A 461,373-nucleotide genomic window follows, 5' to 3' on the forward strand; every position below is an offset into this window, starting at 1 on the left:
TAGTGCCTTTATTGTATTAGAGGATGCAGACATGGATTACGCTGTTGATGCTGCGACATTTAGTCGATTCACACACCAAGGGCAAATTTGTATGTCAGCAAACCGCATTTTAGTGCAAAAGTCGATTTACAACGAGTTCCTTGATAAGTATGTTGCGAAAGTTTCTTCACTTAAAGTGGGCGATCCAAGGGAGTCTGAAACAATTATTGGTCCAGTCATTAATGATCGCCAAGCAGCTAACCTAGAAACGATGATTGAAAAAGGCATTGCAGAAGGTGCTAATGCCATTATTAAAGGGAATATTAAAGGAAGAATGGTAGAGCCAACTATTTTAGTAGATGTAACAACAGACATGAGTGTGGCACAAGAAGAGCTATTTGGCCCAGTTGTTTGTGTTATTCCTTTCGAAACGGAAGAAGAAGCCATTCAAATCGCAAATGATACTCGTTTTGGATTAAGTGGTGCGATTCATACTGCTAACCTTGAACGTGGTGTAGAAATGGCGAAGAAAGTACATACAGGTATGATTCATGTTAATGATTTAACAATCAATGATGAACCAACCGTTGCATTTGGTGGTGAAAAACAATCAGGTATCGGTCGTTTAAACGGAGAATGGAGCCTTGAAGAGTTCACAACTTTAAAATGGATTTCTGTAAACTATAGCAAAAGAATTTTACCTTATTAAGGATAAAAGGGTGGGACAATATGCAAGAAACAGATGTAATTAGTGCGTTCATTAAAGTAGCGCCTTTGTTAAATGGTCTTATTCAAGACGATATTACGGTGGGTATTTACGATACTGAGAAATTGATCATTAATATTCCAGCGAAGACATTCGCTTTAAACGTTACGCCAGGGGATCCACTTGTCGAAGGCGATGTAATCACAAATGCGATAAAAACGAATAAGTCTTTATCGGCCGTTGTACCGAAAGAATTATTCGGCTTCCCACTTGTTGCAAGAGCTATCCCGCTTCATGATAGTACTGGGAAAGTAATTGGTGGGGTTGGCATCGGAACAAGTTTGGAAAAGGCGCATAAATTATTTGAAATGGCTGAAAGTTTCTCAGCGAGTGTAGAGCAAACGGCTGCTTCTATTGAAGAGATTAGTGGCTCAGTAGGCGATTTATCCGACCGCGTGAAAAATATGACCTCTTCAATGAAAGATGTGAGTTCAAGTGCGGAGGAAATTGGTCAAATTTCTTCTGTAGTAAAAGGAATTTCAGATCAAAGTAATTTATTAGGTTTAAATGCTGCAATTGAGGCTGCACGTGCAGGCGAACATGGTAAAGGATTTGCAATAGTGGCTGATGAAGTTCGTAAGCTTGCTTCAAATTCGAAGCAAAATGCAGATCAAATTAATCATATTACAAAAAATATTCAACAGCTTTTAAAATCGTTAAATCAAGCATTCGCTGAAGTCAACACATTAACAGATACTCAATCTGGTTCAATCTATGAATTTTCTACAACAATACAAGAAATAAGCTTGAAAGCTCAACAATTAGCACAATTTGCTGAAGAGTCTTTATACGATAAGGAAAAAAAGTAGTAAAAAAATTTTAAAGATTAAAGACGTGCTTAACGAAATAGAGCACGTCTTTAATCTTTTTTTCAGAACCCCAGATGATGCTGCTGGTTAATACCTAATTTTATAATACTTACTTTGTGATTATCTTAGACTTTGGCAATCATTATTTTCTAGGGAAATTTATTGAGCTAACGGGATGCTTTAATAAAGTAGAGCAACGTCTTTTAAGGTGTTGCTCATTTTAAATTTAAAAGTACTTTTGATAATACTCTTTCCGTAGTTTTCCGCTTAATAAAGTAATATTAATGTAATTGTCACGAGATTAATAGAATGATAGACATATGAAGTGTTTATACTAACGCAATTAGTTGAAGAGCGTTGTTTAACTTTTGTTCAACAATCGAGCCATATTGGAACAGAATATGGTATGATTAAAATGTCCAGATATTTCCACATATTTGTTATTTAGACATTATTTGTTGAGGGAGGCGTTCATTATTAGAATGATATTAGTATTATTCTCCCCATCAACCGAACCCGTTACCTTTTTTGGTGTACTTTTAAATTCCACTCCTTTAAAATGGGAATATAAGGGAGTGTTGTTCTGATGAAAAAAAGGTATTTAGCGCAGCGTTGGTATTAAGTCTTGGATTAGCAGGCTGTAGTGAAAAATCTATCAATGAAGAAACGCAAAAAGATGAAAAAACGGTTGCTGAAATACCAGTAGGGGATGCATCAAAATTAGGTGTTTATGTAGATGGTAAAGTCACGGAAGAAGAGTATAAACAGATTAAAGTAGGTATGACTCCAGAAGAAGTATTTACCATTATCGGGTCTAAGGGAACAGTGGTTTCTAAAAGTGGCGCGGATGGAGATCCACATAATACCGCTATATATAAATTTGATACAGCGAGTCACTCGCCGGGCGCTGAAATGACATTCGAAGGCGATAAACTAAGCTATAAAGCACAAAACGGATTAGAAACAACGGAAATTGAAACGAACCTTGAGCAATTAAATAAGCTGGAAAAAGGCATGTCAAAAGAAAACGTATTTGAGATTCTCGGTGGAAAAGGTGCACTCATTGCGGAGTCAGAGGTTTTAGAAATTTACAGTTATAACAACTCAGCTTCAGATGCCGAGACAACGGTATTGTTCATTGACGGTAAATTTAAGTCAAGCGGTGAACGAAAAGGTTCTAGGTAAGGCATCTTAGTGCTTAATAACTGCATCATCTTTTAAATCCCAAAAACACCGCTACCCTTCATTGCGTAGCGGTGTTTATTTGAATCAAATGAGCTTTTGTCTATAGCTTAATATTCGCAACCTCATGCATATAATCGCCAAGTACGCGTAAGCCTTGGTCGAAGTTTTCTAAATGGAAGTGCTCGTTGGGTGCGTGGAAGTTTTCGCTTGAAAGTCCGAAGCCCATTAAGACAACCGGTAAGTTTAATATTTCATCGAATGCTGCGACGATTGGAATCGAGCCACCACCGCGCGTATAAGCAGTTGGCACCTTGTATACTTTTTCGTATGAACGACCTGCTGCTTGAATTAACGGGTGATCAAATGGTGTGATGTAAGGTTTCCCTTTATCAAACTCAGAAATAACTACTTCAACACCAGCCGGCTTGTGCTTTTCAATATGCGCCTTTAATAATGCTACGATTTCTTCTGGGTCTTGGTTTGGCACTAAGCGGCATGTAATTTTTGCGCCGGCTTCAGCTGGTAAAACCGTTTTGATGCCTTCACCAGAGAAACCACCGAATACGCCATTAATTTCAAGCGTTGGACGCGCCCATGTTTGCTCTAAATAAGAGTAGCCCGCTTCACCAAATAATTCCTTCACGCCGACTTCCTCTTTTAATGCATCCTCATCAAAGTTCAAATCGCGGTAAGCTTGGCGCTCTTCTTCTGATAACGGCAATACATTGTCGTAGAAGCCGTCCACTTGAATTGTCCCGTGCTCATCGCGGAAGGATGCTAAAATTTCCGTTAATGCGTGAATGGCATTTTGGACACCGCCACCGTATAGGCCTGAGTGTAAATCACCTTTCGCCCCGCGCACATCAATTTGTACACCTGTTAAGCCGCGTAAGCCGTAGCAAACTGCTGGCTTTCCTTTTGCGTAAAAACCAGTATCGGAAATTACGATTAAGTCTGCCGCTAATTTTTCTTTATTATCTTCCGTATATTGCGGTAGGGAAGGGCTACCAATTTCCTCTTCACCCTCATAAATAAATTTCACATTTACAGGTAAAGTGCCCTCTGTAGCAAATAATGCTTCAATCATTTTTAAATGCATGAACACTTGGCCCTTGTCATCAGAAGACCCACGTGCAAACAGCTTATTATCACGGATCGCTGGCTCAAACGGCGGTGTTTCCCATAAATGTAATGGATCAACCGGCTGTACATCATAGTGACCGTAAAATAGAATCGTTGGCTTGCCTTCTGCGTGCAGCCATTCACCATAGACAACAGGGTGGCCCGCTGTTTGTTCAACGGCAACATTTTCAATATTTAATGCTTTTAAGTGCTCTGCAAGCCAATTCGCTGCTGTTGTCATATCTGCCTTATGCTCGGATAGGGCAGATATACTTGGAATGCGTAAAAATTCGTTTAGCTCGGCTAAATGGCGCTCGCGATGTTCTGTAAAGTAAGCATCTAATGCTTGTAAATGACTCATAAATAGGCCTCCTATTATTTCGATTATGGAAATAATTATAGCATATATCTTACTTTACTTCGTTTCTAAACGTCCATTAGATCTCGAGCCTGTGAAAGCGAAGAGGACTGAGTGTCAAAATGCTATCCTAAGAAATTAAAACGAGCAATTTTTAATACAAAATTTGGGGTTGAATGCGTTTTTCTACTAAAATTCGTTCTGCTACGCTACGGGAGGCCAACACGATGTTGGTCACAAATGCGTTGCCACACGATGTGGCGTTTTTAGCATTTGTTCCACACTTATCCTAGGGGCGTGGCTTCAACTAAATTCTATGTACCTTTACGGCGGCACATAGGATTGGATTTTCCGCACACGCTTAATCCCATAGAAAGCTTTGAGTTATTTCTCCGCGTCAACTTCGCTCTGCAACGAAAGCCAGAGCTGGCAGTTGCACTCGCCCCTCCACTCCGCGCCACTATGTTATAAAGCTAAGATTGATTTTTATTGCAAAGGTTTTGAAAAAATTTTGGTGAATCAAACGTGTAATTTTAATAAGGTCAACTTTAGCCTGAAAATGGTTTTATCTTAACACAATCATAGTAGGTAATTTTATTAAAAGAGTGAAACTTTGGACAAAGTTAAATGATTGTAAAAGCGATATATTTTAGCCAAAACCGCCGCCTCGCGAAAGCGCTAGCGGCAGTATTGGACTCTTTTATTTTATTAGAATGCAGTATTTTAATTTGGCGGGCCTTGCATGCGGCATTAAAGACAGTAGTATGGACACGTACCACGTGGCCATAATGCTGTCATGCCGTAGCCCGACAATAAGAAAGCATACTGTACTTAATCCATTTATTGTTAGTGGATTTGCTCAATGTGAACTAAGAAAATGAAACTAGTTGTAAGTATCTAAGTAAGACAAGGTTAATTTGCCTAACGTATTAGCTGCAACTAATAATGCGTGTTCATTAATTCTAAATTTCGGATGGTGGTGCGGGAAATTTTCTTCCCCCGGTGTATTTGCTCCTGTGAAGAAGAAAATACCCGGAACCTTTTGCAAGTAATAGCCGTAATCTTCACCCCCCATTTCAGGATCACTAATGACGATATGGTCAACTTGCGGCGTTTCTTTTACTTGTTCTAAGAAGAAATTCGTTAAGGCTTCATCATTGATAACGGGATCATAGCCACGTACAAAATTATAATCATAAGTGGCTTTGTATAAATGACACGAAGCTTTTAATACTTCCTCTAACTCAGCCTCAATTTGATCACGTGTTTCTTCGTTAAATGTACGAACAGTGCCCTTAATTTTTACGGAGTCTGCAATGACATTGAACGGGTTCAAAGCTTCGAAATGGCAAATCGATACAACAGCAGAATGAACAGGGTTTACTCGGCGACCTAGTAATTGCTGTGCTGCCATCACAAATTGCGAGCCAATAACGATCGAATCTTTTGTCTCTTGTGGCTTTGCGCCATGTCCACCTTTACCGTTAATTGTGATGTAAAAGCCATCAGCAGCGGCCATGAATTCACCTGAACGAATAGCTACTTGTCCGACTGGTTCGGGTGTCCACAAATGTGTGCCAAAAATGACATCAACACCGTCCAAACAGCCATCCTCAATCATAGCAATTGCCCCACCTGGAGCAAGTTCCTCCCCAAATTGATGAATGAAAACAATGGTGCCTTCTAATTCATCTTTCATTTGATTTAGTGCTTTTGCCAGTACTAATAAAGTTGCGGTATGTCCATCATGCCCACATGCGTGCATACGTCCGTCGATCTTGGATTTATACGGAACATCATTTTGCTCTTGAATGGCTAGTGCATCGAAATCTGCACGTAATGCCACCGTTTTTCCGGGCTTCATCCCGACGAGCTTGGCCACAACACCGCGTCCGCCAACGCCTTCACGTACTTCGTGACCGAGCGAACGATGGTATTGTGCAATATACTTCGGTGTTTCCACTTCCTCATGTGAAAGCTCAGGATGTTGATGTAAGTAACGGCGAATAGCTACCATTTCATCGTAATATTGCTCTAAAAGTGAAAATAAAATATCCATATTGGTGTAAAGCTCCTTTATTATTTACTAATAAAAATGCCATCTCCTGGTCCTAAAGGTAAACCTAATACAAACCAGATAACAAATAAGATAATCCACATAATTGCGAAGAAAACAGAGTATGGTAATAAGGCGGAAATTAATGTCCCAATGCCGATGTTTTTATCATACTTGCGTGCAAAGGCCAGTAAAATGGCGAAATACGCAAGCATCGGCGTAATCGGGTTTGTAATCGAGTCACCTACGCGGTAAGCCATCTGTGTTACCGCTGGAGAGTAATCTAAGTACATAAACATCGGTACGAAGATAGGTGCCAGCAGTGCCCACTTTGCCGAGGAACTAGCGATTAATAAGTTAATCAATGCACAAATCAGAATAAAACCAATGAATAATGGAGCGCCTGTGAAATTTAAATTTTGTAATAATTCAGCCCCTTTAATCGCTATAATAGGCCCAATATTACTCCAACCAAAGTAAGCAATCATTTGTGCAGCTGCAAAAGCTAGTACAATAAATGAAGCTAAATCGGCAATCGATTTAAACATTTGCTCCGCTAAGTCGCGGTCGGATTGAATGGATTTCGTCACAATACCATAGGCCAAACCAGGAATTAAGAAGAAGAATAACATGATGGGTACAATGCCAGACATGAATGGAGAGTTTAGGAAACCATTATCGATTGGATTTCGTAGCCAACCTGATTCAGGAACGATCAAAATGGCGATTAAAACAATGTAAGCTAAAGTCGCGATACCTGCCCAGCGCAGCCCTTTATTTTCAAGCGCTGTGATCGGTTCCGCAATTTCAATTTTCCCAGTGTATTTACCAAAACGAGGTTCAACAAATTTCTTAGTCACCCATGTTGCAACAAATAATAAGACAAATGTAGAAATGATTAAGAAATAATAGTTCATCGTAGCCCGACCAGTAAATTCAGGGTCTACTAATTGTGCGGACGTATCGGTGATTCCTAATAACAAAACATCCAATGATGAAATTAAGATGTTGGCACTAAATCCACCTGCAATCGCCGCATAAGTAGCGATTAAGCCAACTAAAGGATTCCTACCTGCACTCATAAAAATCATAGCAGCGATTGGCGGTAAAACGATGAAGGCTGCATCTGCTGCGATATTTCCTACTAAACCTGTAAATAAAATTACGGGCAAGATTAGTTTTTCTGGTGCACTTAATACCGTCTTTTTCATAAGGGCAGAAATTAATCCGCTATTTTCGGCAACCCCAATACCTATCATTGTCACGACAACGATACCGAGTGGCGCGAATCCTGTGAAGTTTGCTACCATTTTTTCAACAATTAAAATGAGCCCTTCGCGATTTAATAAATTAATAACTTCAATCGTTTCTTCTGTACCAGGTTTTACGGCTGAAACACCTAGCTTAGCTAAGATAAATGATAGTATTAATACGACCGCCGCTAAAATAACGAATAACGTCACTGGATCCGGTAATTTATTTCCGGACCTTTCAATCCCATCAAGAAACTTATCAACAAATTTCTTGTTGCTTCTTGCTTTCACGTCCATAAAATCCCTCCTTAACCCCCATGTTATGTTTGTAAAAAAGGAACATGCGAATTATTTGCAGAATAATTAAACGATAAAGAAGTGAATCTAGCTGAATGAGGGGTAATGTACTTAAGATTCTTAGATTTCATAAACATAAAAAAACAAAAGGATCTAAGGAGGGAGCGTAGCAATGCTCTATATTTGTCTAAGCTATTTCGTCGGCACGATTCTATTTGCGGTAATTGTGGGTAAAGTAAAAGGAATTGATTTACAAAGTGCCAACAGTGGCAATCTAGGGGCCCGTAATGCAGGAAGAACGCTTGGAAAAGGTGCCTTTGTGGTGGTGGCGGTGGGGGATGGCTTGAAGGGGCTTGTCGTCGTTTTAGCTGGACGACTGCTAGACTATTCTGAACTAATGATTGCACTTGCGGTAATTGCGGTGATACTCGGTCACCTTTATCCATTTTGGAATAAAGGCAAGGGGGGCAAGGGCGTTGCAACGATTGTCGGGGCAATGGTCATGTTTGCGCCACTAACATTCCTCGTGTTTTTAGTAGGCTTTGGCGTAAGCATTCTTCTGACCAAAAGTGCAACCATTAGTATGGTCATTGCGTTTGTTATATATGGAATTTTGTTAATCTTGCAGCGCCCCGACGTAGGAAGCGTTTTTGCGATGGCCCTACTGCTCGTTATTTGGAAGCAACGAAAAAGCATAATAGAGAGAGTGATGCCCAATGTATTGGAGTAAAATTGCGACAACAGAAAAAGAATTCGATGCGATTGCCGCCTTAAACTATGAAACCTTTGTTGAAGAAATTCCGCAGCATCCAGCCAATCATCGTAAGCGCTTAGTCGATAAATTTCATGTTGAAAATACATATCTTGTCGTCTATAAAGATACGGAAATCGTTGGTATGGCGGCGTTTCGCGATCAACGTCCATTTTCCATTGATCAAAAAATCGGCGAGGTCGAACAGCATTTAGCACCAGCGGATTGTCGCTATTTATGTGAAATTCGGCTGCTGGCAGTGAAAAAGGCGCATCGCAATGGGCGTGTCTTTTCGAAGCTCGCTACGGCCATTTATCGATACTACTATGACAAGGGCTATACGGCATGCGTCATTTCAGGTACAGTACGTGAGGAAAAGCTGTATAGCGAGATGGGCTTTAAGCAGTTTGCACCGGCAGTCGGGACAGAGGATGCACGTTTTCTACCAATGGTGCTTACACGTACAGATAGCGCAGTTTTCCGTGAGCGCTTAAGAGAAAAAAATGCCGTATTTTACCCAGGCCCTGTCGCATTGGAAGCCTCAATGGCGCAATCGGTTTTATCGCATCGCTCGCTTCAATTTGAGCAGGAGCTTACGCAGATGAAAGAAACATTATGCCAGCTAACGCATGCACAGCTTGTCATTCCGATGGTGGGCAGTGGCACATTAGCGAATGACGCCATGCTAGGGCAGTTAAAAAGTGATTTTAATGACGGGCGAGGCTTATTTTTAACGAATGGGGAGTTTGGCAATCGGCTGATTAATCAGGCACAGCAATGGAATTTAGCCTTTGATTGGTTGGATTTTGGTTGGGGACAGCCGTTTTCAATGGCGCGTATCGAGCAGCAACTGCAAACAGAAAATTATCAATATATTGTGTTTGTGCATAGTGAAACATCCAATAGTATGATGAATCCGTTAGAGGACTTGCAGCAATTAGCAGCGCGCTATGATGTGGCCTTATGCGCGGATTGTGTCAGTTCGTTTGGGGCAACACCGTTTTCAATGGCGCATTTACATTATGCAACAGCGAGTAGTGGCAAGGCGCTCGGGACAATTGCAGGGGTTGCTTTTGTCTTTTGTCAAAAAGCGCCACAAGTAAGCAGGGCGCCATTATATATGAATTTACCTTATTATCTAGAAAAAACGATTCCATTTACACTGCCGCATTTTCTTGTTCAGTCCGTCAATACGGCATTAAAAGCGTATCCAGCGCGCTTTGAAAGCTTACAAAATCGTCTGAAGCTTGTAAGTGAAGCAGGCTTGCCCATTCAGGCAGTGAACCCAATTATTGCAACACTGCAGCACCCAGAAATGCCAAAAATAATGGAAACCTGTGCATTAAACGGATTTTTGCTACACGGGGAGAGCGGCTATTTAAAGGAACGACGAAGTGCACAAATTAGTACGATTCAGCCGAAATTTGAACGGGATTTCAAACAAGTAGCACAGCTGATTACGAATATCCTGGAAACATTGTAAAAGAGGGAAGTGTAGAGGCAGCAAAGACCATAAATGATTCAACAATACAAATGATTACAGCGTACCTTACATCATTGTAAGCTAATTGAAAGCCAATCCGATAGAGTGTAAGCATAAATTTTGGGAAAATAAAGTTAGAAAGCAACATGCATTGACACATACATTTGACTTTATATAAATAAAATCTATCGGAGGGTTTCCAAATGAACGAATTATTAGCAACCATTTATGATGAATATAATCGCTACATTTACCACCTATGCTTAAAATTAACACGCAATCAAACAGAAGCAGAAGACTTAATGCAAGAAGTTTGGGTAAAAGTGGTGCGCTACGAACAAACCGTAGCAGGTGTAGACCATGTAAAAGCTTGGCTAACAACCATTACAATGAATACATTCCGCGACCGTTATCGCAAAAATGTGCGTCGTAGCAAATACATGATGAATCAACCTGAACAATTAGACGTACCGATTTTAGATTTGGTTCCCAACAATGAAACATCTACAGAGGAACTAATCGAAAAAACAGAAATCACTAAAATGGTCCAAGAAAAGATGAACCAACTAGATGGCATTTACCAAAAAACATTATGGTATTTCTATGTGGATCAATTCTCATTGGTCGAAATTTCGGAGCTAATGAAAGTATCCATCGGCACAGTAAAATCTCGTTTATTCCGCGCAAAGGCTCGTCTAAAAGAAATTTTATTAGCAGATAATAGCGTAGCTGAAGCCATTTTACCAGCTTAATTATTAGGACGAAAACGTAGAAAAAAGGTTCAATAAATTCATAAAAAGAAGGTGCTTTTTTATACGAAAAGCGCCTTCTTTTTCTTCATGATAAGCTAACCATTCATTATAAGGACGGAACAACGAAGCAGGGCTGGTATGACGAATAGCCTTGCTTTTTCCTATGCAACACAAAAAAGTACGCTAGCCGAGAGTCGCTAGCGTACTTTTAGAGTTTCGCGCATTTTGCAAAGATTTGTGTGAGGGTTTTAATCTCGTCCTCATCTAACATGCCAAACAAGCTTTCAAATACGACGTCAATTTGTTTTTTCGATTGCTCAAGGATGTCGATGCCTGCCTCGGTAATATGAATTTGTGAGGCGCGGCGATCGGTTTCGTGTTGGGTTTTTTCGATTAAGCCCGCTTTAATAAGCTTCGCTGTTAACACCGTAACGCCGCCTGTTGTCACCTTGAGCTTTTCGGCAATCGCAGAAGGTCGCTTTGGTCCCTCGGTGTGAAGGAACGCTAAAATTAATATATGCGACTTCGAATAGCCTAATAAATCGTGGCTGTTCCATTGGTTGGCGATTTTGCGCTCCAATGAAGTCATTGTTTCAAAAAGTGCCGAAATTTGCTCTCGTTTTTGCTCATTCATAAGTGGTCAACTCCAAAAAGTTTTCGCTATTCTACAGCTAGCTTTTGAAGGGCATTCAGTTCAAATGCACGCACCTTACGTGGAATGAAGCGACGGATGTCCATTTCGTTATAGCCGATTTGAATGCGTTTTTCATCAAGTAAAATAGGGCTACGCAACATACGGGGATGCTGCTGAATTAAATTGTAAAGCTCTTGAATCGATAATTGATCAATATCAATGTCGATGTTTTTAAAATCATTTGAGTTGGTTGCGATAATTTCGTCGGTTCCGTCCTCAGTCATACTTAAAATATGTTTGAATTCAGCTAATGTTAAAGGTTGAGATGTAGTACGTTTTTCAGTATAAGTAATGTTGTTTTCATTTAACCATTTTAATGCCTTTCGTGATGAAGAGCAGCTTGATTGTGTGTAAATTGTCACTGTCATAATGTGTTTCCTCGCTTCCCATAATTAAATATTTAGGTGATAGCTTAGCGGTAAGATATTTGTTTATATTTATATCTTACTACTAAGCTATTTGTATTGCAATATGTTTTTTTGGTTTACTTTTCCATTATTGTTTACCCATTTCTCTAATAAAATATACGTCTGTGCCAATAAAAAGTTTCGGATTTTATATTACAGTTTTGTAAAGTTAGCGAATTGATTTCGTAATACTAGGAAAAAGGCATTTTCACCGTCATAAAAAATCATATTTCTGCTAGTTTACTTCCATTCATTTCATTATATATTCCGTTGTATCTACGATTAGAAGTGCTATCTTAATGGAATTTTCTGAAAATTAGTTTGAAATCTATCTATGAAAATGGTAATTTTAAAGCATACTAAAAATTTTTAAAAAAGGGGATATGTGAATGATTACGTTTTTAGTATCGATTGTTTTACTGATCGTAGGGTATTTTACGTACGGCAAGTATGTCGAAAAGGTATTCGGACATAATGAGAAACGTCCAACGCCTGCTTATGTAAACGGGGATGGGGTTGACTATGTGCCCATGTCGACACCAAAAAACTCATTGATTCAGCTACTGAATATTGCGGGGACTGGGCCGGTGTTTGGACCAATTGCGGGTGCATTATACGGACCCGTTGCCTTTATTTGGATTGTCGTTGGCTGTATTTTTGCGGGTGCCGTTCATGATTATTTAACGGGGATGATTTCCATCCGCAATAAAGGAGCTCATTTGCCAGCGCTTGCTTCAAAGTATTTAGGGGTGGCGATGAAGCATGTTGTAAATATTTTTGCGCTATTATTATTACTTTTAGTTGGGACGGTATTTGTATCATCACCAGCGATGCTGATTAGTAATTTATTTGATGGAAAAGTTGCGCTTAGTATTATTGTTGCCGTTATTTTTGCTTATTATATTTTAGCAACCTTACTTCCAATTGATAAAATTATTGGTCGTTTTTATCCTTACTTCGGGGCGTTATTAATTTTCTCTGCGTTAGGCATTGGCGTTGTGCTAGTGTTTACAGGCGCACCGATTCCAGAGTTATCATTTGAAAACATGCATCCGGGTGCATTGCCAATTTTCCCGATGCTCTTCTTTACGATTACATGTGGAGCACTTTCTGGATTCCATGCAACGCAAACACCGATTATTTCACGTACGACGCAAAATGAAAAGCAAGGTCGTAAAATTTTCTATGGCATGATGATTGCAGAAGGTATTATTGCGATGATTTGGGCAGCTGCGGCAATGAGTATTTTCAATGGTCCAGTAGGTCTAAATGAAGTGCTTGCTGCGGGTGGTCCTGCGGGTGTTGTAAGTGAAGTTTCGATTGCGACATTAGGTGCTGTTGGCGGAACATTAGCGATTTTAGGTGTTATTGTATTACCGATTACATCAGGGGATACAGCATTCCGTGCAGCACGTATGATTATCGCTGATTATTTCAAGTTCGCCCAAGCAAAAATTATAAGTCGTTTATGGATTGCGATTCCATTATTCGTCCTATCATTTGCCTTAACAAAAATTGACTTTAATATTTTATGGCGTTATTTCTCGTGGGCAAATGGGGTAACTGCAGTCATTGCACTGTGGGTTGGCGCGATGTACCTGTTCTTGAAACAGAGCAATCACTGGATCGCCACAATACCTGCTACTTTCATGACGTCGATGGTATTTGTTTATATCATTTATGAGCCGACGATGGGCTTCGGGATGGAGCTAACAGAGTCGTACATTATCGGCACAGTGGCGACACTTGCCGTCGTTGCCTTATTCTTTGCCACAGCCTTTAAAAAGCGGGGGACAAACTTCCTGCTTGACGAGGATGTTACAAGCTATAAAGCACATGAAAGCTAATTAGCGAAAAGCGTTATATAGAAAAACGCCATTTCCCACTTTGACAGGGAAATGGCCTTTTTTCGATTATTTAAATTCGTTTAATTCCTTTGTTTCGCGTGTAGTGAACCAGTCTTGTACGTTCCAGACCTTTGTTGCAAGTCCCTCATAAAATTCAGGCTCATGGGATACGAGTACAATCGTCCCTTTGAATTCCTTCATCGCACGTTTTAATTCTTCCTTCGCATCGACGTCTAAGTGGTTAGTCGGCTCGTCAAAGATTAACCAGTTTGTTTGGTCCATCATTAATTTACATAAACGAACTTTCGCCTGCTCACCACCAGAAAGGGAGTTCAATGGGCGCGTAATATGATCCGTTTTTAAGCCAGCGCGCGCTAATGCAGCACGAACCTGCGCTTGCTCCATCGAAGGGAACGCATTCCATACATCATCGATTGGCGTGATTTTATCTGCTTTTACTTCCTGTTCGAAGTAGGAAGGCTCTAAGTAGTCGCCTAAAATCACTTTTCCATCTAACGGCTGTACTTTGCCAAGCATCGTTTTTAGTAATGTTGATTTACCGACACCGTTCATCCCAACAAGGGCGATTTTTTCACCGCGCTCGATTTGGAAGGTTAAAGGTGGTAATAACGGCTTTTCTTTGTCATAGCCAATGACTAAGTTTTCTGCCTCTACAACATAGCGCCCTGGTGTACGTGCCTCTTTAAAGCTGAATTCTGGTTTTACAGCTGTTTCAGGACGGTCAATACGCTCCATACGGTCTAATTGCTTGGCACGTGATTTGGCACGACCACTTGTTGAATAACGTGCCTTATTGCGTGCGATGAAGTCCTCCTGCTGCTTAATGAATTCCTGTTGTTTTTCATAGGCATCAATATGCTGACGCTTGTTGATTTCCGCAAGCTCGGTGAATTTTTCGTATGTCGCTGTGTAACGCGTCATTTTCGTAAATTCTAAATGTAAAATGACATCCACCACGTCATTCATGAATTCTGTATCATGCGAAATTAATAAAAACGCATGAGGATAGTTTTTTAAATAATTTTTTAACCATGTAACATGCTCTTCGTCCAAATAGTTCGTCGGCTCGTCCAGTAATAGAACTTTCGGCTTTTCCAGTAACAGCTTAGCTAGTAAAACCTTTGTACGCTGACCACCAGAAAGGGCTGCCACATCACGCTCTAAGCCGATTGCATCTAGACCTAAACCACGTGCAACTTCCTCGATTTTCATATCTAAGCTGTAGAAATCACCTGCATCTAAAGCATCTTGAATTTCAGCCATTTCTTCTAATAGCTTGTCGTAATCTGCATCGGGCTCCGCAAGTTCTGTAGAGATTTCGTTTAAACGTTCTTCTTTCTTATATAAAGGTAAAAACGCATCACGTAATGCATCGCGCATCGAACGCCCCGCTGTTAAGATTGTGTGCTGATCTAAGTAACCATAGTGCGTGCCCGGTAGCCATTCGACCTTACCTTCATCATGAATTTGCTGACCTGTAATGATGCCCATTAAGGTCGATTTTCCGACACCATTTGCACCAACTAAACCGATGTGGTCGCCTTCTACTAGGCGGAAAGAAACCTCTTTAAATAATGTGCGGTCACCGAATGAATGACCTAAGTTTTCAACTGTTAATATTGCCATATAAGAATCCTCCGAGTGTTTTTATTTATAGTAATTATAGTGCTGTTACGTTTTTATTTGATTTCAACGTTATTCAAATGCGGTTCATCACAGCGATTTATAGTGAAAAAAGGGTAAATATGGTTAATCGAGCATATATTTCGGGAACCGAGCATAAAACTCAAAAAACGAGCATAAAATCCAAAAATCGATCATAAAAAACGGAATTTCGAGCATAAGACTCCAGAAACCGAGCATATTCCCACGAAATAGTCACCCTTTGGCTAATTGGGAAATTCATCCCAAATTCGGCTGTTAACCGCTATATTTCCTCAAAAAAAACTCGCAGGCATTAAAGTGCTGCGAGCTGTTTATTTAGTTCTGCGAGCCGTGCTTCCATATTCTCTAGACGTGCTACCGCCTGCTTCACTGAATCTGCATGGCCAAGTGATTCTAATTTTTCCATATCGCCTTGAAGATTTATGTAATCCATCTTCAATTCGGCAATTTGCTGCTGTAATTGGTCCTTAGTTAGCATCGATAGTTGCTCCTTTAATTAACGAAAATTGATCTTTTCATATTGTAACATAATGCATCTAAAATTTTCACTACATGTGCGCAAGATTATGACGAGAATAGGCTAAATCGAGCAGTAAATTTTTTAAAATCTCATTGTTCGTTAAAATTTCTAAGGCGCGTTGTTTGCGGACAGCACGTTCACGGCGAGATTCGTGCAGTAGTAGCTCCATCACCGCGTTTTGTAAAATGGACTGCTTCATTTTACGACCTAAACCAATATGAATAAAGCCGTTCATTTCACGGGCAAAGGTATAGTTTAATTCCTGTTCGTGCTGGGCAGTCGTAATACAAGGAATACCAGCAGCGGCTACTTTGTAAGGCGTATAAAGCGCATTACAAATAATTAAATCGGCTGTTGGCATGAGGTGAAGTAGGGCATCAGGACGTTGCACGAGCTCGACATTACGTCGGCTAAGTGCCATCATTTTTAGGCTATCAACATCGTGCTTGTAATCATCATCAATGGCGATTGAAATTTTGAGTGGGATATGTAGCTGCGTTAAGTGGCGTAATGTGCGGTACGTTAAATTATTGGCATCACCGTCTTCAAAGGCAATGACGATGTGAGGGAGTTCACCTTTAATACTACAATCGGCTGCATCATAAATTTCTTGGGCGGTTTGCTGTAAATTTGGCGGCACAGCAAATGCGTAGCTACCAGCAAGCTCTTGTGGAATGGATTCTTCGTGCGGCTCACCGAATAGCGCAATAATATGACAGTCGACAAGCTGTACACCCATTCCAAAATCATCAAAATGAACAATAGTTGAGCAAAACGGACGAATCATCTCGACCTGTTCGAGCTGTGTATCCTTCCCATCATGCACAATTAAATCTGGCTCCAAATCGCGAATTTTCTTTTTTAATTCTATGAAACGATCGAATAAAACAATCGTTAAACCCGTTGTCGCTAGCTTATCAATCAGCGCCTGGTTTTCTGTTTTGATAAATAAAAAAACACTTTCATCCTGCATGAAATTTGCAAGGGTAACGGCGCGTTCTATTGGATACATGCCTTTCGTATCGCAATGCTCGATAATCCATACAATTCTTTTTTTCGGCAATTCAATCCCATCCTTTCCACTATCTCTATAAAATATGGTGGAATATCCGAAAATATGAATATGTACATAACATACACTACGAAAAATGAGGGATAGAGATGAAGGAGATGCGTTCGGCTTTAGTAGTTGGTGCGACCGGCTTAGTCGGTTCCGCTTTAGTAAAATTATTATGCGATAGTGATGAATACGTGGCAGTTAATGTCATTTCGAGGAAGCCGCTCGATTATGTTCATCCGAAGTTAGAGGTCAGATTGCGCGAATTTGATCAAATTGCAGACCATGATATCGAATTTGCGCACGAGGTTTTTTGTTGCTTAGGCACAACGATGAAAAAGGCTGGGTCAAAGGAGCAATTTGAAAAGGTCGATTTCGAATACCCACTTATGATTGCAGCCATGGCAAAAAATCGGGGCATTGGGCATTTTATTGTGATTTCGGCAATGGGTGCAAATGAACAGGCACTTGCGTATTATAGTCGTGTAAAGGGAAAGTTAGAAGCCGAGCTAATTGATATGGATTTCCCGCAATTATCCATTGTTCGTCCATCACTGATTACGGGGGACCGTGGCGAGTTTCGATTGGGGGAATCCATCGGCGCAAAGGCACTGGCTGTGGTGAATCCTCTATTAAAAGGGCCACTGAAAAAATTGCACTCCATTGCAGCCGAGCAAATCGCGCGGGCGATGAAGCTCATTGCCTTACATGGTGACAAGCAGAAGGTGATGATTTATCCATCTGACAAGCTTTTAACAATGGAGCCGCCGTTACAAAAGGAAACAGAGCGGGAAGTAGCCGATAAAGAGGTTGCGTTTAATTGGGATAAATTGAAAAAAGAGGAGCTCCCACCGATAGACGAGGATGTTGTATTTGATCGCAAAAAACGAAAAGAAATGAATCAAGATCGCTAATCGCTACAGTACTGACAAGTTACGACAAAAGACTGAAATTCAAATTATATAAGCAACTACCTATTATCGGGAATCATTATTCTGATACAATAAGGGTACAATGAGTTACATGGAGGAACAGCAATGAAAATTTTACTTGTCGATGGGACAATTTTTGGTCGTAAAACCGGCGTTCTTTTAGAGCAGGTTCAACAATATATTCAAGCCTTTAACCCAGAGTTAGAGCTTGAAATTTTATATTTCTCAAAGCTTCAGCACCAAATTTTAGACGGCAGTCCGCTAAATGAGGATATGAAAAAAATGATTCAAAAATTCGAAGAGGCGGATGGATATATTTTCGCTTCACCGATTTTCCAAGCTTCAATTCCAGGTGTACTAAAAAATGCGTTTGATATGATTCCACCAAAAGCAATGCGCTACAAACCGGCAGCAATCATCGGTAATGGTGGTACGTACCAGCATCATTTAGTATTAGAAAATCAATTACGCCCAATTTTAGACTACTTCCGTTGCCTAGTCACACCAAACTATGTGTACACGCATGCAGATCATTTCGATAAAGACAATAAAATCACCGATGAGGACGTACACAACCGTCTACGCGAATTAGCCCGCGTGTTCGTGCAATATTGTGAAATGACCAAAACCTTATCTAAGCAGGCAGTGGATATTCAATAACCGTAAGCACCCTCGAAATTCGGGGGTTTTTTTTATGCAATTTGGAACTATATAAAAGGATGCGTCATATAAGAAAATAAATGATACGTAAAACAGCACAGCCCCTTCTAGAAAATCAGACTTTTAAATGACGCTTTTCTTTTTATAAAGTGGTAATTTTGACGTAATAAAAGAGAAGAGGTTGATCTTATGAATATAAACCACGTAACAATGTGTGCTTCTAACTATGAAGCAACAAAACAATTCTATGAAACAACACTCCATTTCCCTTTAACTTCAGAGGAACATAACCGTTTTACAATAAAGGTAGGAACATCCATGATTACATTTGTGGAAGCCCCTTTGGAAAAAAGCCCATTCTACCATTTTGCATTTGATGTACCATCCAATCAGTTTGAAGAAGCAAAGGCATGGATAAAAGAGAAAACAGAATTATCCCAGGAGCAAGGGGAGGATGAAGTATATTTTCCTTTCATCGATGCCAAGTCGATTTATTTTGAGGATCCTGCCGGAAACATTGTGGAATTGATTTGTCGCTTTTCAGATGCAAAACCAAGTGAGGAGCCGTTTACTACTGCCTCCTTACAGAAAGTATCTGAGATGAGTATAGTTGTAACGGATAAATTAAACGCCCTTTCAGCATTACAGAAAGTATCCATTTTTGAACGGGACCGTGAAGAAATCTCAGCAGACGGCTTATCTTTTATGGGGGAACGCGAGGATGCGACCTATCTACTATTTGTAAATGAGGGACGTACATGGTATTTCTCAAATAAAAAATCAGCCGCTTATCCTGTCGAGATTATACTAGATGATGGGGTTTCGGTTAAAATTAATGAAAAGTTGGAATTGGCCAGTTCAGTAGACTTGTCAATTTTGTAACCACTATATCATTTAAAAAGGGTTTTTTTCGCAAAAATATTCTATGGTATGATAGTAAGGTTGTGCATCTACTAGGTCACATATTCACATTCATCTAAGAAAGAGGTATTTATGCACGCCACAAAATTATCCAAGCAACATTGGTTACTGATCGTAACACTATCTTTATTAACATTTGTTCTCGGGACAAGCGAATTTGTTATTGTCGGAATCTTAACAGAGATCTCTTCAAGCCTACAGATGACAAATGCAAAAGCAGGCACACTTGTCTCTGCCTTTGCCATTACGTTTGCCATCGCTACACCACTCGTGATGTCAGCAACAAGTCATTTTCCAAAACGAAAATGGATGTTGTTTTTAATAGGAACTTTTATCGTCCTAAATGCTTTGTGCATAATATCGACGAGCTATATCATGCTGCTCACACTTCGCATTATGACAGCGATTGTGACAGGCGTTTTAATCTCTCTAGCTATGATTGTAGCAAGTGAAACCATGCCGATTGAAAAACGCGGACTTGCAATTTCCTTCGTTTTCGGTGGTTTTACACTTGCGAATGTCGTTGGCGTGCCATTGGGTATTGTAATCGCCGGAGAGTACGGCTGGAATGCCACGTTTATGTTAACCACTATCCTCGGAGGATTGGCGTTTTTGGCCTCTTTCTTTGTTTTACCACATAGACTTAGCCAAGTACGCAGCTCGATGCGTGATCAGTTTTCTTTATTGACGAATCCGCGTATATTGATGGCTTTTCTCATTCCTGCACTCGGATTTGGCGCAACATATGCAATCTTTACGTATCTTGTTCCAATCTTGAATGAAATGGGAGCACCAAATAATTCAATTAGTATAATCTTATTTGGGTACGGGTTTATTTCGATTTTTAGTAATATTCTCGCAGGTAAAATTGCGAGCCACAATGCTATCGGTCGCCTTCGATTTGTTTTTCTCGTGCAAGCAATTGTTCTGACAAGCTTATTTTGGACGACCAATCATTTTGTTTTAGGCTTAATAAATATTGGTTTCATGTCGTTAATGGCGATCCTCTTAACAACATCTACTCAGCTATATTTAATTGACCTCGCAGAAATTTATCAGCCAAAAGCAACAGGGCTGGCTGCTTCACTAATGCCAGTGGCAAGCAACGTAGGTATCGCATTTGGTTCGGCATTAGGAGGAATTGTGTACCATCAAGGAAGTTTAATGAATGTAACTTGGGTCGGAGGGATAGTCGCAGTCTGTGCAAGTCTGCTAACCTTCTATAGTTATCATTTAGATAAAAAACAAAAGACAGCAAAATAGAAATGATTAGAAGCAATCTGAAAAACCATGTTTCTTAAAAATTATTTCTATTGTAAAACCACTAAAAACGTTGTTAGTGGTTTTTTCTTTTCCCGTTAGAAAAATCAGCCCTTCTATTGACAGAAAATTCTAACTTCGTATATAATTTTTGGTATTACCAATGAATTTTAATTGTATTACCAAAAGCAAAGGGGAAGAGGAATTGAAAGAAAAAGAACGGTCTTCAGATAAAATTGCGAGCGTATTAATTAAAGCCATATTGGATGGTATTTACGCTGTAGGAAGTACGTTGCCGCCGGAAAGGGAGCTTGCAAAGGAATTTGCTGTTGGCCGTCCAACGATTCGGGAGGCACTTCAACGTTTAGAAAGGGGAGGATGGATAGAGGGGAGAACAGGAATGCCCGCGGTTGTAAATGATTACTGGCACGATGGCAATATTACGACTCTTGTGAATATTATTGAGAATCACCAAACGATAACAGATGAATTTATCTTGTATTTATTAGAATTACGAAGTTCTTTGACGCCCGCTTATATTCGGGATGCGGTTACGTTTAATCAGCCTAAGGTCGTTGCGCTTTTGGCCAATCTAGAGCAGCTTGAGGATCGGGCAGAAAGCTATGCAGCATTTGATTGGGCGTTGCAAAAAAGATGTGCTGCCCTTGCCGTCAATCCAATCTATCTACTCATCTTAAATAGCTTCGATTCCATTTATCTAGATATGGCGGAAATCTATTTTTCTGTAAAGGATCATCGAGAGCTGTCCTTCAATTATTATCATGAATTATTAAAAGCTGCGTTAAAGGGAGATGCGATGGAGGTGGAGCAGTTAACGAAGACAACAATGGAAAAAAGCTTGGCTCTCTGGAAAAATCGAAAAAAATAAAAACGCTGGAGGTATGGTAAATGAAATTGAAATATATGAAAGAATATTTTTCTTATCCTGATATATTAATCATGAGCTGTCTGTTCCTCATTAGCTTTGGCTATATGCTGTTAAATTTCACCTCAATTATTATTTTGGGTACCTTTATTCTTGGCATGATTATGTATTCCTTAGCGGAGTATTTGATACACAGATTTGTTTTTCATCTAAAGCCACCAAAAAATGCATTTCTGTTAAAAATCCTAAAACGTTTACATTATGACCACCATGCCAATCCAAATGAATTGCATTTATTATTTTTACCTTTATGGTATAGTGTGCCGAACATTGCAGTGGCAGCGGCCATTTTTTATGTGATTTCCTCTAGCGTTGTCATGACGAATGCATTTACTGCAGGGATTATGTTCTTTTTATTATATTATGAGTGGAAGCATTACATCGCGCATCGCCCCCTACAGCCAATCTCACCATGGGGGCGTTGGATGAAAAAAGTTCATTTATTGCATCATTTCAAAAATGAGAATTACTGGTATGGTGTTACGAACCCAGCCTATGATTATCTCATGGGGACCTTTAAAAACCAAAAGGATGTTGCGCAAAGTAAAACGGCTAAAAACTTAGAGAAACGTGGGGAATAGAGGGGCGAATTATAAAAGTAATGCATGCAAGAAGGTTCATTTATACTAAAACTGTGCCAGCCCACATCAGGACTGGCACTTTGTTTTTTCTTTATCGTATTCTTAAGGTATAATTGATTTTAAGAGGTGATAAAATGGATACTCCTATTTATAGATTTCAAGATATGATAGATTATTTTGATCGTAAAGGTATTACATATACATCAGGTACAGAAGATATTGTATCTTTTCTGTCTAAAAATAATTATTTTTTTAAGCTTATCTCTTATAGAAAAAACTTCACTAAAAACAATAAAGACCAATATACTAATGTTTCTTTCGAATTATTAAGCGATTTAGCATCTTTAGATATGCAATTACGCTACCTCTTAATGAAAATGGCTTTAGATTTAGAACATAGAATTAAAACTATAATACTTGCTGAAATCACCAATAATCTTACAGAAGATGGGTATTCTATTATTGATACATTTATAGCAACATCTAAAGACCCAACTAAAAGAAAAAAAGACATACTCGGCTATTCAAAATACTCCAAGTACAGTTCCACGCTTTACGAAAAATATAAAGCACATACACCTATCTGGGTTGCTTTTGAAACAATGTCTTTTGGGACTCTTATTGATTTTGTTGAGTTTTATTTAAAGCGTAATGCCGAATCCGAATATCATTATTTAAGTAAGAATCTATATTCAATTAAAAATATAAGAAACACAGCTGCTCATAGTTCTTCTCTTTTAAATGAAATTGTTGAAGATATTGAGCAATTTGATAGTAGTGAACTCGTTACTACATATGTATACAAAAGAATCCGTAATAAAACTTCCGCTAAAAAGAAACTAAACAATTTCAGAATTTATGATATGACAGTTCTCTATATTATCTATGATCAGTTAATGCCTAAAGGTAGAACAAAATCAGAAAGAAAAAAAGAAATCTATAAATTTTTACTTCGAGCAAGAAGAAATAATGATTTATATTTAAAACATAATCAACTTCATTCTATCTATACATTTTTCTGCAAAATTATCTTGCCTAAATAAAATTACTTGCATTTAAATCTGTTTTAAACATATAATAAAGTACATGAAAAAATCCGTACGCGATTTGTAAAGGCTGATTTTCTAAAAAGAAAATCGGCCTTAGTTTTTTTTTCGCATCTACCTACGACACAATTTACCGAAACCTAAGTAAATGGCAGTTTCAAACCGCACTCAAATATAAATTTAACGAAGCTTCAACTTCCTTTGCGACAAGTTCAACAAATTCCTCGTAATTCTCGGTTGTATGTGCCTTATCTAAAGCATTGTAGTACGCTAAACGATTTTCGACACGAATAACAATTGGGGGATAACCTGATTTCATTAATCCTAAGTTTAATAAAAGGCGAGACATACGCCCATTGCCATCAATAAATGGATGGATCCCAACAAAAATTGCATGTAGCATAGCACCTCGTACAATGGGATGTAAATTTTGCGCTTCTCCGTCATACCAAGTCATTAAAGCATCCATTTGCTCTTGAATTTTAAAGGGTGGTGGCGGTGTATGAGCAGCCCCTGAAATAAAGACTTGCTGATCTCGGTAAACACCCGCATAGCTATCATCAATCCCTTTTAAAACAAGTCGATGTAAGTTTTTAACTTGCCATTCTGAAAAAGGCTCTTCTTTATGCACGACATCTTCAACATAAGAAATCGCATCTCGGTGATTGATGACTTCTAAATGTTCTCTCATCGTCTTACCACCAACCGTAATGCCTTCAAGTACGACCTTTGTTTCATTAATAGTTAAGGTATTGCCCTCGATCGCATTTGAGTTATACGTCCATTCTAAAAATAACTTTTCACGTAGGCTTTGTACGGTATATTTCGGTAGTGGCCTTTTTACATCCAACTGCTGTTTCTTTAAATCCATTTGTTTGAACAAAATTTTCATCTCCTTTATAGATGAATGTTTATTAATTATCATATTATATGTTAATCTCTTTTTGTCTATTTCTAATGAGAAAATTCTAAAACGATACAGTTCGCATAATATATCTAAGTATGGATTTTATTTATCATTCAAATCTTACATCATTTGAATATTACTTTATCTTTTCCAAATTTAAAATTTGAAGCGTATCTCCATGTCGAATAATGACTTCTTCTTCACTCCACTTTTTAATATACGATTTAAATGTCTTTTTGTTGTGCCAATCAAATGAAGCGACTTCATCTAACGTTCGTGTTTCAATCTACTCAATATTTACCTCAACAGATGCAAATGTGCACTAATAGGCTGTTAAACATGTAGCTACAGAAGATAGGGCATTTACAAGGAAGCTGTCGCAGAAACAACGTTGCAGCAAATAAATGAGCCCTTTATTAGATAACAAAAGAGCTTAGAGAACATTGATTATTTATGTCCTTTAAGCTCTTTTCAAAAACTTCACTTACTTATGATACGGTTCACCGTGACAATTTAAGAGGCAAAACACAAACTAAACGAGCTTGCAACCACAAGCTCGTTGTTTGTTTTCTTCTATATAAAGAATCACTGTTAGTACAATAAGGACTTTTTCTATTCATTCATATAATGTAACAGTTTTTCGAAAAAATCATTGCTAACAGTTAGTTGATATCGTCTTTCAAGAAGTTTATACAGTTCTATAATGAAGAGTAAGGAATTTTTGTACGCTTCGTGTAGTTCTGATTTCTCTAATCGAGCAGTAGTCTTTCTAAACTTTTCATAGCTTTCAGAACTAATTTCCTTTTCAAGATTTTTAGTCATATTGAGCCAGTTATCAGCGTTTTCTTCCACTATTCGAATGAGTTGCAGAATGCTTTTTTGGAATTGTGATAGAAGTTCCAACGAACGAGCGTATTCTCCTCTTTTGAGAACATTAATCCCCATCAACCATAGGTTAGAAAAATTATTCAATAAAAAATTAACGTTTTCTTCTGTCAGTCTTTTTGGCCCTGAACCGCCTAATCCTGATAAATACTGCTCTAATTGTCCTGTTTCATCATAAATGAACATAGATTTTGTATCAGGAAAGAAACCCGTTTCTTTGAACGAAGGAATGATATTCATTTCCCTTTCAGAAAGGAAATGAAATTCACCACGTATTAGATTTTCAAAAATCACTACTTCCGTACCGTACTCATTTTGGTAGAGTAATGAGTATGGAGCGACTTCATATAGCCATTTTGCTGAATCAAAAGTGGAAACCGTGTCATCTTTTAGGAAAACATAAAATTCTATATCAGAGTATTGATCGCCCTCTCCTTTTGTAAAAGAGCCATACATCATACAAGCAGATATGTTTTTATCTAACTCGACCAGTTTCTTAACCCTTGCTATTAGTTCTTTTTGTTTTAACAATTTAATCTCCTCTTTCTTAATTTAGTTTAGGGAGAATAAAAAATCCTCCCAAATGATTTTGGAAGGATTAGTCAAATAGCATTTTTACCATACTCAAATAAAGCCATTTAGCTATTTAGCATTAAAGTAATATAGTATATAGAAAAATGGGCAGACTAATCCTAAATTTTTTAATCTGAAATATGCTATTTCAAATTCTGAAAAATTAGGTTAGTTCTTCATTGTCCACCCATCATTCCTTTCATTTATAGTATAACAATTTTAACATCTCTAAATTAAGAATTCAAGTTATAGTAGCTAACAATCAAAACTACAAACTGTGAAGAAATATACTTAAACTCTATTGCCCCTATAGTTTAAGTGGGTTCCTCTTTAACTTATTTTAATCGATTTTTCTTTATGAATTCATCGAAGTCGCTATCAACATTCTTTACTAACCGATTTTGATTAAACTTCTCATTATATTGTTCCTTTCAATTTCTATACTGTTGCCTTCTAAACGAATTTCAATTCTCACACAATTTGTTCAACTAATATTTTTTTTACTTCTCACAGTTTGTGAATACAAATATATGCAAATGTCTAATCGAATAACAATTATAATCACTAATCTAATTTGAAATAGATGCGCAAACATATTGCGATTATGAATACAATTGCAATACAACTCACTGGCAAATATATTCATGAATAACTTTACGATTATATTCAAACAGTAATTGCTTATCTAATTACAGTTCTATTCGCACATCTACTTTAAATCAATACATAAATATATTATTACGAATAATACAGTCACAATATAATTCGCATACAAGTTTAACCGCGAATAGATTTCCGATTTCATTTGGAACAGAATCGCATATTTCAACCAAATAGCAGTTGTTATTTAAACTTCGTGTATAAGTCATTCAATGGGTTTTTAAAGTGACGTGGAGCTTGAGGATAGTTCTTTGGAATCGTGATAGGGTTTATATTTAAGTCGCCTAAATAATTTAGCATTTTATTATAAACGTATTTTGAGTAGGAACGTTGTAAGCCCCCAATCAAATAACGCATATAAACACCCTGGCACCTCCGGTACGATAAACGTATCAATTTAAGGAGGTGCTTTTTTATGCCAACGAATCAACCGACAATTGTGCCAGTTTATCTGGATCCTCTGCCAACCAAACAATCTTCGATGTCTTCTTTCCCACATGCAGCTGGGCCAAGCTGTGTGATTAAAACCGCTGCGGCTGAAATTTCCTTTTTCAATGGTGTAGAGGAGCGCATCATTCAAGCCGTGATAAAGGAGCTGATTCAAAAATGAAGCACGATTTTACGCGTGTGCAAAATATTTATATTGTCTGTGGAAAAACAGACATGCGTAAAGGGATTGATGGTCTAGCGACCCTCGTTCAAGATTCATTTGAACTCGATCCTTTTAGTGACTCGATTTTTTTATTTTCAGGTACAAGTAAGGACCGCTATAAGTGTCTTTATTTTGATGGGGATGGCTTTGCGTTGCTTTATAAAAGGCTAGACAGTGGCCGATTACAATGGCCGAAAAATGAAAAAGAAGTGCGCAATCTCTCTCAACAGGAATTGCGTTGGTTATTAGAAGGCTTATCTCTTCAACAACCAAAAGCGATTTTAAAATCTGCAAAAGGTGCCTTTTAATCCTAACCTTCCAAATGGTATAATTAACCTCATATTATTCGAACGGAAATGTGGTGAATCAGATGAGTGCAGAAGCAACTGAAAAAATAATTCAGTTATTAGAAGAACAACTCGCTTTTATGAAACAACAAAATCAAGAGCTTTCGAAAAAATTAGATGCATCGTTCGCCCAAAATAAATACTTATCTGAACAAGTTCGCCAATTAACAAAAATGATTTATGGTTCACGCTCAGAGAAGTCAAAATACCAAGCACCCGATGGGCAAGTCTCGCTATTTGAGGATGACCCATCTTTTAATGATTCTGAGCAAACAGAAGAACAAAGCACGGAAACTGTAACCTATACAGTGACCCGTTTAAATAAAAAGAAAAAGCGCAATGATTCATTCATAGAAGGTGTGGAAGTAGAGGAAATTCACCATCATCCAACCAATCTCGAATGTGACTGTTGCCAAAATCAACTACAAAAAATTGGCTCCACAATTGCTCGGGAAGAAGCAACATTTATTCCAGCTAAGTTGGTGCGCGTGCAGCATATTGAGCATGCCTATGAGTGTAAGCAATGTAAAAAAGATAACGAGCAAAGTTCGTTTATTCAACGCGGAAAAGCGCCAACGGCGGCGATTCCTCGTAGCATTGCAGGGCCAACGGTGTTGGCAAAAGTAATTTATGATAAATTCTCGCTTTATCTACCGCTTTATCGTCAAGTCAAAGAGTGGACACGTGCAGGATTAATCACGAATGATAAAAATCTTTCGAATTGGGTCATTCGTGTAGCTGAAGATTGGCTATTGCCAATTTACGAGGAAATGAAAAATGTCCTTTCGGCCAAAACACTGCTTCATATTGATGAAACGGTTGCTAAAGTATTAAATCGTTCCGATGGAAAACGTCCACAATCAAATGCGTATAACTGGGTATTCCGATCCGTTCCAACAGAGGGGCCAGTGGTTATTCTATTTGAGCATGCATTAACGAGAAGTCGAACGGTATTGGAGAACTATTTGGCTGACTTTAAAGGCACGGTTATTTGTGATGGTTACGCTGCCTATGATAAGTTATCCAACATTACGTTCGCTAACTGTTGGGCGCACGTTCGACGCTATTGGGGAAAGGTTGAAAGCAAGAATGGGCGTATTGGCTTGGCTTACTGCAACAAACTCTATGTATTAGAACAAAAATTCAAAGGACTACCACCGAAGCAACGACAAAAAATGCGATGGCGATATGCAAGAAAGGTTATTCGTAAGTTTTTTGGCTGGCTTGAAAAGTCACAGTTCTTTGGTAAAAATGCATTAGCTACGGCAACCGAGTATACGTTGAATAGAAGAAAAGAGCTGAAAGCCTTCCTGTATAATGGGCAGATCGAAATTGATAATAACCCAGCAGAAAATGCGATTCGTCCAACGGTAATCGGTCGAAAAAATTGGCTCTTCTCTGTAAGTGAGGCGGGTGCAAAAGCGAATGCGATTTGTTTGAGTTTAGCGGAAACAGCAAAAGCAAACGGAATTGATTTCTATCAATACCTGGTAAAGCTTTTAACGGAACTGCCGAATTTACCAATTCACCAGCAACCTGAATTATTACAAGAGTACATGCCTTGGTCGGCTAAAATTCAAGCAACATGTGCCAAAATCAAAGCAGCATAATAGCCAGCTTTCTGAAAAAAACGTCAGAAAGCTGGCTATTTGTCGTGCGTGCAGTCAGGTGCGCTTGTTTTTTGAATTCGGGCTTACGGAACGTTTTGCTGTCGATAAACTTTTATAGGCGGACTTTTTAAGGAATTCTTTAAGAAGCGCTTTATCAGTAGCTTTTAGTGGCGCGTAGCCGATCCACTTTTCGGCATATGCATATTTATAATAATCTCCTTGAGGATAAATACTTAAAAGATAGGATTTCAAGTAAGAATAGTAAACACTTTCTTTGAAGTAGCTTTCCAATTTCATTGGAATAGGGGTTTTACATCTCTTACTTGCCTTATAGTATAAGTGATTATAAAGAAGCCTTACTTCAAAACGTATTACGTCTTTTTCATAAGGTTGAAGTTTACAGCGCTTTGCAAACCTTTCAGCTTCTTTATCATACGCAGTTGTTACTACCGATTGCGAATTATGATAAACCGTCGTATTAAAGTCTTCGAATTCACCTGAAGCATTTTTCTTACCTGTACACTTTATTTGATGACGGTATTTTTCAACATGTTTCTTAATTAAATGGAAATATAACTTGCGCAATTGTTTATTTTCAATTGTTACATCGAATCGGTAGTCTAATCTCGCGAGTATGTGAGAATCGTAATGCGTTGCGTGATTAAACAACAGTATTAAGCACTCAAGTATATTTAACTTGATCTCCCTGTAATCCGTTTCAGTTATGTCAGATTTTTGTAACAGCGCCACCGCATCAACAAACAATGATAAATACCATCTCCCATGTCCTTTTGTGATTTGAGGGACTAACGCAAAATTAAAGTATTCACCGTATACCTTTTGGAAATATTGATTTAAATGTTTGTAATCCGTTCCAAATTTAATTTGCGCTACGTTTACATCTTCATCAGTAATTGGAAACTTCATTAAAAAAGTATGAATCATATGTGATCACTCCTAATCTATTAGTATGTAATTAGGTTTATCTAACTCTGTGATTTCATAGTATTTAGGAGTTTATTTTTTTCCCAATTCAAATATATTTATTCTTCACGAGAACGTGCGCACGAGGACACAAAGCACCGCTAATAATGAAGCTTGTCGCGCCAAATCAATATGCCATTTTCAACGAACAAATATATATGAGAATAAAAATGAAAGGGATAAATTATGATTGTGGGAATTTAGAGGTTTTCAAAAGACATTATACATACAATTTATTATTTGAAAAGCCCTTCTAATGTCGGACACTGTTCAATACAAAAAAGACCGAGAACATACCGTCCTCGGCATAGAAGTCATTTTAAATTCTTCAACTTATTAATTGCATTACCTAACTCAGAAAGTTCATGCCACTGCGATTCTCTGCTCCATTCAAATTCAACTATCCTTTCTATCATGTTCAATACCATCATTGTTTCTTCTCTCGTCAAAATCTTATCTGCCACTCGTAACGGCGACTTAAACATTAATGAGTAAAGATCCAAGACTCCCTCCTGCTCAGCTAACCCTTCTGCCAAGGTCATTAAATCTACCTTGAGCGCGCGCGACAGCTCCATCAAAATTGGAAAAGACGGACACTGCTTTTCGCTGCGCTCCAAGCGTGAAATATACGAGGGGCTAATTCCTGTCGCCGCGCTCAATTGTTGCAACGTCATGCCACGTGCTTTACGCAAACGTTTCAATTTCTCCGCAAATGCTTCATCAAATACTTTTACCGCTTTCATATCTTTGATTCCCCCTAACATATACCGATCTGGTATTCCAATATTTGTGTTTTTATATTTTAATTAGATTAAAGTTTTTTATAACTTCTAAATAGAAATGAAACATATAAATTAGGAGATGTTTTATGTATATTCATGCTATTATCAAATTCGGAAATCGAAAGTGGATGGATGAATTTCAAAAAGGAAAAATACATTTTAAGCAACTTAAACAGTTTCAAGACTTTGAAAAAAAACATGATAATGCAAAGCGCGGAGATAAATATGAGGGCGCTCATATGGTTCTTTCGCCAGCACAAAACAAAATAGTTATTGGAAATTATGAGTTAGATAGCAATGACTTAGTGGGACCAATACGTACTTATAAAAATTCATCTTCCAAGAATCCTATTTTTTGCTTATATGCGCTTACAGAAGAAATTGTAGAATCATTTTTAACATCCAATAGAACATTTTTAATCGATCCTAAAGTTCAAACTTTTGGTGACACCGCTGTATATATAACGGATTTTAAAGAATTTCTTAATAGATTTGAATCTGCTCTCAACAAGCAATTAGGTATAGGTTATAGCCGAGGTCTTGTTGAATATGTCGATGTTAATGAGGTTAATGGCGAATGGGGAGCTTTTCGTAAACCAAGAGAGTATGATTTTCAATCTGAATATAGACTTTTAATAAACTCACCTATTAATGACCCGAGTATTGACCTGGATATTGGTGATATAAGTGACATAACCATCTCTATGCCTATCGAAAGCATTCAAAGTATAGAACTCCAGACTAAACTTTAATTCTAATGCATAGACATTTCTCGGACAGTTTTTCTATTGACAAATGAAAAAATTTTTTTAAAATTACAATTATAAAATTGCATATAGACATTTAACATATGATTTTTTTATGGTTTTTGTATATTTTAACTGGTTTATTTAGATACATGTTTTTACTTAAAATGCTTGATAGCTCACTGGGATTTTTGCGCCCATTTTTGGCTAACTGCGCATTTTAATACATGTGTTTCTAAATAAGCCAGTTTTTTGTGCCTTCCCCCTTACATAGGCTATTGAAGCTTTTTCTTCGTTAGCCTTCCTCAATAAATTCCACGAAAGGATGACCTCTTATGAAACAATCCCCTTCTCTAAACTTCCACGAAGAAATCGAAAAACAATTACTAATTGGTACCGATCTTGAAAAGTACCATGCTCGCCATTTTTTAAATACCCTCTCAGAAATGATCCTTAAATATGAAAAAAACCTTTGCGAACAACATAAACAAGATCAATTAGGAGCGTGATATATATGCGTGCAGTAGGTTATGTTCGAGTAAGTACAGATAAACAATTAGATAACACTTCTATCGCAAAGCAAACCGAAGAAATTAAAAGATACTGTGACTCTAATGACATTACACTCGTTCATATCTTTGACGAAGGTGCTAAATCCGCGAAATCCTTTAGAAATCGCGATGCATTTAAGGAATTATATTCGTTCATTATGGACAAGAAAAATAAAATTGATTGTGTCGTTGTATATGACTCAGACCGTATTTCGCGCGACAATTTAGAGGCTCTTTACATTTATAAGCGCCTCAACGAAGAAGAAATACGACTCATTTGTATTGCTGATAACATCGATACAAGCGACCCGCGTTCAAAGATTCTCTATCAAATCATGTCGTTAGTGGCTGAGCTGGAAAGAGATATGATTATTTTCAGGACGAGTTCAGGCATGGAAAAGAGAGCTTCGGAAGGACATTTTAATGGCGGTATCATTTACGGCTACACATCCTCAAATAAAAAGTTAAAGATTGTCCCTGAAGAAGCAAAAGTTGTAAGCTTTATTTTCGATAAATACGCAAACGAACAATGGGGTTATAAAAAGATTGCATCTGCATTAAATACGTTAGGGATTCGTACAAAGAAAGATAATTATTGGACCATTTTTGCTGTAAAGACCATTCTTAGTAATCCTATATATATCGGGAATATGAAATGGCGCGGTGAATTAAGGAAGGGCAAACACGCTCCTATTATAGATGTGACATTATGGGAAAAAGCTCAGAGTATCATGAAATTAAATAGTCATCTTCATGAAAAGATTCACCCTGGTAGCTTTCCGCTGTCTGGTTTATTAAGATGCCCCCAATGTGGCGCGCCAATGGTTCAAGGAAACAGCAGTCCGAAGTATAAATATTATCAATGCTCTCGCAACAAAAATAGCGGTTCCTCTGCCTGCTTAGCAAACCTTATCTCAAAGGAATACGCTGAAAAAGCTGTATATGAGCAAGTTTTCACTACCCTTCAAAAGCATAATCTAATAGAGCCATTAATTAATACACTCCATTCCTATTCCATAAATGAAGTTATGCCTTTGCAACAGCAAATAAAGAAACAGGAAGCAGACTTGGTAGATTTAAAGCGAAAAAGAAAAGAACTCATAAATTGGCGCATGCGGGACATTATCACAGAAGAAATCTTTGAAGAGGAGATGCACGATTTACAGCAAGAAGAGCAAGCACTTGTAAAGCAAATAGAAAGCTTGAATCAACAGATAAAACTTAGTGATAAACAATTCTTAACAACTATTGTTGCGAATTCATTGAAGGACTTCTTACAATTTTTCAGCATGATAAAAGATGATGATAAGAAAATTCTTTTACAATCTTTAATTAAAAAAATCCACGTTAATCCAGGTGACAAACCCAAGAACCGAACAATTAAGGACATCATTTATAAATTTGATTTAACGTATTTAAATCAGGTTATTTAGAGAAAGGTGCGCATCCTTTCTCTTTTTTTCGTTTCATATTAAAATGGCGGTGAAAGGAGGATTTATCATGAATGAAATTAGACAAGTAGCGATTTATTGTCGGGTGTCGACTGAGGAACAAGCAACAGAAGGTTATAGTATTTCCGCGCAACTACAAACATTACGACAATATGCACAGCTATACGGTTGGGAAATTGCTGGTGAATATGTCGATGAAGGGATAAGTGGTAAAAACATTACACGTCGCCCTGCAATTCAAAAACTTATTGCTGATGTCGAGAACAATAAGTTCCAAGCTGTGCTCGTTTGGAAAATCTCACGTCTATCGCGCAACATGTTAGATACACTTACGTTATTAGACTTGTTTGAAGCGAACGATGTAAAATTCATTTCTTACTCTGAAAACTTTGATACAGGTACCCCAATTGGACGTTTAGTTGTTCAGCTTATGGCTTCGATTGCTGAAATGGAACGTAATACGCTATCAGAAAACGTAAAGCTCGGCATGAAGCAACGCGCATATGAAGGTTATTGGAATGGGGGCATCGTATTCGGCTATGACGTCGTCGATAAAGCGTTAGTCATTAACGAAAAGGAAGCATTTATTGTTAAATTAGCCTTTGAACTATACGCGGAAGGCAAAGGGTTAAAAGCAGTTGCTAATCACTTGAACAAGGCAGGTTATCGAACGAAGCGCGGACATCATTTTTCGGTTAATGGTGTTGCACAGATTTTGGACAACATTATATACAACGGTAAAGTAAGTTGGGCAAAAGTTGAGAATTGGGATAGCAAGCGCAGAAAAGGCAAAAACCCTAATCCAATCATTGTTGAAGGTAAACATGAGGCAATTATTCCAGACGACCTTTGGAATATCGTGCAAGCACGACGAAATAGTAGGTCCTTTAAACAGCGCCAATCAAACGAACCTTTTTTACTTAGTAGTCTGCTACGCTGTCCTACTTGCAATCAAGGTATGGTGCCAGCCATTACTACGTGGAAATCAAAAGACGGCACTAAAAAGAAATACCGTTATTACGTCTGCTCTGACTTTCATAACAAAGGATCATCTGCCTGTCATGCGAACTCAACGAAAGCATATGAAGCAGAAGCGCAACTCATTGAGCGAATTGAACAATTTGCCCATAGCGAACAACAGCTTTTCTCAAAACTACAAGCTCTTAACACGACATCTATTGAATTGCTCCATTCCTTATCTACCGAGCTTGAGGACATAAAAAAACGACTGCTCGAAATACAGTCGCTTCAAAACCAATATTTAGATGCCTTTGAACAAAAGACGCTTCCCGTTACAATACTACAAGAGCGCCTTCAAAAACTAACAGCTGAAAAGACGGATTTAGAGCAAAGACAAAACGAAATCACCGCGCAACTAAGCTCTAACGATTCAAAAGTAATACAGCCTGACTTGATTCAAACGTTGCTATTACGTTTTTTAGATGCTTATAAATGCGCGCCACGAGAACATCAGAAACGGTTACTACAATTACTAATTGGACAGATTACGGTAAAACAGCCAACTGGCAAACCGCGCTCCATCGACACCATTGAACTCGACTTCGATTTTTCAGAAGTAAACGTTTCGAAGACATTTACCCTTCTTCACCTTTTGTATCGTGAAGCAAATATGGAAGATGAATTTTCATCCCCAAAATTCGCTTACGATCACAAAATGCCACCTTATTTACAACTTTTTTTGCCTCTATTTATGATACGGTTCACCTTACCTAATGCTAAACCAGCATCTTCTCATGAACACAAGCCAAAATCTCCTCCGCCACACGATGCGCCAATTCTAGCTCAGAGGTGAAGCCCACGCAAGAGCAGTTCATTTCCCCTAAAATGTAGGTATCTTGACCATTTTCGTCGGTATCTAAAATGAAATCCGCTGTCCAAATCAGGGGTAAATCATAGCCGCCGAGTAGGGAGGTGATTTCATCGAGCTGACCTAAAAAGCCCTGTACTAATATTGACCATTCCTCGGGGCTGTCATAGCGATAGTGCGCGCCTGAAAATAGGGTAGCGCTAAAGGCATCGGCATCCTCAGCCGGCTTTTTGTGGACGACATTAATCGGCTTGTCGCGCAGCATGAATAAACGGATTTCGCCCTCTTTAATGCGCGGTAAAAATGGCATATCCACAAGCATGCCGTTTGCGCCAATGATGTATTGCTGACAAAATATCATGAAATCACCAAGCTCATGGTATTCCACATGGTTATCCTTGGCTTCCGTGCATTTAATTTTGGCATTAAGTGGCACAATGTAAGTCCCTTCCTCTAATGCATCAACTAATTGTACGCGCCAAATGCCTTCACCTGTTGACCCGCGATTTTGCTTTAATACACGCTCACCATTTGCGAGAGCGCGCGGGAAGATAGCGTTAAACTCATCGATTGTATAGTAGGCATACGTATCTTCAGGAACGAGTGACGTATGGCGTAGCTTTACTAATGCATCCTTTGCACCGTAGCAAATCATCGCATCCGGATGTGGCATCCCAATAACACCTGTCGCACATAATTCACGTAGCATATCAAAGTACTCGGCCTCATGCGCTAAGTTCCCAGGGTTAATGCGCGAAACATACGCTACCGCATTGTCCTTTACATAGTTAAAAATCTCATCACGCTTTTCTAACTCAAAGAAAATAACCTCTGCCTCTTGTCCACGCTGCTGTAATGCCTTCACCATGGGCATCGTATCACCGCGATATCCATCTGGTCCTTTATCGCTACCACCTTGCACTTCAAAAAATATGACTTTACTCATAATGTACTACTCCTTTCGAATTATATATTCTAAAATCATCATAACGTGAAATAGTATTTGGTATGTTAAGGAAATGTATCGGAATTGTTAATAAATGCTTCATTTGTCGAGATAACGCTCGAAGAAAGCATAGTCAGATACTCAACATTAATAAAAACATATGTATAAAAATGTATATTTATAGTAATTTTCGAACTAGATTAAATTCTGCCTATTTCAAGATTTTCGAATAAAAAACAAGAAATAAATCAATTAAAAAGAAAAAGCATGAAAAATGCAAAAGCAGTCCAAAATCAATAAATCCACAAAAATAGGTCAATTTAAATAGGGGCACATAAAAATCTGCTTTCAATAAAAATCCCGAAAATTTGAACAGATTGTGTCAGCTTGTTGCATGAAGAGGATAACGAAGGAAATACAGAAAAAAGGAAAAGTTAATGGACAACGATTGAATGAAAAGTGATTTTGATGTAGCATGTATTTTTATGAAAAGTGTGAAATGAAGTGTTAACTTTCGCAGCATTTGGAGGCGACCGAAGATGGAACAAACAATTTGGCAGCAAGAACAGGCTCATTTAAAAGAAACGAGCGCGCTGTTAAAGCAACATATTGCAGACTTAGAAACGCAATTACAAAAACAAAAAGGCGAAATTGTCGAGGAACGCACGCAAGCCTCTGCTGAATTTAATGATGTGTCGGGTGAAAACGCTGTGCAATTTTCGCAAATGCTCCAAACGATGCAATTACGAGAGCGCGAATATTTGCAGCAAAGCGATCAGCTCGCAAAGGCGCAAATTTTATATAAAAGCCCTTATTTTGGGCGTATTTCTATTGGAAATGAACAGGGCGAGCAGGAGCATTTATATATTGGACTTTCCACATTCCGCGAGCAGCAAACGGATGACGTCTTAATTTTTGACTGGCGTGCACCGATTTCGAGCCTTTTTTATGAAAATAAGGTCGGCCAGTCACGCTACCAAATTCCGAACGGCGAATACATTGATGTACGAATCGAAGGGCGCCGTCAATACAAAATAAAGTACGATGAGCTATTGCAATTATTTGATGCCGATATTTATGTAGGTGACGAAGTGCTGCAGGGGCTATTAACCGATACGGCAAAGGAAAAGATGAAGTCCATTGTCGCAACGATTCAAAGTGAACAAAATCTCGTGATTCGTTCTTCTAATAAAGATAATTTAATCGTACTTGGCCCACCAGGTAGTGGTAAAACCTCAGTAGCGATGCAGCGAATTGCTTTTCTACTATATGAATACCGCGAGTCGATGAATGCCCGCAGTATTTTACTGATTTCACCGTCTGACCTGTTTAACGATTATATTTCCAACGTTTTACCGGAGCTCGGTGAAGAAAATGTACAGCATACCACGTACTTTCATTTAGCAAAGGACGTAAAGCTAGCGCGCTATAAAATCGAAACGAATTACGAAAATATCGAACGTCTTTACACCGCAGGCCAAGCAGAGCGAGCAAGCTATGCCTTTAAAGGCTCGCATCGCTATGTGAAGCAGCTTCTTCATTATATGGAATATGTAAAAAAAGCAGGGATGCCGTTTTACAACTTAAAAATGGGTGAGGAACTGTTCGCCTCTGCGAAAAAACTATCCGAGCTCTTTTACGAACGCTTTGGCGGCTTAGATATCGACTTTCGCCTAAAGAAAATTCGGACGCTGTTACTTGAAAAAGTCGCGCAGCGTAAAGCAAAGGACCGCAAAGCCTATTTAAAGGAATTACAGGCAGTCACAACATACATCGGCACGGATAAAGAAATTGAGCAGCAAGTTAATGAACGCTTACAAAAGAAATACGGCAAGCTTGAAATGACGATTCAGCAGCTTGGCTTTGTCAATCTAAACAAAATGTATGTGCAATCGCTCGCGCATCAAAACAATGATCAATGGATAAAAGCTATTTCACAAGCGACAGCCGAAACATTAAAGCAGCGCATCATGCATTATGAAGATTTGGCACCGATGATGTACCTGCAGGCCGTTATGAAAGGGTTGTACGCCGACAATACGATTAAGCATATCGTCATCGATGAAATTCAGGATTATTCGTATTTACAGCTACTTGCCATTAAAGCACTGCATCCAAAAGCCCATTACACCTTGCTTGGCGACAAAAATCAGCTCGTGCACCCACAAATGAAGGATTCGCTCGCAGATCCATTGGCGAAGCATTTTAAAGTGATCGAGCTCAACAAATCATACCGTTCTACCAATGAAATTACGGATTTCATGAGTGCGATTTTAAATAATACAACAACACTTTCCCTAGGTGTCATAGGGGACAAGCCGCAAATCATAGAAACAAAGGATTTGCTAGGGAGCATCAAAGAGCTAGCAGAAACCCAATATGAAGCCAATGATAGCTTTGTCATCCTATGTAAAAATAAAGCCACATGTGAGCGGCTGTACACTGATTTGAAGCCGCTAATCCCAGAGCTACAATTAATTACCGAAAAGCAAAAGGTTTATATGAAGGGCATCTTGATCATGCCGGGCTATATGGCAAAGGGCTTTGAGTTTACAACGGTTGTGTTAGCGGATGCTGATGCGTATGTTTACGCGGAAGACATGGATGCATATTTGCTGTATACAATTGCATCTCGCGCGACACGTCAACTATTTTTACTAACAGAAGGGCAGCTACCAAAAGCACTTGCCCATATTGATGCGCAGTATTATCGGAAAGAAGTGAACATCTAGGGGGATAAAGCGTCTAACATACAACAATCACTTTTTTAAGGGGGAAGGGGCGAATATTGCGATGATTTTTTGCACATTCCCTGTAATCCCTAACGCATTCATGTCATAATTCTACTAACAGTCGCTTCGCATATGCTAAGTAGTGACATGTCTGTTGTAAAGTAAACTAAAAAGTGATAAAATTTTGAAAATTAAAAATTAAAGGGAAGAGATTTTAACATGCAATATTCTGATAGTATTTTAAACACACCATCTTCATTCATCCGCAATATTTTAAAAGTAACCGATTCAGCGGATGTCATTTCATTTGCGGGCGGTTTACCGAATCCGATTTCATTTCCAATTGATGCGCTAAAGGCTTCTGTAAATCACGCAATCGATGAAAGTGGTGCAAAGCTGTTCCAATATTCAACGACACAAGGTTATTTACCGCTGCGTCAGTATATTGCAGAAAAATACAATAAAAAACAACCTGACTTAAATTTCACAGCTGATGATGTATTAATTACAACAGGCTCACAGCAAGCATTAGAGCTCATTTCTAAAGTGCTTTTAAACAAGGGAGACGGCGTTGTCATTGAAGAGCCCGGCTATCTTGGGGCAATTCAGGCGTTCACATTGCGCGAGCCACAATTTTACGGCGTGACGTTAGAGCAGGATGGGATTAATGTAGACGAATTAAAGAACGCATTAAAACAACCAAACGTCAAAATGGTGTATACCGTACCAAACTTCCAAAATCCAACGGGGCTTACGTATACAAAGGACCGTCGTGAAGAGGTTTACGAGGCCATTAAGGACGAAGATGTGATTTTCATCGAGGACGATCCCTACGGCGAGTTACGCTTCACTGGAGAGCATTTACCATATATCGCAGCAGGCAAAACGACAAATAGCGTGGTGCTTGGTTCATTTTCAAAAACAGTAACACCGGGGATGCGTTTAGGCTTTATTTTAACGAAAAACCATGAGCTACTAAACCATATCGAAACAGCGAAACAAGCATCTGATTTGCATACGAATATTTTTGCACAATATATTTTACACGACTATTTAACAAACAATGCCTACGAGCAGCATGTCGAAAAAATAATCAAGCTTTATAAAGCACAGGCAGATGCCATGCTAGCGGCGATGGAAAAATACTTCCCAGCACATGTATCCTACACAAAACCAGAGGGCGGCATGTTCATCTGGGTAACGATGAATAACGGCGCCAACGCACTCGACAAATTCCATGAAGCGATGGAGCAAAAGGTTGCCTTCGTACCGGGCAATCCATTCTACACTTCCAAAACAGACGTCAATACAATGCGTCTAAACTATACAAACGCCACACCTGAAACGATAGAAGAGGGTATTAAGCGTTTAGGGAAAATTTTATAAACGATCTACACGAAAAGCCATTGTCTTGAATTTACGCAGGACAATGGCTTTTCATGTTGTATAGAACTAATATTGGTGCAAAAACAATAGTATAATACGGTTAACAAAATTTTCAAGATAGAAGGAGTGTATCGGTGTGCAAATAAAAATTGATGAAGTGATAGAGTTAGGGGAAGTCCTTTTACCGCACTTTCTCTTGGATTTTGAACAAGCCATTACAACTATTTATACAGATGTAACAAGGCTCAATTTTTTAAAAAAGCAATTACTCAATAACAAATCCATTTATGTACATACACAGCAATTGGGCTATTATGAAAGATTAACGGTTGAAGAAACATTTCGTTTTTACAATGATTTATACAATGGTAAGCAATCTACTGCTCAGCTAATCACAGAATTTGGATTTGAACAGCAACGAAAAACACGCGTGAGTGAACTATCAATGACACAACGCCAAGTATTAAGCTTTATCCAGCCGTATTTAGATGAAAAAAAGCTGCTTGTGTTCATTGAACCCTTTCAAAATTTACAACAAAATGAGCGGAAAATCCTTATGCATATCCTGACGCAGCTTAAGCAAGTACATAGAAACATTTTAATACTATCGAATAACTTGGAGCATCTCATTAGTGTGGGCGATGAAATTTTTAGATTGGACGAAGATGGTCTCCATCCATTAGACGTCAAGGAAGAACAGGCCGACACAGCCCCAATTGAAACAACTCAATTAAAAATTGAAAAAATACCGACCAAGAAAAATGACAAAATCATTTTATTTAATCCTCCTGAAATTGATTATATTGAAAGTGTGGAAGGGGAAGTTTACATCTATGTCGCAGGAGAAGGCTATTTATGCGCATGGACACTAAATGAATTAGAAAAACGACTCATACACTTTGGCTTTTTTAGATGCCATCGTTCCTATATCGTCAATTTGCAAAAGGTACGTGAAATCATTTCGTGGACGCGCAACAGCTACAGCTTAGTGTTACAAGGCGCTGCCAAATCAGAAGTGCCACTTTCCCGAAATAAGCTATCTGAGCTAAAAGAAATTGTCGGAATTTAACGTATTTCCCGGGAAATTTGCTGCACCATTCATCGCCATATAACACCAAATAGCAACAATTCGCTACAACTCACATGCAAAATAATGCAGGTGCTGACAAAGTCCTTTAAATTGAAGGTAACAACTGAATTAAAGGAGGCACCAATATGACAATGATTATTGATGTGCAAAACATGCGAATGAAGTTTGGAAACGAGGTAGCATTGAAGAATGTTTCGTTTTCCATTAAAAAAGGAGAGATCTTTGGCTTTTTAGGCCCAAGTGGTTCGGGTAAGACAACGACGATTAAAATACTAACAGCGCAATTAACGCAGTCAAGCGGGCATGCCTTTGTGTTCGGGCAACCGGCTAGGGAAATGCATCAGCCTCAGCATAAAGCTAAAATGGGCTTATTATCGGATAATAGCGGGCTATATCAGCGCTTAACGGTGGAAGAAAATTTATTATTATATAGTAATTTGTATGATGTTCCAAAGAGCGCTGTTGAAGAAGCATTACAATTTGTGAATTTGCAAGATCAACGGAAGAAGAAGGTGAGCCAGCTTTCAAAAGGAATGCTGCAGCGTGTCCTATTAGCGCGAACAATTATGCATAAGCCTCAGCTTCTATTTTTAGATGAGCCAACGTCTGCGCTCGATCCTGTGAATGCGCAGCATATTTACAAAGGTTTACGAAAATTAAATGAATTAGGCACGACGATTTTTTTGACAACGCATAATATGGCGGAAGCAGAGCTACTTTGTGATCGCGTTGCCTTCTTATACAAGGGTGAAATTCGTGAATTGGATACGCCTGCTGCCTTAAAGAAAAAGTACAGTGACCATTCATTTACGATTGAATTACATGGTGGTGAGCAGCATACTGTCCGAAACGGCGAAGAAGATGCCGTAAACGTAATGAACTGGATGAAAAATGAACAAATCGCACGTATGGATTCAAATGAACCGTCACTAGGCGATATTTTCGTAAAATTAACAGGGAGTGATTTACTATGAACATATCATTAAAACGTATTCAAGCCATTTTCATGAAGGATTATAAGGAATTTTCTCGGAATTATGCCGTATCCATGATGATTTTTTTACCGATTATTTTAGCCTTTATGTATCGCCAAACAGGTACAGAATCGATACAAAATTCCTTTTTACCACTTAATATGACCTTTTCAATGGTGACGGCGTATGTGCAGGCATGTTTAATAGCAGAAGAAAAAGAGCGCAATACATTACGCAGCTTGATGATGTCACCTGCATCAATTGGTGATATTTTATTAGGCAAGAGCTTGTTTGTCTTCATTATGACGGGGGTTATTTTGGCGATATGTGCGAATATTGTCGGCTATACACCGAATCAAATCGCGGTCATCATGCTTGCTTTAGCGATTTCTACTGTATTCTATGTAGCGCTAGGAACGATTTGTGGCTTGTTTACAAAGTCTGTCATGGAAGCATCATTAGCTGTATTACCAGTCGTGCTGATCTTTTCATTTGGTCCGATGGCGCTGTTCTTAAACGAAACGCACATCATTTATAAAATAGGACAATGGTTACCGAGTACACAGCTTGTCATTTTAGCAGAGCAGTCACAGCAGGGCGCTTCATTCGGTGGAATAGCCGAGCCACTCGTCATTATTTTACTTTGGACAATTATCGCAGTTGCTGCTGCCGTCATCTTATTTAAAAAACGAACAAAAGACGAATAGCCTTCCTATATGGAGGGCTTTTTTACATAAGAAAAGAAGCACACTCGATGAGGAGTGTGCTTCTTGCAACTAACTATATGAACTTAATTCGTTAAAATTAAAGTTTTGTTACGTTAGTAGCTTGTGGTCCGCGGTTACCTTCTTCAACTTCGAACTCAACTTTTTGACCTTCGTCTAAAGTTTTGAATCCTTCACCTTGGATAGCTGAGAAGTGTACGAATACGTCATTGCCGCCTTCAACTTCGATGAAACCGAAACCTTTTTCTGAGTTAAACCATTTTACTGTACCTTGTTGCATGAGAGAAAACCTCCAAAAAATAAATTGTTAAATTGCTAAATGTATAGAAAAAATTCACACATTAAAAAAGGGAGCGTAGACGTTCACTTTTTTAATATGTGAATTAATCGTTAACAGCTGAGCAATTTAATTATCTTTATTATATAACAACTTTATCCAACTGTCTACAAAATTTTAATGAAAAAGCGAGAAAAATTTTGATTATTCGTATAAATGAAGGAAATAAAGGATTTAAACGAGCATTATAATTTTTATTGTACCACGGAATTTTTTAATTATAACATTAAATTTTTACCATTTATTTCTACGCATTTTTGCTGAGCAAGCGGAAAAATTACTTGATAACTCCCTTATTTACGAAAATTATACTGTTTTATAGGCATTTAAATGTAAAAGGGATTAACGAATAAATCAAAATATCTGATGACTTTTTACCTAATACATGTATATAATCGTGCATGGACAGTAAAAATTCTGAAAAATGGAGTGGTACGAGATGAAATTATCAATTTCAAAAAAATTACGGCTATCGTTTTCGATTTCAATTGTACTGATTCTTTTTATTAATGGTATAGGAACTTTGGCTTTAAGTACTGTTAATAGTAAGTATGAAAACATTTTAGATCGTGATATGCAACGTATAATATATGCAAAGGATTTAGAAATTGCTCAAAAGGATTTATCAACAAAATTAACAGAATACATAGTGCTTAATAAAGCAACAGCAAAATCAGGTATAGCGAGTGAAATCGAAAAACAAGAAAAGGCTGTAGCGGGGTTACTGGAATTAAATGAGGATAAAGCTTCAGCAGAACTCCTAAAGCAGCTACAAGAAAAACAAAGCTTGTTAGATGAAGCGAATGCTACATTGATGGATTTAAAAGCGAAACGTCTAAACACCTCGACTGCACAGCTTACTTCGATGGGCATCAATTCAGAGGTGATGACGCTTATTGGTGAAATTGTCGATGTTCAACAACAAAATATAGAAAATACGCGTGCAGATATTGAACGATACCAACGCTTAGCTTTAATAACAATGAATTTATTAACGGGCGTTGCTTTTATACTTGCAATAGCGGTTTCGGCCTATATGAGCCGTCATATTTCAAAACCCGTCAACAAAGTTACAAAGGCACTGGAGGAAATCGCGCAAGGAAATTTAACAATGGCGCCATTACAAATTCAGAACAAAGATGAAATCGGACAAATGGGCAATAGCTTTAACAAAATGCTAGAGGATTTACGCAGCATTGTTTCAAGTGTCAATGATTCATCCATACAAGTGGCTGCCAATGCACAGGAGCTGTCTGCAAGCTCACAGGAAAGCCTCGCATCTTCACAAATGGTTGCAAAATCAGCAGAAACTCAATTAGCAACAAGCACAGACCAAGCGCGTTTGATGGAAACATCGCTTGTTTCAATGGAAGAGTTGCGCACAAGTATCAATCAAATTGCAGATGACAATGAACAAATGCTTCAAGTGACAGGAAATGTGAAAGAACTCATTGATCAGGGCTCGATGTCCATTCAAAATGTTGTCAATCAAATGGAGACGATCCATGAAACCTTTGTGAACACAACAACGATGATGCGTGAAATGGAGCAACATTCCGATCGCATTCATAATATTACGAACCTGATTACCGATATTGCCGACCAAACCAATTTACTCGCATTAAATGCGGCAATTGAAGCGGCGCGAGCAGGAGAGCATGGGCAAGGCTTTGCGGTTGTCGCCGATGAGGTACGAAAATTAGCAGAGCAATCCAAAAATTCTGCGACCCAAATTGAAGGCATGGTTCAGCAAATTCAACAAACGTCAAATGAAGCAACGAGAGTGATTGTTGCAGGCGGTGCTAAAGTGGATGAAGGAATGGAAAAAACCTCTGAATCGATGCGTATTTTCCAAAGCATTGAAACGGGCTCAGTAGAAGTAGTGTATCGTGTAGAATCTGTTTCCGCGGCAGTTGAGGAAATTCAAGCAATGACGGCCTCTGTTTCAGACGGCACAAAACGTGTGCAGCAGCTAGCGATGCAAACGGCCAACACCGCAAGTGATACAAGCGCAGCGACAGAAGAACAGCTTGCGTCAAACGAAGAAATTTCGGCAAATGCGCAAGTCTTATCAGAATTAGCCGAACGCTTACAACTTGAAATCAATCATTTCAAACTATAAAGAACAAGCGCCATTAGCAACGAAATCGCTAATGGCGCTTATTAGTGGTTAGGAAAGGCTTATTTTTCAATAAAATCCACAGAAGAAAGGGCATTATTTCACGGGACTGGACGCAATCACACCGAGGCATAATTGATGTATGTTATAGTAAAAACAACGATTGATTGAAAGGGTGTAACACAATGGCTAAAAGTTTAGTATTAGCAGAAAAACCATCAGTAGCACGCGATATTGCCAGCGTGCTGAAGTGTACCAAAAAAGGAAACGGCTTTTTAGAAGGCGACAAATATATTGTGACATGGGCCTTAGGGCATTTAGTGACGTTAGCAGATCCAGAAAGCTACGATGAAAAATATAAAAAGTGGAATTTAGAGGATTTACCAATGCTACCGGAGCGCTTAAAGCTTACGACAATTAAGCAAACGAGCAAGCAATATAATGCCGTAAAAGCACAGTTAATGCGTGGAGATGTGAATGAAATCATTATCGCTACGGATGCTGGACGCGAGGGCGAGCTTGTAGCACGTTGGATACTTGACCGTGCCAAAGTCAATAAGCCCATTAAGCGTTTATGGATTTCATCGGTTACCAATAAAGCCATCAAAGAAGGATTCGCCAATTTAAAGCCAGGAAAGGCATACGAAAATCTGTACTATGCGGCTGTAGCGCGTAGTGAGGCCGACTGGTTTTTGGGACTGAATGCGACGCGCGCGCTATCCACTAAGCATAATGCGCAGCTCAATACGGGGCGCGTACAAACACCAGTTGTTGCAATGGTGGCCTCACGCGAAGATGAAATTAAGCATTTTAAAGCCCAAACCTATTACGGTATTGAAGCGCAAACAAAGGATTTAAAATTAACATGGCAGGATGCAAACGGTAATTCACGTAGCTTTGCCAAAGAAAAAATCGATGCCATCGTCAATAAATTAGGTAATCAAGAGGCAAAAGTTGTCGCGATTGACCGTAAGCCGAAAAAATCATTCGCACCAGGGCTGTATGATTTAACAGAATTACAGCGCGATGCCAACAAACTATTCGGCTATTCAGCAAAAGAAACATTAAATATTATGCAAAAGCTGTATGAGTCACATAAGGTGCTGACGTATCCACGTACCGATTCACGCTACCTTTCAAGTGATATTGTGCCAACTTTGTCAGAGCGATTAAAAGCATGTGGCGTTGGAGAATATCGTTCTTTTGCCAATAAAGTATTAACAAAGCCTATTAAAGCGAATAAGTCATTTGTGGATGATAGCAAGGTAAGTGATCACCATGCCATCATTCCAACTGAAGAATACGTCAATTTCTCGGCATTTTCTGATAAAGAACGCAAAATTTATGATTTAGTTGTCAAACGTTTCTTAGCGGTATTGTTCCCGGCTTATGAATATGAGCAATTAACGGTTCAGGCTGAAATCGGTTCGGAAAAATTCATTGCCCGTGGGAAAACCGTACTTGCGATGGGCTGGAAGGAAGTTTATTCGAACCATGTGGATGACGAGGAAACAGACGAAGTAAAAGAGCAGCTATTACCACAACTTGAAAAAGGTCAAGTATTAAAGGTCAATTTACTGGCGCAAACATCTGGTCAAACAAAGCCACCAGCACGTTTTACGGAGGCAACGCTATTATCGGCGATGGAAAATCCAGCGAAGTATATGAACACGCAAAACAAGCAGCTTGCCGATACATTAAAATCGACAGGCGGTTTAGGAACGGTAGCAACTCGTGCCGATATTATTGATAAGCTCTTTAACTCATTCTTAATCGAAAAGCGCGGCAAGGATATTCACATTACGTCAAAAGGTCGTCAGCTATTAGACTTAGTGCCTGATGAATTAAAATCGCCTGAAACAACAGCCGAGTGGGAGCAAAAGCTCGAGCTAATTGCAAAGGGCAAGCTGAAAAAAGATGCTTTCATCAATGAAATGAAGCAGCATACAAAAAACGTAGTAGCCAACATTAAAAACAGCGATAAAAAATTCAAGCACGACAATATTTCCACAAAAACATGCCCAGATTGCGGAAAGCCAATGCTTGAAGTAAACGGCAAAAAGGGCAAAATGCTTGTCTGCCAGGACCGTGAATGTGGGCATCGCAAAAACGTATCCCGCGTAACGAATGCACGCTGTCCGCAATGTAAGAAGAAACTTGAGCTACATGGACAAGGCGACGGTCAAATTTTCGTATGTAAATGTGGTCACCGTGAAAAGCTATCAGCCTTTGAAGCACGTCGTAAAAAAGAAGGCGGCGGAAAAGTCGATAAGCGCAGTGTCCAACAATACATGAAGCAGCAAGAAAAAGAAGCAGAGCCGATTAATAATGCCTTTGCCGATTTATTAAAAGGGATGAAGTTTGACTAGAAATCCCGGTTTAATTACGACGACCCCTTGAAAACTCAAGGTCAATTTATTTAAATGAAGTCAAAACAAGACGCCTAAAGAAATTTACTTCTTTAGGCGTCTATTTTAATTGAATGTAGCATCCACTTCAGAAATAACAATGGCTCCACGCGTGCGTTTTGCCTCGTAAATGGCCTTATCCGCAGCTTCAAATAAGACATCAATCGTTTGATAGCGTTCCCCCGTATAGCCAACCCCCACACTAATCGAAATCGGTATTTGCTGTTGTAATTTTTTGATATGGAAAGGTGTATGCATCATCTGTTGATGTAAAAGCTGTAGCTCCAATTTCATTTCTTCAATCGGGTAGGGCATTAACAGGATAAATTCATCCCCACCAAAGCGAATGACGAAAATATCATGGTGCGGATTCCACTGGGCTAAATGCTTGGCCACAAATTGAATGGCTTCATCCCCAACTGTATGGCCATACGTGTCATTGATGGATTTGAAATGATCGATATCGAGCACCGCCACCGTATAGTTTTTGACTTGCTGCTGCTTCGCTAGTAAATCCTCGTAAAAGTTACGGTTTTTCACATTTGTCAGCTGATCGACATAAATTTGTCCTTCATAAAATTGACGAGACCGATCTTCCATCGATTGTTTACGCATCGCACTCATTTCGCTGTCATAATGCTTGTCAAGCAAGCGAATAAGCATGTCTTGATAGAGGATTACATCGTCCTTCATGTCGAATTTTTTCAAAGCATCCACCCAAAGCTTCATTTCAAAGCGGATATGCAGTAAATTGTCGGTTTTCTCTACACCCTGTTTAAATACTTCCTTCGCCATATGAATATCACCGATTTGCGCTTGTAAAAGCCCGTTACAAATATCCAACATATAAGAAAAGCTATCGACAATATGCACTTTAGGATTTTCTTGAATCGTTGTAATCATCAGCTGGCATTGTTTATAGTCCTCTTTTAAATAGAATAGTAAAAACGCATAAATATAGTGCATATAGAGCGTCATTTTATTGGTAAATTCAAAGCCTTGGTATGCATGCTCCAACTTTTCAAACAGCGCAATCCCTCGTTCGATTTCATTTTTTTCGATGTATGTATAAATGAGGTTGCTGGCAATCAAAAACGTCAGATTTTTATCTTCACTCGTCCATGAATCGTTTAGCAATGCCTCGTAATCCGCCACAACATCACCGATTAAATAATGATTATTGAAAATAACTTGATGCATACGATAGTAATAATAATCTTCCGGCGTCCCGTGCTCTGAGATGAAGGGGGCAAGAATCAGTAAAAAGGAATGCATTTTATCAAACTGCGATATATTGATGAAGGTACGATTCAAAAAAATAATGGCCGACACATAGGTTGGATAATCCTGATGCTGAAAGGCGCTTTCAATAACGAGACGCAGTAAAGGCTCGGCTTCTTTGTAATTGCCCTGTAGAAAAAAGCTTTGTGCAGCTTCAAAATGTTGCTGCTGTTCTTGCAATGTAAATAATTTTTCCATTGTCATCACTCATTTCTTTATTTTAGTGTCCACCCTTGGATTTTGAAATGTTTAACAGTATTTACTAATACTAATGTATAACTAAGGATACATCAATTTCAATAAGCGGACTTACGAACTTCGACATTCGTTTACAGGAGTTAGAAAATAGTAAAATAGATTCAAATATGTACATTTAGTGAAAATTCTATTTTTAAATCCGATAATATTTCATATAGATAGTTGCAAAACGAATGTAAAGGGGGGATAGTTATGAAAATTTCTGGTTTATTACATGGGTATAATCCTGATTTAGAGGAAAGAAAACGCTCAGTCCAGCGCAAAGAGGTTGGGAATGTTTATAAAAAGCATGCCAAATATGCCGATGCTAGCAAAAATCCAATGCTCCAAGCGCTTGAAAATTTACTTTCCGGTAAAACAGAAAAGGATTTACACGAAGCAGATGCAGCAGCACGAAAAGATGCTCAGCCAACTGCTACAGAGGCAAAAGAGGAGCAGCTGGCACGTCCGGAAGTAAAAAAGGAAATTTCACAGTTAAAGCAATCAGAGCAAGAAGTCATTGCACATGAAAATGCGCATAAATCAGCGGGTGCAGGGGTAACGGGTGCAGTTACGTATACGCATACAACTGGTCCAGATGATCAGCGCTTTATTAATGGTGGTGAAGTGGCCATTCAAATGCCAGCGACCACTGGAGAGTCGGATGAAACGATTGCGCTACTGGAAAGGATACGTCAAGCGGCCTTAGCACCAGCAGAGCCCTCTTCGCAAGACTTACGTGTCGCGGCAAGTGCTTCAGCGCAAATTCAACAAGTACGAGCAGATAAATACGGCGAAGTAGTGGAAGAACAAGACGAAACAGTGCCATTTGCAGATGAAGATTTCACCTTTGACATCCCTGACAAATTCCAAAAGGATTTTGCACGCAATCCGGAAGAACAAACCATTTTCGGACAGGATTTAGAAAAGCTTTTATTCCAACGCACATTTAACAACGCATCGCAAAAATATAGTTCACATATGGCAATGGTGAATAACGGCTACCGTTCTGTAACAGAGCCGACCTTCACACAGGTTGCCTAAAGGGAAAATCGCTTTAGCCTCTTTATGCTAGAGCGATTTTTTTATCTGCAAAATAGAATGATTCCAATTTCAAACAAAGGTGCTATACTATTTTTTAACGAAAACACTGAGGTGATAGTTTTGGCAAAGAAGCATGTAAAGACAAATGCGATTCGATTAATTGAACAGCAAAAAATTGTCCATGAAATCGTTGAATATACATCAGAGGATGGCGCCGCAGTAGATGGTATGACGGTCGCAACCAAAATCGGCCAGTCGGTGGAGCATGTGTATAAAACCTTAATCGCTACTGCTGGAAAGGGGAACTATTTTGTGTTCGTCATTCCCGTTGCAGCCGAGCTCAATTTAAAGGCTGCAGCAAAAGTAGTCGGAGAGAAAAAGATCGAAATGATTGCGGTAAAGGAGCTGCTTGGTTTAACGGGCTATGTACGAGGCGGCTGTTCGCCAATTGGGATGAAAAAGCCATTCCCAACGTATATCGAGCAAGCAGCCGAAACGCTCGATTATATCATTGTCAGCGCTGGTAAGATTGGTATGCAAATGAAGCTCGCACCAATAGATTTAGCGAAAGCTTCCAATGCACAATTTGCCCAGCTGGTAACACAATAGGAAGAAGGGTTTGTATGTCAAAAAAATTATGGTGGCAATGGGGAAGCTTTTTTGTCGGACTGATGGTGATGGCACTCGGCATTACAATGACGATTAAAGGTAATGTTATTGGCACAAGCCCGTGGGATGTATTTCATATCGGCATGTTTAAGCAATTTGGCTTGACGATTGGCACGTGGTCGATTTTAACAGGACTATTTATTATTTGCGTCACGTCGATTTATTTAAAACGTGTGCCCAAATTAGCGACGATTCTCAATATGCTGTTAATCGGTTCGTTTATTGATTTGTTCAACTGGCTCTTACCAGAAGCGACTGTCTTTGTGTTTGAAATCGCTTATTTTGTAGCAGGCTTTTTTGTCATGAGTATTGGCTGTGCACTGTATATTGCGGCAAGTCTTGGTGAAGGGCCACGGGATACGGTGATGATGATTATCGCGAGCAAGGGCTATTCAGTGAAAACGGGTCGTATGGTAATGGAAGTCATTGCGGCAAGCATTGGCTGGCTACTTGGCGGACCAGTTGGGATGGGAACCATTATTTTAGCGCTTGGCACAGGCTATATTATTCAGCCCGCGCTGTTTTTCTTTAAAGATAAGCTCGAACAAATTGTGGGTGAGCCACTTACGTAAAAAAACGAATACTTATGCTACACTAGTACTGATGTTAATATCGAAAGGATGAACGAGCATGTCAAACGTATTAAATACCTTTTTAGATGAAAATTTACAAGACTTACGCGCACAAGGCTTATACAACGAAATTGATCCGGTTGAAGGTGCGAATGGCCCGATCATTCAAGTAGCAGGGAAAAAGCTAATAAACTTATCATCAAATAACTATTTAGGCTTAGCAACCAATGCCGAGCTGAAAAAAATTGCGCAAAACACAATCGAAACATACGGTGTTGGTGCAGGTGCGGTACGTACAATTAACGGCACATTAGATTTACACATTAAATTAGAACAAACATTAGCGAAATTCAAAGGTACAGAGGCAGCCATTAGCTATCAATCAGGCTTTAACTGTAATATGGCGGCAATTTCTGCTGTGATGGACAAAAACGATGCCATCCTTTCTGATGCATTGAATCATGCGTCTATTATTGATGGCTGCCGCTTATCAAAGGCGAAGATTATTCCATTTGCCCATGCTGATATGGATGATTTACGTGCAAAGGCAAAGGAAGCAACAGAATCAGGCCTTTACAATAAAGTCATGGTCATTACAGACGGCGTGTTCTCGATGGATGGCGACATTGCAAAGCTACCAGAAATCGTGGAAATCGCAAAAGAGTTTGATTTAATTACGTATGTAGACGATGCACATGGTTCAGGTGTAACAGGCAAGGGCGCAGGGACAGTGAAGCAGTTCGGCCTACAAAACGAAATTGATTTCCAAATCGGGACATTATCAAAAGCAATCGGTGTTGTCGGTGGCTATGTAGCAGGTAAGAAAAACTTAATAGACTGGTTAAAGGTTCGTTCTCGTCCGTTCTTATTCTCAACAGCCTTACCACCAGGGGATGTGGCTGCCATTACACGCGCGGTGGAAATGTTAATGGAATCAACAGAGCTTCACGACAAATTATGGGAAAACGGCGATTATTTAAAGAAGGGTTTAAACGAGCTTGGCTTTAATATCGGCGCTTCAGAAACACCGATCACACCATGCATTATCGGTGACGAGAAGCTAACACAGCAATTCTCGAAACGTTTAATCGAAGAAGGCGTGTATGCAAAATCAATCGTGTTCCCAACCGTACCAAAAGGAACAGGGCGCGTCCGCAATATGCCAACTGCCGCCCATACAAAGGAAATGCTAGATGACGCCTTAGCCATTTATGCAAAAGTTGGCCGTGAATTAGGTGTTATTCAGTAAACACTGAGCAATCACAGCATGAAAAGGCTCCGTACTACAATTAAGTGTAGCGCGGAGCCTTTTATTAGTTTACTTTTACAGCGAAAAGCCCCAATTTAGCAACCCGCTGCATCGCTTCACGTAAGCGCGCTTCATCAACGAGCAGCCCCACTCGAATATAGCCTTCCCCGTATTTACCAAAGCCATTGCCCGCAGCGACTGCGATATCGGCTTTTTCAAGTAAAAGGTCAGCAAATTGCTCACTTGTATAGCCGTCTGCAACAGGCAGCCATGCAAAAAACGAGCCCTTTGGTGCGGTAATATCCCAGCCAATTTTCTGTGCTTCTTCAACGAGTACATTGCGGCGGCTTTCATAGAGCGCGCGCAGGCTTTCGACGCATGTTTGTTCCTCGTTTAATGCCGCAGCCGCTGCATGCTGAACTGCTGGGAATTGACTGCAAAATAGATGATCCTGAATAAGGTTAATCGCTTCAATCATTTTAGCATTGCCAACCGCAAAGCCGATGCGCCAGCCCGCCATATTGAAGGATTTTGATAATGTATACAATTCAATACCGACTTCCTTTGCGCCAGGTGCTTGTAAAAAGCTTGGTGGACGTTTGCCATCAAAGCCAATCGCTCCATAGGCAAAATCATGGGCAACCGCGATTTGATTATCTTTAGCGAATTGAACGGTTTCTTCAAAAAACACTTTCGTTGCGACACCACCAGTTGGATTATTTGGATAGTTTAAATACATTAATTTCGCACGTGTTTTCACTTCATCAGACAGCGCACTATAATCCGGTAAAAAGTCGTTGTGCGCCGTTAATGGGAGTGTATCGAACTGAACATCCGCAAGTGCAACGCCTGATAAATAATCCGGATAGCCTGGGTCAGGAAGCAGCATGTAATCACCAGGATTTAAGACAGCAAGCGGTAATTCCACAAGCCCGACCTTTGTACCACCAAGAATGGCTACCTCGGTATTTGGATCAATGTCAACATTGTATTCACGCTTATAAAAGTCCGCTGCTGCTTGACGTAGCTCAGCAATGCCACGAAATGGCGAGTATTTATGCGTTTGTGGATTCGTTGCTGCCACCTGTAAAGCTTCAATAATATGATCAGGCGTTGGTTGGTCGGGATTGCCTTGACCTAAATTAATGACATCACGCCCCTGTGCAAGCGCGGCATTGACCTTACCGACAAGTGCAGCGAAAAATTGAGGAGGGAGCTGCTGTAGTTTTTTCGAAAATTCCATTGTTTGTTCATCCCCTTTGTTTAGAGTGAATTAATCTTAGTACTTTTCTAGGTTTAAGTAAAGTGAAGATTATGATAATTTAGAGTGGAGTGAAATTGTTAAAGGACGGTGTTTACATATGAAAATCGGTTGTATTCAATTAAATGTAGGCTTTGGTAAAGTAGATGAAAACTATGAGCGCGCGGAAAAATGGATTCGCGAGGCGGCTGCTGGGGGTGCAGAAGTCATTGTGCTGCCCGAAATGTGGAACACGGGCTATGCGCTAGAAAAATTAGAAGAACTTGCGGATGAAAATGGCGAACGTACAAAAGCCTTTTTAGCAAAATTAACAAAAGAGCTAGCCGTACATATTGTCGGAGGTTCTGTGGCGGTCAAGCGTGATGGGCAGTTTTATAATACGATGTACACGTATAATTGTGACGGCGAATTGGTGGGCGAGTATAGCAAGGCACACTTATTCCGCCTAATGGATGAGCATTTGTATTTGCAGGCGGGTGATGAGATGAACCGTTTTGCACTCGGTGACTTACAAGCGGGCGGGGTAATTTGCTATGATATTCGTTTCCCAGAATGGCTGCGCTCCCATGCGTTAGACGGTGCGAAGGTATTGTTCGTTCCGGCACAATGGCCAACACCGCGTATCGATCATTGGAAGATTTTATTACAGGCACGTGCCATTGAAAATCAGTGCTTTGTTGTAGCGGTTAACCGTATTGCACGTAAAGTGGAGAATTTCAACGGACAGTCGATGATTATCGGGCCATGGGGTGAAGTATTATGGACAGGCGCGGAAGATGAAGAGCTAGCTATTATCGATGTAGATTTTTCAACGGTGGATGAGGTGCGAGAGCGTATTCCGGTTTATGAAGATCGCCGTCCACAGTTGTATGAAAAGGTAACAAAATAAAGTTTCGGCAGCGTATCTCCTTGTGAGGTGCGCTTTTTGTATAGCATCATTTGTAAGAAAACACACAGAATTCGAATATTTGAGACGTACAATTGTATCACTGAAAAAGAATTTTTTTTACGATATTGTGTTTTATAAAAGAACACCATATAATAAATTCGAGAAAAAGCTTTTCATATTAGGTTTTGTCCGGCAATCAATGTGTTTTTACAGAGGACATTTGTGTTATTAAATATTTTATTGGAATACTTTTTTCGACGATAGGGAGGCATCAAGCGTGAAAAAAATTATGGTGACCGGCGCATTAGGTCAAATTGGTTCAGAATTAGTAGAGAAATTACGTCATACGTATGGCGTCGACAATGTATTAGCAACAGATATTAGAAAAATAGATCAGCTTGAGGGACCATTTGAAGTGTTGGATGTAACAGATGGCAAGCGCATGCATGCACTCGCACATGATTTTGGCGCAGACACAATGATTCACATGGCGGCATTACTATCAGCAACAGCAGAAAAAAATCCAGTATTCGCATGGAATTTAAATATGGGTGGCTTAATGAATGCACTTGAAGTGGCGCGTGAACGCGAGATGCAATTTTTTACACCAAGCTCAATCGGTGCATTTGGTCCATCAACACCAAAGGACAACACACCACAAGATACATTGCAGCGCCCAACAACGATGTATGGGGTAAATAAAGTAGCTGGTGAATTGCTATGTGACTATTATTTCACACGCTTTGGTTTAGATACACGTGGTGTTCGTTTCCCAGGCTTAATTTCGTACGTAACCCCTCCAGGTGGCGGTACAACGGATTATGCGGTCGATATTTACTACAAAGCGATTGCAGATGGGCGCTACACATCTTATATTGCAGAAGGAACATATATGGATATGATGTATATGCCCGATGCACTGCAGGCGATTGTTGATTTAATGGAAGCAGACCCAGCAAAACTGATTCACCGTAATGCCTTTAATATTTCAGCAATGAGCTTTGAGCCATCACAAATCGCAGCAGAAATTAAAAAGCATCTGCCAACGTTTACGATGGACTATGAGGTCGACCCAGTGCGCCAAGCCATTGCAAACAGCTGGCCAAACGCAATCGATTCATCAGCAGCAATGCAGGAGTGGGGCTTTAAAGCAAGCTATGATTTAGAAAAAATGACTGCCGATATGCTAGAAAAGCTAAAAGTACGTTTAGATCAAAAATTAATCTAATCACAGCACGAGCACAGGGATGAAAATTCTGTGCTCGTGTTTTTTTAGATTAAGCAAATAATGTTTTATTAAACTAAATATTTACATTTTTCAGTAAATTATATTAAAATGATATTGTGGGAGATAAAAATGCCGTTATCGAAAATGGGGATTGTCGATAACAAGAGCGTTTCATACAAGGGGGAATTGGAAGATGATGATGCAAACACCGCTCGTTTTAACGGATATGTTAAAACGCGCAGAGACATATTATGCACATAAGGAGATTATTTCACGTACAAGTGACAAAATGGTTCATCGTTTAACATATGGTGAGTGGGTGAAGCGTACGCGTCAGCTGGCTCATGCACTTACAAAGCTAGGCATGGAGCGCGGAGATAAAATTGCGTCATTTGCATGGAATCAGCACCGCCATTTAGAGGCCTACTTTGCTGTGCCATGTGCGGGAGCCGTGTTACATATGGTGAACATCCGCTTATCGCCAGAGCATATTACGTACATTATTAATCATGCACAAGATAAAATACTATTAATAGATGAAGATTTAGTCCCGTTAATTGAAGAGGTGCAAGCCGAGTTAAAAACCGTGCAGCACTATATTATTATGGCGGACGGTGAGTTACCGCAAACGACATTACCGAATGCACTTTCTTATGAGGCGCTATTAGCAGAGGCAGATGAGACATTTGTATTTCCAGAGGATTTAGATGAAAATTCTCCAGCGAGTATGTGCTACACAAGTGCGACGACAGGGAATCCAAAAGGAGTTGTCTATACGCATCGTTCGTTAGTGCTGCATAGTATGACGATTTCAATGGTCGATACGATGGGGATTTCAGAGCGTGACGTGATTTTACCAATCGTCCCAATGTTCCACGTAAATGCATGGGGAATGCCATTTGCTGGCGTAAACATTGGCGCAACACAAGTACTAATCGGGCCACAATTTACACCGGATTTAATTTTAGATTTCATTGAAACGTACGGGGTAACGAAAACAGCGGGGGTACCAACAATTTGGCTAGGTGCCTTACAAGAGCAAGAAAAAAAAGCGCGTAATTTGTCTTCCTTGCAAGCCATTTTCTGTGGGGGCTCGGCATCTCCAAAAGGGCTTATTAAAAAATACGAAGAGCTTGGCATTAACTATATTGTTGTCTACGGCATGACCGAAACGTCACCGATTGTTTCCCTGTCACGTGAGCTGTCACATATGGATGGCTGGACATTAGATGAAAAGCTAGAAACGCGTGCAATGCAGGGACTAACTGTGCCCGGCATTGAATCGAGCATTGTCAATGAGCATGGCGAAGTACCTTGGGACGGTGAGACGATGGGCGAGCTGCGCTTACGTGGACCATGGATTGCAGCAGAATATTATCATGATGGGCGCACAGCGGATGCATTCAAAGACGGCTGGCTATATACAGGCGATATCGCGGTACGTTCAAAAGAGGGCTTCATTAAAATTACCGATCGCACAAAGGATTTAATTAAATCAGGGGGCGAGTGGATTTCGTCGGTGGATTTAGAAAATGCCCTAATGTCTCATGATGCCATTTTCGAAGCAGCCGTTATCGCGATTCCACATGCAAAATGGCAGGAGCGTCCACTTGCTTGCGTCGTATTAAAAAAGGATGTAGAAGTCAGAAAAGAGGAGCTAATGGAGTTTCTAGCAGGCCAATTTGCAAAATGGTGGCTACCAGATGATATTGTCTTTTTAGAGGAAATCCCAAAGACATCGGTTGGTAAGTTTTTAAAGGCCAAGCTACGTGAAAGTGTTCATGAAATTTATCCGCAGCTAACATTTTAATCGCTTTGTACTTAGAAAAAGCATGACAGAATAAAGAAAAACGGGAACAGCTCCAGATGCGAGCGTTCCCGTTTTTGCTTATCAGCTCTTTTGCTGTGAATGACCGCCAAAAAACTTTTTAATAAAGGTTAAGCCTAAATTGAACAGAAAAATAATCAATGCAACGCGGAAGAAGGCTACGAAATATTGCCAAACAGTCGTTGCATCTTTAAATAACAACGACATATCCGTTACAAGCTCATACGTAAAATAGCCCGCAACGCCGATAAATAGTAACCCCGCAAAGAAATCCTTAATATTCATGTAGACGCCTCCATTCGATAAGTTTACGATACCACATGAAGGAATTGGAAAATAGCTTAAACTGCCTCTACTTTTTTCGCCGCTTTTACTAATTGCTCGACTGTAGACCAATCATCCTCTAAAATAGCCGTGACAATTTTACTGCCGACAATGACACCATCTGCAATTTCACCAAAGCTTTTTACATGCTCAGGCGTTGAAATGCCAAAGCCTGCTAATACAGGAATCGAGCTTGCCTCTTTTAATGCCGCAAAATGCTCGGCTAGCTGAGAGGCAAAGCTTATGCGTTCACCTGTAATGCCGTTTACTGTAACCGCATAAATAAAGCCTTCACTTGCTCGCGCTAATTTTTTCACCCGTTCAGGTGGGCTTGTTAAGGAAACGAGTTGAACAAGCGCGATATTTTGCTGCTTTAACGCAGGGTGAATGACATCACTTTCCTCGTAGGGCATATCCGGCACGATGACGCCCTTAATACCAGCAAGGCGTGCATCTCGCGCGAAAGCATCAATACCATATGCCAAGATTGGGTTTAAGTATGTCATCATCACAAGCGGTACCGTAATGTCATCGACAAAGCTTGTTAGCTGTGCGATGACCTTCTTTAATGTGACACCGTGACTAAGCGCACGTTCACCGGCCTTTTCAATTGTTGGACCATCTGCTACAGGGTCTGTAAAAGGAATCCCAACTTCAATGGCAGATACCCCTAATTTCTGTAGCTTTAAAATGGTTGGCTTTAATGTTGCAAGTCCACCATCGCCCGCCATAATATAGGGCACAAATGCTTTATCACCAGTTGCTAAGACGTTTTCAAGATGTGCTTGTAATGTCATGCGTGGTCACCTCCAAGCTTTTCGATTAACGTGTGTACATCCTTATCGCCACGACCAGATAGACAAACGACGATCAGCTCATCTTGCGGACGCGTTTTGGCATATTCCGCAGCATAGTAGACGGCATGCGCACTTTCTAAGGCAGGTAAAATACCTTCAGTTTCGCAAAGCAGCTTCACGCCCTCTAATGCTTGGCTATCCGTAACAGAAGGGTACTTCGCGCGGCCTGTTTCATGTAAATAACAGTGTTCAGGACCAACGCCAGGATAATCCAATCCCGCTGAAATCGAATGTGCCTCTTGTACGAAGCCATTATCATCCTGTAGTAAATACATTAGCGCACCGTGTAATACACCTGTTTTCCCAACATGAATCGCTGCAGCATGCTGATCGGTATCTACACCAGCACCAGCTGCTTCAATGCCGTATAGCGCTACCTCTTTGTCGTTCACAAATGGATAGAACATGCCGATTGCGTTACTCCCACCACCGATACATGCAATGACGGTGTCTGGTAAACGACCTTCTTGCTGTAAAATTTGGGCACGTGTTTCATCACCAATGACACGCTGGAAATCGCGAACAATCGTCGGGAATGGGTGAGGACCAAGCGCTGAGCCTAAAATATAATGCGTATCGTCAATATGTGTAACCCAGTGACGTAACGCTTCATTTACAGCGTCTTTTAATGTGGCCGAGCCTTTTTCGACCGCTACGACCTTTGTGCCAAGGAGCTCCATACGGAATACATTTAACTGTTGGCGGCGTACATCTTCTGCGCCCATATAGACGATACATTCCATATCAAGTAGCGCACAGGCAGTTGCTGTGGCCACACCGTGCTGACCCGCGCCTGTTTCTGCGACTATTTTCTTTTTGCCCATACGTTTAGCAAGGAGTGCTTGACCGATTGCGTTATTAATTTTATGAGCACCTGTATGATTTAAGTCTTCACGCTTTAAGTAAATTTTTGCACCACCCATTTTTGCACTTAAACGTTCTGCGTAATAAAGCGGTGTTTCGCGTCCGACATATTGCTTTAAATAGTAAGCGAGCTCCTCTTGAAAGGCGGGGTCATGTTTTGCCTGTTCATAGGCTGCTTCAAGCTCGGCCAGTGGGGTCATTAATGTTTCGGGAACAAACTGACCACCGAATTGTCCGAAGCGTCCTTTTTCTGCTGTCATAAAATAAATTCTCCTTTCGCACATTCCACAAAGCGTTTGATCTTTTCTATGTCTTTGCGTCCATCAATTTCCACGCCGCTCGATACATCGACTGCAAAGGGTTGGACTAACATCGTTGCAATGCCGACGTTTTCTTCCGTTAAACCACCGGCTAAAATAACCTTGTCTAACGGGATATTCACATCATCTAATAGCGTCCAATCAAAGGAATTTCCACTGCCACCGCGGAAATCTGTGCCTGGTGCATCAAATAGGTAGTAATCAATCGTATAAGTCGAAGCCCGCTTGACATCCTCCTTTGTGCGAATCGAGAATGCTTTAATAGCAGGCAGTCCAATCGCTGCAATTTGTTCAGCTGATTCATCCCCATGATATTGAATGAAATCGAGTCCAACTAGCTCGGCAATCTGCTTAATTATTTCGGGCTTTTCATTTACAAAGACCCCCACTTTTTTCACATTGGGCGGGATATGCTGAGCAAGTACGATTGCTTGTTCTATCGTAATGCGGCGTTTACTCGGTGCAAACATAAGCCCGATAAAATCCGCGCCCGCTTCAACAGCTGCTTGTATATGTTCAGCCTCTTTTAAACCGCATATTTTCACTTTTGTCATGTTTTATTCGCCAACCTTTGTTGAAAGTTTGATTTGTAGTGCTTGTAATGCTGTTTGGACATCGCCACTACGCATGAGCGATTCGCCAACTAATACAGCTCGCGCGCCAGCATTTGCTACATACTGGGCATCTTCCTTATTCCAAATCCCGCTTTCGCTAATAAAGGCGATGTTGGATGAAGGCAGATGCTGTGCAATTTCACGTGTTTTCGTCAATGAAACATCAAAGGTTTTCAAATTTCGATTATTGACGCCGATAATCCTCGCACCAATATGGACAGCGCGCTGTAATTCTTCTGGATCATGCACTTCTACAAGCACCTCTAAACCGAGGCTTGTTGCGTACGTATAAAGTGCCTGTAGTTGCTCATCGGTTAATGCCGCAACAATGAGTAAAATGACGGAAGCACCAGCTGCCTTTGCATAATCAATTTGTACCTCATGAATGATGAAGTCCTTACACAAAACAGGGATGGAAACGGCCTGTGCAACCGCGTTTAAATCATGGAAGCTCCCTTTGAAGAAGGCTTGCTCCGTTAAGACCGAAATACAGGCTGCCCCCGCCACTTCATACTGTGTTGCTTGTTCAACAGGATCAATATGTGTGGCGATATCTCCTTTAGAAGGAGAGGCGCGCTTCATTTCGGAAATGACTTGTAGGGTGTTGCTCGTCATTAATGTTTCATAAAGGGAAGGGCGCACGTTTGTCACGGCTGGAAAGCTTGGTGTTTGTGCAAGTAGCCCTGGTAATTCTGATTTTTTTTGTTCGATAATTTTATTTAAAATCGTCATTTTGCTGATTCCTCCTGAACGACTTGCTTACTATAAGCAACAACATTTTCAAGCTTTTCGAGTGCACGACCGGAAAGAATACTGTCCTTTGCCATGTCGATGCCTTCCTTCATAGTGTCGGCTAAGCCATATGCGAAAAAGCCAATGCCGGCATTAAGTATGACCGTATCGAAATAAACGCTTTGCTTTCCTTTTAAAAGCTCGCGCATAATTACAGCATTTTCAGCGGGTGTGCCTCCACGAATGGCTGAAAGTGGCTGCGGTGTTAAGCCGACATCTTCTGCACGTAATTTAAAGGGAATAATATCGCCTCGATCAAGCAGGACAAATGTATTTTCCCCATCCAGTGACGCTTCATCCATGCCTTGTGAGCCAGATACAACAATGGCGCGTTCACGTCCAAGCATATGCAACACTTCCGCATAATCCGTCGTAAAGTTTGGACGATTAATGCCAACAAATTGTGTTTTCAATGGCACGGGATTAGTTAATGGGCCAACTAAGTTAAAAATCGTCGGCTTGCCAAGTGCTTGGCGAACCTCACCAATGCGCTTTAATTTTGGGTGCATATTCGGTGCGTGTAAAAAGGCGATGCCATGTAATTTTAAAAGCTCTGTTGTTTGTGCAGTATTGGGAAGCAATGTAATGCCAAGTGCCTCTAATACGTCTGAGCTACCAGAGGCACTGGAGATTTTACGATTGCCGTGCTTGGCGACTAAAATGCCACCACCTGCTAAAACGAATGCAGCTGTTGTACTAATGTTGAAGCTTTGCAAGCCATCGCCGCCTGTACCGCAGTTGTCGATATAAATACCTTCAGGTGCATCCACCGCTACAGCATGGGATTTCATTACATGTGCTAGGCCTGCCACTTCATGTGCTGTAACCCCTTTATCATTCATCGCCAATAAAAACGAGGCGATTTGCTCTTTTGGTGTTTGTTCATTAAAAATGATTTGCGCGGCTTGTTGCATTTCCTCAAACACTAAATGCTCCTGACGCGAAATTTGTTCAATATATGAAATTAACGTCATTGTGAAGTCATCCTTTCAAAAGCGTTTCGAATGGTACGCCTGTAGTTAAATTTGATTGAATTTGTGCCGTGTCGCCCGTAATGGTAATCATCTTTTCAGGTGTTATGAAATCGACCTGTCCGTTAAAGCCGATATAGCCAATTAACCCTTGCGCTGGCTTCAATGCCTTGACGACATCAATCGCGTGGCTTGTTGGGCTGAGTTCACCGCATTGTACCGTATTTGCGGTATAGGTCGAGCTTTGGCAAAAACGCTCGATGGATGGCGCTTCAGTAGTTACTGAAAGCGCACCATCCTGAACCTGTAGATAATTGTGCTCGGATGTCCCAACAATCGTGCAATCATCGAATTCCAAGTAGTACATATAAGGTGCGGCATGCTCGACACGTAGCTTACGGTAAAGTGCAAATGCATCACCTGAGAACTGTGCTTGGTATTGGCCTTCTGCTAGGGATTCCATACGATGAAGGGTGTATGACGTTTCCTTCGTTGTTGGATTGGCAAATAGCTCGTCGATAAAAGCATCGATATTTGGCTCCTTTTGCTCGGCTTCGATATTGGTATGAAACACGGCAATTTCATCTGTTAAATGATCGAAAATGACGAGCGTATCATAAATATGAAACTGTAATGCAGGTAGCCCTTTTGGCGCAGCCTCAATATAGCCAATCCCCCCACCTGTGAACGGGTATTCTGTATGAGACGATACACGTGGCATCACTTGCTTTAATAGGGCAATCAATTCGCCCTCGTACGTATATTGTTTATTTGTTAAATGCGATAAATCGATTAATTGCTCCTGCTCACCACGATAGGTTTTTCGAGGACTGATGCCAATAAACGAGTAGCGCCCGTGACCTTCATATTTCATGGAACTTTCTAATAAAAATTTTCGTTCACCTTGCAAACGCTGGAAAATGGAAATAGGTGTTAGTAAATCACCGTTTACTTTTTTCATTGACGTGCGAAAGCGCTGTTTAATGGACATCTGTATACACTCCTCTTAAATAAAATAAAAAAGTCCCCAGCAAAAGAATCGCTTTTGCTGAGGACGATAAAAGACCGCGTTGCCACCTCGATTGAAGTAAATAACTTACTTCCACTCAACCTGATAACGGCAGGGAACCGTCCGCTGACTCATGCCAGCAGCTTTCATAAGGCCCATTCACATTGTACTTTTGACGCATTCACACCAACCATGCGTTCTCTTAGCAAAAGTATCAATATTACTCCTCTTACTCGACAATTTACTATGCTCATCTCAAACTAAACTCAAACGGTGGTCGTGCTCTCACAACCTGCTACCGTGAATATCAAAATAGAATAAACTTATTTTAACACTGAAATTCGAAAAGTCAAACAATTCTAAAATTTAATTATAATTAATAAAAAACCAGCTAGCCCAAACTAACTGGTGAAACGATCTATAATTATATTAATTTTTTAAAATCAAGTCGTTTATTCAATGTATACATAATCGGCGCACCGACAATCAGTACAACGAATTCGCCTGCAGCCACCGTTAACCAAGTCCATAGGAATGGCAACTCCAATGCTAAGTTTAACTCAAACGCAATGATGAACATCGTAAACGTAAATAACAATGAGTTAATAATAAGGCGTGCAGCAATGTTTTTCACAAATTTGCAAATCAAAATAAAGATACCAAGTGTGACAGCAGAATGAATAACGCCAAACACCAGGTCGTACCAGCCAAGTGGCGAGAACATATTGGAGATGAATACTCCTAAAATAATCCCACCGGCAAAGCGTGGATTAAATGCTACTAAATGATTAAACATTTCAGAAATACGAAATTGTACCTCCGTAAATCCGAATGGTGCAACAAGCATTGTCACAGCAATATAAAGCGCCGCAATAATCCCAGTTGTTGCTAAAAATTTGACTTTCATATTCAATTCCTCCTAGTTTTTTTACGTGGGATGGTTACGAACCACGTGAAGCAACTGCAATCATAGCAATAACGTCTGCAAATGTAAATAAATATAGCCCCAAATATAAATAGTAGAAATTTTTTTATAATTATATCGTGCAGTATTCAAAAGTAGCTACAGTTGTATTACAATAATGACGGATTGATTAAGTTTGTATTTTATTGGATAATAAGTAGAATTTATCACTCCGTATGTAATAGGAAATCGATTCTATTTAGAATAAAAGCTGTAGAGCTATTTGGGGGAAATAACATGAATATTATTGAAGCATTAGCGATGTCGGCTCCGTATATTCACGCGGCATTAAAGGAAGAAGCAATTGTTGCTGTATGCGATAAAAGCACAGAAACAATCGTGAAATATTTAAAAGGTAAGCGCGTGGACTCGGGTTATAAGGACGGAGAAAAAGTAAACGCTAGCGACACAAATGTCTATACAGCATTTAATGGACAAAATGCAGACGTGATTATTTCGGAAGATGTGTATGGTGTGGCGATTAACGCGTTTGCATTTCCAATCCGTGAAAATGGCCAAGTAGTCGGGGCATTAGCATTCGGTTTACCGATTGATAAAGAACAAGAATTAGAAAAGTACATGGATGGTATCTCACGCATTATTCATAATTTACAAGATAATGTGCATACGCTGGCGTCTCATTCGGAAGAGCTTGCCGCGACGAGCGAAGAGATTAATAAGCAAACACAGGTAGCATTGGACGATGCCGAAAAATCAAATGGTGTCACATCATTAATTAAAAATATTTCGCGTCAAACGAACTTACTTGGCTTAAATGCATCGATTGAGGCTGCGCGTGCAGGTCAGCATGGTGCCGGATTTAATATTGTGGCGCAAGAAGTCCGCAAATTATCATTTGAAACATCTACAGCTACCGAAAATATTGAAGCATCACTACATAGCATTAACCTAAATTTATCGAATTTAATGCAAAATATGGGGCAAATCAATTCAGCATCAAACGAACAGGCACAATTAATTCAAGATTTTAGTGAAGTTATCGATGAATTAAGCAACTTAAGTAAAGAAATGAAAGTATTCATGCATAATGCATTGAAATAGTATAAACAGCGAATGAGCGCAAAGTCCGTTCATTCGTTTTTTTGTTCATGGAATCGACAAATAAGAGAAGAATCATGATGCTACGCCGCAAGATACGACAAATTGACTGCTAAATTGTGAATATTGAATTCAGAACATTCCAAATGTTATTGACTATCTGAATTTGAAAGGGTAATATATTTTTAATTCAGACTTTATCTAAATGAAGTATGACGCTTTAAATCGACAGAGAAGAAATAGGGGGACATTTCAAAATGAAACGCAATTTACTGAAGCTATCATTCGTATTATTCGGACTTCTGTTTGTATTAGCAGCATGTGGTGGAGAAGAGAAAGAAACTTCTTCTACTGGCGGCGCTGGGGAAACAGGAGCATCAAAAACATTTAAAATCGGTACAACTCAAATTGTAGAGCATCCATCTTTAGATGCAGCAAGTAAAGGGTTTAAAAAGGCTATTGAAGATGCTGGCATTAAAGCCGAGTATGTTGATGAATCAGCAAACGGTGATAACAGTAACAATATGACAATTGCACAAAAACTAGTAAGTGAAAACGTAGATTTAATATTTGCGAACTCAACACCATCAGCACAGGCGGCAAAAAGTGCAACAGCGGATATTCCGATTATCTTTACTTCTGTAACAGATGCCATTGGAGCAGAGTTAATTGATTCGATGGAGCAACCAGGCGCAAACGTTACAGGGACAATCGATTTACACCCAGAAACAATGCCAAAAACAGTGGCATTCTTAAAAGAACTAGGTGCGAAAAATGTTGGAATGATCTATAACGCGGGCGAGCAAAACTCAGTCGCACAAATTGCAGCAGTAAAAGAATTAGCTGCAAAAGAAGGCGTAACAATCGTGGATGCAGCGGTATCTGCTTCTTCAGAAGTAAAGCAAGCAGCGGAATCATTAATCGGTAAAGTAGATGCATTCTACGTAGTAACAGATAATACAGTGGTTTCGGCATTAGAATCAGTAGTAGATGTAGCAAATACCAACACATTACCGTTAATCGTTGGGGAGTTAGATTCTGTTGAGCGCGGTGGTTTAGCAGCATACGGTTTCGACTACTTCGATATCGGTTATGAAGCAGGTCAAATGGCAGCACAAGTATTATTAGAAGGTAAAACACCTGCTGATATTCCTTCTGCTTATCCTGCAAATTTAAAATTAGTTATTAATAAAGCAGTTGCAGAAAGCTTAGACTTAAAAGTGAAGCCTGAGTGGGAAGCAGAAGTAAAATAATTTTTCATTCGCGCTTGGCAATTCAGGCGCGAATACTTATTTAAAGAAAAGATTAGGAGATGATTCGAGATGTTTACAGCTTTGTTTGGTTCAGTGGAGCAAGGGATCATCTATGCAATTATGGCACTTGGCGTGTATTTAACATTCCGCGTGCTAGATTTTCCGGATTTAACCGTTGATGGAAGCTTTGTAACGGGGGCAGGGACAGCCGCGATGATGATCGTACTAGGCTACAATCCAATACTCGCAACATTAGTGGCAACAATTGCTGGATTTATTGCTGGATGTATGACCGGGATTTTACATACAAAGGGGAAAATTAACCCATTATTATCCGGGATTTTAATGATGATTGCGCTGTACTCGATTAATCTGCGCATTATGGGATTAAGCTCGGATTCTGGTGTCACTCGTCCCAATATTCCACTATTAAATTCAGAAACAATTTTCTCAATGTTTGGCAACTTTTGGTCGGGGCTTGGTATTGATAGCGCCTTATCAAGCATGCTGAAATCAATGGGCGTTCAATCCATCCCATCTACATGGGGCGTCTTAGTATTAATGCTGATTGTAACGATGATGATTAAGTTCATTGTAGACTGGTTCTTAAAAACAGAAGTAGGTCTTGCCATCCGTGCAACAGGGGACAATAAGCGCATGATTCGTAGCTTCTCTGCCAATACCGACTCACTAATCATTTTAGGCTTAGGGCTATCCAATGCGATGGTGGCATTATCAGGCGCATTAATTGCTCAGTATACAAAATTCGCGGATGTTGGTTTGGGGATTGGGATGATTGTAGTCGGCTTAGCTTCTGTTATTATAGGGGAAGCTATTTTCGGTACAAAATCGATTGTCCGTATTACATTTGCGGTGATCGCTGGTGCTGTTATTTACCGCATTATTTACGCATTAGCACTGCGCGTAAAATGGTTAGATTCTGGGGATATGAAGCTCATTACGGCATTGATCGTTATTTTAGCATTAGTCATTCCGCAAATTGTCAGCAAGTATAAAGAAAAGAAACGAAAAGCGCGTCGTTTAGAAGAACGATTAGCTACCCAAAAAGCAAACGTAGAGCAGGGAGGTAAGGGCCTTGCTTAAATTAGATGGCATCAACAAAGTATTTAACGAAGGTACACCAGACGAAAAAATTGCCTTAGACAATATTAACTTACATTTAGCACCTGGCGATTTTGTAACGATTATCGGCAGTAACGGTGCAGGGAAATCCACGATGATGAACATGATTTCTGGTGCACTGACACCGGATTTTGGTTCCGTTATGATTGATGGCAATGATTTAACTCGTTTACCAGAATATAAGCGTGCGGTGCATATTGGCCGCGTGTTCCAAGATCCAATGGCCGGTACAGCACCAACTATGACAGTTGAAGAAAACTTGGCGATTGCCTATTCACGTAACACGAAGCGTGGTTTACGTTTTGGAGTCGATAAAAAGCGCCGTGAGTTTTTCAAAACATCATTAGAAAAGCTACACTTAAACTTAGAAAACCGTTTGTCGGCAAAAGTGGGATTGCTATCAGGTGGGGAACGCCAAGCCTTAAGCCTGCTCATGGCAACCTTCACAAAGCCGTCCATCTTACTGTTAGATGAGCATACAGCAGCACTAGACCCATCGCGTGCCGAGCTCATTACCAACCTAACGAAAGAGCTTGTGGAAGAAAGTAAGCTTACGACCCTGATGGTAACGCATAATATGCAGCAAGCGCTAGATTTAGGGAATCGTTTAATTATGATGGATAAAGGTCAAATCATTTTAAAGGTAGAGGAAGACCGCAAGCCGCATTTAACGATTCCAGATTTAATGGCAGAGTTCGAAAGTATCCGTGGTGAAAAGATGAACTCGGATCGCGCATTATTAGGATAATTTAAAAATCTCTAGCTGTCTTTTGGCAGGCTAGAGATTTTTTTGCAAAAAAATACCCGCTACTTATAAAAGTAACGGGTACAAAGCTTAGACAAGTAGCGCAAATAATGTACTGTCTTTATTGACTTCCTTATATTCAAAGCCGTTTGCACGCATACGCTCCACTAAACCAGCGTGATCATCCGGGTGGCCAATTTCGATGCCGACAAGTGCCGGGCCGCTTTCTTTGTTATTTTTCTTCGTATATTCAAAGGTTGTAATATCATCATTTGGTCCAAGCACCTCGGTTAAAAACTGACGAAGTGCACCTGAACGTTGTGGGAAGCTAACGATGTAGTAATGGAGCAGCCCTTCGTAAATTAACGAGCGTTCCTTAATTTCCTGCATGCGCCCGATGTCATTATTGCCTCCAGAAATAATGACTACGACTGATTTTCCACGAATTTGCTCGGCATAAAAATCAAGTGCCGCTACGGATAATGCGCCAGCAGGTTCTGCGATAATCGCATGCTTGTTATATAAATCTAAGATGGTTGTACACACTTTGCCCTCAGGTACAGATACGATATCGTCTAAATACGTACGACATACTTGATACGTATCATTGCCAACGCATTTCACCGCAGCTCCATCAACAAATTTATCAATCGAATTTAGTGCAACCGGACCTTCATTATCAAAAGCCGATTTCATGCTTATTGCGCCAGCAGGTTCCACACCAATTACTTGACTAGTTGGTGATAAGTTTTTCACATAAGCGGACACACCCGACATTAAGCCACCGCCGCCAATGCTACCGAAAATATAGTCAATCGGCTCCTCGATATCGTTCATAATTTCCACCGCGACCGTACCTTGACCGGCCATTACGTCATAATCATCAAATGGGTGAATGAAAATCTGATTATTTTCTTCGCAATAAGCAATTGCACTTTCAGCAGAATCGTCAAATGTATCGCCAGCGAGGATGATTTCAACAAAGCTACGTCCAAACATGCGCACCTGATCAATTTTTTGCTTTGGCGTCGTTTTTGGCATAAAAATAGTAGCCTTAATTTCGAGCTTGGCACAGGCATAAGCAACTCCTTGTGCGTGGTTGCCAGCGCTTGCACATACGACACCCGAAGCACGCGCCTCATCTTCAATTTTTTTGATTTTATAGTAAGCACCACGCAATTTGAAGGAACGAACATGCTGTAAGTCCTCACGCTTGAAATAAATTTTTGCGCCATATTTTTCTGATAAATAGTCATTTAACTGTAGTGGCGTATGTACAACAACATCCTTTAAAAAATGATGTGCAATTAATACGTTTTCCACCGCAATGGTTTTAGGTTGAGCAACTTCCATCTCCATGTAACCTCCGTCATCTGTGTAAAGATTACATTATTTTATCATAAAACGGACAATTAATGTTGTAAAAATTCAGTTAATTAAGAAAATTTACAATAACGTGATAATGAAAGCGGTTTAGAACAGAAACGGTACATAGCTAAACAAAATCCGCATTTTGCAAATGACAAAATGCGGATCTTGTTTAGAATAATAAATGCGCAATGGCTGCGACAAGGGGAATAGAAATAATCGTACGGATTAAGAAAATTACGAATAAATCCCATAATTTTAATGGAAGCTTTGTCCCTAAAATAAGCCCACCAACCTCAGACATATAAATTAATTGCGTTACCGAAACCGTTGCGATGAAGAAACGTGTCATTTCTGATTCGATCCCCGCACCTAAAATCGAAGGCAATAGCATATCCGCAAACCCAACGATCATCGTTTGTGCTGCTTCACCAGCTTCTGGAATTTGAAGGAAGGCTAAAATAGGCTCAAATGGCATTCCTAAAATGCGGAAGAAGCTTGTGAATTCAGCTAATACTAATGCGATTGTACCGAATGCCATAATAATCGGCGTCACCGCAAACCACATTTCCAATACATTGATGAACCCGTTTTTCACCATCTTCCCTAAGTTACGGTTTGCATTCGCTTTTGATAAAGCATTGTGTAAACCATAAGAGACAACATTGAAGCCCTTTTGCACTTCTTCACGATTGTTAAGAGCTTCGGAACCATCAATGAACGTATCGACCTTGTGCTTTAACGGATAAATGCGTGGCATAATAAATGCCAACACCAAGCCAGAGAAAATAACCGATGCATAAAATTCTAAGAAATACGCTTCGATACCAATCGTTTCTACTACGACTAAGCAGAATGTAATCGACACAACGGAGAAAGTTGTCGCAATCGTAGCGGCTTCACGTGCGGTGTAGTTCTTTTCCTCGTATTGTTTACTCGTAAGTAACACACCGATTGTCCCGTCACCGACCCATGATGCCAAGCAGTCAATGGCAGAACGACCAGGGATTTTGAACAGCGGACGCATAATTTTGACCATCATCGAACCGAAAAACTCAAGCAAACCGAAGTCTGTTAATAACGGAAGTAATAGCCCAGCAAATAGGAACAAAATGAACATAAATGTCACAAGACCACTTGCAGGATCGATTAATAGCCCTGTTGTATCAGCACTTGTTAAGCTTTCAGGTCCAATTTGTAATAAATAAGCCCCCGCAAAGACAACTGCTAATACGCGCATCACTGTCCAAAACCAATGAACGCGGAATAATGCATCCCAGACGCTACGCGGCCCACGCTGAGGAATAAAATGCATCACGATTGAACCAAGTGCGGCAATCATAAAGACAACCCATGCAAACCAATGAATATACGATTCAGCATAGCCAGCTAGCCAATTTGCAAGTAATGCGATCGGTACCTTTATGCCATCCTCTGTACTGAGCGGTGTAATAAAAATGAAAACACCGAGTGCAGACATCGCTAAAAATAAAAACCATGTGTAAAAAGAAAATTTTGCTTTCATTTATAATAACCTCATTAAATTATAATGTTGAATATTTATACACTATAAAAGGTTAGAATAGCGCTTGTCTACCGTTTTGCATAAAGATTAACATTTCAGAATACTTGTCATGAATAAGATACTGAATATAGGAAAGGAAATGCTTGGTATCTAGACAACTGAACGAGGAATATAAAAGGTTACTAATTAAAAGGAGTATGTATGAAAATACATATACTTGAATTGTGAAAGAAAAAAGAGATGCTTCGTCATAGTGACAAAAACATCTCTCATCATTAATCATTAAATGAGTTAATTTCATAATTCCAACCCCTTGTCTCCCATGGGTTTCAAAACAATAAAAAAAGGGCACCTCCCCAATTTGGTATAATTTAAGTGACCAAACCAAAATTATCCCTGAGGTGAATGCCCTATGACTATTGTAAAGCAAATGCGTCTATTTGACATCCATGAATTAATGGAAATGGAAAGTTCTCATCGTTTTGATGCGATTTTGGCTACTTTTGATTTACAGCCGATTTTTCAACTGTTTAGTAAAAAGACAATGCGTGGCGCTCCAAGAGAATTAAACTATAGTGCGATGATTCAATCGCTCGTGATTCGTATTATTGAGCGTATTCCAACGGTAAAAGATTTAATCAAGCGTCTGAAAAATGATCTTATCTTTCGTTTAGATTGCGGCTTTTTACTTTCTGATTCAGTACCTTCTGACTCTTCTTATTCACGTATGGTCGATGTGATTAGCCAATCAGAAGTCTTTGATAAAATGCAAGATGAACTCATCCAAAATGCCTTTACAGAAGGATTTCTAGAGGAAGAACATCTCGCTTTTGACGCGACACATTTTGAAGCGCGCGATGCATCAAAACCATCTGAGAAAAAGGAAAAAATCCCGAAAAAGCGTGGTCGCAAATCGAAAGAAGAGCATGAAGCCTGGCTCGCTGAACAAGCAGAAATCGAGGCAAATCTTACAACCTATGAAAAGAAATTAGAAGCTCAATTAACGATTCCAACATCGACACTTTGGCGAGACATCCCAATCGAACCCAAGTGGGGTGTCAAGAAAAATAGTGACGGTAAAAACACGTTCTGGTTCGGCTTTAAAGGGCATTTAGCTGTCTTGACAAAAAGTCAGTACATTGTGGCACGCTTGATGTCGTCTGGTAATTTAAGTGATAGTAAAGCAGCCATTCCACTGTTAAAAAAGGTAGCTGAAGTCGTGCCAAATCAATTTACAACAACGATATTTGATGCAGGGTATGATTACAAAGCGATCTATCGACAAATTTTAAATCAAGACATGAAAGCAGTCATTCCATACGTTAAACGTCGTGAATCCGAAATCTTGGGTTTCGATGAAAATTTCCGTCCAACGTGCGTACGTGAACATAGCTACTGTTACGACAGCTATGACGAGAAATATCAGTGTTTAAAATTTACACGTCCAAAAGAATGTGCAACGTGTCCATTACGTGAGGATTCACTGTGTCAAAAAGTTTTTAAAATCAAGTGTGAAACGGATATTCGCAAGTATACGTATCCAGCAAGAGGCTCCGCATTATGGGAGAAACTGTACAAAGAACGTACAGCTGTTGAACGTGTGAATGCCTACTTAAAAGAATATTTTCAATTAAATAATGTCCGTCATCGAACAGGTAGAAAAGCCAAGCTCCATTTCAATCTGGTGACGTTTATTTATAATGCCTGCAAATTAGCCGTTGATCGTTTGAATGCACAATTAAATGAACAAAACACAGCTGCATAATTTTTAAAAATGAAAATCAAAAAATTGTATTCGTCTAAGTTCTTGAAAAAATCGATTTATGAAATTGATTCAAATGTAATATTGTAAAATTTTTCAACATTTAGCCAGCTATCAGACATGACCTCGCCATCATCGACACGCTTAGCTGTTTCTTGCATCATCCAGCCTGTTTGAGAGGCATGGGCCTGTAGTGCTTTTACTTTGTCGTTTTTCACAGAACGAATGTCAATAACGACATGTGCCTCACCATTTTTTTCAACGGTGTCATTTGCAAAAGCACAGGCTAAAATGCGTGGTCGCTTTTCTGGAGCCATACGACGAACCGCTTCCACAACCGCTTTTGCTGTTGCTTCATGGTCTGGATGCACGGCAAAGCCCGGTAAAAATGTATAGATTAATGATGGATTTAGCTCATCGATTAAATCCGCTACAAGCTTTACCATTTTTTCATCATCTTCAAATTCAACTGTTTTGTCGCGCAGACCCATCATACGCAAATCTTCAATACCCATCGCAGCACATGCCGCAATTAGCTCTTTACGGCGAATTTCTGGTAGGGATTCACGTGTTGCTGTTGGCGGATTTCCTAAATTACGGCCCATTTCACCTAATGTTAAACAAGCGTATGTAACAGGTACCCCCATATTACGGTGCATACGAACAACACCTGCAACAGAAAAAGCCTCATCATCTGGGTGAGGGTAAACGACTAATACGTGACGTTCTTGTTGTAATGTCATGAATAAGTCCTCCTTAATAAGCAAATGGCAATTCGCTAATTTCTAGTGCAACCGCCAGCTTCCCTGTATAGTCTAAGCCCGCCATTAATAAGCGTCCTTGATCGTCCAGTTCATAATGTGTAATGCCCTGTGCATATACCCAGCCATGTGGCAATTTTAAGCCAACACGGTGTGGAGCATCGCCAACAACCTTCCCTAATTCGTAATTTAATTTGACGTTGCGAATAAATGCCCCCGCATTAAAAAATTTTTCGTCGTAATGGGCTGCATACGAGCCATTTGTTGTTTCAAGATGAATATAAACGTCTTTGTTCGCGAAAGAATTAAGTAATTCTTGGAGCTCTTTTTGATTTACTTCCTTCATCCTAATTCTCCTTTCGAATCTAGTTACTACTAGTATAGTAAAATTTCATGCTTGATGAAAAGAAAAAGTCGTATAAGTCACGATTTCTTCGTTAAAAATAAAAAACAACATTTCACGCCAGTTGACGCAAAATGTGTTTTTTAGTGATGTCATTAAGCTTGTGTATAACTTGGAATCGTTGTTACCGTAACTTCCGGTGCACCGAAACGAGGTTTTGCACCGTGCATAACAGGTCCAACAAATTGATTTAACGCCCAACCATGTTGAATTGCCGCCGAAACGAATTCTTTTGCTTCGATAACGGATTCTTCAACCGAAAGTCCATTTGCTAAGTTTGCACATACGCTCGCGGCAAATGTACAGCCAGCCCCGTGATTATAAGGCGCAGCAAATTTTTCTGTTTCTAATAATTTAAATTCTGTACCATTATAAAATAAATCGACCGCTTTTTCATGTGCCAACGCTTTACCGCCCTTGATGACTACGTTTTTAGCACCTAATGCATGAATTTTTGCGGCAGCAACTTGCATTTCTTCAATCGTTTTCGGTGTACGAGTACCCGCTAATTGACCAGCTTCAAATAAGTTTGGTGTTACAACCGTTGCGTAAGGTAATAGGTGGTTAATCATCGCTGTTGTATTACCAGGATTTAAAACCTCATCGTCGCCTTTACATATCATAACTGGGTCAATGACAACCTTGTCCGTGCCAGAAGCTTGAATCGCCTTTGAAGCCGTTTGAATAATTTCTTCTGTAGAAAGCATACCTGTTTTAATCGCATCCACACCTGTAGATAAGGCCGTATCGATTTGCTTTTGTAATAATTCAGTTGGCAGTGGTGTCACGCTATGGCTCCATGTTTTTGGGTCCATTGTTACGACTACAGTTAGTGCAACCATTCCATATGTGCCATGCTCTTGGAAGGCCTTTAAATCTGCTTGCATCCCTGCGCCGCCTGATGTATCTGACCCGGCAATTGTTAACGTTTTTTTCAACATAAGTCAAAACTCCTTTAAATACATATTCGAAAATAATTGCTTCTATTATAACGCTTGTCTGGCTATATAAAAATGGTCAGAAATAATAAAAACTAAAAGGTCAGATAAATGAACTTGAATTTAGCGCGAATTTTCACTACTGTTTGATGTGAGGTGAAAAGAATGATTGAGCAAATACCAAATGAATGGCGACAAATTTTGGCATCGCAACAACAAGAAACGTACTACCAAAATTTAATGCAATTTGTAACGCAGCAATATGAAACAGCGACGGTCTATCCAAAGAAAGAGCAAATAGTAAACGCGCTGCATTATACCGATTATAAAGATGTCAAAGTAGTGCTCTTAGGCCAAGATCCGTATCATGGACCGAATCAAGCACATGGCTTAAGCTTCTCCGTTGAGCCGGGTCAAAAGCTCCCACCATCCTTAAAAAATATGATGAAGGAATTACAGGACGATTTGGGCTGCCCAATGCCTGATCACGGAGCATTATTTGATTGGGCAAAACAAGGCGTTCTTCTATTAAATACGGTACTCACGGTACGTCAAGGTGAGGCCAATTCCCATAAAGGACAAGGCTGGGAACAATTTACGGATATCATCATTGAAAAATTAGCTGCGCGCAAACAGCCGATTGTGTTCTTATTATGGGGCAAACCAGCGCAAAGTAAGCGTGCCATTATCGAACGAATTTCTAATCAGCATATTATTTTAGAGGCACCGCATCCAAGTCCACTAAGTGCGCATCGCGGCTTTTTTGGTAGCAAGCCGTATTCCAAAGCAAATGCAGCCTTAGTGGCACTGGGGCAACAGCCAATTGATTGGTGTATTCAAAGCAAACAGGCTAAACTTTTTGACTGAAGCATGGTAAAGTAAGGAAAGAAAGAGAGGGCAAGCTGATGAAAATTGATTGCTTTAAATGTCAGCATTTTCGTGTGACATGGGATCAAGCCAATCCGCGTGGTTGCACGGCATACGGCTTTAAAACAAAACAGCTGCCATCATTAGTAGTACGGCAGTCGAGTGGCATGGATTGTTTGAAATTTATGCCAAAGGTGAGACAGGGGGATACGGGGCGATGATTACACAGCAGGCGATTTTAACGCAAATGGAAAAGCTGACTGCAGAGGCACGCCAAGCAAGCTCTGAGCAACAGGCGCGCGAATGTTTTGCGGCGATTAAGGCACTGTGCGAGGTGGTGCTTGCAGATCAAACGACAAAAAAGCAGCAGTCCACTAGTAGCACACCCATCACACCATCCGTAAACGCCTTCACGCAGCCCGTTGCCATTCCGTCGCAAAAGTTGCAAGAAGACGATGCAAACGGTGATTCGCTATTTGATTTTTAACTAGAGAAAGAGGTATAGAGAATGAAAGGTTCAATTATATCTGGTGCGATTCACGGCTTTTTAGCAGTCGCACTAGGCGCATTTGCAGCACATGGTTTAAAGGATGTTTTAGATGATTATGGTACAGGTATTTGGAATACGGCAGTACAATATCAAATGTTCCATGCGACGGCCTTAATCTTAGTCGGTATTTTAATGGCTCGCTCCATTCTAGGAGAAGTAAAGCAATTGAAAATCGCGATGATTTGCTTTAATTTAGGAATTCTTATTTTCTCAGGAAGCTTAATGGTACTGGCTTTAACAGGGATTAAAGTATTAGGTGCAATTACCCCAATTGGTGGCGTTTTATTTTTAGTAGGCTGGGTCATGGTTATGCTGGCTGCTGTAAAAAAAGCATAAAAAGTAAGCATATACTTCTAGTATTGGAAGTATATGCTTTTTTTAGTATATTAGTAATAAAATCAAAACATTTTATCTAAATTATCGGAATTTATTGTATAGTTAAAAAGTAACTTATTGAAGGAGCGGGGACAATGAATCAGTTATTAATGAAGCTACAAGAGCATTATGAAGAGATGGTTATCATTCGACGCTATTTACATGAATATCCGGAAATTTCACATGAAGAAGTACACACACCTGCATATATTGCCAACTTCTATCGTGAGCTAGGTTTAGAAGTTCGTGAACAGGTAGGCGGACGTGGGGTAGTTGCGACTTTACGTAGTGGGCGTCCTGGAAAAACCGTGGCATTACGGGCTGATTTTGATGGTTTGGCCATACAAGAATTAAACGATGTTCCATATAAATCGAAAAACGATGGGGTCATGCATGCCTGTGGTCATGATGGGCATACGGCATCACTTCTTGTTTTAGCAAAGGTATTAACTGAAATACATGAGTGCTTAGAAGGAAATGTTGTGTTTATTCATCAGCATGCCGAGGAAGTCGCACCAGGTGGGGCAAAGGCAATGATAGAGGATGGTTGTCTAGAAGGTGTTGATGTTATTTTTGGCACGCATTTATGGGCTCCGACTCCATTAGGCGAGGTTTTAGTGCGTGATGGGGCAATTATGGCGGCAGCGGATCGCTTTGAAATTGTCATTCAAGGCAAGGGAGGGCATGGCGCAGAACCACAGCATTCTATAGATGCCATTGTCGTAGGAGCACATTTTGTCACGCAATTACAAACGCTTGTATCGCGCAGAATCGCCCCGCTTCATTCAGCGGTTGTGACAGTAGGGCATTTTGAGGCCATCAATCCGTTTAATGTTATTGCAGATACCGTAAAAATTAAAGGAACGGTCAGAGCGTTTGATGAAGCCGTACGTCAGCAAATTAAAGAAGAAATCGAAACGCTGTTAAAGGCCACTTGTTTAGGAATGCATGCGCACTATGAGTTTGCTTATTTTGATGGCTACCCACCGGTAATCAATCATACAAATGAGACGCAATACCTTCAAACGATTGCTGAGCAAATTCCAACGGTAGAGCAGGTAACGGTTTGTCCGCCGTTTATGATTGGTGAGGACTTTGGGTATTATATGCAGCATGTTCCGGGGACATTTTTCTTTACGGGTGCTAAAAATCCTGAATGGGAGACAGTTTATCCGCATCATCACGCTAAATTTGATTTTGATGAAAGGGCAATGTTAATAGCAGCCCAAGTTTTAGGGGCAGCGACATGGAACTTTTTAACGAGCCAAAATAATGGAGATGTAGTATTATAGATTATGTAATTTTTAGGATGGATAGTAAAAAAGAGGGGGATGGATAAATGAGTGTTGGTGCAAAGTTAAATATAGCCTTTTATTCAATGATTGCTATGTTTGCGATTTCAATAGGGATTACCTTTGTGAGCTTGGGGAATATTGAGGCTAAAACAGAAGAAGCTTTAGACAATCGCGTTGCTCAAATTCGTTCAGCTGATGAAATTCGCTTCGGATTATCGATGCAAGGGCTGTATGCACGTGCTGTTGTATTGGATGGTACGGATGAATCATTCGCAAACTTTGAGTATTACAAAACATTACTAACGGAAGAAATTCTTCACTTAGAAACGTTAGTGTCAAGCGATACGATGATAGAGTATATTGCGCAGCTTAAAGCATTTAACGAGGACTTTAACAGAGGCTCTTTAGATATGCTCGATGCGATTGAACGTGGGGATAATCGCTTAGCAAATGGTTTTATTAACACAAAGCTACGAGAAGCAAACAATGGAATTTTAAGCGTGGCAGAGCAAATTGTTGACTATCAAGAGCAGCAATTAGATAAGATTAATAAACAAACAGATAACGCAATCGTATTAACGAAATCGATAGCTGCAATTGCCTTAGTAGTAAGCATTGCTATTGTCTTTTTCTTTATCCTTTATATTCGCAGAACGATCACAAGCCCACTCAAACTGGTTGTGAATGGAGCGAATATTGTAGCTTCAGGTGATTTGTCACAGCAGGATTTAGTTGTAAAATCAAAAGATGAAATTGGTCAGCTTGGACAAGCCTTTAATTTAATGAAAACCAATTTATCGCACTTAATCAAAAATATTCAAGTAAACGCAGAGCAATTAAGTGGCTCTGCTCAAGAACTTTCAGCAAGTACAGAGGAAATTACGGCAAGTACAGAGGATATTACAACGCGTGTAAGCAACACAGCAGAGACGGCACATATTTCAGCGCAAGCCTCAAATGAAAGTGCGCGTGCAATGGAAGAAACGGCTTCTGGTGTACAACGAATCGCAGAAGCAACGCAATTTTTACATGGCAGCTCGCTTGATGCATCGAAAACGGCACAAAATGGTGGGGCAATCATTCAAAATGCCCAAACTCAAATGGACATCATTAGCGCGTCTACTAACTCGGTGAATCAATTAGTACAAAAGCTAGCCCAACAAACAGAGGAAATAAATAATATTTCAAAAGTCATTACAGATATTACAGATCAAACGAATTTACTTGCCTTGAACGCGGCAATTGAAGCAGCACGCGCGGGTGAGCACGGAAAAGGGTTTGCCGTTGTAGCAGATGAAGTGCGCAAATTAGCAGAGCAATCCAAAACCTCTGCAACATCCATTGTTAATTTAACGCTTGAAATTAAATCAGATACGGAAAATGTAGAGCGCGCGGTATCAGAATCGCTAGTATCTGTACGAGATGGCGTTGAAATCATTACAGAGGCTGGGGACTCATTTACTTCGATTGTCGAAGCAGTGACAAAAATGTCCACACAAATCGAAGAAATTTCCGCAACTTCTGAACAACTTTCAGCAAGTGCCGAGCAAGTAAGCGCATCAATCAATGAAATTGCAATCGGCTCTAACGAATCAAGCGGTAACCTGGAAATGATCGCGGCTGCGGTGGAAGAGCAAACCGCAACAATGCAACAGGTGAGTGCTGTAGCGGTTACACTAAGTGGAAATGCACAAGATTTACAACAAGAAATTCAGCAATTTAAGGTGCGCTGATGAAAGAAGGGACTGTTCGGAAGTAATTTCTGAACAATCCCTTTCTTCATTTGAAATCCAAAAATTTTTAAGGTGATTGAGTAAAATAATTTAGCTCTTCATCAAACTCAGCATAATCAAAATAAATCATTGGGAATAAAAAGCGATGATTTGATTTCAGTTCACGTAAAATAACGTGATCGCGCCCAGCTGCTTCTACCATACCTCTTACTGTACGCGTATTACTACCAGCAACGGCATTGTCAAACGAAAAATAGAAGGTGCCCGGTTTTCCTTTGTTAAGTCGTAAAATATTTTCGATATAAGACTCTTCACGTGGGAATGAAGCGCCTGGCATAGTCGATTGCGTAGGGATACCAGAAGGAGTCATTTGAGGCATTGGCGATGTCCAATAATAAGTCAAATCTATATCCGTCCTTTCAAAAATGGTGTCATACGAAGGGGGGTCCCTTGTTTTCGGTTTAGTATATGCAATACGGTATGAGAAAGATACCTAGCAAAATTAAAATGAGGCGTATGCTTTTGCAAAAGATGAATATACTATAGGAAATTAATGTGAAAACTCTCAAGGACTTGGGTAAAATTACAGTACAAAATGAAAAGAAATGTTGCCTTGTGTAAATGAAAATTCGGGGAGTGAATGTGATGAAGTTAGGCATATGGGTTGGCATGATGATTAGTGCGATATTGTCATTTGCAATCGCGGCGTTTTACGGTGAGCCACTGCATTGGTATTTACTCATCATATTAATAGTCGTTGGATTATTCATTAATACCATTATCATGATTTTAAAAATACGGGATGACCACACTTGAAAGGATGAGTTGATTTTCTAACTCATCTTTTTTCAAGGGCTGCTCGAAATGCTGGTGGTCAATCACGCTTCTTTTTTTGTTGCATACGTAAAAAATCCTCGTCCTCAACCTTTAAAATGGAGCGACCAATCGTAACTAAAATCATAAACATAATTCCTACACCAACCATTAAATAAATCATCGTAAAGATTTTGCCAAAAGTTGTGACCGGCGTAAAGGTAGTCGTCACAGAGGTCGGAATTAAGCTAATAAATGAGAAATAGAACGAATCCAACCAAGACCACTTTTCGACACCACGGTAGAAAAGTGTGCCTGATAATAAAATGAAGCATAATGTTGCAAATAATGATAAGAAATCTTGACGCTTAAATGCATGAAATAACCCTTCAAGTAAACGCTTCAATGACAGAATAAATGAAACCATTTTGAAAACTCCTTATTAGAAAGTAGAGCTTGTGCCATCAGAGGACAAGTTCTTTTTATGTATATCTTTTTAAAACGGTATATTTACCAATGAAAAGGGCTATTTGATAGTTTCAAATAGCCCCTTTTACAATTAAATCGCTAATAGCTTTTCTAATTTTTCATTGTCTAATAAATTCCCCACAAGGAACTCACCGAACTCACCATAGCGAGCTGATACTTCGTCAAAGCGCATTTCGTAGACAATTTTTTTGAATTGCAGCATATCATCAGAGAATAATGTTACGCCCCATTCGTGATCGTCTAAACCAACCGAACCTGTGATAATTTGCTTGATTTTGCCTGCATAGCTACGGCCAATGAGTCCGTGTGCATGCATTAGCTGACGGCGCTCTTCCATTGAAAGCATATACCAATTGTCATTGCCGTCACGTTTTTTGTCCATTGGGTAGAAGCAAACATATTTTGATTTTGGTAATTCAGGGTACAGACGCGCACGTACATGCGGGTTTTGATATGGATCTTCGTCTGATTTACCTGCTAGGTAGTTTGATAATTCTACGATTGACACATAAGAATATGTTGGAATCGTGAAATCTGCAATCGCTAATTTTGCAAAGCGTGTTTCAATATCCCCTAATTCTTCAGGTGTTTCGCGTAATGTCATGATCATAAAATCTGCTTTTTGCCCAATAATGGAGTAGAAAGCGTTGGAGCCTGTATCTTGATTTAAGTCCTCTAAAAATGCGATAAACTCTTTCGTTGCGGCTTCGCGTTCCTCGGCAGAAACTAACTTCCAAGATGCCCAATCGATTGAGCGGAAATCATGTAGTGCATACCAGCCATCTAACGTAATTGCTGCTTCATTCATATGTAAACACTCCTTGTAATTGAAAATGATTCACAGTTAGTGTAGCACAAAACGGGTAAAAAAAATCATTTATGCACTTCAAAATCAACAATTTCACCAATTTGACATGACTCTGAATTGCGGTATGCTAAAGTGAGAAAAATGTGAAGCTAGGAGTAATTATATGAATGAACGATTACAGCAAACAACTTGGCGCTTTGTCGACCAATCTATTAGCGCAAATCAGCGTTCCCCATTAGAATCCTTTGCGATGGACGATACCCTCTGTCATTTAGTCGGGCAGGAAATGTCCAATGCTACTATCCGTACGTGGGTGCATGAGGGTTCGGTCGTTTTAGGCATACAAGATCACCGCTTACCGCATATTGACCAGGGGATGGCACAGCTGCGAGCCAATGGGTATGAGCCAATTGTTCGCAATTCAGGCGGACTGGCAGTGGTATTAGATGCAGGCGTATTGAATATCTCCATTGTAAGAGATGAAACAACGCCGCTTAGTATTAATGCGGCATTTGATGTGATGGTCGATTTTATTCGCGCTTTATTTCCGCAGATAGCCCATAAAATCGAAGCCTATGAAATTGTAGGCTCGTATTGTCCAGGCTCCTATGATTTAAGTATCGATGGCAAAAAGTTTGCGGGTATTTCGCAGCGCCGCATGAAAAATGGCATTGCGGTGCAAATTTACTTATGTGTAGAGGGCAGTGGGAGCAAGCGTGCGGAGCTCATTCGTGAGTTTTATGCTGCGGGCTTACAAGGAGAAGAAACGAAATTCCACTATCCAATTATTACGCCACATGTGATGGCGTCCTTACAGGAGTTAACAGGAGAGCTTATCACCGTTCAAGAGGTCAATGAGCGCATTCGACAATTGCTTAAGGCATGGAATGGGATGCTAGTAGAGCTACCTTTACAGGAAAATGAGCACGAATTATACACATATTATTTACAACGTATTATCAAGCGCAATGAATCCATGCTAAAGAAATAAAAAAACGACGTGCACTATGGATGCACGTCGCCTACTTCTGTGATGGCTGATTGTGTAATGAGATTGCCGTTTTTCTCCATTTTAAAGGTCGGTGTTGCAAGTTCGCTCTCGTCCTCAAAGGCTACGAGACGTCTTGCGCGGTTCATAATGGAAACAAATTGCTCGTAATCTTCTTTAATGGCTTTGTTTTCTTTTTGTAATGCCTGTAATTGCTGTTCAAGCTGCTGCTTTTGTTCTGTTAATAATGTTGTGAGTTTGCGCCATTTTAGTACATCCTGTTCGCTAGAATGATTGTGTTGCAAACGTACTAAATAGGCAATGACGATATCGAGTGATAGTGCAGATAATGGAATCGACATCGGCTGCTCTTCATTTGACGGTAGTAAATAGAGTGGTGTTGTACGTCGTTTTGTTGCTTGATTCATTAGGCGCATCCGCTCTTTACGTTCCTTTTTGGCCTGTGCTAAATCCTCCTCGTAAATACGACGAACGACCGCATTCCAACGAAATCCACAGGCAGCAGCGGTACGGTTTAATAGATCCCCCGCTTCCTCAAATGCATTTAACTGTGTACTACCTTCCTTCACATGACGAATGACCGCTTCAGCTAGCAATGCGTCATTTTCTTCAATCCATGCATCCTGTCTTGTTTTTGTCATAAATATCCCCCTTAAGTTGTTGTAAATCTATCATGTCCAACGCTCGAAAGATTTATTCACTGTATGGTAAATTGTTGCTAGAATTATCGTGAGCGTAGCAGCTATCAGACCTTTGACGGAAATACTAGGATAATACTTGAATGAAGTGCGCGATTTAAGCTACAATAGCTCTTAGGTTAACTTGATTCAGCAGGGGTTTAAACCCCTGCTGAATCAAGTTAAGCCCCGGCAGATGTCACAGATTTTTAGAGGGATTTTTCAAGTGAACTTGAAAAAATCTGGACGCAATTACGTCGAGGCGTAATTGATACTAGATAAGAAAGAGGTGTTGACACTATGGCAAACTTATTTCATGTTTGCGATGAATGTCAGGCCGTTAATTTAAAGACGTTAATTCCCAAATTACAAGAGATTGATCCAGAAGCAACGATTGAAATTGGCTGTCATTCATATTGTGGTCCCGGCCGCAAAAAAACATTTACTTTTGTAAACAACCGTCCAGTCGCCGCATTAACTGAAGAGGAGTTAATGGTAAAGGTGTTAGACAAGCTAAAAAAGTAACGACCTAAATCACTAGTCATGCAATAGGGCTAGTGATTTTTGTATGCTATCAATTCTTTTTTACTACGAAGTTCATTATAATGAAGGAAAGAGGCTTTAAAAGGAGGTCGTTTGGATGTCTACATATGGACAAATGAAAATGCCAGAAGAAAAGGTATTTAAAGACCCGGTGCATCGTTATGTGCATGTGCGCGATCAGGTGATTTGGGATTTAGTAAAGACGCGTGAATTCCAACGCTTGCGCCGTATTAAGCAGCTTGGTACAACCTATCTTGTATTCCACGGTGCTGAACATAGCCGCTTTAGCCATTCACTAGGCGTGTATGAAATTGTACGCCGTATTGTTGATGATGTCTTTAAAGGACGTCCGGAGTGGGATGATTCGGAGCGCTTACTGGTTCTATGTGCGGCGTTGCTTCACGATTTAGGGCACGGGCCATTTTCGCATGCATTTGAAAATGTTTTTGAAACCGACCATGAATATTTCACGCGTCAAATTTTACTAGGAGATACGGAGGTAAATGCGGTGTTGCGCCGTGTTGCAGCGGATTTCCCTGAAAAGGTAGCACAGGTCATTGAAAAGACATATTCGAATGATTTGGTTGTGAGCTTAATTTCGAGCCAAATTGATGCCGACCGTATGGATTATTTGCAGCGTGATGCGTATTATACAGGCGTGAGCTACGGGCATTTTGATATGGAACGGATTATGCGTGTCATGCGTCCACGAGAAAATGGGGTAGTGATCAAGGAAAGTGGGATGCATGCAGTGGAGCATTATATTATGAGCCGTTATCAAATGTATTTGCAAATTTATTTTCATCCGGTGTCACGCAGCGCGGAAGTCGTCTTGAACCATATTTTGCAACGAGTAAAGGCATTATGGCAAGAAGGCTACCAATTCAAAGTGCAGCCAAAGCCGTTTGAGTCATTCTTTGAAAATAATGTTTCGTTAGAGGATTATATTGCGCTGGATGAAAGTATAATGCTTGCCTACTTCCAATTTTGGCAGCATGAAGACGATGCCATTCTCCGTGACTTAAGTCGCCGTTTTGTCAATCGGAAGCTTTTTCAATATATCAATCTCAACCCATTTGAGCGTCCAGAGGTGTATTCCGAACTACGCCGATTATTTAGGGAGGCAGGATTAGACCCAGCCTATTATTTAGTGCATGATTCGACATCCGATTTACCGTATGATTTTTACCGTCCAGGTGTGGAAGGAACGAAAAAGCCAATTTTCTTGTTAATGCAGGACGGACAGCAGCGTGAATTATCAGAACGCAGCCAAATCGTAGAAGCCATTGCTGGACACATTAAGGTAGATCATAAAGTGTATTACCCAGAGGAAATTTTCGCGGATGAAGGAATCCCGAAATCATTACGGGATGAAATCTTTAGATTAATCGAATCTGTATAAATGCAAAACTCTTATTGACTATCAATGCGGTATCTAAGTAGTTCCTATTTTTCAAACTAATTGATCTCTAATAAAAACAAAAAAAGAGAACCTTCTCAGATTCTCCTTTGCCTAACTCTATGGTATTACTTGTCGCTGTAGCGTACGCCAGCTGTTGCGTAATGGTTTTTGGACATTTCTTCGATAATAATGGATACATTTTCTACTGGTGCGTTGACTGTTTTGGATACGGCTTGTGTCACTTCTTCTACTAGCGCGCGCTTTTGTTCGTCAGTGCGGCCCTCGATCATTTTGATTGTAACGATTGGCATATTGTCGCCTCCTACGTAAAATATAGTGTATAGTAATAATAATATCGTATTTGGAGGTATTTACAATGGCAAACGATGAAAAATCAAAACCAAAAATGGGCTTTACCATTATAAAAAATGATCCGACAGACGGACATAAGGGCTTTGGAATTGGCTCGCTTTCATTAGAAAATGTGTCGCCAGTTATTATTGATGTGGCAGAGGGTACGGCGATTGTGGATGTCGGCGCAATGCATGCCAAAAGTGATGTAGAGCGTGGAATTAAATTTACGACAAACCGCGAAGATTCAGCGGGTGGTAAAGATTACTGGCTTGTGTGGGTAACGATTGATCATAAAGAATCGGGCGCTTACTTTGCAGGGGTAACAGCTTGTGAGATGGTTGTAAATCGTGAAAAACGTCGTGGGTACAAAATTTTAGCAGATCATGTCAATAAGATGGATAAATCAATGAAACGTAAAATTATTGTCGAGCATATGGACGAGCCTTCAAAAAAAATATTAGCAGACTTCCTCAAAAATCATGATGAAGCAATGTGGCTTAATAGCGATGAGCAATTGCGCAATCATTTGAAGTAATTGCTACAAGACGGAAATAGAATTTATGCAGTCAATGACTTTTTTAGGGAAATGAATCCATTCGGTGAACAATATGTGACATTTCGGGCACAACGAAAATCCGTGGTTGAAACTGCTTCCAAAAGAAAGTAAACTGAATTTAAAGCTTGCAAAATAGTAGGCTAGGACACGCGGGAAATGAATAGTGATGAGGGTTATGCGGCATTTGTAATTTCCCAAGTCGAATGCCCCATGATTCTCATTCTTTCATTGACCCCAATAGAAAAGCTCTTTCGTTTTACGGACTAGAACCGGAGACGAAAGAGCTTTTTTATTTTTGATCCTTTAAAGCTAGGGCTTAAACGATGCTAAGAAAAATGGGTACTAACTGGGGATTCACACATATTTCCACCCGCCCGTACTAGAATGAACCACTACCACAAATGACTAAATTAAAGGAGATGATTTATTCCCAAAAACTTCTGAACGCCTCCATAGGGGATTCTAAAAAATCATCCCATGAATTCGAATCGAAGAAATCAAATGTTGTACAGGTTTCTGTTGGTATATCCTTTGTTTTAAAATAAACGACCCGTTGATTTTTACAGGCATTGCTTGCAAGCTTGCCACTTTCAATATCTACGGTTACAGGTGCAACACCCTTTGGAATATCAAATGCTTCATTTGACTTGCCATCTAATGCGGCTTCCATGAAATCAATCCATACTTGTTTAGAGGCAGCCATATCTGCTTTTACCGATAAGGTTTTGCCTTGATCGTAGCCATTCCATACACCTGCAGTTAAGCTTGGTGTAAAGCCAATCATCCATTGATCTGAATTGGTTGTACCTGATTTTGCGGCATACGTATGTGTCATACGTGAGCGCAGGGAAAGCCCGGTTGCAGGCGAGTAATCACTGAAAATCGGGTCAAACATACCAGTCATCATATGCGTTAAAACGGATGCATCTTCTTTTGAAATGACTTGCTCTTTCTCAGGCGCTTTATATTCGTAAACGACTTTACCCTTTGCATCGGTAATTGAAAGGACCGTTGTTGCATTGCGCTTTTCGCCACCAGCGGCAATGATATTATAAGCATTTGTTAAATCATAAAGTGAGTTTTCCATTGTACCAAGCGCGACCGCTGGATTATCCTTGTCGGAATAGGCTAAGCCAAAACGTTTTTGCATGTCGCGGAATGAGCGATAGCCGATATCCTCTAATGTTTTAACGGCATAGACATTATCAGAAATTGCGAGTGCCTGAGCCATGGACAATTCGTGCTCGGCATATTGTTTATTAATATTTTGTGGTGTGTAGGTAGCACGTCCACTATCATACGTAAAGGTTGTTTCACTTACATCTAAAAACGACATCGGATTATAACCCTGCTCAAAAGCCGCTGCGTACAAGATAGGCTTGATCGCAGAACCGGGCTGACGATTGCCGAGTGCGACGCGATTGAACGAACTCGAGCTATAATCACGACCACCGACAAGAGCCGTTACGAATCCAGTATCGGCATCCATACTTACAAAGCCGACTTGTAGGTCACTGTTCGGCATATTTTTTTCGATTGATTTTTCAGCTGCGCGTTGGTGTGCTTGGTTCAATGTTGTTTGAATCGTCCAGCCACCTTCACTAATATTTAAGTTTTTCTCTGCTAAAATATCACTAGCCTCTTCCCAGACGACATCTAAAAAGTAAGGGGCAATGGATTTTGTTGCAATCCATTCGTCACTTTTTAAGGCGACTTGTTCTTTTTGAGCATGTGATTTTTCTTCGTCTGTGATTTTCCCTTGCTCATTCATTAAACGTAAAATGACCTGCTGCCGATTCGTCGCCTTCTCTAAATTATTGAGCGGCGAATAATACGTTGGCCCCTTTGGCACACCGGCAAGCATGGACGCTTCAGATAAAGTTAAATCCTTTGCCGATTTACCGAAAAAGTAACGGCTTGCGGCCTCGGCACCATACATACCATGTCCGTAATAGACAGTATTTAAATAGCCCTCTAAAATTTCCTCCTTCGAATAAAAGAGCTCTAAACGATAGGCATAAAGCGCTTCGTTAATTTTACGCGTCCATGTTTTTTCATGCGATAAATAAAGATTACGCGCGTATTGCTGTGTTAATGTACTAGCGCCTTGAACCTTGTCACCAGCTTTTAAATCTGCTAAAACAGCACCAGCAATACGTGAATAGTCGAAGCCACGATGTTGTAAAAAGTCCTTATCTTCTACAGCGATTGTTGCATCTATTAAATAGGGAGAAATATCCTCATAGGCTGTCCAATAGCGGCGCTCCTCGGTGAAATAATCCCCGATTTGGTTGTTATCGCTATCTAAAAAGATGGATGCTTTGGGCACGGTAAGCGGTGGCGCACCAGCGACCTGTGCATATATACGTAATGAAAGGAAGATGACAGCGAAAAAGCATAGCAAGGCGATCGCAACAAGACCAATTCGTTTACCAAATCTTCTACGATTTTTTTGTTTTTGATATTGCTGTCTTTTCAAATTTTTCCACCTCATTTATTGTTAAAATACGTGCATGCTAAAAGCAGTAAAGATTTATGAAAAATCATATAAAGTCTATTGCACTTTTAGTGAAAACAACTATACTTTTTCGTAGCACTCTGCAAAAAAAGTGTCGAATGATGTCGGTTGCACTTAATTATACGAAAATAGCGAACTAAAGTTTCATATGCTAAATTTAGTATGAGCAAATACAAGGAAACATATGCAAACTTTATCTATAAAAATTTGCAAACGGCAGCTTCACTACGAGAGAAGGTTTGGTGAGTATACATGAGATTTGACGAAACTTATGCGGGAAATATGTTTATTAAAAGCAATCAAAATTACGAGGACTGTCAGGCAGTGCTTTACGGCATGCCAATGGATTGGACAGTGAGCTATCGTCCGGGGCAGCGTTTTGGCCCAGCGCGAATTCGTGAAGTATCGATTGGATTAGAGGAATATAGCTTCTATTTAGATCGTGAATTAGGAGACGTTCCATTTTTTGATGCGGGCGATATTCCGTTACCATTCGGAAATGCAGAAAAATCATTAGCTGAAATTAAAACATTTGTCCGAAAAGTATTAGCAGATGGCAAGGTGCCCGTTGGAATGGGTGGCGAGCATTTAGTATCATTGCCTGTTATGGAGGCTGTTTACGAAAAGTATCCAAACTTAGCGATTATTCATTTTGATGCTCATACCGATTTACGTACGGATTATGAGGGAGAAGAGTATTCACACGCAACGCCAATCCGTAAAATTGCCGATACTATTGGACCGAACAATGTGTATTCATTTGGCATTCGCTCTGGCTTGAAAGAGGAACTACAGTGGGCAAAGGAAAATGGCATGCATATTTCCTTATTTGAAGTATTCGAGCCGTTAAAGGCAGTGCTTCCTTCATTAAAGGGTCGCCCGGTTTATGTAACGATTGATATCGATGTGTTAGACCCCGCACATGCACCAGGTACCGGTACTGTGGATGCGGGCGGAATTACACCAAAAGAGCTGCTAGCATCCATTCATGAAATTGCGCGTTCAGAGGTAAATGTTGTAGGCTGCGATTTAGTAGAAGTCGCACCGGTGTATGACCATTCTGAAATAACAGCCAATACAGCTGCTAAATTAATTCGTGAAATGATTCTTGGCTGGGTGAAATAGTAGGGGAGCCTACTAGATTATTTGGATAAAGATAAAAATAAAGCCTTCCTCAACATGCTAGGAGTTAGCGGAGATGTTGAAGAAGGCTTGTTTAATTATTGGTTATAAATCGTTCCAAACTTTGTCGTATAGTACACATTGTAATCACTTTCGTTTGAGTAACCAACACCATAGCCGATTACTTTAAAGCGTTCGTTTAATAAATTATTTCGATGCCCTAAAGAATTGATGAGCCCCGTATGAGAAGAAAAGATGGAGCTATAGCCTGCCGAAATATTTTCTCCCCACGAATAAAAATCGACGCCAGTTGCCAATTTATCGATACGATCTCCGGGTGATAGGCCTTCTGGTGTATGATGATCAAAGTAATTACGCTTTGCCATATCCTCACTATGTCCTTTTGCCGCCATGGTTAAAATTGAATTTGTTGCTAAAGCAGAGACACCATTTTTCGCTCGGAATTCATTGGCTAAATCTGCATAAAGCTGTGCTATATTTTCCGTTTCCTTTGATGTATGAAGTTTCGTTGCTTTTGCTACGATATCCTTGTAGTTAGCATTGTTGTACCAATACGATACAGCACGAACCTCATTATTTTTATGCTTATCAATATGTGGCTCTACTTGAAAATGAGTAGGTGCTAAGGGAACAGCTGTTGGAGATGGCTTGCCAATTTGATAGCCGAACAAATCGGCACCAGGTATGGAGTTGTAGCCACCGATGACTGTATCGTCATAAGTTATTACGACTTCATAATTGGCGATGGGTTCCTCGTTGTGCATAACATGATAAACAATATTATCGCCCATTTCATAGCTACGTAATACACGGTCCTGTTCTTTAAATATTGGTGGCTCTGCTAAAAAACGTACCGAATCTGCCAGTGATGCTAAATTCATTTGCGACGCACGATATAAAAACGCCACAGCCTGTCCGCGCGTTAATGTGTTGTGAGAACCGTAAATGCTTGTTACATTCTTTCCTGACATTTGTCCTGTGGAAAGCTTCGTATCGAGCATATATTGGGCACCGTTTTTATAATGAATCGACAAATCATCGTATGCTTCATAATTGGGTACATTTCCCGCTGCATAGGCAAGTAGTACCGACACATCGCCACGCGTAATATTCCCATAAGTCGCAGCAGTATTGAATATTAATCCATAATTAGCTAACACCTTATAAAAATCCTCGTATGTATTTGCTTGGTTTTTCTTGAAATCATAGGTGTTTGTATACATTTTCACAAAATGATTAAATGTGACCTTATTATTTGGCTTGAATGTATTGTCAGGGTAGCCAGATACAATATTTTCGGCAACCGCCCATTTTACGGCCTCTTCATAGTATGCTCCATTTGGCACATCCGAAAAAGCATGACTAACTTTTGTTGGCACAACGATTAGCGTAACTACTAATAAAAGCATTCCAACGTATTTTAACATGAATGGATCCTCCTTTTGTTATATTTTTACATATAGTCAAGTGTAGTGGAAATGTGTAGGAGTTACAAGTGTAAAAAATGATAGGATTACGCGTCTCGTTTTGGGGAAGCAATTTATATAAGAGCTAGTTCTCATCCCAACGTATCCACTTTTGACTCGATAAAACAATAAAAACGCAGGACGATGCTTACCGATCGTCATGCGTTTTATTGTACTTATTTTTCAACTGATTATCGTGATAAATCCAGATGGATGGCTGTTTTTTAGCGAAATCTAACGCACGATATGCCGCGTTTAATAGCAAAGGCAATTGTGCATAATTGTTTGAAGAACTAATGCCAATATTGGCTGTGATTTGAAGGGTAGGGTCCTGCGTAAATACAATTTTCTTTATGGCCTCATTGATCTGATTTGCCTGCATAATGGCTTCTGCAGGTGCCAAGTTTAAAAGGATGATATAAAATTCATCGCTATCAATACGCCCGATATGACTTTCTGAAGGTAGCTGCTGTTCAATCGTTTTCGCTATTTTGGCAAAAATGGCATCCCCTACTTCATAACTATATTGATGGTTAACCGTACTAAATTTTCGTAAATCCAAATGCAGCAATTCAAATGGAATCTTTGCTTGCATAAGCCATTTAAGACGCTGTTCTATTGCGACATGATTCGGTAGCTGTGTTAACAAATCCATTTGCTTCAATTCGTATATTTGCCTAATTTGCTTATGTCGATGATCGAGCTGAATCAAAATAATACGAAGTAAATAAAAGGCAAGCGAAGAAAATAGCAAATAGATAACTGTGTAGTACAGACTCTGTAATGTAATACCAAAATAAATAAGTAAAAGCAAACAATGCTCAAATGTAATAGCAAAAAAGTAATAGGCAATATTACGATAAGTCATCGGATATTTATGAGCGGCATACGCCATTGCGAGTGTTATAACAAGTAAATTAATCATCATAATAAATGCTATTGTGGAAGTATAAAATATGGCAGAGCGGCTAATAAAAATCAAAATACTAGAAATAAAAATCGAAACTGGCCCACCAAGTAAACCGCTAAAAAGAACAAAAATATTGCGATTGTGAATAAAAATACCATTACCAAAAGGAGCCGTGACGACGGTCAAAATAAATGCCGCAACCCCAAACGCAAGCCCAACGAGCACCGATTTATATTTTTGAATAAACGGCACATCTTCGTAATGGATAAATGACCAATAGATTAACGTAGTGAAGCAAAACAAAATTGAAAAATTAATAATAAATTCTAAAAGCATATTAATACCTCTTAAGTAGATAGTGGTATCCTCTATTCTAAGTGACACGTAAAAAAATAGGAAGAAATTCAATTTGCGTGTGTGCAAATAACTACAAAGATTTATGTTTCTATCTTGCTTAAAGTGAAAGATGTAGCCTATAATAAGAAGGTTATAGAAATACAAGTATAGGGGCTGACTGCTGTGGCGAACGAGAATGGGAAAACAGTCAAAATTAAGCTAGTTTCCTCGATCATTCCAACCGAGGGCGAGCTTGAACAATATGAAATGTGGCTAGAGGGTAGCTGTATTGAAAAGGGCGAAAGTTACTATTTACGCTATGAGGAAGTTCAGGAAGAATTACACATTCAAACAACGATTAAATTAAACGACAACCGCGGTTTTATCAATCGAAGTGGCGGCGTCATGATGCGCTTACCACTCATTCCTGGCATGCGTGAAAACGGTCATTATGAAAGTCCATTTGGCTCTTTACCAATCATTACAGATACGCATCAGTTAGCAATTGACGTACAAAAAAATGAACAAGTATCAGGGCGTTTTCATACGCAATATGATCTTATTATAGGCGGCAATTCAGTTGGCCGTTACACATTAGATATTCAATTTACGGAGGTACAGTGATGAACGCAGTAGAACAATTACAGCAATCGATTAAAGCGGCACTTGCAGCAGCAATCGAAAAAGCCGGCCTAGTAGAAGCAGGCACAGAAGTAAACATTCACTTAGAAACACCAAAAGATAAGGCAAACGGTGACTACGCAACAAACGTCGCGATGCAATTAACAAAATTAGCGAAAAAGCCACCTCGTGCCATCGCAGAAAGCATTTTAGAAAACTTAGAAACAGCGGATACCGAGATTGAGAAAATCGACATCGCGGGTCCAGGTTTCATGAACATTACCGTGCGTAAAGACTTTTTAGCGAGTGTTGTAAAAGCAGCATTCGAGCAAGGGGCAAACTACGGTCGTTCAAATGCAGGAAATGCTGAAAAGGTACAAGTAGAGTTCGTTTCAGCGAACCCAACTGGTGACTTACATTTAGGACATGCGCGTGGTGCATCTGTAGGGGATTCATTATGTAATGTAATGGACTTTGCAGGCTACGCAGTATCACGTGAGTACTATATTAACGATGCGGGTAACCAAATTAACAATTTAGCGTATTCTTTAGAGGCTCGTTACAAACAAGCACTAGGGATGGACGCTGACATGCCAGAAGATGGCTATCATGGCTCAGACATTATCGAAATCGCAGGCAAACTAGCTGAAGAATTCGGTGCAGCCATTTTGGAAAAATCAGAGGAAGAGCGCTTCAAATTCTTCCGTCAGCACGGCTTACAATTAGAATTAGCCAAATTACAAAACGATTTGAAAAACTTCCGCGTAGAATTTGACGTTTGGTATTCAGAAACTTCATTATACGAAAACGGTAAAATCGATGTGGCGTTAAACAAATTACGTGAAAACGGTCATGTCTTTGAAGAAGAAGGCGCGACTTGGTTCCGTTCGACAACATTTGGTGACGACAAAGACCGCGTATTAATCAAAAACGATGGCTCATTCACTTATTTAACACCAGATATCGCTTATCACGAGGACAAATTACAACGTGGCTTCAATAAATTAATCAATATTTGGGGAGCAGACCACCACGGTTATATCCCACGTATGAAAGCAGCGATTGAAGCACTTGGCTATGACCGCGGTACATTAGAAGTGGACATTATCCAAATGGTACAGCTTTATAAAAATGGTGAAAAATTCAAAATGTCAAAACGTACAGGTAACGCGGTGACGATGCGTGAATTAGTAGAAGAAGTAGGCTTAGATGCGGTACGTTATTTCTTCGTAAAAACAGCGGGCGACTCTCATATGGACTTCGATTTAGATTTAGCCGTTTCACAATCAAACGAAAACCCAGTGTATTACGCACAATATGCACATGCACGTATTTCTTCCATCTTACGTTCAGCGGCGGAGCAAGGTTATGCGGCAACACTTGAAAACTTAAATCTGTTAACGGCTGAAAAAGAAGAGGATGTACTGAAAAAAGTAGGCGCATTCCCACAAATCGTGGCGGACGCAGCGAAACACCGTACACCACACCGTATTGCGAACTACATTCAGGAATTAGCGGCTGCATTCCACAGCTTCTACAATGCTGAAAAAGTATTAAACCAAGACAACAAGGAGCTAACAGAAGCTCGTCTTGCATTAATTACAGCAGTTAAAACAACTTTAGCGAACGCATTAAAATTAATTGGCGTAAGCGCTCCAGAAAAAATGTAATCACTAATTGTAATCCCCCTATTTGTTGCATGATGCAGCGAATAGGGGGATTTTTTTGCGTTCTAAGAAATAAAAGTGGTGTCATTGAAATTGTGGATCTTGTTGGGTGTTCGCAAATATATGTGAAAAACGCTAATATCTCGGCGATTTCGCAAATAAGTTCTGAATATCGCAAATAAAATCCAAAAGTCGCAAATATCCCCTACGCACGTCCCACGTCCCTGAGAGTAAAAGCATATGCTAATAATACGAATAATTCCTATAAAAAAACTTAGAATTAGCTATTGACTTCTAAATATTCAGAAAGTATGATTAATTCCAATAAGAAAACTTAGTTATTAACTAGGGATTGGATGGTGCTGTATGAGTAAGCAATTATTTATTAAAACAGATGAGCAGCGTCAATGGCTCGCAAAATTAGCAACGGTAGAACAAAGCTTTAAAGATCGAGCACAGCAAATTGATGAGGATTCGGTTTTTCCGTTTGAAAATTTCAAGAAGCTTCGTGAAATCGGCTATACAAAAATAACATTGCCAAAGGAATTTGGAGGGGAAGGGCTTTCTGTTTACGATGCGATACTTCTACATGAAACACTTTCAAGCTATTGTGGTAGCACCGGCTTAGCGGCTTCCTGGTCGATTCAAAATATTGGTGAAATCTTTGAAAATCGTTATTGGCAGTCTGATACACTGACATCGTTTGGAGAGCAAGTGAAAAATGGAGCCACTGTGAACCGTGCAGTAAGTGAATTTGCAATGGGAAGCCCAGTACGTGGTGGAAAACCAGCAACTTCCGCCAAGCATGACGGAGAAGACTATGTGATTAATGGCCGCAAAAATTATACGAGTGGTGCGCCGGATTTAGATTATTTTTTAGTTTCGGCTTGGATAGAGGACGACAATCAGCTTGGCTTTTTCTTAATTCCAAAAACAGCACAAGGCGTTACCGTCGAAAATACATGGGATGTTGCATCGATGCGCGGTACAGGGAGTGATGATTTAGTCTTACAAAATGTACGTGTCGCATCCTCTTCTTTAGTTGAAATCCCTAGTTATTCTACAGGTTTTAAATTGAATGGCTGGCTGCTCTTAATTCCAGCAACCTATTTAGGTATTGCACAGGCTGCGCGGGATTATGCTGTGAAATTTGCGACAGAGCACTCGCCAAACAGTATTCAAGGAACAATTGCCGAGTTACCAAATGTGCAAACCCTGATCGGAGAAATGGATTTAGCGTTAACGAATGCGCGCTTTACGCTTTACGGTGTAGCAGCGCTTTATGAGGACCCAGCGAAAAAATCAGAAATTATTAATGAAGTCAATATCGCAAAGCATGTGGTGACAAATATTGCAATCGAAGTTGTAGACAAGGCAATGCGCTTAGTAGGAGCAAAAAGCCTACAGCGCGCCAATCCATTACAGCGCTATTACCGAGATGTACGTGCAGGGTTGCATAATCCACCAATGGATGACTTGACGATTAAGCGCTTGGCAGAAACGGCAATTCAAAATCAATTAAAAGAGAAAGAGGTATCTGTATGAAATTCAAACAAATCGTAAAATTAACTTCCATTAGTATCGTTGCTGCAGCTTTGTTAACAGCTTGCGGTGATGAGCCACAATCAGGATCGGCTTCATCAAAAGAAGAAGGAAAGGATGGCGTAACGGTTGTCAAAGTGGCATATGACCAAGCAAGTAAGCCAATGACTTATTTAGACGAAAACGGCAACCCAACAGGTTATGACGTTGAAGTAATGAAATTAGTAGACGAAGCGTTACCACAATATGAGTTCGATTATGTAGGAACAACAAGTGATGACTTACTCATTGGAGTAGAGCAAGGGAAATATCATGCGGGGGTCAAAAATGCGTTCTGGACAGAGGAGCGCACACAGAAGTACATTTTCCCGAAAGAGTTTTTAGGCTTAAGTAGCGCTGGCTTAGTGCTGAAAAAAGAAAATGCCCATATTAAAAACTTAAGTGATTTTGCCAAGGCTGGTTACACATTAGCACCAATCGCCGCAAATAATGCGCAATATACGGTCATTGCCGAATACAATGAAGCCAATCCAGATAACCCAGTAAAGCTACAAGCGGGTGAGGAGTTTACAGTCGATGTCGTGCAATGGGTAAATGAAGGCCGTGTGGATGGTGGTGTCCAAATTGAAGGGGCATTCAACGGGCAAGTATTAACTGAGGGCGGCCCTTACTATAATTTAAAAGATGAAGTGGTATATAACGAATTTGCAGTTATTAAAACATGGCCGCTATTTAATAAAAAGCAGCAGGAATTTGCCGATGCCTACGATCAAGCCATCGCTGAAATTAAAAAGACTGATGCGCTCCAACAGCTCAGCAAAGAATTTTATGGCAAAGATTTATTTGAAGTGTTAGATTCGGTCAATCGCTAAAATGCCGGAGCTGCTTAAGGAGGTTGCTTAAGTAGCTTTTTTCATACAGCTCTTGTAGCGGGCGTTTTTGAAAGTGATGAAGCGAATCGATGAAGGTGGGGAAGCAATTGGAAAAATACTTTGATATGTCGTATATTTGGGCGGCCTTACCCGATTTATTGCCCTATTTATGGGTGACCTTATATATCGTGGCCTTTTCGGTGATAGGTGGCTCTCTATTCGGCTTCGTGCTCGCTGCGGCGAAGTTAAGCAATAACCAATTATTACGCGCTTTAGCAAATGCGTATACAACCGTTATGCGCTGTACACCGGCAATTGTTTTATTGTTTTTAGTGTACTACGGCATTCCTGCTTTTGCAGAAGGGGTATTCGGCATTTATTTGCAGGATGTATCCACTGGGGTATTTGTTGTTGTGACCTTTAGTCTGCAATTTGCGGCGATGATGTCAGAAGTCATTCGCTCTTCCTATTTAGCGATTGATAAAGGGCAATTTGAAGCAGCGGTCAGTGTTGGCTTAACACCGTTTCAAGCCTATCGCCGCATTATTTTCCCGCAAGCATTGGTCGTGGCACTGCCAAACTTCGGCAATGGGCTCATTTCGGTATTACAGGAAGGCGCACTTGCGTATACAATTGGCTTTATTGACATTGTTGGCAAGGCAAATTTAATTATTGCGAATAATTATGGTACGCATACATTAGAAATTTATATCGCATTAGCGGTCATTTATTGGGTGTTATCGATTTCCATCGAGAAACTCTTCGCAGTGCTTGAAAAGATGCTTAGTAAAGGAAAGCAAACGATAAAAACAACGTAGGAGGTACGCTATGAATTGGCCATTTTTAATTGATACATTTTTTGTCGCATTAAGTGGCGTTCCAGTTGCGCTACTCGTAACCGTTGTTTCGCTGTTTATTGCGGTACCATTTGGTTTTTTACTAGCACTGGCACGTATTTATGAAGTACCTGTAATCAATCAGTTCGCAAAAGTGTATATTTCATTCGTTCGTGGGACACCGGTCATTATTCAAATTTTCGTGCTCTATGCAACGATTCCGTTAATACTAAGTGGCATTTTTGAAAAGTATCAGATTGATTATCCCATTTATGAAATTAATCCACTCTGGTATGCCTTTATTATTTTCTCGTTTAATACGGCAGCCATCTTAATTGAAATATTTCGTTCGGCCTTACAAACCGTTGCAAAAGGTCAGCTGGAGGCGGCGCAGTCAGTAGGTTTGACGACAGCCCAGGCATACCGCCGCATCATTATTCCACAGGCGCTTGTTTCCGCGATGCCTAATTTGTGCACAGCAACGATTAACTTAATTAAAGCGACATCGCTTGGCTATGCGATTTCCTTGCAAGAAATTACGTTAAAGGCCAAGGTAGAGGCAAATTTAGGCTACAACTATTTAGAAGCCTATCTTGATATATTTGTTGTTTATCTACTTATTTGTATGACAGTAGAATATTTATTTAAATGGTCTGAAAAACGGTTAAGTCGTTATAAGGTAGCGACTGTATAAGGAGCATTCCTGTTAGAAGAATTTTCAGGGACTTGAAAAGAAAAAAGCCCTCTCGTATGATGTTTGAGTGTCAACCAGACAATTGACTCGCACATCTACAGAGAGGACTTACAACAATGAATTTTAATACGAATGAAAAAATTAATCAAGTTTCTGAAAATACGTTAGTCATTGGCATCGATATTGCCAAGCATAAGCACTTCGCTTGTGCTGTGGATGATCGCGGTCGCGTGCTCCAAAAATCATTTCCTATCGTGCAATCACGTATCGGATTTGAAGCGTTTTATGAGCGTCTGCTTACGTTAAAAACGGCACATGAAAAACAAGAAATCCTCGTTGGTTTCGAGCCAACTGGTCACTACTGGATGAACTTAGCGGCGTTTTTAACACACTATGGGATTCCGTTTGTGATGGTCAATCCGATGCACGTCAATCGCTCGAAAGAACTCGACGACAACCTGCAGACGAAAAATGACCAAAAAGATGCGCTTGTCATCGCCCGTCTAATGCGAGATGGACGCTTTAGCTATCCTCGTCTTTTAGAAGGCGTGGAAGCGGAATTACGAAATGGTGCGACGTTGCGTTCAAAAATTCAAGAGGATTTAAACGCCCTTCAAAACCGCATCATTCGTTGGTTAGACCGTTTCTTCCCAGAGTTTACACAAGTCTTTAAAAATTTTGGAAAAATGGCGTATGCGGTGCTGGAAAAAACGCCGCTGCCAATGGATATTCAAGGGAAAACACCGGAAGAACTGCTCTTCCTTTATCGCCAAGTAGACGGGATGAAAAGTCCTCAACTACCGAAAGCGAAACAATTAGTCGAACTGGCACCTCATTCAATTGGACTGACGGAAGGACTGGTGATGGCCCGTTATGAAATCGCCACACTGCTTTCTCAAGTGAAACTAATGCAGGCACAGCTCGATGAATTGACTGTACAATTAACGGAATTAGCGAAACAAATGACGGATTATGACTACCTAGCATCTGTACCCGGAATCGGCGATGTCACGATTGTCGAATTACTATCAGAAGTCGGTTCGCTCACGCAATATACGCATCCACGCCAATTAATCAAACTCGCGGGACTCACATTGCGTGAAAACTCTTCAGGTAAACAAACCGGACAAAAACGGATTTCTAAACGTGGAAGACGCAAACTTCGCGCCCTCCTATTCCGTGTCATGATGCCATTGATTCAACATAATCTAGCGTTTAAAGCGTTACACGAACATTACACCACACGCACCAACAATCCACTGCGTAAAAAGCAATCGATTGTCGTCCTGTGTGGGAAGTTACTGAAGATTTTACATGCCTTGTGTAACAAGAAAATTTATTTTAATCCAGACCAAATGATGAACGATTTCACCCAGCTTCAAACGGCTGCGTAAGCGACACCATCAGAAGTCACAAACAAGAGGATGACACGGAGAAGCCGGCACTATTTCCACCATTCGACCGTGCGAATCGCAAAGAGTCCCTAAGGGAGCATCGCCAGCCTCTGCCTTATGAATAGACCGAACGAAGGAATGTACGCGCATCAGACGCCTAGAGATATGGGAGGGTCCGTCATCATAAGCAACGCAGAGATCCAAAAGTGCATCGATATAGCGCACAGGATCAGAGGGATAATTACCATTTACTGGTTTATCCTATAGCGAAGCGTACGGACTGTTTGTAAAAAAAATCAAGAATTACAAAATAACGATAGATGTACGTGTCGAAAAATATTTTTTGGACACTCGAAAACGGTGCAAACCATTGATATATCAACATTTATAGAGGGAGGGGATAGCATGCTGGAAGTAAAAAATGTGCATAAAACTTTTGGTGGAAATGAAGTGTTAAAAGGGGTCGATTTAACGATAGCTAAAGGCGATGTAGTTGTCATTTTAGGGCCGAGTGGTTCAGGGAAAACGACCTTGCTACGCTGCATAAATTTTTTAGAGCATGCAGATGTGGGGACTGCCCATTTTGATGAAATTGCGGTGGATCTACATAAAGCCTCGAAAAAGGATATTTTGGCTATTCGTAAAAAAACGGCTTTCGTCTTTCAAAATTATAATTTGTTTAATAATAAAACTGCGCTTGAAAATGTGGCAGAAGGTTTAATTATTGGGCGCGGCATGAAAAAGGATCAGGCCTATGACATTTCGAAAACAGCGCTCGATAAAGTCGGATTATCGGCGAAATATGATGCTTACCCAAGTCAGCTATCAGGAGGCCAACAGCAGCGTGTCGGTATTGCACGCGCGGTCGCCTTAAATCCAGATATTATTTTATTTGACGAACCCACTTCTGCACTCGATCCAGAATTGGTTGGCGAAGTGCTAACGGTGATGAAGGATATCGCAAAAGAAGGGACAACAATGCTCGTAGTGACACATGAAATGTCATTTGCTAAGGAGGTGGCCAACCGGATAATTTTCATGGATGGTGGTCATGTTATCGAAGAGGGCTCACCACATGAAATATTCGTGCAGCCAAAAGAAGACCGCACAAAGCAATTTCTACGCCGCGTCCTACCAGAAGAATACACGTATCATATTTAATGAATTAAGAGGAATTATCTGAAAATAAGTATAAGTTTGCGTACAAAACGAAATTTATCCGCTATAATAAAAGATAAATTTCATATCGATTGTAAAGGTTCTTATTCAACAATAAGAAGTAATAGGGAAATCGGTTAAATGCCGATGCGGTCCCGCCACTGTAAATGCGAGTTTAAAGCATGATGCCACTGTATCATACGGGAAGGCGCTATTAAACGTTTGAACGCATAAGCCAGGAGACCTGCCTTTATAATGCCCAAAGATACGCCTACGAGGATAGGATGTGGCAGATAAGTTCCGGTTAGTTGAATTTTATTTGCATACGTAAAGCTTCCTTCTCATATGAGGTGGGGCTTTTTCTTTTTGCTAAATAACAGGTGATCAGGGCTTATGAAACAATGAGCACAGTAGATGTGTTTTCTAAATCCAAGGAGGCAGTTTTACAATGAAAAAATGGCAAGCACTTTCTTCAGTAGCCGTATTAACAGTAGCATTAGCAGCATGCGGCGAGGAAGAAGCAGACAAAGTAAAAGAAAATGAAACTACCGAGGCAACAGAGCAAGCCCAATTTCCAATTACACAAATGGATGCATTAGGCAAAGATATTACAATCAAAAAAGCTCCGGAGCGTATTATTTCACTCGTTCCATCAAATACAGAAATCTTATTTGGCTTAGGCTTAAACGATCAAATTATTGGTGTTTCTGACAATGACACATACCCAGAGGAAGCGTTAACGAAGGAAAAGGTTGGCGGCATGGAATTTAATTTAGAGCAACTCATTGCCTTAGAACCCGATTTAGTATTGGCGCATGAATCAGGTATGTATAGCTTTAATGAAGAAGCGATTGCACAGCTAGAAGCAGTTGGGATTCCGGTATTTGTTGTGAAAGATGCTAAAACATTTGAAGAAACATATACGACGATTGAGCAAATTGGGCGTTTGACAAATAAGGTACAAGAAGCGAACGATATTATCGCTTCAATGAAAGAAGACATTGAAGAAATCGAAGTGAAGGTGGCAGACTTAGAAGAAAAGTCGGTATTTATCGTTGTTGGTACAGACCCTGACCTTTATGCAGCAGGGCAGGATACCTTTATTAATGAAATGTTAGAAGTACTAAATGTGGAAAATGCTGTACCCGAACTAGGCTGGCCAATGTATAGCGCTGAGCAATTCGTCAGCAGTAACCCAGATGTTATTTTAGCGACGTATGAAAATGATATTGAGGAACTTACAACAAATGATGCCTATGCAGAGATGACTGCGGTGAAAAACAGCAACGTAAAATTAGTGGATGCGGATACGACAAGTCGTCAAGGTCCACGTCTAGTGGAGGGCATTGAATCGATCGCGGAGGCTATTTATCCAGAGGTATTTAATGAACAGTAAATATTCAATCGCCTATATTTTATCGATTGGATTACTTTTAGCGAGTATGTGGATTGGGATTTCATTTGGTTCGGTCGACATTCCGCTCTCTACTCTGTGGGATAAAACGACAGACCCCGTTGCCTACAGCATTCTTTGGAAAATACGAATGCCACGTGTTATTTTAGCGGCATTAATTGGTGCGTCTCTTGCAATTGCGGGAGCTGCCTTCCAAGGTTTGCTGAAAAATCCATTAGCAGACCCGTATACACTAGGCGTTTCCTCGGGAGCTTCTGTTGGGGCTGTAATGACGATTTTTTTAGGTATTTCGATTCCATTCCTTGGCTCGTTTACGCTCCCAATCTTTAGTATGCTAGGCGCGGCGATAACAATTGTCATCGTGCTTCTGTTTGCTCGTTTAGTAGACCGTACGATGAAAATGGAAACATTGATTTTAACTGGAATTATTTTTAGTTCATTTTTAGGTGCCTGTATTTCATTGATGGTAGCATTGACGGGCGAGCAGCTGCGTGAAATTATCGGCTGGTTACTTGGTAGTGTGTCGATGCGTGGCTGGCCCTATGTGAGAATGGTTATACCGTTTATGATCATTGGCGCATTAATTATTTGGCTGAATCGTCGCGAGCTAAATGCAATGGTTTACGGTGAGGAGCGCGCGCAATATTTAGGAGTCAATGTAAAGCGTAGTAAATATATGATTTTAGCAGGAGGCTCGATTTTGACGGGTGCTGCGGTTGCGGCGTCAGGAACGATTGGCTTTGTTGGGTTAGTTGTGCCGCATATGATTCGTATTTTAATTGGTGCAGATCATCGACATTTGCTCAGCCTTTCGTTTTTAAATGGCGCGAGTTTGCTCGTAATTTGTGATTTAGTGTCGCGTACGATTATCGCGCCAATCGAATTGCCGATAGGTGTCATTACGTCCTTTATAGGTGCACCAGTATTTGCGTATATTTTCTTTAAGCAACGTAGAAAGGGTGTTGCATAATGTTACAGGTAAATGACTTAAGCGGTGGCTATAGCGGCAAGAGTGTTGTGAAAAATGTGACGTTTCACGTGAAAAAAGGTCGAATTTTGGGGATACTAGGTCCGAATGGTAGCGGAAAATCGACATTATTAAAAATGATTAGCGGCATTATTAATCCCACTACGGGTGAAGTATTAATCGAAAATCAGCCGATTAAAAGCTATGATGTGAAGCAACTAGCCAAAAAAATGGCGGTGCTCCCACAATTAAATGCGAGTACATTTTCAAATCGTGTTTATGATGCGGTTTCACTAGGTCGTTACCCCCATCAAACAGGCTTTTTTTCGACTTGGTCAGATGTGGATGAACAGATGGTACAGCATGCTATGGAAAGCACCGGTGTTACGCGCTACAAGGAGCATTATTTAGAGTTTTTATCTGGCGGCGAGCAGCAACGTGTATTTATCGCACAGGCACTGGCTCAAAACTCGGAGCTCCTTCTGCTGGATGAACCAACGAATCATCTAGATATCGCGCATCAAAAGCAAATTTTAGATATGATTCGTCTGCAAGTAGAACAGCATGGACTAACGGTTGTGTCGATTTTCCACGATATCAACTTAGCCTCGTTATATTGTGATGAATTACTACTGTTAGAAGATGGCGAAGTGCGCGCATATGGCTTGCCACATGAGGTCATTTTACAGCAGCAAATTGCCGATGTATATAAGGCGCGAGTTGCAACGTATCCACATCCAGAAGTACCAAAGCCACAAATTACAATGCTGCCTACGAATGAATTACAGCGTGAGGAAGCGCGAATTCAAGTAGCGAATTTTACAATTACGAACGCATATATTCAATTAAAAGCAAATGCACCATTAAAGGTCATTTCATCAGCAGTGCATAATGCAGGAATAGGCTGGTATGATACATTTTTAAATCGTTCGATTGCGCCAGACTATGATATATACAGTGTAGAAGAAGAGACGGTTAACTTTTTAGTAGCTAATCATTTTGCGCCGACGAGTACGGTTGTGATGCTGACCGCTGTAGCCACAAAATGTGTGGAAATTCAGTCGTTTACACAGCATGATTTAGAAGTAATCATTATGGTAACAGCGGGTGTTGGCAATAGTGTCGATGTGACGAAGACTTATTTACGCGATGAAGAGCCGCATGCTGGAACGATTAATACATGGGTAGTCATTAATGGTAAGCTAACAGATGAAGCCTTTATTCAAGCGATGATTACCGCAACGGAAGCAAAAACAAAGGCACTCGCGGATCAGCAAATTAAAGATGCCGTGACAGGTACGATTGCAACGAGTACCGCGACAGATAGCATACTGATTGCAGCAACACAGCAAGGGCAAGAGCTACCCTATGCAGGACCTATTACAGAAATCGGTAAATTAATCGGGCGCGGTGTTTTCGAAACGACGATAGCGGCAATAAAAAAGTATCAGCAATTCATTGAACATGAGTGAAAGGGAAGGGTGAGTGCGATGAAATTATACACAAAGCAAGGGGACACGGGGAAAACAAGCATAATCGGGGGTCGTGTTGACAAAGATCATTTACGCGTCGAGGCATATGGGACAATTGATGAACTGAATTCCTTTATCGGAAAAGCCGTTTCAGAGCTAAATCAGGAGAAATTTGAAGACCTTATCAAAGATTTAACAGCCATTCAGCATGAGTTATTCGATGGTGGCGGCGATTTAGCGAATGTCATGAAAGAGCGTCATTATAAGCTGAAAGAGGAGCCAATTACGATTTTAGAAGAGCGAATTGATGTGCTTTCAGAAGAGGCACCAGCGCTACAGCGTTTTATTTTGCCAGGTGGTGCACCCGCAGCAGCAACGCTTCATATTGCACGTACGGTAGCGCGTCGAGCCGAACGTCAAACGGTGTCCTTAATGAAGGAAATTGAAGACGTCTCACCGGTTGTCCAAAAATATTTAAACCGTTTATCGGATTATTTATTCGCGGCGGCACGTGTTGTCAACCATCGCTTAGATATTCCGGATGTCGAGTATATTCGTAGCGCCAACGTATTTAAATAATGTAAAAATGCTAGCTTAAACAATGAAAATTGTCGAGCTAGCATTTTTTGTGTATTCATTTAATTTTCAGAATTAATGACGAATTTTGTTGACTGAATGCTCATTCATAATTACAATGGATTTATAGATTAATATGGAAATAGAGATTGTTATTAGTGAAAAATAACAAAGGGGTTTAGCTTTCAGTTTTCTAGGGGGGAAAAGGATGAATACATTTTTAATTATTAACTGGATTGCATTTATTGCTGTGTTGGCATATGCGCTTGGCTTATTCGCATATCTCTTAAAAACACGCTACGCCTATGTACAATTAGGTCGTAAAGAAGAATTCAATATTAAAATGTCACAGCGTATTAATGATATTGTCGAAAAGGTATTTGGCCAATCGAAATTATTGAAAGACAAAAAGATGGGTCTTGTACACGTACTGTTTTTCTATGGATTCTTGATGGTACAGCTCGGTGCGATTGATTTGATTTGGAAGGGGTTAGCACCAGGCTCTCACATTCCTTTGGGTGGCTTATATCCAATGTTTACATTTACACAGGAGCTTGTTGTTTTAACCATTTTAATTGCGGTAGCGGTGGCATTTTACCGTCGTTATTTAGAAAAGCTGGTCCGTTTAAAACAAGGCTTTAAAAATGGTTTAGTGTATTTATTCTTATCTGTTTTAATGTTTGCGACATTGTTTGGCAATGGCTTTTATTTAATTTGGCAAGATCACGGCTTAGCAGGTTCTGAGCCAGTTGCGTCTGCGATTGCGTGGGCATTCCAGTGGATGAGCCCAACAATTGCGGCAGCAGGGTTCTTCATCATGTGGTGGGCGCACTTACTGGCATTATTAGCATTCCTTGTGTACATTCCACAAGGCAAGCACTTCCACTTAATTACGTCGATTTTAAACGTTTACTTCAACCGTCAAGAGCGTATCGGTACATTACGTCCAATTGACTTTGCGGCATTAGAAGAAGCTGAAGATGAAGAAAGTATGCCACCACTGGGCGTAGGGAAAATTCAGGACTTCACACAAAAGCAAATGTTGGATTTATATTCTTGCGTAGAGTGTGGGCGCTGTACGAATATGTGTCCAGCGACAGGGACAGGAAAAATGCTGTCACCAATGGACTTAATCGTTAAACTACGTGATCATTTAACATTCACAGGTGCGGTGGAAACAAAGCAAAAGCCTTGGGTACCATTCCAATTCTTTAGCAACACACAAGGCAATCAGCTAGCAATGGCTGCAGGTGCTGAAGGTGCGGTGATCGAAAATATTTACAGTCCATCATTAATTGGGGATGTCATTACAGAAGAAGAAATTTGGGCTTGTACAACATGTCGTAACTGTGAAGACCAATGCCCAGTTATGAATGAGCATGTCGATAAAATTATTGATTTACGTCGTTATTTAACGATGACAGAAGGAAAGGTTAACCCGGATGCACAGCGCGCGATGACAAATATCGAGCGTCAAGGCAATCCATGGGGCTTAAACCGTAAAGAAAAAGAAAACTGGCGCGAGCTAGATGAAAAAGTGCATATTCCAACAGTAAAAGAGCTGAAAAAATCAGGCGAAGAAATGGAGTATTTATTCTGGGTAGGCTCGATGGGCTCATTCGACAATCGTTCACAAAAAATTGCATTAGCCTTTGCGCGTTTAATGAATCAAGCTGGCGTGAAATTTGCGATTTTAGGCAACAAGGAGAAGAACTCGGGGGATACACCACGTCGCTTAGGTAATGAATTCCTATTCCAAGAAATTGCTGGGGAAAATATTGCAGAGTTCGAGAAAAATAATGTCAAAAAAATCGTAACAATCGATCCACATGCCTATAATATTTTCAAAAATGAATACCAGGATTTCGGCTGGAAGGGCGAGGTGCTGCATCATACTGAATTATTATATGATTTAGTGCAGCAAGGACGATTGACAATGGATCACCGTGTGGATGAAACAATCGTATTCCATGATTCTTGCTACTTAGGCCGTTACAATGATGTATACGACCCGCCACGCGAACTTTTAAAAGGCATCCCAGGTGTAAAGCTTGTAGAAATGGCACGTAACCGTGAAGAAGGCATGTGCTGTGGCGCTGGTGGTGGCTTAATGTGGATGGAAGAGCATGTAGGGAATCGTATTAATGTCGCACGTACAGAACAAGCGATTGCGACACAGGCTTCGGTAATTTCTTCAGGCTGTCCATACTGCTTAACGATGCTTTCAGATGGTACGAAGGCGAAGGAAGTAGAGGATACAGTAGGCACATACGATATCGCAGAGTTATTAGAGCGCGCGGTATTCGGTACACCTCAAGCAGTACCAGTAGAAGAAGTGGAAGTTGCATCGGATGTAGAAGAAGAAGCCGTGACAGCTGTTCAACTAGAAGTAGCTTCTGAAGTAGTAGCGACTGTAGAAGATACTCAAAAAGCTGAGGAAACAGAAAAATAATCATCGAACGAGGAAAACAAGGTTTAATGAGCATAAACTATTAATTTCTGTATATTCGAATAATTTTGTTGCGAAATAATGAAGGATTTAATACAATAAAATTAGTTAAAAAATGAGAGTCTTTGTTACTCTCATTTTTTTAGAAATCAAATTGAGCGAGCGTTCAGTCGAATGTAAATCAAAGGGAATTTCTGGAACGATAGTTCGATTATTCAAACAAAGGGGTGTATGGATTGTCGAGAACAGTCATTTTAGATGGGGCAAGAACGCCATTTGGTAAATTTGGCGGTGCATTAAGCACATTAACAGCCAGTGATTTAGGTGGTGTTGCCATAAAAGCTGCTTTGTCTAAGGCAAATGTAGCGGCAGAAGAAGTAGGAGAAGTCATTATCGGAACCGTTTTACAGGCGGGGCAAGGGCAAATTCCATCTCGCCAAGCAGCGACGAAGGCTGGTATTCCATGGGCTGTAAAAACAGAAACGATTAATAAAGTATGTGCATCAGGTATGCGCAGTGTAACATTAGCCGATCAGCTTATCCGTTTAGGGGACGAAGAGGTAATTGTTGCTGGGGGCATGGAATCCATGTCCAATGCACCGTACTATATGCCGAAAGGGCGCTTTGGCTTACGCATGGGGGATGCGAGCTTAGTAGATGGCATGATTTATGATGGCTTGTCCTGTGCATTCCATCCGAAACAAGTACATATGGGCATTTACGGAAACGGTACTGCCGACAAATTCACGATCTCTCGTGAAGCGCAAGACGCATGGGCGGTTCGTAGTCATGAGAAGGCTTTAGCGGCAATCGCAGAAGGAAAATTTGCTGAAGAAATCGTGGCAGTCGAAATTCCACAGCGTAAAGGAGAGCCAATCACCGTTGCACAAGATGAAGCACCACGAGTAGGCACAACGATGGAAACGCTTGCAAAACTAAAGTCTGCCTTTAGTCAAGACGGTACGATTACAGCAGGAAATGCACCAGGCGTTAATGACGGAGCCTGTGCGCTAGTGTTAATGAACGAAGAAAAGGCTAAGCAAGAAAATCGTCCCGTACTCGCAACAATTGTAGGTCATGCGGAAGTGGGCGTTGCACCAGAGGATTTCCCACAAACACCGGGGCTTGTCATTAATGAGCTCCTGAAGAAAGCAGGGAAGTCAATTGAGGAAATTGATTTAATTGAAATTAACGAAGCCTTTGCTGCAGTCGCACTTGTAAGCAATCAAATTGCAGGGCTAGATGCAGAAAAAGTAAATGTCAACGGTGGCGCGGTAGCACTTGGTCATCCAATTGGTGCAAGTGGGGCACGCATTATTTTAACGCTTGCCTACGAGCTGAAGCGTCGCGGTGGGGGCTTAGGAATTGCGGCAATTTGTTCAGGTGGCGGTCAAGGTGATGCGGTATTAATCGAAGTATGATATTAAGGGGATGAAGGAATGAACATTGAAAAAGTGATGGTTATTGGCGCGGGGCAAATGGGTTCAGGAATTGCTCAAGTATGTGCTCAGGCTGGTTTTACAGTCATTTTAAACGATGTAAAAGACGAATTTTTTGAGCGTGGCTTCGCGACAATTACGAAAAATTTGGCGCGTGATGTGGAAAAAGGGCGAAAAACAGAAGAAGAGAAATCACAAATCCTCGCACGTATTACGAAATCCACGTCAATTGATGATGCCAAACATGTAGACATCGTTATTGAGGCAGCCGTTGAAAATATGGAAATTAAACAGTCCATTTTTAAGCAGCTTGATACTATTGCGCCAGCACACGCAATTTTAGCGACAAATACATCTAGCTTACCTATTACAGAAATTGCAGCCGTGACCAATCGTCCTGAAAAAGTAATTGGGATGCACTTTATGAATCCAGTGCCTGTCATGCAGCTAGTTGAAATTATTCGGGGCTTAGCGACAGCGGATGAGGTTTATGAAGCGGTGGCTACAATGACAACGCGTTTAGGGAAAACAGGTGTTGAAGTAAACGACTTCCCGGGCTTCATTTCAAATCGAATTTTATTGCCGATGATCAACGAAGCGATCTATGCGTTATATGAAGGGGTTGCAACGAAGGAAGCTATCGATAGTGTCATGAAGCTGGGGATGAATCATCCAATGGGGCCATTAACATTAGCAGATTTTATTGGCTTAGATACATGCTTATCAATCATGGAGATTTTACATGAGGGGCTTGGAGATAGTAAGTACCGCCCATGCCCGTTATTACGTAAATATGTAGCAGCAGGCTGGTTAGGAAAAAAATCCGGACGTGGCTTCTATGTATACGAAAGCTGAGGTGTGCACGTATGAACCTACAATTTACCGATGAACAGCTCATGATGCGTAATATGGTGCGTGATTTTGCCCAAACCGAAATTGCCCCATTTGTGGAACAGATGGAGCAAGGCCATTTTCCACGCCATTTGCTAAAAAAAATGGGTGAGCTTGGCTTGATGGGCATTACAGCACCTGCAGAATATGGTGGCGCAGAAATGGATTTTACTTCATATATCATTGCGATTCACGAGCTATCGAAGGTCAGTGCCGTTATGGGCGTTATTTTATCCGTACATACATCGGTTGGAACAAATCCTATTTTGTATTTCGGAAATGATGATCAAAAGCAGTTGTACGTACCAAAGCTTGCGAATGGTGAATTAATCGGTGCCTTTTGTTTAACAGAGCCGAGTGCGGGTAGTGATGCGGGCTCATTAAAGACACGTGCTGTCCGTGATGGTGATGACTATGTTTTGGACGGCTCGAAGGTGTTTATTACAAATGGTGGTGAGGCAGACGTTTACATCGTGTTTGCTTCAACAGATCCTGAAGCGGGGACGCGTGGTATTTCCGCATTTATTGTGGAAAAGGACACAGCGGGCTTTATTATCGGGAAAGATGAGAAAAAGATGGGGCTACACGGCTCGCGTACAGTGCAATTAACGTTTGAAAATATGCGAATCCCGGCTGAAAATCGGCTAGGAGAAGAAGGTCAGGGCTTTAAAATCGCCATGGCTAACTTAGATGTAGGACGTATCGGTATTGCGGCACAAAGCTTAGGCATTGCAGAGGCAGCGCTTGAAGCAGCAACAGATTATGCCAAACAGCGCGTGCAGTTCGGAAAGCCAATTGCTCAGCAACAGGCAGTGGGCTTTAAGTTAGCCGACATGGCAACCGCAGTAGAGGCCGCCAAGCTACTCGTTTATCGCGCAGCCCATTTACGAAGCGAAGGGTACCCATGTGGCAAAGAAGCGTCCATGGCAAAATTATTCGCCTCACAAACGGCTATGGATACAGCAATTGAAGCGGTACAAATTTTTGGGGGGTATGGCTACACCGAGGATTACCCAGTAGAGCGCTATTTCCGCGATGCCAAAGTAACACAAATTTACGAAGGAACAAGCGAAATCCAGCGCATTGTCATAAGTAAGCATGTGCTCGGATGATGTAAATATAACAAATACAAAAGGGGTTATGAGAAATGAACTTTCAATTATCTGAAGAACATCAACAATTACGCGATATGATTCGCGATTTTGCACTAAATGAAGTAGCACCAACAGCAGAACACCGTGATGAACATGAGGAGTTTGACCGCGGCATTTTCGACAAGATGGCGGAGCTTGGTTTAACAGGTATTCCGTGGCCAGAAGAATACGGCGGCGCAGGCTTTGATTACTTAGCATACTGTATCGCAGTAGAAGAATTATCACGTGTTTGTGCATCGACAGGGGTAACATTATCTGCGCATACATCACTAGCGGGCTGGCCAATTTTTAAATTTGGTAACGAAGAGCAAAAGCAAAAATACCTACGTCCAATGGCAGAAGGGAAAAAAATCGGTGCATATGGTCTAACAGAGCCAGGCTCAGGATCTGATGCGGGCGGTATGAAAACGTATGCGGTTAAAGATGGCGATGATTACGTGATAAATGGCTCGAAAATCTTTATTACAAACGGTGGCGTTGCAGATATTTATGTTGTATTCGCGGTAACAGACCCGGATGCGAAAAATGGAACGACGGCATTCATCGTAGAAGCGGATACGCCAGGCTTCTCTGTTGGGAAAAAGGAAAAGAAACTGGGTATTCGTTCATCACCGACAACAGAAATTATTTTCGACAATTGCCGTGTACCAAAAGAAAACGTACTTGGTGAAGAGGGCCAGGGCTTCATTATCGCGATGAAAACATTAGACGGAGGTCGTAATGGAATCGCCGCTCAAGCCGTTGGAATCGCGCAAGGTGCACTTGATGCAGCAGTAGACTATGCGAAAGAGCGTGTCCAATTCGGTAAACCAATTACGGCAAACCAAGGCGTATCGTTTAAATTAGCGGATATGGCAACAGAAATTGAAGCTTCTCGTTTATTGACATATCAAGCAGCATGGTTAGAATCAAATGATTTACCATATGGAAAGGCATCAGCTATGGCAAAGCTGCTTGCGGGGGATACAGCGATGAAGGTAACGACAGAAGCGGTTCAAGTATTTGGTGGCTACGGCTATACAAAGGACTACCCAGTAGAGCGCTATATGCGTGATGCAAAAATTACGCAAATTTACGAAGGTACACAAGAAATTCAACGCCTTGTAATTTCGCGTATGATTACGAAATAATGTATGACAAACAAAGATAAGCTGCATGTAGAATCGTCAATAAAAGATGAAAACAAAATTATTGAACGACGCCAACAAATTGTAGATGCCGGTGTGAAGCTTTTTAAAGAAAAGGGCTTTCACCGCGCAACAACACGTGAGCTCGCCAAAGCAGCAGGTTTTAGCATTGGTACGTTATACGAGTATATTCGAACGAAGGAAGATGTGCTGTTTTTAGTGTGTGACAATATTTTCAATGAAGTTACGAAATGCTTATCGCAATTTCCAGCTGACACGGGCACGCTTACAGCACTAGAAGAGGCGATTCGTCAATATTATTTACTAATCGACAAAATGCCAGAAGAATTTACGATTATGTATCAGGAAACGAAGTCACTGCCAAAAGAGGCCATGCACTACATTTTAGATAAGGAATTTGAAATGGTTGCCATTTTTGAGCGCATGTTAAAGGGCTGTGTCGAAGCAGGTAGCTTAAATTTGGATGACAACGCGATTTATTTAGCGGCCAACCAAATTGTTATTCAAGGTCAAAGCTGGGCGTTTCGTAAATGGGCATTGCAAAAGCGCTATACAATAGAACAATATATTAAATTACAAACAACAATGTTATTACAAGGCATTTTGAAGTTTGGATAATACTTAGAAATCTGCCAAGTGGAGCGTGAAAAAACACCAGCTTTATATGGCAGATTTTCTTGTTTCATTACATCACAAAGGGGTAGAAAATTATGGGGAAAATCGAAGTATATAAGCCAAAAAATCACGTTCGTTTTGTTACGGCATCCAGCCTTTTTGATGGGCACGATGCATCCATTAATATTATGCGCCGTATTTTACAAGCAAGTGGCGTGGAAGTCATCCATTTGGGGCATAATCGCTCTGTGGAAGAGGTGGTAAATGCCGCGATTCAAGAAGATGCGCAAGGAGTGGGGATTTCTTCGTATCAAGGTGGGCATATGGAGTACTTCAAATATATGTATGACCTATTACGCGAAAAAGGCGCACCACATATTAAAATTTTCGGCGGTGGTGGGGGTGTTATTTTACCACGCGAAATTAATGAGCTCCATGAATATGGAATTGCGGGCATTTTTTCTCCGGAAGATGGTCGTCAATTAGGATTGCAGGGCATGGTTAATAAAAAAATTGAAGGTGCGGATTTTTCAACATTAAAAGGGAATTACAGTGCGTTGCTCGAAAAGGTAACAACAGAAACACCTGAAATTTTAGCGAATTTAATTACAGCTGCTGAAAATGGTCAGGATGATGAAATTGAAGCCATGTTGGAACTGGCACGTAAAAAGTCGAAAAACACACCGATTCTCGGCATTACCGGAACAGGTGGCGCAGGGAAATCTTCATTAACAGATGAATTGATTCGTCGCTTCCTACAGGAGTTCCCAGATAAGAAAATCGCGATTTTATCAGTCGACCCTACAAAGCAAAAAACAGGTGGGGCCTTACTTGGCGACCGAATTCGTATGAACGCCATCTTTAATAATCGTGTCTATATGCGAAGTTTGGCAACGCGCGGCTCCCGCACAGAATTATCGAATTCGATTGGTGATGTGCTCGATGTCGTGCGTGTTGCAGGATTTGACTTAATCGTTGTTGAAACAAGTGGTATCGGTCAAGGGGACGCAGAAATTACGAAGTACACCGATCTATCTATGTATGTGATGACGAGCGAGTTCGGAGCGCCAACGCAGCTCGAAAAAATCGATATGATTGATTATGCCGACTTAATTGCGATCAATAAATTCGAACGAAAGGGTTCTGAAGATGCGCTAAGACAAGTGCAAAAGCAATACCAGCGTTCGCGTGAGTTATTTGAGGAATCAATCGACACTATGCCGGTGTTTGGCACAATCGCCTCACAATTTAATGATTTAGGAACAAATTCATTATTCGCGGCACTTATTGGCAAAATTAATGAAAAATTTGGCTTTTATTGGCAAACATCATATGAGCAATTTGTAAAAACACAAAAGCAAAACGTCGTCATCCCAACAGATCGTCGCTATTATTTACGTGAAATATCAGAAGCAGTGCGCAATTACCATAAGCAAGCTGAACAGCAAGCTGAATTCGCAACAAAATGGTACCAATTAGAAGGAACAAAAGCACAATTAGCGCCATCTGAAACAGCCTTAATTGCTTCATTGGATGCGTTAATGGAAGGTGTGCAAAATGAATTAACAGCTGAATCCAAACGCATTTTAAACAATTGGTATGCACTAAAAGAGGCCTACGCGGGTGATGAACTTATTACAAAAGTACGCGATAAAGAAATTAAAACAATTTTACGTACGGAATCCTTGTCTGGCTTAAAAATTCCGAAAGTGGCATTGCCGAACTTTAAAGATTACGGAGATATTTTACGCTGGGTCTATAAAGAAAATGTACCAGGCGAGTTTCCGTATACAGCGGGCGTATTCCCATTCAAGCGTGAAGGAGAAGACCCAAAACGTCAATTTGCGGGGGAAGGCACACCGGAGCGAACGAATAAACGCTTCCACTATTTATCAAAGGACGATGATGCGAAGCGACTATCTACAGCATTTGACTCGGTAACTCTATATGGGGAGGACCCACACACAAGACCGGATATTTACGGGAAGGTGGGAGAGTCAGGTGTAAGCATTTGTACATTAGATGATATGAAAAAGCTGTATGCCGGCTTTGATTTATGTGCACCGTCAACATCTGTTTCTATGACGATTAATGGTCCAGCGCCGATTATTTTAGCGATGTTTATGAATACAGCCATCGATCAGCAAATACAAAAACGGGAGCAGGAGCTTGGGCGTACATTAACGGTAGAGGAATTTACTGAAACACGTGAGAAAACACTACAAGTGGTGCGCGGTACAGTGCAGGCAGATATTTTAAAAGAAGACCAAGGCCAAAATACGTGTATCTTTTCAACGGAATTTGCACTGCGTATGATGGGCGATATTCAGCAATATTTCATTGACCATAAAGTACGAAATTATTATTCGGTTTCGATTTCGGGCTACCATATTGCAGAAGCGGGTGCCAATCCAATCTCACAATTAGCATTTACATTGGCAAATGGCTTTACGTACGTGGAATATTACTTGAGTCGTGGCATGAATATCGATGATTTTGCGCCGAATTTAAGTTTCTTCTTCTCAAACGGCTTAGATCCAGAGTACACAGTAATTGGTCGCGTTGCTCGTCGCATTTGGGCAGTGGTGATGCGTGACAAATACGGTGCGAATGAGCGCTCACAAAAGCTGAAGTACCATATCCAAACATCGGGTCGAAGCTTGCACGCACAGGAAATTGATTTTAATGATATTCGTACAACACTACAGGCATTAATGGCATTGCAGGACAACTGTAATTCATTGCATACAAATGCCTATGATGAAGCCATCACAACACCAACAGAGGAATCTGTACGACGTGCCATGGCCATCCAAATGATTATTACAAAGGAGCATGGCTTATCAAAAAATGAAAATCCACTACAAGGGGCGTTCATTATTGAGGAGCTAACGCAATTAGTAGAGCAAGCGGTATTAGAGGAATTCGACCGTATCAATGATCGTGGCGGTGTGTTAGGTGCGATGGAAACGCAATATCAACGCGGTAAAATTCAAGAGGAATCGATGTACTATGAGCATTTGAAGCATTCAGGTGAGCTACCGATTATCGGCGTAAATACGTACTTGAATCCAAATCCACCATCAGATGAAGCGATAGATAATATGGAAATCGCGCGTGCCTCTACAGAAGAAAAGGATTTACAAATTACGAATTTACAAAGCTTCCAGGCACGTCACAAGGCAACGAGTGAAGCGGCTATCGAGCAACTAAAGCAAGTAGCCAAAACAAACGGCAATATTTTTGAGCAGCTAATGGAAACAGTCAAAGTAGCCAGCCTAGGACAAATTACGAATGCCCTTTATGAAGTAGGCGGACAATATCGCCGAAATATGTAGGTAAAACTAGCTACTTTAGTAATTAAAATAGCTTCTAAAATGAAGATTTCTCAAAAAAATGCAAAAATTGCGACTTGAAATTCCACGTTTGTAAAAAATTTCGTTATACTAGATAGCATAAACAACTATTTAGAGAGAAGGTGCGGCACGTTGCGACAATATTCACATTACATTTTGATTTTAGCTTGCCTATTGGCGACCTTCTTTTTATATAATAAACAACTAGCTGCAATCCCCTTGCTTCTGTTATCATTAATCTTGTTTTACGTAGCTTATAAAAAAGCAACAAATTTAAAAAACAAGAAATGAAGCTAGCATAGTAGGAGCATGATTGTATATAATGGGTATTATGCTTATCTTTATTCAATCTGAATTCAGATTCTGATTCAAGGAAGATAAGGTCTTTGGCGGATTCGACCGCAATTACGCCTAGGCACAATTCATTAATAGATATGTGATAAAGGAAAGGACGTGCACGATTTGAACTTTCGTGGTATGACAGATGAACAATTAGCAGAAGAGTCATTAATCGACTTAGCATACGCAATTTTAGAAGATAAAAAACAAGCAATGCCTTTAAATGATTTATTAAAAGAGATTCAAAAATTAAATGGTATTTCAAATGAGGACTTAAAGTCACGTTTAGTACAATTCTACACAGATTTAAACGTAGAAGGTCGTTTCTTATTAAATCAAGAAAATGGCTGGGGCTTACGTGAATGGTACAAAGTAGAAACAATCGAAGAAGAAACAGCACCAACAATCAAAACGCGTAAAAAGAAAGCAAAAGCTGTTGATGAAGAAGATGAGGATTTAGTTGAACTAGAGGAAGAAGATGTATTATTTGAGGAAGACTACGATGAGTTCGTAGACGGCGAAGATGATGCAGAAGACGATGCAGAAGAAGATATTGATTTCGTTGAAGAAGATATTGAAGACATCGATGCAGATATCGACGAAGAATTAATTGACGAAGAAGAGGATGGCTTTATTATCGAAGACGATGATGAAGAGGAAGTAGAGGATGAAGAAGAGTTAGAAGAAGATTTAAAATAAGCACGATAGTTTTTTGTTTAAAGTACTTGACTTCTAATTCACTTCCGTATAATCTTTTACTTGGGCTCCTTTAAAGAGGAGAATGACCGTATAAGTAATACGCTCCCCCTGCAAGCAATATGCAGGTGGAGCGTTTTTTTATTTTTTCGTGGGTTGAAAGTATATTTTTTTAACGAAATCCACATAAGAAAAGACAGCATTTCAGGCAAATGGTATGTACTGCGCTTTTCAAATAGGACACTTTTTAGAAAAACATTCATTTGCACTGGGAGCAACGAATGTTTTTCTAATTTGTTTAGCAACGAGGAGGAATTAGCAATGACAAAGTATATTTTCGTAACAGGTGGCGTCGTTTCATCACTTGGTAAAGGAATCGTAGCAGCATCTTTAGGACGCTTATTAAAAAATCGTGGATTAGAAGTAACAATCCAAAAGTTTGACCCTTATTTAAACATCGACCCAGGTACGATGAGCCCGTATCAGCACGGGGAAGTTTTCGTAACAGATGATGGGGCAGAGGCAGACTTAGATTTAGGACACTATGAGCGTTTCATCGACATCAATCTTGGGAAACATTCAACAGTAACTTCTGGTAAGGTTTACCAATCTGTATTGAACAAAGAGCGCCGTGGTGATTATAACGGTGGTACAGTCCAAGTAATTCCTCATGTAACAAACGAAATTAAAGACCGCGTGCAACGTGCAGGTCGCGAAACTTCTGCCGATGTCGTGATTACAGAAATCGGTGGTACGGTAGGTGACTTCGAATCACTATCTTTCTTAGAAGCAATTCGTCAAATGCGTCGTGACTTAGGGCATGAAAATGTAATGTATATTCACTGTACGCTAATGCCATATATCGCAGCTGCTGGTGAAATGAAAACAAAGCCAACACAGCACTCTGTCAAAGAGCTACGTTCATTAGGGATTCAACCAAATATTATCGTATTACGTACAGAGCAACCTGTACCACAAGATATGAAAGAAAAAATCGCGTTATTCTGTGATGTTCGTTCATCAGACATTATCGAATCCCGTGATGCAGAGCACCTATATGAAGTTCCATTAAACTTACATGCACAAGGCTTTGATCAAATCGTTCTTGACCACTTCGGCATTAAAGCGCCACAAGCAGATATGGAAGACTGGAAAGAGCTTGTACATCTAGTAAAACATTTAGAGCACAAAACTCGTATCGCCTTAGTTGGGAAATATGTGGAGCTACAAGATGCCTATATCTCAGTAGTAGAGGCGCTTAAACACGCTGGCTATGTGTACAATTCAGATATCGAAATTGACTGGGTAAACGCTGAGGAAATAACAGCAGAAAATGCTGACGAATTACTTGGTCAAGCGGATGGGATTTTAGTACCAGGTGGCTTTGGCGATCGTGGTGTTGAAGGTAAAATCGAAGCGATTCGCTATGCACGTGAAAAGGATGTACCATTCTTCGGTATTTGTTTAGGTATGCAAATGGCTACAGTTGAATTCGCACGTAATGTAATGGGCTTAGAAGGTGCGCATTCTACAGAACTAAACAAAGATACGAAATACCCAATTATTGACTTCTTACCAGAACAATCAGAAAGTACGGATCTTGGTGGAACATTACGTCTTGGTTTATATCCATGTAAATTAAAAGAAGGCTCCGTTGCACGCGCAGCATATAACGGTGAAGCATTAGTGTATGAACGTCACCGCCATCGTTATGAGTTCAATAACGAATTCCGCGAAGCAATGGAAGCGGCAGGTATGGTATTCTCAGGTCTTTCTCCAGATGGCAAATTAGTTGAAATCATTGAGTTACCAGAGAAGAAATTCTTCGTGGCTGGACAATTCCACCCAGAATTAATTTCACGCCCACAACGTCCACAACCTCTATTCCGTGAGTTTATAGGCGCGGCGTTTACTAACCGTAAATAATGTAAAATAGAAAGGGAATGTCCGTTTATACATCGGACATTCCCTTTATACTTTATGCAAATGGTGAAGTGCTTTCGAAATCGTCCTCATCTTCATCATCCATGACCATTTCATCAAATTCCATTTTGATTGCTTCATAAATGTACAAGGCAGCCATTATATGTGGGAAAACAATGCGCTCGCCAAGCTTTGTTGGGTGTGGTAAGATGCCACCACGCATTTTTAATGAAATATACGTATACGCTAAATTGCTTAATTCATTGTCATCTGAGGCCATTTCGCTTGCTACTGCAGCAAATGGAATAAAATCAGCATGTAGTTTCTTTGCTAATTGGATTGCTTGTGCATCATTTGCCTGTCGAGCGAAAATAATGACACGATCTGCGGGGGAGAGCTCTACTGAACCATGATAGCGCGAAAATTTTGTAAAAGGCTGTACACCTTGCGCGGCTTGAATGGCGATAGCTTCCATTTCGCCAAATGTAGCAAAGTACACCGTTCCCTGACCAATAGCAGCTTGAGCAAGTAGTCGTGCTGTTTCTTCAATCGCTTCTTCTTCGGATTGCTCGATACGCTGAAAAAGCCCTGTTAATTGAGTTGTTAATATTTTTGACATGATTCCACCTCAAAACTATTATAAAATTGAAGGTACAAAAAAGCAAAGATGGTCAAATAGTGGTTTATAAAAGAAGGAAATCAACTGTTAATAGTGGAAATATAACTTACAAACCAAATTCAAGAGGAGGATGGCTTTGAAGGAAATTTTAATTGTAGATGATCAGCCAGGTATTCGACTGTTGCTGAATGAAGTATTTAAAAAAGAAGGCTTTCACACACATTTAGCGGCAAATGGATTTGATGCATTAAAAATAGCAGAAACAGTCACACTAGATTGTGTATTATTAGATATGAAAATTCCAGGAATGGATGGTCTTGAAATTTTAGCGCGTTTAAAAAGGAAGCAGCCTAATCTGCCCGTTATTATGATGACAGCCTATGTTGAGCAACATATGATTGATAGCGCGACGGAACTGGGTGTAAACAAATATTTTACAAAGCCATTTAATATTTTTGAAGTGCGTGATGAAGTCGGAAAAATATTAGCGGTTCCAGAAAAAATATAATGAAAAACAAGTCGGCAGGCAGTAGCGCATACTGTCTGTTTTTGTTATGATTAACCTGAATGTTTTTTGGCGTTTCATCTTTTAATTATTAATGATTTCTGTCAAAAAACACAGAACTTCAAAAGCATAGGATACACGAAATGCTTTACTAGTCGTAAATTATCTATTTATCTTCGGGGAGGATTTTAATAATGGCATTAGTTTCAATGAAAGAAATGTTAATAAAAGCAAAGGCAGAAGGTTATGCGGTAGGTCAATTCAATATTAATAATTTAGAATGGACACAAGCAATTTTACAAGCAGCAGAAGAAGAAAAATCACCAGTTATTTTAGGCGTTTCTGAAGGCGCGGGTAAATATATGGGTGGTTTCTTTACAGTTGTGAAAATTGTTGAAGGATTAATGGAATCATACAAAATTACAGTTCCAGTCGCGATTCATTTAGACCATGGATCAAGCTTTGAAAAATGTAAAGAAGCGATTGATGCTGGTTTCACTTCGGTAATGATTGATGCATCTCACCACGCATTTGATGAGAACGTAGCGATTACAAAAGAAGTTGTAGCATATGCACATGCTAGAAATGTATCTGTAGAAGCAGAATTAGGTACAGTTGGTGGGGAAGAAGACGGTGTAATTGGTGGTATTATGTATGCCAATCCACAAGAATGTAAAGCATTAGTAGAAGCAACAGCCATTGATTGTTTAGCTCCTGCACTTGGCTCTGTACATGGTCCATACAAAGGCGAACCAAACTTAGGCTTCGCTGAAATGGAAGAAATCTCGACATTAACAGATTTACCTTTAGTATTACATGGCGGTACTGGTATTCCAACAAAGGATATCCAACGCTCAATTTCTTTAGGTACAGCAAAAATTAACGTAAACACAGAAAATCAAATCGCGGCTACAAAGGTTATCCGTGAATTTTTAGATAACGATAAGAAAACTTACGATCCACGTAAATTCTTAGGCCCAGCTCGTGAAGCGATTAAAGCAACGGTAATCGGTAAAATGCGCGAATTTGGTAGCTCTCAAAAAGCGTAATTTATGATGGATTCAACGAAGAAGGGATGTTCTGCCACAGCTTTTCCGGACAGACCCTTCTTTGTGAACATTTGTTTTCTACTTAAGCATCTCGTTCACAATAGAGCGGGATGCATTTTGTGCATTATAAGAGAATTTATTTTGGAGGAGCTCATTCATGAAATTTTTTATCGATACAGCGAACTTTGAGGAAATCAAAGAAGCCTATAATTGGGGTATTTTATCAGGTGTAACAACAAACCCATCATTAGTAGCAAAAGAATCAGGCGTTAACTTCCATGATCGTTTACGTGAAATCGCAGAATTAGTAAATGGTTCAGTTTCTGGAGAAGTAATTTCTCTAGACGCGGAAGGTATGATTCGAGAAGGAGAAGAGCTCGCAGCGATTCACCCAAATATTACAGTGAAGTTACCAATGACACCTGCAGGTTTACAAGCTTGCCGTCATTTTGCAAATAAAGGGATTAAAACAAACGTAACATTAATTTTTTCTGCAAACCAAGCATTAATGGCAGCTCGTGCAGGTGCAACTTATGTATCGCCATTTATCGGTCGTTTAGATGATATTGGTCAAGATGGTTCAGAATTAATTTCAACAATTGCGGAAATGTTTGCGATTCACGGTATTGAGACTGAAATTATTGCGGCATCGATTCGTCATCCACAGCATATTCAAGCAGCAGCTTTAGCAGGTGCGCATATTGCAACAACACCATTTAAAGTATTACAACAATTGTTCAAACATCCATTAACAGACAAAGGAATTGAGGGATTTTTAGCGGATTGGGCAAAGCGAGAAGGGAAATAATATATGTAACCTTTAAAAGCGGATGTGTAATTGCTCAATTGTAAAGTAAGGGAGAACTCAAAATGGATGTTTATAAAATTAAGGGCGGAAATCGTCTACAAGGTAAAGTAACTGTAAGCGGCGCTAAAAATAGTGCGGTCGCTTTAATTCCTGCATCAATTTTGGCAGGTTCTTCCGTAACGATTGGCGGAATTCCTGAAATTTCTGATGCATGGACGTTAAAAGCATTATTGGAAGAAATTGGCGGTAAAGTGTCGTTCGAAAATGGCATCATGACGATTGATCCAACAAAAATGATTGCAATGCCTTTACCAAATGGCAATGTAAAAAAGCTGCGCGCTTCGTATTATATGATGGGTGCGATGCTAGGCCGTTTTAAAAAGGCCGTAATTGGGTTACCTGGTGGCTGTTTTTTAGGACCGCGACCAATCGATCAGCATATTAAAGGCTTCGAGGCGTTGGGCGCAAAGGTAACAAATGAGCACGGTGCGATTTATTTACGTGCGGATGAATTAATCGGTGCGAAAATTTATTTAGATGTTGCAAGTGTAGGTGCGACAATCAACATTATGTTGGCAGCAGTACGTGCCAAAGGGAAGACGGTTATCGAAAACGCAGCAAAAGAACCAGAAATCATTGATGTAGCCACGCTATTGACGAATATGGGTGCCAATATTAAAGGGGCGGGAACAAGTGTTATTCGTATAGAAGGCGTCGATGAGCTCAAAGGCACGAATCATACGATTATTCCTGACCGTATTGAAGCGGCAACCTTTATGATTATGGCTGCTGCAATTGGCGATGGGGTGTTAGTTGATAATGTTATTCCATTGCATTTAGAGGCAGTAACGGCAAAGCTGCGTGAAATGGGCATTAAAATCGAGGAAAACGAAGAAAGTATTTACATTCCAAAGCAGGATAATTTCCGTGCAGTTGATGTGAAAACGCTTGTTTATCCAGGTTTCCCGACAGACATTCAGCAGCCTTTATCGGTGCTAATGACTCAAGCAGAAGGTACATCAAAAGTGACGGATACCATTTATTCAGCTCGCTTTAAACATATTGACGAATTGCGTCGCATGAATGCAAAAGCGCGAGTAGAAGGCAGTACAGCCATTATTCAAGGTCCGTCCGCTTTAGAAGGCTCGACAGTTACAGCAACTGACCTTAGAGCAGGTGCTGCACTTGTTTTAGCAGGTTTAATTGCAAAGGGTGAAACAGAAATTCACGACATTTATCATATAGAACGTGGTTATAGCGAGCTAATCGGAAAGCTTTGCGCACTTGGGGCAAATATTCGAAAAGAATCAATTATGGTAAATACAAATAATAAGGCGTAAAATAGTGTAAGACAGTTTCGGTTTTAACCGAACAATCAGGAGGCAAATAGAAAATGGAACGTAGTTTATCAATGGAAGTAGTTCGTGTAACAGAAGCAGCAGCAATTGCATCAGCAAAATGGATGGGGCGCGGACTTAAGAACGAAGCAGACGACGCAGCGACAACAGCGATGCGTGTTATGTTTGATACAATCCCAATGCATGCGACAGTTGTAATTGGTGAAGGTGAAATGGATGAAGCGCCAATGCTTTACATCGGTGAAGAATTAGGACTTCGTAACGGCGGACCGGAAGTTGATATTGCAGTCGATCCATTAGAAGGTACTAATATCGTAGCAAAAGGTACAAATGGTGCGATTACGGTACTTGCAATTGCAGACCGAGGTAATCTTTTAAATGCACCAGATATGTATATGGAAAAAATCGCAGTTGGCCCAGAAGCAGCAGGTAAAGTCGATATTAACGCATCTGTAACATATAACTTATTACAAGTAGCAAAGGCGAAAAATAAAGACATTTCAGACGTAGTGGCGACATTACTTGATCGTCCACGTCACCAAGCAATTGTTGACGAAATTCGTGAAGCAGGTGCGCGTATTAAATTTATCCAAGATGGCGATGTAGGTGCTGCAATTAATACAGCATTCGATGAAACAGGTATCGATATTATGTTCGGTACAGGTGGTGCTCCAGAGGGTGTCATCTCGGCTGTAGCATTAAAATGTTTAGGGGGCGACTTCCAAGCGAAATTAGTACCCGAAGATGAAGAACAATTAGAACGTTGCAAAAAAATGGGCATCGATGTCAACAAAGTATTAATGATGAATGACTTAGTAAAAGGTGATGACGCTATTTTCGCGGCGACAGCAGTAACAGACTCAGAGCTATTACGCGGTGTTCAATACAAAGGTTCATATGCATTAACGCATTCAGTTGTTATGCGTGCAAAAACAGGTACAGTGCGCTTTATCGAAGGACGTCACAGTATTGAGAAAAAGCCAAAATACAGTCAAAAATAACGTTCAAAAGAGAAATAATCTTTAACTTCAGTAAGCAGGCATCCAACCGCTTGTATTGTGAAGAAAAAACTATTTTCACAACCTTTACGCTAGTATATAATGAATGCCCGGTGACTTTTTGCCGGGCATCTTTCAAATAAAGTAAATACACTTCTTCTACTAAACCCTTAAGCTCACACATTCATATGTTATTACCCACAAACCGAAACTATAAAGAGACTGGAGAAATATTATGACAGCATTAACAATTGCTCAATTAGAAAGCATGACGTTAAAAGAATTATATGCTTTGGCAAAGCAATACAAGTTAACAAATGCGAGTAAACTAAATAAAAAGGAACTGATTTTTGCAATTTTAAAATCTCGTTCTGAACAAGAGGGCTTCTTTTTCATGGAAGGCGTACTAGAAATTATTCCTACAGATGGTTTCGGTTTCTTACGTCCAATCAACTATTCGCCATCAAAGGAAGATATTTATATTTCAGCTTCACAAATTCGCCGTTTTGATTTACGAAACGGGGATAAAGTTTCAGGGAAAGTGCGCCCGCCGAAAGAAAATGAGCGTTACTACGGCTTATTACAAGTAGATGCCGTAAATGGGGAGGATCCTGAAGTTGCAAAAGAGCGTGTCCATTTCCCTGCTTTAACACCACTTTACCCAGATCGTCATATGAAATTAGAAACTACATCTAGCAATCTTTCAACGCGTATTATGGATTTAGTAGCGCCAGTTGGTTTTGGTCAACGTGGTTTAATCGTAGCGCCTCCAAAAGCGGGGAAAACATCTTTATTAAAAGAAATTGCGAATTCAATTACAACGAATTATCCTGAAGCAGAGTTGATTGTATTATTAATTGACGAGCGCCCAGAAGAGGTAACAGATATTGAACGTTCGGTAAAAGCTGATGTTGTTTCATCGACATTTGACCAAGTGCCTGAAAATCATGTGAAAGTTGCGGAAATGGTATTGGAGCGCGCGCGTCGTTTAGTAGAGCATAAGCGCGATGTCATCATATTAATGGATTCGATTACACGTCTTGCACGTGCCTACAACTTAGTTATTCCGCCAAGTGGACGTACATTATCAGGTGGGATTGACCCAGCTGCATTCCATCGTCCAAAACGATTCTTCGGTTCGGCGCGTAATATTGAAGATGGCGGTAGCTTAACGATTTTAGCGACAGCACTAGTAGATACAGGTAGCCGTATGGATGAAGTCATTTACGAAGAATTTAAAGGTACAGGTAACTTGGAGCTTCACTTAGACCGTAATTTAGCAGAACGTCGTATTTTCCCTGCGCTTGATATTCGTCGCTCAGGTACACGTAAGGAAGAGCTGCTTATTCCAAAAGATCAGCTTGATAAATTATGGGCCATTCGTAAAACCTTCAGTGACTCTTCAGACTTTGCGGAGAAGTTTTTACGCAAATTACGTCCCACAAAATCAAATGAAGAATTTTTTGCAAAGCTTGATGCCGATATGAAAAAAGCAACGAACGGTAAAGGGCTGCTGTAAAGGATAAAAAATAGCTATTAAAAACGCCTAAACTTTTATAATTTTATAAAAGTTTAGGCGTTTTCGTATTTAACTGGTTAACGATAGTGAACCTTTTTTAGCTTTTTCATTTCATACATAGATTGGTCTGCTAAAGAAACAAGTGTATCAATCGAAGTACTATCAGATGGATAACAGCTATAGCCAATACTCGTTCCAACAGGGATGTTGTCAAAGCAGGCGACTTGCTCATGAAATGCCGTTTGTACATGCTGAATAAAGTCATCGGTATGATAGCCACTTTTCGTTTCATTTAAGGCTACGATAAATTCGTCGCCACCAAGACGTGCTGCAATACCGAAGTCTTCTACAAGCTCCATAAGCACCGTGCCTAGCATCATAATGGATTGGTCTCCAGCCTCATGTCCACGGAAGTCATTGAGCATTTTTAAATTATTAATATCCATTAAGTAAATGGCGATGACATCTTCCTCGATATATGCATTAGCTAAAATATTTTGTAGCTCCTCGAAAAAATAACGTCGATTCGGTAATTTTGTCAGTGGATCATGATAGGCTAAAAATTTGATTTCGCGTTGCTGTTCCTTAATGGCTGTAATATCCCGTATGAGAAGAATGATATGTTGTTCAAACTCAATTATTACTTGGTCAATATTTAGAAGTAAATCATATTCAACTTCATCAAACTTTAATACGAATTCGAAATCACGTATAGACTCAGCATTACGTATCTTTTTTTGAATGGTTGGTGCTAATAAAGTATATACATCCTTAAGTTGGATATGATGTTGTTCAATAAATTTTTGTGTAACTGGATTAATTTCACGAACTTTTAACTTTGAATCTAATAAAATAATAGCATCGGGATTCATGAAAAATAATTTTTCATAGCGCTTATCGAAATTATGCAGATAATCGGATTTCTTCATAATTTGACGGAGCATAAAGCAAAAGATAATACCTACATATAAGTATGGATAAGGCGGTATAAAATCAGGAAACTTAATGAAGCCAAATACAACATCTAAAATCGCTAGTATAATAAACATCTTTATTAAGGTTTTATAGAGCGATTGCTGTTCCGCAGAGCCTTTATTGCGCATGATAAATAAAGGAATTAAGGAAATGAATATAGTAACAATGCTTCCTATTAAAGTGAAATAATAGTTGGCATTATAAATAGGTGCATTCCAAATCCCTACTTTTTCAAAAGACTGCGTAGAAAGTAATTGGGCGCCGGAAAGTAGATTAAAGACGACCAAAATTAAAGGTGCATAAAAGATAGATGGATTTAACCATTTAGGTAATTTTTCAGTTAGTTTTGAAATATACATAACATAATGTATGGTGAAGCTTAGTGTGAGCAACCCCATAGAACTAAACCAAGCAGAGGAAAGAAGCGGACTGTATTCAATACTGGCTAAATTTCGAACAAGCTCCTCTAAAAACATGAAAAGATATGTAAAGGATAGACAAGCGATTAGAATATGCTCTTTATTGCGATGATTTCTTAAAAGTATATCCGTGCCCATGATAAGTAAGAATGCAATGGGAATAACGTAGGTTGCGATGATAATTAGTAAGTGTTCAAGTGGCATAGAGAGCTCCTTTAGTATTTTGAGTACTATTTTACAATTAGTGTAACACAGACATATTCAAAGTATGTTAAAAAATATTGCAAAATAAAAAAATAGTGATATAATTGTCTAGGTATGTATCGTGCACATATATAGCTGACCTCAAACATTGCTTAGCAGTGATATATTCGGGCTATGTAAGGTGCAGTACGAAAATACTCTGTTCCAGATGGTTCAGGGCGAGAGGAGAAAACGAATATGAAACAAGGTATCCACCCAGATTACAAAACTGCAACAGTAACTTGCTCTTGCGGTAACACATTTGAAACTGGTTCAGTAAAAGAAAAGATCGTTGTCGAGTTCTGTAACGAATGTCACCCATTCTACACAGGTCGTCAAAAGTTCGCTTCTGCTGACGGTCGTGTTGATAAATTCAACAAAAAATACGGTATCAAGTAATATCGTCGCCCATTTCCACATTTGTGGAGGTGGGTTTTTTCATGTTCCACGAAATGATACTTATTAGAATAAAAAGGTAGGATATTAGAACGAAGGCGACCCTTATTAGAAGAAAATGAGAAGATATTAGAATTCATACCGACAAATTATACATATTCAAAGGCAACATACTAAATTATTTAAAAAGTATGCATGATTCACAATAGACGAATGAATGAAAACTAGCTAAGATAAAAGAAGTGAAAAAGTTGACCTTGAGATTCATGCTCAAGGTTTTTTCTTGATGGAATGGGAGCAATAATCAAGAGGCAATGTACGAAATGGGGTATTAAAAGTGGCACAATTATTTTATAAGCACGGCGCAATGAATAGCGGAAAGTCGATTGAAATTTTAAAAGTCGCACACAATTATGAAGAGCAACAAAAAGCGGTCTTAATTTTTACATCAGGGATTGATACACGGGATGAAGTGGGGACAGTTTCGAGTCGTATCGGATTACGTCGACCAGCCATTGCGGTATTTGAAGATACCAATTTATATGACATTGTAAAGCAGCATGACGAAAAATTATACTGTGTGTTAGTCGATGAAGTGCAGTTTTTAACAAAGGAGCATGTCCTGCAATTAACGCAAATTGTGGATGAGTTAAATATTCCAGTAATGGGCTTTGGCTTAAAAAACGATTTCCAAAACGAACTTTTTGAAGGCAGCCGCTATATGATGATTTATGCGGACAAAATTGAGGAAATGAAAACGATTTGCTGGTTCTGCCACAAAAAAGCGACGATGAACTTACGTGTCGATGAAAACAAAAAACCGGTCCGTACAGGTGACCAAATTCAAATTGGGGGGAATGATCGTTATTACCCGGTATGCCGTCAATGTCATACAAACCCACCCTTATAAAATCTAAAGAAATATAAGTAGCAACAAGGCTAAAATTTCTTTATACTAGTATAGGTACATTTTACAAAGAGTTAAGTGGAAAATTGATTTTATATAAAGAAAAATATCTCTAGAGGTGAAAATAGATGTTTGATCGTTTACAGGCGGTTGAAGACCGTTACGAAAGATTAAATGAATTACTAAGTGACCCGGATGTCGTTAGTGATTCGAATAAATTACGTGAGTATTCTAAGGAACAATCGGATATTCAAGAAATGGTAGATGTATACCGCGAATACAAATCGGTAAAAGAACAGTTAGCGGATACGCGCGAGCTAATGGATATGGAAAAAGATGCAGAAATGCTAGACATGATGAAGGAAGAGTTTAACGATTTAAACAAGCAAATTCCAGAGTTAGAGGACCGTCTACGTATTTTATTAATTCCCAAAGACCCGAATGATTCGAAAAACGTAATTATGGAGGTTCGTGGTGCAGCAGGTGGTGACGAAGCGAATATTTTCGCGGGCGATTTATTCCGTATGTATACACGCTATGCAGAAGCACAAGGCTGGAAAATTGATGTCATGGAAGCGACGCCAAACCCAGCTGGCGGCTACAAAGAGGTTATCTTTATGATTAACGGACAAGGTGCTTATTCGAAATTCAAATATGAAAATGGCGCGCACCGTGTACAACGTGTGCCAGCTACAGAGTCACAAGGCCGTATTCACACGTCTACAGCGACAGTAGCATGTTTACCAGAGGTGCATGTGGAAGAAGTAGAAATCCATGAAAAAGATATTCGCGTAGACACATTTGCATCATCTGGTGCAGGTGGGCAGTCAGTAAATACAACGATGTCAGCCGTACGTATGACCCACTTACCAACAGGGGTTGTCGTGTCGATGCAAGATGAGCGTTCACAAATTAAAAACCGTGAAAAAGCAATGAAAATTTTAGTAGCGCGTGTAGCAGACTTACATCGTGCTGAGGCGCAAGCAGAAATCGATTCTACGCGTAAGTCAGCAGTCGGAACAGGCGACCGTTCTGAGCGTATCCGTACTTACAACTATCCACAAAACCGTGTAACTGATCACCGAATTGGTTTAACGATTCAAAAATTAGACCAAATTGTTGAAGGTAAGCTGGATGAGATTATCGATGCACTTATTTTAGATGAGCAAGCAACACGCTTAGCGAACTTAAACGAAAATGCATAAAACAATTTTTGAGGCCCTTCATTGGGCTTCTTCTTATTTAGAAGCCAATGGTCGCGAAGGTAATGCTGCAAGATTGCTTTTACAGCATGTAGTGCAAACGAATTATTCTGGCCTCATGATGAAAATGCATGATGCCATTTCAGAAGCGCAAGTGCAACAATTTACGAATGCTATCGAAGCACATGTCAAGGGACGCCCTGTACAGTATATTACCGGTGTTGAGGAATTTTATGGGCGCATATTCGAGGTAGATGAATCGGTATTAATTCCCCGACCTGAAACAGAGGAATTAATTGTTGGCACAATCGAACGTATGCGAAAATTATTCCATACGCAAAAGTTAACGCTAGCTGATATTGGGACAGGTAGTGGTGCAATAGCTATTACAATGAAAAAAGAATGGCCAGATTTAGACGTTACCGCTACGGATCTTTCAACTGCCGCATTAAATACGGCGCGAAAAAATGCGGAGAACCTACAGGCCGAGCTTATATTTGCTGAAGGCGATTTAACAGCGCCAATCGCCCATCAAAAATGGGATGTTGTGTTATCCAACCCGCCGTATATCGCGTTTGATGATATGCCGTCCATGTCTGATGTGGTAGTGGAGCATGAGCCGCATAGCGCGTTGTTTGCGGAAGAGGATGGGCTTATTTTATATCGAAAATTGGCTGAGCAATTACCCCCGCTTATGAATACACCGGGTCTGATTGGTTTAGAAATCGGATATACACAGGGAGAGACCGTCGCCAATTACTTCCGTGAGCATTTCCCACAAGCAAAGGTTTCAATTGTAAAAGATATTAATGGCAAAGATCGTATAATATTTTGTGAAATAATTGAATAAAGTCTTCTATTCTTGCAAACAATGTGTTGCAAGGGGGAGAGAATATGTTACATGATTACGAGATTATAAAAAAGACACAATGGTGGATTGCTAGCTTGAAGTTGCTCACAATGACCTTTATTTTATATAGTGCATTTATTATCATTCCAACAATGGTAGATAATGTGCAGGCTGAACGGGAGCAGCTAAATAGTGAAATGAAGGTGCGCGTGATTGCTAATAGTTCATCAGAGTCGGATCAGCTTATTAAAATGCAGGTTGTGGATAATCTTCAATATTTACTGGAACGTTCAGGTGAGACAACTGTGGATAACAAAGTGATGGAGAGAATTGTTCAAGAAATCCAAAAAAATTACCCACAATTACAATTACGCTATGAAATTGGGGATAACTTAGTGCCACCAAAATGGCAATTCGGTGCGTTTTATCCACAGAACCATTATTATTCGGTGAACGTGATTATCGGACAAGGGCGCGGTGAAAATTGGTTTTGTGCCGTATTTCCAACGCTTTGCACACCGAAAGAGCAGGCTAAAAGTGAACGACCGTCATTTTATTTGAACGAATGGTGGCATAAAAAGAATAATAAAAAGAATCCACAAATTTCAGAAAATTACCCACAAAAAATGTGAATAGTTAATAATTTGTGGATAGATCATAGAAAAGTTTTAGAAAGGAGCACAAAAAATGGAGACCTTATTATTAACTGTGGATGAATTTGTGGATAATTCAGAAAATTATACACAGGCCGTAAATTGGTTCAACAGCGGGGAAGTGGTAGCTTTTCCTACTGAAACGGTTTATGGCTTAGGCGCAGTAGCAACGGACGAGCAGGCAGTAAAAAAAATATTTGCTGCGAAAGGTCGTCCTTCAGATAATCCACTAATTGTCCACATCGGAACAATGGAAGAAGTAGCGCGCTATGTTGTGGATATCCCGGAAATAGCAAAGAAATGTATGGAAGCATTTTGGCCGGGCCCGTTAACATTAGTGATGAAGGTAAAGCCAAATGTATTGGCAGCAAGTGTGACGCCGGGTATGCAAACGGTAGGGCTTCGAATGCCGAATCATCCTGTCGCACTTCGATTATTACAAACATTGAAAAAACCATTAGCTGCACCGAGCGCCAATCGTAGCGGCAAACCAAGTCCTACGAAGGCAATGCATGTATGGGAAGATTTACAAGGGCTTATACCATGTATTTTAGATGGTGGGATGACGGGAATCGGTGTGGAATCCACTGTGCTTGATGTGACTTTAGCGCAGCCAGTCATTTTACGCCCGGGTGGTGTGACAAAAGAAATGCTGGAGCAAGTGATAGGGCCAGTATTAGAGCCAAACTTCGAACAGCAAAAAATCGAATCCACACCAAAAGCACCAGGCATGAAATATACGCACTATGCTCCCAACGCACCTGTTTATTTAATAGCGCAGGACAAACAGCAAATTGAGTGCGCGCTAGAGGAGCTACAGCAGCAACAGCACACAGTAGCCCTACTTGCCCCTCAAAATTTCGCTAATGTAAAAGCAGATTATTTTTTCTCATTTGGAGATGAGCATGAGCTAGAGCAAATGAGTGCGACATTGTATGATGCCTTACGTGCCTGCGACAAAACAAACGCCACAATTATTTTGGCAACGGTAACGGAACGAAAAGGTGTTGGTACAGCCATTATGAATCGCCTCGAAAAAGCGGCGGGTGGCAAATGGTATCAACGATAAAGGAATCCATGTTTTACACGAGAGATGTGTAGAATGTGGATTTTTTTGTGTTGAAGGAATTTAGAATTATTCACACTGTGGATAGTTTTTGACTTCTTGATAATCCACAAAAAATTTTTGGACAACCGTGCTTGTAGGCGTAATTGAAAAGGTAGACGCATACCGTATAAGAGGAATGGATTTTTTGTCGTAATAAAAACGGATGAAAGAAGGCTAGTATGCAGGAAATTGTAGCAGGCATATTAATGTCATTTGATGTAGTGGCGCTGTATTTAGTCGCAAACAATGTAAAATATAAGTGGCTGCTCGCCAGTTGGACAGCCTGTTTACATATGGTATTTCCGTTAATTGGTTTTTACTTCGGGCAGTGGCTTGCCAATATATTTTTGCAATGGTCGAATAGTATTTCCGTGTTGCTATTATTTTTTATCGGGCTCCAATTACTGCTTTCGAGAAAAAATGAAGATTTTCCAGCAAAAACTTTACCTATTATCGCAATATTTGCGAGCATTGATACCTTTTCAGTAAGTCTATCTTTTGGTATGCTAAAATTAGAGAAAATCGCTTTTATATTGAGTGCGGGCATTTCGACGTTAATTTTTTCGTATATTGCACTCCTTGTAGCGCAAAAAAGTACCATTTTAAATAATGGCCTGCTAAAAAAGTTGGCGGGATTAGCATTAATTATTATGAGTATTTTACTATTAATTTGAGGACTGATTGTAGATGAAAATCATTTTTATTTGTACCGGAAATACTTGTAGAAGTCCAATGGCGACCGCAATTTTAATGAGTAAACAGCTTCCGAATGTAGAGGTGCGCTCGGCAGGGGTTTATGCACATCCTGGTAGTGCGATGTCCAGTCAAGCACAGCAGGTGTTAAATCAAAAAAATATTAAACATAATCATTCTTCCGCAATATTTAACGAGGAGGATGCACAGTGGGCAGATTTAATTTTGACAATGACCTCGGCCCATAAAGAACTCGTATTACAATTAGTAGATCAGGTTGAACATAAAACCTTTACATTAAATGAATACGTAGGACTGGGGAGCTGTGATATTCAAGATCCTTATGGTGGTAATGTAGCCGTTTATGAACGAACATACGAACAATTAGAGGAAGCAATCGCAAGACTAGAGTCAAAAATACGTTTGGAGGAACATCATTAATATGGAAACAAACAAAAAACTATTTACACTACGTCGTAAGCTTGTCTTATTTGTAGGGATTTTGGCATTAATCACGTATACAACAAGCTTTCTTTTTATCGAGTTTATCCATCCAATGTTTTTTGAACAAACAAATCCAATAATATTCCAAATTATTACATACGCACTAGGGATAATTTGGTCGTGCATACTAGCAGCGGTATTTAGCTTAATTCTTGTGCGTCCATTACAGCGCTTAGAAAATAGTGCTAATCTAGTAGCAGAAGGCAAGATTGGTAAGGATGTCGAAATGCCAAAAACAAATGATGAAATTCGAAGCGTTGGTGAAGCATTTCAGGCAATGGTCGAGAATTTACGCAAAATGGTTAGCGGCATCGAGGACAACTACAAGTCTACAGATGCGACGATTGAAGACTTATCTAAGCAAAGTAGCTCAGTCGCAAAAAATGCAGCAGCCATTTCAAGCAATATCGGGCAAATTTCATCGGGTGCTGAATCTTCGGCTATGGCCATTCAGGAAACAGCAGAAGCAATTGAGGAAGTTCGTGAATTGGCAACAGAAGTGAATTCCAAGGCGGTTGAATCAGCAAATCGTTCCAAGGAAATTATAGACGAACTTACTTCGACAACAGCGGCTATCCATGGGGTTGTATTAAGTATTCAGAAAATTGCTGCTGATAATGAAAATGCGTTAATCAATATTCGAGAGCTTGAAAAAAATGCAGGGCAAATCGAGCATATTATAGGTTTAGTGGGAGATATTGCAGGGCAAACGAACTTGCTTGCCTTGAATGCCTCAATCGAAGCGGCACGAGCTGGCGAACATGGAAAAGGCTTTGCAGTTGTTGCAGAAGAAGTGCGTGGCTTGGCCGATGAAAGCGCCAATGCGGTGAAGGGGATTACGACATTAGTGCAAACGATGCAACAAAATGTCAATGTAGTCGTAGCACAAATGAATGAGCAGGTTACATTTGCTGTATCTGAATCTTCACGAGTATCTGAAACAACCTCAGCCGTAGAAGGTATGTCAAAGGCCGTGCATGAAATGGCGGATGATGTTGTACAAATTTCTCAACTGGTAGGTCGACAAATGCATAATATTGAACACACGTCACGCCAATCTCAAGAGGTAGCGGCTATTGCAGAGCAGACGTCGGCGAGTGCACAAGAAGTGAGCGCGGCTTCCAATGAACAGTCCTTCGCAATCAAACAAGTGGAGGCATTAGCAAACGATTTACAACAACAATCAGCTGAGCTATACAAAATGATTCAACAATTTGATCGTAACTAATTGATTTCGGCGTACCTATATTTCTAAAAAGCATTATGCTTAAAAATGGGCGTAGTGCTTTTTCTATGAAGTAACGGAGATTTTTATGGATTTGCAAATATATAGAAAAAACGCAAATATCCCCATGATTTCGCAATTAAAATCCTAAAGTCGCAAATATCCATTACATATTCACAAAGAACAACGCGTTTCGTGTAATTAATCTGATAATACAAAAAATAGTCTATAATAACATTTTTACGTATATTGATTGGGGAAACCTACTCAAATCTACCGAAAAAACTAATGATTATGCCTTTGTAGACGTAAATATTCGTGTTTTATGCCGGAAAATCAAAATCATTATGGAAAATACGTGTCAATCTGGTGTAATAAATGGTACACTGTTGATGAAAATAAAAGTAAAACTAGTTTAGGGAGGAAACCCTCTATGAAAATTGCCATTTCTTCAGACCATGGCGGCAATAATTTACGTAAAGAAATTATGGCATTATTAGATGAATTAGCAATCAGCTACGAAGACTTTGGACCACAATCAAACGACTCAGTGGACTACCCAGATTATGCACGCCCTGTTGCGGAGCGTGTGGCTTCAGGTGAGTTTGACAAAGGGATTTTAATTTGCGGAACAGGGATTGGTATTTCGATTGCTGCCAACAAATTCAAAGGTATTCGCTGTGCATTAGTACACGATACATTTTCTGCAAAAGCGACACGTAATCATAATGACTCAAACATTTTAGCGATGGGTGAGCGCGTGATTGGCCCGGGTTTAGCACGTGAAATCGTGACGACTTGGTTACATGCAGAATTCGAAGGTGGACGTCATATCCGCCGTGTTGAAAAAATTTCTGAAATTGAAGACCTACAGCAATAGGTGATCACATGACAAACTTACGTGATGTTCAAAAACAGTTGGCCAGTGCCTTACATGAATTCGAGCAGCAAGTGAAGTTTACGGAGGGGCAGCTATTTGTTGTCGGCTGTTCTACGTCCGAAATCATCGGCGAAAAAATCGGAACAGCCGGTGCACTCGATGTTGCGCAAATGCTTTATACGGAATTTTCCAACTTTGCGCACAAGCATAAGATGTATTTAGTTTTCCAAGGCTGCGAGCATATTAACCGTGCGTTAACATTAGAAGCAGCAGCCGCTAAAAAGTACCATTTAGAGCCTGTTTCAGTCGTCCCTGTACGAACTGCAGGTGGCTCCATGTCGGCTTATGCCTATACACAAATGCACGAGCCGGTTGTTGTGGAGGCCATTCAAGCACATGCGGGGATTGATATTGGTCAAACACTAATCGGCATGCATTTAAAGCATGTGGCCGTACCTATTCGTACATCAATTAAATGTGTAGGAGAGGCAGTCATTACACTAGCTACAACACGTCCAAAGCTAATTGGCGGCGAACGTGCGCAATACAAGTAACGTCACCACGTTATAGGATTATCATTTTGAATTGGAAACTCCGAAGTCCATTCGGAACAAAATTTAGGAGGATTTAGACAAATGGCATTTGAAAAATTAGCAGGACAAGACAAGGCAATCTTAGACGCAATTTTATTGGAGAAAAAACGTCAAAACACAAACATCGAATTAATCGCATCAGAAAACTTCGTATCAGAAGCGGTAATGGAAGCACAAGGCTCATACCTTACAAACAAATACGCTGAAGGCTACCCAGGCAAACGCTACTATGGTGGCTGTGAACATGTAGACGTAGTAGAAGATATTGCGCGCGACCGTGCAAAAGAATTATTCGGTGCAGCTTATGTAAACGTACAGCCTCACTCAGGTGCACAAGCGAACATGGCAGTGTATCATACAATTTTACAACCAGGTGATACAGTACTTGGTATGAACCTTTCACATGGTGGTCACTTAACACATGGTTCTCCAGTAAACTTCTCTGGTATTTTATATAACTTCGTGGAGTACGGTGTAACAGCTGATACAAACGTAATCGACTATGAAGATGTTCGTCAAAAAGCATTAGAATCAAAACCAAAATTAATCGTTGCAGGTGCTTCGGCATACCCACGTGCAATCGACTTCGCAAAATTCCGTGAGATCGCGGATGAAGTGGGGGCATACTTCATGGTAGATATGGCGCACATCGCAGGTTTAGTAGCTGCTGGTGAACACATGAACCCAGTACCATATGCAGATTTTGTGACAACAACGACTCACAAAACATTACGTGGCCCACGTGGTGGTATGATTTTAACAAATGATGCAAAATGGGAAAAAGAATTAAATAAATCAGTATTCCCAGGTATTCAAGGTGGTCCATTAATGCACGTAATCGCTGCAAAAGCAGTCGCATTTGGCGAAGCATTACAACCAGAATTTAAAGACTATGCAAAACAAATTAAAGCAAACGCAGTAGCACTTGCAAAAAGCTTACAAGATGAAGGCGTTGAAATCGTATCAGGCGGTACAGATAACCACTTATTATTATTAAACGTAAAATCTTTAGGCTTAACTGGTAAAGTAGCAGAGCATGTACTGGATGAAGTAGCCATTACAACAAACAAAAACACAATTCCTTACGATACGGAAAAGCCATTCGTAACATCAGGTGTTCGTGTTGGTACAGCTGCGATCACGTCTCGTGGTTTCAAAGAAGAAGATGCAATCGAAGTAGGTAAAATTATTGCATTAGTACTTAAAAATCCAGAAGACGCTGCGGTTAAAGAAGAAGCTCGTAAGCGTGTCGATGCATTAACAGCAAAATATCCATTATACGCATAATTATAGGTAAAATAGAAAGGGTCCTTTATTCCGCTGTTCGGAATTTTAAGGCCCTTTTCTCTTTTGGAATTTTTTTAAATTATGGTTACTAATTGAAAAAGATACTATATGAAGAAAAGTAGGTAAAATTAGTTGAAAAGTAAATAGGTCCTCTATTATGATAGAAAAGACTAAGTACAAAAGTAACAGATTAAGAATACCAACTATCGACGGAGGCACTATGGAAAAGACGAGCATAAATATCTTTGAAACGTTAACCGACAAAACTTATAAAAATTTGCAACAACACTTAACATTTACAAACAAAATAAATGCGATTGTCCTACAAGAAGGCCCGATTCAATATAAAATTCAACAAATCTGCACAGCAATAGATTTTCGATTTAATACATATTCAACATTTACATACTTAAAGCAGCAACCATTGCAGTTCATAAGGTCGCAACGTTTTCCTGAACAAGAGACTCCGAATATTTCGCAACAGGAAATGAACTATCATCATCAACTAATGACCAAATATAAGCGGTTAAATTGGTCGATCTTATCGGAGTTGTCCCTACATAGTAAAACATGGCGTATTGCAAAATCTGAGCTTTGCGAAAATAGCTATTTTATCCCGGTGTATACGATGTCCCATGAAGTGATTGGCTACTTTATTATTTATTTCAAGGGAATCAGGATAGGGGAGCGCTTACTGAGCGTTTTAACTCGTAAACTAGAGCAGTGCATTCAATTGCTCGAAAAACTTTCAATGTATGAGCGTCAAATTGAAATACTACAAACAACTGATACGACAACTAATTTACCAAGTTATAAAAAGTTTATTACGATGCTAAGTCATTATAAAAATGAAAATAAAGTCGGCGTTATAAAAATAATAGAGCCTGGTGAATTTTCAAAAATTGTAGAGCTCTACGGTCGACCGGTTGGAGAACGCTTATTAAGGCATATAGGAGAATGTTTAAAGCAGGCCTCAACTAGTGATAATAGTGAAGTCGCGCGCTTTACCAGCTCTGCATTAATCATGTTTTCGCCGGTTGATTTTAAGCATCTGGTTAAAAGAAAAACAACAATTAGCGATGAAATGAACGCGTCGTTTACAATTGACGATCAGCCTATACATATTTCTTTAAAGGTAGGGATTGCACCATTTAATTCGCGAATTGCAAATCATGATGCGATTCGCTTTGCCGAGTACGCTTTAACAAAAGCAAAGGGTGTACATGGCTCACATACGGAATTTTATACAGCACGAAATGATGCTGTATTAGAACGGGAATTATTTGTGCTTAACCATTTAAAAAATGCGATTTATAATGGGGAAATCGATATACATTTCCAACCTAAATTTGCATTACATAATGAAAAAATTATCAGTATGGAGGCATTAGCACGCTGGTATTCACCTGAGCTTGGCTTTATTTCGCCAGCTGAATTTATTCCTATCGCTGAAAATGCAGGGCTTATCAAAAATTTAGAGCTACAAATTATTGAAAAAGTATTGATGTGGCACCAACAGCGTCAATACGAAGGAAAACGAATTGTGCCAGTAGCAGTAAATATTTCACCGGAGCATTTTTACCATCCGTTATTTATTCAAAATTTGCAGCGTCTTCTGCATACTTATTATGCCGACCCAAAAACTTTAATTATTGAAGTAACTGAAAATATGGGATTATTTGATTCAGAAAGAGCAAGAAAAATTATTAACAAATTGCGGAATATGGGGGTCTATACAAGCATTGATGACTTTGGTATTGGCTATTCTTCGTTAAGTTATTTGCAAAAATTTTCGTTCAACGAATTAAAAATTGATCGTAGCTTTGTGATGAAATTGGATGAGCTTGCAACGCAAACCATTGTGAAGGCCATTATTGAAATCGCACATACATTGGAGATGGATGTCATTGCTGAAGGTGTGGAAACAAAGGAGCAGCGGGATATACTAAAAGCTATTAGCTGTGACGGCATTCAAGGCTATTACTATTCAAAGCCATTGCCCATTGAAGAGGCCGAGAAGTGTATCGATGAAGAACGGCTAAAACGAAAACAAATTTGGTAAATTCAATAACCATTTAAAAAACATCCGGTGAATAGTTTTCGATGATATCCTTTTCTGTTATACTAATTTAGATAAATAACAGTTAGGAGATGTCAACGTGAGCAAAGTATACGTATTTGACCACCCATTAATTCAACATAAGTTAACTTATATTCGAGATAAAGAAACAGGTACAAAGGAATTCCGTGAGTTAGTTGACGAAGTCGCAACGTTAATGGCTTTCGAAATTACACGCGATTTACCATTAGAAGAAATTGAAGTAGAAACACCTGTAACAAAAGCAAAAGCAAAAATTCTGTCAGGTAAGAAAATTGCAATTGTACCAATTTTACGCGCAGGTATCGGGATGGTAGATGGCGTATTAAAATTAATTCCTGCTGCAAAAGTAGGTCATATTGGTCTTTATCGTGATCCAGCCACATTAAAGCCAGTTGAATATTATGCGAAGCTTCCAGCAGATGTGGAAGAGCGTGATTTCATCATCGTTGACCCAATGCTAGCAACAGGTGGCTCAGCAGTAGAAGCGATCAACTCACTAAAAAAACGTGGCGCAAAAAGCATTAAATTCATGTGCCTTATCGCTGCTCCAGAGGGTGTAGCAGAAATCCAAGCAAAGCACCCTGATGTAGATATTTACATCGCATCTCTAGATGAAAAATTAAATGATCACGGTTATATCGTACCTGGCTTAGGTGACGCTGGTGACCGTTTATTCGGCACAAAATAAGTAGAAAAAAACGCCCGTGAAGTTATTTGCGGGCGTTTTTTATAGAATATACTCAAAAGGAGCTCTATCATGACGAACAAATATAAAGTAATGACCATCTTCGGTACGCGCCCAGAGGCAATTAAAATGGCCCCACTTGTATTAGAACTTCAAAAACATCCACAACAAATTGAATCGATCGTTACCGTAACCGCACAGCACCGCCAAATGCTGGACCAAGTGCTAGAAACATTCAAAATTACACCCGACTATGATTTAAATATTATGAAGGATCGCCAAACATTAGTGGATGTAGCGACAAATGCATTAATTGGCTTAGACCGTGTTATGAAAGAGGCAAAACCTGATATAGTACTTGTACATGGCGATACAGCGACAACATTTGTAGGAAGCCTAGCCGCATTTTATAACCAAATCGCAATAGGTCACGTAGAAGCAGGTTTACGCACAGGTCAAAAATATTCGCCATACCCAGAGGAAATGAACCGTCAATTAACAGGTGTGATGGCAGACCTACATTTTTCACCAACAGAGCAATCACGCGAAAACCTATTAAAAGAAAATAAGCCGGCAGAAGCCATTTTTGTAACAGGGAATACGGCAATCGATGCATTGAAAACGACAGTTAGTGAACACTATACACACCCCGTGCTAGAAAAAATGGGGTCGGACCGTATGATTTTATTAACAGCACACCGCCGTGAAAACTTAGGGGAGCCAATGCGCAATATGTTCCGTGCCATTATGCGCTTACTGGCCGAGCATGAGGATGTACAAGTTGTTTATCCAGTGCATATGAACCCAGCTGTACGTGAAGTGGCCAATGAAATTTTAGGCGACAACCCACGCGTGCATTTAATCGAGCCGTTAGAAGTATTCGATTTCCATAATTTCGCAGCGCGCTCGTATATGATTTTAACGGATTCAGGTGGGGTACAAGAAGAAGCACCATCTCTAGGTAAGCCCGTACTTGTGTTACGTGACACAACAGAGCGTCCAGAAGGCATTGCAGCTGGTACATTAAAGCTTGCGGGGACAGATGAAGAAGTTATCTACACAATGGCAAAAGAATTACTAACGGATCAAGCAGCATACGATAAAATGGCACATGCCTCAAATCCGTATGGTGATGGATTTGCCTCTGAGCGAATTGTGAAAGCCTTAATGAACTATGCAAAGCTCTAGTTGCAATCGATTCTATGAAACGAGATTGAACTTTTTCTGAAAACTTTGTGAAATCCATGAGAAGTTTAACAATTTTTGTGAAAAACAGAGTAGTTAAACTTCTCTCAAAAGCAATCGAATTTGTTGAAAGTATGTTTTTTAAGAAAAAAAGCAGAGAATTTTAAAAAATCATAATGTCAATAGCTAAAATCGCAAAAAAGAAGCAAAAAATTTTTTTCTTTCATCTTTTAATATGAGCAAAACAGAAAAAAAGTATGAACTAGCGAAAAAAGGTGTTAGTGAAAAAATAGAGTTTGAAAATATGCATAACTATACACAAATTTGTCAACAATTTGACAAGGAGTTTAAGTGTGTGAAGTTTTTCACCATTAGCAATTGACATCAAAAACCCCCTATTGTATGCTTACAAAGGGTAAGAATGATAAGGGTTTCGTCTAGTCTGAAGACGTTGAAACACTTGTTATATCAAGTTTCTACTAGATTGGCATTTGAAAATCAACTTGTCAATTTGCAACGTTTTATGCGTCTGGATTAAACGTCCACAAGATTATGAGTCATTTAGAAGTATGGAATGAATAGTAACATTGGGGAGTACGTCCATAGTTAAAATTGTTTAGTACTTGTAACGGACTCTGGTTTTGTAGTGCATTCACTACAGTTTAGATTCACTTAATGGTCGATGAACGCTTTCTTTACTCGAAAAATGTTTCAGGAGATTAATTGCCAATGCTAAATTTGCATCACATGTTCGCAATGCAGAAGAAGGCGTTCTTTTTTTTGCTTGCTATTTGTGCGTTAGGCTGGGGATTTTCGCCGTATGATTCAATATTTGCTGGTATTGCCCTAGGTGCGTTCTTTGGTACGTATAACTTTTGGATATTAGTTCGACGTATGGAAAAATTTGACCGTTCCATAAGTGAGGGGACAAAAACACCATCTATTGGTACGGCATTACGTTTCGGATCAGGTGTTGCCGCAGTCGCAATCGCAATATCGTTGCCACAATATTTTCACTTAATAAGCACGGTCATTGGGCTTATGATTCCGTATGTCTTTTTAGTAATAGAAAGAATTGTACATCAGGATAAGAGCCATTAATGTGCAATTGAAAGAGAGGTGAATGCAGAAATGAATCATACAGCTCCAGAATTAGACTTGGATTTAGGCTTTATGACGCTTACATTCAATTTAGGTACAGTATTAACACTACTTGTATCAGCAGTTATCGTGTTCATAATCGCAGTAGTTTCGACACGTAAACTTGCGTTGAAACCAACTGGTATGCAAAACTTCATGGAATGGATTATGGATTTCGTGAAGGGGATTATCAAGAGTAACATGGACTGGAAAACAGGTGGTCGCTTCCACATTCTAGGGATTACATTAATTATGTTTATCGCGGTATCAAACTTACTTGGTTTACCATTAGGTGGTATCGTTGTCGGACATGATTTATGGTGGAAATCACCAACAGCCGATCCGGTTGTAACGATGACATTAGCATCAATGGTTTTAATCTTAACTCAGTACTACGGTGTGAAAATGCAGGGTACAGGTGGTTATGCAAAAACATTTTTCCAACCAATGTCATTCATGTTCCCATTAAAGGTTATTGAAGAGTTTGCCAATACGTTAACACTTGGTTTACGTCTTTACGGTAACATTTATGCCGGTGAAATCTTACTAGGTTTACTAGGGGGATTAGCAGGCGCATCTATTTTTGGCTTCATCGGTGCAATCGTTCCGACGATGGCATGGATGGGATTCTCGATTTTCATCGGGTTTATCCAAGCTTTCATTTTCACTATGTTAACGATGGTATACATGGCTCACAAAGTGAGTTCAGACCATTAATTATAAATTTCCACATTCAACGTAGTGTGGTAATTTGAACCCAAAAAATTACAAATCCAAGGAGGATATTTCAAAATGGTAGGTTCAGTAGGTTTATTAGCAGCAGCAATCGCAATCGGTTTAGCAGCATTAGGTGCAGGTATTGGTAACGGTTTAATCGTTTCTAAAACAGTAGAAGGTATCGCTCGTCAACCAGAAGCACGTGGCGCACTTCAAACAGTTATGTTCATCGGGGTTGCATTAGTAGAAGCATTACCGATCATCGCAGTAGTAGTAGCATTCATCGTAATGAACAAATAATCTTTGCAAAAAGATTACTTCCCAGTGGCGAAGAAGACTTTTTAAAGCCCCCCTTCGCCATTGCTTTTGTATGAATAAGGCTTGTCCTTATTTGAGTTTTTTAGCATGAAAGTAAAAGTATTACAAATATAGATTTCTATTCAAGCTCTTGAAGGGAGTGAAACAATCGTGGTTTTAGACTATCTTGTACTAGGTGCAGGCGCTAACAACATCAACTTAGGTGATGCTATCGCTACATTAGTAATTTTCTTAGGTTTAATGGCACTTCTTAAAAAGTTCGCTTGGGGTCCTTTAATGGGTATCATGCGCGAGCGTGAAGAATTAGTGGCAAGCGGTATTGATGCTGCTGAAAAAGCTAAGAAAGAAACGCAAGCACTATTAGAAGAACAAAAGAGCCTTCTTAAAGAAGCTCGCACTGAAGCGCAATCTATCGTTGAGGGCGCGAAAAAGCAAGGCGAAGCAACTCGCGAAGAAATCGTGTCAGCTGCACGCGCTGAAGCTAACCGTCTAAAAGAATCTGCAGTTCGTGATATCGAAGCAGAAAAAGAAAAAGCAATTGCTGCGGTACGCGAAGAAGTGGTTTCATTATCAGTTCTTGCTGCGTCTAAAGTTCTTGGAAAAGAAATTTCTGAAGCAGACAATAGCGCATTAATTAAAGAAACGATTGCGAAGGCAGGCGAAGCGAAATGAGTCAATCGACTGTAGCAAATCGCTATGCTCAAGCAATTTTCGAATTAGCGTCTCAGCAAAACATACTTTCTGAAGTAGGTGCAGATTTAAAAGAGATCAAAGAAGTAATCGCTTCAAACGATGAGTTTATGGCATTATTATCGGCTCCAAAAATCTCAGCTGACCGCAAAAAAGAGCTTATTGCTCAAATCTTAACTGGTGCACAGCCAATCGTTGTTAACATGATTCAATTCTTAATCGAAAAGAAACGTTTAAACGAATTATCGGCTGTAGCTGAACAGTTCCAAGCATTAGCAGCTGCTGCTCAAGGCTCTGCCAATGCAAACGTATTCTCTACTCGCGAATTAACTGAACAAGAGCGCGCAGAAATTTCTGCTGCTTTCGGTAAATTAGTGGGAAAAGAAACATTAAATATTACAAACATTATCGATGCGTCACTAATCGGTGGCGTACGCGTTCAAATCGGCAACTATATTTTCGACAGCACTGTAGTATCTAAGCTAGAGGACTTAAAAAAAGTATTAGTTGGCTAAATCTTAAGAAATGTGAGAGGTGAACATACATGGGCATCAAAGCTGAAGAAATCAGCAGTCTGATTAAACAGCAGATTGAAGGTTATCAATCGGAATTAAAAGTAAGCGAAGTAGGTACAGTTATCACTGTTGGTGACGGTATCGCTCGTGCTCATGGCCTCGACAACGCCATGGCTGGAGAGCTTTTAGAGTTCTCAAACGGTGTTATGGGTATGGCACAAAACCTAGAAGAAGGTAACGTTGGTATCGTAATTTTAGGGGACTACCTAGGCATCAAAGAAGGCGATGAAGTTCGTCGTACAGGTCGTATTATGCAAGTTCCAACTGGGGAAGCGTTAATTGGACGTGTTGTAAACCCACTTGGTATGCCAGTGGATGGATTAGGTCCAATCAACACAACTACTAGCCGTCCAATCGAAAGTCCAGCTTTCGGTGTAATGGCTCGTAAATCAGTACATGAACCATTACAAACAGGGATCAAAGCGATTGATGCTTTAGTTCCAATCGGTCGTGGTCAACGTGAGTTAATCATCGGTGACCGTCAAGTTGGTAAAACATCTGTAGCAATCGATACAATCTTAAACCAACAAGGCGAAGATATGATTTGTATCTACGTTGCAATTGGTCAAAAAGAATCAACTGTACGTGGTACGGTTGAAACATTACGTAAGCACGGTGCTTTAGATTACACAATCGTTGTAACTGCATCTGCTTCACAACCAGCGCCATTACTATACTTAGCACCATTTGCTGGTGTATCTATGGCCGAAGAGTTCATGTTAGATGGTAAACACGTATTAATCGTGTATGATGACTTATCTAAACAAGCATCAGCTTACCGTGAACTTTCATTATTATTACGTCGTCCTCCAGGTCGTGAAGCTTACCCTGGTGACGTATTCTACTTACACTCACGTTTATTAGAGCGTGCAGCGAAGTTAAACGAAACTTACAAAAACGGTTCAATTACGGCGCTTCCATTCGTTGAAACGCAAGCGGGCGATATCTCTGCATATATCCCAACAAACGTAATTTCAATTACAGATGGTCAGATCTTCTTACAATCTGACTTATTCAACTCTGGTGTACGTCCAGCAATCAACGCCGGTTTATCAGTATCACGTGTAGGTGGTTCTGCTCAAATCAAAGCGATGAAAAAAGTAGCTGGTACATTACGTCTTGACTTAGCAGCATTCCGTGAATTAGAGTCATTCGCTCAATTCGGTTCTGACTTAGACGCAATCACACTTAAAAAATTAGAGCGTGGTAAACGTACAGTTGAAGTTTTAAAACAAGACTTAAACAAACCACTTAAAGTTGAAAAGCAAGTAGCGATCCTTTATGCATTAACTAAAGGTCACTTAGATGATATTCCGGTACAAGATATCGTTCGTTTCGAAAACGAATTCTTAAGCTGGTTAGATTCAAACCACACAAACGTTTTAGATCACGTTCGTACTACTAAAGAACTTGCTCCAGATGCTGAGTATATCGAAGCAATCAACGCATTCAAAAAAACTTTCGCTAAATCTGAGTAAGAATTGGACAGTTTTTCACGCGTGTCATGATGATGCACGTGAAAGGCTGAACCTCTTTTAAGAACTTGATAAAAATCAAAAGGTGGTGAAATACCAGTGGTAAACTTACGCGAAATTAAAGGTCGTATTAACTCTACAAAGTCTACGAAGCAAATTACGAAAGCGATGCAGATGGTTTCTTCTTCAAAGTTACGTCGTGCAGAGATGAATGCTAAAGCTTACGTACCATACATGGAAAAAATCCAAGACGTAGTAGGCGCAATCGCAGCAGGTACAAAAGACAGTGGGCATCCAATGTTAACTGTTCGTCCTGTTAAGAAAACAGCTTACTTAGTAATTGGTTCCGACCGTGGTTTAGCAGGTGCTTACAACTCAAGCATTTTACGTGAAGTTCAAAATACAATTAACTCACGTCATAAGTCTAAAGATGAGTATGTAGTATTAGCAGTAGGTCGTGTTGTTCGTGATTACTTTGTAAAGCGTGGACACAATGTTATCGCAGATGTAGTTGCTCTACCAGACCAACCGACATTTGCGGATATTAAAGAAATCGCACGTAATGCTGTTGGTATGTTCACTGAAGGTACGTATGATGAACTTTATATGTACTACAATCACTTCGTATCAGCAATCGCTAACGAAGTGACTGTGAAAAAAGTTCTTCCTTTAACTGATATTGCACCGTCAACAAGCAATGCTGCATATGAATTCGAGCCATCAGGCGAAGCAATTCTTGAAGTATTATTACCTCAATATGCGGAAAGCTTAATTTACGGCGCGATTTTAGACGGAAAAGCGAGTGAACATTCAGCGCGTATGACAGCAATGAAAAACGCTACAGACAATGCAAACGATCTTATTGCAGACCTTTCTCTACAATACAACCGTGCACGTCAAGCGGCGATTACACAAGAAATTACAGAAATCGTTGGTGGAGCTGCTGCCTTAGAATAGGCGCACACACCAACGTCGTATAAGAATACGATAGGAGGGTACACAGTAATGAACAAAGGACACGTTCTTCAGGTAATGGGTCCAGTAGTAGACGTAAAGTTTGCTAATGGTGAATTACCAGCAATTTATAACGCATTAACAGTTACAATCGAACGTCCTAACGAAGAGCCAACTACTCTTGCATTAGAAGTAGCGCTTCACTTAGGTGACGATTCTGTTCGTACGATTGCCATGTCATCTACTGACGGTTTACAACGTGGAGCAGAAGTAACAAACTCAGGAGCACCAATCTCAGTACCAGTTGGTGAAGCTACATTAGGTCGTGTATTCAACGTACTTGGTGAAGTTATCGACTTAGGCGAAGAGATTCCTGCTGAAGTTCGTCGTGATTCAATTCACCGCGAAGCTCCAAAATTTGATGAATTATCAACTACTGTAGAAATCCTTGAAACAGGTATCAAAGTAGTAGACTTATTAGCACCTTACATCAAAGGTGGTAAAATCGGTCTATTCGGTGGTGCCGGTGTAGGTAAAACAGTATTAATCCAAGAATTAATCAACAATATCGCACAAGAGCACGCTGGTATCTCTGTATTCGCAGGTGTAGGTGAGCGTACTCGTGAGGGTAACGACTTATTCTTCGAGATGACAGATTCAGGCGTAATCAAACAAACAGCGATGGTATTCGGACAAATGAATGAGCCACCTGGAGCACGTATGCGCGTAGCTTTAACTGGTTTAACAATGGCTGAATTCTTCCGTGATGAGCAAGGTGCAGACGTACTTTTATTCATCGACAACATCTTCCGTTTCACACAAGCAGGTTCTGAGGTTTCTGCCCTATTAGGTCGTATGCCTTCTGCGGTAGGTTACCAACCAACACTTGCTACTGAAATGGGTAAATTACAAGAGCGTATCACATCTACGACTAAAGGTTCTGTAACTTCTATCCAAGCGATTTACGTACCAGCCGATGACTATACTGACCCGGCTCCAGCTACAACATTCGCTCACTTAGATGCTACAACAAACCTTGAGCGTAAATTATCTGAAATGGGTATCTACCCTGCGGTTGACCCATTAGCTTCGACTTCTCGTGCATTATCACCAGAAATCGTAGGTCCAGAGCACTACGCAATTGCAACTAACGTTCAACGTACAATCCAACGTTACCGTGAGTTACAAGATATCATCGCCATCTTAGGTATGGATGAGTTATCTGATGAAGATAAACAAACTGTAGAACGCGCTCGTCGTATTCAGTTCTTCTTATCTCAAAACTTCCACGTAGCGGAGCAATTCACTGGTCAAAAAGGTTCTTATGTACCTGTTAAAGAAACTGTTCGTTCATTCAAGGAAATCCTTGATGGCAAATGGGATCACTTACCAGAAGATGCTTTCCGTCTAGTTGGTTCTATTGATGACGTAGTAGCAAAAGCGAAAGAAATGGGCGTACAAGTTTAATTAGCTGACGAGGAGGAAAAAATATGAAGACAGTTACAGTCAATATTGTCACTCCCGACGGCCCAGTATACGATTCTGAAGTATCGATGGTAATCGCTAAAACAACTTCAGGTGAAATTGGTGTATTAGCAGGTCATATTCCTATGGTAGCGCCACTTACAATCGGTGCAGTGAAGCTTAAAAAAGCAGATGGCACTACTGAGGTTGCAGCAATTAGCGGCGGTTTCATTGAAGTTCGTCCTGATAAAATTTCGATTTTAGCTCCTTCTGCAGAAGTGGCTTCTTCAATCGATTTAGCTCGTGCTAAAGAAGCTTTAGCTCGTGCTGAAGGTCGCCTTCAAAAGAAACAAGATGACATCGATTTCCAACGTGCTGATTTAGCATTAAAACGTGCGTTGAATCGTATCAACGTTCATGAGGGTAATATCTAATTTGATATCAAAGTGGGCAGAGCAATCTGTCCGCTTTTTTTAAATGCTGTTTTAAAAGGAGGAGAAAGGGATTGGATATACTCGCACAAACAGGGCAACAAGCACTAATGAATATTCTTGCCTATATCATTTTTATTGGTATGGCTTTGTATGCCATACAAGGACTCCGTATTGAACAGCTGTTTAAAAAGGGGAAAACCTTTCAAATTCAGCTATTTTACGTCTTTTTGAGTATCGTCATCGGATCAACGGTAGCAGATTTCTTTTTGAATTTCTTGAATTGGTCTCAATTAATCGTGTATATTTTCCAGTAATGAAGGGAGTTTAGTAGGATATTTTATTTCTTGTAGGGGGCAATAATATCTTGTTTTTCCCTACAAGAAATAAAGATTCTCTAGGAAAAAGGATACGTTTGTAAATTTATCGATTTTGGGTAATTATTTTTAGTGTTGGAAGGGAGCACTTCATTTTTATAAAAATCGTCGTCGGAAAAGGACATTGCTTTGCGCTATTTTCACGTGTAATTTGGATTTCTCATGATTCACAATAAATACTTGTACTGCGTATTATATATTTATAGCTATTTTAACGAAAGTAGCTTAAAATAGTGATTTGGGTGCTTGATTAGGTACCATAATTTTTGTAGTATGTCTTAGTGTGTAAATAACAGTCAAATGAAGAAAATTAATTGAACTTATTCATTTATTAATTATATGAGAATCGAATTCGGAGGGACGAATTGTGGAAAGAATTATTGTTACTGGGGGTCAAATGCTAAAAGGCAATGTTCGTGTTGAAGGTGCGAAAAATGCCGTTTTACCAATTTTAGCTGCGTCTCTATTAGCTTCTAAAGATAAAAATATTATAAAAGATGTACCAAACTTAGCAGATGTCAGTACAATTAGCGAAGTTTTGAAAAGCCTAAACGCAAAAGTAGCATATAATGTCGAAGCAAATGAAATGATTATCGATACGTCAATGAAGCTTTCTAGTGAAGCACAATTCGAGTTTGTGAGCAAAATGCGTGCCTCAATTTTAGTAATGGGTTCTTTATTAGCGCGTAATGGATATGCACGCGTAGCATTACCAGGTGGATGTGCTATCGGTTCACGTCCAATTGAACTTCACTTAAAGGGCTTCGAAGCGATGGGTGCTAAAATTTCATTTGGTCATGGCTATGTTGAAGCGAAGGTAATGGACGAATTAAAGGGCGCAGAAATTTATTTAGATTTCCCGAGCGTTGGGGCGACTGAAAATATTATGACTGCAGCCGCTTTAGCAAAAGGTACAACAGTGATTGAAAATGCAGCAAAAGAGCCTGAAATTGTGGATTTAGCAAACTTTATCAATGCGATGGGTGGTCGCGTGGTCGGTGCGGGTACAGACACGATTCGAATTGAAGGTGTAAGAGAATTAAAAGGTTGCGAGCATTATATAATTCCAGACCGTATTGAGGCGGGGACATTTATGGTGGCCGCGGCAATTACACGCGGAGATGTTTTCATCGAGAATGCTGTACCAGAACATTTGACCGCACTCATTGCGAAAATGCGCGAAATGGGTGTTGAAATCATCGAAGAAGGTGAAGGGCTGCGTGTTCGTGCCAATGATCCATTAAAGGCTGTGGATATTAAGACAATGCCACACCCAGGCTTCCCGACAGATATGCAATCACAGATGATGGCATTAATGTTAACGGCTAAGGGCACAAGTATCATTACTGAAACAGTATTTGAAAATCGCTTCATGCATGTCGAGGAATTCCGTCGTATGAACGCAGACGCTAAAATTGAAGGGCGTTCGGTCTTTATTGAAGGCGAAAAGAATTTACAAGGTGCAGAAGTTGCAGCGACGGATTTACGTGCAGCGGCAGCGCTTATTTTAACAGGCTTAGTTTCTGAAGGTGTGACACGTGTGACTAAATTACATCACTTAGACCGTGGCTACGTAGATTTCCATAAGAAATTAGCCGCTTTAGGTGCAACGATTGAGCGTGTCGATACAGAAGAAGTAGCAGAAGAACAAGTCATCACTGTCTAACGATTAACGAACATAATTAGCAGCTAGTTGCTCGTGTAAAATGCCGAGTAATTAGTTGCTTTTTTATTAATGTCAAAGGTTAGGAGAGAATATTTTTCTATAGAATCTTTTAGGTTGTGATGCATATCTTTGGGCAAAAATCATACATTGTCACATGAAAAAAATCATTCTCCTGTTGATAGTAATTAGCTTATTCCTGACGCCCGTTTTTATGAAAAAAAATGAGACAAAGCAATCCATTTCCACAGTAGAAAAAGAGAAAGATGAATGTCAAATACTCATCAAAATCAATGATACTACGATTCCGTTAGAAGAATATTTAGTAGGGGTGCTAGCCGGAGAAATGCCAGCGAGTTTTCATGAAGAGGCATTAAAAGCACAGGCAATTGCTTCTAGGACGTATGTATTGAAGCAAACGAATAATGGACAAACCCCCATCTCCGCAACTACTGCCCATCAAGTTTTTCATGATAAGGATTTACGCGAAGAAAGATGGAAGGCGGCCTTTGCTCAAAATGAACAAAAGGTGCAACAAGCGGTCGAGCAAACAAAGCATCAGGTGCTGACTTATGAGGGGCAACTAATTACAGCGATGTTCCATGCATCTTCTTTCCAAAAAACCGAATCCGCCGAAAACTATAGCAATAGCGTCATTCCTTATTTACAGTCAGTTACATCGCCAGAAGCACTTGAAGCAACAGTCACGACGTATACGTACAAGGAATTAAACAAGCTGCTCCATCAAAATTTCACAGTGGCACAATACAAAAATGCCAAGGTTCGTGCTAATAGCTCTGGCCGTGTGCAATCTCTTACAATTGCAAATAAAACGTGGACAGGGCGTGAAATGCGAGAATTATTACAATTACGCGCAACCTACTTTACATGGAAGTCCACGCCAAAGGGAGTTACGCTGACAACTCTTGGCTATGGGCATGGTGTCGGTATGAGTCAGGAGGGGGCAAATACGCTGGCACAAGGTGGAACAAAGGCACAGGAAATTTTGGCGCATTATTATCCGAATACAGCCGTACAAACTTTTGATTATTGTCAAAAATAATGTTTAACTTCTGAACTTCCTGTCTACACTCTTACTTGAGGTGATGATTATGGGAGAAGTTAAACGAAAGCCTTCTCGAAAACCAGTTATGGAGAGACCGTGGTTTTGGCCGGTCGTTTATAGCAGTATTGCATTAATGATTGTTGGTGTTATCTTGAGTTACAATGCCCTGTACAACAGTAAGCAAGATCAGGTTGCACTTGAAGGTCAGCCGAAAACAAATGAGCAAACGATTTTGCCAACTGCAACGAAGCTAGAAACATTAAAATATCCATTTAAAGAAGAATTGTTCAATGAAGCAAGCATTGTACAGGAATTTTATGATGTCACTGCAGACGAAGCAACACGAGAAAAAGGACTCTTAGTATTTAATCAAGTGTTTACGACATCTACAGGCGTCTCTATCGCCATTAATAGCGAACCGTTTGAAGTACTAGCGGCAATGAGCGGAGAGGTCACAAAAGTCAAAATGGACGTTTTTAAAGGGAATCAAATTACGATTAAACATCCAAATGGCATGGAAACACAATATAGCTCAGTTGCGGATATTTCAGTAAAAGAAGGCGATAAAGTAGCACAAGGGGAAGTCATTGCGAAATCGCAAGAAAATGAATGGAACCCACAAGCCGGCGTTCATTTACATTTTGAAGTGCTAGAAGAAGGCGTGTTAATTAACCCACGCAAATATTTATCCTTCTAAATGTAAAAACAAATCCGAATAAACCGAAACGTTGACACATAAGGTGAACCAATAAGAACTAAACACTCTTCATACATTTTATAGAGAGGAAGAGAACGTGCACGAGCATATTCGGCAGCGTTGCGTTCGATTAGGTGAGCTGTTTGTGGAGACAGGTGGAACGGTGCGTGCTCTTGCCAGTAAAACAGGATTTTCGAAAAGTACGGTGCATAAGGATTTAACAGAAAGACTTGTACAGGTGAATGAACCGCTTGCTAAACAAGTCCAAGACATGCTAGCGTACAATAAATCGATTCGACATTTACGAGGCGGAGAAGCAACACGCAAAAAATGGTTAACGAAGCCAATACAAACCCAAGCAATGTCTAGCGAGTAATCATCTCACTAGACATTTTTGTTTTCAGTCCAAAATCCCTTGAAATCCCAAAATAAAGGAAATTCTCTGCCATAAATTTAGATGTAAATTACGTATTGTATATGATAAAATAAGCTAGATAAAGAGAATTATGAAACGTACAAATGTTGAAATCGGTGGAAGGAGCTTAAAATAAACATGTTTTCTAAAGATATTGGGATAGATTTAGGTACTGCAAATGTGTTAATTCACTTGAAGGGGAAGGGGATTGTTTTAAATGAACCTTCAGTCGTGGCGATTGATAAAAAGAGCGGTAAAGTGCTTGCTGTAGGTGAAGAGGCACGTCAAATGGTAGGGCGTACACCAGGCAATATCGTAGCCATTCGTCCGTTAAAGGATGGCGTCATTGCAGATTTTGATGTAACCGAAGCCATGCTAAGACATTTTATCAATAAGCTAGAATTAAAAGGATTTATGTCAAAACCGCGCATTTTAATTTGCTGTCCGACAAATATTACATCGGTTGAGCAAAAAGCGATTCGTGAAGCAGCTGAAAAATCAGGCGGCAAAAAGGTTTATTTAGAAGAAGAGCCAAAAGTTGCAGCAATTGGGGCAGGTATGGATATTTTCCAACCAAGCGGTAATATGGTCGTGGATATCGGTGGCGGTACAACAGATGTAGCTGTATTATCAATGGGCGATATCGTGACGAGCGAATCCATTAAAATCGCGGGCGACGTATTCGACAATGACATTCTGCAATACATAAAGAAAGAATACAAGCTATTAATCGGAGAACGTACAGCAGAAGATATTAAAACAACGATTGGTACGGTATTCCCTACGAGCCGTAAAGAAGCGATGGAAATCCGTGGACGTGATATGGTAACCGGCTTACCACGTACAATCGAGATTCACTCCCAAGAAATTGAACATGCATTGCGCGAATCGGTAAGCATGATCGTACAGGCAGCGAAAAATGTACTTGAAAAAACACCGCCAGAATTATCAGCAGACATTATCGACCGCGGTGTTATTTTAACAGGTGGAGGTGCGTTATTACATGGCATCGACCAATTACTAATTGAAGAATTAAAAGTACCCGTATTCATCGCAGAAAATCCGATGAACTGTGTAGCTGTTGGAACAGGCATTATGTTAGACAATATTGACCGAGCAGTAAGTAATAAATAACGGACTTCGACTCGATACCTAACAATCCAGGGACTTTTATCGATATATATTCAATATGACGGAAATTTGAGGTGAAGCGAATGTTTAAAGGGTTTTATACAGTAGCGACAGGAATGGTTGCACAACAACGTAAAACAGAAATTCTAACAAATAATATGGCGAATGCGAATACACCAGGTTTCAAATCAGACCAAACAACGATTCGTTCATTTCCAGACATGCTGATGTCAGCTGTAGGCTCCACAAATATCCCAACAGAAAAGGGTTTTGCATTAAAAAAACTCGATACAATTGGCGCGCTCAATGCAGGGGTATATTTACAAGAAACAATGCCAGATCAAGCACAGGGACAAATCTATTCTACAGGGCTCACGACGGACGTAGCACTAATTAATAGTCAAATCCCAACAGATGCCGCTTCAGGAAATGCCGGCCAAATTTTCTTCCGTTTAGAAAACGAAAACGGTACAGAAAGCTATACGCGTAACGGGAATTTCACATTAGATGGCGCAGGGAATCTAGTGAATCCAATGGGACTATTCGTACTTGATGCAAATGGCAACCGCATGCAGTTTGCAAATGATAATATTCGCATTGACTCCACAGGGGCAATTTTCGATGAAAACAATGCACAGGTGGGTACTTTAGGGGTAGCATTTTCAGCAAATCCAGACGTTTTAGTAAAGCGCGGTAACGGTCTTTACGATACGTTAGAGGGTGAGGCCCTACCTTCAGCTTACGGACAAGCGGGCGTACAATTTTCGATGCAGCAGCAATACTTAGAAGGCTCTAACGTGGATGCAGCAAAAGCGATGACGGATTTACTAACAAGCTATCGTGCTTTTGAAGCCAATCAAAAAGTATTGCAAGCATACGATAAAAGTATGGATAAAGCCGTAAACGAAATCGGACGTGTGTAAATTCGTTTCGCACAGTGAAATATTTTCATTCATAGGCGAATTTACGTATAATAAGGAGGTAGTCATCAAATGCTACGTACAATGATTACAGCAACAAATACGCTGTCACAAATCCAAAATCAATTAGATACGATTAGTTCAAATATTGCCAATAGTAATACCCATGGTTATAAGGCACAACAAGCTAACTTTACTGAAATGCTGTATCAACAGTTTAATAACGATGAATACGACAAAACAGTGCGACAAACACCAGTCGGCATTCGCTATGGTGTAGGCGCGCAAATCGGTCAAATTCAATCCAATCAGACACAGGGCTCCATTCAAGTAACAGACCGCGACTTAGACTTTGCATTAACGACTAAAAATCAATACTTTAATGTTCTAATGACAAATGATGCAGGCGAAACACGTACAGCCTATACACGTAACGGGAGCTTTTATGTATCGCCAACAGAGCCTGGTATTGTAACGCTTGTCAATAGTGATGGCTATCAAGTTTCAGACGTTAATGGTCAAGCCATTACGTTCCCAGACAACGCGACACAGTTTACGATGGATTCGGATGGTACATTAGTCGTAAATTATGCAAACGGCCAGCCACAGCGCTTTCAATTAGCCGTGACATCGTTGCAAAAGCCGCAAGTAATGGAAAACCTACAAGGTGGTACATACATTGGATTACCAGAAAATCTGGACGAGCTTGGTTATACAGAGGCTGAGATTTTAACCGATTTACAAGGCGCAAATCGTCAAGTAGGCATCCAAAAAGGTGCGCTTGAAATGTCCAATGTGGATTTATCAAAGGAAATGACCAATTTAATTCAGGCACAGCGCTCTTATCAATTCAATACGCGTGCAGTAACAATTGCAGATCAGATGCTTGGCTTAATTAACGGAATTCGTTAAGGGGCATTGTAAGGGAGAAATAATTATGACAAATGAGTTTGAACAAAAAGCAGAGCAGCCGACGATAAAAAAGACGAGACGTAGCTTCAGAAAACAACAAGAGACACAACAGCCGCATCCGGAGCCAACGAACGATCAGCCAGTCCGCTGGGTTCAGCTTCGTCTCATCCCCATTTGGCTACGCATTATTTTAATAGCGGTGCTTTTTGTTGCCACTGCTGCAATCGGCCTAATCATTGGCTACAGTGTGATTGGCGATGGTGATGCTGCGGACACATTAAAATGGAGCACGTGGCAACATTTACTTGATATTATGAGTGGAAAACAGTAAAGGGATTGTCACGAAGGTTATTTTGTGCAATCCTTTTGCGCCTGTTAAAAGGGACATAAATGGTTCATCAGCATGGCTGTAGGAAAGGGCAATTTTCTACAGCCTGTTACACATTGTTTATCCGAATTTTTTACATAAGGATTATGTATGAAACAAACACAAAGGGGGAAATTTTATGTTAAATGCAGAGCAAATTCAAGCGATTTTACCGCATCGTTATCCATTTCTATTAGTCGATCGAATTTTAGAGATTGAAGAAGGGAAGAGAGCGATCGGTTTAAAAAATGTGTCAATTAACGAGCAATTTTTCAATGGGCATTTTCCGGGATACCCTGTTATGCCAGGCGTGCTAATTGTCGAGGCATTAGCGCAGGTAGGTGGCGTAGCATTACTAAACACGCCTGCTTATAAAGGACGTCTTGTATTTTTAACGGGCATCGATAATTGCCGCTTTAAACGTCAAGTCGTGCCGGGCGATCAGCTAAAGCTAGAAGTAGAATTTTTAAAATTACGCGGTCAAATGGGCAAAGGAAAGGCCATTGCTACTGTAGATGGTGAGCTCGCTTGTGAATGTGAAATTTTATTTGCCATTGGACCCGAACAGCCGTAATGTAGCGATTTGCAATTATAGCGCAAAAATTATAGAATATATAGGTTGAAGTGAATATTTCCCCTTTTGGCAGTCGATTAATCATAACCGTATATAATTGTCAAAATATAAATAGAATGAATGAAAACAAGCAAAGTTCGGCTTTAAACGTAGGAGGTTTTAAAAGAGATGTATAAACAATTGTCTTCAGGCGTAAAAATTAGTATTACACGATCAATCTCGACGTCGTTTGAAGCGTATTTAGCAAGTATTAGTTGGGATGAAGATAAGTTTTCGATGGAAGACTATATGGTAAGCTGGCAAAAATACTTCAAGGAAAATGCAGCTTGGATCGATAAAATACCTACAGAGGTATTATTAAGCGCAGAATTCCATGAAGAAATTGCCAAAAAAATGGACGAGGTTATTAACAAAATTTTAACTGAAGCGCCAACTGAAAAGCAAAAGAAAGAAATTGATAAGCTACAAAAGCAGCTAGGCACGGACTATCAATTTGATTGCAAGGCTGAGGCAGCTTATGTGGAGCAGCTGTTAAAAGATAAATTAAAATAAACCCAATTATAGGTTGGATAGATCCTTCTTTTCCCGGGCACTCTATTGATGATCACTTATGGTGATTGTTAATCGAGCTTCTAAGCGAAAGGAGGGATTTTTTTATGCGTACAATAGCAGTGATGGTCAGTGCATTATCGCTTTTTCTTTTAGCAGGCTGTAACTGGAACACAGCCGAGCGTGATGCCACAACGCCGGTAGAGGATGTGGAGCGTGGTGTTAACGATGTGATGGACGATACACGAGATGCCATTGATGATACGATCGATACCGTGGATCCAAATCACCCAAATAACGGGAACGTCAACGAAAGTACGATTGATAATGGAACGCTTCCAAACGGTTCAAGTAATCCGAATGGTGAAAATGGGGTAACCGCACCAGGCGCGCCATCTGTCAATCAGGAAGACATCATCGAGGACAATAAAGACCGCAAAGATCAAGACAAAGTGGACAATCATTAATGAAAAAAAGGAAATCCGTATGCGTTACGGTGCTGCACCCCAAAAGTTAGAGTTAAAAAACTAACTTTTGGGGTGTTTTTCTATGTCAAAATATAGCGATGAATTCAAGTTACAGATTGTGAAGGAGTATTTAAAAGGACCATTGGGGTTTCAGTTGTTAGCGAAAAAATATTCAATTCCATCTAAGTCTGTGATTGAACGATGGGTAACTGCCTATAAAGCTTATGGAAAAGAGGGTTTACAACGAAAAAGCAAAAATGAAGTCTATTCTGTTCATTTCAAAGTAGATGTATTACACTTTATGAAACAAACAGGTGCTTCTTATCAAGATACGGCGATTCAATTTAAGATGAACAACCCGAGTTTAATCGCTAATTGGAACAGTATATTCCAAAAACAAGGAATAGAGGGCCTGCTAGAAAAAGTGAAGGGGCGCCCGTCTATGTCTAAAAAACCAAAATCAATTTCAACTAAGCAGGAAAAAGAAATGTCACGTGAGGAGCAGTTAGAACGCGAAAATGAACTGCTTCGTCTAGAGGTTGCGTACTTAAAAAAGTTGAAGGCTTTTCGAGAGAATCCGAATGCCTTCCTCGAAAAGCACAAGCAGCGATTGCCTTTGAACTTAAAACAGAAGGATTCCGATTAAAAGATGTCCTTGTACGCGTGGATATTCCAGCAGCGACGTATCATTATCACATCAAGCAAATGCATCAGGCCGATTCAGATAAAGACTGGAAAAGGTTAATCTTAGAGGCGTTTAAGAAACATGAAGGTCGATATGGCTATCGTCGTATTCATGCGGAATTGAAAGGGAAAGGGTACACAATTAATCATAAAAAAGTTCAGCGTCTCATGCAGGAAATGAATTTGAAGTGTGAGAAGTTCGTCCGCAAATCACGCTATAAATCGTATAAAGGCACGGTTGGAAAAGTGGCGAAAAATCGTTTGAATCGCCGTTTCAATACCCCTTATGCCCTTCAAAAAGTGGTAACCGACGTAACAGAATTCAAATGTACAAATGATGAAAAATTGTATTTGAGCCCAATTATGGATTTATATAACGGCGAGATTATTGGATTTAGTATGTCTAAACGACCGACACTCGATTTTGTGCTAGATTCTTTGAAACAAGCTCTTCCAATCATTCAAGAACGTGCAGAATATCGAACAACCATCCATTCCGATCAAGGTTGGCACTATCAACACAAAAAATGGGTCAAAGCATTAAAGCAGAACAAGATTTTCCAAAGCATGTCTCGTAAAGCAACATGTGCAGATAATGCGGCAATGGAGAACTTCTTTGGCTTACTCAAACAAGAAATGTATTACGGAGAAGAATTAGTTTCATATGACGTGTTAAAAAAGAAAATTGAAAAATATATTCACTACTATAACAACGAGCGTATTAAACAAAAACTGGCCGGCATGAGTCCGATACAATATCGAACGCATGCCAGCCAATTAGCTGCATAATAAAAACTCTAACTTTAAGGGGTCACTACCTACGGGTTTCCTTTTTTTATTTGTTTTAATGTAGTGCTCCAGAGCTGGGAAGGCTGAGATAGCTGTGGATATGTGCGATTTTTCCGTGTTACTGTGCGAATTTATGTAAAATGCGTGCGATATTTTCAATTTTCGTGCGATTTTTTTAAAATACGTGCGAATTGCCATAAATTAGGGTATTTAGTGATGTTCCATTAAACTTAATTAGGAAGAGTGCTTCGGCGTGGACAATTTTAGATGGAGAATAAAGGGAAAATGTGGTTAATCGAGCATGAAAGTGTTGAAACCGAGCATAAAAACTAAAATTCGAGCATAAAGTTCCCGAAAACGAGCATAAAACTAAAAATCCGATCACAAATCACGTGAAACCGAGCATAAAACCAAAAACTCGATCATAGACCAATCCGGTCATATTTCACGCGGAATTCCAGTTAACACCAACTCATTCTGATTATAGTCACACACGCCAATCATAACTTAATTAGGTCAACCCCAATCTATCGTTTTAGCCCTATTTTCACGCTATTTATTAATCTGTGTATTTTCTAAACGTTCATTGCGTTCCTTGAGTGAGGGGCGGTCGCGCATGCCTTGCTCAAAAGCGACAAGTAGCTCTTCGTTTCGTAAGCCCTGCTCCAATAATTGAGATAAGAGTTGTTCGGCATATTTTTTGCGCTGTGCCTTCAAGCGCCCTTTAAACAGTACCGAAATATGGTCGGCAATAGGAGTTAAGGAATGTGTAATAATGGAAAATGGCGCGGGTTCATTGTCGGGTAATGAAATAATGACGCGTGCATCCAGCATAGTACCTGATGAAATGAGCGCATCAAATTGTTCCTTGTAGTCAGAAGTTATAAAGGCTTCAATGACCCAAAGCTGGTGGCTATTTTCTTGGTTGATAATGATGCCGTCTGTTAGCGGTATTTTTTGGAATACGCCGTCTAACTGTAATTCTAGCGATAGCATTTTAAACGTTTTCAAACAATCAGCCCCTTTCCGAATGTATCTGTACATAAAGTATAACATATTCGATCTGCGAAACTGTCAAAATTCGCTACACTAATAAAGCTTTCGAATCGTTAAGCCTACTTAATTTGTTCAAATAGTATAAAAATCCAATAATCTCAAAAAGACAATTTGACTTAGCAAATGAGACGAAAATGTCATTTTGGTACTTTGTGAAAATTCAAATAATTGATTATGATGTAGTTACTTTATTAGGGAAGGAGGGAAGTCGATGAATCATGTTGGAATTGTCGGACGCACGACAAAGGATTTGAGCCTCCGTCAATTATCAGAAGGGCATGTCCAAACAACATTCACCGTAGCAATCAATCGTCAGTATAAAAATAGCGAAGGGGTCAATGAAGCAGACTTTGTGCGATGTATTGCATGGGGAAGGTTGGCGGAACAGCTGATTAAATATTGCGGGAAAGGCTCATTGATTGGCGTGAAGGGTCGCTTACAAACAGGCTCTTATACCAATCGCGAAAATCAAAAGGTGTATACAACCGATGTTGTGGCTGAGGAAATTCGCTTTTATGCATTGAAGCCTGTTACAAACGCGACAGAGACACCAGCAATTCCAGAAAACTTTGTATTACCAGAGCAAGAAAGTGAGCTCGTCAAAACATTATAGCTTGTTCTCGAAAGCTTGTTGCTACAGTGGACAAGCCTACTGTAAGACCGCACAGTAGCATTCATTCTATTCCAATTCAGTTGTTAAAGTAAGCAAAAAACAGAGTCTACTTCAAGGCGTAAAGTAGACTCCATCTATTATTTGATCGTTGCTGTATCGAGGACAAGTAAATCCATGAGTTCGTGATCATCAAGCTCAGTCAGCCATTTACTTGATTGAATTAAATCCTCGGACAGCGCAGACTTCATCGTGATCATTTTATCTATTTTTTCCTCAATAGTTCCAATTGTTACGAATTTATGCACCTGTACAAATTGAGTTTGTCCGATACGATACGCGCGGTCTGTTGCTTGGTTTTCAACAGCCGGGTTCCACCAACGATCGGCATGCAGTACATGTGTAGCCGCAGTTAAGTTAAGCCCCGTACCACCAGCCTTAAGTGATAAAAGAAATACTGGAAATTCCCCCGCTTGAAAAGCCTCTACTAAATGGTCACGCTGATCTTTTGAGGTACTTCCTGTTAAAAATGGTGCATCGGTATCGTATAGCTCCTGCAGGCAATGCTGGATTAAATTGCCCATGCCAATATATTGGGTAAAAATTAAGCATTGGTCGCCATTATCAATTATTTCCTTTGTCATCTCAAGTAGGCGTTTGAGCTTCACCGAACGATTCATCATCGTCTGCGCGTCATCAAATGGCTCCTTTAAATAAAGAGCAGGGTGATTACATAATTGCTTGAGCTTTCCAAGCATTTTTAAGATGCGCCCCTTTTTTTCAAAGCCAGATAATTGCTCTAGGCTGGCAAGGGTATCTTGAATATAGCCTTCATAGAGCGCGGCCTGCTCGGTTGTTAAGGCACAGAACTCATGAGATTCCTGCTTTTCAGGTAAATTTAATTGAAGCTCTGGATCACGTTTAGAACGGCGCAGTAAAAACGGGCTGATTTTTGTACGTAATACGCGTTTATGTGCTTCGGATTCATCGCGTTCAATCGGGATAATATATTGCTCAGAAAACTTCCCGAAGCTCCCTAAATAGCCCTTATGAATAAAATCAAAAATAGCCCATAATTCAGAAAGGCGGTTTTCAACAGGTGTGCCGGTTAAGGCGATATGGTGCGTTCCATTCAGCTTTCGAATCGCGCGGGACTGCATCGTCTGCATATTTTTGATATTTTGTGCTTCATCAAGTGCAATTGTTGACCATTGCAGGAGCTTTAAATCCTCTGCATCCTGGGTAACGGTACCATAAGTCGATAAAATCACATGTGGGCGCTGCGTTTGTACATAGCTTGTTAAGTCATCCCCCTTTAAGCGGCGGGGGCCATAATGCGTATATACCTCTAAATCTGGTGCAAAGCGCGTCATCTCCTTTTGCCAGTTCCCCACAACAGAGGTTGGACAGACAATTAAGGTAGGCTCTTGTACTTGCAAGTTTTGAACTGTGTGTAAAATATACGTAATGAGCTGAATCGTTTTCCCTAAGCCCATATCGTCCGCAAGACAAGCGCCAAATTGTTGTTCGCGCATAAATGTCAGCCATTCAAAGCCCTCATGCTGATAGGGACGAAGCTCAGCATGTAGCTTAGATGGCACAGTAATTGGGGGTAAGCCTTTTTTATGCTGAAGCTGCTCGATATAGGCGGCCAGTGATTGCTGCATTTCAAAGGCAAAGAGCGGATCATCGCGCTCGGCATCTTCCGCGTCCTCATCAATTGGCGCGGTCAATGTTTCTGGAAGCTCGCGGAATAATAAATCCTTTACCGTCCAGTTTTCTTCATCCGCCTGCTCCATTAATTCTTTCATTTCTGTCAGCCATTGTTCATCGATTCGGAACCATTGATTGCCGATTCGGACAAATTCTCGTTTTTCCTCAACTAACCGTTTGAATTGCTCAGCAGAAACCTCTTCACCATTCATCGAGAATTGCCATTTAAACGTTAATATATCATCCAACCCTGCAACACTACGCGTAGATTGATTCCCTGCACTAACGCGAACACGCAGCTTAGATTGCTTTAGATCCTTCAACCATGCAGGCAAAATAACTTCAAAGCCAATTGCCTGAAGTTTCGCTAAATCATGGCGCAAAAATTCACGTACAGCAGCATCCGTCAATGGGAAGCGAATGAATTGATTCACCTCTCCATTGATTAGCAATAGCTCCAATATTTGCTGCTGCGTTTTTTCAATTTGGGGTGCAATAGACTCCCATTTTTTCGGTAAGGCCGCATGAATCGGGAGTTTTCGTTTGGTCGTAGCGGGTGTCCAGTGCTTGGCAGAGGAAGGGCTGATTAAAACCGTTTCTAATAGCCAGTTTTCTTCATTTTCCTCGGGTTCACTTAGACGTAGCGCGATTTTCACACCATCAAAGGTGTGCGTTGCTTGTAGAGGCCAGCCGCCGTTTAAAAAGTACGGAATGAGCGCAAGGGAGTCTTCCTTTGATAGTCCGGCATTCGCAAGCTTTTGTTGCATAGCGTGCTGCAATAATTCCTGCTCAAAGTGAAAGCCCTCCTCTGAAATAGTTGCCTGCTGCCATACCGTTGGATTAGACCATAAAGGCAGGATCGTTTGGAGCTCATGAAATAGCTGCGTCGTTTCGCTATTGAGCGCCGCAAAATCTAAAAAAGGATGGCGATAGCGCGGAGATAGGACATCTAATAAATCCGCCGCATCAATCAGTAAGTCTCGCTCCTCGGAAGGCATATTTAATCCATATAAAGTATGCTCAACATTAAAAAATAAGGTTGGTACCCAGCTTGAGGTCGGCAAAATTAAATCGTCCTTATTGTAGGCGGTCATGCGAAAAAGCCCCGGACGTACTGTGGCTAGCTTGATGCGCATCATTTTAATAAACGGTAATTTTGTATTGAGTAAAGTTTGCATAGCTAGCTTGCTTTACGCAAGTTCACCTCCAAGTAATAGCATTCATATTATGAAACAATTAAATTGCTTTTTGTAATTTCTTCTTGTAGTGCACGCAATCGCTTGAATTGCTGCTGGATAGCGTTGATATAGCTTTCGAAGTAATCGAGCTTGCCTGCTTTTTTAGCCGCAGATTTCATAGCACGCCAAATACGAACCGCCTGCTTGTAATTATAACGCGATTTCTGATTAATCTCCTCCATCGCATAATAATGATAAAGTGGCAATGCGACTTCTGGAGCATGCGCCACAACAATCTTTAAGCCACTTTGCTCTAAGTAAGCAATAGAGGTAGGGTAGAGCTGATGCAATGCCACCCATTCACGATAGCGGCCCAGACGTAGTAAGTAATCGGCAAATGCTTCAATTCCATATTTCCCAAAGGCCGTATACAGCGAAAGCTCTTCGGCTTCCGTTAACTCAATTTGCTCGTACAGGACAACGAGCTTCCGCGTGTATTGTTGGCGACGAACTGGGGATAGTTGCTCTTGAATAAAGGACTGTAAAAATGGAATCGCCTGCTTCAAAATCATGGACGCCTCAGCTAAATAGCCCTTTTCGAGACTTTGCTGGGCAACATCAATAAAGCTTTCTACATTTTCTAACGACATCTCTTGTAATATTCGTTCTAGCGGTGTGCTGGCGCGTAATATGATATAAAACAGCGCTTTTACAACAGATAAATCAATGTCCACTGGCGCATTTGTTTTTTCTAAAATAGCCAGCTCTGCGGTTAAACGCTTTTGCTCGGTGAATAGCTTCGTCCAAAATTGTAAGTAAAGCGCAAGTCGGAAATGAGCGGCTTCTTTTTCCAGCAGTAAAATATCGCGTACCATAAGCTGGAGTGCATCAAAAAAGGGTTCAGCAGCAAAAAGACGCGTCGTTTTGCTAATATGTTCAATCGCAACACCCATACGATTAAGCGCATTTTCTAAATAATAATTGATATAATTCGTGTTCATGGCCATTCCGGTTTTCATGGCATGCTGCAAGAGCCGCTTCATCAACGCGACTTCCATATACAAATCAAATAACTGCTGCCACTCTTGTTCAAATGGGCGCTGCCGCTGTAATTTTGAGCGGGCATTTTCAAGCAACGATGAAATAAAGAAGCAATCAATGGGGCGCTGCTCTTTGAAGGTATAGTTGAGCACCTCATCCGCCATACGCTGCCAGCTTTCCGGACTCCGTTCAGAGGCAAGGGTATGCAGCTGCACCGTTTTTTTCGCGCGCCATTTTGCAAGCCAATCCTGTAGTGAAATGAAATATTGCGATAGCTTAAAAATCACGGCCAGCTGATGGCGACATAGCTTTCTTTGCGGGCATGTACAGCTAATTTGCTGCTGGGTAAAAGAAACCGTTACCTCTGTCGTGCGAACATCTTGAATTTGGCATACTAACAGTTGGGTAAACGCTGAGTAGCTACGCAGCTTGATGGCTTGATTACGCACGGAAAACATCGCGCGCGTCACAAGCTCGGCATCCTCATTCGCTGAAGGGTGGAGCTGTTCTTCAAAGCGCTGTAACGTTTTTTCAATAAATTCTTTATGTGAATGAGCAACATCAGAAAAGCTTGAACTCATAATAGATGTCCTCCTATCTAAAAAAGTCGTTCCCTTCATTATAATATGAATTGCCATAAAGTGAAACTTGCTCGATTCGGATGGGGCGAGGGGATTTTTGAATGTGTTATGTGTGGGTTATGCTGGGTTTTTGAGGTATGTGTTCGAAATTTTTATTTTATGCTCGAATTACGAAATATATGTTCGGTTTCCCATATATCCCCTATTTAACTCGCGCTTCAATTCTTAAATAGTTACATGAATTGGAAGTTTGAAATGTTAAAAGTATGGGGAAACTAATTGTAAATAGAAAAATCATGAATCGAGTATGAATAGTACGCTCGGTTCGGGTAAATATAATAAACGAGAGCTTCAAGTTAGGTCTTTTGACTAAAGTGAAGCAAGTGAAATAAAAGAACACCTAAGGAGGAATTTATATGATCCAAGTGCAATTTATGAAGCCATTTTATACGAAATTATCTGATTCAAAATTACGCTTAGTATTTGCTTATCAATATTTTTCAATTACAAAGGATGAGGAAATTTTTCATTTCATCCCGATTGAAGGCAAGGAAATGATTGTGGACTTAAATACGATGCAGGTCGAGAATTTATCGGAAGTATTTGTCTTCCAGCGTGGAAACCGATTTGTGCGACTGCCACTTTATCAGTTATTATTAGTATCCAACGTGCATGAGTATTTAACGCCGATTATTGAAAATGTATCCACACAAATCAAGCCATCCCAAGTCGAACCGCTTTATCAATTTGACGAGGAAGTGGAGGGCATTGTGCGCGGATTAGTAGAGGAAAATTTATCACGCCTAATCGATAACGCCCTAGAATCTCGAAATGAAGCATTATTTCATGATTTGATGGTAGAAAAGGCAAAATTCACAGGGGGCTATGCAGCATCATGACTGACCACGCCCCTAATTAACACCCACTGACGTATCGAAATAACGCCAGTGGTTTTTTTACGTTCAGTTGCATTAGAGGATATGCGAATTGAATGTACTGACGGTGCTGTGTGTTGCTGGACTCTCGTGCTCTGCTGGTGCCGGAAATTTATTTGTGAAATTTAGATTATATTTGCGAATCCCCAAAATCAACAATTTCCGCAGCACTCCACCGCACCTGAGGACACTCCAATCAAATCAAAAAACCCCCACAAACTCTTCATCAAAAAACGAAAAGTTCGGGGAGTCCACATAACTCAATTTAAAATCCAATCCCAATTACTTACCTTTAAACAGATTCAACGCCAATTGCGCGGTTTGCTCGGCTTGCTCATGTAGGACGATTATTTGCGCACGTAATGCGGCTTCGATGGATTCACGCTCTGCTAGCATTTGCTCTGCTTGCTTGAATAAGTCCTTGCCGGTCCAATCATCCTGCTCGACATGACCGATTGTCGGCTGGTTGGCAATATCGGCAAAGGCATCGATTTTAGGATCATAGGAAATCGCGATGAACGGTGTTGTTTGAATCGCAGCAAAGATTAATGAATGCAGGCGCATCCCGATCAATATATCCGCGTGACCGATAATCGCAATTTTTTCTTCGATTGATAAGTTACCCGGAGCGACAAGGCTTGGTTCAGCCATCATTTGTGCCAGCTGGAACGAAGCTTTTTCATCATGCTCATCATGCATCGGGATGAAGACAATGCGCTGACCAGCTTGTGCGAGTAATGCCAAGCCATCGACAATTTTTTGTTTAAAGTCCACATCAGAGGGCCAATCGCGCACACTGACCGCAATATAGCCACCCTCAAATGCTTGATAGTCGAGCCAGCTGCTTTTGAACGCCGCAGCATTCAAGCCAATCACCGGGTCAGGGACAATCGACATCGGCTTATTGACACCGATAGTAGTTAAAAGCTGGCGAGAGGCCTCATCACGTAGCGTAATTTGGTTGACCTTGTTTAACGTAAATTTCGTCAGCCACTTACTAAGCGATTGATTGATGGGCCCCATCCCTTGTGCATAGACGAAGACAGGCTTTTTATGAAACTTGGCAATTTGCATAATAGCGCAGTAGTAAGGGATCGACTTCATGCTCGTTTGGTCCTGAAGTAAGCTCCCCCCTCCACTGATCAAGCCATCTGCACGCTTTAAGACTGCCGATATGTCCTTAATTTTCCAACGATTCACCGCTTTGACACCATAAGTGGTAGCAGTGTGCTCGGGATTATTCGATAGCACCGTTAATTCAACAGCAGGCTCTAGCTTACGTAGGGAAGTGACGATCGATAGTAAAATCGCCTCGTCGCCTACATTGTCAAAGCCGAAATAGCCAGAAAGAACGATATGCATTATGACCACCTCGCGATAGCTTTTTTCACAATTTTCGCTAAAACAATATAAACCCCAATAAATACTAACCCAACAACAAAGCCGAATACGATACTATAAAGCGTACGTAATATCGAAACGTCTAATGGAATGTGTAGGTGTGTAAAGGTATTCATAATTGATAAGAAGCCAATGACACCAGGTATTAATAAAATGCTACCAAGCTTTTTGTTAATGCCCATTACATAAAGTGCTAAAACAAAGAATGGGAAGCCAATTAAAAATTCCTTCGTACGTGGACGAACATACAGTGTATCTTCTAACCATTGACGAATCGCGAGCTCAAGCGCACTTGCTGTACCCGCGTTGCCCGTACGCGTGATGTAAAACACACCAATCGCCGCAATGACGACGAATAATAGAAGATGCCAGTAGCGAACCTCCATATTCACAAGCTTCACCGTACGTGTAAGGGCATGTTTATAGCCATTATCGAAAATATTGTACATTTGCATAATGACGAGGACAATGACCCCAGCAATCGGAATGACATACACCAACTTCACGCCACGGAATGCTTCAATACCAGTTAAGAAAGGATTCCCATTTAGTAAACCAACAACAATGGCAATCCCAACCGCACTAATCGCCACCGCTTTTACGTATTGCACAAGGATGTTACGAATTTTACGAGAGCCTTTTGCTGTCGACATGACTGCATAAATTGGCGTTAAGACCGCGATGATTAGCGCAAAGGCTTGAATGAATAGTAGGCGGTCTAATAGGAAGTAGGCCGCAGCGAGTAAAATCATCCCTGCTGTCACGACTAAACGTAGCGGATGGCATTTGATAATACTAAACATCAGGTACGTAAATAAAATGCCTGCTAGTAAAATAAGCGCCGTTGACCAAGCCGGAATCGTTACAGGCTCAAGTACAGATGGCTTACCTAGCGTGAACGATGATGGAACGGCCTTTTGAATAGCCATTAAGTAATCTGTTGCTAGTTCTAGATTTTCCTCCACATCACCTTTCGTTTTCACATGGTAGAAAATCGATTTAATATTACGTTCTTTAATCGCACGCACTGTACGCTCCACCATGACCTGCTTTGTAAGTGCTGGCTGACGGTTAATATCGATACTGTGTAGGCGGACAAGATTATAATCCGTTTGACGCGCAACCGTTTGCTCACCCTTTAGCTGATTGCCTTCGATTAAGTAGAAGAAATAGCCAGCCTCCTGTAAAGCCTTGACGAATTTTGGTTGAGCGGTTTGACCAAATCCGACCGATTCTTCACCCATCCCAAGTAAGCCAGATGTCGAATCACTTTTTAGGTCGACTAATTGGGCAACAATTTTACCGTTTACTTCAGCGGTTTCGGCATTTGTTACGCGGAAAACATGCTGTAAATTGTGCTGCGCAATTGTTTGCAGTGCTTGTTCATCATAGCCAATCGGTGTATCCAAATCATAGAATTCATTGGAGCTGGCTAGGAAGTAGAAGGGCTCGTCACCAATCAACGTTTTTTCAACGTTCATTGTATCCGTAATGAGCGCTTGGTGATGCTCATTTTCAGGAATCGAAATATAGAAGCCTGTTTTTTTGATGTCTACTTCATCACGATAAGGCGTGAAGCGTAGCATCGTAGCTAACTCATCTTCTTCAAAGACGGATAGCACATTTTGCGTTTGTAAATCTTTTAAGCTCAGAGGACTTAAACTAACCGTTGTTAAACCGGCATCCTTCAAGTCTGATAAAATCTCGTCTACAGAGAGCTCACTTTCCATAGATAGCGTTAGAATTTCCTCATATGGAATAATGACCTCATAGCTATGATTGCTCTGCTCGGCATTCCAGCGATTGATTAAGCCAATGGAGCCTGCTAGCAATAATATCAGAATGGCTGCCCATAGCCATATGCGTTTATTTTTCATAGAAGTACGATTGCCCCCGTTTCTTTCTTTAATCTGTATTTTTTTCCCAAGAACAGGGATGCGTTTTAAATCTTCTGGATGAATGGCACGAAGCACCCAAAGAAGGGCAAAGTACACAGCGCCACCAATCGCCATTGCGACGAACACATAGCCGAGCGCGAGCATACGCCCAAAGTTTGCGACATCAAGCCACAAAGTAGGAAGCCCTACGATAAGCGCCATTATAATAGAAGAAAGTATAATTTTTAACGTTGTGGCATTGAAAGCCGAAAAGCGAATTTTACGTAAAATAAAGACTGTGTTCACAAGGAATACGACTGCATACACCACTAATGTAGACCACGCAGCCCCCTCTAAGCCAAATTGCTGAATCAAAACGATATTCAGGACAATTTTGAGCCCCACACCGATCAAAATAATCGAGGCAGCAAGCTTAGCCAGGTTCATGCCTTGTAAAATCCCCGTACTGACAAGAGTCAATGAGGTAAATACGGCACTCGCATTAATAATGGCAAGCATGGCGCTACCTTCAATATTGGTATACAGCGCAAGGTTCAATGGTAATGTTAATGCTAGTAAGCCCATTGCAGCTGGCCATGTAATAAGATGCGTCATGCGATACGTTTGCTCGATGACCGAGCGTGTACCCGCGACATCGTTTTGCGCCAGTTTTTTTGTAATGAGCGGTACGAGCGGTAGAATAATAGACGACGCAAATACTGTAGTAATTTGAACTAATGTCACCCCACGACCATAAAGCCCGTAAAGATAGTTAATTTCCTGCTGTGCAGAAATCCCGATTTGCTTTAAGGCATAGGTAGCGGTAAACGAATCGACAAAGTTGAATAAGGCCATCGTAACCGAACCAATCGCAATCGGAATCGAAATTTTTAAAATCGTGCCACTCCATTTTGAAAAGTCACTCGCTTGATATTTTTCAGCTGAAGCGACCTTTAATGAAGAACGCTGATATTTGAAGCGTAAATAAATTAAGGAAGCCAGTGCCCCGAGTACAGAGCCAATCATGACCCCGCCGGCAATGATTTCCGTAGACAGCTCCATTTGCACAAGGACATATGCCGCCACAATAATGAGCACAGCGCGGATCAGCTGCTCTAACACTTGTGACATCGCAGTCGGGCGCATATCATCATAGCCCTGGAAAAATCCGCGATAGACCGCCATATAAGGGGCGACTAATAATGTCAATGCCACAATAATAAGGGCAAAGCGTGTAGAAGGCCCACCAAGCCAATCTGCTAAAACATGCGAGAAGCTAAAAATGAGCGTAAAGCTAAAGAGCCCAAAGCAAATAGCTAATATACTGGCAGTGAGATAAATCTTTTTGACCTGCCAAGCATTCCCTCGCGTATTGGCCTCGGCGATGAGCTTGGAAATCGCAAGTGGAATTCCCGCTACCGATAAATACAGTGCCACCATATAGACAGGGTAGACAAGGCTGAAAATACCGAGCACCTCATCACCCGCGATATTTTGCAGCGGCACACGGAAAATACTGCCCAAAATTTTGGAGAGTAAGGTCGCGATTGTTAAAATGAGCGTGCTTTTCACTAATGTGGATTGGCTCATTGCTTTTTACCTTGTCCTTTTAGCTTCAACGCAAATACCTTTAATGCGAATTGTGGTAGTACAAGTGCACGCTTCCATCGACTCGGCTGTTTTAGGAGGCGATAAAGCCATTCTAAATTGAGCTTTTGCCAAAATACTGGTGCGCGCTTTACAGTACCGGCAATGACATCAAACGAGCCACCGATTCCCATAAAGACACCGTGCGAGAACTTGTCCATATTTTCCGAAATCCATTTTTCCTGGCGCGGCACACCAAGCGCAACAAAGATAAAATCAGGCTGTAGCGCTGCGGCCTCCTCGGCAATTGTATTGTTGTCCCAATCAAAGAACCCATCATGATAGCCAACGACCTCAACATTTGGATAATCCCGCCCGATATTGGCCGCTGTTTTTTCGATTGTTTCCTTTTGAGCGCCAAGCAAATAAATTTTGTAATGCTTTTTTTGCCCGATTTTTAAAAGCTCGACCATTGTATCGTAGCCCGTCACTCGCCCCGGTAAGTCCTCACCTAAAATCGAAGCCGCCTTCACAACGCCAATTCCATCTGCGCATATATACGTTGCTTCATTAATATACTGGTTAAGTGTGGCATCCTCACTAGCCCGCATGACAATTTCCGGATTCGCCGTAATGACAAAGGTCTTTTCCTTTTGATCAGCGCTTTGGACAAGTAAATCCACAAAGCCTTGCTGATCGATATGTAAAAAGGGAACGCCCATAATCTTTACATGTCTCATATTTTTTTGACAACCTTTCTTATTTATATACCATTAACTGCCCCTTATCATACCACAAATACTACATGGAAAAAATATATCCCAGGAGAAATGACAAGGGGGGCTGCATCCTTTGACGAGAAATGGAGAGGAAGGTTCTCTTAACCAGACAAATGGGAAAAAATATTGAAAATAAGCGGGTTTACAGGAAGTTTTTACATTACATTTGCATTACAAAATTGACACTTATATTACTAAAAATAGCAAATAAGCGATGGATATCTGATGCTATTTTAAAGTAATTAACCTTTAATGTTAGTAATTGGATTTTGTAAACATTCAGAATAATAGGATTTCATATTGGTAATTTTGTTAATTTTTTGCCGTATTATGGTGTTTTATGTTACGAAATAGTGTAAATAAACCATAATTCACCTAAAAATTGAAAACGAATAATGCAAACATTTCCACCATAAGGTATAATAGGTTTTGAATATGCCATTTTTAGGTTTAGTAGGATATATTATTATGTTTCACAATTTTGTAATGTGGAATAATTAAAGAGTAGAAATATATCCTTGTTTTCTAAAATAATAGATGGTATATTATTGAAGTAATTAGATGTGCCAAATTGTTGCACTTGTGCCAATTTGTGCTCATTTACTAAAAAAATCCCTTACTTAGCCACAAGAGATAGCTCATCGCACTGCGTGTTATTTCTGGGTAGGTAAACCGGAAAATTTAGGAGGAAAAGAATAAATGGCAAAATCAAACAAAGGTCGTAAGTTTTTTGCGACAACTGCAACTGCTGCATTAGTAGCATCTGCAATCGTACCAGTAGCATCTGCTGCTCAAATTAATGACTTCAATTCAATTTCATCATACGCTCAAGAAGCGGTACAAGATTTAAACGATCGTGGAGTTATTAAAGGGGACCAAAAAGGTAACTTCAACCCTAAGAGTGCAATCACTCGTGCTGAAGCAGCGACAATCTTAGCGAACGCTTTAGAATTAGAAGGTTCTGGTTCTACTAGCTTCACAGACGTGAAAAAATCTGCTTGGTATTACAATGCAATCGATGCTGCAGTAGCTAACGGAATTTTCCAAGGTCAAGGCGCTGGCAAATTTAACCCATCAGCTAACTTAACTCGTTCTGAAGCGGCAATCATCCTTGTTGATGCTTTCGGTTTAGAAGGTTCTGCTGATCTTTCAACATTCAAAGACAGTGCTAGCGTAAAATCATGGGCTGAAGAAGCTTTATCTATCGCAGTAGAGAACGGCGTAATGAAAGGTGACGACAATGGCAACTTAAAGCCAAACGCATCTATCACTCGTCAAGACTTCGCTTTAATGTACTACCGTACAGAAGGCGTTGAAGGTACAGAAGAAGTATCTGGTTCAGTAAAAGCAATCAACAACACAACAGTTGAAGTAACTTTCACTGAAGAAGTTTTAGATATCAAAGCATTAGACTTCGCTATCGAAGGTTTAGAGGTTACAAATGCTGTTGTTAAACAAACAAACTCTAAAGTAGTTGTATTAACAACTTCTGCTCAAACTGCTGATGTAGACTACAAAGTAGCAGTAAATGGTGAAGCAATCGGTTCATTCAAAGGTATCGGTGCTGTAATCCCTACTTCTATTAAAGTAGAAACAACTTCTGTACAATCTAAAGTAGGTGCTCAAGTTACGCTTAAAGCAACTACAACTCCTGGTGCTCAAGTAACATTCAACGTACAAGCAACTGGTAACTCATTAAACGAAAACAAAAAAGTAGAAGTAACTGCTGGTACTGACGGTGTTGCAACTTATTCTTACACTCAATACGGTGTAGCTGGTGTTGATAACGTAACTGTTTACCCTACGGGCGCTCCAAGCTTACTTGGTTACGCTAAAGTTTACTGGGGTAAAGAGCAAATCTTAACAGTAGATGCTGATGCAAAAACTGTTGATAATGGTGCTAATCGCGTTTACAAAGTAGTATACAAAGACCCAACTACTGGTGCTCCAGTACAAAACGCTAAATTAAATGTAACATTTAAAGAAAACTTAAATGATATCGATGGATCAAAAACTAATGATTCTTCTGCTAGTATCCGTAAAGATAACGGCACATATGTAACACCATACCAAGATACAACTGCTACTGCTGGTACTAACCGTGAAGAAGCATTCCAAGTTGTAACAAACTCTTTAGGTGAAGCAACATTTATTTTAACAGGTAAAAACACTAATACTACACCTGTAGTATTTGCTGATGCAAACACAAACAATCGTTTTGATGCAACTGAATTACAAGTAGAAGCTGGTGCAACTAAATTCCAAGGTGTTCAATCACCATATACAATTACATTTGAACGTACTGCTGATTTCGTAGCTGCGTTAAGTAATGAACATGGTCAAGAAAACCCAATTAGCTACAAATTAAAAGTAAACACTGATAAAAAAGATAAAGATGGTAATCCAATTCCATACAAAGGTGCAACAATTAAAGTAGCAATCCAACAAAACCAAGATTCTACATTAACTAACAACACACCTGCACAAATCGCTTCTTCTGACAATGGTCCTTATACTACAAATGGTGTAGTATCAGTAATCACAGATGATAAAGGTGAAGCAACTGTTTCCCTAAAATCTGCAGTAGACAATTCAAAAGCTACTCCATTAGCATGGATTGACTTAAACACTGCTGGTAACAATGCAGCAGTTGGTAACGATAAATTAGAAGATGGTGAGCCAAATGCAGTAGGGCCAACAGTAACATTCTTAAAATCTGTTGTAGTAGCTCCAGCATATACATTAAACACAGCTTCTGCTGGTGCGTTTATTAACGGCGATACTATGACTTGGAAAGCTTCTTTAAATAACCAAAGCGGCAATGTTTCTGAAACTGCAGGTGTACGTAATGCGACTTACACTATTACGAATACATCTAATTCTATTCAAACAATTAATCCACAATTAGTTGATGCTGCAGGTAATGCTTACCAAGGATTAACAATTACGTATAATGGTCAAACTCAAACTCAACCATTTACAAATGGTAGTGCGGTAAAATTAGAACCAAATACAACTGTAACAATTCACGGTATCGCACCAGGTTTACGTAACCAATATACGAACACAAACACAAATGTTTCAAATACTACAATTACAACAACGACTGAATTAGCAGAGTACTCAACAACAAATGATGCGTTATTAAAAGTTGTTGCTCCTAATGACAATGGTCAATTATCAGTGTCAGCTAACGTAACAACTGTACGTAAACAGGTTACTGGTGATATTCGAAACAACAATAACACGTACACATATGATGCTAAAGTAGCGGATTATATTAAATCAACATTAATTGAAGATAATACTGCTACAGTTACTGGTACAGTAATTGGTTATGAATTACGTGATCTAAACCGCTTTGAACGTTCAGATTGGTCTACAGAAAATCCTACTACTTTTGGTCGTCTTGTAATTAAAGAGCAAGGTACTGGAACTGTTAAACATTATTACTACAAAGGCGCTACAATTGCACCTAAAACAGCTGAACAAGCAACAGATTTCAGTACTTTACGTTTAGGTGATGTAAGCTTCACTGGTGCAGATAATGCTTTAACAGGTGCTGATCAGTTCGAAAACTTATTATCAATTAATGATGAAGTTCAAGTGAACGCAGCTAAATCTAATGGTGCTAAACTAGATGGTACAGGCGTTGACTACACAAACACAACTGGTAAAGAAGTTCGTTTATACAATAAAGATAACAGTTCTACTAAACAAGCTATTGGTAACAAAGATTATACTGCTCCAGCAGCAGTTCCTGCACCGGTAGTGACATATGCAGTTGTATCTGATACGGATAATAATGGTGCTGTTGATACATTAGAATTGCGTTTTGATAAAGCAATCGATAAAGCAACTTTAGAAGCTGGTGATTTCCGCTTATCAGCAACAAATGTTGCGACAACAACAGCATACGTTTCTGGTAAACGTGATGTATCAGGTAGTGCAAATGGAAATGTATTAAAAATTGAGTTTGATAATACTACATTCCCTGTTAATTCTACAGTTTACTTCGAGTATGCGAAAAATAATGCAGTAGGTGGAAACAAAGCCTTAACGGGAACTAATGGCCAAGAGGTTGCTACACAAGCTTACACGCAAGTATTTAGCGTAACGAATTTATCAACAGCTAGTGCACCAGCAACTTCAATTGCTGGATATACTGCTACAAACCTTCCTACAAATGAAGTTTTAGTTGCATTGCCTATTTCAAGTGTAACAGGTGCTTCAGCTTATAAAGTTATCGTAAATGGCGTAGATTATAACCTTGCATCTAAACAATTAGCAACAGGTCAAACTGTTTATAATGTTTTGGTACCAAAAGCAGATTATGATACAGCAGTAGCATTAGGCACGATTTTAGTAGCTAAACAATAATAGTTATTATCGAGTTAGTAACTTAATTTTAGTGCTAACTCGATCCTGACTTATGGTTAAATTAAACAAATAAAATATATGAGGTGTATAGAAATGGCAAAGAAAAATAAATTTGTTGCTACAGTATTTTCAGCAGCATTAGTTACATCTGCGATTGCTGCTCCAGCATTAGCAGCAGATGTAACATCAAAGACAGCTGCTCCAACGGCAATCGTAGTAACAACAACTACTGATAATACAGCAACAACAACACAACCAACTGCAACAACAACACAAGCTGCGGCATCTGTAACAGCTAAAGACGCAAACGCAGTATTAACTAGTGGTTCATCTGCTACTTTAAATCCTGATGGCACTATTGCATTTACTGAAAATGGCACAACAACTAGTATTACAAAAGAATCTTTCATTGAAAGAATTTTAAACGCACTATTCAAATAATTCAATTGAATAGAATACAGTGTATCTGATGCACAAATATTTTTGGGAATTCTCTACGATTCATGAAAATGTATGTAGTGAGTTAACAAAAATAAAGCCGTAAGTGAGATGCATATCTTGCTTGCGGCTTTTTGAACTTAATTGCTAATATTGTGCACCGGTTGCATAAACAATTCACTATAATTCATAAAAATATATTGGGTGATGTTGGAGAGAAGTCCTTCGTAAGAGCAATCTTGTGAGGGGCTTCTTTTTTGTTGTAATTGCCAAACCATAGATTCGGCAATTACTCTGCGTAAAGATAATCTGCACTGGGGGTAAACAATAATGTATCTGTATAAATTTCTTACATATGCTCTATTTTATCGAACGACTTTAAGAATCAGTAGTAGTTTAGGTAAGAGATAGCCGTGTATTCGCTAGGAATGCGCGGCTATCCTTTTTAACGTGATAAAAGCAGTTCAATTGATTGAAAATGTCTCATTGTAATTTACAACGAATACCTACACTGAGTGCACAAATAATGAAGGAGATTAATAACAATTTGATGAAATTGAAATTTTCTACATTTAAATGATACAAAATATACCAAATACTCCAAATCGAGTGTATAATATAACTAATAAAGTAGAATTGGAGTGACAAAATATGGATAATGAATTATTTGGAAAATTTGGTAAAGGTTTTGCTTCAACAATTGTTGCTGGTCTTTTATTATTTTCACAAACGGGTGTATCTGATGCTGCAGAAGTAACGAAAAGAGTTGAAGTTAACCCACAAGTTAAAATTTTAAACAATGGTAATTTGGTGTCTGGCGATATTGGGCCAATCATTATCGGTGGAACTACTTATTTACCTGTACGTTCTTTGTCAACTGTACTTAACAAAAATGTACTTTGGGAAGGACCAACTAAATCTATATTTATTACAGATATTGTAAATCCTGATGTGGCGAAAAATGAAATTGCCAATTTAGAAAGATTTATTAAAACAAAGGATGCTAAAATTTCTGAGTTAGAGGGTTTAATTAAAACCAAAGATACTAAAGTTACTGAGCTAGAAAATTTAGGTAAAACAAAAGACGCTAAAATTCTTGAATTAGAAAATGCGATTAAAGCAAAAGATGCTAGAATTGCAGAATTAGAGAAAACTTCGAATACGAATACGAATCTAAAAAATTTAGAGTACCAATTAAATCGTAATTACCAATATTGGAATGGCATGGAATTCTATACGACGCTGAAAGAAGATAGATATGGTATTAATGTTACTATAGAAACAGACTTAAGATACAATACCGCCTACAATAATTGGCATAATTTATCGGATGCAGATTACTCAAAATTTGTAAATCTTATTATGGAAGATATTTGGTATCAATACCGAAACATTGAAATCACAGGTAATGTAATTAATAGTTATGATAAAAATTTATTGGCGATATTCTCTGGTAATAGCAGATACTCAGCGAAGTACATTAAATACCCGAGATAATACAATGAAGAGCAGAGTCCTATGTGAGCGCAGTCTTGCATGGGGCTTTTTATATTTTGCCTGGGTCCATGATCTTGATAGGCGGGGAGTGAATGGCGGGTTGCTGTGGTTTTCTGAGTTTATTTGCGAAATTAAGTGTTTTATTTGAGGTCATAACAGTCAGCTTCTCGTTATAAAAAAGGTATGTTAAAATAAGCTTAACAGATTATGAATGAGGTGGTGAGGTTGTCGGAAAATATACTACTGTATCATTTAACACATATTAATAATTTACAGTCGATTCTCCATCAAGGTAGTTTATGGTCCCATGCACTTGTTAGAAAACATGCTATTTCGTATAAAGATGTTGCCAATCAAGATGTACAAACACGTAGGGAACGTACAAAAATACCGATTGGTGTTGCTGGCAGCTTACATGAGTATGTGCCATTCTATTTTGCACCGCGTTCGCCCATGTTATATGTCTTATGCATGCAACAAATTCCGCAAAATGACATTGTATATTTTATGACGAATAAAGAAATGATTCAATAACATTGTTCTTCATTCGTTTTTACAGATGCCCATGCGATTCGAAGACTTACGAATTTTTATACACAATTATCAGATTTGAATAAAATTGATTGGGAACTGATGAAAGCTTCACAATGGGCAGACACAGATGATGACCCGAATAGAAAAGCAAGACGTCAGGCAGAATTTTTAGTATACAATGAAATTCCTTTGTCAGCTTGTCTAGGATTTGCTGTGTATAGCAATTCAGCGAAGCGTAAGGTAGAGGAAATGTTACAAGAGGCAGATATATCCTTACCAGTAGCTGTTCGAAAGTCATTTTACTTCTAAGGGAGGTGGATGAAATGATTCAATGGGTAACAGGTAATTTACTTGAAGATTCAGCGGAAGCATATGTGAATACAGTAAATACAATTGGTGTCATGGGCAAAGGCATTGCACTTCAATTTAAGCAAGCTTTTCCGGATGTCTTTAAGCAGTATGAAAAAGATTGTAAAAAAGGGCTTGTACGAGTTGGAGAAATGCATGTGGTAGAAGTAGTAGGGTTAGCTGCACCTAAGTATGTCATTAACTTTCCTACAAAGGAACATTGGCGCAACCCATCAAAATTAAGTTTTGTAGAGGAAGGCTTAAAAGATTTAGTAAGAGTTGTTCAGCAATTAAATATTAAGTCGATCGCGCTGCCTCCACTTGGATGTGGAAATGGAGGACTGGATTGGCATGTAGTACGCCCAATAATTTTGGATGCTTTTCAATCATTAGACGTAGAGGTTCATTTATATGAACCAACTGGTGCCCCTCCATTGGATCAAATGGTTATTCGAACAAAGAAACCGAAAATGACATTGGGAAGAGCGCTGTTATTAGCAGCTATGACTCGGTATGCTGGACCTGGTTATCGGATGTCATTATTAGAGGTTCAAAAGATTGCCTATTTTTTGCATGAAGTCGGAGCATTACCAAAACTTCAATTTGAAAAAAATCGCTTTGGCCCTTACGCAGAAGGTTTGAATCATGTGCTTCAGGCAATGGAAGGGCATTATATTCGAGGTTATGGTGATCGAACTCAAGGAGCGGAAATTTACCTATTAAATGGTGCTGCAGAAGAAGCGGAGCAATTTATAGCAAACAACGATAAAGCGGTGAATGATTTACAGCAGGTAGCTGATTTAATGTATGGCTTTGAAACGCCGTATGATTTAGAATTGTTGTCGACAGTTGGGTGGATTCTGAAAGAAAATCCAACTAGAGCACATGATAAATACTACGTGATACAGTCTGTACGAAACTGGAATGAAAGAAAGAAACGAATTTTTCCAATCGATCACATTGAAAAAGTGTGGGATTATTTAAAGAATGAAGTACAGTTTGTATCGTAAAAATAACCTACACCTAGGAAGTTCTATGCGAGCGCAATCTTGCATGGAACTTTTTTATTTTGAATGACTTTATGCGGGTGAGTGAATGGCGGTAGATTGTCCTGATTTTCTAATATAACGGTCATTTGTTCTAATAAGTATGGCATTTTATCTAATAAAGTGGTGAAATGTTCTAATATATCTCGCGTTTGTTCTAATAAACGCAGCCAATGTTCTAATAAACCTACCTCACCCATCCCCAATGCATATTCCCCAAAATTTAAACATAAATTAAATTTTGAACGCGGTTTAAAAAAAGTGTTGCATTCCCAAAAATAGTTAGATAGAATAAAAAATAATTCAGAATTAACAGAAAATAGATTAAGTGCATAAAGGAGTGGAAATAGGGATGAAAGCTAATTTTTTAACAAATGAACATGAGATGTTTCGGGAGGCGCTGCAGAAAATGCTTCGAAAAGAGGCGTACCCGTATTACGAAAAATGGGAAGAGGAGCGCAATATTCCGCGCGATTTTTGGCTGAAGCTAGGGGAGAATGGTTTTTTACTTCCGTGGGTAGAGGAGCAATATGGTGGCTTAGGGTTGGATTTCTCGTACTCGATGATTTTGACGGAGGAATTGGAAAGGGTCGGGGTTGGTTTAGCTAGTGGCATCTGCTTGCATTCGGATATTGTAAGCCCTTACATAGAGGCGTATGGGACAGCGCAGCAAAAGCAAAAATGGCTACCAAAAAGTGTGACGGGTGAATATATTTCGGCTATTGCGATGACAGAGCCTGGTGCAGGATCGGACTTGGCAGGCATTAAGACGACTGCGCGCAAAGAGGGGGATCATTATATTTTAAATGGGGAAAAAACCTTTATTACAAATGGCAATCATGCAGATTATGTCATTGTTGTTTGTAAAACTGATCCCCATGCACAGCCCGCGTATCGTGGGATTAGCTTACTCATAGTTGAAAATGGCATGCCGGGATTCACGCGGGGGAAAAAGCTAAATAAAATCGGCATGCATTCGGGGGATACGGCAGAGCTAATTTTCGAGGATGTCAAAGTACCTGCCGAAAACCTGCTTGGTGAAGAAGGAAAAGGCTTTTATTACTTAATGGAAAAGCTGCAGCAAGAGCGACTTGTCGTAGCACTTCAAGTTCAAATAGAGGCAGAGGTCATGCTGCAATTAACGATTGATTATGTGAAGGAACGGAAGGCTTTTGGAAGTCGAATTGCGGATTTCCAAAATACTCAGTTTAAGCTAGCAGAGATGGCCACAGAAATCGATATGGGAAGAAACTATGTCAATACATTGACTGAAAAACATATGCACGGTGAAGATATTGTCAAAGAGGTTTCGATGGCAAAGTGGTGGATTAGTGAAATGGCCAAGCGCGTCGCAGCAGAATGCCTTCAGCTTCACGGGGGCTATGGCTATATGGAGGAATACGAAATTGCCCGAAGATATCGCGACATTTCGGTGACATCCATTTATGCAGGGACAACGGAAATTATGAAAAGCATTATCGCGAAAAAAATACTGTCGTAGGAGGTCTATATGAAACTCTCTGAGAAGAAAATCCTAAAGAAGAAAGAACAAATTTTATTATCCGCCATTACGATTGTTAATCGGAGAGGCTATGACGGTGCAACAATGGAAGAGATTGCCGCAGAACTAATGATGACCAAGGGCTCTTTGTATTATTACTTTAATAATAAAAGCGATTTATTGTACCAATGTCATAAGCTTGTGCTTGCTCAGGCAACAGAAGAGCTGGAGGAGGATTTACGGGGGGAGGGAACGGCGGAAGAAATCATGCGAAAAATGATTGGTACACATATCAATTATGCGGTAGATGAAAAGGAAACGTTTAACTTGATCATTGAACCGAAGCAAATGTTTAACCCTGAACAAATCGAACCCGTGCTGAAATTACGAAAGCACTACGCTGGTTTATTTGATCAAGCGATTGAAAAAGGCGTCATATCCGGTGAATTTCATGTAAAAGAGCCGATTATTGTTCGAATGATGATACTCGGTGCGATGAACTGGATTCAACAATGGTATAACCCAGATGGAAGAATGGCGAAGGACGAGCTCAAGCAGCATTTTGCTGACGCCATTATGAAATTACTCAAATAAAGGGGAGATTAATATGTTACTACCGGAATTATTGGGAAATTACGCTAAGAGTCAACCGAACAAAGTGTTTACATCCTATAACGGACGTGAATGGACCTATGAAGCGTTTTACGAAAAGGCCAAACGCGTTGCGGCATATTTTCAAGCGAATGGCTATAAAAAGGGCGATATCGTTGCATTGTATTCGTTAAATACCGACATCTTTTTAGTGTGCTATTTCGGCTTACAATTAGGCGGTTTTTCTGTTATGCCGGTTAATACGAAGCTTGCGGGCCCAGAGGTAGCATACATTTTTAATCATTCAGAAGCGAAGTCCCTTATCTATGATGTCCGTCTTGAAGACATCATTAACGAAACGGAGCATGTTTTCCGTGAAAAGCTAGCAATCGGTGGAGAAGATCAGCTTGGCAAAATTCTTGAAGACGAAACCCTCCACTTTACACCGGTTTCATTAGACGAACAGGATACATCCGTCATTATGTACACATCTGGAACAACCGGCAAGCCTAAAGGGGTGATGCTGACACATCGAAATATTTTAGCGGCCGGTGAAATATGGTCGGAGGTTATGGATATTACGGGAAATGACCGTATGCTTGTATCCACGCCATTATTCCATTGTGCAGCAGCGCATGTATTTGTCGTCCCTGTCACGTATAAAGGGGGCACGATCATTATTGAAGAGGCGTTTACTACAGACGGTACATTAGCACTTTTGCAAAATACACAGCCGACGATGTTTTTTGGTGTGCCAGCGATGTATACGATTTTGTTGAACTTGCCACATATTAAGGAAATTGAGCTACCAACATTGCGCTTGTTTGGCTACGGGGCAGCACCAATGCCTTACGAAATTTTGAAGAAATTAAAAGAAACCTTCCCAACGATTAAAGTACAAAACTTATACGGCCAAACGGAAAATGCACCTGGCGCATCTTCATTAAAAGATCATCATGCACTGAGCAAAATCGGCTCAGTTGGTGAACCACTTCCACAAACAGAAGTACGAGTAGTCGATGAATATGGAAATTCACTACCTACTGGGCAAGTGGGCGAAATCGTTGTCAAAGGTGCTCAAGTGATGAAGGGCTATTTGAAAAATGAAGAAGAAACAGCCCGCGCCATTAAAGACGGTTGGCTCTACTCAGGTGATTTAGGGCGATTTGATGAGGATGGGCTGCTGTATATTGTCGACCGCAAAAAAGACATGCTCATCCGAGGCGGAGAAAATGTCTATCCGGTTGAAGTGGAAGAAGTATTATATCAAATCCCTGAATTACTAGAAGCTGCAGTTGTTGGTGTGCCGCATCCAGTGTATGGAGAAGTGCCAAAAGCATATGTCGTTTTGAAGGAAGGAAAAGCATTGACGGCCGCTCAAATCATGGACTATTGCGCAACACAGCTCGCGAAATATAAGGTACCAATGGAAGTCGAATTCCTAAATGAATTACCGCGAAACGCTTCCGGTAAAGTGCTGAAGCATACATTGGGACCGAAAGAGAATCTGAGCGTATGAGTCAAGTGTAGTAAGGAACGAATAATATTTATAGCGATACGCCGCAATGATTCCCTTTTACAGAAGGAATCCACACAAACTGAACAAGGAATGGATGCATTTTTACGAAAGCAGGTGAGCGAAATTGAAGATAGGTGTGATCGGTTCAGGCATTATGGGAAATGGCATTGCCCAAACATTTGCTATGGCAGGATATCAAGTCATACTGAGTGATCTTAATGAGAAGGCATTAGTAAGCGCACGTGAAGTGATTGCCGTCAATATTGAACGAGTGTTGAAAAAACAGGAGAGTACGCAGGAAGGAGATGAAATTCTTCAACGAATCCAGTTTACTACGGGTAAGGATGTCTTAGCAGATGCGGATTTGATTGTCGAAGCCATTATTGAAAATATGGAAATGAAAAAGGCGATTTTCAAAGAGCTAGACGGAATTTGTGAGCCAAAGACGATTTTTGCCTCGAATACGTCTAGTTACTCGATTACGGAAATCGCAGCTGCCACTTCACGCCCGGATCGTGTATGCGGGATGCATTTCTTCAACCCAGTACCAGTTATGAAGCTTATTGAGGTTATTCGAGGGGCGGCAACTTCGGAAGAGACGGTCGCATTTGTCCAACAGCTAGCAACGCGCATTGGGAAGGAAAGCATTACGGTGGCAGACGCGCCATTATTTGTAGTCAATCGTATTCTTATCCCCATGATTAGTGAGGCGATTTTTGTTTTAGATGAAGGAATCGCCACTGCGGAGGATATCGACAAAGGGATGGTTTTAGGCACAAATCAGCCGATTGGTCCATTAAAGCTTGCGGATATGATTGGCTTAGATACCCTATTGTATGTACAGGAAACGCTGCTACATGAAACGGGTGATTCGAAATATCGCATTCCCCAATCACTGAAAAAGCTAGTCCGTGCAGGGCATTATGGCCGGAAGACAGGACAAGGGTTTTATCGATATACTTGATGGGGGAGCCTGGTGCTGCTGGGGCCGAGGTGAGGATTCGTGCGATATTTCGGAGTTTATGTGCGGTTTTATGAGAAATGCGTGCGATATTTTCAAATTACGTGCGATTTTCGACCATTTGTGTGCGATATTTTGAAAATACGTGCGAATTTCCAGTTACACCCAGTTTGGAGGCGAGGAAATGCGCGGTATTTTAATTTTATTTGCAGGTTAGCGCGGGATATTTGTGATTCCCCAAAATCACTATTACTTTATCGACCATTTGAATCCAATCGTATGTAACTTACATTCAGCCCCCTTTCGTATAAAAATAAAAGTACTTTTTTGGCTGCTTCTCAAACTCTATTTTTATTAGAGAGAGGATCCTATTTTTATGCAAATCAACATCCCATAGATACCCAATGTCAATCACGTTCGAGTGATGTTGGTCCGTTCATTGTGCCCAATATTTTGAGGGGTCGTCAAGTGCTGATGCATCTTGGATTGTTGACAGCACAAATCGATTTAGAAAAGCCCGTACGTGAAGGGCTAAAACCAAATCAGATTAATGATGATACGAGTGATCGTCACCGTCATTGTTTATATGAAGCCGTGTCTTCGTTTTTGGTATGGACATACCAAGTGGAAAAGATACCACTTCGCTTTTTCCACGGTGATAAGACGAGTAAATCGGTGTAAGGCGCCAATGATACCCCTGCACGCCGATGTTCATGACAGCTATTCTTAATAGAGATGGCTCTTAAGTCTCATGCAGTGGTAAAATACCAAAACAAACAAGGATAACGTTATTAAGTTATCCTTGTTTGTTGAAATCTAAGCAATATGCATACCTTCATTTGGTCTGTCACTATCAGAACGGCTATCTTTTTCTGCAGCATAAGTTGATTCACGTGAAGATGTAGATTTTCCAGATGCATAAATATCCGTAGCATTAGGGTTATTAGGAGTCCAAGACCAATTGTTATCTAGCTTTTGCTTATCAGATGTTGGGACTTCTAAATAATTTAGTGCGAAAACTTTCATGTTCTATTCACCTCCTTTACATTGGTAATTAACCATTTAGAAATCTCTTTAGAAATTTCTAATCCAGTTAAGTCTTCAATCCATAACCACTGTCCGAAGCAATTTATTTCGAGAAAATACCACTCATTATTAGGTGTCACAATAAAATCTAACGCGCCATAATTTAAATCAAATATAGAAAGCAATTGATTAACTTTATCCTTTATTTCCTTAGGTGGATTGATCGGAATATGAGGGGTATTTGGTATGTCGTATCTTCTCCAATCTACATTGGCTTTATTTGACTTTTGTGAATCTATTTTGCATACAAAATGTTCGCAGCCCACAACCGTATATCTAACTTCAAAGCTCTTAGGTATGTATTTTTGAAGTACTATTGGATTTTCTCCGACAGTATTAAATTTTTCAATAATATCCATCGAATTAATAATATTAACGTACAACCCTTCGTAAATACCTTTATCGGATTGATAAAAATCTTGTGCCATCATTTTAAAAACTACTGTTTCATGTTTTTCAACAAAAGATAATAATTCATTTTTTTCGTTTGAAATTAATATTGGGGGAAGATTGAAACCAACATGCTCAGCAATCTCCATTTGTAAGTATTTATTTTCCCCTTTATAGGCTTTATCGAGTTTATTGAGCCATTTCTTATTTTTTAAAGTAGAGTAAAAGCCATTTAACGTTTTATTCCACTCGTTTTTCCATATTTGAAAACCTGTAGAATTGTCGTTTAGTTCTTCCAAAGTTAACTCAACAAACCCCCTTCTTGCCCAAACAACATCGATATCATTTGACGTAATTAAGTGCGAATTTTGTTGTATATGCCAAACCCCATTTTTGAAAGAAATCTTTGAATTTTTTAACGCTGAAGTATCTAAGTTGAATCGGAAGTAGTCAATTGATGAATCTACTAAATTTTTAATTACTAGATCTGCATGTATATCATAAGAATCTGTCAAAATAAAAATCATCTAATCACCTTATCCATTTTTAATTAATTATAGATAATAATGGATGTATATTTCATCAACTAATTTAAAATGATTCCTTTGAATTGATTTAATGAAATTGGATGATATTTTTCCTCTTGATATTTTAATTATGTACTTAAATAGAAAGAAAAATGGCGGAAAAGTATTGAGGCTCATAGAAAAGTAACGATAATTTTGTAGTATAAAAATATTTATACTCTGAAATAGGAATATTACTTAAATGAATATGCTATAACTTATATGGCCCGCTCCTATATCACAATACAAATCCGCTAGAAAATCGAACATTTTAAGAAATTTACGTTTATATGTATGTCGGTTGTATTGTGTGGAAATATTTACAAAAAATTAAAAAAGATGTATTGTAATGTTATATAAATTGAATGCCCTAGCAAATTACCTGACTTTTGGGGGGATTGTTTTATGCGATATTAGATTGTTAAATTCAATTTATTTAAAACTTAATGGGGTGAGAAAATGAAGAAAATTTGGCTATGTGTAGTATTTATTCTGAGCGCTGTTATGGTTGTAATTCCACATGCGAAGGCTGAAGAAGTACAAGAGGTTCAAAAATTTACAGATGTAAGTATACATAAAGAGTGGATAATTCCTGTTAAATCGAAAAAAGTAACGCTAAAGGATCTTGCAGTAGCATTAGTGGATAGTGAGGGCGAACAACAGGGAGTAATTGTAGAAAAAATTAAGAATGAGTTTATTATTAAGCCGAAGCAACCGTATAAATATGGCACGGAATATAGCTTACATGTGCAAGAATTAAATGTGAAAAACCCACTTTGGCTTCAAATTGATTTTACAACAGAGTACTTTAAGATAGAAAATCCAACTGCACTTGTACGTATCGGGGATATTAAAGAACAATATGAGCAGTTGAAGCCCGTTTATACAGGTAAAACTTATGTGAAGAAGCCCTCTTTGCAATCGCCGTATGATATGGGTGAATTGCAAAAAGGTGTGCTAACGGATGCATTAAACACAACCAATTTAATGCGTTATATAGCGGGGTTACCGGCAAATATTCAATTAAATGATAACTATAATAAAGAAGCCCAAGCGGCAGCGCTTATTAGTGCTATAAATCCGAGTCTCTCACATTCTCCGAGTCAACCGTCAAATATGGAAAAGGATTTATATGATCTGGCCTATAAAGGTGCATCGAAGAGTAATTTATCAAAAGGACGTAATAGTATCGTCGACAGTATTATTTATGGTTATATGAATGATGGAAGTGCTTCAAATATTGGTCGAGTTGGTCATCGACTTTGGATTCTATCACCAAAATTAAAAGAGGTGGGCTTTGGTTTAGTAACTGGGTCAGAAGAGGACTGGCGTACAAATGGTTCAGCAATGAAAGTAATTCAGGATAATATGTATAAAAATAGCGATTTAGATTATGAGTACATTTCCTGGCCAGCTAAAACAGCTACACCTACAAATTATTTCGAAGCAATTTATCCATGGTCATTTTCATTAAATCCAGAACTGTATGATGTGAAAGTTGCAAAGGAAATTAACATTACAGTAACTCGATTAAAGGACAATAAAAAGTGGCATTTTAATCAAAGTAAAGCAGATGGCTACTTCAATATTAGTACGAGCAACTTTGGTTATTTACCATACACAATTATTTTCCGCCCAGAAAATGTAGGAGCGGAGGATTCTGAATCGAAATATATTGAATACGAGCATGGGGATCATTATAAAGTAGAAATTGCAAATGTTAAGCGGATAAACGGCGAGATTACAACAATAGAATTCGAAACAACATTCTTCAATTTAGAGCAATAAAAAACATTCTTAAGTCAAATCTAATCAAAATAATGATTTGTCTCAAAACGCACTTACTTCCGTGAGTGCGTTTTATGATTTTATCGTGAATAGTTGGAATTGCTTGCTGGGTGTAGGTTAATCTCAAAATGCATAGTAACCATACATTCTATCAAAAAGCAAAACTTAATAGAGGTAAAGTCTTTCTTTTGTCGAATTTAGTAGGTTAAAGGGGAGGGGTTTCAATGACTGTATTTACAAAACCAAATATGAAAATAGTTGAAGATGTAACTAAGTTAGCGAAAGATAGGCGTGTGACTTATGAAAAATATACACCTAGTGGAATAGTTAATCTTGCCTCCAAAGAATTTATTGAATTTAATAAAACAGATGAAGCAAAATTGATTAAAGCTAAAGAGACTAAACTCCGGGCATATTTAGAATCGTTAAATTTTGATGATGTTAAATTTGTGCAAACATTAATGTATATTGGTAGAGATGAATCTGCCGATGAAAAAATTTCGGCAGCGCAGCTATATAACGAAAAATTCGCAACGCTTAGTTGGAGTACTAAAGAAATCGAGATTAATATGATTATAGAAAAATTACCCTTAGATAATTATTTAAAAAGAGGGCAAGAAACTATTGGAATTCTAGGTTAGATACGCAAGCGCCCCTAAATAAAAAATGGGGGTGCTTTTACTTTTGGATTTAAAAAATTTTATTACGTAATTGGACAATAGTACGAACTACTGCCCCAAACCGAAATAAATCATAATCACGCAGAAGTGAATCTCGGATAGTAGAATTGTTTGTAGCTGGTGCAGAGGTTTACAAAGATATTAAATTACTAAATTTCACAAGGAACTAATAATAAATTGGGAAATAGGAGGAATCGAAAGGAAGAATAGTGTATAATTAGACCGTTATTCAAAATTCAATACATAAAGGATTGTGAACAATGCAGTTATCGGAATCGACAAGAAAATACATATTACTAGGAGTTGTATGTTTTGTAATAGTTGGAGTTTTGACGGCTAAAATTCTTGGAGGCCTTCAAGATGAGGAATTTCAGACGAATAATATAATTTACCAGCAAGCCTATGCCAATTATAATGAACAAAATTATCAAGATGCATCTGTTTTAATAACGGAGGTTTTAAAAAGAAAGCCACAATCTGAGGCGGCCAATTATCTCGGAGGATTAATAGCGATGCAAAATCAAGAATTTAAGCAAGGTACGATTTTGCTCCAAAAAACATTAGACCTTAATCCTCATAAGGTGGAGGATCCAATGTTTATGCTTCAATTTGCGGAAAGCCTATACTTTGCAGAGCGTTATACAGATGCAAAAGTAGTATTAGAAAAATGCCGTGAATGGGGTTGGGCACCTGAATCATACCCAGCCTATCAGGAACAGGTGACAGAATTATTAACTCAAATTGAGAATATGCAATAAGGAAGTGAAAGTGAAATGGCTTCATTTTATGAAGAGCTTAACCAAAGAGATGCGGTAAGCGATGAAAGGGAAAATAGCGAATCCCGCAAAAAAATGGATCAATGGATTTTCTACTCGTTACTAGTATTAATTGGCTTCATGCCACTAATCGTAATGGCCAACGTGCAGGAAGTGATTAGTCCACTTATTTCCAATGTAGATGTATTATCCTCTGGTATAAAGGGCGATTTATTTACTCATTATAAAGCGCTTATGCTACTAATCGTAACATTATTTGTGTCGGCATTATTCTTGGGAAAAATTTTCTTCATGGGTGGCACAATTCGAAAAACCTATTTAAACTATGTCCTTGGTGTATTTGTAGTAGCCATTGTAGTATCAACAATCGCCTCTCCAAATACCTCAATCGCTTTAAATGGTCAATACAACCATTCAGACGGTGCAATTAGTTGGCTTTGTTATGTAGCGCTACTATTTATTGCGATGAATATCGAATATCCAAAGAATGTAATTAAGTACATTGTGTACACAATGATGCCATTTGTTTATATTAATTTATACATAATTACTATGAACTTTTATGGTAAGGATTTGTTACAAAACGCTTGGGCACAAAGCTTAGTTTCTATAATGTTGCCAGAGGGCTCGAGCATTTCAGAAGGCTCTGCTTTAGTAGGGACATTGAACCAATGGAACTATATGAGTGGGATGTTTGCGATGATGACGGTGATGTATTTAGCATGGGCGGTGACATCGCAAAAGTGGGTCGACAATATTGTCGGTGCCGTGACGGCAAGTGCTGCGATTATCGTTATGTTTATGTCGGTTTCTACGAGTGGTTTTTTAACGGTGCTTGTAGTGGGGGCTGTAATATTGGTTGCTGCATTATTGACTAAGAAAAAAGGACAGGCTGTAGTCTCACTAGCTATATTCTTCCTAATTGCAGCACCAGTATTCCATGTGTTAGCAGAAAAAGATTATCGTGTATGGACTGAGTCGTTCGGCTTCTTTACAGAGAAAAATCCATATATGGAAGAGGTAACAGCCTTACTCAATACAACGAATGTAGCACATGCGAGCAAAGAAGTGTTAGAGTTGCCAGTGTTACCAGAGCGAGCAACGGCAGCAGGATCAGGACGAACTTATATTTGGGATAAGACATTAGACTTAGTAGGAAATCGCGCTATTTTAGGCTACGGAAATGATACGTTAATTTATAATTTCCCACACTATAGTCTGGATGCACGTTCAGGGATGAAGGATGAAAATACGATTACCGATAAACCCCATAATCAATTTGTCGGAGTTTTATATGGCTTCGGTATTTTTGGTTTAGTAGCTTTAGTTATGCTAGTGGTCGCTACAGGTATAGCAGCTTTCAGAGCAATCATAAAAAAAGCGTGGGCTGAATTGGTTTTAGCGCTTACTATATTGGCCTATTTCTCACAGTCCATGTTCAATGATTCATTGCCAGCTAGCTCTGGGTTCACCTTTGTTTTAATTGGAATATTATTTGCACAACAAGTTATTAAAAGTCAGGAGAATGCTGTAAATGGAAGAAACAATTGAATTACGTGAAATCATTGAAATTGTTTTAAAGGGGAAGTGGCTTATTGCCGTGTGTACAATTATTGCGATGCTATGCGCTGGCATTGTGAGCTGGTTTGTTTTAGATGAAGAATATGAATCTAAAGCGGTTGTACAGGTTTCGGGTGGTGTGCAGGACGCAGGTATTATGTCGAACTATGTTATGACCGAGTTCACACCGAATATTTATATGCAGCGTATGCAAAATGTCGAACAAAACAAGAAATATTTTAAAGAAAACGGTGTTAATGATTTTGTTAAGGAAAATTTAACGATAGCAAATCAGCAGGACACAGATTTAGTGGAATTGAAATATTTAGGTTCATCTCCTGAGGAAGCTCAAAAGCATTTACATTTATTGATGGAAAAAACGAAAACTGAAGTTTCGGTTTCAATAAAAGAAACATTAAATCAGCTAGAGCAAACCTATTTAAAGGAATCGACTAGCATATCAGGTGAAATCGAACAATTAATGACGAGCTATAATGATGTAGTGACAAAAAATAATTTACCAGAGGTACTTATTTTACAAACGATTGCCTCATCTCAATTTGTTCTTAACTTAACGGAAAGTCAAACAAACGCACTAGCTAATGTTACAGGGCCGATTCAAAATGAATTACTACAATTAAAGGCGCAAATTGATACAAAATCGACAGAATATCATTCAGTGTTAGCAAAGTATCAATCTGTAAAAACGGGCATAGATAGCTTTAAAGCTGATCCATTTATTCGAGTAATTATTGACCCAACAATAGCTGAAGAACCTTCTTCCCCAAATAAAGCTTTAAATTTAGCAATTGGTTTAGTTTTAGGTTTAATGATTGGGATTGGGTTAGTATTTTCCCGTGCTTACTGGAAAAATTCCGCGGTAGCAAAATAGAAAGAGGTAATGAGTAATGGGATATAAAATTAGATATATGACATTTTTTTTCGTGGACTCATTCATTGTTCTTTCGGCAATCTTTATGAGCTATTGGCTACTTCACCCAACATTAAATGCCTATTCAGATAAAGTAATTGTACTTAGTGCAATTACTTTATTAGTAAGTCATCATATTGCTGCTTATTTTTACCAGCTATATACACGGATGTGGAGCGTTGCCTCTGTTCGTGAACTGCTGACAATTGCTTATGCAGTGACAATTTCAGTTGTAGCTGCTAGTTTACTCCAACAATTAATTAATAATGATATTTATTTTCGTGTCATGGTAGTAACTTGGATGTTACATATTATTATGATTGGCGGTTCTAGATTTTTATTGCGACTTTTAAATGATAAGGAGTCATTTAAAAGTCCAAATAATTTGAAACGTGTATTAATAGTTGGTGCAGGACAGGGTGGATCAATGCTTGCGAAAAATTTACAAAATGCAAGTGGAAACGATATTCAGGCTGTGGGATTTGTCGATGATGATTTGAATAAGAAAAATTTGAATATTATGGGACTTACCGTATGGGGAAATACAGCAGATATTGAAAGGCTAGTTGAAAAAAAACAAATCGACGAAATTATTATTGCTATCCCTTCTTTAAATAAAGTAGGTATTAAAACGATTTATGATATTTGCGTAAAGACAAATACTAAGGTCAAAATTATGCCGAAAATTGAAGATGTTATGACCGGAAAAGTGGCTGTAAATGAAATGCGAGAAGTAGATATTAATGATTTACTTGGGCGCGAGGAAGTAAAACTAGACATGATTGCAATTTCAGAAAAGTTAACGGACAAAGTAATTTTAGTGACTGGTGCTGGTGGCTCGATTGGTTCTGAAATTTGTCGTCAAGTGATGAAGTTTCAACCGAAAAAGCTGTTGTTGCTTGGACATGGGGAAAATTCGATTTATACAATTCATATGGAATTGACGGAAAAATTTAAGAGTAATATAGAAATTATCCCGATTATTGCAGATGTACAGGATAGAGAACGAATTTTTGAGATAGTGAATGAATATCGCCCAGATGTAATTTATCATGCGGCTGCACATAAGCATGTTCCTTTAATGGAATATAATCCAACAGAAGCTGTGAAAAATAATGTATTTGGTACGAAAAATATTGCTGAAGCAGCCCGTGAATATGATGTCAGTAATTTTGTGATGATTTCTACAGATAAAGCAGTTAATCCGCCAAATGTAATGGGAGCTACGAAGCGTGTAGCAGAAATGATTATTCAAGATTTAGCTATGCATAGTACTACTAAATTTGCAGCAGTTCGTTTTGGTAATGTTCTTGGTTCACGCGGCTCTGTAGTACCTCGATTTAAGGCACAAATTGCAGCAGGTGGTCCAGTAACAGTAACGCATCCAGATATGACAAGATATTTTATGACTATACCTGAGGCGAGTAGATTGGTGTTACAAGCAGGAACTCTAGCTAAGGGTGGAGAAGTATTCGTACTTGATATGGGAGAGCCAGTCAAAATTGTTGAATTAGCAGAAAATCTTATCAAACTCTCAGGATATACTATCGAAGAAATAGGAATAGAGTATTCTGGAATTCGCCCCGGCGAAAAAATGTATGAGGAATTGTTAAATCCAGAGGAAATTCAAAGTGAACATATTTTTCCAAAGATTCACATAGGGAAAGCTAATTCAATAGAGCCAGTGCATTTAGAGAACTTTTTACAAAAAATCAGTGGTTTATCAGGAGAACGATTGAAAAATGAAATGATTGATATGGCAAATAATAAAGTAAGTTTAAGTGGTATAAAGTGATGGATTTTAAAAAAATTATAGAACAACTTATGCACTATCTGCCTGCCCAAATTGCACCTGCGATTATTAATTTGATTATTATCATGATTTTAACTAGGAACTTCACAGTTGAACTCTACGGTGAGTATGTATTAATTACAACTCTTATTACTTTTTCAGTAACCATTTTTACACAATGGCTGATGCAATCTATTTTATTTTATAGACCAAAGTACATTGAGAGTAATCTTAAAAATGAGTTTAACTTACATCTAGATGTAATAATAAATATGTTTTTTATTATAGGGATAGTTGTATTGTTGTTATTGATAGCTTGTAATACATTGTTTGTGAATGTAACTTTATATATTTTTTGTGTACTGATTATTTTAGTACAGTCTATTTTTACGATTGAGCAAGTAATATTACAATCTGACCTACAATCGGGGAAATATGCTAAACGTATTTTCATGTCTAGTTTACTAAGGTTAGTAGGGATTGGACTATTGGCTATGTCAAATATTAACTTAATAAATGTGTTACTAGTTATCTCTATTAGTTATATAGTATTTATACTACCGAAAATGAAAAAATATATGATAAAGAAAAAGTCAACTACTTCAACAAAACAATTTTTGAAAACAATGCTAACATATGGTTTACCTATGTTAGGTTGGTTTTTATCAATATCAATTATAGATGTGGCAGATAGATTGTTAATAGAGTATTTTCATGGTAGTAAAGCAGTAGGTTTATATGCTGGAAATTATTCGATTATTTCAGCAGCGCTTGCATTAGTCTTTGCACCATTAACGATCGTTATACATCCATTATTAATGAAGCTTGGAGTAAATGTAATAGAGCAGAAGAAAAAAATAGAGCAATTGATTAGTAAATTTACAACAATCTTTTTCATCGTAGGACTACCGATTATTGTATTAGTACATAAATTTCGGAAGGAAATCGCCTATTTATTTCTAGGCGAGCAATATGTAGTTGCGAGTGATTTAATTACAATAGTAATGTTAGGAATATTTTTGTGGAATTTAGCTATGGTTGGTCATAAAGGAATGGAAATCATAAATAAAACAAAGGTAATGTTATATTTCGCTATAGCTAGTTGCTTGACAAGCTTATTATTAAATATATTCTTGATTAAATATTATTCATATATGGGTGCAGCATATGGTAATATGATTGCCTTTTCTCTTTATTGTTTATTAGTATATGTTTATTCAATTAGAAATATTAAATGGAAATGGAATTTGAAAGAAATTTTGCTGATTAGCTGCTGTAGCGCGCTGATGTTGCTATTTGTTGGTTTATTTAATATAAACTTAGAAGAAGGTATAGTAAAAAGTATTGCTGGGATAATTTTAATCTCACTAGGTGCATTATTAGTCTATACAACCTCATTGCTAGCGTTAATGAAAATGAAGTTAATTAATATTCGATTTTAAGGAGCTGTTGTTTTATGAAAGGAATTATATTAGCAGGTGGTAGTGGTACACGCCTCTACCCATTAACAAAAGTAGTATCAAAACAATTATTACCAGTATATGATAAACCGATGATTTATTACCCACTATCGGTATTAATGTTAGCAGGAATTAAAGATATTCTTATTATTTCTACACCTGAGGATTTACCAAGGTACGACCAGTTATTAGGTGATGGTTCGAATTTAGGTATTCAATTACAGTACGCAGTGCAGCCTTCCCCTGATGGGCTAGCTCAAGCTTTTATTATTGGTGAAAAATTTATAGGTACAGATTCAGTTGCATTAATTTTAGGGGATAATTTATATTATGGACATGGTCTAACTCAAAGATTAGAAAATGCAGCTAATCGCGAATCTGGAGCGACGGTATTCGGTTATTATGTAAATGATCCAGAACGCTTTGGCGTAGTTGAATTTGATGAAAATGGTGTAGCAAAGTCAATTGAAGAAAAACCCGTACAACCAAAATCAAACTATGCTGTAACAGGTCTATATTTTTATGATAACCGAGTTGTAGATATTGCAAAAAATATCCAACCTTCTGTGCGTGGCGAACTTGAAATCACAGATGTAAATAAGGTGTATCTAGAGCAAAATGAATTACATGTAGAAATTTTAGGGAGAGGATTCTCTTGGTTTGATTCAGGAACGCATGAATCGTTGCTTGAGGCATCACAGTTTATTGAAACAGTAGAAAAGCGTCAAAGCTTAAAAATCGCTTGTTTAGAAGAAATTGCTTATGTAAAAGGTTATATTACAAAAGAACAATTATTAGCATTAGCAGAGCCTTTGAAAAAAAATCAGTATGGGCAATATTTAATTAAATTAGCAAATGGTATGCAGCCGATATATAAATTGTAGGTGAAACGAATGTGGAAAATTTCAATTGCTTTATGTACCTATAATGGTGAAAGGTTTATCGAGGAACAATTAGAGAGTATTTTTAATCAAACTATTTTACCTAATGAGATTATTATATGCGATGACCAGTCTACAGATTCTACTGTTTTATTATTAGAAAAATTAAAAAACAAATCGAATATTCCTATAAAAATTTATATAAATCAAGAAAATTTAGGTTATATAAAAAATTTCGAAAAATGTATTGGTTTATGCGACGGCGATATCATTTATTTGGCTGATCAAGATGATTACTGGATAGAAAATAAAATAGAAACGACTTTAAAAGAATTTAATAAGAATCCTAATTTACAAATATTATTTACGGACGCAACATTAGTTGACGATAATTTACAGCCTCTTCCTGGAATGTTATGGGGCAATTTGAGTTTTGATCCATTGAGATTCCCTACAGATAGGCAAGGAAGAATTGGATATCTTTGTAAAAGAAGTATAGCTACAGGGGCTACTATGGCTATAAAAAAAGAATTGTATTTTGAAAGTATTCCCTTTTCAAAAGACTTTGTTCACGATGAATGGTTGCTATGGAATGCTATTATTAAAAATAAGGAATTTAAACCATTAAACAAACCTTTAATAGCGTATAGACAACATGCTAGTAATCAAATTGGTGTGAAAAAATTGCAATTAACTAACCTATTGAAATCTAGTAGAGATTTAGAAAAACATATAACTAAAAATTCTTTTTTAATACAATATGTCCGTAAAAATTATTGTTCAGAAAAGGAAGTATCTTATCTTATTGAAAGATTAGAGTTTTTAGAATCTAGAAATGCTTTGTTTAATAATCGAGTTTTTCGTTTAGGACAATTGATTATGAAGTTTTTATTTGATAAAAAATATAATTTAAAAAATTATTCTACTTTTTTTAATGGTAAAAAAACGATTTTTTCAGATTTATTTAGAAAATAATTTTTGACTTTTGGAGGTACTATGAAAAAAATTAAAACAACATTACAAGATACTTACATTATTGAACCAACTGTTTTTGGTGATCGTCGTGGCTTTTTCATGGAATCGTACAATAAAGAAACGTTTAAAAAGTTAGGTATTGATATTGAGTTTGTACAGGACAACCATTCTTTATCAGAAACAAAAGGTACTTTACGTGGGTTACATTATCAACTTGAACCAAAAGCACAAACAAAGCTTGTTCGTTGTACGAGAGGCGCAATATTAGATGTAATTGTGGATATTAGAAAAGGCTCACCTACATTTGGAAAATGGGAGGCCTTTGAGTTAACAGCAGAAAATAAAAAACAATTATTAGTACCAAAGGGCTTTTTACATGGCTTCTATACATTAGAAGAAAACAGTGAAGTGCAATATAAAGTTGACGAATATTACTCGGCAGAATGTGATAGAAGTGTAAAATGGGATGATTCTACACTGAATATAGACTGGCAAATTTCAGCTATCCCTGTTTTATCTAAAAAGGATGAAGATGCAGTTTCTTTTGCTAAAATGGAAAATAATTTTGATTATGGTGAAGCAAAATGAAAATCTTTGTAACAGGTATTAGTGGTCAATTGGGATATGATGTGATGAAAGCTGGGTTAGCTAATGGTTTTGAAATGTTCGGAGCATCGTCTAAAGAATTGGATATTACGAAAGAAACAGATGTAGAAAACTATGTTACAAAATTAAAACCAGATGCAATCATCCATTGTGCTGCTTATACAGCTGTAGATTTAGCGGAAGATGAAACAGAACAATGCTATGCTGTAAATGTTAATGGAGCAAAGTATTTAGCGCAAGTAGCTAAAAAGGTAAATGCAAAGTTTGCTTATATTAGTACAGATTATGTATTTGATGGACAAGGTAAAGCTGCTTTTTCTGAAGTAGATTCGACAAATCCGATTGGTTATTATGGGACAACAAAACTACTCGGTGAACAAATTGTACAAGAAACACTTGAAAACTACTTTATCGTTCGAATTTCTTGGGTTTTCGGGAAGAATGGCAATAATTTTGTGAAAACGATGCTGAAACTTTCGGAAAGTAGAAAAGAGCTAAATGTCGTAGGCGATCAAATTGGCTCACCTACCTATACTGTCGATTTAGCAAAACTATTAATTGAAATGGTACAAACAAATAAATACGGGATATACCATGCGTCTAATGAAGGTTTTTGTAGCTGGGCAGAATTTGCAACCGAGATATTTAAGCAAGCAAGAAAAGATGTAACTGTGAATGCAATCACTACATCTGAATATCCTACAAAAGCAAAAAGACCTGAAAATTCAAGGATGAGAAAAGATAAGCTAGCATCTGAATTTCATTTATTGCCTCCTTGGCAAGATGCATTAAATCGATATTTAAAGGAGATTAATTTAAATGGCTAAAACAATTTTAGTAACTGGTGGCGCGGGCTTCATCGGTAGTAACTTCGTTCATTATATGCTTGATAAATATAAAAATTATAAAATTATTAATTTAGATTTACTTACATATGCAGGGAATCTAGATAATCTAACTGACGTTAATGCAAATTCTAATTATACATTTGTACAAGGTGATATAGGAAATTATGAGCTTGTGGATTATTTGGTGAAGTCAAATAAAGTTGATGTCATTGTAAACTTCGCTGCTGAGTCTCACGTAGACCGTAGTATTACAGATCCAGGTGTCTTTGTAAAAACGAATGTACTAGGCACACAAAATTTATTGGATGTTGCCAAAGCAAATAACATTGAAAAATATGTACAAGTATCGACTGATGAGGTATATGGTAGTTTAGGTGAAACAGGTTATTTTACAGAGACAACGCCTTTGGCACCGAATAGTCCATATTCAGCAAGTAAAGCTGGAGCCGATATGTTAGTGCTTGCTTATGCTGAAACGTTTGGTATGAATGTAAATATTACACGTTGTTCAAACAACTATGGACCATATCACTTCCCAGAAAAGCTTATTCCATTAATGGTGACGAATGCACTTGAAGGTAAAGAGTTACCGATTTACGGAGATGGGAAAAACGTACGTGACTGGTTACATGTAAAAGATCACTGTGCTGCAATTGATTTAGTTATTCATAAAGGTAAATCAGGCGAAGTTTATAATGTAGGTGGTCATAATGAAAGAACTAATAATGATATAGTGCATTTAATTGTAGATTATTTAAAAGTGTCGAAGGATTTAATTAAATATGTAGATGATCGTCTAGGACACGATCGCCGTTATGCAATTGACCCAAAGAAATTAGAAACTGAACTTGGTTGGAAGCCAAAGTATACATTTGATACGGGTATTATTGAGACTATAGAGTGGTATATAAATAAAAAAGAATGGTGGAAGAATATACAGTCTGGAACTTATAGAAACTAAAACTACACTATTTTTATAGAAATAATTTGTTTTTAGTAATAAACCACTTTGGGAATAGGCATGCATAATAAAAAATCTATGTTTAAATGTTATACTATATTCTAAATTATAAATACAGCCTATATGGATGATAATCAATAGAAAACTTTAAGTTTTACAGTTGAATCAATTTCAGAAATCATTTTTGAAAATTTAGACTGTGCCACTATCAAAAACTTCGTTTCTAAAAATTATACCGCTTTATAATAATTAGGTGTTCATTCGATCAACACTCAATTCGCAGGCATAATAAATAAGCGTCACAAGATTAAAGTACAGTTTTGCTTTTTTACCTATTCGATAGCGGATGTTGTATAATTGGAAATACGGTTTTAATTAGGTACTGCCGCGTTTTACTGCGGTACGTTCTTTATATTTTTTCCATAATTCTAAGTAATGTGTTGAATATATGTATTTCCAAATATCTGATTTTTACCACCTTTTTACAAAATGAATCCTTTCATAATGGACACGTGTCACATTCCATTGGACGTGAGAATTTGAGTGTTTGGTATTTTTCATCGAATCCGATATATTTGCCCCAAGGCTTGTTTATAGATTGGTTCGTAATCATAACCTGTATCAAATAGTGCTACTGTAAATTGTTTTGGTAGGACTGTAGAGATCTTTTTTATTAACGGAATCGCCACTTTACTGTCAGATAGATTACTTGAGGACATGGGACAATCTACAATATACTGGTTTTTCGTTGATACAACTAGCTGTATCAACGAAAAGCCGTACTAAAACGTATTTTTACCAACACTATTTTTCTTGATGCCTCAATTTTGCTCAATCGATTTGTCTTGCCAAAGTGTTTCAGCTGAAATCGACAACTGCGCTTCAAAATTCTTTTCATAGGTTGTTAAATTTACTTCGGCTTCTATTTGTTCTGCGAGCTAAGCTGCTTGTCCTTCTTTTGTTTTACGTCCACGATTTTTCGATGGCTGGGCATCTTATTTCCCAAAAGGTTACGTTGCGTCACGCAATTCGAAGTGATTGACATAGATGGGCAAGGTGCGCACCACAAAGAAAACCGTCTAAAAATGAAGTTTTAATCAGTTCATCCTGTATTATATCAAGTACATTAGACTGACTCATTACACGGATTATACGAAAATAGGTCGCCTTAGAAGGAACCGAATCTGAGATAAGAAACCCACAATCCAGATGGAATAAAGGAACGTTGACTAAATGCTTAATAAAATCTTTTATTGTTGGGATTCGTTCGACTATACGAATAATTAATGATTGAATCATCGCACCTTAGTTACATTCACACGAAGTACCTTATAGCGTCTTTTTTGAAAAGAGTTGAAAGATTGATTATACATCGAACGTGGAGAAAATTGCATCAAATTGGTACGAACCTTCCATTTCAAATAAATGTTGGATGTCAAAAAGGCAAATTTGTTTTACAATAGTCACGAGGCATCACTTTATTCGATTAAGTTTGTTTAGTCGCTGCCATTATACCGAATTTGGGGAGGTTCTCGTTTTTAATTGATTGAAACCCTTGATATCGAAGGGACGAGAATTATAAAATTAACTCAATTATTAAACAAATATATAAGTTGAACATATGAATCTAACATTTTCTATAATAAGAGAAATCCGTAATTTAGCTATCTTCAGTGATTTGAGACGAATAAGGTGTTAAAATATTAAATTCAACCTATATAGGTTTAAAAAATAATTTTTTTATGAAAAGGACTATGTTTGATTTTAGTATCTGTTAGGGAGGCCGAAGTTAAATAAGTTTTTTTATTTAATTCATTACCAAAACTAAACAGATTAATAATACTTTATGAAAGCGATTGTAAAGATTGTTATGGAGAATAATAATGCCACCACAGAATAACTAGGCTAGAGGTAAAGTATGTGTTTATAGGAGAAATGCATACTTTTATTGTTTTGCTAGCACTATCATATAGCTGTTTGGTAGGCAATTATTTTTTAAAACAGTATAAAAAAAGATAATTAACGGAAAAAGGTGGATTAGTGTTAAATATTCAGTTAAAAAAAGATGAATTTATTAAAGGTACATGGTTTATATTTATATTTTTATTGATAATTGATATGGGTGGAGGAATAGGACTAAAAAATTTAGCATTTGCTATCTTAATTTTAAGTATAATTTTCTTATTCCTTTGTTTTAAAATTAAAATAAATTTATCTACCTATCTTATAGAATTTTATATTTTTTTTATATGTCCTTTGTTATTAATTGGTTATTCTACATTGTTTTTAAAAATCCCTTTAAGTAATCAAATCCCTCAAGTTACAGCATTTATTACATTTTTTTCATTATTACTAGCAACAAATTTAAAAAATAAAGATATGTTATTGAAATCAATAGAAAAAATAGCAATAGTAAGTGCTTGTGGAATAATATTTACTTTTTTGGGTATATATACATTACATATAATAGGGATGGATAGTGTAATTTATTCAATTAATTCAATTACTAATACTTTTAATATGGGGTATATCGGAATTAACCCTTTAGGAAATCAAATAGGACTATTTTTGCCGAATGTCTATTATGTTTGGAGTTTATTACTGATTCCATTTACATTAATTTTAATAAAAAGAAGTAAATTCAATTTTATAATTTCTATAATAGCATGTATTATGACATTATCTACTGGAGTAGTTTTGTTTGTAATGATAGGTATATTGTTAATAACCTTACTAAATATGATTTTTTCTTTGAAAATAAAATTAAAATTAAGATATGTTATTTATTCTATAGTTATAGGTATTTTAACTTTTTCAATGTTAAATATGGGTATTGCAGATTTACTTTTTTCAAAGTTAAACATTTATTCGAATTCAAGCTCTACTAAAATAGGACATATACAATCAGCATTAAAAGAAATTTTTGCTACACCCTTTACTTTTTTATTCGGTATGGGATTAGGCAGTTCCTTTTATAGCATTGGGGCTCAAGCAGAAGTGGTAAATATAGAAGTAAGTCATTTTAACTTAATCCGACAATTCGGTATATTATATTTTTGCATATTTTTGTTGTATATCTTAAATTTAATATATGAGGCAAGTAAAATTGATTTTGAAGGAAAGAAAATTGCAGTTGGATTGTTGATGCTATTTATTGCAGCAGGTACAAATCCATTACTTATTTCCCCTGTGTTTTTCATTTGGTTAGTAATTACGAAAAGTTATATAATATTATCAAAAAAAGGTGAGAGATTATGAAAAAAGTGCAAGTTTTATTATCAACATATAATGGTGAGCTATACTTGCAAGAACAACTAGATAGTTTGATGAATCAGATAGATATAGATTTAAATATTTTAGTCCGTGATGATGGATCGAGAGATAATACGATTAGAATTTTAGAGAATTATGCACAAAAATATAATAATATTAAGGTAATAAGAGGTGAGAATATAGGGGTCGTTGCAAGTTTTTTTGAATTATTGAGGGATGCAGATACAGATGCAGATTACTTTGCTTTTTGTGATCAAGATGACTTTTGGAGAGAAGAAAAATTAATAGCTGCAGTAAAAAAATTAGAAGAACATAAAGACCAATATATGCCACTTCTTTATTGTTCAAAAACAAGAGTTGTCGATGAAAAACTCAACTTTTTATCATTTTCTAAAGAACCTAAAAGATCATTAAAGCTGGAAAATGCTTTAGTTGAAAATATGGCAACGGGATGTACTGTTGTCATTAATAAAAAATGTAGACAAGAAATCATTTGTAAAGAAATAAATTACAAAAATATTATTATGCATGATTGGTGGATATATATGATAGCTTTATTACAAGGGAAAGTTGTATACGATGCTAACTCTTATATTGATTATAGACAGCATAGCTCTAATGTTGTTGGAATAGGGAATGGTATATATCATCAATATTTAAGAAAATTAAAGCATTTTATGAATGGAAAAAACAAAGGATTATTAAAAAAACAGGCTCAAGAGTTATATGAACTATATCAAAAAGAACTAACTGGTGAACAATTAGAAATAATAAGCTCCTTTTGTAATGAGCGAAAAAGTATACTATCTAAAATTAATTTCATCTTAAAGAATAGATTTTATCGTCAAAGTAAAATCGATAGCTTTTTTTTCTATATTTTAGTATTTATAGGCAGAGTTTAACTATTATGTGTTTATTAAGTCAAGGTGAGGAATAAAGTATGAAAAAAATTTTGTTTGGTGCATCTGTTTATCAACATTTAACTGCATTTCATAAACCATTTATGAAATGGTTTCAAGAGCGTGGATATGAAGTGCATGCTATAGGGAATGAAAGCTTAGGAAAAAAAATAGAATTGGAAAAAATAGGTGTAATATGCCATGATATTGATTTTGATCGATTACCATTTTCTAAAAAAAATATGAATGCCCTAAAACAATTGAATGAATTATTTTCTATCCATTATTTCGATTTAATTCACGTACATACACCAACTGCATCTTTTCTAACTAGATATGCAGCTAATAATGCTAAACAGGGCAAAGTTATATATACTGCACATGGATTTCATTTTTTCAAAGGTGCGAGTATAAAAAATTGGCTAACTTTTTTTCCAGCTGAAAAACTTGCTGCAAAATGGACAGATGTACTTATCGTAATGAATAATGAAGACTTTCTATTAGGAGAGAAATTGGGCTTCAAGAAAAATAAGAATTTGTTTTTTGTAAATGGTGTAGGAGTGGATTTAAATGAATTTATTGAGGAAGATAATGCTGAGAATAACTACTTAAAGACAGAGTTAAAATTAAGCGAGGATTCCGTTCTGGTAACATGTATAGCTGAATTAAGTACTAGAAAAAATCAAAGTTTTTTACTTGAAAATTGGCACACTATTATTTCTAAAATGCCAAATGCTCAACTTATTTTGGTAGGTAAAGGGCCGGATGAAGGGGAAATTAGAACATTTATTCAGACTCATGAATTAACTAATATACATTTACTAGGGTATAGAACTGACGTGCCTAAAATAATAAGTGCTTCAGATATTATTACACTTGTATCTAAACAAGAGGGGTTACCGCGTTGCTTAATGGAAGGTATGGCAGTAAGTAAACCAATTATATGCACAAACATACGAGGTTCAGCTGATTTAGTAGATGATAAGGAAACTGGAGTTTTAGTTGATTTGGGAAATAATGCGAAACTTTCGAATTGTATGATTGAATTGATTGGAAATGAGGAATTAAGAAAAAAATATGGTGAGAAAGCAAAGTTGAAAATTCAAGATTATAGTATTGAAAGTGTATTAAGGGTCATGGGCGATATTTATTGTGGAATTTTAAAAAATGATATATAAGTTGAACGTATGAATCTAACATTTTCTATAATATGAGAAATCCGTAATTTAGCTATCTTCAGTGATTTGAGACGAACAAGGTGTTAAACTATTTAATTCAACCTATATAGTATGTAAAGAAAATTTAAAATTTTAACATTAGATAAAGTTTTAGTTTTTAAAGATAACTAATTTAGAAAGTGTAATTTTAAGGAAGGGCTTGATTAATAAGTGAAAAGATTAATTGATTTATTGGTGAGCTTTTTTCTAATTGTAGTTTTAAGTCCTATAATTTTTTTTGTATGGGTGCTTGTTTTATTAAAATTAGACTCTCCAGCAATGTTTAAACAACCCCGTCCAGGAATAAATGGTAGGGTCTTTTATGTATACAAATTTCGTACAATGACAGACGAACGCGATGAGCAGGGAAAGTTACTACCAGATACTGTTAGGCTAACGAAATTTGGAGAAACACTTAGAAAACTTAGCTTAGATGAGTTACCGCAGCTATGGAATGTTTTAAAAGGGGAAATGAGTTTTGTGGGTCCTCGTCCTCTTTTGGTAGAATATTTACCACTATATAATAAACGACAAGCTCGTAGACATAATGTTCGTCCGGGAATTACGGGCTGGGCACAAGTAAATGGACGTAATGCGATTTCGTGGGAACAGAAATTTGAGTATGATGTGTGGTATATAGAAAATCAGTCGCTGTGGCTGGATTTGAAAATATTACTTTTAACAGTAAAAAAAGTGTTTGTTAGTGAAGGTATTAGTGCTGAAGGCCAGGCGACTATGTCGAGGTTTACAGGGACACAGGAGGAGAAAGCATGAAAGAAATTGTTATATATGGGTCAGGAGGATTTGCGAGAGAGGTAGCTCATTTAATCGAACAGATTAATGAAGTTCAATCAGAGTGGAAAGTTCTGGGGTTTATAGATGACGATGAAAAAAATCATGGTTTAATAATCAATGATTTAAAAGTACTTGGTGGAGATGAATGGTTAGAAAACAAACAAAATGTCTGTGTAGCACTGGGGATAGGTGCGCCTAAAGTAAAAAAATCAATCATTAATAAACTACAAAAGTATACAAATATAAATTATCCGAACTTAATTCACCCAACTGTTAAAATTTCTCGATTTAATGAACTAGGTCAGGGCAATATCATTTGTGAAGGGAGTATTTTAACAACGAATATTCAACTGAATAATTTTGTTATTGTTAATTTGAATTGCACTATCGGACATGATGTGCATATAAAAAATTATTCAACAATATTACCAAACTCATCCATATCAGGAAATGTTGTATTTGAAGAATGTGTAGATTTCGGTACAAACGCAACTATTATCCAAGGTATTACTATAGGCGAAGGAACAATTGTAGGAGCGGGTGCTGTAGTTGTTAAGAATTTACCTGCTTGTTGTACAGCGGTAGGTGCTCCAGCTAAACCAATAAAATTTCATGAATAAATCTATTGAGAGAAGGAAATTTAGTATGACAAATCGTATCCATTTATCATCTCCTCACATGGGAGGAACAGAACAAAAATACATACAAGAGGCATTTGATACAAACTGGATTGCCCCGTTAGGAGCAAATGTAAATGGATTTGAATCGGAGATAGCACAATTTGTTGGAATCAAAGCAGCATCCGCTACTAGCTCAGGGACAGGAGCAATTCACTTAGCGTTAGATTTATTAGGTATTAAAACAGGGGATGAAGTATTTTGCTCGACACTGACGTTTATTGCAAGTGCTAATCCAATTCTTTATTTAGGAGCAAAACCTGTTTTCATAGATTCAGAGCCAACTACATGGAATATGTCCCCACAAGCATTAAAACAAGCTTTGGAGGAAGCTGCTACTGAAGGAAAGTTGCCCAAAGCTGTCATTGTCGTAAATTTATATGGACAAAGTGCACGCATGGATGAGATTTTGGCACTATGTGAACAATACGATGTGCCCATTATTGAAGATGCTGCGGAGTCTTTAGGATCTTTATATAAAGGAAAGAAAAGTGGGACATTTGGAAAACTCGGTATTTATTCATTCAATGGTAATAAAATTATTACTACTTCTGGTGGCGGAATGCTTGTATCTGATGATGAGGAATTGATTGCCCGCTCACGTTTTTTAGCAACACAAGCACGTGATGCAGCAAAACATTATCAACATAGTGTGGTAGGCTATAATTATCGTATGAGTAATATTATTGCTGGTATTGGACGTGGTCAGTTAGAAGTAATAGCAGAACGAGTTGCGCAAAAACGTGCAATTTTTGAACGCTATGAAGCGGCTTTTTCTGGGATTGACGGTATCGAAATGATGCCTGAGCTAGAAAATACATTTTCAAATCGTTGGTTGTCAACAATGACGTTAGACCCTTCAAAAATTAAAATCGCACCGTACGCATTAATGGAAATATTAGATGAAGCAAATATTGATTCTCGTCCGGTATGGAAACCCTTGCATATGCAGCCTTTATTTGAAGGATGTAAGTTCTATGCACATTCAAAAGAAACCGTTGTGAGCGAAGAATTATTTGCCACAGGAATCTGTCTACCTTCAGATTCGAAAATGACAGTTGAGGAACAAGAGCGAGTAATCAATATCATTTTAAATATATTATAATTGATGAAACTTCCGTCAAATGTTTAGTTAAAAGTTTTATTTTAAAATGGAGGTACCTGATGAAAAAAATCCGTAAAGCGATTATCCCTGCTGCAGGCTTAGGGACACGCTTTCTCCCAGCAACAAAAGCAATGCCAAAAGAGATGCTTCCAATAGTAGATAAACCAACAATTCAATACATCGTTGAAGAAGCAATTGCATCTGGTATAGAAGATATTATTATTGTAACTGGTAAGGGAAAACGTGCAATCGAAGACCATTTTGACAATGCAATGGAGTTAGAGACGAATTTAATTGAAAAAGGTAAGCTAGAAATGCTTGAAAAAGTGCAAGAATCAGCAAATGTAGAAATTCACTATATTCGTCAAAAAGAGCCATTAGGACTAGGCCATGCTATTTGGTGTGCGCGTAAATTTATTGGTGATGAGCCATTTGCCGTACTTTTAGGTGATGACGTTGTGAAGAGTGAAACACCTTGCTTAGCTCAATTAATGACACAATATGATAATACATATTCTAGTGTAATTGGTGTTCAGGAAGTACCCGATGAGGATGTACATCGTTATGGGGTGATTGATCCTATAAACACCGAAGAACGTTTAATGCAAGTAACGCAATTTGTAGAAAAACCAGCATTAGAAGATGCACCTTCAAATTATGCTATTATTGGTCGTTATGTATTAACACCTGAAATTTTCCGCTTTTTAGATGAAAAGAAAAAAGGCAAAGGTGGCGAAATTCAACTTACCGATGCAATTGAATCTTTAAACAGTATTCAGCGAGTGTTTGCCTACGAATTTGAAGGACGCCGTTATGATGTGGGCGAGCAACTAGGCTTTATAGAAACGACGATTGATTTTGCACTAGATCGAGATGACTTAAGTGAAGGTGTCAAAGAGTTAATTTTGAAAAAGGCTAAACAGTTAAGTGGTGAAATCATATGATTTTAGTAGTTGGCGGAGCTGGTTATATTGGTAGCCATTTTGTTAAAGAACTTGTCAAAACGCATGATGTTGTTGTGCTTGATAACTTAAGCACAGGTCATCTTTGGGCAATAGATTCAAAGGCTAATTTTGTGGAGGGGGATTTGGGAGATAAGGTTACTGTTCAACATGTTTTTGATACATTTAAAATCGATGCAGTATTACATTTTGCAGCCTTCAGTTTAGTTGGAGAATCTGTACTTGATCCAATGAAATACTATGAAAACAACGTAGCAGCAACATTGAATTTGTTGAAAATTATGCAAGAAAGGAATGTCAATAATTTTGTATTCTCTTCTACAGCAGCTACATATGGTATGCCAATCGTAGATGTAATTGATGAACAGATACCGACTTTACCAATCAACCCATATGGCCGTTCTAAATTAATGATTGAGCAAATGCTTGCCGATTTTGCTCAGAGTTATCAAATGAATTATGTTGTACTGCGTTATTTTAATGCGGCAGGTGCTTACGAAACTGCTGAGATTGGTGAAAGTCATAGTCCAGAAACGCATCTTATACCGATTATTCTTCAACATTTATTAGGTCAAAGAGAGTCTATTTCAGTCTTTGGAACAGACTACGATACACCCGATGGTACTTGTATTCGTGATTATATTCATGTAACAGATTTAGCAAAAGCTCATTTATTGGCTTTAAGAGGCTTGCTACACGGCACTATAAAAACAGCAACTTACAATTTAGGGAATGGCAATGGTTTTTCTGTAAAAGAGATTATTGAGACATGTGAGCGTATTACAGAAAAGCGTGCTAATGTGACATATGCAGAGAGACGGGCAGGCGATCCAGCAAAACTAGTTGCCAATGCTGAAAAAATTTATACTGAATTAGGATGGAAAGCACAAATTGATATTGAAGGTATTATTAAAAGTGCATGGAATTGGCACTCCAAATGAAGTTATTAAACAACCAACTTGACAGGTTCGAGTTGGTTTTCTTTTACTATATATGTCATAATAGACTTATAAAAATTGCCTTATAAAGCGAGGGTGTTATAGTGCTTAAAGAAATCGTAAAAACAACATTATTAAATTGCTCTTTAGAAGACAGTGACATTTTAAAATATAAAAATCAAGTGCAAGATATTCACCATGTATTACCTCAATATGATTTAACAGGCTGGATGGATACGCCTCTAAACGATCAATCTAGCTTATTAAATCAAATTGATCAGGTGGCATCGGAAATTCGCGCATGTGCAGATGTTCTTGTTGTAGTTGGTGTAGGCGGTTCATTCCTAGGAGCGCGTGCGATCCAGGAGGCATTGAAGCCTTACTTTGGTTTGGCTGAGGATGGCATTGAAGTAGTGTATGCCGGCTTAAATATGAGTGGGGCCTATATTAAAGAGCTACTAGCGTATTTAGACAAAAAACAAGTCTATGTCAATGTCATTTCAAAATCAGGTGGCACGATGGAACCAGCGCTTGCTTTCCGTGTCATGCGTCAATATATGGAGCAGCGCTATGGTGAAAAGGCAGCAGAGCGTATTATTGTAACAACGGATGCGGAAAAGGGGATTTTAAAAGGGATTGCAGATAAGGCGAATTATCGTCAATTTGTCATTCCCAATGATGTAGGTGGTCGTTACTCGGTACTGACACCAGTGGGCTTATTGCCCGTTGCGGTCGCTGGGGTAGAGATCCGCGCATTAATGGCTGGGGCAACACATGCGGCGCAAGAATTGGCGGATTCAGATTTAGCGAATAATGATGCTTATAAATACGCGGTGATGCGCCATATGCTATACGAGCAAGGCTATAAAATTGAGCTTTTAGCATCCTTTGAGCCGGGTTTAAATAAATTCCACGAATGGTGGAAGCAATTATTTGGGGAAAGTGAAGGCAAGGAGCAAAAGGGTTTATATCCTTCTACTGTCAACTTTTCGACAGACCTCCATGCTATTGGTCAATTCATTCAAGAAGGTAGCCCGATTATGTTTGAAACCTTACTTCATTTCCATGAAATCGAAGGCGATTTACAAGTGCCATTTGATGCGCGTGATGAAGATGGCTTGAATTATTTATCGCATCGTACTTTCAATGAAATTAATGCGATTTCCAAACAAGGGACGGCTCTTGCCCATGCAGAGGGTGGCGTTCCAGTTATTCAATTAGAACTGCCAAAGCTGGATGAATATCATTTAGGCTATTTAATCTATTTCTTCATGAAAGCTTGCGCAATGAGTGCTTGTTTACTAGGGGTCAATCCATTTGATCAGCCAGGTGTAGAGGCCTATAAACGTAAAATGCTAGAGCTTTTAAAGGAGAATAAAAATGAGTTTACCGTTATTTAACAAATGGCAACAACAAGATTTACCACAATATTTAGCAGAGGACCTTTCTTCTATAGCACAGGACGAAAAAGCAATGGAAGACCGTTTTTATCAATATGTATCATTCGGTACAGGTGGCATGCGCGGTATACTTGGCGCAGGAACGAACCGTATGAATATTTATACGATTCGTCGTGTGGCGGAAGGTTTGGCACGTTATATTGCATCACACGGTGAAGAGGCTAAGCTGCGCGGTGTAGTGATTGCCTATGATACGCGTCATTTTTCATATGAATTTGCAGTGGAAACAGCGCGTGTATTAGGGGTGCATCACATTAAAGCCTATGTATATAAAGAAGCGCGTCCCACACCTCAGCTATCGTTTACAGTTCGTGAGTTAAAAGCCTTTGCGGGTGTTGTCATTACAGCGAGCCATAATCCGAAGCAATACAATGGCTTTAAAGTGTATGGTGAGGACGGGGCACAGCTTGTTCCGGCTGGTGCCAATGCGATTATCCAGCATATGAATGAAATTGACGATATTTTTAACATTACTGTGGCTGAAACAGAACAGCTTGAGAAAATGAACTTACTTCAATGGATTTTAGAAGACCTAGATCAAAAGTTTATGGCGCAGTTATTGACATTAAAAACGAACGCTGCGATTGATTATAATATGAAGCTTGTGTATACACCGTTGCATGGTGCGGGCTTAGTGCCTGTTGTAGAAGGCTTGAAACAATTTGGCTTTAAAGAGGTGCATATTGTCAAAGAGCAAGCACTGCAAGATGGTGCATTCCCAACAGTTGCCTATCCCAATCCAGAGGAAGCAATTGCCTTTTCGATGGCCATTGCATTAGGGAAGCAGGTTGGTGCCGATTTATTATTAGCAACAGACCCAGATGCCGACCGTTTAGGGGTTGCTGTGCGTAATGGGGATAACTATGAGCTATTAACAGGTAATCAATTAGGTGCATTATTGCTCCATTATCTTTTAAAAACAAAGCAAGTAAATGGTACATTACCAACAAATGGTACGCTGTTAAAGACAATTGTAACGTCTGAGCTTGGAACAGCAATTGCTGCTCAATTTGGTGTTGAAACAGTGAATACATTAACGGGCTTCAAATATATTGCTGAAAAGATTGCCGAATTCGAGGCAACGGGATCTCATACATATATCTTTGGCTATGAAGAAAGCTACGGCTATTTAATCGAAACCTTTGCGCGCGATAAGGATGCAGTGCAAGTGGCTTTAAAAGTAGCAGAAATGGCCGCGTATTATGCAACTGAGCAAAAAACGCTCTTGCAAGCATTGGAAGGACTCTATGAGCAATTCGGTTATTATCAAGAAGCGTTAATTTCAAAGACGTTTGAAGGCAAAGACGGTCAAGAGCAAATGGCCGCTATTTTAAATGACTACCGTATAAATCCACCAACAGCGTTTGCGGGGATTGCGGTCGTGCGTGTTGAGGATTATTTATCAAGCACAGCAACAATGAATGATGGTACAACCGAAGCTATAAAGCTGCCAAAAGAAAATGTTTTGAAATTCATTTTAGAGGACGGCTCTTGGGTAACGGTACGCCCTTCAGGAACCGAACCAAAATGTAAGTTTTATGTAGGTGTAAAGCAAACAAGTCTAGAAGCAGCGCAGCAGGTAGTAAATAAACTGAAAAAGTCGCTAACTGAATAAGGTATTAGTAACTTTACCAAAAGCATTGTGGAATGAAAATTCTGCAGTGCTTTTGTTTTTTTTAGTTTTTCATATTTTTTAACCTAAATTTAACCTTTGCAAGTTAAATTGAAGTGATGAAAATATTTTGTTGGGGGAATTAAGTATGAAAAAAAGAAAAATGAACTATTATCGTGCGGCTTCGGCAGTAGCGATGATGACGGCAACTATTGCAGCGCCAGTCGCAGCAGCTGGTGTACAAACCTATTCGGATGTGTCACCTGAAAAATATTATTATGAAGCGGTAATGGAACTTTCAGCGCGTGGAGTTATCCAGGGTTACCCAGATGGGACATTCAAGCCAGAGCAAGGCATCACGCGTGGACAAGCGGCCAAAGTTTTGGCGAATATATTAATGCTCGATACAAAAAATGTTGTTGATCCGAATTTTCAGGATATAGCAGCGACACATCCGTATTACGGAGCAATTGCTGCATTAAAGCAGGCTGGAATTCTAGATGGCTTTGAGGATGGCACGTTCCGAGAAGGGATGATGATTCAGCGTAATCATTTAGCCAAAATTATTGCGACGGCTCTCAATTTAAAGGCACAAAATGCAGAAGCCCTACCATTTACAGATGTTCCGGAGGCTTATAAGGGAGACATTGCCGCTTTATATGAGTTAGGAATTACGACTGGTAAAACAGCTACAGTATTTGATGGGGCGGCAAATCTAACGCGCTCGCAGTTTGTCGTAATGGTCAAACGTGTGGAAAAGCTATTATTAAGCCAATCAGCCGTAAATGAAACCGTAACCTTTAAGGTATCTGAGTATTCGGGAGATTCTGTAGCAATTAACGGGAAACAATATGCCATTGATCCAAGTTTAAAGGCGCTATTTACCGAAGAAAATCAACAGGCGTTGGCGAATGCAACGCTTACTGTGAGTATTGAAAATGGCGTTGTTACAAACGTTTCGCATTTAGCATTAAATCATGCAGGTACAGAAGAAGCACCATTTGTATTAGATGCAAAGCAATTAGAAGTTGGCGCATTAACGATCAATGCAGATCATATCGTAGTGAAAAATCTACAAGTAGCAGGAGATGCAGTTATTACAACAGCAGCAATGAGCTCTGTTGCATTTGATCAGGTCAAAATTGCAAAAAATCTTATTGTTGATAAGCAATTAACGGGAGCGGTGGCTTCTACAAATAATTTATTTGCACAGGGAGACAGCGATCTCAACTTACAAATGAATGGGACAGATGTAGGTGGAGATGTAGTAATAGATCGTAATGGTGTATCAATGGATGCGGATCAGCCAATTGCACAAGTTGTTATTTCAGCATCAGTCGCTTACTTTGGGTTTAATGGTACGCTTACAGTCCTTACAGTTGATTCAACGATTGATTTAGAATTAGTAGGCGATGCAAATATTGAACAAGTTATTATAAATACAGCAATTGAAGTAGCGTTAATGGTAACGGGAATTGTAAATGCTTTAGAGATTAATAATCCAGCAACACATCTGTTTCTAGGCTCTGGTGCTCAAATTACATCTCTAAACCTTCCGGAAGGCTCAAATGCAGCTCAGGTTGTATCGAATTATGCTGATGTTCTGTCTCAAGTAATGAACACCATTATTGGGGGGAATGCCATTTTACCACCTCCTGTGATACCACCAGTTAGTAATCCAGATGACATAGGCGATCAAAACGGGGGAAGTATCGTACCACCACCAGTTCTACCGCCAATTTTGCCACCAATTCCTCCACAAGATCCATTCATTACAGCGGAAGCGGCCGTGTTCAAAGCTGAACAAAGTAGTCTACATGAAAACTATAAAGCTGCAAGTAATTTAGTATGGAATCTGCCAGAGAGCCCACTAAAGGCGGTCTTACAAAAACGTATGGATTTTGTAGAACGTGCGGTAAATATTGTAAATCAAATTGAGGGTGTGCGAACATCGATTGAAGCAGCAGAAAGTGCCATAACACAAGAAGCGTATAATACAGCAAAATCGGATTATGACTCTTTCGTGGAGAGCGTTGATGATTTAAAACAAGAAGGCGCAAATCCAATAGTTGTAGTTCAATTTACAGCGACACTTGCGGATTTTGCCAAGCGCTTAGCAACAATTGAGGCAAGTATCCCAAATGAATTTGCCCTAGCAGAGGCAGCAGTATTACAAGCTGAACAGAATAGTACACAAGAAAATTATGCAGCAGCAAGTAGCTTAGTGAGTGAATTACCAAATGGATTAGAAAAAGATGCCTTACAAAAGCGAGTGGAATTTACCGAACGTGCGGTAAATATTGTGAATCGAATCGAGGGTGTGCGAGCGGAGATTGAAGCAGCAGAAAGCGCAGTAACACAAGAAACGTATGACACAGCAAAATCGAATTATGATTCCTTCGTGCAGAGTGTGGATTATTTAAAACAAGAAGGCGCAAATGAAACGGTTGCAGGTCAATTTACAGCGACACTTGCGGATTTTGCCAAGCGTTTAGCAACAATTGAGGCAAGTATCCCAAATGAATTTGCCCTAGCAGAGGCAGCGGTATTACATGCTGAACAGAATAGTACGCATGAAAATTATGCAGCGGCAAGTAGCTTAGTGAGTGAATTGCCAGATGGATTAGAAAAAGATGCTTTACGAAAGCGTATGGACTTTGTAGAACGTGCGGTAAATATTGTAAATCGAATCGAGGGTGTGCGAGCGGAGATTGAAGCAGCAGAGAGTGCAGTAACACAAAAAGCATATGACGGCGCAAAATTGAATTATGATTCCTTCGTGCAGAGCGTGGATTATTTAAAACAAGAAGGTGCAAACCCAATAGTCGTAGGTCAATTTACAGCGACACTTGCGGATTTTGCCAAGCGTTTAAATGCGGTTAATAGTCAATTGAAGCAGGTGTAACGGACTAAACATAATAAAGGAAAAAATAATTCGGTATCTGTTGTTAGAAGAGTGGAAACTACTTTATTATCTGTTAAAATTATAAAAAATTAACTTTATAAAGGAAGGTGGTATTCAGTAATGAAAATAAAATTCTACATCTTGGTTACAGTACTCACTATAGGTTTGTTATCGGCATCGTCAATCGGAGCTAATGTGAGCTGGGCCAAATCAGCAGCCGATTTTACCGATTTAAAAGACTTAGATGCAGCAACAAAGGCAAAGTTTGATGCAATGATTAGTGCGGGGATTTTTGACGGTGTATCCGATAATAGATTTGGATTGAAAGATGAAATGAATCGAGCTCAATTTGCAAAGGTAGCAGCGCTTATTGTTGGTTTGCCTGTTAACAATGTCCCTATTAATTCATCATTCCGAGATGTCACTACAGAACACTATGCGCTGCCTTATATTGAGGCGATTAGAGCGGCAGGCATAACGGATGGTGTGGGGGAAGGAAGATTTGATCCAGCCGGAAAAGTGACGAAAGAACAATTAGCTACATTTCTAGTTCGAGCATTAGGTAAGCAAGGGGAAGCTCAAGAAACGCCAAAAGTTAACGATAGTACTGTCTCCGATTGGGCAGCCGGCTATGTTCAGCAAGCTCTAAATCTAAATTTATTGAGGAATTCCCAGAACGGGACATTTGGCGGGAAAAGCAATGCGAATCGTGAGTTACTTGCTACTGCTGGTTTTGAAGCTGCCAGATCAGTTGAAGCTTCTAAACCTATCGAAGTATCTGGAGCTGACTTTTTAGCAGGAAACCAGCTACATTTGACTTTAACAGTGGGTGTCAATGCGAATTCTGTTGATTTATCCAAGATTATGATTAATGGTGTGCCACTAGATTCGAAGCTAAATAGTTTTGAGCTGTCTGTAGATAAAAAAACAATTATAATCAAACTGCATGAAGGTTTCCAACTTGATTTGTCTAAGACACCAATCATTACGGTAAATGGCTTAACGACACTTTATGGTAACGAGGTGAGGAATGAAGCAAGCAACGTGATTCCAGTTAAGCTGACAGTGCCTCCGGTTAATTCAAGATTACCTGCTATTCCGGAACCCGCACCAATACCAGATACATCGAGTCCAGAACCAAACCCAGAGCCGGGACCACCAGTGGAAGAGCCGAGTCCAGAACCAAACCCAGAGCCGGGACCACCAGTGGAAGAGCCGAATTCAGAGCCAAATCCAGAATCGGGACCGCCAGTGGAAGAAACGAATCCAGATCCAAACCAAGAGCCGGGACCATCAGTGGAAGAGCCAAGTCCAGAGCCAAACCAAGAGCCGGAACCATCAGTGGAAGAAACGAATCCAGATCCAAATCCAGAATCGGGACCAGATTTAGAACCGGAATTTCCAGAGGATAAACCAGAACAAGATACAAATCCTGAAATAGAATAGAAAAGATACTACATTGGGTACACAATTAAACCTGACTATATTAGCGTAAACGAAGTCGTAAGCGAGAAAAATCTTGCTTGCGGCTTTATTTTTAGACAAACTCTATAATGCCCTCGGATTTTTTGTACGGACAATAGGTATGAAAAAGATAATTAAAATATTATATATCTGGCTCATCACCATAAGTTGGGGATGACATACAGATCCACTCCTTTGTGCATTCAGTTCGTTTCAAAAAATATTTTATTGGTACGTTTATACTGAAGGTATTGGTAAAATAAGGTTAATCGAGCGTAAATTTCAAAAACCGAGCATAAAGTTCCCAAAAACGAGCATAAAAATAAAAATTCGAGCACAAATCACTTGGAATCGAGCATAAAAATCAAATATCGAGCATATTTCCACGTAAAGTACTCATTCATACCGCCTATCTATAAATAATTGTGAAAAACAACCCCAGAACTCAGTGATAAATCATATTTCCCCAAAATAGGCGGTTATAGGAATAAAGTTGATTGGCAATGGTTCTATTTATTTACTATTCGGTCAGTACAAATAGCTATTTTATGTTAAAATAATGGGAAATAGTGTATTAAGTGAGGAGTGTCAAAGTGAAGCGAAAGTTTTTTTCATTCTTATTACCAATAATCCTAATAGGTCTAATGTTTAGCACACACACCTATGCGCAAACGCAAGAATCGATTATGATTCAGTATCGGTCAGAAGAAGATAAGAGGCAAATAGAGCAACTAGCATCAGAGGTGTTATATGACTATGAGACGTTAGATATGTTGTCCATCAATATCTCGATACCAAATTTACAAATATTGAATGATTTAGGCGTGTATTCTTTTATGGAGGAAAATCAAAGATATGCGCTAAAGTCTCAAACTCCATTTAAAATAGCAACCGTCAATTCAGCTGAGAAGGATCTTTGGAACTTGAAGACGATTGATGTACCAATTGCTTGGGAGGCGGGCATTACTGGACAAGGGGTAAAAGTAGCAATTATTGATTCGGGTATTGCTAGTCATACGGATTTAAAGATTGCAGGTGGTATATCATTTGTAGGGGATAACTATCAAGATATGCATGGACATGGCACTCATATTGCAGGCATTATTGCTGCCCAGCATAATGATTTTGGGGTGGCTGGAATTGCACCAAACGTAGCAATTTATGCGGTCAAAGCAATTGGGGATGATGGCTTTGGCGATGTGGAAACAGTTGTTGCAGGGATCGATTGGGCAATTAAAGAAAACATGGATATTATCAATTTAAGCTTTGGCGATATAGAGTATAGTGAGGCACTCCATGAAGCAATCAAGCGTGCCAAGCAAGCAGGGATTGTAATTATTGCTGCTAGTGGCAATGAGGGAAATGATCAAGGCACAGAAAATACAATGATTTACCCGGCACGTCACGAAGAAGTGATTGCGGTGTCGGCTGTAGGAAAAAGCCTTCAACGTTCATCATTCAGTAGTACAGGTCCGTTTAATGATTTTGCTGCACCAGGTGAAGAAATTTACAGTACATTTTTAAATGGGCAATATGCAACCTATCAAGGTACTTCCTTATCGGCTCCACATATTACTGGGGTATTAGCACTTATGATGGAGCAATTTCCATTTTTAAATGGAGATGCGCTTTATGAAGGTTTAAAGCTTTATGCGAATGATTTAGGCTCATTAGGCTACGATGAATGGTACGGATTTGGTATGCCCAAATTTCAGCTAAATACGCAAACAGAACAATTAGTAGCCAAAAATGATAAAGAGCGCCAACTAATTGAGTCCAACGTACAAGCGTTTCTAAATACGCCCACAGAACAGCAATATACAGAGTTAACAAATAGCTTGAAACACGTCCGTGATGCTAGTTTTAAAGCTGAAAAATTTAAGCAAATAGAGACGGCGGTAGTAGCAGCAAGTAAGAATGCTGAAAAATTGCTAAAGACGTTTGAACGCAGCCCGTCAAACATGACTTATAAGAATGCAAATGAAGCATTAGCTCAAGTACCTAAAGTACCTGAAAAAGCACAGTTAGAGGCACGTTTACAGGAGGGGCTTTTATCTTTAGCCAAACCAGCAATAACAAAGCTCGAGCGCTATGAAAAATCAAAAACTAAAAATCATTACACACAGGCGAAATTCGAAATCCAACGGCTACCGCAATCCGAATTAAAAACGGCATTGCTACAGCGATTGAATCAATAATATCGCTATAAGAAATGATCAAAGAAATGACAAGTAAAAAAACAGAACATGTATTCATTTACAATGTTCTGTTTTTTAAATTTGGTTAAAAAATATAGAGTCTATTTAAATTAGCTCCGTGCTGTTTGAAATTCCCTGTACAAACCGATATAAAGCGTATAGACTATTTTGGAAATTTGAAGGAGTTTAGTAAATGAAGAAAATAATTCTTACAGCATTATTCCTGTTACTTATGAGCTTTAGCCTACACACACCAAGTACATATGCCAGTTCCTACGGTGTTGTAGAAGACGGCTCCAACCGAACACTTGTCCCACTGCGTATGATTGCGGATACGTTTTCGGTGACGGTTGATTGGGATAATGCGAGTAAAGTCGTGACAATCGACAATAAGTACAAGCTAACGCTGGGAAGTAAAAAGATTAAAAGTGCGGGTCAATTCATTCGCCAAATGGATACACAGCCAAAGATGATTCAAGGCGCGGTATATGTTCCTGTACGTGAGGTGGCCTTTTTATTTGATACACCGATGAATTGGAATCAAGCGAAAAAGGAAGTTTCCTATCAGGTTGGGGAAAATACATATCAGGTTTCGGTTTACCCAGAGCAGGTTTTGAGCAAGCCAAAAGTAGCGGTGACTAAGAAAACCGTCAACGCGGGTGGGAAAAAGCTAACGCTGAATGTCGTTTCGGTGAATTTACTAGCGCCGAATACATCGGTACATGTGGAGCTTGCGAATGACAAATTAGGTTCGGTTGGTTCGTTAGCTGCCATCGCCAAAAAGCATCATGCACAGGTTGCTATTAACGGAAATTACTTCGATGCTTATTCGAATTCGAGCTATCGCACCGTGTACAACGGCTTAGTGATGAACGGCGAACGTGTAAAGGTATTTGACACTAAATTCTCGGTGTTTTATGTACTGAAAGATGGCAATGTCGGCATATTACCAGGCGACAAATTTATGAAGCTTTTTGAAGAGGGCAATGTACAAGAAGCCATTCAAGTAGGACCGAGTTTAGTAACGAATGGCTCGGTAACGGTTGACCCGATTGCAGAAGGCTTTTCAAGTCATAAAATTTTAAGCTCACCGGGTGCGAGAAGTGCGATTGGGATTTTGCCAAATCGTCAGCTTATTTTCGTGACAACTTCAGGGGCAACTGTGCAGCAGTTGGCTTCGGCAATGAAGCAATTAGGCGCAGTGGATGCGATGAATTCAGACGGTGGTGCATCAAGTGGTCTTTATGCACAGGGCAAATACATCACCCCACCAGGCCGCGATATTGCAGTCGGACTATTAGTGAAGTAATCGGGTAAAAGTTTTCGATTATGTCTCACTTTCTCTACCAATCATTTGGTAAGATAAAACTAGAACAATGATGTGAGATGAGGAAGCTTATGAAATTTTTAAAAATGATGTTAAGTGTGTTACTTTTTACTGTGCTATTGCCAAATCCGTTTGCCATGGCGCAGGAGGAAGTACAGCAATACATCGTAACAACGACAAATGGTGTATCCATGACAGCAAGTGCAGATGAAAAAGGAATGATTGTAGCGAAATTATCTAAGGGTGCGCGGGTGAAATTTGTGCGCCAACAAGATAATTGGGTGAAAGTCGATTACAAAGGTCGGTTAGGATGGGTACCGAGCGAAACCATTGCGCCTTTTACTGCTGATTTGCTGTCTATTTATGCAAGCTATTATCAGCAACTTACAAAATTAGATCCAATTATATACGGATTGGTAGCGGACTTTACACAGGATGGCATCGAGGATCTTTATATCATTCGAGATTCAAATCCATCGAAAGGTGTGTACGAGGAATACATATATAGTGGTAAACAATTGATTTATCAGAAAAATAGTAAAAGCGGCTTAACCGTTTTAAAAAATGGCGACAACTATTACCTATACCATCATGCTCAAACAAATGATGAGGAAAAATACAAGCTTAAGCAATTAAACAATCAAGCCAAAACAGACTATTTTGAGGCAAGTGCAGGGAAAGAAAGTTATGAAATCACGGCGAATAATTATATAAAGTCGTATTTTATATTGGGGGCAGGAGCGGGCGCTGTGGATGAGCAAACGTTTACCTATGAGCAAGTTGCCTCGAAGGATTATTATGGTGCCGAGCTAAAAAATGAGTATGACGAATCGATTTACTTAGAAAATTATGCTTTGTCAAAGGGTGGGAAAACTAATACATTAATGCAGCAGGACTATCATGACTTATTTTCAACTTATGAAAAATCAAAAGTGGTGAAAGTAATTTACGATGATCAATATAAATCTGCTACGTTAAATGAACGCTTTCAATTTGATAGCAATCGCATGAAGAAGGAATTATTGGATTTAGCTGAGGCAGCTCTACCAGAAAAGCAATTGGATTCGGAACAATCGGAGCTAGATAAAATTCAGTATCTACTTGATCAATCCGTTGATTTAGAAATTCCGTACAAAAGTAAGCTTGATCGAAATATGCTGACGTATTTTAAAGCGGTACAGCGCGGAATTGCAAACGGTATGACAGGCTTCGATTCAACACAGTTACTCATAACGAATAATGAAACGACTACTACATATGAACGAGCTCCCATCGATCAACTAATTTACGATTTTTACGGTGTGAAAATGAAGCCAGACGATTTTAATGAGTTGACGAACGATACAGGGTATTTGATGACCGAGGAAAGCTATGTAGCAAATATAATAGAAGAAACTCAAACTAAAACATACATTTATCGTCAGTTAGTAGCAATCGAAACATTAGAAAATGGCTATATTGCACTGAATTACACGGATTATGAAATGCCTATAGAGATGAAGGTTTCACCTACAAATGAAAGCATGCTTATTGCAGGGAATAAAGTAGGGCAAGGATATGTACTCTTAAAAAGATTGCCTTTTGAATCGGATGTGAAATTCGTCTATATCGATACGGTAGATTCGCTAAATTATTTAAATGTTGATCAATTTGGTGTGTATGAAAATTCTTTGGATGTTATTCAAAAGCTATCTGCAGAGCAAAAAGCACAGCAAACTGAAGAAGCACAAGTAATAGAAATAACAGAAACAAAGAAGGAAGCATCGGCACAATTTGAAGCGGAACCTGAACCGACGAAAAGTTGGTGGCCGTTATTAGGTGGAGCGCTACTAGTAATAAGTGTTTTTGCAGTGTCGTATTATTTTTATCGTAAACGTATTAGGAAGTAAGAAGTAACAGCATGGAATTTCTGTTCGTATTACCGCCGTGACAAGTTCAAATTAAATCAAGGCACACGAAAAATTCTTTCATTTGAATTTTTTCGTGTGTTTTTATTTTGTAAATAAGAGAGAGTGCCGAAAAAAAAGATGAATATCTTATTTTTAGATAATATATAATGGATTTTTAATAAAAAACAATTGTCTGGAATAAATACAATTATCAGTAATTAATACCTTCTATACCCTTAGTTTGTATTAAAATAACATCATTACTAACTTTTTTCTAACATTTGTAATGGAATATTAATAAAAACGTAACATTAATAGTTAGTACTTTATTAAATGTATGTTATAATTAAATAGAATTGTTGAGCAGAGAAATTTGTTAAAAATAATTCGTTAGCGTAAGCAACAGCCATTTTCTTTTGGAATACATAGTGAAAAAAGAATAATTATGGTGAATTTTATTGTTTTGCTTCAATTATGTATTGAAGCAAAATCTACGTCTTAGGAGGAAATATAATGTCAAAACAAAATACAGGTCGTAAATTCTTTGCGACAGCTGCAACTGCTGCATTAGTAGCATCAGCAATCGTACCAGTAGCTTCAGCTGCTGAATTCACAGATGCGGGTAAAATTGCATCTTGGGCTAAGGATGCTGTAGAAGCTTTATCAGCTAAAGAAGTAATTACAGGTAACCCAGATGGTTCATTCAACCCAACAGGTGATGTAACTCGTGCACAAGCTGCAAAAATGTTCACAGTTGCTTTAGATTTAGATACTAAGGGTACTGAAAACTTCACTGACGTTAAAGATGGTCAATGGTTCCAAGAATATGTAGTTGCAGTAGCAAACGCTGGTATCGTAAACGGTATGACACCTACTGAATTTGCTCCAAACGGCAAATTAACTCGTGCACAAGCTGCAAAAATGATCGTTGAAGCTTATGGTTTTGAAGGTGAAGCGGACTTATCACAATTCGCTGACGCTAAAACTGTAGCAGGTAAATGGTCTGAGGCTTACCTTTCAACTGCTGTAGCAAACGGCGTTATTAACGGTAAAGGCGACAAATTAGCTGCTAACGATTCAATCACTCGTCAAGAGTTCGCTGTAATGTTAACTCGTGCAATCGATGCTGCAACAGATAACTCAGCTGAATTAGTAGCTGCTGTTGAAGAAGCAACTAAAGCTTTAGACGAAGCTGTAAAAGCATTAAATACTGAAGTAAAAGTAGAAGAAATTGAAGCTGCGAAAGCTGAAGTAACATCTGCTGAAACTGCAATTGTTGCATTAGAAACTGCATTAGAAGCTGCTAAAGAAGTAGTAACTGAAGAGCAAGCTGCTAAAGTTAACGAAGCAATCGCTGCTGCTAAAAAGGCTATCGAAACTACTAAAGCTGTCATCGCAAAAGCAGAAGAAGATGCAAAAGTATTAGCTGTAGAGTCAGTAACACAACTTAATGCGACTGAAATTTTAGTAAAATACAATAAAGAAGTTAATAAAGATTCAGCAATCGCTGCAGGTAATTATACTGTTGAAACGAAAGCGCCATTCACAGTTACTACAAATGCCGTTGCTGATGTTGAATTACAAGAAGATGGTAAATCTGCAATCGTACGTTTAACAAATGTTTTAACACCAGCTGTAGTTTATAATGTTACAGTCCAAAACGTTGTTGACAAAAAATATGCTAAATTAGCTAAATTTGAGACGACTTTTACTGCAACAGAAGCTGCTGCACCATCTTTAGCAAAGGTTGAGTATGTTGGTGGAGAATTACAAGTAACATTTAAAGAAGAAGTAAGCTTTGCTAAGGCCATTGTTAAAGTTGATGGTGTATCAATTCCTTCAAACGCATTCACAGCAGTAGCTACTGATGCAGGTACGTACACTTATAAAGCAACTTTATCGGCTCCTGCCAACTTAACGGAAGGTAATCACTCTGTTTCAATCGTAGGTTTAGAAAACAAAGCAGGTAAAGAAGCAAGCACTTTAACAGGTACTTTTACTATTTCTAAAGATGTAACAGCGCCAACTGTTTCTAAAGTAACTGCAAGTGAAACAACTTCAAATGAATTTACTATTGAATTCAATGAAGCTGTAACAAAACCAACTGTTAAAGTTACAAAAGGTTCAACTGTATACACAGCAACAACAACAAACGATACAAGTTCTGTTACTTCAAAAACTTGGACTGTAAAAATTAATGATATTGCTGGTAACGAATTATTCCCAACTGGTGTAACTCAAGCGGTTGTTTCTTATGAAGTTTCTGCGTTCAAAGATACTGCTAACTTAGTTGGTACTACTTCTACGGGTTCAGTAACTTTATCAAAAGATGCTAATGTTCCAGCTGTTAAGTCAGCTAACTTAAATACAATTGCTGCATTAGGTAATGCAACTGTAATTACAGTACCATTTACTGAAGCAGTTACTACAGCTTCAGTAGCTAGCGTATCTGTCAAAGATCCAGACGGTATTTTACAAACTGCTGCTGTAACAGTATCGGGTGAAAATTTAGTATTAACGATTGCTGACCATGCAAATAAACAAGGCACATACGAAATTATTTTACCTGCTGGAGTTGTAAAGGACGGTTCAAATAATAAAAACGCTGCAACTACAACTTTTGTAACAAAAGATGCTTCGGCTGCTGGTGTTCTTGAATTATCTGAAAGTGCTATTGTAGCTTCTAATACTTTAGTTTCTGGCAACAACGTGATTACTGTTAACTTCGGTGAAGAAATGACTGAAACAGCATTAAATGCAGCTAATTATTCATTAGACAATGCAGCATTACCAGCTGGCACTACAATTGGATTTGTTGGAACTAAAAACAAAGTTCAAATTACATTACCATCTACATTTGTAGTTTCAACGGATGCAGATTACAAATTTGCTGTATCTAAAGATTTAACTACAAAGGCAGGTAAAGCAGTACGTTTAAATGATTCAGCTCCAACTGCTTCAACTTTACAATTAGTGAAAACTATCACTTTAAAAGATAACAAAGCTCCAGAATTAAAAACTGCAAAATTATTAAATGGTGGTGCAGTAGCTACTGATTCGGCAAACCAAATTGAATTAACATTCAATGAAACATTAACTGCTGTTGGTACTTCAGTAGCAGCTGGATTAAAAGACGACTTTGTAGTAAAAGTTAATGGTGCTACAGTAGCGCACGATGTAGTAGCTAACAGTGCGAATAGTAATAAAATTGTATTAAGCATTGATTCTTATAACACTGCTCAAACAATTACAGTTGAATTAGCAGATTCTAATTTACAATTAGTAGACCTTAATGGAAACGTAATTAACAAAGGTGCTGCTCTTACTGCAACTAAGTAATAGTATTAATACAATGCTGCACTAACTGAAACAAAGTGCAATCTATATCTTTGCTAAAAAGCTTGTCGGAGGTTATTCTCCGGCAAGCTTTTTGCTTAGAAAGAATAGTTATATTTTCTCTAAGGCATCAGTGTTCAAGACCCATCACCATAATTTTTGGTTAATATCCTGGAATTAGCTTTGATTCACGTTATAAGGGAGAATACTTTTAATTCAGCCATGAGCTACTGTAAAGAATACGTGCTATTTTTCCCTATTACTGTGCGAATTTATGCAAAAAACGTGCGGTATTTTGAGTTTATTTATGACCTTCTTAATATATTTGCGAATGTTCAATTAATCCTAGTGAAACTTAAATCATTCTCAATCTCCAATCAAGAAACATTGCATACCTTAATGGAAATACCAATAAAACCCAAAATTTTTACGAATATTACATAGGATTTATTCCCATCTAAGCAAAACTGTGTGTTATCATAGTGAAAGACTTGAAAAGTGTGAGGGGTGTAAAGATGAAAAAATATCTTGCTGTACTGTTTACGGCAGTATTGGCAATGAGTTTGTTCTATGGAAGTCCAAGCTATGCCGCAGAAAAAAATAAGAATTTAGTTGAGCAAAAAGTGACAGTAATTATTAACGGAGAATATATTTCCTTCCAAGATCCTATTTTAAATAATAATGGGACAATTCTTTTACCGATGCGTGGTTTTTATGAAGCAATTGGCGCAGGGGTAAGTTGGAATCAGATAGATAAAATAGCGACAAGTGAGCGTAATGGTCAAATTGTTGAATTGACGATTGATTCAAAAACGGCAAAAGTAAATGGCATGAATGCGCAATTACTCGTTGCCCCAATGATTTACAAAGATCGTACGTATATTCCAATGCGCTTTGTCAGTGAAAATTCAGACGGACAAGTTTATTGGGATCAAGAAAGTAAAGTAGTAGAAGTAATTTTAAACGAAGCACCAGATGATGAAAGTCCAGAAGAGGAAGTTCCAGAGGTGCCAGTCGTACCTGAAGTAAAGCATATTTTATATATGAACAATCAGCGTATCGAAATGGAACTGTCACCAATTACAAAAGACGGACGCATGTATATCCCGGCAAGTTATTTCAGTGATTATTTACAGGATAGCTTTAGCCAGTGGGTAGATGAAACAAGCTTTGATTTAACGATTTCAGGATTAACTTTTAGCTTCACAGACAACAGCAATCGAATTTATGTTAATGGTGAGCTCTATTCAGGAAGCGAGAAGCCATTTATTCAATATAGTGAAATGTATGTACCGGTGAAATTCATTGTAGATTCATTTAAAAATGGTGGTTCCTTACGCTATGTACAAGAAGATAAAACTATCTATATTTCGTTGTATGACTACATACTAACAAGTGACTTTTTAGAGAAATCCTATGGGTCTTTAAATGTACCGCAATTAGTTGAAAATGCAGCATTAGATGGCAATCGTGAGTTAATGGTCAGTGATAACCCAGAAGAGTTAATTCCGTCAATTATTACAAATGCTAATGAAACATTAGCGGAAAATCATGTGCAAGGTGTTACCGCGACAAAAGAGCACCGTGTCTATGGTTGGCATATTAACAAACTAGACGGTCGCGCTAAAATCGGGATTACGATTCAAAACACATCATCTTCTGAGATTCAAGTGACGAACTCAAAAGGGATCTCACAAACAACAAGTAATAGCTGGAGTACATTTGATGTAGGCTTACCTTTATCAGATGCGGTATTAACCGATACATTACGTGATGCAAAGGAAAGCAAGATGACCATTGCACCGGGTGAAACGAAAATTATCCAAACCTATGATCTTGGTAAAAATTATTTACTCGGATTTACCCATGATTTTGATATCCGCTCCGTATCAGGCGCTGCAGTGAATTATACAATTCGAACAGTACTTAGCTTAGATGATGAGCCAAAGCTAGAAACGATTCATTCGCCAGTTGTCCCTATTAATAAATATGCAGCACATCCACGTGGCGTATGGCCAAGCTCGGCATTAAAGGTAACTTTACCAGCCTATACAGTTGATAGCGAGCAGGTGGGCTATAATATTTCAAACGGGAAAACTGACCATTTCTTAACGGATGAAAATTCATTAGACAAAATGAATGGCACAGTTGGCAACCCAGGACATTTTGGCATGTCTTATAAAGTCGATATTCCAATTGTCAATGATTCTGGCAAAATGAAATATATCCTTGTGAAAATAACAGGACGCGGTGGCGTATATAGTGGTGCGGTGAAAATGAATGGACGAACATATTTAATCCCGACATTAAAGCCAGGTGAAGAATATGTACAATTACCTGTACACCGTTCGAAAAAAGCGAAGGATGTCATCAATTTAGAAATCATTCACGCAGGCGGTAGTAATTTACCAGTCGCGATTTATGTTGAAACAAGATAAAGTGAAACTTTGCTAGTTGGGGGATTATTCCCCAACTAGCATTAGCTATCACCAATCGGGCTTTTAGGGACAGTTAGAAATTGGTATCTTACTGTCTCTTAATGCGAGATAAAGTGAAAAGGCAGATAGGGAGCGTTCCTTATCTGCTTTTTTCTTGTTATAAAGCTAGTACACTCGAAATATTAATTTTCTATAACGTATATTTCAATTTATTGAAAATCCGCCATTCACGATAATAGTATGTTATCCTTTTGAGAGATAGACTGTAATAGAAATGGAGAGAGATTTGTGAACAAAAAAATAGTGACCGCTGCTGTGGCAGTAGTTGCTGCACAGGCTACGTTTTTTGTAGCAGATAGTGAAGCAGCATTTGACAAAAAAGTAACGAATAAAACAACAACCATTTCACCGGGTGTAGAGTATATACAAGAGCAATATCAATCAGCAGAGACAAAAGAGGTTGTCAACTTTTTGAATATCGATTTAAACAACCCCTACACCTCATTAGAAGTGGGAATACCCGATCCAATCAATTCCCTAAAAACAACTTCTGCCATTGCGAAAATACATAATTATGAAGGCCATCGAGTAGTAGGTGCAACAAACGCATCTTATTTTTTAGGCAATGGTTTACCAGCAAATTTATTAGTGAATGATAATGTCATCGTCAATTATGGTATTTTAGGTGAAAACGCAAACAGCCCGACACAGCAGCCGGTAGCATTTGGCGTAACGGCTTCGGGTCAGGCAATTGCCGATTATTATACAACGGATTTATCCTTTACGGCGGCAGGTCAAAAAATTAAGATAGACCGCATTAATACAGAGCGTGTCGCAGGGACAACGGTGCTCTATACGGCTGATAAGGCTTCAACAGGCACGAATAACTGGGGTCTTGAAATTGTCGTGACAGGCGCTTCGAAAAGCACGAAGTCATTGAGCTTTGGCGATTCCATTTCAGGGACAGTCGAAAGTGTGACAGAATACGGGCAATCAGGTGACACTGCCGTACCAGCGGATGGATTTGTCATCTCCATTCAAGACAAAGCAACAGCAGAGCAATTAAAGGCAACACTTGAAGTAGGGGCACCGATTCAAGTCGATTTAAATATTGATGATAAATGGAAAAATGCGAAATTCATTTTAGCGGCGGGTCCACTATTAGTGAAGGATGGCCAAGTCAATATTTCGATGCCAACTGATTCGTCATTTGTCAAAACACGCAGCGACCGTACAGCAGTAGCAGTAGATGCTACAGGGAAAAAGGTATTTTTAGTAACAGTGGATGGACGTCAAAGCGGCTATAGTAATGGTACGTCTTTAACAGATTTAGCCTCTTACTTAATTTCAAAAGGGGCAAAATACGCGATCAACCTAGACGGTGGCGGTTCTACAACAATGGTTGCGCGTACACCAGGTCAAGAGGCGCCTTCCCTTGTGAACCAGCCCTCTGATGGCAGCGAGCGCCGAGTTTCTGCAACGCTTCAAGTTATTAATAACGCGCCTGCAGGAACAGTAAAGGCCTTTTCAATTACGGGTCTTCCAAGCTCTATGACAATCGAAACAACCGCAACAGCAGATGTGTCATTAGCCTATGATGAATTTTTAAACCCCGCTACAATTCAAAAGGATCAGGTGAAGTGGTCCGTTGAAGGCGGTATCGGTACATTCAATGGATCAAGCTTTACAGCGACAAAAGTGGGCACCGGCAAAATTATTGCTATTTATAATGGCATACGTTCCGAGTTTGCTATAAAGGTAACAAAAGCGCCAGAAGCGGTGGAAGTGGTAGATTCATTTGACGTGACTTCAAATTGGACGGTTAACACAGCAAAAGCGACGGCATCAATTGTCAATGCTTCTAAGGCTGAACCGTTCCGCGAAGGTCAGTCATCCTTAAAGCTTAACTATGATTTCACAACGGCAGAATCAGGTACAAAAGCGGCATATGCTGTAGCAAAATCACCAATTACGATGCAAGGCTTACCGAAGCAAATCGGTGTTTGGGTGTATGGTGATGCGGCGAAGCATTGGTTGCGCGGTTCGATTATTGATGGCAGTGGACAAAAGCATACCCTTGATTTCACACAGCAAGGGAAGCTCGATTGGTCAGGTTGGAAATATGTTACGGCTGAGGTCCCGCAAACATTAGCATTACCGATAAAGTTCGATCGTATTTATGTAACAGAGCCGAATGATTCAAATAAAAATAAAGGCGTGCTTTACTTCGATCAATTACAGGCTGTTTATAAGGACGACTATAAGGAGCCATTATATACGGACTTAAAATTATCGCACTGGGCAAGCTCAACGATTGAATATTTAAATACCAATGAATTAGTCAAAGGTTATCCAAACGGAACATTCAAGCCAGAAAGCACGATTTCTCGCGCAGAGGCAGCTACAATAATTGCACGTGCACTAGGTATTTCATCTACGAATAAGGTGGCCTTTGATGATGTGAAGGCGAATCACTTTGCGTACGGGGCGATTGCGGCAGTATCAGAAAAAGGTATATTAACAGGTCGTGAAGCAAGTAAGTTCAGTCCAGATGGCAAGCTAACACGTGCCGAAATGGCGACAATCTTAAAGCGTGCCTACAATCTATCAGGCACAGCGCAATTACCATTCAAGGATGTGCCAAGCTCGCACTGGGCCTATGACGCCATTGCGACGGTCTATTCAAATCAATTAACAGGTGGCTATCCGGATAATACCTTTAAACCAAATAACAGCATCACGCGTGCCGAATTTGCAACATTCCTATCAAAGATTTTGCAGAAATAAGTAGCGTAAAGCGAGTGAGTCCATGCGGCGCGATGTGATACGTGCAGTAGGGAGATCGATATGTGCCAATTTCTGGGTTTATTTGCGAAATTCAGATTATATTTGTGAGTTTTTGAGTTTATTTGCGAATTTTAGGATATATTTGCGATTTTCAAAGTTTATTTGCGACTTTTAAAATATATTTGCGAATCCCCCCATGCGCTCCCTAAAGCCGTATCGAATAAAAGAAAAAGCAAGCTATGCAATGAGACACTTAGTCCAGATTGCATAGCTTTTTTCTTGGCAAAAATATAAATTTGGTAAAATATCTAGTATAAAAGTATAAACTATCCAAAACTAGTGAATTATAGCTCACTATTTGATAAAATAAGAGTTAATTATTAGCTGAGGGAGGACTACAGCCGTGCACTTTAAAAAAATCAGCTTGCTGTTTATCATTTTTATGATTTCCTTTTTTACCAATCAACAATCAAAGGCACAAGCAGCAACCATCTCATTTACAGATGTAACTTCAAAAAATCCAGCATATGGAGAAATTATGTACCTCGTGAATTCGGGGGTATTAGAAGGCTCCTTCGAAAATGGAAAGCGTGTATTTAAGCCAACTGAACAGGTAACACGTGGACAAGCAGCGAAAATGGTTATCGTGGCAACAGGCAAAACACCATTAGTCGTAGAGAAATCTTCATTCACTGATATTGATGTGAAAAAGAATGCCGCATTATCAGGCTATGTGGAGCGAGCGGTGCAACTTGGCTATTTCAGTGAGTATTCTCCAGGCAAATTTGAACCGAAAATACCACTAACTCGTACAGAAATGAGTAAGGTACTGTCATTAGCGTTTGATTTAAATGTAGAGCAAACAGCCGATTTAACAATACCTTTTACAGATATTTCTAAGAGCAATCCGTACTATAAATACATTTCGGCTATTTACTACAACGGGATTACGAGCGGTACTCATAATTCCACAAAATATAGTGCCAATGAACCGGTTACGAGAGCGCAGTTTTCATCCTTTGTAGCGCGTGCAGCATCTGATACATACCGCTTAAAATTGCCGGTACAAGGTGTATCTATTACAAATCCAGAACCTGCAAAGATTATTGGTAAAGTATTTGTTGCGGTGGATGGATTAAATATTCGTTCGACTGCAACAAGCACCAACGCATCCAATATTGTTGGGAAAGAAAATACAGGGAAAGAGCTGTCTGTTTACGAGGATCAAGGTTTTTGGTTGAAAATTGCCTATAACGGAAAAACGGCTTTCGTGGCAAAGGAATTTACAAAAACGGCTGAGCAGCTAGAGCAGGAGCAAGCTAAAGAAAATTCAACACCACAAGAAACACCAAATACTGAAGAAAATGTAGCACCGGAGGAAACACCGAATACAGATGAAAATACAACACCTAATTCGGATGAAAGCAGCAAAGGACCAATAGATGAGCAGTCGGCTACAGTTGGGATTGCTACAATTAATGATTTAACGATTCGTGAAAACAAGGATGCCAATTCGAAATCATTAGCAAAAATTAGTCGTGGAACGGTTGTCAATGTTCAATCGATTGATGGGGCATGGGTCAAAGTCTCGCATAATGGGGTTAGTGGCTTCATTGAAAAACGCTTTATCCGCTTAAAAAACACGGAGGAGAGCGCCGTGGCGAATCGTATTATCGTGCTCGATGCGGGGCATGGTGGTAAAGATGTAGGGGCTGTAAATGGCTCAACAACAGAAAAAGCCATTGTATTAAAAGTAACAACTTTAGTGAAAGAAAAGCTAGCTGCCGATGGGGCGATTGTGCAAATGACACGTATGGATGACACTTATCCATCTCTAGACGAGCGTATTCAATTTGCGAAAAGTAAATACGGTGAGATGTTCGTAAGTATTCACGTGAACAGCGCTGAAAATAAAGCAGCCAGCGGAACAGAAACCTACTATAGCGTTTCGTCAAACGTCAATGAAAAAGAAGATCAAGTATTGGCAACAAATATCAATAATTATATTGTGAAAAACGCAAGCATGAAGGATCGTGGCGTTAAACGCGCTGATTTTAAAGTGATCAAGGGCTTAACCATTCCCGCTGTATTAGTAGAATTAGGCTTTATCAAAAATGATCAGGATCACGCAAAATTAATCGACGACAAATATGTAGAGATTTTCGCCGATTCAATTTATCAGGGAATCGTTGACTACTATGCAAGATAATTAACGAAATATTGTATTTTTGAAGGGGTGTTAAAAGAGGATTGAACTTTTAACATCTCTTTTTCATCTCTTTGATTTTCTAGGTAGTGTTGCAGGATGTGTAGTTTATGTAATATAGGCATGCGCCGATATTTGCGATGTTTAGGTTTTATTTGCGGCTTTAGGGCAGGAATTTGCGAAACCCCTTAATAAATCAAATTTCGCAGTGACATTTCTTCAATAAACTATCTCAACTGAAAATCTAAAAATTAGATAGTATTGCCCTATATTAGAAATTTACAATTCTACAACTAAACTCCTATATAATTTTACCGATAATAGTTAAAGAACTATAAACATAAAGCATATTTAAATAGAGAAGGGTGATAGCATGAAAAAGAATAAGAAAATTGGGTTAATGGCAGGCTTTCTTATTACGCCGGCAGTTGTCGCACAGGTAACACCAGTAGCAGCGGAAGAAACACCCTCAACGAATGTAAATGTCGAGAACTTCCTAAAAGCACAGGATACATTTTTAAAATCCACACCACCTAGCACCACATCAGCTTTAAGTACAGCCGTAAATAAAGTAAAGACTGCATATAATGTATTGACTGAGCAAGAAAAGGCGGCACTCACAGAAGAGGTCAAAAAGCAATATGACAATATTGTTGCGACGCATACGATTAGGAAAAGTATTGATGAGATACTCATCAAAAAAGATACTGGCACAAAGCTAGTAGAAGAAATTGGTGCTATCGAAACAAGCTACAACAATTTAGGTAGCGCGGATTATCAAAAATTTATTATAAATTATGCCAAGTTAACGGATTTCAAGGCATCTTTACAAACAGTAGTGGATATAGAAAAAGGAATTGCTGAAATTGAGACTTCTGCTGATGCATTGAGTAAAATCGAAATCATCATTAAGGATTACAAGGCATTATCAACGACTCAGCGCAATTATTTATCAAAGGCACAGCGCGATTTAATAGTTTCTTGGGATCAAACGATTGCAGCGGCACCAAGATTAATCGAAAAGATTGACGGAATTTCCACAACGGCATTTGCTACATGGGGAACAGCGATTGAAGCAACGAAGGTTAGCACAGTCAAGAAATTTAATGATACTATAACAAATCTATCAATTGAATTAGATAAGATCAAGCTTGCTTCGATTCCAGATGGGGTAGATTCAAAAGAGCTTGTGACAAACAAAGCGCGTTTATATGCATTAAATGAATTTGCTGGTATTGCAAAAACGATTCTAGAGCTTAATGCAGATTCAGCGCGTGTAGAAAAAACGCTGAATGAAGCAAAGGATAAATTAGCTACCTTTGATGGAAAGTTGACCGCAAATGCCAATGACTTGTCTGGAACGGATAACTTAAATTTACCCCATCTAAAAACGTTTTTAGAAGAATATATTCAAAACCTAGAGCAGGAGCTAGTAGGCATTAAGGAAGTAGAGGACTTAATAAAAGAGTTAGCATCGGATATGGACTTGGTCAAATTAGCGACTGCGCGTGAAAAATATAATGCATTGTCTGCAGAGGCTAAAAAATTCGTATCTAATGTGAAACAATTAACTGATCTAGAAAGTAACTATAAAGCAGCTTTAACAGTCGTGACGCAAATTAAAGCAATCGATCCAACTGCGAATGATTTTGCCAAAAAGGTAACAACAGCAAAGGCGGCTTACGATAAATTGACGACTGCGGCATTAAAGGAATCAGTGTCGAACTATGCGGTACTAGAGGGCTATTTAGCGATTGCGCAATTAATGCAAGACATTGATGCATTACGTGTTACGAACAAAAGCTTCCGTGAAGAGTATGAAAAAGCAAAAAGTACATTCGCAACCTTAACTGCAGGGGTAACAATTGATTCGGATAGCGGGACTGAAAATCCAAATGATGATCCAGTGCTAATTGCCAAGAAGCAGCTATTAAAGGTATACGGACCAAAGCTGGATCAATTCGCAATGAGCATCGCAACGGCAGATCGTATGGACCAGCAAATTGCAGAGCTCACTTCGAAATCAGGCGAAAGCTTTATGACAGCACTTAAGCAGCTGTCAGAGGAATATAAACAATTAGATTCGACTATAAAAAGTATGATGACCAAAGCAAACGAGTTAAAGGCGTTTGAAAAGGATTATACGGCTTCGTTAAAGGTCATTAACTTAATCGAGCAGCTACCGGCTAGTTCGGACAAACGATTTACTTCAAAAGTAACATCTGCTGAGAAGGCTTATCAAAGATTGACGACAACGCAAAAGGCTCATGTCTATAATTATGACAAGCTCGGGAATGTCCTAAAGGCAGCAACCCTAATTACAAGCATCGATAAACTACGAACAACAAGTAAAACATTTGAATCCGATGTGAAAGCATTACGTGAGCAATATGAGGCGCTAAGTAATGATGAAAAGGCGCTTGTGCACAATATTGCCAAGCTCGATGAAGCAGAGGCAAGCATCGGATTGGCTGAAAAGGTAATGGCGCTCATTAACGAGGCTGTGCCAACTGCTGAAAATTACATCACAAAATTAAAAGCAGCACGTGAGGCGTACGATCAGCTAGAACGTTCGAAGCAAGCGATTGTACTGAACGCGAAGGACTTATTTGCACGAGAGCGCGCGGTAAAGCCTGTATTAAAATTAGATAGTGATATTTTAAAATTAGATCCATCTAATGCTAGAAGCTTCCTTTCAAAATTTAAATCTGCTCAAAAGGCCTATGATAAATTATCGGTAGTAGACCGCAATTTATTAGAAAATGCGGAATTACTTACAGGTGAGTTAAAGGAGCTTTATACAGTAATGGATGCCATTAATTCGGTGAGAAGCTCAAGTAAAACCTTTGTTGCTGATACGCAGGCAGCACGTGATTTGTATGAAGCATTATCACCGGAGCTAAAAGAGAAAGTATCCAACTACAAAGTGTTAACGGAGCATGAGCTAAACGTTGCAGGAGGCTCCGCGGTGGATGAGCAAATTCGCCAATTGGCATCTGTTGAACCACTGCAATTTATTGAAAAGGTGAAGGAAGCAAGTGAGGCGTACAAAAAGCTAAGCTCTGCCAATAAAAAGGCGGTCACTTTATACAATGAGTTAAAAGGCTATGAGAAATATATTAAGCCTGTAGAAAAGGTTATTAAAGATATCGAAGGCCTATCCAACCCACGTAATAATTTGACGAGACAATATTCAAAAGTGCGTTCCTCTCTACAAAAATTGGATGGGACACAATATAGCTATATTACGAATATGGATAATTACTCGAACTTAACCAATGTGATTCATGCCTATGAGCTGATTGAAAAGCTAAGACCAAGCGATAGATATTATCAAGGGAACTTAGAGGCGGCAAAAACAGCATATAATAAGCTTTCAGAGGATGAGAAGAAACGGGTAACGAATGCCTATAAGCTACAAGAGGCACAGCTTAATATTGATGAGGCTAATGTCGTGATTAATTTAATCAGTTCGTTAACAAGTACATCTAGCTCGTATATGGACGATATAGCAAAAGCAGCAGCGGCCTATAAAGCACTCCCTTCTAGTGTACGTAAGCAGATTACGAATTACGATGTGCTCAAGCAGGCAGAGAAGGATGTAAAGGCGGTACAAAAAGTAATCAAGCAAATTGGAGCATTAGATTTAGATGCCAGAAATGCAGAATCCAAAATAAAATCAGCCAAAAAAGCCTATGATAAACTAACGCAGGAACAACAGCCATTAGTAAGTAACTATAATATTTTACAAGCTGCGATTTTTGAGTTTGGACTGTAACATGAACATTGAATTAATGTAAAAATTTGATATTATTGAAAGAGCGTCCTTCCATTGTGAAGCGACGTTCTTTTCTTCTGTAAAAAATGCATACATTATAATAGAAAATAGATAGTCTTTTGAAAAGGGATGATTGGGTGAAAAAAATAGTATTCGCGAGCGCGTTAACCTTATTAGTTTGGGGGAGTGTTCACACACAGAGTTTAGCAGCGACAACCACCTTTAGTGATGTACCTGCAAAGCATTGGGCGGCAACGACTATTTATGATTTAGTCGCAAAAGGGTATATGCAGGGCTATGAAGATGGGACATTCAAACCAAATCAAACAACAACTCGTGGAGAAGCGGCTGTTATTATTGCACGTACGATGGGCATTGATGTAACGACGGACTTTAAGCCAAGCTTTCAGGATGTTCCGACAACGCATCCATATTATCGGCCAATTAGTAAGTTAACGGAATTAGGCGTGCTACAGGATGGAAGCTTTTTTTATCCGAATGCCCAATTAAAGCGTTCAGAAATCTCGAAAATGATTGCGCTGGCCTATGGAGTAGAAGTCGATCGTCAAAACAAAGCAGCGTTCAAGGATTTATCAGATAATTTTTGGGCAAAGGATTATATTGAATCATTAGCAGATGTGTCCATTGTTCAGGGCGTGACAGCCAGCACATTCGAGCCAGGGCAATATGTAACGCGTGCACAAATCGCATTACTGACAAAGCGTGGCATGGCATTTAAAGGGCAAGTCGAAAAGAAGGAAGTCATCTATGATTTTTTACAAAAGGATTATATTTCAACAGTGAATCACTATCAACATTGGGAAACGAAAATATTATCGCTCGTAAATGATATTCGAATAAAGAATGACTTACCAAAGCTTACAATCGATCCGGACTTAACACAAATTTCGATTATAAAAGCAAAGGATATGGTAAATCGCAATTATTTTGAGCATTATTCACCGTTCTATGGGAACCCGTGGGATTTGGCGACGTTATTTGATTATGAATATATAAGTTTTGGGGAGAATATTGCACGAAACTTTACGTCGGCACAAGCAACCGTCGATGCATGGATGGCCTCACCAAAGCACCGTGCTAATCTATTAAATCGTCAATATGAGTATATGGGCATCGGGGTAGAGAAGACAAAAAATGGAAAATATTACATTGTTCAACATTTTTCTTCAAAATGATTGTCAATTATTGGATTGTTATATTACGAGAATATTACGATGAATAATGGGTATTTATATATTTTCTAGTTAAATCACTAAATTTCTATTTTATGATAGGAATTTAGTTTTTTCTGTTTATTTGCTATTTCAGAGGAACTGTTACAGAAGTGAAAAATTACAGTACAATATTATATGTTACCCTATTTATAGGTTAAATAAACCTTATTTACCGAAGGGAGTAACATTGAACGTGAAGAAAAAAATTTTATTGCCGATTTTCGCAGCATTTATGATTTTTGCTGGAACGGCTACTATAACAAATGATTCTGCTGAGGCAGCATCCGGATCAGAATTAACAGCAACAGCTTCTAAATATATTGGTGTACCGTATGTATACGGAGGAACAACAGCTCAAGGGCTAGATTGTTCAGGCTATACAAAACTTGTATTCAAACAATTAGGCTATACATTAAATCGTACAGCCGCAATGCAATATAAACAAGGTACTTCTGTTTCGAAGGCAAACTTACAGGCAGGGGACTTAGTATTCTTTAATACATCTGGTGGCGTTTCACATGTAGGGATTTCATTGGGTGGCTCTAAATTTATCCATGCTGGTGTAAGTACAGGTGTAACAAAGGCTGACATCAACTCATCTTACTGGAGCAAGCGCTATGTGGGTGCTAAACGTATAGCAACTTTTGGTGATAATATAACGGTTGCTGCTGGTGAAGCAAAAAATGAGGAAGTAAAAGATGCAGCCATTGATTTTTCTGTATACGCTTCTCGCGGTGAGGTTGCTTTACAATTAGCGGAAGCATTAGGACTTGATACATCTGATACAACATCTGTATTCCCAGATGTAAAGCCAGCTTCCAAATATGCCGGTGCAGCAAAGGCATTACATGAGTTAGGCATTTTCACTGGTGATGAAAACGGTAAATTTAATCCAGGTTCGCCATTCACACGAGCACAAATGGCAAAGGTTTTAGTAACGGCTTATCAATTAGAGTTACAAGAACAACAATTAAGCTTTACAGACGTACCAGCCTCACACTGGGCTTCAACTGATATCTCGATTTTAGCCTCTAACGGTATTACAAATGGTTTAGGTGATGGCACATTCGGTGTTAGTAACAATGTGAAGCTAGTTGATTTAGCGACATTTATCGAGCGTGCACAAGCTAAATAATGATGATTCATTAAGAGACAGTAAGACACCCACTTCAATTGAACATTTGAAGTGGGTGATTTACTGTCTTATTTGCACTCGACTCTGGAGTAGTGGAGATATTTGCGAAATTAAAAATATATTGGCTCATCACCATAAGTTGGGGATGACATGCAGATCCACTCCTCTGTGTATTCAATTCGTTTCAAAAATGCTTTATTATGTGCGTTTATACTGAAAATAATGGTAAAATAAGGTTAATCGAGCGTAAATTTCAAAAACCGAGCATAAAGTTCCTGAAACCGAGCATAAAAACGGAAATTCGAGCATAAATCACTTGGAATCGAGCATAAAAAATAAATATCGAGCATATTTCCACGTAGAGTACTCATTCATACCGCCTATCTATAAATCATTGTGAAAAACAACCTCAGACTTCAGTGATGAATCAACATATTTGCAATTCCCCAGTAAAACCTAATTTCGAATCAAAGTTCAGTTCACCACACGGACCACCAATACAAAAAGCCCGACACATCGTGTCGGGCTTTTTTACTGTCTTAAATTAATTCGCTTGGAATTTTGTCACTAAGTCTGAGCGTACCCACACGTAGCGATTTGGTGGATTTTCATCTGAAATAAGTTTGTACCAGACATAGCCATCAGTGCCTTGTGCTTCTTCAACAATAACTACTGGATAGCCGAAAGTTTTCGATTCTCCAATATTTTTTGCTTTATACGTAAAGACAGATTGAATATTTGTCGAAGGGTCGATACGTGCATTCACCGAGTCCCCATTATTCACAACAAAGCCTAGCTGAGAAGTATGGCTATCTTTTTGACCAAAACGATTGTCGATACGATACATATGTCCAGCAATTTTACTACCCCAGAATGGATCAGATGCGTAGTGTACATTCATACCAGATGTTTTATTACCTGGTGCTGCGCCTTTTGCATAGCCGCCCGTTTGTGGTACATAGTTTAGATTTGTGTACTGATTGATAAAGGCGCGTACACTATCATCGCGTGAGGCGAAGGTTGTCCCTAATGCTGTGTTGGCATCGTATACTTTAATACCGAAAATATTATTCTTCTCTAATGAATTAACACTAATACCATAATTACTTTCATGCAGTGCTGTTGCGAGAATGAACAGTGCATTAATATTATGTGTGGCTTCAACCTCTTTTAATAATGTACCAAGACCAATTAGTCGTGAATCGGTTAGTACATTTGCATAGCCTGCAAGTCCTTGGCGCTCTGTTAATAGCGTCATAATGATGGTATCCAGCTCTTCTGCTGTGTAATTGGAATGTTGACGGATTGAAGCAAATTGGAAATACGAATAATATGTTCCGACTTTGTTTGTTAATAAAAAGTCGCTATAGAAATGAACACCGTCTTGGCTATAATAATGAACGCCCGGTTTCATAAAGCTTGGCGCTGGTCCAATCGTATAAGCACCATAGAATTTTTGAGTAATATGGTTGTACGTGTTGTGATGCAAAATGCCATCTAACACAAAGTAATACGATTGCTCCTTTAATAAGCTAGAAGGTGTTAACGTAATTTCGTCCATTTTAGCGTAGCCCTTTGTATCAGCTAGGCGGACAATCGCATATTTATCGGTACTAGAATAATATTTAAACTCGCTGCCTTCAACCGCATAAGTGAGCGCTGTTTTAAAGCTAGGCTCGGCATAAATCGTCACGGTATTGGCCGTTGTATTAGCAGCGGATGCCATTCCAGCAGGCATGCTAATAATTTTATCACCTTTAAATAGTAAATTTAATTTGGCTGCATTTTGAGCTTCTAGTGCTTGCTCATAAGTGAAATAGATCGTTGGATTCTTTGTCACAACGCCATTGCTAATTTTACCAATATAGTAGCTTGAAGCATCTACAGGTGGTGTTACAGGTGGTTCTTCATTGTCATCGTTGTCGTCAATGTTTTCGCTATATGCGTCAATTGTTGTTTGCATACGATAGAGAAAAGCAGCAGCTTGAGCGATTGTTGCAGACCCCTTAGGCTCGAAATAGATTCCTTTCGCCGTTTGTGAGCCACGAATAATATTGTAGTATACATTAGCTGCGACCGCTGCTTTAAACTCATCGCGGATTTTTGCATTGTCTTTAAATGTAAGAGGTGCGCCGTTTAGCGGGACCTTTGCATATGTGAGCGTACGTAATAATAGAGCCGCCATTTGCTCGCGCGTAATTTTGTCGTTTGGACGGAAAGTACCATCCGGATAGCCGCTTAAAATATTTGCCCCAGCGGCTGCTTGAATTTCATTTGTTAATTGTTCTCCGGCCTTTAAATCGGTAAATGTATACGTAGACGATTCTGGTAAATTAAGTCCGCGTGCAATGTATGAAGCGAATTCGCCACGAGTGACAGCACGATTTGGATTGTAATTTCCCTTAGCATCAGGACGGATAACATCTAAATTAGACCAATACGTCAATTCATGTACCATCGGATGATTATTAATATCGTTAGCATGTGAAGTTGATTGAGTTGAAAACGACATAAAGAATAGTGAAATTATGACGAAGCCAAATACTTTTTTTATCACAAATCAACACTCCTTTCAATACTATTATTTTAGCAATTAATGAAATGAATTCATAGAATCAAATAGACCTATTGCATCTTGTCGAAGAAGGAAATGAAGAATAAATTGCTACGAAAAGCGAAATGTTACTTCATATTAATATAAAGTAACTACTAGAAATGAGATAATTTGTTATTTTTATGACAGAATCCTTTATTTTGAAAGAAAGTTATTATATAATGAATGTGAAAATATTGGAAATTATTCAGTACTAATCATCTTAAAAAGAGATAAGGGTGGAGAAGTATGGCAAGAGGACGTCGAGTAAATTCAAGTGGAGAAAAGAGTAAAAAATTATTATTAGAAAAAGCTATTGAGCTATTTTCTACTCATGGGTATCATCAAACAAAAATTAGTGATATCGTAAAGGCAGCTGGTTTAACACAGCCGACATTTTATTTATATTTCCAAAGTAAAGAATCTATGTTCAACGACTTAAATGAAAAATTCCAAAATGATTTAATTGAGATTTTTTCGAATAAAGATGAGACGGCTCGTGATGATAAAAATTCAACTGCGTTAATTGAACAAAACTTAAAATGCATTTTCGATTACTTTATTGAAAATCCGAATTTAACAAAAATTGGTTTCTACGAAGCGGATCAATCAACGGTAGTGAAGCAATTACTTGTTTCCAAGCTGGAATCAATCATCGAAACGGATTTGAAGGATTATGCTGTTGTAAAACGCGTGAATACCAATGTACTTGCACAAAGCATTGTGGGATCGATGGAGCGTTTAACATTAACGAATCTATTAACGAACGAATCAAATCCGGAAAAGCTTGCTCAAGAAATCAGCACAATCTATTTTGCTAATGAACATAAGCTAGTACATCAGTAATTACATATAAAATAAAAAGAGTTTGTTAAAAGCTAGACACTTTTGACAAACTCTTTTTTTGTTATTTCGTTGCTGTTACATGTAAATACACACCGTTTTTTAAGCTTTGGCCACTAGCTGATTTCCCTTTAGGATGAGCAATTAACATGTATTCCTTGCCTGCTTCTAGTGGTTCCTTTGGTGTCACGTATAATTTTTCGCCTATTATTTTAGCGGTTGAGGCTACAGAGTCACCACCAAGAGCTACTAATTGAACAGATGCTGGGTCAAGCTTAGCTAGAATTGGTTTAGTAAATGAGACAGTAAAAGCTTTATTTAGTGGTGCATTTTTTAGTGATTTCATTTCTTTATAGTTTCCTAGGCTACTGGCAATAGAATCAAAATGGGCTTTAGAGAGAGCGTTGCCCGTTGTTTTGACATGTGGCTTCACACCCGTATGATTAATGACTGTACCATTTGGACCGAAAAAATGTCCGATAGTGAGCTTTAGGAAACTTCCATCTTCAAGCTCAAAGAAGCCCTGCATTGCGCCTTTCCCGTAAGTTGTTTGTCCGTAGAGCTTGGCTGCGTCTTGATCGAATAGAGCAGCAGCTGTCATTTCAGAGGCGCTGGCACTATGGGCGTTGATTAGCACTTTTGTATCTTTAGGGAACTGTGTCGCTTGCTTTAATGCGCGAACATTTGAAATGCCAGAAGCCTCCTGAAGCTTATAGGCATAGGCTGCATTGGGGAACATACCGATGAGCTGCTCAGCCGCTGTGACATAGCCACCACCATTATTTTGTAGGTCAAAAATAAACGCCTTGGCCCCTTTGTTTTTCAAATTACGAACCGATTTTGCTACTAAGCTAGCGGTATCATTTGAAAATGAATGTAATGAAATATAGCCAATATTGCCGTAAAGCATATTCGCTTCTACATTAGGTAATGAAAAGGCATTGCGTACAAGGTCTTTTGTAAACGTGCTGCCATCCTCACGCAAGATCGTTAAGGAAACGCTTGTATTTTCGGCTCCTTTAATACGCGTTGAAGCTTGGTCAATCGTCAATGGTACAGTAGAAGTGCCATCGATTGCGGTAATAATATCACCAACTTTTAAGCCTGCTTTATTTGCGCTACTCCCGTCAATGATCTGGGTAATATGGATGCCAAGATCAACCTTTTCAATCACGACACCGATACCAACTGTTGATAATTCTACACCACTAATAAAATCCTCAAATTCTTCAGCTGTAAAATAAGTCGAGTACGGGTCAAGCATGTCCATCATGTTTGGAATACTTGTTGCTTGGTCTAGATTACCATCAATATCCCCAACATAGTTGTCTTTCACAAGATTGCGTACTTCATCCATCGAAGCACCAAATGCCGTAATCGGGACGGCCAGGCATAGTACAAATAGGAACATTGCGAAAAGCTGTTTTTTTAGCATAAATCAGTCCACCTTATGATGTTAGTTTAAAAACAATACTCTGTTTCTTCTATTATATAGTTCTATTTTATAGAAATTACCCAGTTAAGTCCAATTGTGGGATATGATTTTTTGGTATTCGCAAATATATGTAGAAAATCGCAAATAAGTCCTATCAAGTCGCAAATAAACTTTGGAATTCGCAAATATCCCACGATAACTCGCAAATTAAATCTAAAAATCGCACATAAACATGCACAAAAGGGGGCTATAAAAAAAGCATAGCGAATAGTTCGCTATGCTTCATAAGTGCTCAATTTATTTGCGCTTTACAAGATAAAGAATATACCCAATTACGCCGCCGACTAATGCTGGGACAACCCATGCAATCCCTTGCTCATAGAATGGGAAGATGGATAAGAAATTGTCGTAAGCGGCAATTTCAAATCCAGCCTGTTTAATGCCGTCATAAAGGGCAACTACGCCAGTGAAAATTAAGGCAACACCGTATACGCTTGGTGCATGGTTAAATAAGTTACCGAATAATGCAAAGATCATTAGCACAATAGCAATTGGATAAATGGCTACTAATACTGGTAAAGAAATACTGATTAAATTGGATAAACCAAAGTTCGATACGGCAAATGAGAATAGCGCGAAAATAATTAAGAATGTATGATACGATACTTTCGGGAAAATCTTATGGAAAAATGTAGCGTTTGCCGAAAATAAACCAACCGAAGTTGTTAAACAAGCTAAAATGATAACGGCCGATAAAATGATGTTCCCGGCTTGTCCGTAAAGCTGCTCTGCTGCCAATGAAATGATTGTACCACCATCATCATGGAAGCCAATTGCTTCTGTACTTGTTACGCCGATATAGCCTAGTGATACATAGACAAACGCTAAACCGATTGCGGCAACAAGCCCTGCGAAAATTGTAATTTTAATTTGCTGTGCTTTTTCTGTCACACCACGCGCTGAGATGGATTGAAGAATGACAATCCCAAAGACAAGGGATGCAAGTACGTCCATTGTTAAATAACCTTGAATGAAGGACTCACCAAATGCGTTATTGATATACGTACCCTGTGCTTGGCCAGCTTCACCTAATGGCGTGATAACTGCTTTAATGGCTAATAGAGAAATAACAATTAATAATGCAGGTGTTAAAATTTTTCCTACACGGTCCACGATTTTTGTCGGATTAAACGATAAGTAGAATGATAATCCGAAGAATACTACTGTTGTGATAAATAGTGGAATCCAGCTATCTTGCATTCCTTCAGATAAAAATGGTGCAACACCAATTGAATACGATACGGCACCTGTACGAGGAATCGCAAAGAATGGACCAATAGATAAATATACAATCGAAGTAAAAATTATCCCAAAATAAGGATTAATACGACCTGCTAATACTTCTAAATCCCCACCGTTTTTTGCTACGGCGATTATCCCTAAAAGAGGTAAGCCTACCCCTGTAATTAAAAATCCAATCATGGCAACGACAATATTTTCCCCAGACATTTGACCTAGCTGTGGTGGAAATATGATATTCCCTGCACCTAGAAACAGTGCGAATAACATGAAACCGACCGCGATATTATCACGGAAAAAACTCTTATTACTCATTATAATAATAAACTCCTTTAAAATTGAAAATACAAAACTTTCTAAAAATTTAAACCTTGCAACAAGAATTTATTCTATCATAAAATTAGCAAAATGAAAATTAAAATTGCGCTAAATATTCGTCAATCGTCAGAATTTATGTAATTTCGATAAAATTCAGCTTTATTATGATAGAAAAATGTTATAGGAAAATTCCCCTTTAATAGAATGCTGGTAGAAAATAATCTATCTATTGGCATGTTGTGAATAGGATAGAAAATTAAGTAAAATAGAGAGGAGTATATAGTTTCGCAGAACAGGAGGAGTTTTCAATATGAAGAAAGCTATCAAAATGGCATTAGCTGGAGCTGTCATTTCGGGCGTATTTTATGCAGCGCCAACAGCAGAAGCCGCATCTTATACCGTACAAAAAGGGGATACATTATCGAAAATTGCGAAGGCTCACAATACGACAATTCAGCAGCTGAAACAATGGAATCAACTTACTGGGGATCAAATCTACATAGCACAGACGCTAACAGTTGCTCAAACAGAAAGCGCAGGCAAAGCGGAATCAGAGAATACGGCTAATAAAGAAGTCGAAAATGAGCTACATAATTCGATTTCGCACAAGGTAATAAAAGGAGATACACTGACAAAAGTCGCTAAGAAATATAACACGACGGTTGATCAGATTCTTGTATGGAACGATTTAAAAACAGATGCTATACAAGTTGGACAGCAGCTTACGATAAAAATAACGAATGAAGTGATTAGTGAGGCTCCGACAGCTTCGGAAGTGGAAGAAGAGAATAACTTTAAAGAAACGGCGGATGCAGCAATTGAAAAGCAGCTAAATAGCGAAAAAACAGCGCCGTTAACTATTTCAGCAGTCAGCACAGAGCAATATACAAAGGCACTCGAAATTGCCAAGCAAGCGATTGGCATTCCGTACAAATATGGTGGCAATACAATGGAGGGCTTTGACTGCAGTGGCTTTGTCAGCTATGTATATAATAATGCAGGGATTAAGCTAGGGCGCAAATCGAGTCTGCAATATTTCCAACAGGATACACAAAAGGTGCAAAATCCATTACCGGGGGATATCGTATTTTTCAAAAATACGTTTATTCCAAACATATCACATATGGGCATTTATATCGGGGATAATCAATTTATTCATGCTGGCTCAAAAGGTATTGCGATTGGGAATGTCACGGAAAAGTACTGGTCTGAACGTTTCGTAGCATTCAAGCGCTTAACAACAGTAAAATAGAAGCTATTATTTCCCAATCATTCGAGTGGGACAAGTAGAGAAGGTAGGCGGTGTCCTTGAGTATTAGGACATAGCCTACCTTTTGCTATCAGTACTTAATGCTTATGTTACAAATATTACAATAACGACTGGATAATAGAATAAAATTGTAATTTATAACATTCTAGTTTAAGTTGATAGAGTTGGAAATGTTGATATAACAAGGTTTTTGAGCGCTGTGTAATAATTACAGTACAGGAGAAACGTAACTATATTGTTACATAACTGTAATGTTATAAAGTGGAATCTCGTGTTAATCTAATAACAGTTAAGTTTTCAGAAAATTTATCGAAAATGGTTGGAGGAACAGGATGAACTACTTTAAATTAATACGTAATACGGTACTAACTTTGGCGGCAGCATTCGTCATTTTCTTCACACCAGTGAATGAAAACGAAGCTTCTGCAGCATCTTCTCATTCAATTGAGGATTTAAATAAAATTTCTTCAAAATATATTGGTGTACGATATGCATACGGCGGAACAACATCAAGTGGTTTTGATTGCTCAGGTTATGTTCGTCAAGTGTTTAAAGAATTAGGCATTACATCATTAGATCGCACATCTGCTGGCATGTACAACCAAGGTACAGCAGTTAAGAAAAGCGACTTACAAGCGGGCGATTTAGTATTTTTCAATACATCAGGTAATCGTGTTTCACATGTTGGGATTTACATTGGCTCAGGCAAATTCATCCACGCATCTACTAGTAAGGGTGTAATTAAAACAAGTATTGATGATAAATACTATTGGGCAAACAAATACGTTGGCGCTAAACGCATCGCAAAATTCCAAACAAATAGTCAAATCGCTGCTTTAGAAGATGATTCTGACGTAGACAATACACCAGAAGCTGAATAATACATAGCTTATACACACTACAAATCCAAATCTCTCGTCCTTTACTTAAAAGGGACCGGGGATTTTTTGATTTTGTAGAGAGGTTGAAATTTTGCCGGTATTATTTGGTCCATCACCATAGATTAGGAATGACATCCAGATTCACTTATCTGTGAACTCAATTCGACTCCAAAATGCTTCATTGTAATTTACGTTTACACTGAAATTAAAGGAGATATATGGTTAAACGAGCATGGATTTCGGAAAACGAGCATAAAGTTCCGAGAATCGATCATAAAATCGAATAAACGAGCATAAATCACTTGAAACCGAGCATAAAATCAAAAATTTCGAGCATAAATGACTTGAATGCCGAGGATATACCCGCGCAAAGTGGTCATACATTCCACCTATCTTTAAGCGAATCATCGCCCAACCGCCAACGCATAATTAAAAGGTCAAAAAAACAGCACCGCTCATATCCGAGGGGTGCTGTGAGAGTGCTATTGTGGTACGCGTGCTGTCCAGCGAGATAGGTCTGCACCTTCTGCTGTTACAAGTTCCGCTGGGAAGATAAATGTCCAAGGCTTTGTTGTATTTGGTTGCACCGTTAACACAGGGTCTAATTTGAATGACCCTTTTGCTACGATAACGCCGCGAGCATCCACGATTTCTAGTGGTAATTGCTCTAAGTTAATTGCTTTATCGTGACCATTACGGATGAAAATCGAAGCATGTAAGCTATTGTCATCGTTTAATTTTGTTTGTAAACCTGTAAAGTTCACTTCTGTTTTACCTAGCTTCGGTAATGTTTTTACAATTTCAACTAATTTTTCTTGCTCCGTCTTTGGTAGCTGCTTTTTCCAAGTGTCATCTAAATCTAGCTGATGTCCACGTAATGATAGTAGGTTGAATGAAATTTTCCAGCCATCCTCAGGAATTTCCTCGCTTGTAATAGTTGATTTCGGGAAGTTGAAAATCCAAGGACGCGCACTTTCAGCTGGAATGACACCAAGCTCTTTAAAGTCAAAGTAGTGAGACGCTAAACGGTTATCGTCCTTATCTAAAATTAATAGCTCAATTTCACCAAGCTCAATTGCTTCTGGTAGGGAAGAACGGAAAAATGCTTTTACGTTCCAAGAGCCATTCATAAGTGCTGGTTCAATATTAATAGCAGAAAGTGATAATTGGTTTGGTTTTAATGGTGCTAAATCATTTGCTAAGAAGTTGAATACATATTTTTGTTCTTGTGGCACATCCCAGTCTGGGTGGAATGATAATTTTGTAACAACATCACGATTTGCGTCTTTTTTTGATGTTTTTGTAGCGGATTTAACAACAGATGATGAATCAACTGCGCTATCTTTTCCGACTTTATCGCCTTTTTTAAATAAATCGAATAAACCCATTGTTTTATTCCTCCACGTTCATCGTAATATTTTTCATAAATGTGACAAGCTCTTCGACAATTTTGCGACGAAGCTCTTGATAATTTTTTCCGAATAGCTCTAAGCCCTCACGTTGGTAAATACGCATTGGATCTTCTTGCTGATAATGGCGTAACCCAATACCTTCTTTTAAATGTGCCATTTGCTCTAAATGACGAACCCACGTATGGTCGATGAAGCCAAGCATTACCTTTGGAATAATGGCCATCATTTGCTCGTTTTGCTCGAAGCTTTCGATCACGGCCTTTAATTCTTTAACCGGTGCATCAAGTGAATCGAGTATTTTTTTCACTTTCGTTTCATCACGATCTATCGTAACAGGCGTTAGGAAGAGTGAGTTCACTGTGCGCTCGATTTTATCGAAGTTCCACTCAAGGACATCTTTATCCTCTGGTGCATTTTCGCGTACGGCAAAATCAACGGTTTCGTACATCATCGTTACTAAGTGCTCAAGAATGTTTTCGTTACGTAAAACCTTATCGCGTAGATCATAAATTACGCGGCGTTGGTCGTTAATAACATCATCGAGCTTTAAGTTATATTCACGCATTGAGTAGTGAGCGCCTTCAACAATTCGCTGTGTACGGTCAATAAGTTCGATTACATCTTTATTTTGAATGCGGCCGATTTCATTGGTTGTCATTTTTTTGCGGAATTTTTCGACATCCTCTTTGGCGAAGCGTTTGAACATATCGTCTTCAATCGACAGGATAAATTGACTTTCACCAGGATCCCCTTGACGACCAGAACGTCCACGCAATTGGTTATCAACACGGCGAGATTCGTGCTTTTCTGTACCGATAACGAACAGACCGCCGAGTGCCTCGACACCGTCACCTAATACGATGTCAGTACCACGACCAGCCATATTTGTTGCAACGGTAATACGTTTTTTTTGACCAGCTTCAGAAATAAGCTCGACTTCTTGCTCAACCGTTTTGGCGTTTAATAATTGGAAGTCTAAGCTGTATTTTTTTAAATAGCTTGCAACTTTTTCAGACTGCAAAATAGAAGTAGTGCCGACTAAAACCGGTTGACCTTGTTCATGGCGACGCAATACTTCTTGTGCCACATACTCGTATTTTTGCTCTGTTGTCTCGAATACGATGTCGGTTTGGTCCAACCTTTTGCGCGGTCGGTTCGTTGGAATTTGAATAACGCGCATGCCGTAAACTTCTAAAATCTCCTTTTCTTGCGTTTTCGCAGTACCAGTCATCCCTGATAATTTCGGGTACATACGGAAGTAGTTCTGAATTGTTACTTGTGCTTGTGCTTTGTTTTCTTCAGTGATTGTTACGCCCTCTTTCGCTTCAATCGCTTGGTGTAAGCCATCAGAAAGGGAACGCCCCTCCATAATACGTCCAGTGAACATATCGACAAGCTCGATTTTATCATCACGCACGATATAATCCACGTCGCGCTCGAACATCACATGTGCACGAACGGCTTGGATAACATAGTGATACAGTGTTTGGTGCTCAAGATCATATAGGTTATCAACACCAAATGCCGCTTCAACCTTTTCAATCCCTTGATCTGTTAAGGACGTGGCCTTTGTTTCATCATCAAAGTCATAATCTTCATCTACCTTGAAGCGTTTTGCTAACATAGCAGCAATGCGGTGCAATTCTTCATTGGCCCCCATTTTACCTGCGATAATTAACGGTGTTTTCGCTTCGTCGATAAGCACTGAGTCTACTTCGTCGATGATGGCAAAGTGATAAGGACGTTGAACCTTGTCGCCGATTGTATGTGCCATATTATCACGTAAATAGTCAAAACCAAATTCCGTACCAACACCATATGTAATATCTGCATTGTACGCTAGTTTTTTATCGGCAGGCTCCATCATTGGTACGTTTAAACCAACTGTTAAGCCTAAGAAACGGTGAATTTGACCGATTAATTCGAAGTCACGTTTTGCTAAGTAATCATTTACCGTAATGACGTGAACTCCTTTGCCTTCTAATGCACGAACGTAAGAAGGAAGTGAGGCGACTAATGTTTTACCCTCACCCGTAGGCATTTCGGCGATATTACCCTCTGTTAATACAAGGCCTCCGATTAATTGCACATCGAAATGGCGCATGTTTAAAACACGTTTAGATGCTTCACGCACAACAGCAAAGGCATCAGGGATGATGTTAACAAGCTCTTCGCCGTTCTCTAAACGTTCTTTGAATGTAAATGTCATGTTGCGAAGCTCATCGTCCGTCATAGGACTATAAGTAGCTTCGAGCTTATTAATTTGTTCTACCGTTTTGTAGTACTTTTTTAGCTCTCGAGCACTTGTTTGCTCCGACTTGCGTTTAAAAATTGAGAACATATTTTTACTCTCCTTTAAAATTGGCTACTTCAAATAGTAGACACTCCACTATTTTATCAAATTTTACCCGTACTGACTACCGAACGAGAGGGAAATGAAAGGAAATGTAGAAATATATTGAACCTTAATTTGTGAGCGTGTCGAAGCTTGTCAAAAATAATGCACAAGGCTGGAATCTCTTTTTTGAAAGTTAGTATGTTAGATGATAGCAAATAATTAGAGCTATGTTTTAAAGTATATCCATGCTATAATGACACTGAATAAAAATGGTTAATTCTTTTTATGAAACTTCAACTTACTCGAAAACGTTATAGTAGTTGAAACTACAAATAATAAGGAGGAGAAATAAGACATGAGTATGACTTACGTGTCTTTAATCGTGGCCTTTGTTGCTGCTATTTTACTTACTCCGCTTGTGAAGCGTTTAGCGTTTCGCCTTGGCGCTGTAGATGCCCCAAACTATCGAAAAGTACATGCGCGTATAATGCCACGTTTAGGTGGACTGGCGATTTATCTTGCATTTATGATCGGAATTTTACTCTTAAAATTTGTCACGAATTTTCAAAGTGACTACTTATATGCGATCTTAATCGCGGCTACAATCATTGTGATTACAGGTGTTATTGATGATATGCGTGAAATTTCAGCAAAGGCAAAGCTGGTAGGTCAGATTGCCGCTGCGTGTATCGTAGTGTTTGTTGGCGATATTCAAATTGTGAATATTAACTTACCATTCGGTGGTGAGCTTGACTTTGGTTGGTTAGGGATTCCATTGACAATTGTTTGGATTGTTGGAATCACAAATGCGATTAACTTAATTGATGGTCTTGATGGACTTGCTGCTGGTGTTTCAACAATTGCACTGATGACATTGGCAGTGATGGCAATGATTATGGGCAATGGGATTGTAATTGCGATGGCGGCCATTTTAGCTGCTGCTACAATTGGGTTCTTATTCTTTAACTTCCACCCTGCAAAAATTTTCATGGGCGATACAGGTGCACTGTTTTTAGGATTCATGATCTCGGTGCTCGCACTGCTAGGATTTAAAAACGTAGCAGTTATTTCATTCGTGATTCCAGTTATTATGCTAGGTGTTCCGATTTCTGATACGTTCTTTGCTATTGTGCGTCGTTTACGTAGTGGGAAAAAATGGTCAGATCCTGATAAATCCCATTTACATCACCGTTTACTAGATTTAGGTTTCTCACATCGTCAAACCGTATTAATTATCTATGCGATGGCTGCTATGTTTGGTGTTGCGGCAATTATCTTCTCAATGGCAAAAGTATGGGGTGCGATTTTATTAATCACCGTTATTCTCGTAGCGATTGAGTTATTCGTAGAAATTATCGGACTTGCCGGGAAAAACTACAAACCACTATTGAATTTAATGAAGATTTTCAACAAATGAAAAGATCGAAACAAGTAATTAGCTAGCGCTAGTTGCTTGTTTTTTTGTTTTTTTCGCTGATTTGGGGTTCTGATTGGGCTGCGGTATTTGCGGAAATTTCGGGATATTTGCGAAATTTGGATTATATTTGCGAAAAACTCGAGATATTTGCGACTTGCCTCAAGTGGGGAACTCGACCTGAATTTTTCCAGTGACCTACCATCCCACATAAAGAAAAAACCCAGAAGCCTGCATCGATTAATCGAATTAGTTTCTGGGTTAAAAATTTGTTTATTGTGTCATGGAACCTGTAACTGTCTCTGTAGATGCAGAGTCAGATTGTGTGCCAGTGCCTGAATAGTTTGTTGATTCAGGAGTTAGGCCTAAATGACTTTGTAGGATATGGCTGATTTCTTCTATATTCTCATCGTCTAGCTTGTAGTAGTATGTGCCAGTAGATGTATCATCTCTACCTTCTAATGTTAGTGTATCAATGCGAGGCATACCAGCTGTTAAATAGCTGAAGAATGAACGCATTTCATCAAAGGTCATGTCTGTTTTCATGTTTGAACCAACAGCAGACAGGATATCATCATATTTTGAGATCGATGTGAAAGAAGCTGATTTTGTAGCGATCGCTTTAATAATTTCTTGCTGGCGCTTGCCGCGCTCAATATCACTATCTTGCTTACGTGTACGTGCCAATGCCAATGCTTCTCGACCGTCTAATGTTTGAAGACCCGCTTTTAAATCGACCGTCTTTTTGTCGAATTCGTCCATTTCGAGCATATTGTATGGTACTTCGACTTCAATCCCGCCTAAAGCATCAACGATATCAATAAATGCATTGAAGTTCATGCGTACATAGTAATCAATTGGAATATCAAATAATTCTTCCACCGTTTCGATTGAAGCGAGTGTTCCACCATAAGCATGGGCATGGTTGATTTTATCTTGATAGCCGACATATGGAATGTAAACATAAGAATCACGTGGAATACTTAATAGTTTTACCGTTTTTGTTTTGTTGTTCAATGTTGCTAATAATAGGGCATCTGTACGAGAGTTGTCTGCACCTTGATCGCGCTTTTCGCTATCATCTACTCCTAAGATCAAAATCGAGACATTGTCCTGCTTTGGTTCGACTTTTACTTCTCGCTGCTCAGATTGTTCACGATCTTCAAGCTCCTCGTAGGCATTATCCGCTGCGTGTTTCGCTTGCTTTGTTAAATAAACGCCATACGCTGTGGCACAAATTGTTAGCGAAAAAACAACGAGGATTGTTACTTTTAAAAATAACTTGAATTTCGAAGAGCCGCTCTTATTGTTTTGCCTGTTTTTCATAAAGATTCTCCTCTTAAATTACGAATAGGTTGCTGTATACATAGGGTATTTTGAGCATAAATAATAGTAAGGTTAAAGGGTGTTACGATAAAATTAATAGTTTCAAATCTTATTTATTATACTACTATCCACCTAAGCAGTAAAGTTTTCGACATGAACCGACGACAGAATCACTTAATTCTTCAAAAATTCGATAAAAAGTGATGATTCTTTTGTGATAACCGCTTGCCCGTTCGTTAATTCGGTAATCCATTCGGTGAAGATGGCTTCCTCTTCCTTCAATACGTACACAAAAAGTTCAACATTTTCTGCGTAGCCGATATCGCGAAGAGTGTAGTCTGATTGACGAATTTCATTTTCCAATTTGCCAAGCCATACATAGTCTACGGCAATTTTCATGACATGATGCAATTTACGCTCGACCACCTGTGCTGCTGCGATGCCCTCTGTTGTAGCGTTGCCGTAAGCACGAATTAATCCACCACCGCCAAGTTTAATACCTCCAAAATAGCGCGTCACGACGACAACGGTATCTTTCAGTCCTTGTTTTTTTAAAACTTCTAACATAGGGACGCCAGCTGTGCCACTTGGTTCCCCATCATCATTTGCTTTTTGAATTTGGTCATGCTCGCCAATTAAATAGCAGGAGCAATTATGTGTTGCGCTGGCATGCATTTTTTTTATTTTTTCGATAAATAATAGGGCTTCTTGCTCGGTTTCGACACGCGCAACGTATGATAAAAAACGGGATTTTGAGATAATTATTTCAGATTCTCCATATCCTTTGACAGTAAAATAGTTATTTCTCATTAAAAATTCTCCTCACTTTTACATTATATTACTTTTTTTGTAGTGACAATCTATCTTAAATAGTGGTTTAATAATGCTATAATAGTAGAAAATATTTAGGTTGTATAAGGTGGGGATTGTGTGTTACAAAATGATCGAATAGATATAGCCTCGCTTGATGTGATTTTTAATCGAATGTTAGAAACGATAACAAATTCTAAGGACGATATATTTATTATAAGCGAAAAGAGCCGAAGAAGCTTTGAAGAAATGCAACAAGAGCTTGAGATTGTTCGTCAAGAAATTAAGATTACGATCGATGAAACCGATAATTTAGAAAAGCTACTCCAATTATCAAAACATCGATTGGTAATTGTTAGTAAAAACTTTAACGAACATTCGGAAGAGCAAATTCGTTTGGCATATGAAAATTCAAATAAACTACAGCTAGAAGCAACTTTAAGTAAGGAAAAAGAAAAGCAATTACGTGACAAACGAGATGATTTAGAAAGACGACTGCGTGCACTTTATGATACGATTGAAAGAGCGGATCACATTGTCAATCAGGTAAATGTCGTTATTAGCTTTTTGACAACAGATTTAAAAGATGTGGGTGCTGCACTCGAGCAAGCCAAAATCAAGCAAGATTTTGGTGTCCGCATTATAAAAGCCCAAGAAGAAGAGCGTAAACGATTATCGCGTGAAATTCACGACGGACCAGCACAAATGATGGCAAATGTATTAATGCGCTCCAACTTAATCGATCGAATTTTCCGAGAACAAGGCGCTGACAAAGCACTGCAAGAAATTCAAGATTTAAAAGTAAATGTCCGCAACGCGCTATCGGAAGTACGTCGCATTATTTACGATTTACGTCCAATGGCACTAGATGATTTAGGCATTACGCCAACCTTGAAAAAGTATTTATCAACCGTGATGGAATATAATCCAGGCGTGGATATCCAATTTATTTCGTACAACAATGAGCGTCGCATTTCGTCGGATTACGAGGTCGCGATCTTCCGTTTAGTACAAGAATGTGTCAACAATGCAATAAAACATGGCAAATCTTTATTGATTTATGTAAAAATTGAGTGGCTACGTGACGAAATAAATGTTGTGGTAAAAGATAATGGCAGAGGCTTTGATATGGAAAACGTTCGAGAAGGTTCATTTGGTATTATAGGCATGAAAGAAAGAGTCGATTTATTAAAAGGGCACATGAATATTAACAGCGCTGTAGGTAAAGGCACGACTGTTTTAATAAAAATTCCTTTACCACTTGAAGAGGAAGAAACAATATAAGTAGACTTAGGGGGTATTACCATGACAAAAATTATTATTATTGATGACCACCAATTATTCCGTGAAGGCGTTAAACGAATTTTAGATTTTGAAGATACGTTTGAGGTTGTCGCAGAGGGCGATGATGGCACAGATGTAGTGAGTCTTTATGAAAAAAATCAGCCTGATGTTGTGTTAATGGACATTAATATGCCAGAAAAAAATGGCGTGGAGGCAACAGCGGATCTAATTGCGGAATACCCAGATGCAAAAGTAATGGTATTATCCATACATGATGATGAATCTTATGTGACACATGCATTAAAATCAGGTGCATTAGGTTATATGCTGAAAGAAATGGATGCTGACGAAATCGTAGAAGCAATTAAAGTTGTATCAAACGGTGGCTCTTACTTACATCCAAAAGTAACGAAAAACTTAGTAGCTGAATTCCGTCGTTTATCTGAGCACGAAAACAAGGGTAATTTCCATCAAACAGAAATCCGCCGTCCATTCCACTTACTAACAAAGCGTGAATGCGAAGTGCTTCAATTATTAACAGACGGTCAATCGAATCGTACAATCGGTGAAACGCTCTACATTTCGGAAAAAACAGTCAAAAACCATGTATCGAGCATTTTACAAAAAATGAACGTAAACGACCGTACACAAGCAGTCGTAACAGCGATCAAAAACGGCTGGGTAGAAGTTCGATAATCGAATACAAAAAGTACAAGCAGGGGTGCATCATGCATCCTTGTTTTTGTTTGGCCTGAAAATGAAACATCTGTGAACTTCTAGCGTCTTAATGTGTGATAAGCAGGATTTTGCTGATTCGAGCCATCGAATTTTTAATAGTAGTATGCTAAAATGTTGTGCGGGAGGTTTGGGAAAATATGAAAAACTGGTTAATCGCTGTCATGGCAATGCTTTTACTGACAGCTTGTGGTGACGAACAAGAAGCTTCGCCGGAACAATTACAAAAAACAATTGAAGATGGGACAGTAGGCTTTGAGGTTAAGGGAGATTCGATTCAAGAAGCCACAAATATTCCAAAAGATGAAAAACAACAAATTATAAATGCGTTTAATGAATACATTGCAGCCTTTAATGAAAAAGATTTAGATCGTTATCAAAATATTATTTCAAAAAATGCAGAAGGCTTCGATTATGTAGAGGATGTTAAGGCGGTTACAGAAGTATTTAAACAATACGACGTGAACCGGACTGCAAAAGATATAACAATTGTTAAATATAGCAAAGAAAATGCACAAGTGTTTTCTAATTTAACGACACATACAAAAGAGCTTGAAACAGGAGTAGAGCTATCTGGTACAGGCCGCCAAGTAACGGTATTTGTAAAAGAAGATAGCTGGAAAGTTTCAAGTATTTATTATATTGGAAATGAATAAGAGTAGCATGATTTTCAAAACATCCTAATGGCATTTTCGCTAGGATGTTTTTTTAATAGAATTTTTCAGGTTTTACTAAGTTCTGTTCGATATGACAAATGTCATTTTTTCATTCACAATTGCATACAGATACGGTAAGATAGTGGACATAGGAGAGTGGAAAAACGATGAAAACAGCAGTTGTCACAGATAGTACAGCCTATTTAACGCTTGAAGAACGAGAGCGTCTTAATATTCATATGATTCCTTTAAGTGTCAATATTGAAGGAACAATTTTTGATGAAGAAATCGATATTACTGCCTCTGAATTTTATGATCGTGTACGTGGTGCGAAGGAATTCCCGAAAACAACACAGCCACCGATCGGCAAATTCGTAGCGCTTTTTGAAAAATTAGCTAAAGACCATGATGAGGTCGTGACGATCCATCTATCCAGCGGCATTAGCGGCACATTCCAAGGTGCGATACAAGCGAGTAACATGGTTGAGGGCATTCAAGTCCATGCATTTGATACCGAGGTTGCTGCCTATTTACAAGGCATGTACGTAAAAGAAGCTGCTAAAAAAGCAAAGGAAGGTGCATCTGGTGCAGAAATTATGGCGCATTTAGAAGCTATCAAAGCGTCGATGGGTGTTTATATTGTCGTGGATGATTTACAGCATTTGCAGCGCGGTGGACGCTTATCCGCAGCGGCGGCATTAATCGGTGGGCTTCTTCAAGTAAAACCCGTTTTAACATTCCAAAATAAAGTCATCGTGCCATTTGAAAAAATTCGCACACGCAAAAAAGCATTACGCCGCGCAGAAGAGCAGCTTGCAGAGGCTGTTGAAAAATATGGCGACTTACAAGCAACGGTCATCCATGCTAGCTGCGAGGCAGAAGCGACAGAATGGATGAACAGCCTAGCTGAAAAATACCCAACCGTCGATTTCACATTAAGCTACTTTGGCCCGGTTATCGGCACCCACTTAGGTGAAGGCGCAATGGCCATCGGATGGTTGAAAAAATAATATGAGATTTATATGGACAGCCGCTATGAACTTTTTGTAGCGGCTGTTTTTGGGTGCGGAGGGTGATGGAGTGTGCTGGATTTAGTGCGCTGATTTAGGAGGTTTTTGGAAAAACGAACATAAAACTGTTGAAACCGAGCATAAATACAGAAAATCGAGCACAAACACATCAAAATCGATCATAAAAATAAAAAATCGAGCACAAAACCTCGAAAACCGAGCATATCTCATGAGCCCCCATAGCCCCAGAGAAATCAAATATAATCTGCGAAACTCCATACTCATCAAAATCAAAACTGTCGATTTCACCATGTTTTCCACGACAAAAAGAAATTTTCGCATAAAGGATTCCACGCAAAATGCTTTTATTTTATGCTATTGGTGGAGGGGATGGAGATGCAAAAATCTGAGCACTATGTATTCATGGAGGCGCTTGTTCGCAGGATTTCCGAGCAGGATGAGGAAGCACTGAAATTTCAAGAAGAATTTTATCGTCTGCAAGCTGGACTAGCGGGAGAAAGAAAGCTAAAAGCGACGCTAGAAGACTATTATTTTAGATCGGATTTTGAGATTTTGTATAATTTTGAATGCACCAATCCGCGTGGGTTCACTCATCAAATCGATGCGTTACTCATTACACCGCACTTTATACTTATTTTCGAGGTCAAGCAAATGTCGGGCAGCCTCTATTATAAGCCAGCTGTTCAGGAATTTTATCGTGTAACTGATCAGGGTGTGGAAGAAAGTTTCCCCAATCCATTCGATCAGGTATATCGCCACCAGTTGTTTATTGAACAATTATTACGGCAAACCGCAGTTGCAATCCCCGTACGGCATATAGTCGTCATCGCAAATTACCGAGCAAAACTTGATAATGCTTTTGAAGCGATGCCAATCCTTCACTTAAGCAGCCTACCTAAATTTCTAGAATCCTTATATGAGCAGTATCCGGATACCATGCTCAATACTCGTCAAATTACTGCGCTTTTTACCAGCATTCAGCAGCGCCATCCACCTCGTCGTCGAATTGAAGCAAGTCGTCTGAAGACAGGTGTGTTTTGTAAGCATTGCGAGGCGCTGGGTTCGATGTTCTTCTATCATGGAACCTGGCACTGCAAGTATTGTCAAACGAAGTCGATCGATGGAATCCTTGAAGCGTTGCAGCATTATCGCATATTAATCGGTCCGCATATTTCGAATCGAGCATTTCGCGATTTTTTGGGGATTACAAGTAGACATGCTGCTACTAGACTGCTATTAAAACTCAATTTAGAAGCGATGGGACATGGAAAAAGTCGCTATTATGTCATTCCAGAGCTTATAGTTTACGAATAAATAGGAGGTAAATGGTAAAACGAGCATAAATCTTGAAAATCGAGCATAAAACAGAAAAAACCGAGCATAATTTTCAAAAATCGATCACAAATAACAAGAATTCGAGCATAAATCCATTAAAACCGAGCATAAACTGCACGGATCCCAGAAACCACAGAAACCCCACCTACCCGAGCCTCCCGATCAACCCCAGCCACCGAAAACCCCAATATAAAGGAGAATTCAATTGAAGCAACTCAAATCCCCTCATTTCAAAGCCTACACCGGGTGCATTCCGGAGCCTAAAATAGAGAATTTCTTCACCGGCCGTATTTGGTCACGCCATAGTACACCGTTTCCTCAAGCGAAAATCAATACGTATGTTACGCACAACTTTCTCACCAAAAGCCCTGCCGTCACGACAACGCCCAAGTTAAGATGCAACCGCTGTTTCAACACGACACCGCATAAGTTTGTTGCTTTTCCGTGTGCGAAATGCCAGCAAATTTGTCATTACTGCCGCCACTGCATTACGATGGGGCGCATGTGTAGCTGTGACGACCTCATTACGTGGACGGGTCCAAGCTATTCCGTCAAACGAGCGAACCCGCAGTTTACTTGGGATGGAACGCTCACACCGCAGCAGCAAAAAGCCGCGAATGAATTAACCGAAAGCCTTCAGCAAAATCGCCATCATCTTATTCACGCCGTTTGTGGAGCTGGAAAAACAGAGATCTTATTTGCCGCCATTTACAAAGCACTCCTTCAAAATAAAAGAGTTTGTGTCGCCACGCCTCGAACAGATGTGGTACTTGAACTTTATCCTCGTTTTCAACAAGTATTTCAAAATATGACGATTCATGCGCTATACGGCGGTGCTGAGCCCGATAGCCAGTTTGCGCAGCTCGTATTAGCGACAACTCACCAATTGTATCGCTTTGAACAGGCCTTTGATGTGATGATTGTCGATGAGGCGGATGCGTTTCCATATACCTATGACGAGGCATTGCAGCGCGCAGTATTAAAGGCCAAAAAGCCCCACGCACCAATTGCCTTTGTAACAGCAACACCCTCATCAAAGCTACTTACCCAGCAGCAAAAGGAAGGCTGGGGCTACTCGTTTATCGCACGGAGATTTCACGGATATTTATTACCAGTGCCGCAATATCATTCGCTATGGAGCTATAAAAAAGCATTTACGAAAAATCGAATTCCGCAAAAGCTTCTGCAATGGGTAACGAAGCGCCTCGAAAAAAATGAGCCCTTTCTTCTATTCTTTCCGACAATTGAATTAATGGAATGTGCCGCACCACTATTTCAAAAAATCGAGCCGACAATCGAAAGTGTTCATTCCGAAGACCCGATGCGTAAAGAGAAAGTACTCCAGCTGCGCAACGAACAGCGCAAGGGCCTATTAACAACGACGATTTTGGAGCGAGGCATTACGATTAAAAATGTACAAGTTGCGGTAGTGGGCAGTGAAAGTCCGATTTTTACAGCGAGCGCACTGATCCAAATTAGTGGACGTGTCGGGCGCAATCCGCAGTATCCAGATGGTGAAATTGTCTTTTTTCATCATGGCATCACATTGGAGATGGATCGTGCGCGCAAAAAAATACAGGAGATGAACCGCCATGAATAAGCCGATTACAAGCTGCTTATTGTGTGAGCGCGAATTGCAGGGACATACCAGTTGGCAAGAGCTATTAAAAAAATCACTCCCCCAAACAATTTGCCAACGCTGCGAGGATCAATTCGAAAAAGTCGAGCAGCAAAATGAACCAAATGTCACGACACTCTATCATTATAATGACGCGATGAAGGACTATATCCACCGCTACAAATTTCTACATGATATTGTATTGGCACATGTTTTTAATGCCGCCCTTCACGCACAGCTAAAAAATGAAAAACGCCTCATTGTCCCCATTCCCATGCATGAACAAGGCTTAAAACGCCGCAGCTTTGCGCAAGTAGACGAGCTGTTAAAAGCAGCACATATCCCATTTCAGCATCATCTGACAAAACAAACTGACGAGCAGCAATCCAAAAAGACGAGAGCACAGCGTTTACAAACGACACAGCTATTTCGCGTGAACAATCCAAATGCAATAAAGCATAAAGATATTTTATTAATAGACGATATCTATACTACAGGCACAACCTTGCAGCATGCGAAAAACGCGTTGCTAGAGGCAGGAGCGCATACTGTAACTGGCTTTGCATTGATTCACAGTTGAACTGTAGCACATTGTATTCAATTCTATTAAGTTTCAAAAGTTGTCAATAAAATTTGAGTGAAATTATGTATAATAGTAGATAATAAGGTTCGTCTTAGTTTTATGAAGGAGGGGTTGAAATGGCGGAATTACGAAATTGTCCGATGTGCCAAGAATTTTTTAACTACACCGGCTTACGTGAAGTTTGTCATAACTGCGCACAAAAGGAAGAGGATATGTACCAAGTTGTCTATCGTTTTTTACGGAAGCGTGAAAATCGCGCGGCCAATGTAGATCGCATTGTAGAAGCAACAGGTGTAGACCGTGATTTACTATACAAATGGGTGCGCAAGGGTAGATTACATCCAGCGACATTCCCAAGCTTAGGGTATCCATGTGATAACTGTGGGCATTTAACGTCAAAGGGGAAGCTATGTGATAAATGCCAAAGTGATTTAAAGGCAGATTTACGCACGTTTGAAGCGGCGAAAGAGTTCCGTGATGGTGTATTGCGCAGAGATCGTGGTACGTATCACGCAGATAAACGATAAAAAAGTGCTAAAGCGAAGTCTAATCTATAGGACTTCGTTTTTCTTTTTAGTAAAATGGAGATAGGCGCTTATAAAGAAAAGCGGCTATGGAAACTTTTGTCGTATAAATTCGTAAATTTTTTAGAAGGCATAAACAATTTTATGCCGCAGTCGAAATATATAGTAGAAAGAGCATTTGAGGGGAGGCCAACTACATGAAAATCAATCCAATTGGTTTACAGGCGATTAATTCATACAAAAAGCAAGCACGCACAGATAAAATGAATAATGTGCAAAAATCATTCGCCGATCATATCGAAATTTCATCAAAGGCGAAAGAAATGCAAGCAACGAACACGTATGCAGCAGAACGTGCAGAACGCCTACAAAAAATAAAAGCCGATATCGATTCAGGCGAATATAAAGTAGATGCCAAGCAAGTCGCACAGGATATGCTAAAATACTACCGTCGCTAAAATCGAAATTTTTTTGTAAGGGAGCATCACATCATGTCCATTGCCACAATCGTTGCAACGCTAGAAAAGCTTGAAAAAATGCATAAAAGCCTATTCGAGCTAGCACTTGCAAAAACCGAGCATATTAAGCAAGGTGATATGGAAAAGCTGGATCAGCTCATTAAAAATGAACAAGCGCATGTAGCAGCTATTGACAAGCTTGAGCAACAGCGTCAAGTGATGGTAACGGATTACCTACGAGCAAAAGGAATTGCTTTCACTGATACACCCTCTGTTGCTGAAGTAATTGAAGTTGCTCAGGCAAGCGAGCCGACAGAAACATTAGTTGCGGTTCGAGAACGCTTAGTAGAGCTTTTAGGGAAATTAAAGTCTCAAAACGATTTAAATCAAAAAATGGTACTAAACTCCTTGCAGTTTATCAACATTACACTCGATGCGATGCGCCCACAGCCACGTAGCGAGCAGTTTAACTACTCTGGTGCAGAAGTGCGCGGTCAATCCGAAATTGCACGCCGCTCATTTAACGAATTTAAAGCCTAATCGCATGTCCTTTCCTGCGCATGTAGCAGGTAGTACATGCGTTTTTTTATAGGGAAAAGGATGGATTTTAAGTCAATTTACGCACCAATAGCACATTTTCAATGAAATAAGATTCAAAGCATTACATAATTTGCCGAAATAAAGAATAACAATGCACGAAAGATAAAAAGGAGGCTCCATTCATGCGCTCAACATTCATGGGACTTGAAGCAAGTAAACGCGGACTTTTCACACAGCAATCCGCCCTATATACAACAGGTCATAATATTTCAAACGCCAATACATTAGGCTATACTCGCCAACGCGTCAATTTTGAAACAACTCCAGGATTCCCCGGTTCGGGACTGAACTCACCAACAACAGCAGGTCATATCGGTACAGGGGTACAAGCCCATTCTGTACAACGTATGCGTGATGAGTTCGTAGACCGCCAATTCCGTCAAGAGTCGAATAAGTTGGGGTACTGGTCTTCAACGACAAAATCCATCTCACAAATGGAGGATATTATGGCTGAGCCCTCTGAATATGGGATCAACCAGGCATTTACGGATTTTTGGAAGTCAATCCAAGATGTAAGTGCAAATCCTGAGGATGCATCGCCACGTAAAGTAATGCTAGCAAAAGCAGAAGCACTGGCAGATTCATTTAATTATAATTACAAGCAGCTGCAGACAATTCAATCGAATATAGGGAATGAAATCTCAGTTTCTGTGGGTCAAATCAATTCTATCTTAAAACAGATTGCGGCATTAAATGCTCAGATTCAAGAGGTAGAACCAAATGGCTATATGCCAAATGATTTGTATGATGCTCGAGATTCATTATTAGATGAATTAAACGAGTATATTCCCGTAACAACCGAACGAGTGCCGTCAGGAGGAAATGCGCTTGCAATTGCAGAAGGTAGCTTAACGATACTGTTTAATGGTAAAGAATTAGTGAATGGTAATACTTATTCGGAGCTACAAGCAATTGGTGACGGTAATGATGTTGCAGATAAACATAAACGTATTAATGGTAATGATTTAACCGTTGCATTTACCAAACTTCAATCAACGGAGCCAATGACAGCGAAGGAACATGAGGAGTTAGAAAAATCAAATACACCAAAAACGTTTATCAATGATTTTGAACACGCAAATTTAGAAGCAAATAAAGGGAAATTATTGTCACTAGTAAATGCTTATGGCTATAAAAATGCTGCAGGAGATAGAGATACATTAGGTATCTATCCTGAGATGCTTCAAAATTTGGATAAGCTTGCTACGACATTTAAGGAAGCCTTCAATAAGGTGCATCAAGCAGGATACTCACTAAATGGTACGAACATATCAACGCACGAATTCTTTGAAGGTACTGGTGCACTAGATTTAAAGGTAAATGAAGATTTCTTAAAAGATCCATCACTCTTTGCAGCATCTTCGGGAGCAGGCGAGGAAGGGAATGGTAAGTGGGCAATTGAGCTCTCCAATTTACAATTCCTTGGTATGAATGGACAAGCAGCTCACTCAATTTTGGGGAAACCAATTGATTTTTCTAACTTAGATTTAGATGGCGCAACATTCCAAAACTTCTACAAAGGCCTTACAGGAGATTTGGCGGTAAAAGGTCAAGAGGCAGCTCGTCTAGAATTCAACTCTACAACCCTACAAATTCAAATTGATAACAACCGTGCATCTCATAATTCGGTATCTCTAGATGAAGAGATGACAAATATGATTACCTTCCAGCAGGCATACAATGCTAATGCACGTATGATTACAGTAATTGATGAAACATTAGATAAGATTATTAACGGTATGGGCCGAGTAGGACTATAAAATAACCAATAAAGAGACTTTTTTTACAGCGTAATTTTTCTTTTGAAAGGGGAATGGAAATGGCAATAGGAACACGCGTCACACAATCGATGTTGTCGACGAATATGCTTCGAAACTTAAATAGCAGCTATTCAAAAATGTCTAAGTTACAGGATCAGATTACATCAGGCAAAAAAATTACAAGGGCATCGGATGATCCAGTCATTGCAGTAAAGGGCATGGGCTACCGTACACAGCTTGGTAAGGTAGAACAATTCATCCGCAATACTGGGGAAGTCAATTCATGGTACGACACAACAGATATGTCACTTGGACAGGCGGGGGATGCATTAAATCGTGTTAAGGAGCTTGTTGTACAGGCGGCCAATGATACAAACACAGCAGATGACCGTGCGAAAATTAAAGCAGAGATTGACCAAATCCGCGAACAGCTACGTGATTTAGGGAATACGAAGGTAGCTGGAAAGTCGATTTTTACAGGTACTAATACGGAGAAGATGCTCTACACCGATGTGCAGCACTATGATCCAAAGTCGATTCAGAAACATTATGATAGCTTGGCTAGTGCACCTCCAGTAGGCGCGATTTCGGCACAAGAGGACTTTTTAAATAAAATCACTCCATCGGCGACGAATACTCAAGAAAATATTGCTAGTTATTTAGGGAACATCACTACGCCAAGTCCGATAACTATGATTTCTGACCGTGTATTAAATACGGAATTTGTGGATGGGGAAGGAAAACCGGTCAATCCGATAAAAGATTTACAAACAATGGATTTAACGATTTCTACAACTGTTGCGAGTGCGCCAAATGCACCGACAGCTGTTAAAGGTGAAACGGTTACGACAACTACTTTACCAAATGGACAAAAGCAAACAATTACTACCTCTGTAGGGGACACAGAAACAACGACGACAACTGTTCTGTCTCAAGCAGTAGGAACAGGCTCTAATAAAGAAACAGCAGCCATCAAAGCGGGTACAGAGCCGGTAAAAATTGAAGTATTTGACGGAGTACAATTAACAGCTAACTTCCCAGGTGCTGATATTTTCGGACGTTTGGATGTATTGATGGGGAAAGTATCAGAAGCGTTAGATCCTGCTAACAACCCAAACCACGAAACAATTCAAAAAATGTTGGGTGGCATTGTTGATACAACGGGTAAAGACAAGGACGATGATTTATCCATTATCCAGGGGAGCTTACTAACTGCACGTGCAGAAATTGGCGCGCGTCAAAATCGTCTTGAATTAATCGAACATCGATTAGATCAACACGAAATAAATGTTACGAAGCAAATGTCTGAAAATGAGGATACAGATTATGCATTAGCTATTACACAAATGGCAACATCTGAATCTATCCACCAAGCGGCATTGTCTGTTGGGGCTAAAATTATCCAACAGACACTAGTAGATTTTATCCGATAATTAATAGTAAATAGAAAAAGCGTTTGGACCTGCTCCAAGCGCTTTTATTTAAAGGGGAGGCGAATCGTTTGAATATCCCACAAATCCAAATTTCAACAACCGATATAAAAATGAACTATACAACACAGCCACCTGTGCAAAAAATCAAGCAGCCTCATGCCTCACAAACAATTGAACAGCCCGCAGCCACTTTAGAAATCAATACGACGCGCGGGAAGTTGAAAATTGACTCGTCACAGGCACGTCGTGATTTAGGGCAGGTTGGTCCGATTGAGGCGACAAAAAACGCTGCACAGCAGGCCGATCAAACACGCTTAGAGGGCATATCTCGCCGGGTACGCGAAGGGCGCCAAATGATGCAGGGCGCAGGAAAAGGACAAGGAGCTGGAACGATTAAGCAAATTGCCATCCAAAATCACGGACCAAAGCGCCCAGGACCTTATAATATTAAGTTCATACCGTCCATTGGCTCTGTAAAGATCGATTACACACCAGGTAAAACCGATGTCAATATTGAGCAGCAGCAGGCAAAAATCGAACATAAGGTGAACAAACCAACGCATGACTATACGCCAGGTAAAGTAAGTGGGAAAATGGTTGTAAGACCCGATGTACAAATCGATGTATCGGTATAAAGGAGAATGACGGATGAAAGTAGAGACAAAATTATTAGGCGAAGTGGAAGTACAGGAATCCGATGTTGTGACGTTTGAGCAGGGCTTACTAGGCTTACAGGATTTAAAAAAATACACGCTTTTACCGATTGAGCAGGATTTACCATTTCTGTTATTACAATCACTGGACGATGCAGAGGTGAGCTTTGTATTAGCCTATCCATACGCATTTAAGCCCGATTACACCTTCGAAATTAGCGATGAAGACCGTGAACTCTTAAAAATCGAAGCAGAGATGGAAGTAGTAACCTATGCCATAGTAACAATGAATGATTCCTGGGCGACATCAACAATGAATCTACTAGCACCTGTTGTGATTAATGTGAAAGAAAAGCTAGCGAAGCAAATCGTTCTACAAACGAGTGAAGCCTACTCACTTCGTCATCCGATTGGAACATCGGAAGGAAGTGGCAAGTAAATGCTCGTATTATCACGTAAAAAGGGCGAATCGATTATGATTGGCGACCAAATCGAGCTAAAGGTGCTGAGCATCGATGGCGATCAGGTAAAGCTAGGCATTGTTGCACCGAAGACTGTAAAGGTACATCGTAGTGAAGTATTTGAAGCCATTCAAGAGCAAAACAAGCAATCGATGCAAAATGTGTCGATGGAGTTGTTTAAGAGTTTTAGGAAATAGCGAAAGTACACGATTATCGGTAAGCATAATCGTGTACTTTTTTTGAACAAAACTAAATTGAAAAAAATAAATTGAAAAATATTTATAAAAACTATTAAACATTTTTTCCAATTAACGATATATAGTGTGTGAGGCTGAGGTACACTTAGCCGAATCAAAAAAAATTCCACACGGACGTGGATGAAAAAAACATTCAAGGAGGAATTCCACATGAGAATTCAACACAATATTTCTGCGTTAAACACGCACCGTAACCTTGCCTTCAACAACGGGCAAACTTCAAAAGCTTTAGAAAAATTATCTTCAGGGTACAAAATCAACCGTGCTGGCGATGACGCTGCTGGTTTAGCAATCTCTGAAAAAATGCGCGGACAAATCCGTGGTCTTGACATGGCGTCTAAAAACGCTCAAGACGGGATTTCTTTAATCCAAACAGCAGAAGGTGCATTAAACGAAACACAATCAATTTTACAACGTATGCGTGAATTAGCTGTACAAGCTGGTAACGATACAAACACAACTGATGACCGTGGTCAAATCCAAAAAGAAATCGATCAGTTAACTTCTGAAATTAACCGTATCGGTAACACAACTGAGTTCAACACGAAAAAATTAATCAACGGTGAGCTTTCTGATTCTTACTCAACTTCTGATGCTACTGTAAAAACTGTAACAGCTGCTAAACCGGGCTCTGAAATTAAAGTTGGTCAAGAACCAGCATCATGGACTACAGATAAAGATATTAAATTTGATATTAACTTCGAGCCAACAACAGTAGGAACTGCTTCAGTAAGTTGGTCAGCTGCAACAGCAACAGGATTTAACATTGAAAAAACATCTACTGGTTTCAAATTAAATGCTTCAGTTACTGTTGGTGCAGACACTGTTAAAATCGATTCTGCAGCATTAGCATATGATGCAGATAAGAAAGAGTATTCTTTCAACGGTAAAGGTGTAAGCTTCAAATTCTCAGAGGCAGAAGCAGCAAAATGGACAACTGGTAACAAGTTAACGATTGATTTAACAAAAGCAACATTTGCTTCTAACAAAGTTACATTGAATGCAGATCCACAAGTACAAACATTTAGTGTTAACGGGGCATTTGGTACTGCATCAACGGCTTCTAAAATTGAAAACTTTAAAGTAGCGTCTTCAGGTGCAACATTAGAAGGTTTAGGTAAGGCTAAAATTGACTATTCTGGTGGTAAATTAACAGTAGAATTTTTAGAGGCTGGATCAGCTGGTAAATCTTTGGGTAAAGTAGAAGTAAATGCGTTAACAGCTGGTGGAACTTATAACTTCAATCAAAATGGTATTTCATTCGACTTTAAGGTACCGGCAGCGGGAGCAGTTGCTGCAAGTGGCGTATTTAATTTTGAAACAACAACAAAAGACGTTACAGTACCACCTGCAGATGCAAAAGACCAATCAGTTAAATTCCAAATTGGTGCTAACGAAAACCAAGCAATGACTGTATCTATCGGTGATATGCGTGCGAAAGCTTTAGGTATCGTAGGTTCTGGTGAAGGCTTCCAAAAAGACAAAACTGTAACTGATGGTACAAATGCTACAGCGGTTGAAAGTTCATTAAATTTATCAACTCATGAAACTGCAGCGAAAGCAATTACTACAATTGATTCTGCTATCAATAAAGTATCTACTCAACGTGCGGCATTAGGTGCGGTTCAAAACCGTTTAGAGCACACTATTAATAACTTAGGTGCTTCTTCAGAAAACTTAACAGCTGCTGAATCTCGTATCCGTGATACAGATATGGCAAAAGAGATGATGAACTTCACGAAGAACAACATCTTAACGCAAGCTGCTCAATCTATGTTAGCTCAAGCTAACCAACAACCACAAGGTGTATTACAACTTTTAGGTTAATCTTAATTTAAATTAATTTATAATAAGGCGCTTCCCTTTAAAGGGAAGCGCCTTATTAAGTTTTATTAATAAATGCCGATATTAATGTTAATAAGTCTATTTGAGTATAGAAAGAGGTAAAATGATGTATATCGATCGTAATATAGAAAGACTTCAGAATAATCTTTATCATTGGATATCACCTGCTGAAAATATTTCTCCTAAATATAATTATATAACAACAATTGATGGTAAAGATTATTTTGAAAATATAGATGGTGGAATTATTGAAATAAATAAAGTATTTGATGAAACACAAAAAGGTATACCTTTAATGAGGCAAATGGTAATTGCCTTTGGAATTTCTTCTCGTAGCGAACTGAACAAGCTATATAAAACTTTAAACGATACGTCGGTTTTATTAATAATTGAGCCTAACCCAGAGCTATTTAGTTATGCATTAAATAATGAGGATTTAAATGTTTTTGAAAAAAGTAATGTAGTTTTATTTGTTGATAATAATTTAGATAATTTACAACCATTTTTTCTAGATATTTTAGGAGAGTTTAATTATTTTTCATTAGTTAATAATATGGCATTTTATTTGAATAGTTTTTACAGACAAAATGATGGTAAAATGATAAAAGAAATTATTCAAAAGATTAGACAAATCGTTCGTGCTAGAATTCAAATTATAGGAAATAGTATTGAAGATGGTCTAGATGGGCTTGAAAATAACTTGAAAAATATTGAGTATTTGATAGAATCGAAAAATCCTGCTGAAATTTATAAAAAGTTTAAAAATAAACCAGCGATTGTTATTTCGGCAGGACCGTCTTTAGAGAAAAATATTCAAGATTTACGTGAAGCAAAAGGGAAGGCAATTTTAATTGCGGTAGATACAATTTTAACAAAGTTACTTAATCAAGGTGTAATTCCAGATTTTGTTTGCTCTGTTGAACGTATAGAGAAAGTATATGATTATTTCTATAAAGGCAAGAATATACCGAAGGAAGTAACGTTAGTTGGACCTACAGTTTTAGATCCTCGGATATTTTCTGAACTGAAAGGTAATTGGATCTTACCATTTAGAACGGAAGTAAGTGAATCTAACTGGCTACAAGCAATGACGAAAACAAATGGTAATGTAGGTTTGCTAATGGGGGCATCTTGTGCCCATGTTGCATTCGGCTTTGCTGTTCATTTAGGCGCGTCGCCAATTATATTAGTAGGGCAAGATTTAGCGTATGGAACAGATTTTGAAAATACTCATGTGAGCGATACAATTTACGATAAATTGGAAAAGCAAAAAGTGAAGATTGAAGAATTGGATGAAACAGAAGGTTACTACGGTGGGATTGTAAAAACAACTAAAGTTTGGATGATGTTTAAGCAATGGTTTGAAATTAAAATCCTAGAATTTAATTTAAACGTAATTAATGCAACTGAGGGTGGAGCAAAAATTGCAAATACGCAGCAATTCCCATTGAAAGAAGCGCTTTTTCAGTATTGCAAAGATGATTTAGAATCCGTATATGAATACGTAAAGAGTATGGGTACATATGGTATTTCTGTGGAAGATTTAATAGAATCAATTGACAGTGAAATAAATTATTTTAATGAGATTATGAAAGAAGCAAGAACAAGTTATCTTGAAGTTGAAAAAATAGAAATTAGTGCTCAAAATTTGACTAAACATGTAAGAACTATTCAAAATGTTACAGATGTATTTAATGAATTTGTTATTAAAACAACAAAGCACCCTTTAATTTCACATAATATTCAAGGATTTGTTTTAAAAACGAGTTGGGATTTAAGTGCAATTGATGATGTAATTTCTGTAAAGAATTTGGCAGCTAAAAAAGCTGTACAAATAAAATATTATATAGTGATTATTAGTACATGTGAAAAAATTATTGATTTATTACAAGAAACCGTGAAGTTGTTAGAAGTTAAAATGAATTCATAAATGAGGATTTTTATTGAAATGGGTGTCTTTTGTGTACAGTAAGAGCACTAGACAGCAGTAAAATTTCTAAGCTTTCTAAAAAAGGTCATCGTTCGTTACCTAAATGAATTCATTGTCATGGTATTAGACAATACGCGTATTTATTATGCCAAATGTCTTGAATAGTTTCTAATAGAAGCATCAAGACCATCTTGAATTTCTGTTCTTCTCCCCATATAGTTCCCCACTTAAATTTAATTGAGGTAATATGGAAATTTATGGGTTAAATGGTAGTTTGTGATGTCTTTTTTTGGATGTTGGTAAGATTCATAGTGTAGTTCAAGGGTTTGTTTATTTAGATGACTAATCAAATACCCGAGAACACGGTGAAAAGACTTTGTTTAAAATTTTAATTTTCTATTTCCTATATATAGTATGTGAAGACATGATATTCACGTGTTTATCTACAATAATTTATATATGATACTGGTTAGACAATTCACTATAGGAAATGAATTCCTAGATGGATATGTTCAAGGGGAGGAATTTTGTATTCTCCTTATGGTATAAAAAAGAAATGGAATGCTAACGTATGTTTTAATTTTAGTAGCTCTATCGTGATTCCATATTTGCATCATTTGATATATTCAATGCTATATATCAAATATAAGCAGGGAATAAAGTGAGACTGAACATAGAAATGTGTGTAATTGAACAAGCTGGAGAAAATAATTAATTTTAAAATTTAGAACGTATCTAATATTTTTTGATGTAGAAAATAAATTAAGAAGGGTCTAAAAAAATGAATATATTAAAAAATAAAACAATATTAGTAACTGGTGGTACAGGTTCTTTCGGGAAAAAATTCATCCGAAAAGCATTAACAATTGGTGTAAAGAAAATTATCGTTTTCAGTCGTGATGAGCTAAAGCAATATGAAATGAAACAGGATTTTCAAGATGAACGCATCCGTTTCTTTATCGGAGATGTACGCGATAAAGACCGCTTATATCGCGCGTTTGATGGTGTAGATATTGTGATTCATGCAGCGGCTATGAAGCATGTTGATGCATGTGAATACAACCCGTTTGAGGCAGTAAAAACGAATATTCACGGTGCGCAAAATATTATTGAAGCTGCGATTGATCGCGGTGTAGAAAAAGTAATTGCGCTTTCAACAGATAAGGCATGTTCACCAGTTAATTTATATGGCGCTACCAAACTAGCTTCGGATAAATTATTTGTTGCGGCTAATGCCTATGTTGGCGAAAAGAAAACACGTTTTGCAGTAGTGCGCTATGGCAATGTTGTTGGTAGTCGTGGCAGTGTTGTACCATTCTTCAAAAAAATTCGTGAAACAGGGGTAGTGCCAATTACAGATGAGCGTATGACACGCTTCTGGATTACGTTAGAGCAAGGGGTACAATTCGTACTAGATAATCTGGAGCGCATGTACGGTGGCGAGATTTTTGTTCCTAAAATTCCGAGTATGAACATTATGGACCTAGCAAAGGCTATTGCACCTGAATGTAAAACAGAAATCGTTGGTATTCGCCCAGGTGAAAAACTACATGAAGCGATGATTATGGAAGATGATGCACGTCATACGTTAGAATATCCAACATATTACGTGATCTCTCCTGAATTATCTTGGTGGAATAAGGAAAATAATGGTGAAGGTAAGCCTTTACCAGAAGGCTTTGCTTATACGAGTGATAATAATACAGAGTGGCTGACGATTGAAGAACTAAAGAATTTAGTAGAACAAATGTAAAAAATACACCCTTATCGAATTTATTGGATAAGGGTGTATTTTTGCCGATTCATTTTTGTTCAAAGCTTATTTAAATTGAAGAAGGACAACTTTGAACCGATAATAGAATTAGAGAAATTTATTTTAAAATAAAGTTTTGGGTGGGATAGATTATGAAACATCATTTATCCGATTTTATTGATATGGCATATGAACATACGGAAATCGTTTATAAATGGAGAAATCAGCCACATATTCGAGAAGTAATGTATAACAGTAATTTATTAGATTGGAAAGAGCATTTGCAATGGTTTGATTCGATACCTAATGATAATTCGAAAATAGTTAAAATTCTTTACTATAATAATAAACCATATGGAATAGCCAATTTTAAATTTACAAATTTACAATCGAATATTGGGGAATGGGGTTTCTATATTGGTGAAAAGGATGCTCCAAAAGGAATGGGAAAGTTATTAGCATATAAAATGCTTTGTTATTTATTTGAAGAACTAAAAATTAGAAAAGTATGCGCAGAAGTGTTGGACTATAATCAAATTAGTTTGAATTTTCATGGGAAAGTAGGATTTAAACAAGAGGGAATACTTAGAAAACATATTTTTAAAAATAATAATTATTGTGATGTCTATTTGTTTAGTATATTTGCAGATGAGTGGATACAAAAAAAGAGAGAATTAGAAAAAGAATTGTTTAATTAGGAAGTGAATTTATGAACACAATCGCAATTATCCAAGCAAGAATGGGCTCATCCCGTTTGCCGGGGAAGATCTTAAAGCCACTAGGAAATGTAGACGTTTTAACATATGATATTGAACGCTGTCGTGCTATTCAAGGGGTGACTGAAGTCATTGTAGCAACAAGCTCCTTGCCACAGGATGATGCCATTGCGGCTTGGTGTGAGGCGCATCAGGTTGCTTATTTCCGAGGTTCGGAGGATGATGTACTTGATCGCTATGTTCAATGTGCGAAAATGTACAAGCCTGATTATGTCATGCGTGTCACTTCAGATTGCCCATTTGTCGATTATGAAATGGCGATTGACATGGTCGAACTGATGCATAAGGAACAAAAGGATATCATTTTACTGGACGGTGAACTCCCACGTGGGTTGGCAGTAGAGATTATTTCGTACCCAGCATTATTACGCATTCATGAAGTAGGTCTAGAGCCACGACACCGCGAGCATGTAACGTATTACGCCTATGAATTTAAAGAGCAATTTGAAGCAATTACATATCAAATTCCTAATAATCGTCAAGCACATGAATTACGAATTACACTCGATACGGAAGAGGACTATCAATTAATTACAGAAGTAGCGAAGCAATTTAATAATCCTTTAGTGTCGAGTGTAGAGGTTATTGAGTTTTTAAAAGCCAACCCTCAAATTGCCAATTTAAATGCACATATTGAACAAAAGCCGGTGATATAAGTGAAGGTAATTATTCGGGCAGATGCGTCATTTCAAATTGGTAGCGGTCATGTCATGCGTTGTTTAACAATTGCCAAAAAGCTGCGAGATTACGGCTGCCATGTGCAGTTTTGGATGGAGCCGTTAGAAGGTAATTTAATCGATTTTGTAAAAGCTGAAGGGTTTCCTAATCTAACAGAAAGACAACAGGCAGATTTGTATATTATTGATCATTATCAGCTTGGGAAAGAGTGGGAGCAGTCAATTCGTTCGTTTACGAAAAAAATTGTTGTCATTGACGATTTAGCTCGTGAGCATGATTGTGATTTAGTACTCGATCAAAATGTGGTGCCTAATTATAAAACACGCTATGACGAGTTAGTTCCTGCAACTTGTGTGAAATTACTTGGACCACAATATTTGATGATGCGCGATGAGTTCGTAGAGGCAAGAAAAAAGATAAGAACGAGAAATGATAATATCGAGAGACTACTTATTTTTATGGGTGGAACAGATCCGACAAATGAAACAATGAAGATTTTGCAGGCATTACAGTTCTTTAACTTTTCACATGTGGACGTAGGTGTCGGAAATGGTAATCCAATTAAACAACAAATTGAAATGATTTGTCAGGAGCGCGGCTATCATTATCATTGCCAAATTAATTATATGGCTGAGCTTATGCAGCAGGCCGATTTTGCTATTGGCGCGGGTGGTGCGACAATGTGGGAGCGCTGTTATGTGGGACTTCCTTCAAGTGCGACAATTGTAGCCGATAATCAAATTAGTACAACCGTATTTGCACATGCACTTGGTGTTGTTAAAAATCTAGGCTGGCATGAGCAAGTAACAGCAGAAACGTATAAAAAACTGTTAAGTAATTTACAAATTGGAGAGATGAGCAGAAAAGGTCTTGAGCTCACAGCAACAAAGCAGCCAAATATGTGGCTACAGGAAATTTTGGAGTTGATAAAATGATAAAAATCGGACAAAAAGAAATTGGTCAGCATATAAAGCCCTTTATTATTGCAGAAATGTCGGGCAATCACAATCAGTCATTAGAACGCGCGCTTCATTTAGTGGAGCTTGCTGCTGAAGCTGGTGTGGATGCATTAAAGCTACAAACCTATACACCAGATACGATAACATTAGATGTACATACAGGTGAATTTTTTATTCAGGATGATGCAAATTTATGGAAGGGTAATTCGCTTTATAATTTATATAAGGAAGCCTACACTCCTTGGGAATGGCATAAGGCGATTTTTGAGAAGGCAAATGAATTAGGGCTACTTGCATTTAGCTCGCCATTTGATGAAACAGCGGTTGATTTTTTAGAAACACTAAATGTTCCCGCTTATAAAATTGCATCCTTTGAAAATGTAGATTTACCGCTAATTCGTAAGGTGGCACGTACAGGCAAGCCGACAATTATTTCTACAGGAATGGCGACAGCTGCGGAAATTGATGAGGCAGTATGTGCATTCCGTGCAGAAGGAAATAATCAGCTAATTTTATTAAAGTGCACAAGCACATACCCGGCGACACCAGCAAATTCGAATTTAGCGACGATTCCGCATATGCGCGAGCTATTCGGCACAGAAATCGGTCTGTCGGATCATACGATGGGGGTTGGAGTTTCAGTTGCCGCTGTGACGCTTGGTGCGACTGTAATTGAAAAGCATTTTACAACATCACGTGCAGATGGTGGCGTGGATTCAGCCTTTTCTATGGAGCCACATGAGTTGAAGATGCTTGTGGAAGAAACGAAGCGAGCGTGGGAATCACTTGGTAAAGTAAGTTATGGTCCGACAGATGCTGAAAAAGATTCAACAATATTCCGTCGTTCATTATATATTGGTGAAGATTTAAAAGCCGGTGATATTTTAACCGAGCAAAATTTACGTAATGTTCGCCCGGGCTTAGGCTTGCCAACGAAATATTTTGATTTAGTTCTAGGTAAAGCGATTAAACAAGATGTACAAAAAGGTACACCACTTAGTTGGGAGTTATTATTATGAGTGAATTTATTTCATACGGTCGTCAAAGCTTAGATGAAGAGGATATTCAAGCGGTAGTCGATACACTGCGCTCACCTTATTTAACGCAGGGACCGAAAATTAAGGAATTTGAGCAGGCAATTGCAGATTATATCGGTGTCAAATATGCGGTTGCCTTCTCTAACGGGACCGCTGCCTTGCATGGTGCTTGCTATGCGGCTGGAATTGGTGAGGGAGATGAGGTTATTACTTCCCCAATTACCTTTGCTGCAAGTGCCAACTGTGTACGATATATGGGGGGGACCGTTGTATTCGCGGATATTGATGCGGAAAACTACAATATTGATCCAGCGCAAATTCGTGCTAACCTAACAGCAAAAACAAAAGCCATCATTCCCGTAGATTTTACAGGGCAGCCCGTAGAAATTGATGAAATCATGGCAATTGCAAAGGAACATAATCTTGTTGTTATTGAAGATGGTGCGCATTCATTAGGTGCGACATATAAAGGTCGTAAAGTCGGTACAACAGCGGATATGACAATGTTTAGCTTCCATCCTGTTAAGCCTGTAACAACGGCTGAAGGTGGCATAATTGTTACGAATAATGTAGCCTATTATAAAAAACTATTGCAGTTCCGCAGTCATGGAATTGAGCAGGTTCCCTATTCTCAGGATAAGGGTGGCTGGTATTATGAAATGACGGATCTTGGCTATAATTATCGAATGACAGATTTGCAGGCAGCGCTTGGCATTTCACAAATGAAAAAGCTCGATACATTTATTGAACAACGTCGGAAAATTGCAAAAATTTATACAAAGGCTTTGCAAGGTGTGGAAGGAATTATTTTACCAAAGCAGCTTGAACAAACAGAGTCAGGCTGGCATTTGTATATGATTCAATTAGAAAACGCCGACCGTAAGCAAGTATTTGATACAATGCGCGCGGCAAATATAGGGGTGCATGTGCATTATATTCCTGTTTATTGGCATCCATATTATCAACAGCTTGGCTATGAAAAGGGGCTATGTCCTGTAGCAGAGGCTTGGTATGAAAAGGCATTGACGTTGCCAGTGCATCCGGGATTAACAAATACAGATATAACTAGAGTTATACAAACTTTAAAAGAAAAGATTAGATAAGTATGGGATTTATGAAGTGAGTAGAAAATAGCCATTTTTATATGGGTTCTTTTATAGAAAATGAACTTTACTAAAATGGTAGACGGTGAGGGGGGATGGGAGTGCATAAGTTCACTTATCATAATGTTGGTCAGGGGCTATTTTTTGAAGGGTGTTTTCAATGTGGAGGCCAAGAAATTACTATTGTATATGATTGTGGTGCAGAAAAATCATATAAATCCAATTTGAACAACGTTATTTCCAAATTTCAACTCAGTAATAATCATATAGACATATTAGTGATATCCCATTTTGATTTTGATCATATTTCAGGAATTAAAAAGCTATTGAGTCAATGTACAGTGTCACATATAGTATTACCATACTTAACAAATGAGGATATTCTTATTCATCTATTAAAACAACGAAATGTATCCACTCATAAAGATGAATTATGGTATTTAGAATTTTTAAAAAATCCACAGGTTATTTTGTCAGAATTTGAGTCTATCAAACGGATTACCTTTATTGTTAATGAATTTGAAAAGTCTATTTGGTCAGAGTCACTAGATCTCAACAATGAAAATATAGAAAATAATATAATAAGCACATTCTATAATCATATTGAAATAAATTTTCAAAAATCAACACATATATATTTGGTTAATTCGTATTTAAAATTAAAATTCTTTAATTATTCGATTAGCTTACAGAAAAAGAGAGCTTTTATGAAAAAAATAGAGAATGAAATGAAAATCCATGGTGATTTCAATATACATAGCTTGGCAAAGAGGGTTTTAAGTAACAGGACAGAAACAGAAACCTTTAAAAGAAACTATCGTTATGTAAGCAAATCTAACCATAATAATATATCTCTTCTTATGATGTATGATTTTAAAATAGCTAAAGGGAAAGAATTAAAAATAGAAATTAAAGAAGAACAATTCAATTTTTTAGAAAACGTATTTCATTATTATCCATTCAATAATTGTAGATTTGTTCACTTCTTTACAGGGGATATATCTTTCAAATATGTTAGAAAGCATCTACAAATTTATGAACATTATAAAGATTTATTACCCCATGTTGATGTTATTCAAGTCCCACACCACGGCTCTAAACATAATTGGAATGATGATTTGTTATGGCATATCCCAAAAAAGGCATTCTTTATTGTATCAAGTGGTATTAAGAATTCATATGGGCATCCGCATACTGAGGTAGTAAAAAGTATAGAGGTACGGCACAAGCTATTTAAAGCGAATGAAACAGAAAGTATCTATGCAGAAATATTATAATTGTCATTAGGTTATTTGAGGTAGCCTCTAAAATCTACAATTTTAACCGATAAAAACAATAAATGCAAAGGAGTCATTCTTATGACACAAAACGTAGAGCAATTAGTGCAAGAAACGAAGGAATCTTATTATGCATACATAGTAAAGGTACAGGGTGGCTGTGAGGCAATTATTGCTTCACTCAAAGCAGGTGACAATGCTTCAGGTTTACAGGGGATTATTGATTTAAGTGAGGGGCTTGCATGGCTACTAGATGCTGAGCAACTTCTATCTATCCATTCCTATAAAATTGATAGCCCCATTGCAAGTGTCAGTCCATTATTCGGTAAAATGAATGACGCCATCGAAGCAAATGACTTTGCGACAGTGATTGCTTTATTAGAGGATGAAGTGAAGCCGTTGTTTACAAACGCGGCAGAATGGAAATTTGAAGAAATTACAAATTAATGCTTTTGAAGGGGCTGCGCCAAAAGTAAATACTTTACTTTTAGCGCAGAGCTTGGTTCGTGTATTACTTATCCGCTGCAGGCGGTGCTTCTGCGGTGGTCGAAATAAAATTTCCACCATCCTCGGCGCAAGGGGGTGTCCCAGAATCACTTCTCGGACACTCCCTTCATGCTATTTAGGGGGGACTAGATTGAATAAGTGCGACGAGGAACAGCTCACCTTTCTCTATGAGCAATGGCGCTGGCTACAAGAGCAGGATTTGCTACTAGCTAAAATCGAGGGCAAGCTCCGCGCAATGCGAGTGCTAGCGCAGCACCGACTTGACAATCTGTTAAATGATTGGCAAATCCACGATCTTCAGTGCGAGCTACAGCAGCTACAGCACGAGGTGGATCGATTAGAGCAGGAATTACATCAGGGGATGAGCAGTTGATACTCTCTCCATTCTAAAGCCAAGCAGCCTACCAAGATTGGTAAGCTACTTGGCTCTTTTTACGCCTTCGCGTCGATTTCTTTCATGTAAGATTGAGAAATAGTTCAGAATAAAGGAGTAAAATCAAGAACTATTGACAAAAGGGGGATTCAAATGATTCATGAAATAAACCTTATTAAAATGCTCCAGTCTGTTGCGCCCCTAGACCGAGAATCAATTGTACATCTTGAAGGTTTAGTTGAAAATATTATGGCATTAGGTTTTGAATGCTTTGCGACTAAAAATCAATAAAACGGTAGACAGTGAGGAGAATGAAAGTGCATAAGTTCACTTATCATAATGTGGGTCAGGGACTATTTTTTGAAGGGCGATTTCAATTTGAAGACCAAGAAATTACCATAGTGTATGATTGTGGTGCAGAAAAATCATATAAATCCAATTTGAACAGCGTTATTTCCAAATTTCAGATTAGTAATAAGCATATAGATATATTAGTGGTATCTCATTTTGATTTTGATCATATTTCAGGAATTCGACAATTATTAAGTCAATGTACAGTTTCACATATTATTTTACCCTACTTAACAAATGAGGATATTCTAATTTATTTGTTAACACAACGAAAGGCATCGCCTCAAGAAGAGTCTTGGTATACGGAATTCTTAAAAAATCCATATATTATTTTATCAGGATTTGAGTCTATAAAAAAAATCACTTTTATTGTAAATGAGGATGAACTTGATAAATCTATTTGGTTAGAATCACTAGATATTACCAATGGAAATATGGAAAATGAAGCGATTCATACTATTTATAAACAAGTTGAAATAGACTTTAAGAATTCGAGAGATGTACATGAAGTAAACGCGAATTTAAAGCTGAAATTTTATAATTATGCAATTAGTTCTCAGAAAGAGCAAGCTTTTAAGACAAGAATAAAAGAGGAAATGAGAAAGCGGGGGGATTCAAGTGTACATAGCTTAGCATTGAGGGTTTTAAGCAATTCTAAAGAAACGGAAGAATTTAAAACAAACTATCGATATGTAAGTAAGTCTAATCATAATAATGTATCCCTCCTCATGATGTATGATTTTAAAATTACTAGAGGAGAAATATTGAAAGTAGCTTTTCAAGAAGAACAATTAAAATTATTTAATAACGCACCTCAATATTATCCATTATCAAATTTTAGGTTTGTCCACTTTTTCACGGGAGATATATCTTTAAAGTATGTTAAAAAGCATCTACAAATTTATGAGCATTATAAAGATTTATTACCTCATGTAGATGCGATTCAAGTTCCCCACCATGGTTCTAAAAATAATTGGAACGATGATTTGTTAAAGCTGATACCAAAGAAAACGATTTTTATTGTATCAAGTGGTATTCATAATCAATTTGGGCACCCACATACGGAAGTAGTCGACAGTATAGAGGCAAATCACAAGATGTTTAAAGCTAACGAAACAGAAAGTATCTATGTAGAAATATTATGATAGATATACTTCGTTTGAATCTAAACTTTCTACTAATTTGTTTAAATTCGAGATGTATTTTTGATGCATCGGAATAATGTGGGTTTTCTCTGCCAACGAATGTATCCCATCAGAAAGTCCATACTAAAATGGTGTTTGAAGTGAATGTTTGTTATATTTTACATAGACAAAAATTTGCGAATGATGAGGTGTTCGTATGTTGAAGCAAGTAAAAATCTCTAACTTTAGAAATTTTGATGATGAAATAACAATCGATTTTTCAAAGGTTAAAGACTATTCATTTAATGAAGAATGTATTTCTAATGGATTGATTAATAAAGCGATTATTTATGGACGTAATGCGATGGGGAAATCTAATCTTGGAAAGGCAATTGTTGATATTCGTAGCCTATTAATTGATGATAATTTGGCACTTTCTAACTTTTTTAACGCATCTACTATTAAAAAAGTAGCGACTTTTCACTATGAATTTTTACTGGAGCAAGATGAGGTTGTCTATAGTTACCAGAAGAATAATCAGTGTGAAATGCTTTTTGAAGAACTATATATAAATAATAAAAAGGTTTTTTCCTATGATTTTCTAAATGAATCGGGTGATTTTGAAGGGCTGCAATTCTATGAGGGCACAAAAACATTAAATTTCACGTACTGGAAAAATAATAAGTCTGTATTAAAATACATTATGAATAATTCTGGCGGTGTAGAGGTTTTAGATAAGCTAATGCGGTTTGTGGGTGGTATGGCTGTAGTAAGACCTTCAGATGTCAGTGTGAAATTTGTAGGACCTCGACTTGTTGAAAAGGGCATTATCCAATCGTTAATTGAGGATAATTTAATAGAGGAATTCGAACAGTTTTTAGCGAGCTCCGGAATAGATTTACCTTTAAGTGTGGATGTTAAGCCAGATGGACAAAAAAGTTTATATATTCGATTTAATCAACCAATTGAATTTGTGACCTATGCATCGAGCGGTACATTAGCACTTTTAGGTCTGTTTAGAATTATAAAATCATTGGATTTAATTACTTTCCTGTATATAGATGAATTTGATGCGAATTTTCATTTTGAACTAGCTGAATATATATTAGAATATATTAAAAAGAATATATCCATTCAAATGTTAATTACAACGCATAACACGGATTTAATGAGTAATAAATATATGAGACCCGATTGCTATATGATATTAACGAATGGTAAGTTAATTCCGATTGCAGATGCAACAGAAAGAGAATTGAGACAGGGGCATAATCTAGAGAAATTATATCAAAGTGGAGAATTTAACTAGGGGAGGAGGGCTAGTATGGGGAGTCCAAGTGTATTGTTAGTAGTAGAGGGAAAAATAACAGAGAAAAAAATTATTCGAGCATTTTTATAGCTTGTATGGTTTGCAAAATGCATCTATTGTGGCGTATGGATCAACTCTGTATTCGATGTATAATCGGATGAAGAAAGAGTATCGTTTGCCAAGTAATCCACATAAGGTCGATTTTGAAAGTCTAGATTTAGTGCTTTTTCTTAATGAGCACTTGAAGTTGGATAGTGAAATCTTACTTCATGAAAAGGACTTTACTGATATTATTTTAATATTTGATTTTGATCCACAGGACCCTTCCTATTCTCCAAGTATATTAGAGGATATGTTACTGCATTTTGATGATTCGACAAGTAGTGGCAAGCTTTTTATTAATTATCCTATGGTAGAATCCTATAAAGATTTTAAAAGCCTACATGATCCAGATTTTGCAACGAGTACTGTAGATGCCCTAACATTAAAAACAAGGCATAAGGATAACAACCAATACAAAGCCTTAGTGAATGCGCGAAGTTTTGTAAACAATTGGAACCAAATAACGAAAACTGTCGGAAACTATATAATAAAGAGTAAGAAAGGGAAAATTGAGAGTTTGCTAGATATGACACATCGAACTGATATTTACAGAAACTTTTATACTTTTCAAACAAATCATTTTCGACAATATGATGAGGTTTATATTGTGAATACGAGCTTACTCCACTTATATGATGAATATGGCTTAATTGCAACAAATGATTAGTGCAGCCGTTTCCACAAAGTATTTATAAATCGTAAAAAGATTGTTAAAAAAAGGTTAATTGCTTTCTATCGAACAGTGTCGGAAATAGTTGTTGAAGTTAAAAAGGATATATACTGTGATTGATCATACTAAGGGCTTGGTTCGCAAGTAATATCAAAAAACTTTATCCACCAATTACACAAAATCATAAGAAAGGACTCCACTATTCAATGAGATGGAGTTCTTTTATTTAGGTTGAGAAATAGTTCAGAATTTATGAGTAAAATGATATAGTGAATTCAAGAACTATTGACACAAGGGGGATTCAAATGATTCATGAAATAAACCTTATTAAAATGCTCCAGTCTGTTGCGCCCCTAGACCGAGAATCAATTGTATATCTTGAAGGTTTAGTTGAAAATATTATGGCACTAGGCTTTGAATGCTTTGCGACTAAAAATCAGATTGCCTGTTATTATGAGGATATGGGCGTTGCTAAGTTAGTTATTGTTGTTTCGGAAGGTGAAACTAAAATAAATTTAGAAAAAATCAAGAAGAGTGAGCGCGAGCTGATTCAACAACAGTTTACGTATTTTAATGAATATTGGCGTGAATATCTTGCAGATTTTTCAATTGATCTTCAATGTGAAGAGGGGCGAGCTCAGTTAATTGATAGCCTAAGAAATATCCTAGAAATCTTTTTTGATGATTTATCCATTAACTTTCGAATAAATGAAATTGAATTTAAAGATTACCGTTCATTTAAAAATGAAAGTATCTTTTTTAATGAGAAATTAACAGTATTAATTGGACGCAATTCAAGTGGGAAAACAAGTGTTTTAGATGCAGCAGCCGTTGCGCTTGGCTCATTTTTAAGTGGAATTGATGAAGTTGTCGAGACAAAGACGATTGCCAAGGAAGACGTTCGGTTCTCGATTCAAGAAATAGAAGGCGCAAAAGTCGTAACGAATCATTCACCGACAAGCTTAATTTTTAATACAGATTTTATTAAGAAGCGGGTATCTTGGTCACGGACAAGAAATTCGCTCAATTCGACGAAATTAACGACAAAGGATTCGAATAAGGTCGTCAATCTCGTTCGTTTTTTAGTGGATGAAATAAGGAATAATCCAACGCGAAAGATTACATTACCTGTATTTTCTTATCACGGAAATGGTCGAGTAGCGAATTTCACGAGAGATATGAAGTTGCTTGAAAAGACGGAAAATATTTCGAGGTTTGTTGGTTATAAGGATTGTTTGAAGCCGGCCTCGAATTATAAGTTCTTTATCGCTTGGTATACGAAGATGCAGTACCGTGCGTTCATGTTAAATCGGAGAATCCCTACGCTAGATGCGATAACGAATTGTTTAGAAGAGGCACTAATTTATATGACGGCAGATGAGGTGTATCAGGTGGAACGCGTACTTTATTTAGAGGGCGCTTTGCATTTGGCATATGATACAGGAGAAATAATGCCGATTTCTCATTTAAGTGACGGTTATCAGGATGTGATTGGCATTATTTCGGATATTGCGTATCGTATGGTTATTTTAAATCCACATTTAGGTGATTCTGTTTTAGTGAATACACCTGGAGTTGTTTTGATTGATGAAATAGATGTGCATTTGCATCCAAAATGGCAGCAAAAGATTTTGCCGTTACTAAAAAGATTGTTTCCGGATGTACAGTTTATTACAACGACACATTCGCCGATTATTATTTCAACAACAGAAAGTAATGAGGCGTTGGAAATAGAGCTGGATGAGTCAAAGCAGCGTAAAAAAATTAGTGAAATCGGTGAACCAAAGGAATGGTATATATCGGATATTCTTACGACGGTATTTGATATAAAACAAGAACCTTTTGGTGGAAGTCCTGTGGAGACTGTTCATTTTAAGTTGGAGCAATTTAGTGATTGGGTGAAGGAATATTTAGTCGATCATCATTCGCACGAATTGCACATAATCGAGCAATTGCATGATGAGTTAGTAGGTAGTTTAGCTAAAAATTCACCACAATATAGAGCTGTAAAAAATTTAATGGGATTAATAAGTGACCATGAAGAAATTAACTAGAACACCCGATTTATTACCGGAAAAATTAAAGGATTCAAGTAAAAAAGCTGATTTGTATTTAAATTTGAGGGATCCAAAAACAAAGAAAATCCGTCCTCGATGGAATACAATTACTGAAAAGAAAGTTAAAATTGTAAGAGAGAATCTATCGAAGCTATCTGAAGAAGAATGTGCATATTGTGGGCGCCGGATTGTTGCGAGTGATTTGGATGTGGATCACTATTTACCTTCCTCAGAGTTCCCGTATTTGGCATATTGTTGGGAGAATTATTTGCCAAGCTGTAAAAGGTGTAACCAAGCGTTAAAAAGAGATTATGTTCCGCCAGCGTTAAAGGGGAAACAGATTATAGAATCCTGTATGGCAGCCACTCTAAAGTATGATTATGTTTATAATGCATCTCAGCTATATAAACTATCGAATTTAGAGAGGCTCATTAACCCCGCGTTTGATATAATAGAAGATCATTTGGAATTTAGCCCAGAATTTTTTTACTATAAAGCGAAGACAAAAATTGGCGAGAAAACAAATGAAATTTTCTTTGAGGATATACAATCCCAAAGATTTCTTGAGAAAATTAGTATTCTCGTAAAGGGTTTGGTAGCGCAAGGGGTAAATTGGTCTTCGATTCAAGACTTAATCGATACGTATGGATCATCGTATTATTATAAAAAATACTGGGAATATTGGATGGATGAAAAGTTGAATAATCGTTTATGATGATGTTTGAACTACCATTTATATGGTTCATCATCATAAGTTGGAGATGACATGCAAATTCAGTCATTTATGCATTCAATTCGTTTCAAAAATGCTTTATTATGTGCGTTCATACTGAGAAAAATGGTAAAATACGGTTAATCGAGCGTAAATTTCAAAAACCGAGCATAAAGTTCTCGAAAACGAGCGTAAAATTAAAAATTCGAGCATAAAGAATTCGAAACCGAGCGCAAAAATAGAATACCGAGCATATTTCCACGCAAAGTGGTCATGCATTCCGACTATCTATAAACGATTGTGAAAAACAACCCCATAATTCGGTGATGAGCCTATGATTTGTAAAAAAGTAAAGCCAAGCAGCCTACCTATTGGTAAGCTACTTGGCTCTTTTTACGCCTCCGCGTCGTTTCATTTCAAAGCCATATAAGTAAATTTCCGGGACGTTAATTCTTTTGTCTAAGCGAATTTCGATAATACCAAGGCATTGTTGTAATCATGCACTGAGTAGGTCCTATGATAGCGAACTCATGAATGTGACATTCTCGAAGAAAAGCAAGTATAAGTAAGATATTGAAACGGTAAGGAAATCTAGTAGTGATTTTTAGGTATTCGCAAATATATGTAGAATATCAATATCGCAAATAAACTCTGAAAATCGCAAATATCCCCACAATTTCGCAAATAAAATTCAAAAGTCGCAAATATCCCTTAAAACACACACATTTTGATAAATTTAGAATTGTCAAGTACTCAACGAATAATAAGAAACTCAAAGAATCGTGACGAAAAAGTGGATAATTCCAGTTGATTGTTGCGTATTTGTAGAAAATTCTGAAAAATAACGTTGCAAAACAGAACAACAAACTATAATATTAGTAATTAATAACAATTATATGGAAGGAAAAGGGGTGTAAATTCCTGTGACAAAAGTATATTTAGATGGCATTGCGTACAACCAATTTGGACATGATATATTTTTTACGCAACTCAATTTAAAAACATTGCTGGCACTTTTTGAAGTAGATAGTAATGTACAGCGGGAGATTGATCCCCAACGAAAATTGGAAATCCGCTCCTTCATTCTGGATAATGTCACACATAATCGCGATTTTCATTTCACATCATTTGTGTTTAGTAGTCGTGGTCAGATACAGCAAGATGAACAAGGCTATTACTTAGAATCTGGTAGTAAATTATATATTAGCGATGGCCAACATCGCGCATACAGCCTGGAATCAGCCTTACTATCATTAAAAAGTGCATTAGAGGCAGCTGTGTTTGTGAAGCATGAAGAAAAAATTATAATACTCCAAAAGCAAATTCGGTATCTTGAAGATTTTCCGATTAATATGCAGATTTATTTGGATTTAAGTATCAAGCAGGAGCAGCAAATGTTTAGTGATCTGAACACTGAGCGTAGAGAAGCGCATTCAGGTCAGCTGCTACAGTACGATCACCGTGATGCTTATAGTATCCTCACACGTCAATTAGCACAACGTTTACAAGGTCAAATCGATATTGAAATGAAGTCATCCCGTGTTGTCAGCAGTTCTTCTTCACTAACAACTCTTGTTATGATGAAGCGCTGTATTGTAGCCCTCTTTGACGGATTACTCATTCAAAATACAAATAAAAACACATTTTCACTTCCTCAACATGAAGTAGAGCAAATTGCTGAAGCATTCTTTATAAAATGGTTACAAATTTTTCCGAAGCAGGCGCATAAGCGTTTGCAATATGTAACAGGTTTAACAGGAATTCAAGTCGCATTAGCCCTTACCGTTCATCACCTCACGAAATCACATAAGTTATCCTATCAAGAAGCGATTGATAAATTAACCTATTTAAAACAGTGTAGCTGGAAGCACACAGATCCTATGTTCCAGTTTTTATATTCCCATGACAAAAAAAGCATTAGCGGGCACTCGAGTTCCTATGCGATTCGCCGTATTAAAGGTGAGTTTCTAAAAGTAATTGAAAAAGAAATGGCGGTGAATGTATGAATCAGCGCATAGCGATTTTTACCGTCCAGGAAATTGCCCAAATGGTGGAGCAACAAAAGATGATTTTGCGTAATACCGAACTTAGGCATACACGTAAAATTCGTCAATATGTCATGGAACAGTTTATGAACGGCGATATTTATATTCCGCCAATTACGGTTTCTAATAATAATGGTATTTATTATGTGATTGATGGTAACAGTAGAATTCGTGGTATTTTGGATATTTTACCTCAGCTAAGTCGCTTGATTTTAAGCGAGGATTTAGAAGAGCAAAAGAAAGCTACGCAGTTAAATGCCAGTCTTAGTGATGTCCCACTGGCCTTTCAAATTTATAGTGATTTTACGCAGCAAGAGCGTGAGCAATTGTATTTAGATGCTAATACAAAAGGAAAAAAGGTAGCGCTTTCAAAGCGGATTGCGTTTGATTCACGTAATACAATCAATATCGTAACAAATGAATTATTACAGCAACATGAGGCATTACGCTTTGCGGGTGTGGAGCAAGAAAAAGTAAGCATGAACCGACCAGCAAACAAAAATTTCCTATCTTTAAGTCAGCTTCGTGCCCTTATAGCGCTATTTATAGTGGGGAAGGAAGCCGAGTCTAATATTTATACGCAGCACGTAGACGAAGAGCTGATCGAAAGGCGTCTACCAGTTTTAAATGCATGGCTTGATGAATTGTTTAAGTTAGAGGGACCTGAAAAAATCGGGGATTATCATATATCTATTTTAGCCAGTTTTCTATTTGTTCGAGCCCTTGCTTATTATGCTCTAAAAGGGGAGGAATTTGTCGCAACCTCTAAAAAAGCAGATTATGTCCGTGGAAGGATGAAAATGCTTAAGCATATAAGCTGGGAAACCTGTCAGCCAATGTGGGAACGCTTTGATGGCAAATATAGAGGAACGAGCGGGCTCTACTTTGTGAATAGTAATAAAAAAACATTAAATCAAATTATTGAATGGCTATGCTCTGAAGGGGGGGATGTGCTATTACCGAGAAAGTAACACAAGTCGTTATTCAATAGGAAAAACCTCTGTATACAAGTCCTGGACAGACATGAGGTATACAAAGGTTTCCAGTGCAGGAGTATCCTGACTATGTTTAGTATACTCCTTTTTTTTGAAATTGCATATGTTTGAACACTAAAAAGGAGGCAAGAGTATGGATAACAAATCTCAAAAATTAATTACACATGAAACTCAAGTGATTTTTGAAACGGTTTATGAAGGGAAACAGGGTGTAGGGATTATTGAAAATGGTGTCTATCGTTTTGTTGAGGGATCGCTGGCACAGTATTTTGCTTATAACGAGGCACATTTTGTAACGAATTTGGCAGTAGCAAAACGCTTGGCAAAGGATATACTAGGTTCAAGCTATGCTGCACCCTATATTTTTTTAGATATGGTATGGGTACCTATTCAAATTTATAATCGCTCAGTTATTTTGTATATTGCGCTACACCATATTGAACGTGTTGACAGTGTGTCAAAGTATGAAACACTTGTTGATCTACGTTACGGGGTGAGGCTGAAGCTAGATGTTAGCAGAGGGTCGCTATGTACGAAGCTACTTGTTAGCTGCTTTCTAAAGGTTTTACTAGATGGACGAAAGCAATTTTTGGGTGGAATCGGGCATGTACGATCGGATGATTGTGAAATCGTAAAGGAGCAAGGAAGTGTTTATTACACAAAGAAGCGACAGAAATTAGATGATGAATAACTAGAAAAAAAGTAAGCTAGCACGTAATTTGCGCTAGCTTACTTTTTTATTTCTTTTTATCGTAATACATGCCATCCATTGTGCGGACATCTGCATACGGATTTGCGTATTGCTGTTCGTGCTTTTTCGAGTTTTGTAGCTCTTTGAGATCCGTTTTAACAGCGAGAAGAACAATATTCAGGCGCTCGCGAATTCCCTTATCAAGCTCAGCAAGGGTTACATGTAACTTATTTGAAGTATCCATCGTAAAACCCAATGTTCGCAATTCATCGATAATGATGCCACGCTGATCAAGTTTTTGTTGGATGTCTTCTATATAAGCGTCTCGTTCCTCACTTTTTGGAACTGTTGAAAGCTGTTCGAAAAGCTTAGCAGATACTTGGAGTAATTTTTGAGTTTGCTGTTCCATACGTTTGGACTCCATTTATTGTTGTGTTGCTCCGCTGAAGAATAGGCTGGATTGTTCGTTTGCTTTATTAATGGCTTTTTCCATTGCTGTGAACTGATTCCAATAACGTTGTTCAATCATTTTTAACTTGTCTTCCCAAGTTTTAATGCGGCTATTGGTACTATTCAAGTTACGTCCGATAGTGAATGTGTCATTCGCAGCTGATTCTCTGCCGGCCTTTACTTCAATGCTCTTTTGGAAGTTATCTAAAGAGCTACGCATTTGGTTAATGACACCTTTAGGCTCGCCCTCTCTGTCATTAGAAAATACTTTGAATACTGCTTCTTCATCTGCTAGTAAAGCTTCACGGAGCTTGTCTTTATCAAGCTCTAGTAAACCACCGTCACTGTATGTTTTTGTAGTCGTAATACCGATTTCACTTAATGTGTCGTATTTTTTCCCAGTATTCCCACCGTTTGAGTAAATGATTGAGCGTAGGTTTTGTAAGCCTGTTGATACTGTAGAGTCGCGACGGATAACACCGCTTTTCGCGATTTTTTCCCACTTTTCAATTTCGTCCTCAGACATATCCTTCTTCTGTTCTTCTGTTAATGGCGCATATTTACGGTTTTTCGTTTCGTTAATCGCACCATGTGTAGACTTGATGAACTCATTGTATTTGTTGACGAATTCTTCTATTTTATTGACGAAGTTGTCTACGTCTGTTGTTGCTTTTAGTGTGATTGGTGTTTGTTCGTTGTATGTTTTGTTTAATGTTACTGTGTAGCCGTTCAATTCGAATGTATTTGAATTACGCTCGATTTGGAGACCGTTGTATTCTAGTTTTGCGTTTTGACCAGCATCAACAACTATTGATGAGTCGTAGTTTTTATCTGCGATGTTCCCACCCGGATTAAAACCTAAGGCACCAAAGAAGTCACGTCCCTGCTGTGAATCTACAAACATACTTGTTTTTACAGAAGTTTTGTTGTCTCCTGTAATAATTGTCGTTGAACCAGATGTCGTATCAGAACTATTTACGAAAACTTCTCCGCTACCAGTCGCTTTTGTAGAAATTGATAGACTTCCACTATTTTGATCATAATAAGCATTAAGACCTGTACCAGAAGCGTTTAATTTAGAAACCATTGTTCCGATTGTATCTTCATCTGTAAGAGTAATCGATACATCTTCCATTTTGCCATTATCTTTTAAAACCTTCATTTTAATTTCATTAGTAGAACTATTTGCAAATAAGCCTGCCGTTTTATCAAAATCTTTAAGCTTTGTATTGCTTGGGGCTGGTTTACTTTGGTTACTGTCGTTAATAGTAAAGATATTCTCTGATTTGATTGTCGCTGCTGTTGCTAGTTGCTCAACCTTTGAAATTTGCAATGTACCCGCTGCACCAGCATTGGCAGTAGCTGTAATCGCATCATTCGTTGTTGTTACTGATTTTTTTATCAAGCTTGATTGTTTTAATGTATTGTCGAACATGTAATCGCTTAATGCTTTTGCGTTTTTGTTCATTGTACGGAAGGCATCACGCTGCCATTCGTATGTTTGCTTTTGCTGTTGTAATTTATCGAGTGGTGCGCGTTGTGCTTGCATCATTTTTGCAACGATGCTATCGATATCCATACCTGACGCTAAACCGCCGATTCTCATAAGTAAAACCTCCAGTAAATTGAATTAAATTTTTTCGTCCACAATCATACCCGCCATTTTTTGCATTTCATAAAATGCATCGAGCAGGCGCTGTGGTGGAATTTCTTTAATAACTTCTTCTGTTTGTGCATCGATTAAACGAACGTAATATTTGTCTAAACCCTCATGAAGTACAAACTTTGATGACTTTTGTGTTGTTTCAAGTATTTCATTCATTGTATCAATTGCTGGTAATAACTTTTCTTTTAAGGTTTCTTGATCTGTCACATTTTCTTGAGCTAACCTTGTAACAGTTACAGAAGCCTCAATAGATTGTTCATTATTAGTGACAGGCTCCGTTTCAGCAGGCGTTACCGCAGCTCCCGGATTTGCGGAAGCTTTTTGCTGAACGGTGAAGTCTGTGCTAGGCTGCGAAGTGATACGCATAAATTGTCCCTCCCAAAAATTGATTACCCATACTTAAAGCTATTATCGGCAATATTTTTGCATCATTGACTTATTTTAGAGAAAAGGGAGCAAAAATAGGAATTTTTTATAAGAATAATGATTTTAAAAATAGGTACAAAATCTTGGACAATTACCGATATAAGGTTTAAAAGTAAGTAGATTTTTCAACAGCTATTAGGAGGAAGATACATTGAGTAAAATCAAAAATAGAAAAAATAAAATTACTAAAGTAACAATGAGCACAGCGTTAGTAGCAAGTTCAATTTCTTTCGTTGCTCCTTTGGCATCGGCGGCACAGTTTGCAGATGTGAAGCAAACGAATACTCACTACGATGCGATTAACGAATTAGCAGGTCGTGGCATTATCAACGGTTATGAGGATGGTTTGTTTAGACCAGAAAATTTTGTGTCACGTGCACAGGCAGCAAAAATTATTGCTAAAACATTAAATTTAGATGTAAGTAATGTTGAAAATCCTCAATTTAAAGATGTGAATATAAACAGCGGATATTATCCTTATATCGCTGCTTTAGCAAATGCCGGCATCATTAATGGCTTTGATGGTAAATTTAATCCTTCTGGAAATATCACACGTGGCCAAATGTCAAAAATTATTGCCCGTGCTTTTGAACTAACTTCAACAGATGAATTGACGTTTAAAGATGTTCCGGCTGATCATGAGTTTGCGCCGTATATTAGTGCTTTAGCCGAAAAAGGTATTACATTAGGTACAGGAAACGGCAAATTTGCGATGCACGAACTTGTAACACGTGGTCAGCTAGCTTCTTTTGTGACACGTGCCGAAAAAGCAACAGCAGAGCCAGTCGTGACAACTGTTTCAGGTACAATAGATAAGATTTCTACTAATTCCGTACAAATTGATGGGAAAACATATCAAGTTTCAGAAACAGCAGATTTCTTAACTTCGGAAATTAATGAAGTAGCCTTGCAGGAAGCTGAAGTAATTGCAACAGTTAAAGATAATGTGATTACGCAAGTAGACGAACTAACAGTAGTAAATGGTGGACAATTTGACGCGCAAGGCTATTCTTTTGCAAAGTTATCACTTAATCAAACACTAACACATATATCCAATGTAAAGGCAACAGAGATTAATCATGAATTACCAACGTCTCGTGTTACATACGAAAATGTTTCAGCAGAAAAGCTAAATGCATACGCAGCAGCAGTTTCAGTGGCGTCATTAAATAATATGGTCGCAATTGAGCAGCAAACGGCATTGCAATTCCTAAACTCGATAATTAATACACTTCGATTAAACGCAAGGGCGGCAAATATCGAAGCCAACGCAGAATCAGCAATTCAAACAATTGATGCACCAAATACTTCGCAATTGAATTTAACAGGTGCATTCAATCGAGTTAATATCCCTGCGAGTGCACATATTGCCGGTAGAGGCTCTGTTCATTTATTGACGGCACCTGCGCAAAACTTACAGGGTATTACAGTTGCACCGGGATTTGTTATTCAACAGGTGAATCTTAATAATGTATTGTCTTCATGGAAAGAGGCACTTGATTTGCTAAATCAAAATCAAGGAAATTCTGGTCAAAACCAAGGGAATAATACAACAGATCCAGGTACTGATACAAACCCTGGAGATAATAACAATACGGGTGGAAATACAGATCCTGTACCTCCAATCGATACAACGGAACAAGATAAAATTACAGTAAACGGAATCGTGGCAAAGGTAAAAGAACAATTAGTGAATAGTTCTGCAACAAATGAAACAACTATGTCAGACATCAGCATGTTATTGAATGCATTAGCCACAGATGGTGCAACGATTACTTTAACCAAATACACAATGAATCAAGCACAGGTGAATCAAGCCGGATCTATAGAAATGGGCATTACGATTGTTAAAGGGAATGTGATAGAAACGTTTGAAACAGCTATAGCCATTGTAGCTTTACCAGAAGTACAAGATCCAGAAACACCGCCACAGGAAGGAAATGCTGAAGACCAAGCAGCAGTAAATACGGTATTAGCAGAAGTGACGACTGCGCTAGACCAACTTTCTGTAACGAATGAAACTACACAAACAACAATCGAAACAGTACTAATTGGATTTGAACAAAATGGTGTGGAAGTGTCATTGTCGAAATTTAATATGAACCAAGCTCAAATTGGAAAGATGGGTAATATTGACCTTGAGGTGACAATTCGTAAGGGTAGCGTGTTAGAAACAATTGTAGTATTGAAAGAAATTGCAGCTTTAGTTGAAGAACCACCAACACAATCGGGAGACCAGGACCAAGAGGTGGTCAACAATGCATTAGAAAAAGTACAACAATTACTAACGGATTTAGTGGTATCAAATGACATAAGTGATGATGCAATTAAAACAGCCTTAGCAGCACTTCAAGACGAGGGCGTTGTCATAACATTATCAAAATATAGTCTAGAAAAAGCTAAACCGGGTATACAAGGCAGTGTAACAGTTGGCGTAACAGTTAAAAAAGGTCAGGTAAGTGAAACATTTGAAACGACTAAAACTATTGAGGCATTGCCAGAAGTAGTAGATCCAGGCGATTCAGGAAATACTGAAGAGGCGGATAAGTTAGCGGTTCAGAGTGTTAAACAGGAGATTGAAGCTATATTAGCAAACGCAACCTATAGTAATCATACAGATGGAGTAGCCATTGAGGCTTTATGGCATGCTCTAGATAAGCAAGGGACAGCTGTTGGAATAAATAACTTCGTAAAAACAGAAGCGACGATTGATACAGCGGGTACAATTCGATTTGAAGTTAGCATTGTTAAAAACAATGTAAAGGAAATAATCGCTATTTCAAAGGAAATTGCAAAACTTAATGCTCCGCCGGCTACAGAGGAAGTATTTACTAGTGTTCCTGTACTAGATGAAAATCAAATGATTCAATTTGGTGGTGAAGAGAGAAGAGTTGAGCAGGCTTCCATTCAAGCACTTCAATCATTACAGGTAATGGAATCAACTAATCAAGGTGCTATACAGTTAGTAATGGGAACGTCAGGTGATGGAGAAACAGTTGCGTTACAAGCAGTTACAATCAATGCTCACGCAGGCACAGAAGTGCTTAACTTTAACGACATCCCAGCAAATGTAGGTGTAGCAATTATCGGGGATGATGTTACAGAAATTCAAAATCTCCAAAATACGCAAAGTGTAACAATCGAAACAGCTGGAGCGATTGCCTTTACGGGTGATACGAATTTAAATGACATTACATTAACAAATGCAACAGATGTTACAGGTCTTGTAGCAGGCCGATTATTTGCGCAAAATTCAGTTGGAATGACATTTGATGCGTCGACATCAATAGCTACAGCAGAATTTACTGGTGTCGATGCAGTATCAGGCTTAAATGCAACAACAGCAGTATTTGAAACGAATAGTAGTTTAGGTCTATCAAATGTGAAAGCCTCTACCATAACGATTAATGACAAATCTACAGTAGCATCGAATTCATTTGCACGTGTAGCGGCGATGGGTGCTGTAGCGAATACATCGACAATTAAAATAACAGTTGAAGGCTCTACAGCGGAGGATTTCATCATTAGCCGTGAGGATGCTATTGTAGATATTCAAAAAAATAATGTGATTTCTAATGTAACAATTAAATCAAATAATACAAGCTTAGTTATGAGTGAAATTGGCTCATTAAGCGTAGAGGCAGGCGTTTCCTATTTACGCTTAGGTACAACTGATCAACAGGCAAAAATTAGCAAACTCGATTTAGACTTGGCAAATGATGTGCATCTTGTAGGAAATGCTGTGATTGCTCAATTAAATATTGCACGCACAAATACAGCTGCAAAGGTAAAAACAGATTCAACAATTACATTTACCAATACAAATAATCCGGATGCGATTGAATCTGCAACTACTTATACATTAGTGCCAGGTACGATCTTAGGACGATATACAATTCCTAGTCTTCCTGCTAATACGTATTACTCATTATTAACACATAACAATACGCCAGCAGCAACAATGCCGATTGGACAACTTAAGAAGTATACGACATATATGTTCCTAGATTCGACGATTAAGCAAGTTGCGCTCTACGATAGCTCTGGAAAAAATATTTCGTCTATCATAACAGATCCACTAACTCGACCTGCTATGGATGTATTTGATATTAGTGTGAGTTCAACTACATCAAAAGTGTTGATTAATGTCACGACACCAAATTTATCTGAATTAGCATCACGCTTTAAACATTTTGCAGTATTTACACATGGTAATACTTCTGGAGGCTATCGTGTATCAGAAGTATTATTTGAACGTGGCACTTTCTCAAGCGACTTTAAAATTACACCAAAATCTAATCCGCCGCATTTATTAGAAGTTCCTGCTGGATCAGTAAGTTCCATATCCAATGTTGTAATTGTAGCTTCAGGTTATGTTTATGATTCTATTTCGAGTAAGAATAAGGATCAAAAAATAGAGGTTTTAAAATCATTAGCTCAGCATGCAAAAACTAATAATGATCACAGTATTTTATATGATTATTTAACGACAACGATTGCGGTGGATGGTAAAACATACGATAGTATTTTCATGGATTCGATTATCGATGAACTATTGTCTAACTCGATAACGACAATTGATGGCTTAATCCAATTTATAGAAAATAAAGGGTCATCCGTAACTTATAATAAAATTGTTTCAATAAGTGAATTATTGTTAAACGGAGATATAGTAGAAGTAAAAGGTGATGGAACAAACTCGAAGGTCAATATTGAAGGTTCTAATCTCCTTATTAACTCATTAGCAGATGGAACAGAAATTGTTACATTCAAAGACAGTGCTGGTAATTCTTCGATGTTAAAGGTAGTAGTTAATACTGCAGAATCGGATGAAAATAAAATTAAAGTAGAGCTTATTAAAACAGAAGTTTCTGCAAATACAGAGATTTTATCCGGTGATGCGCGCTTAGCCACAAAGGATGGTAAAACTTATTTAATTCCAGCTACATTGGGCAATGAAACGATTATTTATACGCCAAACGCTTCAAGTTCAGTGGTAGGTACATTTGAAAAAGCGAAAACAGATGGAAATAATGATTACCAACTAAGTAATGTAACACTGGTTAATGTATCGAAAGAAGCTTTAAATTTAACTGGCGATATTGCACGTCAAACACTAACAAAGAGTGGCTATGTAACAACGGATAATGAAATTCATTTCTACGTAATAGATTCTAATGCTACTGGTTTATTAGATCAGTACAATATTACAGCAGGTGGTAAATCAACTGCTGTAGCATTAGTTGAAAATGCGGGTGCTGTTTCTGCGACTGTTGCGACGAAGCAATTTGATGTAGCAGACTTAGCAATAGGTCAGGTGAAATCGATTGAACCGACTACTGCTAACACAACAATGCATACGAGATTTACAGCAAATGAGGTAGCTATATTTGCAGAGAAAAATAGTAAAAACTCTACATTTAAAGTAACATCGCAAGACAATAAGATTTCATTAATCAATGCTGTTGCTTCAGCAAACTCTGCGGTAGAGCTAGTAAATTCAACGGTTGTTAAGGTAGATTTAACGGATAAATTAAATGGGGCATCTATTATTGCACCTAAAACAGCTGCTGGTGATTTAAAAGAAGACATTATTCGCTTTGTAGGCAATGTTGCATATGCGACAGGAACAGGAAAGCAGCGAGTTGTACTATCGAACGGTAAGCAGCTTGAGGTGGAAGTTGTTCAGCAAGCGACAGAATACGTTATGACCATCGATGATACGCTGAGTCAGACATCAATTGAGGCGGCTGATTTAGATTTACAAAATATTAGTACTATTCAAGTGAATGGTACATCGGCAACAGCTGTGAATGTAAATAATACGTATCTATCAATTACAGCAATGGCTAATCAAAGCGGTAAAGTAGAACTTATTGTAACGGATAGCGATGGTAAAAAGGCAGTTGTTTATGTAAATGTTACAAATGGTGCATTAGTTGATATTGATACGGTTACTGTCGGCGATCAGCTATACCGAGTGGCGAAAATATCTATTGATAAAGCTGACTTAGGATTTGCTGGAGATATTCAATCCATTTCAGAGCGAACAGAAGTGGCACGTGGTGTAAGTAAAGTGGATGTAGCAACAATTTATGCAACAGGTGCAGGCTACGCAACATTTACAGTATTAAGCACAGATAATAAAAAAGCGTTAGTAAACATCGAGGCTTCAAAATCTAGTACAACAAATGAAATAGAAGCGAAAGCAACGGTTGTAAAACATGATACAACGAATGTAGCAACAGGTGGCTTAGACAAAGCAATTGCAGCAGATGCAGTGGGTGCTGGCATTGTACGTATTGAAGGCAATGTTCTTTACGCATTAAAAGAAGGGTCAGTTGATTTAGCGATTGCAGGTGAGTCGAAATTATTCTACCGCATCAGTGTTGTAAAAGATGAAACAACAGGCCAGTATTCGTTTACAGCGCCAGAGCTTGTTTCAAAAGCAGTTTATACAGCAACAGAGCTGGGTTTAACGGATATTACATCAGCGAGTTCATCGGATGAAGCAATTGCAACAGTAGATTACGCATCAAATAAAATTACCATTACAACCCAATCTAAGGATGACGCAGGTCTAATTACAGTAAACGGACCAAATGGCCAAGCGTTCATTTATATGAATAAAACAGGTAATACATTATATACTGAAATCGAAAAAGCAACTGCTAAAGTAGATGTAAGTACAGGTGGCTTATCAAATGTTAGTAGTTTAAAAGAATGGACAAATGAGGGAATTGTGCGTTCATATGAAGCAGGAACAGTTTTAGATTTCTTCGTAGTACAAAATGGTAATACATCGTATAAAGTGACAGACACTGCGGGCAAAACAACGATTATTAACTTACCTGTGACAAATAATCTAGTAGGGCATCGTGAAATTGAAGCGAAAGTAGTCAAAGAAGAAGTCGGTTCAAAATCAGGTAACCCAGAAATAATTACGCCACAGGACGGTGAAATTATTTCTGGTACTTCCGTTCGTTTATATAAAGAAGCAGATGCCAAGCAATATGCGTACGCTATTAAGACAGGTGATACATTAGTTAAATTAGCTGATGGTACGCTTGTTAAATATGTAGTATCCATTTCAAATGGTTTATATGAGCTAACATCTGAAACAGTAACAAATGGGGTAACGAAAACAGATACTGATCTAGATTTAAATGGTAACTTAACAATTACAGGAATCGATAGCACGATTGCGGCAGCAGTAGCAGTTGGTAAATCGATTACATTCCATGGTCAAGTTCAAGATGGCGTAACAACAGCTCTTGTAACAGATGGTACTAAAACAGTGCGTGTGAGAATTACCATTGTAGCTGGTTCGATGACAGTAGAACCGATTAAGCACATATTCAATACAGGAATTACAGCGATTAATATTCATGAAACAGCAAAGGATATTGCGTGGATCTCTCCAGATGGTAGTTCGATTTACCTGTTAAAAGAAGGTGTGTTCCGCTATATTGAGCATGATTCAAATTCAAATACGAAAATAGTAAAACAATTAACGATTACAAAAGCAGGAACAGATTATACAGTAGCAGGTCCTGTTGAAGTAAATAGTGTTGTAAAAACGGCGGCAGACTTAGGGCTTGTAAACGCATTGCAGGTTCAAGGAGGCTACAATACAGATGTTGTATATGCAGGTATGGTAGGTACCGATTTTGTTGCTTACCAAACGGGTATAGGCCGTACAGATGTGACGGTAAAGGATGGGCAAGGTCAATCTACCCTTCTTCATATGGATGCAGATGCGACACTCGTAGCAACAATTGCTGTAGCAGAAAAAGCGGATAATACCGTGTTTACTTTTGCAAAAGAAGATTATGATTTAACGGATTTGGTGAATATTACAATTGCGAACGCGGAGATTGCGCAAAAGCATAGTACAAATAACCAGCTCTATCTATTAAAAGCAGGTACGACGTATGCAACGTTAGATGATGGTGCTGGCAACAAGGCATTAGTCTCCATTACGGTTACAAAACCAGCTGATAAGTTAGTAGCAACAGTGAAAACGATTGTAAAAACAGCATCAGAACTAGCGGTAGGTGCAACAACGGTTTCGGCATTACCAGGTGCACAAACGGATACTTCAATTGTGCGCGTAGCAGGTAATAAAGTATATGCAGTGGGTGCCGGGGAAACGAAAGTTAAGTTAGATAATCAAATTGTAACGGTAATCGTAAAAGAAGAGGCAAATGCGTATTCAATCACATTAGGTACGGTAGCGAACTTTATTGAAATACCGATTGGTGATGGCACGTATACATTAGCCGACCTGACAAATACAAACGCTGTTGTGATTACAAAGGATGATAAAGGTACCGCTGCTGATAAAACGGATGATCAATTAATTATTTCAGTAAACGCAGCAAATGGTGCATTAGATTTAACAATTACAGATAATACAGGTAAGAAAACAGTTCATCATATTAAGGTTGAAAATAATATCATTACAAAACCTCCAGTAACTGCTGTAAAAGTGTTAACGACATCTATTGCCGATCTGGGATTAGCAAATATAGACAACGATGTGGTTCAGTTACATGGAGCAAACTTACATTTATTAAAAGAAGGTAAGGCAGCGTTAGAAGGTTCGAACGGTCTTGTTAATGTCAACGTAACACGTAATACTGCAACGAAATATTTAGAGGTTGCACAATCAATTGTTCAAAAAGAAATTAAAGAAACAATTACGGCTGATACGAATTATGCATTTGTAGAGGAAGATGGAAAGAAATATATTCGTGCGTTACAAGAAACGAATACACCATCTATTTACTACACGACAAATTACCGAATTGCTGCGAATACACAGCTAGTGAATGATGAATATGTGTTAACAGTGGAAGAACGTCATAAACAGGAGGTAGATTTTGCAAGCTATGGATTAACAGGTGCATTAACATTGCATTCGGAAAATGAAGATCTTGCGAAGGCAGAGCTTACAGCTGACAATAAGTTAGTTATATATGCAGGTGCAGGCCAAATAACACCAACAGGTACAACAACGATTACAGCAAAGGACGCGTCAAACAAACAAATTACAATTAAAGTAACGCGTGCAGAAGACGGTAAGATTAGCTATGTAGTTCAAGGTCAAGTAGATGCAATAAAATTTGCAGATATTAACGTAACAGATGTAGCTACGAAACCAGTAACGGTAGAAGGGCATAATGAAGCGATTGTACAAGCGACTGTAACTGCAACGGGAATTTCACTTTCTGCTCAAACAACAGGCACAACAAGCCTACTTATTAAACAAGATAATGTAGTGAAAGCAATCGTCAATATTACAGTAGCGGATGGGAAAGCTGTAGCTACAGTTGTGAAGTATGATGGTACGGGCTTACAGGATGTTATTACAGGCGATGCTAATATTGTTCGTCAAGAAGGAACAGTATATTACGCGACTGGAGAAGGTGTTGTACTTTATGACAAAGGGACAACAGCAACACAATTACGCATCGTAAAAAATACGGAAACAAATCTATATTCAATTACGCCAACAAGCTTTGCATTAGCGAAAGGCGCAACAAATTTAGACTTAACGATTAATGGATCGACAACAGTAAATATTTCTAACTCAAGTGTTGTAGATGCCTATGTTGCAAATGGTGCGCTTTATATTGTCGGTAAGTCTTTAGGAAGTACAGATATTTTAGTGACAACTGGTGCCGATAAAGCGGTTGTTCATGCACATATGACAGCGAGTGGCTTAACAGCAAATGTGGTGAATAGCTTTACATCAACAGACACGTTTACAGGTACATTTGAAGGAAATCAATGGGTTCAAGTTCGTAACGATAAGCTATACGCATTAGCAGTTAAAACATCAACTATTAAAGCGGATGACACACTTGTAACTGCTGAAGTAACGCGTAATATTGATACAAATGAATTTGATGTGAAGTTAACGCGTGTGAAACATAAGTTTAATTCTGCTGTAACATTAGTTAGTGATGCAGGTGCTACTGAGGATGCGGTTATTAAAATTAACGGCGATACAATTTATGCGAAAGCTGTTGGAAAAACGCAAGTATTTGAAAACGGTACTGTACGTAATATCGAAGTAATTGCAAATGCAGACGGTACTTACAAAATTGCTGTCACGGAAGCTAAAGTACAAAAAATTATTACAGGTGCAGATTTAGGCTTAACGTTATCTGCTTCATCAAATGTAGAGATTCATGCAATTGCAGGGTCGAATATTTTAGAAACACAAGTTATCGACAATAACTTATACATTTACGCGCTTGGAACTGGTACAGCTGAACTTGTTATTGATGGCAAGACGATAGTTCATGTGTCTATTTCATCATCAAATAATGTGTTGGCAATTGCGGAACCACAGATTGCCAAAGCAACAATTACAACAGGAACGATTGAAAATATAGACCCTACTGATGGGAAAATTCGCATCGACGGAAATGCGATTTATGGCTTGCAAGAAGGCGTTTCAATAGTTAAAAAAACGGAATCTGGTAAGGCGACATTACACAAAGTTCTAGTAGTACGTGAGAATAATGTATTAAAAGTATCGACATCAGTAATAGAAAAGGCTTTCTTAACGGGTGATTTAACGGCTATTGATAATACAATCGTTCGTGGAGGCAATGGCAAGCTGATTGCTAAAGCTACAGGCGAAGAAACATTTATCCATGATGGAGTAACATACCGAGTTGAAGTAGATGCTGCAACTGGTGATATGAATATTGAAGTGTTACAAACAGATGTGATTGATTTAAGTTCAGTATTAGCTTCAATTACAGGTACGCCTTCATCAACGTTGTTACAAATAACTATGGATGGATCGAAGCTAAATGTAACGGCTGATAAAGAAGGTACAGAAATTATCGAAGTTTCCGGTAAATCTGTAGCAGGCCCTGACAGTACAATTCATGTGAAAGTAGTTGTTACAAAAGAAGGCACAGTATATAAAATTGCCTATGAGCTTATTCGAACAGAGCTTACGACAACGCAATTAGGGTTCCATCCTGTAAGTGTGACACCAATCACGAATGGCTATGTAAAAATAGATGGTTCAAGTATTGTCATTTACCCAGGCAAGCAAGATGGTAGTACTATTACGAAAAAACAATATTTCACAGTGTCAGGAAATGGCGGTACACAGGCAATTTATAGCTTAGATCTTGATGGTATTACATTAGTTTCAAATGTAGTTTCTGGTTATAAAGTGGAGCCATTACACCGAGATATAATGGTTTCAGAATTACAAATGAACCCAGTACAGGTTGCGATTGATGGAACAGCGAAATATTCAATTAAAACGAAGAATGGACAAGAAGTATTAGAGGTTGTATTAAATAATACTAATAAATCTTATATTATTGTTCGAAGTGAAGATGGCTCATACAAATCAATCGAGGTTCAAGCTACGGAAAATGGAGCGAATGATTATACGACCAGTCATACAATTCACGGTACGATGGCATTAAGTAAGGTGACGAATATGTCTCCAACGGGTAATGTAAAATCCGTAAATGATGGATCAAAATCAGTACTATATGCAACAGCTGCTGGTAAGTTTGCATATGAGGAAGATGGCAAGCTATACAATGCTGAAGTGACTGAATCCAATGGTAAATTTAGCTTTACTACCGGCCAAGTTGTTACGGTAGCATTAACGAATCCTCGATTAGTAGACGGTGAGTTAAATATTCAAGTAGATAGCTCAGGTACGAATGCGATATCAAAAGTTGGTGAAGCAATTTATGCAACGGATAGTGGCTACAAGAAGGTAACCGCAACATTAAATGTTAATCAACAAGTGGAGGCTATAATAGAGGATGTACCTTCTAAGACATTACCTAATACAGTCGTAAGTGCAACAATATTAAAAGCGCCAGCATCAATTAAACTAGATGGAACTACTGTTTTTGGTGGTACGGTTGCAGAATTTGCTGATACTGTAGATGCTAAAGATAAAGTCATTATTGTTTCAACAGTTGATGGTGATGGCCGAGTAACGCTTTATAAAGCGATAGGTGAAGTTGATACAGCTACTAATGAAGTGAGCTATGTATTTACTGCGATTACTAGTGATATTTTTGCTGATATAGATTGGGTAAATTCAACAAATTATACGGTTACAAAAATTGATGGTGAGTCTGTAGCTCGTGTGAAGGATAATAAAGTATACTTCATTGGCGCAGGAGAGGCTTTAATTATATTTAAATCAGAGACTGGTTTAGAAAGAACCGTAAAATATGAAGTTAATCCAGATACGTTTGAAGTAACTGTAACAAAAGCAGAAAATGTTATTTATTTCACTCGTGAACAAGTGACGGATACGAGAATTAATTTAACATTTGATTTAAATGTCACTAATTTCCCAGATGGAGTAGATAATTTTATTGTAGCTCCAAAGGACCCACAGGTAATTACAGGAGTTACGAGACAAGATAAAAATAAAATCTTAATTAAAACTAATGAAATAGGTGCAGCAGATAATAGTGAGACTTCCGGTAATCTCTATATTCAATTACCTGAATTTTCATTTGCACAAGATATTACAGTAGCGTTGAAGGTGAAAAAGGAAGGTGAAGGATACACAATAACCTTTGATTCGACGGACTTTAAATTTATTCAAAAAACAAATTAATAACTAATAATGTAGCTACATAGCGAAATGAAAATTCAACTCGCCGTGTAGCTATCTTTTTATTTATAATCTGTCTATAAAAGTGATTAGTTTTACCGATATTAGAAGTAGATAAGTAGTTTGTATACAATTCAAGGAAGGGTGAAACATGTATTTTTCGAGTAATTTAAACGTCGAATTGGATATGATATCCGGGTTGTGTATTAGTGATTTATCAAGGTTGGAGAAAACGTACATCAAAAGAATTCTATTTTCACCAAGAGCCCTAAAATAATTGTAAATAGCTTAATTTATTCACAATTTAGCATGATGACCTATGATATACTTAATGAAAATAAGCCATTTAAACTATATTTAGACTAAATTTACATTGATTTTAGTAGTGGTATTAAAAATATAAAGAGCTTCAAAAAGGAGTGTATTTTTTTGGCAGCACATACAAATGCCTATAACGCATACAAACAAAATAGTGTAACGACAGCCTCACCTGGTGAGTTAACATTAATGCTATATAACGGTTGTTTAAAGTTTTTAAATCGTGCAAAGTTAGCAATGATCGATAAAAATATTGAAGATAAAAATTACAATATTCAACGAGCTCAAGCAATTATTGCAGAGTTAATGTCAACGTTGAATATGGATGTTGATATATCAAAACAAATGTTACCTTTATATGAATATATAAATTATCGTTTAACAGAATCAAATATTAATAGCGATGTAGCAATGATTGAAGAAGTGGAAGGCTTAGTAACGGAGTTCCGTGATACATGGAAGGAAGTACTTAAAATTACGCGTCAACAGCAGTATGGGAATGTAGAACAAGTATAAAATAGTAGCCGCTAGTAAAAGTTATATTCTTTTACTAGCGGCTTTTGCATATAGTAAACAAATTTAAGATGATAGAAGTCTATATATGAACGAGCAACTACTATACAATCAATAGCTACAGCAATCTCTATATATTCACCATTCCGCATTTGTCAAGGTCTCAACTACAAAACTCGGGTTTATGTGTGGAACTATTAGAGAAATTGGATGCTGCTTATTTACAGGCACTTTCACAGCTACAATTGAATAAAAACGTGAAAAAAGAGCTAGCAATTGTTTATACGCCGTTACATGGGGCAGGGCTTGTGCCAACGATGCGCGGCTTACAAAGCTTTGGTTTTACGAATGCTCATCTTGTGCAGCAGCAAGCCATTCAAGACGGCGAGTTCCCAACTGTGATTTACCCGAACCCCGAGGAGCCCGATGCCTTTCAGCTGGCGATTGAGCTAGGTAAACAGGTCGGTGCGCAGCTGCTACTGGCAACTGATCCAGATGCCGATCGTCTTGGCGTGGCAGTGCTTGTGGACGGCGCTTATAAATTGTTAACCGGCAATCAATTAGGCGCGCTGCTATTACATTATATTTTGTCGTCTCAAACGGTGCCGAGCAATGCGGCGATGATTAAAACGATCGTAACATCTGAATTTGGTACGGCTGTGGCACAAAAGCACGGTGTCGCGACGGTGAACACATTGACCGGCTTTAAATACATCGCAGAAAAAATTGCTGAGTGGGAGCAAACGGGTGAACACGAGTTTGTCTTTGGTTATGAAGAAAGCTATGGCTATTTAAAGGGCGTTTTTGTGCGCGATAAGGATGCAGTGCAAATTGCGCTATTAACAGCGGAAATGGCTGCGTATTATGCGGCGAACGGGGGGCAAACACTGGCTGATGTGCTAACCGCGTTATATGAGGAGCTGGGCTACTATCAGGAGGCATTGGTGTCACTGACTTATGAAGGTATCGAGGGGCAGCAGAAAATTGCTTCGATTATGGCCGCACTACGTCAACAACCGCCGACTCAATTTGCCAATATCGCTGTTCGAAAAACCGAGGACTATTTAAAGGAATCAATCAACGGTTTACCGCAAGCCGACGTACTGAAATTTTTACTAGAAGACGATTCATGGATTTGCGTGCGTCCATCTGGCACCGAGCCGAAATGTAAGTTTTATATCGGCGTAAAAACCGAGAGCGGATTCGAAAGCGAACAAAAAATTGCACAATTAAAGCTCGCCCTACAGCAGTGGACATAAGTGATGGGAATGGAGTGTCTGAGAAGTGAAGCTCAGGCATTCTTTTTTTGGGATGGGGGGCGATGGCTGGGGTTTTATGCGCGGTTTTCTAGGATTTGTGCTCGGTTTTTTGATTTTATGCTCGAATTTTTGAAGTTTGTGATCGAATTTATTAGTTTTATGCTCGAATTTCGGTATATATGCTCGCTTTTACAGTTTATGGGATTATGGTCGCGCATCGAGGTCAACTTTGATACTAAAAAACAAAATAATTAGGTGATAACTGGGAATTCGCATGTATTTTCACCCCAACCCACAGCACACCCATGCACCTCATATCCCGAGAGTAGAACAACACCACCAAATAAAACGCATAATTTCATAAAAATTCATAGAAATTTATACAAATAAATCCGTTATTTTTCAAGATTTGACACGAAATATGCTTTTTTGATAAATATAAAAATTTCCACTGCAATTTTACGAAATATTTAGTCATATAGTATTGCTTTTTACTATGAGAACAAGTGCTTAATCTAGCAATTCAGCATATAGACAATTAATGGCATGGCAAGGTTATAATAGGGGTATATAGAGAGAGAAAGAACATTTGAGCTAGGGGGAATAAATCATGGCTTTTAAACGAACAGAAGGATTTCGCTTCACGTTTGATGAAGCGGTTCCGGCAAAATATATTATCTTAATCGATGGAAAACCAGAAGAGGAAAAATCAACAAAATATGATTGTGAAATAGTAGATATTAGCCCACGTGGTATGAAAATGTTTTCTTATCACGAAATTGGTGAATATAATAATAAGCTGCTGCAACTTGAGGTTCAATTCATTTTAGACGAGGCGCTAATCAAAGCAGTTGGTGAAATCGTATGGAAAAAAGCATATGGGAGCAAAATTCAATATGGATTAATTATTGATGGACAACCTCAAGTGGAAGAGTTAATCATTAGTGAATTAAAGCTTCGCCGAAAAAAGGAAGTAAGCAAACGATAACTAGCAAGCCGTTCTTCTAAATGTGACAAAATGTCGAAATATGAAAAACATTTTATTTTTAAAAGGGATTTTATTATTTGTGTAGAAATAGTAATTATAGCCGTAATGAAGGAGGAGTTCACATGCTAAACTTTAACATTCGTGGTGAGAACATTGAGGTAACTCCAGCGATTCGTGAATATGTTGAATCAAAAATTGAAAAGGTAGAGCGTTATTTCAATGAGGATTTAAATGCGAACGCTAATGTTAATTTAAAAGTATACAATGACAAACAAACAAAGGTCGAAGTAACAATTCCGATGAAGAATTTAACGCTTCGTGCGGAAGAGCGTCATAATGATATGTATGCAGCAGTAGACTTAATCGTTGATAAATTAGAGCGTCAAATTCGTAAGCATAAAACAAAAGTAAATCGCAAATTCCGTGATCGTGAAGGCACAGGTATTTATTTTGCAACGGCAGCACAAGCGGAGCCAGCAACAGAATCGAATGAGGAAGAGTACACAATTGTTCGTACAAAACAATTCGACTTAAAGCCAATGGATCAAGAAGAGGCGGTATTACAAATGAACATGCTTGGTCATGACTTCTACATCTACACAGACGCAGAGTCAGATAGCACAAACATCGTTTATAAACGACGAGATGGTAAATACGGCTTAATCGAAACAAACTAACTTTCCAAACGAACTGCCTGTAATGGGTAGTTCGTTTTTTATATTGGCGAATACTTTCAATGGTTCTCTATGTAAATCATATGGCGTTATGCGCTTATTTGCGCCGTAGCTATAACTAATGGTAAAATGTAGTTTGAGACTATTTATTGGGAAGTGACCAATTCGATGGCAAATTTTTTAAATAAATTATTTGATTTCAATAAAAAAGAAGTAAAGCGATTAGAAAAAACGGCAGATAAGGTAGAGGCATTAGCAGGACAGTTCGAAAGCCTATCTGACGACGCATTAAAAGCGAAAACAGAAGAATTTAAAAATCGTTACCAAAATGGTGAAACGGTAGAACAATTATTACCGGAAGCCTTTGCAACGATTCGTGAAGCATCTCGCCGTGTATTAGGGATGTTCCCGTTCCGCGTGCAAATTATGGGTGCTGCCGCGCTAAATGAAGGCAATATCGCAGAGATGAAAACCGGTGAAGGTAAAACGTTAACCGCGACGATGTCTGTGTACTTAAATGCCATTACAGGCAAGGGTGTACACGTTGTCACGGTCAACGAATACTTAGCCAGCCGTGACGCGCGTGAAATGGGTGAGCTGTATGAATGGTTAGGCCTAACTGTCGGCTTAAACTTAAATAGCTTATCAAAAGAAGAAAAACGCGAAGCCTATGCGGCGGATATTACGTATTCCACAAACAACGAGCTTGGGTTCGACTATTTACGTGACAATATGGTGCTTTATAAAGAAGACCGTGTACAACGTAAATTACACTATGCGGTAATTGATGAGGTGGACTCGATCTTAATCGATGAAGCGCGTACACCGTTAATTATTTCAGGACAAGCGGGTAAAACGGCACAGCTTTATGTCCAATCCAATGCTTTTGTGCGTATGCTAAAGCAAGAGGAAGACTATAACTACGATGAATCGACAAAAGGGGTAACGTTAACAGAAGCGGGTATCGAAAAAGCCGAGCGTTCGTTTGGAATCGACAACTTATTCGATTTAGCACATGTACGTTTAAACCATGCGATTAACCAAAGCTTAAAGGCACACGCATCGATGCATTTAGATGTTGATTATGTAGTGCAGGACGGCGAAATCGTGATCGTAGACGGCTTTACAGGTCGTTTAATGAAAGGGCGTCGTTATTCAGACGGTCTACACCAAGCCATTGAGGCAAAAGAAGGCTTAGATATTCAAAATGAGTCCATGACAATGGCAACCGTTACGTTCCAAAATTATTTCCGTATGTATGAAAAGCTGTCTGGTATGACAGGTACAGCGAAAACGGAAGAAGAGGAATTCCGCAATATTTACAATATGCAGGTGGTTGCAATTCCTACGAACAAGCCAATCGCGCGTGATGACCGTGCAGATTTAATTTATGCCACAATGGATGGTAAATTTAGAGCCGTTGCAGAGGATATTGCCGAGCGTCACCGTGCTGGCCAACCGGTTCTAGTAGGTACGGTTGCAATTGAAACATCTGAAATTATTTCAAAATACTTAACGAAATTTAAAATTCCGCATAATGTCTTAAACGCGAAAAACCATGAGCGAGAAGCGGAAATTATTTTAAATGCAGGTCAAAAAGGCGCGGTCACAATCGCGACAAACATGGCCGGTCGTGGTACGGATATTAAACCGGGTGAGGGCGTACTTGAAATTGGCGGTTTAGCGGTTCTTGGTACAGAGCGTCACGAATCACGCCGTATCGATAATCAGCTACGTGGTCGTTCGGGTCGTCAAGGGAACCCAGGGGTAACGCAATTCTACCTTTCTTTAGAGGATGAATTGATGCGCCGTTTTGGTTCAGATAAAATGAAATCAATGATGACACGACTTGGTATGGACGATTCCCAACCAATTCAATCAGGGATGGTTTCCAAGGCGGTAGAATCCGCGCAAAAACGTGTAGAAGGTAATAACTTTGACGCGCGTAAACGTTTATTACAATATGATGATGTATTGCGTCAACAGCGTGAAGTCATCTACAAAGAGCGTGAGGATGTACTCGATTCTGAAAATATGCGTGAGCTAGTAGAATCTATGATTGCGCAAGCGATTGAAAATGCCGTAGCCGTGCATACACAAGGTGAAAAGGATACTTGGACATTAGATGCGCTGGAAGATTACATTGCAGCGAATCTTTTAGACGAGGGCGACATTACGAAAGCCGAATTAGAAACAAAGTCACCTGAAGAGATGATAGCCTTTATTTCAGAAAAGGTAACAGCGCGCTACAATGAAAAAGAAGAGGCCTTAACAGCCGAGCGTATGCGGGAATTTGAAAAGGTAATCTTACTGCGTTCAATCGATACGAAATGGATTGATCATATCGATGCGATGGATCAGCTACGTCAAGGGATTCATTTACGTGCATATGGACAAAACGATCCGCTACGTGAATACCAACAAGAAGGCTTCGCAATGTTCGAGGAAATGGTCGCAGCAATCCGTGAAGATGTGGCGAAATATGCGTTAAAGGCAGAAATTCGCAGTAACTTACAGCGTGAAGAGGTAGCAAAAGGTCAAGCGGTGAACCCGAAAGAAGAGGGCGCAGCAAAGCCGAAAAAATTACCAACACGTAAAGCTGAAAACATCGGACGTAATGATCCATGCCCATGCGGTAGCGGTAAAAAATACAAATCATGCCACGGCGTAGGACAATAAAGCCAATCAAACGAGGTCATTGAAACCAAACTCAATGACCTAGTTTGCTTTTTACAATGAATAAACTTCGGAGGAACAGATATGATTGAATTAGCAGATGTGCGCAATGCACTCGAAAATACAGCTACAAAACTAGCGGACTTTAGGGGGTCTCTTTGACTTAGAAAACAAAGAGGCACGTATTCAAGAATTAGATGAGCTAATGCTGGAGCCTAACTTCTGGAATGACCAGCAAGGCGCGCAAACAATTATTAATGAATTGAACGGCATTAAAGCGGTCGTGAACGAATACAACGAGTTAATCGCAACGCAAGAAAACCTAGAAATGACATTAGAATTATTACGCGAAGAACCAGATGAAGAACTACAAGAAGAGCTTGGCGATGAGCTAACAGAATTCAAGGGAAAGATGGAAGCATTCGAATTGCAAATGCTGTTATCAGAGCCATATGATAAAAACAATGCCATTTTAGAGCTGCATCCAGGTGCGGGCGGTACAGAGTCTCAAGACTGGGGTTCGATGCTTTTACGCATGTATCAGCGTTGGGCAGATAAGCGCGGCTTTAAAGTCGAAACATTGGACTATTTACCAGGCGATGAAGCGGGAATTAAATCGGTGACGTTAAAAATTTCCGGTCATAATGCATATGGCTATTTAAAGGCTGAAAAAGGGGTACATCGTCTAGTGCGTATTTCACCGTTCGACTCATCAGGTCGCCGTCATACATCATTCGTTTCTTGTGATGTCATGCCAGAATTTAATGATGAAATCGAAATTGATGTGCGTAACGAGGATTTAAAAATCGATACGTATCGTGCCACAGGTGCTGGTGGTCAGCATATTAATACGACGGACTCTGCTGTTCGTATTACCCATACGCCAACTGGGGTTGTTGTACAATGTCAGGCAGAGCGTTCTCAAATTAAAAACCGTGATGCAGCGATGAAGATGTTAAAATCTAAGCTCTATCAATTAGAAATCGAAAAACAACAAGCACAGCTCGATGAAATCCGTGGCGAGCAAAAGGAAATCGGCTGGGGCTCACAAATTCGTTCGTACGTATTCCATCCTTATTCAATGGTTAAGGATCACCGTACAAGCGCAGAAACAGGGAATGTTGGCGCGGTGATGGATGGCGATTTAGATGTATTCATAACAGCGTATTTACGTTCAAAAATTTCATATTAATGAATAAAGGGAATGTCCGAGAATAGGGCATTCCCTTTTTTATAGTGAAAATTTAGTTAGATGTAATTGGGACTTGTCAAATAGATGAAGATATGTGATAATAAATACGAACGAATGTTCTTTTTTATAAAGGAGGAATTTTCCTTGCTACAAATCCCTTCTGGAACGATTCCGTATTATGAATCAGGCATATATTTGCCGTTATTGTTAATCATCCTAGAAAAAGATCAACAAATTATCGAGCAAAGTCCGTTCAAGTTTAAAACGCCATACTTACAGTTAATTGATGCTACGCGCAACAAAATTGAGCGAGATTTAATGGCAACGAAGGACTATTTTACACTTCATCAGATGCGCTTAGTGAGAGGGAAAACGGATGATTTGTTTACCGAGTATCATTTTTATTTTGGTGAGGTCATGGAGTGTAGAAGATATTCGAATATTCGCCTTCGTAATCAGAGTGAGTTACTTCTTGCTGAATATATAGGAACGTCTTAACTTATAGTAAAGCTTTGCGTTGTAATATGAGATTTTTATAATAAAGAACAGCTCTTACGTATTGCTGATTAAATGATTTCAAATGGACAGGGAAAATGCATTCTGAGCCATTGACAAATGTCACCAATGTCGATTCGTTCACTTCTTCAATATTAATAATGGCATTGACGGTCACCCAAATATTTTGCTTAGAACGAGGTGAAAATAAAGGGAATATAACGCAAGGATCGCCAAAATTATAGGCAACCATAATCGGTACTTTATGTCGATTATGCCCTAAAAATTCCTTTGCCTGCTTTGTCGTCGCCTCAAATGTCGAACCATTTAATGAGCAGGTCTGTCGAATCACTCGGAGCGGTGGGTAGGACATGGTCGTTTTGCCGTGCTTGTCTAACACTTCAGTAAAAACCTTACCGGAAATGGGCTGCGAAATTAAACAATACGTCGAGTTGGTAATATAGTACTTATTGTGTTGTTTGGGATTTTGAACCATTTTAATCTCCTTTCTTATGAAAAAATACTTAAATTTCCACTATATATCTAAATTAATGCATAAAAAGTCAAAAATCAACATTATTTTTAGAAAATTCTGTCACTAGATAATTATTCAGAATATATTGCAAATTAAATGGAGTTTATCTTATAATGGAAAAAAGAGATCGAGGTGATATCGATGGATAAATATTATTCATATACAGACTTTTTAAAAGCAGTCGGCCAGCAGCCAACAGGAAACCAAGCAGAAAAGTTGTTAAGTGAAATTTATTTAGATTTATTTATAAGTCGATTACAACGTATACACCGTATCGAACAATTAAAAAAGCTAATCGATAATTCATTAGATCAGAAAAACGAACGAGATTTCCATACGTATGCTTCCGAATTAAAAGAACTAATGGAAGCACCCATTTCTTAATCCGAAAAAGCTACCTAAATGGCTAGGTAGCTTTTTCTGTGCGTTCAAATAAAATGAAAAATAGGGTACTTGTAAATAGATGGTGGAAAACGCAAATAACTTTGATTATTTCGCAAATAAACTTTGAAAACCGCAAATATCCACGCGAAAACCACAAATAAAACTTTAAAGTTGCAAATAAAATCAAAAGGTCGCAAATATCCTTGGACAAAGCAAAGCAGCATTAGCCTGTTTATCTAAAGAGGATTGGAAAAATCAGCCCCATATATTGACTCTAAATAAAGTTTCGAATATATGTTCGCAAAATAATCGTCAATTAAAAATGGGTATGCTAAAATAGAATTAACAAAACATCGATAGAAAGGACCGCAATTATGACAGACACTTTTACAATTCAGTCGGCGTACAAGCCCGCTGGAGATCAGCCTGAAGCAATTAAACAACTTGTACAAGGCATCAAAGAAGGCAAGCGTCATCAAACATTACTTGGCGCTACGGGTACCGGGAAGACGTTTACGATTTCAAACGTCATTAAGGAAGTCAACAAACCAACATTAGTCATGGCACATAATAAAACATTAGCAGGTCAATTATATAGCGAGTTTAAAGAATTTTTTCCAAACAATGCCGTTGAATACTTTGTCAGCTACTATGATTATTTCCAGCCCGAAGCCTATGTGCCCCAAACGGATACGTATATCGAAAAGGATTCGAGCATCAATGATGAAATTGACAAGCTACGACACTCGGCGACATCGGCATTATTTGAGCGCAAGGACGTCATTATTATTGCATCGGTATCCTGTATTTATGGGTTAGGGAATCCAGAAGAATACCGTGAGATGGTTGTATCCATTCGTACCGGAATGGACATTGAGCGCAATCAGCTGCTGCGTAAATTAGTCGATATTCAATATGAACGTAATGATATCAACTTTACGCGCGGAACATTTCGGGTGCGTGGGGATGTAGTGGAAATTTTCCCAGCGTCGAAGGATGAGCACTGTTTGCGCATTGAATTTTTTGGGGATGAAGTCGACCGCATTCGCGAGGTGGACGCATTAACTGGTGAAATTTTAGCAGAGCGAGAGCATGTGGCGATTTTCCCAGCATCCCACTTCGTAACGCGTGAAGAAAAAATGAAAATTGCGATTGAAAATATTGAAAATGAGCTTGAACAGCGCTTAGCCGTATTGCGCGCAGAGGACCGCTTGTTAGAGGCGCAGCGCTTAGAGCAGCGTACCAATTACGATTTAGAAATGATGAAGGAAATGGGCTTTTGCTCCGGCATTGAAAACTATTCACGTCATTTAACATTAAGAGAATCAGGGGCAACACCGTATACCTTGCTTGACTACTTTCCAGAGGATTTTCTGCTTGTTGTCGATGAAAGCCATGTAACTTTGCCACAAGTGCGCGGTATGTACAATGGCGACCAGGCGCGTAAAAATGTATTAGTAGAGCATGGTTTCCGTCTGCCATCCGCGCTCGATAACCGACCGCTCATGTTTGATGAATTTCAATCGAAGGTCGGTCAGGCGATTTATGTTTCGGCAACACCAGGACCTTTTGAGCTAGAGCATACACCTGAAATGGTACAGCAAATTATTCGTCCGACAGGCTTATTAGATCCAAACATTGAAGTGCGTCCGATTGAAGGGCAAATTGATGATTTAATCGATGAAATTCATGAACGAATTCGTCGTAATGAGCGTGTGTTAATTACAACATTAACGAAAAAAATGTCGGAGGATTTAACAAATTACTTAAAGGAAATGGGCTTAAAGGTTGAATATTTACACTCCGAAATTAAAACACTAGAGCGTATAGAGATTATTCGTGAGCTCCGTAAAGGAACGCATGATGTACTTGTTGGGATTAACTTATTACGAGAAGGGTTAGATATTCCAGAGGTGTCACTTGTGGCGATTTTGGATGCTGATAAGGAAGGGTTCCTGCGTTCAGAGCGTTCGCTAATTCAAACGATTGGACGTGCGGCGCGTAATGCAAATGGGCATGTCATTATGTACGCAGATAATATGACGGATTCCATGACAAAGGCGATTAGTGAAACGAAGCGTCGTCGTGAAATTCAAATGGCATATAATGAGCAGCATGGTATTACACCGCAAACTATTATCAAAAAAATACCAGATATTATACGTGCAACACAAGCGGCAGAGCAGGAAGAAAAATATATTACAAAAGTAACGGGCGGCAAAAAGCTAACGAAAAAAGAACTGCAAAAGCTTGTTGAAACATTGCAAGTAGAAATGAAGGAGGCTGCCAAGGCATTAGACTTTGAACGTGCAGCAGAATTACGGGATATGATCTTTGAATTGAAGGCAGAAGGGTGACTTACGTGAAAAATACAGAAATCGTTGTACAAGGTGCACGTGCACATAACTTAAAAAATATTGATGTCACAATTCCACGCGATAAAATCGTTGTTGTGACAGGTCTTTCTGGCTCGGGCAAATCTTCATTAGCATTTGATACGATTTATGCGGAGGGGCAGCGCCGTTATGTCGAGTCACTATCTGCATATGCCCGCCAATTTTTAGGACAAATGGATAAGCCAGATGTCGATACGATTGAAGGGTTGTCACCAGCCATTTCGATTGACCAAAAGACGACAAGCCGCAACCCGCGCTCAACAGTGGGGACAGTGACAGAAATTTATGATTACCTGCGATTACTCTTTGCACGTATCGGTAAGGCCTATTGTCCAACACATGGCATTGAGATTACATCGCAAACCGTTGAACAAATGGTGGATCGCATCATGGAATATCCGGAGCGTACGAAAATTCAGCTGCTAGCGCCCGTCATTGAAGGCAAAAAGGGCACACATGTCAAGCTGCTAGAGGACTTGAAAAAGCAAGGCTATGTGCGCATTCGATTAAATGGCGAGCTCCGTGATTTAGACGACCATATTGAGCTCGATAAAAATAAAAAGCATACTATTGAAGTTGTGATTGACCGTGTTGTCATGAAAGAAGGGATTGAATCACGCTTAAGTGACTCGATTGAAGCCGCACTGAAAATTGCAGAGGGTCGCGTGTTAGTTGATGTGATGGAACATGAGGAGCTTCTCTTTAGTGAGCACCATGCTTGTCCGCATTGTGGCTTTTCCATTGGCGAGCTGGAGCCACGTATGTTTTCTTTCAATAGTCCATTTGGTGCGTGCCCGTCTTGTGATGGGTTAGGTAGCACGGTGAAGGCAGACATTGATTTAGTTGTGCCGGATTGGGAGTTGTCGCTGCTCGAAAATGCGATTGCACCTTGGGAATCGGTATCGTCGATGTACTATCCACAGCTACTTGCATCAGTTTGCCGTCATTATGAGATTCCAATGGACGTGCCAGTGAAGGACATTCCAAAGGCGAAAATGGATAAAATATTATATGGATCAGGCAAGGAAAAAATCCATTTTGAATATACCAATGATTATGGCAGCATGCATAAAAAGGATATTGAATTTGAAGGGGTCATCCCGAATATTGAGCGCCGATTCAAAGATTCCTCTTCGGATTATGTCCGTGATTCGATGCAAAAATTTATGACGGAGCAGCCATGTCGATCTTGTAAGGGACATCGCTTAAAGCCTGAAACATTAGCGATAAAAATCCAGGGACAAAATATTTCAGAGGCAACGCGCTATTCGATTCAAGAAATGTATGATTTCTTTAGTTCGGTGGAGCTAACGGAAAAAGAAAAGCAAATCGCTAAGCTAATTATCCGTGAAGTGATTGAACGCTTACGATTTTTACTAGATGTGGGCTTGAACTATTTAACATTAGCGCGTGCTGCGGGGACCTTGTCAGGTGGAGAAGCACAACGTATTCGTTTGGCGACGCAAATTGGCTCGCGTTTAACAGGTGTGCTCTATATTTTAGATGAGCCGTCGATTGGCTTGCACCAAAGGGATAATGATCGACTCATTGCGACGCTTGAAAGTATGCGTGATTTAGGGAATACGCTCATTATCGTCGAGCACGATGAGGATACGATGATGGCGGCGGACCATTTAATCGATATTGGACCAGGTGCGGGTGTCCATGGTGGACAAATTATTGCACAGGGAACACCAAAGCAAGTAATGAAAAATAAGAATTCCATTACGGGGCAATATTTAAGTGGCAAGAAGTTCATTCCATTACCACAGGAACGTCGTGCATCTGACGGCCGGAAAATTAAGATTAAAGGGGCTTCGGAAAATAACTTGAAAAATGTCAATGTCGAGATTCCACTGGGGCAATTTATCGCAGTAACAGGTGTTTCGGGGTCAGGGAAATCGACATTAGTCAATGAAATTTTATATAAGTCCCTTGCGTCGAAATTAAATCGTGCCAAGGTGAAGCCGGGTGCACATAAATCGATTGAAGGGCTAGAGCAGCTTGAAAAGGTTATTGATGTTGACCAATCGCCAATCGGTCGTACGCCGCGTTCGAATCCTGCAACCTATATCGGGGTATTTGATGATATCCGAGATGTATTTGCGATGACGAATGAGGCGAAAGTGCGCGGCTATAAAAAGGGTCGTTTCTCATTCAATGTGAAGGGGGGGCGCTGTGAAGCATGTCGCGGTGATGGCATTATTAAAATTGAAATGCACTTTTTACCGGATGTGTATGTACCTTGTGAGATATGTCACGGGAAACGCTATAATCGTGAAACATTGGAAGTGAAATACAAAGAAAAAAATATTGCTGACATTTTAGAGATGACAGTGGAGGATGCGCTAGAATTTTTCGGCAACTTACCAAAAATCCAGCGTAAACTGCAAACGATTGTCGATGTGGGGCTAGGCTACGTGAAGCTGGGGCAACCGGCTACAACGCTTTCTGGTGGTGAGGCGCAGCGTGTGAAATTAGCATCCGAATTGCATCGACGCTCAAATGGAAAATCCTTTTACATTTTAGATGAACCGACAACAGGTCTTCATGCGGATGATATTGCACGCCTCCTAAAAGTGTTGCAGCGCTTAGTAGAAAATGGTGAAACGGTGCTAGTCATTGAGCATAATTTAGACGTCATTAAAACGGTCGATCATATTATAGATTTAGGTCCAGAAGGTGGCGATGGGGGTGGTACCATTTTAGCAACAGGTACACCTGAGCAAATTGCAGAAGTGAAGGAAAGCTATACCGGCCATTATTTGAAGCCTATTTTAGCACGTGATCGAGCACGTATGGCCGACAAAATCGAACTAGCAAAACAGAAATCATAGACAAGTAAATGAAACTTTTTATCCTCCCTCTTCGTATAATAAATTAGTTATGATGAGAGGGAGGAATTTTTTATGCAAGAACAACGAAAACGCATTTTACAATTAGTAGAAAACGGTACAATTACAGCTGATGAGGCCATTGTTTTATTAGAAAAGTTATCAGATAAAAACGAATCCACTCCGCCACCAGTACAACCAGTTGTGCCGCTAGCTAAGCAAAAAGAGGACGAGCCGGTATTTAAAGCGGAGCCGGTTGAAGAAGCACAAGAGCAACGTAAAACGACAGGATTTGAAGATATTTTTGGCAAGTCATTTAATGATAAAGAATTTAATAAAAAAATGGATGATTTCATGGGCGATATTAAAAAGGATTTATCGCAATTTAGCACGCGCATGACCGGCATCGTCGGCGCTGCATTATCGAAATTAAAGGATTTAGATATCGACACGCCATTTGGGGAAAAGGTAGAATTCTCGAAAACTTATGCGTACCCGGCGATGGATGTAAGAAGCATTGAGTTAGATATCGCCAATGGGAAAATTGATGTCATTCAAACGATGGATGATTTAATAACGATTCATGTTCAAGGCAAAACCGTACTGAAGGGAACGGAAGAAGAAACCATTGCGCATATTACCGAATCATTAGTTGCCAAGACGGATGATAAACTAATGATTAAGTCCGAAAACAAGCTAACCCAGCTAAAGGTACAGCTCGCGATTCCGAAAAAGCATTATGACGTATTTATTGCACGATTACTAAATGGTGGCATTACCGTAGCGAATTTAGATGCGAAGTTAATTAAAGCGCGTACTTATAATGGCGCAATCCGAATCGAGCATACGCAATTTGACCATGCCGAGCTACAAACGAGCAATGGTGCTGTAGACGCGCGTACTGTAAAGGGTGCTGATTTAGAAATCGAAACAGGGAATGGTCGAATTTATGTCGATGGGGAGTTAAAAGAGGTCGAGGCAGAATCGATGAATGGTCATGTCGTAGTGACAACTACGAGTGCCGAGGCCCATAAAATAAAGGCGCGTGCATTAGCAGGTTCAGTCGAAATTTATGTACCAAAAACGGTGGCATTAGACGGTCAAATTTTCTCGAACTTCGGCAAAGCAGACGTCGGCTTAATCGATGTGCAGCTCTATGAGGAAGAGGAGCAATTCCTACTGAAATCTGTGCGCTTCACAAAGGAGCTAGAAGGCGCAAAGCTATTAAAATTAAGTGGTGAATCACGTACAGGCACCGTGCTCGTTCGTTATACATTACAATAAAGGAAACGATATTGACAGCCCACTTACAAGAGTAAAAACTTGTAAGTGGGCCTTTTTGTATCTATGAGATGGATTTCACAAAATCTTCTATGGATTAAGTTAAGAGATTATGGTGATCGCAGAGACAATCTTTTTTTGAGCATAGCTTAATCTCCTAAAGTGATTAAAATTGAAGGAAAAGGTAGAAATAGGGAAAATAAGCATATATTTTGAAAAACGATTATAAAACTCGTAAAATCGAGCTTAAATATGAAGATTCGATCGTGAAACAACTGAAACCGAGCATAAAAAATAAAGTTCGAGCATATTCCATTTATAGTAGTCAAGCCACAGTATACTAAATTTATTCTATTTTTAAGTTTGTGAATTTACCCACTTAAAATAGCTGAATTTTCGATAGATTCATTGAGCAAAATATTGAAAAAGGCTAGCAAAAAGGGGCGTATTACAACAATGAAACGAAAATGTAATAAACTTATAGCTTGAAAGTGCTATAATGAATAGGAAAATTTATTTTATAAAGACATAGAACTTAGGTGGTTTCGTTAATGATTCAAATGAATAATGTAGTGAAAAAGTATCCTAATGGCGTTGTCGCAGTAAACGGGATTACGATTGATATAAAAAAAGGTGAGTTCGTGTATGTAGTAGGTCCAAGTGGTGCCGGAAAATCAACGTTCATTAAGTTGATGTACCGAGAAGAAAAGCCTACGTCAGGGGATGTATTAATTAACAACATCAACTTGCGTACATTGAAAAATAATAAAGTGCCGTTTTTGCGACGTCAGTTAGGGGTTGTATTCCAAGACTTCAAATTGCTACCACGTTTAACAGTATATGAAAACGTGGCTTTTGCGATGGAGGTCATTGAAGAACAGCCAAAAGTTATTCGAAAACGTGTGATGGAAGTGCTAGAGCTTGTTGGTCTAAAGCATAAAGTACGTATGTTCCCGAGTGAATTGTCTGGTGGAGAGCAGCAACGTGTGGCCATTGCCCGTTCGATTGTGAACCGTCCGAAAGTAATGATTGCGGACGAGCCAACAGGGAATCTAGACCCTGAAACATCGTGGGAAATTATGAATATTTTTGAAGAAATTAATCGTCAAGGTACGACGATTGTCATGGCAACGCATAACCGTGAAATCGTGAATACAATTCGTAAGCGTGTTATTGCAATTGAGGGCGGTATGATTGCACGTGATGAGTACGGGGGTGACTACGGCTATGAAGGCTAGAACACTCGCTCGTCATTTTAGAGAAAGCTTTAAATCCTTAGGCCGTAATAGCTGGATGACCATTGCATCGGTCAGTGCGGTAACGGTAACCTTACTATTAGTCGGTGTCTTTTCAGTCATTATGATGAACTTAAATAAAGTAGCGTCAGATTTAGAAAATGACGTTGAAATTCGAGTGATGATTGATATCATTCCAGAAGAAGCACAAGCAGATTCAATAGAAAATCAGCTAATTGATAAAATTCAAGGTTTACCAGATGTTGAGGAAGTTACATATTCTTCTAAAGAAGCTGAATTAACTAAATTAATAAAAGATTTCGGTGAAGAATTAAGTCTATTCGAACAAAACAACCCCCTATACAATGTGCTCTATGTAAAGGCGGTTGACCCATTAAAGACAGCGGAAGTGGCGAAAAAAATTGATAGCTTGGACTATACACAGGAAGTCGTCTATGGGGAAGGAAAAACCGAAAAGCTATTTAACTTTTTAGCGATTGCTCGTAATGTCGGGCTTGTATTAATTTTAGGCTTGTTATTTACAGCAATGTTCCTAATTTCGAATACGATTCGTATTACAATCATTGCGCGTAAAGATGAAATCGAGATTATGAAATTAGTAGGGGCAACCAATGCATTCGTGCGCATTCCATTTGTGTTAGAGGGAATGTGGCTAGGCATCATCGGTTCTATTATTCCGATTACGGTTGTATCTTTGGCCTACTACAAAATCCATGAATTACTTGCACCTCGCTTAAAAGGGGAGCTATTCCAAATTTTAAATACGACACCCTTACTGTACCAAGTGAACGGTTTGATTTTATTAATTGGTATTTTCATCGGTATATGGGGGAGCTTCATGTCTGTACGGAAATTTTTAAAGATCTAACATGCACCAACTCAAAAACGCAACTAGGTCGAAACAGAAGAGAAAATAATTAGGCGTTTAGGGGGAAATAGGTTTTGAAGAAGCAAAATACACGAACATTTAAACTACTAGCTGTATTATTCGCATGCGTATTATTCATTCAAATGCCAGCAGCCTACGCAGCAAGTTTAAGTGATTTGAAAAAAGAACGTAGCGAGCTTGAGGCTCAGAAAAAAGCACTAAACAATTCGTTAGAGCAAAAAAATAATGAATTAAAAACAAATCAAAATAAACAACAGCAATTGATTGCGCAATTAGAGCAAATTAGTGCAAAAATCAATACAACGAACCATGATATTGCGATCGTAAAGTATGATATTGAAATCGCTAATCAAGAAATTGCGGCGCTCGAACAAAGTATTGCAGAATTACAAGAAAAAATCGATCAACGTGACGCACTATTACGTGAGCGTGCACGTGCGATTCAAACAGGCGGTACCGTAAGCTATATTGATGTATTACTAGGGGCAAACAGCTTCGTAGATTTCATCGACCGTTTTTCAGCGGTCAGCACATTAATGGATGCCGACCGTCAAATTATGCGTGAGCAAAAAGAAGACCAAGAAAAGCTAGAAGTTCAAAAGGCTGAATTGCTGGAGAAAAAGAAAGAATTAGAAGCCAATAAAGCACAGCTTGAGAAATTAAGAGCAAGTCTTGAAGCGCAAAAGAAAGAAAAAAATAAAGTAGTGGACGAGCTTGAAAAAGAAGAAGCCCGTTTACATGAGCAAAAAGAAGCAATTGAAACGCATATTGATGAAAACATTGAACTAAGTAAAGAATTAGAAAGTGAAATTATGGCAGAGCGACGTCGTCTAGCGGAAATCGCGCGTAAAGAGGCCGAAGCTAAAAAGAAACTAGAAAATAACGCAGCATCATCAGGAAAATTACCAACTGTTTCGGCAGGTACATGGACAAGACCAGCTGCTGGGCGCTACACTTCTGGCTTTGGTCGACGTGATATTGGTCCCATCGGTAGTAAAAACCATTTAGGTGTGGATATTGCGAACGCCATCGGTACACCAGTAGTATCAGGTGCAGATGGGGTAGTATCCTATGTCGGTACAATGAATGGCTATGGTAAAGTCGTGATGGTTGAACATTCTATAGAAGGCAAATCTTTCACATCGGTTTATGCCCATTTAAGTGGCTTTACATCGAGCGTGGGTGATGTTGTATCAAAAGGGCAGCAAATTGCGAGAATGGGGAACACAGGGAACTCGACTGGTCCACATTTACATTTTGAAATTCACGTAGGTGGGTGGAACGGTAAACGTTCAAATGCCGTGAACCCGTTACGTTATATCTCTTTATAAAAAGGAATAAAAGGCAGAACTTTGAATTTTTGAAGTTTTGCCTTTTTCTTTTGAATATTTTGTTAACAGATATGATATGGTACTACTAGAGACAGAAAACGGGGTGTGAAGCATGAAGAAGAATATCGGCATCCTCATCGTGTTAGTGCTAGTGATAACGATGATTGGCACATATATAAAAAAAGAATTGGATGCAGACAAGCAAATTAGTGAAGGGGCACTTGGGAAAGAGGTCACATTAGATGGAACGGTTGGCTTAGAAAAAGGAAATATTGCGCCGGATTTTACATTGTATGATTTAGACGGGAAGCCACTTACATTGTCAGAATTAAAAGGCAAGCGTGTTGTGTTAAATTTCTGGGCTACATGGTGTCCGCCATGTGAGGCCGAAATGCCGCATATGCAGGAATACTATGAAAAATATAAAAAAGAGGACAATGTCGAAATTGTTGGTGTCAATTTGACCTTTGAAAGAGAAAAGGTGGAACGTGTCGAACAATTTTTAGAAAGCTATAAGATTACGTTTCCTATATTGTTAGAGCCAGACGCGTCAGTTGCCTCCATTTATAAAATTATTACGATTCCCTCGACGTTTATGATTGATACAGACGGACGCATCCAAAAACAAATTGTCGGTCCGCTCGATTTAGACGCATTGCGTGAAAATGTGACACAATTGAATTGATGATTGGGTATTGAGAACATGGTCAAGCGAATAGGAAGTAACTAATATGAAAATTTGATTCGACTCAAGTAGTATGAAATGATTCCTAGCTTCATAAGTTTTTATGGAGTGGAGGGAAGTTCGTGCGAAAAAGTCGAATTTTTTTATTGGTCATTGCTGTAGTTGTTGCGGTTGGCATTTTCTTTGGGTATAACAAGCTGCAAAAAAAGGATCAAAAGGAACAGGCGAATTTTGCCGTAGTCAACGAATTACATGACCTCATTACAGCTGAAACGGTGTATGATATTACGTCCGAAAAATTAGTTGAAGGTGCATTGCGGGGAATGGCAAATGCAATTAATGATCCGTATAGTACGTACTATACGGAGCAAGAGGCCGCTTTTAATAAGCAAACATTGGCAAGTGAACGTGTAGGCATTGGGCTGGAGCTATCAGAAGTAAACGGGAAATTTATTGTTGTAGCACCAGTGAAAGCATCGCCAGCAGAAAAAGCAGGAATTCGTCCGCTAGATGAGTTGGTGCAAGTGAATGATACTAGACTTGAAGGTATGACATTTAGTGAAGTGATGAAGCTTATGCAAGGGAAAGAGGGCGAAACATTGGAGCTCGTATTGTTTCGACCAGAGCTGGATAGTCATATAAAACTGTCGGTAAAGCGTGAAAAGCTAAAAAATACGACTGTCCAAACACAATTGCTGGAAGTGGAAGATGTAAAAATTGGTTATATTATGATTTCGTTATTTGCGGAAAAAACGGCGGAAGAATGGAAGAACGCATTGGATATTTTGTTTGAAAAGGATATTGAGGGCCTGATCATTGATGTGCGCGATAACCCAGGTGGTTATTTACATAGCGTTGCACAAATGATGAGTATGTTTGAAAAAAAGGAAACGATTTTTGCGTATATGCAAAATCATGAAGGGGCAACAGAGCCGCTCAAAACAAAATCAAGTGAAGCATTTGAGCCATATGCCAAGCAATTACAGTCAATGCCAATTATAATCTTACAAAATGAAGGTAGTGCCTCTGCCAGTGAAGTATTTGCTGGTGCCTTGCAGGATTGGAAGCGCGCGGTGTTAATTGGTGTGACAAGCTTCGGAAAAGGTACGGTACAGCAAACGTGGGAACTACAAAATGGTGGAGAAGTCAAGCTTTCAACAAATAAATGGCTAACACCATCTAAGCGCTGGATTCATCAAGTCGGTATTGAACCGGATTTGGAAGTGGAGCAGCACCCACTTTTTAAAATGGAGCAAAAACTACTCAAAGGACGTTTTGAAGTAGGGGAATATAGTGAGGAACTGGCTTATAGTCAACGTGTGCTAAGTGAGCTTGGCTATAATATTGGACGAACGGATGGTTTCTTTGACATGGATACGGCCAATGAAGTGGAAAAGTTCCGTAAAAAATATGACCTACAAGATGGTAGACATGTGGATGAGGTATTTTTCAGAGAGCTGACGGCGCAGCTACAAAAATTCAAACAAGATCCAGTGAACGATATGCAATTACAAATGGGTGTGAGTTTTATTATGCATCAATTGGAATAATAGAGGGCTAATGTACTAGGTAAAGGCATACAAATACAATTAGGACTACGATTTATGAACAGGATTTGATACAATTAGTCGTACGGTAGGTGAGATTATGGATGAAACAATGATTATTGAAATTTTAAAAGGGATTGGTCGCTTTTTTATAAACCCATTATTGTATATTGCACTTATTTCAGCTGTTTTTTTAGGGTATCGTCGTGTAAAACGAGAACGTCGCTTTTTTCATATTCGAATTTTAGACGGCTGGTCGGAGCTTAGAAATATGCTGTTAATGGGCTTTGTTTTATCACTAATTATTTCATTATTTAGTGTTGTAATTGGGCTGACAATCTCGCTTGAATTATTAGTGGCAGTATTTTTAATTAGTCTAATTGGTTTATTTGCTTTTATGTATCATTTACTTTCGCCAATTATCTTGATGACGCTCGCATTTTGTGTCATTGTGTGGATGGATTGGCAAGATTGGTCGTATTCGTTTTGGGGCATTGATCTAGTAGCACGTAATGTTGTGGATGACTTAGTGATAACGGTTCCTGTGCTTGCTGGGCTATTGTTAATGGCGGAAGGGATATTAATTCGTCGTAATGGGGCTAAGTTTGCATCGCCAATAGTTGAAACGACAAAGCGTGGGCTGAATGGCATTGCCTATTATAGTAAGCAGCTTTGGCTATTGCCACTTGTGACCATTATTCCGGGGGACGGCATACCAAACTTTGCGCCTTATTGGCCACAGTTTACAATTGGGGCAGAGCAGTTTTCAGTCGTTGTTTTCCCATTTATTATTGGATTCCAGCAAATGGTGCGTCAAAAGCTGCCGATTTATGTGTATCCGAAAATGGGGAATAGCATCATTCTTACGGGCCAATTGGTATTGATTGTCGGTTTACTGGCTTACTTCATGCCAGTGCTTGGCGCAGCTGCATTAGCATTGGGTGCGATTTCACGGACGGTGATTGGTGTTGTCTATAGCCGTTCAGAGGATCGCAATAGCTATGCGGTCATTCGTAGTGATAAGGGCATTATGATTGCGGGCGTACTGCCAAATTCGCCAGCACAAAAAATGGGCTTAGTTGCTGGAGAAGTGATTAAACGTGTAAATGGGCAAGATGTGTTCAATGAGGACGAACTGTATGCAGCGTTGCAAATTAATGCAGCACATTGTCGACTAGAAGTACTCGATCATTCAGGAGAGCTACGTTTGACACAGCATGTCGTTCATCGTGAAGATAATCATAAGATCGGCTTATTAGTTGTAAAGTAAATGGCAGGAACCTCATGGATGTGGGGTTCTTTTTCTGTTGTAGGAGTATAGTAATTATCTACATAAGGTAGAACTGTTTGTGTTATTTTGACGAGTATGGCGTTTTTCTGAATGATGATGTTTATCACTGTTGAGGATTGTGAAGTATGTTATTATAACAATAAGATTCGTTATTCCGATTTCCCAAAATTAATAGGGAAGTTTGTCGTTAATAGCAGGAGATGGGTTGTATGTTTGATTGGATTAGCATTGATAATGTTGAATTATTAATTGAAAAATATAAGTTGCTCGGGCCTTGGTTTAGTGTGTTATTAACGTTGATTGAATCATTTTTACCGTTTTTGCCGCTGTTTGTCATTGTCGTGGCAAATGCGGGTGCATACGGCCTGTTTTGGGGCTTTATATTATCATGGCTTGCAACGGTAGCGGGTTCTTATTTATTTTTCTTAATGATTCGTTATTTTGGCAGTCATCGATTTTTACAAAAACTGAAGGCGCAAAAGCAAGTAAAGCAGCTGATTCACTGGGTCGATGTACGTGGCTTCACACCTTTAATTGTGCTGCTCTGTTTACCATTTACCCCAATTGTTGTTGTCAATACTGTAGCGGGATTATCCCACTTAAAAAAGAAATATTATTTTTTAACGCTACTTATTTCAAAGCCGGTCATGATTTTTTTAATTAGTTATTTAGGAAGTGACTTGCGCGCCATTTTGAGCTCGCCAATGAAGATTGTTGTATCCATCTTAATCATTATGATTATTTGGTTGCTCGGTAAAGCGATTGAACGTTATTTAACTAAGCGTGTCGAACGTGACTTACGTCAAATTAAATCACATAAATAATAAATGTAAACGTTGCTACGGTCAAAAATAGCAGCGTTTTTCCATATTTGTTTAAGAACAAACGTTCCTATGTTATAATGGGTTTATTAAGAAAAGTGAGGTGTCGGTGATGACATTGCGTGTAATTTCTGGTCGTGCAGGTACGGGGAAATCCACATTCATTCAGAAGGAAATTGTCGACGATTTAAAGACAAATGCACTTGGCCATCCGATTTTTATTTTAGTACCAGACCAAATGACGTTTTCGACAGAGTATGAGCTGACGAATCATTACGAAATTGAAGGGCTGATGCGCGCGCAAGTCATGACATTTAAACGACTTGCTTGGTTTGTGCTGCAAAATGAGGGCGGTATTGCGCGTGAACGTATTGATAATACTGGCTATCGCATGCTATTACGCCGAATTTTAGAAGAACATCAAGAAGAATTTCTCCTCTTTAAGCAGGCCGCGGGAAAACGAGGCTTTACAAAAGAAGTCGAGCAAATTTTAAAGGAATTTAATCAGTACAATATTGATGTAGCTTCGATTCAACCACTCATAGAGGCATTGCGCTTAAATGGTGCGAGTGAAGTGCTGCTCCATAAAATGCATGATATCGAGATTATTTTACAGCAATTGCAGCTGCGCATTGGGGCTGAATATGTTGATGGCGACGGCTATTTTCCATTATTGCTAGAGCGTATCCCAAAGATGGAAAGTCTACGCGAGACACATGTTTACTTAGACGGCTTCGTGTCGTTTAATGGCCAGGAATTTTCCATTTTAAAAGAATTACTCCTCTATGCGAAGCGTGTCACATTAGTGCTGCCTATGGATGATCCGCAGGCTGAAAAGCTAGACGGTTCAACGTTTTATCGTGCGGCCATGACCTACGATAAAGTGAAGCATGAATTGGCCAAGCTACAATTTGAACGAGGGATTGTCATTGAAGAAGAGCCGCGCGTGCATTTTACAATCAATTACCGTAGCAATAACCGCGATTTACAGCAAATTGAACGCAGCTTTAATGAGCCGTTTGTGACACCTGTCGAAGCATTGGGGAATGCGCAAATTATCGAAGGAGTGAATCCGCGCGCAGAGGTGCAAGGTATTGCCCAGGAAATAAAGAAATTAATTGTCGAGCAAGGGCTGCGTTATAAGGATATCGGAATCATGTATCGACAAGCAGATGTCTATGATCCAATCATTGGTACGACATTTACACAATATGAAATTCCCTATTTCTCCAACGAAAAGCGTGCGATGCTGTACCATCCGCTCATTGAATTTAGTCGTTCCGTTTTAGAAATTATTACGTCGAATTGGAAATATGAGCCCGTATTTCGAAGTGTGAAAACCGACCTCTATTTTCCCTACAATGCGAATTTAGCAACGATGCGCGACCGTGCGGATATTTTAGAGAACTTTGTCATCGCCAAGGGGATTGTGCATGATCGTTGGTTCGATGACAAGGTTTGGCATTATCGCCGATTTAAATCATTAGAAAAAGTAAATGCGGTGCAAACAAAGGATGAGCAAGAGCACGAAGCACTATTAAAATCGGTACGTGATTTAATTGTTGAGCCGGTTGCAAACTTGCAGCGAAAGTTAAAGGGGAAGGTAACGGGTCGTGACATTGTTGTTGCCTTGTATGAGTTTATGGAAGCGCTTGATGTTTATAAAAAGCTAGTGAAAATGCAGGAGCAAGAGGAAAAAACGCATGCACTGCAAAAGTCACTGGAGCATGAGCAAGCATGGAACGGCTGGGTTCATATTTTGGAGCAATTTGATTTCATGTTTGGCGATAAGGAAATGATGCTAGAGGATGCTGCACAAATTTTAGATGAAGGCTTTGAATCCTTACAGTTTTCAAGTGTGCCACCAACACTTGATGAAGTAACGGTTTCGACATTAGAATTTGCCCGATTCGGTAATAAAAAGGCGATTTTCATTATTGGCGTCAACGATGGGGTCTATCCAATGCGTATGGATGAGGGGGGGCTTTTATCGGATGCAGAGCGTGAAGTATTTGAAAAGGCGGATATCGAGCTGGCCCCTGGGATTAAGAGCCGTCTGTTACAGGAGAGCTTTTTATTTTACCGCGCCATTGCTTCACCGACTGATTATTTATACATTACGTATGCGAGCGCGGATGAAGAAAGTAAAGGGAAGCTCCCATCGATTTATATCAATCGTTTGCATAAAATGTTCGAGGTAAAATCAGATGAAAAAACAGAACCAATCCGCACATTAAAACAGCGTCAAGTGGTGGCCGACCCACTGGATGAGCAATATGCGGAATATGTGCTGGATTATTTACGCCATCCATCCCCTGCGATTGGCTTTTTAATGACACAGCTCAAACAAGCACAATTTGAGCGTCGGGAAATTCCGGAACAATGGCAGGCGTTAAAGGTGTTTTATGAGCGGGAAGGCAAATGGCAGCATGTGCTCCATCGTGTATCCCAACCCCTTTATCAAACGAATGAAGCGCAAAGCCTGACAGAAGAAACTGCAACAAAGCTTTACGGCGAGAACTTTTTAGCGAGTGTGTCGCGCATTGAAACGTTTTATAGCTGTCCCTATTCGCATTTTGCCTCGTATGGCTTGAAATTACGAGAGCGTACGGAATTTAAGCTAGAATCCTTTGCGATGGGTGATTTATTCCATGAGGCGATTCGTACGATTTTATCCGAAAAGGAGCAAACGATTGTCCTTGATACGTATGTTGCCTGCTATAAAAAAGCGGATGACACGATTTCAAAGCTTGTTGATTATTTCTCCTATAATATTTTAAAAAGCAGCCATCGATTTGAGTATATTAAAACGAAGCTTGTAAAAATTGTGGCGCGTACCATTTATGCTTTAGTCAATCAAAGCGAGCTATCCAAATTTAAGGCGATTGCTCATGAGAAGCCATTTGGAAAACGCGATGACAAAAATACAGAACAAGGTGACCAACATCCATTAGATGCGTTGGAAATCGAGCTAGATGATCAACGGAAAATGTATGTGCGTGGCCAAATTGACCGAATAGACGCTTATAAGGATGCGCAAAATCTCTATTTACGTGTCATTGACTATAAATCAAGCGGGCGCAAATTGGATTTCAATGAAGTGTATAACGGGATTTCATTGCAGTTATTAACATATTTGGATGTTGCGATGCAAAACATCCCAATACTTGCGCAGGAAGGGAAGCTGATCAAGGATTTATCAGAGCTTGAAAATATTATTGTGCAAGCAGCGGGTATGTTTTATTTACATGTGCATAATCCACTTATTTCTACGGAGGATTATGAGCAGCTGGAGAAGGTAGAGAGCCTGCGCCAAGAAAAGTTCAAGCTAAGTGGCTATATGCTGAAGGATGCGGAAGTGGCTAATTTAATGGATACATCGCTTGAGCCGAGTAAGGCATCCATCATTGTTCCGGCGAAGTTTAAAAGTGGTGAGGAATTAGATTTTGATAGTCGATCCTCAAAAGTTATTGAACCTGATGAAATGAAAAACCTCCAGCAATTTGTCCACTATAAATTCCGTCAAGCCGGCAATGAAATATACAAAGGCAATACGGAAATTAAACCGTACAGCTTAGGGAGTCAAAAAGCGTGCACGTTCTGTAATTTTAAAGCGCTTTGCCAATTTGATGAAACGGAAACAGGCAATCACTTTAACGAGCTGAAAAAGCAAAAGGACGAAGAGGTATTCGATCATATGAAAAAGGTGGTGTGTGTACATGATGATTCCAACGAAGCCGAGTGATGTGCAATGGACCGATGTACAGTGGAAGGCGATATATGCAGAGGGGCATGATGTATTAGTATCTGCCGCAGCCGGTTCAGGGAAAACAGCGGTGTTAATTGAGCGTTTAATTCAAAAAATTTTAGCGCCAGAGGATAAACGAATCGATGTCGATGAATTACTCGTTGTCACCTTTACGAATGCATCGGCTGCTGAAATGCGCAATCGTATGGCGGAAGCGCTAGAAAAAGCATTGTCAAAGGACCCCAGTAATGCCTTTTTACGACGCCAGTTAAGTCTATTAAATAAGGCACAAATTTCAACGTTGCACTCATTTTGCTTGTCGATTTGTCGGGAGTATGCCTATACGATTGATTTAGATCCTGGCTTCCGACTGGCAAGCACCGAGGAAGCATCACTCTTACAGGATGATGTGTTAATGGACGTGCTAGAAAAGGCGTATCGGGGTGATATGGAGGCGTTGTTTTCAAAGGACGAGCTCTATACATTAGTTGATAGCTTTGCGTCAGATCGGAGTGACCAGGCGATTGAATTATTATTACAGGAAATGTATAAGGTGTCGCGCGTGCAGCCGAAACCCTATGAGTGGCTACGAGCGTTACCGGCGAAATACGATATCGACCCAGACGCAGCCATTGATACATTAGCCATTGCACAGGAAATTCGCCCATTTATCCTAGCCAGTTTACAAGAGGCAGCGAGTCGATTAGAAAAGGGCTTGCAAATTGTCTCAGTGGAGCCAGCGCTTGAAAAAAATAAAGCGCTTTTTGAGGGAGAATATACAGCGGTAAAGGCTGTTTATGAGGCGCTCCTGCAAGGCACATGGGAGCAGGCCTATGCCTTAATGCCAGCGATTGAATTTGGTCGTATTAAAGCAGCAACGAAAAAGGATACAGAGGAAGACCGAGCTAAGTATGCGGTAGCAAAGGCGCATCGTGATCAAGCCAAAGCGACGATTGCGGGGGTAAAGGAAACATTTTTCGCACGGCACCCGAAGCTATATGTGCAGGAAATGGCTGCGACAAAGCCGATTATAGAAACATTAGTGAAGCTTACAATTGAATATAGTGAGGCATTTAAAAAGGCCAAGCAAGAGCGTGGCTTACTTGATTTTTCAGATTTAGAGCATTATGCGTTGGAAATTTTATCTGCATCCAATCACGAGGTCACGCCACCACTCCCATCAGATGTGGCACTTGGCTACCAAAAACGCTTTAAAGAAGTGCTTGTGGACGAGTATCAAGATGTGAATTTTTTACAAGAAACCATTTTACAGCTTGTGAAAAGCGGTGATGAAGCGAGCGGGAATATGTTCATGGTCGGTGACGTGAAACAAAGCATCGTGCGCCCATAAGGGTATTGTATATTTCACCAATTGGCGGTGAATAAACTACAGAAACGGTTTATATATCAGCCGACTTATCTTGGCGGGAAACCAAAGAGGGAGTGTAGCATGTCGGTCAAAGTCATAAGTTAGCCTAAACGGAAAGGCTACGACTGAATGGCGAGATATAAAAGATTCATATGAGGAAGAAGGCTAAACTGCTTGAAGAACAGTCCGAGTGGGGTCATGTTGTAACCATCTAGGAAACCGTTTGAAACCTGGAATCTATTCTGTTCAGCGTATTAAATGCTTGCGTCTGAACATGGGAAAGTGTACTAGATTGATGCACAATCCTAGTTTCTGATTGACGAAAGAATAGACACACTTCAAGATTGAAGAAAAGGATGAACGTTCCTTCCGACAATGAATCGAGCCTGTATACAATATACTAAATGGGGATTACCTAAGTTGGAACGCCATTAGGCTATGTACAAAGGTACTGAATATCCGATATGGTAACGGAGCTCTCGTAGTAGTCAGAGATAGGGAAAGCCTATTACATGGCGAAGGGGAGCAGCTTATAACGTATAAACAATAAAGAAAGGAGCGAAATGCTCTATGCAAAGTTCAGAAATTGTTTTATACAATCTATCGAAACAAGCAATGAAGGACGGCTATGAATTTGACCGTCTATACAGACATTTATACAATGAAGATTTTTATATAAAAGCCTATACAAAGATATACAAAAACAAAGGTAGTGCAACAAAAGGTATCGACGAAGAAACGGCAGACGGGTTTGGTGAAGAAAAGATTCAAGCAATAATTGAATCTTTAAAAGATGAAAGCTATCAACCGAAACCAGTACGTCGTATTTATATCCCAAAGAAAAACGGTGATACAAGACCACTTGGTATCCCTACATTTACAGACCGTTTAGTTCAAGAAGTTTGTCGAATGCTTTTAGAATCAATTTATGAACCGAACTTTTCAAATCATTCTCATGGTTTTAGACCGAAAAGAAGTTGTCATACAGCATTAATCGAAATTAAGAAAACCTTCACGGGTGTTAACTGGTTCATTGAAGGCGATATAAAAGGATTTTTTGATAATATTAACCATCAAATACTCATTAATATTTTGCGTAAACGAATTAAAGATGAAAAGTTTATTCGTTTAATGTGGAAGTTCCTAAAAGCAGGGTTCGTTGAAGATTGGCGATTCCAGAAAACGTATAGTGGAACTCCGCAGGGCGGTATTATCAGTCCCTTACTCGCAAATATTTATCTGAATGAATTTGATGAATATGTTGAAAATGAATTAAAACTTTCATTTGATTTAGGTAAACCAAAGATAGGACGTAAACGAAATACGGAATATCGAAAATATGATATGCGTAACCAGCGTTTGCATAAAAAGATTAATGCAACAGAAGATGAAAACTTACGACAACAGATGATTGAAGAATACAAGGCAAATAAAAAAATACTTTTAAATTTACCGTACTATGACCCAAATGTTGAAACGTATAAAGCAATGAAATACGTGCGTTATGCGGATGATTTTATAATTGGTGTAAATGGTAGTAAAGAGGATTGTGAACGTTTAAAACAAACGATGAAAGAGTTCTTGAAAGACCGTTTGCAATTAGAATTATCGGAAGAAAAAACACTCATTACACATAGTACTAAGTTTGTAAAGTTTCTAAGCTACGACATTTCAATTAGCCATGATTTAAGTGTGGCAAAAGATAAAAACGGTGTAAAAAAACGTAAATATAGAGGATATGTACAATTACGAATTCCTAAAGGAACGATTGAAAAAGTAATTGTAAAAAATAAAATGGTCAAAGATATCGATGCAAATCAATGGGATATGTTGCATCGGCCAAGACTTGTCGGTTTATCTGATTTAGAAATCATCGAAACATATAACGCTGAACTACGAGGAATTTACAATTATTATGCTTTGGCAGAAAACGTAAGTCGAAAAATGTGGCAACTGCGTTATGTAATGGAATATAGCTGTCTGAAAACACTGGCGAATAAATACAAATCCACAGTATCAAAAATGAAGGTTAAGTTTAAGCAAGGCAAGTACTGGGGCGTAAAGTATGAAACAAAGCAAGGTGAAAGAATAGCTTACTTTTATAAAGATGGTTTTGAAAAAAAGAAAGAAATCTTCCAATCAGAAATGGACCAACTACCAAATTTGTATGTATATCAAGGCAGAAATGATTTAGAAAAACGACTTAGTGCAAAACAATGTGAATTATGCGGAGATAACCACCCAGATACAAAGTTCGAAATTCATCATGTGAATAAAATTAAGAATTTAAAGGGCAAAGAATACTGGGAATGGACAATGCTCGCAAAGCAACGTAAAACACTGGTTGTATGTATAAAATGTCATAAAGAAATTCATAAACAACGATAGATTTGTTATAAGTGGAGAGCCGTATACTCTGAGAGGAGTACGTACGGTTCGGGGAGGGGTTCTCCGGAAACCTGCTACAGCAATGTAGCAAGGCGCTGGGTTCCTACTCTACTACGCGTTTCGACTAGCAGAACCGCGCCTGTTTCTTGATAAATATAAGCGCTTTGAAACAGACCCAATCGACAACGGCATGAAAATTGATTTGAATGCTAACTTCCGAAGTCGTTCTGAAGTACTAGAAGGGACAAACTATGTCTTTGAGCAAATTATGGATGAGGAAGTCGGCGAAATCGACTATGATGAGCAAGCTAAGCTTAAGTTTGGGGCGAGCTATGATGCACAGCAGGTTCCGATTGAGCTCGTATTACTAGAAGGTGATTCCAAAACGCAAATGATTTCAAGTGAAGAGGACGATGCAGAGGAAGAAAGTATTAATGCTGCGCAACAGGAAGCACGATATATTATTGAACGTATTCGTGGATTTGTTGAAAATGGTGGACAAGTATACAACCCAAAAACGAAATCGATGCGTCCTGTTCAATATCGGGACATTGTTGTATTAATGCGCTCGCGTTCTTGGTATACAACATTTGCTGAGGAATTTAAAATGGCAGGCTTACCGTTATACGCCGAAACAGACGGGGGCTATTTTGAGTCACTTGAAGTGATGATTATGATTAATACACTCAAGGTAATCGACAATCCGTATCAGGATATTCCGCTCGCATCCGTGCTACGTGCGCCATTTATTGGTCTAACAGAAAATGAGCTCGCAGCGATTCGTTTAGTGAATGAAAAGGTACCATTTTATGATGCGCTAAAGCAATTCCGTGAACAGGAAAGTAGCGCGATGTCAAATGCAATGGCGCAAAAGCTCGATCAATTCTTTCGCTTGCATGAAAAATGGCGGAATTACTCGCGTCACGGGGCGTTAGCTGATTTAGTATGGCAGGTGTATTTAGATACGAATTATATGGAAATGGTCGGCGCCATGGCAAATGGTAAGCAGCGTCAGGCAAATTTACGTGCACTGCATGATCGCGCGTTAAGCTATGAAAAATCATCATTCCGCGGGCTATTCCGCTTCTTACGCTTTATCGATCGCATGCATTCGCGCGGCGATGATTTAGGCATTGCCAAATCAATTAGTGAGGCCGATGATGTTGTCACACTGCTAACGATTCATAAATCAAAAGGATTAGAATACCCCATCGTATTTGTAGCAGGGATGAGTAAAAACTTTAATACGAAAGATTTAGGCGCTCGTTATATTTTTGACCAAGACTTTGGCTTAGCGATTAAATCCGTAAATCCAGATTTAAATATTATTTCAACATCACTACCACATTTATATGTAAAGGAAAAGAAGCTTGCAAAACTAAAGGCTGAAGAAATGCGCATTTTATATGTGGCAATGACGCGTGCCAAAGAGCGTTTAATATTAGTTGGCTCCATTAAAGAATGGCAAAAGCAAAAGGAAGAATGGCAGTTTTATCAGGATTTACAGGAGAAGGTGCTGCCGAAATATGTGCGTTCAAAAGCGAATAATTATTTAAGTTGGGTTGGTCCGGCAGTTGCACGCCATGACGATTTCCTATTTGCCAATTACCGCTCGGAGAAAGCGACAAAAACTGAGAAATGGACCATCACAGTCGTGCCAAATAGCGATTATTTAGCAGCGAATGCATCGACAGAAGTCAATGAGAATCCTATAAAGCAAGTGGTGAATGAGGAATTGGTCACATTGCTAACGAATCGATTTTCTGCGGTCTACCCATACGAGCAGGCGGTAACGAAAAAATCAAAAACGTCTGTGTCAGAGCTGAAGCGTCTAGAAAGCTTGCAGCAAATGGAGGAAGAGCAGCTATACAATAGCGATGCCAAGCGTTATGTAAAAACAAATGTGCCAAGCTTCATGCTGAAAGGGAAAAAGAATGAACGAGAACTTTCTGCAACAGAAATTGGTACCGCGGTACACGCCGTGATGCAGCATATGCCTCAGCAAGGCTTTACAACACTTGAACAAGTAGAGAGCTTTATTCAGTCATTAGTCGAGCGTCAATTATTACAACAGCTTGAAGCAGAGGCCGTACAGCCGGAGAAGGTGCTTGCGTTTTTCCAAACAGAAATTGGGCAGCGCTTTACGCAGGCGACACAAATTTTACGTGAAATACCGTTCACACTTAGTTTAAAAGATCAAGATGGGGATGCACAAATTATTCAAGGGGTCATTGACTGCTTATTTGAGGATGCAAACGGCCAGTGGGTGTTGCTAGATTATAAAACTGATTTTATCGCCCCATCGATTTTAGACGATTTTGAGAAAGTTAAACAAAAAATGACAAAAGCCTACCAAATTCAATTAAACTATTATCAACATGCTGTGCAGGTCATTAAACGTATTGAAATAAACGAAAAATATTTATATTTGTATAGCATCGGTCAACAGTTGAAAATGGATTAGGAGGACAAGTTGTGGAGTTTCGCCCAGTAGATTCAAAGGAGCGTATTGCAACGCTTGACATACTTCGAGGGTTTAGTTTACTCGGTATTTTATTAGTAAATATGTTTGGGTTTTATTTACCGATGCCTCATATTGCAGACTTAAGTAATTGGTTTAGTGAAGCACAGGATATTATTTTGCAGCAGCTGTTAGATATTTATGTGCAAAGTAGCTTTTATCCGTTATTTTCAATGCTGTTCGGGTATGGTTTAGCAATGCAGTTTTTAAAGACTAAACAAACAGGGGCTAATTTTTATCGCTTTGCACCGAAGCGAATGGTTCTTTTATTTGTAGTGGGGATGCTCCATGCCATTTTGATTTGGTGGGGCGATATTTTAGCAACCTATGCATTTTGTGGCCTCTTTTTAATTGCATTGATGCGCCTACCAGCAAAATGGCTATTAACGCTTGCCGTTGTAGTAAATGGATTGTATCATGCTTTAATTTTAACGATGTACAAGGCCAGTGGTATGTTTTCGATGCCAACTGATAGTATTTCCGTAGGTATCGAAGCTATCCAAAGCGCCATTGCGGCTTATGGTGTCGGTACGTGGTCTGATGCATTTGCACAACGCTTAGTTGATTTATCGATTCAAATGAGCCCGTTTATGTGGATTTCATCGCTGTTTACGATTTTACCGTATATGTTAATCGGTGCAGCACTCGCGAAATGGCGATTAATTGAACGTGCGAAGGAAAAATTAATCATCTGGTTTGTACTCGCGATTGTTGGAATAGGTGTTGGTATTTATGTAAAAAGTTTGCCGATTGCAGGTGCGCAAACATTTGGAAATGAATATTTACAAGTGTATATTGGTGGCCCTATTTTAGGATTAGGCTATATTGCTGTTGTGACCTTGCTCACGCAGCTACCTGTTATGGCCAAGCTGTTAACACCCGTTGCAAAGGCAGGGCGTATGTCGATGACGCTTTATATTATGCAGTCCGTCGTATGTACCGCACTATTTTATCATTGGGGCTTCAGCCTATACGGTGAGGTTGACGTGCAAATGGGGATTTATATCGCACTCGCGATTTATGTCAGTCAATTGCTCATCGCGGAGCTGTATTTTACGAAATTTAAGCAAGGACCACTTGAGGCAGCGATGAAGCGATTCACCTATGGAAAGAAGATTTCAGAAAAGTGAGGTAATTCCGAGCGATTTGATGTATGATGTAAAAAAACATGAAGGAGAACTCCGCGTTATGAAATTGTTATCGTTTAAAGTAAATGAACAAGTAAAGTTTGGCCCAAAAGTGAAAAAAGAAGAGGCAGTTTGGGATGTTGTTGAAATTCAAAAACAGCTAAACGTACTAAAAGCCTTCCCTGAAACGATTATTGATGGTATTGCATTAGGCTATGAATTTGTTGAGCAAGTTCGTAAGTTAGTAGATGCCGCACAACAACAGGAAAATAGTGCGCAATATAAATTAGCGTATTCAAATATTGAATGGTTATCACCTATTCCTCGCACGCCTAAAAATATTTTATGCGTAGGGAAAAACTACAACGATCATGCAGTTGAAATGGGTGCCGACAAAGCACCAGAGGATATTATGATTTTCACAAAATCTCCAACAGCCATCGCAGCAGATGAGGCAACATTACCGGTACATGCAGATGTAACGACTTCACTTGACTATGAAGGGGAGTTGGCGATTGTAATTGGGAAGCGCGGTAAAAATATTGCAAAAGGAATGGCGATTGACTATGTATTTGGTTATACAATTGCCAATGACGTTACAGCACGTGACCTTCAGCAAAAGCATAAACAGTTCTTCTTAGGAAAAAGCTTAGATGGTAGCTGTCCGATGGGGCCATATTTAGTAACAAAGGACGAAATTCCAGACCCACATGCGCTTTCAATCGTGACGAAAGTGAATGGGGAAGTGCGTCAAAATGGTTCGACAAAAGATATGATGTTTACGGTATCGGATATTATTGCGATCCTTTCAAAATATGTAACGCTTGAACCAGGAGATGTCATTTTAACAGGTACGCCAGCTGGAGTAGGTAAGGGCATGAACCCACCACAATTTTTAAAAGCAGGCGACGAAGTGAAAGTTGCAATCGAAGGAATTGGTACTTTAGCAAACCGCTTCGCCTAGTAGTGAAAAAAATCTATGACAGAGCACTTGAAATTAATCGAATTCATTGAATCTATACGAGCTCTCATGGTAGGATAGCACATGTAGAGAAAAATAGAAGAGGTGGAAAATCATGAGTTTTTTATCAAGCACAACGCATTTACACATCACCACTTGGGTAATCGCATTAGTTTTATTCTTCATCGCGGCATTAGCTAGCAAAAAGTTAACAGGTGTACATATGGCATTACGTGCGATGTACATTTTAGTCATTATTACAGGTGGCGCATTATTCTTAGAATGGCGCGACAAAATTGCTGAAAGCGGCATGAACTATGATATGAAGGTATTATTCGGGATTTTAGTAATCGGCTTCATGGAAATGGTTTTAGTACGTAAAGGTAAAGGCAAGCCTGTTAATGTATTTTGGATTTTATTTGCGGTTGTTCTATTAGTAACATTATACCTAGGGTTAAGCATGGGTATCGGCATTAATTTCTAATATTAAAATAAAGCCACTTTAGTGAATGTGCTAAAGTGGTTTTTTCTTTGAATACACATTTTTGTCACTTATTTGTTTGATTTACTATTAATAACTACTGTTTCCGTAGCTTGTCATAGGTCTTTTTTGGTAAAATGACGATGGACTGTATGTGAAGGAGAGGAAAAAGTTGAAGCTGAAAAAGTGGTTAAGTGCATTAACTGCGGGTGTGTTGCTTTCGACAACTTTTGCATTTGCTAGTAGCGCAAGTGCCGAAGATAAAGCAAAGACGATAGCAGATGAGAGTATATACGATTTATTAGTAGACCGTTTCTTTAATGGGACAGGGAAAAATGATGATGAACAAGTGAATGCAAAAGATCCAGAGATGTTTGCAGGTGGGGACTTCGATGGACTTGTAAAAAAAGTAGATTATATCTCTAAGATGGGTTATACGATTGTATCAGTAGGCTCGGTATTGGAGACAGAAAAATACGATGGCTCGATGGTGACGAGCTATACTGCATTAGAGCCGCATTTTGGGACAGAAGAAGAATTCCAACATATGCTGAATACATATCAAAATAAGAAGATTAAAATAATGGTTGATTTCCCGCTTTCGAATGTCAGTCCGAATCATGAATGGGCTGCGGAACCTGGGTTTGTTGCAAGTACGAATGACGGTAAAATTCAATGGGATTTAACGAATACCGCAGTACAAGACAAATTAATCGAAAGTGCGTCCCAGTTTGTATCAAAGTTTGGGGTTAATGGGGTGCGCTTAACGAATATCGAATCGGCGGATACAGCTTTTTTAAATCGCATGATTGCTGCTTTAAAGGCGGAAAATGAAGAAATCTATGTCATCACAAATAGCGAAAGTGATGCAAGCTTTGATGCAAAATTTTATGCGGATACAGCAAGCCTATTTACCAACGCCTTAAAAAATGTTGATTTAGATACAGCGACATTGGAAGCACATATCGATGAAGCCGCTGCTGGTACGCCCGTGCTTTCTATGACTGATACAATTTGGTCTGATCGCTTTACGCTATCGTCAACAGAAGAAGGTATGTATCAACCGACACGTAGTAAAATGTCTATTGCCAGTACCTTATTATTACCGGGTGTTCCTGTTGTGACATACGGTTCTGAAATCGCGATGAATGGTGCAGCTGGCGCGGAAGCACATCAGTATTATAATTTTAAAACGGATTCAGAATTAATGGATTATATCGGTAATTTAAATTCATTGCTCAATGATTCAGACACATTACGCGCAGGCGAATTTAAATGGATTGAAAATGATAATGGCTACATGGTATTTGAGCGGAAATCGGATACAGAACATTGGATTGTTGTCATTAATAATAGTAGTAAAACGAAGCGCGTGCACCTTCCTGTTGCAGACATCGGGGAAGGAAAAGAAATTCGCGGAATGTTCGATAGCGAAATTATTCGCGCTAATAAAGATGGCAACTACACAATCATTTTAGATCGTGAAATGGTTGAGGTGTATCAAGTGATCGATGAACGCGGCATTAATATGTCCTATATTGTTGCACTTAGTTTAGTGGTCATTATTTATACAATCTTTATGGTATTAGTGATGAAGCGCGGGAAAAAACGCCGCGCAGAACAAGTAAATAAAGCATAAAAAAAGGGAGCAGCTGATTGTAATTGGCTGCTCCCTTTCCTATTATAGTTTTAAACGATCTTTCAAAATTTTCGCGATACCATCTTCATTATTCGATAAAGTAATTTCGTTGGCGATATTTTTAAGTTCTGAAATCCCATTATTCATCGCCACGCCCACACCGGCATATTCAATCATTTCTAAATCATTGTCCTCATCACCAAAGGCAATAATACGGTCGCGTGGAATGCCCATTTCTTTGGCAATATGGTCAATGCCGACTGCTTTACTTAAGCCTTTACGCACGATTTCGATAATTGGAAATGGCGCGCCCCAGCGACGATGCTCGATTAATTCGGCATGGACATCTTGTAAATGTTGACGAATGATCGGAGTATTCACATCATCGGCATGGACTAGTAAGCTCGTAGGATTTTGTAGTAAAGTATGCGTTAAATTTCCATGTAAAATATTAGGACTTCCCATATGGAACATTTCGAGCATGCCTTCATCTTCGCGGTGAATGTATACATCATCCATCACTTCTGCTATTAGATTATCATACTCATATTTGTGTACGGATTCGACAACGTCATGAACAACGCGCAGATCGACAGTCGTATGAATGGTTTTCCACATTGGATTTTTAGGGTGGTGGATTAATGCCCCGTTAAAGTTGACAATCGGTGTTGTTAATCCGAGTTCATTATAGTAAAGCTGGCTTGCGCGGTAGGGACGTCCTGTTGCGATCATCACTTGGTGACCAGCTTGTTTTGCTTTTAGCAATGTATCTTTTGTTAAGGCTGAGATGACCTTTTCGTCCGTTAACAATGTGCCATCTAAGTCCAAAACGATTAAATGTTCTTTCATAAAGGTAAAGCCTCCTTTTGCGTGGGTTAATTGTAACGATAAAAAGGATGTTCGTCAAAGTTTTGAAACAAAGGGAAAGTTTTGATAATGTAAGTAGTGAGGTGAAAACATGATTGTAAAACGTGAGCTATGGAGCGATATTCCATTATTACATGTCTATAATGAAGATCTAAATGAGCAATCGCCCGTCGTAATTTTTTTACATGGGTTTTTAAGTGCAAAGGAGCATAACTTGCACTACGCCTATCAGCTTGTGCAACAAGGAGTTCGTGTTATTTTACCAGATGCTTTTTTACATGGTGAGCGTGCAGAAACAGCTTCGGAACAAATGATGAACGCGCATTTTTGGAACATTGTTTTAAAATCTGTGAAAGAAGTACATATTGTTTATGAGCAGCTCAAGGCAAAAAATTATGTAGCGAGCGGTAAAATTGGCATCGCCGGAACATCGATGGGTGGTATTGTGACATCGGGCTGTTTAGCGGTATATCCTTGGGTGCAAGCTGCCGGTATTTGTATGGGAACGACAAGCTTTACAAAATTAGCACTGTATCAAGTGGAAGACATGGTACAGCGTGAAATTGATTTCCCGATGTCACAGCAAGAACAGACAGATTTATTGGCGCTACTCAGTCAATTTAATATGGAAGATCATAGCGCAATGTGGCGTAATAAGCCGATTATTTTCTGGCATGGTATGCGCGATACCGTTGTGCCTTATCAAATGAGCCGTGACTTTTATGATGGGCTATCGGATGAGCTGCGAACATCGATCACTTATTTATCAGAAGAGAAGGCTGGTCACGCAGTTTCGCGGGCTGGTGTATTGCAAGTGACGCAATTTATTGCACAACGTTTGGCATAAAACCTAAGTTCTGATAAGATAAACGTTAACACCATTTCGAAAGGGGAAACACAAAATGGCGATTGATCAAGATATGAAAGACAGCATGCTAGGTGCTTTAGAAAATGTTATTGATCCTGAGTTAGGTATTGATATTGTAAACTTAGGTTTAGTATATGATGTCGATTTATCAGATGAAGGTTTAGCGACGGTTACGATGACCCTAACATCAATGGGTTGCCCATTAGGTCCTGTTATTGTGGATCAGGTAAACACAGCGTTAAGTGAGCTTCCTGAAGTTAAGGAAGTAAAGGTTGATATCGTATGGCAGCCTGCATGGTCTAAAGATAATATGTCACGCTACGCAAAAATGGCATTAGGAATTCGCTAATGAATAAGACCTCGATTTTTCTATTTTATAATAGAAGAAATCGTGGTCTTTTTTTAATCGATACGACAAACGGTAAGCGGGCAGTCCTCACATTCGATTTTGTGTTTTAAAAACGATAAATCACGAATCGTCATATAGCCCTTTTCAATATCGAGCACTTGCTGCTTGCGTAATTCACTGAGCATTCGATTGATCATTTCTCGGCTAGTCGCACACAAATTGGCAAGATCGGTATTCGTTAAAGCAAGTTGGATGGTCACTTCATTGGGTGAGTGAAACTGACCGTACGTATTAGCTAAACGAATAAGTGTGGAATAAAGTGCGCCTTTTTTGCCGTGTAATACTAAATCACGTAAACGGCTTTGATCTTTCATATGCTCGATTTGGAGCCATTTTAAATAGTCGGTCATGATTGGTGGTTCCGTATGCAAGTAGTTTTCGAATCGTTCGCGTGATAGCGCATATAGTTCGGTATTCATCAGGGCTTTAGCGGTAGTCGTATGAAAGGTACTGCAGCAAAAAACAGCCGTTTCGCCAAGTAAACGATGCTCGCCACAAATCCGAATGGCTAGCTCTTTTCCGCTTTCCGTTTCTTTGCTAATTTGCATCTTGCCCTTTTTTATAAGGTAAAGTTGGTCGGCAAGGCTACCTTCTTGAAAAAGAGGCATCCCCTTTTCTATTTTTAATAGTATGCCTTTCGTTTGAAAGAAAGTCGTGATCGTTATAGGTAATGTAGTAGTTGATTCGATTGTCCTCACACCTTTTTAGGGAATACTAATTTACATATAATATCCAATTTATCGTAACATATAAATGGAAAATTATTGTTGAACATTGAGTGTATTTATTTGATGTTTGACTAACTTTGACCTATAATAAAATTAGTCAATAAAGGTCAAACTTTTAAAGGGGTGCAGTTTATGCAATTTAATCAAACACAAGACAATCGCCCACCATTAGAGCAATTTGGGCGCAACTTAATCGAACAAGTGAAAAACGGCAAAATGGATCCAGTCATTGGTCGTGATGAAGAAATTCGGAATGTGATTCGTATTTTATCCCGCAAAACAAAAAATAATCCGGTATTAATTGGGGAGCCAGGTGTTGGTAAAACGGCCATTGTCGAAGGATTGGCACAGCGAATTGTACGTCGTGATGTTCCGGAAGGCTTAAAGGATGCCGAGCTCTATGAATTAGATATGAGTGCGTTAATTGCTGGGGCATCGTACAGAGGACAATTCGAGGAACGATTAAAAGCTGTATTAAAGCAAGTGAAGGAATCGGAGGGCCGTATTATTTTATTCATCGATGAAATTCATACAATCGTTGGTGCAGGCAAAACAGATGGCGCGATGGATGCTGGCAATATGTTAAAGCCAATGCTGGCACGTGGTGAATTGCATTGTATCGGTGCGACAACGCTAGATGAATACCGCATGTATATTGAAAAGGACCCAGCACTGGAGCGTCGTTTCCAGCAAGTGCTTGTACGTGAGCCTTCGATTGAAGATACGGTGTCGATTTTACGGGGTATTAAAGACCGTTTCGAGGAGCATCACCGTGGTGTGCGTATTCATGACCGTGCGATTATCGCGGCAGCACAATTAGCAGATCGTTATATTACGGACCGCTTCTTACCAGATAAAGCGATTGATTTAGTCGATGAAGCCTGTGCCATGATTCGGATTGAAATTGATTCTATGCCGCAGGAGCTTGACCAATCGATGCGTCGTTTAACACAATTAAAAATTGAACAGCAAGCATTGAAAAAAGAAAAAGACGATGCAAGTAAAAAACGTCTTGAAGTGTTATCGGGTGAAATTGATCAGCTAGAAACAACGATGAAAGCTATGAAAGAGCAATGGGAGCTAGAGAAAAATGGCTTGCAAATTGTGCGTGATAAAAAAGATGAGCTGAAAAAATTAGAAGCAGAGCGTGATGACCTTTATCTATCTGGTAGTAACTTTGCACGGGCTTCGGAGCTACAATATAGTAAAATTCCAAAACTCGAACAAGAGGTTGCACAGCTGGAGGCACAGTTGAAGGAAACGGAAGATAATCGTATGCTGCGTGAGGAAGTAACGGAAGAAGAAATCGCCAAAATTATTTCACGTTGGACAGGTATTCCCGTAACGAAATTAGTAGAAGGGGAACGTGAAAAATTATTGCGTTTGAAGGATACATTGCATGAGCGTGTCGTTGGTCAAGAAGCGGCCGTAACTTATGTAACTGAAGCAGTATGGCGCGCGCGTTCGGGCATTAAAGACCCAAACAAACCAATTGGTAGCTTCTTATTCTTAGGACCGACTGGTGTAGGGAAAACGGAATTAGCAAAAGCGTTGGCCGAGCAGTTATTTGATTCAGAAGAGCATTTCATTCGTATTGATATGAGTGAATATATGGAGAAACATTCCGTATCGCGCTTAGTCGGCGCACCCCCTGGCTATATTGGCTACGAAGAGGGTGGGCAATTAACAGAGGCCGTTCGTCGTAATCCGTATTCAGTTGTCCTATTAGACGAAATCGAAAAAGCACACCCAGATGTAGCAAATATTTTACTGCAAGTGCTAGATGATGGGCGCATTACCGATAGCCAGGGTCGTATGGTGAACTTTACGAATACTGTCATTATTTTAACATCTAATATCGGTTCGCAATATTTATTAGAGCAAACGGAAGAATCTGAAGAGCTTGTGCAAATTGCGTTACGTCAGCACTTCAAGCCAGAGCTATTAAACCGTATGGACGATATTATTATGTTCCATGCGTTAACAGACGAGCACTTCCATGCCATCGCTTGGAAATATGTGCATCAATTACAAGCGCGTGTGGCCGATCAGGAAATTACGCTAACAGTAGATGATGCTGTAGTTGATTGGGTTGTCAAACACGGCATTGATCCGCAATTTGGTGCACGCCCATTAAAACGCTTTGTGCAACGCCATTTAGAAACAGTAGTGGCACGAGAATTGTTGAAGGGTGAGGTTGTTGCGGGAGGCTCGTTGGCACTAATGCTAGAAAATGAGGCATTGGTTATTCGAAAAGCATAGAGGGAATAGGGTTTTCTAAGGAAATGAACGCCACCCCGATTAGTGGCAAGAGCTATTAATCGGGGCACATCTCTGAAAGATAGGGGTGGTGTGTGTTGTGCAGGGAAAATATGTGCGACTATTGGATTTTATGTGTGAATACCTAAAAATACCCATTATTTTCAAACGAAACGGCATGTTATCCACAATTTATGGTGATGACATGCCGTTTTTTGCAGGTATGTAATTTAGAGACGAAAAGAAAATATCTTAAACAGTGGCTTCTTAATTAGCCTTCCCCATCATTTCTCTTCTTCTAGCCAATATTGGTGGGAAATCTTCTTAATAGGATTCTAACATGATTGCATCTTCCCTTCGTATTTCCGCGTGCATTTCTTGTTGTAGCTGTTCGGACATTTTCTTTGGGAGTCTCAATAAGTAATCAACAAAATATAGCAATGCGCTCATTTCTTTACGGTTGATATTTTTCAAGCACCAAACTTCTCGTAATAAAGCTCGTTTGTAGCTGCTTCGAAGACTCATTTTTTTATTCGAGCGATTCATGTAATTTGAGCATAAGCAATTAATTCGAAAATTTCAATATCCGTATTATGCTACGAATTAGAGAAAGAGAAGATTTGCTACTATCATGATAGGCGAATCGTTTATTTCTCAACGATATCGCGTTCAAACTGTTTTTTTGGAATCCGATAAAATTTGCACAACCGCTCCTCCCAATTGTTCTTTGCGAGTGAATCCGTGAAATAAAATTTTTTATGAGTTACATAATTCCAAAAATCACTTTAAAGTTTTTATATACCAAGCATCCATTGTTGAATGCTCAGAACCTGGGAGGGGACTGTTTAATAAGTCAGAGCCAAATTTTTCATAGAGCACACAGGCGGTTTTTAGGTCGTGCATCGTTTCTAAATAGCAATGATTATAGTGCTTTTTTGCATACATTAGGGCGGTTTCGATTAATTTTTTGCCTAAACCTAATCCCTTAGTACGGTCATTCAAATACAATTTTTGAAGCTCGCAAATATGATTGGCCTCATCGAAAGGCGCAATGCCAATGCCACCAACTACGTCACCATCCATATCGAAGACCCAATACTTGGCATGCTCTAAATTACTGTAATAACCATATAAATTGCCTAAGTGAGGGTCAAAATAAGCTGTACCTGGAATATTTAAGCCTAATTTTTCTAGTGAATTTTGGATGACTTTCTGAATTGCTTGATTATCGGTTGCTCTAATTTCACGAATTTCCATGTCATTTGCTCCTTTGATAGTGGACAAAATCCACAATTAATTATTGGGTATATGTTAAACTTGTTTGTGGACTTAGTCAACAAAATTTGTGGAGGGTGATACGATGAAAAATACATCAATCGAAAATATAAGAAGCTTCAACCGTTTCTATACGAAGCATCTCGGGCTCTTTAATAAAGAAATCCTAAATACCTCGTGTACATTAACAGAATCACGAATTTTATATGAAATAAACGAGCGGAAAAATGGTATCGCAAATGAGATTGCCAATGATTTGAATATAGATAGAAGTTATATGAGTCGAATCCTTACTAAATTTATAAAAAGTGGGTGGCTTATAAAAACGGCATCTTCTAGTGATTCTAGAAGGCAAATTCTTACGTTAACTGTAAAAGGTCAGGAAATATTAGATGAAGTTAATAAGCAGTCTGATAATCAAATTCAAGAGCTTTTGAGCGACTTAAGTAAGGAAGATATCGCATTGATTGAAAAATCTATGCAAATCATTCAAGACAAGATGGGAAGAAACTTAAAATTAAGGGATCAATAAGGAATGCTGTTTGTAGGGGGAATTAACATAATAAACGGCAATAAAAAATAACAAGGGGCTGTCCGGTAATGAATACTGGACAGCCCCTTATTACAATTAGTGATGTTCTGCTTCTGCGTCTGGAGTAGATTCGTTTGGAATTACTGCAGCGATGATCAGTACTAATACGCTGAATACTAAAGAAACAATTACGCCATTCATAAAGTTAAAGTCTACACCTAAAACTGAGCTTACTACGTAGTTTAACATTGAAATTAATAAGAATGACCAAAAGAATGTAACGATATATTGCATTAAATTCACCTCATTGAACTTATTTAAAACGTTTTTATGAAATTACATCCTCAACATCATACCATAATTCAATATAAAAATAAAAGAGGGAATGCAACATTTAATGAAGTTGTCAAAATATTTTACACCATATTCGTTCTGCGAAAAAACATGAAAAAACGAGTGCAAACTATTTTAGAAAGAGCATTCTAAAAAAGCAATCTCAAGATTAGAAAATAGTATATGCTCCATAATAAAAAATCAACAGTTGAGTTTCTGTTTATTATCATCTATAATTAGCACCAACTACTAATAATTAGTGATGGGTTACAAGGGATTTTTTACAAAGGGGGCGTTTGAATGAACGCAGGGATTATCGGGATTAGTAAATATATTCCGCCAAAAAGTGTAAGTAATGTAGAGTTTGAAAAAAAGTTAGATACATCGGATGAATGGATTCGTACACGAACAGGTATTGAGAATCGATTTATCGCGGAGACTGAGGAAACATCAGATATGGCATTTCAAGCAGCAGAAAAAGCGCTAGCAAATGCTAATATACAGGCAAATCAAGTCGGTATGATTATTGTTGCAACCGTTACGCAAGATCAAAACTTTCCAAGCGTTGCGTGCCAAATACAAGAGCGTTTAGGAATTTCAGGTTGCGCGGCATTAGATATTTCAGCAGCATGTTCAGGCTTTATCTATGCGACGACGATTGCCAAGCAGTTTATTGAGAGTAATAGCTATGATTATGTATTAGTAGTAGGTGTTGAGAAATTATCAAAAATTGTTGATTGGGACGACCGAAATACAGCAGTATTATTTGGAGATGGTGCAAGTGCAGCCGTTATTGGTAAAGTTTCAGAAGGACGAGGCATTTTGTCATTTGAGCTTGGTGCAGATGGAACAGGTGGTAAGCATTTGTTTTTAGACCAAGAATCACATATTAACATGAATGGTCGTGAAGTATTTAAGTTTGCGGTGCGTCAAATGGGAGAATCGGCCATCAGTGTGCTAGAAAAGGCCGGTTTAACAAAAGATGATGTCGACTACTTAGTGCCACATCAGGCAAATATTCGCATTATGGAATCTGCACGTGAGCGCCTTGGCTTACCTGAAGAAAAAATGTCGAAAACGATTCATAAATATGGCAATACATCCGCAGCCTCGATTGGCATTTCAATTGTCGATGATCTGGAGGCAGGAAAGATTAAAGACGACGATATTGTTGTTTTAGTAGGCTTTGGTGGCGGGTTAACTTGGGGTGCGCTCGCTGTAAAATGGGGAAAATAAAATCAATTTAAACGAGAGAAAAGGGTGTCATACAATGGAAAAACGTAGAGTAGTTGTAACTGGAATTGGAGCAGTAACACCTGTTGGTAACAGCGCTGAAGCATCTTGGGAAAATGTACTTGCAGGAAAATCAGGAATTGGTCCAATGACACGTGTTGATACAAGTAAGTTTTCGGTATCCGTAGCGGCAGAAGTAAAGGACTTTAATATAGAAGAATATATCGAGAAAAAAGAAGCGCGTAAAATGGACCGCTTTACGCATTATGCACTTGCTGCATCTATGATGGCTGTAAAGGATGCTAATTTAACAATTACCGAAGAGTTGGCACCGCGAGCAGGTGTATGGATTGGCTCGGGTATTGGCGGTATGGAAACGCATGAACAGCAATTTTTAACATTCCAAGAGCGTGGCGTACGTCGTGTGAGCCCGTTCTTCGTACCGATGATGATTCCTGATATGGCTTCAGGTCAGGTATCAATTTATTTAGGTGCAAAAGGCGTAAACTCTTGCTCGGTAACGGCCTGTGCTTCGGGAACAAATTCAATTGGTGATGCATTTAAGGTAATTGAGCGCGGTGATGCCGATGTGATGATTACTGGTGGTGCAGAGGCGCCGATTGTGACAATGGCTGTTGCAGGATTTAGCGCCAATACTGCGCTATCACTAAACCCAGATGTAAACAGTGCTTCACGCCCCTTTGATAAAAATCGTGACGGCTTCGTAATTGGTGAAGGCGCAGGAATTTTAATTTTAGAGGAATACGAGCATGCAAAACAGCGCGGGGCAAAAATTTATGCGGAAATCGTTGGTTATGGGGCGACAGCAGATGCGCATCATATTACAGCACCAGCTCCAAATGGTGAAGGGGCTGCACGTGCAATGCAGATGGCGTTAAATGATGCAGAAGTAGCACCAGAACAAGTGGGTTACATTAATGCACATGGCACAAGTACGCCATATAATGATTTATTCGAGACACAAGCTGTCAAAACAGTATTTGGAGACCATGCCTACAAATTAGCGATGAGCTCAACAAAAAGTATGACCGGTCATTTATTAGGAGCAGCGGGCGGTATTGAAGCCATCTTTTCAGTGCTAGCATTAAAAGATGGCATTTTACCTCCTACAACGAACTTAGTTGAACCGGATCCAGATTGCGATTTAGATTATGTGCCAAATGTAGCGCGTAAAGCGGATATTGACTATGCACTTAGCAATTCGCTTGGCTTTGGTGGTCATAACGCATGTTTACTATTTAAAAAATATAGTGAATAACAAAAAACGAACGTAGCGGAAGTATATGCTGCGTTCGTTTTTCGTATGGTGTACAAAGGATGGTGCGTTGACTCGATTTGTACTATTTTTAGTTTGTTATGGCTTATGTGTGATGTCGATAAGCAATATGATTTTGTATCTTAATTATCGTACGCTAGGCTATTCCTGGCATGTAGTACTGCTATACATTGTGAATAGCGTAGAGCTCTATCTAGCGCTCGCTGCATTAATAGGACTGTTTATCGTCGTTTACGGCCTAGGCCCATCGCGTTCTCCATTTTCTTGAGTGTTTTAGAGGCGATGGCATTTGCTTTTTCTGCTCCTTCGTCTAAAATATCGTCTAGTTCTGGAGAGTCAATTAATGCATTGTAGCGCTCTTGAATGGGTGTTAAATGCTCGATAACCGCTTGTGCGACACCTGCTTTGAAATCGCCGTAGCCCTTGCCCTCATATTTCTTTTCTAAATAAGCGATGGATACATTCGATAATGCCGATTCGATTGTTAATAGGTTGGATACGCCTGGCTTGTTTTCGATGTCATATTTCACAATGCCTTCAGAATCTGTAACAGCTGATTTAATTTTCTTTTCAATTTCTTTTGCTGTATCTAATAAGCGGATCGTTGCTTTTGTGTTTGGATCTGATTTGGACATTTTCTTTGTTGGCTCTTGTAATGATTTAATACGAGCGCCTTCTTTTGGTAATTGAATGTCTGGAATTGTTAAGACATCATTGTATCGCTTGTTGAATCGCTCTGCTAAATCACGTGTTAATTCGATATGCTGTTTTTGGTCTTCTCCAACAGGCACGATATCGGTATTGTATAAAAGAATATCCGCAGCCATCAATGGTGGGTAGGTTAAAAGAGCGGCTAGTACCGTTTCTTTACCGCTTGATTTATCTTTAAATTGTGTCATACGCTCTAATTCACCGATTGTCGCCACGCATTGTAAAATCCAGCCTGCCTGTGCGTGTGCTGGTACTTCCGATTGGATAAATAATGTCGACTTTTTCGGGTCGATGCCACATGCGATATACATGGCGGCTAAAGAGCGAATGTTTTTACGTAGCTCTAAACGATCCTGTGGTACGGTAATGGCGTGCTGGTCTACGATGCAGTAAATCGCATTGCCTTGTTCTTGTAGTTCTGGGAATTGCTTAATCGCACCGATATAGTTCCCTAATGTAATTGTACCTGTTGGCTGTACGCCTGAAAAAATGGTTGTCATTGGTAAGTCCCCCTCATCATTAATCGATTTCGCCTTAGCAAAATAAAAAACATCATGCGTCCTCTATTCGAAAATAGAAGGGACGAATGATGTTAAAATCCGCGGTACCACCCAGCTTGCCAATATTGGCCACTCTTCTTCGTAACGTGAAGGCAACGAGCAAAACTACTGGAACCACAAAGGAAGTGTCCGTTCGTAAAGCTAACTCAGAAGTCCATTCCATTTAATGAATGATCTGTTTACACCAGCCACAGACTCTCTAAACATTCGATTTAAATGTACTACTCTTCGTCAACGTTTTTTATAATCTTGAAGGTGATTATAACGTATTGTGTGAAAAAAAGGCAATCATTTTACATAAAAATTTTTTGTATAAGAAGCTAGGAAAATGGAAATAGTAGGATTGGGTAGAGGAGTCATATGGATTCGGCTTGAATTGTCGGACTATTTTCTCAATTATTGTATTTAAATGAGAAATAATTTCTTCTTTATAGACGTTTGATGTGCATTATTTTGGGGTAAAAAATCATTGTTTCTTAAAATAATGGAATTCACGGTATTTAGAGCGAAAAACGTCATATAATTTTAGGTTGAGTTGCATTTATTTGTTGACAAGGTATATCCAAAGATGTGTATTTCATGTATAATAAGAACATAATCTTAAATTAAATTAATTCTAAACTAAGTATTTTTCTACAATTTTGCTTCTTTTGGAAGAAGACACTCATAGCAATTGAATTGAATCAATTAGAGAGGAAGTGAGACAATGTTAGTAACATTATTTACTTCACCAAGTTGTACTTCATGTCGCAAAGCGAAAGCATGGTTAGAGGAGCACGAGATTCCATATACTGAGCGCAATATCTTCTCAGAGCCTTTAACAATTAGCGAAATCAAAAAAATTTTACGAATGACAGAAGATGGCACAGATGAAATCATCTCAACACGTTCGAAAATTTTCCAAAAATTAAACGTTGATGTCGAAACATTACCATTACAACGTTTATACGAATTAATCCAAGAATATCCAGGACTGTTACGTCGTCCAATCATTTTAGATGAAAAACGACTACAAGTTGGCTATAACGAAGATGAAATTCGTCGATTCTTACCTCGAAAAGTAAGAGCTTATCAATTACAGGAAGCACAACGCATGGTTAACTAAATAAACGCGATACATGATGTTACATTTGCAAATTAGCGACTGTAACATCTTTTTTTTTTCACAAAAGTCCAAAGTTTTTATGTGTAATTGCGTATATTAATGTAAGCTAATTTTGTTACTTGATTTACAGTCGTAAGTGCAATACAATTGCAATTATTCAAATTATTTCGTGTGGATAATGTTTTTCCTTTTCATTTTTAGGCAATCCATCATACAATAGATTTATAGATACTTTAGTGTATGAAAAGTATCAAAGTTCTGATGTAATAGATAGCCATGTTGTATACTATTTTGTAAGGAAGCATGACGTTCTATACAATGACTGTGAAGGGAGTTGAGGTCTAATGGACATCGAACGCATTAATGAAAATACGTTAAAATTATTTATTACGTATAGTGATATCGAGGATCGCGGATATACGCGCGAAGAAATATGGTACAATCGCGCAAAAGGAGAAGAGCTATTCTGGGATGTCATTGGCGAGGTAAATACAGATGATTACTTCGATTTAGATGGGCCGATTTGGATTCATATAAATGCATCAGAAAGTGGTTTGGAAGTTGTTGTAACACGTGCAGCAGTGAACAATGATTCTGATACTTCATCGATGGCGGGTTCGTTTGAGGACGACCTTCATATAGCAGATCAGTTAAACGAGATGGAAGAATCGATTTTCAATTCAATCGGTGGAAAAGCAAATAAGGAAGAAGAGTCACTTGAAAATGCACGCTTCCGCTTTAAGGACATTGATGAATTAGTACCACTTGCCGAACGCGCTGTACAGCTTGGTGTCCCATCGGCATTGTATAAATGGGAAGACTACTATTATTTATTCGTTGATTTACAACATTTAGAGCAAGCAGAAGCGCGAAATGTTATTGCGTTATGCAGCGAATATTTACCAGCTTCTAAAATGACCATTCACCGTTTAGAGGAATACGCGGAGACAATCATTGCTGAAGACTGTTTCGAAACAATCATTAGTTATTTTTAACATATAGGACCACCTACGATTTATGTAGGTGGTCTTTTTCAATGCGTCTAGGCTAAAGCGCCAACCCTTGCCCATTTCAGTCTTTCCTTCAAAAGTGGTGAAGTGCTAACTTTTGAGTCAGGCCCTCCAATGTCTATCGGAGTTGGACGGGCGCATTTGATCTGCGAAATTGACAGTTTCCCATTAGTTACTTGTCGTAAGTTGAAATGGGAAATCATAGTCGTTAAGATTGGGGAAAAGGGTGATTTTATGCTAGTTGCGCATGACGAAAATCAGCAGCTTATCATTTTGCAACGCCAATTTTCAAGAGACGAACTACAAGTATTGAAGAAGCAGCATCAATTTTTTTGCCCACAATGTAACGAGCCCCTCCAATTAAAAATTGGCCAAATTCGAATTCCCCATTTTGCGCATTTGCAGCATAGTGAATGTGACAATCTATTTTCAGAGCGTGAATCAGAGGCGCATTTATTAGGGAAGCAACAGCTCTATGAATGGTTTGAACGACTTGAGCTAGCCCCCATTTTAGAGCCCTATCTCCCACAAATTCAGCAGCGGCCAGATTTATTAATTACGTATCAAAAACGCTTATTTGCGATTGAATTTCAATGCAGTCCATTACCATTGGAACTCTTTACAGCGCGCACGAAAGGCTATCTAGACGCAGAAATTACCCCCATTTGGATTGTGCAGAATTCCTTTGAAAGACTGAAGGATAATGGAGTCCAAAAAATAAAGATTAATTATACGATGAGCCAATATCTTTTGCACAACCAAGGACAATGTTATTTAATGACCTACGATGTGAAGCAGGAAATGTTTTTCTATATGAGTAATTTAACGCATTTAAAAAAGACGCAATATTTAGGTCAAGTCCACCGTTTACCACTCAAGCAACAGCAGTTTCCATTTTTAATTCCTTCTAAAATTTCCCGCCAAAAGTTCGAGCAATTCTTTTTGCAAATGCTGCAATTTCGAGATGACTATATGCACCCAAGACTGTTATTGAGTAAGCGTGGTGTGAATGACCGATTTTTGTTTGCGCTCTATGAATTACGCTTAACAGTGAATCAATTACCGATTTTTATTGGTATTCCTGTTCGAAATGCGAATGCTTTTGATGAATTTTGCGTAGAATGGCAAGTACAGTTATTTTATTTTTTGAAATGTCATGAACTAACACCCCAAACGATGAACGCCAATGCGATTCCTTATTTTTTTGAGTGGGCTAGTTTTGCCATGACGATGGAACGAAAGAAAGAAGTGACGTACTATTTAAGTTTGTTAAAACGATTAACAATTCAGTCTGCAACGGATCATTTGGAAAAAAAGCATTTAATTGAAGTGCTCTATGACGAATTGGTTGCAATTGGATAACGAAATTGTTTAAATAGACTTATAATTTCGAAATTCGGAATAGTGGGAGGCAATTATTAATGGCAAAACAAATTTTAACGCGTTCAGAAGTACCAGAACAATTAACATGGGATTTAACATCCATTTTCGAATCGGATGCTGCCTGGGAAGCAGAATTAAAAGAGGTAGAAAAGCTATCTGAACAAGCATCAAACTTTAAAGGGAAAGTGGCAGAAAGCGCGGAAAGCTTGTACAATACCTTACAATTTAGCGACGCATTGTATGAACGTTTACAAAAATTATATGTGTATTCGCATTTAAAGCATGACCAAGATACAGCAAACGCAACGTATCAAGATTTAGATGGTCGTGTGCGCTCGGTTTTTGCAAAAACAGGTGCAGCCTGGTCCTTTATTACACCAGAAATTTTAGCGTTAGATGAAGAAACGCTTAACAGCTATGTAGCAAGCTATGAGCCACTTGAGCTCTATAAACAAAGCTTAAAGGAAATTAATCTAGGACGTCCACATGTCCTATCAGCGGACAAAGAAGAGCTATTGGCGCAAATGTCTGAGGTTGCTTCTACAGCGAGCAAAACATTCAGCGCATTAAACAATGCCGATTTAGAATTCCCAACGATTACAGGGGAAGATGGCGAAGAGGTGCAAATTACGCACGGTAATTACATCCTAATGCTTGAAAGCGATAACCGTACTGTCCGTGAGGCAGCATTTAAAGCGGTGTATTCTACTTATGGCCAATTCAAAAACACATTTGCTGCGACTATTTCAGGGAATGTAAAAGCGCAAAATGCCAATGCGAAAATCCGCAATTACGATTCAGCACGACATGCAGCACTTAGCAACAACTTCATTCCTGAAAAAGTGTATGATCAATTAATTTCGACAATTCACGATTACTTACCAGCCCTTCACCGTTATGTCGCGTTACGTAAGCAAGTGTTAGGTGTTGATGAGCTACACATGTATGACCTTTTCACACCGCTTGTAAAAGAAGTAAAAATGGAAGTAACGTATGAGGAAGCGAAGAAAATAATGGTAGAAAGCTTTGCACCACTTGGACAAGAGTATCAAAATACAGTACAGCATGGTTTAGATAGTCGCTGGGTCGATGTATTAGAAAATAAAGGGAAGCGTAGTGGTGCCTACTCTTCAGGTACATTTGGGACGAATCCATATGTGTTAATGAACTGGCAAGATAATGTTAACAACCTCTACACTTTAGCGCATGAATTTGGTCACTCGATGCACAGCTATTACTCACGTGCAAATCAGCCGTACCAATATGCAGATTACTCTATTTTCGTTGCAGAAGTAGCTTCTACATGTAACGAGGAATTATTATTCGATCACCTAATGAATACATTAGAGGATGAAAAGCAAAAAATCTATTTACTGAATCAGTGGTTGGATGGCTTCCGTGGTACAGTATTCCGTCAAACTATGTTTGCTGAATTTGAGCATATGATTCACGAAATCGATGCAAAAGGCGAGGCGATTACAGCAGATAAATTAACGGCAATTTACTACGATTTAAATAAAAAATACTTTGGTGATGCGATGACTGTAGACGAGGAGATTGGTCTTGAATGGGCACGTATTCCACACTTCTACTACAACTATTACGTATACCAATACGCAACGGGTCAATCCGCGGCAACGGCATTATCCAAACAAATTTTAGAAGAAGGTCAGCCAGCTGTAGAGCGTTATATTAACAACTTCTTAAAAGCAGGTTGCTCTAACTTCCCAATAGAAGTATTAAAAGCCGCAGGCGTAGATATGGAGTCTCCAGAGCCAATTGCGCTTGCATGCCAAGTATTTGAAGAAAAATTATCTGAACTTGAAAAATTATTATTGAATAATTAATAGTTTGTGAAAACGCATCTGTTTAAGGTGCGTTTTTTGCTGTTTTAAAACGAAATTATGTTATTTTTCTCAGTTATTTTTTGGTAGGGTCAAGCTAATGGAAAAAACAGATTGCTTTATGAAGCCTTTTATATCAATAGTTTGAAGTATTTTTCATAGCGAAGAGTATGAAAACCGAATTAAAACGCTTACAAATCAATGGAAACGCTTTCTATTTGACGAATTTGTGAAAAAAGGCTAGTTTCATTGCAACAATTATTATTCCATGATAGAGTAATATACGTGAAATAAATCACATAACAAACATACACCCCTTTGTTTGAACGTGAACATTTCTCCCATCCCCTTTGTGAAAAAGAGGCGCACTATCTGTCGAGGATAGGGGCGCCTCTTTTGTTTTTGTTAAGATTCCAAATTTTAACCTGCTCCCTTTTAAATGTCCATAAAAAAACCAACCGACAAATGTAGGTTGGTCTGAATGATTATATAAGTGCTACTTTATTTTGCGCGCCAAAGCGTGATGTCGTCGGTCATGAGACGCTCGACTTTTTGCTGAAGCATTCGCTTTTTTAGCTCACGTTCAGCGGCTTGCTCATTAATGGAATAGATTTCAGCTACCTCAGCAGTTGTTAATGATGTAAAGCGATTGAACAATTCATCTAATGCCGGTGCTTGTTGGCAAATTAACTCTTCGCCAAGCAGCTCAGCTAAAATATGCTCGTAAACCTCATAGTTATAAGAACCACTAACTTTTAAGCCCTCATCCTCGATGCATTCGTTGAAAAAGACGATACTTGGAATTTCATCTACTTCCATTTCACGTGTTAAGTATAAATCACATTGGAAGGCACGTGCTGCTTCTTTTGAACCAAAATCTGTCATAAATTCTTTCATGTCTAAATCAACGTACTGTGCAATTTCGATTAATGTCGCATGTGAATTAATATTGCGCATTTTTAGTGAGGCAACTTCTTGTAATTTATTCAAATAGCGGAATCCAGCACGTTTACCTTGGAGTTCAGCTGCTTTAATTGCAATAGAAGGTAATGCTGGATGTGTAATATCCAATTCTGCTCCGGAAACACAGCCCTTCATACGGTTCGTTATGCTGTTCAATGATGCGAGCTCCGTACTTAGGACATAACGACATGTAAAGTAGTGACCATATTCAACTTGTAGCTTACGAAGTGTTAGCTGCATTGCGAGCGAACGTTCATCTAAGGGGTCAATGAAAATATAAAGTTCAATAGGCTTATTACATGTAGATGGTGTTATTGGTTGCTGTAAAACTTGGACATTATTCACTCAAATCCCTCCTCATCATTCGGGGCATTTACCATATGGTGAGCAGTCATCGCAAGGCGTTTGAAGTATACTTCACGGAATTTTCCGTCTAATTCAACCTCATCCATTGCTTCTGCCATACATTCTAGCCATGCTTGGGCACGATCAGGTGTTATTTTAAAATGCATATGTCGCGCACGCATCATAGGATGGCCATGTTCTTCTGTGAAGAGGTTCGGACCGCCAAGATACTGCGTTTGGAATTGAATCTGTTTACGAATCGTTTCTGTTAAATCTTCAGGAAAAATAGGAATTAGTAAAGGGTGCTTCGCCACTCGAGAGTAGAACGCATTTATTAGTTCAGAAAGCTTTTCAGCGCCGATTTCCTCATAAGGAACCGTATATTTTCGATTCATTTGTTGTACTCCTTTGTGTCTTACTTCGTCCTTTTGTAAATGGAACCCCATTTATAAAATAAAACGTTCATTAGGGCGATACAATTATTCTAGCAACGTAAACCGTTTTTAACAAATAAAGTGCCCTGCAAAATATTATGAAGGGCATTTTAACTATGCTTTATAATAATTTAAAACTTTCTTTACATAGTTTTGTGTTTCTTTAAATGGTGGGATGCCATCGTATTTTTTCACGTTACCGGGTCCTGCATTATAGGCAGCTAATGCCGTTTCAAGATTATTATCAAATTGATCTAACATTTGGCGTAAATATTTTGCACCGCCCATAATATTTTGTTCAGGGTCGGCGCTATTGGAAACCCCTAAATAACGCGCTGTTGCCGGCATTAATTGCATGAGACCCGTTGCCCCAGCTGAGCTAATTGCCGAAGGATTGAAATTCGACTCTTGTTTCATAACAGCGGCAATTAACTTTTCAGGTAATTGGTAAGCATTTGCAGCCTTTGTAATTTCCGCGCTGTATTTTTCAGCTCCGACCAGTAGATTTTCGAAGGCAGTCTTGCCTGTATAGTCTGTTACATATTGTTCGATTGAAGGACTAGCTGTTTGTTCATTTGCTTGACTGATTAGATTTTGCCATGAACTCCCATCTACACTGTTATTTAATAAAAACGTAGAAATGTATTGACTAGCTGTTGTCGAAGCAGCCGTATCCCCCTGCAAAGAGTTGACTAATTGTTGCAAGGAGTTGACATCTCCAAACGTTTCTACTGAACTGGATGTGCCAAGTCCTTGATCGTTTAATAAATCATTTAGTAAGTCATTAAATAATGTAGAGTTTGAGGATGATAATGTACTTGAACCCGTGCTGTCAGATGTGTTTAAGTTTTGCAATGCCTGTAACTCTAATAATGTTTTCATTGATGAAATATCCATGAAGGCACCTAACCTTTCTGATTAGTTAATGCCGTCATAAAGCGCACGATTTTTTTGGGTGCGGTTTGCGGCTCGATATTGTATTTTTGTAAAAACTGCAGAAACACGTTTTTTCCGTAGGTTTCATCATTTGTTTCATATTCTACCTCATAATCATCACAGTGCAAATAAAAAGAATGGTCAAAAACGAGTAAGCCCCCCTCGTAAGGAAGCTCCACACGGTCTGTTGTCAATGTTCCGTAGTGTTGTAAGTCGTTCGTCGGAATGTCAAAATGTGCAAGTCTCTCCTTTACATGGGGTGCTTCGATGCCGTTACCTGCAAGCATGTGCTCGGCTTGTTCTTGTGTGAGCATATCCGTTGTTTCTAAATGCTGATGCTCAGAAGTTTTTTCTTTTAATGTGCATTCGATGCTGTTGTCAAATGCTCGAATTCGTAACGCACTTTTCTTAGTTTTTAAATGCTGCCTAGAGGTATCGAAGTAATGATTTACTTGACGGATAATTTGTGAAGGCTGTACGGCAAAGTCTATAAGCATTTGCTCATATTGCGCCTTTGTTAACATATTTTTAAATTCAATTTCAATTTGTTGTGACATAAGCTGACTCCTTTTTATGGCTATTTTTACGCTTCCCTTCATCGTGAATCAATCCTGCTTTTCCTCAAAACCACTCTGCACCAATCGATAGTCATATGGTAAAATATAAAGTAACAGTTTTTTATAAAGGAGTTCAATTCACTTGCGAAATGTATATTTGATTACTCAATTTGACGTAGTACATAATGAAATCCATTTTATTTTAAATGAAAAAAAGCAACTTAGCCAATTTCAGCCAATCGGACAAGTATTGGCAGATTCAGATAATGAGGCGTTACTTTATATAATAGACGAAAATGATGCATATAGTTATTTGCGCTTTAATCAAGCTATTTGGCCGCAGCTCTTGCAAATGGTGCTGTTAAATCAAAAAGCAATGTTGAAAATGGCTGATGGAGTACTAGAATTAACAGATTTTACAGATGAGTTAAAAGCACTACTCTTTAATATTGAAGGAAACGGCAATTATGGAGATGCCTTTGTACAAATGATTGAAAAGGCTTTTGCCGATTTTTTTGCGCATAAATAAAGTATAATAAATGCAGCAAGTTGTTGTGAAATAGTAGGGGACGAAAGCTACTATTTTGAGTTGGGAGGTTTTGAAAATGGGGCAATGGGAAATATTTTTAAGTCCATATAAACAAGCGGTGGACGAGTTGAAGATAAAATTAAAAGGGATGCGCTCACAATTTGGCATCATGAGTGCAAACTCGCCAATCGAATTTGTGACAGGTCGAGTGAAGCCACTCGCTAGTATATATGATAAATCGCTTGCGAAAGGCATCCCATTTGAACCAACGGCGAATTTAGGTAATGAACTTCAAGATATCGCGGGCGTACGCATTATGTGTCAATTCGTGGATGATATCGCAACCGTGTCCGAGCTCATTCGCCAGCGTGATGATATGAAAATCATCGAAGAAAAAGATTATATTTCGCATAGTAAACCGAGTGGCTACCGGTCACATCATATGATTATTGAATATCCTGTCGAGACAATTCAAGGACGCATTGTCGTTGTGGCAGAAATTCAAATTCGTACATTAGCAATGAACTTTTGGGCATCGATTGAGCATTCATTGAACTATAAATATAAGGGCGTTTTCCCTGAAGAAATAAAAAACCGCTTACAAAGTGCAGCGGAGGCAGCATTTCGTTTAGACGAAGAAATGTCATCTATTCGTAGTGAAATCCAAGAGGCGCAGGCATACTTTAACGAAATAAAAGAAGCAACGAATCCAGCTATCCATAAGTCAAACGACAAAGAGGAGCGTGAACATTTATGAAATTTGCTATTCAATCACGCAGAGACAGCCAATCAAACGAATTGATGGAGCTCGCAAAATCATATTTAATCGATTTCGGTTTACAATTTGATGAGGAACAGCCGGAAATTGTTCTTTCAATCGGAGGGGATGGTACGCTATTACATGCGTTTCATCGCTATGCCCATCGACTCGATAAAACGGCTTTTGTAGGGATTCATACAGGGCACTTAGGCTTTTATGCCGACTGGAAGCCTTCTGAACTCGAAAAGCTCGTACTATCGATTGCCAAAAAAGAATTCAATGTAGTGGAATATCCGCTATTAGAGGTACAAGTACATCGTCATAATTCAGAATCAAGTACGTTTTTAGCCTTGAATGAAGCAACCATTAAATCGCCGGATGTTACGCTCGTGATGGATGTAGAGCTTAACGGCGAGCATTTCGAATGTTTCCGTGGCGATGGCTTATGTATTTCGACACCATCAGGCAGTACCGCTTACAATAAAGCATTAGGCGGGGCGATTATTCATCCGACATTGCAGGCATTCCAAATTACTGAAATGGCCTCAATCAACAACCGCGTATTCCGTACAGTAGGTGCATCACTTGTGTTGCCAGCGCATCATAACTGTGTATTAAAGCCCGTCAATGAACAGCGATTTAATATGACGGTCGACCATGTTAGTATGACGGAAACCGACGTAAAATCGATTACCTTTAACGTTGCAAATGAAAAAGTACGCTTTGCACGCTTCCGTCCATTCCCGTTCTGGGAGCGTGTGCATGATTCATTTATTTCGAACGAGTAGAATGAGGCATTATGCAAAAACAATTTCAACTACAATTTATAAATCAAATCCAAGGGCAGCTACTACGTGAAGCAATTGCTAATTGGGGCATATCGAAACGTGCGCTAACCGCTATTAAATTTGATGGTGGCGCACTCTATGTCAATGGAAAAGAGCAAAATGTACGACATCCTCTTGCCATAGGGGATGAAGTAACCATTGTTTTTCCGCTTGAACAAGTGAGTGATGGCTTAATTCCACAGCAGGGAGAGCTCGATATTGTTTATGAGGATGAGGCACTTTTAATCGTCAATAAACCAGCTTTTATGAGCTCGATTCCTTCACGTGAGCATCCGGATGGCAGCGTAGCCAATCTTGTTTATGGCTATTTTCATCAGCAACAGCTTGCTTCAACCGTGCATATCGTAACGCGTTTAGATCGTGATACATCGGGTTTGATGGTCATTGCCAAGCATCGCCATATCCATCATTTAATGAGCGAGCAGCAAAAAAAGGGCTTGGTGCATCGTGAGTACGAGGCTGTTGTAGAACGGGTGATCGTTGAGGACAAGCAATCCATCATAGCACCGATTGGTCGTAAAGATACGAGTATTATTGAGCGTGAGGTACGTGAGGATGGTCAATATGCGCATACGGATGTGACCGTACTAGCACGTAAGACAAATGTCACGCATATTCGCTTGAAACTCCATACAGGACGCACACATCAAATTCGTGTTCATATGAGTGCAATCGGACATCCTTTAGTAGGAGATGAGCTATACGGAGGCAGTCGCACACAATTGAACCGCCAAGCGCTCCACTGCTGCTACGTCTCATTTGAGCATCCTTTAACAAAGCAAAGCCTACACTTTGACAGCGCGCTACCTAGAGACATTACCGAGATACTCGATTGAAAGATGCCAACGTAAAAGAGGCATCTTTTTTTGTAAGAAAGATTTGCCATTATTTTTTACAATCTAGGTAAGCAAAATTTATATGAATCCATTAAAATGAAATAAATATGCGTAAGTGCTTGACGCCACTTGAATTTTCGTAATAAAATAGTGCGTCATTAGTAAATGGAAGGAGGGGACAAGCATGATAGAGGAAAAAGACAATGAGATTCACTACGATGAGTCATTATTGCGAATGCTACTGGAAGAAGAAAATATCGAAGCATTCCGTGAGCATTTTTTAGAGTTACACCCATATGATCAGGCACAGTTTTATGAAGAGGTGGGCCCTGACATACGGCAAGTAATCTATCGTTTCTTGTCTCCTCAAGAAATGGCGATGATTTTCCAAGCCATTGAACTTGATGATGATGAATATGAAAATTATTTAAATGAAATGGATACATCATACGGAGCAGCGATGCTTGGTTTCATGTATTCCGATGATGCCGTCGATATTTTAAATGAATTAGATACAGAGCAGCGTGAAAATTATTTAGAAATGATGGATGAAGAAACCGTCGAAGGGATTAATGAGCTTTTAGCGTATGAGGAATATACTGCTGGGGCTATTATGACAAAGGAATACGTATCCGTGCTAGAAAGCGCAACGGTACGTGAGGCAATGCGTGTATTGCGACAAGAAGCACAGACAGCCGAAACGATTTATTATATTTTCGTTGTTAATGACGCCCATCAATTGCTCGGTGTGCTATCGCTGCGTGAACTAATTGTGGCTGATGGTGACCTACTGATTCATGATATTATGAGTGATCGTATCGTTTCGGTAAAAGTAACGGATGACCAAGAAGATGTTGCAACCTTAATGAAGGATTACGACTTTTTAGCGATACCTGTTATTAATGAGGAGCGAGAATTACTCGGGATTATCACAGTCGATGATATCATTGATGTTATTGATGAAGAGGCGGAGGATGACTACTCCAAATTAGCAGGGATTGCTGATATGGATAACAATGACGCAGGACCGATTAAAGCAGCGGGAAAACGTCTTCCATGGCTAATTATCTTACTGTTTTTAGGGATGCTTACTTCAGGCTTGATGGGGATTTTTGAGGCAACTTTAGATAAAGTAGCCCTACTTGCAACGTTTATTCCACTGATTTCAGGAACATCCGGCAACAGTGGAACACAGGCACTTGCGGTAGCGATTCGTGGTATTGCAACAGGCGATATTGGCGGTAAAGGCAAATTCCGACTTGTACTACGTGAATTGAGTACGGGTCTGATTATGGGACTTGTCAGCGGTGCACTGGTTGTCGGCATTATCTTTATTTGGAAAGGCACATTTGTGATTGGCTTATTAGTTGGAGCGGCGATTTGCTGTTCGATTATAGTGGCCACATTAGCAGGTTCGTTTATTCCAATCTTGATGCACAAGCTAGGTGTTGACCCGGCTGTTGCGTCAGGTCCGTTCATTACAACGTTAAATGACGTAACGAGTATTGTCATTTACTTAGGCTTAGCGTCCACATTTATTAGCCAAATTATGTAGCATCTCTTCAAATAGGTGCATATCGTATGAAAAAGGATGTGTAACGTGGAAGGGCAACCGCTACTTTATATTATGAGTCCGAGTTTTATCCTTAATACAGAAATAATACAGCAAGAAGAAAGTACATCACTTTTTATACCAACAACGATGTTAAAGGCGAATAATCCATTGCTCGAAAAACAATTAAGTTTTTTCTCCAAGCCTATGAAGGAGCCGCGTATGCTACAATTTATCATGAATGATGGCGAGCGTATTTATGCATCAATCCAAAAGTTACAAGGAGAAGATGTTTTACTAAATTGTCTTCATAAAGAGCGATGGATTAAGGTGAACCAGATCGTCGCGATTCAGCACACATTGTAAGAGGAGCCAGCTAGCATGGCTCCTTTTTTAGTGACTTTTAAGAAGAGCGCTTTAATTCTAATTTAGGGTAAAAGGAGGTTCTTATGTATCCCATGCTACTAAGGTTATAGCATGGGTTCGGCAGTTTTAATTACAAATTCCAAGGTCCACATCATCAATACATTGCACGGCACAGAAGCAATCTAGGTCAACTGTTACACAGCTATCTGACGCCTCAAATTGCGTTACACTACATACTTCGCGGAACGAAATCGCTGTACCCTCGTTATTTAATAAATCTACTGTACAATCATTGTCATTCTTTGGCACAAGCACACGTAATGTCGCGCAGCAACCGTCAAAAATGTCTTCAACACGGAAATAAATGGATACACATGCAGAATCATCGTTTGAAGTACTAAATGTCGCAAAGAATGGTGAACCATCCTTGTTAAGTAGTGTGAAGACACGCGTGTCAACCGAATTACGTGCTGGGCTTACAATACCTCCAAGTGGCTCTAAGAAACAGTTAGTCGTACATGATGAGCATTCGTCTTGAACAGCAGCATTTTGAATTTCTAAAATTGCACGTACCACTTCACAAACACAGCCGCTTGATGATGCTATTGGTCGGCTTGAAGAATTACTTTCTGGTCTACCACATCCCATAATTTCACCTCCTCTCAAAACTAAGCTCATACTACAATATGAATACCTAAATTGATGAATCGGGCGAATGTAACACTTAAATAAAGTTCCGAAGCTATTTGAATAAAACACCCCTTAAATGGTCATAATTGAAGCAACTTTTGATGCAAGGTGGGCTGTTATGAAAAAAATTTGGCTAAGTGCACTTTTACTACTCCTATTAGTTGGCTGCAATGAGCGCGATCAAGTAGAAATGTATACAAATACAAATGATACGCAGTTACAAAATGAGGTTGCGCAGCTGTTTAAGCAGGAGGATGCGGTCGAGAAGGTCAATATTTTATTGGTGGAGAATGAACTATTTGTTGCGATGCAGCTAAAGCCATTTAGTAAATGGAATAAGCAAAAAATTGAGCACAAGTGGCAGCAAAAGATTGAACAACAATTTGAACAACAAACAGTGCTTGTATCAACAGATTTCAAATTGTACTGGGAAACATCAAAGCTTCTAGAGGAAAAAAGTCAGCATAAGGTTCTGCAAAAGTTGCAGGATTTGAAAAAGCTTTCGAGGGAGGAAACCTAATATGAATGAGCAACAGTACACGACACTGAAAGAGCAGCTAACACCACAAACCCCTGTTTCCCTAAATGTTCTAAAGGCGTTTGGTGTTGGCGGGGTCATTTGTACAATCGGACAGGCCATCTCGTATTTTTATATGATGTTTTTTGATTTCACTGAAAAAACAGTCGGCAATCCAACGGTCGCAACGATGATTTTTTTAGCGATGCTATTAACAGGCTTTGGCTACTACCGAAAGCTTGGACAATTTGCGGGGGCTGGCAGTGCGGTACCGGTCACTGGTTTTGGCAATGCCGTGATTTCAGCAGCAATCGAATATAAAACAGAAGGGTTCGTGCTTGGCGTAGGCGGCAATATGTTTAAATTAGCAGGTGCGGTTATTTTATTTGGGGTTGTATCAGCCTTTTTTGTAGGGCTCGTTAAGCTGATTCTTGTATCGGTAGGTGTTGCGTCTTGGTAATTGTTTTTCAAACGAAGCCGGCCTTACTTGCCTCGGCCACTGTTGTTGGACCGTTAGAAAAGCGCAGTGTTTTTCATACGTATTTTGATAAGGTATTAAAGGATGAACGGGTGCATAAGCAAACGAATGAAAAAGGTGGCGCTATGCTTATTGCAGAGGCTTGTCAGCTTATTTTAAAAAAATCCAAATTAAATAATTTAGACATCGATTATTTATTAGGTGGCGATTTAATTAATCAAATGACGCCGACAAATTTTGCGGCACGTGAATTAGCCATCTCTTTTATTGGCATGTTTTCAGCTTGTGCGACGTCGGTATCCTCTATCATCGTTGCGGGCTTATTAACCGAACTTGGTGCCAGTGATTTTGCGATTGCAGGGGCATCCAGTCAGCATAACTCGGTTGAACGACAGTTCCGCTATCCGGTAAATTATGGGGGACAGAAGCCTGCAACAGCACAATGGACTGTGACGGCAGCCGGTTTTGTATTAGTAGGTAAGTATCAGAAAAAAATGCCTGTGCTTGAGGCGGCGACAATTGGAAAGGTGATTGATTATGGCGCGACGGACCCATTTCATATGGGAGGAGCAATGGCCCCGGCAGCCTTTGATACCATTCAAGCACATTTGAAAAAGCGCGGGCAAACGGTACAGGATTATGATGTTATTATGACAGGCGATTTAGGTAAGATTGGACTAAAAATACTCATCGCTATGTTTGCACAAAGCGGTGTGAAAAAAGAAGACTTAGCAAGATTTCGTGATGCTGGTGCAGAATTTTTTGGAGAAGATTCTGCGTTTTTGGCGGGTGCTAGCGGTGCTGGTTGTTCAGCAGCTGTTTATAGCAGCTATATGATTGAACAGTTTAAAACAGGACGCTATCAAAAAGTTTTGCTTGTTGCAACGGGTGCACTGCTTTCCCCATTATCGTTTCAACAAGGGGAATCGATTCCGTGTACAGCTCATGCAATTGAAATCGGAATGGGGTGATCGGAGTGGGTTTTTCATTTTTAATGGCATTTGTTGTTGGTGGGCTCATTTGTGTGATTGGGCAATTAATAATGGATCTTGGCAAATTAACACCGGGCCATACTTTATCAATATTAGTCGTTGTGGGTTCCATTTTAGACGGGTTTGGCTTGTATGAAGCACTCATTGATTTTGCAGGTGCTGGTGCGACAATTCCGATTACATCCTTTGGTAACTCGCTAACGCATGGTGTGATGGCGGAAGCAGAAAAGCATGGTTGGATTGGTGTGCTGACTGGGATGTTTGAAGTGACAAGCTCCGGTATTAGTGCAGCCATATTATTTGGTTTTATCGCGGCGGTAATTTTTAAGCCAAAAGGCAAAGTGGATTAGACGTTTTCCCCTCTTTCTTTTTTTAGTGTGCATACACTAAGAAATAGAAAGGGGGGATTTTGAATGTCTGGATATGGCGGCTGGCAACAAGGCTGTAACTATGAGTCTCCTGCATATAATAATTGTAACAATAGCAGCACTTTTGTGTTAATTGTAGTGCTCTTCATTTTATTAATTATTGTAGGAAGTGTATTTATCTAAAGGAGGCTATTCATGATGGAACGTTCATTTTCAAAACAAGTGGAGCGTAAAACCGGCGTTAGCTTTGATGAAATCATGGCGCTAGCTGGTGCGTTGACACATGCTAATTTTTCGGATGAAAAGCAAGTGCGTAAAATTGTAAAAAAAGTAAGTCGCCTTGCGAATAAGCCAATTACTAAAGAGTTAGAGGATAATATCGTAAAATCAATCCTACAGGACGGTAAGTCACTAGACTTTACCAAAATCGAAAAAATGATGAAGTAATGATGTGCAAAAAACCCCCCGTCAAAGTTTGGCGGGGGGGTTTTTTTAGATAAGAAAGTATAAAATTTTGCGTTGTAAAAGTGTCTAGGCATTCAAGCCAGCTCCTCGCATCATTAGGTTCCGCCATCGAAAGTGGTGAAGCATTTACTGTCTAGTCGGGCCCTCCAATGCCTGAGTATCACACGATGTGCGTCATTGGGGACTTGCCACATGGACGTGGCGTCTTGCCCACTCGGAGCTAAAAGGGCGGGAATACCTTTTCTTGTTATAACTCTTTTTCCATTGCACGGTGGGGTATACCTGCGTCCATGAATTCTGGTGATATGACGACATAGCCGAGCTTTTCATAGAAAGGAACGGCATAGCTTTGCGCATGAAGCTTTAGTTTTTTAAAGTCAATGCTTTTAGCGTATTGCTCAACCGTTTCCATAATTAATATACCAAGTCGTTTACCACGGTATGAGCTTAGTACACAAACACGCTCTACTTTTCCAATTTGTGGTTCAATTTCACGTATGCGCGCTGTCGCAATTGTATCCACTCCATCATTAACGATGAAGTGGATAGCTGTCGCGTCGTGTTCATCCAGCTCTAATGTAAGCGGTACCCCCTGTTCCTTAACGAATACCTCTTTACGTAAAGCAAAGCCACGCTCGCGGTCTTCGTCAGTCGTTACTAATTTTACATCGAACACGTATTACTCAGCTCCAGTCAATTTATAGGTTTCGTATGTTGTCCAAGAGCCATCTTCCAGTTGATACAGTAAATGAATGCGGTCGATTACGTCTGTTTCATCTACACCAACCATGCGCAACTGACTGAAAATGTCATCGTGCTCGGAAGCAGTCATTTTTTGGGCAATTGTAATATGTGGTGCAAATACATGCTTAGGTACACCGAGATTGATTTTTTCTTGTATAGACGTATGCAAGTTTTCTAATTGCGCTGTAGGCTCTACACGGAAATAAATCGCATTTGTCGTAGGATAAAAAGAGCTAATTCGGGAAGCATGAATTTGTAATGGTGCAAATTGTGCTGAAATTTCTTCTAAACTTTTAGAAATCTCAACAATCTGTGATTCATCTGCATCGAACGCATCTTTTAATGTAAGATGTGGTGTGATTAATGCGTAGTGTGGATCATAACGTTTTCGATAAGTGTTAGCTAAATCTTGAATTTTTTTAGATGGAAAAGCAACAATACCGTATTTCAAATTCATTACCCCCTAAAGAATTAATCAAATTTTCTCTAATTATAACAGAAAATTTTGTTAATAAACATTTCCTACTCTGCTGATTATCCGAAAATTTCTATTAATGCACGTTTTAAGTCGGGCTTCCAATAAGTCCAAGTGTGATTGCCGTCGAACTCCTCGTAAAACGTGTCTACACCAAGCGATACAAATAATTGATTTAGCTCGCGATTCGGTGTTAAAAAGTCTTTAACTGATTTGTCCTTTAATATTACTTCTTTTTCACGTAGGCCAATAATATGGTAAAGCGAAAGTGTGTTTAAGTTTTTTGCCTGGCGAACTGCTTGAAGGACATGTTCGTCAACAAAGGGTGATTGTAAAATCGCCTTTCCAAAAATATTCGGATAATGAATTGCTGTCATGAGCGAAATGGTTGCTGCCATCGAATCGCCAATAAGTGCGCGACCCCCACCCATTTGAGATGTGGAAAACTCTGCATCTAAAAAAGGGACTAATTCATGAGCTAAAAAGCGCATATACGCCTCAAATTGATCGCCAGTAGGGATATACTTACGTTTACGGTCTTGGTAATCCTTGTAAGGTACACCTACAATAATCATATTTTCAATCACATAATCATCAATCAATTGATCGGCAAGGCGCGGAATTCCACCAAGCTGAAAGTAATCTCTACCATCCGATGCAATTAAAATGTTATATTCAAATAGTGGAGAGTAGTTGGCTGGAATATAGATTAATAATTCTAATTCCTCATTTAATGCATTACTAAAAAAAGTAACGTCCTTTACTGTGCCTTTATCCAAAGTTGTCACTCCTGTCGTACGTTAGTCCCCAAAATTGTATCATAAAGAAAAATAAAGTTGTAATATAGAGAGAGTTAGGGAAAAATACATTAAAAATTATTTTGAAGTGAGGAAGTTATTTATGCATAATAAAAGTGTTCGTGTACACTCGGATGAAGTGGCAAAAGCAACACATGACGCATTATTACGCCGTCATGTGAAAATTGAAGATATTGCAGAAATCGTTTATACGATGCAATCGCCTTATAATGAAGGGCTAACAATCGAGCACTGTATTCAATCAGTGGAGCGTGTTTTAAATAAACGCGAAGTTCAGCATGCTGTATTAGTCGGAATTGAGCTAGATGAGTTAGCCGAGAAAAAATTATTATCCCCAACGCTACAAAAAATCGTCGAGTCGGATGAAGGGTTATTTGGGGTCGATGAAACATTAGCACTGGGCTCTGTGTTTACTTACGGAAGTATTGCGGTAACAACATTCGGTCATTTAGATAAGCAAAAAATCGGGATTATTGAAAAGCTAGATACAAAAGCCGGCGAGTCGGTAAATACATTTTTAGATGACTTAGTAGGAAGTATTGCAGCATGTGCGGCTTCACGATTAGCGCACCGTATGCGTGATTTAGAAGAAGATGGTGAAACCTTTGCAGCCATTCCACCAAAAGCATTAGGACCAAAGCAAAAAAAGAAAAAAGAAATTTAATTCCATGTGAATCAATTTCATAAATCGATTTTTTCAAGAACTTAGACGAATACAATTTTTTGATTTTCATTTTTAAAAATTATGCAGCTGTGTTTTGTTCATTTAATTGTGCATTCAAACGATCAACGGCTAATTTGCAGGCATTATAAATAAACGTCACCAGATTGAAATGGAGCTTGGCTTTTCTACCTGTTCGATGACGGACATTATTTAATTGAAAATATTCTTTTAAGTAGGCATTCACACGTTCAACAGCTGTACGTTCTTTGTACAGTTTCTCCCATAATGCGGAGCCTCTTGCTGGATACGTATACTTGCGAATATCCGTTTCACACTTGATTTTAAAAACTTTTTGACACAGTGAATCCTCACGTAATGGACACGTTGCACATTCTTTTGGACGTGTAAATTTTAAACACTGATATTTCTCGTCATAGCTGTCGTAACAGTAGCTATGTTCACGTACGCACGTTGGACGGAAATTTTCATCGAAACCCAAGATTTCGGATTCACGACGTTTAACGTATGGAATGACTGCTTTCATGTCTTGATTTAAAATTTGTCGATAGATCGCTTTGTAATCATACCCTGCATCAAATATCGTTGTTGTAAATTGATTTGGCACGACTTCAGCTACCTTTTTTAACAGTGGAATGGCTGCTTTACTATCACTTAAATTACCAGACGACATCAAGCGTGCCACAATGTACTGACTTTTTGTCAAGACAGCTAAATGCCCTTTAAAGCCGAACCAGAACGTGTTTTTACCGTCACTATTTTTCTTGACACCCCACTTGGGTTCGATTGGGATGTCTCGCCAAAGTGTCGATGTTGGAATCGTTAATTGAGCTTCTAATTTCTTTTCATAGGTTGTAAGATTTGCCTCGATTTCTGCTTGTTCAGCGAGCCAGGCTTCATGCTCTTCTTTCGATTTGCGACCACGCTTTTTCGGGATTTTTTCCTTTTTCTCAGATGGTTTTGATGCATCGCGCGCTTCAAAATGTGTCGCGTCAAAAGCGAGATGTTCTTCCTCTAGAAATCCTTCTGTAAAGGCATTTTGGATGAGTTCATCTTGCATTTTATCAAAGACTTCTGATTGGCTAATCACATCGACCATACGTGAATAAGAAGAGTCAGAAGGTACTGAATCAGAAAGTAAAAAGCCGCAATCTAAACGAAAGATAAGATCATTTTTCAGACGCTTGATTAAATCTTTTACCGTTGGAATACGCTCAATAATACGAATCACGAGCGATTGAATCATCGCACTATAGTTTAATTCTCTTGGAGCGCCACGCATTGTCTTTTTACTAAACAGTTGAAAAATCGGCTGTAAATCAAAAGTAGCCAAAATCGCATCAAAACGATGAGAACTTTCCATTTCCATTAATTCATGGATGTCAAATAGACGCATTTGCTTTACAATAGTCATAGGGCATTCACCTCAGGGATAATTTTGGTTTGGTCACTTAAATTATACCAAATTGGGGAGGTGCCCTTTTTTTATTGTTTTGAAACCCATGGGAGACAAGGGGTTGGAATTATGAAATTAACTCATGTATACAATTAGAAAGATCTTCGGTTATCATTACTGAAGATTTTTTTACTGTGATGGATAAAGGAAATCAAATTCATTGTACTATTCGTCAAATTTCATAATAATAGAAATAAGCTTTAAAAAAGGTTAGAAAAGAGGTCCTAACATTGAGTGACAAAGATATTAAAACTCTCATTACAAGTGGAACGATTATTTTGGCATTTGTGTTGTATTTAATATTTAGGTAAAGAGTTAAGTCTTCAGTTACTATAAGAACTGAGGATTTTTCGTTTAAAAAAGATTAGATGAAGAAAGTAGGCTATACGTTTGAAAAAGTTCTATTTTGCTTTGTTATTTTTGACATTGCTATTAACTGCATGCACAGAAGAAACAGGCACAGATATTGGTGAAACACAAGATATTCAAGGAATTGTAGCTACCACTACAGCAACAGCGGACAAACATGATATTAGTCAGTTTGAGGAATTTGAATTACAAGAGGTAATTGACGGGGACACGATCCGTATTAACTATAACGGGAAATCTGAAAAGGTTCGTTTTCTTCTTGTAGACACGCCTGAAACCAATCATGAAACATTGGGGGTGCAGCCATTTGGACCCGAAGCAAAAGCGTTTACGAAGGAGCTTTTAGCAGGTCAAGATACGGTTTATTTAGAGTTTGATGTATCCTATCGTGATAAATATAAACGTTTACTTGCCTACATTTACACAAAGGATGGCATTAGTGTGCAAGAACAGCTGTTAAAGAATGGATTAGCACGTGTAGCATATATTTATGATCCGAATACAAAGCATGTCGATTGGTTCAAATCTATTCAAAAGACTGCACAACAATCAGCTAGTGGCATTTGGTCAGTTGAAGACTATGTAACAAATCGCGGCTATGACAAGGAAACTTATTTGGCCGCTGTCAAAGAACAAGGTGATCAATCAACTACGAATTCAAGTACGAAGAATAATGGTAGCTGTGAAATCAAGGGCAATATTAACTCAAAGGGCAATAAAATTTACCATATGCCAGGACAACGTGATTTTGACAAAACTGAAGCAGAGGAAATGTTCTGTACAGAAGAAGAAGCAAAAGCAGCTGGATTTATTCCGGCAACAAGATAAATCGGTAAAAAAGAGTGTTTCTCTAAATGAGAGCACTCTTTTTCTATTTAGTCAAGCGAATTACAGTACAAAATAATGAATTTTACACTAATTATGGAATAATTTTATGATAAATGACTCGATTGTTATTTGAGAAACTGTGCAATTTATGGCATGCTATTTAATGGTAATGAGAAATATTCTCTATTAGAAAAATGGCATTCTATGAAAGAGGGAGGATGATTGAGGTGAGAAAAAATTTCTTAACAATTATCGTAATGATATGGATGATGGCTATGAGTTTGCCAACCCATTCAGAAGCTGCCATTGCAGATGGTACCTATTCACTCAATTATCAAGTGAATCAACCCGGTAGTAATTCGGCTTCAATGGCAAATGATTATTTCCTAAAGCCAGCAAAGCTCGTAGTGAAAAATGGTAAAATGACGATGCAAATTACCATCAAAAATAGTAGCTGGATGACACAATTTAATCCACCAGGTGGCGCGAAAGTGATTGGATCTAATGAATCTACTGATCAACGTACTGTTCAATTTTCAGTTGCCGATGCAAATGTAATTACTATTGCTATGAAGATTGATATTGATGATATCGACTACCATCATGCCTATAGCGTTGATTTTGTGTTTGATCGTTCAGGTTTACCAGAGGCACCTGTTGAAGAGCCAAAGGAGGAACCTAAGCAAGAAACAACACCAGTACAACAGCAACCAGCACAACCAGCTGCCCCAGTAGAACCACCAAAATCGTCGTCAGGAAGTAATACTTCTTCAAATAAACCAGCAACATCAACAGATTCAAAAGTCACAACTACCGAATCATCTCAGCAAACACAAGCTACAAAGGATGATTCGACAGAGACAGAAAAAAACACAACAGACACAGAGCAAGCTGAGCAGTCTGAGGTAGTAGAAAACCCCGAGACGAGTGATGAATTACCGATAGTAGCGCTAGTCGTATTCATCATAGCGGCAATTGTATTTGTCCGCACAAAACAAACAAAAACAAATGGGTAAATTAGGAGGAAATGAGCATGACTAAGAAATCAAAAGTAACAAAAGCGGTATTAGCATCACTAGTAGCAACATCGGCAATCGTTCCTGCCATCGCAGTAAATGCAGAAGTAGGCGGAGAAGTAACACGTACTGTAGAAACGACTTCGGCAGCGGTTACAAAGACGATTGATTTTAAAGTAGAAGATACTACGGGTCACTTAGGGAATTATATTAAAGGTCCTGGTAATTTAGTTGAAATGCAAGGCAAGCAATATATTGAAATCATAACAACAGATGCTGTATTAGCAATGATTACGTCTGCTACAGTAGATGGCAACACAATTATTGTTGAACATAGTGGTAAAAAACAAATTTATGTACCGGTAACGAAAGACTATGCGCCAGTAAAAATTGAATTAGCCGTTAACTTAATGGGCAACCCAGTAAAATCAACGGCTACATTAACGCCAGATGCAAAATCAATTAAAGAGGTAGCAACTGGAACAGATAAGCCAGCTGAAGAAAAAATCTTCAAAATCGGTAAAACATTCGAATCCGTTGCTAATGGTACGTATGATGTGAAATGGGATGCCTATAACGAAAAAGTAGGGAACTATACGGCTATTACTCGTAGCTTATCTCCTGATGCAAAATTAGTTGTTAAAGATGGGAAATATGCATTACAAATTGCTACATTATCTACTACAAATGCTTTAATTACGGATATCAAGGTTGGCGATAAGTCAGTTTCGGTTGTATCAGGGACTGCAAAAGAAGGCGATGTTCGCGTATTTGAGTTTGAGTTAAAATCAATTAGTGATTTACATGAAGCTGAAATTTTCATTGATGCAAATGGTCGTCAAATGAATCATAAATTCGGCTTCGCAATCGAAACAGCTTCGCTAGACTTACCAAAAGCTGAAACAAAACCAACAGAGCCAACTGCTACAAAAATGCCTGTAACTGCATACAAAGAAGGCACGCAAGAATTATCCATTATGCATAATAAATACTTAGATGACGAAGTAACGGTAACAGCTACTGAAGGCGGCTATAATGTAGAGTTAACTTTCCCTGAAGGTCAACATTTATTGGGCTTCAAGGTCGAAGGGGCTACAGTAGCATTAAAATCAGAAGAAAAAGTAGGCAATAATACAGTTAAAATATACACAGTCGCTGTAAAGGATATTAAAAAATTATACACCGCAGAAGCAGATTTAAAAGTTGTGCTTAATGGAGCCGTGCTTTACGAAACAACGCATAAATTCCAAATGCAATTCGGTGATCAAAAGCCTGCTACAATGCCATTCACGGATATTGCGAACGATATTCATAAAGATTACATCGTAAACTTATATGAAAAGGGTATTTTCAAAGCGGCTGATAAATTCAATCCTAAAGATTCTATCAAACGTTATCAATTCGCATTAATGCTAAACCGCGCATTAAACCTAGAAGTTCCTGCAACAACGCAATTTACGGATATCGCAAAACTAGATAAAGAAACGCAAGATGCCATCAAAGCATTAAATGCTTACGGAATCATTAATGGTTCTTCGGCGACAACATTCTCAGCAGGTGAAGGGATTAAACGCCAACACGCGGCATTAATGATTTACCGTGTATTAGAGAAAAACGGCTACCAAGCAACTGGCGCTACGTCTAACTTTACAGACTTACCGAAAGATGCTGAAGTCGTAAAAGCGATCAACGAGTTAAATCACTTAGATATTATGACAGGCTACAATGGAAAAGTAACACCGAATATTGTATTAACGCGCTCTCAAATGGCTAAAATTGTAAATAATACTTTAGAAGTGATTGCTGGTTTAAAATAATAAGTAAATGAAGTGCAGGACTTCCGTTTTTATGGGCGGGAGTCGCTGCCTTTTTTCAAGTAAATATAACAAAGTTAAATTGAGGTAAGCTTCCATCACTTAGGAAATGAAATTTTACTTCAGTTTAACTAACGAGGAGGAAGAAAATTTGAATAAGTGGTTAGTAGCGCTGGCAATTAGCATCGGTGTTTTAGCAGCATGTGGAGATAACAATGCAACAAAGCAAGTAGAAGAGCCAACGACAAATGAAGCAACAACAGAAATCAAAGTGGAAGAAGAACATCGCATCATTGCGGGAACGGTTGTCCTTGCACAAATTTTAGACCGATTAAATTTAGACGCTGTTGCAGTGCCAGAGACGGTGAAGGATTTACCCTCGCGCTTTGAAGGGCTTCCAAATATCGGTAACGCAATGGACCCAGATGCCGAAATAATTAAATCATTAAATCCAACGGAAGTATTATCGGTTTCGACTTTAGAATACGATTTGAAAACGAAATTTGAGCAGTTAAAAATTCCAGTTGATTTTGTAGATTTAACGAGCATTGAAACGATGATGGATGAAATTACGGCATTAGGGGAGCGCTACAATCGGGTAGATGAAGCAAAGGCATTGAATGAGGAGTTGCAAGATGAAATTAATGCTGTTGAAATGGCTACAAGTGAAAAAGAAAAGCCAAGTGTATTAATTTTACTGGGAGTGCCGGGCAGTTATTTAGTGGCAACGGAAAATTCCTATGTAGGCGATTTAGTTCGTTTAGCTGGTGGCGAAAATGTCATGGCTGGTCAAGAGGCGGAGTATTTACCATCTAATACCGAATACTTATATGAATCGAATCCAGATATCATTTTGCGATTAGCGCATGGGATGCCTGATGAAGTCATTGAAATGTTTGATAAGGAATTTGTAACAAATGATGTCTGGAAACACTTTAATGCAGTAAAGAAAGATAAAGTTTATGATTTGGAAGAAGAACTGTTTGGCACAACTGCTGCGCTCAATGTACCGGATGCATTAAATCAGTTAGTAGAAATTTTTTATAAGTAAGCACCCATTCTCGCTCCTAGTAAACGAGAGGTGTTTTTCTAATTAATGGAACCAAAAAGGATGTTTTGCTGTGACAAAAAAGATACTTAGCTATATAACCATTATACTTTTATTACTGGTTACGATTATTTATGCTGCAACGACAGGTAGTATTAAAATGTCGTTTGTTGATTTTATGATGAATTTTTTTGACGCCAATCATGCAGATATGGCAGCCATCAAAGATTTACGTTTTCCACGTATTATCGTGGCCATTTTTGCGGGTGCGGCATTATCTGTGGCAGGTGTGCTATTGCAGGCCATTATGCGTAACCCATTAGCGGATGCAGGATTTATCGGCATTTCGGCGGGGGCTGCATTTACGAAGTTATTTATTGTAAGCTTTGTGCCTACGTTATTTTTCCTTTCGCCAGTAGCTGCATTTACCGGTGGGGCAATGGCATGCTTCTTTGTATTTTTATTATCGTGGAAATCAGGCTTAAACCCACTGAAGCTAATTTTAGTCGGAATTGCAATCAACGCGATGTTCTCTGGCTTAACGGAAGCAATGATTAGCTTTGGTGCTTCCTCGACAGGAGCTATCTCGTCCAATTTATCTCTAAAAACTTGGGAGGATGTTTCGCTTATTGCAACGTATGGCTCGATTGGATTACTAGTGGCCTTTGCCTTGTTTTCATGGTGCAATGTACTCGTGCTATCTGATAAGACAGCAAAGAGTGTTGGGTTTAATATAACGATTGCTCGCGTAGTCATAGCGGCAGTGGCGGTATTATTAGCAGCCTCATCGGTTGTCGTAGCAGGCGTCATTTCGTTCGTCGGTATTTTAGTGCCACATATTGCACGGCGATTAGTTGGCTATGATCATAAGGTACTCCTTCCTTTTACTGCGTTATTTGGTGCGCTTATTATATTATTAGCAGATACATTAGGACGTACGCTGTTTCACCCGATGGAAATTCCAGCGTCAACGATTATGGCAATTATCGGTGGTCCATTTTTAATATTTTTACTTAGAAAAGAGTGACAAGTAGTATGGAAATTAAACAGGTAGTTGTTTCATATGATGGCACGACCAAGCATTTAGATAGCGTGTCTACGCAATTTCCAAAAGGAAAGGTGACGACGATTATCGGTCCAAATGGCTGTGGAAAATCGACATTATTAAATGTGATGTCAAGAAATCATAAGCCCTTTGCTGGACAAGCAATGCTCGAAAATCGAGATTTAGTCGAATTTAAGCCAAAGGAGTTTGCGAAAAAATTTGCAATTGTTTACCAACAAAATGATATTCCACAAGATTTAACGGTCGAGAAATTAGTCATGTATGGTCGGATGCCGTATTCATCACTGTTTCAAAAGAAAACGGCTGAAGATGATGAAGCGGTAACATGGGCGCTTAGCTGTACGAAATTGCTAGAAAAGCGCGGCAAAGATTTATCGGCGTTATCAGGTGGAGAGCGTCAGCGTGTCTGGATTGCGATGGCGTTAGCGCAAAAATCAGAAATGCTCTGCTTAGATGAGCCGACAACGTATTTGGATATTTATTATCAGCTGGAGCTGCTGGAATTGGTAAAGCATTTGAATGAACAGTACGGCTTAACGATTGTCATGGTGCTACATGATATTAATCAGGCGCTTCGTTATAGTGATCATATTGTTTTAATGAAATCAGGCACTATCGTTGCAGAGGGGATACCGCGCGAAGTCATTACAAAAGAAGTCATCAAAGAAGTGTATGGGGTAAATTCCGTGTTCCATGAGGACGAGGAGCTAGGCCTCTATATGATGCCTTTAAGTATTTAATATGCGTCTATTCATACGAGTGTTGAGTGGAATCGTCATGCTCATTTGCTTAGGCGTTATTATGCAATATATACTGAGCTACCGTGATATGGAACTGGGTTTACAGCAAGCGCAGCAAAGTAAACTGGAGCAATTGCAACAGCAGAATGAGCGTATTATTGGGTGGCTAAGTTTAGAAGGCACGCGCCTAGATAATCCGGTGTTGCAGGCGGAGGACAATGATTTTTACTTAGTGCATAATTTTTTAGATGAACGAAGTCGTGGCGGCAGTATTTTTGCCGATTATCGAAATGATGTCTTCAATGACCGTCATACGATTTTTTATGGGCATGTGCTTCGAAATGGCACGATGTTTGGTGATCTAGCAAAGTTTAGTGAACAAAGCTATGCGGATAATCACCCAATATTTCGCTATGAAACGAAAGATAAATCCTATATACTCCAAGTTTTTGCAGCATACGAAACAACGACAGCATTTTATTATATTGAAACGGACTTTACGGAAGAGTCATTTACACAATTTTTAGCAGAGATTCAGTCACGCTCGGAAATTGAAATGCCAATCGACGTGACGGTAAATGATCGGATTGTAACGTTTTCAACCTGTACGACATCACTAAATGATACAGAGCGCTTTGTTGTACATGCAAAACTGGTTGAACAAGAACACTAAGAGGTGAACAAAATGAAACAACGTAAATTAATCGTAGCCTTACTTGCCGCTTCGGTATTGGCAGCATGTGGGACAAAAGAAGAGACAACAGAACAGCAAGTAGAACAGCAAGTAGAACAGCACCAAGAGGAAGTCACATTAGATGTGAAGGAGCAGGCGGAAAGCTTTAAACAATTTGCCGAAGCACAGATGGTAGACTTTGTAGCAGACACGGAGCGCTTAGCAAGCCTTGTAAAAGAAGGAAAGCTAGAAGAAGCACAAAAGTTATACCCATTAGTCGCAATGTATTATGAACGTATGCAGCCACTAGCATCTCATTTTGAAGAGCTAGATAAAAAAATAAACGGGGCATTCATTGCAGGTAGTAAACAGGATGGAACAGGCTTCCAACGCTTAGCATACGGCTTATTTACTGATAAGAAAACAGGAAGCTATGAAGAAGTGGCAACTCAATTAGTAGCCGATGTAAAAACCCTACAAAAGGAATTGCCAGCCTTGGATGTATCAACAAACAATGTATTAGCCGCGGGTGTACTTATGTTAGACAAATTAGCCAACGAACGCTTAATAGCTGCAAGCTCAGCAAATGATGAAGTATATACGGTAAAGGCCCAAACCGAAGCAGCAGAAGAGCTTGTGAAAATCTTCATGCCGCGTGCCTTGCCAGAAAGTGCTACAGCAGCAACGGAAAAAATTGCCGCATTGAACGAGCTGGTAGCCTATTATGAAGTAGGTAAGGAAGACTATGTGAATTATAGCTTCTTCACAACGAAGCAAAAAGACGAGTTAATAATAGCAGTAAAAGAAGTACAGCAAGCATTACAAGCGATGAACGATTCTATCGAATAATCTATGAATGTGCTAAAGGCTCCCAGCTTTTAGCACATTTTTAGTTTTGAATATTTTTCCTTAGGGTAAGCATATATTATGAACTGCTAAGATTAGCTTACCGAGTAAATCCATTTTGAGGAGGAGTTTTTGTAATGGCACAATGGACAGTAGACGCATCGCATTCGAGTATCGACTTTCAGATAAAGCATATGATGGTAACAAAGGTGAAAGGGACATTTGATTCCTTTAACGCCAATGTAGTAGCAGCGAATTTAGAAAATTTAACGGATGCATCCATTTCTTTTGCAATTGATGCAGCATCTATTAATACCAAAAATACAGAGCGTGATAATCACTTAAAGTCAGCAGATTTTTTTGATGTAGAAAATTATCCTTCTATTCGTTTCCAATCGACGCATATTACACAATCAGGGGATGCGTACATGATTACTGGCGATTTAACAATTAAGGACGTGACCAAGCCTGTAACCTTTGAAGTCGAATATAACGGCAAGGGCTTAAATCCTTGGGGTGTTGAAGTGTACGGCTTTGAAGGCGAAACGAAAATTAATCGTGAAGATTTCGGATTAACATGGAATGCCGCACTCGAAACAGGAGGGGTATTAGTAGGAAAGGACGTTAAAATTTCAGTTGCAATGGAAGTGAATCCAGCATAAAGATCAACGGGGGGTGTCCGGAAAGTGATTCTGGGACACCCCCTTGCGCCGAGGATGGAGGCCAGCACGATGCTGGTCATGAATGCGTTGACTCGCGTCGTGACGGTTTTAGCATACGTACCTATTTCGACCACCGCGAAAAGCAGCCTGCAGCGGATAATTAATACACGAACGAAGCACTGCGCTAAAAGTATTTACTTTTGGCGCAGCCCCTTTTCATATGTTTGTAAACACAATCCAAAAAAACCAATAATTTATGTATAATAGTATTGATTACTTTAAGAATGGAGGCTTTGTCATTGTTAGTCGATTTTAAGGTGAAAAACTGCCTATCCTATAAAGAAGAGACGATTTTTTCGATGGTCAGTGGCTCACGTGTACGTAAGTTAAAGGAAACACATACGATGCAACAAAATAAGGTTAGCCTTGTAAAAAGTGCATTTATATTCGGACCAAATGGCAGCGGAAAATCCAATTTATTTGCAGCATTTAAAGTGTTACGTTCGCTGTTATTTAATTTTGAAAGCTTAAATAATATGAAGCAAATGCGTTTACCTTATCAGCCGTTTAAATTAGGTGGTGAGGCAGAGCAGCCTACAGAATTTATGATTTCACTCATTGTAGATGAGCAGTTAGTCGAATACGAAGTGCATTATAATCGTGAGCAAATTGTCTATGAACGCTTTTCGAAAGTGCAAAAAGCGCAGAAAAAGCATTATTTTGTACGTACATATGATGAAGACAGTAAAGAGTATACATATGAAATAGCGAAAAAATCCCAAAGCGAGCTAATATCTTATACGCGACCGAACACAGCTTTTTTAGCGATATTAAATGTTTTTAATGATAAGGATGCGGCACTCATTTACGAGTGGTTTATGGATAAAATTATTTTCTTGGACGAATCCAGTCATTTAGCTGGCCATCCATTAATTCGTAAACTAGAACAGGATGATTTTAAACAACAGGTTTTGCAGCTGTTAAAAATTGCGGACTTTTCCATTCAAGATGTGATGGCAAAGCGTGTTGAACGCATGGAGAAAAATTCAATTGCACATAGCTTTGAGATGGATGCTGTTGTGCAGGAAATGGATATCGATTTACATTATTTATCGTTTGATGATGACGGTGCGCCTACAGGAACGAAGACGATTAATTGGACGATGGATTCCAAAGGTACGGTGCGCATGCTGTACTTGGCCTGTGTCATGGTAGATGCCCACAATAAGGGGAAAACGATTTTTATTGACGAATTTGATACCGCCTTTCATGTCACAATCTGTGAGTTTTTAATGGCGATTATGAATAGCAAGCGCAATGAAAACAATCAATTCATTGTCACGAGCCATGAAATTGATTTGCTGGATCAGCCGCTACGCCCTGACCAAATTTGGTTTGTTAACAAGTCATTTAAAAATGAATCGGAACTCTATTCGTTATTTGATTTTGCTGATTTGCATAAAAAACGCGCGGATCTATCTTATGCAAAGCGTTATTTAAAGGGCGAGTTTGGTGCAACGCCTGTCATTAATGAATATTTATCGGATCGTTATTTAGAAAAGGGGGGTGAACGCGATGAGAACGCGTGAACGAGGGAATATCCCGCTTCGAAAAACAATCTTGATTTATTGCGAGGGTGAGACAGAGCGCATCTATTTTGAGCAAATGAAAATTTTAAAGCGTTCCAAAATGGTTAGTGTCAAAATTAAAAACGTCAAACGTTCAGCAATTAAGCTTGCCAATCATGCTTATCGTGATGCAAGCTATCAGCCATTTGATGAAATTTGGATTGTATTTGATAAGGATGATCTAACAGACTGGCAACTAGATGAAGTGAATGAGTTCTGTACGCTTCATAACATTCGCATTGCTTATACGAACGAAGCATTTGAACTATGGTTGCTAATGCATTTTGAGCAGATTGACGAGCAGCAAGTGTATCCACGAGCGCTATTAAACGAAAAGATGGAACAGCATTTACAGGTGAGACGTTATTTTCGAAATAAGGGGAATGCCGAAGTGATTGCGCCCATTGCATTGCGTCATGAAATCGCGTTAACCAACTGTACGATAATGATGCAGCGGCGTAATACGGAAAGTCGCGACAATCCGTACTGCAATTTACATGAGATGCTACACCACGTATTTTAAAAGCTGTAGGGCTTCGTTATTGAACGATTCCCTACAGCTTGTTATTTGACTTGTTCATGCTTGATGTAATGGATCGCTGCTGTTGGTAAGTCTCGATAAGAAAGCTCGTCAATGGCATGCACAGTTTTGGAATCAAATGTTAAGGTCAACGCCTCTGTATTTTTACTTTTCACATTCATAAACCATTTTAGCGTGACATCATTTATGCTGTTTACATGTTGAATTTCTTTTAATAGGTTATAGCTATCTTTTAACAATGTTTTTTCATCGATAAATTCAGATGCTTGTAAGGAAATTGTGATATTTTGTGAGCCGTCAACGATTTCAATTTCCATATTTAACATAATATTTTCCACAAATTGATGCAAAATAATCTGAGAAATGGCGTTCATTGTTTCGATTTTTAATTGCTCTGGTGACATAGATGTCTGTGCGTCCTCTAACTTTTTTTGCTCATCTGCTTCATTCGTTTTTATCAAAAATTGAATGGACACAGCGCCAACAAAAAGGATTAATACAATGAGCATAAATTTTAAAAATTTATTCAAACGAAGGATGCCTCCTTTTACGAGGTATTTAGCACGTTTCTTATGATGCATTCTCCATTATGCCATAAATAAATACGAAAAGGACCGCCAATTGTGACAGTCCTCTAACGTTAAGTATTTGATTCTTCTGTAGGAAGCGTTGCTGCATATTCGTTGAAGTATAAAAATGATTCGTCCTCTAATTGCTGGATTTTGTGTTCGTTTAAACCAATGGATAATGGGCCAGAAAAAATTTCGCCCCACCAAGTTTCAGTTATCATCATTGTTATATCCCCCTTTGTACGATTGTTATGCAATGCATATTATGTTTGAATGAGTGGTCTGTAATAAATACCTTAAACCTGATCGTTGTAAACCTTTATTCAGATAATTTGCTGGCTGAAGAATATTCCTCCTTTACTATGTTTGGTTTTTTCTAAAACTGTAGTAGTTAATACTATAGTTAATATGTGAGAAGCGTTATAATTTATGCATAGATTTCGTTGAAAGGATGAAAAAAATGAATTTTACTGAGCGAGAAGTGGATCAAATGATTGAAGAACAGCGTCAATTTTATTTTACAGGAGCTACTAAGGATGTTGAATTCCGTAAGCAGCAGCTCATTAGTTTAAAGAAAACGATTAAAAAATACGAAACACAAGTAATTGAGGCACTCGCTTTAGATTTACGCAAAAGTGAATTTGAGGCATACTCTACTGAAATTGGTATTGTTTATGATAGTATTTCTAATTTTTTGAAAAATTTATCGACATGGATGGTGCCAGAGCCAGTAAAAACACCTTTGCACTTCCAGCCAGCTAAGAGCTATATTGTACGCGAGCCATATGGGGTAGTTTGTATCATTGGACCGTTTAACTATCCATTCCAATTAATTATGGAACCATTAATTGGCGCAATCATTGGAGGAAATACGGCTATTGTGAAGCCTTCAGAAGCTGCAGTGCATACAGCAGTCATTGTGAAAAAAATCATTGAAGAGACTTTCCCAGCAAACTATATACGTGTTGTAGAGGGTGAAAAGGAAGAAGTGACAGCGCTCATTCATGCACCGTTTGATTATATTTTCTTTACTGGCAGTGTAGCGGTAGGAAAAGTGATTGCCAAAGCAGCGGCAGAACGTTTGACGCCAATTGCCCTTGAACTAGGTGGAAAAAGTCCCGTAATCGTAGACCAAACAGCCAATTTAGAAGTTGCAGCACAGCGCATTGCTTGGGGGAAATTTAATAATACAGGCCAAACTTGTGTAGCACCAGATTATGTGCTTGTACATGAGGCCGTTTCGAAAAAGTTCGTAAAGCTATTGAAAAAGACGATTCGCGAATTTTATGGGGCCGATCCACAAAAGAGCGCGGATTATGGTCGGATTATTAATACGCGCCAATTTGACCGTTTGGAAAAGTTGTTGAATGAAGAACGGGCAACGGTGACATTTGGTGGGCACACAGACCGTGAAGATTTATATATGGAGCCGACATTATTAGAAAATATTGAGTGGAGCAGTCCATCTATGGAAGAGGAGCTATTTGGTCCTATTTTACCAATATTAACTTATGCCCATTTACCAAAGGCTATCCATGAAATTCGTCAGCTGCCAAAACCGTTAAGTGCTTATCTTTTCTCAGAAAATGATAAAGCAATCGATTATTTCCTACAAGAGCTTCCATTCGGTGGTGGCTGTGTCAATGATGTAATTACGCATGTAGGCAATGGTCATTTACCGTTTGGTGGAGTAGGTCCATCAGGTGTGAAGGCCTACCATGGGAAAGCAAGCTTTGAAAACTTCACACATCCCAAATCCATTATGCATCGCTCGAACAAATTAGCCAATAGCCTTCTTTATCCGCCTTATAAGCAAAAGGTAAAGCTTGTTCGTACGATTATGAAATAAGAAAAAGGGGGTGTCCGAGAAGTGATTCTGGGACACCCCCTTGCGCCGAGGATGGTGGAAATTTTATTTCGACCACCGCAGAAGCACCGCCTGCAGCGGATAATAAAAACACGAACGAAGCACTGCGCTAAAAGTATTTACTTTTGGCGCAGCCCCTTTTGTTCTTTGAATGTCCTCAAAAATTTAGGATTGGACGATAGGGAAGGATAGTAATATTTCGGTACCAACCTCTTCTTGACTTTCGATTTTAATTGTCCCGTGATGGTCTTGAATAATTTTGTTAATGATCATCATGCCGAGCCCAGTGCCTTTCGTTTTTGTCGTATAAAATGGTTCAAACATTCGCTCTAATACATACGAAGGAATTCCGCAGCCAGTGTCTGTTAAATTGATTAAGACATCTTTTTGATCGGCGCTGAGGGACACTTCTAAGGTAATCGTTCCTCCGTCCGAAATCGCTTCTATTGCGTTTTTAAACAGATTAATCAATACTTGCTTAATTTGATTTTTATTTCCTAGAATTATAATATCAGGATAATTGTTTCGTAAGATAAATTCGATGGACTTTTGTTGAAATGCATAATGGAAAAATTGCACAATATCCTCTAGTGTTTCTGTTAAGTGAATGTTCACGAATTGATTTGCCTGCGGGCGTGATAACACTAGAAATTCCGACAAAATTAATTCAATGCGCTCAATTTCATTTTGAATAAGCTTTGTATATTCATAGTACGGCGAATTCGAATCTTCATTCATCATTTGAACAAAGCCAGAAATTACAGTCATCGGGTTCCGAATTTCATGGGCCACACCCGCTGCTAATTCTCCAACAAGCTTTAATTTTTCAGATTGCAAAATTAAATTTTCGTTTTCTTTTATATAAGAAATATCACGAGAAATAACAGATGCTGCAATAATTTCACCCTGTGGATTTAAAATGGGGGACAAGGAAATTTGAGCATCAAAATAAGTGCCATCCTTTCGCATATCGGTTGTTTCAAATAAGTGGTAGCTGGACCCTTTTCGAAGCTCTTTCGCACGACAGTTCGCACCATCCGCATTTTCAGGTGGAACAAGGGGAAGTGAACGGCCAATTGCCTCTTCTTTGGACCAGCCATATAACTTTTCGAATGCCGGGTTGACCGTAATGACGCGATCCTCTAAATCAAATACCGCAATGGCGTCCTCTGCCTGTTCGAAAAATAAATTCAAATAGGCTTGCTTCGAATTTAAATCATATTCACGGGCATCTGCTCGTTTCTCCATTTTCGTCCACGTATTTTTAATATAATAGCTTTGAATAATACTAACGACACAAATAATTAATAAAAAGAAGAATAGTAAGTAATTCTCTTCCGTTCCGAAAAAGCCAATTGAAAAAACATCGAATTTAAATAATAAAATAATTTCTACTAAAATGAGAATAATATTAGCGAAGTTTATTAAAAATGACCGGTAAATTGATAATACGCCAATCAAGTAAATCAAACTGTAGATTGTAATCGGACTATCGCTTTGAAAGTTATAAAGGAATAGTAAAATATGCCAATTAGCGATTAATATAATCTGGTAGACTTTTGGATTAATTTTTACTAAGTAAAGCACGCCTAGTAACACAGCACTAATTCCACAAAAAAACAAATAGCAATAGTGATGGTGGAATTGTTGCAAAAGGATGACGATAACGACGACAATGTTCGACAATAAATAAGTAATCAGTGTTAGAAAATTTCTTTTTTTCAATATTTCTTGTTGTTGCATGGCACACCCCAACTAGTAAACTATTTATCTTCTATCATACATGAATTCCCTATGTCGATAAATGGCGAATTTTGATATGATAAAGATAATGAAGAAATGCAGAATGGTTTCGCGTTTCTTTTTACTCGATTGAAGTGTAAAAGCATGGAATTTTCGTTGTAACAGCAGTATGATGTTTAGTACAAACAATAAAATAATCGTAAATGGAATTTTCATTCGCAAATAGATTGCAATTGTGGGGGAACAAATTATGTATGCAGAAGAACTTTTAAGTACACTGATGCAAAAGAAAATTGTAGGTAAATTACCAAAAGTGATTAAAGATATCGCAATTGATTCACGCAGTGTTCAGCCGAGCAGCTTATTCATATGTATTAAGGGCTATACTGTAGATGGACATGACTTTGCTCAAAAGGCTGTTGACGCAGGTGCAACCGTAATCGTAACGGAGCGTCTTTTACAATTAGAGGGTGAGGTTGCGCAAGTAATTGTCAATAGCACGGATCGTACGCTTGGTATTTTGGCGGCGAAATTTTTTGATTACCCATCAAAAGATTTAACAATGATTGGTGTAACGGGTACGAACGGCAAAACAAGTGTAACAGGCATTATTCATAATATTTTAGTCGGGCTTGGTGAAAAATCAGCGTTATCCGGGACAATCGGCTTTAATTTAAATGGTGTGCTTTATGAGTCAGCTAATACGACAAGCGACGCATTAAATACTCAGCAAATGATTTTCCGTGCAAAAATGGAAGGCTGCCGAGCGATGGTGATGGAAGTTTCATCGCACGGGTTGCAGTTAGGTCGTTTAGCAGGTGTGGACTATGATGTAGCAGTATTTACGAACTTAACGCATGACCATTTAGATTTCCACGGAACAATGGAAAACTACGGTAATGCAAAAGGCATGCTGTTCTCGCAATTAGGACAAGATTTAGAAAAAAATAAGCATGTCGTATTAAATGCCGATGATGCTTGGTCAGCACGCTATGCAGCAATGACCCCTTTTCCAATATGGACATATGGCTTAAAAAATGATGCCATATTCAAAGCAGAAAACTGTCGCTATGAAGACGGGATGACCTATTTTGATATGACGACACCAGAAGGCACATTCCCGATTGCGATGCACTTATTAGGTGAATTTAATGTATATAATGTATTAGCAGCGACGGCAGTCTTTTATGCACGCCAATTCCCAATCGAAGCCATTATCGAGCAAATCGAGATGCTGTCACCTGTAAAAGGGCGTATGGAAAAGGTAGATACCGAATTACCGATTCAAATCTTTATCGACTATGCACATACACCGGATGCGATTGAAAAAGCAATCAATGCGGCATTACCTTATAAAAAACCAAATAATAAATTGATTTTCTTAGTTGGAACAGGCGGTGGGCGTGATAAATCGAAGCGACCAACGATGGCGGAAAAAGCGTCGGTGGCTGATTATGTAATCTTAACAACAGACGATCCACGCTATGAGGAGTTCGATAGCATTACAGGTGATTTAGCAAAAGGGATGCAGCATGACCACTACGCTTGCATTGGGGACCGTGCCGAGGCAGTCAAGCATGCCATTAGCGTAGCGGAACCAGGAGATATTATTATCTTTGCTGGTAAGGGGCATGAGGATTATCAAATTATCGAAAATACAAAATACCCACATAGTGATGCACAAATTGCGATTCAAGCTGGAAAATTAAAATTCGTTTAAAAAAACAATTTCTATCCACTGTTTTTAACGTGAATACGTAAACGGTGGATTTTTTTTGGAGGTGAAGAGGCAATATGATAAGTTCTTTTTTAACGGACATGGCGGGCTATTGTCTCATTAGCCTGCCGTTTTATGTAGTGCTTAGAGGAATCTATATGCGAAAACGGAAGAAAAATGGGGCACGTGAAATCGTCATGCTGCTGTTTTTCCTTTATTGTGTCAGCATTTTTTCACAAACAATTATCCCGAATTTTTATATTTATGAAGGGCGAATTATTTTTGATACGGCAACGGCTTATGCACGTAGTAATTTTCAGCCACTAGCGACCATTCATATGTATTACGATCAGCTAGGTGGGCCGCTTGCGCAAATTGCCTTTTATAATTTAGTCGGTAATATTGTTTTATTTATTCCTTTTGGCTTTTTTATGCCATTGCTTTGGAAAAAATTACGTAGCTGGCGGCGCATGCATCTAATTGCGTTTGCCATTCCGTTATTTATCGAAGGGACACAATATTTTATCGGCCGTAGTATCGATGTGGATGATGTTTTACTAAACGCCATTGCGATTATTATCGGTTTCGTTATGTACAAGCTGTTTCAGCGACTTCGTAAATTGATGCAGGAAAAGTAAAAAAGGTTGTAACGAGTGTACAATGTCTTTTAAAATAAGTAAGTATGAAAAAAGGAGACGAAAAAAATGACTTTAGAACAAGATATATTATCGCGTCGTACCTTCGCCATCATTTCCCATCCGGATGCTGGTAAAACGACGATAACAGAAAAATTATTATTATTCGGTGGTGCCATCCGTGATGCTGGTACAGTAAAAGGGAAGAAAACAGGGAAGTTTGCGACTTCAGACTGGATGGAAATCGAAAAGCAACGCGGAATCTCCGTTACTTCTTCAGTTATGCAATTTGACTATTCAGGCTGCCGTGTCAACATTTTAGATACACCGGGTCACCAAGATTTCTCGGAAGATACGTATCGTACATTAATGGCTGTAGACTCAGCTGTCATGGTTGTGGATGCTGCTAAAGGGATTGAGGCACAGACGTTAAAGCTATTCAAAGTTTGTAAAATGCGCGGTATTCCAATCTTCACATTCATCAACAAATTAGACCGTCAAGGGAAAGAGCCACTTGAGCTAATTGAAGAATTAGAAGAGGTATTAGGCATTTCAGCTTATCCAATGAACTGGCCAATTGGTATGGGGAAAGAATTCCTTGGGATTTATGATCGTTACAATAATCGTATCGAACAGTTCCGTACAGAAGAAGCTGACCGTTATTTACCACTTAATGAAGAGGGTGCTTTAGCAGTGGAGCATCCAATGAAAGTAACTTCTTACTATACGCAAGCATTGGATGATATCGAATTATTAAACGAAGCGGGTAACCAGTATTCTGAGGAAAAAATTCGTCGTGGGGAATTAACACCGGTGTTCTTTGGTTCGGCATTAACAAACTTCGGGGTACAAACATTCCTTGATACGTATTTGAAATTCGCACCAGTACCACAGCCTCGTATTACAGAGGATGAGCAATTCATCGACCCAGTTGAGCATGGAAATTTCTCAGGCTTCATTTTCAAAATTCAAGCGAATATGAACCCTGCGCACCGTGATCGTATCGCATTTGTTCGTATTGTTTCTGGAAAATTCGAACGCGGTATGAATATGACGTTAGCGCGTACGAATAAGTCATTCAAAGTGACGCAATCAACACAGTTTTTAGCGGATGATAGAGAAACAGTTGATGAGGCGGTTGCGGGTGATATTATCGGTCTATACGATACAGGTACGTACCAAATTGGAGATACTGTTGTGGGTGGTAAGAAAACATTTAACTTCGAGAAATTACCACAGTTCACACCCGAAATTTTCATGCGCGTTTCAGCGAAAAACGTAATGAAAGGGAAACAATTCCAAAAAGGTGTACTGCAATTAGTACAAGAAGGCGCGATTCAATACTTCAAAACATTACACACAGAAGAAGTCATTCTTGGCGCGGTTGGTCAACTTCAATTTGAAGTATTCCAGCACCGTATGATTAATGAATACAATGTAGAAGTAACGATGGATCCAATTGGTACTAAAATTGCACGCTGGATTGAAAACGAGGCAGATGTGAAAGATTCGATGCATTCTCAGCGTTCAATGCTCGTGCGTGACCGTTTTGATAAAAAAGTATTCTTATTTGAAAATGAGTTCGCAATGCGTTGGTTCTCAGAGAAAAACGAAAACATTCAATTATATAGCTTGTTATAAAAAGTTGTTCATGTAGCATCGGAAAAAGTTTGATTAAAAACAGCTTACGATAATATAACCCCCCTTTTGAAAGAAGCTTGATCAAAAGGGATTCTTTTCTAATAGATTAAGTTTGTTTTTATAAAAAGTTTGAATTTTTGCTACCTATGTTGTTCAACTAAATTACTTGGGATTTTAGGACCGATTAAAATTTACAGATTTCAGGGTTCGTTAACTGTCTATATACAGGTTATTATTCAGAAAACATACCTGTTGTGTTTCTTAAAAATCTTGATAAGTCTTAATGTAGCTATGTTTATAGAACTTTGCATAAAAAACGTTATACACAATATTTAAAGGGGAAGCCAAAAAACGTTGATTTCACAGCGTTTTTTGGCTTTGTTTGTGCCCAAACTTTTATTGAAGACCGTTATTTTAAAAAAAATGAAATAATTATTAAATATCTAGTAGTGGGATAATATTAATTATTAGTTATTCATACTGAAGTATCCATTTATTATTTTTATAGTTTCTGCTATCTTCGAATACCCACAATTAAACTCTAATTTACATTCCGGCCCAAATGAAATTTCATTTTTTCCATCATAAGGAATTGCTTCATTTAAAAGTCTCCAATAGCCTTTTGTTTCAGTATAAAAAATAACAGGATCATAATTTCCAATAGTAATTATTCCAATAGCATTTAACTAATTTCTTAAGTTTTCTATAAACGTTTCTGGTAGTAAAACTTCTACTTTCACTGTGGTGATATTCATAAAGTTCCTTCTTTAATAAGTTACAGTTTTATCTTAAATAATCCCTCCAAAGTAAATACTTTAACATATATAAATCGATATTATACAAAATGTTAAAAACCACCAGATTATTACTCTTAATGTTGTAAAGCCGTATAAACTGCAATAAGAAATTACCTTTTTCTAAAAGTATAAATGCTATATGTAGTAGAATGGAAAAAATTGTCAGAAACCATCACGCCTTTTCCAGAGTAGGTACAACATCCAATAAAGCCGCCCAATCCTCAACTTTTCCCCAATTAGATACATGGTTATGTTTTGCACAAAGTGTTAATGCTGTAAATGATAACCTCATTGCCATCGCAAGCATATAAACTTTACCTGTTGCGAACATATAAAGATTTATAAAAGTTGTTACTATAGTAATAGGAGCTATTATGAATAAAGTAAATAATTCGTTAGGCTCCTCAAATAATTGAATATCGACTTTTTCCTCTAACAAGACGTTGTAATAAAAAAGTTAGCAAGGGTATGAGAATTAATAAACCTAAGTAAACTCTAGGTTCCCCAGTATGTGCTATAACAAAACGGTAAATCGATTTCAGAATAAATATCCATATAGATAGCCATTTCAGATTTTTGAAATTCAAGAGGATATCTCGTTTTATTTTTTTCTATATTACTTCGGTATAAAAATGATATCACAAATTCCTTTTAGTGGATGTTTATTAAAAATATTCCTAAAAAATAATTGACAAATAGTATTATTTTGTTAAAATTTTACACAGACAGTCAGTCGGTCTATAGGAGGTAGGAATGAGAAAAGAAGCAGTAGAACGTAAAAATGAAATTTTAGATGCAGCAGATGAGCTTTTTGGTAAAAAGGGATTTGATGGTACAAGCACAAATGACATTCTCGAAAAGGTCGGTATTGCGAGAGGCACACTGTATCATCATTTTAAATCGAAGGAGGAGATTATGGATGCGCTAATAAATCGATATAGTGATCGGTTATTAGGTGCTGCAAGGGGAGTAGCAGCCGACAAAACGGTTCCACTACTTGATCGCATTCTTCGTGTCGTCATATCGATGAACGTAAATGGTGGTAATAGCGAGGAAATTATGGAGCATATTCATAAGCCGCAAAATGCGCTCATGCATCAAAAAATCCAAAAAATGATGATTCACGGCTTAACACCGATTTTGGCAGAAATCATTTCAGAAGGTGTAGAGCAAGGAGCATTTCATACACCATACCCATATGAAACGATGGAAATGGTTGTGACTTATGCAAATATTATTTTTGATGATGATATGGTAGACATGACTGAGGAGGAACGTGGCATGCGCATTTTAGCATTCATTCATAACGTTGAAAGAATGCTAGATGTTGAAACAGGAAGCTTCATGACTGTTGCACAAATGTTTGGTGGCAATAAATAAAAAAAGAAATTCGTTTTGTAAATTTGAAAGTAGAGGTGACTTATGTATTTTAGAATCATACGCAATGATTTGTTAAAAAACAAACTGATTACATTCATCACAATGATGTTCGTCGCTGCAGCAGCGATGCTTGTGTCGTTAGCTGCTATTTTAACGATGAACCTTACTGGCGCACTCGATACGCTCATGATAAAGGCTAAAACACCACATTTTCTACAAATGCATGCAGGTGAAATCGATGAGGCTCGTCTCACTAGTTTTGCAGAAGTCAACAGTAATGTGGACGATTTTCAGCTTGTGAAATTTCTTAATATAGACGGGTCTCACATACAGCTAGGTGAACAATCCTTAGTCGATAATGTGCAGGATAACGGTTTAACGATTCAAAATGAGAAATTTGATTACCTGCTAGACATAGATGGTCATAAAATTAGCGTATCTGACGGTGAGGTATATGTGCCCATTAATTATATGAAGGAATATGCTACTGAAATAGGGGACAAGGCTGTAATCCATGGTCATGAATTTATTGTGACAGGATTTCTTCGCGATTCGCAAATGAATTCTAGCCTTTCTGCCTCGAAGCGTTTTTTAGTGAGTGAAAATGATTTCGCAAAACTCCAGGATGCTGGTAATTTAGAATATTTAATTGAGTTTCGATTAAAGGATGCCAAAACGCTTGGCGAATTTGAAACAGCTTATGCAGCAGCCGAGTTAGAGGCAAATGGTCCAACTGTTACATATACGCTATTTAAAATGATGAACGCATTGTCAGATGGCATTATGATTGCCATTATTTTATTAATTAGTGCATTGGTTGTAGCGATTGCGTTGATGTGTATTCGATTTACATTGCTGTCGAAAATGGAGGAAGACTATCACGAAATTGGTGTGATGAAAGCAATCGGATTACACATTAAAGATATAAAACGAATATACTTTGTGAAATATGCTGCGATTGCATGTATAGGGAGCTTGTTAGGTTTCGGGTTGTCACTTTTATTTAAAGATGTACTATTAGAAAATATCCGCTTATCGATGGGAGAGGCCGACAATGCTTCCATGGCATTGTTGCTTGGCGTAATCGGTATTCTGCTCGTGCTAGCTTCTATACTTCTTTATGTCAGTCGCGTATTAAAGCAATTCAACAAAATATCCGCTGTGGAAGCGATTCGCTTCGGTATGAAACAGGAAAAAACGACAGGCTCTAAGCGATTTCATTTAAATAAAAATAAGTTCCTTCCGACAAATATTTTTTTAGGGATGAAAGATGTGCTGGCGAGAAAGAAAATGTATGGAACAATACTTACGATACTTGTTATTTCTTCATTCATCATTATTGTCCCGCAAAATTTATACAACACAATTTCTTCAAAAAGCTTCACGCAATATATGGGGATTGGCGATTACGATTTGCGTATCGATATACAGCAGGTCGAGAATATCCCTGAGAAAACAGCTGAAATTTTACAAAAGGTAAGTAATGACGAAAATATTACTAGCTATGCTGAGCTAACAACAAAAATATTTAAGGCAAAAATGGGAGACGGTACGGAGGAAAATGTAAAAGTCGAATTAGGGGATCATGCTGCGTTCCCGATTGCTTATTCTCAAGGAAAAGCACCAACGAACGAAAATGAGATTGCACTATCTTCTATTAATGCAACTGAAATGAGTAAACAGGTTGGCGATAAGATGACCTTACTGATTGACGGAGTAGAGCAGGAATTTTCAATCAGTGGTATTTATTCAGACATTACGAATGGTGGTAAAACGGCAAAGGCAATGTTTACTGATCATTCAACAGAACCGATGTGGAGTATTGTCGTTGCAAAGCTATCAGATTCAGCAGATGTAAAAGGTAAAGTTTTGGAATATTCGAGCGCATTTGGCTATGCGAAGGTATCAGATGTCAATGAATTTGTGACACAAACGTTTGGTTCAACTATTAGCTCTGTTGAAATCGCGTCTTATGCTGCAATTGGTGTGGCAATTGTAATTACGGTGTTAATTACCGTTTTATTTATGAAAATGCTCGTTGTAAAGGATCGAGCTTCCATTGCGGTTATGAAGGCAATCGGTTTTACAAATGCAGATATTAAAATACAGTATATTTCAAGGGCTGTGTTCGTTTTAATGATTGGTATTGGATTAGGAACACTTCTTGCAAATACGGTGGGCGAGGTGCTTACAGGCGCCATTATTTCCTCGTTTGGTGCAGATACATTTAGCTTTACAGTCAATCCACTCATGGCCTATGTACTTTGTCCACTGCTCATGATCGGTGCGGTGTTAATCGGAACAATTGGTGGCACTTCAGGTGCAGGTCAAATAAAAATTTCACAAAACATAAAGGGGTAGACAGATGAACAAAATGATAATCGGTGACCGCATCACAAAATCCTTCGGAGAACGACAGGAGCAGCAAAACGTACTTGATGAGGTATCAGTTGAAATAGATGAGGGGGAGTTTGTTGCAATCATGGGTCCATCAGGCTCGGGCAAATCGACGCTTATGTTTGCACTTAGTGGTATGGATCGTGTCAATAGTGGTACCGTTGTATTTAAAAATAAAAATTTAGCTGAGATGGACGAAAAGGAACTTTCAGAAATTCGTAGAACGAAAATGGGCTTCGTGTTTCAGCAGCCGACAATGCTAAAAAATTTAACGATTTTCGATAATATTATTCTTCCAGTTATGCGAGACCAGCGAAAAAATACCGAAAATATCACTGAAAAGGCAAGAGCACTGATGAAAAGAGTCGGTATCGAAGCAATCAGTAATTACGATATAACACAGGTTTCAGGAGGGCAACTTCAGCGCGCGGGCATTTGTCGAGCATTAATGAACGATCCGCAAATTATTTTTGGAGATGAACCTACGGGCGCGCTCAATTCTCAAACAGCACAGGAAATTTTATCAATCTTCTCTGAAATTAATGAAGAGGGAACAACAATAGTTCTCGTTACGCACGACGTAAAGGTTGCCGCACAAACAGAGCGCATCCTTTATATGCGTGACGGTAAAATTGTTCAAGAGCTGAAGCTACCAAAATATAACGGTACGAACTTGGAGTCAAGGATGGAACAGGTAACAAAAGAAATGATGCATTTAGGGATCTAAACCTTTCACCGTAGACAGACATTTGCTGTAAGGTGTGTTTATTAGGTGCGACATTTTGTAGACTAGAATAAAGATATTTTGCATGATCATAATATTGTATTAAATGATGCACGAAAGCTAGGATACTGTGTGTATGGAGATAAGTAACACAATTACAAAACATCGAAACGCATTATATAGAACATGGCGGGCACTTTCTGACAGATCATGAAATAACATGGGACCGAATATTAAAAAGCATAAGAGGGAATTAATAGATTAACGTATAAATGAGTTAGTTTTCATCACTTTAACTTACATTGGGAAAGAGTTAGCGGGTCATCTAATAAGCCTCTTATTTATTTCAAACCATTTATCAAACGCAAATTTGCCTTGTTCGTATGTGCGTTCTTGTAGCTGAATGTGACCTTTTTTATTAATAGTAATGGCTGTTGAACATCTTGTACCATAATTGGGTAATTTGACGAATGCTGCAGATAGAGCGCGTTCTAGGTAGATGCCGACACCTGTATCGGGCAATATATCTTCTGAAGCTATGACATCATTTTCGAGCAATGATATGAGTTGGTTTGTTTCGATTGTTTCTTTATCGATTGCTTGTTGCAGTACCTTTGCTGCAAACGTTGCTTTTGGCCAGGGAGAGTTGAGCGTTGCGTTACTGACGCTATGCACTCCTGGCACAACAACTGTGTGCTCGTCAAACACGTTATTGTAATGCCGCATTTGCTCGCCATCATATAGCAGTACATTAAATCCGCCATATAAATCCTTATTGCCCCGTAGTTCTTTAACAAAATCCACACTCGTTTTCTCAGTATTTAAAAAAGATTTCACGATTGCTCCACGCGATAATAGGCCCGTTTCAGGTCGACTCGGGTCACGATAATTTGTTATTGCAGCGAAGCGTCCGGATATAGACACACCGAGCCAGCTACCATTCATACGTAAATCCTTACCTGCCAAAATATGAGGCGCATCCTCCCAAAAATGAACGGCTTTTGTAGGGCGCTCATAAAATTCATCACGGTTGGCAATAATGATTAATGGAAAATTGGGGTGTTTTTTATAAGCAAATGCGATCAAGCACATCTAATAGCCTCCTTCAAATTGTTTTGTAATTTGTAACATTTTACCACAAAAATTGTAGAAATTGTTTTATTAGAAAGGGATAATTCATAGAATACTCGAATCTTAAATAAAATACGCAGAAAATGAAAGGGTTTCACATCCATGAATATAAGTAAGTTTTCAATAAATCGACCTGTATTTACAATAGTCAGCATGCTATTTGTACTCATTCTTGGTACAGTATCGATATTTAAAATTCCGATTACATTAATTCCAGATTTAAATCCGCCAATTGGGGTAGTTGTAACGAATTATCCTGGCGCTAGCCCTATAGAAGTAAATGAAAAAGTCACCAAGCCATTAGAGCAATCGCTCGCAACATTGCCGGGCATAAAAAAAGTTCAATCTACCTCGATGGAAAGCTCCAACCTAATTGTTTTAGAGTTTAATTGGTCTACGAATATGGATAAGGTACAAACGGATATATTACAGCGCATAGACTTAGTACCACTACCAGAGGATGCTGGCAAGCCGAGCTTTTTAAAATTTGACCCATCCCAATTTCCTGTTATTCAGCTTGCATTAGCAGCAGAAAATAAGGATGTCGATATTCGTAAAATTGCGGAATCCTTAGAGCAAGAATTGAAACGTACGGATGGGGTCGCAAGTGTAACGGCATCTGGAAAAATCATTGAAGAAATTCAAATTGAATTAGATGAAGCGAAACTCGAGCAGCAAAACCTAACACAAGCAGATATTATGCAAGTTGTGCAGGCAAGTAATATTTCATTGCCTGGAGCGGAGTTAAACACGCAGGAGGGGCAATTATTAACGACGCGTGTCATCAGTTTATTTACATCGGCCGAACAAATTGCTGATTTAACTGTATCGGTGAATCCACTCACTGGAGAAGCCTTGAAAGTAAGCGATGTTGCAAGCGTTAAGCGCCATGAACAGGAAACAACGACGATTACTCGAGCCAATAATCAGCCGGCTGTGCTGATTTCAGTATTGCAAGAATCAGGCGCGAATACAGCAAGTGTATCTGAAACCTTCCAGGCTGAACTGAATCGTTTATTGCAGGAGCCACAATATGAAGGGGTCGAAGCAACGATTTTATTTGATCAAGGGGATTATGTTCGCCTTGCGATTAGCAATATAAGCTCGTCCTTAATTTTTGGTGGGCTCTTTGCCATGCTCGTATTATTTTTATTTTTACGTGGGGTGAAAAGTCCCCTTATTATCGGGATTGCCATTCCGTATTCTGTGATTGTGACATTTGTCCTGATGTATTTTGCTGACTTTTCACTCAATATTATGACGCTTGGCGCACTGGCACTAGGGATTGGTATGCTTGTTGATAATGCGATTGTTGTCATTGAAAATATTGAGCGGCATTTGGAACTTGGCGAATCACCAACTGAAGCAGCCTTTAAAGGGACAAAAGAAATTGCGCTAGCCATTACCGCCTCCACGATTACGACGATTGCGGTATTTGTTCCAGTTATATTTATTAGCGGGTTAATCGGGCAAATTTTTACCGAGTTTGCGTTAACTATTTCATTTAGTTTAATTGCATCGTTGCTCGTTTCATTAACGGTAATCCCGATGCTTGCAAGTAAGTTTTTAACGACAAAAACGGACAAGCGTATCGAAAAGAGACAAGCTTCGTGGCTATATCGAAATTATAAAAGGGCATTGTATTGGGCGTTAAAGAAAAAGGGAATGGTATTAGCAGCAACGACCCTATTACTCGTCATTTCAGGTTTTTCACTCTATAAAACAGGGACTGAGTTTTTGCCCGCAACCGATGAAGGCTTTGTTACCGTATCAGTAGCATTACCGAATAGTGCATCTGTGGAAAAAACAGAAGCAGTTGTCTCCGAAATAGAAGCGATGGCTAAAGAACTGAAGGAAGTAGATGTTGTTGTAAGTTTAATAGGTGGAAATCAACAATCCCTTTCACGCGGAACAAGTAAACCAAATGAAGCCGAAATTTCGATTAAACTAGTGGAATTGTCAGCACGTTCCAAATCGATTTTTGATGTTGTCGAGCAATTAGAGCAGCAAGTAAAAGACCAAATAGGGGAGCGTGCAGAGGTAGCGTTCTCATTATCTTCATCAACAGGGTCTACACCAAATACGCTAACCTTCCGTGCGACAGATAGTGATGAAGCACGCTTAAATGAATCGGTAAAGAAAATTCAACAGCAGCTCGGCCAAATTGAGTCCATTACCGAGGTTACAACAGATTTAGATGCGACAAAGGAAGAAATTCAAATTGAAATAAAACGTGATGAGGCATTGAAGTACGGTGTTTTACCAGCCCAAATTGCCCAAAGCGTTAATACAATGATGCGCGGTGCCTTTACGACACAAATCATTGCGGAAGATGGAGAGGTCCTGGGTGTTTATACAGGATTTGGAAAGGTCTATCGTGAAAATATCGACGCCTTAAAAACGATGAAATTGCGAACAAATGCTGGGGTATTCGTGGAATTACAAGAGCTTGCCCAAGTCGAAATAAAAGAGATGCAAACTGCGATTCGTCGTTCAGATCAAGCAGCAGCTGTGGCGTTTTTTGTGAAATATAAAACAACTGAATCACTTAGCGGTATTTCAGCGAAAGTGGATGAGGCAATTGAGCAGGTCCATCTCCCGAATACAACAAAAATAATTTTCAGTGGAGATCGTGAATTATTTGATAGTGCAAAAAAGGATATGATTTTAGCCATCATTTTAGCTGTTGTTCTGATTTATTTGGTGATGGGGGCACAATTTGAATCCTTTAAATTGCCGTTTGTTATGATTTTCAGTGTTCCTTTGATGGTCATTGGGGTTGCTCTAGCATTGTTGTTAACCAAAACATTGCTTGGGGTAACTGCTATTATTGGTGTGTTAATTTTAGTGGGGATTGTTGTCAATAACGGGATTGTGCTTGTTGATTATATTAACCAAAAGCGTCAGCAAGGAATCGATACGCAAGAGGCCATTGTGACTGGAGCACAAGACCGGATGCGTCCGATTTTAATGACCGCGTTAACGACAATTTTAGGACTCGTACCATTGGCATTGGGCATTGGAGAAGGAACAGAAATGAATCAACCAATGGCCATTGTTGTGATCGGGGGATTACTGAGTTCGACATTTTTAACATTATTTATCGTACCAATAATTTACCGATTAATCGAAAGAGACTAATCGTGTTGCGAGCAAAGGGGGGAAATCAATGGGTAGTCATTTTATAACAGGCTTTCCGGGATTTGTTGCAACGCATTTAATCAATGAGCTTTTTAATCAAAAGGTAACGAATGAAGTCATAGCTGTCGTAAAGCCCGATACATTGGCATGCGCAAAAGTAATTGTACAGAAGATCGAACAGCGCTTTGAACAATGCCAAATTATACTATTTGAAGGCGATATTACATTGCCCAATTTAGACTTGGCTGAGGCAGATGTCCAGCTTATCGCACCGAAAATTTCGGTCCTCTGGCATTTAGCAGCGGAGCATAATCTGATGATGAAGCGTGAAAAAGCCTGGAAGGTCAATGTTCATGGGACAGCGAACGTTAACGATTTTACTGGCAAGCTGCCGAATTTAGAGCGCTATATGTATTTTAGTACGGCATTTATTGCGGGGAAGCGACAGGGTGAAATTTTGGAAATGGAATTGATTCGCCCGCCTGCATTTTATAATTATTTAGAGGAATCAAAATTTGAGGCGGAGCTATTAGTAGATGATTTAAAGTTAGAGCTGCCGGTAACGATTATTCGACCTACAATGATTTATGGGCATTCGCAAACAGGGAGCACCGAGCGCTTTGATGGCATCTATTTTTTGATGAATGTAATCGATTATTTGAAGGACAAACGGTTTTTCCCACAAATCGGCAGTAAGGATACGGATTTACACGTTGTAGCATTAGATTATGTCGTCAATGCGAGTATCGCGCTTTGCTTAAATAATCAGGCTGAGGGAGAAACGGTTCATTTAGCAGATAGGCAACCCTATAAAGTATTAGTCGTCTATCAAAAGCTGGTTCATTTAATGACGAAGCGTAAAACCTTTAGCAAATTACCACTAGGCATTGCGAAAGTGCTGTTAGAGCAATCGAATATTCGCACCGCCTTACATGTGCCGCCGCAAATGGTTGATTATTTAGACTATGCTGCAAGCTTTGATACAAAGGACAGCCATCGATTATTGGAGCAAGCAAAGATAGAAGGTGTGGATTTATTTGATATTTTGCCAAATTTAGTGGATTTTTATGAAAATAACAAGCATTTATCGAGCTATCATGTAAAAATTTGATTGATTTCAGAAGAATTATTTGATTTTTGTCGGCATAATCGTTAGAATAACAATATAAATAAAGTTGAATATCCGTTTGACAATTGTCAAAGGGGAGTAGCTATAAGGATTTTCGAAAGTGCATGTCGAATACAAAATGTGTCTTTCATGAATATCTTATTTCACATTCGTCATTACATGGTTAGGAGCCATCGGGTGTGATAGCATAAAAATGCTTAGCGAGACCTTTGCCTATATTCATTATAGGCAGAGGTCTTTTCTTTTTTGGTTAAATCGGAGTTTTTCAACTATTATTAAAAGGCTAAAAAATTAAGGTGTAAGCCTTATGAAGGAGGAGAACATTCATGGAAACAATTTTATTAGAATACGCATGGGTATTACTTGTATTAGTATTCCTTGAAGGGCTATTAGCAGCAGATAACGCCGTAGTAATGGCCGTAATGGTAAAACATTTACCGAAAGAACAACAGAAAAAAGCACTGTTTTATGGATTATTTGGAGCGTTTGTATTTCGATTCGTTGCACTATTCTTAATTACATTCCTAGCAAAATATTGGGAAATTCAAGCAATCGGTGCGGCATACTTACTATTCATTTCGATAAAGCATTTATATGATAATCATTTCAAAAAAGAAGAAGAGCACGAAGAAGCTGTGGTAAAAAAAGGCTCTGGCTTCTGGATGACGGTTTTAAAAGTAGAGCTTGCGGATATCGCCTTTGCGATTGACTCAATGCTTGCAGCGGTTGCGATTGCGATGACATTACCTCACATCGGAGATATGCATATCGGTGGCATTAATGCTGGACCATTCGCTGTCATGTTCTTAGGTGGCTTTATTGGACTAGTCATTATGCGATTTGCGGCACAAATGTTTGTTAAGCTATTAAACGATTACCCAACACTCGAAACAGCAGCATTCTTAATCGTTGGTTGGGTAGGGGTAAAATTAGCGGTATTAGCGTTAGGTCACGAAAACTTAGCAATTATTGATCCAGCCTTCCCACACTCAACAACATGGAAAGTTATTTTCTGGGTAGTATTACTTACTTTAGCTATTGGTGGCTATGTTGTCAGTGTTGTTAAAAATAAAAAACAAAATGCAAAATAAATCAAAATGAATAAGGGGATACTTCGATTATAGAAGTATCCCCCTTTTCATTTTCAGCACAATTCATTATACTAGAAAAAATGATTAATGGAGGCGACTACTGTGCCTTTAAAACAATTAGAAAAAAGAAGTATTACCCCGTTTCGCCTTTTACTTACTTATTATTTTTTCGCCATCTTAATTTCGTATTTGTTGTTGCGAATTCCTGGTGTGCATTTGGAAGGTGTACAAGTCTCCCATTTAGATAGCCTGTTTATGGCGGTAAGTGCAGTAAGTGTAACGGGGTTAACAACGGTAACAGTTGCAGAAACATATAGTAGCTTTGGTTTAGCGATGATTTTAATCATTTTACAATTTGGTGCCATTGGTATTATGTCAATCGGTACTTTTTTATGGCTATTATTCGGCAAGAAAATTGGTATGCGTGAACGTCAGCTAATCATGATTGACCACAATCAGTACAATTTATCAGGTGTTGTGGCGCTGATTAAGCAAATTACAAAATTGCTGTTTTTAATTGAAGCCATTGGAGCCATCATTTTAATGGTTCACTTTAAACGTTATTTTGATACGTGGGAAGAGGCTGCTATTAATGGCATATTCGCCGCCATATCAGCGACTACTAATGGTGGCTTTGATATTACGGGGATGAGTTTAGTACCATTTCATTATGATTATTTCGTACAATTTGTTTGTATGATACTAATCTTTTTAGGGGCAATTGGCTTTCCTGTGCTAGTAGAAGTGAAAACGTATTTATTGAAAAAGGACCCAACATTCCGCTTTAGTTTATTTACGAAAATCACAACGGCAACATATGGTGTACTATTTGTCGGAGGAACGGTCATCATATTAATACTAGAAAGCTTTTATTCCTTTAAAGGGATGCAATGGCATGAGGCAATTTTTACGGCCATGTTCCATTCCGTTTCGACACGTTCAGCAGGCTTAACGACGTTTGATATCACGACATTTAATGAGGCGACAGAGCTCTTTTTGAGTGGGCTAATGTTTATCGGGGCTTCACCAAGTTCAGTTGGTGGGGGAATTCGTACAACGACCTTTGCGATTATCATTTTATTTGTCATTGCCTATTCACGGGGGCATTCAGATATTCAAATATTTAAACGTGAAATTCATCTGATTGATGTTTTTCGTTCGTTTGCGGTACTAATCTTTGCGTTATTCATGGTCATGGTGGCGATGATGATTTTATTGATTACGGAACAGCATGCATCAATGAATCAAATCTTGTTTGAAATTACGTCAGCATTCGGAACATGTGGCATGTCCTTAGGGATTACACAGGATTTATCGACAATAGGTAAAGTGGTCATAATGGCGCTGATGTTTATTGGACGTGTCGGCTTAATTTCGTTCCTTTATTCCCTAGGTGGGACTTCCAAAAAGAAAAAGTATCACTATCCAAAAGAACGCATTATTATTGGATAAAAAAAGCTACGATTTGCTCCTTGATAGAGTGAATCGTAGCTTTTGTTCGTTATTAGTTAAAAGAATAGAAATACGGTGTTTCGCCATTGCGGAAGTAGGTGAATAGGTAGCCGGTTTGCTTTGTGATAGCCCCTGTTTCTTCATAGTCCTGTAAATTCATATGGAAGGGAATAATTAACGAATGCTTAAATAACTCGCGTTCGCTAATATTCATTGCTGCAAATGCCTCGCCAACAATCGCTAGATTCTCTTTAATGCGCGTATAAACATCCCGCATTTCAGTTTCAGAAAGGCGATCATCCCACCATAATTTTCGCGGCTGGAACTGTTGACCGCATAAGAAATCGTATTTCATTAAGCTAGTAATGATGTCGATATCTGCGTTTTCGACCGTTTGTAAAAATTCTAGTAAACGGCGGAATAAGTCTTCTAACTGGTGTCCGATGCGACTCCAGCCCTTTGTTTCCCAATACGTACCGAAGTTTTGGAAGAAATCGAATGGTGTTTCGAAGCCTTTTGTGACTAAATATTCGATTGTATGGTCCATGCGATGGGCGTTCCAATACTTTTCAAGTACATCTTCGGCATGTTTAATGCGCACGATGTCATCGAAAGAAAGGACATTGTTTGAGAAAATTTCATACGGTGAAATGTCAACGTATGTGTAGCCATATTTTTCGGCCTCTAAGCGTAGACCAGTACCGCGTAACAGTTTTAAGAAGCCAAGCTGTAGTTCTTCAGGACGCATATCGAATACATCATTGAACGTTTTGCGGAATGAATTGTAGTCTTCTTCTGGTAAACCAGCAATTAAGTCTAAATGCTGATCGATTTTCCCGCCCTCTTTGACCATTGTGACGGTACGTTTCAGCTTCTCAAAATTTTGACGACGCTTTACTAAATCATTTGTTAAATCATTTGTCGATTGGACACCGATTTCAAAGCGGAATAGTCCATGTGGTGCATTGTCATTTAAAAACTGTATCACTTCAGGGCGCATAATATCAGCTGTAATTTCAAATTGGAATACGACACCAGGTTTATGCTCATCGATTAAAAATTGGAACATTTCCATCGCATAGCTCCGGCTAATATTAAATGTACGGTCAACGAATTTAATGGTTTTGGCCCCATTGTCCATTAAATAGCGAATGTCCTCTTTGATTTTTTCCCGATTAAAGTAACGTATACCCACTTCAATTGAAGAAAGGCAGAATTGACAGCTAAAAGGACAGCCACGGCTTGTTTCAATGTATTGAATACGTTTACCCAGATGTGGTAAATCCTCTTCAAAACGGAAGGGTGTCGCAATTTCACGTAAATCAACTTTTGGTGGCTGTGCGTGAATTTTTAGCTTGCCTTCTTGCAAATAACAAATACCTGGCACCTTTTCAAGCTCAATTTCGCCATTGAAGTGACGCAGCATTTCTTTTAATGAAATCTCACCCTCGCCCATAATAATGAAGTCAATTTCTTCGTGCTTGCGTAGCCAATCATGGACGTCATACGATACTTCAGGGCCACCTAATACAATTTTGATATTCGGTAAAACCGTTTTTAACATACGAATTACGGCGATGGTTTCGTTGATATTCCAAATATAGCAGCTGAAACCAACTATATCAGGTTTCTTTTGAAATAGATCCGAAACGATATTAAACGCGGGATCTTTAATAGTATATTCAGCTAGCTCACATTCAAATTCTGGTTGTACCGCAGCTTTTAAATAACGAATCGCTAAATTGGTATGAATATATTTTGCATTTAATGTACTTAAAACAATGTTCATAGTTTAATTCTCCTCTACATATATTCTATTGTAGCAGTGTGAAGCACAGCAAACAATATAGGATAATATACCCATTTAATTCCAAGTGATAGTATGGAATAATATGGAGTGTATATAAAATTCTGAAAATTTTAAAATCAGATGTAGGAGGCTCAGATATTAGTGAAAGGTGAATTGAGTCACATAGTAGATAGTCTATTTAAACAAGCAAGTGAACATTTAGTTATTTTTGATTGTACTGGAAAAATAAAGTATATGAATGATAAAGTTGTCGATACACTTGAACAGTTAAACATTCAGACAAGTTTTTTTGAGTTTACACAAAATAATCATGCTGAATGGCATACGTTCATTACAAAAGTGACTCGAGACGCTACAGCTAGCTACAAATTAGATTTAATTAATGATTTTCAGCAACATGTATCGATCAATTTTTTAGGCTATTATATTGCAGACCGTCAATTTATTTTTTGCATAATCAATTTCAATAAAGTAAAAAAGCCAATACATGAAATGCAGCAAAATCACCAGTTAATAAATGGGTTGCCAAATGGCGTCATCCTTACATCAAAAGCTGGGAAAATTATTGCAACGAATCAAAGGGCATTACAGCTATTAGGTTTTGAAAATAGACAGCTAGAAAGAAGAAATTATGACTTACTATTTGAAAATTGCTATGTCGACCCAAAAGCAATCATCCAATATTACCGGATGATATCAAATAATGAGCTTGCGACAATTTTAGTGAAGCGTATTGGAAACGATGAGCAAGTATATTATTTAGATATTTCTAGTAAAATCGATGAAAAGTTAAATATGCTGGTTACTACGATTACAGATCAAACAGAAAAGATTGGCTTATTAGAGATGGTTAACCACCAAAAATCTTTAGCAACGGTCGGGCAAAATGTTGCGTCAATTATCCATGAAATTCGTAACCCAATGACCGCTATACAGGGCTTTATTCAGATGATTAAAAGCAATGTAGAAGAGCAGGTGAATCCTTATTTTCAAATTGTCGAAACGGAACTTCAGCGGATTGACGAAATGTTAGTTGAATTACTGACAATTTCAAAGCCGAAAAAGTATGATTATCATTTATTGGAATTCAAAGGATTAATCGAGCAAGCGATTACATTACTTCAATTGAAGGCTTTAGAAGCAAATGCAACGATTATTTTTGAATATGATGATAATGCCTCCTACTTAATTAAAGGAAATTACAATCGATTAAAGCAAATGCTTATTAATCTATTGAAAAATTCCATCGAAGCCGTTGAAACGGGTGGTTCGATTATTGTTCGATTACATTATACAAATGCTTCGACACTTCGATTAATTGTAGAGGATAAAGGTAAAGGTATGTCAGAAGAGCAAATAGCTAATGCATTTCAGTCATTTTTCTCAACGAAGGATACTGGGACAGGTTTAGGACTAGTACTAGTGCAAACCGTAGTAGAAGAGCATCAAGGTTCAATTTCTGTAGAAAGCCAACAAGCGGTAGGGACGAGGTTTATAATTGATTTAAATGTATTAGCGAACGAAGGACATCCGGTTATATCCTATTCGACCTATTCACCTAAGCAAAATCTGCGAACGTCTATGTAAAGTGAATTGTCACGGTGCGCAACCGATTTAATTTAGCTCAACTTACTATGAAATATTGCGTTTTTTGACAAAACTTTCGATTAATCGCTATAATAGCCTTATTACTCAAAAATAGAGGATGGTTTTTATGGCTTCAGATGAAGTAAAACAATCGTTAAAATTATTTATCGTATTATCAAGAGCGACGAAAGCAATTAATGAAGCAACGAATCAGTTTATCCAACAAAATGGCCTGAATCCAACTGAATTTGCAGTTTTAGAGCTTCTCTATCATAAAGGTCGCCAGCCGTTGCAGCAAATTGGAAACAAAATTCTATTAGCTAGCGGTTCCATCACATATGTGGTGGATAAATTAGAAAAACGCCAATTTTTAACGCGTGTATCTTGTCCGGACGATCGTCGTGTAACTTTTGCTGAAATTACCGATGCAGGTTCACAATTTATGGACAAACTGTTTCCGGAGCATGAGCAAAGGCTACATGAATTATTAAGCGCATTAACACCAAAGGAGAAGCAAACAGCGATTGAGCTACTTAAAAAACTTGGTTTATCCATTAAAGATTTATCGTATTAATGCGTAAAACACCTCTACAAACTTAGCTGTGGAGGTGTTTTTGCTTTTACTATTGAATTGTTAAGCCCATTTGCAAGAAGGCGTCTTGTAAGTCTGCGGCTACCGAATCATAAATTGTTAGCTTTACAAACATATTATCACGTTCAAAGGCAACTTTAATTACTTTATTCGCATCTTCTAGCGTAGTTTCGTAACCGACAATTTGAATAATGTCCTTGTGCTGCTCTAAAGTAGCGCTCAGATCTAGTTCTTTTACATCTGATGAAATCGCAGTCATCGTTTCATTGACTGACGCTTTTACATCCTCGAATTTGACCTCATCTTTTGTCAATACTTCAATTTGCATAGAGAAGTTGTCATCGGCATTGTATAGCAAATGATCGATGCCAGGTTCTTCTGACTCTAATGTATAGCTTTTAAAATGCTCAATTGTATAGTTCATCTCTGTACTTTTTGAAGTTGTCACTGCCTCTTGATATGTTTGCCCGTTTGAACGATATGTTAATGTCGCTTGTTCATCGGTTTGTTGAGGCTTTGTTTCTGTTAGTTCCGTTGCCTCTCCCTCATTTTGCTCGGGTTCAGTTGTTGCTGGCGTAGTTGTTTCTTCGTTTTCGGGTTGTTTATTTGTTTCAGTTTCGTTTTGCTCGGTTTGAGGTGTTTCATTTGCAGCCGTAGACGTGTTAGGCTCGCCCGTTTCTGTATTACAAGCGGCTAATGTGGCTGATAGTAATAATAATGCACTAATTGTTGTAAATGTTTTTTTCATAATGTGCCTCCTCTTATTATTTTAATAGACGAAAACTAGGAAGGTAAGTTTCTGATTATATTGTATCAAAACAATGGTAAAACTAAAAATAATAATAAAACAAAAACGATATGTGCAACGATAATGAGCGGTAAACTTTTTTTCCATTCATAAAGCGCGCCCCATAAAAGCCCTGCAACAATGGCAGCTAATGCGCCTGGGATAAATCCGCTAATCGCTAGAGATAATGAAAATAATATGGCCGTAATAAAAACAGCCCAAGCAGGTGATGTATAGCGCTTTAATTGCTGCTGCACATAACCACGCCAAAACATTTCCTCACCAACTGCGATAATAAAAATAAGCATGATGTAATGGAATATATGTTGCGGACCATAATTATTTAGAAACTTTGGAATTTCGGACGTAACGTTGGCATCGATATAAGGAAGTAAGATGTAACCTAATTTAACAAAGCCGTACGTAATGGTTCCATAGCCAATCCCATAAATTAAATATTGCCAAGTGGGAATGCGGTCTTCAAATTTACTAGAGACTAAGGCAATGGCGATTCCTACTAGTAAAGTGAATGCGTACAAATACCAAAAGATTGCTTTTTCGTAAAATGTGAAGAACATCATACTATAAAGAAAAATCAATGACAGAAGGAGAGTAATTGTTTGTCTATCCATTTTCATTCATTGTGTACCCCCTTTTACGTATCGTATCAAAAAATACCCTTTTTAGCATCTTTTGAATGGTAAAAAGGGTATTTGGTATTAATTATTCATGATTCGTTAAAATTTTATACCGTTTATGATTGATAACTGTTTTTTCTTCCAATTCTAATTCATGAAAGTTCTCCATGATCGTAATATCCACAATAACCGAATTTTCATTGACTTTTTCAACAATGCCTCTTAATCCATCTTTGAACTCGATAATATTCCCAACTTCAGCAATTTTCATAGACAGTCAGCCCCTTCATCGACTAATAATTAACAGTTTGCATGCAATTATACTACAAAGTTTATCTTTTTTGAATATTTATATTATTCTAGGCGGAATTTAGTCCCTTTTCATACATCTAATAGTTCTGTTATATTGGAAAAAATAAAAAGACTCGAGGTAATTTTAAATGGCGGATTATAAAGACATGTTAGATCAATTACGCAACGGTGAAGTGAAATCTATACGCATAAAAAAAGATGAATTTTTACAATTTCGTGAACAACTTGTGAAGGACGAACAATTTAAACATTTTCGAGGTGAAGCAAAACAAGGCGGGGACGTTGTTTTTACCTATTTGCCAATTCCACGATCATAAAAACTGTCGAATTTTGTTTTACGATTATTTTGTATCTATTATGTAAAGAAAGTATAATAATGGTAACAAGCAATCGTAAGGAGGGATAAAATTGGACGAAGAAAGATTTGATGAGGCATTATTACATCAAATTGAATTAAAAAGACAACTCATGATTCAATCTGGTATTGAACATGGGCTACACAGCAAGCAAACACTTTATTTAAGCAAACAAGTGGATTATTTAATGAACAAATTCAATGGAATTTATCATAGAAAATGGACCATTTCAGGACAAAATCATCATTTGAAATAAATTTAGAGAATGATGTTTAATGTTGAATGATAAGGGAATAATAACATTGAACACAGCAACATTCTCATTTCCCCCTTTAGAGTAGAAGCGACTCGACGCTGCTACTCTCTTTTTTTGTGTATAAGTGTTGATAAGGATTTGTCTAGAATGGCATAACGTACATTGCAGTTTGATTGAAGTTTGATAAAATGAAAGAAACGAGCAAAAAGGGGATTTTTGTAATGGACATGAAAAAGATTGGCTTTATCGGAACAGGCGTTATGGGAGCAAGCGTTGTTAAGCATTTACTCCACGCAGGCTATGAGGTAACGGTTTATACACGCACAAAAAGTAAGGCAGAAGCTTTAGTGTCCTTAGGTGCAAAATGGGCTGAAACACCTGCAAAGGCAACAGAAGGACAGCATGTGGTATTCACAATGGTCGGCTATCCAAAAGATGTTGAAGAAGTGTATAACGGTACAGATGGTATTCTTTCTGTAGCAAAGCAAGGGACAATCGTTGTTGATATGACAACAAGCGAGCCGACATTAGCGAAAAAATTATACGAGCAAGCGAAGGCAATCGGTGTACATAGTTTAGATGCGCCTGTTTCGGGTGGAGATATTGGCGCACAAAATGGGACATTGTCCTTAATGGTTGGTGGCGATGAAGCTGTTTTTGAACAGATGAAGCCGATTTTTGAAACTTTTGGCCAAAATATCGTGTATCAAGGGGCAGCAGGAGCAGGCCAACATACCAAAATGTGCAATCAAATTTCTATTGCATCCGGTATGATTGGTGTTTGTGAGTCAATGGCTTATGGTTTGAAAGCAGGATTATCGATGGATGAGGTATTGCGTTCAATTACAGCAGGTGCAGCAGGCTCTTGGTCATTATCTAATCTTGCTCCACGTATGCTAAAAGGCGACCTCGATCCAGGCTTCTATATTAAACATATTATTAAAGATATGAAAATAGCACTAGATGAAGCAGAACGTATGAATCTTCAACTACCAGGTTTAGCATTAGCGAAATCGATGTATGATCAATTATTAGAAGAAGGCTATGGTGATAATGGTACTCAAGCATTAATTAAATTCTATAAATAATGAAATTTGCATCATAAAATCTACTTTTTTTAGTCGATTCGTTAATAGGAGAATCAAATCCCCTATGATACAATAGAGTCATAATTAACCTGGGAATTTGGAAGGAGAGGCACACATTGGAAAATCAAACAGGGATTTTACTAGAAAGTGGCACAAACGAACTTGAGATTGTTGAATTTGAAGTAGCAAATAATAAATTTGGTATTAACGTAATTAAAGTAAAAGAAATTATTCAACCGATACCAGTGACATTTATTCCACACGTACATCCTCACGTAGAAGGGATTATTCAATTACGTGGAGAAGTACTGCCAGTTGTTGATATGCTTAAAGTTTTAGGGATTCCAACAGAAAATCGCAGTCCCCAGCAAAAATACATCGTGGCAGAGTTTAATAAACAACGTGTTGTATTCCATGTTGACAATGTTACACAAATTCATCGTATTTCTTGGGATCAAATCGAGAAGCCATCTGATATGTATCAAGGAGGCACTTCACAAGTAATCGGTGTCATTAAGCGCAATGAAGAAATGATTTTACTGTTAGATTTTGAAAAAATCATGGTAGATATTAACCCAGAATCAAGCATTAGCGTTGATTCTGTGAAAAAGCTTGGTAAACGTGAGCGTACTGAAAAGAAAGTCGTGATTGCGGAGGATTCACCGTTATTGCGTAAATTATTATTCGATACAATGAACGAAGCGGGCTATGTAAATACGGAGTTCTTTGAAAACGGTCGCGATGCTTATGAGTATTTAGAGGCACTTGTAAAAGCAGATAAAGCAATTGAAAAGCATGTCCAAATGGTTGTAACGGATATTGAAATGCCTCAAATGGATGGACACCATTTAACAAAGAAAATTAAAACACACCCAGACTTACAAAAGTTACCGGTAATTATCTTCTCGAGCTTAATTACAGATGATTTGCGTCATAAAGGGGATCAAGTAGGGGCAGAGGAGCAAATTTCTAAACCTGAAATCGCAGAACTTATTTTACGCATGGATAAGTTAATTTTGTAAAATTGTCACTTATTGAATTGTAGCAATACTTAAAATTGATATAAAATAGAAATGAAAGCCGGATACTTGTATAAGTAATTCCGGCTATTTTTATAAGCTATAATGAGCAAAATTAGGTGTAAGTCACTATCGCAATGAAATGACTTTAAGAAAGAAGTGAAGGCATTGATGGAAAATTTGAAAACCGCCATTATCGATATCGGTTCGAACACCATTCGACTTGTATTGTATTCATATAATAAAAATGAAGGCTTACGTGAGTTTGGCAATATAAAAACGGTAGCGCGCCTTCGCACATATATATTACCAAATGGGGAGATGTCTGAAGAAGGCATTCAACTGCTGGCAGATACATTAAATTCATTTCGGTTAATTTTAACGGATTATGAAGTGGAAGATGTAAAGGCCGCCGCAACAGCAGCTGTGCGTCAAGCCATTAATAATGAAGTTATCATTCGTCGTATGGAAGAAGCTACTGGGATTAAAATTGATATTTTATCTGAAGAAGAGGAAGCCTATTATGGATTTGTTGCTGTAGCACATTCTATGAATACACCTTCTGCAGTCACAATCGATATTGGTGGTGGCTCGACGGAGATTACCTTTTTCATCGATAAAAAACTACAAAAAACGATTAGCTTTCCCTTTGGTACGGTGTCATTAAAGCAAATGTTTGTCAAAGGGACCATTATTAATCATGAAGAACGAACAAAGCTACGGGCTTATGTGACGGATCAATTTCGTTCACTACCATGGATTCAGGATGTAGCCTTTCCGGTCATTGGAATCGGTGGGAGTGCACGTAATATTGCACAAGTACATCAGCAAAAAACGAATTACCCTTTATCTGGAGTGCATGAGTATACGATGAAGGAAAAGGATTTAGAAGGATTACGAGACTATTTAACCCAATTATCATTTGAGCAGCTCAAGCAATTGGATGGGCTATCCTCAGACCGTGCAGATACAATTGTGCCTGCATTAGAAGTATTCCTTGCATTATTATCTGTCGTAGGAACCGATACATTTCAAGTGAGTAAAAAGGGATTGCGTGAAGGTTTAATTATTGGGCGTGTGCTACAGGGAAACTCAAAGGCCTACAATAAATACAATGTATTTGAGGAGAGTGCCCGGCAATTAGCCCAAGCCTATGGACGTACAGAAGAAGAGGTTCAAACATTAGCCGAGCTAACGAAGCAATTTTACGAAGCCTGCTGTTCCTTACAATTATTTGACTATAATCAAGCAGACTTAGAGCTCTTAATAAAAGGAGCGAAGGTGTATGCCATTGGCGAATATATCGAGCTGGATTCTTCTAGCCAGCATACGTTTTATTTAATAGCCAATCAATCATTGCCAGGTCTTTCGCATATAGATCGTGTCAAGTTAGCACTATTGGCATCGTATAAAAATCGTGATTACTTTGAGCGCTTTGCCCAACCGTTTGAAAGTTGGATCGTAAAAGAAGAATTAAAAAAACTACGTGATTTTGGTGCCGTATTAAAATTTGTCTATGCCTTAAATATGACGAAGCGTAATGTGGTGAAGCGTATTGGCATGAAAAACAATGAGGACGACGAGCTTGTCATTGACGTGGTGACGTCCGAGCGAGCTATTGCGGAAAGGACACAAGTCGAAAAACAAAAAAAGCATATCGAGCGTGTGTTCAAAAAGAATATTAAAATCGTATTTAATGAGGAAGGGCGGAATTAATGATGACAACCAATATGGAAAAAGATCCGATGTTTGAATCAGAAAGTACAAAGGCCAGTATTCAAATATTAGAAGAAATCGCGAAACCACAGTATTACAATAACCGTGAGCTTAGCTGGTTGGCGTTCAATGAGCGTGTACTAGAAGAAGCAGAAGATATGAATAATCCTTTATTAGAGCGTTTGAAGTTTTTGGCGATTTTTAGTTCGAATTTGGATGAGTTTTTCATGGTGCGAGTAGCGGGCTTACAAGACCAAATTCGCGCGGGCTTCCACAAACCTGAAAATAAATCAGGGTTAACACCAAAAGAGCAATTAACAAAAATCGCTGAGCGTACACAGGCATTAGTACGTCGCCAAACCGAAGTTTACCGCCATTTAGTGCATGATTTATTGCCAAAGGAAAATGTTTATGTACGGGATTTAAAATTATTAACTCCTGAGCAAAAAAACTTCTTACATGAATTATTTGACGAAACGATTTTCCCGGTACTAACACCCGTAGCGGTGGATGCCTATCGTCCATTTCCCACGCTGCTTGGCCGTACGTTAAACTTACTAGTCCTGCTGGAAAATAATAATTTGGATACAGAAATGTTAGATAAAGTTGCCATTGTACAGGTGCCATCTGTATTGGAACGCTTTATTAAAGTACCTACGCAGGGGAATGAGACCGTATTTGTCTTATTAGAAGACGTCATTTCAAGCAATATTGACCGATTATTCTTTGGTTATAAAGTAAAGTCATCTCAGGCATTCCGTTTAACGCGTAATGCGGATTTAACGATTCACGAGGAAGGCGCACAAGACTTACTTGTAGAAATTGAAAAAGAGTTAAAGAAACGTAAATGGGGCGTTGGGTCACGTTTAGAGGTACGTGACGGTGAAATGAATGACGATGTTTTAGAGTATTTACTTGATGAATTTGAAATTGAGGAATCGGATGTATTTAAAATAGATGGACCGCTCGATTTAACGACAATGTTTAGTTTTGTAAAGGCGATTTCTGCTGGGCGTGAGCATTTAGAATATGAAAGCTTCATCCCGCAACCACCACAGGATTTACAATCGGATGAAAATATTTATGAAAAAGCATTAACACAGGATTTATTTTTCCACCATCCATATGAATCCTTTGCACCGATTGTTGATTTTATCGCAGAAGCAGCGAAGGATCCGAGCGTGCTTGCCATTAAGCAAACGCTGTACCGTGTGAGTGGGAACTCACCGATTATTCAAGCCTTGAAGCAAGCTGCGGAAAATGGAAAGCAAGTAACTGTGTTAGTTGAGTTAAAGGCTCGCTTTGATGAGGAAAATAATGTTCATTGGGCGAAGCAACTAGAGCAAGCAGGCTGTCTTGTGATTTACGGCATGAATAATTTAAAAACACATTCAAAAATTACATTAGTAGTGCGCCGTCGCCAAGGGAAAATCGAGCGCTTTGTGCATCTAGGTACAGGAAATTACAATGACGCCACAGCGAAAATTTATACGGATATGGGGATTATTACATGCAATAAAGAATTTGGGATTGATGCGACCAACTTCTTTAACTATTTAAGTGGTTATACAGAAAAGCCGGAATTCCATCATATTCGCGTATCACCATATGATATTCGTGATGAATTTATTGAATTAATTGATAAGGAAATTGCACTACATAAAAAATATGGCAATGGCTTTATTCGAGCAAAAATGAACTCCTTAACGGATAAGGATTTAATGATGAAGCTTTATGAAGCCTCAATTGCTGGTGTAAAAATCGAGCTAATCATTCGAGGGATTTGCTGTATTCGCCCGGGCATTCCAGGCATTTCAGAAAATATTACGGTCACGAGTATTGTTGGTCGCTTTCTAGAGCATTCACGTATCTTCTGGTTCCATCATAATGGCGAAAATAGCTTGTACCTATCTTCGGCTGATATGATGACGCGCAATATGATCAAGCGTGTCGAAATTTTATTCCCGATTTATGCTCCGGAAATTAAAAAACGTATTCAGCGTATAATGATGACACAGCTGGAAGACAACCAAAAAGCACGAATTCAAGATTCGAATGGGAAATACCATTACAAAGAAAATCACAATAGCGATGTGCGTATTAATAGCCAAGAAATATTCTTAGTTGAATCACTGGGAACAATTGTAGAAGAATAAGCCTTTATAAAGCTGAAAATAGAGCTTGAAGTAGAAAATTATATATTTTTCTATAATTTTAATCCTTTTTATAGTAAAATGAATTTATGAATGGTTGTTCATTTTATTGAAAAGGGGATGGGTGGATGTTACAGGGGAAGACGATTATTATTACAGGTGGCTCTAGCGGGATGGGGCTAGGTATGGCAAAGCAATTTGTGCAAGAGGGAGCAAATGTCGTCATTACGGGGCGTGATGCAGAGCGTTTAGCAAATGCGAAAGTAGAGATTTCGACGTTTGGCTCTAGCATTGAAACATTCCAAATGGACGTTCGAGAGCCAGAGCATGCGCAAGCGATGGTGGACTTTGCTGTCGAGAAATTTGGTCGAGTGGATAGTTTGGTAAATAATGCAGCCGGTAACTTTTTAGTGCATGCAGAAAAGCTGTCGCCAAACGGTTGGAAGGCTGTTATTGATATCGTCTTAAATGGAACGTTTTATTGTTCTTCAGCAGTTGGCCGTTATTGGATTGAAAATGGGATTAAGGGATCACTATTAAATATGGTTGCTACCTATGCTTGGGGTGCTGGCGCGGGTGTTATTCACTCAGCTGCGGCAAAGGCTGGCGTCCTTTCTCTTACGCGTACATTAGCCGTTGAATGGGGTAGTCAGTACGGAATCCGCTCTAATGCGATAGCGCCTGGGCCAATCGAACGTACAGGAGGCGCGGATAAGCTATGGGAATCAGAGGAGCAGGCAAAGCGTACCCTAAATTCTGTACCATTAAGACGACTAGGGACGCCTGAAGAAATTGCGGATTTAGCAACATTTATGCTGTCAGATAAGGCAGGCTATTTAAATGGTGAATGCATTACATTAGATGGCGGTCAATGGTTAAACCAGCATCCGTTTTAATTTGAATAGTTTCAGCTAAATAACCACATACTACCACTATCGTAAAAGGGGGCGTTAGTCGTGGGTATGTGGCTTTATCCAACAATTTTTATTTGTGTGATTCTCTGTCTGATTGGCTATTATTTAACGGTAAGAGTCGGACATAAAATTGAGCATAGTGGGGAAGAGCGGGATTCAGAAGTGCCTGATAAAATTGTAGAGCATCCATTTTTGCTCAATCCCATTGTCCTTTCCTATGCGGTGTTCTTAGCATTTACAGGAATCATTATTTTTTATTATTGGGCGCGTGGCTACTAAATATTCATGCATAACAGGACGAATTCGCTCGTCTTGTTATGCTTTTTCTTTTGCGCTACTGGGCATGTTTCTTAGTCAATGAATTAATGATTATGGTATGATAGATATATGGAAAACAATATGCACGAGAATTGTTGTTTACTTAAGCTTAAAATTTCTAAGAGTTAAGCGTTGATTTGCCCGTATTTACGGAGTCAAAGGAGTAGAATGTCATGATTTCAACGAACAACCGAGCGTTACTAGACATGCCGATTAAGGATTTTATTATTTCTTCTGAAAAGGTAGCACATGTTCAAAGTGGTAATAACGCAGAACATGCACTACTCGTATTAACGAAAACAGGTTATTCTTCAATTCCAGTTTTAGACTTAAAGTATCGTTTAAAGGGTCTACTTAGTACAAAAATGATAACAGAATCTATTTTAGGATTAGAACGAATTGAATATGAAAAACTAGCAGATATTCGGGTAGATGATGTGATGGAGCAAGATGTAGCGTATTTAAAAATTTCAGATACATTCCAACGTGCGCTTGATTTAGTCATTAATCATGCCTTTTTATGTGTAATCGATGAAGAAGGTACATTTGTCGGTATTATGACACGAAGAATTATCTTAAAACAATTAAAAAAGTATATGTATCAACAAAATGTGTAAGTAATCATTCCGTCGACAAAGTCCACATAGGATTTTGTCGACTTTTTAAGTAAGAAAGGAAGAATTAGATGACGGCGACAGAAGCGGAAATTATCAAGGTGCTGGCAGAGGAAAAAAATATGCGTAAGGCGGCCGAGCGTTTATTTTTAACACAGCCCGCTTTATCACAGCGGCTACAATCCATCGAAAAAGAATGGGGCTCCCAGCTATTTATTCGCTCACAAAAGGGATTAACAGCGACGCCAGCGGGGGAATTAGTCATTCAATATTCGAATGAGATGATCGTGAAGCGAGAAGAAATATTTGAATCGATTCAAGCGTTGCAGTCGAAAGTACATGGTACGCTAAAAATTGCCTGTGCATCGATTGTCGGTCAAAATTGGCTTCCAAAAGTATTAAAGGATTTTGTAACAAAATATCCTGATACGAAAATTTCACTTATGACAGGCTGGAGCTCAGAAATAGTCAAGGCACTGTATGATGGGGAAGCACATATCGGAATTGTCCGTGGGCAGGCGGATTGGAAGGGGAAAAAAATTCACTTATTCCGCGATATGATGTATTTAGTAGATAAGGAAATCCAAGACATGGAAGATATCATTACATCAGATCGCCCGTTTATTCAATTTAAAAGCGATTCCAACTATTATCAGGAAATTCAACAATGGTGGCAACGTCATTTTAACTACAAACCGAAGCATCAAATCATTGTAGACCAAATTGAAACATGTAAACAAATGGCGCTGAACGGGATTGGCTATGCCATTTTACCGTCCATTACGTTAAATGGTGAGGAAAAGGTGCATAAAATTCCGTTAACGAATTCAGAAAGTGATCATGGTTTGACCCGTGATACGTGGTTAATTGGCTACGAATCAACTTTTGAATTACGCCAGGTGGAGGCATTTGTCGATGTTGTCCAAGATCATGCCCGCTGTTTATATGATTATTCCAATGGGCAATCCTAAATAGTAGTTTTAATTTAACTGAAAATTTAGTACAATATTTCATGTTAAGAAAACTTACATATAAGAGGAGTGTCTCAATGGATAAATTAAATGCACAGCAAATTATTGATTATATTTCGCAGGCAAAAAAAGTTACACCGGTTAAAGTTTATGTAAAAGGTGCGGGTGTAGCTTATTTATCATATGGTCCAGATGCAAAAGTATTTGGTGAAGGCAATCATGCAGTCGTATTCGGTGAGTGGTCTCAAATTGAGGCAGCTTTAAAGGAATATGCAACACAAATTGAAGATTATGTTGTCGAAAGCGATCGTCGTAATTCAGGGGTGCCGTTATTAGACACAAAATCCATTAATGCCCGCATAGAGCCAGGTGCGATTATTCGTGATCAAGTAACGATTGGGGAGCAGGCTGTCATTATGATGGGTGCCATTATTAACATCGGTGCTGAAATTGGAGCCAAGACAATGATAGATATGGGCGTCGTATTAGGTGGGCGTGCTACAGTTGGGGCAAACTGTCATATTGGGGCAGGAACAGTGCTAGCAGGTGTAGTCGAACCGCCAAGTGCGTTACCAGTCGTTGTTGAAGATGATGTGGTCATTGGAGCGAATGCCGTTGTGCTAGAAGGTGTACGAATTGGTCAAGGCGCCGTAGTGGCAGCAGGTGCGATTGTTATTAAAGATGTAGCTCCTTACACAGTTGTCGCAGGCGTACCAGCGCGCGAAATTAAAAAGCTCGATGAAAAAACAAAATCCAAGACAGAAATTATCGATTCATTACGTAATTTATAAGCAGGTGCAACGATGACAAATCTAATTGAAATTCGCCGTGAGTTACATCAAATTCCTGAGATTGGCTTTGAAGAAATGAAAACACAGGCTTATTTATTAAATTTTATTGCACAATTGCCGCAAGAGTATATGCAAGTTGTGACGTGGAAAACGGGGATTGTCGTAGCGATTACAGGCACAAACCCAACAAAGCAAATTGGCTGGCGAACAGATATGGATGCATTGCCGATCTTTGAGGAAACTGCGTTAGACTTTCACTCGCAGCATGTAGGATTTATGCATGCTTGTGGCCATGATTGTCATATGGCCATCGCACTAGGCTTAGTCGAAGCATTTACTGTAAATCGTCCAACACAAAATGTTGTTATTTATTTCCAACCGGCTGAGGAAGGTCCGGGTGGTGCTGAGCCAATGCTTGAATGGCTACGACTCGAACAACCACAGCTTATAGCCGATGAAATTTATGCGCTGCATATTGCACCAGAATATCCAGTAGGTACAGTTGCGACAAAGCCAGGCTTACTTTTTGCCAATACATCTGAATTATTTATCGATTTAAAGGGTATTGGTGGGCACGCAGCCTTTCCCCATAAAACACGTGATATGACAGTGGCTGCAGCGAGTTGTATTATGCAGTTGCAAACGATTATTAGCCGAAATATCGACCCGATGGATAGTGCAGTTATTACTATCGGCAAAATGACTGCAGGCACAGTGCAAAACGTCATCGCCGAAAATGCTCGATTAGAGGGAACCATTCGTACGTTAAATGCCGATGCAATGACAGAGGTGAAGCGACGTATTGAGGCTATTTGCGCTGGTATTGAGGCAGCGTTTGAATGTCGTGTCTCCATTGATTATGGTTCGATGTATTACGAGGTGAATAATGATACGCGCTGTGCAAATGCGCTGCTTGCATTTGCACATGATTTCCCTGACGCTGTGAGCTATGAATGTCCAGCTGCAATGACTGGCGAGGATTTTGGTTATTTTATAAAAGATATTCCGGGCGCAATGTTTTGGGCAGGGGCCAATTGTGACTATGGTTTACATCATGCCAAGCTAGCACCAGATGAAGCATTAATTCCGTTTAATCAAAAATTTGTCGAAGCGTTTATCCGTTCGTTGTAAAAGATACTGTATTATACCCATTTAACGAATGCCGTTGAATGGGTATTTTTAATAGGAGAACTAAAAAGTCCGATAATTCGCAACTTTATTCGTTGTGATTCGTACAAATAAGCAAAGAGAGGTGGAGTGAGATGAAGAAATTTGCCATGCTGTTCATTTTCCTATTCACAATGTTCGTGCCTGTAATATATGGGGCTGCTGAAATAAACATTGATGTGGACTATGGCTTTGAAGGAAAGGGCAAGCAAGATACACCCATTGCGGTAACCATTACGATTCAAAATGATGAGCGTACATTTGATGGGGAGCTTGTCACGACGTATGCCAATAATTATTTACTGCAAAGTGGTGAAGTCATTCCGTTACAGTTAGCGCCAAACGAAGTCGTAACGAAAAAAGTGTATATCAATTATTTCCCTAATGAAATTTTCGACAATACTAGAGGCAAATTTGTTTATTTGTATGACGAATCGTTCGAAAACGGGGATGAAGCTAAGGCGTATCGTGTCACACATAATAAACCAGAATTGACTTCATATGACGCACTTATGATTGGGGTTTTCGGCGAACCACAATTGGCAAGTGCATTACAGCAACTGCGTGCGATTGAGCAAAATCAGGTTGTTGAAATTGCAGATTTGACCATACAAGCACTTGAAAGCATTCAACAATCGGAGGATTTAGCCCTCTTTAATATGCTGTTCTTAACGCAAGATTTCAATCAACTAACAAACGTACAGCAGCAAGCCATTTTAGGTTGGATTCAAAAAGGGGGGCAACTTGTGCTAGCTGGGGATGCTTTAGGGACGGCATTGGAACCTTATAATGCACTCACTACTTCAGCGGCAACGAAAACGATTCGCGCAGAGCAACTCCAACAATTTACGGGACAAGAAGGGTTTCGTACAGCATTAACCGTTCAAGAGGCACGGCCAGTACAAGGGGCTTATTCGTTCAAAATCGATGAAACAGTACTCGCTACAAAAAGGCAAATGGGCTCAGGTGCGCTCATTCAAACGGCCTTTTCACTATCAGATGCCACATTGAATCAAAATGATCATGCTGCCTATTTGATGGCGCAATTATTGGATTTTGAATTGAATTTTTATACAACAACACCAGAAAGTGAATTATCGAATACGGTTGTACCTGTGAATGAATTATTTGCTTCATTTGAATTTTCATTATGGAAAATTATCATCGTCTTTGCGCTTTATATTTTCCTGATAGGGCCTGTGCTTTATTATTACTTAAAACGCAAAGATAAACGCGAATATGCATGGTGGATTATTCCGACATTGGCGCTCGTTGTGTCTGTCGCATTGTTTTTAATCGGTGCGAAAGATCGTATTGTGCAGCCACAAATTCAGCAAATGGCGGTTGTAAAAATCAGTGACAATGCAGCGGAACAATACTTTGCACAAAGCCTATTATCGAACCGCAGCGGTGATTATGCATTTCATTTATCAAATGATATGAACGTTGCAAGCTATACAGGTTACTCAACAGGAACACGCGATTTTCCAAATGGTCGTTGGAGCTACGTAAAGCAGCAACAGGATGATAAACAATTAACAGTAAAAAATGTGCCGTATTGGGATGTTGAATCAATTGTCGGATCTGGCACAATCGATATCGGAAAGCTAGATATTCAGTTGGCCAACGAAAACGGCATCGTAACCGGCACAATTCGTAATGAGTTGACGACGGATTTAAACGATGTACAAATTTGGACGGGGCGCCAATTTATTGAGCTTGGTGCGATAAAGCAAGGCGAAATAATGCAAGTAAATGAAAAACTGCCATCGTCATTGCTAATCCCAAGTATGCTACCGGTGGAAACCTATTATGAAACGCCGACGCCAGCTCATATTGAGGAAGCGAGGAAGAAACGCTTAGTAGGCTTGGCCAATACAGTTATGATGAATGAACAATCACCTGTCATTTTGGGTTACTCTGATACAGCAGAGGTAGGCGCAAAATTTGATGGCAAGGCAAAAATTCAGTCTACTATACTAATCGCACAGCCTTTTACCGCAAAGTTCAATTTTGCTGATGATATCACGATTAATGAGGACCTCATGCAAATGAAGTATTCCTCTGATTTGTATGGAGGGATTAAGGAGCAGCTTATTAGTGGACAGGAATCTTATTTTTTAGACCCGGCCGATTATGAAGTGACGTATCAATTACCTCATTCGATTATGGAACATACGATTATGTGGAAAAGTCTACAGTATCAGGTGAAGGGTAGTGCCATTAGCGCACAAATTTATAATGTCAAAACAAAGCAATATGAAGCATTTGCGCATGAGTTTTCAACAGACAATGTCAGTGATTATATTGAAAATGATCTCATTCAATTAAAATGGCATATTTCAGAAGCTGTGTATAGTGAGGATATGGCGCTGCCGATGATTGAGCTGAAAGGGGCGATGAAGCAATGATTGAATTTCAGCATGTTCATAAAAATTACGGAAAAACAAAGGCGCTGGATGATTTAACACTAACGATTGGTAAAGGGACGATTTACGGCTTTGTTGGAGCAAATGGGGCGGGTAAATCGACAGCCTTTTCGATTTTAGCAACACTCATTCCAGCAACTTCGGGTGATATTTTAGTAAATGGTAAAAGTGTGACCAATGAAGCGCATGCTGTTCGAGCAATGATTGGCTATATGCCTGACTTTTTCGGGGTCTATGATCAGTTAAAGGTAGAGGAATATTTAGATTTTTATGGCTCAGCCTATCAATTATCAGGAGAGGTAAGAGCACAGAAAATGACGGAGCTTTTGGCACTTGTACGTCTGACGGATAAGCGATTGGAATATGTGGATGATTTGTCGCGTGGGATGAAGCAGCGTTTATGCTTAGCGCGTACATTAATGCATGATCCTGATATTCTAATTTTAGATGAACCCGCGTCAGGACTTGACCCAAGAGCACGTGTAGAGATGCGAGATATTTTAAAGGATTTAAAGCGTCTTGGAAAAACGATTTGTATTTCGTCTCATATTTTGCCAGAGCTTGCGGAAATTTGTGATGAAATTGGCGTGCTACATGCAGGGAGACTGATTGCGAGTGGCAATATTGCTGAAATCCAAGCACAGCTACAAGGGGAAAAATGGGTGACGGTTTCAGTAGTTGGGGATGAGAGAAGTGCATCAGCCTTTTTTGCCAATGCCCCACAAATAGCCAATGTCACCCAACAGGGGAATACTATTTCATTTGTATTTTCAGGTGATGAATTAGCACAAGCCGCGTTATTGAAGCAGGCCATTGAAGCTGGTATTTGTGTCAGTGCGCTTGAAGTACAAAAGAAAAATTTAGAGGATGTCTTTATGGTGATTACGGAGGAGGTGGCGCAGCATGAATTTTAAAATAGCGAACCCAGTGCTATTAAAAGAGCTGAAGCAACGATTTCGAAATGCGAAAAGCTTTTCGAGTTTAGCCTTTTATTTAATCGCTTTGACGTTATTTATTATTGCGTACTTCATTATTATGTCGGGGGTATTTTCGCAGGGCTACGTGCAGCCAGAAAGTAGCTTTTTCTTATTTTGTAGCTTAACGGTATTACAAATTTTATTATTGCTATTTATGGCACCAGCATTAACAGCAGGGTCTATTAGTACCGAGCGAGAGAAGCAAACGCTGAATATTTTATTAACGACGACACAGACATCCTCCCAAATCATTGTCGGGAAGCTCATGGCATCACTTGCTTATTTAGTCGTGATGCTCATGGCGACGCTGCCAATGTATAGTATCTTGTTTTTATTCGGAGGGGTATCGCCGTGGATGCTAGTGAAAGTGTTCCTGCTGTTTTTATTGACGGTATTCGCGGTGGGGAGTGTAGGTATCTTGTTCTCAACGGTTACGAAAAAAACGATAGTGTCGATGATTTCAACTTACGGCGTGATGATCTTTTTAGCGGTATTTACATTAATCTTTTTTTTAGTAGGCATGATTAATTTTGTGGATGGCACGTCGTATTATGCGTCATATTTTTGGATTAGTATTAATCCGATTGCCGTTGCACTAAGCCTGATTGCACCGGATATTGCGCTCTCGATTAAAGAAATGACACATTTAGATTGGCCGCCAATTGCAATTTATTGTATTGTTTATACGCTCATAGGGATATTCAGCCTAGTGGTTGCTACCAAAAAGTTACGCGAAACTAAATAAAACCGTACGCAATTCGTAATTGAAGCGAATTGCGTACGGTTTCTATTGTGCCTTCAATAAATGTGGTGCTCTTTTTGCTGTCCAAGCAAATGCAAGGATAAAGCAGCTGACTAAAACGACGGTTCCTAAAATATAAGGAGAGTCAGGGTTCCAATCAAATAAAATTCCCGCAAGTGCAGGACCAAACATATTACCTAAGCTCATATAGGCATTGTTCATACCGGCTGCATAGCCTTGCTCATCACCAGCTAGCTTCGAAATGAGTGTATTGACAGCGGGACGAATAAAGGTAGTTGCGATAGAGAACAATGTAGCCACGACTAAAATAACGAAGAAGCCACTAATATAGATCGTTAGCAACATCGTAATCGCTGCAAGAAGAAGATTGACTAAAATCACTTTCATCTCGCCGAAGCGTTTGAATAATTTGTTTACTACATACATTTGCAGGACAACGCCAGCGAAGCCACCAATCGTTAAAATAATCGCAATATCTGTAGGCGTATAATCAAACTTCAAGTCTAGATAAAGCGATAATGTCGCTTGGAAGTTGGCAATACCGAAGCTAAATGTAAAGACGACGATTAAAAATACAAAATATGATGTTTTCATAGAACGGGCTAGCTGTTTAAGTAAATTCTCCCTTGGTGCAGTCACCGTTTTTGTCGATTTGACATGTGGTAAGTAAATGGCAGACAGTACAGAAGCTACTAGTGCCACAGCACCTGCTAAATAAAATGGAAAAGATAAATTGACATTGGCTAAAAAGCCGCCAACACCAGGTCCAATCATAAAGCCAAGAGACATGGCCGCACCAATCATTCCCATCCCTTTTCCGCGTTCTTCATAGGTTGTAATATCGGCAACGAATGCCATGATTGGAGGCATAATGAATGCCGCCCCAGCCCCACTTAAAAAGCGTGCTAAAAATAAAATCCAAACTTCGGATGCTAGTCCAAATAAAATTTGGGAGCAACCATATACGATAAGCCCCGCAACGATAAACATTTTACGTCCGTGCCGATCCGATAAATCACCCGCAACAGGTGAGAGTAAAAACTGTGCTAGCGCAAAGCCAGCAATTAAAAAGCCAAGCACTTGTCCACCAACGCCAAATAGTTGTAAATATGCTGGCATAACAGGCACGATAATCCCGATACCACCCATAGTAATAAACATATTAAACATCAGTAAATAAAGTGCTATTTTATTTGATTTTTGCTCCATTCACTTCAAGCCCTTCACTGAGTATTTCGATTGTGGAAATGATTAAGTCCCAATAGCATACCATATTGTAGTAGCTTTCACGATAAAAATCATCCTACAGAAGACTGAAAAGATAAGAATAATTTTTTCGAAATATGTTCGATTATAGGAGACTAATAGCGTGCGTTTTGATTCCTTTTTCGAGTCCGGTACATTTGAAAAGCATCTGAATAATTTGGGATGAGGACAAGGATTGTTTAAAGAAGCAAATTAGATAAATGATAACGAAAAATGCCGAGCAACCATTAAGCTGCTCGGCATTTTATTATTTCAGACTCATTTTAAATTCTAAGAAATATTCGTTATATTTCCCTAACCATTCAAGCCCTAAATTTTCGTATACTTCTAAAGTATCACGCTGTTCATTTGATGGATAGAAGCGCTCATCTCCAATTACTTCTTCATCCATTAATGCCCACGCAGCTTCGTTCGGGGTAGAGTAGCCAACGTAATCTGCATTTTGCGCGGCATTTTCAGGATCTAACATAAAGTTTATGAACTTATGAGCACCTTCCACATTTTTTGATGTTTTAGGAATGATCATATTATCAAAGAAGATGTTTGAGCCTTCAAATGGTGTAGCGAAATCTAATTCTTCATTTTCGTAAAGCATATCTGCCGCTTGACCAGACCAAGTAAGGGCTACAGCTGCCTCATTATTTACCATGAGCGGCGTAATTTCATCCCCGATAACGGCTTTTACATTTGGTGTTAATGAGACGAGTTTATCGGTTGCTTGACGTAAGAGCGCGTCGTCTTTAACATTTAACGATTCACCAATCGAGTTTAAGCCCATGCCGATTACTTCACGGGAGCTATCTACTAAAAATACTTTCCCTTTTAATGAAGGGTCCCATAAATCATCCCAAGATTCAAAAGTTAAATGATCCTCGATTAAGTTTGGATTATAAACAATACCAACTGTTCCCCAGAAATAAGGAATCGAATATTCATTGCCTTTATCAAAAGAGAGGTCTAAAAAATCAGAGTTAATATTTTTTAAGTTTGGTATTAGATCATGGTCTATTGGAATGAGCAAACCTTTGTCTTTCATGGATTCAATTGTGTATTCAGAAGGGACAGCGATATCATACGCTGAACCACCTTGCTCAATCTTCGTTAACATCGCTTCGTTGGAGTCGAATGTTTCATAGATGACTTTAATGCCTGTTTCATCTTCAAATTTATCAATTAAATCCGGGTCGATGTATTCGCCCCAGTTGTATACGGTTAATGAATCTTTGCTGCCCTTGCTCCCAGCTGTTTGCATTTGATCTACTGCGAAAAATAATAGGGCACAGACAATGATAATTGCAACAGTCGCTTGAACTAAATCTCTCATCGTTGTCCCTCCGATGCTGCTGATTTTGAACGTTTATTAATGAAGTAATAACCGATGACGATTAATACCGTTACGGCAAATACTAAACCGGAAATGGCATTGACTGTTAAAGAAATACCAGCACGGGCCATTGAATAGATTTCGACTGATAACGTAGAGAAACCATTCCCCGTTACGAAGAATGTAACAGCGAAATCATCTAGTGAATACGTTAATGCCATAAAGAATCCGGCAAAAATCCCAGGTGAGATGTACGGTAAAATTACGCGTGTCAACACATCACGCTTGGTTGCACCTAAGTCGCGTGCAGCATCAATAAGTGATGTATTCATTTCTAATAGCTTTGGTAAAACCATTAATACAACAATCGGTACACTGAATGCTACATGTGAAACTAATACGGAAGCAAAGCCCAGCTTAACGCCAATCATTGTGAATAAAATTAAGAAGCTTGCCCCGATGACAACGTCTGGGGAAACGATTAATACATTATTTAATGACAAGAGCATATTGCGCATTTTTTTATCTCTAATTGAAACAATGCCAATAGCACCAAGTGTTCCAATAATAGTGGCAATAAGTCCAGATAATAGGGCAACAATGACTGTGTTAAGTAAAATAATAATTAAGCGTGAATCTTCAAAGACAGCAGCATAATGCTCCCATGTGAATGATTCGAAGTTGTTCATATTGCCGCCACTATTGAATGAATAAAAAATTAAGTAAAGAATGGGCGCATAAAGTACAACAAACACAAATACTAAATACGCTTTAGAAGCGACAGTTAAGTTTTTCATTATGCGCGGCCTCCTTTAGATTTGCTTCGTGTGAATAGCATAGTAATGACCATAAATAAAATTAAGAATACAGCGATTGTCGACCCCATTCCCCAGTTTTGCGATACTAAGAATTGTTGTTCGATTGCTGTACCTAGTGTAATCACCTTGTTCCCTGCGATTAAGCGGGTAATCATGAATAATGATAATGCAGGGATGAAGGTCACTTGTATCCCTGATTTAACACCATCAATTGTTAGCGGGAAAATCACGCGACGGAATGTTGTCCAAGCGTTTGCACCAAGGTCGCGTGCAGCGTACACAAGGGATGGGTTCATTTTATCTAATGAGTTGAAAATCGGAATAATCATAAACGGAATGAAAATATAAACCGCTACGAAAATAAAGCTGAAATCCGTAAATAAAATTTGCTGTGGATCAAAGCCAAATACTTCAATCATCGCATTGATTGGACCGTATAAACCGAAGATTCCAATGAATGCGTAGGTCTTTAATAATAGGTTAATCCAAGACGGAATAATGATGAGCATTAACCATAATTGCTTATGCTTCGTTTTTGTTAATAGGTAAGCAGTAGGGTAGGCGAATAATAGCGTAAACAACGTAATTAAAAACGCATACCAGAAACTACTTAACGTCATTTTCAAATAAACCGGTGTGAAGAATTTCGCATAGTTGGCTAATGTGAAGTTACCATTTAAATCGAGTACCGAGTAATAAACGATTAATGCAATTGGCGCGATAACGAATAAAAGTATCCAAAATAAGTAAGGGATTAACGGTCCTTTTGCAGTTTTATTATTCATGTTCTTCATCCCCGTAGGCTTCTAAACGTTTGTCAAAATCTTCTTCTGTTTCGTTTAAGCGCATGACATGAATTGCTTCTGGATCAAAGTCTAATCCAATTTCTTCACCAACTTCAGCCTTTTTCAGCGAATGCACTAACCATTCATTCCCGTCATTATCGTATGTGGATAGCTCATAGTGAACACCGCGGAATAGCTGTGTATCCACCGTTACAACTAATTTACCGTTTTCGGGTTTGGTAATTTCTAAGTCTTCTGGACGGATGACGACATCAATTTTTTCATTTGGCTTCATACCGCCGTCGACACATTCGAATTCTTTTCCAGCGAATTTTACTTTGTAGTCTTCAATCATGATGCCGTCTACGATATTAGATTCACCGATGAAATCCGCTACGAATCGGTTAATTGGCTCATCATAAATGTCTACTGGCGTACCAGATTGCTTGATTTCACCGTGCGATAGAACGAAAATTTCGTCACTCATGGCTAATGCTTCTTCTTGGTCATGTGTAACAAAGATGAATGTTTTCCCAAGACGCTGCTGTAGCTCGCGCAATTCGTACTGCATTTCGGTACGTAATTTTAAGTCTAATGCTGATAGTGGCTCATCTAATAAAATCACATCAGGGTCATTGACGATGGCACGTGCAATTGCCACACGCTGACGCTGACCACCTGACATTTCCGAAATTTCACGGTTGCCATAGCCTGCTAAGTTAACAAATTTTAAAGCCTCTTGTACGCGTTCTTTCACTTCTGCTTCTTTTACTTTTTTGATGCGTAAGCCAAATGCAACGTTTTCAAAAACATTTAAGTGTGGGAATAATGCGTAATCTTGGAATACAGTATTTACGTGGCGCTCATTAGCAGGTATATCATTAATACGCTTGCCATTGAAAAATACATCGCCGGTAGTCGCATCTGTAAAGCCTGCAATAATCCTTAAAATCGTTGTTTTCCCGCACCCAGATGGCCCAAGTAATGTATAGAACTTTCCGCGTTCTAATTCAAAATTAATATTTTTTAAAACAACGGTACCGTCGTCGTATGATTTTGTAACATTTTCAAAGCGAATAATCATGTTATCCATGTAAGTAGCCTCCTAAATTATAAATAAGATTGCGTTGCGACTAATAATAATCTCGTAATACCGTTATGCGCATTAAATATTTGGTGATTGGAAGATGCCTCGTAGTACACAGCATTCCCCTCGCTGGCGATATATTCATCGTCGCCAAGTACAACACGAATGCGTCCATTGATTACATAAATAAAGGTTTCTGCTAATGAAGGCTCAAACGCTTTAAATTCAGCATCCTTTTGCAATGTGATAAAAACAGGTTCCATTTCATTTTCATTGGATGTCGGGATTAACCACTCAATTTCGTATTTTTTATCGTGGTCAATAAAGCTCGTTTGGTCATCTTTTGTAAAGACAATTTGTTCATTTTCTTGCTCGTCATCAAAGAAGTCGCGCGGTGAACAGCCTAGCACCTCTAATAAGTTGAATAAGGTTTCGATTGAAGGAGAGTTTAAATCGCGCTCCAATTGAGATATATAGCCTTTAGTTAAGTCTGTACGTTCCCCAAGCTCTTCTTGGGTAAGACCTTTTTTTAGGCGTAAAGCTTTGATCTTTGTACCAATTTGCATGTGGTCACGCTCCTTTTAGGCATTAAAAAATCCCCCGCAACAGTTTACTATTGTTAAACCTTAAGTACGGAAGTTTACTTTTACAAAACTTTATGTTTACGAAAGCAATAACAATTATACAGCTTCTAGCAAGTTTTTCAAGTCTATTTGTGCTGCTTTTGAGAGGAATTTTAGTTGGAAATTACCAAATTCCCTTAAGGTAGAAGAAGGGAATTAGAAGGATTCGCCTTATAGTCAACTTTTTTGGAGAAATCCACCTTATGTCTAGAAGGTAGCACTTTTAAGTGATTCTGTACGTATTTCAAAATGCATACATATGCTAGTTGGAGGAGGAGATAAATGAAACTGTATACAGCTATGCCCGAGTTAAAAGGTGCTTCTGTTATTTTAAATAAGCAGCAGGTGCAAACGGAAGGTACATTGCCAACCTTTCTTTATTTTTGGTCAATGAGCTGCCCGCAGTGTAAACAATCGATTGAAAAACTAAATGCAATTCAAGCGCTTTATCAAAATCGGCTTTCGGTTTGTGCCGTTCATATGCCGATAGAAAAAAGCGATTACTCAATCGATCGATTAAAAGATACAACCCAACGCTTACAATTAAAGATTCCGATTTACGCCGATCATGAATTAAAAATTAGTGATGCGTTTGAAAATCGAATCGTGCCTGCCTATTATTTATTTGATGATCAGCAACGCTTACGCTTTCTTAAAGTGGGATTTCTAGCGACAAAATCATTACAGCAAAAAATTGAACGAATTCTTTAACTGGCTTTAGTAAAAGTTGCGCTGAGTCGTAATTGATTAGTGGTAACAATTCGTTAAGTGCGGTAAAATGTTGGCAATGATTGGTTCGGAGGAGACTATATGAAAAAAGAATTCGTAGTAATTGGATTAGGTCGTTTCGGAGGCAGTATTGTGCGAGAGCTCGTAAAGCAGGGCGCGAACGTTATGGCAATCGATACAGATAGCGAGCGTGTCGATGAATTCGCCCGTATTGCTACACAGGCGGTTGTTGCCGATACAACTGAAGAAGAAACTGTAAAATCACTAGGCTTATGGAACTTCGAGCATGTCATTGTGGCAATAGGAGAAGATATTCAATCGAGCATTTTAACGACGCTCATCTTAAAAGAACTCGGTGTACAGCAAATTACGGTAAAAGCACAAAATGATTATCATGAAAAAGTATTGCGGAAAATTGGCGCTGATTTTGTCGTGCATCCTGAGCGCGACATGGGCATCCGTATTGCCAACAATATGATTTCTAATAGCGTGCTTGATTACTTAGAATTATCAGGAGAGCATTCCATTATGGAGATTCGAGCAAGTGAAAATATTGCTGGCTATTCATTAATTGAATTAGATATTCGTGCAAAATATGGTGTCAACATTGTCGGCATTACGCGTGGAGAGGATATTATGATTTCTCCACCAGCAACAGAACGCATTCAATTAGGGGATGTGTTACTCATAATAGGGGCAGATGTGGATATTAACCGATTTGTGAAAAAGATGATTCAAGCGTAGGGCTAGCTGTTACGTCAAGATATTTGTGAAAAATAGACAAAGAAAGGTCGCTTACATGAAAAAGTAAGCGACCTTATTTTTATACTTCCATAATAATCGGTAAAATCATTGGACGACGCTTTGTTTTTTCGTATAAATACGGTCCTAAAACGTCAGTAATTTCGTTTTTCAAGTCACTCCATTGCGTATCTTTCTCTTGAATTGTGCTGTTTAAATGTTGATTTAACATTTTTTGCGCTTCGTTAATCATGGTACCTGATTCACGCATGTACACAAATCCGCGAGAAATAATATCGGGACCTGAAACAATTTTGTTGTTGGCCATATCAGCACTTACAACGACGATGACTAAGCCTTCTTCAGAAAGAATACGGCGGTCACGTAGCACGATATTGCCGATATCCCCAATTCCGTTGCCATCGATATACACATCACCAGAAGGAATGCGACCCGCAACATGTGCCTCGTTTGCACTTAATGCTAGAACATCACCATTTTCCATAACGAATGAATGATCTAAAGGAATATCACATGCCTCAGCAAGTTCGGTATGAATTTTTAGCATACGATATTCACCGTGAATTGGCATAAAGAACTTCGGTTTGATGAGACGTAGCATTAGCTTTTGCTCTTGTTGAGAACCATGACCAGAAGTATGGATATTGTTTAATGCACCGTGAATAACTTCTGCACCAGCTCGGAATAATAAGTTGATAATTTTGTTGACACTCATCGTATTACCAGGTACTGGAGAAGATGAGAATACAACCGTATCACCAGGTTGAATTTGAATTTGACGGTGTGTACCGTTTGCAATTCGTGATAAGGCAGCCATTGGTTCACCTTGAGAACCTGTACATAAAATCATCACTTCATTTGCAGGTAAGCGATTTAAGCTTTGTACGTCAACAAATGTTTCTTTTGGTGCTGTAATATAGCCTAATTCACGACCGATTGTAATGGCATTGTCCATTGAACGACCGAATACAGCGATTTTACGACCGTATTTTACCGCTGCATCAGTAGCCTGCTGTAAACGGTGGATGTTTGATGCGAATGTCGCAAAGATAATACGTCCATCTACTTTGCGGAAAATTTCATCAATACTTTTTCCTACAGTGCGTTCTGACATTGTGAACTCTGTTTTTTCAGCATTTGTACTATCAGATAGTAAGCAAAGCACGCCATCACGACCAATTTCAGCCATTTTCGTTAAGTTGGCAGGTTCGCCTACAGGGGTGAAGTCAAATTTGAAGTCCCCTGTATGCACGATGTTACCAGGTGGTGTTTTGACAACGATACCATATGCATCTGGAATACTATGTGTTGTACGGAAGAAGCTCACAGAAGTTTTACGGAACTTAATAACATCGTCTTCTTTAAATTCGATTAATTTTGTTGTACGTAATAAACCATGCTCTTCTAATTTGTTGCGTAATAAGCCTAAAGCTAATTTACCACCATAAACAGGAACGTTTACTTGACGTAACAGGTAAGGAATCCCGCCGATATGATCTTCGTGACCATGTGTAATAAATAAGCCTTTAATTTTGTCTACGTTTCGAACAAGATACGTATAGTCCGGAATAACGTAGTCAATTCCAAGTAAGTCGTCCTCAGGGAATTTAATACCTGCGTCAATTAAAATGATTTCGTCTTGGAACTGTACTGCGTATGTGTTTTTGCCGATTTCGCCCAGTCCGCCGAGTGCGAATACAGCCGCTTGATCATTTTTAACAAATTTCATAACAATTAAGCGTTCTCCAGATGGAAATTCGGGCTGTTTTGCTCATACTCTAAGTAGTTGCCTTCTAAAAGCTGAACAAGCTCAATGTTGTAGTTGCGGTCTTTTAAGAAAAAGCGTACTTCGCGTTCAGATGCCCCTTCTACATATACAACTTTCGTGTTTTCGCGAACTGGAATTTCTGAAATACCTTCTTGATAATAAACTTTGTAAATCATAGTTACTCTCCTTTAATAACGAACATTATTATTGCGTCGATTTAAAAAGAAAAACGCATTTCCTTTATATTATCATGGGACTCCTTTAAAATAAAGAAAAGCCCTTTAAAAATGATGGATAAACCTGTCGAAAGCATAAAAAAATGACACGTCATAATCAAGACGTATCAACTGAAAATGAAGTAAGTTATGCCATTAGTTTTTTTCCGAGGATGCCGTTTAATTGTTTTAGCCATTTCTTTTTGAGACGTCGTAACATGGGTCATCACTCCTTACTCTCATTATACGGAATTTTCTGATTTTTGTAAAGGGTCACTATAATAAAGGAAGATAACAATGAAAAAATTATTATTTTTTGATGTAGATGGTACGTTGTATGATTCAAATAAACAGCTTCCCGCATCGGCGAAGGAGGCCCTTTTCAAAGCGCGTGAAAACGGCCATGAAATAGCGATTGCAACAGGACGGGCACCGTTTATGATTGCTGAAATTTTAGAAGAACTTCAAATTGATACATACGTAACATTTAACGGTCAGTATGTCGTATACAAAGGCGAAGTGATTTATACAAATCAAATTCCCAAAGAAACGCTAGAGGAGATATTGCAATTTGGTGCGCAGCATGACCACCCATTTGTTTTTTTAAACGAAAAAGAAATGATTGCCACAGCAAATGGGTATTCGCAAATTGAAGAAAGCCTGGAGACATTGCAATTTTCTTACCCAGCAATTGATAAAAACTATTATTTACACAACTCGGTTTATCAAACGCTATTATTTTCAAATCAGCAAGAGCAAGTGCTATATGAACAACAATTCCCAACTGTTCAATTTGTTCGTTGGCATCGATATTCATGCGATATGCTTCCGAATGGTGGGTCAAAGGCACTTGGTATTAGTAAATTAATTGAGCATACCGATTTTGATATAAAAGATGTGATTGCATTTGGTGATGGCTTGAATGATGTGGAAATGTTAAGCGAAGTGGGATTAGGCGTTGCGATGGGCAATGGTCATGAAAAAGCAAAACAAGCAGCATCTGTAATCGCGGGGCATGTAGATGAAGATGGCCTTTATCATGTGATGAAGGAGCTTAAATTAATATAATTGGCATAATGCTTGCAATCTATTTCCTAACCCCAAAAATTAAACGAAAAAGAGTAGGCGCATGAATGTATCGTGCACCTACTCTTTTTCTAAAGGTTTATATTGAAAAAATATTACTCTCTACCGTATGGATTGGCATTTTCGATTTCTGCAAATGGATCTTTTTCATTGATGCGGTCGTAGAACATGATACCGTTTAAATGATCCAACTCATGCTGGAAAGCGATTGCGGGTAAGCCAGTTAAGCGGATTTTCTTTTCCTCACCATCGAGTGTCATAAATTTGACTGTAATACGTGCGTGTCGCGGCACATAGCCTGGTACAGCACGGTCTACAGAAAGACAGCCTTCACCACTTGTAATATACGTTTGTTCCACCGAGTGGCTCACGATTTTTGGATTGACTGCAACGAAACTTAATAGCTCCCCTTTATCATCTTCTAAATGTAAGGCGAACATGCGCTTTAAGCTATTTACTTGGTTGGCAGCTAAACCAATGCCACCGCGTAAATTATATTTTTCAGCTAATTCAGGATCTTGGCTGTTGATTATATATTGCAGCATATCCTCAGCTAATTGACGCTCTTCTTGTGTTAACGGGAAGGTTACCTCCTCAGCACGCTTACGCAATGTAGGGTGACCGTCACGAATAATATGTTCCATTAAAATCATGTGAAACTTCCTTTCAATTCTAACTTAATTACCTTTAAGTATACACGACTTAGAAAAAGTGAAATAGAAAAAACTATTGAAAGGCAGAATAATTCATCTATTAGATTAATTTTGGATGAAATAGGGAACGAATAGTAGTGGTTATTGAATTATTTTGAAATTCAAATCATTATCCTATTATAGTACAGATATGAATGGATTGTAGTACAGTTGATGTTACTGTTATAATTTCGCTGAAAGCAGAAATTTCTTTAATTTAGATGATAAACAATGATTGACCGATGGAATTTTATTCATTATACTCAGTTTATAACAATATTGTACTATTCAAAATTAAGTTTTTTTTAATACAGTTCAAAGGGGATGGAAACAATGGCAGAAAAAATGATGAATCAATTAGATCCAACTGGTACATTACAAGAGATTGAAAGCAAATTTGAAATGTTCCAAATCTTAAATGAAAACGGTGAAGTAGTAAATGAAGCAGCAATGCCGGAATTAACGGACGAGCAATTGGTAGAATTAATGACGCGCATGGTTTATGTGCGTATTTTAGACCAACGCTCGATTTCATTAAATCGTCAAGGTCGCTTAGGTTTCTATGCACCAACAGCTGGTCAAGAGGCGTCGCAATTAGCGTCCCATTATGCGCTTGAAAAAGAGGACTGGATTTTACCGGGTTACCGTGATGTACCACAAATTGTGATGCATGGACTCCCATTATGGAAAGCATTTTTATTCAGCCGTGGTCACTTTATTGGAAACCAAGTGCCTGAAGGGGTAAATATTTTAGCACCACAAATTATTATCGGTGCACAATATATTCAAACAGCGGGAGTTGCATTAGGCTTACAAAAGCGCGGCTCAAAAACAGTAGCGATTACGTATACAGGTGATGGTGGTTCTTCACAGGGGGATTTCTACGAAGGTATTAACTTTGCCGGTGCATTTAAATCACCAGCAATTTTCATCGTACAAAATAACCAATTCGCGATTTCAACGCCACGTGAGCTCCAAACAGCAGCAAAAACAATCGCACAAAAAGGGATTGCAGCAGGTATTCCATCGGTTCTTGTTGACGGAATGGACCCATTAGCAGTATATGCAGCGACAAAGGATGCGCGTGATCGAGCAGTTCGTGGCGAAGGTCCAACTTTAATCGAAACAATGTGTTACCGTTATGGCCCACATACAATGGCAGGAGATGACCCAACTCGTTACCGTACATCGGATACAGACAACGAGTGGGCAGCGAAGGATCCATTAATTCGCTTCCGTAAATTCTTAGAAGCAAAAGGGCTATGGGATGAGCAAAAAGAAGAGGCAGTAATCGAGCGTGCAAAAGAAGAAATTAAAGAAGCCATCAAATTAGCAGACCAAGCGCCAAAACAAAAAGTAACAGAGCTAATGGATAATATGTACGCAGAAGATATGCCATCAAACTTAAAAGAGCAATATGCAATTTATAAAGAGAAGGAGTCGAAATAAGCCATGGCACAAATGACGATGATTCAAGCAATTACAGATGCATTACGTTGCGAATTAAAAAAAGACGAAAACGTATTAGTATTCGGCGAGGACGTTGGAGTAAACGGAGGGGTATTCCGTGCAACAGAAGGTCTTCAAAAAGAATTCGGAGTAGAACGTGTATTTGATACACCACTTGCTGAATCTGGTATCGGTGGTTTAGCAATCGGTTTAGCATTAACGGGCTACCGTCCAGTGCCAGAAATTCAATTTTTCGGCTTCGTTTTTGAAGTAATGGATTCGATTAGTGGTCAATTAGCACGTATGAAATACCGTTCTGGTGGAACGTACAATGCACCGGTAACGATTCGTTCCCCATTTGGTGGTGGTGTACATACACCAGAGATGCATTCAGACTCATTAGAAGGGTTAATGGCACAATCACCAGGTTTAAAAGTAGTCATTCCGTCCACTCCATATGACGCGAAAGGTTTATTAATCGCTTCAATTCGAGATAATGACCCAGTTATTTTCTTAGAGCACTTAAAGCTTTATCGTTCATTCCGTGAAGAAGTGCCTGAAGAAGCATACACAATCGAAATCGGAAAAGCAGACGTGAAGCGCGAAGGAAAAGACTTGTCAATCATTGCTTACGGCTTAATGGTGCATGAGTCTTTAAAGGCAGCAGAAGAGCTTGAAAAAGAAGGCTATTCAGTTGAGGTAGTCGATTTACGTACAATTCAACCACTTGATATTGAAACAATTATTGCTTCAGTTGAAAAAACAGGACGTGCAATCGTTGTACAAGAAGCACAAAAGCAAGCTGGGATTGCAGCAAATGTTGTAGCAGAAATTACAGAGCGTGCCATTCTTTCATTAGAAGCACCAGTATTACGTGTGGCCGCGCCAGATACAATTTATCCATTCCCGCAAGCTGAGGGTGTATGGTTACCAACATATAAAGATGTAATGGAAACTGCGAAAAAAGTTTTAACATTCTAAGAATCGAGGGTGAGAGAGATGGCATTTACGTTCCGTTTACCAGATATTGGAGAAGGTATTCATGAAGGCGAAATCGTGAAGTGGTTTGTGAAACCAGGCGATCAAGTAAAAGAAGATGATATTTTAGCAGAAGTACAAAATGACAAAGCAGTCGTAGAAATTCCTTCACCAGTAGACGGTACAGTTGAAGAAATTTTTGTAGAAGAAGGCGTAGTTGCTGTTGTTGGGGATGCATTAATTCGTTTTGATGCACCTGGCTATGAAGATTTAAAGCTAAAAGGTGACGATCACCACGATGCAAACGAATCAGCAAAAACAGAAGCCCAAGTACAAGCAACGGCTGAGGCTGGTCAAGCTGTGAAAAAAGAAGCAGTATCTGACGATGCCCAAGCACCAAAACAAGAAGCACCTTCCACTAATAATGAACAAGAAGTGGCTGCTAATAAACGCATTATTGCGATGCCATCTGTTCGAAAATACGCACGTGAAAAAGGTGTAGACATCGCTCAAGTAGCAGGCACAGGAAAAAATGGTCGTGTCATGAAAGAAGATATCGAAAGCTTCTTAAACGGTGGTTCGCAAGCACAAGTAGAGGAAGTAACAGCACAAGAAGCACCAGCTACAAAGGCAACAACTGAAAACGCAAAAGCAGCGCCAGTTGTGCTTGAAGGAGAATTCCCAGAAACACGTGAAAAAATGAGTGGTATCCGTAAAGCGATTGCAAAAGCCATGGTACATTCGAAGCATACAGCTCCACATGTAACATTAATGGATGAAGTGGATGTATCCGCGTTAGTAGCACATCGCAAGCAATTTAAGGATGTTGCAGCAGAGCAAGGGGTTAAATTAACATATTTACCGTATGTTGTGAAGGCTTTAATCTCGACTTTACGTAAATTCCCTGAATTCAATCGTTCATTAGATGATGCGACACAAGAAATTATTCAAAAACATTATTATAATATTGGTATCGCTGCTGATACAGAAAAAGGTTTATTAGTTCCGGTAATTAAGCATGCTGATCGTAAATCCGTATTTGGCTTATCTTCAGAAATTAATGAGCTTGCTGTAAAGGCACGTGATGGTAAGCTAGCACCGCATGAAATGAAGGGTGCGTCGATGTCGATTACAAATATTGGTTCGGCAGGTGGACAATGGTTTACACCTGTAATTAATCATCCTGAAGTAGCAATTTTAGGAATTGGTCGTATTTCAGAGAAACCAGTAATAAAAAATGGTGAAATTGTAGCGGCACATGTGTTAGCATTATCATTGAGCTTTGATCATCGCATGATCGATGGAGCGACTGCACAAAACGCTTTAAATCATTTAAAACGTTTATTAAGTGAGCCGCAACTTTTATTAATGGAGGCGTAAAAAATGGTAGTAGGAGATTTTCCAATTGAACTAGATACTCTTGTAGTAGGTTCAGGCCCTGGTGGTTATGTAGCAGCGATTCGCGCAGCACAAACAGGTCAAAAAGTTACAATCGTAGAACGTGGAGCATTAGGTGGCGTTTGTTTAAACGTTGGCTGTATCCCATCAAAAGCTTTAATTTCTGTAGGTCACCGTTTTGAGCATGCACAGCATTCAGATGATATGGGTGTTGTTGCTTCAGAAGTTAAATTAGACTGGTCTAAAGCACAAGCATTCAAAGACGGCGTTGTAAAAAAATTAGTAGGCGGCGTTGAAGGCTTATTAAAAGGAAATAAAGTAGATATCTTAAAAGGTGAAGCTTATTTCGTAGATGGTAATACTGTACGTGTAATCGATGGCGACAAAGCACAAACTTACACGTTCAAAAATGCAATTTTAGCAACTGGATCTCGTCCAATCGAAATCCCAACATTCAAATTTACGAAGCGTGTAGTATCTTCTACAGGCGCGTTATCATTCCCTGAAGTGCCAGGTAAATTAGTTGTAATCGGTGGTGGTTACATCGGTACCGAGCTAGGTTCTGCTTATGCTAACTTAGGTTCTCAAGTAACAATTATCGAAGGCGGCAAAGACATCTTAGCTGGTTTTGAAAAACAAATGACGCAAATCGTTAAAAAAGGCCTTAAAAAGAAAGGCGTTGAAGTTGTAGTAAACGCATCTGCTAAAGGCGTTGAAGAAAATGAAAATGGCGTTATCGTTACTTATGAAGTGGGTGGCGAAGAAAAAACAGTTGAAGCAGATTACGTTTTAGTAACTGTAGGTCGTCGTCCAAATACAGACGAGCTAGGTTTACAAGAAATCGGAATCGAATTCGCTGACCGTGGTTTATTAAAGGTTGATAAACAAGGTCGTACTTCTGTACCGAACATTTTTGCAATCGGTGATATCGTTGCAGGTCCACAACTTGCGCACAAAGCTTCTTATGAAGGTAAAGTGGCTGCAGAAGCAATCGCTGGTGAACCATCAGTAGTGGATTACTTAGCAATTCCAGCAGTATGCTTCACAGATCCAGAAATGGCAACTGTAGGCTATTCGGAAGAGCAAGCAAAAGCGGAAGGCCTTGAAGTGAAAGCGGCAAAATTCCCATTCGCTGCAAACGGTCGTGCGTTAGCTCTTAATGCAACTGACGGCTTCGTTAAATTAGTAGCTCGTAAAGAAGACGGCTTATTAGTTGGTGCACAAATCGTTGGTGTTGGTGCATCTGACATGATCGCTGAGATGGCTACTGCAATTGAAGCAGGTATGACTGCAGAAGACATCGCATTAACAATCCATGCTCACCCAACATTAGGTGAAATTACGATGGAAGCTGCTGAAGTATTATTAGGCAACCCAATCCACATCGTAACGAAATAATAAATAACAATTCCAGGCTACGGCGTACAAATTTTTGTGCGGCGTAGTCTTTTTTTGTGCAAAACTTTCTTCAAATCAACCTAAAGAGTAAATTAAAGTCGAAAAATCGCTATTTTCATTCGTTAATGACAAAATTTGAAATAGACACAAAATTTGAATGAGCGTACAATGAGACTGTATAAAGTGTATTTTTGCTTAGTAGGAGGTGTGATACCTAGTAAGCAGTCACTTTCACGAATTCGACTTTTAGAAGAGGAGGAATAATTGTGAATATTATACGTACGATTGCTCAAATCGGTATTATTATTGTATTTTACTTAGTTGGTCAAGCGATTGTGGATATTACCGGGATCATTATTCCGGGAAGTATTATCGGCTTAGTGCTTTTATGGCTGGCTTTATATTTAAAAGTATTGAATGTGAAATACATACAGCAGGGAGCAAGTTTTTTACTTTTGTATTTAACATTATTTTTTATTCCATCAACTGTAGCAGTCATTAATTATCCTGAATTATTGACGATTTCAGGGGGGCTATTAATTTTGGCGGTTATTATTAGTACGCTAGTTACGATGGCGATTACGGGGAAGGTAAGTCAGTTGATTGAAAAGAAAGAGCTACAAAAAAAGGAGGACAAGCCCGTTGCAACAGTTACTACTCATCCTGTTCATCATAAGTAGCACGGTAGCCATGTTTATCTTATTGAATAAGCTCTATTTAAAAGTGGGGCATCCTTTATTGCTGCCAATTTTAACGGCAACCTGTATTACGGTGATCGTGCTACTCGTATTTAATATTCCATATGAGACGTATATGGAAGGTGGTCAATGGATTTCAAAAATGCTTGGGCCAGCTGTTGTTGCGCTTGCGTTTCCTTTATATAATCAGCGCGACTTAATTTTCAAGTATAAGTATTCCATTATTATCAGTATCGTTGTGGCAATGATGGCAGGACTTATTAGTGTTGTGGCGTTACTTATTTTATTTGGTGCTAGTAACGCATTTCTACTAACTTCTCTTCCAAAATCATTGACGACGCCTGTAGCGATGCAGGTAAGTGAGGGGATTGGTGGAATTGCCCCATTAACTGCCGTATTAGTAATGGTAGCGGGCTTTACTGGAGCAATGCTAGGGGGACTTGTATTTAAGCTGTGTAAAATAGATACTGCAATTAGTCGTGGTGTCGCAATGGGCAGTGCCTCGCATGGTGTAGGTTTAACGAAATTAAAGGAATACAGCGAAGAGGATTTATCCATTGGGTCATTATCAATGGGCTTAAGCGCGGTTATTGGGGCTTTTATTATCCCGGTAGTCGCAATGTACTTGTTTTAAAAAAAGACCGTCTGCGCGTTGCTGACGGTCTTTAACGTTAATAAATCGCTTTACGCTCTTTAATGACGCGAATATTTTGCAAGGTACTATCTTCGGGGCCTTGCACGGGAAGTCCCGCTTCAATATTCATTTGAATAAAATCAATAGTATTTTGCGTTATTATTTCCCCGGGAATGAATAATGGTATGCCCGGAGGATACACCATAATAAATTCAGCGCAAATATACCCTTCAGCCTGTGCTAATGGAATGCTTTCAGTTTGTGCATAGAAGGCATCACGAGGTGTCATAGCAAGTGCTGGAATTTCAGGGATTTTGACATTTGTTTCAGTGATGGTAGCTTCTGAATCAAAGGCCTGTGACATACGAGTAAGTGCGTTAACAAGCAAGTTAATCTCTTTTTTCGTATCGCCAATTGTGATTAAACATAAAATATTATAAAGATCCGACAATTCTACTTCTAAATTCGCATTTTGACGTAGCCATTCTTCGGCTACATGCCCAGTAATGCCTAAATCTTTTACGCTAATTAAAAGTTTTAACGGGTCCATGTCGAATGTTGCGGATGTTCCTAATTTTTCACGACCTACACAATGAATATGTGGGATTGTGTTAATGCGTTTTCGGGCATCCTTAGCTAAACGAATCGCATCATCCAACAAATCATAGCCATGTACTGCAAGTTGACGACGTGCTGTGTCAAGAGAAGCAAGTAATGGATAGGAAGTGGATGTCGTTGTGAGCATTGAAAATACCGATTGTGCACGTTTTACAGAAACTAATCCTTCTTTAACATTTAATACAGAACTGCCGGTCATAGAGCCACCAAGCTTGTGAATACTTGTTGCAGCCATATCTGCACCAGCTTGCATCGCTGATAGTGGTAAGTCATCATGAAACTTAATATGAACACCATGTGCCTCATCAACGATAACGGGGATGTTGCGTGCATGCACAATATCAACAATACGCTTTAAATCAGCGACAAAGCCGAAGTAAGTTGGGTTAATGACAAGTACTGCTTTTGCATCTGGATAAGTCGTTAAGGCTCGTTCTACGGATTCAGGAGAAATGCCGTGAGAGATGCCGAGCTCCGTGTCAACTTCCGGGTGAATAAAAATCGGAATAGCCCCCGCAAAAACGATAGCTGACATAATCGATTTATGTACATTCCGCGGTACTATAATTTTATCGCCTGGACCAACGACGGTCAGAATCATCGTCATAATGGCGCCACTAGTACCTTGCACGGAAAAAAATGTATGGTCAGCACCAAAGGCTTCAGCTGCAAGTTCTTGTGCTTCTTGAATAACGCCTTTTGGAGCATGTAAATCATCTAGTGGAGCAATATTAATTAAATCAATTGATAAAACGTTGTCGCCTACGAATTCTCGGTAAGCTGGATCCATTCCTTGCCCTTTTTTATGACCTGGAATATGGAACTGAATAGGATGTCTGTTGCGATGCGCGAGTAAGGCATCAAACAAAGGAGTCTCTAATTGTGACAACGCAGGTACCACCTCACAATAATGTATTTTTTAAAAACAAATGAATTATAGCACCTTCTACTGTTGCTGACTATAAAAAATTTTTGAATAATTGCAAGAATTTATTATCATTTATGGAATGTGGAGGATTTAATCGATTGCGGAACACGGTATAGTTGTACAAGCAAAAGATTTGTGTATAAAATGAAAACAGTAATGACGTAAAGGCGGGTTAACAAGAAATGGAATATTCATATCCACTTAATACAGATTGGACAACACAGGAAATGGTCGATGTTGTGCAGTTTTTTGAAGTAATCGAAATGGCTTATGAAAAAGGAGTAAAGCGTGAATTAGTGATGACACGCTACAAGCGCTTTAAAGAAATAGTACCCTCACAGGCGGAAGAAAAAACAATCTGCCGCGAGTTTGAAGAAGCGAGTAAATATGTGCCATACCGTGTTGTCAAACTTGCAAAAGAATTAGCGGATGGTCAAATAATAAAAATGAAATAATGAGAAAGAGGCTGTGCGAAATGTAAATACTTCTCGCACAGCGCTTCGTATATGCGTTAATTATCCGTTACAGGCTGTTTTTCGTGGTGACCAGAATAGGAACGAATGCTAAAACCGACGCATTAAATGAAAGCGCATTCATGACCGGCATCGTACTAACCTCCAACCTTGTCACAAAGGAGATGTCCTTCGAATCATTTCTTGGACACCCCCTTTTTTGACATTTTTCAAATTGATAGGAATGTTTGCCAGCCTTTTGTGCATAGTAATAATAAATGGTTTAGTTTTTGCCAATTAGGCGATTGTAAATTGGCAAAAGCTCTTCGAAGGTTTGCTCAGCCAATTTTAAAAAGTTTTGTGCAGACATTTTTACAGCATCTTCGGCTAATATATGGCGACCTACTAAAAACTCGCCTTTCTTGATATCACGTAGGCGAACGATTATTTTTTCTAATTGCGAATCACGTGCCTCAACTAATGGAATAGCAGCTGGTTGCATATGATCGCCTGAAATCACATAATCATCACTTAAGTTTTTCACTATATGGATGTTTTGGAGTAGACGTTCAGCCATTTCTTGTTTATGTGGTGCTTCATAAATCACGGCCACCACAATAAATACATGTGTACCCCAAAGACCAATTTGAAAGTGAGGGATTGATTTGTAGCCGCGTTTGTATGGAGCAAATGCAACCCAAGAATCCTTTGGAGGGTTGACTGTCCGTCGCGCATGCTTTGCAACGTGGGCGAAAAATTCGTCGCCTGTTTGTACACTAAAATAACTAGAAAATGTCTCACCAAGCTCATGGAATTTAGGGCGAATGATTGAAGTTAAAGCTTCCATACGCTCATCTAAACCTTCAATTTGGAATACATTAAAGTCTTCATTAGACCAATTAACAATGCTCATATTTTTTTGATTCCTTTCGATTAAATGTTTATTTTATTCGTTTTTTGGGAAAAAATCTGGTAATAGAAACTTTTTAGCATTCGAATTGCCACCACATAATGGAAATCGTTTTACCCTATTAACTAGGCTGTCAAAAATGTGGGGAATTCGATAAATGGAAAAAGTTTCATACTAAAGACGAGGAAGTGATTATTATGAAACAGATGATTAAAATTATACGCAAAGTAGACATTGAAAAGCAATACGAAGAGATTCTAATGCTTGAAATGGATTATGAATTAGCGACATTATTTGTAGCTATGAATGATAATGACCAATCTGAAATCAATAAATCAAAAAAACGTTTAACTGAAATCCAAGAGGAATTAAAAGGTTTACATGCGTATGCTTAGAAAAAAAACATACCCAAAATAAAAAAACACTTGCAGATGGAAGATAGCAAGTGTTTTTTTGTTATAATAAGTATATTTAAATGACTGGATGCTTAAGGGGATGGGAAATTAGGGGTTTATTAAGAAATGCCATAGAATGAATTATTCATTTCACCTTATTTTTCTGGGGATACTTTTTTAGATTATGACAATATGCTTTGTAGTTGGAAGGTGGATGCTAACATGGATATCAAACAAGTGGATGAATTTGCAAAAGAGATTATTTTTGAAGCAGGCCGAAAAATACGTGCTGCCTTTTCATATGATATCGAAATCGAAACAAAATCAAATGCTAATGATTTAGTGACGAATATTGACCGTGAAACAGAATTATTCTTTATCGAAAAAATTAAGGCCTTTAATCCGACGCATCGCATTTTAGGTGAAGAGGGTATGGGGGAGAAGGTAGAGAGCTTAGAAGGGGTTGTTTGGATTATTGACCCGATTGACGGCACGATGAACTTCGTGAAGCAGCATCGTCACTTTATGATTACGATTGGTATTTACGTAAATGGGATTGGAAAATTGGGATACATATTTGATGTCATGCGGGAAGATTTATTTTATGCGATTGCCGGTATGGGCGCTTGGTATAATGGTTCACCGCTTCGCAAATTACAGCCATTAAAAATAGAAGAGGCTGTCATCGGCATTAATGCCAACTGGGTAACACCCAATCATCGAATTAATCATGAAAAAATTATTGAGCTTGTGCGCACTGTTCGAGGAACACGATCTTATGGCTCCGCTGCAATGGAAATTGCCTTTGTGGTCAGTGGCAAACTGGACGCATATATTTCGATGCGTTTAGCACCGTGGGATATCGGTGGTGGTGTCATCATTGCCAAGGAAGTCGGCGCGGTTGCAACGAACTTTAATGGGGAGGGCTTTGATTATTTAACAGCAGATACGTTTTTAATCGCGAATCCGTCCATTCATCAATTGATTTTAGAAAAATATATTGAAGAAAAAAAATAAAAAACATACTAACATTAGTAGTACAAACCAAGGCCATGGTTTGTGCTACTATTTTTTATAGTAGAAGTGAAGGAAAGCCGAACAGCCCCTGGGATCATATCAGAATCCGTATTAAAAACCGGCTAACTTCACACCCTTATGTGAATCAGTTTAGTATGTTGGGTCCAAGAGATCGTGTATAAGAAAATGGAATCGATAAGGCAATGTGAAGACTTCTATGATTGGCTAAAAAGGAGAAATCTTAATGAAACATGTTGTGGCGTTAGATGTAAGTAAAGGAAAAAGTACCGTTGCGATTTATGATCAATATCGACAATGCGAGTTTGAAGGTGAACTCAATCATTCACGTATTGACTTTGAAAAATTGCATGAACAAATGAAGGAAATTAAAGTGCGAGATGGACAAGCTCCTGAAATTGTTTTCGAAGCAACAGGTGTTTACTCAAAACCAGTGGAAACATTTTTAATTGATTATGGCTATACATATTGTCGGATGAATCCACTTGAAGCGAACCTACAAATGGCTTCAATGCGCCGAAATAAAACAGATATTAGTGACGCGCATGAGCTAGCGAAAACCCATTTTAAAATGGAACGTGAGCCAACTTATGTACAAGATGATTATTATGAACAGATGCGTGGACTTACACGTTATTATGACGAGATGGATGAGGAAATCACATTATTAAAAAGCAGAATGCATGCGCTTTTACACCTTAGTTTTCCAGAGCTTGAACAATTGATCACACCACGTTCAGCGCTCTTTTTAAACATTGTTCAGTTGTATCCTCATCCAACTTTTTTATTAGCACATTCAAAAATGGTGATTAAAAATCGGTTAAAGGCCAATACACGAAAAAATTTGTCATTAGCACGTGCTGAGGAAAAAGCTGTGCTATTACTAGAGGCAGCTAGGAATAGTTATCCAGCGATTAAAGAGACCGATATTCGCTGCGATCAAATTCGTGATTACGCATCTCGTATATCCGATTTAGTGGAGAAAAAAGAATTACTTGTGAAACAAATGACGAAGATGTCGCAGGAACGTAATGAATATCAAGTGCTTCATTCAATTCCTGGTATTGGGGATACAACGGCCTGCCGAATCATTGGTGAACTAGGTGATATAAAACGCTTCAAAAACGCGAAACAATTGAATGCATATGTAGGGATTGATATTATGCGCTATCAGTCTGGTAACACACAGTATCGTGACCGCATTAATAAGCGGGGCAATAAAAAGTTGCGAAAAATCCTTTTCTTTATGATTCAGACAATGATTACATTACGAAAAAAGACAAGGAATCACCTTGTAGATTATTACGATAAATTAAAAACGCAACCTCAGAGGAAGCCTCACAAGGTCGCGATTATTGCTTGTATCAATAAGTTTCTGAAAATGGCTTTTCAGTTACTGACACAAAACATTCTGTACGATTATGAGTCCGCACTACCAGCTCAGAAATCGTAACTACAGTAAATTAACTATAGCATACAGACCTTTCGAAAAAAAGAACATTCGCTAGGTCTCTTTGGTATGCGCAATTTTTTTGTGAGGGTGGGGGTACCCCCACCCTCACAAAAAAATCTATCCAACATACAAATTATTTTCATAAAAACTATTGACTGGAGGTAAGAAAGGGGTTGTCCAATGAATTTTAGGACAGCCCCTACAACATAATTACGAATGAAAAGATGCTTAGAGTAAGCCTTTGTCACGGAATTTACGTTTTTGGACGAATGCCATGCCGAAAATGGCACACATCAGCACAATTCCAAGTACAACGCCAAACCAACCGATCATTTCGTACTTATCGCCAGTCATGAAAATCAGTGAAAATGCAAAGCCGATACTCACCATTGACAAAACAGCAGCTAGCGCATAAATAAACATAACGAATTTTGCTTTATTCATGATCTATACCTCCAATAATCATTTATTATTTGTGACAAAAAATGATCATGTATTTTTCTAAAAAGACATTTAATCTTTCATGTGCTATAATATCACAGTTAAACAATTGAAAAAAGAATATGGAGTGGAATCATGACAAATATACGTCAAGATATACGTAATATCGCAATTATTGCTCACGTTGACCATGGTAAAACAACGTTAGTAGACCAATTATTAAAACAATCCGGTACTTTCCGTTCGAATGAGCGCGTTGAAGAACGTGCGATGGACTCAGGTGATATTGAGCGTGAGCGTGGAATTACGATTTTAGCAAAGAATACAGCAGTAAACTATAATGGTACTCGTATCAACATCCTTGATACGCCTGGACACGCAGACTTCGGTGGTGAAGTAGAACGTATCTTAAAAATGGTAGATGGCGTTTGTTTAGTTGTCGATGCGTATGAGGGTTGTATGCCACAAACGCGTTTCGTATTAAAGAAAGCGTTAGAACAGAAAATTACGCCAATCGTTGTAGTAAACAAAATCGATAAACCATCTGCTCGTCCATTAGAAGTAGTAGATGAAGTATTAGAATTATTCATCGAGCTAGGTGCAGATGATGATCAACTAGACTTCCCAGTTGTGTACGCTTCAGGTGTAAATGGTACAGCATCACTAGATCCAAATCCAGATACACAAGAAGATTCATTAAACTGCTTATTCGAAAAAATTATTGAAGCGATTCCAGCTCCAGTAGATAACTCGGATGAGCCATTACAATTCCAAGTGTCATTATTAGACTATAACGATTTCGTTGGTCGTATTGGTATCGGTCGCGTATTCCGTGGAACGATTTCTGTAGGGCAACAAGTAGCATTAATGAAATTAGACGGTAAAGTGAAAAACTTCCGTGTAACAAAAATCTTTGGTTTCTTCGGCTTAAAGCGTGAGGAAGTACAAACAGCTAAAGCTGGCGACTTAATTGCCATTTCAGGTATGGAAGATATCAATGTTGGGGAAACAATTTGTCCAGTAGACCATCAAGAGGCGTTAACACCATTACGCATCGATGAGCCAACATTACAAATGACATTCTTAGTTAACAACTCACCATTCGCAGGTCGCGAAGGTAAATGGGTAACTTCTTCTAAAATTGAAGAGCGCTTACGTTCACAATTACAAACAGACGTATCATTACGTGTTGAAGATACAGAATCTCCAGATGCATGGACAGTCTCAGGTCGTGGTGAGCTTCACTTATCGATCCTAATCGAAAACATGCGTCGTGAAGGCTTTGAGCTACAAGTATCAAAACCACAAGTAATTATTAAAGACATCGATGGTGTGAAATCAGAGCCAATCGAGCGTGTACAAATTGACATTCCTGAAGAAAATACGGGATCAATTATCGAGTCAATTGGTACGCGTAAAGGTGAAATGTTAGACATGATTAACAACGGTTCAGGACAAGTTCGTTTAATTTTCAACGTACCTGCACGTGGTTTAATCGGTTATACAACAGAATTCATGTCGTTAACAAAAGGTTTCGGTATGATGAACCATACATTCGATCATTATGCACCAGTTGTACAAGGGAAAGTTGGCGGTCGTCACCAAGGTGTATTAGTATCAATGGAAAACGGGAAAGCAACAACTTATGGTATGATGGGTGTTGAAGACCGTGGTACATTATTCGTTGAGCCAGGTACTGAAGTTTACGAAGGGATGATTGTTGGTGAAAATACACGTGACAATGACATCACAGTAAACATTACAAAGCAAAAACAAAAAACAAATATCCGTTCGGCAAACAAAGACCAAACGAATGTTATTAAAAAGCCTCGTATTCTTTCACTTGAAGAAGCATTAGAATTTTTAGGTGATGATGAGTATTTAGAAGTAACGCCAGAATCAATTCGTTTACGTAAGCAAATTCTTGACAAAGGTGAACGTGAGCGCGTTGCGAAAAAGAAAAAGAACGCTGAATTAGAAGCATAATAAATGGCGGATGTCGCAGATTTTTTAGGGGAATTTTTCAAGAGGCCTTGAAAAAAATCTGGACACAATTACGCCGCAGCGTAATTGATTAAGGAAAGGTTGAATGATGTTGAATATGATGGCTCTATTATCTAGCTATTTAAATTTAGTATTACTAACAACTGTATCTACAGAAGAAACGATGGATGTTATGAATCGTATGTCAGGAATTACAAGATATTTATACGAAAATTTGCCAAACTATGATATCGCCGGCTATGTCACATTCGTTCTCGTATTCCTTTTATCGGCACTTGTCTACAAACTAGGTTTTGCGAAAAAATTACCAATCCGTAAAAACGTAATCATCTATACATTCCTGTTTATTGGATGTATTGTTCTGACATTTTTAGCGTTATTTTTACCGATGATTGAAGGGTTAATTATTTCGGCGTTAATTTTAATCGTTTATAAATCACGCTTATGGCGCGAAAAACGAGAACAAGCAAAACAAGCATAATTTTATGGAGCAGAAAACCATTGCGTGTTTTCTGCTTCTTTTTTATGAGTGCGTTTAATTGTGCCTGTTTCGATCAAACAGTATAATTTACAATTGGGGATAATAAATATAATGGAGTAGAGGATTATGAATTTTACAAAAAAACAAGTCATTATTACGGTCTTTTTAGCGCTAGTTATTATTTCATGTATCATTTTCATACCTGCTGTTTTATCAGCGAAAAACGAGGATAATGCGGCAGCAGAATTAAGTGAACGATATAATGATCAATTTGTTGTAACAAAATCAACAGCGGGTGCGTTTAAAAAGGACTTTGAAATAACTGTACAATCTGAAAAAACAAAGATTGTTTATGACTTTGAAGTAAATGACGGCGAGTATTCGGGAGAATATTATGCAGAAAACATCAACGCAAAAGTAAATGATTTATTACAGCCAATTGTTGGTGAAGAAAGCTTAGTCATGTCAAATGTATTCCAAGATGGCTTACAACAAGATATTCCATTAGAAGAAGCAACCGTAGATAAAGCAACTGTGCATCTGTTAGTGCTAGAGGATTTAACCGAAGAAGTAGCACAACAAGCTGCTGATGCACTCAAAGCACAGTTTGGTAATATACCCGTTGCTATTGAGGCATATGTCGTTGAGGACGAGCGGGTATTTGAAGGGGTAAAAACCGAGGTAGGACAGTTCTTCCAATTAAGTAAAATTAATGAAAAGAGTTTTATCGATTTTAAGTTTCATAAACAAGCATTTGAATTTTAAGCCATAATAAAAGGCGGTGAGCTCTCAGTTATTGAGGGCTCGTCGCCTTTTTAAAATAACAAAATTTAAAATTTTTCGTTGTAACAGTGTCTAGGCATTCGCGCCAGCTCCTCGCATCATTAGGTCCCGCCGTCGAAAGTGGTGAAGCGTTTACTTTCTCGTCGGGCCCTCCAATGCCTCAGGCTCACACGATGTGAGTCATTGGGGGCATGCCACATGGACGTGGCGTTTTGCCCACTCAGAGCTAAAAGGGCGCGAATACGCTTTTGTTAAAATTCTTCATCAAATTTAGATGAGGTTCTAAAGAAACGGAATTTTCCTGTTTCGATTCGTTTTTGTGTGTTCTCTGCAACTCGGTCGGTGCATGCTGGACACATAAACGTATGAATCGGACGATTACGCAATTTTTTTGCTAAAGGTAAATCACTCGGTAATTCATGTATTGCATCGCAAATGACACATTTTACACGCATGGTTGTACCTCCTATTGAATACGAATCGCGCGAACAAATTTAATTGGATGATCTACATTTGAGCCGTCTGCAAATAACACATGCACAGGACCATCTTCTAATAAAGGCTTACCTTCTTGACTAAATTTAAAAATGAAGTGTTGAGCTTCTTCAAGTGAAAATGTATGTTCTTCGTTGTTTGAACATTCGAAAACAACTTCTTTGGCATCTGCTTGAATTTCGGCATTGTTTAAAAATGGTTTGATTTCCATGCCGAATGTACCAGTCATCATACCTTTACGGTCAAATTTTCGCTCCGTTTTTAATGTCGGTGGGAATACCGCACCTTCCATAATTTCGCGTGACCAGTGTGCACCCATGTCGCGTAAGTACTTTTCGTTATCTTCTTCAGCTTTTTCTGTTACAAAATATGTATTCAGATCAAGCTTTCGATCATCGAAAATCCATACAGTTGGGTCAAGTGTCAATTGAAATTTGACCGCA

398 protein-coding genes, 5 pseudogenes, 2 riboswitches and 2 other annotated features (2 of these 407 only partly in view) are annotated in these 461,373 nt (G+C 38.8%); of the genes and pseudogenes, 307 read left to right on the forward strand and 96 right to left on the reverse strand.

The window, feature by feature from the left end; all coding sequences use genetic code 11:
* The 3 genes from MKX47_RS02035 to MKX47_RS02045 all read left to right on the forward strand — a co-directional run.
* On the forward strand, positions 1-688 hold the end of the coding sequence (locus MKX47_RS02035; protein ID WP_340770557.1) for an aldehyde dehydrogenase family protein. The gene continues 767 nt to the left of window position 1, outside the view; only the last 688 of its 1,455 coding nucleotides appear in the window; the start codon falls outside the window, past its left edge; its stop codon occupies positions 686-688.
* A 20-nt stretch (positions 689-708) separates the two neighbouring features.
* Entirely contained in the window at positions 709-1,554 is an 846-nt protein-coding gene (locus MKX47_RS02040) for a methyl-accepting chemotaxis protein (RefSeq protein WP_340770559.1), read from the forward strand.
* Positions 1,555-2,166: 612 nt separating this feature from the next.
* Positions 2,167-2,739 carry a hypothetical protein gene (locus MKX47_RS02045; protein ID WP_340770561.1) on the forward strand — a complete coding sequence of 191 codons (573 nt, stop codon included), beginning with the start codon at positions 2,167-2,169 and terminating at the stop codon, positions 2,737-2,739.
* Between the two features lie 100 nt (positions 2,740-2,839).
* Here the strand turns inward: MKX47_RS02045 and MKX47_RS02050 are convergent, their stop codons facing one another.
* From MKX47_RS02050 to MKX47_RS02060, 3 genes are all read right to left on the reverse strand, one after another.
* Positions 2,840-4,222: a dipeptidase gene (locus MKX47_RS02050; protein ID WP_340770563.1), complete on the reverse strand. Its 1,383-nt coding sequence runs from the start codon at positions 4,220-4,222 to the stop codon at positions 2,840-2,842.
* A gap of 880 nt (positions 4,223-5,102) precedes the next feature.
* Positions 5,103-6,278, reverse strand: a complete 1,176-nt coding sequence (locus MKX47_RS02055; RefSeq protein WP_340770565.1) for an amidohydrolase — start codon at positions 6,276-6,278, stop codon at positions 5,103-5,105.
* A gap of 20 nt (positions 6,279-6,298) precedes the next feature.
* Complete coding sequence (locus MKX47_RS02060; protein WP_340770569.1) at positions 6,299-7,825, reverse strand: AbgT family transporter; 1,527 nt, start codon at positions 7,823-7,825, stop codon at positions 6,299-6,301.
* A gap of 172 nt (positions 7,826-7,997) precedes the next feature.
* Between MKX47_RS02060 and MKX47_RS02065 the strand changes: the two genes are divergently transcribed.
* The 3 genes from MKX47_RS02065 to MKX47_RS02075 all read left to right on the forward strand — a co-directional run bounded on the left by MKX47_RS02065 (position 7,998) and on the right by MKX47_RS02075 (position 10,811).
* Positions 7,998-8,555, forward strand: a complete 558-nt coding sequence (locus MKX47_RS02065; protein WP_340770570.1) for a glycerol-3-phosphate acyltransferase — start codon at positions 7,998-8,000, stop codon at positions 8,553-8,555.
* Positions 8,542-10,059 (forward strand): aminotransferase class V-fold PLP-dependent enzyme, encoded by a 1,518-nt coding sequence (locus tag MKX47_RS02070; protein WP_340770571.1) that lies wholly within the window; start codon positions 8,542-8,544, stop codon positions 10,057-10,059. The genes MKX47_RS02065 and MKX47_RS02070 overlap by 14 nt, the downstream gene beginning before the upstream one ends.
* Positions 10,060-10,262: 203 nt before the next feature.
* Entirely contained in the window at positions 10,263-10,811 is a 549-nt protein-coding gene (locus MKX47_RS02075) for an RNA polymerase sigma factor (protein WP_340770573.1), read from the forward strand.
* 208 nt (positions 10,812-11,019) lie between these two features.
* Here MKX47_RS02075 and MKX47_RS02080 read toward each other — a convergent pair whose 3' ends face one another.
* The gene (locus tag MKX47_RS02080; protein ID WP_340770575.1) at positions 11,020-11,445 is read right to left on the reverse strand and encodes a MarR family winged helix-turn-helix transcriptional regulator; all 426 of its coding nucleotides are present in this window, start codon (positions 11,443-11,445) and stop codon (positions 11,020-11,022) included.
* A gap of 26 nt (positions 11,446-11,471) precedes the next feature.
* Complete coding sequence (gene spx, locus MKX47_RS02085) at positions 11,472-11,873, reverse strand: transcriptional regulator Spx (RefSeq protein ID WP_340770577.1); 402 nt, start codon at positions 11,871-11,873, stop codon at positions 11,472-11,474.
* A 428-nt stretch (positions 11,874-12,301) separates the two neighbouring features.
* Between spx and MKX47_RS02090 the strand changes: the two genes are divergently transcribed.
* Positions 12,302-13,759, forward strand: a complete 1,458-nt coding sequence (locus MKX47_RS02090; protein ID WP_340770579.1) for a carbon starvation CstA family protein — start codon at positions 12,302-12,304, stop codon at positions 13,757-13,759.
* A 66-nt stretch (positions 13,760-13,825) separates the two neighbouring features.
* On the opposite strand, the gene MKX47_RS02095 is transcribed toward MKX47_RS02090, so the two are convergent.
* From MKX47_RS02095 to MKX47_RS02105, 3 genes are all read right to left on the reverse strand, one after another.
* Positions 13,826-15,406: an ABC-F family ATP-binding cassette domain-containing protein gene (locus tag MKX47_RS02095; RefSeq protein ID WP_340770582.1), complete on the reverse strand. Its 1,581-nt coding sequence runs from the start codon at positions 15,404-15,406 to the stop codon at positions 13,826-13,828.
* 331 nt (positions 15,407-15,737) lie between these two features.
* Entirely contained in the window at positions 15,738-15,923 is a 186-nt protein-coding gene (locus MKX47_RS02100; RefSeq protein WP_340770584.1) for an SE1832 family protein, read from the reverse strand.
* Positions 15,924-15,993: 70 nt separating this feature from the next.
* The gene (locus MKX47_RS02105) at positions 15,994-17,028 is read right to left on the reverse strand and encodes a PseG/SpsG family protein (protein WP_340770586.1); all 1,035 of its coding nucleotides are present in this window, start codon (positions 17,026-17,028) and stop codon (positions 15,994-15,996) included.
* Positions 17,029-17,126: 98 nt separating this feature from the next.
* On the opposite strand from MKX47_RS02105, the gene MKX47_RS02110 reads away from it, so the two are divergent.
* The 7 genes from MKX47_RS02110 to MKX47_RS02140 all read left to right on the forward strand — a co-directional run bounded on the left by MKX47_RS02110 (position 17,127) and on the right by MKX47_RS02140 (position 23,365).
* Positions 17,127-17,936, forward strand: coding sequence for an NAD(P)H-binding protein (locus MKX47_RS02110; RefSeq protein ID WP_340770588.1), 810 nt, complete (start codon positions 17,127-17,129; stop codon positions 17,934-17,936).
* A gap of 123 nt (positions 17,937-18,059) precedes the next feature.
* Complete coding sequence (locus MKX47_RS02115) at positions 18,060-18,614, forward strand: NADPH-dependent FMN reductase (protein WP_340770590.1); 555 nt, start codon at positions 18,060-18,062, stop codon at positions 18,612-18,614.
* 189 nt (positions 18,615-18,803) lie between these two features.
* Positions 18,804-19,496, forward strand: coding sequence for a VOC family protein (locus tag MKX47_RS02120; RefSeq protein WP_340770592.1), 693 nt, complete (start codon positions 18,804-18,806; stop codon positions 19,494-19,496).
* 111 nt (positions 19,497-19,607) lie between these two features.
* Positions 19,608-20,798 (forward strand): MFS transporter, encoded by a 1,191-nt coding sequence (locus tag MKX47_RS02125; RefSeq protein WP_340770595.1) that lies wholly within the window; start codon positions 19,608-19,610, stop codon positions 20,796-20,798.
* 202 nt (positions 20,799-21,000) lie between these two features.
* On the forward strand, positions 21,001-21,684 hold the full coding sequence (locus MKX47_RS02130; protein ID WP_340770597.1) for a GntR family transcriptional regulator: 684 nt from the start codon (positions 21,001-21,003) through the stop codon (positions 21,682-21,684).
* A 20-nt stretch (positions 21,685-21,704) separates the two neighbouring features.
* A complete protein-coding gene (locus MKX47_RS02135; RefSeq protein WP_340770599.1) occupies positions 21,705-22,322 on the forward strand; it encodes a sterol desaturase family protein in 618 nt (205 codons plus the stop codon).
* Between the two features lie 134 nt (positions 22,323-22,456).
* Positions 22,457-23,365, forward strand: a complete 909-nt coding sequence (locus MKX47_RS02140) for an Abi family protein (RefSeq protein WP_340770601.1) — start codon at positions 22,457-22,459, stop codon at positions 23,363-23,365.
* A 160-nt stretch (positions 23,366-23,525) separates the two neighbouring features.
* Here MKX47_RS02140 and MKX47_RS02145 read toward each other — a convergent pair whose 3' ends face one another.
* Together MKX47_RS02145 and MKX47_RS02150 are read right to left on the reverse strand one after the other, a co-directional pair.
* Positions 23,526-24,251: a Fic family protein gene (locus MKX47_RS02145; RefSeq protein ID WP_340770603.1), complete on the reverse strand. Its 726-nt coding sequence runs from the start codon at positions 24,249-24,251 to the stop codon at positions 23,526-23,528.
* A gap of 636 nt (positions 24,252-24,887) precedes the next feature.
* On the reverse strand, positions 24,888-25,691 hold the full coding sequence (locus tag MKX47_RS02150; RefSeq protein ID WP_340770605.1) for a lincosamide nucleotidyltransferase Lnu(B): 804 nt from the start codon (positions 25,689-25,691) through the stop codon (positions 24,888-24,890).
* Positions 25,692-26,808: 1,117 nt separating this feature from the next.
* Between MKX47_RS02150 and MKX47_RS02155 the strand changes: the two genes are divergently transcribed.
* The 3 genes from MKX47_RS02155 (at position 26,809) to tnpC (ending at position 29,002) form a co-directional block, all read left to right on the forward strand.
* Positions 26,809-27,003 (forward strand): hypothetical protein, encoded by a 195-nt coding sequence (locus tag MKX47_RS02155; protein WP_340770610.1) that lies wholly within the window; start codon positions 26,809-26,811, stop codon positions 27,001-27,003.
* Positions 27,000-27,353, forward strand: a complete 354-nt coding sequence (tnpB, locus tag MKX47_RS02160; protein ID WP_340770612.1) for an IS66 family insertion sequence element accessory protein TnpB — start codon at positions 27,000-27,002, stop codon at positions 27,351-27,353. The genes MKX47_RS02155 and tnpB overlap by 4 nt, the downstream gene beginning before the upstream one ends.
* A 62-nt stretch (positions 27,354-27,415) precedes the next feature.
* Positions 27,416-29,002 carry an IS66 family transposase gene (tnpC, locus tag MKX47_RS02165; protein WP_340770614.1) on the forward strand — a complete coding sequence of 529 codons (1,587 nt, stop codon included), beginning with the start codon at positions 27,416-27,418 and terminating at the stop codon, positions 29,000-29,002.
* A 54-nt stretch (positions 29,003-29,056) separates the two neighbouring features.
* Here the strand turns inward: tnpC and MKX47_RS02170 are convergent, their stop codons facing one another.
* Together MKX47_RS02170 and MKX47_RS02175 are read right to left on the reverse strand one after the other, a co-directional pair.
* Positions 29,057-29,947 (reverse strand): hypothetical protein, encoded by an 891-nt coding sequence (locus tag MKX47_RS02170; protein WP_340770615.1) that lies wholly within the window; start codon positions 29,945-29,947, stop codon positions 29,057-29,059.
* Positions 29,948-30,300: 353 nt separating this feature from the next.
* On the reverse strand, positions 30,301-30,729 hold the full coding sequence (locus MKX47_RS02175) for a helix-turn-helix domain-containing protein (protein WP_340733562.1): 429 nt from the start codon (positions 30,727-30,729) through the stop codon (positions 30,301-30,303).
* Between the two features lie 125 nt (positions 30,730-30,854).
* Between MKX47_RS02175 and MKX47_RS02180 the strand changes: the two genes are divergently transcribed.
* From MKX47_RS02180 to MKX47_RS02195, 4 genes are all read left to right on the forward strand, one after another.
* Positions 30,855-31,520 carry a hypothetical protein gene (locus MKX47_RS02180; protein WP_340733564.1) on the forward strand — a complete coding sequence of 222 codons (666 nt, stop codon included), beginning with the start codon at positions 30,855-30,857 and terminating at the stop codon, positions 31,518-31,520.
* A gap of 329 nt (positions 31,521-31,849) precedes the next feature.
* Positions 31,850-32,023 carry a hypothetical protein gene (locus MKX47_RS02185; protein ID WP_340770616.1) on the forward strand — a complete coding sequence of 58 codons (174 nt, stop codon included), beginning with the start codon at positions 31,850-31,852 and terminating at the stop codon, positions 32,021-32,023.
* A 5-nt stretch (positions 32,024-32,028) separates the two neighbouring features.
* Entirely contained in the window at positions 32,029-33,498 is a 1,470-nt protein-coding gene (locus MKX47_RS02190; protein WP_340770617.1) for a recombinase family protein, read from the forward strand.
* A 67-nt stretch (positions 33,499-33,565) separates the two neighbouring features.
* Positions 33,566-35,329, forward strand: coding sequence for a recombinase family protein (locus MKX47_RS02195; RefSeq protein ID WP_340770619.1), 1,764 nt, complete (start codon positions 33,566-33,568; stop codon positions 35,327-35,329).
* On the opposite strand, the gene MKX47_RS02200 is transcribed toward MKX47_RS02195, so the two are convergent.
* Entirely contained in the window at positions 35,253-36,290 is a 1,038-nt protein-coding gene (locus MKX47_RS02200; RefSeq protein WP_340770621.1) for a Cj0069 family protein, read from the reverse strand. The genes MKX47_RS02195 and MKX47_RS02200 overlap by 77 nt on opposite strands.
* A 539-nt stretch (positions 36,291-36,829) precedes the next feature.
* On the opposite strand from MKX47_RS02200, the gene MKX47_RS02205 reads away from it, so the two are divergent.
* The 5 genes from MKX47_RS02205 (at position 36,830) to MKX47_RS02225 (ending at position 43,179) form a co-directional block, all read left to right on the forward strand.
* Positions 36,830-39,022, forward strand: coding sequence for a HelD family protein (locus MKX47_RS02205; RefSeq protein WP_340770623.1), 2,193 nt, complete (start codon positions 36,830-36,832; stop codon positions 39,020-39,022).
* Positions 39,023-39,241: 219 nt separating this feature from the next.
* Positions 39,242-40,408, forward strand: a complete 1,167-nt coding sequence (locus MKX47_RS02210) for an aminotransferase-like domain-containing protein (RefSeq protein ID WP_340770625.1) — start codon at positions 39,242-39,244, stop codon at positions 40,406-40,408.
* Between the two features lie 136 nt (positions 40,409-40,544).
* Positions 40,545-41,477: a LytTR family transcriptional regulator DNA-binding domain-containing protein gene (locus tag MKX47_RS02215; RefSeq protein WP_340770627.1), complete on the forward strand. Its 933-nt coding sequence runs from the start codon at positions 40,545-40,547 to the stop codon at positions 41,475-41,477.
* 146 nt (positions 41,478-41,623) lie between these two features.
* Positions 41,624-42,472, forward strand: a complete 849-nt coding sequence (locus MKX47_RS02220; protein WP_340770629.1) for an ABC transporter ATP-binding protein — start codon at positions 41,624-41,626, stop codon at positions 42,470-42,472.
* The gene (locus tag MKX47_RS02225) at positions 42,469-43,179 is read left to right on the forward strand and encodes an ABC transporter permease (RefSeq protein WP_340770631.1); all 711 of its coding nucleotides are present in this window, start codon (positions 42,469-42,471) and stop codon (positions 43,177-43,179) included. The genes MKX47_RS02220 and MKX47_RS02225 overlap by 4 nt, the downstream gene beginning before the upstream one ends.
* Before the next feature lie 97 nt (positions 43,180-43,276).
* On the opposite strand, the gene MKX47_RS02230 is transcribed toward MKX47_RS02225, so the two are convergent.
* Entirely contained in the window at positions 43,277-43,477 is a 201-nt protein-coding gene (locus MKX47_RS02230) for a cold-shock protein (RefSeq protein ID WP_241367489.1), read from the reverse strand.
* 496 nt (positions 43,478-43,973) lie between these two features.
* On the opposite strand from MKX47_RS02230, the gene MKX47_RS02235 reads away from it, so the two are divergent.
* Complete coding sequence (locus MKX47_RS02235) at positions 43,974-45,656, forward strand: methyl-accepting chemotaxis protein (protein ID WP_340770635.1); 1,683 nt, start codon at positions 43,974-43,976, stop codon at positions 45,654-45,656.
* Positions 45,657-45,838: 182 nt separating this feature from the next.
* Positions 45,839-48,022 carry a DNA topoisomerase III gene (locus tag MKX47_RS02240; RefSeq protein WP_340770636.1) on the forward strand — a complete coding sequence of 728 codons (2,184 nt, stop codon included), beginning with the start codon at positions 45,839-45,841 and terminating at the stop codon, positions 48,020-48,022.
* 105 nt (positions 48,023-48,127) lie between these two features.
* On the opposite strand, the gene MKX47_RS02245 is transcribed toward MKX47_RS02240, so the two are convergent.
* Positions 48,128-49,540 carry a GGDEF domain-containing protein gene (locus MKX47_RS02245; RefSeq protein WP_340770637.1) on the reverse strand — a complete coding sequence of 471 codons (1,413 nt, stop codon included), beginning with the start codon at positions 49,538-49,540 and terminating at the stop codon, positions 48,128-48,130.
* Between the two features lie 252 nt (positions 49,541-49,792).
* Between MKX47_RS02245 and MKX47_RS02250 the strand changes: the two genes are divergently transcribed.
* The 4 genes from MKX47_RS02250 (at position 49,793) to MKX47_RS02265 (ending at position 53,113) form a co-directional block, all read left to right on the forward strand.
* Positions 49,793-50,623, forward strand: a complete 831-nt coding sequence (locus MKX47_RS02250) for a putative metalloprotease CJM1_0395 family protein (protein WP_340770639.1) — start codon at positions 49,793-49,795, stop codon at positions 50,621-50,623.
* Positions 50,624-50,743: 120 nt separating this feature from the next.
* Positions 50,744-51,232: a Cys-tRNA(Pro) deacylase gene (ybaK, locus tag MKX47_RS02255; RefSeq protein ID WP_340770640.1), complete on the forward strand. Its 489-nt coding sequence runs from the start codon at positions 50,744-50,746 to the stop codon at positions 51,230-51,232.
* Positions 51,233-51,246: 14 nt separating this feature from the next.
* Positions 51,247-51,864 carry a YczE/YyaS/YitT family protein gene (locus MKX47_RS02260; RefSeq protein WP_340770642.1) on the forward strand — a complete coding sequence of 206 codons (618 nt, stop codon included), beginning with the start codon at positions 51,247-51,249 and terminating at the stop codon, positions 51,862-51,864.
* 58 nt (positions 51,865-51,922) lie between these two features.
* Positions 51,923-53,113: a glycine C-acetyltransferase gene (locus MKX47_RS02265; protein WP_340770645.1), complete on the forward strand. Its 1,191-nt coding sequence runs from the start codon at positions 51,923-51,925 to the stop codon at positions 53,111-53,113.
* Between the two features lie 64 nt (positions 53,114-53,177).
* Here MKX47_RS02265 and MKX47_RS02270 read toward each other — a convergent pair whose 3' ends face one another.
* A complete protein-coding gene (locus MKX47_RS02270; RefSeq protein ID WP_340770648.1) occupies positions 53,178-54,356 on the reverse strand; it encodes a pyridoxal phosphate-dependent aminotransferase in 1,179 nt (392 codons plus the stop codon).
* A 118-nt stretch (positions 54,357-54,474) separates the two neighbouring features.
* On the opposite strand from MKX47_RS02270, the gene MKX47_RS02275 reads away from it, so the two are divergent.
* The 3 genes from MKX47_RS02275 to MKX47_RS02285 all read left to right on the forward strand — a co-directional run bounded on the left by MKX47_RS02275 (position 54,475) and on the right by MKX47_RS02285 (position 58,301).
* Positions 54,475-55,263 (forward strand): carbon-nitrogen family hydrolase, encoded by a 789-nt coding sequence (locus tag MKX47_RS02275; protein ID WP_340770649.1) that lies wholly within the window; start codon positions 54,475-54,477, stop codon positions 55,261-55,263.
* Positions 55,264-55,540: 277 nt separating this feature from the next.
* Complete coding sequence (locus MKX47_RS02280) at positions 55,541-56,491, forward strand: L-threonine 3-dehydrogenase (RefSeq protein ID WP_340770651.1); 951 nt, start codon at positions 55,541-55,543, stop codon at positions 56,489-56,491.
* 196 nt (positions 56,492-56,687) lie between these two features.
* The gene (locus MKX47_RS02285) at positions 56,688-58,301 is read left to right on the forward strand and encodes a long-chain fatty acid--CoA ligase (RefSeq protein WP_340777689.1); all 1,614 of its coding nucleotides are present in this window, start codon (positions 56,688-56,690) and stop codon (positions 58,299-58,301) included.
* Positions 58,302-58,382: 81 nt separating this feature from the next.
* Here the strand turns inward: MKX47_RS02285 and MKX47_RS02290 are convergent, their stop codons facing one another.
* The 8 genes from MKX47_RS02290 to MKX47_RS02325 all read right to left on the reverse strand — a co-directional run bounded on the left by MKX47_RS02290 (position 58,383) and on the right by MKX47_RS02325 (position 64,977).
* On the reverse strand, positions 58,383-58,604 hold the full coding sequence (locus MKX47_RS02290; protein ID WP_340770652.1) for a sulfate permease: 222 nt from the start codon (positions 58,602-58,604) through the stop codon (positions 58,383-58,385).
* 56 nt (positions 58,605-58,660) lie between these two features.
* A complete protein-coding gene (gene trpA, locus MKX47_RS02295; RefSeq protein WP_340770654.1) occupies positions 58,661-59,440 on the reverse strand; it encodes a tryptophan synthase subunit alpha in 780 nt (259 codons plus the stop codon).
* Complete coding sequence (gene trpB, locus MKX47_RS02300; RefSeq protein WP_340770656.1) at positions 59,437-60,624, reverse strand: tryptophan synthase subunit beta; 1,188 nt, start codon at positions 60,622-60,624, stop codon at positions 59,437-59,439. The genes trpA and trpB overlap by 4 nt, the downstream gene beginning before the upstream one ends.
* Complete coding sequence (locus MKX47_RS02305; protein ID WP_340770658.1) at positions 60,621-61,238, reverse strand: phosphoribosylanthranilate isomerase; 618 nt, start codon at positions 61,236-61,238, stop codon at positions 60,621-60,623. Before MKX47_RS02305 ends, trpB begins: the two co-directional genes overlap by 4 nt.
* Before the next feature lie 3 nt (positions 61,239-61,241).
* Positions 61,242-62,030, reverse strand: coding sequence for an indole-3-glycerol phosphate synthase TrpC (gene trpC / locus MKX47_RS02310; protein WP_340770659.1), 789 nt, complete (start codon positions 62,028-62,030; stop codon positions 61,242-61,244).
* A complete protein-coding gene (trpD, locus tag MKX47_RS02315) occupies positions 62,027-63,064 on the reverse strand; it encodes an anthranilate phosphoribosyltransferase (RefSeq protein WP_340770662.1) in 1,038 nt (345 codons plus the stop codon). The genes trpC and trpD overlap by 4 nt, the downstream gene beginning before the upstream one ends.
* A gap of 7 nt (positions 63,065-63,071) precedes the next feature.
* Positions 63,072-64,052, reverse strand: a complete 981-nt coding sequence (locus MKX47_RS02320) for a metal ABC transporter ATP-binding protein (protein ID WP_340770664.1) — start codon at positions 64,050-64,052, stop codon at positions 63,072-63,074.
* Positions 64,053-64,108: 56 nt separating this feature from the next.
* Positions 64,109-64,316 (reverse strand) — a binding site (T-box leader).
* A 178-nt stretch (positions 64,317-64,494) separates the two neighbouring features.
* Entirely contained in the window at positions 64,495-64,977 is a 483-nt protein-coding gene (locus tag MKX47_RS02325; protein WP_340770670.1) for a QueT transporter family protein, read from the reverse strand.
* A gap of 6 nt (positions 64,978-64,983) precedes the next feature.
* Positions 64,984-65,028: riboswitch (PreQ1 riboswitch) on the reverse strand.
* A 243-nt stretch (positions 65,029-65,271) separates the two neighbouring features.
* Between MKX47_RS02325 and MKX47_RS02330 the strand changes: the two genes are divergently transcribed.
* The 4 genes from MKX47_RS02330 to MKX47_RS02345 all read left to right on the forward strand — a co-directional run bounded on the left by MKX47_RS02330 (position 65,272) and on the right by MKX47_RS02345 (position 69,237).
* Positions 65,272-66,096: a methyl-accepting chemotaxis protein gene (locus MKX47_RS02330; RefSeq protein WP_340770671.1), complete on the forward strand. Its 825-nt coding sequence runs from the start codon at positions 65,272-65,274 to the stop codon at positions 66,094-66,096.
* Positions 66,097-66,350: 254 nt separating this feature from the next.
* The gene (locus MKX47_RS02335; protein WP_340770673.1) at positions 66,351-67,346 is read left to right on the forward strand and encodes an ABC transporter substrate-binding protein; all 996 of its coding nucleotides are present in this window, start codon (positions 66,351-66,353) and stop codon (positions 67,344-67,346) included.
* A 69-nt stretch (positions 67,347-67,415) separates the two neighbouring features.
* Positions 67,416-68,450 carry an ABC transporter permease gene (locus MKX47_RS02340; RefSeq protein WP_340770677.1) on the forward strand — a complete coding sequence of 345 codons (1,035 nt, stop codon included), beginning with the start codon at positions 67,416-67,418 and terminating at the stop codon, positions 68,448-68,450.
* Entirely contained in the window at positions 68,443-69,237 is a 795-nt protein-coding gene (locus MKX47_RS02345) for an ABC transporter ATP-binding protein (RefSeq protein ID WP_340770679.1), read from the forward strand. Before MKX47_RS02340 ends, MKX47_RS02345 begins: the two co-directional genes overlap by 8 nt.
* Positions 69,238-69,324: 87 nt before the next feature.
* Here MKX47_RS02345 and ilvA read toward each other — a convergent pair whose 3' ends face one another.
* Entirely contained in the window at positions 69,325-70,587 is a 1,263-nt protein-coding gene (ilvA, locus tag MKX47_RS02350; RefSeq protein ID WP_340777692.1) for a threonine ammonia-lyase IlvA, read from the reverse strand.
* Between the two features lie 187 nt (positions 70,588-70,774).
* A complete protein-coding gene (locus tag MKX47_RS02355; protein ID WP_340770681.1) occupies positions 70,775-72,127 on the reverse strand; it encodes a YjiH family protein in 1,353 nt (450 codons plus the stop codon).
* Positions 72,128-72,539: 412 nt separating this feature from the next.
* Here MKX47_RS02355 and MKX47_RS02360 point away from each other — a divergent pair, with 412 nt between their 5' ends.
* Positions 72,540-73,892, forward strand: coding sequence for a transposase (locus tag MKX47_RS02360; protein WP_340770684.1), 1,353 nt, complete (start codon positions 72,540-72,542; stop codon positions 73,890-73,892).
* Between the two features lie 56 nt (positions 73,893-73,948).
* On the opposite strand, the gene bshB2 is transcribed toward MKX47_RS02360, so the two are convergent.
* From bshB2 to thiD, 3 genes are all read right to left on the reverse strand, one after another.
* Positions 73,949-74,632, reverse strand: a complete 684-nt coding sequence (gene bshB2, locus MKX47_RS02365) for a bacillithiol biosynthesis deacetylase BshB2 (protein WP_340770687.1) — start codon at positions 74,630-74,632, stop codon at positions 73,949-73,951.
* 13 nt (positions 74,633-74,645) lie between these two features.
* Positions 74,646-74,996, reverse strand: coding sequence for a YojF family protein (locus tag MKX47_RS02370; protein ID WP_340770690.1), 351 nt, complete (start codon positions 74,994-74,996; stop codon positions 74,646-74,648).
* A 152-nt stretch (positions 74,997-75,148) separates the two neighbouring features.
* Complete coding sequence (thiD, locus tag MKX47_RS02375; protein WP_340770692.1) at positions 75,149-75,994, reverse strand: bifunctional hydroxymethylpyrimidine kinase/phosphomethylpyrimidine kinase; 846 nt, start codon at positions 75,992-75,994, stop codon at positions 75,149-75,151.
* A 162-nt stretch (positions 75,995-76,156) separates the two neighbouring features.
* Between thiD and MKX47_RS02380 the strand changes: the two genes are divergently transcribed.
* The 6 genes from MKX47_RS02380 to MKX47_RS02405 all read left to right on the forward strand — a co-directional run bounded on the left by MKX47_RS02380 (position 76,157) and on the right by MKX47_RS02405 (position 80,811).
* Positions 76,157-76,858 (forward strand): uracil-DNA glycosylase, encoded by a 702-nt coding sequence (locus MKX47_RS02380; protein ID WP_340770694.1) that lies wholly within the window; start codon positions 76,157-76,159, stop codon positions 76,856-76,858.
* Positions 76,859-76,896: 38 nt separating this feature from the next.
* Complete coding sequence (locus tag MKX47_RS02385; RefSeq protein ID WP_340770696.1) at positions 76,897-77,079, forward strand: uracil-DNA glycosylase; 183 nt, start codon at positions 76,897-76,899, stop codon at positions 77,077-77,079.
* Positions 77,076-77,345 (forward strand): YwdI family protein, encoded by a 270-nt coding sequence (locus MKX47_RS02390; RefSeq protein WP_340770698.1) that lies wholly within the window; start codon positions 77,076-77,078, stop codon positions 77,343-77,345. Before MKX47_RS02385 ends, MKX47_RS02390 begins: the two co-directional genes overlap by 4 nt.
* Positions 77,346-77,366: 21 nt before the next feature.
* On the forward strand, positions 77,367-77,744 hold the full coding sequence (locus MKX47_RS02395; RefSeq protein ID WP_340770701.1) for a DUF423 domain-containing protein: 378 nt from the start codon (positions 77,367-77,369) through the stop codon (positions 77,742-77,744).
* A 134-nt stretch (positions 77,745-77,878) separates the two neighbouring features.
* Entirely contained in the window at positions 77,879-79,075 is a 1,197-nt protein-coding gene (locus tag MKX47_RS02400) for a M20 family metallopeptidase (RefSeq protein ID WP_340770703.1), read from the forward strand.
* Positions 79,076-79,122: 47 nt separating this feature from the next.
* Positions 79,123-80,811: a methyl-accepting chemotaxis protein gene (locus tag MKX47_RS02405; RefSeq protein WP_340770705.1), complete on the forward strand. Its 1,689-nt coding sequence runs from the start codon at positions 79,123-79,125 to the stop codon at positions 80,809-80,811.
* 67 nt (positions 80,812-80,878) lie between these two features.
* On the opposite strand, the gene gerQ is transcribed toward MKX47_RS02405, so the two are convergent.
* Positions 80,879-81,190: a spore coat protein GerQ gene (gene gerQ / locus MKX47_RS02410; protein WP_340777694.1), complete on the reverse strand. Its 312-nt coding sequence runs from the start codon at positions 81,188-81,190 to the stop codon at positions 80,879-80,881.
* 266 nt (positions 81,191-81,456) lie between these two features.
* Between gerQ and MKX47_RS02415 the strand changes: the two genes are divergently transcribed.
* Positions 81,457-81,627, forward strand: a complete 171-nt coding sequence (locus tag MKX47_RS02415; RefSeq protein ID WP_340770708.1) for a hypothetical protein — start codon at positions 81,457-81,459, stop codon at positions 81,625-81,627.
* A gap of 58 nt (positions 81,628-81,685) precedes the next feature.
* Here MKX47_RS02415 and MKX47_RS02420 read toward each other — a convergent pair whose 3' ends face one another.
* Positions 81,686-82,051 carry an ion channel gene (locus MKX47_RS02420; protein WP_340770710.1) on the reverse strand — a complete coding sequence of 122 codons (366 nt, stop codon included), beginning with the start codon at positions 82,049-82,051 and terminating at the stop codon, positions 81,686-81,688.
* A gap of 132 nt (positions 82,052-82,183) precedes the next feature.
* Entirely contained in the window at positions 82,184-82,921 is a 738-nt protein-coding gene (hemQ, locus tag MKX47_RS02425; RefSeq protein WP_340770712.1) for a hydrogen peroxide-dependent heme synthase, read from the reverse strand.
* A gap of 163 nt (positions 82,922-83,084) precedes the next feature.
* Between hemQ and MKX47_RS02430 the strand changes: the two genes are divergently transcribed.
* Positions 83,085-83,912 (forward strand): lipoate--protein ligase family protein, encoded by an 828-nt coding sequence (locus MKX47_RS02430; protein WP_340770714.1) that lies wholly within the window; start codon positions 83,085-83,087, stop codon positions 83,910-83,912.
* 14 nt (positions 83,913-83,926) lie between these two features.
* On the opposite strand, the gene MKX47_RS02435 is transcribed toward MKX47_RS02430, so the two are convergent.
* Positions 83,927-84,571 carry an RsfA family transcriptional regulator gene (locus tag MKX47_RS02435; protein ID WP_340770717.1) on the reverse strand — a complete coding sequence of 215 codons (645 nt, stop codon included), beginning with the start codon at positions 84,569-84,571 and terminating at the stop codon, positions 83,927-83,929.
* A gap of 336 nt (positions 84,572-84,907) precedes the next feature.
* Here MKX47_RS02435 and MKX47_RS02440 point away from each other — a divergent pair, with 336 nt between their 5' ends.
* Complete coding sequence (locus MKX47_RS02440; RefSeq protein ID WP_099422358.1) at positions 84,908-85,132, forward strand: DUF1450 domain-containing protein; 225 nt, start codon at positions 84,908-84,910, stop codon at positions 85,130-85,132.
* A 115-nt stretch (positions 85,133-85,247) separates the two neighbouring features.
* Complete coding sequence (locus MKX47_RS02445; RefSeq protein WP_340770725.1) at positions 85,248-86,552, forward strand: HD domain-containing protein; 1,305 nt, start codon at positions 85,248-85,250, stop codon at positions 86,550-86,552.
* A gap of 125 nt (positions 86,553-86,677) precedes the next feature.
* On the opposite strand, the gene MKX47_RS02450 is transcribed toward MKX47_RS02445, so the two are convergent.
* On the reverse strand, positions 86,678-86,863 hold the full coding sequence (locus MKX47_RS02450; RefSeq protein WP_340770726.1) for a 2-hydroxymuconate tautomerase: 186 nt from the start codon (positions 86,861-86,863) through the stop codon (positions 86,678-86,680).
* A gap of 65 nt (positions 86,864-86,928) precedes the next feature.
* Here MKX47_RS02450 and MKX47_RS02455 point away from each other — a divergent pair, with 65 nt between their 5' ends.
* The gene (locus MKX47_RS02455; protein ID WP_340770728.1) at positions 86,929-87,441 is read left to right on the forward strand and encodes a YwhD family protein; all 513 of its coding nucleotides are present in this window, start codon (positions 86,929-86,931) and stop codon (positions 87,439-87,441) included.
* A gap of 445 nt (positions 87,442-87,886) precedes the next feature.
* On the opposite strand, the gene MKX47_RS02460 is transcribed toward MKX47_RS02455, so the two are convergent.
* Positions 87,887-89,941, reverse strand: a complete 2,055-nt coding sequence (locus tag MKX47_RS02460) for a transglycosylase domain-containing protein (RefSeq protein WP_340770730.1) — start codon at positions 89,939-89,941, stop codon at positions 87,887-87,889.
* Positions 89,942-90,232: 291 nt separating this feature from the next.
* On the opposite strand from MKX47_RS02460, the gene speB reads away from it, so the two are divergent.
* Positions 90,233-91,105: an agmatinase gene (gene speB / locus MKX47_RS02465; protein ID WP_340770731.1), complete on the forward strand. Its 873-nt coding sequence runs from the start codon at positions 90,233-90,235 to the stop codon at positions 91,103-91,105.
* Between the two features lie 95 nt (positions 91,106-91,200).
* Here the strand turns inward: speB and MKX47_RS02470 are convergent, their stop codons facing one another.
* Positions 91,201-92,550: a CAP and S-layer homology domain-containing protein gene (locus tag MKX47_RS02470; RefSeq protein WP_340770734.1), complete on the reverse strand. Its 1,350-nt coding sequence runs from the start codon at positions 92,548-92,550 to the stop codon at positions 91,201-91,203.
* A 187-nt stretch (positions 92,551-92,737) separates the two neighbouring features.
* On the reverse strand, positions 92,738-93,835 hold the full coding sequence (locus MKX47_RS02475) for a GGDEF domain-containing protein (protein WP_340770735.1): 1,098 nt from the start codon (positions 93,833-93,835) through the stop codon (positions 92,738-92,740).
* Between the two features lie 183 nt (positions 93,836-94,018).
* On the opposite strand from MKX47_RS02475, the gene MKX47_RS02480 reads away from it, so the two are divergent.
* From MKX47_RS02480 to MKX47_RS02580, 21 genes are all read left to right on the forward strand, one after another.
* Positions 94,019-94,459 (forward strand): DUF1934 domain-containing protein, encoded by a 441-nt coding sequence (locus tag MKX47_RS02480; RefSeq protein WP_340770737.1) that lies wholly within the window; start codon positions 94,019-94,021, stop codon positions 94,457-94,459.
* A complete protein-coding gene (gene argS, locus MKX47_RS02485; protein ID WP_340770739.1) occupies positions 94,459-96,126 on the forward strand; it encodes an arginine--tRNA ligase in 1,668 nt (555 codons plus the stop codon). Before MKX47_RS02480 ends, argS begins: the two co-directional genes overlap by 1 nt.
* A 363-nt stretch (positions 96,127-96,489) precedes the next feature.
* On the forward strand, positions 96,490-97,668 hold the full coding sequence (locus MKX47_RS02490; RefSeq protein WP_340770741.1) for an acyl-CoA dehydrogenase family protein: 1,179 nt from the start codon (positions 96,490-96,492) through the stop codon (positions 97,666-97,668).
* A complete protein-coding gene (locus tag MKX47_RS02495; protein WP_340770745.1) occupies positions 97,665-98,537 on the forward strand; it encodes a transporter substrate-binding domain-containing protein in 873 nt (290 codons plus the stop codon). Before MKX47_RS02490 ends, MKX47_RS02495 begins: the two co-directional genes overlap by 4 nt.
* A gap of 107 nt (positions 98,538-98,644) precedes the next feature.
* Positions 98,645-99,355 carry an amino acid ABC transporter permease gene (locus MKX47_RS02500; protein ID WP_340770747.1) on the forward strand — a complete coding sequence of 237 codons (711 nt, stop codon included), beginning with the start codon at positions 98,645-98,647 and terminating at the stop codon, positions 99,353-99,355.
* 10 nt (positions 99,356-99,365) lie between these two features.
* Entirely contained in the window at positions 99,366-100,067 is a 702-nt protein-coding gene (locus MKX47_RS02505) for an amino acid ABC transporter permease (RefSeq protein WP_340770749.1), read from the forward strand.
* 116 nt (positions 100,068-100,183) lie between these two features.
* Positions 100,184-101,461, forward strand: coding sequence for an IS110 family transposase (locus tag MKX47_RS02510; RefSeq protein ID WP_340770751.1), 1,278 nt, complete (start codon positions 100,184-100,186; stop codon positions 101,459-101,461).
* A 405-nt stretch (positions 101,462-101,866) separates the two neighbouring features.
* Entirely contained in the window at positions 101,867-102,622 is a 756-nt protein-coding gene (locus MKX47_RS02515) for an amino acid ABC transporter ATP-binding protein (RefSeq protein WP_340770755.1), read from the forward strand.
* Between the two features lie 78 nt (positions 102,623-102,700).
* Positions 102,701-102,885, forward strand: a riboswitch (cobalamin riboswitch).
* Between the two features lie 182 nt (positions 102,886-103,067).
* Entirely contained in the window at positions 103,068-104,015 is a 948-nt protein-coding gene (locus MKX47_RS02520) for an ABC transporter substrate-binding protein (protein ID WP_340770757.1), read from the forward strand.
* Positions 104,005-105,003: a FecCD family ABC transporter permease gene (locus MKX47_RS02525; protein ID WP_340770758.1), complete on the forward strand. Its 999-nt coding sequence runs from the start codon at positions 104,005-104,007 to the stop codon at positions 105,001-105,003. Before MKX47_RS02520 ends, MKX47_RS02525 begins: the two co-directional genes overlap by 11 nt.
* Positions 105,003-106,472, forward strand: a complete 1,470-nt coding sequence (locus tag MKX47_RS02530) for an adenosylcobinamide amidohydrolase (protein WP_340770760.1) — start codon at positions 105,003-105,005, stop codon at positions 106,470-106,472. Before MKX47_RS02525 ends, MKX47_RS02530 begins: the two co-directional genes overlap by 1 nt.
* Before the next feature lie 18 nt (positions 106,473-106,490).
* A complete protein-coding gene (locus MKX47_RS02535) occupies positions 106,491-107,051 on the forward strand; it encodes a cob(I)yrinic acid a,c-diamide adenosyltransferase (protein ID WP_340770762.1) in 561 nt (186 codons plus the stop codon).
* A gap of 205 nt (positions 107,052-107,256) precedes the next feature.
* Positions 107,257-109,500, forward strand: a complete 2,244-nt coding sequence (locus MKX47_RS02540) for a (Fe-S)-binding protein (protein ID WP_340770764.1) — start codon at positions 107,257-107,259, stop codon at positions 109,498-109,500.
* A gap of 233 nt (positions 109,501-109,733) precedes the next feature.
* A complete protein-coding gene (locus MKX47_RS02545; protein WP_340770767.1) occupies positions 109,734-110,918 on the forward strand; it encodes an acetyl-CoA C-acetyltransferase in 1,185 nt (394 codons plus the stop codon).
* Between the two features lie 18 nt (positions 110,919-110,936).
* Complete coding sequence (locus MKX47_RS02550) at positions 110,937-111,791, forward strand: 3-hydroxybutyryl-CoA dehydrogenase (protein ID WP_340770769.1); 855 nt, start codon at positions 110,937-110,939, stop codon at positions 111,789-111,791.
* Positions 111,792-111,802: 11 nt separating this feature from the next.
* The gene (locus MKX47_RS02555; protein WP_340770770.1) at positions 111,803-112,939 is read left to right on the forward strand and encodes an acyl-CoA dehydrogenase; all 1,137 of its coding nucleotides are present in this window, start codon (positions 111,803-111,805) and stop codon (positions 112,937-112,939) included.
* 35 nt (positions 112,940-112,974) lie between these two features.
* Positions 112,975-114,111: an acyl-CoA dehydrogenase gene (locus MKX47_RS02560; RefSeq protein WP_340770772.1), complete on the forward strand. Its 1,137-nt coding sequence runs from the start codon at positions 112,975-112,977 to the stop codon at positions 114,109-114,111.
* 3 nt (positions 114,112-114,114) lie between these two features.
* Complete coding sequence (locus tag MKX47_RS02565; RefSeq protein WP_340770774.1) at positions 114,115-114,747, forward strand: TetR/AcrR family transcriptional regulator; 633 nt, start codon at positions 114,115-114,117, stop codon at positions 114,745-114,747.
* Between the two features lie 92 nt (positions 114,748-114,839).
* Positions 114,840-118,082 carry a fused isobutyryl-CoA mutase/GTPase IcmF gene (gene icmF / locus MKX47_RS02570; RefSeq protein WP_340770776.1) on the forward strand — a complete coding sequence of 1,081 codons (3,243 nt, stop codon included), beginning with the start codon at positions 114,840-114,842 and terminating at the stop codon, positions 118,080-118,082.
* A 471-nt stretch (positions 118,083-118,553) separates the two neighbouring features.
* The gene (rpoE, locus tag MKX47_RS02575; protein ID WP_340770778.1) at positions 118,554-119,138 is read left to right on the forward strand and encodes a DNA-directed RNA polymerase subunit delta; all 585 of its coding nucleotides are present in this window, start codon (positions 118,554-118,556) and stop codon (positions 119,136-119,138) included.
* Between the two features lie 318 nt (positions 119,139-119,456).
* Positions 119,457-121,061, forward strand: a complete 1,605-nt coding sequence (locus MKX47_RS02580) for a CTP synthase (protein WP_340770780.1) — start codon at positions 119,457-119,459, stop codon at positions 121,059-121,061.
* A gap of 52 nt (positions 121,062-121,113) precedes the next feature.
* Here MKX47_RS02580 and MKX47_RS02585 read toward each other — a convergent pair whose 3' ends face one another.
* The gene (locus MKX47_RS02585) at positions 121,114-121,677 is read right to left on the reverse strand and encodes a DUF2529 family protein (RefSeq protein WP_340770782.1); all 564 of its coding nucleotides are present in this window, start codon (positions 121,675-121,677) and stop codon (positions 121,114-121,116) included.
* Positions 121,678-121,813: 136 nt separating this feature from the next.
* Here MKX47_RS02585 and MKX47_RS02590 point away from each other — a divergent pair, with 136 nt between their 5' ends.
* The 6 genes from MKX47_RS02590 (at position 121,814) to rho (ending at position 127,914) form a co-directional block, all read left to right on the forward strand.
* Positions 121,814-122,185, forward strand: a complete 372-nt coding sequence (locus MKX47_RS02590; protein WP_340770785.1) for a response regulator — start codon at positions 121,814-121,816, stop codon at positions 122,183-122,185.
* 191 nt (positions 122,186-122,376) lie between these two features.
* Positions 122,377-123,231: a class II fructose-bisphosphate aldolase gene (locus MKX47_RS02595; protein ID WP_340770787.1), complete on the forward strand. Its 855-nt coding sequence runs from the start codon at positions 122,377-122,379 to the stop codon at positions 123,229-123,231.
* Positions 123,232-123,388: 157 nt separating this feature from the next.
* On the forward strand, positions 123,389-124,039 hold the full coding sequence (fsa, locus tag MKX47_RS02600; RefSeq protein ID WP_340770788.1) for a fructose-6-phosphate aldolase: 651 nt from the start codon (positions 123,389-123,391) through the stop codon (positions 124,037-124,039).
* 62 nt (positions 124,040-124,101) lie between these two features.
* Positions 124,102-125,379: a UDP-N-acetylglucosamine 1-carboxyvinyltransferase gene (locus MKX47_RS02605; RefSeq protein ID WP_340770790.1), complete on the forward strand. Its 1,278-nt coding sequence runs from the start codon at positions 124,102-124,104 to the stop codon at positions 125,377-125,379.
* Between the two features lie 53 nt (positions 125,380-125,432).
* Positions 125,433-126,398 carry a class II fructose-bisphosphatase gene (gene glpX / locus MKX47_RS02610; protein WP_340770793.1) on the forward strand — a complete coding sequence of 322 codons (966 nt, stop codon included), beginning with the start codon at positions 125,433-125,435 and terminating at the stop codon, positions 126,396-126,398.
* Positions 126,399-126,630: 232 nt separating this feature from the next.
* Complete coding sequence (gene rho, locus MKX47_RS02615; RefSeq protein WP_340770794.1) at positions 126,631-127,914, forward strand: transcription termination factor Rho; 1,284 nt, start codon at positions 126,631-126,633, stop codon at positions 127,912-127,914.
* Between the two features lie 77 nt (positions 127,915-127,991).
* Here the strand turns inward: rho and MKX47_RS02620 are convergent, their stop codons facing one another.
* A complete protein-coding gene (locus tag MKX47_RS02620; protein WP_340770797.1) occupies positions 127,992-129,512 on the reverse strand; it encodes a sensor domain-containing diguanylate cyclase in 1,521 nt (506 codons plus the stop codon).
* Between the two features lie 237 nt (positions 129,513-129,749).
* On the opposite strand from MKX47_RS02620, the gene rpmE reads away from it, so the two are divergent.
* From rpmE to MKX47_RS02810, 38 genes and pseudogenes are all read left to right on the forward strand, one after another.
* Positions 129,750-129,950: a 50S ribosomal protein L31 gene (gene rpmE / locus MKX47_RS02625; RefSeq protein WP_340770799.1), complete on the forward strand. Its 201-nt coding sequence runs from the start codon at positions 129,750-129,752 to the stop codon at positions 129,948-129,950.
* Positions 129,951-130,284: 334 nt separating this feature from the next.
* Positions 130,285-130,857 (forward strand): thymidine kinase, encoded by a 573-nt coding sequence (locus MKX47_RS02630; protein WP_340770802.1) that lies wholly within the window; start codon positions 130,285-130,287, stop codon positions 130,855-130,857.
* A gap of 125 nt (positions 130,858-130,982) precedes the next feature.
* Positions 130,983-132,059, forward strand: coding sequence for a peptide chain release factor 1 (gene prfA / locus MKX47_RS02635; protein ID WP_340770803.1), 1,077 nt, complete (start codon positions 130,983-130,985; stop codon positions 132,057-132,059).
* On the forward strand, positions 132,052-132,906 hold the full coding sequence (gene prmC, locus MKX47_RS02640; protein WP_340770805.1) for a peptide chain release factor N(5)-glutamine methyltransferase: 855 nt from the start codon (positions 132,052-132,054) through the stop codon (positions 132,904-132,906). The genes prfA and prmC overlap by 8 nt, the downstream gene beginning before the upstream one ends.
* 44 nt (positions 132,907-132,950) lie before the next feature.
* Positions 132,951-133,538, forward strand: a complete 588-nt coding sequence (locus MKX47_RS02645; RefSeq protein ID WP_340770807.1) for a stage II sporulation protein R — start codon at positions 132,951-132,953, stop codon at positions 133,536-133,538.
* 55 nt (positions 133,539-133,593) lie between these two features.
* Positions 133,594-134,628, forward strand: a complete 1,035-nt coding sequence (locus MKX47_RS02650; RefSeq protein WP_340770809.1) for an L-threonylcarbamoyladenylate synthase — start codon at positions 133,594-133,596, stop codon at positions 134,626-134,628.
* Positions 134,629-134,846: 218 nt separating this feature from the next.
* A complete protein-coding gene (locus MKX47_RS02655) occupies positions 134,847-135,341 on the forward strand; it encodes a manganese efflux pump (protein WP_340770810.1) in 495 nt (164 codons plus the stop codon).
* A 13-nt stretch (positions 135,342-135,354) separates the two neighbouring features.
* Positions 135,355-135,801, forward strand: a complete 447-nt coding sequence (locus MKX47_RS02660) for a low molecular weight protein arginine phosphatase (protein WP_340770812.1) — start codon at positions 135,355-135,357, stop codon at positions 135,799-135,801.
* A gap of 1 nt (position 135,802) precedes the next feature.
* On the forward strand, positions 135,803-137,092 hold the full coding sequence (locus tag MKX47_RS02665; RefSeq protein WP_340770814.1) for a methyl-accepting chemotaxis protein: 1,290 nt from the start codon (positions 135,803-135,805) through the stop codon (positions 137,090-137,092).
* A 430-nt stretch (positions 137,093-137,522) separates the two neighbouring features.
* Positions 137,523-137,969 (forward strand): ribose 5-phosphate isomerase B, encoded by a 447-nt coding sequence (rpiB, locus tag MKX47_RS02670; RefSeq protein ID WP_340770816.1) that lies wholly within the window; start codon positions 137,523-137,525, stop codon positions 137,967-137,969.
* A gap of 8 nt (positions 137,970-137,977) precedes the next feature.
* Positions 137,978-138,523, forward strand: a complete 546-nt coding sequence (locus tag MKX47_RS02675; protein WP_340770819.1) for a TIGR01440 family protein — start codon at positions 137,978-137,980, stop codon at positions 138,521-138,523.
* 81 nt (positions 138,524-138,604) lie between these two features.
* Positions 138,605-139,849: a serine hydroxymethyltransferase gene (gene glyA, locus MKX47_RS02680; protein ID WP_340770821.1), complete on the forward strand. Its 1,245-nt coding sequence runs from the start codon at positions 138,605-138,607 to the stop codon at positions 139,847-139,849.
* A 220-nt stretch (positions 139,850-140,069) separates the two neighbouring features.
* Positions 140,070-141,911, forward strand: a complete 1,842-nt coding sequence (locus MKX47_RS02685; RefSeq protein ID WP_340770823.1) for a putative bifunctional diguanylate cyclase/phosphodiesterase — start codon at positions 140,070-140,072, stop codon at positions 141,909-141,911.
* 97 nt (positions 141,912-142,008) lie between these two features.
* Entirely contained in the window at positions 142,009-142,638 is a 630-nt protein-coding gene (gene upp, locus MKX47_RS02690) for a uracil phosphoribosyltransferase (protein WP_340770825.1), read from the forward strand.
* A 69-nt stretch (positions 142,639-142,707) separates the two neighbouring features.
* Positions 142,708-143,823 carry a non-hydrolyzing UDP-N-acetylglucosamine 2-epimerase gene (gene wecB, locus MKX47_RS02695; protein ID WP_340770828.1) on the forward strand — a complete coding sequence of 372 codons (1,116 nt, stop codon included), beginning with the start codon at positions 142,708-142,710 and terminating at the stop codon, positions 143,821-143,823.
* A gap of 726 nt (positions 143,824-144,549) precedes the next feature.
* Entirely contained in the window at positions 144,550-144,921 is a 372-nt protein-coding gene (locus tag MKX47_RS02700) for an ATP synthase subunit I (protein ID WP_340770830.1), read from the forward strand.
* Positions 144,922-144,951: 30 nt separating this feature from the next.
* Positions 144,952-145,677, forward strand: coding sequence for a F0F1 ATP synthase subunit A (gene atpB / locus MKX47_RS02705; RefSeq protein ID WP_340770832.1), 726 nt, complete (start codon positions 144,952-144,954; stop codon positions 145,675-145,677).
* Positions 145,678-145,752: 75 nt separating this feature from the next.
* Positions 145,753-145,977: a F0F1 ATP synthase subunit C gene (atpE, locus tag MKX47_RS02710; protein ID WP_241367582.1), complete on the forward strand. Its 225-nt coding sequence runs from the start codon at positions 145,753-145,755 to the stop codon at positions 145,975-145,977.
* Positions 145,978-146,145: 168 nt separating this feature from the next.
* Positions 146,146-146,667 (forward strand): F0F1 ATP synthase subunit B, encoded by a 522-nt coding sequence (gene atpF, locus MKX47_RS02715; protein WP_340770840.1) that lies wholly within the window; start codon positions 146,146-146,148, stop codon positions 146,665-146,667.
* Positions 146,664-147,200 (forward strand): F0F1 ATP synthase subunit delta, encoded by a 537-nt coding sequence (locus MKX47_RS02720; protein ID WP_340770842.1) that lies wholly within the window; start codon positions 146,664-146,666, stop codon positions 147,198-147,200. Before atpF ends, MKX47_RS02720 begins: the two co-directional genes overlap by 4 nt.
* A 29-nt stretch (positions 147,201-147,229) precedes the next feature.
* Positions 147,230-148,738 carry a F0F1 ATP synthase subunit alpha gene (atpA, locus tag MKX47_RS02725; RefSeq protein ID WP_340770844.1) on the forward strand — a complete coding sequence of 503 codons (1,509 nt, stop codon included), beginning with the start codon at positions 147,230-147,232 and terminating at the stop codon, positions 148,736-148,738.
* Positions 148,739-148,834: 96 nt separating this feature from the next.
* Complete coding sequence (gene atpG / locus MKX47_RS02730) at positions 148,835-149,692, forward strand: ATP synthase F1 subunit gamma (protein ID WP_340770846.1); 858 nt, start codon at positions 148,835-148,837, stop codon at positions 149,690-149,692.
* 48 nt (positions 149,693-149,740) lie between these two features.
* Positions 149,741-151,156 carry a F0F1 ATP synthase subunit beta gene (gene atpD, locus MKX47_RS02735; protein WP_340770848.1) on the forward strand — a complete coding sequence of 472 codons (1,416 nt, stop codon included), beginning with the start codon at positions 149,741-149,743 and terminating at the stop codon, positions 151,154-151,156.
* A 23-nt stretch (positions 151,157-151,179) separates the two neighbouring features.
* Positions 151,180-151,587, forward strand: coding sequence for a F0F1 ATP synthase subunit epsilon (locus MKX47_RS02740; RefSeq protein ID WP_340770849.1), 408 nt, complete (start codon positions 151,180-151,182; stop codon positions 151,585-151,587).
* Positions 151,588-151,658: 71 nt separating this feature from the next.
* On the forward strand, positions 151,659-151,901 hold the full coding sequence (locus MKX47_RS02745) for a DUF1146 family protein (protein ID WP_340770851.1): 243 nt from the start codon (positions 151,659-151,661) through the stop codon (positions 151,899-151,901).
* A 427-nt stretch (positions 151,902-152,328) separates the two neighbouring features.
* Entirely contained in the window at positions 152,329-153,627 is a 1,299-nt protein-coding gene (murA, locus tag MKX47_RS02750; RefSeq protein WP_340770853.1) for a UDP-N-acetylglucosamine 1-carboxyvinyltransferase, read from the forward strand.
* Between the two features lie 154 nt (positions 153,628-153,781).
* Complete coding sequence (gene spoIID / locus MKX47_RS02755; RefSeq protein WP_340770856.1) at positions 153,782-154,687, forward strand: stage II sporulation protein D; 906 nt, start codon at positions 153,782-153,784, stop codon at positions 154,685-154,687.
* A gap of 49 nt (positions 154,688-154,736) precedes the next feature.
* Positions 154,737-155,387 carry a M23 family metallopeptidase gene (locus MKX47_RS02760; RefSeq protein WP_340770858.1) on the forward strand — a complete coding sequence of 217 codons (651 nt, stop codon included), beginning with the start codon at positions 154,737-154,739 and terminating at the stop codon, positions 155,385-155,387.
* Between the two features lie 97 nt (positions 155,388-155,484).
* Positions 155,485-155,763, forward strand: a complete 279-nt coding sequence (locus MKX47_RS02765; protein WP_340770860.1) for a sporulation transcriptional regulator SpoIIID — start codon at positions 155,485-155,487, stop codon at positions 155,761-155,763.
* Between the two features lie 177 nt (positions 155,764-155,940).
* Complete coding sequence (locus MKX47_RS02770) at positions 155,941-156,936, forward strand: rod shape-determining protein (RefSeq protein WP_340770862.1); 996 nt, start codon at positions 155,941-155,943, stop codon at positions 156,934-156,936.
* 80 nt (positions 156,937-157,016) lie between these two features.
* Complete coding sequence (locus MKX47_RS02775) at positions 157,017-157,856, forward strand: flagellar hook-basal body protein (RefSeq protein ID WP_340770865.1); 840 nt, start codon at positions 157,017-157,019, stop codon at positions 157,854-157,856.
* Between the two features lie 69 nt (positions 157,857-157,925).
* Positions 157,926-158,765: a flagellar hook-basal body protein gene (locus MKX47_RS02780; protein WP_340770867.1), complete on the forward strand. Its 840-nt coding sequence runs from the start codon at positions 157,926-157,928 to the stop codon at positions 158,763-158,765.
* Between the two features lie 25 nt (positions 158,766-158,790).
* Positions 158,791-159,096, forward strand: a complete 306-nt coding sequence (locus tag MKX47_RS02785; protein ID WP_340770870.1) for a DNA-directed RNA polymerase subunit beta — start codon at positions 158,791-158,793, stop codon at positions 159,094-159,096.
* A 175-nt stretch (positions 159,097-159,271) separates the two neighbouring features.
* Complete coding sequence (gene fabZ / locus MKX47_RS02790) at positions 159,272-159,706, forward strand: 3-hydroxyacyl-ACP dehydratase FabZ (RefSeq protein ID WP_340770872.1); 435 nt, start codon at positions 159,272-159,274, stop codon at positions 159,704-159,706.
* Positions 159,707-159,874: 168 nt separating this feature from the next.
* On the forward strand, positions 159,875-160,258 hold the full coding sequence (locus MKX47_RS02795) for a hypothetical protein (RefSeq protein ID WP_340770874.1): 384 nt from the start codon (positions 159,875-159,877) through the stop codon (positions 160,256-160,258).
* Positions 160,259-160,362: 104 nt separating this feature from the next.
* Positions 160,363-160,722 carry a hypothetical protein gene (locus MKX47_RS02800; RefSeq protein WP_340770876.1) on the forward strand — a complete coding sequence of 120 codons (360 nt, stop codon included), beginning with the start codon at positions 160,363-160,365 and terminating at the stop codon, positions 160,720-160,722.
* An 82-nt stretch (positions 160,723-160,804) separates the two neighbouring features.
* Entirely contained in the window at positions 160,805-161,368 is a 564-nt protein-coding gene (locus MKX47_RS02805; protein ID WP_340770878.1) for a transposase, read from the forward strand.
* Positions 161,326-162,195: pseudogene (locus MKX47_RS02810) on the forward strand (IS3 family transposase); the annotation flags it as partial. The gene MKX47_RS02805 and the pseudogene MKX47_RS02810, both read left to right, overlap by 43 nt.
* A 552-nt stretch (positions 162,196-162,747) precedes the next feature.
* On the opposite strand, the gene MKX47_RS02815 reads toward MKX47_RS02810, so the two are convergent.
* Positions 162,748-163,206, reverse strand: a complete 459-nt coding sequence (locus tag MKX47_RS02815) for a YwpF family protein (RefSeq protein WP_340770880.1) — start codon at positions 163,204-163,206, stop codon at positions 162,748-162,750.
* 256 nt (positions 163,207-163,462) lie between these two features.
* Between MKX47_RS02815 and MKX47_RS02820 the strand changes: the two genes are divergently transcribed.
* Positions 163,463-163,864, forward strand: coding sequence for a single-stranded DNA-binding protein (locus tag MKX47_RS02820; protein WP_340770882.1), 402 nt, complete (start codon positions 163,463-163,465; stop codon positions 163,862-163,864).
* Positions 163,865-164,001: 137 nt separating this feature from the next.
* Here MKX47_RS02820 and MKX47_RS02825 read toward each other — a convergent pair whose 3' ends face one another.
* Both MKX47_RS02825 and MKX47_RS02830 read right to left on the reverse strand, forming a co-directional pair.
* A complete protein-coding gene (locus tag MKX47_RS02825; protein WP_340770884.1) occupies positions 164,002-166,752 on the reverse strand; it encodes a DEAD/DEAH box helicase in 2,751 nt (916 codons plus the stop codon).
* A gap of 47 nt (positions 166,753-166,799) precedes the next feature.
* Positions 166,800-168,374, reverse strand: coding sequence for an SWIM zinc finger family protein (locus MKX47_RS02830; protein ID WP_340770886.1), 1,575 nt, complete (start codon positions 168,372-168,374; stop codon positions 166,800-166,802).
* A gap of 416 nt (positions 168,375-168,790) precedes the next feature.
* Here MKX47_RS02830 and MKX47_RS02835 point away from each other — a divergent pair, with 416 nt between their 5' ends.
* Positions 168,791-169,273, forward strand: a complete 483-nt coding sequence (locus MKX47_RS02835; RefSeq protein WP_340770888.1) for a transcriptional regulator — start codon at positions 168,791-168,793, stop codon at positions 169,271-169,273.
* 318 nt (positions 169,274-169,591) lie between these two features.
* Here the strand turns inward: MKX47_RS02835 and csaB are convergent, their stop codons facing one another.
* From csaB to MKX47_RS02850, 3 genes are read right to left on the reverse strand one after another with little or no spacing between them, the layout of a single operon-like run.
* Positions 169,592-170,671 (reverse strand): polysaccharide pyruvyl transferase CsaB, encoded by a 1,080-nt coding sequence (csaB, locus tag MKX47_RS02840; RefSeq protein WP_340770891.1) that lies wholly within the window; start codon positions 170,669-170,671, stop codon positions 169,592-169,594.
* Positions 170,671-174,177 (reverse strand): DUF5693 family protein, encoded by a 3,507-nt coding sequence (locus MKX47_RS02845; RefSeq protein ID WP_340770893.1) that lies wholly within the window; start codon positions 174,175-174,177, stop codon positions 170,671-170,673. Before MKX47_RS02845 ends, csaB begins: the two co-directional genes overlap by 1 nt.
* Complete coding sequence (locus MKX47_RS02850) at positions 174,174-174,914, reverse strand: WecB/TagA/CpsF family glycosyltransferase (protein WP_340770895.1); 741 nt, start codon at positions 174,912-174,914, stop codon at positions 174,174-174,176. Before MKX47_RS02850 ends, MKX47_RS02845 begins: the two co-directional genes overlap by 4 nt.
* Before the next feature lie 738 nt (positions 174,915-175,652).
* Between MKX47_RS02850 and MKX47_RS02855 the strand changes: the two genes are divergently transcribed.
* From MKX47_RS02855 to darG, 5 genes and pseudogenes are all read left to right on the forward strand, one after another.
* Entirely contained in the window at positions 175,653-179,333 is a 3,681-nt protein-coding gene (locus MKX47_RS02855; RefSeq protein ID WP_340770897.1) for an S-layer homology domain-containing protein, read from the forward strand.
* 93 nt (positions 179,334-179,426) lie between these two features.
* On the forward strand, positions 179,427-179,774 hold the full coding sequence (locus tag MKX47_RS02860) for a hypothetical protein (RefSeq protein WP_340770899.1): 348 nt from the start codon (positions 179,427-179,429) through the stop codon (positions 179,772-179,774).
* Between the two features lie 648 nt (positions 179,775-180,422).
* Positions 180,423-181,268, forward strand: coding sequence for a stalk domain-containing protein (locus tag MKX47_RS02865; protein WP_340770902.1), 846 nt, complete (start codon positions 180,423-180,425; stop codon positions 181,266-181,268).
* Positions 181,269-181,493: 225 nt separating this feature from the next.
* A pseudogene (gene darT / locus MKX47_RS02870) lies at positions 181,494-182,111 on the forward strand (type II toxin-antitoxin system toxin DNA ADP-ribosyl transferase DarT).
* 14 nt (positions 182,112-182,125) lie between these two features.
* Positions 182,126-183,160, forward strand: a complete 1,035-nt coding sequence (gene darG, locus MKX47_RS02875; RefSeq protein ID WP_340770905.1) for a type II toxin-antitoxin system antitoxin DNA ADP-ribosyl glycohydrolase DarG — start codon at positions 182,126-182,128, stop codon at positions 183,158-183,160.
* Between the two features lie 23 nt (positions 183,161-183,183).
* On the opposite strand, the gene MKX47_RS02880 is transcribed toward darG, so the two are convergent.
* Positions 183,184-183,402: a hypothetical protein gene (locus MKX47_RS02880; RefSeq protein ID WP_340770907.1), complete on the reverse strand. Its 219-nt coding sequence runs from the start codon at positions 183,400-183,402 to the stop codon at positions 183,184-183,186.
* Between the two features lie 146 nt (positions 183,403-183,548).
* Here MKX47_RS02880 and MKX47_RS02885 point away from each other — a divergent pair, with 146 nt between their 5' ends.
* The 5 genes from MKX47_RS02885 to MKX47_RS02905 all read left to right on the forward strand — a co-directional run bounded on the left by MKX47_RS02885 (position 183,549) and on the right by MKX47_RS02905 (position 188,449).
* Positions 183,549-184,697: an acyl-CoA dehydrogenase family protein gene (locus MKX47_RS02885; RefSeq protein ID WP_340770909.1), complete on the forward strand. Its 1,149-nt coding sequence runs from the start codon at positions 183,549-183,551 to the stop codon at positions 184,695-184,697.
* Positions 184,698-184,706: 9 nt separating this feature from the next.
* Positions 184,707-185,291, forward strand: coding sequence for a TetR/AcrR family transcriptional regulator (locus MKX47_RS02890; RefSeq protein WP_340770911.1), 585 nt, complete (start codon positions 184,707-184,709; stop codon positions 185,289-185,291).
* A 13-nt stretch (positions 185,292-185,304) separates the two neighbouring features.
* Positions 185,305-186,807: a class I adenylate-forming enzyme family protein gene (locus tag MKX47_RS02895; RefSeq protein ID WP_340770913.1), complete on the forward strand. Its 1,503-nt coding sequence runs from the start codon at positions 185,305-185,307 to the stop codon at positions 186,805-186,807.
* A 124-nt stretch (positions 186,808-186,931) separates the two neighbouring features.
* Positions 186,932-187,771 (forward strand): 3-hydroxyacyl-CoA dehydrogenase NAD-binding domain-containing protein, encoded by an 840-nt coding sequence (locus tag MKX47_RS02900; protein ID WP_340770915.1) that lies wholly within the window; start codon positions 186,932-186,934, stop codon positions 187,769-187,771.
* A gap of 465 nt (positions 187,772-188,236) precedes the next feature.
* Positions 188,237-188,449, forward strand: a complete 213-nt coding sequence (locus tag MKX47_RS02905) for a hypothetical protein (RefSeq protein ID WP_340770917.1) — start codon at positions 188,237-188,239, stop codon at positions 188,447-188,449.
* Between the two features lie 135 nt (positions 188,450-188,584).
* Here the strand turns inward: MKX47_RS02905 and MKX47_RS02910 are convergent, their stop codons facing one another.
* Together MKX47_RS02910 and MKX47_RS02915 are read right to left on the reverse strand one after the other, a co-directional pair.
* The gene (locus MKX47_RS02910; RefSeq protein ID WP_340770920.1) at positions 188,585-188,794 is read right to left on the reverse strand and encodes a hypothetical protein; all 210 of its coding nucleotides are present in this window, start codon (positions 188,792-188,794) and stop codon (positions 188,585-188,587) included.
* Complete coding sequence (locus tag MKX47_RS02915) at positions 188,791-189,771, reverse strand: MvdC/MvdD family ATP grasp protein (RefSeq protein WP_340770922.1); 981 nt, start codon at positions 189,769-189,771, stop codon at positions 188,791-188,793. Before MKX47_RS02915 ends, MKX47_RS02910 begins: the two co-directional genes overlap by 4 nt.
* Before the next feature lie 498 nt (positions 189,772-190,269).
* Here MKX47_RS02915 and MKX47_RS02920 point away from each other — a divergent pair, with 498 nt between their 5' ends.
* The 34 genes from MKX47_RS02920 to MKX47_RS03085 all read left to right on the forward strand — a co-directional run bounded on the left by MKX47_RS02920 (position 190,270) and on the right by MKX47_RS03085 (position 242,704).
* A complete protein-coding gene (locus MKX47_RS02920) occupies positions 190,270-191,598 on the forward strand; it encodes a CAP domain-containing protein (RefSeq protein ID WP_340770924.1) in 1,329 nt (442 codons plus the stop codon).
* A gap of 224 nt (positions 191,599-191,822) precedes the next feature.
* Positions 191,823-192,239: a hypothetical protein gene (locus MKX47_RS02925; protein WP_340770927.1), complete on the forward strand. Its 417-nt coding sequence runs from the start codon at positions 191,823-191,825 to the stop codon at positions 192,237-192,239.
* 368 nt (positions 192,240-192,607) lie between these two features.
* Positions 192,608-193,036: a tetratricopeptide repeat protein gene (locus MKX47_RS02930; RefSeq protein WP_340770929.1), complete on the forward strand. Its 429-nt coding sequence runs from the start codon at positions 192,608-192,610 to the stop codon at positions 193,034-193,036.
* 15 nt (positions 193,037-193,051) lie between these two features.
* Entirely contained in the window at positions 193,052-194,605 is a 1,554-nt protein-coding gene (locus tag MKX47_RS02935; protein WP_340770930.1) for an O-antigen ligase family protein, read from the forward strand.
* Positions 194,589-195,506 (forward strand): Wzz/FepE/Etk N-terminal domain-containing protein, encoded by a 918-nt coding sequence (locus MKX47_RS02940; protein WP_340770933.1) that lies wholly within the window; start codon positions 194,589-194,591, stop codon positions 195,504-195,506. The genes MKX47_RS02935 and MKX47_RS02940 overlap by 17 nt, the downstream gene beginning before the upstream one ends.
* A gap of 16 nt (positions 195,507-195,522) precedes the next feature.
* On the forward strand, positions 195,523-197,340 hold the full coding sequence (locus MKX47_RS02945) for a polysaccharide biosynthesis protein (RefSeq protein ID WP_340770935.1): 1,818 nt from the start codon (positions 195,523-195,525) through the stop codon (positions 197,338-197,340).
* Positions 197,340-198,779 (forward strand): oligosaccharide flippase family protein, encoded by a 1,440-nt coding sequence (locus MKX47_RS02950; protein ID WP_340770937.1) that lies wholly within the window; start codon positions 197,340-197,342, stop codon positions 198,777-198,779. Before MKX47_RS02945 ends, MKX47_RS02950 begins: the two co-directional genes overlap by 1 nt.
* Positions 198,780-198,793: 14 nt before the next feature.
* Positions 198,794-199,681, forward strand: a complete 888-nt coding sequence (gene rfbA / locus MKX47_RS02955; protein ID WP_340770939.1) for a glucose-1-phosphate thymidylyltransferase RfbA — start codon at positions 198,794-198,796, stop codon at positions 199,679-199,681.
* Between the two features lie 9 nt (positions 199,682-199,690).
* A complete protein-coding gene (locus tag MKX47_RS02960; protein WP_340770942.1) occupies positions 199,691-200,653 on the forward strand; it encodes a glycosyltransferase family 2 protein in 963 nt (320 codons plus the stop codon).
* Between the two features lie 21 nt (positions 200,654-200,674).
* The gene (gene rfbC, locus MKX47_RS02965) at positions 200,675-201,241 is read left to right on the forward strand and encodes a dTDP-4-dehydrorhamnose 3,5-epimerase (protein ID WP_340770944.1); all 567 of its coding nucleotides are present in this window, start codon (positions 200,675-200,677) and stop codon (positions 201,239-201,241) included.
* Positions 201,238-202,086, forward strand: coding sequence for a dTDP-4-dehydrorhamnose reductase (rfbD, locus tag MKX47_RS02970; protein ID WP_340770946.1), 849 nt, complete (start codon positions 201,238-201,240; stop codon positions 202,084-202,086). The genes rfbC and rfbD overlap by 4 nt, the downstream gene beginning before the upstream one ends.
* On the forward strand, positions 202,079-203,068 hold the full coding sequence (rfbB, locus tag MKX47_RS02975) for a dTDP-glucose 4,6-dehydratase (protein ID WP_340770948.1): 990 nt from the start codon (positions 202,079-202,081) through the stop codon (positions 203,066-203,068). The genes rfbD and rfbB overlap by 8 nt, the downstream gene beginning before the upstream one ends.
* A gap of 2,040 nt (positions 203,069-205,108) precedes the next feature.
* Entirely contained in the window at positions 205,109-206,326 is a 1,218-nt protein-coding gene (locus MKX47_RS02980; RefSeq protein ID WP_340770950.1) for a hypothetical protein, read from the forward strand.
* On the forward strand, positions 206,323-207,243 hold the full coding sequence (locus tag MKX47_RS02985; protein ID WP_340770952.1) for a glycosyltransferase family 2 protein: 921 nt from the start codon (positions 206,323-206,325) through the stop codon (positions 207,241-207,243). Before MKX47_RS02980 ends, MKX47_RS02985 begins: the two co-directional genes overlap by 4 nt.
* Before the next feature lie 38 nt (positions 207,244-207,281).
* The gene (locus MKX47_RS02990) at positions 207,282-208,418 is read left to right on the forward strand and encodes a glycosyltransferase family 4 protein (protein WP_340770954.1); all 1,137 of its coding nucleotides are present in this window, start codon (positions 207,282-207,284) and stop codon (positions 208,416-208,418) included.
* Between the two features lie 210 nt (positions 208,419-208,628).
* On the forward strand, positions 208,629-209,231 hold the full coding sequence (locus MKX47_RS02995) for a sugar transferase (RefSeq protein ID WP_340770956.1): 603 nt from the start codon (positions 208,629-208,631) through the stop codon (positions 209,229-209,231).
* Complete coding sequence (locus tag MKX47_RS03000) at positions 209,228-209,872, forward strand: acetyltransferase (RefSeq protein ID WP_340770958.1); 645 nt, start codon at positions 209,228-209,230, stop codon at positions 209,870-209,872. The genes MKX47_RS02995 and MKX47_RS03000 overlap by 4 nt, the downstream gene beginning before the upstream one ends.
* A 25-nt stretch (positions 209,873-209,897) precedes the next feature.
* On the forward strand, positions 209,898-211,034 hold the full coding sequence (locus tag MKX47_RS03005) for an aminotransferase class I/II-fold pyridoxal phosphate-dependent enzyme (protein WP_340770961.1): 1,137 nt from the start codon (positions 209,898-209,900) through the stop codon (positions 211,032-211,034).
* A 59-nt stretch (positions 211,035-211,093) separates the two neighbouring features.
* Positions 211,094-211,978 carry a UTP--glucose-1-phosphate uridylyltransferase GalU gene (galU, locus tag MKX47_RS03010; protein WP_340770964.1) on the forward strand — a complete coding sequence of 295 codons (885 nt, stop codon included), beginning with the start codon at positions 211,094-211,096 and terminating at the stop codon, positions 211,976-211,978.
* Positions 211,975-212,937, forward strand: coding sequence for a UDP-glucose 4-epimerase GalE (gene galE, locus MKX47_RS03015; protein WP_340770967.1), 963 nt, complete (start codon positions 211,975-211,977; stop codon positions 212,935-212,937). The genes galU and galE overlap by 4 nt, the downstream gene beginning before the upstream one ends.
* Before the next feature lie 101 nt (positions 212,938-213,038).
* Positions 213,039-214,334, forward strand: a complete 1,296-nt coding sequence (locus MKX47_RS03020; protein ID WP_340770969.1) for a glucose-6-phosphate isomerase — start codon at positions 213,039-213,041, stop codon at positions 214,332-214,334.
* Positions 214,315-216,009, forward strand: coding sequence for a phospho-sugar mutase (locus MKX47_RS03025; RefSeq protein WP_340770971.1), 1,695 nt, complete (start codon positions 214,315-214,317; stop codon positions 216,007-216,009). Before MKX47_RS03020 ends, MKX47_RS03025 begins: the two co-directional genes overlap by 20 nt.
* Positions 216,010-216,154: 145 nt before the next feature.
* Positions 216,155-218,911, forward strand: a complete 2,757-nt coding sequence (locus tag MKX47_RS03030) for an S-layer homology domain-containing protein (RefSeq protein ID WP_340770973.1) — start codon at positions 216,155-216,157, stop codon at positions 218,909-218,911.
* A 120-nt stretch (positions 218,912-219,031) separates the two neighbouring features.
* Positions 219,032-220,357: an S-layer homology domain-containing protein gene (locus MKX47_RS03035; RefSeq protein WP_340770975.1), complete on the forward strand. Its 1,326-nt coding sequence runs from the start codon at positions 219,032-219,034 to the stop codon at positions 220,355-220,357.
* 611 nt (positions 220,358-220,968) lie between these two features.
* Positions 220,969-222,573, forward strand: coding sequence for a S8 family peptidase (locus MKX47_RS03040; RefSeq protein ID WP_340770977.1), 1,605 nt, complete (start codon positions 220,969-220,971; stop codon positions 222,571-222,573).
* A gap of 193 nt (positions 222,574-222,766) precedes the next feature.
* Complete coding sequence (locus tag MKX47_RS03045) at positions 222,767-223,882, forward strand: phosphodiester glycosidase family protein (RefSeq protein ID WP_340770978.1); 1,116 nt, start codon at positions 222,767-222,769, stop codon at positions 223,880-223,882.
* A gap of 89 nt (positions 223,883-223,971) precedes the next feature.
* Complete coding sequence (locus MKX47_RS03050; protein ID WP_340770982.1) at positions 223,972-225,789, forward strand: SH3 domain-containing protein; 1,818 nt, start codon at positions 223,972-223,974, stop codon at positions 225,787-225,789.
* 513 nt (positions 225,790-226,302) lie between these two features.
* Positions 226,303-229,128: an S-layer homology domain-containing protein gene (locus MKX47_RS03055; RefSeq protein WP_340770985.1), complete on the forward strand. Its 2,826-nt coding sequence runs from the start codon at positions 226,303-226,305 to the stop codon at positions 229,126-229,128.
* A 512-nt stretch (positions 229,129-229,640) separates the two neighbouring features.
* Entirely contained in the window at positions 229,641-231,563 is a 1,923-nt protein-coding gene (locus MKX47_RS03060; protein ID WP_340770987.1) for a stalk domain-containing protein, read from the forward strand.
* A 288-nt stretch (positions 231,564-231,851) separates the two neighbouring features.
* Positions 231,852-234,350: an S-layer homology domain-containing protein gene (locus tag MKX47_RS03065; RefSeq protein WP_340770989.1), complete on the forward strand. Its 2,499-nt coding sequence runs from the start codon at positions 231,852-231,854 to the stop codon at positions 234,348-234,350.
* Between the two features lie 403 nt (positions 234,351-234,753).
* Complete coding sequence (locus tag MKX47_RS03070) at positions 234,754-236,559, forward strand: N-acetylmuramoyl-L-alanine amidase (RefSeq protein WP_340770991.1); 1,806 nt, start codon at positions 234,754-234,756, stop codon at positions 236,557-236,559.
* A gap of 370 nt (positions 236,560-236,929) precedes the next feature.
* On the forward strand, positions 236,930-240,334 hold the full coding sequence (locus tag MKX47_RS03075; protein ID WP_340770994.1) for a hypothetical protein: 3,405 nt from the start codon (positions 236,930-236,932) through the stop codon (positions 240,332-240,334).
* 137 nt (positions 240,335-240,471) lie between these two features.
* Positions 240,472-241,530, forward strand: coding sequence for a CAP and S-layer homology domain-containing protein (locus MKX47_RS03080; RefSeq protein WP_340770996.1), 1,059 nt, complete (start codon positions 240,472-240,474; stop codon positions 241,528-241,530).
* A gap of 232 nt (positions 241,531-241,762) precedes the next feature.
* On the forward strand, positions 241,763-242,704 hold the full coding sequence (locus MKX47_RS03085; protein ID WP_340770999.1) for a C40 family peptidase: 942 nt from the start codon (positions 241,763-241,765) through the stop codon (positions 242,702-242,704).
* A gap of 544 nt (positions 242,705-243,248) precedes the next feature.
* Here MKX47_RS03085 and MKX47_RS03090 read toward each other — a convergent pair.
* Positions 243,249-245,261, reverse strand: a complete 2,013-nt coding sequence (locus tag MKX47_RS03090) for an S-layer homology domain-containing protein (protein WP_340771002.1) — start codon at positions 245,259-245,261, stop codon at positions 243,249-243,251.
* A 285-nt stretch (positions 245,262-245,546) separates the two neighbouring features.
* On the opposite strand from MKX47_RS03090, the gene MKX47_RS03095 reads away from it, so the two are divergent.
* Positions 245,547-246,143 (forward strand): TetR/AcrR family transcriptional regulator, encoded by a 597-nt coding sequence (locus tag MKX47_RS03095; protein ID WP_340771005.1) that lies wholly within the window; start codon positions 245,547-245,549, stop codon positions 246,141-246,143.
* Positions 246,144-246,204: 61 nt separating this feature from the next.
* On the opposite strand, the gene MKX47_RS03100 is transcribed toward MKX47_RS03095, so the two are convergent.
* Positions 246,205-247,575, reverse strand: a complete 1,371-nt coding sequence (locus tag MKX47_RS03100) for a S41 family peptidase (protein WP_340771008.1) — start codon at positions 247,573-247,575, stop codon at positions 246,205-246,207.
* A gap of 297 nt (positions 247,576-247,872) precedes the next feature.
* Entirely contained in the window at positions 247,873-249,189 is a 1,317-nt protein-coding gene (gene brnQ, locus MKX47_RS03105) for a branched-chain amino acid transport system II carrier protein (protein WP_445683568.1), read from the reverse strand.
* A 313-nt stretch (positions 249,190-249,502) separates the two neighbouring features.
* Between brnQ and MKX47_RS03110 the strand changes: the two genes are divergently transcribed.
* The gene (locus MKX47_RS03110; RefSeq protein WP_340771011.1) at positions 249,503-250,444 is read left to right on the forward strand and encodes a C40 family peptidase; all 942 of its coding nucleotides are present in this window, start codon (positions 249,503-249,505) and stop codon (positions 250,442-250,444) included.
* Positions 250,445-250,794: 350 nt separating this feature from the next.
* The gene (locus tag MKX47_RS03115; protein ID WP_340771013.1) at positions 250,795-251,343 is read left to right on the forward strand and encodes a C40 family peptidase; all 549 of its coding nucleotides are present in this window, start codon (positions 250,795-250,797) and stop codon (positions 251,341-251,343) included.
* A gap of 482 nt (positions 251,344-251,825) precedes the next feature.
* Here the strand turns inward: MKX47_RS03115 and MKX47_RS03120 are convergent, their stop codons facing one another.
* Both MKX47_RS03120 and secA2 read right to left on the reverse strand, forming a co-directional pair.
* Complete coding sequence (locus MKX47_RS03120; protein ID WP_340771014.1) at positions 251,826-252,731, reverse strand: accessory Sec system S-layer assembly protein; 906 nt, start codon at positions 252,729-252,731, stop codon at positions 251,826-251,828.
* 4 nt (positions 252,732-252,735) lie between these two features.
* Complete coding sequence (secA2, locus tag MKX47_RS03125; RefSeq protein ID WP_340771017.1) at positions 252,736-255,096, reverse strand: accessory Sec system translocase SecA2; 2,361 nt, start codon at positions 255,094-255,096, stop codon at positions 252,736-252,738.
* Between the two features lie 358 nt (positions 255,097-255,454).
* On the opposite strand from secA2, the gene MKX47_RS03130 reads away from it, so the two are divergent.
* Positions 255,455-256,510 (forward strand): glycosyltransferase family 4 protein, encoded by a 1,056-nt coding sequence (locus MKX47_RS03130; protein WP_340777698.1) that lies wholly within the window; start codon positions 255,455-255,457, stop codon positions 256,508-256,510.
* Positions 256,511-256,780: 270 nt separating this feature from the next.
* Here MKX47_RS03130 and MKX47_RS03135 read toward each other — a convergent pair whose 3' ends face one another.
* Both MKX47_RS03135 and MKX47_RS03140 read right to left on the reverse strand, forming a co-directional pair.
* A complete protein-coding gene (locus MKX47_RS03135) occupies positions 256,781-257,833 on the reverse strand; it encodes an LCP family protein (protein WP_340771018.1) in 1,053 nt (350 codons plus the stop codon).
* Between the two features lie 174 nt (positions 257,834-258,007).
* Positions 258,008-258,643 carry a YigZ family protein gene (locus MKX47_RS03140; RefSeq protein WP_340771020.1) on the reverse strand — a complete coding sequence of 212 codons (636 nt, stop codon included), beginning with the start codon at positions 258,641-258,643 and terminating at the stop codon, positions 258,008-258,010.
* A gap of 120 nt (positions 258,644-258,763) precedes the next feature.
* Between MKX47_RS03140 and MKX47_RS03145 the strand changes: the two genes are divergently transcribed.
* The 35 genes from MKX47_RS03145 to MKX47_RS03315 all read left to right on the forward strand — a co-directional run bounded on the left by MKX47_RS03145 (position 258,764) and on the right by MKX47_RS03315 (position 294,325).
* Positions 258,764-259,927, forward strand: coding sequence for a sensor histidine kinase (locus MKX47_RS03145; RefSeq protein WP_340771021.1), 1,164 nt, complete (start codon positions 258,764-258,766; stop codon positions 259,925-259,927).
* Between the two features lie 21 nt (positions 259,928-259,948).
* The gene (locus MKX47_RS03150; protein ID WP_340771022.1) at positions 259,949-260,623 is read left to right on the forward strand and encodes a response regulator transcription factor; all 675 of its coding nucleotides are present in this window, start codon (positions 259,949-259,951) and stop codon (positions 260,621-260,623) included.
* A 179-nt stretch (positions 260,624-260,802) separates the two neighbouring features.
* Complete coding sequence (locus MKX47_RS03155; protein WP_340771025.1) at positions 260,803-261,318, forward strand: DUF3225 domain-containing protein; 516 nt, start codon at positions 260,803-260,805, stop codon at positions 261,316-261,318.
* Positions 261,319-261,485: 167 nt separating this feature from the next.
* Complete coding sequence (locus MKX47_RS03160) at positions 261,486-262,328, forward strand: DegV family protein (RefSeq protein ID WP_340771028.1); 843 nt, start codon at positions 261,486-261,488, stop codon at positions 262,326-262,328.
* Positions 262,329-262,724: 396 nt separating this feature from the next.
* The gene (locus MKX47_RS03165) at positions 262,725-263,663 is read left to right on the forward strand and encodes a nuclease-related domain-containing protein (RefSeq protein ID WP_340771030.1); all 939 of its coding nucleotides are present in this window, start codon (positions 262,725-262,727) and stop codon (positions 263,661-263,663) included.
* A 523-nt stretch (positions 263,664-264,186) separates the two neighbouring features.
* Positions 264,187-265,284, forward strand: coding sequence for a DEAD/DEAH box helicase (locus MKX47_RS03170; protein WP_340771032.1), 1,098 nt, complete (start codon positions 264,187-264,189; stop codon positions 265,282-265,284).
* Positions 265,277-265,882 (forward strand): ComF family protein, encoded by a 606-nt coding sequence (locus tag MKX47_RS03175; RefSeq protein WP_340771034.1) that lies wholly within the window; start codon positions 265,277-265,279, stop codon positions 265,880-265,882. The genes MKX47_RS03170 and MKX47_RS03175 overlap by 8 nt, the downstream gene beginning before the upstream one ends.
* Before the next feature lie 119 nt (positions 265,883-266,001).
* Positions 266,002-266,412 (forward strand): TIGR03826 family flagellar region protein, encoded by a 411-nt coding sequence (locus MKX47_RS03180; protein ID WP_340771035.1) that lies wholly within the window; start codon positions 266,002-266,004, stop codon positions 266,410-266,412.
* Between the two features lie 194 nt (positions 266,413-266,606).
* Positions 266,607-266,867 (forward strand): flagellar biosynthesis anti-sigma factor FlgM, encoded by a 261-nt coding sequence (gene flgM / locus MKX47_RS03185; RefSeq protein ID WP_340771038.1) that lies wholly within the window; start codon positions 266,607-266,609, stop codon positions 266,865-266,867.
* A gap of 33 nt (positions 266,868-266,900) precedes the next feature.
* Entirely contained in the window at positions 266,901-267,407 is a 507-nt protein-coding gene (locus tag MKX47_RS03190) for a flagellar protein FlgN (protein WP_340771039.1), read from the forward strand.
* A 182-nt stretch (positions 267,408-267,589) separates the two neighbouring features.
* Positions 267,590-269,227 carry a flagellar hook-associated protein FlgK gene (gene flgK / locus MKX47_RS03195; protein ID WP_340771041.1) on the forward strand — a complete coding sequence of 546 codons (1,638 nt, stop codon included), beginning with the start codon at positions 267,590-267,592 and terminating at the stop codon, positions 269,225-269,227.
* A 59-nt stretch (positions 269,228-269,286) separates the two neighbouring features.
* Positions 269,287-270,660, forward strand: coding sequence for a flagellar hook-associated protein FlgL (flgL, locus tag MKX47_RS03200; protein WP_340771043.1), 1,374 nt, complete (start codon positions 269,287-269,289; stop codon positions 270,658-270,660).
* A 68-nt stretch (positions 270,661-270,728) separates the two neighbouring features.
* Entirely contained in the window at positions 270,729-271,295 is a 567-nt protein-coding gene (locus MKX47_RS03205) for a DUF6470 family protein (RefSeq protein WP_340771045.1), read from the forward strand.
* Positions 271,296-271,308: 13 nt separating this feature from the next.
* Entirely contained in the window at positions 271,309-271,752 is a 444-nt protein-coding gene (gene fliW / locus MKX47_RS03210) for a flagellar assembly protein FliW (protein ID WP_340771047.1), read from the forward strand.
* Positions 271,753-271,971, forward strand: coding sequence for a carbon storage regulator CsrA (gene csrA, locus MKX47_RS03215; RefSeq protein ID WP_340771051.1), 219 nt, complete (start codon positions 271,753-271,755; stop codon positions 271,969-271,971).
* Between the two features lie 210 nt (positions 271,972-272,181).
* Complete coding sequence (locus tag MKX47_RS03220; protein ID WP_340771055.1) at positions 272,182-273,858, forward strand: flagellin N-terminal helical domain-containing protein; 1,677 nt, start codon at positions 272,182-272,184, stop codon at positions 273,856-273,858.
* Between the two features lie 124 nt (positions 273,859-273,982).
* Entirely contained in the window at positions 273,983-275,806 is a 1,824-nt protein-coding gene (locus tag MKX47_RS03225; protein WP_340771057.1) for a motility associated factor glycosyltransferase family protein, read from the forward strand.
* A 781-nt stretch (positions 275,807-276,587) separates the two neighbouring features.
* The gene (gene pseB, locus MKX47_RS03230) at positions 276,588-277,559 is read left to right on the forward strand and encodes a UDP-N-acetylglucosamine 4,6-dehydratase (inverting) (RefSeq protein WP_340771059.1); all 972 of its coding nucleotides are present in this window, start codon (positions 276,588-276,590) and stop codon (positions 277,557-277,559) included.
* 152 nt (positions 277,560-277,711) lie between these two features.
* On the forward strand, positions 277,712-278,257 hold the full coding sequence (gene pseH / locus MKX47_RS03235) for a UDP-4-amino-4,6-dideoxy-N-acetyl-beta-L-altrosamine N-acetyltransferase (RefSeq protein WP_340771061.1): 546 nt from the start codon (positions 277,712-277,714) through the stop codon (positions 278,255-278,257).
* An 11-nt stretch (positions 278,258-278,268) separates the two neighbouring features.
* Positions 278,269-278,991 (forward strand): glycosyltransferase family protein, encoded by a 723-nt coding sequence (locus MKX47_RS03240; RefSeq protein WP_340771063.1) that lies wholly within the window; start codon positions 278,269-278,271, stop codon positions 278,989-278,991.
* Positions 278,992-279,948, forward strand: coding sequence for a UDP-2,4-diacetamido-2,4,6-trideoxy-beta-L-altropyranose hydrolase (gene pseG, locus MKX47_RS03245; protein WP_340771065.1), 957 nt, complete (start codon positions 278,992-278,994; stop codon positions 279,946-279,948).
* Positions 279,945-280,991 carry a pseudaminic acid synthase gene (pseI, locus tag MKX47_RS03250; RefSeq protein WP_340771067.1) on the forward strand — a complete coding sequence of 349 codons (1,047 nt, stop codon included), beginning with the start codon at positions 279,945-279,947 and terminating at the stop codon, positions 280,989-280,991. The genes pseG and pseI overlap by 4 nt, the downstream gene beginning before the upstream one ends.
* On the forward strand, positions 280,988-282,112 hold the full coding sequence (gene pseC / locus MKX47_RS03255) for a UDP-4-amino-4,6-dideoxy-N-acetyl-beta-L-altrosamine transaminase (RefSeq protein WP_340771069.1): 1,125 nt from the start codon (positions 280,988-280,990) through the stop codon (positions 282,110-282,112). Before pseI ends, pseC begins: the two co-directional genes overlap by 4 nt.
* Positions 282,113-282,213: 101 nt before the next feature.
* The gene (locus tag MKX47_RS03260; RefSeq protein ID WP_340771071.1) at positions 282,214-283,389 is read left to right on the forward strand and encodes an MBL fold metallo-hydrolase; all 1,176 of its coding nucleotides are present in this window, start codon (positions 282,214-282,216) and stop codon (positions 283,387-283,389) included.
* 81 nt (positions 283,390-283,470) lie between these two features.
* Positions 283,471-283,836, forward strand: a complete 366-nt coding sequence (locus MKX47_RS03265) for a hypothetical protein (protein WP_340771074.1) — start codon at positions 283,471-283,473, stop codon at positions 283,834-283,836.
* A gap of 190 nt (positions 283,837-284,026) precedes the next feature.
* Positions 284,027-284,269, forward strand: coding sequence for a hypothetical protein (locus MKX47_RS03270; RefSeq protein WP_340771076.1), 243 nt, complete (start codon positions 284,027-284,029; stop codon positions 284,267-284,269).
* Between the two features lie 153 nt (positions 284,270-284,422).
* A complete protein-coding gene (locus MKX47_RS03275) occupies positions 284,423-284,560 on the forward strand; it encodes a hypothetical protein (protein ID WP_340771078.1) in 138 nt (45 codons plus the stop codon).
* Between the two features lie 26 nt (positions 284,561-284,586).
* A complete protein-coding gene (locus MKX47_RS03280; protein WP_340771081.1) occupies positions 284,587-285,765 on the forward strand; it encodes an MBL fold metallo-hydrolase in 1,179 nt (392 codons plus the stop codon).
* 196 nt (positions 285,766-285,961) lie between these two features.
* Positions 285,962-287,053, forward strand: a complete 1,092-nt coding sequence (locus MKX47_RS03285) for an AAA family ATPase (RefSeq protein WP_340771082.1) — start codon at positions 285,962-285,964, stop codon at positions 287,051-287,053.
* Between the two features lie 247 nt (positions 287,054-287,300).
* On the forward strand, positions 287,301-287,822 hold the full coding sequence (locus tag MKX47_RS03290) for a hypothetical protein (RefSeq protein ID WP_340771083.1): 522 nt from the start codon (positions 287,301-287,303) through the stop codon (positions 287,820-287,822).
* A gap of 308 nt (positions 287,823-288,130) precedes the next feature.
* The gene (locus MKX47_RS03295; RefSeq protein WP_340771086.1) at positions 288,131-289,879 is read left to right on the forward strand and encodes an AAA family ATPase; all 1,749 of its coding nucleotides are present in this window, start codon (positions 288,131-288,133) and stop codon (positions 289,877-289,879) included.
* Positions 289,863-290,597, forward strand: a complete 735-nt coding sequence (locus tag MKX47_RS03300; protein WP_340777700.1) for an HNH endonuclease — start codon at positions 289,863-289,865, stop codon at positions 290,595-290,597. Before MKX47_RS03295 ends, MKX47_RS03300 begins: the two co-directional genes overlap by 17 nt.
* Before the next feature lie 920 nt (positions 290,598-291,517).
* Positions 291,518-292,600: a DNA sulfur modification protein DndB gene (locus MKX47_RS03305; protein WP_340771088.1), complete on the forward strand. Its 1,083-nt coding sequence runs from the start codon at positions 291,518-291,520 to the stop codon at positions 292,598-292,600.
* Positions 292,597-293,610, forward strand: a complete 1,014-nt coding sequence (locus MKX47_RS03310) for a DNA sulfur modification protein DndB (RefSeq protein WP_340771090.1) — start codon at positions 292,597-292,599, stop codon at positions 293,608-293,610. The genes MKX47_RS03305 and MKX47_RS03310 overlap by 4 nt, the downstream gene beginning before the upstream one ends.
* Positions 293,611-293,767: 157 nt before the next feature.
* Positions 293,768-294,325 (forward strand): competence protein ComK, encoded by a 558-nt coding sequence (locus MKX47_RS03315; protein ID WP_340771093.1) that lies wholly within the window; start codon positions 293,768-293,770, stop codon positions 294,323-294,325.
* Positions 294,326-294,371: 46 nt separating this feature from the next.
* On the opposite strand, the gene MKX47_RS03320 is transcribed toward MKX47_RS03315, so the two are convergent.
* From MKX47_RS03320 to MKX47_RS03330, 3 genes are read right to left on the reverse strand one after another with little or no spacing between them, the layout of a single operon-like run.
* The gene (locus MKX47_RS03320; RefSeq protein ID WP_340771095.1) at positions 294,372-294,734 is read right to left on the reverse strand and encodes a flagellar protein FliT; all 363 of its coding nucleotides are present in this window, start codon (positions 294,732-294,734) and stop codon (positions 294,372-294,374) included.
* 15 nt (positions 294,735-294,749) lie between these two features.
* Entirely contained in the window at positions 294,750-296,381 is a 1,632-nt protein-coding gene (gene fliD, locus MKX47_RS03325) for a flagellar filament capping protein FliD (protein WP_340771097.1), read from the reverse strand.
* A gap of 24 nt (positions 296,382-296,405) precedes the next feature.
* Entirely contained in the window at positions 296,406-296,807 is a 402-nt protein-coding gene (locus MKX47_RS03330) for a flagellar protein FlaG (RefSeq protein WP_340771098.1), read from the reverse strand.
* 211 nt (positions 296,808-297,018) lie between these two features.
* Between MKX47_RS03330 and MKX47_RS03335 the strand changes: the two genes are divergently transcribed.
* The 8 genes from MKX47_RS03335 to MKX47_RS03370 all read left to right on the forward strand — a co-directional run bounded on the left by MKX47_RS03335 (position 297,019) and on the right by MKX47_RS03370 (position 317,616).
* Positions 297,019-309,501 carry an S-layer homology domain-containing protein gene (locus MKX47_RS03335; RefSeq protein WP_340771100.1) on the forward strand — a complete coding sequence of 4,161 codons (12,483 nt, stop codon included), beginning with the start codon at positions 297,019-297,021 and terminating at the stop codon, positions 309,499-309,501.
* A gap of 426 nt (positions 309,502-309,927) precedes the next feature.
* Positions 309,928-310,332 carry a flagellar export chaperone FliS gene (gene fliS / locus MKX47_RS03340; RefSeq protein ID WP_340771102.1) on the forward strand — a complete coding sequence of 135 codons (405 nt, stop codon included), beginning with the start codon at positions 309,928-309,930 and terminating at the stop codon, positions 310,330-310,332.
* A gap of 185 nt (positions 310,333-310,517) precedes the next feature.
* On the forward strand, positions 310,518-311,588 hold the full coding sequence (locus tag MKX47_RS03345) for a phospho-sugar mutase (protein ID WP_340771105.1): 1,071 nt from the start codon (positions 310,518-310,520) through the stop codon (positions 311,586-311,588).
* A gap of 610 nt (positions 311,589-312,198) precedes the next feature.
* Positions 312,199-312,576 (forward strand): PilZ domain-containing protein, encoded by a 378-nt coding sequence (locus MKX47_RS03350; protein WP_340771108.1) that lies wholly within the window; start codon positions 312,199-312,201, stop codon positions 312,574-312,576.
* 122 nt (positions 312,577-312,698) lie between these two features.
* Positions 312,699-313,253: a ribosome hibernation-promoting factor, HPF/YfiA family gene (gene hpf / locus MKX47_RS03355; protein WP_340771110.1), complete on the forward strand. Its 555-nt coding sequence runs from the start codon at positions 312,699-312,701 to the stop codon at positions 313,251-313,253.
* A 165-nt stretch (positions 313,254-313,418) separates the two neighbouring features.
* Complete coding sequence (gene secA, locus MKX47_RS03360; protein ID WP_340771112.1) at positions 313,419-315,929, forward strand: preprotein translocase subunit SecA; 2,511 nt, start codon at positions 313,419-313,421, stop codon at positions 315,927-315,929.
* An 81-nt stretch (positions 315,930-316,010) separates the two neighbouring features.
* Positions 316,011-317,118, forward strand: a protein-coding gene (gene prfB, locus MKX47_RS03365) for a peptide chain release factor 2 (protein WP_445683569.1) whose coding sequence is annotated in 2 segments (ribosomal slippage) — positions 316,011-316,085 and positions 316,087-317,118 — 1,107 coding nt in all. Because the reading frame shifts where the segments join, the coding sequence is not laid out codon by codon here.
* A gap of 144 nt (positions 317,119-317,262) precedes the next feature.
* The gene (locus MKX47_RS03370; RefSeq protein ID WP_340771114.1) at positions 317,263-317,616 is read left to right on the forward strand and encodes a hypothetical protein; all 354 of its coding nucleotides are present in this window, start codon (positions 317,263-317,265) and stop codon (positions 317,614-317,616) included.
* A 1-nt stretch (position 317,617) separates the two neighbouring features.
* Here the strand turns inward: MKX47_RS03370 and MKX47_RS03375 are convergent, their stop codons facing one another.
* Positions 317,618-318,109 (reverse strand): competence protein ComK, encoded by a 492-nt coding sequence (locus tag MKX47_RS03375; protein WP_340771117.1) that lies wholly within the window; start codon positions 318,107-318,109, stop codon positions 317,618-317,620.
* A 180-nt stretch (positions 318,110-318,289) separates the two neighbouring features.
* Between MKX47_RS03375 and MKX47_RS03380 the strand changes: the two genes are divergently transcribed.
* The 19 genes and pseudogenes from MKX47_RS03380 to MKX47_RS03470 all read left to right on the forward strand — a co-directional run bounded on the left by MKX47_RS03380 (position 318,290) and on the right by MKX47_RS03470 (position 347,097).
* Positions 318,290-318,532: an IDEAL domain-containing protein gene (locus MKX47_RS03380; RefSeq protein WP_340771119.1), complete on the forward strand. Its 243-nt coding sequence runs from the start codon at positions 318,290-318,292 to the stop codon at positions 318,530-318,532.
* A 374-nt stretch (positions 318,533-318,906) separates the two neighbouring features.
* Entirely contained in the window at positions 318,907-320,889 is a 1,983-nt protein-coding gene (gene uvrB / locus MKX47_RS03385) for an excinuclease ABC subunit UvrB (protein ID WP_340771121.1), read from the forward strand.
* Between the two features lie 5 nt (positions 320,890-320,894).
* Positions 320,895-323,765, forward strand: coding sequence for an excinuclease ABC subunit UvrA (gene uvrA, locus MKX47_RS03390; RefSeq protein ID WP_340771123.1), 2,871 nt, complete (start codon positions 320,895-320,897; stop codon positions 323,763-323,765).
* A gap of 72 nt (positions 323,766-323,837) precedes the next feature.
* Positions 323,838-325,046: a DUF4097 family beta strand repeat-containing protein gene (locus MKX47_RS03395; RefSeq protein ID WP_340771125.1), complete on the forward strand. Its 1,209-nt coding sequence runs from the start codon at positions 323,838-323,840 to the stop codon at positions 325,044-325,046.
* A gap of 548 nt (positions 325,047-325,594) precedes the next feature.
* Positions 325,595-326,281, forward strand: a complete 687-nt coding sequence (ftsE, locus tag MKX47_RS03400) for a cell division ATP-binding protein FtsE (RefSeq protein WP_340771128.1) — start codon at positions 325,595-325,597, stop codon at positions 326,279-326,281.
* On the forward strand, positions 326,271-327,167 hold the full coding sequence (ftsX, locus tag MKX47_RS03405; protein ID WP_340771130.1) for a permease-like cell division protein FtsX: 897 nt from the start codon (positions 326,271-326,273) through the stop codon (positions 327,165-327,167). The genes ftsE and ftsX overlap by 11 nt, the downstream gene beginning before the upstream one ends.
* Positions 327,168-327,241: 74 nt before the next feature.
* Positions 327,242-328,519: a murein hydrolase activator EnvC family protein gene (locus MKX47_RS03410; RefSeq protein ID WP_340771134.1), complete on the forward strand. Its 1,278-nt coding sequence runs from the start codon at positions 327,242-327,244 to the stop codon at positions 328,517-328,519.
* A 112-nt stretch (positions 328,520-328,631) separates the two neighbouring features.
* Positions 328,632-329,204 carry a peroxiredoxin family protein gene (locus tag MKX47_RS03415; RefSeq protein WP_340771137.1) on the forward strand — a complete coding sequence of 191 codons (573 nt, stop codon included), beginning with the start codon at positions 328,632-328,634 and terminating at the stop codon, positions 329,202-329,204.
* Between the two features lie 122 nt (positions 329,205-329,326).
* A complete protein-coding gene (locus tag MKX47_RS03420) occupies positions 329,327-330,754 on the forward strand; it encodes a S41 family peptidase (RefSeq protein ID WP_340771138.1) in 1,428 nt (475 codons plus the stop codon).
* Positions 330,755-330,851: 97 nt separating this feature from the next.
* A complete protein-coding gene (locus MKX47_RS03425) occupies positions 330,852-332,021 on the forward strand; it encodes a PDZ domain-containing protein (RefSeq protein ID WP_340771140.1) in 1,170 nt (389 codons plus the stop codon).
* A gap of 230 nt (positions 332,022-332,251) precedes the next feature.
* Positions 332,252-332,866 (forward strand): TVP38/TMEM64 family protein, encoded by a 615-nt coding sequence (locus MKX47_RS03430; protein WP_340771142.1) that lies wholly within the window; start codon positions 332,252-332,254, stop codon positions 332,864-332,866.
* Between the two features lie 109 nt (positions 332,867-332,975).
* Positions 332,976-336,608 (forward strand): helicase-exonuclease AddAB subunit AddB, encoded by a 3,633-nt coding sequence (gene addB / locus MKX47_RS03435; protein ID WP_340771144.1) that lies wholly within the window; start codon positions 332,976-332,978, stop codon positions 336,606-336,608.
* Positions 336,583-337,956 (forward strand): annotated as a pseudogene (locus MKX47_RS03440) (UvrD-helicase domain-containing protein); the annotation flags it as partial. The gene addB and the pseudogene MKX47_RS03440, both read left to right, overlap by 26 nt.
* Before the next feature lie 594 nt (positions 337,957-338,550).
* Complete coding sequence (ltrA, locus tag MKX47_RS03445) at positions 338,551-340,368, forward strand: group II intron reverse transcriptase/maturase (RefSeq protein ID WP_340771148.1); 1,818 nt, start codon at positions 338,551-338,553, stop codon at positions 340,366-340,368.
* A 124-nt stretch (positions 340,369-340,492) separates the two neighbouring features.
* Positions 340,493-342,832, forward strand: a pseudogene (gene addA, locus MKX47_RS03450) (helicase-exonuclease AddAB subunit AddA); the annotation flags it as partial.
* Between the two features lie 11 nt (positions 342,833-342,843).
* Positions 342,844-344,019: a DUF418 domain-containing protein gene (locus MKX47_RS03455; protein WP_340771150.1), complete on the forward strand. Its 1,176-nt coding sequence runs from the start codon at positions 342,844-342,846 to the stop codon at positions 344,017-344,019.
* 58 nt (positions 344,020-344,077) lie between these two features.
* The gene (locus MKX47_RS03460) at positions 344,078-344,980 is read left to right on the forward strand and encodes a fumarylacetoacetate hydrolase family protein (RefSeq protein WP_340771152.1); all 903 of its coding nucleotides are present in this window, start codon (positions 344,078-344,080) and stop codon (positions 344,978-344,980) included.
* Positions 344,981-345,092: 112 nt separating this feature from the next.
* Positions 345,093-345,461 carry a YisL family protein gene (locus MKX47_RS03465; RefSeq protein ID WP_340771154.1) on the forward strand — a complete coding sequence of 123 codons (369 nt, stop codon included), beginning with the start codon at positions 345,093-345,095 and terminating at the stop codon, positions 345,459-345,461.
* A gap of 169 nt (positions 345,462-345,630) precedes the next feature.
* Positions 345,631-347,097 carry an alpha-amylase family glycosyl hydrolase gene (locus MKX47_RS03470; protein WP_340771156.1) on the forward strand — a complete coding sequence of 489 codons (1,467 nt, stop codon included), beginning with the start codon at positions 345,631-345,633 and terminating at the stop codon, positions 347,095-347,097.
* Between the two features lie 42 nt (positions 347,098-347,139).
* On the opposite strand, the gene MKX47_RS03475 is transcribed toward MKX47_RS03470, so the two are convergent.
* Positions 347,140-347,946 carry a Cof-type HAD-IIB family hydrolase gene (locus MKX47_RS03475; protein WP_340771158.1) on the reverse strand — a complete coding sequence of 269 codons (807 nt, stop codon included), beginning with the start codon at positions 347,944-347,946 and terminating at the stop codon, positions 347,140-347,142.
* Between the two features lie 109 nt (positions 347,947-348,055).
* Here MKX47_RS03475 and MKX47_RS03480 point away from each other — a divergent pair, with 109 nt between their 5' ends.
* Positions 348,056-348,811 carry a prolyl oligopeptidase family serine peptidase gene (locus tag MKX47_RS03480; RefSeq protein ID WP_340771160.1) on the forward strand — a complete coding sequence of 252 codons (756 nt, stop codon included), beginning with the start codon at positions 348,056-348,058 and terminating at the stop codon, positions 348,809-348,811.
* Positions 348,812-348,872: 61 nt separating this feature from the next.
* Positions 348,873-349,181 carry a metal-sulfur cluster assembly factor gene (locus MKX47_RS03485; protein ID WP_340777703.1) on the forward strand — a complete coding sequence of 103 codons (309 nt, stop codon included), beginning with the start codon at positions 348,873-348,875 and terminating at the stop codon, positions 349,179-349,181.
* A 53-nt stretch (positions 349,182-349,234) separates the two neighbouring features.
* On the opposite strand, the gene MKX47_RS03490 is transcribed toward MKX47_RS03485, so the two are convergent.
* Positions 349,235-349,939: a Crp/Fnr family transcriptional regulator gene (locus MKX47_RS03490; protein WP_340771163.1), complete on the reverse strand. Its 705-nt coding sequence runs from the start codon at positions 349,937-349,939 to the stop codon at positions 349,235-349,237.
* 162 nt (positions 349,940-350,101) lie between these two features.
* Here MKX47_RS03490 and MKX47_RS03495 point away from each other — a divergent pair, with 162 nt between their 5' ends.
* Entirely contained in the window at positions 350,102-352,231 is a 2,130-nt protein-coding gene (locus MKX47_RS03495) for an ATP-dependent Clp protease ATP-binding subunit (protein ID WP_340771165.1), read from the forward strand.
* Positions 352,232-353,008: 777 nt separating this feature from the next.
* Here the strand turns inward: MKX47_RS03495 and MKX47_RS03500 are convergent.
* Positions 353,009-353,485: a GNAT family N-acetyltransferase gene (locus MKX47_RS03500; protein WP_340771167.1), complete on the reverse strand. Its 477-nt coding sequence runs from the start codon at positions 353,483-353,485 to the stop codon at positions 353,009-353,011.
* A gap of 103 nt (positions 353,486-353,588) precedes the next feature.
* Here MKX47_RS03500 and MKX47_RS03505 point away from each other — a divergent pair, with 103 nt between their 5' ends.
* A complete protein-coding gene (locus MKX47_RS03505) occupies positions 353,589-354,035 on the forward strand; it encodes a MarR family winged helix-turn-helix transcriptional regulator (RefSeq protein ID WP_340771169.1) in 447 nt (148 codons plus the stop codon).
* Positions 354,036-354,131: 96 nt separating this feature from the next.
* Here MKX47_RS03505 and MKX47_RS03510 read toward each other — a convergent pair whose 3' ends face one another.
* On the reverse strand, positions 354,132-354,329 hold the full coding sequence (locus MKX47_RS03510; RefSeq protein ID WP_340771171.1) for a YjzD family protein: 198 nt from the start codon (positions 354,327-354,329) through the stop codon (positions 354,132-354,134).
* Positions 354,330-354,668: 339 nt separating this feature from the next.
* On the opposite strand from MKX47_RS03510, the gene MKX47_RS03515 reads away from it, so the two are divergent.
* On the forward strand, positions 354,669-355,604 hold the full coding sequence (locus MKX47_RS03515) for a beta-ketoacyl-ACP synthase III (RefSeq protein ID WP_340771174.1): 936 nt from the start codon (positions 354,669-354,671) through the stop codon (positions 355,602-355,604).
* 34 nt (positions 355,605-355,638) lie between these two features.
* Positions 355,639-356,880, forward strand: a complete 1,242-nt coding sequence (gene fabF / locus MKX47_RS03520) for a beta-ketoacyl-ACP synthase II (RefSeq protein WP_340771177.1) — start codon at positions 355,639-355,641, stop codon at positions 356,878-356,880.
* A 239-nt stretch (positions 356,881-357,119) separates the two neighbouring features.
* Here the strand turns inward: fabF and trpS are convergent, their stop codons facing one another.
* Positions 357,120-358,109, reverse strand: a complete 990-nt coding sequence (trpS, locus tag MKX47_RS03525) for a tryptophan--tRNA ligase (protein WP_340771179.1) — start codon at positions 358,107-358,109, stop codon at positions 357,120-357,122.
* Between the two features lie 75 nt (positions 358,110-358,184).
* Positions 358,185-358,413 (reverse strand) — a binding site (T-box leader).
* A 462-nt stretch (positions 358,414-358,875) separates the two neighbouring features.
* On the opposite strand from trpS, the gene spxA reads away from it, so the two are divergent.
* The 4 genes from spxA to pepF all read left to right on the forward strand — a co-directional run bounded on the left by spxA (position 358,876) and on the right by pepF (position 363,514).
* Positions 358,876-359,274 carry a transcriptional regulator SpxA gene (spxA, locus tag MKX47_RS03530; RefSeq protein WP_340771181.1) on the forward strand — a complete coding sequence of 133 codons (399 nt, stop codon included), beginning with the start codon at positions 358,876-358,878 and terminating at the stop codon, positions 359,272-359,274.
* Positions 359,275-359,618: 344 nt separating this feature from the next.
* Positions 359,619-360,269: an adaptor protein MecA gene (gene mecA, locus MKX47_RS03535; protein WP_340771182.1), complete on the forward strand. Its 651-nt coding sequence runs from the start codon at positions 359,619-359,621 to the stop codon at positions 360,267-360,269.
* Between the two features lie 249 nt (positions 360,270-360,518).
* Positions 360,519-361,646, forward strand: a complete 1,128-nt coding sequence (locus tag MKX47_RS03540) for a competence protein CoiA (RefSeq protein WP_340771184.1) — start codon at positions 360,519-360,521, stop codon at positions 361,644-361,646.
* A gap of 59 nt (positions 361,647-361,705) precedes the next feature.
* Positions 361,706-363,514, forward strand: coding sequence for an oligoendopeptidase F (gene pepF, locus MKX47_RS03545; protein ID WP_340771185.1), 1,809 nt, complete (start codon positions 361,706-361,708; stop codon positions 363,512-363,514).
* Positions 363,515-364,012: 498 nt separating this feature from the next.
* On the opposite strand, the gene MKX47_RS03550 is transcribed toward pepF, so the two are convergent.
* From MKX47_RS03550 to MKX47_RS03565, 4 genes are all read right to left on the reverse strand, one after another.
* Complete coding sequence (locus tag MKX47_RS03550) at positions 364,013-364,819, reverse strand: DsbA family protein (RefSeq protein WP_340771188.1); 807 nt, start codon at positions 364,817-364,819, stop codon at positions 364,013-364,015.
* The gene (locus MKX47_RS03555; protein WP_340771190.1) at positions 364,816-365,214 is read right to left on the reverse strand and encodes a globin domain-containing protein; all 399 of its coding nucleotides are present in this window, start codon (positions 365,212-365,214) and stop codon (positions 364,816-364,818) included. Before MKX47_RS03555 ends, MKX47_RS03550 begins: the two co-directional genes overlap by 4 nt.
* 153 nt (positions 365,215-365,367) lie before the next feature.
* Positions 365,368-366,150 carry a lytic transglycosylase domain-containing protein gene (locus MKX47_RS03560; RefSeq protein WP_340771193.1) on the reverse strand — a complete coding sequence of 261 codons (783 nt, stop codon included), beginning with the start codon at positions 366,148-366,150 and terminating at the stop codon, positions 365,368-365,370.
* 8 nt (positions 366,151-366,158) lie between these two features.
* Positions 366,159-366,746 carry a CYTH domain-containing protein gene (locus tag MKX47_RS03565; protein ID WP_340771196.1) on the reverse strand — a complete coding sequence of 196 codons (588 nt, stop codon included), beginning with the start codon at positions 366,744-366,746 and terminating at the stop codon, positions 366,159-366,161.
* 142 nt (positions 366,747-366,888) lie between these two features.
* Between MKX47_RS03565 and MKX47_RS03570 the strand changes: the two genes are divergently transcribed.
* The 6 genes from MKX47_RS03570 to MKX47_RS03595 all read left to right on the forward strand — a co-directional run bounded on the left by MKX47_RS03570 (position 366,889) and on the right by MKX47_RS03595 (position 371,637).
* A complete protein-coding gene (locus MKX47_RS03570; protein ID WP_340771198.1) occupies positions 366,889-367,275 on the forward strand; it encodes a UPF0738 family protein in 387 nt (128 codons plus the stop codon).
* A gap of 76 nt (positions 367,276-367,351) precedes the next feature.
* A complete protein-coding gene (locus MKX47_RS03575; protein WP_340771200.1) occupies positions 367,352-368,032 on the forward strand; it encodes a GTP pyrophosphokinase in 681 nt (226 codons plus the stop codon).
* Positions 368,029-368,823 (forward strand): NAD kinase, encoded by a 795-nt coding sequence (locus tag MKX47_RS03580; protein ID WP_340771202.1) that lies wholly within the window; start codon positions 368,029-368,031, stop codon positions 368,821-368,823. The genes MKX47_RS03575 and MKX47_RS03580 overlap by 4 nt, the downstream gene beginning before the upstream one ends.
* Before the next feature lie 11 nt (positions 368,824-368,834).
* Positions 368,835-369,719 carry an RluA family pseudouridine synthase gene (locus tag MKX47_RS03585; RefSeq protein ID WP_340771203.1) on the forward strand — a complete coding sequence of 295 codons (885 nt, stop codon included), beginning with the start codon at positions 368,835-368,837 and terminating at the stop codon, positions 369,717-369,719.
* A 184-nt stretch (positions 369,720-369,903) separates the two neighbouring features.
* Positions 369,904-371,274, forward strand: coding sequence for a magnesium transporter (gene mgtE / locus MKX47_RS03590; RefSeq protein WP_340771205.1), 1,371 nt, complete (start codon positions 369,904-369,906; stop codon positions 371,272-371,274).
* Positions 371,275-371,310: 36 nt separating this feature from the next.
* A complete protein-coding gene (locus MKX47_RS03595) occupies positions 371,311-371,637 on the forward strand; it encodes a 4-diphosphocytidyl-2C-methyl-D-erythritol kinase (protein ID WP_340771208.1) in 327 nt (108 codons plus the stop codon).
* A 126-nt stretch (positions 371,638-371,763) separates the two neighbouring features.
* On the opposite strand, the gene MKX47_RS03600 is transcribed toward MKX47_RS03595, so the two are convergent.
* Positions 371,764-372,285 carry a CotY/CotZ family spore coat protein gene (locus MKX47_RS03600; RefSeq protein ID WP_340771210.1) on the reverse strand — a complete coding sequence of 174 codons (522 nt, stop codon included), beginning with the start codon at positions 372,283-372,285 and terminating at the stop codon, positions 371,764-371,766.
* A 160-nt stretch (positions 372,286-372,445) separates the two neighbouring features.
* On the opposite strand from MKX47_RS03600, the gene MKX47_RS03605 reads away from it, so the two are divergent.
* The 6 genes from MKX47_RS03605 to MKX47_RS03630 all read left to right on the forward strand — a co-directional run bounded on the left by MKX47_RS03605 (position 372,446) and on the right by MKX47_RS03630 (position 375,129).
* The gene (locus tag MKX47_RS03605; RefSeq protein ID WP_340771213.1) at positions 372,446-372,847 is read left to right on the forward strand and encodes a YhcN/YlaJ family sporulation lipoprotein; all 402 of its coding nucleotides are present in this window, start codon (positions 372,446-372,448) and stop codon (positions 372,845-372,847) included.
* 1 nt (position 372,848) lies between these two features.
* Positions 372,849-373,304, forward strand: a complete 456-nt coding sequence (spoVAC, locus tag MKX47_RS03610) for a stage V sporulation protein AC (protein WP_340771214.1) — start codon at positions 372,849-372,851, stop codon at positions 373,302-373,304.
* Positions 373,298-374,293, forward strand: a complete 996-nt coding sequence (locus MKX47_RS03615) for a stage V sporulation protein AD (protein WP_340771216.1) — start codon at positions 373,298-373,300, stop codon at positions 374,291-374,293. The genes spoVAC and MKX47_RS03615 overlap by 7 nt, the downstream gene beginning before the upstream one ends.
* Before the next feature lie 23 nt (positions 374,294-374,316).
* Positions 374,317-374,664 (forward strand): stage V sporulation protein AE, encoded by a 348-nt coding sequence (spoVAE, locus tag MKX47_RS03620; protein WP_340777705.1) that lies wholly within the window; start codon positions 374,317-374,319, stop codon positions 374,662-374,664.
* 63 nt (positions 374,665-374,727) lie between these two features.
* Positions 374,728-374,865, forward strand: a complete 138-nt coding sequence (locus tag MKX47_RS03625) for a YjcZ family sporulation protein (RefSeq protein WP_340771219.1) — start codon at positions 374,728-374,730, stop codon at positions 374,863-374,865.
* 15 nt (positions 374,866-374,880) lie between these two features.
* Positions 374,881-375,129: a stage VI sporulation protein F gene (locus MKX47_RS03630; protein WP_340777707.1), complete on the forward strand. Its 249-nt coding sequence runs from the start codon at positions 374,881-374,883 to the stop codon at positions 375,127-375,129.
* A gap of 265 nt (positions 375,130-375,394) precedes the next feature.
* Here the strand turns inward: MKX47_RS03630 and MKX47_RS03635 are convergent, their stop codons facing one another.
* The 3 genes from MKX47_RS03635 to MKX47_RS03645 form a co-directional block, all read right to left on the reverse strand.
* Positions 375,395-375,823: a GNAT family N-acetyltransferase gene (locus tag MKX47_RS03635; RefSeq protein WP_340771222.1), complete on the reverse strand. Its 429-nt coding sequence runs from the start codon at positions 375,821-375,823 to the stop codon at positions 375,395-375,397.
* 3 nt (positions 375,824-375,826) lie between these two features.
* Entirely contained in the window at positions 375,827-376,342 is a 516-nt protein-coding gene (locus MKX47_RS03640) for a YjcG family protein (RefSeq protein WP_340771225.1), read from the reverse strand.
* Between the two features lie 83 nt (positions 376,343-376,425).
* Complete coding sequence (locus MKX47_RS03645; protein WP_340771227.1) at positions 376,426-377,145, reverse strand: alpha/beta hydrolase; 720 nt, start codon at positions 377,143-377,145, stop codon at positions 376,426-376,428.
* A gap of 121 nt (positions 377,146-377,266) precedes the next feature.
* Between MKX47_RS03645 and MKX47_RS03650 the strand changes: the two genes are divergently transcribed.
* Positions 377,267-377,848, forward strand: coding sequence for a phosphatidylglycerophosphatase A family protein (locus MKX47_RS03650; RefSeq protein WP_340771230.1), 582 nt, complete (start codon positions 377,267-377,269; stop codon positions 377,846-377,848).
* Between the two features lie 79 nt (positions 377,849-377,927).
* On the opposite strand, the gene MKX47_RS03655 is transcribed toward MKX47_RS03650, so the two are convergent.
* Positions 377,928-379,280: a transposase gene (locus MKX47_RS03655; RefSeq protein WP_340770684.1), complete on the reverse strand. Its 1,353-nt coding sequence runs from the start codon at positions 379,278-379,280 to the stop codon at positions 377,928-377,930.
* A 432-nt stretch (positions 379,281-379,712) separates the two neighbouring features.
* Between MKX47_RS03655 and MKX47_RS03660 the strand changes: the two genes are divergently transcribed.
* The 11 genes from MKX47_RS03660 (at position 379,713) to MKX47_RS03710 (ending at position 390,535) form a co-directional block, all read left to right on the forward strand.
* Positions 379,713-380,519, forward strand: a complete 807-nt coding sequence (locus MKX47_RS03660) for a thermonuclease family protein (protein ID WP_340771232.1) — start codon at positions 379,713-379,715, stop codon at positions 380,517-380,519.
* A gap of 227 nt (positions 380,520-380,746) precedes the next feature.
* A complete protein-coding gene (isdC, locus tag MKX47_RS03665) occupies positions 380,747-381,535 on the forward strand; it encodes a heme uptake protein IsdC (protein WP_340771234.1) in 789 nt (262 codons plus the stop codon).
* A 17-nt stretch (positions 381,536-381,552) separates the two neighbouring features.
* Complete coding sequence (locus MKX47_RS03670) at positions 381,553-383,352, forward strand: NEAT domain-containing protein (protein ID WP_340771236.1); 1,800 nt, start codon at positions 381,553-381,555, stop codon at positions 383,350-383,352.
* Between the two features lie 148 nt (positions 383,353-383,500).
* Entirely contained in the window at positions 383,501-384,400 is a 900-nt protein-coding gene (gene isdE / locus MKX47_RS03675; RefSeq protein WP_340771239.1) for a heme ABC transporter substrate-binding protein IsdE, read from the forward strand.
* A 70-nt stretch (positions 384,401-384,470) separates the two neighbouring features.
* Complete coding sequence (locus MKX47_RS03680; protein WP_340771241.1) at positions 384,471-385,424, forward strand: FecCD family ABC transporter permease; 954 nt, start codon at positions 384,471-384,473, stop codon at positions 385,422-385,424.
* Positions 385,425-385,432: 8 nt separating this feature from the next.
* The gene (locus tag MKX47_RS03685) at positions 385,433-386,203 is read left to right on the forward strand and encodes an ABC transporter ATP-binding protein (RefSeq protein ID WP_340771243.1); all 771 of its coding nucleotides are present in this window, start codon (positions 385,433-385,435) and stop codon (positions 386,201-386,203) included.
* A 37-nt stretch (positions 386,204-386,240) separates the two neighbouring features.
* Complete coding sequence (srtB, locus tag MKX47_RS03690; protein WP_340771247.1) at positions 386,241-386,876, forward strand: class B sortase; 636 nt, start codon at positions 386,241-386,243, stop codon at positions 386,874-386,876.
* Positions 386,877-386,888: 12 nt separating this feature from the next.
* On the forward strand, positions 386,889-387,725 hold the full coding sequence (locus MKX47_RS03695; RefSeq protein WP_340771248.1) for an EfeM/EfeO family lipoprotein: 837 nt from the start codon (positions 386,889-386,891) through the stop codon (positions 387,723-387,725).
* A gap of 134 nt (positions 387,726-387,859) precedes the next feature.
* Positions 387,860-388,384: a YceI family protein gene (locus tag MKX47_RS03700; protein WP_340771251.1), complete on the forward strand. Its 525-nt coding sequence runs from the start codon at positions 387,860-387,862 to the stop codon at positions 388,382-388,384.
* A 299-nt stretch (positions 388,385-388,683) separates the two neighbouring features.
* Positions 388,684-389,973, forward strand: a complete 1,290-nt coding sequence (locus tag MKX47_RS03705; RefSeq protein WP_340771252.1) for an AAA family ATPase — start codon at positions 388,684-388,686, stop codon at positions 389,971-389,973.
* Complete coding sequence (locus MKX47_RS03710; protein ID WP_340771254.1) at positions 389,960-390,535, forward strand: RloB family protein; 576 nt, start codon at positions 389,960-389,962, stop codon at positions 390,533-390,535. The genes MKX47_RS03705 and MKX47_RS03710 overlap by 14 nt, the downstream gene beginning before the upstream one ends.
* A 41-nt stretch (positions 390,536-390,576) precedes the next feature.
* On the opposite strand, the gene MKX47_RS03715 is transcribed toward MKX47_RS03710, so the two are convergent.
* Together MKX47_RS03715 and MKX47_RS03720 are read right to left on the reverse strand one after the other, a co-directional pair.
* On the reverse strand, positions 390,577-391,083 hold the full coding sequence (locus MKX47_RS03715) for a hypothetical protein (protein ID WP_340771256.1): 507 nt from the start codon (positions 391,081-391,083) through the stop codon (positions 390,577-390,579).
* Positions 391,084-391,193: 110 nt separating this feature from the next.
* Positions 391,194-391,346 carry a hypothetical protein gene (locus tag MKX47_RS03720; RefSeq protein WP_340771258.1) on the reverse strand — a complete coding sequence of 51 codons (153 nt, stop codon included), beginning with the start codon at positions 391,344-391,346 and terminating at the stop codon, positions 391,194-391,196.
* 236 nt (positions 391,347-391,582) lie between these two features.
* On the opposite strand from MKX47_RS03720, the gene MKX47_RS03725 reads away from it, so the two are divergent.
* Positions 391,583-392,971, forward strand: coding sequence for an aldehyde dehydrogenase (locus tag MKX47_RS03725; RefSeq protein WP_340771260.1), 1,389 nt, complete (start codon positions 391,583-391,585; stop codon positions 392,969-392,971).
* A gap of 183 nt (positions 392,972-393,154) precedes the next feature.
* Here MKX47_RS03725 and MKX47_RS03730 read toward each other — a convergent pair whose 3' ends face one another.
* A complete protein-coding gene (locus MKX47_RS03730; protein WP_340771261.1) occupies positions 393,155-394,732 on the reverse strand; it encodes a two-component system sensor histidine kinase NtrB in 1,578 nt (525 codons plus the stop codon).
* A 250-nt stretch (positions 394,733-394,982) separates the two neighbouring features.
* Here MKX47_RS03730 and MKX47_RS03735 point away from each other — a divergent pair, with 250 nt between their 5' ends.
* From MKX47_RS03735 to MKX47_RS03745, 3 genes are all read left to right on the forward strand, one after another.
* Positions 394,983-396,452 (forward strand): UDP-N-acetylmuramoyl-L-alanyl-D-glutamate--2,6-diaminopimelate ligase, encoded by a 1,470-nt coding sequence (locus MKX47_RS03735; protein ID WP_340771262.1) that lies wholly within the window; start codon positions 394,983-394,985, stop codon positions 396,450-396,452.
* Between the two features lie 74 nt (positions 396,453-396,526).
* Complete coding sequence (locus tag MKX47_RS03740; RefSeq protein ID WP_340771264.1) at positions 396,527-397,087, forward strand: VanZ family protein; 561 nt, start codon at positions 396,527-396,529, stop codon at positions 397,085-397,087.
* A gap of 66 nt (positions 397,088-397,153) precedes the next feature.
* Positions 397,154-398,725 (forward strand): peptide chain release factor 3, encoded by a 1,572-nt coding sequence (locus MKX47_RS03745; protein WP_340771265.1) that lies wholly within the window; start codon positions 397,154-397,156, stop codon positions 398,723-398,725.
* 906 nt (positions 398,726-399,631) lie between these two features.
* Here the strand turns inward: MKX47_RS03745 and MKX47_RS21420 are convergent.
* Positions 399,632-399,853: pseudogene (locus MKX47_RS21420) on the reverse strand (hypothetical protein); the annotation flags it as partial.
* 422 nt (positions 399,854-400,275) lie between these two features.
* Between MKX47_RS21420 and MKX47_RS03750 the strand changes: the two are divergent.
* Genes MKX47_RS03750 through MKX47_RS03760 form a run of 3 tightly spaced genes read left to right on the forward strand, consistent with a single transcriptional unit; the run spans position 400,276 to position 404,026 of the window.
* The gene (locus MKX47_RS03750; protein ID WP_340771267.1) at positions 400,276-400,902 is read left to right on the forward strand and encodes a TetR/AcrR family transcriptional regulator; all 627 of its coding nucleotides are present in this window, start codon (positions 400,276-400,278) and stop codon (positions 400,900-400,902) included.
* Between the two features lie 42 nt (positions 400,903-400,944).
* A complete protein-coding gene (locus tag MKX47_RS03755) occupies positions 400,945-403,263 on the forward strand; it encodes an ABC transporter permease (protein WP_340771268.1) in 2,319 nt (772 codons plus the stop codon).
* A gap of 4 nt (positions 403,264-403,267) precedes the next feature.
* A complete protein-coding gene (locus MKX47_RS03760; protein WP_340771270.1) occupies positions 403,268-404,026 on the forward strand; it encodes an ABC transporter ATP-binding protein in 759 nt (252 codons plus the stop codon).
* Positions 404,027-404,344: 318 nt separating this feature from the next.
* Here the strand turns inward: MKX47_RS03760 and MKX47_RS03765 are convergent, their stop codons facing one another.
* Entirely contained in the window at positions 404,345-405,115 is a 771-nt protein-coding gene (locus MKX47_RS03765) for an NRDE family protein (RefSeq protein WP_340771274.1), read from the reverse strand.
* A 141-nt stretch (positions 405,116-405,256) separates the two neighbouring features.
* Here MKX47_RS03765 and MKX47_RS03770 point away from each other — a divergent pair, with 141 nt between their 5' ends.
* From MKX47_RS03770 to MKX47_RS03785, 4 genes are all read left to right on the forward strand, one after another.
* Complete coding sequence (locus tag MKX47_RS03770) at positions 405,257-408,295, forward strand: efflux RND transporter permease subunit (RefSeq protein ID WP_340771277.1); 3,039 nt, start codon at positions 405,257-405,259, stop codon at positions 408,293-408,295.
* Positions 408,296-408,323: 28 nt separating this feature from the next.
* Positions 408,324-409,406, forward strand: coding sequence for an SDR family oxidoreductase (locus MKX47_RS03775; RefSeq protein ID WP_340771278.1), 1,083 nt, complete (start codon positions 408,324-408,326; stop codon positions 409,404-409,406).
* A 344-nt stretch (positions 409,407-409,750) separates the two neighbouring features.
* Positions 409,751-410,515, forward strand: a complete 765-nt coding sequence (locus MKX47_RS03780) for a TerC family protein (RefSeq protein WP_340771282.1) — start codon at positions 409,751-409,753, stop codon at positions 410,513-410,515.
* Positions 410,516-410,602: 87 nt separating this feature from the next.
* On the forward strand, positions 410,603-411,967 hold the full coding sequence (locus MKX47_RS03785) for a TrkH family potassium uptake protein (protein ID WP_445683570.1): 1,365 nt from the start codon (positions 410,603-410,605) through the stop codon (positions 411,965-411,967).
* 52 nt (positions 411,968-412,019) lie between these two features.
* Here MKX47_RS03785 and MKX47_RS03790 read toward each other — a convergent pair whose 3' ends face one another.
* Positions 412,020-413,756, reverse strand: coding sequence for a B12-binding domain-containing radical SAM protein (locus tag MKX47_RS03790; protein WP_340771286.1), 1,737 nt, complete (start codon positions 413,754-413,756; stop codon positions 412,020-412,022).
* A gap of 162 nt (positions 413,757-413,918) precedes the next feature.
* Here MKX47_RS03790 and MKX47_RS03795 point away from each other — a divergent pair, with 162 nt between their 5' ends.
* Both MKX47_RS03795 and MKX47_RS03800 read left to right on the forward strand, forming a co-directional pair.
* A complete protein-coding gene (locus MKX47_RS03795; RefSeq protein ID WP_340771288.1) occupies positions 413,919-415,364 on the forward strand; it encodes an ATP-binding protein in 1,446 nt (481 codons plus the stop codon).
* A gap of 127 nt (positions 415,365-415,491) precedes the next feature.
* Positions 415,492-415,938, forward strand: a complete 447-nt coding sequence (locus MKX47_RS03800) for a MarR family winged helix-turn-helix transcriptional regulator (protein WP_340771289.1) — start codon at positions 415,492-415,494, stop codon at positions 415,936-415,938.
* Between the two features lie 49 nt (positions 415,939-415,987).
* On the opposite strand, the gene MKX47_RS03805 is transcribed toward MKX47_RS03800, so the two are convergent.
* The 3 genes from MKX47_RS03805 to MKX47_RS03815 form a co-directional block, all read right to left on the reverse strand.
* Positions 415,988-416,704, reverse strand: coding sequence for a chemotaxis protein (locus tag MKX47_RS03805; protein WP_340771291.1), 717 nt, complete (start codon positions 416,702-416,704; stop codon positions 415,988-415,990).
* A gap of 65 nt (positions 416,705-416,769) precedes the next feature.
* Complete coding sequence (locus MKX47_RS03810; RefSeq protein ID WP_340771293.1) at positions 416,770-417,381, reverse strand: CPBP family intramembrane glutamic endopeptidase; 612 nt, start codon at positions 417,379-417,381, stop codon at positions 416,770-416,772.
* Between the two features lie 85 nt (positions 417,382-417,466).
* Complete coding sequence (locus tag MKX47_RS03815) at positions 417,467-417,652, reverse strand: YkvS family protein (protein ID WP_340771296.1); 186 nt, start codon at positions 417,650-417,652, stop codon at positions 417,467-417,469.
* A 169-nt stretch (positions 417,653-417,821) separates the two neighbouring features.
* Here MKX47_RS03815 and MKX47_RS03820 point away from each other — a divergent pair, with 169 nt between their 5' ends.
* The 15 genes from MKX47_RS03820 (at position 417,822) to MKX47_RS03890 (ending at position 433,207) form a co-directional block, all read left to right on the forward strand.
* A complete protein-coding gene (locus tag MKX47_RS03820) occupies positions 417,822-418,010 on the forward strand; it encodes a hypothetical protein (protein ID WP_340771299.1) in 189 nt (62 codons plus the stop codon).
* A 91-nt stretch (positions 418,011-418,101) separates the two neighbouring features.
* Positions 418,102-418,305, forward strand: a complete 204-nt coding sequence (locus tag MKX47_RS03825; RefSeq protein WP_340771302.1) for an aspartyl-phosphate phosphatase Spo0E family protein — start codon at positions 418,102-418,104, stop codon at positions 418,303-418,305.
* 221 nt (positions 418,306-418,526) lie between these two features.
* Positions 418,527-419,393, forward strand: a complete 867-nt coding sequence (locus MKX47_RS03830) for an NAD(P)-dependent oxidoreductase (RefSeq protein ID WP_340771305.1) — start codon at positions 418,527-418,529, stop codon at positions 419,391-419,393.
* A gap of 116 nt (positions 419,394-419,509) precedes the next feature.
* Positions 419,510-420,415 (forward strand): chemotaxis protein, encoded by a 906-nt coding sequence (locus tag MKX47_RS03835; RefSeq protein WP_340771307.1) that lies wholly within the window; start codon positions 419,510-419,512, stop codon positions 420,413-420,415.
* Between the two features lie 168 nt (positions 420,416-420,583).
* Complete coding sequence (locus MKX47_RS03840) at positions 420,584-422,128, forward strand: Ppx/GppA phosphatase family protein (RefSeq protein WP_340771309.1); 1,545 nt, start codon at positions 420,584-420,586, stop codon at positions 422,126-422,128.
* 14 nt (positions 422,129-422,142) lie between these two features.
* Positions 422,143-424,284 (forward strand): RNA degradosome polyphosphate kinase, encoded by a 2,142-nt coding sequence (locus tag MKX47_RS03845; protein WP_445683604.1) that lies wholly within the window; start codon positions 422,143-422,145, stop codon positions 424,282-424,284.
* Positions 424,285-424,409: 125 nt separating this feature from the next.
* Positions 424,410-425,177: a 2,4-dienoyl-CoA reductase gene (gene fadH / locus MKX47_RS03850; protein WP_340771314.1), complete on the forward strand. Its 768-nt coding sequence runs from the start codon at positions 424,410-424,412 to the stop codon at positions 425,175-425,177.
* Between the two features lie 60 nt (positions 425,178-425,237).
* Complete coding sequence (locus MKX47_RS03855; protein WP_340771315.1) at positions 425,238-425,474, forward strand: short-chain dehydrogenase; 237 nt, start codon at positions 425,238-425,240, stop codon at positions 425,472-425,474.
* Positions 425,475-425,686: 212 nt separating this feature from the next.
* Positions 425,687-426,130: a cyclic-di-AMP-binding protein CbpB gene (gene cbpB, locus MKX47_RS03860; protein ID WP_340771317.1), complete on the forward strand. Its 444-nt coding sequence runs from the start codon at positions 425,687-425,689 to the stop codon at positions 426,128-426,130.
* 68 nt (positions 426,131-426,198) lie between these two features.
* Positions 426,199-427,098 carry a LysR family transcriptional regulator gene (locus tag MKX47_RS03865; RefSeq protein WP_340771319.1) on the forward strand — a complete coding sequence of 300 codons (900 nt, stop codon included), beginning with the start codon at positions 426,199-426,201 and terminating at the stop codon, positions 427,096-427,098.
* A 77-nt stretch (positions 427,099-427,175) separates the two neighbouring features.
* On the forward strand, positions 427,176-427,889 hold the full coding sequence (gene dapD, locus MKX47_RS03870) for a 2,3,4,5-tetrahydropyridine-2,6-dicarboxylate N-acetyltransferase (RefSeq protein ID WP_340771321.1): 714 nt from the start codon (positions 427,176-427,178) through the stop codon (positions 427,887-427,889).
* Positions 427,890-427,901: 12 nt separating this feature from the next.
* Positions 427,902-429,020: an N-acetyldiaminopimelate deacetylase gene (locus MKX47_RS03875; RefSeq protein ID WP_340771323.1), complete on the forward strand. Its 1,119-nt coding sequence runs from the start codon at positions 427,902-427,904 to the stop codon at positions 429,018-429,020.
* A gap of 131 nt (positions 429,021-429,151) precedes the next feature.
* Complete coding sequence (locus MKX47_RS03880) at positions 429,152-431,467, forward strand: DUF4350 domain-containing protein (RefSeq protein WP_340771325.1); 2,316 nt, start codon at positions 429,152-429,154, stop codon at positions 431,465-431,467.
* Entirely contained in the window at positions 431,464-432,399 is a 936-nt protein-coding gene (locus MKX47_RS03885; RefSeq protein WP_340771328.1) for an ABC transporter ATP-binding protein, read from the forward strand. The genes MKX47_RS03880 and MKX47_RS03885 overlap by 4 nt, the downstream gene beginning before the upstream one ends.
* Positions 432,389-433,207, forward strand: a complete 819-nt coding sequence (locus MKX47_RS03890; protein ID WP_340771330.1) for an ABC transporter permease — start codon at positions 432,389-432,391, stop codon at positions 433,205-433,207. The genes MKX47_RS03885 and MKX47_RS03890 overlap by 11 nt, the downstream gene beginning before the upstream one ends.
* A gap of 42 nt (positions 433,208-433,249) precedes the next feature.
* Here MKX47_RS03890 and MKX47_RS03895 read toward each other — a convergent pair whose 3' ends face one another.
* The 6 genes from MKX47_RS03895 to MKX47_RS03920 form a co-directional block, all read right to left on the reverse strand.
* The gene (locus tag MKX47_RS03895) at positions 433,250-434,434 is read right to left on the reverse strand and encodes an MFS transporter (RefSeq protein ID WP_340771333.1); all 1,185 of its coding nucleotides are present in this window, start codon (positions 434,432-434,434) and stop codon (positions 433,250-433,252) included.
* A gap of 304 nt (positions 434,435-434,738) precedes the next feature.
* Entirely contained in the window at positions 434,739-435,815 is a 1,077-nt protein-coding gene (locus MKX47_RS03900; protein WP_340771335.1) for an ABC transporter substrate-binding protein, read from the reverse strand.
* Positions 435,812-436,612, reverse strand: coding sequence for an ABC transporter permease (locus tag MKX47_RS03905; protein ID WP_340771336.1), 801 nt, complete (start codon positions 436,610-436,612; stop codon positions 435,812-435,814). The genes MKX47_RS03900 and MKX47_RS03905 overlap by 4 nt, the downstream gene beginning before the upstream one ends.
* Positions 436,612-437,418, reverse strand: a complete 807-nt coding sequence (locus MKX47_RS03910; protein ID WP_340771340.1) for an ABC transporter permease — start codon at positions 437,416-437,418, stop codon at positions 436,612-436,614. Before MKX47_RS03910 ends, MKX47_RS03905 begins: the two co-directional genes overlap by 1 nt.
* Complete coding sequence (locus tag MKX47_RS03915) at positions 437,411-438,511, reverse strand: ABC transporter ATP-binding protein (protein ID WP_340771343.1); 1,101 nt, start codon at positions 438,509-438,511, stop codon at positions 437,411-437,413. The genes MKX47_RS03910 and MKX47_RS03915 overlap by 8 nt, the downstream gene beginning before the upstream one ends.
* 17 nt (positions 438,512-438,528) lie before the next feature.
* Complete coding sequence (locus MKX47_RS03920) at positions 438,529-439,071, reverse strand: helix-turn-helix domain-containing protein (protein ID WP_340771346.1); 543 nt, start codon at positions 439,069-439,071, stop codon at positions 438,529-438,531.
* A gap of 339 nt (positions 439,072-439,410) precedes the next feature.
* On the opposite strand from MKX47_RS03920, the gene MKX47_RS03925 reads away from it, so the two are divergent.
* Together MKX47_RS03925 and MKX47_RS03930 are read left to right on the forward strand one after the other, a co-directional pair.
* Positions 439,411-439,839, forward strand: coding sequence for a TlpA family protein disulfide reductase (locus MKX47_RS03925; RefSeq protein ID WP_340771349.1), 429 nt, complete (start codon positions 439,411-439,413; stop codon positions 439,837-439,839).
* Between the two features lie 99 nt (positions 439,840-439,938).
* Positions 439,939-440,601, forward strand: coding sequence for a potassium channel family protein (locus tag MKX47_RS03930; protein ID WP_340771352.1), 663 nt, complete (start codon positions 439,939-439,941; stop codon positions 440,599-440,601).
* A 79-nt stretch (positions 440,602-440,680) separates the two neighbouring features.
* On the opposite strand, the gene rnjA is transcribed toward MKX47_RS03930, so the two are convergent.
* Both rnjA and MKX47_RS03940 read right to left on the reverse strand, forming a co-directional pair.
* A complete protein-coding gene (gene rnjA, locus MKX47_RS03935) occupies positions 440,681-442,348 on the reverse strand; it encodes a ribonuclease J1 (RefSeq protein WP_340771354.1) in 1,668 nt (555 codons plus the stop codon).
* A 5-nt stretch (positions 442,349-442,353) separates the two neighbouring features.
* Positions 442,354-442,563 (reverse strand): DNA-dependent RNA polymerase subunit epsilon, encoded by a 210-nt coding sequence (locus tag MKX47_RS03940; protein WP_340771357.1) that lies wholly within the window; start codon positions 442,561-442,563, stop codon positions 442,354-442,356.
* 336 nt (positions 442,564-442,899) lie between these two features.
* Between MKX47_RS03940 and MKX47_RS03945 the strand changes: the two genes are divergently transcribed.
* Complete coding sequence (locus tag MKX47_RS03945) at positions 442,900-443,670, forward strand: Cof-type HAD-IIB family hydrolase (protein ID WP_340771360.1); 771 nt, start codon at positions 442,900-442,902, stop codon at positions 443,668-443,670.
* 113 nt (positions 443,671-443,783) lie between these two features.
* Here the strand turns inward: MKX47_RS03945 and def are convergent, their stop codons facing one another.
* A complete protein-coding gene (gene def, locus MKX47_RS03950; protein ID WP_340771363.1) occupies positions 443,784-444,341 on the reverse strand; it encodes a peptide deformylase in 558 nt (185 codons plus the stop codon).
* 372 nt (positions 444,342-444,713) lie between these two features.
* Between def and pdhA the strand changes: the two genes are divergently transcribed.
* The 6 genes from pdhA (at position 444,714) to MKX47_RS03980 (ending at position 450,935) form a co-directional block, all read left to right on the forward strand.
* A complete protein-coding gene (gene pdhA / locus MKX47_RS03955) occupies positions 444,714-445,829 on the forward strand; it encodes a pyruvate dehydrogenase (acetyl-transferring) E1 component subunit alpha (protein ID WP_340771366.1) in 1,116 nt (371 codons plus the stop codon).
* Positions 445,830-445,832: 3 nt separating this feature from the next.
* On the forward strand, positions 445,833-446,810 hold the full coding sequence (locus MKX47_RS03960; protein WP_340771368.1) for an alpha-ketoacid dehydrogenase subunit beta: 978 nt from the start codon (positions 445,833-445,835) through the stop codon (positions 446,808-446,810).
* A gap of 18 nt (positions 446,811-446,828) precedes the next feature.
* Positions 446,829-448,187 (forward strand): dihydrolipoamide acetyltransferase family protein, encoded by a 1,359-nt coding sequence (locus tag MKX47_RS03965; RefSeq protein WP_340771371.1) that lies wholly within the window; start codon positions 446,829-446,831, stop codon positions 448,185-448,187.
* Between the two features lie 3 nt (positions 448,188-448,190).
* Positions 448,191-449,603, forward strand: coding sequence for a dihydrolipoyl dehydrogenase (gene lpdA / locus MKX47_RS03970; protein ID WP_340771374.1), 1,413 nt, complete (start codon positions 448,191-448,193; stop codon positions 449,601-449,603).
* A 266-nt stretch (positions 449,604-449,869) separates the two neighbouring features.
* On the forward strand, positions 449,870-450,283 hold the full coding sequence (locus MKX47_RS03975; protein WP_340771377.1) for a CidA/LrgA family protein: 414 nt from the start codon (positions 449,870-449,872) through the stop codon (positions 450,281-450,283).
* Positions 450,246-450,935 (forward strand): LrgB family protein, encoded by a 690-nt coding sequence (locus MKX47_RS03980; RefSeq protein WP_340771380.1) that lies wholly within the window; start codon positions 450,246-450,248, stop codon positions 450,933-450,935. Before MKX47_RS03975 ends, MKX47_RS03980 begins: the two co-directional genes overlap by 38 nt.
* 37 nt (positions 450,936-450,972) lie before the next feature.
* On the opposite strand, the gene MKX47_RS03985 is transcribed toward MKX47_RS03980, so the two are convergent.
* Positions 450,973-452,442: an aminotransferase class I/II-fold pyridoxal phosphate-dependent enzyme gene (locus tag MKX47_RS03985; protein WP_340771381.1), complete on the reverse strand. Its 1,470-nt coding sequence runs from the start codon at positions 452,440-452,442 to the stop codon at positions 450,973-450,975.
* A 221-nt stretch (positions 452,443-452,663) separates the two neighbouring features.
* Here MKX47_RS03985 and MKX47_RS03990 point away from each other — a divergent pair, with 221 nt between their 5' ends.
* On the forward strand, positions 452,664-452,936 hold the full coding sequence (locus MKX47_RS03990; RefSeq protein WP_340771383.1) for a UPF0223 family protein: 273 nt from the start codon (positions 452,664-452,666) through the stop codon (positions 452,934-452,936).
* A 280-nt stretch (positions 452,937-453,216) separates the two neighbouring features.
* Here the strand turns inward: MKX47_RS03990 and MKX47_RS03995 are convergent, their stop codons facing one another.
* The gene (locus MKX47_RS03995) at positions 453,217-453,846 is read right to left on the reverse strand and encodes a YktB family protein (RefSeq protein ID WP_340771386.1); all 630 of its coding nucleotides are present in this window, start codon (positions 453,844-453,846) and stop codon (positions 453,217-453,219) included.
* A gap of 194 nt (positions 453,847-454,040) precedes the next feature.
* Here MKX47_RS03995 and MKX47_RS04000 point away from each other — a divergent pair, with 194 nt between their 5' ends.
* The 3 genes from MKX47_RS04000 (at position 454,041) to MKX47_RS04010 (ending at position 456,726) form a co-directional block, all read left to right on the forward strand.
* The gene (locus tag MKX47_RS04000; protein ID WP_340771388.1) at positions 454,041-454,238 is read left to right on the forward strand and encodes a hypothetical protein; all 198 of its coding nucleotides are present in this window, start codon (positions 454,041-454,043) and stop codon (positions 454,236-454,238) included.
* A 222-nt stretch (positions 454,239-454,460) separates the two neighbouring features.
* On the forward strand, positions 454,461-455,255 hold the full coding sequence (locus MKX47_RS04005) for an inositol monophosphatase family protein (RefSeq protein WP_340771390.1): 795 nt from the start codon (positions 454,461-454,463) through the stop codon (positions 455,253-455,255).
* Between the two features lie 244 nt (positions 455,256-455,499).
* Positions 455,500-456,726 (forward strand): IS110 family transposase, encoded by a 1,227-nt coding sequence (locus MKX47_RS04010; RefSeq protein WP_340770271.1) that lies wholly within the window; start codon positions 455,500-455,502, stop codon positions 456,724-456,726.
* A gap of 228 nt (positions 456,727-456,954) precedes the next feature.
* Here the strand turns inward: MKX47_RS04010 and MKX47_RS04015 are convergent, their stop codons facing one another.
* Positions 456,955-457,170, reverse strand: coding sequence for a DUF5325 family protein (locus tag MKX47_RS04015; RefSeq protein ID WP_340771392.1), 216 nt, complete (start codon positions 457,168-457,170; stop codon positions 456,955-456,957).
* A gap of 132 nt (positions 457,171-457,302) precedes the next feature.
* On the opposite strand from MKX47_RS04015, the gene typA reads away from it, so the two are divergent.
* The 3 genes from typA (at position 457,303) to MKX47_RS04030 (ending at position 460,417) form a co-directional block, all read left to right on the forward strand.
* Positions 457,303-459,153, forward strand: coding sequence for a translational GTPase TypA (gene typA, locus MKX47_RS04020; RefSeq protein ID WP_340771395.1), 1,851 nt, complete (start codon positions 457,303-457,305; stop codon positions 459,151-459,153).
* A 103-nt stretch (positions 459,154-459,256) separates the two neighbouring features.
* On the forward strand, positions 459,257-459,652 hold the full coding sequence (locus MKX47_RS04025; protein WP_340771397.1) for a YlaH-like family protein: 396 nt from the start codon (positions 459,257-459,259) through the stop codon (positions 459,650-459,652).
* Between the two features lie 126 nt (positions 459,653-459,778).
* On the forward strand, positions 459,779-460,417 hold the full coding sequence (locus MKX47_RS04030) for a fucose permease (protein WP_340771400.1): 639 nt from the start codon (positions 459,779-459,781) through the stop codon (positions 460,415-460,417).
* Positions 460,418-460,686: 269 nt separating this feature from the next.
* On the opposite strand, the gene MKX47_RS04035 is transcribed toward MKX47_RS04030, so the two are convergent.
* Both MKX47_RS04035 and MKX47_RS04040 read right to left on the reverse strand, forming a co-directional pair.
* Positions 460,687-460,890 carry a YlaI family protein gene (locus tag MKX47_RS04035; protein ID WP_340771403.1) on the reverse strand — a complete coding sequence of 68 codons (204 nt, stop codon included), beginning with the start codon at positions 460,888-460,890 and terminating at the stop codon, positions 460,687-460,689.
* Positions 460,891-460,901: 11 nt separating this feature from the next.
* Positions 460,902-461,373, reverse strand: the 3' portion of a protein-coding gene (locus MKX47_RS04040; protein ID WP_340771406.1) for a peptidyl-prolyl cis-trans isomerase. 29 nt of this gene lie beyond the right edge of the window; 472 of the gene's 501 nt are visible here — the last part of the coding sequence; the start codon falls outside the window, past its right edge; it ends in the stop codon at positions 460,902-460,904.

It is taken from the genome of Solibacillus sp. FSL R7-0668 (genome assembly GCF_038006205.1).
GTDB lineage: Bacteria > Bacillota > Bacilli > Bacillales_A > Planococcaceae > Solibacillus.

Bases quoted from the DNA above. Each gene is read 5' to 3' on its own strand.
- MKX47_RS03180 (WP_340771035.1), top strand. From the start codon at position 266,002: ATGGCGGAATTACGAAATTGTCCGATGTGCCAAGAATTTTTTAACTAC.
- MKX47_RS03175 (WP_340771034.1), top strand. From the start codon at position 265,277: ATGAATAAGCCGATTACAAGCTGCTTATTGTGTGAGCGCGAATTGCAG.
- MKX47_RS02650 (WP_340770809.1), top strand. From the start codon at position 133,594: ATGGAGACCTTATTATTAACTGTGGATGAATTTGTGGATAATTCAGAA.
- MKX47_RS02080 (WP_340770575.1), bottom strand. From the start codon at position 11,445: ATGAATGAGCAAAAACGAGAGCAAATTTCGGCACTTTTTGAAACAATG.
- argS (WP_340770739.1), top strand. From the start codon at position 94,459: ATGAACGCAGTAGAACAATTACAGCAATCGATTAAAGCGGCACTTGCA.
- MKX47_RS02380 (WP_340770694.1), top strand. From the start codon at position 76,157: ATGATTGAGCAAATACCAAATGAATGGCGACAAATTTTGGCATCGCAA.
- MKX47_RS03930 (WP_340771352.1), top strand. From the start codon at position 439,939: ATGAAAAAAGAATTCGTAGTAATTGGATTAGGTCGTTTCGGAGGCAGT.
- atpA (WP_340770844.1), top strand. From the start codon at position 147,230: ATGGGCATCAAAGCTGAAGAAATCAGCAGTCTGATTAAACAGCAGATT.
- MKX47_RS03475 (WP_340771158.1), bottom strand. From the start codon at position 347,946: ATGAAAGAACATTTAATCGTTTTGGACTTAGATGGCACATTGTTAACG.
- MKX47_RS02120 (WP_340770592.1), top strand. From the start codon at position 18,804: ATGAATATAAACCACGTAACAATGTGTGCTTCTAACTATGAAGCAACA.
- MKX47_RS03285 (WP_340771082.1), top strand. From the start codon at position 285,962: ATGTTGAAGCAAGTAAAAATCTCTAACTTTAGAAATTTTGATGATGAA.
- MKX47_RS02340 (WP_340770677.1), top strand. From the start codon at position 67,416: ATGTTTACAGCTTTGTTTGGTTCAGTGGAGCAAGGGATCATCTATGCA.
- pseC (WP_340771069.1), top strand. From the start codon at position 280,988: ATGAGTGAATTTATTTCATACGGTCGTCAAAGCTTAGATGAAGAGGAT.
- MKX47_RS02275 (WP_340770649.1), top strand. From the start codon at position 54,475: ATGAAAATCGGTTGTATTCAATTAAATGTAGGCTTTGGTAAAGTAGAT.
- MKX47_RS02805 (WP_340770878.1), top strand. From the start codon at position 160,805: ATGTCAAAATATAGCGATGAATTCAAGTTACAGATTGTGAAGGAGTAT.
- MKX47_RS03595 (WP_340771208.1), top strand. From the start codon at position 371,311: ATGTGTAACGTGGAAGGGCAACCGCTACTTTATATTATGAGTCCGAGT.
- rfbD (WP_340770946.1), top strand. From the start codon at position 201,238: ATGAAAATCTTTGTAACAGGTATTAGTGGTCAATTGGGATATGATGTG.
- MKX47_RS03460 (WP_340771152.1), top strand. From the start codon at position 344,078: ATGAAATTGTTATCGTTTAAAGTAAATGAACAAGTAAAGTTTGGCCCA.
- MKX47_RS02925 (WP_340770927.1), top strand. From the start codon at position 191,823: ATGACTGTATTTACAAAACCAAATATGAAAATAGTTGAAGATGTAACT.
- MKX47_RS02920 (WP_340770924.1), top strand. From the start codon at position 190,270: ATGAAGAAAATTTGGCTATGTGTAGTATTTATTCTGAGCGCTGTTATG.
- MKX47_RS02270 (WP_340770648.1), bottom strand. From the start codon at position 54,356: ATGGAATTTTCGAAAAAACTACAGCAGCTCCCTCCTCAATTTTTCGCT.
- addB (WP_340771144.1), top strand. From the start codon at position 332,976: ATGACATTGCGTGTAATTTCTGGTCGTGCAGGTACGGGGAAATCCACA.
- ilvA (WP_340777692.1), bottom strand. From the start codon at position 70,587: ATGGAAGTTGCTCAACCTAAAACCATTGCGGTGGAAAACGTATTAATT.
- atpB (WP_340770832.1), top strand. From the start codon at position 144,952: ATGAATCATACAGCTCCAGAATTAGACTTGGATTTAGGCTTTATGACG.
- MKX47_RS03135 (WP_340771018.1), bottom strand. From the start codon at position 257,833: ATGAAAAACAGGCAAAACAATAAGAGCGGCTCTTCGAAATTCAAGTTA.
- MKX47_RS03375 (WP_340771117.1), bottom strand. From the start codon at position 318,109: ATGGTTCAAAATCCCAAACAACACAATAAGTACTATATTACCAACTCG.
- MKX47_RS03310 (WP_340771090.1), top strand. From the start codon at position 292,597: ATGAATCAGCGCATAGCGATTTTTACCGTCCAGGAAATTGCCCAAATG.
- MKX47_RS03750 (WP_340771267.1), top strand. From the start codon at position 400,276: ATGAGAAAAGAAGCAGTAGAACGTAAAAATGAAATTTTAGATGCAGCA.
- MKX47_RS02850 (WP_340770895.1), bottom strand. From the start codon at position 174,914: ATGAGACATGTAAAGATTATGGGCGTTCCCTTTTTACATATCGATCAG.
- MKX47_RS02845 (WP_340770893.1), bottom strand. From the start codon at position 174,177: ATGAGCCAATCCACATTAGTGAAAAGCACGCTCATTTTAACAATCGCG.
- pseI (WP_340771067.1), top strand. From the start codon at position 279,945: ATGATAAAAATCGGACAAAAAGAAATTGGTCAGCATATAAAGCCCTTT.
- MKX47_RS03415 (WP_340771137.1), top strand. From the start codon at position 328,632: ATGAAGAAGAATATCGGCATCCTCATCGTGTTAGTGCTAGTGATAACG.
- ftsX (WP_340771130.1), top strand. From the start codon at position 326,271: ATGAAGGCTAGAACACTCGCTCGTCATTTTAGAGAAAGCTTTAAATCC.
- MKX47_RS02470 (WP_340770734.1), bottom strand. From the start codon at position 92,550: ATGTTAAAATACGTTGGAATGCTTTTATTAGTAGTTACGCTAATCGTT.
- MKX47_RS03565 (WP_340771196.1), bottom strand. From the start codon at position 366,746: ATGTCACAACAAATTGAAATTGAATTTAAAAATATGTTAACAAAGGCG.
- flgK (WP_340771041.1), top strand. From the start codon at position 267,590: ATGCGCTCAACATTCATGGGACTTGAAGCAAGTAAACGCGGACTTTTC.
- MKX47_RS04005 (WP_340771390.1), top strand. From the start codon at position 454,461: ATGGATATCAAACAAGTGGATGAATTTGCAAAAGAGATTATTTTTGAA.
- MKX47_RS02135 (WP_340770599.1), top strand. From the start codon at position 21,705: ATGAAATTGAAATATATGAAAGAATATTTTTCTTATCCTGATATATTA.
- MKX47_RS03840 (WP_340771309.1), top strand. From the start codon at position 420,584: ATGGAAAATTTGAAAACCGCCATTATCGATATCGGTTCGAACACCATT.
- MKX47_RS02095 (WP_340770582.1), bottom strand. From the start codon at position 15,406: ATGGCAATATTAACAGTTGAAAACTTAGGTCATTCATTCGGTGACCGC.
- MKX47_RS04000 (WP_340771388.1), top strand. From the start codon at position 454,041: ATGAAACAGATGATTAAAATTATACGCAAAGTAGACATTGAAAAGCAA.
- MKX47_RS03130 (WP_340777698.1), top strand. From the start codon at position 255,455: ATGACTTACGTGTCTTTAATCGTGGCCTTTGTTGCTGCTATTTTACTT.
- glyA (WP_340770821.1), top strand. From the start codon at position 138,605: ATGGCATTTGAAAAATTAGCAGGACAAGACAAGGCAATCTTAGACGCA.
- MKX47_RS03155 (WP_340771025.1), top strand. From the start codon at position 260,803: ATGAAAAACTGGTTAATCGCTGTCATGGCAATGCTTTTACTGACAGCT.
- MKX47_RS02700 (WP_340770830.1), top strand. From the start codon at position 144,550: ATGCTAAATTTGCATCACATGTTCGCAATGCAGAAGAAGGCGTTCTTT.
- MKX47_RS03140 (WP_340771020.1), bottom strand. From the start codon at position 258,643: ATGAGAAATAACTATTTTACTGTCAAAGGATATGGAGAATCTGAAATA.
- def (WP_340771363.1), bottom strand. From the start codon at position 444,341: ATGATTTTAATGGAACATATTATTCGTGACGGTCACCCTACATTGCGT.
- MKX47_RS04010 (WP_340770271.1), top strand. From the start codon at position 455,500: ATGAAACATGTTGTGGCGTTAGATGTAAGTAAAGGAAAAAGTACCGTT.
- MKX47_RS03465 (WP_340771154.1), top strand. From the start codon at position 345,093: ATGAGTTTTTTATCAAGCACAACGCATTTACACATCACCACTTGGGTA.
- MKX47_RS02285 (WP_340777689.1), top strand. From the start codon at position 56,688: ATGATGCAAACACCGCTCGTTTTAACGGATATGTTAAAACGCGCAGAG.
- MKX47_RS02090 (WP_340770579.1), top strand. From the start codon at position 12,302: ATGATTACGTTTTTAGTATCGATTGTTTTACTGATCGTAGGGTATTTT.
- MKX47_RS02420 (WP_340770710.1), bottom strand. From the start codon at position 82,051: ATGGTTTCATTTATTCTGTCATTGAAGCGTTTACTTGAAGGGTTATTT.
- MKX47_RS02950 (WP_340770937.1), top strand. From the start codon at position 197,340: ATGGATTTTAAAAAAATTATAGAACAACTTATGCACTATCTGCCTGCC.
- MKX47_RS03770 (WP_340771277.1), top strand. From the start codon at position 405,257: ATGAATATAAGTAAGTTTTCAATAAATCGACCTGTATTTACAATAGTC.
- MKX47_RS02775 (WP_340770865.1), top strand. From the start codon at position 157,017: ATGTTTAAAGGGTTTTATACAGTAGCGACAGGAATGGTTGCACAACAA.
- rnjA (WP_340771354.1), bottom strand. From the start codon at position 442,348: ATGAAATTTGTTAAAAATGATCAAGCGGCTGTATTCGCACTCGGCGGA.
- MKX47_RS03695 (WP_340771248.1), top strand. From the start codon at position 386,889: ATGAAACAACGTAAATTAATCGTAGCCTTACTTGCCGCTTCGGTATTG.
- gerQ (WP_340777694.1), bottom strand. From the start codon at position 81,190: ATGCCTCAAATGACTCCTTCTGGTATCCCTACGCAATCGACTATGCCA.
- MKX47_RS03895 (WP_340771333.1), bottom strand. From the start codon at position 434,434: ATGGAGCAAAAATCAAATAAAATAGCACTTTATTTACTGATGTTTAAT.
- rfbA (WP_340770939.1), top strand. From the start codon at position 198,794: ATGAAAGGAATTATATTAGCAGGTGGTAGTGGTACACGCCTCTACCCA.
- MKX47_RS03350 (WP_340771108.1), top strand. From the start codon at position 312,199: ATGGCTTTTAAACGAACAGAAGGATTTCGCTTCACGTTTGATGAAGCG.
- MKX47_RS02915 (WP_340770922.1), bottom strand. From the start codon at position 189,771: ATGATTTTTATTTTGACAGATTCTTATGATATACATGCAGATCTAGTA.
- MKX47_RS02405 (WP_340770705.1), top strand. From the start codon at position 79,123: ATGAGTGTTGGTGCAAAGTTAAATATAGCCTTTTATTCAATGATTGCT.
- MKX47_RS03575 (WP_340771200.1), top strand. From the start codon at position 367,352: ATGGGGCAATGGGAAATATTTTTAAGTCCATATAAACAAGCGGTGGAC.
- MKX47_RS03990 (WP_340771383.1), top strand. From the start codon at position 452,664: ATGGAATATTCATATCCACTTAATACAGATTGGACAACACAGGAAATG.
- MKX47_RS02235 (WP_340770635.1), top strand. From the start codon at position 43,974: ATGAAATTATCAATTTCAAAAAAATTACGGCTATCGTTTTCGATTTCA.
- MKX47_RS03710 (WP_340771254.1), top strand. From the start codon at position 389,960: ATGAGAACGCGTGAACGAGGGAATATCCCGCTTCGAAAAACAATCTTG.
- MKX47_RS03605 (WP_340771213.1), top strand. From the start codon at position 372,446: ATGAAAAAAATTTGGCTAAGTGCACTTTTACTACTCCTATTAGTTGGC.
- MKX47_RS02180 (WP_340733564.1), top strand. From the start codon at position 30,855: ATGTATATTCATGCTATTATCAAATTCGGAAATCGAAAGTGGATGGAT.
- bshB2 (WP_340770687.1), bottom strand. From the start codon at position 74,632: ATGACATTACAACAAGAACGTCACGTATTAGTCGTTTACCCTCACCCA.
- MKX47_RS02655 (WP_340770810.1), top strand. From the start codon at position 134,847: ATGCAGGAAATTGTAGCAGGCATATTAATGTCATTTGATGTAGTGGCG.
- MKX47_RS03220 (WP_340771055.1), top strand. From the start codon at position 272,182: ATGAGAATTCAACACAATATTTCTGCGTTAAACACGCACCGTAACCTT.
- MKX47_RS02245 (WP_340770637.1), bottom strand. From the start codon at position 49,540: ATGGAAAAATTATTTACATTGCAAGAACAGCAGCAACATTTTGAAGCT.
- MKX47_RS02945 (WP_340770935.1), top strand. From the start codon at position 195,523: ATGGGATATAAAATTAGATATATGACATTTTTTTTCGTGGACTCATTC.
- MKX47_RS02795 (WP_340770874.1), top strand. From the start codon at position 159,875: ATGTATAAACAATTGTCTTCAGGCGTAAAAATTAGTATTACACGATCA.
- fliW (WP_340771047.1), top strand. From the start codon at position 271,309: ATGAAAGTAGAGACAAAATTATTAGGCGAAGTGGAAGTACAGGAATCC.
- MKX47_RS02225 (WP_340770631.1), top strand. From the start codon at position 42,469: ATGAACATATCATTAAAACGTATTCAAGCCATTTTCATGAAGGATTAT.
- MKX47_RS02960 (WP_340770942.1), top strand. From the start codon at position 199,691: ATGTGGAAAATTTCAATTGCTTTATGTACCTATAATGGTGAAAGGTTT.
- brnQ (WP_445683568.1), bottom strand. From the start codon at position 249,189: ATGAGTAATAAGAGTTTTTTCCGTGATAATATCGCGGTCGGTTTCATG.
- MKX47_RS02505 (WP_340770749.1), top strand. From the start codon at position 99,366: ATGAATTGGCCATTTTTAATTGATACATTTTTTGTCGCATTAAGTGGC.
- MKX47_RS02555 (WP_340770770.1), top strand. From the start codon at position 111,803: ATGAACCTACAATTTACCGATGAACAGCTCATGATGCGTAATATGGTG.
- MKX47_RS02675 (WP_340770819.1), top strand. From the start codon at position 137,978: ATGACAAACTTACGTGATGTTCAAAAACAGTTGGCCAGTGCCTTACAT.
- MKX47_RS03760 (WP_340771270.1), top strand. From the start codon at position 403,268: ATGAACAAAATGATAATCGGTGACCGCATCACAAAATCCTTCGGAGAA.
- MKX47_RS02770 (WP_340770862.1), top strand. From the start codon at position 155,941: ATGTTTTCTAAAGATATTGGGATAGATTTAGGTACTGCAAATGTGTTA.
- MKX47_RS03805 (WP_340771291.1), bottom strand. From the start codon at position 416,704: ATGAAAAAAACATTTACAACAATTAGTGCATTATTATTACTATCAGCC.
- MKX47_RS02540 (WP_340770764.1), top strand. From the start codon at position 107,257: ATGAATACATTTTTAATTATTAACTGGATTGCATTTATTGCTGTGTTG.
- MKX47_RS03060 (WP_340770987.1), top strand. From the start codon at position 229,641: ATGAAAAAATATCTTGCTGTACTGTTTACGGCAGTATTGGCAATGAGT.
- MKX47_RS03055 (WP_340770985.1), top strand. From the start codon at position 226,303: ATGTCAAAACAAAATACAGGTCGTAAATTCTTTGCGACAGCTGCAACT.
- MKX47_RS03725 (WP_340771260.1), top strand. From the start codon at position 391,583: ATGAATTTTACTGAGCGAGAAGTGGATCAAATGATTGAAGAACAGCGT.
- pseB (WP_340771059.1), top strand. From the start codon at position 276,588: ATGAATATATTAAAAAATAAAACAATATTAGTAACTGGTGGTACAGGT.
- MKX47_RS03650 (WP_340771230.1), top strand. From the start codon at position 377,267: ATGCATAATAAAAGTGTTCGTGTACACTCGGATGAAGTGGCAAAAGCA.
- MKX47_RS02940 (WP_340770933.1), top strand. From the start codon at position 194,589: ATGGAAGAAACAATTGAATTACGTGAAATCATTGAAATTGTTTTAAAG.
- MKX47_RS03505 (WP_340771169.1), top strand. From the start codon at position 353,589: ATGAAAAATACATCAATCGAAAATATAAGAAGCTTCAACCGTTTCTAT.
- MKX47_RS03815 (WP_340771296.1), bottom strand. From the start codon at position 417,652: ATGAAAATTGCTGAAGTTGGGAATATTATCGAGTTCAAAGATGGATTA.
- MKX47_RS02860 (WP_340770899.1), top strand. From the start codon at position 179,427: ATGGCAAAGAAAAATAAATTTGTTGCTACAGTATTTTCAGCAGCATTA.
- MKX47_RS03265 (WP_340771074.1), top strand. From the start codon at position 283,471: ATGACACAAAACGTAGAGCAATTAGTGCAAGAAACGAAGGAATCTTAT.
- MKX47_RS02320 (WP_340770664.1), bottom strand. From the start codon at position 64,052: ATGTCCATTAAACAGCGCTTTCGCACGTCAATGAAAAAAGTAAACGGT.
- MKX47_RS03995 (WP_340771386.1), bottom strand. From the start codon at position 453,846: ATGAGCATTGTTAATTGGTCTAATGAAGACTTTAATGTATTCCAAATT.
- fabZ (WP_340770872.1), top strand. From the start codon at position 159,272: ATGTTAAATGCAGAGCAAATTCAAGCGATTTTACCGCATCGTTATCCA.
- MKX47_RS02055 (WP_340770565.1), bottom strand. From the start codon at position 6,278: ATGGATATTTTATTTTCACTTTTAGAGCAATATTACGATGAAATGGTA.
- MKX47_RS02550 (WP_340770769.1), top strand. From the start codon at position 110,937: ATGAACATTGAAAAAGTGATGGTTATTGGCGCGGGGCAAATGGGTTCA.
- MKX47_RS02835 (WP_340770888.1), top strand. From the start codon at position 168,791: ATGATCCAAGTGCAATTTATGAAGCCATTTTATACGAAATTATCTGAT.
- spoVAE (WP_340777705.1), top strand. From the start codon at position 374,317: ATGGCATTTGTTGTTGGTGGGCTCATTTGTGTGATTGGGCAATTAATA.
- MKX47_RS03165 (WP_340771030.1), top strand. From the start codon at position 262,725: ATGCAAAAATCTGAGCACTATGTATTCATGGAGGCGCTTGTTCGCAGG.
- MKX47_RS02585 (WP_340770782.1), bottom strand. From the start codon at position 121,677: ATGTCAAAAATATTAACAACTCAATTAACAGGGCTTTTTCAGCGTATC.
- MKX47_RS02040 (WP_340770559.1), top strand. From the start codon at position 709: ATGCAAGAAACAGATGTAATTAGTGCGTTCATTAAAGTAGCGCCTTTG.
- MKX47_RS02515 (WP_340770755.1), top strand. From the start codon at position 101,867: ATGCTGGAAGTAAAAAATGTGCATAAAACTTTTGGTGGAAATGAAGTG.
- MKX47_RS02780 (WP_340770867.1), top strand. From the start codon at position 157,926: ATGCTACGTACAATGATTACAGCAACAAATACGCTGTCACAAATCCAA.
- MKX47_RS02495 (WP_340770745.1), top strand. From the start codon at position 97,665: ATGAAATTCAAACAAATCGTAAAATTAACTTCCATTAGTATCGTTGCT.
- MKX47_RS03500 (WP_340771167.1), bottom strand. From the start codon at position 353,485: ATGGAAATTCGTGAAATTAGAGCAACCGATAATCAAGCAATTCAGAAA.
- MKX47_RS02510 (WP_340770751.1), top strand. From the start codon at position 100,184: ATGAATTTTAATACGAATGAAAAAATTAATCAAGTTTCTGAAAATACG.
- MKX47_RS02415 (WP_340770708.1), top strand. From the start codon at position 81,457: ATGAAGTTAGGCATATGGGTTGGCATGATGATTAGTGCGATATTGTCA.
- MKX47_RS03495 (WP_340771165.1), top strand. From the start codon at position 350,102: ATGCAATTTAATCAAACACAAGACAATCGCCCACCATTAGAGCAATTT.
- MKX47_RS03515 (WP_340771174.1), top strand. From the start codon at position 354,669: ATGAACGCAGGGATTATCGGGATTAGTAAATATATTCCGCCAAAAAGT.
- MKX47_RS03915 (WP_340771343.1), bottom strand. From the start codon at position 438,511: ATGGATAACATGATTATTCGCTTTGAAAATGTTACAAAATCATACGAC.
- trpS (WP_340771179.1), bottom strand. From the start codon at position 358,109: ATGACAACCATTTTTTCAGGCGTACAGCCAACAGGTACAATTACATTA.
- flgM (WP_340771038.1), top strand. From the start codon at position 266,607: ATGAAAATCAATCCAATTGGTTTACAGGCGATTAATTCATACAAAAAG.
- MKX47_RS02740 (WP_340770849.1), top strand. From the start codon at position 151,180: ATGAAGACAGTTACAGTCAATATTGTCACTCCCGACGGCCCAGTATAC.
- csrA (WP_340771051.1), top strand. From the start codon at position 271,753: ATGCTCGTATTATCACGTAAAAAGGGCGAATCGATTATGATTGGCGAC.
- flgL (WP_340771043.1), top strand. From the start codon at position 269,287: ATGGCAATAGGAACACGCGTCACACAATCGATGTTGTCGACGAATATG.
- galU (WP_340770964.1), top strand. From the start codon at position 211,094: ATGAAAAAAATCCGTAAAGCGATTATCCCTGCTGCAGGCTTAGGGACA.
- uvrB (WP_340771121.1), top strand. From the start codon at position 318,907: ATGACAGACACTTTTACAATTCAGTCGGCGTACAAGCCCGCTGGAGAT.
- MKX47_RS02440 (WP_099422358.1), top strand. From the start codon at position 84,908: ATGGCAAACTTATTTCATGTTTGCGATGAATGTCAGGCCGTTAATTTA.
- MKX47_RS02240 (WP_340770636.1), top strand. From the start codon at position 45,839: ATGGCTAAAAGTTTAGTATTAGCAGAAAAACCATCAGTAGCACGCGAT.
- prfA (WP_340770803.1), top strand. From the start codon at position 130,983: ATGTTTGATCGTTTACAGGCGGTTGAAGACCGTTACGAAAGATTAAAT.
- MKX47_RS02250 (WP_340770639.1), top strand. From the start codon at position 49,793: ATGAAAATTTCTGGTTTATTACATGGGTATAATCCTGATTTAGAGGAA.
- fliD (WP_340771097.1), bottom strand. From the start codon at position 296,381: ATGAGAATCGGCGGTTTAGCGTCAGGTATGGATATCGATAGCATCGTT.
- wecB (WP_340770828.1), top strand. From the start codon at position 142,708: ATGACGAACAAATATAAAGTAATGACCATCTTCGGTACGCGCCCAGAG.
- MKX47_RS02985 (WP_340770952.1), top strand. From the start codon at position 206,323: ATGAAAAAAGTGCAAGTTTTATTATCAACATATAATGGTGAGCTATAC.
- fabF (WP_340771177.1), top strand. From the start codon at position 355,639: ATGGAAAAACGTAGAGTAGTTGTAACTGGAATTGGAGCAGTAACACCT.
- MKX47_RS03600 (WP_340771210.1), bottom strand. From the start codon at position 372,285: ATGGGATGTGGTAGACCAGAAAGTAATTCTTCAAGCCGACCAATAGCA.
- MKX47_RS02910 (WP_340770920.1), bottom strand. From the start codon at position 188,794: ATGAAAGTTTTCGCACTAAATTATTTAGAAGTCCCAACATCTGATAAG.
- MKX47_RS02490 (WP_340770741.1), top strand. From the start codon at position 96,490: ATGAGTAAGCAATTATTTATTAAAACAGATGAGCAGCGTCAATGGCTC.
- MKX47_RS02290 (WP_340770652.1), bottom strand. From the start codon at position 58,604: ATGAATATTAAGGATTTCTTTGCGGGGTTACTATTTATCGGCGTTGCG.
- MKX47_RS02855 (WP_340770897.1), top strand. From the start codon at position 175,653: ATGGCAAAATCAAACAAAGGTCGTAAGTTTTTTGCGACAACTGCAACT.
- rpiB (WP_340770816.1), top strand. From the start codon at position 137,523: ATGAAAATTGCCATTTCTTCAGACCATGGCGGCAATAATTTACGTAAA.
- MKX47_RS04025 (WP_340771397.1), top strand. From the start codon at position 459,257: ATGATGTTGAATATGATGGCTCTATTATCTAGCTATTTAAATTTAGTA.
- atpE (WP_241367582.1), top strand. From the start codon at position 145,753: ATGGTAGGTTCAGTAGGTTTATTAGCAGCAGCAATCGCAATCGGTTTA.
- MKX47_RS02260 (WP_340770642.1), top strand. From the start codon at position 51,247: ATGTCAAAAAAATTATGGTGGCAATGGGGAAGCTTTTTTGTCGGACTG.
- mecA (WP_340771182.1), top strand. From the start codon at position 359,619: ATGGACATCGAACGCATTAATGAAAATACGTTAAAATTATTTATTACG.
- MKX47_RS02660 (WP_340770812.1), top strand. From the start codon at position 135,355: ATGAAAATCATTTTTATTTGTACCGGAAATACTTGTAGAAGTCCAATG.
- ftsE (WP_340771128.1), top strand. From the start codon at position 325,595: ATGATTCAAATGAATAATGTAGTGAAAAAGTATCCTAATGGCGTTGTC.
- MKX47_RS02075 (WP_340770573.1), top strand. From the start codon at position 10,263: ATGAACGAATTATTAGCAACCATTTATGATGAATATAATCGCTACATT.
- MKX47_RS03430 (WP_340771142.1), top strand. From the start codon at position 332,252: ATGTTTGATTGGATTAGCATTGATAATGTTGAATTATTAATTGAAAAA.
- spx (WP_340770577.1), bottom strand. From the start codon at position 11,873: ATGACAGTGACAATTTACACACAATCAAGCTGCTCTTCATCACGAAAG.
- MKX47_RS03780 (WP_340771282.1), top strand. From the start codon at position 409,751: ATGGAAACAATTTTATTAGAATACGCATGGGTATTACTTGTATTAGTA.
- MKX47_RS03025 (WP_340770971.1), top strand. From the start codon at position 214,315: ATGAGTTTACCGTTATTTAACAAATGGCAACAACAAGATTTACCACAA.
- secA (WP_340771112.1), top strand. From the start codon at position 313,419: ATGGCAAATTTTTTAAATAAATTATTTGATTTCAATAAAAAAGAAGTA.
- MKX47_RS02825 (WP_340770884.1), bottom strand. From the start codon at position 166,752: ATGCAAACTTTACTCAATACAAAATTACCGTTTATTAAAATGATGCGC.
- MKX47_RS02335 (WP_340770673.1), top strand. From the start codon at position 66,351: ATGAAACGCAATTTACTGAAGCTATCATTCGTATTATTCGGACTTCTG.
- rho (WP_340770794.1), top strand. From the start codon at position 126,631: ATGACAGCATTAACAATTGCTCAATTAGAAAGCATGACGTTAAAAGAA.
- MKX47_RS02065 (WP_340770570.1), top strand. From the start codon at position 7,998: ATGCTCTATATTTGTCTAAGCTATTTCGTCGGCACGATTCTATTTGCG.
- MKX47_RS02155 (WP_340770610.1), top strand. From the start codon at position 26,809: ATGCCAACGAATCAACCGACAATTGTGCCAGTTTATCTGGATCCTCTG.
- tnpB (WP_340770612.1), top strand. From the start codon at position 27,000: ATGAAGCACGATTTTACGCGTGTGCAAAATATTTATATTGTCTGTGGA.
- pdhA (WP_340771366.1), top strand. From the start codon at position 444,714: ATGGCAGAAAAAATGATGAATCAATTAGATCCAACTGGTACATTACAA.
- MKX47_RS02360 (WP_340770684.1), top strand. From the start codon at position 72,540: ATGACTATTGTAAAGCAAATGCGTCTATTTGACATCCATGAATTAATG.
- MKX47_RS03320 (WP_340771095.1), bottom strand. From the start codon at position 294,734: ATGGAACAGCAAACTCAAAAATTACTCCAAGTATCTGCTAAGCTTTTC.
- MKX47_RS02195 (WP_340770619.1), top strand. From the start codon at position 33,566: ATGAATGAAATTAGACAAGTAGCGATTTATTGTCGGGTGTCGACTGAG.
- speB (WP_340770731.1), top strand. From the start codon at position 90,233: ATGAGATTTGACGAAACTTATGCGGGAAATATGTTTATTAAAAGCAAT.
- hpf (WP_340771110.1), top strand. From the start codon at position 312,699: ATGCTAAACTTTAACATTCGTGGTGAGAACATTGAGGTAACTCCAGCG.
- MKX47_RS03730 (WP_340771261.1), bottom strand. From the start codon at position 394,732: ATGCAACAACAAGAAATATTGAAAAAAAGAAATTTTCTAACACTGATT.
- MKX47_RS03395 (WP_340771125.1), top strand. From the start codon at position 323,838: ATGCAAGAACAACGAAAACGCATTTTACAATTAGTAGAAAACGGTACA.
- MKX47_RS02210 (WP_340770625.1), top strand. From the start codon at position 39,242: ATGCAATATTCTGATAGTATTTTAAACACACCATCTTCATTCATCCGC.
- MKX47_RS02370 (WP_340770690.1), bottom strand. From the start codon at position 74,996: ATGAAGGAAGTAAATCAAAAAGAGCTCCAAGAATTACTTAATTCTTTC.
- MKX47_RS02170 (WP_340770615.1), bottom strand. From the start codon at position 29,947: ATGATTCATACTTTTTTAATGAAGTTTCCAATTACTGATGAAGATGTA.
- MKX47_RS02890 (WP_340770911.1), top strand. From the start codon at position 184,707: ATGAAACTCTCTGAGAAGAAAATCCTAAAGAAGAAAGAACAAATTTTA.
- MKX47_RS03330 (WP_340771098.1), bottom strand. From the start codon at position 296,807: ATGCGTATCACTTCGCAGCCTAGCACAGACTTCACCGTTCAGCAAAAA.
- MKX47_RS03170 (WP_340771032.1), top strand. From the start codon at position 264,187: ATGTGTAGCTGTGACGACCTCATTACGTGGACGGGTCCAAGCTATTCC.
- MKX47_RS03580 (WP_340771202.1), top strand. From the start codon at position 368,029: ATGAAATTTGCTATTCAATCACGCAGAGACAGCCAATCAAACGAATTG.
- rfbB (WP_340770948.1), top strand. From the start codon at position 202,079: ATGGCTAAAACAATTTTAGTAACTGGTGGCGCGGGCTTCATCGGTAGT.
- MKX47_RS02325 (WP_340770670.1), bottom strand. From the start codon at position 64,977: ATGAAAGTCAAATTTTTAGCAACAACTGGGATTATTGCGGCGCTTTAT.
- MKX47_RS03920 (WP_340771346.1), bottom strand. From the start codon at position 439,071: ATGCAAATTGGTACAAAGATCAAAGCTTTACGCCTAAAAAAAGGTCTT.
- MKX47_RS03120 (WP_340771014.1), bottom strand. From the start codon at position 252,731: ATGGGTTTATTCGATTTATTTAAAAAAGGCGATAAAGTCGGAAAAGAT.
- MKX47_RS03735 (WP_340771262.1), top strand. From the start codon at position 394,983: ATGTATGCAGAAGAACTTTTAAGTACACTGATGCAAAAGAAAATTGTA.
- pseH (WP_340771061.1), top strand. From the start codon at position 277,712: ATGAAACATCATTTATCCGATTTTATTGATATGGCATATGAACATACG.
- MKX47_RS02445 (WP_340770725.1), top strand. From the start codon at position 85,248: ATGTCTACATATGGACAAATGAAAATGCCAGAAGAAAAGGTATTTAAA.
- tnpC (WP_340770614.1), top strand. From the start codon at position 27,416: ATGAGTGCAGAAGCAACTGAAAAAATAATTCAGTTATTAGAAGAACAA.
- MKX47_RS03560 (WP_340771193.1), bottom strand. From the start codon at position 366,150: ATGGATATTTCATCAATGAAAACATTATTAGAGTTACAGGCATTGCAA.
- fsa (WP_340770788.1), top strand. From the start codon at position 123,389: ATGAAATTTTTTATCGATACAGCGAACTTTGAGGAAATCAAAGAAGCC.
- MKX47_RS02645 (WP_340770807.1), top strand. From the start codon at position 132,951: ATGTTACATGATTACGAGATTATAAAAAAGACACAATGGTGGATTGCT.
- MKX47_RS02560 (WP_340770772.1), top strand. From the start codon at position 112,975: ATGAACTTTCAATTATCTGAAGAACATCAACAATTACGCGATATGATT.
- thiD (WP_340770692.1), bottom strand. From the start codon at position 75,994: ATGTTGAAAAAAACGTTAACAATTGCCGGGTCAGATACATCAGGCGGC.
- MKX47_RS02685 (WP_340770823.1), top strand. From the start codon at position 140,070: ATGGAAAAGACGAGCATAAATATCTTTGAAACGTTAACCGACAAAACT.
- MKX47_RS03755 (WP_340771268.1), top strand. From the start codon at position 400,945: ATGTATTTTAGAATCATACGCAATGATTTGTTAAAAAACAAACTGATT.
- MKX47_RS04035 (WP_340771403.1), bottom strand. From the start codon at position 460,890: ATGCGTGTAAAATGTGTCATTTGCGATGCAATACATGAATTACCGAGT.
- MKX47_RS02665 (WP_340770814.1), top strand. From the start codon at position 135,803: ATGGAAACAAACAAAAAACTATTTACACTACGTCGTAAGCTTGTCTTA.
- MKX47_RS02990 (WP_340770954.1), top strand. From the start codon at position 207,282: ATGAAAAAAATTTTGTTTGGTGCATCTGTTTATCAACATTTAACTGCA.
- MKX47_RS02220 (WP_340770629.1), top strand. From the start codon at position 41,624: ATGACAATGATTATTGATGTGCAAAACATGCGAATGAAGTTTGGAAAC.
- cbpB (WP_340771317.1), top strand. From the start codon at position 425,687: ATGATTTCAACGAACAACCGAGCGTTACTAGACATGCCGATTAAGGAT.
- MKX47_RS04015 (WP_340771392.1), bottom strand. From the start codon at position 457,170: ATGAATAAAGCAAAATTCGTTATGTTTATTTATGCGCTAGCTGCTGTT.
- lpdA (WP_340771374.1), top strand. From the start codon at position 448,191: ATGGTAGTAGGAGATTTTCCAATTGAACTAGATACTCTTGTAGTAGGT.
- secA2 (WP_340771017.1), bottom strand. From the start codon at position 255,096: ATGTTCTCAATTTTTAAACGCAAGTCGGAGCAAACAAGTGCTCGAGAG.
- MKX47_RS02800 (WP_340770876.1), top strand. From the start codon at position 160,363: ATGCGTACAATAGCAGTGATGGTCAGTGCATTATCGCTTTTTCTTTTA.
- MKX47_RS03115 (WP_340771013.1), top strand. From the start codon at position 250,795: ATGAACTACTTTAAATTAATACGTAATACGGTACTAACTTTGGCGGCA.
- dapD (WP_340771321.1), top strand. From the start codon at position 427,176: ATGGATAAATTAAATGCACAGCAAATTATTGATTATATTTCGCAGGCA.
- MKX47_RS03865 (WP_340771319.1), top strand. From the start codon at position 426,199: ATGACGGCGACAGAAGCGGAAATTATCAAGGTGCTGGCAGAGGAAAAA.
- MKX47_RS02200 (WP_340770621.1), bottom strand. From the start codon at position 36,290: ATGAGTAAAGTCATATTTTTTGAAGTGCAAGGTGGTAGCGATAAAGGA.
- MKX47_RS02530 (WP_340770760.1), top strand. From the start codon at position 105,003: ATGTTACAGGTAAATGACTTAAGCGGTGGCTATAGCGGCAAGAGTGTT.
- MKX47_RS02450 (WP_340770726.1), bottom strand. From the start codon at position 86,863: ATGCCAATCGTTACAATCAAAATGATCGAGGGCCGCACTGACGAACAA.
- MKX47_RS02385 (WP_340770696.1), top strand. From the start codon at position 76,897: ATGAAAATTGATTGCTTTAAATGTCAGCATTTTCGTGTGACATGGGAT.
- MKX47_RS04030 (WP_340771400.1), top strand. From the start codon at position 459,779: ATGAATTTTACAAAAAAACAAGTCATTATTACGGTCTTTTTAGCGCTA.
- MKX47_RS03785 (WP_445683570.1), top strand. From the start codon at position 410,603: ATGGAGGCGACTACTGTGCCTTTAAAACAATTAGAAAAAAGAAGTATT.
- MKX47_RS03740 (WP_340771264.1), top strand. From the start codon at position 396,527: ATGATAAGTTCTTTTTTAACGGACATGGCGGGCTATTGTCTCATTAGC.
- MKX47_RS02720 (WP_340770842.1), top strand. From the start codon at position 146,664: ATGAGTCAATCGACTGTAGCAAATCGCTATGCTCAAGCAATTTTCGAA.
- hemQ (WP_340770712.1), bottom strand. From the start codon at position 82,921: ATGAATGAAGCAGCAATTACGTTAGATGGCTGGTATGCACTACATGAT.
- MKX47_RS02355 (WP_340770681.1), bottom strand. From the start codon at position 72,127: ATGAAAGCAAAATTTTCTTTTTACACATGGTTTTTATTTTTAGCGATG.
- MKX47_RS02865 (WP_340770902.1), top strand. From the start codon at position 180,423: ATGGATAATGAATTATTTGGAAAATTTGGTAAAGGTTTTGCTTCAACA.
- MKX47_RS03100 (WP_340771008.1), bottom strand. From the start codon at position 247,575: ATGCTAAAAAAACAGCTTTTCGCAATGTTCCTATTTGTACTATGCCTG.
- MKX47_RS02760 (WP_340770858.1), top strand. From the start codon at position 154,737: ATGGGAGAAGTTAAACGAAAGCCTTCTCGAAAACCAGTTATGGAGAGA.
- MKX47_RS03845 (WP_445683604.1), top strand. From the start codon at position 422,143: ATGGAAAAAGATCCGATGTTTGAATCAGAAAGTACAAAGGCCAGTATT.
- MKX47_RS03900 (WP_340771335.1), bottom strand. From the start codon at position 435,815: ATGAGAGATTTAGTTCAAGCGACTGTTGCAATTATCATTGTCTGTGCC.
- MKX47_RS03890 (WP_340771330.1), top strand. From the start codon at position 432,389: ATGAATTTTAAAATAGCGAACCCAGTGCTATTAAAAGAGCTGAAGCAA.
- MKX47_RS03425 (WP_340771140.1), top strand. From the start codon at position 330,852: ATGGATGAAACAATGATTATTGAAATTTTAAAAGGGATTGGTCGCTTT.
- MKX47_RS02820 (WP_340770882.1), top strand. From the start codon at position 163,463: ATGAATCATGTTGGAATTGTCGGACGCACGACAAAGGATTTGAGCCTC.
- MKX47_RS03315 (WP_340771093.1), top strand. From the start codon at position 293,768: ATGGATAACAAATCTCAAAAATTAATTACACATGAAACTCAAGTGATT.
- MKX47_RS03030 (WP_340770973.1), top strand. From the start codon at position 216,155: ATGAAAAAAAGAAAAATGAACTATTATCGTGCGGCTTCGGCAGTAGCG.
- MKX47_RS03045 (WP_340770978.1), top strand. From the start codon at position 222,767: ATGAAGAAAATAATTCTTACAGCATTATTCCTGTTACTTATGAGCTTT.
- spxA (WP_340771181.1), top strand. From the start codon at position 358,876: ATGTTAGTAACATTATTTACTTCACCAAGTTGTACTTCATGTCGCAAA.
- MKX47_RS03295 (WP_340771086.1), top strand. From the start codon at position 288,131: ATGATTCATGAAATAAACCTTATTAAAATGCTCCAGTCTGTTGCGCCC.
- MKX47_RS03745 (WP_340771265.1), top strand. From the start codon at position 397,154: ATGACTTTAGAACAAGATATATTATCGCGTCGTACCTTCGCCATCATT.
- MKX47_RS03765 (WP_340771274.1), bottom strand. From the start codon at position 405,115: ATGTGCTTGATCGCATTTGCTTATAAAAAACACCCCAATTTTCCATTA.
- MKX47_RS02190 (WP_340770617.1), top strand. From the start codon at position 32,029: ATGCGTGCAGTAGGTTATGTTCGAGTAAGTACAGATAAACAATTAGAT.
- MKX47_RS03275 (WP_340771078.1), top strand. From the start codon at position 284,423: ATGATTCATGAAATAAACCTTATTAAAATGCTCCAGTCTGTTGCGCCC.
- MKX47_RS02100 (WP_340770584.1), bottom strand. From the start codon at position 15,923: ATGCTAACTAAGGACCAATTACAGCAGCAAATTGCCGAATTGAAGATG.
- prmC (WP_340770805.1), top strand. From the start codon at position 132,052: ATGCATAAAACAATTTTTGAGGCCCTTCATTGGGCTTCTTCTTATTTA.
- MKX47_RS02520 (WP_340770757.1), top strand. From the start codon at position 103,068: ATGAAAAAATGGCAAGCACTTTCTTCAGTAGCCGTATTAACAGTAGCA.
- MKX47_RS03585 (WP_340771203.1), top strand. From the start codon at position 368,835: ATGCAAAAACAATTTCAACTACAATTTATAAATCAAATCCAAGGGCAG.
- MKX47_RS03820 (WP_340771299.1), top strand. From the start codon at position 417,822: ATGGCGGATTATAAAGACATGTTAGATCAATTACGCAACGGTGAAGTG.
- darG (WP_340770905.1), top strand. From the start codon at position 182,126: ATGATTCAATGGGTAACAGGTAATTTACTTGAAGATTCAGCGGAAGCA.
- MKX47_RS02580 (WP_340770780.1), top strand. From the start codon at position 119,457: ATGACAAAGTATATTTTCGTAACAGGTGGCGTCGTTTCATCACTTGGT.
- MKX47_RS02330 (WP_340770671.1), top strand. From the start codon at position 65,272: ATGAATATTATTGAAGCATTAGCGATGTCGGCTCCGTATATTCACGCG.
- MKX47_RS02185 (WP_340770616.1), top strand. From the start codon at position 31,850: ATGAAACAATCCCCTTCTCTAAACTTCCACGAAGAAATCGAAAAACAA.
- MKX47_RS02390 (WP_340770698.1), top strand. From the start codon at position 77,076: ATGATTACACAGCAGGCGATTTTAACGCAAATGGAAAAGCTGACTGCA.
- MKX47_RS03480 (WP_340771160.1), top strand. From the start codon at position 348,056: ATGATTGTAAAACGTGAGCTATGGAGCGATATTCCATTATTACATGTC.
- icmF (WP_340770776.1), top strand. From the start codon at position 114,840: ATGGGGAAAATCGAAGTATATAAGCCAAAAAATCACGTTCGTTTTGTT.
- MKX47_RS03625 (WP_340771219.1), top strand. From the start codon at position 374,728: ATGTCTGGATATGGCGGCTGGCAACAAGGCTGTAACTATGAGTCTCCT.
- MKX47_RS03965 (WP_340771371.1), top strand. From the start codon at position 446,829: ATGGCATTTACGTTCCGTTTACCAGATATTGGAGAAGGTATTCATGAA.
- MKX47_RS02895 (WP_340770913.1), top strand. From the start codon at position 185,305: ATGTTACTACCGGAATTATTGGGAAATTACGCTAAGAGTCAACCGAAC.
- MKX47_RS03160 (WP_340771028.1), top strand. From the start codon at position 261,486: ATGAAAACAGCAGTTGTCACAGATAGTACAGCCTATTTAACGCTTGAA.
- MKX47_RS03655 (WP_340770684.1), bottom strand. From the start codon at position 379,280: ATGACTATTGTAAAGCAAATGCGTCTATTTGACATCCATGAATTAATG.
- MKX47_RS02060 (WP_340770569.1), bottom strand. From the start codon at position 7,825: ATGGACGTGAAAGCAAGAAGCAACAAGAAATTTGTTGATAAGTTTCTT.
- MKX47_RS02140 (WP_340770601.1), top strand. From the start codon at position 22,457: ATGGATACTCCTATTTATAGATTTCAAGATATGATAGATTATTTTGAT.
- MKX47_RS02110 (WP_340770588.1), top strand. From the start codon at position 17,127: ATGAAGGAGATGCGTTCGGCTTTAGTAGTTGGTGCGACCGGCTTAGTC.
- MKX47_RS03555 (WP_340771190.1), bottom strand. From the start codon at position 365,214: ATGAATCGAAAATATACGGTTCCTTATGAGGAAATCGGCGCTGAAAAG.
- MKX47_RS02435 (WP_340770717.1), bottom strand. From the start codon at position 84,571: ATGACAAAAACAAGACAGGATGCATGGATTGAAGAAAATGACGCATTG.
- typA (WP_340771395.1), top strand. From the start codon at position 457,303: ATGACAAATATACGTCAAGATATACGTAATATCGCAATTATTGCTCAC.
- fadH (WP_340771314.1), top strand. From the start codon at position 424,410: ATGTTACAGGGGAAGACGATTATTATTACAGGTGGCTCTAGCGGGATG.
- MKX47_RS03885 (WP_340771328.1), top strand. From the start codon at position 431,464: ATGATTGAATTTCAGCATGTTCATAAAAATTACGGAAAAACAAAGGCG.
- MKX47_RS03110 (WP_340771011.1), top strand. From the start codon at position 249,503: ATGAAGAAAGCTATCAAAATGGCATTAGCTGGAGCTGTCATTTCGGGC.
- MKX47_RS03940 (WP_340771357.1), bottom strand. From the start codon at position 442,563: ATGATTTACAAAGTTTATTATCAAGAAGGTATTTCAGAAATTCCAGTT.
- MKX47_RS03800 (WP_340771289.1), top strand. From the start codon at position 415,492: ATGGCTTCAGATGAAGTAAAACAATCGTTAAAATTATTTATCGTATTA.
- MKX47_RS02595 (WP_340770787.1), top strand. From the start codon at position 122,377: ATGGCATTAGTTTCAATGAAAGAAATGTTAATAAAAGCAAAGGCAGAA.
- MKX47_RS02115 (WP_340770590.1), top strand. From the start codon at position 18,060: ATGAAAATTTTACTTGTCGATGGGACAATTTTTGGTCGTAAAACCGGC.
- rpmE (WP_340770799.1), top strand. From the start codon at position 129,750: ATGAAACAAGGTATCCACCCAGATTACAAAACTGCAACAGTAACTTGC.
- MKX47_RS03880 (WP_340771325.1), top strand. From the start codon at position 429,152: ATGAAGAAATTTGCCATGCTGTTCATTTTCCTATTCACAATGTTCGTG.
- spoIID (WP_340770856.1), top strand. From the start codon at position 153,782: ATGAAAAAAATCATTCTCCTGTTGATAGTAATTAGCTTATTCCTGACG.
- MKX47_RS03960 (WP_340771368.1), top strand. From the start codon at position 445,833: ATGGCACAAATGACGATGATTCAAGCAATTACAGATGCATTACGTTGC.
- MKX47_RS03630 (WP_340777707.1), top strand. From the start codon at position 374,881: ATGGAACGTTCATTTTCAAAACAAGTGGAGCGTAAAACCGGCGTTAGC.
- MKX47_RS03225 (WP_340771057.1), top strand. From the start codon at position 273,983: ATGTATATCGATCGTAATATAGAAAGACTTCAGAATAATCTTTATCAT.
- MKX47_RS03790 (WP_340771286.1), bottom strand. From the start codon at position 413,756: ATGAACATTGTTTTAAGTACATTAAATGCAAAATATATTCATACCAAT.
- trpD (WP_340770662.1), bottom strand. From the start codon at position 63,064: ATGACGTTAATTTCATATATTGAACAAATTTCGCGTCAGGAGCATTTA.
- glpX (WP_340770793.1), top strand. From the start codon at position 125,433: ATGGAACGTAGTTTATCAATGGAAGTAGTTCGTGTAACAGAAGCAGCA.
- galE (WP_340770967.1), top strand. From the start codon at position 211,975: ATGATTTTAGTAGTTGGCGGAGCTGGTTATATTGGTAGCCATTTTGTT.
- MKX47_RS03810 (WP_340771293.1), bottom strand. From the start codon at position 417,381: ATGAAAATGGATAGACAAACAATTACTCTCCTTCTGTCATTGATTTTT.
- MKX47_RS02565 (WP_340770774.1), top strand. From the start codon at position 114,115: ATGACAAACAAAGATAAGCTGCATGTAGAATCGTCAATAAAAGATGAA.
- MKX47_RS02265 (WP_340770645.1), top strand. From the start codon at position 51,923: ATGTCAAACGTATTAAATACCTTTTTAGATGAAAATTTACAAGACTTA.
- MKX47_RS03035 (WP_340770975.1), top strand. From the start codon at position 219,032: ATGAAAATAAAATTCTACATCTTGGTTACAGTACTCACTATAGGTTTG.
- MKX47_RS02070 (WP_340770571.1), top strand. From the start codon at position 8,542: ATGTATTGGAGTAAAATTGCGACAACAGAAAAAGAATTCGATGCGATT.
- MKX47_RS03700 (WP_340771251.1), top strand. From the start codon at position 387,860: ATGGCACAATGGACAGTAGACGCATCGCATTCGAGTATCGACTTTCAG.
- MKX47_RS03050 (WP_340770982.1), top strand. From the start codon at position 223,972: ATGAAATTTTTAAAAATGATGTTAAGTGTGTTACTTTTTACTGTGCTA.
- MKX47_RS02395 (WP_340770701.1), top strand. From the start codon at position 77,367: ATGAAAGGTTCAATTATATCTGGTGCGATTCACGGCTTTTTAGCAGTC.
- MKX47_RS03775 (WP_340771278.1), top strand. From the start codon at position 408,324: ATGGGTAGTCATTTTATAACAGGCTTTCCGGGATTTGTTGCAACGCAT.
- trpC (WP_340770659.1), bottom strand. From the start codon at position 62,030: ATGACGATTTTAAATAAAATTATCGAACAAAAAAAATCAGAATTACCA.
- MKX47_RS02830 (WP_340770886.1), bottom strand. From the start codon at position 168,374: ATGAGTTCAAGCTTTTCTGATGTTGCTCATTCACATAAAGAATTTATT.
- MKX47_RS03005 (WP_340770961.1), top strand. From the start codon at position 209,898: ATGACAAATCGTATCCATTTATCATCTCCTCACATGGGAGGAACAGAA.
- rfbC (WP_340770944.1), top strand. From the start codon at position 200,675: ATGAAAAAAATTAAAACAACATTACAAGATACTTACATTATTGAACCA.
- MKX47_RS02230 (WP_241367489.1), bottom strand. From the start codon at position 43,477: ATGCAACAAGGTACAGTAAAATGGTTTAACTCAGAAAAAGGTTTCGGT.
- MKX47_RS02785 (WP_340770870.1), top strand. From the start codon at position 158,791: ATGACAAATGAGTTTGAACAAAAAGCAGAGCAGCCGACGATAAAAAAG.
- MKX47_RS03540 (WP_340771184.1), top strand. From the start codon at position 360,519: ATGCTAGTTGCGCATGACGAAAATCAGCAGCTTATCATTTTGCAACGC.
- pepF (WP_340771185.1), top strand. From the start codon at position 361,706: ATGGCAAAACAAATTTTAACGCGTTCAGAAGTACCAGAACAATTAACA.
- mgtE (WP_340771205.1), top strand. From the start codon at position 369,904: ATGATAGAGGAAAAAGACAATGAGATTCACTACGATGAGTCATTATTG.
- MKX47_RS02605 (WP_340770790.1), top strand. From the start codon at position 124,102: ATGGATGTTTATAAAATTAAGGGCGGAAATCGTCTACAAGGTAAAGTA.
- MKX47_RS02125 (WP_340770595.1), top strand. From the start codon at position 19,608: ATGCACGCCACAAAATTATCCAAGCAACATTGGTTACTGATCGTAACA.
- MKX47_RS03910 (WP_340771340.1), bottom strand. From the start codon at position 437,418: ATGAATAATAAAACTGCAAAAGGACCGTTAATCCCTTACTTATTTTGG.
- MKX47_RS02620 (WP_340770797.1), bottom strand. From the start codon at position 129,512: ATGCCACTTGAACACTTACTAATTATCATCGCAACCTACGTTATTCCC.
- trpA (WP_340770654.1), bottom strand. From the start codon at position 59,440: ATGACATTACAAGCACATCTTGAAAACGTCTTAGCAACTGGTGATAAA.
- MKX47_RS03075 (WP_340770994.1), top strand. From the start codon at position 236,930: ATGAAAAAGAATAAGAAAATTGGGTTAATGGCAGGCTTTCTTATTACG.
- MKX47_RS02525 (WP_340770758.1), top strand. From the start codon at position 104,005: ATGAACAGTAAATATTCAATCGCCTATATTTTATCGATTGGATTACTT.
- MKX47_RS02175 (WP_340733562.1), bottom strand. From the start codon at position 30,729: ATGAAAGCGGTAAAAGTATTTGATGAAGCATTTGCGGAGAAATTGAAA.
- MKX47_RS03095 (WP_340771005.1), top strand. From the start codon at position 245,547: ATGGCAAGAGGACGTCGAGTAAATTCAAGTGGAGAAAAGAGTAAAAAA.
- MKX47_RS02475 (WP_340770735.1), bottom strand. From the start codon at position 93,835: ATGCTTTTAGAATTTATTATTAATTTTTCAATTTTGTTTTGCTTCACT.
- ltrA (WP_340771148.1), top strand. From the start codon at position 338,551: ATGCAAAGTTCAGAAATTGTTTTATACAATCTATCGAAACAAGCAATG.
- MKX47_RS02935 (WP_340770930.1), top strand. From the start codon at position 193,052: ATGGCTTCATTTTATGAAGAGCTTAACCAAAGAGATGCGGTAAGCGAT.
- MKX47_RS02455 (WP_340770728.1), top strand. From the start codon at position 86,929: ATGGCAAACGATGAAAAATCAAAACCAAAAATGGGCTTTACCATTATA.
- MKX47_RS03830 (WP_340771305.1), top strand. From the start codon at position 418,527: ATGGACATGAAAAAGATTGGCTTTATCGGAACAGGCGTTATGGGAGCA.
- MKX47_RS03000 (WP_340770958.1), top strand. From the start codon at position 209,228: ATGAAAGAAATTGTTATATATGGGTCAGGAGGATTTGCGAGAGAGGTA.
- MKX47_RS02205 (WP_340770623.1), top strand. From the start codon at position 36,830: ATGGAACAAACAATTTGGCAGCAAGAACAGGCTCATTTAAAAGAAACG.
- MKX47_RS03380 (WP_340771119.1), top strand. From the start codon at position 318,290: ATGGATAAATATTATTCATATACAGACTTTTTAAAAGCAGTCGGCCAG.
- MKX47_RS03150 (WP_340771022.1), top strand. From the start codon at position 259,949: ATGACAAAAATTATTATTATTGATGACCACCAATTATTCCGTGAAGGC.
- MKX47_RS02535 (WP_340770762.1), top strand. From the start codon at position 106,491: ATGAAATTATACACAAAGCAAGGGGACACGGGGAAAACAAGCATAATC.
- atpD (WP_340770848.1), top strand. From the start codon at position 149,741: ATGAACAAAGGACACGTTCTTCAGGTAATGGGTCCAGTAGTAGACGTA.
- spoVAC (WP_340771214.1), top strand. From the start codon at position 372,849: ATGAATGAGCAACAGTACACGACACTGAAAGAGCAGCTAACACCACAA.
- MKX47_RS02430 (WP_340770714.1), top strand. From the start codon at position 83,085: ATGAATGAACGATTACAGCAAACAACTTGGCGCTTTGTCGACCAATCT.
- MKX47_RS02400 (WP_340770703.1), top strand. From the start codon at position 77,879: ATGAATCAGTTATTAATGAAGCTACAAGAGCATTATGAAGAGATGGTT.
- MKX47_RS03720 (WP_340771258.1), bottom strand. From the start codon at position 391,346: ATGATGATAACTGAAACTTGGTGGGGCGAAATTTTTTCTGGCCCATTA.
- MKX47_RS03945 (WP_340771360.1), top strand. From the start codon at position 442,900: ATGAAAAAATTATTATTTTTTGATGTAGATGGTACGTTGTATGATTCA.
- MKX47_RS03240 (WP_340771063.1), top strand. From the start codon at position 278,269: ATGAACACAATCGCAATTATCCAAGCAAGAATGGGCTCATCCCGTTTG.
- srtB (WP_340771247.1), top strand. From the start codon at position 386,241: ATGCTCATTTGCTTAGGCGTTATTATGCAATATATACTGAGCTACCGT.
- MKX47_RS02305 (WP_340770658.1), bottom strand. From the start codon at position 61,238: ATGACAAAAGTGAAAATATGCGGTTTAAAAGAGGCTGAACATATACAA.
- MKX47_RS03685 (WP_340771243.1), top strand. From the start codon at position 385,433: ATGGAAATTAAACAGGTAGTTGTTTCATATGATGGCACGACCAAGCAT.
- trpB (WP_340770656.1), bottom strand. From the start codon at position 60,624: ATGACAGCAGAAAAAGGACGCTTCGGACAATTCGGTGGTCAGTTTGTT.
- MKX47_RS03190 (WP_340771039.1), top strand. From the start codon at position 266,901: ATGTCCATTGCCACAATCGTTGCAACGCTAGAAAAGCTTGAAAAAATG.
- csaB (WP_340770891.1), bottom strand. From the start codon at position 170,671: ATGCATATCGTTCTTTCTGGCTATTTCGGCTTTGACAATGTAGGCGAC.
- MKX47_RS03670 (WP_340771236.1), top strand. From the start codon at position 381,553: ATGACTAAGAAATCAAAAGTAACAAAAGCGGTATTAGCATCACTAGTA.
- MKX47_RS03905 (WP_340771336.1), bottom strand. From the start codon at position 436,612: ATGAAAAACTTAACTGTCGCTTCTAAAGCGTATTTAGTATTTGTGTTT.
- MKX47_RS02885 (WP_340770909.1), top strand. From the start codon at position 183,549: ATGAAAGCTAATTTTTTAACAAATGAACATGAGATGTTTCGGGAGGCG.
- MKX47_RS03875 (WP_340771323.1), top strand. From the start codon at position 427,902: ATGACAAATCTAATTGAAATTCGCCGTGAGTTACATCAAATTCCTGAG.
- MKX47_RS03510 (WP_340771171.1), bottom strand. From the start codon at position 354,329: ATGCAATATATCGTTACATTCTTTTGGTCATTCTTATTAATTTCAATG.
- MKX47_RS03925 (WP_340771349.1), top strand. From the start codon at position 439,411: ATGAAACTGTATACAGCTATGCCCGAGTTAAAAGGTGCTTCTGTTATT.
- MKX47_RS02050 (WP_340770563.1), bottom strand. From the start codon at position 4,222: ATGAGTCATTTACAAGCATTAGATGCTTACTTTACAGAACATCGCGAG.
- MKX47_RS03300 (WP_340777700.1), top strand. From the start codon at position 289,863: ATGAAGAAATTAACTAGAACACCCGATTTATTACCGGAAAAATTAAAG.